Annotated in this window: 405 protein-coding genes, 3 tRNA genes, 15 pseudogenes and 4 riboswitches (2 of these 427 cut by a window edge); of the genes and pseudogenes, 257 read left to right on the top strand and 166 right to left on the bottom strand. The window is 70.2% G+C overall.

Annotated features, from left to right (window positions below; genetic code table 11):
• The 7 genes and pseudogenes from ACKTSN_RS16550 to ACKTSN_RS16520 all read left to right on the top strand — a co-directional run.
• Positions 1–681, top strand: the end of a protein-coding gene (locus tag ACKTSN_RS16550) for a DUF3492 domain-containing protein (protein WP_409469838.1). The gene continues 1062 nt to the left of window position 1, outside the view; 681 of the gene's 1743 nt are visible here — the last part of the coding sequence; the start codon falls outside the window, past its left edge; it ends in the stop codon at positions 679–681.
• On the top strand, positions 678–1934 hold the full coding sequence (locus tag ACKTSN_RS16545) for a hypothetical protein (RefSeq protein ID WP_409469837.1): 1257 nt from the start codon (positions 678–680) through the stop codon (positions 1932–1934). The genes ACKTSN_RS16550 and ACKTSN_RS16545 overlap by 4 nt, the downstream gene beginning before the upstream one ends.
• Positions 1935–2118: 184 nt before the next feature.
• Positions 2119–3129 carry an NAD-dependent epimerase/dehydratase family protein gene (locus ACKTSN_RS16540; protein WP_409469836.1) on the top strand — a complete coding sequence of 337 codons (1011 nt, stop codon included), beginning with the start codon at positions 2119–2121 and terminating at the stop codon, positions 3127–3129.
• The gene (locus tag ACKTSN_RS16535) at positions 3117–3866 is read left to right on the top strand and encodes a spherulation-specific family 4 protein (RefSeq protein ID WP_409469835.1); all 750 of its coding nucleotides are present in this window, start codon (positions 3117–3119) and stop codon (positions 3864–3866) included. The genes ACKTSN_RS16540 and ACKTSN_RS16535 overlap by 13 nt, the downstream gene beginning before the upstream one ends.
• A 63-nt stretch (positions 3867–3929) precedes the next feature.
• Positions 3930–5108, top strand: a complete 1179-nt coding sequence (gene moeZ, locus ACKTSN_RS16530) for an adenylyltransferase/sulfurtransferase MoeZ (protein WP_129802271.1) — start codon at positions 3930–3932, stop codon at positions 5106–5108.
• Between the two features lie 783 nt (positions 5109–5891).
• Positions 5892–6656, top strand: a pseudogene (locus ACKTSN_RS16525) (tyrosine-type recombinase/integrase); the annotation flags it as partial.
• A gap of 116 nt (positions 6657–6772) precedes the next feature.
• Positions 6773–7162, top strand: coding sequence for a hypothetical protein (locus ACKTSN_RS16520; protein ID WP_409469834.1), 390 nt, complete (start codon positions 6773–6775; stop codon positions 7160–7162).
• Positions 7163–8055: 893 nt separating this feature from the next.
• Here ACKTSN_RS16520 and ACKTSN_RS16515 read toward each other — a convergent pair.
• Positions 8056–8406, bottom strand: a complete 351-nt coding sequence (locus tag ACKTSN_RS16515; RefSeq protein WP_409469833.1) for a hypothetical protein — start codon at positions 8404–8406, stop codon at positions 8056–8058.
• A 30-nt stretch (positions 8407–8436) separates the two neighbouring features.
• On the opposite strand from ACKTSN_RS16515, the gene ACKTSN_RS16510 reads away from it, so the two are divergent.
• Positions 8437–8655, top strand: coding sequence for a hypothetical protein (locus ACKTSN_RS16510; protein ID WP_385510614.1), 219 nt, complete (start codon positions 8437–8439; stop codon positions 8653–8655).
• Between the two features lie 562 nt (positions 8656–9217).
• Here ACKTSN_RS16510 and ACKTSN_RS16505 read toward each other — a convergent pair.
• Complete coding sequence (locus ACKTSN_RS16505) at positions 9218–9715, bottom strand: hypothetical protein (RefSeq protein ID WP_409469832.1); 498 nt, start codon at positions 9713–9715, stop codon at positions 9218–9220.
• A gap of 90 nt (positions 9716–9805) precedes the next feature.
• Between ACKTSN_RS16505 and ACKTSN_RS16500 the strand changes: the two are divergent.
• Positions 9806–10344 (top strand): annotated as a pseudogene (locus ACKTSN_RS16500) (transposase); the annotation flags it as partial.
• Between the two features lie 37 nt (positions 10345–10381).
• A complete protein-coding gene (locus ACKTSN_RS16495) occupies positions 10382–11188 on the top strand; it encodes a tyrosine-type recombinase/integrase (RefSeq protein WP_409469831.1) in 807 nt (268 codons plus the stop codon).
• Between the two features lie 81 nt (positions 11189–11269).
• Here ACKTSN_RS16495 and ACKTSN_RS16490 read toward each other — a convergent pair whose 3' ends face one another.
• The 3 genes from ACKTSN_RS16490 to ACKTSN_RS16480 all read right to left on the bottom strand — a co-directional run bounded on the left by ACKTSN_RS16490 (position 11270) and on the right by ACKTSN_RS16480 (position 17328).
• Positions 11270–12805, bottom strand: a complete 1536-nt coding sequence (locus ACKTSN_RS16490) for an alpha/beta hydrolase (protein WP_409469830.1) — start codon at positions 12803–12805, stop codon at positions 11270–11272.
• Between the two features lie 137 nt (positions 12806–12942).
• Positions 12943–14490 carry an alpha/beta hydrolase gene (locus ACKTSN_RS16485; RefSeq protein WP_409469829.1) on the bottom strand — a complete coding sequence of 516 codons (1548 nt, stop codon included), beginning with the start codon at positions 14488–14490 and terminating at the stop codon, positions 12943–12945.
• Between the two features lie 99 nt (positions 14491–14589).
• Positions 14590–17328 (bottom strand): lysylphosphatidylglycerol synthase transmembrane domain-containing protein, encoded by a 2739-nt coding sequence (locus tag ACKTSN_RS16480; RefSeq protein WP_409469828.1) that lies wholly within the window; start codon positions 17326–17328, stop codon positions 14590–14592.
• 185 nt (positions 17329–17513) lie between these two features.
• Here ACKTSN_RS16480 and ACKTSN_RS16475 point away from each other — a divergent pair, with 185 nt between their 5' ends.
• The 5 genes from ACKTSN_RS16475 (at position 17514) to nudC (ending at position 27703) form a co-directional block, all read left to right on the top strand.
• Entirely contained in the window at positions 17514–17900 is a 387-nt protein-coding gene (locus ACKTSN_RS16475; RefSeq protein WP_409469827.1) for an MGMT family protein, read from the top strand.
• A 311-nt stretch (positions 17901–18211) separates the two neighbouring features.
• Positions 18212–21577 carry an ATP-dependent helicase gene (locus ACKTSN_RS16470; RefSeq protein WP_409469826.1) on the top strand — a complete coding sequence of 1122 codons (3366 nt, stop codon included), beginning with the start codon at positions 18212–18214 and terminating at the stop codon, positions 21575–21577.
• Positions 21578–21668: 91 nt separating this feature from the next.
• Positions 21669–25190, top strand: a complete 3522-nt coding sequence (locus tag ACKTSN_RS16465) for an ATP-dependent helicase (protein ID WP_409469825.1) — start codon at positions 21669–21671, stop codon at positions 25188–25190.
• A 10-nt stretch (positions 25191–25200) separates the two neighbouring features.
• Positions 25201–26604, top strand: a complete 1404-nt coding sequence (locus tag ACKTSN_RS16460) for a dipeptidase (RefSeq protein WP_409469824.1) — start codon at positions 25201–25203, stop codon at positions 26602–26604.
• A gap of 154 nt (positions 26605–26758) precedes the next feature.
• Positions 26759–27703 carry an NAD(+) diphosphatase gene (gene nudC, locus ACKTSN_RS16455; RefSeq protein ID WP_224737493.1) on the top strand — a complete coding sequence of 315 codons (945 nt, stop codon included), beginning with the start codon at positions 26759–26761 and terminating at the stop codon, positions 27701–27703.
• A gap of 59 nt (positions 27704–27762) precedes the next feature.
• Here the strand turns inward: nudC and ACKTSN_RS16450 are convergent.
• Positions 27763–27852 (bottom strand): annotated as a pseudogene (locus ACKTSN_RS16450) (NrdH-redoxin); the annotation flags it as partial.
• Positions 27853–27911: 59 nt separating this feature from the next.
• Here ACKTSN_RS16450 and ACKTSN_RS16445 point away from each other — a divergent pair.
• From ACKTSN_RS16445 to ACKTSN_RS16435, 3 genes and pseudogenes are all read left to right on the top strand, one after another.
• Positions 27912–29615 carry a recombinase family protein gene (locus ACKTSN_RS16445; RefSeq protein ID WP_409469823.1) on the top strand — a complete coding sequence of 568 codons (1704 nt, stop codon included), beginning with the start codon at positions 27912–27914 and terminating at the stop codon, positions 29613–29615.
• 1209 nt (positions 29616–30824) lie between these two features.
• Positions 30825–31552, top strand: a pseudogene (locus tag ACKTSN_RS16440) (class I SAM-dependent methyltransferase).
• Positions 31553–31780: 228 nt separating this feature from the next.
• A complete protein-coding gene (locus tag ACKTSN_RS16435; protein ID WP_409469822.1) occupies positions 31781–32365 on the top strand; it encodes a recombinase family protein in 585 nt (194 codons plus the stop codon).
• A gap of 702 nt (positions 32366–33067) precedes the next feature.
• Here the strand turns inward: ACKTSN_RS16435 and ACKTSN_RS16430 are convergent.
• The 4 genes and pseudogenes from ACKTSN_RS16430 to ACKTSN_RS16415 all read right to left on the bottom strand — a co-directional run.
• A pseudogene (locus tag ACKTSN_RS16430) lies at positions 33068–33532 on the bottom strand (DUF5753 domain-containing protein); the annotation flags it as partial.
• Between the two features lie 12 nt (positions 33533–33544).
• Entirely contained in the window at positions 33545–33874 is a 330-nt protein-coding gene (locus tag ACKTSN_RS16425) for a helix-turn-helix domain-containing protein (protein ID WP_409474844.1), read from the bottom strand.
• Between the two features lie 23 nt (positions 33875–33897).
• Complete coding sequence (locus tag ACKTSN_RS16420) at positions 33898–34407, bottom strand: DUF6879 family protein (RefSeq protein WP_409469821.1); 510 nt, start codon at positions 34405–34407, stop codon at positions 33898–33900.
• Between the two features lie 358 nt (positions 34408–34765).
• Positions 34766–35023 (bottom strand): mycoredoxin, encoded by a 258-nt coding sequence (locus tag ACKTSN_RS16415; protein WP_224737487.1) that lies wholly within the window; start codon positions 35021–35023, stop codon positions 34766–34768.
• A gap of 183 nt (positions 35024–35206) precedes the next feature.
• Here ACKTSN_RS16415 and ACKTSN_RS16410 point away from each other — a divergent pair, with 183 nt between their 5' ends.
• The 5 genes from ACKTSN_RS16410 (at position 35207) to ACKTSN_RS16390 (ending at position 39133) form a co-directional block, all read left to right on the top strand.
• Complete coding sequence (locus tag ACKTSN_RS16410; RefSeq protein WP_409469820.1) at positions 35207–37456, top strand: ATP-dependent DNA helicase UvrD2; 2250 nt, start codon at positions 35207–35209, stop codon at positions 37454–37456.
• Positions 37457–37599: 143 nt separating this feature from the next.
• Positions 37600–37923 (top strand): hypothetical protein, encoded by a 324-nt coding sequence (locus ACKTSN_RS16405; protein WP_129802263.1) that lies wholly within the window; start codon positions 37600–37602, stop codon positions 37921–37923.
• 175 nt (positions 37924–38098) lie between these two features.
• Positions 38099–38467, top strand: a complete 369-nt coding sequence (locus ACKTSN_RS16400) for a WhiB family transcriptional regulator (RefSeq protein ID WP_019072119.1) — start codon at positions 38099–38101, stop codon at positions 38465–38467.
• Positions 38464–38787 (top strand): hypothetical protein, encoded by a 324-nt coding sequence (locus ACKTSN_RS16395; RefSeq protein ID WP_129802262.1) that lies wholly within the window; start codon positions 38464–38466, stop codon positions 38785–38787. The genes ACKTSN_RS16400 and ACKTSN_RS16395 overlap by 4 nt, the downstream gene beginning before the upstream one ends.
• Before the next feature lie 136 nt (positions 38788–38923).
• The gene (locus tag ACKTSN_RS16390; RefSeq protein WP_409469819.1) at positions 38924–39133 is read left to right on the top strand and encodes a hypothetical protein; all 210 of its coding nucleotides are present in this window, start codon (positions 38924–38926) and stop codon (positions 39131–39133) included.
• 78 nt (positions 39134–39211) lie between these two features.
• Here ACKTSN_RS16390 and ACKTSN_RS16385 read toward each other — a convergent pair whose 3' ends face one another.
• Positions 39212–40600 (bottom strand): ABC1 kinase family protein, encoded by a 1389-nt coding sequence (locus tag ACKTSN_RS16385; RefSeq protein ID WP_409469818.1) that lies wholly within the window; start codon positions 40598–40600, stop codon positions 39212–39214.
• Positions 40593–41807, bottom strand: coding sequence for a TOMM precursor leader peptide-binding protein (locus ACKTSN_RS16380; protein WP_409469817.1), 1215 nt, complete (start codon positions 41805–41807; stop codon positions 40593–40595). The genes ACKTSN_RS16385 and ACKTSN_RS16380 overlap by 8 nt, the downstream gene beginning before the upstream one ends.
• 280 nt (positions 41808–42087) lie before the next feature.
• On the opposite strand from ACKTSN_RS16380, the gene ACKTSN_RS16375 reads away from it, so the two are divergent.
• The 4 genes and pseudogenes from ACKTSN_RS16375 to ACKTSN_RS16360 all read left to right on the top strand — a co-directional run bounded on the left by ACKTSN_RS16375 (position 42088) and on the right by ACKTSN_RS16360 (position 46059).
• Positions 42088–42684 carry a M48 metallopeptidase family protein gene (locus ACKTSN_RS16375; protein ID WP_409469816.1) on the top strand — a complete coding sequence of 199 codons (597 nt, stop codon included), beginning with the start codon at positions 42088–42090 and terminating at the stop codon, positions 42682–42684.
• A gap of 147 nt (positions 42685–42831) precedes the next feature.
• Positions 42832–44593, top strand: a pseudogene (locus ACKTSN_RS16370) (TerD family protein).
• A 13-nt stretch (positions 44594–44606) separates the two neighbouring features.
• On the top strand, positions 44607–45287 hold the full coding sequence (locus ACKTSN_RS16365) for an AIM24 family protein (RefSeq protein ID WP_409469815.1): 681 nt from the start codon (positions 44607–44609) through the stop codon (positions 45285–45287).
• 16 nt (positions 45288–45303) lie between these two features.
• Positions 45304–46059: an AIM24 family protein gene (locus ACKTSN_RS16360; protein WP_409469814.1), complete on the top strand. Its 756-nt coding sequence runs from the start codon at positions 45304–45306 to the stop codon at positions 46057–46059.
• Between the two features lie 21 nt (positions 46060–46080).
• Here the strand turns inward: ACKTSN_RS16360 and ACKTSN_RS16355 are convergent, their stop codons facing one another.
• Together ACKTSN_RS16355 and ACKTSN_RS16350 are read right to left on the bottom strand one after the other, a co-directional pair.
• A complete protein-coding gene (locus tag ACKTSN_RS16355; protein WP_409469813.1) occupies positions 46081–46596 on the bottom strand; it encodes an NUDIX hydrolase in 516 nt (171 codons plus the stop codon).
• Positions 46593–48038, bottom strand: coding sequence for a zinc-dependent metalloprotease (locus ACKTSN_RS16350; protein WP_409469812.1), 1446 nt, complete (start codon positions 48036–48038; stop codon positions 46593–46595). The genes ACKTSN_RS16355 and ACKTSN_RS16350 overlap by 4 nt, the downstream gene beginning before the upstream one ends.
• A gap of 193 nt (positions 48039–48231) precedes the next feature.
• Here ACKTSN_RS16350 and ACKTSN_RS16345 point away from each other — a divergent pair, with 193 nt between their 5' ends.
• From ACKTSN_RS16345 to ACKTSN_RS16330, 4 genes are all read left to right on the top strand, one after another.
• Positions 48232–49344: an SDR family oxidoreductase gene (locus tag ACKTSN_RS16345; RefSeq protein WP_409469811.1), complete on the top strand. Its 1113-nt coding sequence runs from the start codon at positions 48232–48234 to the stop codon at positions 49342–49344.
• Positions 49345–49550: 206 nt separating this feature from the next.
• Complete coding sequence (locus ACKTSN_RS16340) at positions 49551–50012, top strand: molybdenum cofactor biosynthesis protein MoaE (protein WP_409469810.1); 462 nt, start codon at positions 49551–49553, stop codon at positions 50010–50012.
• A gap of 159 nt (positions 50013–50171) precedes the next feature.
• The gene (locus ACKTSN_RS16335; RefSeq protein ID WP_409475125.1) at positions 50172–50303 is read left to right on the top strand and encodes a hypothetical protein; all 132 of its coding nucleotides are present in this window, start codon (positions 50172–50174) and stop codon (positions 50301–50303) included.
• A gap of 53 nt (positions 50304–50356) precedes the next feature.
• Positions 50357–51454, top strand: coding sequence for a YlbL family protein (locus tag ACKTSN_RS16330; RefSeq protein WP_409469809.1), 1098 nt, complete (start codon positions 50357–50359; stop codon positions 51452–51454).
• A 72-nt stretch (positions 51455–51526) separates the two neighbouring features.
• Here the strand turns inward: ACKTSN_RS16330 and ACKTSN_RS16325 are convergent, their stop codons facing one another.
• Entirely contained in the window at positions 51527–52069 is a 543-nt protein-coding gene (locus ACKTSN_RS16325) for a PPA1309 family protein (protein WP_409469808.1), read from the bottom strand.
• 162 nt (positions 52070–52231) lie between these two features.
• Here ACKTSN_RS16325 and ACKTSN_RS16320 point away from each other — a divergent pair, with 162 nt between their 5' ends.
• From ACKTSN_RS16320 to ACKTSN_RS16305, 4 genes are all read left to right on the top strand, one after another.
• Positions 52232–55195 carry a UPF0182 family membrane protein gene (locus tag ACKTSN_RS16320; protein ID WP_409474843.1) on the top strand — a complete coding sequence of 988 codons (2964 nt, stop codon included), beginning with the start codon at positions 52232–52234 and terminating at the stop codon, positions 55193–55195.
• A 54-nt stretch (positions 55196–55249) separates the two neighbouring features.
• Positions 55250–55323, top strand: a tRNA-Met gene (locus ACKTSN_RS16315).
• Between the two features lie 205 nt (positions 55324–55528).
• Positions 55529–57346 carry a tetratricopeptide repeat protein gene (locus ACKTSN_RS16310; RefSeq protein WP_409469807.1) on the top strand — a complete coding sequence of 606 codons (1818 nt, stop codon included), beginning with the start codon at positions 55529–55531 and terminating at the stop codon, positions 57344–57346.
• A 104-nt stretch (positions 57347–57450) separates the two neighbouring features.
• Positions 57451–57524: transfer RNA gene (locus tag ACKTSN_RS16305), tRNA-Met, on the top strand.
• Between the two features lie 116 nt (positions 57525–57640).
• On the opposite strand, the gene ACKTSN_RS16300 is transcribed toward ACKTSN_RS16305, so the two are convergent.
• Positions 57641–58057, bottom strand: coding sequence for a Fur family transcriptional regulator (locus tag ACKTSN_RS16300; protein ID WP_409469806.1), 417 nt, complete (start codon positions 58055–58057; stop codon positions 57641–57643).
• 125 nt (positions 58058–58182) lie between these two features.
• On the opposite strand from ACKTSN_RS16300, the gene ACKTSN_RS16295 reads away from it, so the two are divergent.
• Positions 58183–59655 (top strand): catalase, encoded by a 1473-nt coding sequence (locus ACKTSN_RS16295; RefSeq protein ID WP_409469805.1) that lies wholly within the window; start codon positions 58183–58185, stop codon positions 59653–59655.
• Positions 59656–59747: 92 nt separating this feature from the next.
• On the opposite strand, the gene ACKTSN_RS16290 is transcribed toward ACKTSN_RS16295, so the two are convergent.
• Positions 59748–60140 carry a CBS domain-containing protein gene (locus tag ACKTSN_RS16290; protein WP_409469804.1) on the bottom strand — a complete coding sequence of 131 codons (393 nt, stop codon included), beginning with the start codon at positions 60138–60140 and terminating at the stop codon, positions 59748–59750.
• Between the two features lie 124 nt (positions 60141–60264).
• Complete coding sequence (gene hisN, locus ACKTSN_RS16285) at positions 60265–61065, bottom strand: histidinol-phosphatase (protein ID WP_385513398.1); 801 nt, start codon at positions 61063–61065, stop codon at positions 60265–60267.
• A 152-nt stretch (positions 61066–61217) separates the two neighbouring features.
• Here hisN and ACKTSN_RS16280 point away from each other — a divergent pair, with 152 nt between their 5' ends.
• The gene (locus ACKTSN_RS16280; protein WP_409469803.1) at positions 61218–61826 is read left to right on the top strand and encodes a TetR/AcrR family transcriptional regulator; all 609 of its coding nucleotides are present in this window, start codon (positions 61218–61220) and stop codon (positions 61824–61826) included.
• 9 nt (positions 61827–61835) lie between these two features.
• Here ACKTSN_RS16280 and ACKTSN_RS16275 read toward each other — a convergent pair whose 3' ends face one another.
• The 4 genes from ACKTSN_RS16275 to ACKTSN_RS16260 form a co-directional block, all read right to left on the bottom strand.
• Positions 61836–62159: a DMT family transporter gene (locus ACKTSN_RS16275; protein ID WP_409469802.1), complete on the bottom strand. Its 324-nt coding sequence runs from the start codon at positions 62157–62159 to the stop codon at positions 61836–61838.
• A gap of 136 nt (positions 62160–62295) precedes the next feature.
• Positions 62296–63306, bottom strand: coding sequence for a ribosome small subunit-dependent GTPase A (gene rsgA, locus ACKTSN_RS16270; RefSeq protein WP_409469801.1), 1011 nt, complete (start codon positions 63304–63306; stop codon positions 62296–62298).
• Positions 63307–63324: 18 nt separating this feature from the next.
• Positions 63325–64641 (bottom strand): 3-phosphoshikimate 1-carboxyvinyltransferase, encoded by a 1317-nt coding sequence (gene aroA / locus ACKTSN_RS16265; protein ID WP_409469800.1) that lies wholly within the window; start codon positions 64639–64641, stop codon positions 63325–63327.
• Between the two features lie 184 nt (positions 64642–64825).
• The gene (locus tag ACKTSN_RS16260) at positions 64826–65539 is read right to left on the bottom strand and encodes a M50 family metallopeptidase (protein WP_409469799.1); all 714 of its coding nucleotides are present in this window, start codon (positions 65537–65539) and stop codon (positions 64826–64828) included.
• A 49-nt stretch (positions 65540–65588) separates the two neighbouring features.
• Here ACKTSN_RS16260 and ACKTSN_RS16255 point away from each other — a divergent pair, with 49 nt between their 5' ends.
• The 10 genes from ACKTSN_RS16255 (at position 65589) to ACKTSN_RS16210 (ending at position 75618) form a co-directional block, all read left to right on the top strand.
• Positions 65589–66404: an SOS response-associated peptidase gene (locus ACKTSN_RS16255; protein WP_409469798.1), complete on the top strand. Its 816-nt coding sequence runs from the start codon at positions 65589–65591 to the stop codon at positions 66402–66404.
• 1 nt (position 66405) lies between these two features.
• Positions 66406–67032, top strand: a complete 627-nt coding sequence (locus tag ACKTSN_RS16250) for an alpha/beta hydrolase family protein (protein WP_409469797.1) — start codon at positions 66406–66408, stop codon at positions 67030–67032.
• Positions 67033–67289: 257 nt separating this feature from the next.
• On the top strand, positions 67290–67985 hold the full coding sequence (gene sigR / locus ACKTSN_RS16245; RefSeq protein ID WP_224736785.1) for an RNA polymerase sigma factor SigR: 696 nt from the start codon (positions 67290–67292) through the stop codon (positions 67983–67985).
• Positions 67982–68296 carry a mycothiol system anti-sigma-R factor gene (gene rsrA / locus ACKTSN_RS16240; protein ID WP_409469796.1) on the top strand — a complete coding sequence of 105 codons (315 nt, stop codon included), beginning with the start codon at positions 67982–67984 and terminating at the stop codon, positions 68294–68296. Before sigR ends, rsrA begins: the two co-directional genes overlap by 4 nt.
• Positions 68297–68442: 146 nt before the next feature.
• Positions 68443–69756, top strand: a complete 1314-nt coding sequence (locus tag ACKTSN_RS16235) for an HD-GYP domain-containing protein (protein WP_409469795.1) — start codon at positions 68443–68445, stop codon at positions 69754–69756.
• Positions 69753–71009, top strand: coding sequence for an HD-GYP domain-containing protein (locus ACKTSN_RS16230; protein ID WP_409469794.1), 1257 nt, complete (start codon positions 69753–69755; stop codon positions 71007–71009). The genes ACKTSN_RS16235 and ACKTSN_RS16230 overlap by 4 nt, the downstream gene beginning before the upstream one ends.
• 178 nt (positions 71010–71187) lie before the next feature.
• Positions 71188–72168, top strand: coding sequence for a tetratricopeptide repeat protein (locus ACKTSN_RS16225; RefSeq protein WP_409474842.1), 981 nt, complete (start codon positions 71188–71190; stop codon positions 72166–72168).
• 62 nt (positions 72169–72230) lie between these two features.
• Complete coding sequence (gene def / locus ACKTSN_RS16220; protein ID WP_385513388.1) at positions 72231–72881, top strand: peptide deformylase; 651 nt, start codon at positions 72231–72233, stop codon at positions 72879–72881.
• A gap of 281 nt (positions 72882–73162) precedes the next feature.
• Entirely contained in the window at positions 73163–74248 is a 1086-nt protein-coding gene (cyc1, locus tag ACKTSN_RS16215) for an epi-isozizaene synthase (RefSeq protein ID WP_409474841.1), read from the top strand.
• Positions 74245–75618, top strand: a complete 1374-nt coding sequence (locus tag ACKTSN_RS16210; protein WP_409469793.1) for a cytochrome P450 — start codon at positions 74245–74247, stop codon at positions 75616–75618. The genes cyc1 and ACKTSN_RS16210 overlap by 4 nt, the downstream gene beginning before the upstream one ends.
• A gap of 15 nt (positions 75619–75633) precedes the next feature.
• On the opposite strand, the gene ACKTSN_RS16205 is transcribed toward ACKTSN_RS16210, so the two are convergent.
• Positions 75634–76596, bottom strand: coding sequence for a GlxA family transcriptional regulator (locus ACKTSN_RS16205; protein ID WP_409469792.1), 963 nt, complete (start codon positions 76594–76596; stop codon positions 75634–75636).
• Between the two features lie 93 nt (positions 76597–76689).
• On the opposite strand from ACKTSN_RS16205, the gene ACKTSN_RS16200 reads away from it, so the two are divergent.
• Positions 76690–76932 (top strand): hypothetical protein, encoded by a 243-nt coding sequence (locus ACKTSN_RS16200; protein WP_409469791.1) that lies wholly within the window; start codon positions 76690–76692, stop codon positions 76930–76932.
• Here the strand turns inward: ACKTSN_RS16200 and ACKTSN_RS16195 are convergent.
• From ACKTSN_RS16195 to ACKTSN_RS16165, 7 genes are all read right to left on the bottom strand, one after another.
• On the bottom strand, positions 76845–77858 hold the full coding sequence (locus ACKTSN_RS16195) for a ribonucleotide-diphosphate reductase subunit beta (RefSeq protein ID WP_409469790.1): 1014 nt from the start codon (positions 77856–77858) through the stop codon (positions 76845–76847). The two genes, ACKTSN_RS16200 and ACKTSN_RS16195, sit on opposite strands and share 88 nt — an antisense overlap.
• On the bottom strand, positions 77858–80233 hold the full coding sequence (locus tag ACKTSN_RS16190) for a ribonucleoside-diphosphate reductase subunit alpha (RefSeq protein ID WP_409469789.1): 2376 nt from the start codon (positions 80231–80233) through the stop codon (positions 77858–77860). The genes ACKTSN_RS16195 and ACKTSN_RS16190 overlap by 1 nt, the downstream gene beginning before the upstream one ends.
• Before the next feature lie 123 nt (positions 80234–80356).
• Positions 80357–80493, bottom strand: a riboswitch (cobalamin riboswitch).
• 223 nt (positions 80494–80716) lie between these two features.
• Positions 80717–82327, bottom strand: a complete 1611-nt coding sequence (gene mctP / locus ACKTSN_RS16185) for a monocarboxylate uptake permease MctP (protein WP_409469788.1) — start codon at positions 82325–82327, stop codon at positions 80717–80719.
• Positions 82324–82587, bottom strand: coding sequence for a DUF3311 domain-containing protein (locus ACKTSN_RS16180; RefSeq protein ID WP_409469787.1), 264 nt, complete (start codon positions 82585–82587; stop codon positions 82324–82326). The genes mctP and ACKTSN_RS16180 overlap by 4 nt, the downstream gene beginning before the upstream one ends.
• 98 nt (positions 82588–82685) lie before the next feature.
• A complete protein-coding gene (locus ACKTSN_RS16175) occupies positions 82686–82892 on the bottom strand; it encodes a YbdD/YjiX family protein (protein WP_409469786.1) in 207 nt (68 codons plus the stop codon).
• Positions 82858–85002 carry a carbon starvation CstA family protein gene (locus ACKTSN_RS16170; protein WP_409469785.1) on the bottom strand — a complete coding sequence of 715 codons (2145 nt, stop codon included), beginning with the start codon at positions 85000–85002 and terminating at the stop codon, positions 82858–82860. Before ACKTSN_RS16170 ends, ACKTSN_RS16175 begins: the two co-directional genes overlap by 35 nt.
• 74 nt (positions 85003–85076) lie before the next feature.
• On the bottom strand, positions 85077–85841 hold the full coding sequence (locus tag ACKTSN_RS16165; RefSeq protein WP_409469784.1) for a GntR family transcriptional regulator: 765 nt from the start codon (positions 85839–85841) through the stop codon (positions 85077–85079).
• Positions 85842–86236: 395 nt separating this feature from the next.
• On the opposite strand from ACKTSN_RS16165, the gene ACKTSN_RS16160 reads away from it, so the two are divergent.
• From ACKTSN_RS16160 to ACKTSN_RS16145, 4 genes are all read left to right on the top strand, one after another.
• Complete coding sequence (locus tag ACKTSN_RS16160; protein ID WP_409469783.1) at positions 86237–87511, top strand: extracellular solute-binding protein; 1275 nt, start codon at positions 86237–86239, stop codon at positions 87509–87511.
• 87 nt (positions 87512–87598) lie between these two features.
• The gene (locus ACKTSN_RS16155; protein ID WP_409469782.1) at positions 87599–88573 is read left to right on the top strand and encodes a carbohydrate ABC transporter permease; all 975 of its coding nucleotides are present in this window, start codon (positions 87599–87601) and stop codon (positions 88571–88573) included.
• Positions 88570–89400: a carbohydrate ABC transporter permease gene (locus ACKTSN_RS16150; RefSeq protein ID WP_409469781.1), complete on the top strand. Its 831-nt coding sequence runs from the start codon at positions 88570–88572 to the stop codon at positions 89398–89400. The genes ACKTSN_RS16155 and ACKTSN_RS16150 overlap by 4 nt, the downstream gene beginning before the upstream one ends.
• A gap of 8 nt (positions 89401–89408) precedes the next feature.
• Positions 89409–90890 (top strand): glycoside hydrolase family 3 protein, encoded by a 1482-nt coding sequence (locus tag ACKTSN_RS16145; RefSeq protein WP_409469780.1) that lies wholly within the window; start codon positions 89409–89411, stop codon positions 90888–90890.
• A gap of 137 nt (positions 90891–91027) precedes the next feature.
• Here the strand turns inward: ACKTSN_RS16145 and nagB are convergent, their stop codons facing one another.
• Positions 91028–91813 (bottom strand): glucosamine-6-phosphate deaminase, encoded by a 786-nt coding sequence (gene nagB, locus ACKTSN_RS16140; protein WP_409469779.1) that lies wholly within the window; start codon positions 91811–91813, stop codon positions 91028–91030.
• Between the two features lie 298 nt (positions 91814–92111).
• Between nagB and ACKTSN_RS16135 the strand changes: the two genes are divergently transcribed.
• The 3 genes and pseudogenes from ACKTSN_RS16135 to ACKTSN_RS16125 all read left to right on the top strand — a co-directional run bounded on the left by ACKTSN_RS16135 (position 92112) and on the right by ACKTSN_RS16125 (position 95185).
• Positions 92112–93200: an SIS domain-containing protein gene (locus ACKTSN_RS16135; RefSeq protein ID WP_409469778.1), complete on the top strand. Its 1089-nt coding sequence runs from the start codon at positions 92112–92114 to the stop codon at positions 93198–93200.
• A gap of 32 nt (positions 93201–93232) precedes the next feature.
• Positions 93233–93337: pseudogene (locus ACKTSN_RS16130) on the top strand (TetR/AcrR family transcriptional regulator); the annotation flags it as partial.
• Positions 93338–93718: 381 nt separating this feature from the next.
• Entirely contained in the window at positions 93719–95185 is a 1467-nt protein-coding gene (locus ACKTSN_RS16125; protein ID WP_385513372.1) for a sensor histidine kinase, read from the top strand.
• Between the two features lie 173 nt (positions 95186–95358).
• On the opposite strand, the gene ACKTSN_RS16120 is transcribed toward ACKTSN_RS16125, so the two are convergent.
• Together ACKTSN_RS16120 and ACKTSN_RS16115 are read right to left on the bottom strand one after the other, a co-directional pair.
• Positions 95359–95616 (bottom strand): WhiB family transcriptional regulator, encoded by a 258-nt coding sequence (locus tag ACKTSN_RS16120; RefSeq protein WP_003992873.1) that lies wholly within the window; start codon positions 95614–95616, stop codon positions 95359–95361.
• 318 nt (positions 95617–95934) lie between these two features.
• A complete protein-coding gene (locus ACKTSN_RS16115; protein WP_409469777.1) occupies positions 95935–96903 on the bottom strand; it encodes a diacylglycerol/lipid kinase family protein in 969 nt (322 codons plus the stop codon).
• A gap of 227 nt (positions 96904–97130) precedes the next feature.
• Here ACKTSN_RS16115 and ACKTSN_RS16110 point away from each other — a divergent pair, with 227 nt between their 5' ends.
• A complete protein-coding gene (locus ACKTSN_RS16110; RefSeq protein WP_409469776.1) occupies positions 97131–97583 on the top strand; it encodes a hypothetical protein in 453 nt (150 codons plus the stop codon).
• A gap of 3 nt (positions 97584–97586) precedes the next feature.
• On the opposite strand, the gene ACKTSN_RS16105 is transcribed toward ACKTSN_RS16110, so the two are convergent.
• The 3 genes from ACKTSN_RS16105 to ACKTSN_RS16095 form a co-directional block, all read right to left on the bottom strand.
• A complete protein-coding gene (locus tag ACKTSN_RS16105) occupies positions 97587–98729 on the bottom strand; it encodes an RNA polymerase sigma factor SigF (RefSeq protein WP_409474840.1) in 1143 nt (380 codons plus the stop codon).
• Positions 98730–98746: 17 nt separating this feature from the next.
• Positions 98747–99160 (bottom strand): anti-sigma regulatory factor, encoded by a 414-nt coding sequence (locus ACKTSN_RS16100; RefSeq protein WP_129802215.1) that lies wholly within the window; start codon positions 99158–99160, stop codon positions 98747–98749.
• 261 nt (positions 99161–99421) lie between these two features.
• A complete protein-coding gene (locus ACKTSN_RS16095) occupies positions 99422–99682 on the bottom strand; it encodes a UBP-type zinc finger domain-containing protein (RefSeq protein WP_409469775.1) in 261 nt (86 codons plus the stop codon).
• A 61-nt stretch (positions 99683–99743) separates the two neighbouring features.
• On the opposite strand from ACKTSN_RS16095, the gene ACKTSN_RS16090 reads away from it, so the two are divergent.
• On the top strand, positions 99744–101339 hold the full coding sequence (locus tag ACKTSN_RS16090) for a Na+/H+ antiporter (protein WP_409469774.1): 1596 nt from the start codon (positions 99744–99746) through the stop codon (positions 101337–101339).
• A gap of 10 nt (positions 101340–101349) precedes the next feature.
• On the opposite strand, the gene ACKTSN_RS16085 is transcribed toward ACKTSN_RS16090, so the two are convergent.
• The gene (locus tag ACKTSN_RS16085; RefSeq protein WP_409469773.1) at positions 101350–102258 is read right to left on the bottom strand and encodes a 1-aminocyclopropane-1-carboxylate deaminase/D-cysteine desulfhydrase; all 909 of its coding nucleotides are present in this window, start codon (positions 102256–102258) and stop codon (positions 101350–101352) included.
• A 22-nt stretch (positions 102259–102280) separates the two neighbouring features.
• Entirely contained in the window at positions 102281–102871 is a 591-nt protein-coding gene (locus ACKTSN_RS16080; protein WP_409469772.1) for an N-acetylmuramoyl-L-alanine amidase, read from the bottom strand.
• Between the two features lie 296 nt (positions 102872–103167).
• Here ACKTSN_RS16080 and ACKTSN_RS16075 point away from each other — a divergent pair, with 296 nt between their 5' ends.
• Together ACKTSN_RS16075 and ACKTSN_RS16070 are read left to right on the top strand one after the other, a co-directional pair.
• Positions 103168–104574, top strand: a complete 1407-nt coding sequence (locus ACKTSN_RS16075) for a family 2B encapsulin nanocompartment shell protein (protein WP_409469771.1) — start codon at positions 103168–103170, stop codon at positions 104572–104574.
• A 130-nt stretch (positions 104575–104704) separates the two neighbouring features.
• The gene (locus ACKTSN_RS16070; protein ID WP_409469770.1) at positions 104705–105838 is read left to right on the top strand and encodes a family 2 encapsulin nanocompartment cargo protein polyprenyl transferase; all 1134 of its coding nucleotides are present in this window, start codon (positions 104705–104707) and stop codon (positions 105836–105838) included.
• A gap of 219 nt (positions 105839–106057) precedes the next feature.
• Here the strand turns inward: ACKTSN_RS16070 and ACKTSN_RS16065 are convergent, their stop codons facing one another.
• Entirely contained in the window at positions 106058–106648 is a 591-nt protein-coding gene (locus ACKTSN_RS16065) for a TetR/AcrR family transcriptional regulator (protein WP_385265107.1), read from the bottom strand.
• A gap of 118 nt (positions 106649–106766) precedes the next feature.
• Here ACKTSN_RS16065 and ACKTSN_RS16060 point away from each other — a divergent pair, with 118 nt between their 5' ends.
• The 5 genes and pseudogenes from ACKTSN_RS16060 (at position 106767) to ACKTSN_RS16040 (ending at position 109707) form a co-directional block, all read left to right on the top strand.
• A complete protein-coding gene (locus ACKTSN_RS16060) occupies positions 106767–107351 on the top strand; it encodes a dihydrofolate reductase family protein (RefSeq protein WP_409469769.1) in 585 nt (194 codons plus the stop codon).
• Between the two features lie 26 nt (positions 107352–107377).
• Positions 107378–107602, top strand: a complete 225-nt coding sequence (locus ACKTSN_RS16055) for a hypothetical protein (protein WP_409469768.1) — start codon at positions 107378–107380, stop codon at positions 107600–107602.
• Between the two features lie 109 nt (positions 107603–107711).
• Positions 107712–108125 carry a YciI family protein gene (locus ACKTSN_RS16050; RefSeq protein ID WP_224737321.1) on the top strand — a complete coding sequence of 138 codons (414 nt, stop codon included), beginning with the start codon at positions 107712–107714 and terminating at the stop codon, positions 108123–108125.
• Between the two features lie 52 nt (positions 108126–108177).
• Positions 108178–109405, top strand: a pseudogene (locus ACKTSN_RS16045) (RNA polymerase sigma factor).
• A 38-nt stretch (positions 109406–109443) separates the two neighbouring features.
• On the top strand, positions 109444–109707 hold the full coding sequence (locus ACKTSN_RS16040) for a hypothetical protein (protein WP_409469767.1): 264 nt from the start codon (positions 109444–109446) through the stop codon (positions 109705–109707).
• On the opposite strand, the gene ACKTSN_RS16035 is transcribed toward ACKTSN_RS16040, so the two are convergent.
• Positions 109694–110437: a VOC family protein gene (locus ACKTSN_RS16035; protein ID WP_409469766.1), complete on the bottom strand. Its 744-nt coding sequence runs from the start codon at positions 110435–110437 to the stop codon at positions 109694–109696. The genes ACKTSN_RS16040 and ACKTSN_RS16035 overlap by 14 nt on opposite strands.
• Positions 110438–110760: 323 nt before the next feature.
• On the opposite strand from ACKTSN_RS16035, the gene ACKTSN_RS16030 reads away from it, so the two are divergent.
• Entirely contained in the window at positions 110761–111579 is an 819-nt protein-coding gene (locus tag ACKTSN_RS16030; RefSeq protein ID WP_409469765.1) for a class I SAM-dependent methyltransferase, read from the top strand.
• 143 nt (positions 111580–111722) lie between these two features.
• Here the strand turns inward: ACKTSN_RS16030 and ACKTSN_RS16025 are convergent, their stop codons facing one another.
• Positions 111723–112142: an ATP-binding protein gene (locus ACKTSN_RS16025; protein ID WP_409469764.1), complete on the bottom strand. Its 420-nt coding sequence runs from the start codon at positions 112140–112142 to the stop codon at positions 111723–111725.
• A 110-nt stretch (positions 112143–112252) separates the two neighbouring features.
• Here ACKTSN_RS16025 and ACKTSN_RS16020 point away from each other — a divergent pair, with 110 nt between their 5' ends.
• The 3 genes and pseudogenes from ACKTSN_RS16020 (at position 112253) to ACKTSN_RS16010 (ending at position 114454) form a co-directional block, all read left to right on the top strand.
• Positions 112253–113098, top strand: coding sequence for a helix-turn-helix domain-containing protein (locus ACKTSN_RS16020; protein ID WP_409474839.1), 846 nt, complete (start codon positions 112253–112255; stop codon positions 113096–113098).
• A complete protein-coding gene (locus ACKTSN_RS16015; RefSeq protein ID WP_409469763.1) occupies positions 113095–113295 on the top strand; it encodes a DUF397 domain-containing protein in 201 nt (66 codons plus the stop codon). The genes ACKTSN_RS16020 and ACKTSN_RS16015 overlap by 4 nt, the downstream gene beginning before the upstream one ends.
• A 239-nt stretch (positions 113296–113534) precedes the next feature.
• A pseudogene (locus ACKTSN_RS16010) lies at positions 113535–114454 on the top strand (hypothetical protein).
• Between the two features lie 78 nt (positions 114455–114532).
• Here the strand turns inward: ACKTSN_RS16010 and ACKTSN_RS16005 are convergent.
• The 3 genes from ACKTSN_RS16005 to ACKTSN_RS15995 all read right to left on the bottom strand — a co-directional run bounded on the left by ACKTSN_RS16005 (position 114533) and on the right by ACKTSN_RS15995 (position 116502).
• A complete protein-coding gene (locus tag ACKTSN_RS16005) occupies positions 114533–114892 on the bottom strand; it encodes a hypothetical protein (protein ID WP_409469762.1) in 360 nt (119 codons plus the stop codon).
• 390 nt (positions 114893–115282) lie between these two features.
• Entirely contained in the window at positions 115283–116188 is a 906-nt protein-coding gene (locus tag ACKTSN_RS16000; protein WP_409469761.1) for an IS3 family transposase, read from the bottom strand.
• Complete coding sequence (locus ACKTSN_RS15995; protein ID WP_409469760.1) at positions 116185–116502, bottom strand: transposase; 318 nt, start codon at positions 116500–116502, stop codon at positions 116185–116187. The genes ACKTSN_RS16000 and ACKTSN_RS15995 overlap by 4 nt, the downstream gene beginning before the upstream one ends.
• Positions 116503–116543: 41 nt before the next feature.
• Between ACKTSN_RS15995 and ACKTSN_RS15990 the strand changes: the two genes are divergently transcribed.
• From ACKTSN_RS15990 to ACKTSN_RS15975, 4 genes and pseudogenes are all read left to right on the top strand, one after another.
• Complete coding sequence (locus ACKTSN_RS15990; protein ID WP_409469759.1) at positions 116544–117737, top strand: hypothetical protein; 1194 nt, start codon at positions 116544–116546, stop codon at positions 117735–117737.
• A gap of 75 nt (positions 117738–117812) precedes the next feature.
• Positions 117813–118250, top strand: coding sequence for a hypothetical protein (locus ACKTSN_RS15985; RefSeq protein ID WP_409469758.1), 438 nt, complete (start codon positions 117813–117815; stop codon positions 118248–118250).
• A gap of 299 nt (positions 118251–118549) precedes the next feature.
• Complete coding sequence (locus ACKTSN_RS15980; RefSeq protein WP_409469757.1) at positions 118550–118873, top strand: hypothetical protein; 324 nt, start codon at positions 118550–118552, stop codon at positions 118871–118873.
• 31 nt (positions 118874–118904) lie between these two features.
• A pseudogene (locus ACKTSN_RS15975) lies at positions 118905–119342 on the top strand (tyrosine-type recombinase/integrase); the annotation flags it as partial.
• 7 nt (positions 119343–119349) lie between these two features.
• Here the strand turns inward: ACKTSN_RS15975 and sodN are convergent.
• Complete coding sequence (gene sodN / locus ACKTSN_RS15970; protein WP_196459426.1) at positions 119350–119745, bottom strand: superoxide dismutase, Ni; 396 nt, start codon at positions 119743–119745, stop codon at positions 119350–119352.
• A 145-nt stretch (positions 119746–119890) separates the two neighbouring features.
• Here sodN and sodX point away from each other — a divergent pair, with 145 nt between their 5' ends.
• Positions 119891–120325 carry a nickel-type superoxide dismutase maturation protease gene (gene sodX, locus ACKTSN_RS15965; RefSeq protein ID WP_129802204.1) on the top strand — a complete coding sequence of 145 codons (435 nt, stop codon included), beginning with the start codon at positions 119891–119893 and terminating at the stop codon, positions 120323–120325.
• On the opposite strand, the gene ACKTSN_RS15960 is transcribed toward sodX, so the two are convergent.
• Complete coding sequence (locus ACKTSN_RS15960) at positions 120229–120858, bottom strand: CGNR zinc finger domain-containing protein (protein WP_224734627.1); 630 nt, start codon at positions 120856–120858, stop codon at positions 120229–120231. The genes sodX and ACKTSN_RS15960 overlap by 97 nt on opposite strands.
• A gap of 296 nt (positions 120859–121154) precedes the next feature.
• Here ACKTSN_RS15960 and ACKTSN_RS15955 point away from each other — a divergent pair, with 296 nt between their 5' ends.
• The 6 genes from ACKTSN_RS15955 (at position 121155) to ACKTSN_RS15930 (ending at position 127900) form a co-directional block, all read left to right on the top strand.
• Positions 121155–122726, top strand: a complete 1572-nt coding sequence (locus ACKTSN_RS15955) for an IS200/IS605 family accessory protein TnpB-related protein (protein WP_409469756.1) — start codon at positions 121155–121157, stop codon at positions 122724–122726.
• Between the two features lie 10 nt (positions 122727–122736).
• Positions 122737–123507, top strand: a complete 771-nt coding sequence (locus ACKTSN_RS15950; protein WP_409469755.1) for a methyltransferase domain-containing protein — start codon at positions 122737–122739, stop codon at positions 123505–123507.
• 286 nt (positions 123508–123793) lie between these two features.
• On the top strand, positions 123794–124192 hold the full coding sequence (locus tag ACKTSN_RS15945; protein WP_409469754.1) for a hypothetical protein: 399 nt from the start codon (positions 123794–123796) through the stop codon (positions 124190–124192).
• A 54-nt stretch (positions 124193–124246) separates the two neighbouring features.
• Positions 124247–125197: an IS630 family transposase gene (locus tag ACKTSN_RS15940; RefSeq protein WP_409469753.1), complete on the top strand. Its 951-nt coding sequence runs from the start codon at positions 124247–124249 to the stop codon at positions 125195–125197.
• A 661-nt stretch (positions 125198–125858) separates the two neighbouring features.
• Positions 125859–127571, top strand: coding sequence for a group II intron reverse transcriptase/maturase (gene ltrA, locus ACKTSN_RS15935; protein ID WP_409467920.1), 1713 nt, complete (start codon positions 125859–125861; stop codon positions 127569–127571).
• A 38-nt stretch (positions 127572–127609) separates the two neighbouring features.
• Complete coding sequence (locus ACKTSN_RS15930; protein ID WP_409467919.1) at positions 127610–127900, top strand: hypothetical protein; 291 nt, start codon at positions 127610–127612, stop codon at positions 127898–127900.
• Positions 127901–127986: 86 nt separating this feature from the next.
• Here ACKTSN_RS15930 and ACKTSN_RS15925 read toward each other — a convergent pair whose 3' ends face one another.
• From ACKTSN_RS15925 to ACKTSN_RS15915, 3 genes are read right to left on the bottom strand one after another with little or no spacing between them, the layout of a single operon-like run.
• Positions 127987–128793, bottom strand: coding sequence for an amino acid ABC transporter ATP-binding protein (locus ACKTSN_RS15925; RefSeq protein WP_409469752.1), 807 nt, complete (start codon positions 128791–128793; stop codon positions 127987–127989).
• Complete coding sequence (locus tag ACKTSN_RS15920; RefSeq protein ID WP_409469751.1) at positions 128790–129728, bottom strand: amino acid ABC transporter permease; 939 nt, start codon at positions 129726–129728, stop codon at positions 128790–128792. Before ACKTSN_RS15920 ends, ACKTSN_RS15925 begins: the two co-directional genes overlap by 4 nt.
• Positions 129729–129769: 41 nt before the next feature.
• Positions 129770–130735, bottom strand: a complete 966-nt coding sequence (locus ACKTSN_RS15915; RefSeq protein WP_409469750.1) for an ABC transporter substrate-binding protein — start codon at positions 130733–130735, stop codon at positions 129770–129772.
• A gap of 552 nt (positions 130736–131287) precedes the next feature.
• Between ACKTSN_RS15915 and ACKTSN_RS15910 the strand changes: the two genes are divergently transcribed.
• The 5 genes from ACKTSN_RS15910 to ACKTSN_RS15890 all read left to right on the top strand — a co-directional run bounded on the left by ACKTSN_RS15910 (position 131288) and on the right by ACKTSN_RS15890 (position 136392).
• Positions 131288–132511 (top strand): NAD(P)-dependent malic enzyme, encoded by a 1224-nt coding sequence (locus tag ACKTSN_RS15910; RefSeq protein WP_409469749.1) that lies wholly within the window; start codon positions 131288–131290, stop codon positions 132509–132511.
• 247 nt (positions 132512–132758) lie between these two features.
• Complete coding sequence (locus ACKTSN_RS15905) at positions 132759–134411, top strand: IS200/IS605 family accessory protein TnpB-related protein (protein WP_409469748.1); 1653 nt, start codon at positions 132759–132761, stop codon at positions 134409–134411.
• Positions 134412–134554: 143 nt separating this feature from the next.
• Positions 134555–135520, top strand: coding sequence for a zinc-binding dehydrogenase (locus ACKTSN_RS15900; RefSeq protein WP_409469747.1), 966 nt, complete (start codon positions 134555–134557; stop codon positions 135518–135520).
• A 99-nt stretch (positions 135521–135619) separates the two neighbouring features.
• Positions 135620–135829 carry a helix-turn-helix domain-containing protein gene (locus ACKTSN_RS15895; protein WP_129802197.1) on the top strand — a complete coding sequence of 70 codons (210 nt, stop codon included), beginning with the start codon at positions 135620–135622 and terminating at the stop codon, positions 135827–135829.
• Positions 135829–136392 (top strand): Clp protease N-terminal domain-containing protein, encoded by a 564-nt coding sequence (locus ACKTSN_RS15890; RefSeq protein WP_409474838.1) that lies wholly within the window; start codon positions 135829–135831, stop codon positions 136390–136392. The genes ACKTSN_RS15895 and ACKTSN_RS15890 overlap by 1 nt, the downstream gene beginning before the upstream one ends.
• Positions 136393–136602: 210 nt before the next feature.
• On the opposite strand, the gene ACKTSN_RS15885 is transcribed toward ACKTSN_RS15890, so the two are convergent.
• Both ACKTSN_RS15885 and ACKTSN_RS15880 read right to left on the bottom strand, forming a co-directional pair.
• Entirely contained in the window at positions 136603–137655 is a 1053-nt protein-coding gene (locus tag ACKTSN_RS15885) for a PadR family transcriptional regulator (protein ID WP_409469746.1), read from the bottom strand.
• 1 nt (position 137656) lies between these two features.
• Positions 137657–138598: a DUF4097 family beta strand repeat-containing protein gene (locus tag ACKTSN_RS15880; RefSeq protein ID WP_409469745.1), complete on the bottom strand. Its 942-nt coding sequence runs from the start codon at positions 138596–138598 to the stop codon at positions 137657–137659.
• 171 nt (positions 138599–138769) lie between these two features.
• Here ACKTSN_RS15880 and ACKTSN_RS15875 point away from each other — a divergent pair, with 171 nt between their 5' ends.
• Complete coding sequence (locus ACKTSN_RS15875) at positions 138770–139615, top strand: hypothetical protein (RefSeq protein ID WP_409469744.1); 846 nt, start codon at positions 138770–138772, stop codon at positions 139613–139615.
• Between the two features lie 69 nt (positions 139616–139684).
• Here the strand turns inward: ACKTSN_RS15875 and ACKTSN_RS15870 are convergent, their stop codons facing one another.
• On the bottom strand, positions 139685–139864 hold the full coding sequence (locus tag ACKTSN_RS15870; RefSeq protein ID WP_023586593.1) for a DUF6104 family protein: 180 nt from the start codon (positions 139862–139864) through the stop codon (positions 139685–139687).
• A 134-nt stretch (positions 139865–139998) separates the two neighbouring features.
• Between ACKTSN_RS15870 and ACKTSN_RS15865 the strand changes: the two genes are divergently transcribed.
• The 7 genes from ACKTSN_RS15865 (at position 139999) to fxsT (ending at position 151163) form a co-directional block, all read left to right on the top strand.
• Entirely contained in the window at positions 139999–140361 is a 363-nt protein-coding gene (locus tag ACKTSN_RS15865; RefSeq protein ID WP_409469743.1) for a CU044_2847 family protein, read from the top strand.
• Positions 140354–142318 carry a trypsin-like peptidase domain-containing protein gene (locus ACKTSN_RS15860; RefSeq protein WP_409469742.1) on the top strand — a complete coding sequence of 655 codons (1965 nt, stop codon included), beginning with the start codon at positions 140354–140356 and terminating at the stop codon, positions 142316–142318. The genes ACKTSN_RS15865 and ACKTSN_RS15860 overlap by 8 nt, the downstream gene beginning before the upstream one ends.
• Positions 142319–142466: 148 nt before the next feature.
• A complete protein-coding gene (locus ACKTSN_RS15855; RefSeq protein ID WP_409469741.1) occupies positions 142467–143489 on the top strand; it encodes an AAA family ATPase in 1023 nt (340 codons plus the stop codon).
• Positions 143490–143492: 3 nt separating this feature from the next.
• Entirely contained in the window at positions 143493–146741 is a 3249-nt protein-coding gene (locus ACKTSN_RS15850) for an SAV_2336 N-terminal domain-related protein (protein ID WP_409469740.1), read from the top strand.
• The gene (locus ACKTSN_RS15845; RefSeq protein WP_165396591.1) at positions 146738–146890 is read left to right on the top strand and encodes a hypothetical protein; all 153 of its coding nucleotides are present in this window, start codon (positions 146738–146740) and stop codon (positions 146888–146890) included. Before ACKTSN_RS15850 ends, ACKTSN_RS15845 begins: the two co-directional genes overlap by 4 nt.
• Complete coding sequence (locus ACKTSN_RS15840; protein ID WP_409469739.1) at positions 146887–148098, top strand: FxsB family cyclophane-forming radical SAM/SPASM peptide maturase; 1212 nt, start codon at positions 146887–146889, stop codon at positions 148096–148098. Before ACKTSN_RS15845 ends, ACKTSN_RS15840 begins: the two co-directional genes overlap by 4 nt.
• Positions 148099–148199: 101 nt before the next feature.
• Positions 148200–151163, top strand: coding sequence for an FxSxx-COOH system tetratricopeptide repeat protein (fxsT, locus tag ACKTSN_RS15835; RefSeq protein WP_409469738.1), 2964 nt, complete (start codon positions 148200–148202; stop codon positions 151161–151163).
• Positions 151164–151225: 62 nt separating this feature from the next.
• Here fxsT and ACKTSN_RS15830 read toward each other — a convergent pair whose 3' ends face one another.
• The 4 genes from ACKTSN_RS15830 to ACKTSN_RS15815 all read right to left on the bottom strand — a co-directional run bounded on the left by ACKTSN_RS15830 (position 151226) and on the right by ACKTSN_RS15815 (position 157984).
• Positions 151226–155065 carry a multifunctional oxoglutarate decarboxylase/oxoglutarate dehydrogenase thiamine pyrophosphate-binding subunit/dihydrolipoyllysine-residue succinyltransferase subunit gene (locus tag ACKTSN_RS15830; RefSeq protein ID WP_409469737.1) on the bottom strand — a complete coding sequence of 1280 codons (3840 nt, stop codon included), beginning with the start codon at positions 155063–155065 and terminating at the stop codon, positions 151226–151228.
• 281 nt (positions 155066–155346) lie between these two features.
• Positions 155347–156456 carry a sensor histidine kinase gene (locus tag ACKTSN_RS15825; RefSeq protein WP_409469736.1) on the bottom strand — a complete coding sequence of 370 codons (1110 nt, stop codon included), beginning with the start codon at positions 156454–156456 and terminating at the stop codon, positions 155347–155349.
• Positions 156453–157193: a response regulator transcription factor gene (locus ACKTSN_RS15820; protein ID WP_129800686.1), complete on the bottom strand. Its 741-nt coding sequence runs from the start codon at positions 157191–157193 to the stop codon at positions 156453–156455. The genes ACKTSN_RS15825 and ACKTSN_RS15820 overlap by 4 nt, the downstream gene beginning before the upstream one ends.
• Before the next feature lie 113 nt (positions 157194–157306).
• On the bottom strand, positions 157307–157984 hold the full coding sequence (locus ACKTSN_RS15815) for a spermidine synthase (RefSeq protein ID WP_409469735.1): 678 nt from the start codon (positions 157982–157984) through the stop codon (positions 157307–157309).
• A 207-nt stretch (positions 157985–158191) separates the two neighbouring features.
• Here ACKTSN_RS15815 and lon point away from each other — a divergent pair, with 207 nt between their 5' ends.
• From lon to ACKTSN_RS15800, 3 genes are all read left to right on the top strand, one after another.
• Positions 158192–160615, top strand: a complete 2424-nt coding sequence (gene lon, locus ACKTSN_RS15810) for an endopeptidase La (RefSeq protein ID WP_409469734.1) — start codon at positions 158192–158194, stop codon at positions 160613–160615.
• A gap of 207 nt (positions 160616–160822) precedes the next feature.
• Positions 160823–161272, top strand: a complete 450-nt coding sequence (locus ACKTSN_RS15805; protein ID WP_409469733.1) for a hypothetical protein — start codon at positions 160823–160825, stop codon at positions 161270–161272.
• Positions 161273–161508: 236 nt separating this feature from the next.
• Positions 161509–162000, top strand: coding sequence for a MarR family winged helix-turn-helix transcriptional regulator (locus ACKTSN_RS15800; protein WP_409469732.1), 492 nt, complete (start codon positions 161509–161511; stop codon positions 161998–162000).
• Positions 162001–162004: 4 nt separating this feature from the next.
• On the opposite strand, the gene ACKTSN_RS15795 is transcribed toward ACKTSN_RS15800, so the two are convergent.
• Positions 162005–162793, bottom strand: a complete 789-nt coding sequence (locus ACKTSN_RS15795) for a protein phosphatase 2C domain-containing protein (protein ID WP_409469731.1) — start codon at positions 162791–162793, stop codon at positions 162005–162007.
• A gap of 362 nt (positions 162794–163155) precedes the next feature.
• On the opposite strand from ACKTSN_RS15795, the gene ACKTSN_RS15790 reads away from it, so the two are divergent.
• From ACKTSN_RS15790 to ACKTSN_RS15770, 5 genes are read left to right on the top strand one after another with little or no spacing between them, the layout of a single operon-like run.
• Positions 163156–166095, top strand: a complete 2940-nt coding sequence (locus ACKTSN_RS15790; protein ID WP_409469730.1) for a sensor histidine kinase — start codon at positions 163156–163158, stop codon at positions 166093–166095.
• Entirely contained in the window at positions 166092–166595 is a 504-nt protein-coding gene (locus tag ACKTSN_RS15785; protein ID WP_409469729.1) for a roadblock/LC7 domain-containing protein, read from the top strand. The genes ACKTSN_RS15790 and ACKTSN_RS15785 overlap by 4 nt, the downstream gene beginning before the upstream one ends.
• Entirely contained in the window at positions 166592–167005 is a 414-nt protein-coding gene (locus ACKTSN_RS15780; RefSeq protein ID WP_224739770.1) for a DUF742 domain-containing protein, read from the top strand. The genes ACKTSN_RS15785 and ACKTSN_RS15780 overlap by 4 nt, the downstream gene beginning before the upstream one ends.
• The gene (locus tag ACKTSN_RS15775; protein WP_409469728.1) at positions 166986–167624 is read left to right on the top strand and encodes a GTP-binding protein; all 639 of its coding nucleotides are present in this window, start codon (positions 166986–166988) and stop codon (positions 167622–167624) included. The genes ACKTSN_RS15780 and ACKTSN_RS15775 overlap by 20 nt, the downstream gene beginning before the upstream one ends.
• Before the next feature lie 25 nt (positions 167625–167649).
• The gene (locus ACKTSN_RS15770) at positions 167650–168912 is read left to right on the top strand and encodes a styrene monooxygenase/indole monooxygenase family protein (protein WP_409469727.1); all 1263 of its coding nucleotides are present in this window, start codon (positions 167650–167652) and stop codon (positions 168910–168912) included.
• Here the strand turns inward: ACKTSN_RS15770 and ACKTSN_RS15765 are convergent.
• The 4 genes from ACKTSN_RS15765 to ACKTSN_RS15750 all read right to left on the bottom strand — a co-directional run bounded on the left by ACKTSN_RS15765 (position 168876) and on the right by ACKTSN_RS15750 (position 172272).
• Positions 168876–170021 carry a C40 family peptidase gene (locus ACKTSN_RS15765; protein WP_409469726.1) on the bottom strand — a complete coding sequence of 382 codons (1146 nt, stop codon included), beginning with the start codon at positions 170019–170021 and terminating at the stop codon, positions 168876–168878. The two genes, ACKTSN_RS15770 and ACKTSN_RS15765, sit on opposite strands and share 37 nt — an antisense overlap.
• 101 nt (positions 170022–170122) lie before the next feature.
• Positions 170123–170431 carry a hypothetical protein gene (locus ACKTSN_RS15760; protein WP_409469725.1) on the bottom strand — a complete coding sequence of 103 codons (309 nt, stop codon included), beginning with the start codon at positions 170429–170431 and terminating at the stop codon, positions 170123–170125.
• Positions 170432–170479: 48 nt separating this feature from the next.
• The gene (locus ACKTSN_RS15755) at positions 170480–171130 is read right to left on the bottom strand and encodes a TetR/AcrR family transcriptional regulator (protein WP_409469724.1); all 651 of its coding nucleotides are present in this window, start codon (positions 171128–171130) and stop codon (positions 170480–170482) included.
• Between the two features lie 203 nt (positions 171131–171333).
• Positions 171334–172272: an AurF N-oxygenase family protein gene (locus ACKTSN_RS15750; RefSeq protein WP_409469723.1), complete on the bottom strand. Its 939-nt coding sequence runs from the start codon at positions 172270–172272 to the stop codon at positions 171334–171336.
• A gap of 89 nt (positions 172273–172361) precedes the next feature.
• Here ACKTSN_RS15750 and ACKTSN_RS15745 point away from each other — a divergent pair, with 89 nt between their 5' ends.
• Entirely contained in the window at positions 172362–173471 is a 1110-nt protein-coding gene (locus tag ACKTSN_RS15745; RefSeq protein ID WP_409469722.1) for a ferritin-like domain-containing protein, read from the top strand.
• 7 nt (positions 173472–173478) lie between these two features.
• Here ACKTSN_RS15745 and ACKTSN_RS15740 read toward each other — a convergent pair whose 3' ends face one another.
• The 5 genes from ACKTSN_RS15740 to ACKTSN_RS15720 all read right to left on the bottom strand — a co-directional run bounded on the left by ACKTSN_RS15740 (position 173479) and on the right by ACKTSN_RS15720 (position 178958).
• Entirely contained in the window at positions 173479–174936 is a 1458-nt protein-coding gene (locus ACKTSN_RS15740; RefSeq protein ID WP_409469721.1) for a penicillin-binding transpeptidase domain-containing protein, read from the bottom strand.
• Positions 174933–176297, bottom strand: a complete 1365-nt coding sequence (locus ACKTSN_RS15735; RefSeq protein ID WP_409469720.1) for an FtsW/RodA/SpoVE family cell cycle protein — start codon at positions 176295–176297, stop codon at positions 174933–174935. The genes ACKTSN_RS15740 and ACKTSN_RS15735 overlap by 4 nt, the downstream gene beginning before the upstream one ends.
• Before the next feature lie 38 nt (positions 176298–176335).
• Entirely contained in the window at positions 176336–177616 is a 1281-nt protein-coding gene (locus ACKTSN_RS15730) for an ATP-binding protein (RefSeq protein WP_409469719.1), read from the bottom strand.
• Positions 177613–178368 carry a hypothetical protein gene (locus tag ACKTSN_RS15725; protein ID WP_409469718.1) on the bottom strand — a complete coding sequence of 252 codons (756 nt, stop codon included), beginning with the start codon at positions 178366–178368 and terminating at the stop codon, positions 177613–177615. Before ACKTSN_RS15725 ends, ACKTSN_RS15730 begins: the two co-directional genes overlap by 4 nt.
• 83 nt (positions 178369–178451) lie before the next feature.
• Positions 178452–178958: a protein-tyrosine phosphatase family protein gene (locus tag ACKTSN_RS15720; RefSeq protein WP_409469717.1), complete on the bottom strand. Its 507-nt coding sequence runs from the start codon at positions 178956–178958 to the stop codon at positions 178452–178454.
• A gap of 97 nt (positions 178959–179055) precedes the next feature.
• On the opposite strand from ACKTSN_RS15720, the gene ACKTSN_RS15715 reads away from it, so the two are divergent.
• Positions 179056–179862 (top strand): nuclease-related domain-containing protein, encoded by an 807-nt coding sequence (locus ACKTSN_RS15715; RefSeq protein WP_409469716.1) that lies wholly within the window; start codon positions 179056–179058, stop codon positions 179860–179862.
• A 99-nt stretch (positions 179863–179961) separates the two neighbouring features.
• On the opposite strand, the gene ligD is transcribed toward ACKTSN_RS15715, so the two are convergent.
• The gene (gene ligD / locus ACKTSN_RS15710; protein ID WP_409469715.1) at positions 179962–180843 is read right to left on the bottom strand and encodes a non-homologous end-joining DNA ligase; all 882 of its coding nucleotides are present in this window, start codon (positions 180841–180843) and stop codon (positions 179962–179964) included.
• A gap of 62 nt (positions 180844–180905) precedes the next feature.
• Between ligD and ACKTSN_RS15705 the strand changes: the two genes are divergently transcribed.
• On the top strand, positions 180906–181901 hold the full coding sequence (locus ACKTSN_RS15705; RefSeq protein WP_409469714.1) for a Ku protein: 996 nt from the start codon (positions 180906–180908) through the stop codon (positions 181899–181901).
• A gap of 12 nt (positions 181902–181913) precedes the next feature.
• On the opposite strand, the gene ACKTSN_RS15700 is transcribed toward ACKTSN_RS15705, so the two are convergent.
• From ACKTSN_RS15700 to ACKTSN_RS15655, 10 genes are all read right to left on the bottom strand, one after another.
• Positions 181914–182666, bottom strand: a complete 753-nt coding sequence (locus tag ACKTSN_RS15700; protein ID WP_409469713.1) for a DUF4142 domain-containing protein — start codon at positions 182664–182666, stop codon at positions 181914–181916.
• Between the two features lie 245 nt (positions 182667–182911).
• Entirely contained in the window at positions 182912–184045 is a 1134-nt protein-coding gene (locus ACKTSN_RS15695) for a protein-L-isoaspartate(D-aspartate) O-methyltransferase (protein WP_409469712.1), read from the bottom strand.
• A 10-nt stretch (positions 184046–184055) separates the two neighbouring features.
• Complete coding sequence (locus ACKTSN_RS15690; protein WP_409469711.1) at positions 184056–184988, bottom strand: radical SAM/SPASM domain-containing protein; 933 nt, start codon at positions 184986–184988, stop codon at positions 184056–184058.
• A gap of 32 nt (positions 184989–185020) precedes the next feature.
• On the bottom strand, positions 185021–186151 hold the full coding sequence (locus tag ACKTSN_RS15685) for a hypothetical protein (RefSeq protein ID WP_409469710.1): 1131 nt from the start codon (positions 186149–186151) through the stop codon (positions 185021–185023).
• Positions 186142–187053, bottom strand: a complete 912-nt coding sequence (locus ACKTSN_RS15680; protein WP_409469709.1) for a lactate/malate family dehydrogenase — start codon at positions 187051–187053, stop codon at positions 186142–186144. The genes ACKTSN_RS15685 and ACKTSN_RS15680 overlap by 10 nt, the downstream gene beginning before the upstream one ends.
• Complete coding sequence (locus ACKTSN_RS15675; RefSeq protein ID WP_409469708.1) at positions 187050–188234, bottom strand: phosphotransferase; 1185 nt, start codon at positions 188232–188234, stop codon at positions 187050–187052. The genes ACKTSN_RS15680 and ACKTSN_RS15675 overlap by 4 nt, the downstream gene beginning before the upstream one ends.
• Before the next feature lie 62 nt (positions 188235–188296).
• Complete coding sequence (locus tag ACKTSN_RS15670) at positions 188297–188485, bottom strand: hypothetical protein (RefSeq protein ID WP_409469707.1); 189 nt, start codon at positions 188483–188485, stop codon at positions 188297–188299.
• A 124-nt stretch (positions 188486–188609) separates the two neighbouring features.
• Positions 188610–189152 carry a DUF6415 family natural product biosynthesis protein gene (locus ACKTSN_RS15665; protein ID WP_409469706.1) on the bottom strand — a complete coding sequence of 181 codons (543 nt, stop codon included), beginning with the start codon at positions 189150–189152 and terminating at the stop codon, positions 188610–188612.
• Positions 189142–189666, bottom strand: coding sequence for a hypothetical protein (locus ACKTSN_RS15660; protein ID WP_409469705.1), 525 nt, complete (start codon positions 189664–189666; stop codon positions 189142–189144). Before ACKTSN_RS15660 ends, ACKTSN_RS15665 begins: the two co-directional genes overlap by 11 nt.
• 38 nt (positions 189667–189704) lie before the next feature.
• Positions 189705–190154 carry an ATP-binding protein gene (locus tag ACKTSN_RS15655; protein WP_409469704.1) on the bottom strand — a complete coding sequence of 150 codons (450 nt, stop codon included), beginning with the start codon at positions 190152–190154 and terminating at the stop codon, positions 189705–189707.
• A 206-nt stretch (positions 190155–190360) separates the two neighbouring features.
• Between ACKTSN_RS15655 and ACKTSN_RS15650 the strand changes: the two genes are divergently transcribed.
• The 4 genes from ACKTSN_RS15650 to ACKTSN_RS15635 all read left to right on the top strand — a co-directional run bounded on the left by ACKTSN_RS15650 (position 190361) and on the right by ACKTSN_RS15635 (position 194458).
• On the top strand, positions 190361–191761 hold the full coding sequence (locus tag ACKTSN_RS15650; RefSeq protein WP_409469703.1) for a helix-turn-helix domain-containing protein: 1401 nt from the start codon (positions 190361–190363) through the stop codon (positions 191759–191761).
• On the top strand, positions 191758–192639 hold the full coding sequence (locus ACKTSN_RS15645) for a phosphotransferase family protein (RefSeq protein WP_409469702.1): 882 nt from the start codon (positions 191758–191760) through the stop codon (positions 192637–192639). Before ACKTSN_RS15650 ends, ACKTSN_RS15645 begins: the two co-directional genes overlap by 4 nt.
• A gap of 341 nt (positions 192640–192980) precedes the next feature.
• Positions 192981–193400 (top strand): NUDIX hydrolase, encoded by a 420-nt coding sequence (locus ACKTSN_RS15640; RefSeq protein ID WP_409469701.1) that lies wholly within the window; start codon positions 192981–192983, stop codon positions 193398–193400.
• A 545-nt stretch (positions 193401–193945) separates the two neighbouring features.
• Positions 193946–194458 carry an NUDIX domain-containing protein gene (locus ACKTSN_RS15635; RefSeq protein ID WP_409469700.1) on the top strand — a complete coding sequence of 171 codons (513 nt, stop codon included), beginning with the start codon at positions 193946–193948 and terminating at the stop codon, positions 194456–194458.
• 72 nt (positions 194459–194530) lie between these two features.
• Here the strand turns inward: ACKTSN_RS15635 and ACKTSN_RS15630 are convergent, their stop codons facing one another.
• From ACKTSN_RS15630 to ACKTSN_RS15600, 7 genes are all read right to left on the bottom strand, one after another.
• Positions 194531–195382, bottom strand: a complete 852-nt coding sequence (locus tag ACKTSN_RS15630; protein WP_409469699.1) for an energy-coupling factor ABC transporter ATP-binding protein — start codon at positions 195380–195382, stop codon at positions 194531–194533.
• Positions 195379–196128: a cobalt ECF transporter T component CbiQ gene (gene cbiQ / locus ACKTSN_RS15625; protein ID WP_409469698.1), complete on the bottom strand. Its 750-nt coding sequence runs from the start codon at positions 196126–196128 to the stop codon at positions 195379–195381. Before cbiQ ends, ACKTSN_RS15630 begins: the two co-directional genes overlap by 4 nt.
• Positions 196129–196473 (bottom strand): energy-coupling factor ABC transporter substrate-binding protein, encoded by a 345-nt coding sequence (locus ACKTSN_RS15620; RefSeq protein ID WP_409469697.1) that lies wholly within the window; start codon positions 196471–196473, stop codon positions 196129–196131.
• Positions 196470–197162: an energy-coupling factor ABC transporter permease gene (locus ACKTSN_RS15615; RefSeq protein ID WP_409469696.1), complete on the bottom strand. Its 693-nt coding sequence runs from the start codon at positions 197160–197162 to the stop codon at positions 196470–196472. The genes ACKTSN_RS15620 and ACKTSN_RS15615 overlap by 4 nt, the downstream gene beginning before the upstream one ends.
• 30 nt (positions 197163–197192) lie before the next feature.
• Positions 197193–197376: riboswitch (cobalamin riboswitch) on the bottom strand.
• Positions 197377–197436: 60 nt separating this feature from the next.
• Positions 197437–198438, bottom strand: a complete 1002-nt coding sequence (gene meaB / locus ACKTSN_RS15610; protein WP_409469695.1) for a methylmalonyl Co-A mutase-associated GTPase MeaB — start codon at positions 198436–198438, stop codon at positions 197437–197439.
• Entirely contained in the window at positions 198435–200612 is a 2178-nt protein-coding gene (gene scpA / locus ACKTSN_RS15605; protein WP_409469694.1) for a methylmalonyl-CoA mutase, read from the bottom strand. The genes meaB (ACKTSN_RS15610) and scpA overlap by 4 nt, the downstream gene beginning before the upstream one ends.
• Positions 200612–202414: a methylmalonyl-CoA mutase family protein gene (locus ACKTSN_RS15600; protein ID WP_409469693.1), complete on the bottom strand. Its 1803-nt coding sequence runs from the start codon at positions 202412–202414 to the stop codon at positions 200612–200614. The genes scpA and ACKTSN_RS15600 overlap by 1 nt, the downstream gene beginning before the upstream one ends.
• Before the next feature lie 220 nt (positions 202415–202634).
• Between ACKTSN_RS15600 and ACKTSN_RS15595 the strand changes: the two genes are divergently transcribed.
• From ACKTSN_RS15595 to ACKTSN_RS15545, 11 genes and pseudogenes are all read left to right on the top strand, one after another.
• Positions 202635–202892 carry a hypothetical protein gene (locus ACKTSN_RS15595; protein WP_409469692.1) on the top strand — a complete coding sequence of 86 codons (258 nt, stop codon included), beginning with the start codon at positions 202635–202637 and terminating at the stop codon, positions 202890–202892.
• Complete coding sequence (locus ACKTSN_RS15590; protein ID WP_409469691.1) at positions 202892–205255, top strand: heavy metal translocating P-type ATPase; 2364 nt, start codon at positions 202892–202894, stop codon at positions 205253–205255. Before ACKTSN_RS15595 ends, ACKTSN_RS15590 begins: the two co-directional genes overlap by 1 nt.
• A complete protein-coding gene (locus ACKTSN_RS15585) occupies positions 205252–205773 on the top strand; it encodes a copper chaperone PCu(A)C (RefSeq protein ID WP_409469690.1) in 522 nt (173 codons plus the stop codon). The genes ACKTSN_RS15590 and ACKTSN_RS15585 overlap by 4 nt, the downstream gene beginning before the upstream one ends.
• A 118-nt stretch (positions 205774–205891) precedes the next feature.
• The gene (locus ACKTSN_RS15580) at positions 205892–206956 is read left to right on the top strand and encodes an ABC transporter substrate-binding protein (protein ID WP_409469689.1); all 1065 of its coding nucleotides are present in this window, start codon (positions 205892–205894) and stop codon (positions 206954–206956) included.
• Between the two features lie 2 nt (positions 206957–206958).
• Positions 206959–208035 (top strand): FecCD family ABC transporter permease, encoded by a 1077-nt coding sequence (locus ACKTSN_RS15575; RefSeq protein WP_409469688.1) that lies wholly within the window; start codon positions 206959–206961, stop codon positions 208033–208035.
• A gap of 19 nt (positions 208036–208054) precedes the next feature.
• A complete protein-coding gene (locus tag ACKTSN_RS15570; RefSeq protein ID WP_409474837.1) occupies positions 208055–208861 on the top strand; it encodes an ABC transporter ATP-binding protein in 807 nt (268 codons plus the stop codon).
• Positions 208862–208963: 102 nt separating this feature from the next.
• Positions 208964–209758, top strand: a pseudogene (locus tag ACKTSN_RS15565) (dTDP-glucose 4,6-dehydratase); the annotation flags it as partial.
• 98 nt (positions 209759–209856) lie between these two features.
• Positions 209857–210372, top strand: a complete 516-nt coding sequence (locus ACKTSN_RS15560) for a hypothetical protein (protein WP_409469687.1) — start codon at positions 209857–209859, stop codon at positions 210370–210372.
• A gap of 130 nt (positions 210373–210502) precedes the next feature.
• On the top strand, positions 210503–211798 hold the full coding sequence (locus ACKTSN_RS15555; RefSeq protein WP_409469686.1) for an FAD-binding oxidoreductase: 1296 nt from the start codon (positions 210503–210505) through the stop codon (positions 211796–211798).
• A 158-nt stretch (positions 211799–211956) separates the two neighbouring features.
• Positions 211957–212871, top strand: coding sequence for a putative sugar O-methyltransferase (locus ACKTSN_RS15550; RefSeq protein WP_409469685.1), 915 nt, complete (start codon positions 211957–211959; stop codon positions 212869–212871).
• On the top strand, positions 212871–214235 hold the full coding sequence (locus ACKTSN_RS15545) for a cation:proton antiporter (RefSeq protein ID WP_409469684.1): 1365 nt from the start codon (positions 212871–212873) through the stop codon (positions 214233–214235). The genes ACKTSN_RS15550 and ACKTSN_RS15545 overlap by 1 nt, the downstream gene beginning before the upstream one ends.
• Before the next feature lie 75 nt (positions 214236–214310).
• Here ACKTSN_RS15545 and ACKTSN_RS15540 read toward each other — a convergent pair whose 3' ends face one another.
• Positions 214311–215006, bottom strand: coding sequence for a permease prefix domain 1-containing protein (locus ACKTSN_RS15540; RefSeq protein ID WP_409469683.1), 696 nt, complete (start codon positions 215004–215006; stop codon positions 214311–214313).
• Positions 215003–215344 (bottom strand): PadR family transcriptional regulator, encoded by a 342-nt coding sequence (locus ACKTSN_RS15535; RefSeq protein ID WP_129800636.1) that lies wholly within the window; start codon positions 215342–215344, stop codon positions 215003–215005. The genes ACKTSN_RS15540 and ACKTSN_RS15535 overlap by 4 nt, the downstream gene beginning before the upstream one ends.
• 126 nt (positions 215345–215470) lie before the next feature.
• Between ACKTSN_RS15535 and ACKTSN_RS15530 the strand changes: the two genes are divergently transcribed.
• From ACKTSN_RS15530 to ACKTSN_RS15470, 13 genes are all read left to right on the top strand, one after another.
• Positions 215471–215767 carry a hypothetical protein gene (locus ACKTSN_RS15530; RefSeq protein WP_409469682.1) on the top strand — a complete coding sequence of 99 codons (297 nt, stop codon included), beginning with the start codon at positions 215471–215473 and terminating at the stop codon, positions 215765–215767.
• A gap of 87 nt (positions 215768–215854) precedes the next feature.
• Positions 215855–216862 (top strand): ATP-binding cassette domain-containing protein, encoded by a 1008-nt coding sequence (locus ACKTSN_RS15525; protein ID WP_409469681.1) that lies wholly within the window; start codon positions 215855–215857, stop codon positions 216860–216862.
• The gene (locus tag ACKTSN_RS15520) at positions 216859–217716 is read left to right on the top strand and encodes an ABC transporter permease (RefSeq protein ID WP_409469680.1); all 858 of its coding nucleotides are present in this window, start codon (positions 216859–216861) and stop codon (positions 217714–217716) included. Before ACKTSN_RS15525 ends, ACKTSN_RS15520 begins: the two co-directional genes overlap by 4 nt.
• Before the next feature lie 462 nt (positions 217717–218178).
• Positions 218179–218742, top strand: a complete 564-nt coding sequence (locus ACKTSN_RS15515; RefSeq protein WP_409469679.1) for a hypothetical protein — start codon at positions 218179–218181, stop codon at positions 218740–218742.
• The gene (locus ACKTSN_RS15510) at positions 218739–219278 is read left to right on the top strand and encodes a cytochrome P450 (RefSeq protein ID WP_409469678.1); all 540 of its coding nucleotides are present in this window, start codon (positions 218739–218741) and stop codon (positions 219276–219278) included. Before ACKTSN_RS15515 ends, ACKTSN_RS15510 begins: the two co-directional genes overlap by 4 nt.
• A gap of 5 nt (positions 219279–219283) precedes the next feature.
• A complete protein-coding gene (locus ACKTSN_RS15505; protein WP_409469677.1) occupies positions 219284–219550 on the top strand; it encodes a ferredoxin in 267 nt (88 codons plus the stop codon).
• A 76-nt stretch (positions 219551–219626) separates the two neighbouring features.
• Complete coding sequence (locus tag ACKTSN_RS15500; RefSeq protein WP_409469676.1) at positions 219627–220937, top strand: cytochrome P450 family protein; 1311 nt, start codon at positions 219627–219629, stop codon at positions 220935–220937.
• Between the two features lie 102 nt (positions 220938–221039).
• Positions 221040–222017, top strand: a complete 978-nt coding sequence (locus ACKTSN_RS15495) for an L-tyrosine/L-tryptophan isonitrile synthase family protein (protein ID WP_409469675.1) — start codon at positions 221040–221042, stop codon at positions 222015–222017.
• Positions 222014–222895: a glucose-1-phosphate thymidylyltransferase RfbA gene (gene rfbA, locus ACKTSN_RS15490; protein WP_409469674.1), complete on the top strand. Its 882-nt coding sequence runs from the start codon at positions 222014–222016 to the stop codon at positions 222893–222895. Before ACKTSN_RS15495 ends, rfbA begins: the two co-directional genes overlap by 4 nt.
• A gap of 5 nt (positions 222896–222900) precedes the next feature.
• Complete coding sequence (locus ACKTSN_RS15485) at positions 222901–223503, top strand: dTDP-4-dehydrorhamnose 3,5-epimerase family protein (RefSeq protein ID WP_409474836.1); 603 nt, start codon at positions 222901–222903, stop codon at positions 223501–223503.
• Positions 223494–224513, top strand: coding sequence for an NAD-dependent epimerase/dehydratase family protein (locus ACKTSN_RS15480; RefSeq protein ID WP_409469673.1), 1020 nt, complete (start codon positions 223494–223496; stop codon positions 224511–224513). Before ACKTSN_RS15485 ends, ACKTSN_RS15480 begins: the two co-directional genes overlap by 10 nt.
• Complete coding sequence (locus ACKTSN_RS15475; RefSeq protein ID WP_409469672.1) at positions 224510–225790, top strand: NDP-hexose 2,3-dehydratase family protein; 1281 nt, start codon at positions 224510–224512, stop codon at positions 225788–225790. Before ACKTSN_RS15480 ends, ACKTSN_RS15475 begins: the two co-directional genes overlap by 4 nt.
• A gap of 86 nt (positions 225791–225876) precedes the next feature.
• Positions 225877–226590: a TetR/AcrR family transcriptional regulator gene (locus tag ACKTSN_RS15470; protein ID WP_409469671.1), complete on the top strand. Its 714-nt coding sequence runs from the start codon at positions 225877–225879 to the stop codon at positions 226588–226590.
• A 15-nt stretch (positions 226591–226605) separates the two neighbouring features.
• On the opposite strand, the gene ACKTSN_RS15465 is transcribed toward ACKTSN_RS15470, so the two are convergent.
• Positions 226606–227310: an NAD(P)-dependent oxidoreductase gene (locus ACKTSN_RS15465; protein ID WP_409469670.1), complete on the bottom strand. Its 705-nt coding sequence runs from the start codon at positions 227308–227310 to the stop codon at positions 226606–226608.
• Positions 227311–227529: 219 nt separating this feature from the next.
• Between ACKTSN_RS15465 and ACKTSN_RS15460 the strand changes: the two genes are divergently transcribed.
• Both ACKTSN_RS15460 and ACKTSN_RS15455 read left to right on the top strand, forming a co-directional pair.
• Positions 227530–227709, top strand: coding sequence for a hypothetical protein (locus ACKTSN_RS15460; RefSeq protein WP_385513291.1), 180 nt, complete (start codon positions 227530–227532; stop codon positions 227707–227709).
• 52 nt (positions 227710–227761) lie between these two features.
• Positions 227762–228625, top strand: a complete 864-nt coding sequence (locus tag ACKTSN_RS15455; protein ID WP_409469669.1) for a Rieske 2Fe-2S domain-containing protein — start codon at positions 227762–227764, stop codon at positions 228623–228625.
• Between the two features lie 23 nt (positions 228626–228648).
• Here the strand turns inward: ACKTSN_RS15455 and ACKTSN_RS15450 are convergent, their stop codons facing one another.
• Positions 228649–228861 (bottom strand): hypothetical protein, encoded by a 213-nt coding sequence (locus ACKTSN_RS15450; RefSeq protein WP_409469668.1) that lies wholly within the window; start codon positions 228859–228861, stop codon positions 228649–228651.
• 122 nt (positions 228862–228983) lie between these two features.
• On the opposite strand from ACKTSN_RS15450, the gene ACKTSN_RS15445 reads away from it, so the two are divergent.
• Positions 228984–229637, top strand: a complete 654-nt coding sequence (locus tag ACKTSN_RS15445) for a hypothetical protein (protein WP_409469667.1) — start codon at positions 228984–228986, stop codon at positions 229635–229637.
• A gap of 221 nt (positions 229638–229858) precedes the next feature.
• Here ACKTSN_RS15445 and ACKTSN_RS15440 read toward each other — a convergent pair whose 3' ends face one another.
• From ACKTSN_RS15440 to ACKTSN_RS15430, 3 genes are all read right to left on the bottom strand, one after another.
• Positions 229859–230509 (bottom strand): FMN-dependent NADH-azoreductase, encoded by a 651-nt coding sequence (locus ACKTSN_RS15440; protein WP_409469666.1) that lies wholly within the window; start codon positions 230507–230509, stop codon positions 229859–229861.
• A 94-nt stretch (positions 230510–230603) separates the two neighbouring features.
• Positions 230604–231914 (bottom strand): FAD-binding oxidoreductase, encoded by a 1311-nt coding sequence (locus tag ACKTSN_RS15435; protein ID WP_409469665.1) that lies wholly within the window; start codon positions 231912–231914, stop codon positions 230604–230606.
• Positions 231911–232810, bottom strand: a complete 900-nt coding sequence (locus tag ACKTSN_RS15430; protein WP_409469664.1) for an LLM class flavin-dependent oxidoreductase — start codon at positions 232808–232810, stop codon at positions 231911–231913. Before ACKTSN_RS15430 ends, ACKTSN_RS15435 begins: the two co-directional genes overlap by 4 nt.
• Before the next feature lie 64 nt (positions 232811–232874).
• Between ACKTSN_RS15430 and ACKTSN_RS15425 the strand changes: the two genes are divergently transcribed.
• Positions 232875–233225 carry a winged helix-turn-helix transcriptional regulator gene (locus tag ACKTSN_RS15425; RefSeq protein WP_409469663.1) on the top strand — a complete coding sequence of 117 codons (351 nt, stop codon included), beginning with the start codon at positions 232875–232877 and terminating at the stop codon, positions 233223–233225.
• Between the two features lie 303 nt (positions 233226–233528).
• On the opposite strand, the gene ACKTSN_RS15420 is transcribed toward ACKTSN_RS15425, so the two are convergent.
• A complete protein-coding gene (locus ACKTSN_RS15420) occupies positions 233529–233714 on the bottom strand; it encodes a hypothetical protein (protein WP_409469662.1) in 186 nt (61 codons plus the stop codon).
• A gap of 95 nt (positions 233715–233809) precedes the next feature.
• Here ACKTSN_RS15420 and ACKTSN_RS15415 point away from each other — a divergent pair, with 95 nt between their 5' ends.
• From ACKTSN_RS15415 to ACKTSN_RS15400, 4 genes are all read left to right on the top strand, one after another.
• Positions 233810–234031, top strand: coding sequence for a hypothetical protein (locus ACKTSN_RS15415; RefSeq protein ID WP_409469661.1), 222 nt, complete (start codon positions 233810–233812; stop codon positions 234029–234031).
• Positions 234032–234117: 86 nt separating this feature from the next.
• Positions 234118–234771, top strand: a complete 654-nt coding sequence (locus ACKTSN_RS15410; RefSeq protein WP_409469660.1) for a hypothetical protein — start codon at positions 234118–234120, stop codon at positions 234769–234771.
• Between the two features lie 82 nt (positions 234772–234853).
• Positions 234854–235378 carry a hypothetical protein gene (locus ACKTSN_RS15405; protein ID WP_409469659.1) on the top strand — a complete coding sequence of 175 codons (525 nt, stop codon included), beginning with the start codon at positions 234854–234856 and terminating at the stop codon, positions 235376–235378.
• Between the two features lie 254 nt (positions 235379–235632).
• A complete protein-coding gene (locus tag ACKTSN_RS15400; protein WP_409469658.1) occupies positions 235633–238008 on the top strand; it encodes a GH92 family glycosyl hydrolase in 2376 nt (791 codons plus the stop codon).
• 1555 nt (positions 238009–239563) lie between these two features.
• Here ACKTSN_RS15400 and ACKTSN_RS15395 read toward each other — a convergent pair.
• Positions 239564–240034, bottom strand: a complete 471-nt coding sequence (locus ACKTSN_RS15395; protein ID WP_409469657.1) for a GNAT family N-acetyltransferase — start codon at positions 240032–240034, stop codon at positions 239564–239566.
• A gap of 608 nt (positions 240035–240642) precedes the next feature.
• Positions 240643–240714, bottom strand: a tRNA-Arg gene (locus ACKTSN_RS15390).
• Between the two features lie 83 nt (positions 240715–240797).
• Between ACKTSN_RS15390 and ACKTSN_RS15385 the strand changes: the two genes are divergently transcribed.
• The 14 genes from ACKTSN_RS15385 (at position 240798) to glyA (ACKTSN_RS15320) (ending at position 256773) form a co-directional block, all read left to right on the top strand.
• Positions 240798–241373, top strand: coding sequence for a response regulator (locus tag ACKTSN_RS15385; RefSeq protein ID WP_409469656.1), 576 nt, complete (start codon positions 240798–240800; stop codon positions 241371–241373).
• Positions 241374–241617: 244 nt separating this feature from the next.
• Positions 241618–242703 carry an ArgS-related anticodon-binding protein NrtL gene (gene nrtL, locus ACKTSN_RS15380; protein WP_409469655.1) on the top strand — a complete coding sequence of 362 codons (1086 nt, stop codon included), beginning with the start codon at positions 241618–241620 and terminating at the stop codon, positions 242701–242703.
• 19 nt (positions 242704–242722) lie between these two features.
• The gene (gene lysA, locus ACKTSN_RS15375) at positions 242723–244114 is read left to right on the top strand and encodes a diaminopimelate decarboxylase (protein ID WP_409469654.1); all 1392 of its coding nucleotides are present in this window, start codon (positions 242723–242725) and stop codon (positions 244112–244114) included.
• A 148-nt stretch (positions 244115–244262) separates the two neighbouring features.
• Positions 244263–245552, top strand: a complete 1290-nt coding sequence (locus tag ACKTSN_RS15370; protein WP_409474835.1) for a homoserine dehydrogenase — start codon at positions 244263–244265, stop codon at positions 245550–245552.
• A 6-nt stretch (positions 245553–245558) separates the two neighbouring features.
• Entirely contained in the window at positions 245559–246617 is a 1059-nt protein-coding gene (gene thrC, locus ACKTSN_RS15365) for a threonine synthase (protein WP_409469653.1), read from the top strand.
• A 259-nt stretch (positions 246618–246876) separates the two neighbouring features.
• Positions 246877–247806, top strand: a complete 930-nt coding sequence (gene thrB, locus ACKTSN_RS15360) for a homoserine kinase (protein ID WP_409469652.1) — start codon at positions 246877–246879, stop codon at positions 247804–247806.
• A gap of 405 nt (positions 247807–248211) precedes the next feature.
• The gene (rho, locus tag ACKTSN_RS15355; protein ID WP_409469651.1) at positions 248212–250236 is read left to right on the top strand and encodes a transcription termination factor Rho; all 2025 of its coding nucleotides are present in this window, start codon (positions 248212–248214) and stop codon (positions 250234–250236) included.
• A gap of 187 nt (positions 250237–250423) precedes the next feature.
• The gene (locus tag ACKTSN_RS15350; RefSeq protein ID WP_409469650.1) at positions 250424–251551 is read left to right on the top strand and encodes an LCP family protein; all 1128 of its coding nucleotides are present in this window, start codon (positions 250424–250426) and stop codon (positions 251549–251551) included.
• Between the two features lie 195 nt (positions 251552–251746).
• Complete coding sequence (rpmE, locus tag ACKTSN_RS15345) at positions 251747–251968, top strand: 50S ribosomal protein L31 (RefSeq protein WP_059301453.1); 222 nt, start codon at positions 251747–251749, stop codon at positions 251966–251968.
• Between the two features lie 106 nt (positions 251969–252074).
• On the top strand, positions 252075–253142 hold the full coding sequence (gene prfA / locus ACKTSN_RS15340; RefSeq protein WP_385515218.1) for a peptide chain release factor 1: 1068 nt from the start codon (positions 252075–252077) through the stop codon (positions 253140–253142).
• A gap of 70 nt (positions 253143–253212) precedes the next feature.
• Positions 253213–254052 carry a peptide chain release factor N(5)-glutamine methyltransferase gene (gene prmC, locus ACKTSN_RS15335; protein WP_409474834.1) on the top strand — a complete coding sequence of 280 codons (840 nt, stop codon included), beginning with the start codon at positions 253213–253215 and terminating at the stop codon, positions 254050–254052.
• A 60-nt stretch (positions 254053–254112) separates the two neighbouring features.
• Positions 254113–254760, top strand: a complete 648-nt coding sequence (locus ACKTSN_RS15330; RefSeq protein ID WP_409469649.1) for an L-threonylcarbamoyladenylate synthase — start codon at positions 254113–254115, stop codon at positions 254758–254760.
• Complete coding sequence (locus ACKTSN_RS15325) at positions 254757–255422, top strand: protein-tyrosine-phosphatase (protein WP_409469648.1); 666 nt, start codon at positions 254757–254759, stop codon at positions 255420–255422. Before ACKTSN_RS15330 ends, ACKTSN_RS15325 begins: the two co-directional genes overlap by 4 nt.
• Positions 255423–255531: 109 nt before the next feature.
• Entirely contained in the window at positions 255532–256773 is a 1242-nt protein-coding gene (glyA, locus tag ACKTSN_RS15320; protein ID WP_409469647.1) for a serine hydroxymethyltransferase, read from the top strand.
• Between the two features lie 101 nt (positions 256774–256874).
• On the opposite strand, the gene ACKTSN_RS15315 is transcribed toward glyA (ACKTSN_RS15320), so the two are convergent.
• A complete protein-coding gene (locus ACKTSN_RS15315) occupies positions 256875–257270 on the bottom strand; it encodes a hypothetical protein (protein ID WP_409469646.1) in 396 nt (131 codons plus the stop codon).
• Between the two features lie 17 nt (positions 257271–257287).
• A complete protein-coding gene (locus ACKTSN_RS15310) occupies positions 257288–257698 on the bottom strand; it encodes a hypothetical protein (protein WP_409469645.1) in 411 nt (136 codons plus the stop codon).
• Between the two features lie 273 nt (positions 257699–257971).
• On the opposite strand from ACKTSN_RS15310, the gene ACKTSN_RS15305 reads away from it, so the two are divergent.
• Complete coding sequence (locus ACKTSN_RS15305) at positions 257972–260059, top strand: hypothetical protein (protein WP_409469644.1); 2088 nt, start codon at positions 257972–257974, stop codon at positions 260057–260059.
• Positions 260060–260098: 39 nt separating this feature from the next.
• Complete coding sequence (locus tag ACKTSN_RS15300; protein WP_409469643.1) at positions 260099–261520, top strand: MraY family glycosyltransferase; 1422 nt, start codon at positions 260099–260101, stop codon at positions 261518–261520.
• On the opposite strand, the gene ACKTSN_RS15295 is transcribed toward ACKTSN_RS15300, so the two are convergent.
• On the bottom strand, positions 261429–261635 hold the full coding sequence (locus ACKTSN_RS15295; protein ID WP_409469642.1) for an Arc family DNA-binding protein: 207 nt from the start codon (positions 261633–261635) through the stop codon (positions 261429–261431). The two genes, ACKTSN_RS15300 and ACKTSN_RS15295, sit on opposite strands and share 92 nt — an antisense overlap.
• 17 nt (positions 261636–261652) lie before the next feature.
• Here ACKTSN_RS15295 and ACKTSN_RS15290 point away from each other — a divergent pair, with 17 nt between their 5' ends.
• The 14 genes from ACKTSN_RS15290 to ACKTSN_RS15225 all read left to right on the top strand — a co-directional run bounded on the left by ACKTSN_RS15290 (position 261653) and on the right by ACKTSN_RS15225 (position 276057).
• Positions 261653–262882: an RNA-guided endonuclease InsQ/TnpB family protein gene (locus ACKTSN_RS15290; RefSeq protein WP_409469641.1), complete on the top strand. Its 1230-nt coding sequence runs from the start codon at positions 261653–261655 to the stop codon at positions 262880–262882.
• A gap of 358 nt (positions 262883–263240) precedes the next feature.
• Positions 263241–263675 (top strand): hypothetical protein, encoded by a 435-nt coding sequence (locus ACKTSN_RS15285; RefSeq protein ID WP_409469640.1) that lies wholly within the window; start codon positions 263241–263243, stop codon positions 263673–263675.
• Between the two features lie 225 nt (positions 263676–263900).
• Positions 263901–264722: a F0F1 ATP synthase subunit A gene (gene atpB, locus ACKTSN_RS15280; RefSeq protein ID WP_409469639.1), complete on the top strand. Its 822-nt coding sequence runs from the start codon at positions 263901–263903 to the stop codon at positions 264720–264722.
• A gap of 78 nt (positions 264723–264800) precedes the next feature.
• The gene (atpE, locus tag ACKTSN_RS15275; protein WP_250967599.1) at positions 264801–265031 is read left to right on the top strand and encodes an ATP synthase F0 subunit C; all 231 of its coding nucleotides are present in this window, start codon (positions 264801–264803) and stop codon (positions 265029–265031) included.
• A gap of 42 nt (positions 265032–265073) precedes the next feature.
• On the top strand, positions 265074–265622 hold the full coding sequence (locus ACKTSN_RS15270) for a F0F1 ATP synthase subunit B (RefSeq protein WP_409469638.1): 549 nt from the start codon (positions 265074–265076) through the stop codon (positions 265620–265622).
• On the top strand, positions 265619–266434 hold the full coding sequence (locus ACKTSN_RS15265) for a F0F1 ATP synthase subunit delta (RefSeq protein WP_409469637.1): 816 nt from the start codon (positions 265619–265621) through the stop codon (positions 266432–266434). Before ACKTSN_RS15270 ends, ACKTSN_RS15265 begins: the two co-directional genes overlap by 4 nt.
• 122 nt (positions 266435–266556) lie before the next feature.
• Positions 266557–268164 (top strand): F0F1 ATP synthase subunit alpha, encoded by a 1608-nt coding sequence (gene atpA, locus ACKTSN_RS15260; protein WP_409469636.1) that lies wholly within the window; start codon positions 266557–266559, stop codon positions 268162–268164.
• Between the two features lie 21 nt (positions 268165–268185).
• Entirely contained in the window at positions 268186–269100 is a 915-nt protein-coding gene (locus ACKTSN_RS15255; protein ID WP_409469635.1) for a F0F1 ATP synthase subunit gamma, read from the top strand.
• On the top strand, positions 269100–270536 hold the full coding sequence (atpD, locus tag ACKTSN_RS15250; RefSeq protein WP_224736561.1) for a F0F1 ATP synthase subunit beta: 1437 nt from the start codon (positions 269100–269102) through the stop codon (positions 270534–270536). Before ACKTSN_RS15255 ends, atpD begins: the two co-directional genes overlap by 1 nt.
• Before the next feature lie 117 nt (positions 270537–270653).
• Positions 270654–271031 carry a F0F1 ATP synthase subunit epsilon gene (locus ACKTSN_RS15245; protein ID WP_409469634.1) on the top strand — a complete coding sequence of 126 codons (378 nt, stop codon included), beginning with the start codon at positions 270654–270656 and terminating at the stop codon, positions 271029–271031.
• Between the two features lie 129 nt (positions 271032–271160).
• Positions 271161–271607 (top strand): DUF2550 domain-containing protein, encoded by a 447-nt coding sequence (locus ACKTSN_RS15240; protein ID WP_409469633.1) that lies wholly within the window; start codon positions 271161–271163, stop codon positions 271605–271607.
• Positions 271608–272020: 413 nt separating this feature from the next.
• On the top strand, positions 272021–273334 hold the full coding sequence (locus ACKTSN_RS15235; RefSeq protein ID WP_409469632.1) for a right-handed parallel beta-helix repeat-containing protein: 1314 nt from the start codon (positions 272021–272023) through the stop codon (positions 273332–273334).
• A gap of 302 nt (positions 273335–273636) precedes the next feature.
• Complete coding sequence (locus ACKTSN_RS15230) at positions 273637–274383, top strand: IPT/TIG domain-containing protein (protein WP_409469631.1); 747 nt, start codon at positions 273637–273639, stop codon at positions 274381–274383.
• A gap of 150 nt (positions 274384–274533) precedes the next feature.
• Positions 274534–276057 carry an IPT/TIG domain-containing protein gene (locus tag ACKTSN_RS15225; RefSeq protein ID WP_409469630.1) on the top strand — a complete coding sequence of 508 codons (1524 nt, stop codon included), beginning with the start codon at positions 274534–274536 and terminating at the stop codon, positions 276055–276057.
• Between the two features lie 94 nt (positions 276058–276151).
• Here the strand turns inward: ACKTSN_RS15225 and ACKTSN_RS15220 are convergent, their stop codons facing one another.
• The 3 genes from ACKTSN_RS15220 to ACKTSN_RS15210 form a co-directional block, all read right to left on the bottom strand.
• Positions 276152–277978: a glycosyl hydrolase family 18 protein gene (locus tag ACKTSN_RS15220; protein WP_409469629.1), complete on the bottom strand. Its 1827-nt coding sequence runs from the start codon at positions 277976–277978 to the stop codon at positions 276152–276154.
• Between the two features lie 122 nt (positions 277979–278100).
• Positions 278101–278742 (bottom strand): response regulator, encoded by a 642-nt coding sequence (locus ACKTSN_RS15215; protein WP_409469628.1) that lies wholly within the window; start codon positions 278740–278742, stop codon positions 278101–278103.
• Positions 278739–279926: a sensor histidine kinase gene (locus tag ACKTSN_RS15210; protein WP_409469627.1), complete on the bottom strand. Its 1188-nt coding sequence runs from the start codon at positions 279924–279926 to the stop codon at positions 278739–278741. Before ACKTSN_RS15210 ends, ACKTSN_RS15215 begins: the two co-directional genes overlap by 4 nt.
• A gap of 153 nt (positions 279927–280079) precedes the next feature.
• Between ACKTSN_RS15210 and ACKTSN_RS15205 the strand changes: the two genes are divergently transcribed.
• The gene (locus ACKTSN_RS15205; protein WP_409474833.1) at positions 280080–280727 is read left to right on the top strand and encodes a hypothetical protein; all 648 of its coding nucleotides are present in this window, start codon (positions 280080–280082) and stop codon (positions 280725–280727) included.
• On the opposite strand, the gene ACKTSN_RS15200 is transcribed toward ACKTSN_RS15205, so the two are convergent.
• Positions 280653–281225 carry a cob(I)yrinic acid a,c-diamide adenosyltransferase gene (locus ACKTSN_RS15200; protein ID WP_409469626.1) on the bottom strand — a complete coding sequence of 191 codons (573 nt, stop codon included), beginning with the start codon at positions 281223–281225 and terminating at the stop codon, positions 280653–280655. The genes ACKTSN_RS15205 and ACKTSN_RS15200 overlap by 75 nt on opposite strands.
• 150 nt (positions 281226–281375) lie before the next feature.
• Between ACKTSN_RS15200 and ACKTSN_RS15195 the strand changes: the two genes are divergently transcribed.
• The 3 genes from ACKTSN_RS15195 to ACKTSN_RS15185 all read left to right on the top strand — a co-directional run bounded on the left by ACKTSN_RS15195 (position 281376) and on the right by ACKTSN_RS15185 (position 285582).
• Positions 281376–282224, top strand: a complete 849-nt coding sequence (locus tag ACKTSN_RS15195; protein ID WP_409469625.1) for a 3-hydroxyacyl-CoA dehydrogenase family protein — start codon at positions 281376–281378, stop codon at positions 282222–282224.
• Positions 282225–282379: 155 nt separating this feature from the next.
• On the top strand, positions 282380–282703 hold the full coding sequence (locus ACKTSN_RS15190; RefSeq protein WP_409469624.1) for an STAS domain-containing protein: 324 nt from the start codon (positions 282380–282382) through the stop codon (positions 282701–282703).
• A 290-nt stretch (positions 282704–282993) separates the two neighbouring features.
• Positions 282994–285582, top strand: a complete 2589-nt coding sequence (locus tag ACKTSN_RS15185; RefSeq protein ID WP_409469623.1) for an ATP-binding protein — start codon at positions 282994–282996, stop codon at positions 285580–285582.
• A gap of 68 nt (positions 285583–285650) precedes the next feature.
• On the opposite strand, the gene nucS is transcribed toward ACKTSN_RS15185, so the two are convergent.
• Positions 285651–286322, bottom strand: a complete 672-nt coding sequence (gene nucS / locus ACKTSN_RS15180) for an endonuclease NucS (protein WP_385515234.1) — start codon at positions 286320–286322, stop codon at positions 285651–285653.
• A 299-nt stretch (positions 286323–286621) separates the two neighbouring features.
• Between nucS and ACKTSN_RS15175 the strand changes: the two genes are divergently transcribed.
• Positions 286622–287014 carry an SCO5389 family protein gene (locus ACKTSN_RS15175; RefSeq protein ID WP_030971516.1) on the top strand — a complete coding sequence of 131 codons (393 nt, stop codon included), beginning with the start codon at positions 286622–286624 and terminating at the stop codon, positions 287012–287014.
• An 84-nt stretch (positions 287015–287098) separates the two neighbouring features.
• On the opposite strand, the gene ACKTSN_RS15170 is transcribed toward ACKTSN_RS15175, so the two are convergent.
• Complete coding sequence (locus tag ACKTSN_RS15170) at positions 287099–288127, bottom strand: LLM class flavin-dependent oxidoreductase (RefSeq protein ID WP_409469622.1); 1029 nt, start codon at positions 288125–288127, stop codon at positions 287099–287101.
• A 220-nt stretch (positions 288128–288347) separates the two neighbouring features.
• Between ACKTSN_RS15170 and ACKTSN_RS15165 the strand changes: the two genes are divergently transcribed.
• Positions 288348–288689, top strand: coding sequence for an ATP/GTP-binding protein (locus ACKTSN_RS15165; RefSeq protein ID WP_385515236.1), 342 nt, complete (start codon positions 288348–288350; stop codon positions 288687–288689).
• 5 nt (positions 288690–288694) lie between these two features.
• Here ACKTSN_RS15165 and ACKTSN_RS15160 read toward each other — a convergent pair whose 3' ends face one another.
• The 7 genes from ACKTSN_RS15160 to mce all read right to left on the bottom strand — a co-directional run bounded on the left by ACKTSN_RS15160 (position 288695) and on the right by mce (position 298400).
• Positions 288695–289570 carry an ABC transporter permease subunit gene (locus ACKTSN_RS15160; protein WP_409469621.1) on the bottom strand — a complete coding sequence of 292 codons (876 nt, stop codon included), beginning with the start codon at positions 289568–289570 and terminating at the stop codon, positions 288695–288697.
• Positions 289567–290859 carry an ABC transporter ATP-binding protein gene (locus tag ACKTSN_RS15155; RefSeq protein WP_409469620.1) on the bottom strand — a complete coding sequence of 431 codons (1293 nt, stop codon included), beginning with the start codon at positions 290857–290859 and terminating at the stop codon, positions 289567–289569. The genes ACKTSN_RS15160 and ACKTSN_RS15155 overlap by 4 nt, the downstream gene beginning before the upstream one ends.
• A gap of 114 nt (positions 290860–290973) precedes the next feature.
• A complete protein-coding gene (locus ACKTSN_RS15150; RefSeq protein WP_409474832.1) occupies positions 290974–291750 on the bottom strand; it encodes an ABC transporter permease in 777 nt (258 codons plus the stop codon).
• The gene (locus ACKTSN_RS15145) at positions 291747–292694 is read right to left on the bottom strand and encodes an ABC transporter ATP-binding protein (RefSeq protein WP_409469619.1); all 948 of its coding nucleotides are present in this window, start codon (positions 292692–292694) and stop codon (positions 291747–291749) included. Before ACKTSN_RS15145 ends, ACKTSN_RS15150 begins: the two co-directional genes overlap by 4 nt.
• Before the next feature lie 85 nt (positions 292695–292779).
• Positions 292780–293715, bottom strand: coding sequence for a cellulose-binding protein (locus tag ACKTSN_RS15140; RefSeq protein WP_409469618.1), 936 nt, complete (start codon positions 293713–293715; stop codon positions 292780–292782).
• 182 nt (positions 293716–293897) lie between these two features.
• Positions 293898–297746, bottom strand: a complete 3849-nt coding sequence (gene scy / locus ACKTSN_RS15135; protein ID WP_409469617.1) for a polarized growth protein Scy — start codon at positions 297744–297746, stop codon at positions 293898–293900.
• Positions 297747–297959: 213 nt separating this feature from the next.
• Positions 297960–298400 carry a methylmalonyl-CoA epimerase gene (gene mce / locus ACKTSN_RS15130; protein WP_224740236.1) on the bottom strand — a complete coding sequence of 147 codons (441 nt, stop codon included), beginning with the start codon at positions 298398–298400 and terminating at the stop codon, positions 297960–297962.
• Positions 298401–298550: 150 nt separating this feature from the next.
• On the opposite strand from mce, the gene ACKTSN_RS15125 reads away from it, so the two are divergent.
• Entirely contained in the window at positions 298551–299753 is a 1203-nt protein-coding gene (locus ACKTSN_RS15125; RefSeq protein WP_224740235.1) for an acetyl-CoA C-acetyltransferase, read from the top strand.
• A 37-nt stretch (positions 299754–299790) separates the two neighbouring features.
• Positions 299791–300750: a methylmalonyl Co-A mutase-associated GTPase MeaB gene (meaB, locus tag ACKTSN_RS15120; RefSeq protein WP_409469616.1), complete on the top strand. Its 960-nt coding sequence runs from the start codon at positions 299791–299793 to the stop codon at positions 300748–300750.
• Between the two features lie 155 nt (positions 300751–300905).
• On the opposite strand, the gene ACKTSN_RS15115 is transcribed toward meaB (ACKTSN_RS15120), so the two are convergent.
• Positions 300906–301661 (bottom strand): PepSY domain-containing protein, encoded by a 756-nt coding sequence (locus ACKTSN_RS15115; protein WP_409469615.1) that lies wholly within the window; start codon positions 301659–301661, stop codon positions 300906–300908.
• A gap of 121 nt (positions 301662–301782) precedes the next feature.
• Here ACKTSN_RS15115 and ACKTSN_RS15110 point away from each other — a divergent pair, with 121 nt between their 5' ends.
• Together ACKTSN_RS15110 and ACKTSN_RS15105 are read left to right on the top strand one after the other, a co-directional pair.
• Entirely contained in the window at positions 301783–302448 is a 666-nt protein-coding gene (locus ACKTSN_RS15110) for a response regulator transcription factor (RefSeq protein WP_409469614.1), read from the top strand.
• Entirely contained in the window at positions 302445–303893 is a 1449-nt protein-coding gene (locus tag ACKTSN_RS15105) for a sensor histidine kinase (RefSeq protein WP_409469613.1), read from the top strand. The genes ACKTSN_RS15110 and ACKTSN_RS15105 overlap by 4 nt, the downstream gene beginning before the upstream one ends.
• 10 nt (positions 303894–303903) lie before the next feature.
• On the opposite strand, the gene ACKTSN_RS15100 is transcribed toward ACKTSN_RS15105, so the two are convergent.
• The 4 genes from ACKTSN_RS15100 to ACKTSN_RS15085 form a co-directional block, all read right to left on the bottom strand.
• Positions 303904–304380 (bottom strand): MarR family winged helix-turn-helix transcriptional regulator, encoded by a 477-nt coding sequence (locus ACKTSN_RS15100; RefSeq protein WP_224735346.1) that lies wholly within the window; start codon positions 304378–304380, stop codon positions 303904–303906.
• A gap of 93 nt (positions 304381–304473) precedes the next feature.
• Entirely contained in the window at positions 304474–305271 is a 798-nt protein-coding gene (locus ACKTSN_RS15095) for an AIM24 family protein (RefSeq protein ID WP_409469612.1), read from the bottom strand.
• Entirely contained in the window at positions 305268–305918 is a 651-nt protein-coding gene (locus ACKTSN_RS15090) for an AIM24 family protein (RefSeq protein ID WP_409469611.1), read from the bottom strand. The genes ACKTSN_RS15095 and ACKTSN_RS15090 overlap by 4 nt, the downstream gene beginning before the upstream one ends.
• 1 nt (position 305919) lies before the next feature.
• Positions 305920–306552: an AIM24 family protein gene (locus ACKTSN_RS15085; RefSeq protein ID WP_129800694.1), complete on the bottom strand. Its 633-nt coding sequence runs from the start codon at positions 306550–306552 to the stop codon at positions 305920–305922.
• Positions 306553–306737: 185 nt separating this feature from the next.
• Here ACKTSN_RS15085 and ACKTSN_RS15080 point away from each other — a divergent pair, with 185 nt between their 5' ends.
• Positions 306738–307082 carry a DUF3817 domain-containing protein gene (locus ACKTSN_RS15080; protein ID WP_224735349.1) on the top strand — a complete coding sequence of 115 codons (345 nt, stop codon included), beginning with the start codon at positions 306738–306740 and terminating at the stop codon, positions 307080–307082.
• Positions 307079–307216, top strand: a pseudogene (locus ACKTSN_RS15075) (thiamine-binding protein); the annotation flags it as partial. The gene ACKTSN_RS15080 and the pseudogene ACKTSN_RS15075, both read left to right, overlap by 4 nt.
• 143 nt (positions 307217–307359) lie before the next feature.
• Here the strand turns inward: ACKTSN_RS15075 and ACKTSN_RS15070 are convergent.
• Genes ACKTSN_RS15070 through ACKTSN_RS15060 form a run of 3 tightly spaced genes read right to left on the bottom strand, consistent with a single transcriptional unit; the run spans position 307360 to position 308008 of the window.
• Positions 307360–307593 (bottom strand): hypothetical protein, encoded by a 234-nt coding sequence (locus ACKTSN_RS15070; protein WP_409469610.1) that lies wholly within the window; start codon positions 307591–307593, stop codon positions 307360–307362.
• On the bottom strand, positions 307581–307805 hold the full coding sequence (locus tag ACKTSN_RS15065; RefSeq protein ID WP_409469609.1) for a hypothetical protein: 225 nt from the start codon (positions 307803–307805) through the stop codon (positions 307581–307583). Before ACKTSN_RS15065 ends, ACKTSN_RS15070 begins: the two co-directional genes overlap by 13 nt.
• Complete coding sequence (locus ACKTSN_RS15060; RefSeq protein ID WP_409469608.1) at positions 307802–308008, bottom strand: hypothetical protein; 207 nt, start codon at positions 308006–308008, stop codon at positions 307802–307804. Before ACKTSN_RS15060 ends, ACKTSN_RS15065 begins: the two co-directional genes overlap by 4 nt.
• A 108-nt stretch (positions 308009–308116) precedes the next feature.
• On the opposite strand from ACKTSN_RS15060, the gene ACKTSN_RS15055 reads away from it, so the two are divergent.
• On the top strand, positions 308117–309322 hold the full coding sequence (locus ACKTSN_RS15055) for a helix-turn-helix transcriptional regulator (RefSeq protein WP_409469607.1): 1206 nt from the start codon (positions 308117–308119) through the stop codon (positions 309320–309322).
• 66 nt (positions 309323–309388) lie between these two features.
• Here ACKTSN_RS15055 and ACKTSN_RS15050 read toward each other — a convergent pair whose 3' ends face one another.
• Positions 309389–309967: a recombinase family protein gene (locus tag ACKTSN_RS15050; RefSeq protein ID WP_409469606.1), complete on the bottom strand. Its 579-nt coding sequence runs from the start codon at positions 309965–309967 to the stop codon at positions 309389–309391.
• Positions 309968–310451: 484 nt separating this feature from the next.
• Positions 310452–311849 (bottom strand): recombinase family protein, encoded by a 1398-nt coding sequence (locus tag ACKTSN_RS15045; protein WP_409469605.1) that lies wholly within the window; start codon positions 311847–311849, stop codon positions 310452–310454.
• Between the two features lie 32 nt (positions 311850–311881).
• Here ACKTSN_RS15045 and ACKTSN_RS15040 point away from each other — a divergent pair.
• The 4 genes and pseudogenes from ACKTSN_RS15040 to ACKTSN_RS15025 all read left to right on the top strand — a co-directional run.
• A pseudogene (locus ACKTSN_RS15040) lies at positions 311882–312034 on the top strand (thiamine-binding protein); the annotation flags it as partial.
• A gap of 281 nt (positions 312035–312315) precedes the next feature.
• On the top strand, positions 312316–312825 hold the full coding sequence (locus ACKTSN_RS15035) for a MarR family winged helix-turn-helix transcriptional regulator (RefSeq protein WP_224735351.1): 510 nt from the start codon (positions 312316–312318) through the stop codon (positions 312823–312825).
• Positions 312826–312868: 43 nt separating this feature from the next.
• A complete protein-coding gene (locus ACKTSN_RS15030; protein WP_409469604.1) occupies positions 312869–313207 on the top strand; it encodes a DUF3817 domain-containing protein in 339 nt (112 codons plus the stop codon).
• A 117-nt stretch (positions 313208–313324) separates the two neighbouring features.
• Entirely contained in the window at positions 313325–315025 is a 1701-nt protein-coding gene (locus ACKTSN_RS15025; RefSeq protein ID WP_409469603.1) for an acyl-CoA mutase large subunit family protein, read from the top strand.
• Positions 315026–315158: 133 nt separating this feature from the next.
• On the opposite strand, the gene ACKTSN_RS15020 is transcribed toward ACKTSN_RS15025, so the two are convergent.
• Complete coding sequence (locus tag ACKTSN_RS15020; protein WP_409469602.1) at positions 315159–315776, bottom strand: TetR/AcrR family transcriptional regulator; 618 nt, start codon at positions 315774–315776, stop codon at positions 315159–315161.
• A 244-nt stretch (positions 315777–316020) separates the two neighbouring features.
• Between ACKTSN_RS15020 and ACKTSN_RS15015 the strand changes: the two genes are divergently transcribed.
• The 4 genes from ACKTSN_RS15015 (at position 316021) to ACKTSN_RS15000 (ending at position 320335) form a co-directional block, all read left to right on the top strand.
• The gene (locus ACKTSN_RS15015; RefSeq protein WP_409469601.1) at positions 316021–316995 is read left to right on the top strand and encodes a tetratricopeptide repeat protein; all 975 of its coding nucleotides are present in this window, start codon (positions 316021–316023) and stop codon (positions 316993–316995) included.
• A gap of 649 nt (positions 316996–317644) precedes the next feature.
• Positions 317645–318280, top strand: coding sequence for a DUF6230 family protein (locus ACKTSN_RS15010; RefSeq protein WP_409469600.1), 636 nt, complete (start codon positions 317645–317647; stop codon positions 318278–318280).
• Positions 318281–318405: 125 nt separating this feature from the next.
• Positions 318406–318975: a DUF6114 domain-containing protein gene (locus ACKTSN_RS15005; protein ID WP_409469599.1), complete on the top strand. Its 570-nt coding sequence runs from the start codon at positions 318406–318408 to the stop codon at positions 318973–318975.
• A complete protein-coding gene (locus ACKTSN_RS15000; protein ID WP_409469598.1) occupies positions 318965–320335 on the top strand; it encodes a hypothetical protein in 1371 nt (456 codons plus the stop codon). The genes ACKTSN_RS15005 and ACKTSN_RS15000 overlap by 11 nt, the downstream gene beginning before the upstream one ends.
• Before the next feature lie 105 nt (positions 320336–320440).
• On the opposite strand, the gene pyk is transcribed toward ACKTSN_RS15000, so the two are convergent.
• The 3 genes from pyk to pta all read right to left on the bottom strand — a co-directional run bounded on the left by pyk (position 320441) and on the right by pta (position 325247).
• Positions 320441–321871 (bottom strand): pyruvate kinase, encoded by a 1431-nt coding sequence (gene pyk / locus ACKTSN_RS14995; protein WP_409469597.1) that lies wholly within the window; start codon positions 321869–321871, stop codon positions 320441–320443.
• 74 nt (positions 321872–321945) lie between these two features.
• Entirely contained in the window at positions 321946–323160 is a 1215-nt protein-coding gene (locus ACKTSN_RS14990; RefSeq protein WP_409469596.1) for an acetate kinase, read from the bottom strand.
• Positions 323157–325247 (bottom strand): phosphate acetyltransferase, encoded by a 2091-nt coding sequence (pta, locus tag ACKTSN_RS14985; RefSeq protein ID WP_409469595.1) that lies wholly within the window; start codon positions 325245–325247, stop codon positions 323157–323159. The genes ACKTSN_RS14990 and pta overlap by 4 nt, the downstream gene beginning before the upstream one ends.
• Positions 325248–325435: 188 nt before the next feature.
• Between pta and ACKTSN_RS14980 the strand changes: the two genes are divergently transcribed.
• The gene (locus ACKTSN_RS14980) at positions 325436–326461 is read left to right on the top strand and encodes an ATP-dependent 6-phosphofructokinase (RefSeq protein ID WP_409469594.1); all 1026 of its coding nucleotides are present in this window, start codon (positions 325436–325438) and stop codon (positions 326459–326461) included.
• Positions 326462–326473: 12 nt separating this feature from the next.
• Here ACKTSN_RS14980 and ACKTSN_RS14975 read toward each other — a convergent pair whose 3' ends face one another.
• Entirely contained in the window at positions 326474–327187 is a 714-nt protein-coding gene (locus tag ACKTSN_RS14975) for a helix-turn-helix domain-containing protein (RefSeq protein ID WP_409469593.1), read from the bottom strand.
• A gap of 186 nt (positions 327188–327373) precedes the next feature.
• On the opposite strand from ACKTSN_RS14975, the gene ACKTSN_RS14970 reads away from it, so the two are divergent.
• A complete protein-coding gene (locus tag ACKTSN_RS14970; protein ID WP_409469592.1) occupies positions 327374–327823 on the top strand; it encodes a PPOX class F420-dependent oxidoreductase in 450 nt (149 codons plus the stop codon).
• An 18-nt stretch (positions 327824–327841) separates the two neighbouring features.
• Here the strand turns inward: ACKTSN_RS14970 and ACKTSN_RS14965 are convergent, their stop codons facing one another.
• The 5 genes from ACKTSN_RS14965 to ACKTSN_RS14945 form a co-directional block, all read right to left on the bottom strand.
• The gene (locus ACKTSN_RS14965; RefSeq protein WP_409469591.1) at positions 327842–328681 is read right to left on the bottom strand and encodes a carbohydrate ABC transporter permease; all 840 of its coding nucleotides are present in this window, start codon (positions 328679–328681) and stop codon (positions 327842–327844) included.
• 4 nt (positions 328682–328685) lie between these two features.
• The gene (locus ACKTSN_RS14960; protein WP_409469590.1) at positions 328686–329600 is read right to left on the bottom strand and encodes a carbohydrate ABC transporter permease; all 915 of its coding nucleotides are present in this window, start codon (positions 329598–329600) and stop codon (positions 328686–328688) included.
• A 10-nt stretch (positions 329601–329610) separates the two neighbouring features.
• A complete protein-coding gene (locus ACKTSN_RS14955) occupies positions 329611–330981 on the bottom strand; it encodes an extracellular solute-binding protein (RefSeq protein ID WP_409469589.1) in 1371 nt (456 codons plus the stop codon).
• Positions 330982–331107: 126 nt separating this feature from the next.
• Positions 331108–331794 carry a response regulator gene (locus tag ACKTSN_RS14950; RefSeq protein ID WP_409469588.1) on the bottom strand — a complete coding sequence of 229 codons (687 nt, stop codon included), beginning with the start codon at positions 331792–331794 and terminating at the stop codon, positions 331108–331110.
• Positions 331791–333422, bottom strand: coding sequence for an ATP-binding protein (locus ACKTSN_RS14945; protein WP_409469587.1), 1632 nt, complete (start codon positions 333420–333422; stop codon positions 331791–331793). The genes ACKTSN_RS14950 and ACKTSN_RS14945 overlap by 4 nt, the downstream gene beginning before the upstream one ends.
• Positions 333423–333601: 179 nt before the next feature.
• On the opposite strand from ACKTSN_RS14945, the gene ACKTSN_RS14940 reads away from it, so the two are divergent.
• The 4 genes from ACKTSN_RS14940 to ACKTSN_RS14925 all read left to right on the top strand — a co-directional run bounded on the left by ACKTSN_RS14940 (position 333602) and on the right by ACKTSN_RS14925 (position 338315).
• A complete protein-coding gene (locus ACKTSN_RS14940; protein WP_409469586.1) occupies positions 333602–334996 on the top strand; it encodes a cation:dicarboxylate symporter family transporter in 1395 nt (464 codons plus the stop codon).
• A gap of 147 nt (positions 334997–335143) precedes the next feature.
• Complete coding sequence (locus ACKTSN_RS14935; protein ID WP_409469585.1) at positions 335144–335572, top strand: MerR family transcriptional regulator; 429 nt, start codon at positions 335144–335146, stop codon at positions 335570–335572.
• Positions 335569–335901, top strand: a complete 333-nt coding sequence (locus ACKTSN_RS14930) for a thioredoxin family protein (RefSeq protein WP_409469584.1) — start codon at positions 335569–335571, stop codon at positions 335899–335901. Before ACKTSN_RS14935 ends, ACKTSN_RS14930 begins: the two co-directional genes overlap by 4 nt.
• Positions 335902–336083: 182 nt before the next feature.
• On the top strand, positions 336084–338315 hold the full coding sequence (locus tag ACKTSN_RS14925; protein ID WP_409469583.1) for a HelD family protein: 2232 nt from the start codon (positions 336084–336086) through the stop codon (positions 338313–338315).
• A 3-nt stretch (positions 338316–338318) separates the two neighbouring features.
• Here the strand turns inward: ACKTSN_RS14925 and glgB are convergent, their stop codons facing one another.
• The 5 genes from glgB to ACKTSN_RS14900 all read right to left on the bottom strand — a co-directional run bounded on the left by glgB (position 338319) and on the right by ACKTSN_RS14900 (position 347633).
• On the bottom strand, positions 338319–340853 hold the full coding sequence (gene glgB, locus ACKTSN_RS14920) for a 1,4-alpha-glucan branching enzyme (RefSeq protein ID WP_409469582.1): 2535 nt from the start codon (positions 340851–340853) through the stop codon (positions 338319–338321).
• A 28-nt stretch (positions 340854–340881) separates the two neighbouring features.
• Entirely contained in the window at positions 340882–342294 is a 1413-nt protein-coding gene (locus ACKTSN_RS14915; protein ID WP_409469581.1) for a maltokinase N-terminal cap-like domain-containing protein, read from the bottom strand.
• Between the two features lie 84 nt (positions 342295–342378).
• Complete coding sequence (treS, locus tag ACKTSN_RS14910) at positions 342379–344079, bottom strand: maltose alpha-D-glucosyltransferase (RefSeq protein ID WP_409469580.1); 1701 nt, start codon at positions 344077–344079, stop codon at positions 342379–342381.
• Positions 344076–346214: an alpha-1,4-glucan--maltose-1-phosphate maltosyltransferase gene (locus tag ACKTSN_RS14905; protein ID WP_409469579.1), complete on the bottom strand. Its 2139-nt coding sequence runs from the start codon at positions 346212–346214 to the stop codon at positions 344076–344078. Before ACKTSN_RS14905 ends, treS begins: the two co-directional genes overlap by 4 nt.
• Positions 346215–346430: 216 nt before the next feature.
• Positions 346431–347633 carry a S8 family peptidase gene (locus ACKTSN_RS14900; RefSeq protein WP_409469578.1) on the bottom strand — a complete coding sequence of 401 codons (1203 nt, stop codon included), beginning with the start codon at positions 347631–347633 and terminating at the stop codon, positions 346431–346433.
• Positions 347634–348153: 520 nt separating this feature from the next.
• Here ACKTSN_RS14900 and ACKTSN_RS14895 point away from each other — a divergent pair.
• On the top strand, positions 348154–350772 hold the full coding sequence (locus ACKTSN_RS14895) for a glycosyltransferase family 1 protein (RefSeq protein WP_409469577.1): 2619 nt from the start codon (positions 348154–348156) through the stop codon (positions 350770–350772).
• A 178-nt stretch (positions 350773–350950) separates the two neighbouring features.
• On the opposite strand, the gene ACKTSN_RS14890 is transcribed toward ACKTSN_RS14895, so the two are convergent.
• Positions 350951–351880: a zinc-binding dehydrogenase gene (locus ACKTSN_RS14890; protein ID WP_409469576.1), complete on the bottom strand. Its 930-nt coding sequence runs from the start codon at positions 351878–351880 to the stop codon at positions 350951–350953.
• A gap of 106 nt (positions 351881–351986) precedes the next feature.
• On the opposite strand from ACKTSN_RS14890, the gene ACKTSN_RS14885 reads away from it, so the two are divergent.
• A complete protein-coding gene (locus tag ACKTSN_RS14885) occupies positions 351987–352652 on the top strand; it encodes a TetR/AcrR family transcriptional regulator (RefSeq protein WP_409469575.1) in 666 nt (221 codons plus the stop codon).
• Between the two features lie 299 nt (positions 352653–352951).
• On the opposite strand, the gene ACKTSN_RS14880 is transcribed toward ACKTSN_RS14885, so the two are convergent.
• The 9 genes and pseudogenes from ACKTSN_RS14880 to glgX form a co-directional block, all read right to left on the bottom strand.
• On the bottom strand, positions 352952–353155 hold the full coding sequence (locus ACKTSN_RS14880; protein WP_409469574.1) for a DUF397 domain-containing protein: 204 nt from the start codon (positions 353153–353155) through the stop codon (positions 352952–352954).
• Between the two features lie 90 nt (positions 353156–353245).
• Positions 353246–353749 carry a DUF1990 family protein gene (locus ACKTSN_RS14875; RefSeq protein WP_409469573.1) on the bottom strand — a complete coding sequence of 168 codons (504 nt, stop codon included), beginning with the start codon at positions 353747–353749 and terminating at the stop codon, positions 353246–353248.
• An 80-nt stretch (positions 353750–353829) separates the two neighbouring features.
• Positions 353830–354982, bottom strand: a pseudogene (locus ACKTSN_RS14870) (M4 family metallopeptidase); the annotation flags it as partial.
• A gap of 141 nt (positions 354983–355123) precedes the next feature.
• A complete protein-coding gene (locus tag ACKTSN_RS14865) occupies positions 355124–357175 on the bottom strand; it encodes a M4 family metallopeptidase (protein ID WP_409469572.1) in 2052 nt (683 codons plus the stop codon).
• Positions 357176–357438: 263 nt separating this feature from the next.
• The gene (locus ACKTSN_RS14860) at positions 357439–359196 is read right to left on the bottom strand and encodes an ABC transporter ATP-binding protein (protein WP_409469571.1); all 1758 of its coding nucleotides are present in this window, start codon (positions 359194–359196) and stop codon (positions 357439–357441) included.
• On the bottom strand, positions 359193–360899 hold the full coding sequence (locus ACKTSN_RS14855; RefSeq protein WP_409469570.1) for an ABC transporter transmembrane domain-containing protein: 1707 nt from the start codon (positions 360897–360899) through the stop codon (positions 359193–359195). Before ACKTSN_RS14855 ends, ACKTSN_RS14860 begins: the two co-directional genes overlap by 4 nt.
• A gap of 28 nt (positions 360900–360927) precedes the next feature.
• The gene (locus ACKTSN_RS14850) at positions 360928–362784 is read right to left on the bottom strand and encodes an ABC transporter ATP-binding protein (RefSeq protein ID WP_409469569.1); all 1857 of its coding nucleotides are present in this window, start codon (positions 362782–362784) and stop codon (positions 360928–360930) included.
• A complete protein-coding gene (locus ACKTSN_RS14845; protein WP_409469568.1) occupies positions 362781–364697 on the bottom strand; it encodes an ABC transporter ATP-binding protein in 1917 nt (638 codons plus the stop codon). Before ACKTSN_RS14845 ends, ACKTSN_RS14850 begins: the two co-directional genes overlap by 4 nt.
• A gap of 97 nt (positions 364698–364794) precedes the next feature.
• Entirely contained in the window at positions 364795–367056 is a 2262-nt protein-coding gene (gene glgX / locus ACKTSN_RS14840) for a glycogen debranching protein GlgX (protein ID WP_409469567.1), read from the bottom strand.
• Between the two features lie 152 nt (positions 367057–367208).
• On the opposite strand from glgX, the gene ACKTSN_RS14835 reads away from it, so the two are divergent.
• From ACKTSN_RS14835 to ACKTSN_RS14820, 4 genes are all read left to right on the top strand, one after another.
• A complete protein-coding gene (locus tag ACKTSN_RS14835; RefSeq protein ID WP_409469566.1) occupies positions 367209–368450 on the top strand; it encodes a L,D-transpeptidase in 1242 nt (413 codons plus the stop codon).
• A 188-nt stretch (positions 368451–368638) separates the two neighbouring features.
• Entirely contained in the window at positions 368639–369886 is a 1248-nt protein-coding gene (locus ACKTSN_RS14830; RefSeq protein WP_409469565.1) for a L,D-transpeptidase, read from the top strand.
• A gap of 89 nt (positions 369887–369975) precedes the next feature.
• A complete protein-coding gene (locus ACKTSN_RS14825) occupies positions 369976–370743 on the top strand; it encodes an enoyl-CoA hydratase/isomerase family protein (RefSeq protein WP_409469564.1) in 768 nt (255 codons plus the stop codon).
• A 296-nt stretch (positions 370744–371039) separates the two neighbouring features.
• Positions 371040–371543, top strand: coding sequence for an ATP-binding protein (locus ACKTSN_RS14820; protein ID WP_409469563.1), 504 nt, complete (start codon positions 371040–371042; stop codon positions 371541–371543).
• 13 nt (positions 371544–371556) lie between these two features.
• On the opposite strand, the gene ACKTSN_RS14815 is transcribed toward ACKTSN_RS14820, so the two are convergent.
• Positions 371557–372195 carry a GNAT family N-acetyltransferase gene (locus ACKTSN_RS14815; protein WP_409469562.1) on the bottom strand — a complete coding sequence of 213 codons (639 nt, stop codon included), beginning with the start codon at positions 372193–372195 and terminating at the stop codon, positions 371557–371559.
• A gap of 55 nt (positions 372196–372250) precedes the next feature.
• Between ACKTSN_RS14815 and ACKTSN_RS14810 the strand changes: the two genes are divergently transcribed.
• Positions 372251–373165: a MerR family transcriptional regulator gene (locus ACKTSN_RS14810; protein ID WP_409469561.1), complete on the top strand. Its 915-nt coding sequence runs from the start codon at positions 372251–372253 to the stop codon at positions 373163–373165.
• Positions 373166–373215: 50 nt separating this feature from the next.
• Positions 373216–373428, top strand: coding sequence for an EF-hand domain-containing protein (locus ACKTSN_RS14805; protein ID WP_224734314.1), 213 nt, complete (start codon positions 373216–373218; stop codon positions 373426–373428).
• A 93-nt stretch (positions 373429–373521) separates the two neighbouring features.
• On the opposite strand, the gene ACKTSN_RS14800 is transcribed toward ACKTSN_RS14805, so the two are convergent.
• Complete coding sequence (locus ACKTSN_RS14800) at positions 373522–374442, bottom strand: AraC family transcriptional regulator (protein WP_409469560.1); 921 nt, start codon at positions 374440–374442, stop codon at positions 373522–373524.
• A gap of 102 nt (positions 374443–374544) precedes the next feature.
• Between ACKTSN_RS14800 and ACKTSN_RS14795 the strand changes: the two genes are divergently transcribed.
• The 3 genes from ACKTSN_RS14795 to ACKTSN_RS14785 all read left to right on the top strand — a co-directional run bounded on the left by ACKTSN_RS14795 (position 374545) and on the right by ACKTSN_RS14785 (position 377427).
• Positions 374545–375537, top strand: a complete 993-nt coding sequence (locus ACKTSN_RS14795; RefSeq protein WP_409469559.1) for a zinc-dependent alcohol dehydrogenase family protein — start codon at positions 374545–374547, stop codon at positions 375535–375537.
• 103 nt (positions 375538–375640) lie between these two features.
• Positions 375641–376303 carry an NADPH-dependent F420 reductase gene (locus ACKTSN_RS14790; protein ID WP_409469558.1) on the top strand — a complete coding sequence of 221 codons (663 nt, stop codon included), beginning with the start codon at positions 375641–375643 and terminating at the stop codon, positions 376301–376303.
• 821 nt (positions 376304–377124) lie between these two features.
• Entirely contained in the window at positions 377125–377427 is a 303-nt protein-coding gene (locus ACKTSN_RS14785) for an endonuclease domain-containing protein (RefSeq protein ID WP_409469557.1), read from the top strand.
• A gap of 7 nt (positions 377428–377434) precedes the next feature.
• Here ACKTSN_RS14785 and ACKTSN_RS14780 read toward each other — a convergent pair whose 3' ends face one another.
• The 5 genes from ACKTSN_RS14780 to gcvT form a co-directional block, all read right to left on the bottom strand.
• Complete coding sequence (locus ACKTSN_RS14780) at positions 377435–377992, bottom strand: glycoside hydrolase family 25 protein (protein ID WP_409469556.1); 558 nt, start codon at positions 377990–377992, stop codon at positions 377435–377437.
• A gap of 76 nt (positions 377993–378068) precedes the next feature.
• A complete protein-coding gene (locus ACKTSN_RS14775; RefSeq protein WP_409469555.1) occupies positions 378069–379436 on the bottom strand; it encodes an L-serine ammonia-lyase in 1368 nt (455 codons plus the stop codon).
• Between the two features lie 83 nt (positions 379437–379519).
• The gene (gene glyA / locus ACKTSN_RS14770) at positions 379520–380782 is read right to left on the bottom strand and encodes a serine hydroxymethyltransferase (RefSeq protein ID WP_409469554.1); all 1263 of its coding nucleotides are present in this window, start codon (positions 380780–380782) and stop codon (positions 379520–379522) included.
• 14 nt (positions 380783–380796) lie between these two features.
• The gene (gene gcvH / locus ACKTSN_RS14765) at positions 380797–381174 is read right to left on the bottom strand and encodes a glycine cleavage system protein GcvH (protein ID WP_129800467.1); all 378 of its coding nucleotides are present in this window, start codon (positions 381172–381174) and stop codon (positions 380797–380799) included.
• Between the two features lie 108 nt (positions 381175–381282).
• Complete coding sequence (gene gcvT / locus ACKTSN_RS14760) at positions 381283–382401, bottom strand: glycine cleavage system aminomethyltransferase GcvT (RefSeq protein WP_409469553.1); 1119 nt, start codon at positions 382399–382401, stop codon at positions 381283–381285.
• A 34-nt stretch (positions 382402–382435) separates the two neighbouring features.
• Positions 382436–382544: riboswitch (glycine riboswitch) on the bottom strand.
• Positions 382545–382644, bottom strand: a riboswitch (glycine riboswitch).
• Positions 382645–382887: 243 nt separating this feature from the next.
• Between gcvT and ACKTSN_RS14755 the strand changes: the two genes are divergently transcribed.
• The 10 genes from ACKTSN_RS14755 (at position 382888) to ACKTSN_RS14710 (ending at position 394016) form a co-directional block, all read left to right on the top strand.
• Positions 382888–383556 carry an AAA family ATPase gene (locus tag ACKTSN_RS14755; RefSeq protein ID WP_409469552.1) on the top strand — a complete coding sequence of 223 codons (669 nt, stop codon included), beginning with the start codon at positions 382888–382890 and terminating at the stop codon, positions 383554–383556.
• Between the two features lie 68 nt (positions 383557–383624).
• On the top strand, positions 383625–384431 hold the full coding sequence (locus tag ACKTSN_RS14750) for an enhanced serine sensitivity protein SseB (RefSeq protein WP_409469551.1): 807 nt from the start codon (positions 383625–383627) through the stop codon (positions 384429–384431).
• Between the two features lie 183 nt (positions 384432–384614).
• On the top strand, positions 384615–385415 hold the full coding sequence (locus ACKTSN_RS14745) for an enhanced serine sensitivity protein SseB C-terminal domain-containing protein (protein ID WP_409469550.1): 801 nt from the start codon (positions 384615–384617) through the stop codon (positions 385413–385415).
• Positions 385416–385756: 341 nt separating this feature from the next.
• Positions 385757–386764 carry an ABC transporter permease gene (locus ACKTSN_RS14740; RefSeq protein WP_409469549.1) on the top strand — a complete coding sequence of 336 codons (1008 nt, stop codon included), beginning with the start codon at positions 385757–385759 and terminating at the stop codon, positions 386762–386764.
• 70 nt (positions 386765–386834) lie between these two features.
• Positions 386835–388631 carry an ABC transporter substrate-binding protein gene (locus ACKTSN_RS14735; RefSeq protein WP_409469548.1) on the top strand — a complete coding sequence of 599 codons (1797 nt, stop codon included), beginning with the start codon at positions 386835–386837 and terminating at the stop codon, positions 388629–388631.
• A gap of 110 nt (positions 388632–388741) precedes the next feature.
• A complete protein-coding gene (locus ACKTSN_RS14730; protein WP_409469547.1) occupies positions 388742–389740 on the top strand; it encodes an ABC transporter permease in 999 nt (332 codons plus the stop codon).
• The gene (locus ACKTSN_RS14725) at positions 389737–390831 is read left to right on the top strand and encodes an ABC transporter ATP-binding protein (protein WP_409469546.1); all 1095 of its coding nucleotides are present in this window, start codon (positions 389737–389739) and stop codon (positions 390829–390831) included. The genes ACKTSN_RS14730 and ACKTSN_RS14725 overlap by 4 nt, the downstream gene beginning before the upstream one ends.
• A 14-nt stretch (positions 390832–390845) precedes the next feature.
• Entirely contained in the window at positions 390846–392402 is a 1557-nt protein-coding gene (locus ACKTSN_RS14720; protein WP_409469545.1) for an ABC transporter ATP-binding protein, read from the top strand.
• A gap of 65 nt (positions 392403–392467) precedes the next feature.
• On the top strand, positions 392468–393145 hold the full coding sequence (locus ACKTSN_RS14715; protein ID WP_409469544.1) for a trimeric intracellular cation channel family protein: 678 nt from the start codon (positions 392468–392470) through the stop codon (positions 393143–393145).
• A gap of 25 nt (positions 393146–393170) precedes the next feature.
• Positions 393171–394016, top strand: coding sequence for a thioesterase family protein (locus tag ACKTSN_RS14710; protein ID WP_409469543.1), 846 nt, complete (start codon positions 393171–393173; stop codon positions 394014–394016).
• Positions 394017–394039: 23 nt separating this feature from the next.
• Here ACKTSN_RS14710 and ACKTSN_RS14705 read toward each other — a convergent pair whose 3' ends face one another.
• On the bottom strand, positions 394040–394666 hold the full coding sequence (locus ACKTSN_RS14705) for a TetR family transcriptional regulator (protein ID WP_409469542.1): 627 nt from the start codon (positions 394664–394666) through the stop codon (positions 394040–394042).
• A 145-nt stretch (positions 394667–394811) separates the two neighbouring features.
• Between ACKTSN_RS14705 and ACKTSN_RS14700 the strand changes: the two genes are divergently transcribed.
• The 3 genes from ACKTSN_RS14700 to ACKTSN_RS14690 all read left to right on the top strand — a co-directional run bounded on the left by ACKTSN_RS14700 (position 394812) and on the right by ACKTSN_RS14690 (position 396573).
• Entirely contained in the window at positions 394812–394979 is a 168-nt protein-coding gene (locus tag ACKTSN_RS14700; RefSeq protein ID WP_224734295.1) for a hypothetical protein, read from the top strand.
• 43 nt (positions 394980–395022) lie between these two features.
• Positions 395023–395289 carry a DUF4190 domain-containing protein gene (locus tag ACKTSN_RS14695; protein ID WP_409469541.1) on the top strand — a complete coding sequence of 89 codons (267 nt, stop codon included), beginning with the start codon at positions 395023–395025 and terminating at the stop codon, positions 395287–395289.
• A 120-nt stretch (positions 395290–395409) separates the two neighbouring features.
• Positions 395410–396573 (top strand): cysteine desulfurase family protein, encoded by a 1164-nt coding sequence (locus ACKTSN_RS14690; protein WP_409469540.1) that lies wholly within the window; start codon positions 395410–395412, stop codon positions 396571–396573.
• Between the two features lie 13 nt (positions 396574–396586).
• On the opposite strand, the gene ACKTSN_RS14685 is transcribed toward ACKTSN_RS14690, so the two are convergent.
• Positions 396587–397255 carry an N-acetylmuramoyl-L-alanine amidase gene (locus ACKTSN_RS14685; RefSeq protein WP_409469539.1) on the bottom strand — a complete coding sequence of 223 codons (669 nt, stop codon included), beginning with the start codon at positions 397253–397255 and terminating at the stop codon, positions 396587–396589.
• A gap of 60 nt (positions 397256–397315) precedes the next feature.
• On the opposite strand from ACKTSN_RS14685, the gene mnmA reads away from it, so the two are divergent.
• The 5 genes from mnmA (at position 397316) to ACKTSN_RS14660 (ending at position 404600) form a co-directional block, all read left to right on the top strand.
• Positions 397316–398452, top strand: coding sequence for a tRNA 2-thiouridine(34) synthase MnmA (gene mnmA, locus ACKTSN_RS14680; RefSeq protein WP_409469538.1), 1137 nt, complete (start codon positions 397316–397318; stop codon positions 398450–398452).
• Between the two features lie 109 nt (positions 398453–398561).
• Positions 398562–399845: an AAA family ATPase gene (locus ACKTSN_RS14675; RefSeq protein WP_409469537.1), complete on the top strand. Its 1284-nt coding sequence runs from the start codon at positions 398562–398564 to the stop codon at positions 399843–399845.
• Entirely contained in the window at positions 399842–400666 is an 825-nt protein-coding gene (locus ACKTSN_RS14670; RefSeq protein ID WP_409469536.1) for an RloB family protein, read from the top strand. The genes ACKTSN_RS14675 and ACKTSN_RS14670 overlap by 4 nt, the downstream gene beginning before the upstream one ends.
• A 96-nt stretch (positions 400667–400762) precedes the next feature.
• Positions 400763–403414, top strand: coding sequence for a type I restriction-modification system subunit M (locus ACKTSN_RS14665; RefSeq protein WP_409469535.1), 2652 nt, complete (start codon positions 400763–400765; stop codon positions 403412–403414).
• Positions 403404–404600 carry a hypothetical protein gene (locus tag ACKTSN_RS14660; RefSeq protein WP_409469534.1) on the top strand — a complete coding sequence of 399 codons (1197 nt, stop codon included), beginning with the start codon at positions 403404–403406 and terminating at the stop codon, positions 404598–404600. The genes ACKTSN_RS14665 and ACKTSN_RS14660 overlap by 11 nt, the downstream gene beginning before the upstream one ends.
• Positions 404601–404616: 16 nt before the next feature.
• Here the strand turns inward: ACKTSN_RS14660 and ACKTSN_RS14655 are convergent, their stop codons facing one another.
• Both ACKTSN_RS14655 and ACKTSN_RS14650 read right to left on the bottom strand, forming a co-directional pair.
• A complete protein-coding gene (locus tag ACKTSN_RS14655; RefSeq protein ID WP_409469533.1) occupies positions 404617–404814 on the bottom strand; it encodes a DUF397 domain-containing protein in 198 nt (65 codons plus the stop codon).
• A gap of 12 nt (positions 404815–404826) precedes the next feature.
• Positions 404827–405678, bottom strand: a complete 852-nt coding sequence (locus ACKTSN_RS14650; RefSeq protein ID WP_409469532.1) for a helix-turn-helix domain-containing protein — start codon at positions 405676–405678, stop codon at positions 404827–404829.
• 288 nt (positions 405679–405966) lie between these two features.
• Here ACKTSN_RS14650 and ACKTSN_RS14645 point away from each other — a divergent pair, with 288 nt between their 5' ends.
• The 4 genes from ACKTSN_RS14645 (at position 405967) to ACKTSN_RS14630 (ending at position 412798) form a co-directional block, all read left to right on the top strand.
• The gene (locus ACKTSN_RS14645; RefSeq protein WP_409469531.1) at positions 405967–406569 is read left to right on the top strand and encodes an ATP-binding protein; all 603 of its coding nucleotides are present in this window, start codon (positions 405967–405969) and stop codon (positions 406567–406569) included.
• A gap of 231 nt (positions 406570–406800) precedes the next feature.
• The gene (locus tag ACKTSN_RS14640; RefSeq protein ID WP_409469530.1) at positions 406801–410409 is read left to right on the top strand and encodes a type I restriction endonuclease subunit R; all 3609 of its coding nucleotides are present in this window, start codon (positions 406801–406803) and stop codon (positions 410407–410409) included.
• 42 nt (positions 410410–410451) lie between these two features.
• Positions 410452–411186, top strand: coding sequence for a M48 family metallopeptidase (locus ACKTSN_RS14635; protein ID WP_409469529.1), 735 nt, complete (start codon positions 410452–410454; stop codon positions 411184–411186).
• 775 nt (positions 411187–411961) lie between these two features.
• Positions 411962–412798: a hypothetical protein gene (locus ACKTSN_RS14630; RefSeq protein ID WP_409469528.1), complete on the top strand. Its 837-nt coding sequence runs from the start codon at positions 411962–411964 to the stop codon at positions 412796–412798.
• Between the two features lie 106 nt (positions 412799–412904).
• Here the strand turns inward: ACKTSN_RS14630 and ACKTSN_RS14625 are convergent.
• A pseudogene (locus ACKTSN_RS14625) lies at positions 412905–413685 on the bottom strand (alpha/beta fold hydrolase).
• Between the two features lie 37 nt (positions 413686–413722).
• Positions 413723–414049 carry a DUF427 domain-containing protein gene (locus ACKTSN_RS14620; RefSeq protein WP_409469527.1) on the bottom strand — a complete coding sequence of 109 codons (327 nt, stop codon included), beginning with the start codon at positions 414047–414049 and terminating at the stop codon, positions 413723–413725.
• Between the two features lie 132 nt (positions 414050–414181).
• Between ACKTSN_RS14620 and ACKTSN_RS14615 the strand changes: the two genes are divergently transcribed.
• The 8 genes from ACKTSN_RS14615 (at position 414182) to gatB (ending at position 424392) form a co-directional block, all read left to right on the top strand.
• Positions 414182–414871 (top strand): SDR family oxidoreductase, encoded by a 690-nt coding sequence (locus tag ACKTSN_RS14615; RefSeq protein ID WP_409469526.1) that lies wholly within the window; start codon positions 414182–414184, stop codon positions 414869–414871.
• A 226-nt stretch (positions 414872–415097) separates the two neighbouring features.
• On the top strand, positions 415098–416054 hold the full coding sequence (locus tag ACKTSN_RS14610) for a methionine synthase (RefSeq protein ID WP_409474831.1): 957 nt from the start codon (positions 415098–415100) through the stop codon (positions 416052–416054).
• Positions 416055–416069: 15 nt separating this feature from the next.
• Entirely contained in the window at positions 416070–418265 is a 2196-nt protein-coding gene (gene ligA / locus ACKTSN_RS14605) for an NAD-dependent DNA ligase LigA (RefSeq protein ID WP_409469525.1), read from the top strand.
• A gap of 203 nt (positions 418266–418468) precedes the next feature.
• Positions 418469–420715 (top strand): putative bifunctional diguanylate cyclase/phosphodiesterase, encoded by a 2247-nt coding sequence (locus tag ACKTSN_RS14600; protein WP_409469524.1) that lies wholly within the window; start codon positions 418469–418471, stop codon positions 420713–420715.
• A gap of 115 nt (positions 420716–420830) precedes the next feature.
• Positions 420831–421127, top strand: a complete 297-nt coding sequence (gatC, locus tag ACKTSN_RS14595) for an Asp-tRNA(Asn)/Glu-tRNA(Gln) amidotransferase subunit GatC (protein WP_004925108.1) — start codon at positions 420831–420833, stop codon at positions 421125–421127.
• Positions 421128–421132: 5 nt separating this feature from the next.
• Positions 421133–422626: an Asp-tRNA(Asn)/Glu-tRNA(Gln) amidotransferase subunit GatA gene (gene gatA, locus ACKTSN_RS14590; protein ID WP_409469523.1), complete on the top strand. Its 1494-nt coding sequence runs from the start codon at positions 421133–421135 to the stop codon at positions 422624–422626.
• Positions 422623–422862: a hypothetical protein gene (locus tag ACKTSN_RS14585; protein ID WP_129800444.1), complete on the top strand. Its 240-nt coding sequence runs from the start codon at positions 422623–422625 to the stop codon at positions 422860–422862. The genes gatA and ACKTSN_RS14585 overlap by 4 nt, the downstream gene beginning before the upstream one ends.
• Positions 422863–422877: 15 nt before the next feature.
• Positions 422878–424392 carry an Asp-tRNA(Asn)/Glu-tRNA(Gln) amidotransferase subunit GatB gene (gene gatB / locus ACKTSN_RS14580; RefSeq protein WP_409469522.1) on the top strand — a complete coding sequence of 505 codons (1515 nt, stop codon included), beginning with the start codon at positions 422878–422880 and terminating at the stop codon, positions 424390–424392.
• A 59-nt stretch (positions 424393–424451) separates the two neighbouring features.
• Here the strand turns inward: gatB and ACKTSN_RS14575 are convergent, their stop codons facing one another.
• The gene (locus ACKTSN_RS14575; RefSeq protein WP_409469521.1) at positions 424452–425252 is read right to left on the bottom strand and encodes an SAM-dependent methyltransferase; all 801 of its coding nucleotides are present in this window, start codon (positions 425250–425252) and stop codon (positions 424452–424454) included.
• A 187-nt stretch (positions 425253–425439) separates the two neighbouring features.
• Between ACKTSN_RS14575 and ACKTSN_RS14570 the strand changes: the two genes are divergently transcribed.
• The 4 genes from ACKTSN_RS14570 (at position 425440) to ACKTSN_RS14555 (ending at position 429395) form a co-directional block, all read left to right on the top strand.
• Entirely contained in the window at positions 425440–425754 is a 315-nt protein-coding gene (locus ACKTSN_RS14570; protein ID WP_409469520.1) for a hypothetical protein, read from the top strand.
• 194 nt (positions 425755–425948) lie between these two features.
• Positions 425949–428243, top strand: coding sequence for an MMPL family transporter (locus tag ACKTSN_RS14565; protein ID WP_409469519.1), 2295 nt, complete (start codon positions 425949–425951; stop codon positions 428241–428243).
• Positions 428221–428793: a GNAT family N-acetyltransferase gene (locus ACKTSN_RS14560; protein ID WP_409469518.1), complete on the top strand. Its 573-nt coding sequence runs from the start codon at positions 428221–428223 to the stop codon at positions 428791–428793. The genes ACKTSN_RS14565 and ACKTSN_RS14560 overlap by 23 nt, the downstream gene beginning before the upstream one ends.
• A 35-nt stretch (positions 428794–428828) precedes the next feature.
• Positions 428829–429395, top strand: coding sequence for a hypothetical protein (locus ACKTSN_RS14555; RefSeq protein ID WP_409469517.1), 567 nt, complete (start codon positions 428829–428831; stop codon positions 429393–429395).
• A gap of 85 nt (positions 429396–429480) precedes the next feature.
• Here the strand turns inward: ACKTSN_RS14555 and ACKTSN_RS14550 are convergent, their stop codons facing one another.
• From ACKTSN_RS14550 to ACKTSN_RS14535, 4 genes are read right to left on the bottom strand one after another with little or no spacing between them, the layout of a single operon-like run.
• Positions 429481–430392, bottom strand: coding sequence for a 5-dehydro-4-deoxyglucarate dehydratase (locus tag ACKTSN_RS14550; RefSeq protein WP_409469516.1), 912 nt, complete (start codon positions 430390–430392; stop codon positions 429481–429483).
• Positions 430393–430402: 10 nt separating this feature from the next.
• Positions 430403–431437: a 2-hydroxyacid dehydrogenase gene (locus ACKTSN_RS14545; protein ID WP_409469515.1), complete on the bottom strand. Its 1035-nt coding sequence runs from the start codon at positions 431435–431437 to the stop codon at positions 430403–430405.
• A 7-nt stretch (positions 431438–431444) separates the two neighbouring features.
• Positions 431445–432728 (bottom strand): glucarate dehydratase family protein, encoded by a 1284-nt coding sequence (locus tag ACKTSN_RS14540; RefSeq protein ID WP_409469514.1) that lies wholly within the window; start codon positions 432726–432728, stop codon positions 431445–431447.
• A 50-nt stretch (positions 432729–432778) separates the two neighbouring features.
• Entirely contained in the window at positions 432779–433777 is a 999-nt protein-coding gene (locus ACKTSN_RS14535; RefSeq protein WP_409469513.1) for a 2-hydroxyacid dehydrogenase, read from the bottom strand.
• 219 nt (positions 433778–433996) lie between these two features.
• On the opposite strand from ACKTSN_RS14535, the gene ACKTSN_RS14530 reads away from it, so the two are divergent.
• The 12 genes from ACKTSN_RS14530 (at position 433997) to ACKTSN_RS14475 (ending at position 448471) form a co-directional block, all read left to right on the top strand.
• Positions 433997–435586, top strand: coding sequence for an ABC transporter substrate-binding protein (locus tag ACKTSN_RS14530; RefSeq protein WP_409469512.1), 1590 nt, complete (start codon positions 433997–433999; stop codon positions 435584–435586).
• 1 nt (position 435587) lies between these two features.
• Positions 435588–436517 carry an ABC transporter permease gene (locus tag ACKTSN_RS14525; RefSeq protein WP_409469511.1) on the top strand — a complete coding sequence of 310 codons (930 nt, stop codon included), beginning with the start codon at positions 435588–435590 and terminating at the stop codon, positions 436515–436517.
• 14 nt (positions 436518–436531) lie between these two features.
• Positions 436532–437509, top strand: coding sequence for an ABC transporter permease (locus ACKTSN_RS14520; protein ID WP_409469510.1), 978 nt, complete (start codon positions 436532–436534; stop codon positions 437507–437509).
• Positions 437506–438516 (top strand): ABC transporter ATP-binding protein, encoded by a 1011-nt coding sequence (locus ACKTSN_RS14515; RefSeq protein WP_409469509.1) that lies wholly within the window; start codon positions 437506–437508, stop codon positions 438514–438516. Before ACKTSN_RS14520 ends, ACKTSN_RS14515 begins: the two co-directional genes overlap by 4 nt.
• On the top strand, positions 438509–439561 hold the full coding sequence (locus ACKTSN_RS14510; protein ID WP_409469508.1) for an ABC transporter ATP-binding protein: 1053 nt from the start codon (positions 438509–438511) through the stop codon (positions 439559–439561). The genes ACKTSN_RS14515 and ACKTSN_RS14510 overlap by 8 nt, the downstream gene beginning before the upstream one ends.
• Positions 439558–440289, top strand: a complete 732-nt coding sequence (locus tag ACKTSN_RS14505) for a sulfite exporter TauE/SafE family protein (RefSeq protein ID WP_409474830.1) — start codon at positions 439558–439560, stop codon at positions 440287–440289. Before ACKTSN_RS14510 ends, ACKTSN_RS14505 begins: the two co-directional genes overlap by 4 nt.
• 191 nt (positions 440290–440480) lie before the next feature.
• Positions 440481–440666 carry a hypothetical protein gene (locus ACKTSN_RS14500; RefSeq protein ID WP_218517043.1) on the top strand — a complete coding sequence of 62 codons (186 nt, stop codon included), beginning with the start codon at positions 440481–440483 and terminating at the stop codon, positions 440664–440666.
• A gap of 80 nt (positions 440667–440746) precedes the next feature.
• Positions 440747–443791, top strand: coding sequence for a helix-turn-helix transcriptional regulator (locus ACKTSN_RS14495; RefSeq protein WP_409469507.1), 3045 nt, complete (start codon positions 440747–440749; stop codon positions 443789–443791).
• Positions 443792–443921: 130 nt separating this feature from the next.
• Positions 443922–445454, top strand: a complete 1533-nt coding sequence (locus ACKTSN_RS14490; RefSeq protein ID WP_409469506.1) for a hypothetical protein — start codon at positions 443922–443924, stop codon at positions 445452–445454.
• Entirely contained in the window at positions 445451–446350 is a 900-nt protein-coding gene (locus tag ACKTSN_RS14485; protein ID WP_409469505.1) for a transposase, read from the top strand. The genes ACKTSN_RS14490 and ACKTSN_RS14485 overlap by 4 nt, the downstream gene beginning before the upstream one ends.
• A 165-nt stretch (positions 446351–446515) precedes the next feature.
• Complete coding sequence (locus ACKTSN_RS14480) at positions 446516–447589, top strand: IS110 family transposase (RefSeq protein WP_409469504.1); 1074 nt, start codon at positions 446516–446518, stop codon at positions 447587–447589.
• 15 nt (positions 447590–447604) lie between these two features.
• Positions 447605–448471: a transposase gene (locus tag ACKTSN_RS14475; RefSeq protein WP_409474829.1), complete on the top strand. Its 867-nt coding sequence runs from the start codon at positions 447605–447607 to the stop codon at positions 448469–448471.
• Positions 448472–448628: 157 nt separating this feature from the next.
• Here the strand turns inward: ACKTSN_RS14475 and ACKTSN_RS14470 are convergent, their stop codons facing one another.
• Positions 448629–449210, bottom strand: coding sequence for a TetR/AcrR family transcriptional regulator (locus tag ACKTSN_RS14470; RefSeq protein ID WP_409469503.1), 582 nt, complete (start codon positions 449208–449210; stop codon positions 448629–448631).
• 121 nt (positions 449211–449331) lie between these two features.
• Between ACKTSN_RS14470 and ACKTSN_RS14465 the strand changes: the two genes are divergently transcribed.
• Both ACKTSN_RS14465 and ACKTSN_RS14460 read left to right on the top strand, forming a co-directional pair.
• Entirely contained in the window at positions 449332–450120 is a 789-nt protein-coding gene (locus tag ACKTSN_RS14465; RefSeq protein WP_409469502.1) for an SDR family oxidoreductase, read from the top strand.
• A 201-nt stretch (positions 450121–450321) separates the two neighbouring features.
• Positions 450322–450510, top strand: coding sequence for a DUF6191 domain-containing protein (locus ACKTSN_RS14460; protein WP_129800429.1), 189 nt, complete (start codon positions 450322–450324; stop codon positions 450508–450510).
• Between the two features lie 10 nt (positions 450511–450520).
• Here the strand turns inward: ACKTSN_RS14460 and ACKTSN_RS14455 are convergent, their stop codons facing one another.
• Together ACKTSN_RS14455 and ACKTSN_RS14450 are read right to left on the bottom strand one after the other, a co-directional pair.
• The gene (locus ACKTSN_RS14455) at positions 450521–451729 is read right to left on the bottom strand and encodes a PQQ-dependent sugar dehydrogenase (protein WP_409469501.1); all 1209 of its coding nucleotides are present in this window, start codon (positions 451727–451729) and stop codon (positions 450521–450523) included.
• A 72-nt stretch (positions 451730–451801) separates the two neighbouring features.
• Positions 451802–452800, bottom strand: a complete 999-nt coding sequence (locus ACKTSN_RS14450) for an aldo/keto reductase (protein ID WP_409469500.1) — start codon at positions 452798–452800, stop codon at positions 451802–451804.
• Between the two features lie 76 nt (positions 452801–452876).
• On the opposite strand from ACKTSN_RS14450, the gene ACKTSN_RS14445 reads away from it, so the two are divergent.
• Positions 452877–453827 (top strand): 2-hydroxyacid dehydrogenase, encoded by a 951-nt coding sequence (locus ACKTSN_RS14445; protein WP_409469499.1) that lies wholly within the window; start codon positions 452877–452879, stop codon positions 453825–453827.
• 428 nt (positions 453828–454255) lie between these two features.
• On the top strand, positions 454256–456871 hold the 5' portion of the coding sequence (locus tag ACKTSN_RS14440) for a putative bifunctional diguanylate cyclase/phosphodiesterase (protein ID WP_409469498.1). Its footprint extends 477 nt past the window's final position; only the first 2616 of its 3093 coding nucleotides appear in the window; its start codon is at positions 454256–454258; its stop codon lies beyond the right edge, outside the window.

Below are 456871 nucleotides of genomic sequence, written 5' to 3'. Positions count from 1 at the left end.
CTGCGGATCGTCGGCGCTCCTTCCGGCGCCGAGGGCGCGGCCTACCTCACCCACTGCAGGGTCCTCGCCGCCCAGCTCTTCCCCGACGAGGCGGAGGGCCCGCACGCCGTCGGCGACAACCCCGTCTCCTTCGAGGAGATCGGCGGCCCGGACGCCCCGACCCTCGCCGACGCCTACGCCTCCGGCGCGGTGATCGTCCTGTCCAGCGTCGTGGAGGGCTTCCCGATCGGCCTCGTCGAGGCCATGCTCTGCGGCCGGGCGACGGTGTCGACGGACGTCGGTGCGGTGGTCGAGGTCATCGGCGGGACGGGGCTCGTGGTCCCCCCGCGCAACCCACGGGCGCTCGCCGAGGCATGCGTGGCGCTGCTGCGCGACGCCGAGCGCCGTGAGCGCCTGGGCGCCGCCGCGCGCGCCCGAGCGCTCGAACTGTTCACCGTCGAGCAGAACGTCGCGGCGTTTCACGGCATTTACCTGGAGATCGTCTCGCGCTGCCCCGTCCCCCGCGTCGTCCTCGACGACTCCGGCGAGCCCCAGCCCTTCGCCGTCCCCGCAGAGGCCTGCGTCCCCGGCCGCTGGACCGACGCCGCAACGCGCGTCGTGGCACGCGGTGGTCCCAGCTGGGCGGCCGGCCCTCCGGTACGCGCCACACTCTCCGCGCCCGCCACGGGAGCAGCCCGATGAACGACCTGGAGAACCTCGACAGCCCCCGCACCCCGGCCGGCGACGGAGTCGAGGCGCGGCAGAAGGCTCGCGTCGGTGAGGCACACGGTGACGCAGCCGAGGGTGAGGCTGCCGCCGCCCCCGGGCGGGACGCCGGCGGCACTTCCGTCGCCCACCGTGGCGCCGCCGATCCCGTGAAGGTCCTGATGCGCCGTCACCGTAAGCTCTGCGAACGGGCCGTGGACCCCCTGGAGATCGCGGCCGGCCTGGAGGCGCACGGTGTCACCGACCGCACCGCCGCACGCTTCCGCCACCGGGACGTCTTCTCCCTGGCAGAGGAGATGTACGCCCGTGTCCCGCGCGACGGAGACCCAGCTCGGCGCCCCACACCGACCACAGGTACCCGGCCGCGCGCGGACTGGATCGTCCGCACCCTGCTGCCCGGCACGCTCTGCGCCGCGACCCTGGCAGGCCTGCACCTCACCCACGGCCGGGCACGCCTCGTGCTGGCCGCCGTCGGCACCCTGGCCGTGGCCCTGGCCCTGCGCGCGGCTTTGTCCCGCGGCCCCCTGGGCACGAACCGCGCTCGACCGGGCCCACACCCGGCACCCGGCGCCCGGACATGGACCTGCTGGCTCGTCGCCTACGCCGTCCTCGGCGACGGACTTCTGCAGGCCGCCGCCTCGGGAGGCCCCGACGGCCTTCCGGCCGGCGCCGCGGACAGCTCCTGGCCCCTCACGATCGCCCCTCTCCTGGCCCTCACCCTGGCCTGCGCCCCCGCGGCCTGGAGCGCCCATCTCTTCGCCGCACGGGCGCGCCACAAACTGACGGCCAGCCGCGGACTCGAGGAGTTCGCCGCCTCCGTACGCCCCTTGCTGCTCGGCACGTTCACCCTGTTCCTGGCCGCCCTGACCGGCCTCCTCGCCCTCAGCGCCGCCACCGTGGACGACCCCGCAGCCCCCTCCCAGACTCTCACCCTCGGCGCCCTCCTCTTCCTCGCCCGGCTCCTCACCATCCACGGCTTCACCCATGCCCCGGCCGTGCTCCTCACCGCGGCGGCCACGGCCGAGGCCACCGCCCTGGCCACGCTCTTCGCCGGCCGCCTCCCGCACTGCGACTTCCTTGCCGCCCCGGCCCAGGCCCTCCTGGACACCTGGGGTCCCGGCAGCATCCCGACCCTCGCCTGTGGAGCAGCGGCCGCCGCCCTTCTGCTGCACGCCTTCCGCAGACTGACCCGCGCCTCGGCGCACGGACGAACGGACGGCCCGTGGTGACCCCGGCAGGCGTCGCATCCGCGCCCACCGCACGCGGCCTCCCGCCGATGCCGCACGACAGACCCGCTTCATCCCTCGCCGCAGGCGCCCGGCCAGGACGTCGGAGGCAACCGCACCACCTCTTCGAAGGAGAACACCGCATGAGTACCTCCCGACCCGCCAACCTGGCCCCGGGAGCCGTCCGATGAGAGTTCTGCTGATCGGAGCCAATGGCTACCTGGGCCGCTTCGTCGCCGACCGTCTGCTCGCCGACCCGGCCGTCCAACTCACCGCACTCGGCCGCGGCGACGACGCCGACGTCCGATTCGACCTCGCGTCCGGCAGCCCCGGCGCACTCACCCGCTTCCTCGACGCCGTCCACCCCGGCGTCGTCGTCAACTGCGCCGGTGCGACCAGGGGCGGCGCCCGCGAACTCACCCGCCACAACACCGTCGCCGTCGCCACCGTCTGCGAGGCCCTGCGCCGCAGCGGCTGCGGCGCCCGCCTCGTCCAGATCGGCTGCGCCGCCGAGTACGGGCCCAGCCAGCCCGGTTCCTCCACGGCGGAGGATGCGGTTCCACGGCCCGGTGGACCCTACGGAGTCAGCAAACTCGCCGCCACCGAACTGGTCCTCGGCTCCGGCCTGGACGCGGTCGTCCTCCGCGTGTTCTCCCCGGCAGGCCCCGGTACTCCCGCCGGCTCCCCGCTCGGCCGCCTCGCCGAGGCCATGCGGCGTGCCATGCAGACCGGCGACGGCGAACTCAAGCTCGGCGGCCTCGGCGCCCAGCGCGACTTCGTCGACGTCCGCGATGTGGCTCGCGCCGTCCACGCGGCCTCCCTCTCGGCAGCGCAGGGCGTCATCAACATCGGCTCCGGCCGAGCGGTCCGGCTGCGCGACGCCGCCGCGATCCTCGCCCGTGTGGCCGGCTACGGCGGCGCCCTCCACGAACTCGACGGCCCACCCGGCCCTCTGAGGCCGTCCATCGGCCACCCCAGAGAACCGCTCGGCCACCCCCGCCACGAACCCCTGGGCCACCGCAGCGACTCCGACCACACGGTCCACTCGGCCCCCGTCGCGTACCCCTATCCGGACGGCTGCGGCAGCTGGCAGCAGGCCGACGTACGCACCGCCCGCGACCGGCTCGGCTGGCGTCCCCGGATCAACCTCGAGGAGTCCCTCGCCGACATCTGGATGGAGGCGGCATGCCGTATCTGACCAGCACCAAAGCGGCCACGGCGGGCACCGATGTCCGCACCGGCTTGGGCATCCCCGGCTATGCGCACCCCCTTCTCGCCCCCACCGAGTGGGGCGAACTCACTCGCCCCGGCGCCCCCTTGCACTGGGTCGTCCTCAATGTCGCCGACGGTCCCGGCGCCCGCCCCGACCCCCACTGCCTGGAGGCGGCCGGCCGCCTCCGCAATGCGGGGGTCCGCGTCCTGGGGTACCTCGACACGATGTACGGCGCCCGCGGCTTCGCCGAGGCGATCTCGGACGCACGCCGGTATCTGGACTGGTACCAGGTCGACGGCTTCCTCCTGGGCCGCTGCCCGGCCGAACGCGTCGGCCTCCCCGAGATCCGCCGCACGGTCACCACCCTGCGCGCGCTGCGTGACGATGCCCACATAGTCCTCGGCCACGGCACCCACCCATATCCCGGCTACGCCGAGAACGCCGACCAGCTCGTCACGTTCTCGGGTCCCTGGAGCGGCTACCGCTGGTCGCAGGCGGCCGAGTGGACCGCCGACTATCCGCCCGAGCGGTTCTGCCACTTCGTGCACGGAGTACCCCGCGGCCACCTCGACGAGGCGCTGCGCATCGCGCGCTGGCAGGGCGCCGCGACGATCTACTTCACCGACCGCACGGATCGCGGCGGCCGCACAGACCCCTGGGAGAGCATGCCCGGCTACTGGGACGAAATCGTCTCGCGGACCGGAACGGGTGTCTCGGAATGAAAAAGGCCGTGGCAGTGTTACGGGGAGAACAACCGTAGTGATTGACCGACCAACGGAGTCCCCGTGTCGCTGCCACCCCTGGTCGAGCCGGCTTCCGAGCTCACCGTAGACGAGGTTCGCAGGTACTCCCGCCACCTGATCATCCCCGACGTCGGGATGGACGGGCAGAAGCGGCTGAAGAACGCCAAGGTGCTGTGTGTGGGCGCGGGCGGCCTGGGCTCGCCGGCCCTCATGTACCTGGCCGCGGCGGGCGTCGGCACCCTCGGCATCGTGGAGTTCGACGAGGTCGACGAGTCGAACCTGCAGCGCCAGATCATCCACAGCCAGGCGGACATCGGTCGCTCCAAGGCGGAGTCGGCCCGTGACAGCGTGCTCGGCATCAACCCGTACGTGAACGTGATCCTTCACGAGGAGCGGCTCGAGGCCGACAACGTGATGGACATCTTCAGCCAGTACGACCTGATCGTCGACGGCACCGACAACTTCGCGACCCGCTACCTCGTCAATGACGCGTGCGTGCTGCTGAACAAGCCGTACGTGTGGGGCTCGATCTACCGCTTCGACGGCCAGGCCTCGGTGTTCTGGTCCGAGCACGGCCCCTGCTACCGCTGCCTCTACCCGGAGCCCCCGCCCCCCGGCATGGTTCCCTCCTGTGCCGAGGGCGGTGTCCTGGGCGTGCTGTGCGCGTCGATCGGTTCCATCCAGGTCACCGAGGCCATCAAGGTCCTCACCGGCACGGGTGAGCCGCTGGTCGGCCGCCTGATGATCTACGACGCCCTGGAGATGCAGTACCGCCAGGTCAAGGTCCGCAAGGACCCCAACTGCGCGGTCTGCGGCGAGAACCCGACCGTCACCGAGCTCATCGACTACGAGGCCTTCTGCGGCGTCGTCTCCGAGGAGGCCCAGGCGGCGGCCGCCGACTCGACGATCACTCCCAAGCAGCTCAAGGAGTGGATCGACGACGGCGAGAACATCGACATCATCGACGTCCGTGAAATCAACGAGTACGAGATCGTCTCGATCCCGGGCGCCAGGCTCATTCCGAAGAACGAGTTCCTCATGGGCACCGCCCTGGAGAGCCTCCCGCAGGACAAGAAGATCGTCTTGCATTGCAAGACGGGTGTCCGCAGTGCGGAAGTCCTCGCGGTCCTGAAGTCCGCGGGCTTCTCCGACGCCGTCCACGTCGGCGGCGGCGTCATCGGCTGGGTCAACCAGATCGAGCCGCACAAGCCGGTCTATTAATCAGCGGTTCCGCTGACCAGCGGGACAGAAGAAACCCACGGCTCTGACCTGGTCGGATGCCGTGGGCTTCTGTCGTTGTTGGTTGGCGTCGGGTGACCTTGGACGGCCCGGAGACGGCCCGGGCCTAGGTGGTCGTGCAGGAAACCGCAGTGCGGCAGCACTCAGCCCTGATCTACGATCCCCCTGCCGACGTCGGCCGGTACTGTAGTGCGTCCTTAGGCGGCCGTCTGCGGCAGTCGCGCTGATACGGCCCTCACTGCCGAGCCCGAGACGAGCACTCCTGACAGAGCGATCAGACTGGTCAGGATGTCCTGGATCTGTGCCGCCGGGACATAGACGATCACGATGACGATGAGCAGGGCCGCCCAGTCCCTCGGGCGAGCGATTGACAGTACAGAGCGAGTTGGAGCCACATTCATAGCGGTACCTCCTGATACTCAGTGCCCGCCCCACCGATCTTGCTGCCAAGCCCGTTCGGTGGTGCGGGCCTCCTGCTTGAGACCCATAGTGGCGTCTCTTTTGTCAGGACGTATCTTGGGCGCCCCGGACAAGACCCACGGTCCCTCGGACGGGTGATTGTGTGAGCGTGTGCCTGTAGCTCGTGCTCCCCTCAGGCGTCCACGCGGTCGGCGTAGCGACTTTGGCCGGGAGCTGCGTTGGCGCGAGTGATCATGGCCCCGTAAGCTTCCGGCGCGTCGGGCAGTCTGTTGACCTGCCCGTTAAAGCACGACGTTGGGGCCATGATCTTCGAGGCTCGCGCCAAAGTGGCTGGCTAAAGTCGTGGTGAAGACGAAGGGCCTCAGCGCTTCCCGCATCCGCCAGGCGTACCGGGTCCTGTCGCAGATCATGCGGGCGGCGGTCGACAACGACATGATCCCGCAGACACCGTGCCGGGGCGTGAAACTGCCGAGGATGCCTCAGACGGAGCCACACATCCTCACCCCGCTGGAGGCGTCCCGGATCGTGCGGAGTGCCGCCCAGCCGCACGACCTGCTGATCGCGCTTCTCGCGTACGCGGGCCTCCGGGTCGGTGAAGCGTTCGCCCTCCGGCGGGTGGACATCGACGTCTCCGGCGGCTTCGTCCTGGTCGACGAGAACTTGGCCGAAGCCAACGGCGTCTTGGTCTTCGACACCCCGAAGTCGCATCAGAAGCGGCTCCTTCGAGTCGGCTCGGCGCTCGCCAAGCGGCTCGGCCGGCACATCGAGAGCCTGCCCGGCGGCGATGACGCGCTCCTGTTCACGACGCCTGGCGGCAAGCCGCTGCGCTACAACCAGTGGCGCAAGGCGTACTTCGACCCCGCCGTGTCGGCGGCCGGGCTGACCGACGTCACCCCGCACGATCTCCGCGCTTCGCATGGGACGTGGGTCGCCGACCGATACGGCGTGATGACCGCCGCTCACCGACTCGGCCACTCGAACGCGAGCGTCACCACTCGGCACTACGCTCGGCCGGTCGCCGGTCGAGACGACCAGGTGGCGGAAGCGGCCGATGCATGGCTCGGAGGGCAAGAAGGGATCGGCTCTCCCGAAGTCCATAAGCCGCTCTGAGACGCCCTGCACTTGTGACGCCCCTGGCCAGAAGCACGGTCAGGGGCGTTGCGCTGTGCCGCAGTGTCCAATTCACGCCTATGCGCCGTGCATATGCACCGATACTCTGCGTGCCCATGGGGAAAGTAGTGCGTCTGTACTGGGGATACATGGTGGCTGCTGCCTTGGTCGTTGCCTGGAGCCAGCAATGGGCGTTGTCGGTGATCGTGGCTCTGTCACTCGGCGTCTCGGTCTATGCCGCCTTCCAGGTGCCGGTCTGGTGTGGAGCGGTTAACCGAGACGGGCAGACCTACTGCCGCAACAACGCTTATGGCGTGTTGATGGGGTGTTCGAAACGTCAGCACAGGTGGCAGAAACTCAAGATGATCGTTCTGCGCAGCAAGGTCGGGAACGTGAGTCGCTCCGTGTTTCCAACGGCCAAAGAGAAGTTCAATGGCGCTCTCGCTGTAGGAGGGCTGCTGTCGGCTGTCGCCGCAGTGATCGTTCCCGCTGTGACTGGCGGTTGAGCGGGCACGATCGTCCGCCTGGGGCACGTAGAGGGCACGACAAGCATGGCTGCGACTGCGGCGGCGCGGTTTCGCTGGTCTGACCTGCGTGGGAGCGGAGATCCCGCCCGACCGTCGAAAGGTCTTGAAAACCGTCGTGGCGCGAGCCACCGTGGGTTTAAATCCAACACCCACCGCACAGGTGAACGGCCCCTGACCAGGTAAATCGGTCAGGGGCCGTCGTGCTGGCTGCTGCCCGTGAGTGGCCGCTATTCCCCCCGGTTCCCCGCTGGATCGGGCACGCGAAGGGCACGGGACGTCGACCACTGCTTTAGGAGGGTGGGGCTGCGGGCGACCGTTTGGCTTTTCGAGCTTGCCGACGCTTTCGAGACTTCTCTCCGAGGTTGCCGCTGGCCGTTGCCACTAGGGCGAAGCAGGCGGAGCTCATCCAACTCAGGGGGTCATCATCGATGATCTTGCTCGCGAGCCAGAACAAGACGGTGGATATGATCCACGAGACTGCGAACAGCCTGATCACAGGCCAGCTGGGCCACCATCTACGCACGTTCGGAGCCTATCCGCCACGCACTCATGGACCGGCGGCGGGCGGTGTTCCGAGGCTCCTCGTCAGTTGCGCTGGTATTGAAGGGGTCATTCGTGGGGGTGCAGCGTCGAGCCGAACCCTCATGGGTAGCTGCGAAGTTGCCGTTGCTGCTGGTCATTATTGGTCGTCTGTGGCCGTCCCTCGACGGCCCGGAGACGGCCCCAGTCCGGCGACTCGGCAGCTTTACAGCGGGTTACGTGCACCAGCTGCGGCCTGCGAGTTTCCTTGATCCTGGCGCTACGGGGGGACACCTGGGAAAACGGCAGCCAGTGCTCGCGCGGCGGCCTCTCTCGCTTGCCTGACCAGACATCTATCGCTCGCCCCCGGGCCGGTAGCCCGCCGGTGCGCGGATCCGGTCGCCCGCCGGTAACTCAGCGTGGATGCTCGGCCGGACCTCCACGATGGCGTCGGCGTCCTCCTGGTCGCCCTCCTCGTCGCGCCAGAGGTAGACCCGCACGTGCTTCGCCCGGTGTAGGCCGCGCACCTTCCACTCGGTCATCAGGTCGGCGACGACGAGGGAGAGGGCGTACTGGGGGCCCTGGCTCGAATCGTCGGCGGTGATCGTGCCCCGCCACCGTTCCGGGTCGCTGCCGTAGGGGCGCCATCCCTCCGAGCCGTGCGGCTCGAACACCCGGTACACCCAGTCCGTCTCGGTGCCCATAGCACCGATCCTGTCACTGCAAGGAGCACCATGCGCCGCATCGGATCCACCCCCGCCTACAACAACTGCCCCGACGTCTTTGAGCTGGGCGACGGGTCCTTCTTCGTCATCGGCACGGTGCCCGCCGCCGGGCAGGCGCCGACTGCCGAGCAGCTGCGCACGATGGGCGCCTCCATCGGCGCCGACGAGCGGACGGTGATCCCGCCGCGTGACTGCATGCTGCACGCCGTGAAGCAGCTCGTCGCCTAGGGGCTCGTCGGGTAGCTGGTCGCGAGATACTGGGCCTGAACGCCCAGGAGCCCCGTCCCCCCGCCGGTTGCACCCGGCGGACTACGAGGACGAGGCCCTGGCGGTGCTCAGTTCGACCAATCCGTGACGGCGCGGCAGCCCGCCGCGCCCGTTGGCGGTTGCTGCTGGCCCTCTCGGACGGTCCGGAGCACAGCCAGCCCACTTCCAGAGGGCTCCCCTCAATCCCTCTCACCTGCGACTTCTCCATTGCTAGGCACCCCTGGGGCACACCTGGGGGAAGAGGCCCCGAGAACACCGCTTTAGGAGTTCGATCCGAGCCCGCTCCGGCGGCTGTCGTCGACTGGTGCGACGGCCGGACAGAAACACTGGTGTACGCCCCGTCCGGCGCCGTTGATGTCAGCCGTGGATGTCAGAAGCCTTGCGATCCGTAGCTCTATCTACATCGGACAGTGACGGTCATGGCGGTTGCGCCGTAGGCCTTGAAGGTCGCCACTGGACGTGGGAGGACGCTGTGGTTGCTGCACTTCGCTGTTGTACTGCAGCCGGTACCGGACAGGCAGCTTCACAGGCTGCACCGGCAGTAAAGGTGGGCGCCCGCCATCCGCGCGCGGCAGGCCAGGGCCATGAACGTGGCAACCGCGTTCCTGGCGACGAGGTAGTCGGCGAAATCGACCTCCTCGATCTCGTACCACTGGGCCGCCACCATCGGGACGGCGTCCTCAGGGAGAGTGGCGAGGACGTCCCGCCAGCGATCGGGGAGTCGTTGGAGGATCAGGCCCGTGTTCCAGGGGGATTCGGGGTCGGTGGACTCGCCCTGAGGGTACGGCGGTTCGGGCCAGATCAGTTCCGGCGCGTCCTGCTGATCGGTGAAGGGGACGCCCTCGGCGTAGGCGACCAGTTGGGCCAGGACGACGTTCGGGTCCAGGCCCTTTGCGTCGATCCAGTCTGCGCCCGTCTCCTCCAGCGACGTCCCGTGGAGCCAGTCGCCGTCAGGGCCGATGGCCTGGTTCACCGCCGTGGTGTGGTCGGTCGCGTGGAAGTAGTCGTACAGCATGCCCATGTCGGTCTCCGTCGTTCACCGGTCCTGTGCTGAAGTAGAGCAGGCGGGGGTCGGTCTTCGGTGTAACTCCTGATCAAGGAAGAGCACCTGATGAGCGACGTGACTGCCTCTGTCGAGGCGGTTGAAGAGGTCCGGCCGGTCGAGCTGTCGGCGGATCTACTGGACGACCAGTTGATCGGGCAGTTGGTCGACCGGGCCCGCGCGAGCGGACTGCAGTTGACCGGCGAGGGCGGACTGCTTCAGCAGTTGACCAAACGCGTGCTGGAGTCGGCTCTGGAAGGCGAGATCACCGACCACCTCGGCTACGAGAAGCATGACCCGGCCGGCGCTGGCAGCGGGAACTCCCGCAACGGTGTCCGCTCCAAGACCGTGCTGACCGACGTCGGTCCCGTCGAGATCACGGTGCCGCGGGACCGGGACGGCAGCTTCGAGCCGCAGATCGTCAAGAAGCGCCGGCGCCGGCTGACCGGCGTCGACGAAATGGTCCTGTCGCTGTCCGCGCGGGGTCTGACGCACGGAGACATCTCGCCCACCTGGCCGAGGTCTGTGGCGCGAGCGTGTCCAGGCAGACCATCTCGACCATCACCGACAAGGTCATGGACGGGATGTCCGAGTGGCAGAACCGGCCCCGCCTATCAGCGGGTGATCTTTGCGAATCTCTCCACCATGCTCACGGCGGCCGTGGATGACCGCCTGATTGCCGAAAACCCGTGCCGCTCGTCGTCGGTGCGTGCGCCGAAGCTTGACCCTCGCCGGATCGTTCCATGGCCGCGTGAGCGCGTGCTCGCCATTCGCTCGGCACTGCCCGAGCAGTACCGGGCCATGGTGGATTTGGCCGGCGGATGCGGCCTGCGTCAGGGCGAGGTCTTGGGCCTGGCGGTCGATGATGTGGACTTCATCGAGGGAGTGGTTCACGTCGTCCGGCAAGTCAAGCTCATCCGCAACCGCCCGGTGTTCGCGCTGCCCAAGGGAGGCAAGACGCGCACAGTCCCGCTGCCTGAGAGCGTCGCTCGGTCGCTCGAGCAGCACATCAGCGAGCATCCGCCCACCGCCGTGACGCTGCCCTGGCGGGCGGTCGACGGCTCGCCGGTCACGGCATCCGTGCTCTTCCACAGAGGCCAGGGACGCCCGGTGAACCGCAACGGCTTCAACCGCGCGGCCTGGTACCCGGCTCTTGATGCTGCGGGTGTCCCTCGCGGCCGAGAGAGCGGAATGCACGCGCTGAGGCACTTCTACGCGTCCGTTCTGCTGGACGCGGGGGAGAGCATCAAGGCTCTGTCCCAGTACCTCGGGCACCACGACCCGGGCTTCACGCTGCGCACGTACACGCACCTGATGCCCAGCAGCGAGAAGCGGACCCGGGAGGCAGTGAATCGTGCCTTCGCGGACGGCCCGGACACCGATGACGGCCCCACGACGGCCCAGGGGGATGAGGATGCGGGAAACACACAGGTCACGCCGTATGCGGCCTGACTTGCCGGTCTACTGAGTCGGCTCTGCTTCCCGTCCGGCGGGGGCTTCGCGCACCACGGGTGCCCGGAGCCCCCGTCGGCGTCATGAGCAGACCTTGCCGTCCTTCGGTACCGTTCCGTTCAGCACATAGGCGTTCACCGTGGAGTCGACGCAGTCGCTCCCGCTCCCGTAGGCACCGTGCCCCTCGCCCTTCCAGGTGAGCACCACGCCGACCCCCTTGCCCAGCTCGTCCGCCATCCTGCGGGCGCCCTCGTAGGGAGTCGCCGGGTCGCCGGTGTTGCCCACCACGAGGATCGGCGCCGCACCCGGCGCGCTCACCTCCGGGCTGTCGAACTGCCCGGCCACCGGCCAGTCGTGGCACCAGCCCGCCGTGTCCCAGCCCAGGAACGCCCCGAACACCGGCGAGATCTTCTCGAACTCCGCGAGCAGCCCCTCCGCCTCGTCGGGCGTCGGCCGCTGCTTGTCGTCCAAGCACGATATGACCCGTTGTGAGTGGGTCGTCGTGGTGTAGCGGCCGGACGCGTCCCGCTCGTTGTAGGCGTCGGCGAGCGCCAGCAGCTCGGAGCCGTTGCCCTGCTCGGCCGCCTCCAGGGCACTGGTCAGAGCGGGCCAGCTGGACTTGCTGTACAGCGGCAGGATGATGCCGGTGAGCGCGAGTGCCTGGGTCAGCTTCCGACCGGTCGACGTCGGCAGCGGCTTCGCGTCGATCCGCTCCAGCAGGTCGGCGATCTTTTGCGAGCCCTGCTGTGGGTCCTGGCCCGTCGACTCGAGGTAGTCGTCGAGCGCGCGCTGGAATCCCAGGGTCTGGTTCCTGGCGTGGCCCACCGCGTCGGCGCTGGGGTCGACGACCGCGTCCAGGACCAGTCGTCCCACGTTCTTCGGGAACAGGTGGGCGTAGACACCGCCGAGTTCGGTGCCGTACGAGATGCCGAAGTAGTGCATCTTCCGGTCGCCGAGGACCTGCCGCATCAGGTCCATGTCGCGGGCGGTGTCGGTGGTGGACACATGCGCCATCAGCTTCCCGGCGGACTCTTCGCAGCCCTTGCCGAAGTCTGCGGCGTCCTGGAAGTACGCCGTCTTCTCGGTCGGGGTGTCCGGGGTGGGGTCCACCGCCTCGGCGGCTTGGATCTCCTTGTCGCCGCGACAGCGGATGCCCTCGCTGCCGCCCACGCCGCGCGGGTCCCAGCTCACCAGGTCGTACCGTTCGTGGAGCACCGAGACGGTGGAGGAGTACGCCGGCAACGTCGATACGCCCGAGCCGCCGGGGCCGCCGAAGTTGAACAGGAGGGAGCCGATGCGGTCGTCACCGGTCGCCTCGGCACGGATCAGCGCCAGATCGATCGTCGTGCCCTCCGGCTTCGACCAGTCCAGGGGCACTTTGAGCGTCGCGCACTGCCAGTCGTCGCCCGGCGGAGGGGTGTCGGCGGTGGCCTTGCAGTCGCCCCAGTCGAGTTCCTGCGCGGTGAGGGACGGGGGCAGCCCGGACGTGGATTCGCCCGACGAACCGGTGGGTGAGGCGGTCGTCCCCTTTCCGTCGTCGGACGAGCCGCTGCTGCAGCCCGCCGTGAGCAGCGCGGCGGCGACCGTCAGAGCCGTCCACCGTACGAAGCGTGCCATGAACACATCCCCCCTCCAGGGCCGCCCGCACTTTGGTCGCGAACGGCAGTCCCGCCATGGTAGGCCGACCGCGCCGCGCCTGCCGCGGCCTGTGGATAACCTTTTGACCTGCGGCTTTGTCGGGATCCGGGGCCAGTTCAGGAGCAGACGGTGCCGACTGCCGGTACCTTCCCGTCCAGCAGATAGGCGTTCACGGCGCCCTGCACGCATTTGTTCTTGCTGTCGTACGCACCGTGTCCCTGCCCCTGGTACGTCAGCTCCACGCCGACGCCGTTGCCCAGGGCCTGGACCATCTTCCGCGCCCCCTCGTAGGGAGTGGCCGGGTCGCCGGTGTTGCCCACGACGAGGATCGGCGCCGCCCCGGGCGCACTGACGTCGGGGTGGTCGGCGGCGCCCTGCACCGCCCAGTCGGTACAGCTGAGCGTGCTCCAGGCCAGGTAGTCGCCGAACAGGGCGGAGGCGGCGCGGAACTCGGGCAGTTTCCGTTCCACGTACTCGGTGGTGTACCGCGGCTTGTCGTCGGCGCAGTTGATGGCGGCGTTGGCCGCGGTGAGATTGCTGTACTCGCCGTTCTGGTTGCGTCCGTTCAAGAAGTCCGACAGCAGGAGCAGGATCTGGCCGTTTCCGTCGTACGCCTGCTCGAGGCCCTCGGTGAGGTACTCCCAGAAGTCCTGCGAGTACAGCGCCTGGGCGATGCCGCTGGTCGCGGCGGTCTGGGTCAGCTCGCGGGGGAAGATACCCGGGATCGGCTTGCTGTCCAGGTCCTTGAGCAGCTTCGCGATGCGGGCTTTGACATCCTGGGTGCTGTTCCCGACCGGGCAGTCCTCGACCTGTGACACGCAGTGCTCGGCGAAGTTGTCGAGCGCGAGCTGGAAGCCCTCGGCCTGCCCGAGGGAGCCCTGTTCGGGGGTCTCGGTCGGATCGACGACCGCGTCGAAGACGGCCCGGCCCACGTTCTCCGGGAACAGGTGGGCGTAGACGCCGCCGAGTTCGGTGCCGTAGGAGATGCCGAAGTAGTGCAGCTTGTCGTCGCCGAGGACCTGGCGCAAGAGGTCCATGTCGCGGGCCGCGTCCGTGGTGCGCACGTGCGGCAGTATCCGCCCGGATTTCTTCTCGCAGGCGGCGTTGAACTCCTTGACGTTGTCGACGTATTCGGTGCGCTCGATGGCGTCGTCGGGGGTCGCGTCCTGTTGGAAGTAGACGTCGAGCTGCTGGTCGTTCTGGCACCACACCGGGGCGCTGCGGCCGACCCCGCGTGGGTCGAAGCTCACCAGGTCATAGCGGGTGCGCAACGTCGCATAGTCCGCGCCGAACGCGGGCAGCGTGGTGACGCCCGAGCCGCCGGGGCCGCCGAAGTTGAAGATCAGCGAGCCGATGCGCCGGCTCTCCGCGCCGCTGGTCTGCGCCCGGATCAGCGCGATGTCGATGGTGTCGCCCTCGGGGTCGTCCCAGTCGAGGGGCGCCTTCATGGTCGCGCACTGCCAGTCGCCGCCGTCAGGCAGGGGCGAGGGGGCGTCGCCTCCGCCCTGGGCCTGGGCGGGCGCCGGGCAGGCCTTCCAGCTCAGCTCCTGGGCGGTGAGGTCCTCGTCCTGGGAGCCGTCGTCGCTGCATCCCGCCAGCACGGAGGACAGCAGCACGGCGGTGGCGGTCAGAGCGGCGGCGCGCAGACGGGAAAGGTTCGGCATGCATCCATCGTGTGGTCGCGCGGGGCCGGGGGCTCGGGGTGTGGGCCGTTTGAGGTACGCGCGCGTGCGGGGTCCCGCGGCGCGTACACGCGATGGTTCCTACAGCGCGCCCTTGCGTGTCAGGTGGCTGAAGGCCAGCCAGCCCGGCAGCACTGGCAGCCAAAGGGTCAGCAGGCGGAACAGCAGCACGGCCGGGGCGGCGACCTCGCTGGGCAGGCCGACGGCGATCAGGCCGACGGTCAGGGTCGCCTCGACGGCGCCCACACCGCCCGGTGTCGGGGCGGCGGAGCCGAGCGCATTGCCTGCCAGGAAGACCACGGCCACGCTGGCGATGCTGAGGGAGGTCGTCTCGTCGCCGAAGGCGCGGATCGACGCGTCCAGGCACATCACGAAGCAGGCGGTGAGCAGCAGCATGCCGCCGATGCCGGTGACCAGCTTCTGCGGTCGCTGGAGCACGTCCAGCATGCGCGGCACGACACCGGCGAAAAGCGACCGCACGCGCGTGACGACGAATTTCCGCATGAACGGCACCGACGTCACCACGAGCCCCAGCACCGCGACCGTCAGCAGACCCGCGATGACCGTCCGGGACGGCGACAGGGACGGTGTCTTCTCGATACCGGTCAGATAACCGAAGGCCAACAGCATGAGGATGTGACAGCCCAGCCCGAACAGCTGCGACGCGCCGACGCTGGCCACCGCCAGACCCGGCCGCACCCCCGCGCGCTGGAGGAAGCGCGTGTTGAGCGCGACACCGCCCACCGCGGCCGGCGCCACGATCTTCACGAACGACCCGGCGACCTGGGCCGCCACGGTCCGCGGGAACGGCACCCGTTCGGGCACGAACCCCAGCAGGCTCATCGCAGCGGCGACATAGCTGAGTGCCGAGAACAGCACGGCAGCGATGACCCAGCCCCACTCGGCGTTGGCCACGAGCGGCCCGAACTCGATGTGCGTGAGCTGCGTCAGCAGGAAGTACGCGCCGATGGCTCCGGCGATGAAACTGATCAGCGTGCGCGGTCGCACCCGCTCCAGCCGGGCCGGCTCGACCGGTGCCTGCGGCCTGATCCGCAGCACCTCGTGCCGGATCTGGGTGAGCAGATCGTCCTCGCGTGCCTCCTCCACGGCCTCGTCCATGGCCCGCTTCTCTGCCCTGGCCTGCGCACGTACGGCCTTCTTGCCGGGCTTTGCCGGTACGACCGCACTGTCGTCCGCGGGCGCCCCCGCACGGGCCTGCCTGGACTGCCGCGACGCCTCCAGCACCGCCTCCCGCTCGCGCTCGGCGCGCTCCCGGGCCAGTCGCCGCAGGGTCGCGCGTGTGGAGCGGGTGAGCGCGATGGGCTGGAGCATCGGCAGGCAGTCGGCCACGGCGTCGGGGCCGAGCACCGCGACGGCGGAGGCCACTGCCCGCTCGGCGCCGACCCGCAGGGCGAGCGTCGTCATCAGCTGCGCGATGTCCATGCGCAGCAGCAGGTCCCCGGCCGCGATCTCGCCACCGCGCAGATCGGTGAGAATGACCGTGCCGGAACGATCCACCAGGATTGCGTCACCTGCGAGCCTGCGGTGTGCGATGCGCCGGGACTGCAGCGCCTGCACCTGGTGCCAGGTGCTGTGCAGCAGCTCGTCGGAGATCTCCTCCTCGGCCAGCGAGTCGAGGGTGCGGCCGCCGGTGTGCTCGTAGACGAGCATCACGGCGTCAGGGCCCAGTTCGGAGGTGGCGATCAGCTTGGGTGCGTTGGCGCCCGCCGCGATGGCCGCGTACGCCAGCAGTGCCTCCTGCTCCAGCGCCTGCCGCAGCGACTGGAGGCTGCGGCGGGTGGCGAAACCGCGCAGCGTCAGGTTGCGCCACACCCGGTAGAAGAAGCCCTGTGCCTGTTGCTCCCGGTCGACCACTGTGACGTCCAGTGGTGGCCCGTTCTCCAGGGTGACGAAATAGCGCCGACCGCGGTCGCCGTTGTCCGCGGCCTCCGGGGTCTCCTCGCGCGACGCGCTCACCGGGTGGAAGCCGACCGTCCGCAGGCCCGCCATCAGGGTCCGACCGGTGGGCCGGACGTTGGGCGAGCCGACCGCGTACAGCGTGCCGTAGGCGACGGTCCAGCCGATCAGCACCGTCAGGATGATCGAGAAGGGGGTCGTGTAGCCGGTGACGAGCATGGAGAAGGCGTCGAGGAGCAGCACGATCCACAGCACGGCCCGCCAGCGCGGTCTGCGGGACATGCCGACGGCCGTCATGTACGCGATGACCGGGGCGAGATAGCCGTGCACCGGGTCGGTCAGGGCGTTGATGTCGCCGGGGGATGGCTGGGTGAGCGCCTCCTGGATCGAGTCGGGGGCGGCCCGGGCGACCCACAGGTCGGTGGCGAGCGTCACCCCGTGTGCGAGGACCGCCGCGAGCACGCCGTCGGCGATGCGCAGTCCGTCCCGCTTGATCAGCCGTTCGATGGCGAACGCGACCGGAACCAGGAGGATCGCGATGCTGGACGCCAGTCCCGCGATCTTGATGAGCAGGTCGGGTGCCTGACCGGTGCCCTTGGTGATGTCCTGTTCGAGGCCCGAGGTGGTGCCGTGCGCGAACGCGGCGATGGCGATCAGCACGACGATGGCGAGCACGCCGACCAGGAGTCGCATCAGGTCGGAGGGGCGGTGCACGCGCGCGGGGAGCAGCGGTTCGTCGCCCTCGACCTCGTCGATGGGGGTCTCGTCGGCGCGGGCCGCGCCCTTCCCGCCCGGCGGATCGGCCTTCGTCACCGGCTTCTCGTTCGCGTCGGCGGTGTCCGGGCGTGATGACGCATCAGAGGTGCTCTCCGCGTCCTCGGGCCGCACACCCTGCTGCCTCATCGTCTCTTCTTGATCTCGTATCACCAGTCACCGCCCGCACGATGGTGGCATGCCCCACCGACACACGGGGGCATCAGGGTGCAAATGCGGGAGCGCACAGTCTGCCGACGGGCTGCTCCACGGCGAGGGTCACGCACAGTGGCGAGCAGGTCACCTTGTCGGTGCTGTGCGGCAGGATGGGGCGAATGAGCGAGGAGAGTCTTCCTGGGGACGCCCGCCCGGAGTACACCGACGCCCTGCCGGAGTACGCCGAGCGGGTCCTCGAGGTCGCCGAACTGATCCCGGCCGGGCGCGTCATGACGTACGGCGACGTTGCGGAGTGGCTGGAGGAGGGTGGCCCCCGTCAGGTCGGCCGCGTGATGGCTCTCTACGGGGGAGCCGTTCCTTGGTGGCGCGTCGTCCGCGCGGACGGCGTTCTGCTTCCCGGGCACGAGCTGGAGGCGCTCGGCCACTACCGCGCGGAGGGCACACCGCTGAAGGAGGCGAGCCGCGCCGCGGAGGGTCACCTGCCGCGCGTCGACATGAGACGCGCGCGGTGGGACGGCGGCGAACGCGCGGAGGGTCACATCTGACAGCTTCCGCCATTGGACGCGTCCGCGTGTGACGCATGATCCCTTCGGGGGAAACAGGACACGTCTGTGGCATGAAGTACGTTCGAGAGGCAAGAGGCATGCGGGCCATGTGAGTCGCGAGGGAAGAAGCGGAAGCCCTGCTTCCGTCCTTTTCGTCGGCGTAGCGTCGGCTGCGCGTGTCTCCCTCATCCCGCGATCACCGCCCGTCCCGCGCGGCGGACGGCCCACCCGTCATCCGACCATCCCCGACGACGGCGCTCCGCGCCGGCAGGCAGCGAGAGATTGCACACCCACCAGGACCGGCGAACCACGTGAGCTCCTCTTCCTCCATCCGGCGCCCGTCGCACCTGCAGGTGCGACAGGGGAGCCGTGGCGCTTACCGACTGGTGCGTACCCCGCCGGCCCGAACGGGTCCCCCTCGTCTGGACGCGGCACAGCGCGCGGTGGTTGACCATGAGGCGGGACCTCTGCTCGTCCTCGCGGGCCCGGGAACCGGCAAGACCACCACGCTCGTGGAGTCCGTCGCGGCCCGCATCGCGCGCGGAGGGGACCCCGAGCGGATCCTGGTGCTGACGTTCAGCCGCAAGGCCGCCGTGGAACTGCGCGACCGCATGGCGCTGCGGATAGGGGCGGCCCGCGCGCCCCAGGCGACCACCTTCCACTCGTTCTGCTACGCCCTCGTGCGCGCCCACCAGGACAGCGACCTGTTCGTCGAGCCGTTGCGGCTGCTGTCCGGGCCCGAGCAGGACGTGACCGTCCGCGAGCTGCTCGCCGGCCAGCCGGACCTTGAGCGGCTCGGTCTCGCGCACGTGCGCTGGCCGGACGAGCTGCGCGCCTGCCTGACCACCCGCGGCTTCGCCGACGAGGTCCGTGCGGTGCTCGCCCGCAGTCGCGAGCTGGGCCTGGGACCGGACGCCCTGGACGCCTTCGCGCGGCGCATCGGCCGCCCCGACTGGCGCGCCGCGGCAGCCTTCCTCGCCGAGTACCTCGACGTGCTCGACCTGCAGGGCGTGCTCGACTACGCCGAACTGGTCCACCGCGCGGTGCTCCTCGCCCGCCGCCCCGAGGTCGCCCAGCGGCTCACCGCGCAGTACGACGCCGTGTTCGTGGACGAGTACCAGGACACCGACCCCGCCCAGGTCCGTCTCCTGCACGCCCTGGCCGGCGAGGGGCGCACCCTGGTCGCCTTCGGCGACCCCGACCAGTCGATCTACGCCTTCCGGGGCGCGGACGTGAACGGCATCCTGGACTTCCCGCGCGCCTTCCCGCGCGCCTTCCCGCGCGCGGACGGCCGCCCGGCCCCCGTCGAGGTGCTGCGGACATCCCGCCGTTCCGCTGCCGCCCTGCTCGCCGCGACCCGGCTGCTGACCCAACGCATGCCGCTGACCCGCCTCCCCGCGGACAAGGTGCGCGCCCACCGCGAGCTGGCTCCGGTGCGCGACGGCGGCCGCGTCGAGGTCTACACGTACCCGACGCCCGGCACCGAGCTGGACAACATCGCCGACATCCTCCGCAGGGCCCATCTCGAGGACGGCGTCCCCTGGAGCGACATGGCCGTCCTGGTGCGCGCCGGATCGCGCACCATCCCCACGGTCCGCCGCGCCCTCACAGCCGCCGGCGTGCCCCTCGACATCGACGGCGACGACATGCCGCTGCGCCACGAGCCGGCGGTGGCCCCGCTGCTGACGGCGCTCCGGGCGGTCGCCACGGCGGAGTCGGGCCGGGCAGGCAACGACCTGCGCACCCCGGAGCGGGCGGAAACCGCCGAGTCGGCGGATCCCGAAGAGCCCGAACAGCCCACCCCCTGGCTCGACACCGAAACCGCCCTCACTCTCCTCACCTCCCCCCTCGCCGGCATGGACGCCGCCGATCTGCGCCGCCTCGGCCGTGCCCTGCGTGAGGAGGAGCGGGCCGCGGGCAATCCGGTGCCGCCGCCGTCGAACGAGCTGCTCGCGCGAGCGCTCGCCGAACCCGAACGCCTGGTGGCACACGACCCGGCGTACGCGCGCGGTGCCCAGCGCCTCGGCGCGCTGCTGCGCACGGCGCGCGAGCGCCTCGCGGGCGGCGGTACGGCCGAGGAGGCGCTGTGGGACCTGTGGCAGGGCACGCCCTGGCCCACGCGCCTGGAGCGGGCCGCCCGGCGCGGCGGTGCCGCCGGACGCAACGCGGACCGCGACCTGGACGCCGTGTGTGCGCTGTTCGCGACCGCGGCCCGCGCCGAGGAACGCTCCGGCGGCCGCGGCGCCCTCAACTTCCTGGAGGAGCTGGAGGCCGAGGACATCGCCGCCGACACCCTCACGCGGCGTGCCGTACGCCCCGACGCCGTGCGGCTGATGACCGCGCACCGCTCCAAGGGGCTCCAGTGGCGTCTGGTCGTCGTCGCGGGCGTCCAGGAAGGCCTGTGGCCGGATCTGCGCCGCCGCGGCTCCCTCCTGGAGGCCGACCGCATCGGCCGCGACGGACTTGCCGAACCACTCACCCCAGGTGCACTGCTCGCCGAGGAGCGCCGCCTGTTCTACGTCGCCGCCACACGCGCGCGTGAACGCCTCGTCGTCACCGCGGTGAAGGCCCCCGCCGACGACGGCGACCAACCCTCCCGCTTCCTGACCGAACTCGGCGTCGAACCCAAGGACGTCACGGGCCGCCCGCGTCGCCCGCTGTCCGTGGCCGCGCTCGTCGCCGAACTGCGCGCCACGACGGTCGACCCGCGAGTCTCCGACGCCCTGAGGGAGGCCGCCGCACGCCGACTGGCCCGGCTCGCCGCGCTCACCGACGAGGACGGCCGCCCACTCGTCCCGTCCGCGCATCCCTACCGCTGGTGGGGCATGTTCGAGCCGACCGAGTCCAAGGTGCCGCTACGCAACCGCGACCAGCCCGTCGTACTCTCCGGAAGCGCCCTGAACCAGCTGGCCAACACCTGCGCCCTACAGTGGTTCCTCGGCCGCGAGGTAAAAGCCGACGCGCCCGCCACCGCCGCCCAGGGCTTCGGCAACGTGGTGCACGTCCTCGCCGACGAGGTGGCCTCCGGGCGCACCCCGGCCGACCTCGCCGTCCTCATGGAACGCCTGGACTCGGTGTGGGACGCGCTCGCCTTCGACGCGCCGTGGAAGTCGGCGCAGGAGAAGGAGCACGCGCGCGCAGCGCTCGAAAGATTCCTGAAGTGGCACATCATGGACCGCACCGGACGTACGCCGGTGGCGAGCGAGCACGACTTCGACGTCACCCTCGAAGCGGGCGACTACGAGGTACGCATCCGCGGCTCCATGGACCGCGTCGAGGCGGACGGCGAGGGCCGCGCCTACGTCGTCGACTTCAAGACCGGCAAGCAGGCGCCCAGCGCGGCCGACGTGGCCCGCCACCCCCAGCTCGCGGTCTACCAGTTGGCCGTCCGCGAAGGCGCCGTCGACGAGGCCTTCGACGGAGTGCGCCCCGAACCGGGCGGCGCCGAACTGGTCCAGCTGCGCCAGGGCGCCGCCAAGCGGGACGGCGGCGAGACACTGCCCAAGGTGCAGGCTCAGGAACCACTCGAAGGCGAGTGGGCCGGCGAGCTGCTGGCCACCGCGGCAGGCAAGGTGCTCGACGAACGGTTCACCCCGACCACCGGCCAGCACTGTACGCACTGCGCGTTCCGGGCGTCGTGCAGCGCGCGTCCCGAGGGCCGCCACGTGGTCGAGTGACGTACGACACCACATGCGCTGACCTACGCTTCTCCGATCCCGGGAGCCGATGACGGCATCTGCTGTCAGTGCCCGCCGCTAGCCTCTGAGAGTGCCCGCACGTATCACCGATCCCGAGCAGCTCAAGGAGCTCCTCGGGATTCCGTTCACCCCGGAGCAGACGGCCTGCATCACCGCGCCGCCCGCCCCGCAGGTGATCGTGGCCGGAGCCGGATCCGGCAAGACCACGGTGATGGCGGCTCGCGTGGTGTGGCTGGTCGGTACCGGCCAGGTCGCCCCCGAACAGGTGCTCGGCCTCACCTTCACCAACAAGGCCGCAGGCGAACTCGCCGAGCGCGTCCGCAAGGCCCTCGTCAAGGCCGGTGTGACCGACCCGGACGTCATCGACCCGGACAACCCGCCCGGCGAACCGGTCATCTCCACCTACCACGCGTTCGCGGGCCGTCTGCTGACCGACCACGGCCTGCGCATCGGGCTCGAACCGACCTCCCGCCTCCTCGCCGACGCCACCCGCTACCAGCTCGCCGCGCGCGTGCTGCGCGAAGCCCCGGGCCCGTACCCGGCGCTGACCCGCTCCTTCGCGGACCTCGTCAGTGACCTGCTCACCCTGGACTCCGAACTCGCCGAACACCTCGTACGCCCCGAGGACCTGCGCACCTGGGACGCCGAACTGCTGCACACCTTGCAGCGCGTCAAGCTCACCAACGCCGACCTGCGCAAGGTCCCCGAGACGGCCGCCGCCCGCCGGGAACTCACCGAACTGGTCCTGCGCTACCGGGCCGCGAAACGCGAGCGCGACCTGCTCGACTTCGGCGACCAGATCGCCCTCGCCGCGCGCCTCGCCCAACTCCCCGACGTCGGCCGCATCCTGCGCGACGAGTTCCGCGTCGTCCTCCTCGACGAGTACCAGGACACATCAGTTGCCCAACGCGTCCTCCTGGCAGGGCTGTTCGGCGGGGGCACCGGCCACCCCGTGACCGCCGTCGGCGACCCCTGCCAGGCCATCTACGGCTGGCGCGGCGCCTCCGTCGCCAACCTCGACGACTTCCCCGACCACTTCGCCCACACCGACGGCCGCCCCGCCACCCGCCAGGCGCTCAGCGAGAACCGCCGCAGCGGCGGCCGCCTCCTGAACCTCGCCAACGGCCTCGCCGAGCCGCTGCGCGCCATGCACGCGGGCGTGGAGGCCCTCCGCCCCGCTCCCGGCGCCGAACACGACGGCATCGTCCGCTGCGCCCTGCTGCACACCCACGCCGAGGAGATCAACTGGATCGCCGACTCCCTCGCCCACCTCGTCCGCACCGGCAAGGAACCCGGCGAGATCGCCGTCCTGTGCCGTACGGCCACCGACTTCGCCGAGATCCAGGGCGCGCTCGTCGCCCGCGACATCCCCGTGGAGGTCGTCGGCCTCTCCGGACTGCTGCACCTGCCCGAGGTGGCCGACCTGGTCGCCGTCTGCGAGGTGCTCCAGGATCCGGGCGCCAACGCCTCCCTGGTCCGGCTGCTGACCGGCCCTCGCTGGCGCATCGGCCCGCGCGACCTCGCCCTCCTGGGCAGGCGCGCCCGGCTACTCGTGTCCCACGCGCGCGTGGACACGGACGATGACCCCGACCGTCGGCTCGCAGAAGCAGTCGAAGGCGTCGACCCGGCCGAGGTGATTTCCCTCGCCGACGCCCTCGACACGTTCCTGGAGACCCCACTGGAGGGCGGCGGGGACGACGACGGGCTGCCCTTCTCGCCGGACGCGCGCGTACGGTTCGCGCGCCTCGCCGCCGAACTGCGCGACCTGCGCCGCTCCCTGTCCGACCCGCTCATGGACGTACTCCACCGCGTCCTCGCCGTCACCGGCCTGGAGGTCGAACTCTCGGCGTCCCCGCACGCCCTGGCCGCCCGCCGCCGCGAAACCCTCTCCAACTTCCTGGACATCGCCGCCTCCTTCGCCGCGAACGAGAACGAGGCGAGCCTGCTCGCCTTCCTGGGCTTCCTGCGCACCGCCGCCCAGTACGAAAAGGGCCTCGACAACGCCCTCCCCGGCGGCGAGAACACCGTCAAGGTGCTCACCGCGCACAAGTCCAAGGGCCTGGAGTGGGACGTCGTCGCCGTGCCCGGCCTGGTCACCGGGACCTTCCCCAGCAGCCAGGGCCGCGAGAAGTGGACTGCCCAGGCCAAGGTGCTACCCCATGAACTGCGCGGCGACGCCGACACACTGCCCGACATCCAGACCTGGGACTCACGCGGCATGAAGGCCTTCCACGAGGCCATGAAGGACCATCAGCACATCGAGGAACTCCGCCTCGGTTACGTCACCTTCACCCGCCCCCGCTCCCTGCTGCTCGGCTCCGGCCACTGGTGGGGCCCCACGCAGAAGAAGCCCCGCGGACCGTCCGACTTCCTCCAAGCCCTCCACGACCACTGCGCCGCCGGTCACGGCGAGATCGAGGCATGGGCGGAGGAACCCGCCGAGGACGAGGAGAACCCGGCCCTGCACCAGGCCACCGCCGAGCAGCGCTGGCCACTGCCCCTGGACGACACGGCACTGGCCCGACGCCGCGCGGCCGCCGCGACGGTCCTCGCCCACCTCGACGACCTCGCCTCCCACGACAGTGGCCACCCCGCCGCCGTACACGACCCCGACACGCACGACGACCCGGACTGGCCCCCGCCACCGGACGACGAGATCCCCCACGAGGACGAGATCCCTCATGAGGACGAGATCCCTTTCGTGGGGGAAACCGAGGAGAACCCGGCCGACTGGGACTCCTGGGCCACGCACCGCCCCACGGGGCAGCACCGCCCGACCGTCCCGCATCAGGCGACGTCCCCGGACCTCCACACCACGCACGGCGCACGCCCACACCCCCCGGAGCCCGAGCCGAGCCCGCTCACCCCCGAAGAGGCCCGCACCGTCGCCTCCTGGGACCGCGACCTCGACGCCCTCACCGGGGAGCTCCTCCGCGCGCGCGAGTCCGTCACCGAGGTCCCCCTGCCGGCCTCGCTGACCGCCACCCAACTGCTGCGCCTCGCCGCCGACCCGGACGGCTTCGCCCAGGAGCTGGCCCGCCCCATGCCACATCCACCCCAGCCCGCCGCACGCCGCGGCACCCGCTTCCACGCCTGGGTCGAGGCACGCTTCGAAGAACTGACCCTGCCCATGCTGGAGCCGGATGAGCTGCCCGGCACCGAAGCCGAGATCGCCGACGAACGCGATCTGGAGGCCCTCAAGGAAGCCTTCGAACGCACCGAGTACGCCCACCGCACGCCCTACCGCGTCGAAGCCCCGTTCCAGCTCGCCATCGCCGGCCGCGTCGTACGGGGCCGTATCGACGCCGTCTACCGGGACGGCGACGGCGAGCAGGCGACGTACGAGATCGTCGACTGGAAGACCGGCCGCACCCCGACCGCCGACCCCCTCCAGCTCGCCGTGTACCGACTCGCCTGGGCCGAGCAGCAGGGCGTGCCCCCGGAATCGGTCACCGCCGCCTTCGTGCACGTACGCACCGGCGAGGTCGTACGCCCCGACGACCTCCCGGACCGCGCCGCACTGGAACAGCTGCTGCTGGACGAGCCGCCCGGTGACGAACCGCACGACCGGACTGTCACCGCGGGCCGATAGGCTCGTGACCATGAGCCAGACCCCGGACAGCGCCGTCCACACGTACATCGACCAGCACGCTGCCGCCTTCCTCGACGACCTCGCCGAGTGGCTGCGCATCCCGTCGGTGTCCGCCCAACCCCACCACGCGCCCGACGTACGGCGCAGCGCCGACTGGCTCGCCGGCAAGCTCAAGGAGATCGGCTTCCCGACCGCCGAGATCTGGCAGACGCATGGCGCACCCGCCGTCTACGCCGAGTGGCCCTCCGACGACCCCACCGCACCCACCGTCCTCGTCTACGGCCACCACGACGTGCAGCCCGCCGCCCGCGAGGACGGCTGGGACAGCGAGCCCTTCGAACCCGTCGTCCGGGAAAACCGCCTCTACGCGCGCGGGGCCGCCGACGACAAGGGCCAGGTGTTCTTCCACACACTCGGCGTCCGCGCCCACCTCGCCGCCGCCGGCCGCACCACCCCGGCCGTCAACCTCAAACTGCTGATCGAAGGCGAGGAGGAGTCCGGCTCCCCGCACTTCCGGGCCCTCGTCCAGGAGCACGCCCACCGCCTCACCACCGACGCGGTGATCGTCTCCGACACCGGCATGTGGTCCGAGGACACCCCCACCGTGTGCACGGGCATGCGCGGCCTCGCCGAGTGCGAGATCCGGTTGCACGGCCCCGACCAGGACATCCACTCCGGCTCCTTCGGCGGCGCCGTCCCCAACCCGGCGACCGCCGTCGCCCGCCTCGTCGCCGCCCTGCACGACGAGCACGCGCGCGTGGCGATCCCCGGCTTCTACGACGGCGTCGTCGACCTCACCGACCGGGAGCGCGCACTCCTCGCCGAACTGCCCTTCGATGAGCAGCAGTGGCTCCGCACCGCCAAGTCGTACGCCACCCAGGGCGAGGCCGGATACACCACCCTGGAGCGCATATGGGCCCGCCCCACGGCCGAGGTCAACGGCATCGGCAGCGGCTACCAGGGCCCGGGCAGCAAGACGATCATCCCGTCCACGGCCATGGTGAAGCTGTCCTTCCGCCTGGTCGCGGGCCAGGACCCCGACCACATCGAGAAGGCCGTCCGCGCCTGGGCGTCCGACCAGGTCCCCGCCGGCATCCGGCACGACATCACCTTCTCCGCGGCCACACGCCCCTGCCTGACGCCACTGGACCACCCGGCCCTGCAATCCGTCGCCCGCGCCATGAACCGCGCTTTCGGAAAACCCGTCCGCTACACCCGCGAGGGCGGCTCCGGACCCGCCGCGGACCTCCAGGAAATCCTCGGCGCACCCGTCCTCTTCCTCGGCATCTCCGTCCCCTCCGACGGCTGGCACGCCCCCAACGAGAAAGTCGAGCTCGACCTGCTCCTCAAGGGCGTCGAGACCACCGCATACCTGTGGGGCGACCTCGCAGAGCACTGGCGTCATGAGCCCTGACCGATCCACACCGCACGGAGCCCCGCCCCGCACGGGGCACACTGGAAGGGCCGCGCCGCACCACGGAGTCCCGCCGCACCCGGTCGCCTCCTGCCGTACGTCCCGCTGAACCGCCGCCGCATCAACCGTTCCACCGGGGGAGTTGGAAGCACCCGTGACCACCTGGACCGACCACACCGCCGACCGCCCCATCTCGCTCACCGCCCCCAGCGGAATCGACCGTGCCGCACACCACCGCCTCGACGAGGCCTGGCTCGCGGCGGCGTGGAGCCACCCCACAACCCGCTGCTTCGTGGTCTCCGGCGGTCAGGTCCTCATCGACGAGACAGCCGACGGCCGCACCGAACTCGTCATGAGCCCGTCCTTCGAAGCCCCGCTCACCGAGGCCCACCGCTACTTCCTCGGCATAGACGAAGACGGCGTCTCCTACTTCGCCCTCCAGAAGGACGCCCTGCCCGGCCGCATGGACCAGTCCGCGCGCCCCGCCGGCCTGCGCGAGGCAGGCCTGCTGCTCTCCCCCCGCGACGCCGGCCTCATGGTGCACGCGGTCGGCCTGGAGAACTGGCAGCGCACACACCGCTTCTGCTCCCGCTGCGGCGAACGCACCGTCATCGCAGCGGCCGGCCACATCCGCCGCTGCCCTGCCTGCGGCGCCGAGCACTACCCCCGCACCGACCCCGCCGTGATCATGGCCGTCACCGACGAGGACGACCGCATCCTGCTCGGCCGCCAGGTCCACTGGCCCGAAGGCCGCTTCTCCACGCTCGCCGGCTTCGTCGAGCCCGGCGAGTCCATCGAGCAGTCCGTACGCCGCGAGGTCCACGAAGAGGCCGGCATCACCGTCGGCCAGGTCGAGTACGTCGCCAGCCAGCCCTGGCCCTTCCCGTCCAGCCTCATGCTCGGCTTCATGGCCCGCGCCACCTCCACCGACATCGACGTCGACGGCGACGAGATCCACGAGGCTCGCTGGTTCTCCCGCGACGAACTGCGCGCCGCCTTCGACTCCGGAGAAGTGCTGCCGCCCTACGGCATCTCCATCGCGGCCCGCCTGATCGAACTCTGGTACGGCAAGCCACTGCCGACCCGCACCGCCTTCTGACCACACAACGAAGGGGCGGCCGCCCCGGTGAGGGACGGCCACCCCTTCAAGTGAGCCGGTTACGCGCCGATCTTCTGCTTGACCTGCGCCAGCGACGGGTTCGTCAACGTCGACCCGTCCGGGAACAACACGGTCGGCACGCTCTGTAGACTTCCCTCACGCTTGTGGCGGCCAGGGAGGGCCGCCCATGTCTTGGGGAGGGGCAAGGGTGAGCGACAAGCCCAGGGCGCTTGGCGTGGTCCGTCTGTCTGTAGGCAACGAGAACCAGACTGGTGAGGAAACGCAGCGCACACGCATCAGCAAGCGGGCGGACGCCGAAGAGATGGAGTTGGTCGACTTCGCTGTCGACATCGACGTGTCGGCGTCCATCTCGCCGTGGATGCGTCCGTCTCTGGGGGACTGGCTCAACAACAAGAGGGACCAGTTCGACCACATCATCATCCTGAAGATCGACCGCATCGCCCGGTCGGTCCGTCACCTCTCGGACATCATCGAGTGGTGCGAGGCGAACGGTAAGGGCCTGATCTCCTGTGAGGAGGGCTTCGACCTCTCGAAGCCGTGGGGCAAGACGATCGCCAAGATTCTGGCCGTGGTCGCGGAGGCGGAGCTGGACGCCATCAAGGCCCGCAACAAGGCGTCTCGGGAGACCATGCGCAAGACGGGCCGCTGGCCGGGCGGCCTTGTCCCGTTCGGGCGTAGGGCGGTGAAGGGCGAGGAGGGATTCACCCTCGAACTCGACCCCGAGTACGGCCCGACACTCATCGAGATGATCCGGCGCTTCATCGAGAAGCCGAGCTTCTCGGCCGTCGCCGACTGGCTGAACGACCAGGGCGTGCCTACGGCTCAGGACATCGCTCGTATCCGTGCGGCTGCGGGAGAGAGCACGACACGGCTGGCTGACCCGAAGCCGCGCGGAAGCAGGTGGACGGCAACCACGGTGCAGGCCGTGCTGACCAGCCGCTCACTGCTGGGGGAGTACGTGCGTGCCAACGGCTCCGTGGTCCGCAACGACGACGGATCACCCGTCATGCGGTCGGAACCGGTACTGAACGACGAGGAGTGGGCGAAGCTGGCGGAAGCTGTCGCTTCGGTCAAGTACAAGAAGCAGAAGGGCTCCACGTCGCCGACAGTGGGCGTGACGTTCTGCCTGCTGTGCGGGAGCCCGCTCTACTTCGTCAAGGGCAACCCCTCCAAGGGGCAACGGGAGCGGTACCGCTGCCACGGCAACAAGAGCAAGGGCATCGACGCCTGCCCGAAACAGAGGTTCTGGGCCGAGGATCTGTACCCCTGGTTGGAGTCGGCCTTGCTCGGGGAGATCGGCCACCTGGAACGGATGGAGTCGACGACGACCATCGACGACAGCCGTGCGGCGAAGCTTGCGGTGATCGACGGCAAGATGAACCAGCTCCTCAAGGAACTCCAGCAGGACGAGATCAGCGCCGTCGCATACGCCTCGCAGGTCGCGAGCCTCGCCCAGGAACGCGAGAAGGTCACCAGCCAGGAAGGGCCGAAGCCCGTGACTGTGTGGACGGGAACGGGGGAGAGCTACACGGACTGGTGGCAGCGGTCGAGCATCGACGAGCGCCGGGAGTTCCTGAAGAAGCACAAGGTGAAGGCATACGTCCGGCCTGATGTTCTCGCCATCGATCCAGGCGACCTCATCGAGAACATCCGGCAGCAGGGTGTCTCTTGGTGGGACGTCCCCGCCAAGGCTTCTCAGGTGCTTGCCCCGATCGTGCCCGTCTCGCTGTCTGCGAAGCCGTATGAGAAGCCTCCGACGCTCACGGGTGTGGAGTGGGAAATCGTGAGCCGTTGGGAGGACTTCGAAGCGGAACGTGCCGCGCAGCAAGCGAAGGCCGAAGAGGAAGCCAAGAGAGCAGAGGGGACCGACAAGGTTCCGGCTCCCGCCTGACCTGACGAGCGAGCAAGGAAGGCCCCCGACCGTGGGGGCCTTTCCCGTTTCAGCGTGTTGTACGATGCCGGGCCAGGTCGCCGCCGTCGCTCCCGACCGCAAGAGACCGAGTCCAGGCCCGAGGCCCTGGGCGCCCACCTGTGAAGCGTCGTGCCTTCCGCACGGCCACCCCCGCGAAGAAGGGAGACACATGTCCCGCCGTCCGGCGGGGGTCGCCGGCGCACCCGTGTGCGCCTCACAGGAAGGAGCCGCGAACCAGTGGCCATCAGCTTCGGTCATGACCGCCCGTGGGGCGGAGTCTCCCAGCGCGAGTACCAGCGCAAGGCGCAGGAACCCTGGCACCCGCTTGCCTACCGCGTTCACTTCGCTGCCCTCGGATGGGCTGACCGGCAAGGGCATGCAGCGTTCGACCCTGGGAAGCTGGTAGCCCTGCTCGGCAAGGATGGCAAGCCGCTCTCCGGCCAGAGCACGACCAACGCAGTCAACCGGGCCAAGAGGCTCCAGCTCGTCTCGCCCTGGTCGGGGACCGCTTGCCTTGTTCTCCCTCCTCACCTCTTCCAGAAGGGGAAGGGTGCGCCGGTACCATGCCGCGCCCATCAAGACCGGTGACCACACACCGGAGGTGTAGCCAGCACACGCAGTACGTGTAGCGACATGGGCACTGACCTGCGTAAAGGTTCGCTCCCTCTCTTTTCTGTTTGGACCTACCAGTTGCGGCCCCGCAGGGGCCGACAAAGAGAAGCGCCTTCGGCTTACGGCAAGCGAAGGGGGGCGCGGCAGCGCCCCAAGAGACAGGCATCGGCGAAGCGGTAGGCAGGATTGGGCGGCCGTCCGGCCACCACAGTCCGAAGCGTCTACGACCGAGCGGCCACGCAGGGGCCGACAGGAGCATGCCCAAGGGGGGCGCTGCCGCGCCCCACAGGCAAGGGCGTAAGGCTCAGTTCTGTGCGGTCCTGCGCCGTTGCCAAGGGGGCTGAGTACGGCTGTGAACAGGGACTACGCCGTTACCGGCTGGAGTGTCGGCCAGCCTGAAAGACCCTGAAACCGTGGCAGGATTTGAGCTGGTAAGACCCGGCGGTCGGCAAGCACTGGCCAGGGGGTCATACCCCACCCCTCCGCCGCTGCTCTCTACCGTGCGCTGGTGCCGTAGGAGAACCGTCGGCAAAACTCGGTAGCTGTTCGGACCCAGCTCTGCATACGTTCGACCGCATGGCTGACGACTGCTTCGCGCATCCACGGCTCGCCGCGATCTACGATCCGCTCGACCCCGACCGCAGCGATCTCGATGCCTACCTCCGGATCGCAGAAGAGTTCGAGGCACGCCGAGTGCTGGACATCGGCTGCGGCACAGGGGTGTTCGCACTTCTCCTGGCTGACCGCGGGATCGAGGTCGTCGGTGTCGATCCCGCGCCGGCGTCCATCGATGTCGGCCGGGCCAAACCGGGCAGTGAGCGAGTGCGCTGGATCTGCGGTGACGCGACAGATCTCCCACCGTTGCGGGTTGACCTCGCGACGATGACAGCGAACGTCGCCCAGGAAATCGTCGATCCACAGACATGGCAGAAGACAGTGCGGGGAGCCTACGAGGCGCTGCGGCCTGGCGGGCATCTGGTCTTCGAGACGCGCGATCCGGCCAGACGCGCCTGGGAGGAGTGGACCCGCGAAAACTCCTACCGCGTGACGGAGATCCCCGGTGTCGGCTCCGTCGAGAGCTGGGTCCAGCTGATCGAGGTGGGCTGGCCTCTGGTGACGTTCCGCTGGACCTACGGGTTCGCAGCGGATGGACAGGTGCTGACGTCGGATTCGACCCTGCGTTTCCGCGAGCGGGAGGAAGTCGAGCGGGATCTGGTCGCGCACGGATACGTGGTGGATGACGTTCGCGACGCGCCCGACCGTCCAGGAAAAGGGAGTTCGTCTTCCTGGCGCGACGTCCGTGATCGTCGGTGATTCGCGCCACTCGAACTTCGATGACGCACACTCAAGGTTCCATGACACAGGACAACGACCCTGGCGCAGCGTGACCAGTAGCGGGCGTCTCGAAAACCAAGGTTTGTGAGACGAGACGACGGGCGCCCCGGAAGGGGGCGCAGTACTGTTCAAAACCCGTCTCGAAACTTCCGTCTCAGACTTGACTTATTGAGATGAGTTCTGAGACGGTTCCGGCCATGACGACGAACGCGATCACTGGCCGGCTCATCGGTTACGCCCGCGTCTCCACCGATGACCAGGAAGCACAGCTTCAGCGCGACGCACTGACGGCCGCAGGGTGCGCCCGCATCTTCGAGGACAAGGCCAGCGGGAGGAACATCAACCGGCCAGAGCTTACGGCCGCACTGGACTACGCCAGACCGGGCGACACCCTGTGCGTGTGGAAGCTCGACCGCTTCGCCCGGTCGCTCATCGACCTTGTGACCATGGTCGACACCCTTCGAGAGCGCGGCATCGGGTTCAAGGTGCTCACGGGTGCACTGGCCAACATCGACCCCGGTACTGCGGACGGCCGTCTCATGCTTCAGGTGGTCGGAGCCATGGCGGAGTTTGAGCGCAGCCTCATCAAGGAGCGCACCCGCGCCGGACTCGACGCAGCCAAGGCGCAGGGGCGTACAGGCGGACGGCCGTCCGTCGTCGATGAGGACGTGCTCACCGTGGCCCGTGCCAGGAAGGCGAAGGGCGAGAGCGTGAGCGCCATCGCCAAGGCTCTCGGGATCTCCCGAGCCACTCTGTACCGCCACCTGGGCGAGAGCGCCTGAGGCAGGCGCACAGCGGCGCAGACAGGCCCTCGGTTCCAGCCGGGGGCCGTTGTCATGCATGGGCGTCTGACGGGCGTCACGATGCCCGCCCCTGCCGACCACGGGGGGAACCGACAGGGGCAGGCACAGGGGCGCGCGTCGCTCGAACCGCCCCCCTTCCAGCGCACCTCGGTCGTGGTGCTCGCCGTCCCTCAGCGCGCCGGGGGTCTGTCCCTCACTCTTCCCGGACCACCATCGCGAACGATGTGCAGATCCGTCGGAAGCCCTTGTGCCCGCTCCGGCCTGTGTGGCTCATGCACTCCACGTCGACCGCCGCGCCATCCGTCGAGGGCGTGGCCATCCACTTGCAGTAAAGGCACTCCGCTTCGAAGGTCACGTCAGTGTCCGGGTGCTGCGTGATCCTGTGCTTCACGTACCGCATGACGGAGCGCACCGTCACTCGGCCCCGTGGTCTTCCCGCAGGTGCGTACGGAGTACGACGTTCGCATCTGACGCCTTCGAGTAGTCCCCAACCGATCGGGCGTTGGTTCGAGTCACCGCGATACCGAGGCACTCGCGGCAGCCTGCCACAGGGTCCGGCTCCCGGGCTGGAGCTGTCAGGTGCACTGGCTCCGCCATCGTCGTCTTCGGTGTGCTCATCCTGTACGGCCTCCCCGCCTGGATCTCGCTGCGATCCATCCTTGGGGCTCCAGCGAAGCGGCCCTACGTTCTTTCCTGTTGAGGCAAGAACTCGTCTCGGATGCTCTCGACCAGGGCGCGCATGTCATCGCCGAAGAGCGCCACGTCGGCGAACCGCTCGAAGGTGTCGACGTACGTCTGTATGTCCCTTGGGTCCCGTGTCGTGATCTCCGAGTGGAACGTCTCGACGATCACAAGCCGGTCATCGTGGATGCTGAAGCACGTCATGGGGAAGTCCGGCATCCGACCAGCCAGGGGCACCACCCCAACGGTCACGTTGGGAAGGCGGGACAGGGATACGAGCCGATCAAGTTGTACCGCCATCACGACTGGCTCACAGATCAGCCACCGTAGGACGTGCTCACAGATCACGAAGTAGAACGACCGGCCGTCTTCGTAGAGCGTCGCCTGCCGCTCCATCCTCGCTGCCACCGTCCGAGCCCTGGTCTCGTCCGGCAAAGCTGGCGGCAGGGAGAACACCGCCGTGGCGTACTCCGGAGTCTAGAGGAGTCCGGGGATGAGTTGTCCCTGAAACAGCCTGAGAGCGGCGGTGTTGGCCTCGATGGCCTTGATGGTGTTCTGGTGCTTCCACGGGCCCATACGGCGCAGCAGGCGCCACGCTGTGGCCTCAGTGACCTCGGCTCGGGCAGTTGCGAGGAACTGTTCCTTCACTGCGTCCGAGACGCCGAGCGCGGACAGGATCAGGTCGACGTCCTGAACGGTGGGCAGGGTCCGGCCGTTCTCGATCTTCGAGAGCTTCCCTGCGGACATGGAAGCCCTGCGGGCTACCGCGTCACCGGTCAGTCCCGATGCTTCCCGCAGTGCCCGCAGGGCTCTCCCGATCGACTCCGTGGTCAGTGATGCCGCTCCCAGTAGGCCGCGAACGGCACGGCGCGGGTGAGCGCCACGTCGCGGTAACCCTGGTACTCCCTCAGTCGGTCGGTAGGCAGGAGTTCACCGCCGATGAACTTGCCCTCGGGGGTGTAGTGCATGCGGTACACGTCACGGTCGTCGAAGAGCCAGAAGTCGTGATCGGGCAGGCCGGTCACCTTCTGCTCGGCAAGGTCGATGATCCCGATGGACTCCCCGGCCTTGATGTTGCCGGGGTAAGCCGACAGCTCGTAACGCAGGTAGTCAGTCAGAGGGGAGCGCAGGACATGAACGCGGGACACGCTCTTGCCCTTGTCGGTCATCGAGCGCACCCATGGGTTGTCGCTCCACTCCGGGCCCATGTCCTCACCCGCGAGGAACCGAGCGATCTCCTCCCGCTCCTCCTCCACGTCATACACGTCGAGCGTCTCCAGCCGGAACGCGGTCCGCTCGAAGGTCTCGAAGAGACGGCCGAACTCCTCACCGCTGAGCACGGAAGAACTCCTCAAGTACGGCGGCCGGGACCATGACGGCCGTCTCTCCCTCGGGGAGATCGAGCTGTGCCAGCCGCTCAGGGTCGGTGATCACGTAACCCTGCACCACTTAGTCCTTGCCATCGTCCGTACCCCACAGCGTCGGGCACGTGCCGTTCTTGCACTCCGGGTCTCCCGACAGCTTCCGCAGCGGTGTGCCCACGGCTTCCCCCTCAGGTCGACGGTCCTTGTCGCGTTCGATGCTTCTGGCCTTCGGCCAGCACGGTCAAGATCCCCGGCTTTCCAAAACAGGAAAGTCCCCGGAGCGCGCAAACCCCCGATCAGCTCCAGGCCGATCGGGGGTTGCGTATCGCGGGGATCAGACGCCGAGCGCCTGCTTCACCTGGGCAAGGCTCGGGTTCGTCATCACGACCTCAGTGCCACCACTGGAGGGAACTACCTGAACGGTGGGCACCGTCTGGTTGCCACCGTTCGCCTTCTCCACGAACGCCGCGGACTCCGGGTCCTGCTCGATGTTGATCTCGGTGTACGCAATGCCCTCGCGGTCCAGCTGGCTCTTCAGCCGGCGGCAGTAGCCGCACCACGTGGTGCTGTACATCGTCACAGTGCCCGGCATGTCTCTCGCGCTCCTCGGCGGGTCGGGGACGGATGGTCGCAGAGGGGGAACGTACGCGAACGGTCCGCCATTCCCGCCGGGGGTATACGGCAGGACGTGACGCCTGCCGCATTAGTACGACTGCAGGAGTTCGCCTGTGGACAACCGGCTCACCCGCCTCCGGCGACCTGGCAGCATGGCCGTGTGACAGCAGCAACGCACTCCACCGCCTTCCCGCAGTGCCCCGGCAGTGCTCAGTACTCGGCTCCGCCGAGCGGAGCCGACGCGGTGCTCGAAGGGCTCGATCCCGAGCAGCGCGAAGTCGCCACCGCGCTGCACGGCCCGGTGTGCGTGCTTGCAGGTGCAGGCACCGGCAAGACCCGGGCCATCACTCACCGCATCGCCTACGGCGTACGCGCCGGCATCCTGCAGCCCTCCAGTGTGCTCGCCGTCACCTTCACCAACCGCGCCGCCGGCGAGATGCGCGGTCGCCTTCGCCAGCTCGGCGCCACCGGCGTCCAAGCCCGCACGTTCCACTCGGCCGCACTGCGCCAGCTCCAGTACTTCTGGCCGAAAGCAGTCGGCGGCTCCATGCCCCGGCTCGTCGACCGCAAGTTCCAACTCGTCGCCGACGCGGCCGCCGCCTGCCGTATCCGCCTCGACCGGGGCGAGCTGCGGGACATCACCGCCGAGATCGAGTGGTCCAAGGTCACCCAGACGGTCCCCGCCGACTACCCGCTCGCAGCAGCGAAGGCCAGCCGTGAGGCTCCACGCGACCCGGCCGAGATCGTCCAGCTCTATTCCACCTACGAAGACCTCAAACGCGACCGCGCCGTCATCGACTTCGAAGACGTCCTGCTGCTGACCGTCGCCATCCTTCAGGACCGGCACGACATCGCCGAGCAGGTCCGCGCCCAGTACCAGCACTTCGTCGTCGACGAATACCAGGACGTCAGCCCCCTCCAGCAGCGCTTGCTGGAACTCTGGCTCGGCGACCGGGACAACCTGTGCGTCGTCGGCGACGCCAGCCAGACGATCTACTCGTTCACAGGAGCAACCCCCGACCACCTGCTCGACTTCCGTACCCGCCACCCCGGCGCCACCGTCGTCAAACTGGTCCGCGACTACCGCTCCACACCCCAGGTCGTCCATCTCGCCAACGGACTGCTCGCCCAGGCCCGCGGCCGCGCCGCCGATCATCGGCTGGAACTCGTCTCCCAGCGCCCCCCGGGCCCCGAGCCCTTTTACACCGAACACACCGACGAGCCCGCCGAGGCCGAGGGCGCCGCTCGCCGCATCCGCGAGCTCCTCGACGCCGGCGTCCCGGCCGGTGAGATCGCCATCCTGTTCCGCACCAACGCCCAGTCCGAGACCTACGAGCAGGCCCTCGCCGACGCCGGGATCCCCTACCAGCTGCGCGGCGCCGAGCGGTTCTTCGACCGCCCCGAAGTGCGCAAGGCAGGCATCGCCCTGCGCGGAGCGGCCCGCTTCGGCGGTAACGACTCGCTCCTCGACGAGGCCGTTGACCTGCCCTCCCAGGTCCGGGCAGTGCTGTCCGGCGAGGGCTGGACGACCACGCCCCCCGCCGGATCCGGCGCCGTCAGAGAGCGCTGGGAGTCCCTCGCCGCACTTGTGAACCTCGCGCAGGACTTCGCGGCAGCCCGGCCCGACGCCACCTTGAGCGACCTCGTCGCAGAGCTCGACGAACGCGCGAACGCCCAGCACGCACCCACCGTGCAGGGCGTCACCCTCGCCTCTCTGCACTCCGCCAAGGGCCTGGAATGGGACGTCGTCTTCCTCGTCGGAGTCGCCGAGGGCATGATGCCGATCACCTACGCGAAGACCGACGAACAGATCGAGGAGGAACGCCGCCTCCTCTACGTCGGCGTCACCCGCGCACGCTCCCATCTCCACGTCTCCTGGTCTCTCGCCCGCTCACCCGGCGGCCGCCCCAATCGGCGCCCCAGCCGCTTCCTCGACGGACTGCGTCCGGGATCGGCCGCGACCGGGGGCCGCAGCGGGGCCGGGGCCTCTGGTGGCATCGAGCGCGGTCACAGCGGCAGCGGCACAGGTCCCGCCGCGCCGAGACGGACCCAGCGCACCCCGGCCCGCTGCCGGGTCTGCGGACGCACCCTCACCGACGCCGGCGAGATGAAGCTGATGCGCTGTGAGGACTGCCCCTCCGACATGGACGAGGAGCTCTACGAACGGCTGAGGCAGTGGCGCGAGGTCCAGGCACGGCGCAGCGGCCAGCCGGCCTTCTGCGTCTTCACCGACAAGACGCTGATGGCGATCGCCGAGGCCGCCCCTGACGACGAGGGCGAACTGGCTCGAATCCCGGGGGTCGGAGTGCGCAAGCTCAACCGCTACGGGACCGACGTCCTGGCCATCTGCGCAGGCCACGAGCCAGAGGGAGAGGAAGAGGGGACTGATACCAACTCGTCGAAAAAATAGTTTGCGCATGCCCCAGCAATCCCCCTAGGTTCTTAGCCACGGGAACAGCGGCCTTCTCGGAGGCCCTGATTCCGTGTTGTACTTGCATATCCGTCGGACTGGCTCACCCCAGTCCCCCGAGACGCCGAGAGGAGGCGAGTCCAGTGATCAGCATCAAGAACAGCACCACCAGCATCGTCAAAATGACCGATCGCTCGGTCGCCTCCGTGTGCATGCTCGGCGTCTCCAACCTGGGCACCGGTCTGTCCGGCATTCGTGCCGTCCGTCCGGCGTCCTCCCTGTCTCTCGCGGGACTTCCCGTCCGTGAGCGCAATGAGCGACCGACCAAGGCACTGGAAGCGGCAGTAGTGGCACAGGCCAAGGCCTATGCCTTTACGGCGACCGGTGCCGGATTCCGGAAGCAGACGACGCAGCACCACCTGATGTGGGCCTTCCGTGGGCCAGAACCCTGGAGTGATCCAGCCTGATCGGCGATCAGGCCGGCGCCTTCAGGGCCGCGGAACCCCACTCGGGATCCGCGGCCCTTCTGTTTGTCCCGAACGGGATGACAGAGCGAAGGGGCCTCGGGACAAGAAAAGAACCCGGTACCAGCCGCCACCCGGTCCCACAGGACCGGAACGACCAGACGAGGAAGACGACACCGTGCAACTCGAAGCGCACGCCCCGTCCGTACCGCCTTCCGAAACGATCCCCCCGCCCGGCCTCACGGAGGACTCCACCTTGACCCCGCTCACCGCGCTCACCGCGCTCGACGACGCCATCGAGAACCTCGGCGTGCCCGTCCCCTGCCGCTCCTACGACCCGGAGGTCTTCTTCGCCGAGTCGCCGGCGGACGTGGAGTACGCCAAGTCCCTCTGCCGTACCTGCCCGCTGATCGAGGCCTGCCTCGCCGGCGCCAAGGAACGGCGTGAGCCCTGGGGCGTCTGGGGTGGCGAGCTGTTCGTCCAGGGTGTCGTCGTCGCCCGGAAGCGGCCGCGTGGCCGCCCGCGCAAGAACCCGGTCACGGCATGAACACCGCAGGAACGATCGACCGCCCCCTCACGCACGACCCCCAGAAGCAGGCCCCGATGAAGCCGTCCACCAACGAGCCCACCGGCTCCGCGACACCAGACGTCACCACCACCGGCGCGAACGACTCGCGCCAGAACAGGACCCGCGAGATGCAACTCATCCCAGAAGCCCTGGCCCGTGCGCATATGCACGACCGGCTGCACGAGGCGCACCAGGAGCGCCGGGCCCTGCGCCTGGTGGCCGCGCGCCGGATGCAGCGCCGGGCCGAGCGGGCCTCGAGGCGCGCCCGCCGCGCGCTCGCCATGGCCGTCATGCAGTAACCCGGAACACCTGAAGCGGTGGCCTCCCGACCTGAGGAGGCAAAAGCTCCCCGCGGGGGCCGGTCCGTCCGAGCGGACCGGCCCCCGCGGTGCGTTGTGTCCTGCGAACCGTCGGGTACGGCGATATCGTCGCCGGGTGACGAGTCTTCCCGGAGGCAGTGACGACGGCGGCTCTGCCCCGAAGCCCCGACCCATCGTCTGCGCCCGCTGCGGTGCCCAGGCCCGCGGCCCGCAGCCCACCTGGACGTGCTCTGTGGAGCACGGCACTCGCCGCTATTTCTGCGACTCCTGCTCGCGGGAGAACCTCAGGGCGATTGAGGGGCGGTTGGACTCGGCGTGGTGGTAGGGGCTCTGGGGCCCTCCCCCCCCACCCCGCCCCCCAACCCCCTTCAAGTAGCCGAAAACGGCAGCCCAACAGCCCGGCTCACGCCTCCGCCGCAGCCTCCTCCTCGCCCATGCCGTCCTCCTCGTCCACGCCTTCCTCCGCCAGGAACCCCGGCAGCCACTCCTCCAGTTCCTCGCGCAGCCTTACCGTCGCGCCGAGTTGGCACAGCACCCCGATGGTGCTGAGGGTCACCCGGTGTATCAGGAGGTACGCGGGCGGCAGGTTGAGCTGCTTGCCGAGCTGGCAGGCGGGGGAGCGGGGGTCGGCGACGCGGGCTGCCTGGCTGCGCATCCAGCCGCGGGTGAAGGTGAACTCCTCGACCTGGGCGGGCTCGATGATGGGCAGCAGGTAGTCGAGGACCGCGTCGGGGTCCAGCTCGATGGACTGTTTGACGAAGCCCTCCTCGCAGAGCAGGTCGTAGACGGCCTGTGCGTCGCCGTCGAGGGTCATCCGCAGGGAGTGGCCTATGGGCGTGGGCAGGCCGCCCGGGAGGCGGTCGACCGTGCCGAAGTCCAGGACTCCGAGGCGCCAGTCGTCGTCCCCGCCCGGACCGCCGGGCAGGAGGCGGAAGTTGCCGGGGTGCGGGTCGGCGTGCAGGAGGCCGGTGCGGGCCGGGCCGGAGAAGAGGAAACGGGCGAGGAGCTGACCGGCCCGGTCGCGCTGTTCCTGGGTGCCGTCCCTGATGATCTCTGACATCGGAATACCGTCGATCCACTCGGTGATCAGGACCTCGTCGCACTGGTGGACCACGGCCGGCACCAGGACGTCCGGGTCGTCGGCGAACTCCTCTGCGTGGGTTTGCTGGGCCTGCGCTTCCAGGCCGTAGTCCAGCTCCTCGGAGACGCGGTCCCTCAGCTCCGCGATCAGCGGCTTGATGTCCATGCCGGGAATGAGGGGACCCACCAGGCGGGAGAAACGGCTCAGTTGGTTCAGGTCGGACAGCAGGGCCTCGCCTGCTCCCGGATACTGCACCTTGACCGCGACCTCACGTCCGTCGTGCCACACGCCCCGGTGCACCTGGCCGATCGAGGCCGCCGCGGACGGCTTGTCCTCGAACTCCAGGAACAGCTCCTGCCAGTCCTCGCCGAGCCGCTCGCCGAGCACGGTGTGCACGGTGCGCGTCGGCATAGGAGGCGCCGCTTCCTGGAGCTTGGTGAGGGCCACTCGGTAGGGGCCGGCGATCTCCTCGGGCAGGGCCGACTCGAAGACGGACAGGGCCTGCCCGAACTTCATCGCGCCGCCCTTGAGCTCTCCGAGCACTTTGAAGAGCTGTTCGGCCGTCCGCTGCTGCAGTTCGCGGCCGACTATCTCTGCGGATTCGCCGACGATCCGCTTGCCCAGGCCCCAGGTGGCCCGCCCGGCGAAGCCGAGCGGGAGCGCGGCGAGCTTGGCGGTACGGGTGACCGCCTTGCGGGGAAGATCAGACATGCGCCCTCCAGGTCCCAGCCGGTCGCGCCGCGCCCGCCGTACGGCGTAACTCCCTCGGCGACCGTTCCACCGCCATTGTCTCGTGTGCCTCCGCATCCTCCGAGGCGCGTTCCCCCTTACCTCTCTCCGCAGCCCCGCACGGGCATGCGGGATGGGCCCAGACCGGCCGCGCATGCCACTGAAGGCCTGGCAGCGAGACCTCCCAGCGCGCGCCCGCGCTGGAGGGCATCTGGCCGTCGAGGAAGGCGAGTGTGTGTGCGGCCGCCAGCCCGGCGACGGTGGTGGCCAGGGCCAGGTCGCAGGGGCGGACATGGGGCTGTCTGCCCGAGCGCCACTGGGCGACCAGGCGTGGCCAGGTCTGGTCCCGGTCGGTGCGGTCCTCGTGCAGACAGCGGGCGCAGCCCGTCTCGCCGGGCAGGACGAGCGGCCCGACCACGCCGGTTCCCTCGACGACCCCGGCATACAGGTGGGGCGTACCCGAAGTGATGAGTGGTTCTGCGGTGTCCGGGGCGGGGGCGTGCACGGCGACATCGTCGCGTGGGGCGAGGATCACCAGTGAGTAGCCGGGGTCGGCCGCCTCGATCCGTGGCCTGGGGCCGCGGCGGGGTGGGCGGTCCGGTGCGGCGCGGCGCACGGCACGGCGGGCGGCTTCGTCGCGGCGCTCGCCGACGGACTCGGCGGGCAGCCCGCCCGGCGCGACATCCCACGGTTCGACCCGGCCGCAGTCGCGCACGTCCACCTCGCCGACTCCGGCGCCCGACAGCAGGGAGGCCAGGACGGTGCCCACCCGGCCGGCCCCGCGCACCTGTACGCGGAGGGAGCGACGGGCGGCCAGGCGGCTGATCGCGTCGCCGGGTCGGGAGGTGGTCAGGGACAGCGAGGCCACGTCGGGGCGGAGCCGGTCGAGGACCTCTTTCTTCGTGCGTAGTGCGTCGGCGGCCGGGCTGCCTCCCTTGGCGTCGTCGAGCAGTCCGGCCCGGGCCAGCCGCTCGACCAGCGCGTCGACATGACCGTCCGGCAGGTCCATGCGCCGTCCCTCTTCGCGCAGGAGCGGCAGGCCGCGAGTGCCGTTGAGCAGTTCGAGGAAGTGTCCCGTGGCCGAATCCATCGGACCCAGTGTCATCGCGTGCGCCGGTGTCATGCCGAACTGCACGGTGTTGAGGTCGCGCCAGCCGCGCCTGAGCGCGGGCTTCACTTTCGGATGCATGTCAGGCCCCCGTAGCCCCTGGAAGGTCGCGGTCAGGTCCCGGTCCTGGTCCCTGCCCTGCCCCTGCTTGTACCGTTTGTTGCTCTTTACTGCGGTTCGTCGGTGGAGGTGGTCTGTGTTCCGCCGACGAGTGCCAGCATGCCTGGCGCGGCCGTCCGGTGCCGAAAGTTGTCCACAGGCGGGGCATGTTTGTCGTACAAATCAAACGCTCGGTGGGGGATCGGAATCGAACCGTCCCGGAGTCGGGACTTCCCCCGTGTGCAGCGGGTAACGTCGGGGCGTGTCCGCCGACCCACTGCACCGCGCCGGAAAGCCACAGCGCAGCACGACGAGTCCGCCGTCGAGCGGCTCGGGGGCGAGCCCGATCGAGGTGCGCCGGAGTGCCCGTCGACGCAGGACGGTCTCTGCGTACCGCGAGGGCGATCGCACCGTCGTGCTCATCCCAGCCCGGATGTCCAAGGCTGAGGAGCAGCGCTGGGTGACCGTCATGCTCGACAAACTGGCCGCCCAGGAGAGCAAGCGGGCGCTCGGCGACGCCGAACTGGCCGAGCGTGCCGAGCGACTGTCCGCCCAGTACTTCGACGGCCGTGCCCGACCCGCCTCGGTGCGCTGGGTCACCAACCAGAACACGCGCTGGGGCTCGTGCACCCCGTCCGAGGGCAGCATCCGGCTGTCGCACCGTCTGCAGGGCATGCCCGAATACGTCCTCGACTACGTCCTCCTCCACGAGTTGGCGCATCTGCTGGTGCCCGGACACGGGCCCCGCTTCTGGCGGCTGCTGGAGGCGTATCCGCGCACCGAGCGGGCGCGGGGCTACCTGGAAGGCGTGGTCGCCGCCGAGCGGTTGCCGCATCTGCCCGGCGCGCGCGGTGAGTGATCCCCGCCCTGCGACGGGCTGACCTGTCCTCAGCCACCGCTGAGCAGTGGTTCTGTACCGGGTCTGTACCGACTTCGTCCGGTGTCCGCGTTTGCCGTTAGCCTGGCGCGACGCACTCGCATTCCGGATGGGGGACGGTCGTTACGCATGGCCAGGGAATTCCAACGCGGCCACAAGGCCAGGATCAGTGATCTCACCGCGGGCACGGATCTGTACGTAGGTGTGCAGATCTCGGGTCCTGGACTGAGCTTCGACATCAGTTGCTTCGGTCTGGACGCCGACGAACGGCTGTCGGACGACCGGTACTTCGTCTTCTTCAACCAGCCGAAGTCTCCCGAGGAGTCCCTGCAACTGCTCGGTGCCCAGGCGGGCGACACGGAGTCCTTCCGGGTCACGCTCGACCGGATCCCGCCGCAGATCCAGAAGCTGTCGTTCACGGCGACGATCGACGGCGCCGGGCAGATGCCGCAGATCAACCCTGGATACATCCGCATCGTCGCGGGCGGTGAGGAGGTGGCCCGGTACTCGTTCAACGGCTCGGAGTTCTCCACCGAACGGGCCGTCATGCTGGGCGACTTCTACCTGAAGGACGTGTGGCGGTTCGCGGCCGTCGGACAGGGCTTCGACGGCGGGCTGGAGGCGCTGCTGAAGAACTTCGGTGGTGAGGTCGCCGAGGAGGAGACGCCGACCGAGCCTCAGCCGCCCGCCGGTGCCGCTCCCGGGTTCGCCCCGCCCGCCCAGGCCGCCGCACCGCCCGCGTTCGGAGCCCCGGCCGCACCCGCGCCCACCACGGCACCCTCCCCGGCTCCCACGCCGCAGCCCGCAGCGCAGGGATTCGCGCCCTCCGCGGGAGCCACCCCGCCCCCAACGTCGGCGCCCGCACCTCAGGTGCACACTGCGCCGACCGTCGTCGCGCCCATGACCCCGCCCGGCGGCGCCGTGCCACCGCCCGCCCCGGCGCCCGCGCCGCCCTACGGCCAGCCCGGCCAGCAGCAACCCGCGTACGGCCAGCCGGGCCAGCAGCCGCCCCAGCCCTCGTACGGCCAGAGCGCCCCCGGCCAGACCGCCCCGCTGCCCCCCGGCTACGCACAGCCGCAGGCCCCCGCAGGCCCCGCAGGCCCCCACGCCGCCCCCCGGTTACGGACAGCCGACCCCGCCCCCGGGCTACGGGCAGCAGCCCCCCGCCGGGCAGGTCCCCGGTCAGTCGGCGGCCCCCTACGGCGCCCCCCAGGGTGGCGCCCCGCAGGCGCCCGGTGTGGCCGGCGCACTCCAGCAGTTCAAGGAGACGCCCACCGGGCAGCGCTGGACGCAGCAGAACAGGAAGCTCGTCCGCGTCGACCTCGGCATCGGCGGCCAGCCCGTACTCGCCCGGCAGGGCAGCATGGTGCTCTACCAGGGCAAGGTCGACTTCAGCTACAAGGGCGCCGGATTCGCCGGCCGGATCGTGGGCAACGCGACCGGCCAGGAGATGCAGCTGATGCGCTGTACCGGCCAGGGCCAGGTGTTCCTCGCCGAGAATTCCACGATGCTGCACCCCATCGAGCTCCAGGGCGACGGGATCTGCGTCTCCGCCGAGAACGTCCTCGCCTTCGACGAGAGCCTGCAGTACGAGGTCCGCCGGATCGAGGGGCACGGCATCCCGGGCGGCGCGCTGTTCACGATGCAGTTCACCGGCACCGGCACGATCGTCGTCAAGACGCACGGCACGCCCGTCGTGCTGCCGGTCACGCCGACCACGTTCGCCGACTGCAACGCCGTGGTCGCCTGGTCGGCCGCCTCCCAGGTGGTCGTCTCCAGCCAGGTCCGGATGCGCCGCAACGCCTACCCCGGCGACACCGGAGAGAGCGTCAACCTCCAGTTCCGCGGCGCGCCCGGAAACTTCATCGTCGTCCAGCCGTACGAGATCTGAGGGAGAGCCCGTCATGAACCAGCCGCTCGCGGGCTACGCCCCCGCACCCGTCACCGCCCGCATGGAGAACCACGGCAACCACATGCTGAAGGTCGCCATGCAGACCGGAAACGACCTCCTCGCGCGCGTGGGGTCGATGGTCGCCTATGAAGGCTTCATCCAGTACGAGCCCAACCCGCCGGCCGTCCGGCAGATCGCGAAGGACTGGCTCACCGGTGAGGGCGCGCCCCTGATGAAGTGCTCCGGGGACGGCCTGCTCTACCTCGCCGACTACGGCGCCAACGTCGTCGTGATCAACCTCAACGGCGACGGGATCTCCGTCAACGCCACCAACCTGCTCGCCTTCGACGCGCACCTCACGTGGGGCGTGGAGCGGGTCAAAGGGCTGGCGAAGTTCGCCGGACAGGGCCTGTGGAACACCAGGATCTCCGGGCAGGGCTGGGTCGCGCTGACCTCCCGGGGCAAGCCGATCGTCGTCGACTGCGGCGGCGGCGAGGACGAGACCTACGTCGACCCGGACGCGCTCGTCGCCTGGTCGCCGAACCTCAAGGTGAAGGGCAAGCGCAGCTTCAAGGCGCAGTCGCTCATCGGCCGCGGCAGCGGTGAGGCCTACCAGATGGCCTTCTCCGGCCAGGGCATCGTCGTCGTCCAGCCCAGCGAGGACAGCACCGACCGTCTCCGGGTCCGGGGCTGAGGGGGAGCGCCACACCATGCAGAGTCCGCTTTTCGCCCACAACGACCAGCAGACCCAGGAACGCTGGAGCCTGCAGAACAAGCAGATGCTGCGCGTCGCCCTGGAGGGCCACGACGACATCCTGGCCCGCAAGGGCACCACGGTCGCCTACCAGGGACTCGTCGAGTTCGACGCCGAGTACCAGAGCAACAGCCAGTCACGCGCGCGTGCGCACACCGGCGAGGGCCTGGACCTGATGCGCTGCCATGGGCAGGGCACGGTCTACTTCGCCAACCTCAAGCAGCACGTTCACATGGTGGACGTGGATCAGGACGGGCTGACCGTCGACAGCAGCTATGTGCTGGCGATGGACTCCTCCCTGCACCACGAGGTCATCGCCGTCGACAGCCTCTACGGCATCTCCGGCTCCGGGAAGTACCAGCTCAACATCACCGGCCGCGGCCAGGTCGCCCTCATGACCTCGGGCATGCCGCTGATGATGCAGGTCACACCGGACAAGTACGTCAACTGCGACGCCGACGCGATCGTCGCCTGGTCCACCGGGCTGCGCGTGCAGATGCAGGCGCAGACGCACTCCTCCGGGGTGTGGCGGCGCCGCGGCAACACCGGAGAGGGCTGGGAGCTCAGCTTCATGGGCACCGGCTACGCGCTGATCCAGCCCAGTGAACTGCTGCCGCCGCAGAACGCCCAGATCGGCCAGGGTGCCGCCGCGCAGTTCGGCATGGGGCAGCACGGGGCGCGCGGGCAGAACCAGGGGAACGTCTGGAGCTGAGCGGCCGCCCCTTACGCCGGTTCAGATGCGGGCGCGTGTGGCGGCCAGCAGTCGCACCACCGAGTCGTCCGCCACGTCCGCGACCTCGTCGTAGGCGAACCAGCGCAGGTCGAGGGACTCGTCGCTGATGGCTTCCAGAGCCCCGGGCGGGGCGATCGCCGCGTACTGCACGTCCAGATGCCAGGCGCACGGCGTGTGATGGCGGTCCAGACGCACCGGGCCGCTCTGCAGCAGGCGCAGAGAGGCGATGCCCGACTCCTCCACGGCTTCGCGCAGCGCCGCGCCCGCGAGCGTGCTGTCGCTCTGTTCGCAGTGCCCGCCCATCTGGAGCCACATGCGCAGCTTCCTGTGAAGGGTCAGCAGCACGCGCTCGCGCTGCGGATCGACGACCAGAGCACTGGCCGTGATGTGCCCGGCCGTGCAGTCCTTCCACATGCCGTCCGGACGTTCCGCCAAATGGTCGAGGTAGGTCTGGCGCAGCTCGTGCTGGTCCTCGTAGCTCTTGAGTACGAGGACCGCGTCGTCATGCAGGCTCACTCGGCGTCGTCGCCCTTGTCCTCGTCCTTGACCTCGCCCTGGTCCTTCTTCCTGAGGTCCGGCTTGTCCGCCGCCTCGCCGAGCATCTTGTCCAGCTCGGAGAAGTCGATCTGCTCCCGGTGTACGAAACCGTCCGGGTCGTCCAGGTCGGAGGCCGTCGGCAGCATGTCCGGGTGGGCCCACAGGGCGTCCCGGCCGTCGACACCGCGCGCGTCCGTGAGGGACGCCCACAGACGGGAGGCGTCGCGCAGCCGGCGCGGGCGCAGCTCCAGGCCGATCAGCGTGGCGAAGGTCTGCTCGGCCGGGCCACCCGAGGCGCGCCGGCGACGCAGCGTCTCGCGCAGGGCGTCGGCGGACGACAGACGAGGCTTCGCCGCCGCGTGGACCACCGCGTCCACCCAGCCCTCCACGAGCGCCAGAGCGGTCTCCAGACGGGCCAGGGCGGCCTTCTGCTCCGGGGTGTCCTCCGGTTGGAACATGCCCTGCTGGAGGGCGTCCTGCAGCTGCTCGGGGTTCTGCGGGTCGAACTGGCCGACGACGTCCTCCAGCTTGGCCGTGTCGACCTTGATCCCGCGCGCGTACCCGTCGACCGCGCCGAACAGGTGCGAGCGCAGCCACGGCACATGCGCGAACAGGCGCTGGTGGGCGGCCTCACGCAGGGCGAGATACAGCCGCACCTCCTCCTTCGGTACGCCCAGGTCCTTGCCGAACGTCTCGATGTTGACCGGCAGCAGCGCGGCCTTGCCGGCCGGGCCGAGCGGCAGGCCGATGTCGGTCGAACCGACCACCTCGCCCGCGAGCACGCCCACGGCCTGCCCGATCTGCGTGCCGAACATCGCGCCGCCCATCGAGCGCATCATGCCGATCAGAGGGCCCGCCATGGCCTGCATCTCCTCCGGCAGGACATCGCCCATGGCCGCGCCGACACGCTCGGCGACCGGGTCGACGAGCTCCTGCCACGCGGGCAGGGTCGCCTCGACCCACTCCGCGCGGCTCCAGGCCACCGCGGAGGCGGCGCCCGACGGCAGGGACGTGGCATCGTCCAGCCACAGGTCGGCCAGGCGGACGGCCTCCTGGACCGCGGTGCGCTCGGCGGAGCCGACGCTCGCGTCCTTCGAGCCGTCCGACGTGCCCTGGGAGACCGTCTGGCGGGCGATCTGCTTGGCCATGTCCCAGTTCACCGGGCCGCCCTCGTAGGAGAGCATCTGGCCCAGCTGCTGGAACGCGGCGCCCAGATCGGTGGGGTTCAGCGAACCGAACATGGCAGCGAGCGGATTGTCCGCACCGGGGCCGCCAAAGCCTCCGGCGCCGGGCAGCCCGAAACCGAACGGGTTGGCCGGTCCCTGCCCACCACCGCTCTGCTGGTCGTCCTTCTTCTTGCCCTCGTCGCCGTTCTCCGGCTCCTCCGGCGGAAGGCCGAATCCGAATGGGGTGTCACTCACGGGATTCCTCGGCTGGTAAGGCCGCCGGTTCTTTCCGACGGCACGACTGCCCGACAACACCACCCAGCGTAGACACCCGGGGCGGTTCGGGCCTCGGTGCTCCGCCGACTCACGGCCTGCGGCAGGATGGATGCCACCTGGTACGTACGCGTCACTCGCGCTCGTATGTGAAGACAACCGCTGGAGACACCCGGTGAGTTCCCCAGATCCGCAGGTTCGCGCAGCGCGAAACCACTCAACCCCGTCGGCCCTGCGCGGGCCCGTCGTCGCGGTCACCGGCGCCGCGTCCGGCGTCGGCGCGCTGCTCACCGCGCGGCTGGCCGCGTCGGAGGAGATCAAGCAGGTCATCGCCATCGACGAGCGGCGCGGAGAGTGCGCGGCGGCGCAGTGGCACATCCTCGACGTGCGGGACCCGGCGATCGCGGAGAAGCTGCGAGGCGCGGACGTGGTGGTGCACCTGGCGCTCGACCTCGACCTGGAGAGCGACGCGGCCGCCCGGACGGCGTACAACGTGCGCGGCACGCAGACCGTGCTGACCGCTGCCGCCGCGGCCGGGGTCCACCGGGTCGTGCTCTGCACATCGGCGATGGTCTACGGAGCGCTGCCGGACAACGAGCTGCCGCTGTCCGAGGACGCCGAACTGCGCGCCACCGCGGAGGCCACGGGGGTGGGGGACCTGCTGGAGATCGAGCGGCTCGCGCGGCGCGCTCCGCGGGCGCATCCGGGACTCAATGTGACCGTGGTACGGCCCGCGGTGCTGGTCGGCGGCACCGATACCGCGCTGACCAGGTACTTCGAGTCCCCTCGGCTGCTGGTCGTCGCCGGTTCGCGGCCCGCCTGGCAGTTCTGCCACGTCGAGGACCTGTGCAGTGCTCTGGAGTACGCCGTCCTGGAGAAGGTCGACGGGGAACTGGCCGTCGGCTGTGACGGGTGGCTGGAGCAGGAGGAGGTCGAGGAGCTGAGCGGGATCCGGCGCATGGAACTGCCCTCGGCGGTCGCGCTCGGGGCGGCGGCCCGGCTGCACCGGATCGGGCTCACACCGTCTCCGGCGGGGGATCTGGCGTACACGATGTACCCGTGGGTGGTGAGCGGGAGCCGGCTGCATGACGCCGGGTGGCGGCCGCAGTGGACCAATGAGGAGGTGCTTGCGGAGCTGCTGGAGGAAGTTTCCGGGCGGCACACGGTGGTCGGCCGGCGGCTGGGACGCAAGGACGCCACTGCGGCGGGGGCTGCGGGCGCGACGGTGGCGCTGCTGGGTGCGGCGGCTGTGGTGCGGCGGGCTCGGAAGGCTCGGCGGCGGATCTGAGGGGTGCTGTGGGCCGGCGTGGCTGCGTCGGCTCGCTTGCCCCGCGCCGGCGGGTGCCTCCCCCACTCTCGGCTTCGCTCGAGCGGGGGCCCCATCGCCCTGGGGGTCTCCCCAGGCCCTTGAGGCACTGGGGGAGGCACGACTGCCCGCAGCTACGTGGGTCACCTGTATTTCGAGGTGTCTCAGGGGTGAGGCACGATGGAGCCATGGCAGCTATGAACGATCATCCCGGTGAGCAGGGCGCGCAGGATCCCATCAAGCTGATCGGTATCCGCGAGACACCGCTCTCCCTCGACGAGGTCTTCCGGGCCGTCGGGGACGACGCCGCCGGCGGGACCGCGCTGTTCGTGGGGACCGTGCGGAACCACGACGGGGGAGCCGACGTGGACGAGCTCGGATACTCCTGCCACCCGACCGCCGAGGCCGAGATGCGGCGGATCGCCGAGAAGGTCGTCGCCGAGTTCCCGGTGCGGGCGCTGGCAGCCGTGCACCGTGTGGGGGATCTGAAGGTCGGGGACCTCGCCGTCGTCGTCGGCGTGTCGTGTCCGCACCGCGGGGAGGCCTTCGAGGCCTGCCGCAAGCTCATCGACGATCTCAAGCACGAGGTGCCGATCTGGAAGCACCAGAAGTTTTCGGACGGAACCGAGGAGTGGGTCGGCGCCTGCTGAAATCTGTGGGGGGCTCCGTTAACCCTTCCGGTTGCGTAACCGCACCCCTGACGTGAGCGTTGTCGGTGTAGACGGTTGATCTGCTGATCAGTCAGTCGCAGACGCTCATCGGGTTGGGAGGTCGGCATGGCGGCGCTCGCCTGGTTGCTGATTCCGCTTGTGGCTGCGATCGCCGCAGGCTTGTGGGGCAGTTGGGCCAACCGGACCCGCAGGGCGCGCAGCGACGGCCCCGAGCTGGACGGGTACGCGCGCTTCCGTGAGGCCATGGAGAAGTCCCGCACCAGCCCGTGACCGCCAGGACGCCCTGACGGTGCGCTGACAGAAGCGTCCCGTACTGTCGTTCCATGCCACGCCGCACCGCGACGATGCTCGCCTCCACCCTGATGCTGATCGCGCTCCTGTGCGCGGGAGTACTCATCCCCGTGCCGTACTCGGAGATGTCCCCGGGGCCCACGGTGAACACCCTCGGGGACCACGACGGCGAGCCGGTGCTGCAGATCTCCGGCCGCAAGACCTATCCGACGAGCGGCAACCTCAACATGACGACCGTCCGCGTCACCAGCGCCGACTACCGCATGAACCTCGTCGAGGCCGTCTACGGCTGGCTCGCGCACGACAACAAGGTCGTCCCGCACGACACGCTCTATCCGGACGGCAAGACCGAGGAGGAGTCCACCCAGGAGAACGCCGAGGAGTTCAGCCAGTCCCAGGAGAGCGCCAAAGTCGCCGCCCTGAAGGAACTGGACGTACCGGTGAAGTCGTGGGTGATCGTCTCCACCGTGGTCAAGGACTCCCCGGCCGAGGGCAGACTGCACGCCGGTGATGTGATCAAGGCTGTCGACGGTACGACGGTGAAGGCGCCCGCCGATGTCGCCGAACTGGTGACCAGGCACAAGCCCGGCGAGGACGTCGTCTTCACGATCGTGCCCGCCAAGGCGCAGGCCGCCGCCGAGAAGGAGAACCGGACGGCGACGAAGACCGAGAAGGTCACGATCACCACCACGACCTCCGACGACACCGGCAAGAAGCGCGCCATCGTCGGCATCTCCGCGGGCACGGACCACACGTTCCCGTTCACCATCGACATCAAGCTCGCCGACGTCGGCGGCCCCAGCGCCGGCCTGATGTTCGCGCTCGGCGTCTACGACAAGCTCACCCCGGGCAGCCTCACCGGCGGCTCGTTCGTCGCCGGCACCGGCACCATCGACGACGAAGGCGAGGTGGGCCCCATCGGCGGCATCGAGATGAAGACCGTCGGCGCACGCAGCAAGGGCGCCCAGTACTTCCTGACGCCCGCCGACAACTGCGCGTCCGCCGCCAAGGACACCCCCAGCGGTCTCACGCTCGTCAAGGTGAACACCATCGACGACGCGCTCGACGCCCTCGAGGACATCCGCAGCGGCGACACCGCCGACCTGCCGAAGTGCACTACCAAGGGCTGAGCGACAGGGCTCACGCACGGCCGGGGGCGCCCGCACGATCAAGGGCGCCCTCCAGTGCCGTACAGGTGGACCTCACTCCTCGAACGTCGCCGCCAGCGCCTGCGCCAGCCCCGGCACCAGCTTCGAGCCGGTGAGGACCTCCGTCGGCGAATCCTTCTCCCGCAGCCGCAGCGCCGACTCACGCGTACCGTCCCGCAGGACGGCGACCGTCATCCGGACCTCCTGGCGCTCCGGGTGCCGCGCCACCCACTTCGCGAGCGCGGCCTCGTCCAGGTCCTCCGGAACCTGCGCCTCCGCGGACGGCGGCAGCATCAGCCGCTCCACCGTCAGCGCACAGCCGGCCACCGCATCGGGCCAGGCGATCGTGCCGAGGAACTCGTCGAGCGGCTTGTCCGTTGGAACCTCGTCCTGCTCGATCGGGGTGAGACCGGCGGCCTCCTGCTCGTCCCCCAGGCCGAGCTGCGCCGCGAGCGCGGGTTCCTGGGCCCGCAGCTGCGCGGTGTCTACAAGGGCGAAAAGGCGGGCGGGCTGGTCCCAGCCGAGGCCGGAGGCGTACTCGTCGATCTCGAGTACGGCCCGGGTGAGCGGGCTCGCTGCCATGGGAGTGTTGGACATGGTCACAATCCTGCCTCGTTCCCGGCCGGAATCGGGAACCGAGTAAAGCGTGAGTAAGTTGCATAGGTGAGGGCCTACGATCACGGGGCCCATCGAACGGCCCGCGAACACAGGGCCTGACAGACCAACAGCGATTTTCGAGGTGCCACCTTGGCTTTCCAGATGCCGGACCGCGGCGGAGGCCCGACGGGGCCACGGATCAGAGTGGGCCGCCCGTCCCGGCGAGTCCGGACCCTGCTCATGACACTGGGCGTCCTTGCCGTACTCGGCATGGCGTTCACCATGTTCGCGGGCTTCTGGACGGACTGGCTCTGGTACCGGTCGGTGAACTACTCGTCCGTCTTCACCACCACCCTGTGGACCAAGATCGGACTCTTCTTCGTCTTCGGCCTGCTCATGGCCGTCGCCGTCGGATTCAACATCTGGCTGGCCCACCGGCTGCGCCCGCCGCTGAGCGCGATGTCGATGGAGCAGCAGAGCCTCGACCGCTACCGGATGGGCATCGCGCCCTACAAGAAGTGGCTGCTGCTCGGGATCACCGCCCTGGTGGGCCTGATCGCGGGCGCGTCCGCGTCCAGCCAGTGGCGCACCTGGCTGATGTGGGTCAACGGCGTGCCCTTCGGGCAGAAGGACCCCCAGTTCCAGCTGGACGTCGCCTTCTACGCCTTCGACCTGCCCTGGTACCGGTTCCTGCTCGGCTTCGGCTTCGCCGCCGCGATCCTCTCCGTGATCGCCGCCGCGCTCACCCACTACCTGTACGGCGGGCTGCGCATCACCAGCCCCGGCGCGCGCGCCACGGCCGCCGCGACCGGACACCTGTCGGTGCTCATCGGCATCTTCGTCGCGCTGAAGGCGGTCGCGTACTGGCTCGACCGGTACGGCCTCGCGGTCAAGTCCAGCGACTTCAAGGCGACGGACAACTGGACGGGCCTGCGGTACGTCGACGCCAACGCCTATCTGCCGGCCAAGACGATCCTGTTCTGCATCGCCGTCATCTGCGCCCTGCTGTTCTTCGCCACCATCTGGCGGCGCACCTGGCAGCTGCCCCTCATCGGCTTCGGCCTGATGGTGCTCTCGGCGATCCTCATCGGCGGGCTGTACCCGGCGATCGTGCAGAAGTTCCAGGTCCAGCCGAACGAGCAGGCCAAGGAAGCCCCGTACGTCGCGAAGAACCTCAAGGCGACGCGTGACGCGTACGGCATCGAGGGCACCCAGGTCACCGAGTACTCGGGCACGAGCAACACCGAGGACGCGACCAAGCTGCGCAACGACGTCGACTCCACGGCCAGCATCCGCATCATGGACCCGAACATCGTCTCGCCGACGTTCCAGCAGCTCCAACAGATGCGGAAGTACTACGCGTTCCCGACCAATCTGGACGTCGACCGCTACAGCGCGGAAGGCAAGGACCAGGACACGGTCATCGGTCTGCGTGAGCTGAACTACGCGGGCATCGACAAGCAGAACTGGATCAACAACCACTTCCGCTACACCCACGGATACGGCGTGGTCGCCGCCAAGGGCACCACCGCCGACTCCGAGGGGCGCCCGGTCTTCACCGAGTCCGACCTGCCGTCCAAGGGCCAGCTGCCCAGGTACGAGCAGCGGATCTACTACGGCGAGAAGACCAACACGTACTCGATCGTCGGCGGTCCCCAGAAGGAGATCGACTACTCCGACGACAGCGGTGAGAAGACCTACAGCTACGAGGGCAAGAGCGGGATCAACCTCGCCAACCCGATAAACCGGGCCGCGTACGCGGTGGCGCTCAACGAGCCGCAGATCCTGTACTCCGGCGCGATCGGCGAGGGTTCGCGGATCCTGTACAACCGCACACCCAAGGAGCGCGTCGAGGCGGTCGCCCCCTGGCTGACCATCGACGGCGACGCCTACCCGGCGGTGGTGGACGGCAAGATCCAGTGGATCGTCGACGCGTACACGACGACGAACGGATACCCGTACGCCTCCCGTACGACCCTCGGTACCACCACGGCGGACTCGCTGACCGCGACCAACGACCAGCGCGCGGTGGTGGCCCAGCAGAACCAGGTCAACTACATCCGCAACTCGGTGAAGGCGACCGTCGACGCGTACACCGGCGAGGTCAAGCTCTACCAGTGGGACACCCAGGACCCGGTCCTGAAGACCTGGATGAAGGCGTTCCCCGACACGGTGGAGCCGCGGAGCGAGATCAGCAGCTCGCTGATGGCCCATCTCCGCTACCCGCAGGACCTGTTCAAGGTCCAGCGCGAGCTGCTCACCCGCTACCACGTCAAGGACGCCGACACGTTCCTGAGCGGCAGCGAGGTGTGGCAGGTGCCGGACGACCCGACCAACAAGTCGGGCGACGCGGTGCCGCCGTACTACCTGAGCATGAAGATGCCCGACCAGAAGGAACAGGCGTTCTCGCTGACGACGACGTTCACGCCCAACGGGCGCGACAACCTCAGCGCGTTCATGTCGGTCGACGCCGAGGCGGGCACCAGCGGCTACGGCAAGATCAGAATCCTGAAACTGCCCACCAGTACGACGGTCAACGGACCCAAACAGGTCCAGAGCCAGTTCAACTCCGAACAGGACATCGCCGAGTCCATCCGGCTGCTGAGAGGCGGCGACTCGGAAGTGGAGTACGGCAACCTGCTGACGGTGCCACTGAACGGCGGACTGCTGTACGTGGAGCCGGTCTACGTACGCGGTGGCGGACTGAAGTACCCGCTGCTGCGCAAGGTGTTGGTGTCCTACGGCGGCAACACCGCCTTCGAGGACACTCTCGACCAGGCCCTCAACAAGGTCTTCGGCGTGGAGGGTTCGACCCCGACACCACCGGACGAGGGCGAAGGTGAGGACACGACACCGCCGCCGACGTCGGACAACCCCACGGTCCAGGAAGCGCTCAGCGACGCCCAGAAGGCCTTCGAGGCCGGCCAGGAAGCCCTGAAGAACAATGACTGGGAGGCCTATGGCAGGGCCCAGGAAGACCTGGAGGAGGCGCTGAAGCGGGCCGAGAAGGCGCAGTCCCAGGCCGACAACACGGGCGGTGGCGGTGGCAACAGCAGTCCCAAGCCCACCAAGAGTCCCAGTCCCTCTGGCAGTCCCAGCCCCACCAGCAGTCCGAACAGCAGCTGATCGAAGCGGTTGGTAAAGCTCTCCCCGCGTCGTGATACGGTTGCAGAACAACGACGCGGGGTGGAGCAGCTCGGTAGCTCGCTGGGCTCATAACCCAGAGGTCGCAGGTTCAAATCCTGTCCCCGCTACTGAAGTCGAAGGCCCGGATCCTCCAAGGATCCGGGCCTTCGTGATGTGCGAACGCGTGTGCCGACGTGTCGTATCGCCGTGCCGCCGTGGGGAGTTGGCAGAACTGTGTTTGACTTATCTCTCTGTGGGCATGTCGACAAAACGCTGAAGTGACCTCACTGGCTGCGGTATATCAGATGTACCCAGGTTGCAGGTGGTGCGACGATGGACGTTATGGGGGGCAAGGCAACTCTGTTCGAGACAGGGCGATTTGTGCAGCCTTCCGGCCAGGAGGAGACCCGGGACGAAACCGGCGAAGCGGCCGAGGAGGCGCGTCAGCGGCTCGCCGCCGAGGCCGGTGACGTCGAGGCGATGAGCGTCCTCGGCGCCATGCTGCTGCGCCGCGGCGATCTCGACGGAGCCGAACCCCATCTGCGCGCCGCGACCGCCGAGGGCGACCGCGCCGCCGCCAACAACCTGGGCGTCCTGCTGCACCAGCGTGGGTACGCCGACGAAGCCGCCGGGTGGTGGCGGATCGCCGCCGTCGCCGGCAGCGCGGCCGCCGCGCACGCCCTCGGGCGGCACCACCGCGAACGCGGTGACGAACCCGCCGCCGAGTACTGGCTGCGCCAGTCCGCCGAACAGGGACACGTCCTGGGCGCCTACGCCCTCGCCGACCTGCTGGAGCACCGCGCCGACGCCGACGCCGAGCAGTGGATGCGGGTCGCCGCCGAGCGGGGCCACCGGGAAGCGGCGTACCGGCTGGCGCGCACGCTTGATCGCCGGGCGGTACAGGAGGGCGGGGCCAGGTCTGACAACGGTGTCGAGCCGTCTGCGGAGGCGGAGGCCGAACAGTGGTACCGGCAGGCTGCCGCACGCGGCCATCGTCGGGCCGCGCTGCACCTCGGGGCGATCCTCGAGAAGCGCGGCGAGCTGAAGGAAGCCGGGCGCTGGTACCTGACGTCCGCCAAGGACGGCGAGGCGCGCGCCGCCTGCGCGCTCGGCTTCCTGCTCCGGGACGCCGGGGACGAGGAGAGCGCCGCCGTCTGGTGGCTGCGCGCCGCGCAGGAAGGCGACGGCAACGCGGCCAACGCGCTGGGCGCGCTGCACGCCGAGCGCGGCCAGACCCAGACCGCCGAGCGCTGGTACCGGGCCGCGATGGACGCCGGGGACGTCAACGGGGCCTACAACCTCGGGCTGCTCTGCGCCGAGCAGGGGCGGACCGCACAGGCCGAGCAGTGGTACCGGCGCGCGGCGTACGCCGGGCACCGGGAGGCGGCGAACGCGCTCGCGATCCTGCTGCTCCAGGGCGGGGACCAGACCGGGGCCGAGCCATGGTTCTCCAAGGCCGCGGAGGCGGGGAGCGTGGACGCCGCGTTCAACCTGGGGATTCTGTATGCCGGACGGGGCGAGGGCGCGGCCGCGCTGCGGTGGTACGAGCGGGCCGCCGCCGCCGGGCACATCGAAGCCGCGCTGCAGGTCGGGATCGCGCGACTGCGGGACGGGGACGAGCTGGACGCCGAGCGGCATCTTCGGCGTGCGGCCGGTGGAGGGAGTGCGGAAGCCGCCTACCGGCTGGCGGCCCTGCTCGACGCTCGGCGGCCGCCGGCTCCTCAGCATGAGCTGGGGGAGTCGGTGCACGAGAAGTCCGAGTGCGAGGAGTGGTACGAGCGGGCGGCTCATCAAGGGCATCGCAGAGCGCAGGTGAGGGTCGGGATGCTGGCCGCGGCGCGCGGTGATGTCGTCGAGGCGGCTCGGTGGTACCGGGAAGCGGCCGAGGCCGGGTCACGGAACGGGGCGTTCAATCTTGGGCTGCTGTTGGCTCGGGAGGGGAGTGAGCCGGAGGCTGCCGTGTGGTGGACGCGGGCCGCTGACGCGGGGCACGGGCGGGCGGCGCTGCGGCTGGCCCTCGTCTACGCGCGTCGGGGGGAGCTGGCGGAGGGGCAGCGGTGGGCCGACCTTGCCGTGAACCTGGGGCCGGCGGAGGTTTCGGAGCGGGCGGCGCGGTTGCGGGATGCCTTGCGGGAGGAGCTGTCGGCGTGACGGGGTGCCTCCCCCGGAGGGGGGCCACGAATGCCCGCGGGTGGTCGGTGCAGGTAACTGATTTGCTTCCTTCCTCGTCATTGACGTAACGTTGCATTCATCGACGCGGGGTGGAGCAGCTCGGTAGCTCGCTGGGCTCATAACCCAGAGGTCGCAGGTTCAAATCCTGTCCCCGCTACTGAAGGCTGAGGGGCTCGGATCATTCGATCCGAGCCCCTCAGTGCGTTTGAGTGCACGTGCGCAGCAGAAAACCCCGGCACCGTATCGATGCCGGGGCTGGCTGGAAGGCTGTCGTTACGCGCTCGTGCAGTTCGGGCAGAGGCCGCGGTACGTCACCTCGACGTCCGAGACCGTGAAGCCGAAGCGCTCCGTGTCCGGGAGGTCGGCCAGCGGGTTGCCGTTCGGATGGACGTCGCGGATCGCCCCGCACTGGGCGCACACCAGGTGGTGGTGGGGCCGGTGGGCGTTCGGGTCGTACCGCTTGGCGCGCTTGTCGGTGGCGACCTCGAGCACCTCACCGAGGGACACCAGCTCGCCCAGCGTGTTGTAGACGGTCGCCCGGGAGATCTCGGGCAGCTTGGCGACAGCCCGCGCGTGGACCTCGTCGGCCGTCAGGTGGACGTGTTCGCCGTCGAGGACCTCGGCCACAACGCGCCGCTGCGCGGTCATCCGCCATCCACGTCCGCGCAGTCGTTCCAGAAGGTCACTCATAAAGCTCAGCTTAGCAGCTGGTAACCAGTTTACGAATGGGTGTGGCTTTGGAGCTCCACTTGACTTAGACAACATCCATTGTAGGATCGAGCCTGACTTTGGCCGAGGGACAGGAACGGTCAGGAATGACGCAGGAGGCGCACGTGACGCAGGGACCGCTTACGACGGAGGCCGGTGCTCCGGTCGCCGACAACCAGAACAGCGAGACCGCGGGCGTCGGCGGCCCGGTGCTCGTCCAGGACCAGCTCCTGCTCGAGAAGCTCGCCCACTTCAACCGTGAACGCATCCCGGAGCGGGTCGTGCACGCCCGTGGCGCCGGTGCCTACGGCACCTTCACGGTGACCGCCGATGTGACCAGGTACACGCGTGCCGGGTTCCTCTCCGAGGTCGGCAAGCAGACCGAGGTCTTCCTGCGCTTCTCGACCGTGGCCGGCAACCTGGGTGCGGCGGACGCCGTCCGTGACCCGCGTGGCTTCGCGCTGAAGTTCTACACCGAGGAGGGCAACTACGACCTCGTCGGCAACAACACCCCGGTGTTCTTCATCAAGGACGCCATCAAGTTCCCCGACTTCATCCACACCCAGAAGCGCGACCCGTACACCGGCTCGCAGGAAGCCGACAACGTGTGGGACTTCTGGGGGCTCAGCCCGGAGAGCACCCACCAGGTGACCTGGCTGTTCGGCGACCGCGGCATTCCCGCCTCGTACCGCCACCTGAACGGCTACGGCTCGCACACGTTCCAGTGGAACAACGAGGCCGGCGAGGCCTTCTGGGTCAAGTACCACTTCAAGACCGACCAGGGCATCAAGAACCTGACCGCCGAGGAGGCGGAGGTCCTGGCGGGCAAGGACCCCGACTCGCACCAGCGCGACCTGCGCGAGGCCATCGAGCGCGGCGAGTTCCCGACCTGGACCGTGCAGGTGCAGATCATGCCGGCGGCGGACGCGGCGACGTACCGCTTCAACCCGTTCGACCTCACCAAGGTGTGGCCGCACGAGGACTACCCGCCGATCGAGATCGGGAAGCTGGAGCTCAACCGCAACCCGGAGAACATCTTCGCCGAGGTCGAGCAGTCGATCTTCTCCCCGGCGCACTTCGTGCCCGGCATCGGCCCGTCCCCGGACAAGATGCTCCAGGGCCGCCTCTTCGCCTACGGCGACGCCCACCGCTACCGCGTCGGCATCAACGCCGACCACCTGCCGGTGAACCGCCCGCACGCCACCGAGGCGCGCACCCACTCCCGTGACGGCCACCTGTACGACGGCCGCCACAAGGGCGCGAAGAACTACGAGCCGAACAGCTTCGGCGGCCCGTTCCAGACGGACCGGCCGCTGTGGGCCTCCACCTCGGACTTCACGGCCGGCACGGGCAACCACCCGGCGCCGGTGCACGCCGAGGACGACGACTTCGTCCAGGCGGGCAACCTCTACCGCCTGATGTCCGAGGACGAGAAGGAGCGCCTGATCGACAACCTGGCGGGCAGCATCGCCGGGGTGTCGCGCGACGACATCGCCGAGCGGGCGATCGACAACTTCCGCCAGGCGGACGGTGACTTCGGCAAGCGGCTGGAAGCCGCGGTCCAGGCCCTGCGCGGCTGACACCGACCAGCACTGGATCGCTTGCCGCGGCAGCGGGCCGGGTTCCTCGGGGAGCCCGGCCCGTTCCGCGTCTCCGGGGACTGTTCGGAGGGTCAGGCCGGTACCTGCTGCCGGGCCGGTACCCAGCAGCGGATGATGTCGCGGACCGAGACGATGCCGACGGGTTCGCCGCGGTCGAGGACGATGAGATGGCGGAAGCCGCCGTGCGCCATGGCACGGGCCGCCTCCTCCAGGGTCCAGGCCGGGGCGGCGAAGACGACGTCGGTGGTGGTGTGGGCGTGGGACAGCTCCGTGTCCAGGTCCTGGCCCAGGCCCACGGAGTTGAGGATGTCCCGCTCGGTGAGGATGCCGATGCCGCCGGCGTCGGGGTCGAGGACCACGGCCGCGCCGACCCTGCGGGCGGACATCAGGGCGGCTGCCTGGCGAAGCGTGTGGGTGGGGCCGATGGTGAGGACCACCGTGCTCATGGCGTCGCGGACGAGCATGGGATGGAGCCACCTCCTGAGGAAGCCCCGGCTTCGGTCAGTGCACTTTGTTCACCGTTTCACAAATTCACAAGGCCGGGGATTCTCAGAGTGGCAGGCAAAGAGAGGGTCAACAAGAGGGCGTTCAATAACGCTGGTTGAGATACCCCAGCAACTCGTCGTGGAGCAGGCCGTTCGACGCGGCCGCGTTGCCGCTGTGCGGGCCCGGACGACCGTCGAGGCCCGTGAAGGTGCCGCCGGCCTCCGTCACGATGATCGCGTTCGCGGCCATGTCCCAGAGCGACAGTTCGGGCTCGGCGCACATGTCGACCGAGCCCTCGGCGACCATCATGTACGGCCAGAAATCGCCGTACGCGCGCGTGCGCCAGACCTCGCGGGTGAGGTCCAGGAAGCCGTTCAGACGGTCCTGCTCCTCCCAGCCGGACAGGGAGGAGTACGCGAACGAGGCGTCCGACAGCTTGGAGACACGGGAGACGTGCAGCCGGGTGGCGGAGGACAGGCTGCGCCCGGTGAAGGCGCCGTGGCCCTTCGCGGCCCACCAGCGGCGGCCCAGGGCGGGGGCGGAGACGACGCCTACGACGGGCTGGTAGCCGCCCTCCGCCGCCTCCATCAGCGAGATGAGGGTGGCCCAGACGGGGACGCCGCGGACGTAGTTCTTGGTGCCGTCGATCGGGTCGATGACCCAGCGGCGCGGGCCGGTGCCCTCGATGCCGTACTCCTCGCCGAGGATCGCGTCGCGGGGGCGGGCGCGTTGGAGCTGGCCGCGGATGAGCTCCTCGGCCGCCCGGTCGGCCTCGGACACCGGCGTCATGTCGGGCTTCGTCTCGACCTTGAGGTCGAGGGCCTTGAAGCGGTCCGTCGTCGCGGCGTCGGCGGCGTCCGCGAGGACGTGGGCGAGACGCAGGTCGTCGAGATAGTCGGGCATGAGCGAACGGTATCTGGATCTGTTGGTACGGGGCTATGGGGGGCGGCGCGGGAGGGGGCGCCCTGGTGCGCCCCCTCCCGCGCCTGTGCGAACCCTTGACAGTGCCCCCGGGCGCGTCAAATCTGGGCAGGAATTCGTTGTCCCGGGAGGCGATGATGCCTGCAGCGCGGGAGTCCCTGCTGGATGCCGCTTACACGGCGCTCGCCCGTCGGCCGTGGGCCGCGGTGCGGATGGTGGACGTGGCCGCGGCGGCCGGGGTGTCCCGGCAGACGCTGTACAACGAGTTCGGCAGCAAGGACGGGCTGGCCCGGGCGCTGGTACGCAGGGAGGCCGACGGGTATCTCGCCGGCGTCGAACGCGCGCTGGCCACCCACAGCGACGCCCGTGAGCGGCTCACCGCCACCGCGGAGTGGACCACGTCGGCCGCCCGGGAGAACGCGCTGGTGCGGGCCATGCTCACCGGCTGCTGGAACGAACGGCTGCCCGCGCCGAGGCTGTCGGCGGTGCCGTCCTCCTCCGCCATACCCGCGCAGCGGCGCGCCGACGGGCCGCTGCCCTCGCCCGGCGACTTCGTGGCGCTCGTCCGCGACCGCGCGGTGGCGGTGCTGGCCGGTCCCGGCGCGCAGCAGACGGACACCGCCGACCTGGCCCGCTCCTGCGAACTGGTCGTCCGCCTCGCGCTGTCCTGCGTGGCCGCACCGCCTGTCGAGGGCGGGGTCGCCGACCTGGTGCGCGGGGCCCTGTACCGGCAGCCGGTGTGAGCCCTCGGGTCAGTGGGCCGAGCCGGACAGCTGGAGGCCGATGATGCCGATGATCACCAGGCTGATCGAGACGATCTTCAACGTGGACACGATGTCGCCGAGGAAGACCATGCCGTAGATGGCGGTGCCGGCCGCGCCGATGCCGGTCCACACCGCGTAGGCGGGGCCCACGTCGAGCTTTTTCAGGGCCAGTGTCAGCAGGCCGAAGCTGCCCAGTGCGAAGATGCAGAAGGCGACGGTCGGCCACAGCCGCGTGAAGCCGTGGGACAGCTTCAGGCAGACGGCGAAGCCGGTTTCGAGCAACCCGGCCACGATGACCAGCAGCCACGCCATGTGCTGTCCTCCCCGTACGTCCACGTCCTGTGACCGCTTGTCAGGCTTTGCTCCCCCTTGGGATCCGGCCTAGCGATTATGCCCTTACCGGACCCGCCGGGAGGCAAACCCCGCGTGAAGAGAAACAACGCGCGGGTCAGTCGCCTTCCTTGCGCTCCCGCGTGGCCAGCAGCCGGCGCAGCGAGTACAGGCGGGCGGGGTCGGCATGGCCCTCGGCCACCCAGGCGTCCAGCGCACAGTCCGGCTCGTCGTGACTGCACGCGCGCGGGCAGCCCTCCGTGCCCGGTTCCAGGTCGGGGAAGGCGTGGATCACCCGGGACGGGTCGACGTGGGCGAGGCCGAAGGACCGTACGCCCGGGGTGTCGATCACCCAGCCGTCCGTGCCGGACAGCGGGAGCGCCAGGGCCGACGTCGTGGTGTGCCGGCCACGGCCGGTCACCACGTTCACATGCCCGGTCAGGCGGCGGCGCTCCTTGGGCACCAGCGCGTTGACCAGGGTCGTCTTGCCGACGCCGGAGTGGCCGACGAAGGCCGTGATCTTGCCGTCCAGCTGGTCCCGTACGCGGTCCGCCGCCTCGCCGCTGTCCAGTTCCTCGCGGCTGGTGACGACGTACGGGATGTCCAGGTGGCCGTAGAGCTCCAGGAGCTTGTCGGGCGGGGCGAGGTCCGACTTGGTCATGACCAGGAGGGGTTCGAGTCCGCCGTCGAACGCCGCCACCAGACAGCGGTCGATCAGACGCGGGCGCGGCTCCGGGTCGGCGAGGGCGGTGACGATGGCCAGCTGGTCGGCGTTGGCCACGACCACCCGCTCGTACGGGTCGTCGTCGTCCGCGGTGCGGCGCAGCACCGACGTGCGCTCCTCGATGCGCACGATCCGGGCGAGCGTGTCCTTCTTGCCGGACAGATCGCCGACGAGGGCCACCCGGTCGCCGACCACCGCCGCCTTGCGGCCCAGTTCGCGGGCCTTCATCGCCAGCACGATCCGGTCCTCGACGAGGCAGGTGAGCCGGCCGCGGTCGACGGTGAGGACCATGCCCTCGGCGGCGTCCTCGTGCTTGGGCCGGATGTTCGTCCGCGGCCGGTTGCCCTTGCGGTTGGGGCGGGAGCGGATGTCGTCCTCGTCGGTGTGCTTGCCGTAGCGGCGCATGACCTGATCCCCGCGTCCCTACGCCCCGAGCATCCCGGTCCACAGGTCGGGGAAGTCCGGCAGGGTCTTCGCCGTCGTCGCCACGTTCTCGATCTGCACGCCCTCCACCGCGAGGCCGATGATCGCGCCGGCGGTGGCCATCCGGTGGTCCTCGTAGGTGTGGAAGATCCCGCCGTGCAGTGGGCGCGGGCGGATGTGCAGGCCGTCGGCCGTCTCCGTGACGTCACCGCCGAGTTCGTTGATCTCCTTGGTGAGGGCGGCCAGCCGGTCCGTCTCGTGCAGGCGCAGGTGGGCCACCCCGCGCAGGGTGGACGGGGAGTCGGCGAGGGCGGCGACCGCCGCGATGCCGGGGGTCAGCTCGCCCACGTCGCCGAGATCCACGTCGATGCCGTGGACCGAGCCCGATCCGGTGAACTCGAGGCCGTAGTCGGTCAGTTCGCAGGAACCGCCCATCTCGGTGAAGATCTCGCGCAGCCGGTCGCCGGGCTGGGTGGTGCGCGACGGCCAGTCCGGGATCAGCACCTTGCCGCCGGTCACCAGCGCCGCCGCCAGGAACGGCTGGGCGTTGGACAGGTCCGGCTCGATGGTCAGGTCCCTGCCGAGCAGGGCGCCCGGAGTGACCCGCCAGACGTTCGGCTCGCCGCCCGACTCCGGGGTGTCGACCTGGGCGCCGACCGCGCGCAGCATGTCGACGGTCATGCGGATGTGCGGCAACGAGGGGAGCGTCGAGCCGGTGTGGCGGACCTCGACGCCCTGGTTGAAACGCGGGCCGGACAGCAGCAGCGCCGACACGAACTGGGACGAGGAGGAGGCGTCGATCTCGACCGGGCCGCCGTCCAGGGCGCCCCCGCCGTGCACCGTCAGCGGCAGCGCGCCGCGACCGTCGTCGTCGATCCGGGCGCCGAGGACGCGCAGGGCGTCGATCACGCCGTTCAGCGGGCGCTCGTACGACCTCGGGTCCCCGTCGAAGCGGATGGGGCCGTCGGCGAGCGCGGCGACCGGCGGCAGGAACCGCATCACCGTGCCGGCGTTTCCGACGTCGACCGTGGCCGGGCCGCGCAGACCGGCCGGGAGCACCCGCCAGGCCTCGCCGGTGCCGTCCGGACCCACGCCCTCCTCGACAGCGACGCCCATCGCACGCAGGGCACCCGCCATCAGGAGCGTGTCACGGGAACGCAGCGGGCGGCGCAGCCAGCCGGGCTCGGAGGCGAGGGCGGCGAGCACCAGGGCGCGGTTGGTGACCGACTTGGACCCGGGCACGTGGACCGTGGCATCGACGGCTCCGCTCGCGTGCGGGGCGGGCCAGAGGGTGGTGTGTGCGGGGGTTCGGGCCATAGGGCCCACTCTATAAGGACGCTGCAATTCGGGTGCGGCGCCGTTGTGGCTGGTCGTTCCCCCACTCTCGGCTTCTCCCCCACGCTCGGCTTCGCTCGCGCGGGGGGACCCCCATGAGCGGGGGGGACCCCCATCGCGGCGGAGCCGCATATCGATACAGCCCCGCGCCCCTGGGGTTGGCTGGTCACAGCCCCAGTAGCCAACGGCCCCCGCCGATCAGCGAACTCAACGACACCGCGTGGAACAGGAACAGCCACAAGCCCGCCGGTGCGTGCGTCAGACGGGAGAGTTGGTCCGCGTCCGAGTCTCCGGCGCCGCCCCGCCTGCGCTTCGCCTGTAGTTCGAACGCCGGGCGTACGCCCCCCAGCAGCAGAAACCACACCACCGCGTACGCGAACGCCGCCTGCACCTGTGGCCCGGTCAGCCAGGACACCATCAGGAACGTACCGCCGGTCAGGATCACGGTGAGTGCCCCGTACGCGTTGCGGATCATCACCAGCATTGTCACCAGCAGTGCCGTGGCAAGCCACAGCAGCAGTGTGATGCGGCCCGTGGCGAGCAGCGCGGCGCCGCCGAGGCCGAGCAGCGGGGGAGCGGTGTAGCCGGCGGCGGCCGTGAGGATCATGCCGAGGCCGTACGGCTTGCCGCGGCTGACGGTGAGGCCGCTGGTGTCGGAGTGCAGCCGTATGCCGGTCAGGGTCCGGCCGGTCAGCAGGGCGACCAGACCGTGGCCGCCCTCGTGGGCGATGGTGATGGCATTGCGGAAGACGCGCCACAGGCCGTGCGGGACGATCACCGCGAGAGCGGCGACCAGGGTGGCGATCACCACCCACACGTCGGGGTCGGGCTGGGTGCCGATGAGCTCGTCCCACAGAGAGGCGGCTGTAGTGCTGTCCATGTTTCCGGGGCGCTCCCTCTGATCGGCGGAGTCTGGCAGTGTGACACGTATGTGCGGACGGTATGCATCGAGTCGTGGGCCCGAGGATCTCGCAGGAATCTTTGAGATCGAGAAGTGGGAGCCCGAGGAGACCCTGGAGCCCGACTACAACGTGGCACCGACCAAAGAGGTCCACGCGGTCCTCGACCGTCCTCTGAAGGACGTCGACGACCGGCGCCCGGTTCGCCAGCTGCGCAAGCTGAAGTGGGGACTGGTCCCGTCCTGGGCCAAGACGCCCGAGGGCGGCGCCCGGATGATCAACGCGCGCGCGGAGACGGTCCACGAGAAGCCGGCCTTCCGCCGCGCCTTCACCACCCGGCGCTGCGTCCTGCCCGCCGACGGCTACTACGAGTGGGTCACCGGCAAGCAGGAGCGGGACCTGGAGGTCGAGGGCAAGAAGAAGCGGCCGCGCAAGCAGCCGTACTTCGTGCTCCCCGCCGACGGGTCGGTGTTCGCGATGGCCGGGCTGTACGAGTTCTGGCGGGACCGGACGCTGCCCGACGATCACCCGCAGGCCTGGTGGGTCACTTGCTCCGTCATCACCACGGAGGCCGAGAAGAGCCCGCTGGCCGTGGCCCCCGCCGACGGCCCGTACACCCTCGCCGACATCCACCCCCGGATGCCGCTGATGCTCACCCCGGACCGCTGGGACGCCTGGCTCGACCCGTCCCGCACCGACCCCGACGATCTGCGGGAGCTGCTCGCCCCGCCCCCGCCCGGCCTGATGCGCGCCTACCCGGTGACCACGGCCGTCAGCAACGTCCGCAACAACGGCCCGGAGTTGCTCAGGGAGCTCGAAGGCCCCGAAGAGGGCACACTCTTCTGATGTGAGCGAGATCATCGAGACGGACGCCGGTACCGCCCGCATCACCTGGCACAAGGCGCGGAGGGCCAGGCTCGTTCTGGCCCTCGGCCACGGCGCCGGCGGTGGCATCGAGGCGCGCGACCTCGAGGCAGTCGCGGACGTGCTGCCCGGGCACGGCGTGAGCGTCGCCCGCGTCGAGCAGCCCTGGCGGGTAGCCGGGAAGAAGATGGCCCCCGCGCCGAAGACGCTGGACGTGGGCTGGCGCGGGATCTGGCCGGCCCTGGCCAAGCCCGGGCTGCCGGTCGTCGCGGGCGGACGCAGCGCGGGCGCCCGGGTCGCCTGCCGTACGGCGACGGAGCTCGGGGCGGCGGCGGTCCTCGCCCTCGCCTTCCCGCTCCACCCGCCGGGCAAGCCGGAGAAGTCCCGCGCCGAGGAGCTGCTCGGGGCCGGGGTGCCGACCCTCGTCGTCCAGGGCGGGAACGACCCGTGGGGGAAGCCCGCCGAGTTCCCCGAGGGCTCCCACGAGCTGGTCGAGGTGCCGTACGGCGATCATGGCTTCGCGGTGCCGAAGCGGGCGGAGATCAACCAGGAGCAGGCCCTGGAGATCCTCACGGACGCGGTGGTGCAGTGGACCGGGTCACTCGGGTAAAGCATTCGGGAATGCCGGGGCCCCGACCACTGTTGAGGCGGACAGAAGTGCTGATGACCAGCGCCGACGTCGTGGGAGAGGAAGTCCGCCGCATGGGTTCGATCTACTGCCCGAGCCGCAGCAGCCGCACTGACCTGGACTGGACGGTGCTGCACGCGGCCAAGGCCGCTCCTGTTCGAGCGGCGGCGGGTGCGGATCGTCGTCTATCCTCCGATTCTGGTGGGACCGCATTCGGTCTCGCCCGGAATCTTGAGGAGGTGGGTCCGGTCACCGGTACCGACGCAGGGACCGACAACGGCCAGGCGGAGCTGCCCGAGGGCCAGGGCATCAGCGCGGACTCGAGCACGGAGTCGACCGCTCAGCGCAGTGCGCGCTTCGAGCGGGACGCGCTCGAATTCCTCGACCAGATGTACTCGGCCGCGCTGCGCATGACGCGCAACCCGGCCGACGCCGAGGACCTGGTGCAGGAGACGTACGCCAAGGCGTACGCGTCCTTCCACCAGTTCCGCGAGGGCACCAACCTGAAGGCGTGGCTGTACCGGATCCTCACCAACACCTTCATCAACTCGTACCGCAAGAAGCAGCGCGAACCCCAGCGCAGCGCGGCCGAGGAGATCGAGGACTGGCAGCTCGCCCGTGCCGAGTCGCACATGTCGACGGGCTTGCGCTCCGCGGAGTCGCAGGCGCTCGACCACCTGCCCGACTCGGACGTGAAGGAAGCGTTGCAGGCGATCCCCGAGGAATTCCGCATCGCCGTCTATCTCGCGGACGTAGAGGGCTTTGCGTACAAGGAGATCGCGGACATCATGGGGACACCCATCGGTACGGTGATGTCCCGGCTGCACCGGGGCCGCCGTCAACTGCGCGGCATGCTCGAGGACTACGCCCGTGAGCGGGGGCTGGTCCCGGCGGGCGCCGGAGAGTCGAACGAAGCGAAAGGCTCGGGCTCATGAGCTGCGGAGAGCCGCACGAGACGGACTGCAGTGAAGTCCTGGACCATCTGTACGAGTTCCTCGACAGTGAGATGCCGGACGTCGATCGCGAGAAGATCCAGCACCACTTCGAGGAATGCTCGCCGTGCCTGGAGAAGTACGGCCTGGAGCAGGCCGTGAAGAAGCTGGTCAAGCGGTGTTGCGGGCATGACGACGTGCCCACCGACCTGCGGGCCAAGGTCATGGGGCGGATCGATCTGATCCGCTCCGGGCAGACCGTGCCCGAGCACGATGTGACGGCCATGCCCCAGGCGACCCCGCAGGAATCCTGAAACTCCGGGTGACGGGATTCCGCTACGCGGGGTCCCGTCACCCGAACGTGCTAATCGGCCGTCCGTCGGCCGCGCCCTCCCCCTCACCGCCCTAAGCTCCGGAGCCTGGACAGGCACGGTCGGGGGACCGGGGGAGGGGCGTCGTCATGGAGGCGGTTCCGGCGCGCGCACGTGTGTACGTCGCCTGTGTCGTTCTCGGTGCCCTGGTCTGCCTGCTGTCGCTGCCGACGGTACGTGCGTCGTGGTGGGCGATGACCCTGCTGGCCGTTCTGTACGCCGGTGGTGAGTGGCTCGCCCGCAGACGCATCGCCGGCGCCTTCCACCCCGTCCTGCTCGCCGGGGCGTTTCTGCTGCCGCCGGCCGCCGCGGCGCTCGTCGCCCTGCCGGGGGCGTTGCTGTCGCCGGTGGAGCGGCGCCCTGTCGGGCTGCGGCGGATCTGGCGGGCCGCCCAGCTCGCCCTCGCGGTGTGGGCCGCCGCCCGCGTCCATGGCGCGCTCGGCGGGCGGCACGCCGTGGTCGCGCCCGACTTTCCCTACGCCCTTGTGCCGGCCGGGGCCGCCGTGCTGGCGTTCTGCCTGGTGCTGACCGTGCTGGACGGGGGGATTCTCGCGCTCGCCGAGCATGTGCCCGTGCGGGCCGTCTGGCGGGGGCTCTTCCTCCGGTCACTGGCGCCGCTCGCGGTGCACGGCCTCGCCGGGCTGATGATGGCCGTGCTGTGGCGCAGCCCGTACGGGCCGCCCGCCTCCCTGCTCGTACTGCTGCCCATGTGCGTGTCCTGGTGGGCGTTCGCGCAGTACCACCGGGAGCGGGGGGCCCACCAGGCGACGATCCGTGCGCTGGTGCAGGCCGTCGACATCAAGGACGAGTACACGCGCGGGCACAGCGAGCGCGTCGGGCAGGCCTCGATGATGATCGCGCGCGAACTGGGCATGGACGACGAGCGGGTGGAGGTCCTGCGGTTCGCCGGGATTCTGCACGACGTGGGGAAGCTGGGGGTTCCCACGCGGCTGCTGCGCAAGGACGGGCCGTTGACGCCCGAGGAGCGGCGGGTGATCGAGCTGCATCCCGAGTACGGGCACGAGATGGTGCGGGGGATTTCGTTTCTGGGGGAGGCCCGGGCGGCCGTACTGCACCATCACGAGCGGTTGGACGGGAGCGGGTATCCGTACGGGCTCATGGGGAGCCAGATTCCTGAGTCCGCTCGGGTGGTTGCGGTGGCGGATGCGTTCGATGCGATGACGTCCACGCGGTCCTATCGGCGGGGGCGGCCTGTTGCGGCCGCGCTGGAGGAACTTGAGCGGTGTGCGGGGGCACAGTTCGATCCTCGGATGGTTGCGGCGTTGGTGCGGGGGGTGGAGCGGTGTGGGTGGCATCCGGCGGTGACTGCTGACGGCGTGCAGTCCCGTCGTGTTCATCCACCCGCTCCGCCCGTTTCCAGTCGGACAGGGGCGCACCGTTGACCTCTCCCCGTCCGCGCTTCCTCCTCACCCTCATCCATGCCTCCGCGGCCCTCCTCGCCTGCGCCTGCCTCCTTCTCACTCTCTGGACCGGTCTCGAAGAGCGCGGTGTCGCCCTTGCCTTCGGGGTGCTCGTCACCGTCGGGGAGCTGGCCCGGTGGACGGGGCCGCAGGTCAGGGAGGCGGCGCCACTCGGGGCCGCGGGAGCGTTGTCGTACGCCCTGCTCGGCGAGGACGCCGGGAACCCCACCGCACACGGCGTCGCCCAGGTCGTCAGTGTCGTGCTCGCCGCCTCACTGGTCGGATGCGTGCCGCACATCGGCCGCGGGCGGGGGCCCGTGGTCGATCATCTGGGCCGGCGGGTGCTCACCGTGGGGTTCGCCGCCCTGTGTTTCCAACCCCTGTACAAGCAAGGGTTGTTCGGGGACTGGAGCGGGCCCGCCTACGCGCTGCTGCTGATCGCCCTGCTCACGGTGAGCGTGCTGTGCGACGCCGTGCTCGCCGCGGCACTGGCGCACTCCCGTACCGGGTGGCCGTTCGGGCCGCTGCTGCGGGACGAGCTGCGGGCCATGCCCGGCATCGGGTCGGCCGTGTGCGCGACCGGGGCGGTGATGGCGCTCGCGGTCGCCGTCGTCGGGCTGTGGGCGCTGCCCGTGTTCTGTCTGCCACTGCTGCTCGCGCAGGTGTCCCTGCGGCGGTACGCGGCCGTGCGGACCACCTACCGGCAGACCATCGCCTCCCTCGCCCGGGCCACCGAGATAGCGGGGTACACGCCGACCGGGCATGCTCGCAGGGTGGCCGCGCTCAGCCGGGCCGTCGGGCGGGACCTTGGGCTGAGCGAGCCCGAGCTCACCGTGCTCGAGTACGCGGCCCTCATGCACGACATCGGGCAGCTCAGCCTGGTCGATCCGGTGCCGGCCGGGGCCACGGCCGGGCTGCCCACCGCCGAGCAGCGACGGATCGCGCTGCTGGGCGGGGCCGTCGTACGGCAGACCGGGGTCGACCCCTCGGTCGCGGTCGTCGTGGAGCGGCAGGCCGACCCCTACCCGGAGCAGCCGGTCGCCGCCCGGATCGTGCGGGCCGTGAACGCGTACGAGGAGAAGGTGCGCGACGCCGGGCCCGGCGGGCCCCTGACGGCGTTGGAGGAGCTGCGACTGGGGACCGCCGGGGACTACGCTCCCGAGGTCGTCGAGGCGCTGGCCCGGGTGCTGTGGAATCAAAGGGGCGGCGCGGTGGGGGTCCCCCCAGGTGTTTAGCTCTGGGGGAGCCTCAGGCAGGGTGGTGGCGGGCGACGGGCGGGATGGTCTGACCCCGCCTTCGACGGGGTAACCCATGGGTAATGAGCGTCCTTCCAGCCGCACGTGGTTGGATGCGAAGGGAAGGGTGTCCGGGGGCACAGGCCAGCCCACCGAACGGAACTGGCAGGCGGGAATCGTGAGGATCTTCGGCAAGGGACGGCACCGGCCCTCCGCCTCCTGGCGGCAGGCCACCGACCGCGCGTTCACGCTGATCGGGGACGGCCGGTACGAGGACGCGGGCGCGCTGCTGACCCGGGCCGCCGACCTGGAGCCCTGGCTGTCGGAGTCCTGGTTCAACCTCGCCCTGCTGCACAAGTTCCGGCACGACTGGGAGCAGGCCAGGGCGGCGGGCCTCAGGGCCGTGGCCCTGCTCGACCGGGAGACCGGCGCACCCGACTGGTGGAACGTCGGCATCGCCGCCACCGCCCTGCAGGACTGGCCGCTGGCCCGGCGCGCCTGGCAGGCCTACGGGCTGCATGTGCCCGGCGGCGCCACGGCGTCCGGCGAGCCCGTCGGCATGGACCTCGGCAGCGCGGCCGTACGGCTGTCGCCGGAGGGTGAGGCCGAGGTGGTGTGGGGGCAGCGGCTGGATCCCGCGCGGATCGAGGTGCAGTCCATTCCACTGCCGTCCTCCGGGCGGCGCTGGGGCGAGGTCGTACTGCACGACGGCGTGCCGCACGGAGAGCGGACGACTGCCGCGGGGCACTCCTATCCGGTCTTCGACGAGATCGAGCTGTGGGCGCCCTCGCCGGTGCCGACCTGGGTGGTTCTCCTGGAGGCTGACACCGAGGCCGACCGGGACGCCCTGGAGCAGCTGGCGGCCGACGCCGGGTTCGCCGCGGAGGACTGGTCGTCGTCCGTGCGGCTGCTGTGCCGGCTGTGCTCGGAGTCGCGGATGCCGGCGGACGAGGGGGACGGGGAGCACCTGGATCCGCACGATCACAGCGAGCCCGGTCATCCGGGACCGTTGGGCCATCGCACGGACGGGCAGCTGTGGGTGCCCGAGCGCGAGTGCGGGGTGGCTGCGCCGGCTGCGCTGGTGAGAGGGCTGCTGGACGGGTGGGTTGCGGACAGCCCGGACTCCAGGGACTGGCGGGATCTGGAAGAGGTCTGCTGAGCAGTCCCCGTACCCTGTATCAGCATCACACCCTGATTTTCCGAGGAAGGCGTACGTCGGTCATGGCGCAGCAGGACACCGATCAGCAGCACGCGGGCGTGCTCCCCGTGGACGACGAGGGCTTCGTCATCGACACGGAGGACTGCGAGGAGCGCGAGCAGGCATACCGCGCGCGCGGCACCTCGCGCCCCATCACGGTCGTGGGCAACCCGGTCCTGCACAAGGAGTGCAAGGACGTCACCACCTTCGATGACGAACTGCTGAAGCTGGTCGACGACATGTTCGCCAGCCAGCGCACCGCCGAGGGCGTGGGCCTCGCCGCCAACCAGATCGGCGTCGATCTGAAGGTCTTCGTCTACGACTGCCAGGACGACGCGGGCGTCCGGCACGTCGGCGTCGTGTGCAACCCCAAGCTGGTGGAGCTGCCCGCCGAGAAGCGCCGGCTGGACGACAGCAACGAGGGCTGTCTGTCGGTGCCCACCGCGTACGCGCCGCTCGCGCGGCCGGACTACGCCGAGGTGACCGGGCAGGACGAGCGGGGCAACCCGATCAAGGTGCGCGGCACCGGCTACTTTGCTCGGTGTTTGCAGCACGAGACGGACCACCTGTACGGGTACCTCTACATCGACCGGCTCTCCAAGCGCGAACGCAAGGACGCGCTGCGGCAGATGGCCGAGAACGAGCCCCGCTATCCCGTGGTCGCGAACGGCTGACCGACCTCACCACTCTTCTGCGCACGGCGTCTGATCAGGGTTCCCTCCCCGATCAGGCGCCGTTCGTCTGTCCGTCGCACGTTCGATCGCATGTGGTCTGTCGGTGATCCAAAATCAGTCAGCGGAGAGGGGAATTTCGGCACTGTGGGATGGTGAATGAAGCAAATCCGTTCCCAGAACGGTCAGTTGTAGTGCTGAATGGAAGTGCGGGGATACGCAACGGCGCACGCCCGGCACAGCGGGAGGGGCGTGCCCAACTGGCGGCTGAGAGGGGTTTGTTCGTGCCTGCTTTCCCACACAGCACCACATCGACCGCAACAGCGATCGCCATCCCACCGTCGCTGTCTCTCCCGATGATCGAGGCGGCGTTTCCCAGGCAATTGCACCCGTATTGGCCCAGGCTCCAGGAGAAGACCCGCACCTGGCTCCTGGAAAAACGGCTCATGCCGGCGGACAAGGTTGAGGAATATGCCGACGGCCTGTGCTACACCGATCTCATGGCGGGGTACTACCTGGGTGCCCCGGACGAGGTGCTCCAGGCGATAGCGGACTACAGCGCGTGGTTCTTCGTCTGGGACGACCGCCACGACCGTGACATCGTCCACCGCCGGCCGGCGGCCTGGCGTCGGCTGCGCGGCCGCTTGCACGAGGCGCTCGATTCTCCCCGGAACCATCTGCACCACGAGGATCCCGTGGTCGCGGGACTCGCGGACAGTGTGCTGCGGCTGTACTCGTTCCTGCCCCACACCTGGAACGAGCGGTTCGCCCGGCACTTCCACGAGGTGATCGAGGCGTACGACCGGGAATTCCGCAACCGCACCGAGGGAATCGTGCCCACGGTCGAGGAGTATCTCGCGCTGCGCCGGCTCACGTTCGCGCACTGGATCTGGACCGACCTGCTGGAGCCGAGCGCCGGACAGGAACTCCCGGACGGCGTGCGGAAACACCCGGCATATCGGAGGGTGGCGCTGCTGAGTCAGGAATTCGCCGCCTGGTACAACGACCTCTGTTCGCTGCCCAAGGAAATCGCGGGCGATGAGGTCCACAATCTCGGAATCAGTCTCATCACCCATGAGGGGCTGACGCTGGAAGAGGCGGTGATGGAAGTGCGGCGGCGGGTCGAGGAATGCATCACCGAATTCCTCGCCGCCGAACGGGAGGCCGTGCGGTTCGCCGACGGCCTCGACGACGGAACGCTGCGCGGCAAGGAACTGAGCATTGCCGTGCGCGCCTGCCTCGCGAATATGCGGAACTGGTTCAGTTCCGTCTACTGGTTCCACCACGAATCCGGCCGTTACATGGTCGACAGCTGGGACGACCGGTCCACGCCCCCGTACGTCAACAACGAAGCGGCAGGTGAGAAATGACCGTCGAGTCTGTGAAGCCCGACGCCCCGGCACGCGCGTCGGAACTGCGCGAACCGCCCCTCGCGGGCGGCGGTGTCCCGCTCCTCGGCCACGGCTGGAAGCTGGTCCGCGACCCGCTGGCCTTCATGTCCCGGCTGCGCGACGACGGCGACGTCGTCCGGCTGAAGCTCGGCCCGAAGACGGTGTACGCCGTCACCACCCCGGCCCTCACCGGAGCCCTGGCGCTGAGCCCCGACTACAAGATCGACGGCCCGCTGTGGGAGTCCCTGGAAGGCCTGCTCGGCAAGGAGGGCGTGGCCACCGCCAACGGGCCCACCCACCGGCGCCAGCGGCGCACCATCCAGCCCGCCTTCCGGCTCGACGCCATCCCGGCGTACGGGCCGATCATGGAGGAGGAGGCGCATGCGCTGACCGAGCGCTGGAAGCCCGGCGAGACCATCGACTGCACATCCGAGTCCTTCCGGGTCGCCGTGCGCATCGCGGCCCGGTGCCTGCTGCGCGGCGAGTACATGGACGAGCGGGCCGAGCGGCTGTGCGTCGCGCTCGCCACCGTGTTCCGCGGTATGTACCAACGCATGGTCATCCCGCTCGGACCGCTGTACAAACTGCCGCTCCCCGCCAACCGGGAATTCAACCGGGCGCTGGCCGATTTGCATCTCCTGGTCGACGAGATCGTGGCCGAGCGTCGGGCATCCGGTCAAAAGCCGGACGATTTGCTGACGGCGTTGCTGGAGGCGAAGGACGACAATGGCGACCCCATCGGGGAACAGGAGATCCACGACCAGGTCGTCGCGATACTCACTCCCGGAAGCGAAACGGTGGCATCCACGATCATGTGGCTGCTCCAGGTGCTCGCCGAGCATCCGGAACACGCGGACAAGGTCCGGGACGAAGTTGAATCCGTGACCGGCGGGCGGCCCGTCGCATTCGAGGACGTCCGGGGGCTCACGCACACGAACAATGTCGTCGTCGAGGCGATGCGTTTGCGTCCGGCCGTATGGATACTGACGCGCCGCGCGGTCACCGACACGGAACTCGGCGGCTATCGCATTCCGGCCGGGGCGGACATCATCTACAGCCCGTATGCGATCCAGCGCGATCCGCGTTCGTATGCGGACAACCTGAAGTTCGACCCCGACCGGTGGCTTCCGGAACGCGTCAAGGACGTGCCGAAATACGCCATGAGCCCGTTCAGCGTGGGCAACCGCAAGTGCCCGAGCGACCACTTCTCGATGGCCCAGCTGTCGCTGATCACGGCGGCGGTGGCGACCAGGTACCGCTTCGAGCAGGTGGCCGGGTCCAACGACACTACCCGGGTGGGCATCACGCTGCGCCCGCACAAGCTGCTGCTCAGGCCGGTGCCGAGGTGACGGCCGGGCGCGCGTTCAGGCGGCCTCGGGCCCTCTGAACGTGCGCCGGTAGGCGTTCGGGGTCGTCCCCAGCGCCCGTACGAACTGATGGCGCAGCGCGGCCGCGTTCCCGAACCCCGTGCGGCCCGCGATCGCGTCCACCGTCTCGTCCGTCGCCTCCAGCAACCGCTGGGCCAGCAGCACCCGTTGGCGCAGGATCCAGCGGTACGGAGTCGTCCCCGTCTCCTGCTGGAAGCGGCGGGCGAAGGTGCGCGGGGACATCAGGGCGCGGGCGGCGAGCTGCTCGACGGTCACCTCCTGGTCGAGGTTGCGCTCCATCCACACCAGCACCTCGGCGACCGTGTCGCACTCGGAGGCGGGCAGCGGCCGCTCGATGTACTGGGCCTGGCCCCCGTCGCGGTGCGGCGGCACGACCATCCGCCGAGCGATCCGGTTGGCGACCTCCGGACCCTGCTCCTTGCGCACGATGTGCAGACAGGCGTCGATGCCGGCGGCGGTGCCGGCCGAGGTGATCACCGGGTCCTCGTCGACGTAGAGCACGTCCGGTTCGACGATCGCCCGCGGATACTGCAGGGACAGCTCGGCCGCGTGCCGCCAGTGCACAGCACAGCGCCGCTCGTCCAGCAGCCCCGCGGCGCCCAGTACGAAGACGCCGGAGCACACGCTCAGCACCCGCGCACCCCGGTCCACGGCCCGGCTCAGGGCGTCGAGCAGCTCGGGCGGGAAGCTCCTGGACTCGTAGCACGCACCGGCCGGTACGGCGATCAGGTCGGCCGTCTCCAGACGCTCCAGCCCGTGCTCGACCTGCATCGAGAAGCCGGCGTTGGAGTGCAGCACCGGCCCCTCGGCCGAGGCGACCGCGAAGTCGTACACGGGCAGTCCGTCGTCGCTGCGGTCGATACCGAAGACCTCGCAGATGACGCCGAGTTCGAAGGGGTTCACGCCGTCGACGAGGACGGCGGCCACGTTCTGCAGCATGCCCCCAGTGTGCCTCAGGAGTGGCAGTAATTCGATGGTCTACGGCAGACCTGCCACTGTTGGTAAGGAGTATCCGGCGCGACAGTGGTGTCCATGAACACGAACCAGATCGAAGCCCTGATCGGAATGCTGGCCGTCCTCGCACTCTTCGCGATCATGGTCCTCCCCTCACTGATCGGCATCGCCCACGACCGGCGCGTCGACCGACAGCTCAGGGAGGCCCAGGACCACCACAGGGAGAAGGAGGATCAGAAGTCCTCGTCCAGGTCGACGGTGCCCTCCACCGCCACCTGGTACGCCGAGGGACGCCGCTCGAAGAAGTTGGTGAGCTCCTGAACCCCCTGCAGCTCCATGAAGGAGAAGGGGTTCTCGGAGCCGTACACCGGGGCGAAGCCGAGGCGCGTGAGGCGCTGGTCGGCGACGCACTCGAGGTACTGCCGCATCGAGTCGGTGTTCATGCCCGGGAGGCCGTCACCGCACAGGTCGCGCGCGAACTGCAGCTCGGCCTCGACGGCCTCCCGCAGCATGTCGGTGACCTGCTGCTGGAGCGCGTCGTCGAACAGCTCCGGCTCCTCCTTGCGGACGGTGTCCACGACGTCGAAGGCGAAGCTCATGTGCATCGTCTCGTCACGGAACACCCAGTTGGTGCCGGTGGCCAGGCCGTGCAGCAGGCCCCGGCTGCGGAACCAGTAGACGTATGCGAAGGCGCCGTAGAAGAACAGGCCCTCGATGCACGCGGCGAAGCAGATCAGGTTGAGCAGGAAGCGGCGACGGTCGGCCTGTGTCTCCAGACGGTCGATCGACTCCACCGAGTCCATCCACTTGAAGCAGAACTCGGCCTTCTCGCGGATGGAGGGGATGTTCTCGACCGCCGCGAAGGCCGCCGCGCGGTCCTCCGGGTCGGGGAGGTAGGTGTCCAGCAGCGTCAAGTAGAACTGGACGTGGACGGCCTCCTCGAAGAGCTGACGGCTCAGGTACAGCCGGGCCTCGGGGGAGTTGATGTGCTTGTAGAGCGTCAGCACCAGGTTGTTGGCCACGATCGAGTCGCCCGTCGCGAAGAAGGCGACCAGACGGCCGATCAGGTGCTGCTCACCATGTGACAGTTTGGCGAGATCTGACACATCCGAATGGAGGTCGACCTCCTCCACGGTCCAGGTGTTCTTGATGGCGTCCCGGTAGCGCTCGTAGAAGTCCGGGTAGCGCATGGGGCGCAGGGTCAGCTCGAAGCCCGGGTCGAGGAGATTCTGGTTACGGGTGGACATCACTGACAGGCCTCGCAGGACTCGGGGTTTTCCAGGGAGCAGGCGACCGCCTCGTCGGGGACCGGCTGCTGTACGGGGGTGGTGGCTTGCGCCGCGCGGGCGATGCGGGTCGCCGGGCGGGAGCGGAGGTAGTACGTGGTCTTCAGGCCCTGCTTCCAGGCGTACGCGTACATCGAGGAGAGCTTGCCGATGGTCGGCGTCTCCATGAACAGGTTCAGCGACTGGGACTGGTCCAGGAACGGCGTGCGGGCGGCCGCCATGTCGATCAGGCCGCGCTGCGGGATCTCCCACGCCGTGCGGTAGAGCCGCCGTACGTCCTCGGGGATCCAGGCGAAGTCCTGCACCGAGCCGTTCGCCTCACGCAGCGCCTCACGGGTGCGGGCGTCCCAGACGCCGAGGTCCTTGAGGTCCTGCACCAGGTACGAGTTGACCTGGAGGAACTCGCCGGACAGCGTCTCGCGCTTGAAGAGGTTCGACACCTGCGGCTCGATACATTCGTACACACCGGCGATCGAGGCGATCGTGGCGGTCGGCGCGATGGCCAGGAGCAGGGAGTTGCGCATGCCCGTTTCGGCGATACGCGCCCGCAGCGCCGCCCAGCGCTCCGGCCAGGCCGGCTCGACGCCGTAGTGGTCGGGGTGCAGAACACCCTTCGCGGTACGGGTCTTCTGCCAGGCCGGCAGCGGGCCGTTGCGCTCGGCGAGGTCGGCGGAGGCCTCGTACGCGGCGAGCATGATGCGCTCGGCGATGCGGGTGGAAAGGGCCTTGGCCTCGGGTGAGTCGAAGGGCAGGCGCAGCTTGAAGAAGACGTCCTGCAGGCCCATCGCGCCGAGGCCGACCGGACGCCACTTGGCGTTGGACCGGCCCGCCTGCTCGGTCGGGTAGAAGTTGATGTCCACGACGCGGTCGAGGAAGGTGACGGCGGTACGGACGGTGGCGTCCAGCCGCTCCCAGTCGATGCCGCCGGTCGCCGGGTCGGCGAAGGCGCCCAGGTTGACCGACCCCAGGTTGCAGACCGCCGTCTCCCCGTCGTCGGTGACCTCCAGGATCTCCGTGCAGAGGTTGGAGGAGTGGACCACGTGACCCGGCTCGGCGGTCTGGTTGGCGGTGCGGTTGGCGGCGTCCTTGAAGGTCATCCAGCCGTTGCCGGTCTGCGCGAGGGTGCGCATCATCCGGCCGTAGAGGTCACGGGCCGGGATGGTCTTCTTGGCGAGGCCTGCTGCCTCCGCCCTGCGGTACGCCGCGTCGAACTCCTCGCCCCACAGGTCGACCAGCTCGGGCACGTCGGACGGCGAGAACAGCGACCACTGCTCGTCGGTGTCGACCCGGCGCATGAACTCGTCCGGGATCCAGTGCGCGAGGTTCAGGTTGTGGGTGCGCCGGGCGTCCTCGCCGGTGTTGTCACGCAGCTCCAGGAACTCCTCGATGTCGGAGTGCCAGGTCTCCAGGTAGACCGCCGCCGCACCCTTGCGCCGCCCGCCCTGGTTCACCGCGGCGACCGAGGCGTCGAGGGTCTTCAGGAACGGGACGATGCCGTTGGAGTGGCCGTTCGTGCCGCGGATCAGGGAGCCGCGGGAGCGGATGCGGGAGTACGCGATGCCGATGCCGCCGGCGTGCTTGGAGAGGCGGGCGACCTGGTGGTAGCGGTCGTAGATGGAGTCCAGCTCGTCCTTGGGGGAGTCCAGGAGGTAGCAGGACGACATCTGGGGGTGCCGCGTACCGGAGTTGAAGAGCGTGGGGGAGGACGGGAGGTAGTCGAGGTGGCTCATGAGCCTGTAGAGCGCGGCGACTTCGTCGACGGACCGGGGCGTGTCGTCCTCGGCGAGGCCGGCGGCGACGCGCAGCAGGAAGTGCTGGGGCGTCTCGACGACCTTGCGCGTGTGGGGGTGCCGGAGGAGATAGCGGCTGTGCAGGGTGCGCAGGCCGAAGTAGCCGAAGCGGTCGTCGGCTTCGGGGTCGACGAGAGCGTCGAGGCGGTCGGCGTGGATGCGCACGAACTCGGCGGTGCGGTCGGCGATCAGGCCCTCGCGGTGTCCGACGGCGACGGACTCGGTGAAGGACGTGACGCCCTGGGAGGCGGTCTCGGCGGCGATGCTGATCGTCAGCAGGCGGGCGGCCAGCCGGGAGTAGGCGGGGTCCTCGGAGATGAGGCCGGCGGCCGCCTCCGTGGCCAGCTCGCGCAGCTCTGCGTTGACCTCGTCGAAGGCCCCCCGAGCAGACCGGCCGCGCAGCGCGGCGGCGGCGACCCGTCCGGGGTCGGCGTCGGGGAGGTCGGCGGTCAGCTCGGTCAGGGTCCGCAGCAGCGCGGCTCCCGGACCGTCGCTCTCGACCGGAGGCACTGAGGCTGAAGCCGGTTCGGCTGGCGCGATGGTCACGTGGGGCTCTCCCTCGCTCGGCACGGGGCCTTGCGGAGGGCAGGGGGCAGCTCACGAGCGCACACGGCGTCGCGTCCACCGGCCCATTCCACGAGGCCCGGACGTCATGGCACCCGGGCCGGATGGCCGGGCGCACTGTCGGCAGGTCCTCGGACTGACTCTCGTACGACGGCATGCGGGCATACGTGTACGAGTACACCGTTGCGGGACAGTTCCGGATTCGCACCGGATTCCCCTGCGGCGACAGCGAGCATGAGCATACATCTTGTGCCGGGCTCGCGGAGCACCCCCAGATGTTGTGTCCTGCTGGTTTCAGAGCGTCAACTGGTAGGTGAGGAGAGTGATGTCGTCAGGTACGACAGCGGGCCGCCGTGGTTCTTGATGTCGGCGGCCCGCTGCGGGTTGTGGGGGTGTTCGCGCCCACGCGGCGGAGCCGCATGTCGATACAGCCCCGCGCCCCTTAGTTTGGACAGCTCCCCTGCGTCAGTGGCTTGCCCCCGCCGTTGCCGGCGGCAGTTCCGCCTTGACTCCGGGGTCGCCCGCCTCCCCCGTGTAGTCCTCCGGGCTCGTCTCGTCGATGCCCTCCGGGGCCTTGGCGGCCTTCAGGGCGAAGGTGAGGACCACCGTCACGACCAGGTTCAGGACGAACGCCGTCAGGCCGATGTACCCGATCTCCCCGATCCCCGGGATCTCCGCCGACGAGCCGCCGAAGTGCTTCTGCGTCGGCGAGGCCACGCCGTACGCGGCGGCCGTGCCGTAGATCATGCCGACCGCCCAGCCGGCGAGCAGTGCCCAGCGGTGGAACCAGCGGGTGAACAGGCCGCCGACCAGGGCCGGGAAGGTCTGCAGGATCCAGATGCCGCCCAGGAGCTGGAAGTTGATCGCGACGGTCTTGTCCATGCCGAGGACGAAGATCAGCGCGCCCACCTTCACCAGCAGGGACACCAGCTTGGAGACCTTGGTCTCCTGTGCGGGCGTGGCGTCCGGCTTCAGGAAGTCCTTGTAGATGTTCCGGGTGAAGAGGTTGGCCGCCGCGATCGACATGATCGCCGCCGGCACCAGCGCGCCGATGCCGATCGCCGCGAAGGCGACGCCCGTGAACCAGTCCGGGAACATGTTCTCGAAGAGCTGGGGGATCGCCAGCTGGCCGTTCTCCACCTTGATGCCGGCCGCGATCGCCATGAAACCGAGCAGACCGAGCAGACCGAGCATCAGCGAGTACAGCGGCAGGATCGTGGAGTTGCGGCGGATGACGTCCCGGCTGCGGCTGGACAGCACGGCCGTCACGCTGTGCGGGTACATGAACAGCGCGAGCGCCGAGCCCAGCGCCAGGGTGGCGTACGTCCACTGCGAGCCGTCGGTCGGTACGAGCCCGCCCGCGCCCGCCTCGGTGTACTTGTCGCTCGCCGCGGCGAAGATGTCGTCGAAGCCGCCCAGCTTGATCGGGATGTAGATGATCGCGACGGCGATGACGAGGTAGATCAGCGAGTCCTTCACGAACGCGATCAGGGCCGGCGCGCGCAGACCCGACGAGTACGTGTAGGCGGCCAGCACACCGAAGGCGATCAGCAGCGGCAGGTCCTTGATGAACCAGTGCGTGTTCTCGCCGCCGCCGACGCCCAGGACGTCCAGCACGGCCTGGATGCCGACCAGCTGGAGCGCGATGTACGGCATCGTGGCGAGGATGCCGGTCACCGCCACCGCCAGCGACAGGCCCTTGGAGCCGAAGCGGCCGCGGACGAAGTCCGAGGTGGTGACGTAGCCGTGCTTGTGCGAGACCGACCACAGCCGTGGCAGGAAGACGAACATCATCGGGTAGATGAGGATCGTGTAGGGCACGGCGAAGAAGCCGGCCGCGCCCGCCGCGTAGATCGCCGCCGGGACCGCCACGAACGTATAGGCGGTGTAGAGGTCACCGCCGAGCAGGAACCAGGTGATCCAGGTGCCGAACGACCGGCCACCCAGACCCCATTCGTCGAGGCTGTGCTCGTTCTCCGCCTTGCGCCAGCGTGAGGCCAGGAAGCCCATGACCGTCACGGCGACGAAGAAGAGGATGAAGACGGCGAGTGCGACGCCGTTCACGCCGTCCTTCATGACCCGGCACCCCTCTCGGACTTGCGGGCGCGCTGGTCACGCTGCCACAGCTGGTACGCGATCATCGTCAGGACCGTGGAGATGACCACCCAGGCCATCTGGTACCAGTAGAAGAACGGGATGCCGAGGAAGGCCGGGTCGGTCTTGGCGTACGAACCGACCCACAGCATCGCCACAAAGGGCGCTATGAGGCAGAGGGCGATGATGACGCGCACGGGCGTCACCACCGCCGCTCTGTTCACTTCTGGGGCTTGTGACATCTGGCGGCTCCGTCCCCTCACTGATCACCTGGTGCAATGCGCAGGCAATGTAGGTCACGGTGTCGCACATCCGGAAGCCCCTGTTCAGATATCGGTACTCAGCAGCAGCGGAACCCCTGCCTTGGGTCCTTTTCCTGCCGGTCTGTCCGCATTCGCTCGAACTCGCGCCGGGACGGCACCTCCGCCTCCGGATGATCCTTGCGGGCGTGCGCCACATAGCGGTCGTAGGCCGACTCGTCGGTCAGCTCCCGCACGTACCAGTGCACCCCGCTAATCACGCGGCGCAGCAGCACCGAAGGCCGCATGGCGCTCCTCCTCCTTCTCCTCCCGGGTGGGGAACAGCCCGGCCGGCGCGACGATCTTCGACTCGACGTACGGCGCCTCGCTCAGCGTGGACAGCGCGGGGCGCCGGATGTGCCGGATACAGACCCGGGTCGCGTCCACGATCACCACGACGATCAGCAGGGCGAGTACGGCGGACAGGACGCCGTCCACCGTGGAGTTGGTGACGACGGTGTGCATGTCGTCCATGGTCTTGGCCGGCGGCAGGATCTCCCCCCGGTCGATGGCGTCCTGGAACACCTGACGCTGCTTGAAGAAGCCGACCCTCGGGTCGCTGGAGAACACCTTCTGCCAGCTGGCGGTCAGGGTGACCGTGGCGTCCCAGGCGAGCGGAATGCCGGTGATCCAGGCCCACTTGAGGCGGCCGGACTTCACCAGGAGGGTGGTGCAGACGGCGAGGGCGACCGCCGCCAGCAGCTGGTTGGAGATGCCGAAGATCGGGAACAGCTGGTTGATGCCGCCGAGCGGTTCGTGGACGCCCACCCAGAGGAAGTAGCCCCACATGCCGCAGACGATCGCGCTGGTGATGACCAGACCCGGCTTCCAGCTGACGTTCTTGAACGGGCGGTAGATGTTGCCGAGGGTGTCCTGCAGCATGAAGCGGCCCACGCGGGTGCCGGCGTCCAGTGCGGTCAGGATGAACAGCGCCTCGAACATGATCGCGAAGTGATACCAGAACGCCTTGAGGCCTCCGCCGGTCACCTCGGAGAAGATCTGCGAGACGCCGACGGCGAGGGTGGGCGCACCGCCGGTGCGGGACAGCAGGGTCGACTCCTCGACGCTCTCCGCCGCCTTGGCGAGGTCGGCCGGGGAGATCTGGTAGCCCCAACTGCCCACCACCTGCGAGGCGTTCTCGACCGTCGTGCCGATGACCCCGGAGGGCGCGTTCATCGCGAAGTACAGGCCCGGGTCGATGACGCTGGCCGCGACCAGCGCCATCACGGCGACCGACGACTCCATCAGCATGGAGCCGTAGCCGATCATCCTGACCTGCGTCTCCTTCTGGATCATCTTCGGCGTCGTACCGGAGGAGATCAGCGAATGGAAGCCGGAGAGCGCACCGCAGGCGATGGTGATGAAGACGAACGGGAAGAGTGAGCCCGCGAAGACCGGGCCGTCGCCGCGCGAGGCGAAGTCGGTGACCGCGTCCATCTTCAGCGTCGGCAGCGCGATGACGACACCGAGGGCCAGCAGCACGATCGTGCCGATCTTCATGAAGGTGGACAGATAGTCGCGGGGTGCGAGCAGCATCCACACCGGCAGGATCGAGGCGATGAAGCCGTACGCCACCAGCCAGATCACCAGCGTGGAGGGGGCGAGGGTGAAGGTGTCGGCCCAGGAGGACTCGGCGACCCAGCGGCCCGCGACCAGTGCGAGCAGCAGCAGCGCGACGCCGATGAGGGAGACCTCGGCGACCCGGCCCGGCCTGAGGACCCGCAGGTAGAAGCCCATCAGCAGTGCGATCGGGATGGTCATCGCGATGGAGAAGGTGCCCCACGGGGAGGCCGCGAGGGCGTTGACGATGACCAACGCCAGCACGCCGAGCAGGATGATCATGATGGCGAACGCGGCGAGCAGTGCGGCCGCGCCGCCGAACGGGCCGATCTCCTCGCGTGCCATCTGGCCCAGCGACCGTCCGTCGCGCCGGGTGGAGAAGAACAGCACCACCATGTCCTGCACCGCGCCCGCGAAGATGACGCCGACGATGATCCAGATCGTGCCGGGGAGGTATCCCATCTGCGCCGCGAGCACGGGGCCGACGAGCGGGCCGGCGCCGGCGATCGCCGCGAAGTGGTGGCCGAGCAGGACACGGCGGTCGGTGGGGTGGAAGTCGATGCCGTTGTCGAGGCGTTCGGCCGGGGTGGCGCGGGTCTTGTCGACCTTGAGTACCTTGTGGGCGATGAACTTGGCGTAGAAGCGGTAGGCGATCGCGTACGAGCCGAGGGCGGCGGCGACCATCCACGCCGCCGAGACCTCCTCCCCGCGCGAGAGCGCCAGCACGGTCCAGCCGGTGGCGCCGACCAGTGCGACGAGGGTCCAGATGACGATGGTTCGGGCGTTCGCTGTGCGCACGGGTCGTCCTCCCGTCGTATGCGATGACGGGAGGACCGTAGGGCAGGAATGTGATCTGCGCTACACCCTGAGCGCTACTCCTGTGGACGCTTCAACCTCGCGACGAACTTGTAGCGGTCGCCGCGATACACCGAGCGCACCCACTCCACGGGCTTGCCCTCCCGGTCCAGTGAGTGGCGGGAGAGCATCAGCATCGGAAGTCCCACGTCGGTGCCCAGCAGCCCCGCCTCGCGCGGAGTCGCCAGCGAGGTCTCGATGGTCTCCTCGGCCTCCGCGAGATGGACGTCGTACACCTCGGCGAGGGCGGTGTAGAGGGAGGTGTACTTGACGAGGCTGCGGCGCAGCGCCGGGAAGCGCTTCGCGCTCAGGTGGGTCGTCTCGATGGCCATCGGCTCGCCGTTGGCCATACGCAGCCGCTCGATGCGCAGTACGCGTCCGCCGGCGGAGATGTCGAGGAGGCCGGCGAGGGTGTCGTCCGCGGTGATGTAGCCGATGTCCAGCAGCTGTGAGGTCGGCTCCAGGCCCTGCGCGCGCATGTCCTCGGTGTACGAGGTGAGTTGCAGCGCCTGGGACACCTTCGGCTTGGCGACGAACGTGCCCTTGCCCTGGATGCGCTCCAGCCGGCCCTCGACCACCAGCTCCTGCAACGCCTGCCGCACGGTGGTGCGGGAGGTGTCGAACTCCGCGGCCAGTGTGCGCTCGGGCGGGACCGGCGTGCCGGGCGGCAACGTCTCCGTCATGTCGAGCAGGTGCTTCTTCAGGCGGTAGTACTTGGGCACGCGCGCCGTACGGACGGGCGCCCCGTTCTCGTTCTCCGCACTGCTGACGTCAGTGCTCATGCTCCGCCTTCCCGGCTCCTGTACCGACACGACGGACGTCCGTCGGTCACGGCTCACATCGTGGCACGGCTCCGCGCGAGAGGTTCCCCGCACGTTCCGTGATCCCCTCTGTATACCGTTGACGCCTCCGTTGGTCTAGTCCACCACGTCCAAGTGGTCTACCCGAAGTGTGCCGCGCGGAGTCGCTGTTTTCGACGGGTTCTTACTTAAAGGTTCCTGCATATGTAGGTCCCATAACGGCTGGTCGGGGCCTACACGAGACCCTTGACACGCCATATGGTCTGGGCCAAGCTCCCCGTACTGGTCTACACCATTGGTCCAGGTCCCGGCCCCAGGGCGGTACATCGGTCACCGCGGGGACGAGGGGGGTTTGTGGCATCCCTGAGGAGGGTGGCGTGAAGCGCAAGCTGATATCCGCGATCGGTGTCGCGGCGATGATGGTCTCCATTGCGGCGTGCGGGGGCGACAACGGCGACGAGGGCAAGACCGGAGCGGACGGCTATGCGGGCCAGACGCTCACCGTGTGGGTGATGGACGGCTCCTCGCCCGACCAGTGGCAGAAGGACGTCGCCGCGGCCTTCGAGAAGAAGACCAAGGCGAAGGTCGAGTTCGAGATCCAGCAGTGGAACGGCATCCAGCAGAAGCTGACCACCGCCCTGTCCGAGGAGAACCCGCCGGACGTCTTCGAGATCGGCAACACCCAGACCCCGGCCTACGCCAAGACCGGCGGCCTCGCCGACCTCGCCGACCTCAAGTCGGAGATCGGCGCCGACTGGACCGAGGCCCTGAACAACTCCTCGGTCTACGAGGACAAGCAGTACGCGGCGCCGTGGTACTTCGCCAACCGCGTCGTCATGTACAACAAGAAGGTCTGGGCCGACGCCGGCATCAAGGAGACGCCCAAGACCCGCGACGAGTTCTACGACGCCCTGAAGACGATCGGCGAGAAGACCGACGCAGAGCCGATCTACCTGCCCGGCCAGAACTGGTACCACTTCGTCGGCCTGGTGGTCGGCGAGGGCGGCGAACTGGTCAAGAAGGAGGGCGACAAGTACGTCTCCAACCTCGACGACCCGAAGGTCGCCGCCGCCATGGAGACGTACAAGAAGTTCCAGGCCCTCTCCAAGGCGCCCAAGGACAAGGACGAGGCCACCCCGCAGCAGGGCGAGGTCTTCGCCAAGGGCAACGTCGGCGCCGTCATCGCGATGGGCTGGGAGGCCGGCATCGCGATCGAGGCCAACCCGAAGATCGAGGAGCAGATCGGCTACTTCACCATCCCCGGTGACACGGCCGACAAGCCCGAGGGCGTCTTCCTCGGCGGCTCCAACCTCGCGGTCGCCGCGGGCAGCGAGAAGCAGGAGCTCGCCAAGGAGTTCCTGAGGATCGCCCTGAGCGACAAGTACGAGGGCCAGCTGGCCAAGCTCAACGGCGTCATCCCGAACAAGGAGTCGCTCCAGTCCAACCTGGCGGGCAACGCCCCCGCCGAGGCCGCCGCGCCGGCCGCCGCGGGCGGTGGCACCACGCCGCTGATCCCGGAGTGGGCCGCGGTCGAGAACGCGCCCAATCCGATCAAAACCTACATGACCGCCGTGCTCAACGGTAAGTCCCCGGCCGAGGCCGCGGCGCAGGTCGAGGACGAGTTCAACAAGCGGCTGTCGCAGCAGCAGTAACGAGCGCTCCAGCCGGGGCGGAGGCTGGCCCTCGCGGCGGGCCCCGCCCCGGCGATCGTACGTAGGTCGAGAAGAGAGATCGCGAGCATGACCGTGCAGACCGAACGGCCGCCCTCCGGTCCGGTGGAGATCCGCAAGGCGGACGGCGGGGCACCCCCGAGGCCCACGCGGCGCGGCGGCACCCTCGCCCCGTATCTGTTGCTGCTGCCGGCCTGCGCGGCCACCGTGCTGCTGCTGGGCTGGCCACTACTGAAGGACGTACTGCTGTCCTTCCAGAACCTCAACATGGCGCAGCTGATCCAGCACGTCACCGAGTGGAACGGCATCGACAACTACAAGGAGACCCTCACCGGAGAGGACTTCTGGCGGGTCACCCTGCGCTCGATCCTGTTCACGGCGGTGAACGTCGTCCTGATCATGATCTTCGGCGCCCTGATCGGCCTGTTGCTCGCCCGCCTGGGCAAGCGGATGCGGGTCACGCTGATGATCGGACTGGTGCTGGCCTGGGCGATGCCCGTGGTCGCCGCGACCACCGTCTACCAGTGGCTGTTCGCCCAGCGCTTCGGCGTCGTCAACTGGGTGCTCGACAAGCTCGGCTGGCACTCCATGGCCGACTACAGCTGGACCGGCAGCCAGATGTCGACGTTCTTCGTCGTCACCGTGCTGATCGTCTGGATGTCGATCCCCTTCGTCGCCCTCAACCTCTACGCCGCGACCACCACCATCCCGGGCGAGCTCTACGAGGCCGCCGCCCTCGACGGGGCCGGTGCCTGGCGGAGCTTCACCACCGTCACGTTCCCGTTCCTGCGCCCGTTCCTCTACGCCACCACGTTCCTGGAGATCATCTGGGTCTTCAAGGCGTTCGTGCAGGTCTTCGCCTTCAACGGCGGCGGCCCCGACCGGCTCACGGAGACCCTGCCCGTCTACGCCTACATCGAGGGCGTCGGCAACCAGCACTACGGAATGGGCGCGGCGATCGCCGTCCTTACCATCCTGATCCTGCTCGCTCTGACCGCGTACTACCTGCGGATCGTGCTCAAGCAAGAGGAGGACGAGCTGTGAAGCGCTCGCTCTTCGGCCGCCTGTGGCCCAACGCCACGGCCGTCGTCCTGTTCATCGGCTTCGTCTTCCCCGTGTACTGGATGTTCGCCACGGCGTTCAAGCCGACCGGCGACATCATCTCGGACAACCCGGTCTGGTTCCCGACCGACATCACCTTCGAGCACTTCAAGACCGCGACCGACGCCGACAACTTCTGGACGTTCGTCACCAACTCGCTGGTCGTCACGGTGCTCGCGGTCGTCTTCTCGCTGCTCATCGCGCTCGCCGGGGCCTTCGCCCTGGCCCGTATGCGGTTCAAGGGACGGCGCGGCTTCATCGTCGGCTTCATGATGGCGCAGATGGCGCCGTGGGAAGTCATGGTCATCGCGATCTACATGATCGTGCGGGACGCGTCGATGCTGAACAGCCTGGTTCCGCTGACGCTCTTCTACACGATGATGATCCTGCCCTTCACCATCCTGACGCTGCGAGGCTTCGTCGCCGCAGTGCCCCGGGAGCTGGAGGAGTCGGCGATGGTCGACGGCTGCACCCGCGGCCAGGCCTTCCGCAAGGTCATCTTCCCGCTGCTCGCGCCCGGCCTGATGGCCACCTCGATGTTCGGCTTCATCACCGCCTGGAACGAGCTCCCGCTCGTCCTGGTCGTCAACAAGGAGGCCGAGGCGCAGACGCTGCCGCTGTGGCTCACCAGCTTCCAGACCGTCTTCGGCGACGACTGGGGCGCGACCATGGCCGCCTCGTCCCTCTTCGCCATCCCGATCCTGATCCTCTTCGTCTTCCTGCAGCGCAAGGCCGTCAGTGGTCTGACCGCCGGCGCCGTGAAGGGATAACGCCCTCCATGACGACATTCGCCAGCGATACCGACACGCTCACCCGTGACGCGCTGACGGTCCTCCAGCCCGGCTTCACCGGCACCACGGCCCCCGACTGGCTGCTGCGCCGCCTCGGCGAGGGCCTCGCCTCCGTCGGCCTGTTCGGCCGCAACATCGCCTCACCCGAGCAACTCGCCGTCCTGACCGCCCAGTTGCGCGCCGAACGCGACGACGTCCTGGTCGCCATCGACGAGGAGGGCGGCGACGTCACCCGCCTGGAGGTTCGCACCGGCTCCTCCTTCCCCGGCAACCACGCCCTCGGCGCGGTGGACGACGTGGACCTGACGACCCAGGTGGCTGCCGAGCTCGGCCGCCGACTGGCAGCCTGCGGGGTCAACTTCAACTGGGCCCCGTCGGCGGATGTCAACTCCAACCCCGGCAACCCGGTCATCGGGGTCCGCTCCTTCGGCGCCGACCCTGCCCTGGTCGCCCGGCACACCGCCGCCTACGTCACCGGACTGCAGTCCGCCGGCGTCGCCGCCTGCACCAAGCACTTCCCCGGCCACGGCGACACGGCCGTCGACTCCCACCACGCCCTGCCCCGCATCGACGCGGACGCCACCGTGCTCGGCGACCGCGAACTGGCCCCGTTCCGCGCCGCCATAGCCGCCGGTACGAAGGCGGTGATGAGCGCCCACATCCTGGTCCCGGCCCTGGACCCGGACCGCCCGGCAACCCTGTCGGGCACGGTCCTGACGGACCTGCTGCGCCGCGACCTCGGCTACGACGGTCTGATCGTCACCGACGGCATGGAAATGCAGGCCATCTCGGGCACGTACGGCATCGAACGCGGCAGCGTCCTCGCCGTCGCGGCCGGCGCCGACGCGATCTGCGTGGGCGGCGGCCTGGCCGACGACGAGACGGTACGGCGGTTGCGCGACGGCCTGGTGGCGGGGGTGCGCGCCGGTGAACTCCCCGAGGAGCGGCTCGCGGACGCGGCGGAACGGGTCCGCAGGCTGGCGCGGTGGACGGCGACGTCGGCCGCGAAGGCGGACGGTGCCGACAGCGAGGTGGGCCTGCGTGCGGCCCGCCGCGCGCTGAAGGTGACCGGCGCGGACCCCTTCACCCCGCTCACCGCGCCCCCCTATGTCGCCTCCCTCACCCCCGTCGCCAACATCGCCGTCGGCGACGAGACCCCCTGGGGCGTGACCGCCGAACTGGCGGCCCTGCTGCCCGGCACCGAGGCCGGCACCTTCGCGGGGGAGGACGCGGGACCCGCGGCCCTCAAGGCAGCCGGCCCCCGCCGCATCGTGGCCGTCGTCCGCGACGAACACCGCCACCCGTGGATGGCAGCTGCCCTCGACACCCTCCTCACGGCACGCCCCGACACGATCGTGGTCGAGATGGGCGTCCCCCAAGCGGCTCCCCGAGGCGCCCTCCACATCGCCACCCACGGCGCGTCACGCGTCAGCGGCCGAGCGGCGGCGGAGGCTATCGCGGGCGCGTAGCCCATACGACGCGACAGGCGCCGGTGCCTTGGAAGGGAACCGGCGCCTGTAACGCTTTTAGGGGCGCGGGGAACTGCGCGACCAGCCCACCACCGCCCGCAGTCCGCGAATCACCGAACCCAGCAGACCAAACCGCTCTAAATCCCCTGCCACTCCGGCTTGTTGGCATACGTGTGCCGGAAATAGTCGGCGAGCTTCAACTTGGACGCAGCCCCCTCGTCGACGACAACCGTCGCATGCGGATGAAGCTGGAGCGCAGAGGCCGGGCACACCGCGGCGACCGGTCCCTCGACCGTCGCGGCGACCGCGTCCGCCTTGCCCTCGCCGGTCGCGAGCAGCACCAGGTGCCGCGCCTCCAGAATCGTCCCGATGCCCTGTGTGATGACGTGATGCGGCACCTGGTCGATGTCGCCGTCGAAGAAGCGGGCGTTGTCGATCCGGGTCTGCTGGGTCAGCGTCTTGATCCGGGTGCGCGAGGCGAGCGACGAGCACGGCTCGTTGAACCCGATGTGCCCGTCGGTGCCGATCCCGAGCAGCTGGAGGTCCACCCCGCCGGCCTCGCCCAGCGCCCTGTCGTACGTCTCACAGGCCCCCGGCACGTCCTCGGCCGTACCGTCCGGTCCCATGAACGCGTCCATCCCGATGCCGAGCGGCTCCAGCACCTCGCGTCGCAGCACCGAGCGGTACGATTCCGGATGCTCGGCCGGCAGCCCCACGTACTCGTCGAGCTGCGCGATCCGCGCCCGCGAGACGTCGGCGGCGCCGGAGCGCACCTTGGCCGCCAGTGCCTGGTAGACGGGCAGCGGGGTCGAGCCGGTGGCCACGCCGAGCAGCGCGTCGGGCTTGCGCCTGAGCAGCTGCGCCATGGCCTCGGCGATCAGCTCGCCGCCCGCCTCGGCGTCGGGAACGATGACAACTTCCACGCTGGGCCTGCCGATCTGGAGAGGACGCGAAGGGCACCCGAAAGGGCATATGGTTTAGACCAATCTAGCAGGGCTCGGCCTCCCGTCCCAGGCGCGTGTGAGCCCACCGGCCGGCCCCGGCCATGACAGCCGCCCCCGGGGGCGCGCATCGCCCCGCCGCAGGGCCGACCCGACGGAACTGAGCAGGCGCCGCCCGGCTCCGGGGAGTGGAATGGGAACGTCAGGAGAGAGCAGTCAGGACAGAGCCGCCCAGGACCGAGCCGTCAGGACAACGACAGGGCGAAACGCGGAGGACCCCATGACCGCCACGACCCCGTACCCTCACGACCCCCACGCGCCCCACACCGACGTCCCTGGCCGGATCATGGCCCGCGAGATGGCCCAACAGCCGGCCGTACTCAGGCGGATCCTGGACGAGGGCGCCCCGGCCATCCGCCAGGTGGCCCGGGAGATCGCCGCCCGCACACCCCGTTTCGTACTGCTCTCCGCCCGTGGCACCTCCGACAACGCCGCGCTGTACGCCAAGTACCTCCTCGAAATCCGCCTGGGCCTGCCCTGCGGTCTCAGCTCGATGTCCACCACGACGGCCTACGGCGCCCGCCCCGACCTCACCGACGTCCTCCTCGTCACCGTCAGCCAGTCCGGTGGCTCCCCGGACCTCGTGGCCTCCACCCGGGCCGCCCGCGAGGCGGGCGCGATCACCCTCGCGGTGACCAACAACCCGGACTCCGCGCTGGCCGGCGTCTCCGAGTACCACATCGACATCCTGGCCGGACCCGAGAGAGCCCTCCCCGCCACCAAGACCTACACCGCCTCCCTCCTCGCGCTCTACCTCTTCGTCGAGGGCCTGCGCGGCGGCGAGGGCGCCCCCGCGAAGGTGCTGCCGGACCTCGCCGAACAGCTGCTCGCCCGGCAGGACGAGGCACGCGCCCTCGCCGCCCGCTACCGCTTCGCCGAGCGCATGGTGATCACCTCGCGCGGCTACGGCTACCCCACGGCCAAGGAGGCCGCCCTCAAGCTGATGGAGACCAGCTACATCCCCGCCCTCTCCTATTCCGGCGCCGACCTGCTGCACGGCCCCCTCGCCATGGTCGACAACGTCTCCCCGGTCATCGCGGTCGTGACCGACGGCAAGGGAGGGGAGGCCCTCCAGCCCGTCCTCGACCGATTGCGCGGCCGTGGCGCCGATCTGTGCGTCATCGGCCCCCGGAGCCAGGTAGAGCGCGCCGCCGTGGGCTTCGCCCTGCCCAGCGAGGGCGTGGCCGAGGAGGTCCAGCCGGTCCTGGAGATCATCCCCCTCCAACTCCTGGCCTACGAGATCACCATCGCCCGCGGCCAGGACCCGGACGCCCCGCGCGCCCTGGCAAAGGTGACGGAGACCCGGTGAGGGCGGCCCGCTGAACGGCTCGCCCGCCACCCGGCGCGATGATCCTGGGCATGTCGCAACAGGCGCGCAACGGCGCGAGCCGGGCGGAACCGGAAGCGCTCGCGGAAATTGCCATGGCCATCTGGCCCCGCAGCTGAGCCATGCGGGTTAGGCTTCGAAGCGCCAACACCACACAGCCTTCAACAACAACTGCCCCCGCTCCATGGACACGCACAGTGGTCTAGTCCACAATGGGCAATGGTCCACCATGCGCTTGGGGACCAGAAAGAGCCTCCGTCTTCCCCGCACAGGAAGGCGGATCGAGGGACCGGAGCTCTCTGCCCTGACTGCCCCGGCTCCTCATCTTCGGCCGACCGGGACCGCACACCCCGCGGCCGATGTTGCTCCGGGCTGCGGTGCCGGGAGGGTTGAGGGTCCCTCTCAGGCGCCGCGGCCCGCGGGTGTTTCACAGCCCCTTGCGGATTCCGGGCGCTTTAGGACCTGCACAAACCCCCAGGTACGCTCGCAACGTGCCCTCCATGAACGAACTGGTCCGCCAGCACACCGCCCTCGACGACTCCGACCTCGAGTGGCTCCATCTGCTGGTCTCGGAGTGGCAGCTGCTCTCCGACCTCTCCTTCGCCGACCTCGTCCTGTGGGTCCCCACCCGCGACGGTACCCGCTATGTCTCCGTCGCCCAGATGCGGCCCAACACCGGCCCCACCTCCTACCAGGACGACATGGTCGGCCACCTCGTCCCGCGCGGCCGCCGCCCCATGCTGGACGCCGCGCTCGACGAGGGCCGCATTGTGCGCGAGGGCGACCCGGAGTGGCGCGAGGAGGTCCCGGTCAGGGTCGAGTCGATTCCGGTACGACGGGACGGCCGCGTCCTCGGCGTCATCGCCCGCAACACCAACCTCCTCACCGTCCGCACCCCGAGCCGCCTGGAGTTGACCTACCTCCAGAGCGCCTCGGACCTCGCCCAGATGATCGCGGCCGGTGCTTTCCCCTTCGCGAACCAGCAGGTCGACATGGACGCCTCGCCCCGCGTGGGCGACGGACTGATCCGGCTCGACGCGGACGGCATCGTCCAGTACGCCTCCCCGAACGCCCTCTCCGCCTACCACCGCATGGGCCTCGCCGCCGACCTCGTCGGCCATCACCTGGGCCGGACGACCGCCGAACTCGCCCCCTCCCGCGGGCCGGTGGACGAGGCGCTCGCCAAGGTGGCCAGCGGCTGGGCGCCGCGCGAGTTCGAGATCGAGGCCAATGACGGCGTGATCCAGTTCCGCGCGATCCCGCTCAAGCCCAAGGGCACCCGCATCGGTTCGCTGGTCCTGCTCCGGGACGTCACCGAACTGCGGCGCCGCGAGCGGGAGTTGATCACCAAGGACGCGACCATCCGGGAGATCCACCACCGGGTGAAGAACAACCTCCAGACGGTGGCTGCCCTGCTGCGCCTCCAAGCCCGGCGCATCGAGTCCGAGCGGGGCCGCGCGGCCCTCGAAGAGGCGGTGCGGCGGGTCGGCTCGATCGCGATCGTGCACGAGACGCTCTCCCAGAACCTGGACGAGCGCGTGGAGTTCGACGAGATCGCCGACCGGGTGCTGGCCATGGTCGCGGAGATCTCGCCGGGCAAGGTCACCGGCCGGCGCACCGGCCGCTTCGGCATCCTCGACGCCGAGGTCGCGACCCCGCTGTCGATGGTGCTGACCGAGGTGCTGCAGAACGCCCTCGAGCACGGCTTCCGCGAGGGCGACACCGGCACGGTCGAGGTCTCGGCCGTCCGCGGCGGTACGACGAAGGAGTCCCGCCTCCTGGTCACCGTCCAGGACGACGGGGTCGGCCTGCCCGAGGGCTTCGACCCGCGCACCTCCGGCAACCTCGGCCTGCAGATCGTACGGACGCTGGTGGAGGGCGAGTTGGGCGGGACCTTCGACATGGTCCCGGCCCCGGAGCGCGGCACGCAGGTGATCCTGGACATCCCGGTGCGGGCGCAGAAGTGATCAACACGACGACGTGATCAGCACAGCAAAAAGCCCCGGACCTTGTGGTCCGAGGCCAGTGCTCGTTGCTGCTGCTAAGCGCATCGGGGGTACTGCGCGCTGCGGCTCGGGGGCGGGAGTTGCGTACTCGCTGTACGCGCCGCCAAGCTCAGGCTGTCAGCGGGGTGGGTGTGTCAGGCGGAGGCCTGACGAGCCCGGTTGCGGGCGGCGCGGCGCTTCATGGCGCGGCGCTCGTCCTCGCTGAGACCACCCCAGACGCCGGAGTCCTGGCCGGACTCGAGCGCCCACTGCAGGCACTGCTCGATAACAGGGCAGCGACGGCAGACGGCCTTGGCTTCCTCGATCTGCAGCAGCGCAGGACCGGTGTTGCCGATGGGGAAGAAGAGCTCGGGGTCTTCCTCGCGGCAAACGGCGTTGTGACGCCAGTCCATGGCTGCTACCTCTCCTTGAATTACGTGCAGGTTGCTTGTGAATGTGAACGCTTTCACGAATCCCTCAACAAGTGAAGGGCCGACCGCCGGGTTTCCTGGCGTGGTCCTGTGATTTGAAGAGGGGTTCCGGTGATCTGTGGAGGCTGGTGTTGCGGGCCGTCCCGATCGCCATGTAGAGACTCGCAAACCTCGGCGGCGGATACAACCCCTTCCGGAAAGTTTTTTTTGATTCCTCGGTGTCGACTAGGTCACAGCCGTACTTCCATGGGGTGGACCCTGGTCTAAACGTTCGAGTGAAAGGACTTTAGCCCCTTCTGCTCACACAATCACACGCAGTGCACGGCGTACGCCTGTGAACGTCACGCTCGTACGCAGTCCCAGGTGGTCGCCGTCCATCTGAAGGGGCAGCGGCGCCTTCGAATGCAAGGTGAACTCACTCAGGTCGTGCAGGGACACGGAGTGCTTGCCATGGGGTCCGCGCTCGGGGGACGAAGTGAGCAACTGTGTGCCATACCGGGCAACCGCGGCCGTGGACATACGGCTGAGGCCGAACACGTCGAGCCCGGTGTCGAACGAGGCCTTAGGTGACGCGTACATGGGGCGATTGCCGAGAAACGTCCAGGGGGCCGTGTTGGACGCTATGCACAGGAGCAGATCGGTCACGGCGTCCTCGCCGGACTGCTCGAGCGTGATCGTGCCCTTCCGCCGGCTGGGTTCGCCCAGCAGTTGGCGCATCACCTGGCGGACGTAGAGCGCGTGGGTCGACTTCTTGCCGCGCTCGCGCTGTTGCTCGACCCGCCCGACCACCCCCGCGTCGAAGCCGAGCCCCGCGTTGAAGGTGAACCAGCGGGACGGCACCGCCTCGTCCTCGGTGCCGGGCGGGCCCGAGGTCAGCCCCAGTCCGACGGTCCGCTCGCTGCCCTGGCGCAGGGCGTCCAGCAGGGCGCCGGTGGCCTCGACGGCGTCGTTGGGCAGGCCCAGGGCGCGGGCGAAGACGTTGGTGGAACCGCCGGGGACCACGGCGAGGCCCGGGAGGTGGTCCGGGGCGGGGCCGGCGTGCAGGAGGCCGTTGACGACCTCGTTGACCGTGCCGTCGCCGCCGAGGGCCACGACGAGGTCGATGTCGTCGCTCTCCGCCGCCTGCCGGCCCAGGTCGCGCGCGTGCCCGCGGTACTCGGTGGTGACGGCCTCCAGCTTCATCTCGCTGGCGAGTGCGTGGATCAGGACATCGCGCGTACGTGCGCTTGTGGTGGTTGCCGCCGGATTGACCACGAGAAGTGCACGCATGACTGGCAGGGTACCTACTGGGGGGTACCGGGCCCAGACCGGATGAGGGATCCAGCGGGAGATCGAGGCGTGAGCCTGGCCACGGCGGCTTCCTGCCGCGGCCGTGACTCCGACGCGGGCGGTCGCGCCGACTCGGGCGGTACGCCGCGGCCCTCGGCCTCCGCCCCCTCCTCGCCGCCCCCGAGCCTCCACGCGGGGCCCTCCGTGGCGAGGGCTACCCTTCAGGGGTGAGCTCTTCGCAGAACCCCGCGTCCGAAGCCGCCGAAGAGGCGGGTCCCCGTCCCGTCCGGCTGACCGCAGCCGCGGCGCTGACCGCGCTGGAGGGGCTCGCGCTGGTGGTCGGCGGTGCCTGGGTCGCCGTACTCGGGCTCACCGGGCACCCGGACGACCGGCAGCAGGCCGTGACCGGAGGCGTCACCCTGATCGTGCTCGCGTTGCTGCCGCTGCTCGCCGCCCGTGGACTGCTGGGCCGACGCAGCTGGAGCCGTGGCCCGGCACTGATCACACAGATCATCGCGCTGCCCGTGGCCTACAACCTGCTCCAGGCCGACAGCATGGCCATCCCGGCGGGCATCGCGCTGGCGGTCGTGGCCGTCGCGGCGCTCGTCCTGCTGATCAACGCCGAGACGACCCGGGCCCTCGGGATCCGGGGGCCCGGCAACGCGCAGGACCAGAAGTAGCCGCTACTCCTCCACGAGCAGCTTCTCCCGCAGCTGCGCCAGCGTCCGCGCCAGCAGCCGCGACACGTGCATCTGCGAGATGCCGACCTCCTGCGCGATCTGCGACTGGGTCATGTTGCCGAAGAAGCGGAGCAGCAGGATCCGCTTCTCGCGGGGCGGAAGGTCCTCCAGCAGCGGCTTGAGCGACTCCCGGTACTCGACGCCCTCCAGCGCCTCGTCCTCCGCGCCGAGCGTGTCGGCGACGGCCGGAGACTCGTCGTCCGTGTCGGGGACGTCCAGGGACAGCGTGGAGTACGCGTTGGCGGACTCCAGGCCCTCCAGGACCTCCTCCTCCGAGATGGACAGCTTCTCGGCGAGCTCGTGGACCGTGGGGGAGCGGCCGTGCAGCTGCGAGAGCTCGGCCGTCGCGGTGGTCAGCGACAGTCGCAGCTCCTGCAGCCGGCGCGGGACGCGCACGGCCCAGCCCTTGTCGCGGAAGTGCCGCTTGATCTCGCCGACGACCGTCGGGGTCGCATACGTGGAGAACTCGACACCGCGATCCGGGTCGAAGCGGTCGACCGACTTGATCAGGCCGATGGTGGCGACCTGGGTGAGGTCGTCCAGCGGCTCGCCCCGGTTGCGGAAGCGGCGCGCGAGGTGCTCGACGAGCGGCAGGTGCATACGGACCAGCTGGTTGCGCAGTTCCGCGTACTCCGGGCTGCCCTCCTTCAGCCTGCGCAGCTCGACGAACATGGCGCGCGCCCCGCTGCGGTCCTGAGGGTCGTGCTGCGTGGCCTGAGTGGCCTGCGCGTCCTGTGTGGCCGGCGCATCATGCTCGGAGTATCGCTCGTGCTCGCTCATCGTCCCGCCCGTCGCCCTTCCCCGAGCCCTCGCCTCCTCCCCCACTCTCGCCCTCCCTCGAGTGGGGGGACCCCCATGGGCAGGGGGCACCCCGATCCGCCGTTCCAGAGGCGCGCTCTGCACGGCACCTTCCTGAGCCCGCTGCCCCTCGTCCGGGAAGCCGGCCTCCGCCGTGGCGTCGGAGTCGTCCTCCGGGTGCGGCCGGGCCTGCTCAGGGATGCCGTCGATGCCGTCCATGCGTCGGGAACCGCCCGGACCGCTGTCCTCGGCCGGCAGCTCCCGTGTGCTGCGCTCTTCGTCCCGCACCGGCCCGTCCCCGTCCCTCACGTCGGCCCGGGTCCCGCGCCGCGCTGTTTGTAGAGGCTGATCGAAACGGTTTTGTCGTCGTCCACGGCGGAGGAGACCTTGCCCGCCAGGGCGGACAGGACGGTCCAGGCGAAGGTGTCCCGCGAGGGGGCGTGACCGTCCGTGGTCGGCGCCGAGACGGTGACCTCGAGCGAGTCGTCGACGAGCCGGAAGACACAGCTGAGCACCGAGCCGGGCACGGCCTGCTGGAGCAGGATCGCGCAGGCCTCGTCGACCGCGATGCGCAGGTCCTCGATCTCGTCGAGGGTGAAGTCCAAACGGGCCGCGAGGCCGGCCGTGGCCGTCCGCAGCACCGACAGGTAGGCACCCGCAGCCGGCAGCCGGACTTCCACGAAGTCCTGGGTCGCGGGCTCGCCTGCGATCTGGGACACCCTCACCTCCAAGGTGGTACAAGCTTTACGGGGCCGAGGGTCGCCCCTCGGGGTAACGCGATGTGTGGTTCAGCGGTGACGCTACCGCGCTCCCCGGCGTCCTGTCCTCGGGACCCCGCCCCTTGCTGTCACTCATAGTAAACATACGAATACGCACAGTGGCTAGAGGGTGGGCGGCCCCAATTGGGGAGAGCGCGCGCCGGGTTGACGTACCCAGACGTCAGACGGTCGAACCGTCCGGTTCCGGGTCGTCGGCGCACCTCATGCGAGGACGTGGTCGACGAAGCACCACCGCCAGCTCTCGCCGGGTTCGAAGGTCCGCATCACCGGGTGACCGGACGTGTTGTGGTGCTCCGTCGCGTGCCGACCCGGCGAGGAGTCGCAGCAGCCGACGTGACCGCAGGTGAGGCACAGCCGCAGCTGCACCGGGTGCGTGCCGTCCGCCAGGCACTCCGGGCAGGTCTCGGTCAGGGGACCGGGCTCCGGGTGCGGCAGTGCGTCGACATGCATGCATTGTTTCATGATTGCCAGGTTACGACGGCTGTGCGGAAGACCGCGCGGAAAATGAGGGTGGGCGAATTCCATGGACGTGATGCCACTGTTGCTGCTGGTGGCGGGCAGCGCCGCGATCGCGGCGGCCGGACGGCGCACCCCCGTACCGGCGCCGCTGTTGCTGGTGGCGGTCGGGCTGGCGGTCTCGTATGTCCCAGGAGTCCCGGAATACACCCTGGACCCGCATATCGTCCTGCCCCTCATCCTGCCGCCCCTGCTGCACACCGCGGCCACCGACAGCTCCTACCTCGACCTGCGGGCGCAGCTGCGGCCCGTCGCGCTGCTGTCGGTGGGCTATGTGCTCTTCGCGACCTTCGCCGTCGGCTGGGCCGCCTATCTGATCGTGCCGGGCCTGCCGCTGACCGCGGCCCTGGTGCTGGGCGCGGTGGTGGCGCCGCCGGACGCCGTCGCGGCCACGGCGATCGCGCGCCGGGTGGGACTGCCCTCCCGGATCACGACCATCCTGCAGGGCGAGTCCCTGGTGAACGACGCCACCGCGATCACCGCCTACCGCGTGGCCCTCGCGGCCGCCGTCGGCGAGGGCGCCACCTGGGCCGGCGGAATCGGCGAGTTCCTGCTCGCGGCGATCGGCGGCATCGGCGTCGGACTGGTGCTGATGGTGCCGATCCACTGGCTGCGTACCCACCTGAAGGAGCCGCTGCTCCAGAACACCCTCTCCCTGCTGATCCCGTTCGTCGCGTACGCCGTCGCCGAGCAGGTGCATGCCTCCGGCGTCCTCGCGGTCGTCGTGGTCGCCCTCTACCTCGGACACCGCGCGTGGGAGGTCGATTTCGCCACCCGGCTCCAGGAGACGGCGGTGTGGAAGATGGTCGCCTTTGTTCTGGAATCAACGGTTTTCGCGCTCATCGGACTGCAGCTGCCGGTGGTCCTCAGAGGGCTCGGGGAGTACGAGGGTCTGGACGCCGCCTGGTATGCGGTCGCCGTCTTCCTGGTCGTCGTCGTGACCCGGTTCGTGTGGGTGTATCCGGCGACCTTCCTGCCCGGCATGCTGTCGGCGCGCATCCGGGAACGGGAGGGGAGTCCGAGCGGGAAGAGCGCGTTCATCGTCTCCTGGGCCGGTATGCGGGGCGTGGTCTCGCTCGCCATCGCCTTCTCGATCCCGCAGACCCTGCACGGCGGGGAGCCCTTCCCCGGCCGCAACCTGATCCTCTTCCTCACCTTCACGACAGTGATCGGCACGCTCGTCATCCAGGGCCTCACCCTGCCCCCGATCATCCGGCTCCTCAGGCTGCCCGGCCGCGACTTCCAGGCCGAGACGCTCGCCGAGGCCAATGCCCAGGCGCAGGCCTCCCGGGCCGCCGAGCGCCGCCTGGACGAGCTCCTCTCCGACGAACGCAACGCGCTGCCCGGGCCGCTCGCCGACCGCCTGCGCTCGGTCCTGGAACGCCGCCGCAACGCCGTCTGGGAGCGCCTCGGCCAGCCCAACCCCGTCACCGGCGAAACCGCCGACGACACCTACCGCCGTCTCGCCCGCGAAATGATCAGCGCCGAGCGCGAGGTCTTCGTGAAACTCCGCGACGGCCGCTACATCGACGACGAGATGCTCCGCACCCTGCTGCGCCGACTGGACCTCGAGGAGGCGGCTGCCTATCGGGAGGCAACCTAGCCGGGGCCGTTCACGGAAACGGCCGGCCGGTGATCACCGCTGCCAGCGTCGTCCCGCGCGGGAACGCGCCCTCCTGCGCCAGGGCGATGAGTCCGTACAGCATCTTGGCGACATAGAGACGTTCGACGGGCAGTCCGTGGCGGCTTTCGAAGTCGTCGGCGAAGGAGTGGAGTTCGGGGGTGGTGCGGGCGTAGCCGCCGAAGTGGAAGCGGTCGTCGAGCTGCCAGTCGCCGCGCGGGCCGCCGAAGGCCGCCTCCTGGAGGGAGCGTATGTCGGCGGTGAGGAAGCCGCCCTTGAGGACCGGGAAGCCCAGTGCACGCCGGCCGGGGGCCAGTCCCGCCGCGAGGCCGGCCAGGGTGCCGCCGGTTCCGCAGGCAAGGGCGACGACGTCGGCCCGGCCGTGCAGCTCCTCGCCGAGGGCCCGGCAGCCGCGTACGGCGAGGGGGCTGCTGCCGCCCTCGGGGACGACGTACGCGTCCTCGGCGCCGACGGCGCGCAGGACGGCGGCGAGGGTCTCCGGGTCGGTCTTGTGGCGATACGTCGACCTGTCGACGAAGTGCAGACGCATGCCGTCGGCCGCGCACCGGGCCAGGGAGGGATTGAGGGGACGGTCGGACAGTTCCTGGCCGCGGACCACGCCGATGGTGGTCAGGCCGAGGAGACGGCCCGCGGCGGCGGTGGCGCGCAGATGGTTGGAGTAGGCGCCGCCGAAGGTGAGGATCGGGCGGCCCGCCGCCGCAGTGAGGTGGGGCGCGAGTTTGCGCCACTTGTTGCCGATGAGGTCGGGGTGGATCAGATCGTCGCGCTTGAGGAGGAGGCGGACGCCCCGCCGGGTGAGGCGGTCGTCGTTCACTTCCTGCGCAGGGGAGGGGAGCCGCGGGTGCAGGACGGCGAGGTCGGGGGCGTCGGGGCCGGTCACCCGGCCATTGTCGCCCGGTGTCCTATTTCAGCCGGTCGCGGATGCGCTCCCGCATCGACGCCATCGTGAATCCGCGTGGATCCACCTTCCCCGGCTGCCACTCGCGGTGGCCGATGACCGACCGCTCGTTCCAGCCGTGCTGCCGGCACACCGCGGCGGCCGCCCGCTCGATGGCCTCCAGTTGCGCCGCGGGCCAGGGATCCTCGCCGTCGCCGAGGTTCTCGCACTCGAAGCCGTAGAAGTGGCGGTTGCCGTCGGTGTTCGCCTCGTTGTCCGGCGGGAGCGCCCGCTCCGCGATCACCGCGCGCAGGACGTCGTCGTCGCCCAGGCCGGCGTGGTTGGCGCGGCCGTAGCCGACCAGATGGACGGTGCCGTCCTTGGTGATGACGCCGTGGCACAGCGGCCCCGGCAGGCCCGCGTAGCCGTCCCGGCAGAGCTCAACGGTCCGCTCGCTGCCCCGGGTCACCGAGTGATGGATCATCACGCCGTGGACGGGACCCCAGGGGCCCTTGTGATTGCGGTTGTGATGTCTCCAGTCGCCCACTTCGACGACCGTGACGCCTTCCGCGCGCAGGCACTGCAGAAACCTGTCCGCGGACATCGGTGAGGACATGGGCGCCTCCTTCGGTGCGGTGCGACGACCGCCCGTCGCGGCCGCCTCATACCGCTGCTTGTGCCGAAGCGACGACAAGCGGAACCACTCGTTCGCACAGCGTGCGAGCGGATTCGGTCAGCGCCGTGGGCACTGCGCGCCACTCGACAGGATCCCCATGTGTGCCCGCCCGGCGATGATCCATTCCCGCTCTTTCGGGTAATGGCACGAACATGATGCGTGATGGAAGTGTTGCTCGCGGAGATCGGTGCCCGGCGCACACCGCTGCCAGGGCATGACCGGGAGGGCAATTCCTTATGTCGGTAGGCGAAGAGGTCCGCACCGAGCAGACCAGGCCGCAGCAGAGCCTCGGTACGGCGGCCGCGCGGAACCTGGCCACCACGACCAAGTCCGTACCCCAGATGCAGGAGATCAGCTCGCGCTGGCTGCTACGCATGCTGCCGTGGGTGGACGTGCAGGGCGGCACGTACCGGGTGAACCGGCGGTTGAGTTACGCGGTGGGCGACGGACGCATCACCTTCGTGCAGACCGGCGACCGCGTCGAGGTGATCCCCGCGGAGCTGGGCGAGTTGCCGGCGCTGCGGGCGTACGAGGACGAGGAGGTCCTGGCGGATCTGGCCCGGCGCTGTGTGCAGCGCGAGATCGCCGCGGGGGAGGTGATCGCCGGCTTCGGCAATCAGACCGACGAGGTGTACCTGTTGGCGCACGGCAGGGTGGAGAAGATCGGCACGGGCCCGTACGGCGAGGACGAGAGCCTCGGCGTCCTCGCCGACGGGGCGTACCTCGGCGACCAGGCGCTGCTCGACCCGGACGCCATCTGGGAGTACACGGCCCGCGCGAACACGGCCTGCACGGTGCTCGTCCTGTCCCGGCGGGACGTCGAGCAGGTCGCGGAGCGCGCCGACTCGCTGCGCGAGCACCTCCGGCAGCAGCGGGCGATCCCGCAGCAGCGCACCAACAAGTACGGCGAGAAGGAGATCGACCTGGCCGCCGGTCACTCCGGCGAGCCGGACATCCCGCATACCTTCGTCGACTACGAGGCCCGGCCCCGCGAGTACGAACTGAGCGTCGCCCAGACTGTGCTGCGCATCCACACGCGCGTGGCCGACCTCTACAACCAGCCGATGAACCAGACCGAGCAGCAACTGAGGCTCACCGTGGAGGCGTTGAAGGAACGCCAGGAGCACGAGCTGATCAACAACCGCGAGTTCGGTCTGCTGCACAACTGCGAGTACGACCAACGGATCCAGCCGCACGACGGCGTGCCCGGCCCCGACGACATGGACGAGCTGCTCAGCCGGCGCCGTGGCACCAAGATGTTCCTCGCCCACCCGCGGGCGATCGCCGCGTTCGGCCGTGAGCTCAACAAGCGGGGACTGGTGCCGGAGACGATCGACGTCGGCGGCAACCGCATCCCCACCTGGCGCGGTGTCCCCATCTACCCCTGCAACAAGATCCCGGTCACCGAGGCCCGGACGAGCTCCATCATCGCCATGCGTCTCGGCGAGGCCGACCAGGGCGTCATCGGTCTGCGGCAGTCCGGCCTGCCGGACGAGATCGAGCCGAGCCTGTCGGTGCGGTTCATGGGCATCAACGAACAGGCGATCATCAAGTACCTGGTGACGGCCTACTACTCGGCAGCGGTCCTCGTCCCGGACGCGCTCGGCGTACTGGAGAACGTCGAGACCGGCCGCTGGCGGTGACCCAGCCCGCAGACCCGTCGTGTCCCCGCCCGTCAGGGCGGGTACACCTCCGGGTATGCGTCCGACCGGAACGGAAGCGCCACCGTCCGCGGACTCTCCGAGGGGGGATCCCGGTTCCATGACCGAGTCCATGACCGAATCCACGACCGCGTCCTTGGCGGAGGCCGATCAGCGGCCCGCCGGGACGCTCGAGAGAGGGAGTTCCATCGCGACCGACACGGACAGCCGACCGGGGCCGTTCGACGGCCACGAGGCCGTGGCGATCCTGGAGCGTGCGCGGGCGTCGATCGACCCCGAACTGCGCGCGGCGATCGAGTCGCTGCCCGGCTCGATGCGCCGGATCGCGCGCTACCACTTCGGCTGGGAGCACGCCGACGGCACACCCGCGGCGGGCAACGCCGGCAAAGCGATCCGCCCGGCGCTGGTTCTGACGACGGCCGCCGCGCTCGGCGGACCGGGGGCACGGGCGGCGGCCGTACGGGCGGCCGCGGCGGTGGAACTGGTCCACAACTTCACGCTGCTGCACGACGACGTGATGGACCGCGACACCACGCGCAGGCACCGGCCCACCGCCTGGACGGTGTTCGGCGACACCGACGCGATCCTCGCCGGGGACGCCCTCCAGGCGCTCGCCCTGCGGCTGCTCGCGGAGGATCCGCACCCGGCGTCCGCGGCCGCCGCTGCCCGGCTCGCGGCCTGCGTCGTGGAGCTGTGCGAGGGCCAGCAGGCCGACACGGCGATGGAGGGCCGCGGCCCCGCGGAGGTCACCCTCGGCGAGGTGCTCGCCATGGCCGAGGCCAAGACAGGGGCGCTGCTGGGCTGCGCCTGCGCCCTGGGCGCGCTGTACGCCGGGGCGTCGGCGGCCGATGCCGAGGCCGTGGACGCGTTCGGCCGTGAGGCCGGGCTCGCCTTCCAGCTCATCGACGACGTCATCGGCATATGGGGCGACCCGAGCCGCACCGGCAAGCCGGCCGGCGCGGACCTCGCCGCCCGCAAGAAGTCCCTGCCGGTGGTCGCCGCGCTGACCTCCGGCACACCGGCCGCCGTCGAACTCGCCGAGCTGTACGAAGTCCCCTACGACGGCGGGGACCTGGAGCCGACGGTGCTGGCCGTGGAGCGGGCCGGCGGACGCGACTGGGCGCAGGGTCAGGCGTCCGACCGGATGGCGCGGGCGATGCAGAAACTGTCCCGCGCGATCCCGGACCCGGAGGCGGCGGGCGGCCTGCTCGCCCTCGCGGAGTTCGTGACGCGGCGGACCAGCTGAGCGCCCGAACCGAACCCCGGAGCCACCGGGGCGTGCGGCTCCTGACCCCGCACGCCCCGGTCGGCTCCGGCCCTGGCGGGTCCCGCACATCCCCACGGTGCGCGGGACCCGCCCTCTGTCAGTGCCGGCCGCACCGAGGACGGTTCGGCCTGCGCGCTGTGGCTGCCGACACGGACGGCGGCCCCCGCATATGACCATGTGGCGCGAGCCGCACAGCCGTTAGTCCTCCGGCACCACCACGCGTACGATCCGCTCCACCAGCCCTTCCGGCACCCCCACCCCCGGCAGTACGCCCTCCAGTACTCCCGGCAGGGTCAGGTGCTCGATGATCAGGCCGAGCATCGCGAGATAGAGCACGGCGACGGTCTCGTCACCGCCGGGCAGCCCGGCCTCGCGATGGAACCGCATGCCGTCCTCCAGGTCCCCGCGCACCGACTTGGTGTACGACTCGCGCAGGCCGGGGCGCCGGGTGGCTTCGAGGCGTAGCTCCAGGAGGGCCAGGTAGCCGGTGCGGTCGCGGGTCACGCGGTTGATCAGGTCGTGCATGAGGGCGACGACCAGGGCGCGGTCCTTCGGCGCCTTCATCAGCTCGTCGAGCACGTCGGGGTCGGGGGCGAGGCGCAGGTGCAGCCGGTCGTCGATCTGGCGCAACAGGTCGTCCCGGGCGGTGAAGTAGTTGGAGGCGGTACCCACGGGTACCCCCGCCTCGGCGTCCACCGCCCGGAACGTCAGCCCGCGTGCCCCCTCCCGCGCCAGCACCTCGATCCCGGCGTCGACCAGGGCCGCCCGGCGCTCCGGATTGCCGGCCATACGGAATCCCCTCTCCCACTTGAGCCACGCCTCGGAAACATCCTTGCGACCACTACAGTCGAAGTACTACAACTGAAGTGGTCAAGGGAACGAACGCAGCCTACGAAAAGAGACCAGCTTGCGAAAGCTCGTGTACTACATCGCCTGCTCGATCGACGGCTTCATCGGCGACCCGAGCGGCGACGCCTCCTCCATGCTGTCCCTCCTCGACCCGGAGTTCCTCGAGTACCTCACGACGGAATACCCGGACACCCTGCCGACGCACGGCCGCCGCCCGCTCGGTATCGACGACCTGCCGAACAAGCGGTTCGACACGATCATCCAGGGCCGCGCCAGCTACGACCTGGCCCTGAAGGAGGGCATCACCAGCCCGTACGCCCATCTGCGCGAGTACGTCGCCTCGCGCACCCTGAAGGAGTCACCCGACCCCAACGTCGAGATCATCACCGAGGACCTGGTCGGCAAGATCCGCGAACTGAAGGCTGAGGACAGCGAGTTCGACATCTACCTGTGCGGCGGCTCGCAGCTCGCGGGCGAGCTGATCGACGAGATCGACGAACTCGTCGTCAAGACGTACCCGATCGTGCTGGGCAGCGGCATGCCGATGTTCGGCTCCGGCACCGCCGTCCACGAGTTCACCCTGAAGTCGACGCGCACATTCGGCAACGGAGTTCTGGCGAGGACGTACAGCAGGAAGCGCTGAGCCGCCGTCCGCCCTACCCTGAGGACATGGACAGCGAAAAAGCCTGTCCCGTCTGCGGACAGCCAGTCGAAACGGTCATCCGGCGCCACAAGACGCTGGGCGCATGGGTACCGACGTGGGTTGCCGGCCCGTGCCGGAACCCCAAGTGCGAGGCATACGCCGGAGGCGACGCCGAGCCCGTCACCGAGCGGCGGCCCGGCCCGCCCGCGGCAAAGGAGCCCCATCACCTGAGTCAAGCCGAGAAACCCTGAACCGAACTGCCCAGGAAATTCCGGAAGCCGTGTCGAGAATCCGGGGTCGGCTCCGACGTCCCGTACGAGAGCCGCCCATGGGGGGCGGCCGAGCCGAAGGAGCGGACCCATGAAGTACCTGGTCATGGTGCAGGGCACACAGGCGGACTACGAGGCGATGCGGGGCAAGGCCTCCGCGCAGTCCCCGGCCTGGAGCGAGGAGGAGCTGCAGGCCATGTACGCCTACATGAGCGCGATCAACGACGACCTCTCCGAGTCCGGCGAGCTCGTCGACGCACAGGGGCTGGCCGAGCCAGCCCGGACCCGGCTGGTCACGCTCGGTGAGGACGGCAAGGCCGTGATCACCGACGGGCCGTACAGCGAGACCAAGGAGCTGCTGGCCGGTTACTGGGTCCTGGAGTGCGCGAGCCTGGAGCGGGTCACGGAGATCGCCGACCGGGTGACCCGTTGCCCCCAACCGGCCGGTGCCCCCAACTATCCGGTGGTGATCCGGCCCATCATGGACGGCGCGGGGGACATTTGAGCCTTCGAACAAACAACGGCCATCTGAGCCTCCGAGGAACCGCCCGGACGAGATCGAGGACCTGCTGCGCCGGCACGCGCCGCAGGTCCTCGGCGCGGTCGTGCGGCGGTACGGGCACTTCGACGCCGCTGAGGACGCCGTACAGGAGGCACTCCTCGCGGCGGCCGACCGCTGGCCGTCGGACGGTGTCCCGGACAATCCGCGCGGCTGGCTGATCAGGGTCGCCTCACGTCGGCTGACCGACACGCTGCGCAGCGAGGAGGCGCGGCGCCGGCGCGAGGAGCGGGCGGCAGCGCTCACCCCGCCCGACACCTTCATCGCCCCTCCGCCGAGCGCGGACCGTGCCCCGCGCGAGGACGACACCCTCACCCTGCTCTTCCTGTGCTGCCACCCGGACCTGACCCCGCCCGCGCAGCTCGCGCTCACCCTGCGGGCGGTCGGCGGTCTGACGACGGCGGAGATCGCCCGTGCCTGCCTGGTTCCGGAGGCCACCATGGCGCTGGGGGTGCCCCCTCTGGGGGAGGATCAGCCGGGCCAAGCAGAAGGTGCGGGGCGTGCGCTTCGGGCGGCCGGACAACTGGGCAGAGCGACTGCCCGCCGTCCTGCACACCCTCTACCTCATCTTCAACGAGGGCTACACGGCGACCTCCGGCGCGGCGCTCCAGCGGCGGGAACTGGCGGGCGAGGCGATCCGGCTCACCCGCACGGTCCACCGCCTGCTCCCCGACGACGGCGAGGTGGCCGGCCTGCTGGCCCTGATGCTGCTCACCGACGCCCGCCGGGACGCGCGTACCGGCCCGCACGGCGAGCTCGTCCCGCTCGACGAACAGGGCCGCGACCGCTGGGACAAGGCGGCGATCGAGGAGGGCGTCGCCCTGATCACCCAGGCGCTGGCCGGGGGGCGGCCGGGCCCGTACCAACTGCGCGCCGCGATCGCGGCGGTGCACGACGAGGCCCCGTCCGCCGAGGCGACCGACTGGCGGGAGATCCTCGGCCTGTACGACGTCCTGGTACGGCTGGTGCCCGGCCCAGTCGAACGTCTCAACCGTGCCGTCGCCCTCGCCATGGCCGAAGGCACGCGCGCCGGACTGGCCGAACTGGACGCACTCGCATCCGACTTGAGTGCAAGTCACCGTCTGGACGCAGTGCGCGCCCACCTCCTGGAGCGGACCGGGGAGTACGAGGCCGCCCGCGCCGCCTACGAGTCGGCGGCCGCCAGGACGCTGAGCCTGCCGGAGCAGCGGTACCTGCAGGCGCGGGCGGCGCGACTGAGGCCGTAACGTTGCCCCAAGTGCCAGGTGCGCAGGGAGGGTTGGGTGTGACGGAATCCGGGGGCAGACGTCGTACGGCATGGCGGTGGGCCGTGACGGTGTGGGCAGTGACGGTGGTCGTCGGGGGCGGACTCACCCTGTGGTTGCAGGACTCGGCCGAGCCGCCGGAGCCGTACGGCCGGGAGGAGTCGAGCCCGACGCCGACGCCGCTGTCCGAGGAGGACCGGAACACCGCCTGCCGGAGGCCCACGCCCCCACCCCGTGAGGACGGGGTGGTGTACGACTACGCCTGCGTGATCAAGGTCGGCTAGGCAGCCCGCCCGTCTCCGGGTCTCGCCCCGTCAGGCAGTACGTGCCGCCCGCCGGGTCGCGCATCACCGTCCAGTGGGCGCCGCGGTACACCGGCCGTGCGCCGAGCCGCTCGTGCTCGGCACGGGTCGCCTCGATGTCGGCGCAGGCGAGGTCGAGGTGGGCGGAGACCGGCCGTTCGGTGCCGAGCCGCTGCAGCAGCATCCGCACCGGCAGTCCGGGCGGCGGCTTGATCACGTGGAACTCGGGCAGAGCACCCGGCAGGGACTCCCAACCGTCCAGCAGCCCGCTCCAGAAGGCGACTTCGGTGTCGTACGACGAAGGCGGGACGTCGAGGCACACCTGATCCAGCCGGCTGCCGCGCACCACGGGTGGCCGCACCGACTCCCCGTGCCACGGCACGGCACAGAACAACTGTCCCGCAGGCGACCGCAGTACGGCCCACCCCTCGTGCTCGGCAACTTCCTCCGCTCCGAGCTGCACCGCCGACGCGACGAACTCCCGTACGTCGTCGACGGCGAAGTCGAGATGCGCGCCGCCCTGACCGGCGTCGACCCCCTGCACCTTGACGCAGGCGTCCGCTCCCGGGCCGGGCAGCAGCGTGGCGAACTCCTGCTTCTCTCCCCGGAGTTCGGACAGCCGGGTGTCCGTGACCGCCGTCCAGAAGCCGTGGGCCGGGTCCAGGAGTCCGGCGGGGCGGTCGATGAAGGCGTAGGTCCAGCGGATGGTCATGGCCGCGATCTTAAAGTGCTCTCCCGCTGAAGCCGGGAGATTCCCACCTACCTTACGGTGGCGGGCTTGACGCCTCGTGGACGCCTGACGACTGCCCTTCCGGCAGCCGGGCTGAGCGCGTGGCCGCGCTCAGCCTGTCACGCCGATTCCACGCAGTCTTCCTGGCCCCCCAGCCCCGCCGATCAGATCGGCCAGGTGCGCACCGCCACCGCTGACGACGGCGCTGACTACATGGTTTTCCGGCTCCAGGCCGACCACCGGGCTTCCACCAGCACTGGGTAGGACTGTTCACAACTCCTCGCCGCCGCCCCGGAGGTCCCGACGTGACCGAACTGTCCGCCGCACACGACGCCGCCGTCACCGACCGGAACCGCCTCGCCGGGAGCGCCTACAGCAGCGACCGGGACCTCGCCGCACGTCAGGCGCTCTACGAGTGGAAGACGCCCCGTTACGACCTGCCGGGCATGGTCGCCGAGCAGTTGAGCGAGGTGCGCGGACGCGTCGTCGACATCGGCTGCGGCAACGGCACGTACGTCCAACGACTCCGCCGGGACAGGCCCGACCTGGCCGTGCTGGGCCTGGACATCGCTCCCGGCATCCTCGCCGGTGTCCCCGCTCCGGTCGCCGTGGCGGACGTCACCCACCTGCCGCTGGCGACGGCGAGCGTGGGCGCGGCCCTGGCGATGCACATGCTCTACCACGTCCCGCACATCCCCCGAGCGGTCGGGGAGCTGTCCCGTGTCGTGGCCCGCGACGGGCTGTTGGTCGTCTCCACCAACAGCGCCCGCGACAAGCCCGAACTCGACGACCTGTGGCAGCGGGCCGCCGGCGACGTCCTCGGCACCGAACGCGGGCCGGCCCGCATCTCGCTCAGCGCCCGCTTCCCCCTGGAGAAGGCCTCGGCCATCCTGGGCGAGGAGTTCGGGCGTGTGGACACGATCGAACTGCCCGGCACCATCACAGTCCACGATCCCGAGCCGGTCATCGCGCACATGGCCTCCTGCCGGGCGTGGGCGGACCAGCACGACGTGCCCTTCGAGGCCACGATCGAGCGGGCCCGCACGATCCTCGTCGACCACATCGCCCAGCACGGGGCCTTCGAGATCACGTGCCTGGGCGGCATCCTCGTCTGCCGGCACTGAGGGCTGACTCCGTTGTCGGCGTCGGGCGCGTTCCGTAAGGCGTTCAGAGGCGAAGAAGAATCGTTCGGGGCGGGGGATGAACAAACTGACCTCAGCTGCGGTTCATCAGGGCGTCGCGCGTAGGCCTGTCGGCGCTGGTGCCCCTACAGCGTAGGCGTCCACAGCTCGAACCAGATCGTCTTGCCGATACCGCCGGGCCGGGGGCCGACACCCCACTCGTCCGACAGCGCTGCCACCAGGGTCAGACCCCGGCCGGACTCGTCGTCCGGTGATGCGTGGCGAGGTGTCGGCAGCGTGTCGTTGGCATCCGTCACCGAGATGCGGAGACGGTCGGCCTCCAGAGTGCAGCGGGCCCAGATCTCGCGGCCGGGGGAGACCTTCGCGTGACGGTATGCGTTCGTCATCAGCTCGCTGAGCAGGAGTACGGCCGTTTCCGTCACCCCGTCCGGGAGCTTCCAGGTGGTGACCTGGTCACGGAGGAGGGATCGGGCGCGGCTCACGCTGCGGGCGTGGCGGGGGAGGCGCCACTCGATGTCCTTGCGGTCCTCGCGGTCCTTGGGCATGCGCGCTCGGTTCCTTGCGTGTGATTCTCCGTCATTTGCTGTGATCAGGCTGGTGGTTGGCGCGTAGCCTCAGGGAGTGGCGAAGCGGGTACACAGCGCGCTTGTACACGGTGTGGCAGTGGGAGGCGGGTGGGTGCGTGGCTTCCGGGGAGTCCCAGCAGGCGCAGCAGAACTGGCGGTACTGCGGTGGGCAGATCAAGTTGTGGCGGGAGGAGGCGGGGGTCGGTCGCAAGGAGTTGGCCGACGAGGCCGGGTACGACTTTGAGTACGTCAAGTCGATGGAGTGCGGGCGGCGGAGGCCGACGCTCAGGTTGTTGCAGATCGCGGATCAGATGTGCGGGGCGCGGGGGAAGTTGTTGGCCGGGCATGAGTTTCTGAAACCTGAGCCTTTCCCCGCGCGGTCCAAGGAATACATGGCGATCGAGGCCGAGGCGATCACGGTGCAGTGGTACGAGCCGATGCTGATTCCAGGGTTGTTGCAGACGGGGGACTACGCCCGGGAGCTGATCGGCAACGATTGCCCGCTGCTTGACGAGGAGACAGTGGCCGAGCGAGTCGCTGCGAGGCTCCGTCGGCAGGAGAAGCTGACCAGCAAGCCGCTCGCGCTGTTCAGCTTCGTGCTCCATGAGGCCGCACTACGTGCCGTCGTCGGTGACGAGGGTGTGATGCGGAAGCAACTCGAGCACCTCTCGGAGGTGGGCCAGTGGCGCAACGTCTCGATCCAAGTGTTGCCCTTCAAGAGTGCTCCGGCGGCAGCGCTCAGCGGCCCCATCGTGTTGGTGGAGACGGCCGATCACGAGCAGTACGCATTCGCTGACGGGCAGGAGACCGGTGCGCTGTACGGCAGCGGGGACAAACTCAGCATCCTCACTCAACGGCATGGCATGATCCGCATGCAGGCGCTTAGCGTTGAGGAGTCTGCCCGGGTCATCAGGAAGTTGGCGGAGGAGCTATGAGCGCCGAGTTGGCGTGGTTCAAGTCTAGCTACAGCGATTCGTCGGGCAGCGCTTGCCTCGAAGTCGCCTACGTCCAGCGCAAGTCCAGCCACACCATCCATGTCCGCGACTCGAAGCTCGGCGCTCGAAGCCCCCGCTTCGCCGTCCCCGTAGACGCCTGGAGCGCCTTCCTCGCCTACGCCGCCCGCGAAGCCTGAGCCCCGGGCTTCGGGCTGCGAGACCCGAGCTCCTTTTCCAAGGAACGGGCGGAAAGAACCAACCCACCCTCCCGCCCTCCCCGCGCGCCAACTGCCGCCCATACCAGCCGACATGACTTATCGTGATCGGCTTGCGACGCGCCGTCGCGACCGTCTAGCGCTCGCGACAACAAACAACCCCGGTCGGGTGTTAGCAGCACCCGCCGGGGTCTCACCCCAAGATCGGTAAGGACGATCTCGTGGCTTACGAAAACCATAGCGCTGCCCTGCCCGCACCCGCAGCGCATCCCCTGGCCAAGCCCGGCTACGGCAAACGCTCCGCGCCTGATCAGCTGCCGCCCCGCCCTGGCGACTTCGACCACCTCCCCGCCCGCGAGGCGTACCTCGCCGGCCTCCTCGACCGGCTCTGCGAGAACGCCGCCATGGACGCCAAGACCATCGCCAAGGCCCAGCCCCTGTACGGGCAGCAAGCCGTGCGCTCGGCCTTCAACGAGCTCGGCAGGGCTGGGCACCTGCGCCGCATCCGCCGCCGTATCGAAACAGGCGAAGGCGAGAGCGGAACGCGATGGGTCTTCCACACCTACTGGTCCCGTACCGCACGTGACAACGAATGGTGGGCCCGGTTCCTCGACGCTGACTCGGGCGGCAGCCCTGTGCCCGAGGCCGTCCCCAGCGACGTAACATCCCAGCCCGAACTGTCACATCCGCACGGTGACACCCGCCCCTCCACGGCCTACGTCACCCTCGCTCAACTCGGCCTGTATGACCCGCGCTTGGCCCTGACCTCCGCCGATTGTGCGGCCCTGGAGCAGTCGGCTGCCGACTGGCTGGCCCGCGGAATCACCCCCGACCACCTCACGCAAATCCTCGTCGCCGGTCTTCCCGAGCAGGTCCACTCACCCGGCGCCTTCGTCCGGCGCAGGCTCATCGACAAGCTGCCTCCCGAGCGCCCCGCCTCCTCCGAACCCCGCGCACCCTCATGGAGTGCACGGACTGCGGCGTGCCCGGCCGCCCGGAGGCTCTGCCCGGAGGGCTGTGCCGCGCCTGCGACGGAAGGGGCGCAGGCGTCAAGGAAGGCCCGGTCCGGATGCGGCCTTCGGCAGTGCGCGCTCGGGTCACTCAGGTGCGCGCCTCGATCCGCACACCCCAATGCGTGTAGCCGCCACAACCCGCGCGTGCAGCGAGACCCCGTACGCAGACACCGCCGAGCCCGCATCGACGACCAAAGGGCTCACTCCTACAGTGGCGTCTCCACTAGCTCTTCCACTTTGACCTTGGGTGACGGCATGTGGTCCGGCCAGGGCATGGATACGGTTCCGGTGGCTGTCTTCTCGGCGTCCACGGTGCGCGTGGCCCACGTCATGTTGGTGTAGTCGTCGCTGGTGAAGCTGAACCTGATCTTGTATTCGACTGGGGCGGGGCCGTGGTTTCGGATCGTGTAGTCGGCGGCGGCCACGAACTCATCCCCATGCCACTGGGTTCCGTAATCGGTTACCTCCACTTCTGGTGATGCGTCGGGCGGCGGTGGGGTGTTCGTGCAGCCGGTGAGGGTGGCGAGGAGGAGTGCGGCGGTGGTCGCTACGGTTCGTGGTCGCATGGTGCGGCAGGCTAGGGGCAGGCGCCCGGCGCACACAATGAATGCCCTCAACCAGCTTTAAAGAAAGGGCAGTTGGGGGATGGTCGGTTGGCTGGCCTTGAGTCAGTGATCAACGACAGTTCTCAGCCGCACCCGGGACGCCCTCCAGGTCGCTTCCTGCGTTCCGGTTCACGGGAAGCACACAGGCTGCCATGCCTGTGTGCATCTTTCGCGTGACCGTCGCGTTTTGGCCAGTCATTCACATTTTCTTGCTACTTGTGATGATTGAGTGTCTATAGTTGCTGCGCGCTGTCCGACAGGTCCAGACCAGACCATAGCGGGATGCGCACGACCATGCACGGGGGGAATGGCACACACTGAAGTTTCCCCGTGATCTTGGACACGGTTCTGTCACGCGGCGAGGGCGTGCTCTGGTTTCGTTCCGTGGTGGCGCTGGCGGGTCTCGTGGGGCGTGAGGTAGCCCCAGTCGGGATGTCTGCGCAGGCGCCTGCGGTTGTAGTAGGTCTCGATGAATGTGAAGATGTCGGCTCGCGCGCTCGCCCGGTCATTCCAGATGCGGGTGCCGATCTCCTCCTTGAGGACGGCGAAGAAACTCTCGGCAGCGGCGTTATCGAAGCAGATCCCGGTCCGCCCCATGCTCTGCCGTAGCCCCAACTCGCCCAGCCTGTCCCGGAATTGGGCCGAGGTGTACTCCGATCCGCGGTCGGTGTGGATGATGCAGCCGTCCTCCAGGAGGCCCAGGCCGGCAGCCATGTCCAGGGCGTCGACGACCAGGCCGGCGCGGTGATGATCTGCCATGGAGTAGCCAATCACCTCACGGGTCGCCAGATCGAGCCAGGTCGCCAGGTACAGCCAGCCCTCGGCGGTAGGGACATAGGTGATGTCGCCGACCACCCGCAGGCCCGGGGCGGTAGCGGTGAAGTCGCGCCCGATCAGGTCCGGAGCGGGAGCGGCCTTGCGGTCGGCGCGGGTGAGGCTGCGACGCCCGGTGCGGCGGCTGTGACCGGCGATGCGGTGTTCGCGCATGAGCCGCTCGACGCGCTTGCGGTTCACCAGGCGCCCCCGGCGGCGTAGTTCGGCGTGCACCCGGGGAACGCCGTACGTCTTCTTCGACGCGACGTGGATGACGGTGATCTCGTGGACCAGGGCGAGGTCCTCGCGCTCGCGTACCTCGCGGGCCTGCTCTCCGGCTTCCCAGGCGTAGTACGAGGAGCGGGCCACGCCGAGGACGGCGCACAGCAGGACGACGGTGAAGTGGGCCTTCTCCACGCGGATGAACCGGTATATCTCGCTCACCGGTCGCTCTCCTTCGCGAAGAAGGCCGTCGCTTTTTTCAGAATCTCGATCGTCTTGGCCTGGTCGGCGGCGAGCTTGCGCAGTCGCTTGAGTTCCTCCCGCTCGGCCGCATCCAGCCCGCTCCCGGCGGCCACCAACGTCCCCGCTCCGGTCTGCCCGGTGCCGTTCGTCTTCTTCACCCAGCCCCGCAGACTCTCCGAGCTGATGCCCAGTTCCCGGGCGACCTCGGTCACCGTCCGGCCCGAAGACGCCACGAGCGCGACCGCGTCCCGCTTGAACTCCTCCGAGTACCGCTTCGTGTACTTACTTCCCACCTGGCACTGCTTCCTCTGGGCTCACACGTCCCAGTCTCCAGGTGTCCGCGATCAAGGGGAAGCTTCATCTGCCGGATACCGGAGCCCACACCCGGCAGGCGGCGTATGTGATCGGCGGCGCCGACACCACCAGCAAGGTGAGGACTGTCGAGCAGCGCGCCAACCGGTGGGTCAGCCTTGGCGCGTTCCGCTTCACCGGAACACCGACGGTCACCCTCACCAACGCCACCGCTGACGGCACCGCCGATGAGGACATCGCGTGGGACGCGGTCGCCTTCCAGCCCCTTCCCGGCAAGCCGAACCACATGGTGGTCGGGATGGGCGATTCCTACTCCTCCGGTGAAGGAGCCTCCGACTCGGGCGGCGACGACTACTACCCGGAGTCCGACTACTACAACAAGGTGTCAGGTGACAAGTGGAAGAACACCTGCCACCGCTCCCGGCACGCCTGGTCCCGCCGGGCCGTGCTCCCCGGTGAACAGCTCTCGGTTGGGGAACTAGCGGATGGGTGGAGTGCACGCATGGACTTCCAGTTCGCTGCCTGCTCCGGCGCCCGCCACTACAACATTCTCAACAAGCCCCAGTCAGGGGAGCTACCACAGATCCAGCAGGGCTACCTGGACCAGCACACCACCCTCGTCGCCCTGTCTATCGGCGGCAACGACATGGCCTTCGCCGACATCATCACCGAGTGCATCAAGAAGGTCCTTGGCCTCTGCCAGAACTCGTCGATCAAGGAACGCGACCCCGACACCGGTGAGGAAACCGGCGGTACGACGCCCGCGCTGAAGGACTGGGCCCCCAGATGGGCGCACGACACCGTCCGGCCCCGCCTGGCCAGGACCCTCAACGCCCTCCACACCAAGGCACCCAACGCGAAGATCGTCCTCATGGGTTATCCCAGACTCCTGGAGGGCGGCGGTCAGTGCGTGCCCGGCATCGGCACCGAGGAAGGCCCGTGGCTGAACGACATGGGTGACCTCGTCGCCCAGGAGATGAAGGGAGCCGTCGACGACGCCAACGCCCAGTACCGTGCCAACGCGGTCTTCGCCGACCCGCGAGCCGCGTTCGCCGGTAAGGCAATCTGCGGCGACCCGGAAACCATCCACGGCATCGTCGTAACGGGCTACGCCGAAGCGGACAACACCAAGCCTTTGCCGTCGATGAAGTCGTTCCACCCGAAGACCTCCGGAACGGCCCATTACGCGAAGGCGTTCGAGGACGCACTCCGGTAGATCCGGTAACACGTCGGGTGGGTCGGGCAGAATCGTTCTGACCGACCCACCCCAGCCGAAGCAGGAGCCGCCATCGTGGACCTGTACCCGATACGCGCCGCCAAAACGGCCGCTGTAGCGGCTGTGGCAGCGCTGGCTGGATGGAAGGCATTCGAAGCGCTCTACGCGTGGGCAGATCATGCAGCCGACGAGCAGACCTCGTCCGGGGCTGCGAACGATGCCTGGGCCGGCTTCTACCACTACATAGCAGCCGGCTTGGCAGGCATCGTGTTGATGCCGCTAGCGGTGTGGGCAGGTCTGCGTCTCGTCAGGATGCGGGGCAACCACCTTGCCGTGATCGTTTCCGGCTGCGTGTGGTTCGCCGTAGTCGCCCCCCACCTGGTCGACCGTTCCCCTACTGCCTGGGAGGCGGTCTTGTGGGTCTCGGTCCAGACTTTTGCCACGGCCGTCGCGTCCGTTATGCAAGCTGTTGCGTTTCCCGAAAGCACGCAGCGGAAAAGCCCGGTGCCATGATGCGTCCCGTGCGGCGTGTTCTCGCCGAGCCGCTTCGCATCGCAGCAGTAGCGGCTGCCGCCGTTTGGTCTGCGTGGGTGTCGACCAGCCGGAGGAAAGCGCGACGGCTTGCCGCAAGCCGGGAAGCCGACAAGGCCCGCCAAGAGGCCGAGGCCCACTTGCGTGCCATCGCGAGGGCGTATGGCGAGACGACTCCGCTCACCCTGCGTCTCCTCGCCATCGAAGATCACTACCTGCCAGGAACCCCCACGTGGGAATGGCTGAGTCCGTCGAAGTCTGCGTTCAAGGTGTCGTGCTGGATGCGCGTGACCGCCTACTACAGCTCGCCACTGCCGCCCGCGGAGACTATCGGCCGTATCCTTGACGCGGGCGAGCAGCCTCTGTCTCCCATCCCTTTCACCCGCGCCAACACGCCTCTTCCGTCGGCCGACGAGATAGCCCACGCCGGGCACATCCTCACATGGGACCACCCCGGACAGCCCGTCACTGAGCCGGAACGCCTCACCGGCGTATACCGGTACGTACGCGAACCCGCATCATCATCCGTAGGAGAGATCCGCTGGCAGCACGGCATCGTGTTCGCACTGGCCCTGCCGCCGGACTACTACTACCGGATGTCTTGACGGGCGGTCAGAAGCCGGGGATGACCTTCCCCTCGTCACCGACGCGCTCCTCACGCACCTCGCCGCACGCTCCTCCAAGGAGTGGCTGTTCACGATGGAGGAGGGTGAGCCCCTCAACTACCGCCGCTGGAAGACGGAGTGGAACTGCGCCCGCAGGACGCTTCAAGCGGCGGAGAACGAGGCGGCCGACCGCGAAGGCCGCAAGCCCGTCGAGCTGCCCCACCTGGGGACCCACGGCCTGCGCCACTTCTTCGCCTCCGCTCTCATCGCCGGCGGGGCGAGCGTCAAGCAGGTCCAGCTCGTCCTCGGCCACGCGTCCGCTGCCATCACGCTGCGGATCTGCGCCCACCTGTGGCCGGGAGAAGAAGACCGCACCCGGACCGTCAAGGACGCCGTGTTCGGCGGCCTGCGGACCGGGTGCGGACAGGTAGACCAGGCGATCGAAGAAACCGCAGGTCAAGCGGCATGATCGAAGATCAGGCCTTCTTGGTCTCCCAGAAGATCTTGTCGATCTGGGCGATGTAGTCCAGGGCCTTCTGGCCGGTGGCCGGGTCGGTGGACGCCTTGGCGGCCGAGAGGGCCTTCAGGGTGTCGTTGACCAGCTGGTGCAGCTCGGGGTACTTCTCGAAGTGCGGGGGCTTGAAGTAGTCGCTCCACAGCACGGAGACGTGGTGCTTGGCCAGTTCGGCGCGCTGCTCCTTGATGGTGGTGGCGCGGGCCTGGAAGTGCGGGTCGTCGTTGCCGGCCATCTTCTCCTGGACGGCCTTCACCGACTCCGCCTCGATGCGGGCCTGGGCCGGGTCGTACACACCGCAGGGCAGGTCGCAGTGTGCGCTGACCTTGACCTTGGGGGCAAACAGGCGGGAAAGCATGGAGCATTCCTTCCTCGTGATCGTCTTCTCAGGTGGGACATTACTCCCTGAGGGACGGGATTTCGCGAGTGCCCCCATGGGCTTAGGACAAAAGTCCGGGGTGAGACTGAGACTGGTGGAGCATCGAGCAGGGGAGGTGCCGGGGATGCCGGAACTGTCGGAGGAGAGCGAGCGCAGGGGGGCGCTGCTGCCCTTCGGGGCGGCCGAGGTGACCGGTCCCTCCATGGTGCCGACGCTGTTCCACGGGGACCGGCTCGTGGTGCGCTACGGCGCTCGGATCCGGCCTGGTGACGTCGTCGTCCTGCGTCATCCGTTCCAGCAGGACCTGCTGGTGGTCAAGCGGGCCGCGGAGCGCCGTGAGGGCGGCTGGTGGGTGCTCGGGGACAACGCCTACGCCGGTGGCGACAGTACGGACTACGGCACCGTGCCGGAGGAGCTGGTGCTGGGGCGGGTGCGGTTCCGGTACCGGCCGCGGCGGGCCGATCAGCGTTCGCTGCTCGCGGTGCTGCGCTGGGCGCTGTCGGCGGCCCGGCCCGTCTTCTCCGATCGGTCGGCCTCCAGGCGTTTGCGGGCGCGGTAGGCGGCCACGTTGGCGCGGGTGGCGCAGCGGTCGGAGCAGTAGCGCCGGGAGCGGTTGGTGGAGGTGTCGAGATAGGCGTTGCGGCACGGGGCCGCCTCGCACAGACCCAGGCGGTCCACGCCGTACTCCGTGAGGTGGAAGGCCAGGCCCATCGCCGCGATGGCCGCGTAGCCCGCGGTCGCGTTCGACGGGTGGTCCGCGAGGTGCATGTGCCACAGCGGGCGGCCGTCGTCGTCGCGGAAGTCGTGCCCGGAGATCTGCGGGCTCACCGGGAACTCGAGGAGCAGGGAGTTCAGCAGGTCCACCGCGAGCGTCTCGTCGCCGCTGTCGGCCGCCTCGAAGACCGCACGCAGCCGGGCCCGGACCGAGCGGAACCGCGTCACGTCCGCGTCGGTGGCGCGGCGGGCCGCCGACTGGTTGACGCCGAACAGGTCGCGGACGGCCTCGACCGAGGTCAGCGAGTCCTTGCCCCGGGCCGGTTCCTCGCTGTTGACGAGACGTACGGCGTAGTCGGAGTAATAGGCCAGTTCCACTTGTAGTCCTTACGGATGGGCTCTATGGTCGTGGTGCGGTCGCGTAACAGACGATCGTGCTTCCAGGGTATTACGCGTCGTGTCGCGCGACGAGCGTGACGGAGCGGTTCCCGCTGCTGCCGTTTAACCGGGTGTAAGCGCGTATCGGCGAGTGTGGGTGAGTGCCGGTGCTGTGGGTGAAGGTGGGTGGCGGGCTTCGGGGGCGGGTGAAAGGGAGTTTGCCTGTCGAATGCGTGACCTTTGCGGGTGGGGCTCGTTGGGCGGGATGGGATCTTCGGTGGGGTGGGGGTGTCGGGGTGGGCGGGCTGCGGGTCTCGGATATCGACGCGGCGGTGTTGGCCAAGGTCGGTGTGTTCCTCGGCGAGCTGGCCGCGGGTGATCTCGCGGTGCGCTCCCGGCAGGGCCTGGACCACGGCACGGACGCGTGGGCGGCCCGCAAGCGGGAGCTGTCCGGATCCTCGTCGGCCCGCTGGGCGGGCAGCATCACCAAGGCCACGCATGACCAGTGGGCGCTGGCCCGGCGCGGCCAGGTGGCTCACATGGCCTGGCTGCGCGGGCAGATCGCGTCCATCCAGGCCCGGCTGGCCCGCCCGGTGGGCGCCAAGGCGGACAAACGCGACGGGCTCCCGCGCGGGTACGGCTCGCGGGCGGAGTGGCACGCCAAGTCCCGCCGCCTGCACGCCCTGACCGACCGGCTGGCCGGGGTGGAGGCGGACTGGGCGGCGGGCCGGGTGCACGTGGTGCGCGGCGGCAGGAAGCTGGCGCATCTGCGCCACCATCTGGATCAGGCCGGGCTGGACGAGCGGGCGTGGCGACAGCGGTGGCAGGCGGCGCGGATGTTCCTGACCGCCGACGGGGAGTCGGGCAAGCCCTGCGGCAACGAGACCATCCGCATCACCGCCACCGGGCAGGTCACGGTCAAACTCCCGGCCGCACTGGCGCACCTGGCCAACGCCCCGCACGGCCGCTACGTGCTGGACGCCACCGCGGCGTTCCGGCACCGGGGCGAGGAGTGGCGGGACCGGATCACGAACAACCGGGCGGTGGCCTACCGCATCCACCACGATGTGGTGCGCGGCCGCTGGTACGTGACCGCCTGCTGGCAGCGGGCTGCTGTTCCGGTGCTGCCACTGGAGGCGGCCCTGGCGCAGGGGGTGGTGGCGGTGGACATGAACGACGACCACCTCGCCGCCTGGCGCCTGGACATCCACGGCAACCCGGTCGGCGAGCCCCGGCGCTTGTGCTACGACCTGTCGGGCAGCACCAAGCACCGGGACGCCCAGATCCGGCACGCCCTGACCCGCCTGCTGCACTACACCCGCCGGTGCGGGGCGGCGGCGATCGCGATCGAGGACCTCGACTTCACCGACGGCACCAGCCGGGAGAAACACGGCCGCAACAAGCGCTTCCGCCGCTTGATCTCCCGCTTCCCCACCGCGAAGCTGAAGGCCCGGCTGATGGCGATGGCCGCCGAACAGGACATCGCGCTCGTCGCGGTCGACCCGGCCTACACCTCGAAGTGGGGCGCCCAGCACTGGCAGCAGCCCCTGACCACCCCCACCCGTAAGACCACGCGCCACGACGCGGCAGCCGTGGCAATCGGACGGCGCGCCCTCGGGCATCCGATCCGGCGACGGACGACACCGCCCCGTACCCACCAGAGCGATGGGTACGGGCATCGGACCGCCCAGGCCGGACCCGACACCCGCAGGCGTGAGGGACCCCGCCCCCGCATTCCCGGACCACGCACCAGATGCGTGCCGCCCGGAGGCGGAGCGAAAGCGGGCGACCAGCGTGCCCAGCACCGTTCGGGGCACGCGGCTGAGCATGCGTCCTGGCACCAGGACCCACTCCCGCTCAGTTGTTAGGACGGTGCCAATGACGGACATGGAGACCACTGCCACTGGTACTGACTGGCAGGCCTGGCAGCGCAGCTGGGACCGGCAACAGGAGTGGTACATGCCCGACCGGGAAGAACGCTTCCGGGTCATGCTGGACATGGTCGAGGCCTTCACCGGCGACGAGCCGCGCGTCCTCGACCTCGCCTGCGGCACGGGCAGCATCACCGCTCGCCTGTTCGACCGGTTCCCCAAGGCCACCAGCACCGGCATCGACCTCGACCCCGCGCTGCTCGCCATCGCCCGCGGCACCTTCGACGGCGACGACCGTGTCACCTTCGTCGAGGCGGACCTCAAGGACCCCGACTGGCCCGCCCGGCTGCCGTACGAGACGTACGACGCCGTCCTGACGGCCACGGCCCTGCACTGGTTCCGTGCCGAGCCCCTGGAGAGGCTCTACGGGCAACTCGCCGGGCTCGTCCGGCACGGCGGTGTCTTCATGAACGCCGACCACATGATCGACGACACCACGCCCCGTATCAACGCGGCCGAGCGCACCCTGCGGCGCGCCCGCATGGACCAGGCGCAGAAGGCCGGCGCCCTCGACTGGGCCGAGTGGTGGCAGCTCGCCGCCAAGGATCCGGTCCTCGCCGCGCCCACCGCCCGCCGCTTCGAGATCTACGGCGACCACGCCGACGGCGAGATGCCGTCCGCCGCCTGGCACGCACGCGTACTGCGCGACAAGGGCTTCGCGGAGGCGCGTCCGGTGTGGTGCTCGCCGTCGGACACGCTGTTGCTGGCGCTGAAGTAGGTCCGGTAATGCAGGTGTGCTGGCGGGAAAATCCATGAAGCTGCCCACGTCTTTATCGGTCATCAGCTGCATGTCCCCCGGAGCGTAAAAGCTCCAATAGTGCTGGTTTCGGGGTCCGAATAGACCTCTTTGCGCTAGCTCGCGGTTTTGGCCCTTCTTGGCGGATGGGGAAACCTCAGATTTAGCTCAAGATCCTTGAGGGTGTGTAGAACTCCTGAAAGTGTCTGAACGTCTCCTTCGAGGGAGGAGACGTTCCGTAAGGGCCCATGGTCCAGAAGGGGGAATCATGAAGTTCCGCGTGGCATCTTCAATCGTAATGGCTGGCGTGGCCTGTGCAGCAGCGCTGGTGACCGCCTCTCCGGCTCAGGCTGCAACGAGGACATGCCAGGGTGACCAGTGGAAGTACGACGCCTGCTTCGATGGGAGTAACGACGCCTTCTACATCTCGGATTACGTGGCCGATGGTCGCAGAGCTGTCATCAAGTGGAACGCGTACGACGGATCGGGTCGTTCGGGTGAATGTCACGACGCGAATGGCGCCATGAATGGGGCCGTCAAGTGTGACTATGACTTCAGGGAGGGCAACGGAAATTACGTTGCCTTCCAGGGGATGACCCGTGATGGGGCCAATGGCAGGGACGAGGATATCTCCTTCATGGTCATTGGTTACATCACCCCGCGCTAGTGTCTTGTGATCCTGTTCATGGAACCTGAGGCGTCTGTGATCGTTGAGTCTGGTATGGATCTCTCCTCTGAACAGATGGCTGAGCTGCGGGAGTTGGCGGGGTCGCGGGATGTGCCGGCTGTCGTGGCGCTTCGCGCACGGATCGTGTTGTGGTCGGCCGAAGGGCGGCGGCGAAAGGACATCGCCGAGCTCGCCGGTGTGGCACCGCTGACGGTGGACCGGTGCAAGTCCCGCTATGCCGAGCGTGGTGTTGCCGGGCTGGAGGACAAACGCCGGGGCGGGCCGCGAACTCAGGTGCCGCCTCGGGTGCGGGCCCGGGTGATCGCCTTGACGAGGATGTCCCCGCCGGTGGATTCCGGGCTCTCGCACTGGTCGACGCGAACGCTGGCCGACCACTTGAAGCGGCGCGAAGGCATCTCGGTGTCCTGGCACTACGTTGCCCGCATCTGGCGTGAGGAGAATCTGAAACCGCACCGCTCGGGCACCTTCAAGATCTCGAAGGACCCGGCGTTCGCGGAGAAGGTCGCCGACATCGTCGGGCTGTACCTGGCCCCGCCCGGTGGCGCCGTGGTGCTGTCGGTCGACGAGAAGACGCAGGTGCAGGCGCTGGACCGGACCCAGCCGGTGCTGCCGGTGGCCTTCGCGGCCACCGAGAAGCGCACCCATGACTACGTCCGGCACGGCACCACGAACCTGTTCGCCGCGCTGAACGTCGCGACCGGAGAAGTGCTGGGCGAGTGCAAGCCGAGCCGGAACGGCGCGAACTTCCTGGCGTTTTTGAAGAAGGCCGTCAAGCCGCACGCGGGGAAGGAGATCCATGTCGTCCTGGACAACCTCTCCACGCACACCACCCCGGGCGTGAAGGCGTGGCTGGCGAAGAACCCGCACGTCCACTTCCATTTCACTCCCGTCGGGTCCTCGTGGCTGAACCAGATCGTGCGACACGAAAGCCGCTTGAGAAGAGCGGACTCACCGAAGGAGGATCGACTGATGTCGAAGGTGTAGCTCCCGAGCCAGTGCACAGGGCTCGTTCCCGCCTCAGCGTGCGTCGTGAGTAATCGCGGGGTGCGAAGCCTGGGGAAATGCCCAAGGATCCTCGTTCCATCCGGGGGTTACAGGCTGGGAAATGCCGGACGGGTGAATGCGAATGAACCCTTGATGATGCCTCGTCATGAGCACTCTCGCCGATGGGTCGTTTCAGCGAGAGATAGGGACTGGCCGCTGGAAATCGGCAGGCGCCGACTGGGGAAATCTGGCCAGTCGGGAGTGCACCGCCGTCCCCGGGGTGCAGAGGGCCCCCTCACCGGCAGCATCTCTCTCATGCGGAACGTGACAACCCCGATGGAGTCCAGGCAATGCAATTCTGACCTGGTAAGCCAACCGCAAGGAAGGCCCAACTCTCCAGCGGGCGCAGGAAGACCCAGCAAGCGAATGCCGGTCGCCGAAAGGCAACAGGAAACCGGGAACCATGCGCTGACACCTCCGTCGGTGGTCCCCGCATAACTGGCCGGATAGGGGCCGATGTCCCGGCCTGAAAGGGCGCTGACGTGGGTCTGGTGAGCCCGTGAAGAAACGATGACCAAAGACACCTGAACCGAAGGGCAAGTTGGACGCCGTGACGACACACGTGGCTGGGGCGGCGCAAGCCGCTGCGACCGCAGCCGGCATGGCGAACGGACCGGAGGACGAGATCACCGACTGGCCGTCGATCGACTGGCGGACCGTCGAGGACGACGTACGGCGTCTGCGGCAACGCATCTTCACGGCATCGCAGGCAGGAGACCTGGCCAAGGTCAGGAATCTGCAGAAGTTGATGCTCCGCTCCCGCGCCAACACACTCGCGAGTGTGCGGCGGGTCACGGAAGTCAACGCTGGCCGCAAGACGGCGGGCATCGACGGGAAAGTCGTCCTGCTGCCCCAGGGAAAGGCCGAGTTGGCCGACTGGGTCCAGCATGGCGCGGCCCCGTGGAAGCCCAAGCCCGTCAAGCGGGTGTATATAGCCAAGGCGAATGGGAAGCAGCGCCCACTTGGAATTCCTGTGATCGCCGACAGATGCCTTCAAGCTCTGACGCTGAATGCACTGGAGCCCGAGTGGGAGGCACGGCTGGAACCGAAGGTCTACGGTTTCCGTCCAGGCCGTGGCTGTCATGACGCGATCGTTGCCATCCACACGACGGCGAGCGGCAAGAACGCCAAACGCTTGTGGGTGCTCGACGCGGACTTGAAAGCGGCATTCGACCGAATCGACCACGATCACCTGCTCGCGTCATTGGGCTCCTTTCCCGGGAGGGGAATGATCGCCGGATGGCTGAAGGCGGGTGTGGTCGAGAAAGGTTGGTTCACCCCCACGGTGGAGGGAACTCCCCAGGGCGGGGTGATCAGTCCCGCGTTGTTGAACATCGCCTTGCACGGCATGGGAAAGGCTGCTGGAGTCCGCTACCAGAATCTCGGCAGTGATGCCACGATTCTGGCGCGCGATTCTCCGGTTCTGGTCGTCTACGCCGACGACCTTCTCGCCCTGTGTCATTCTCGGGAACAGGCCGAGCAGGTCAAGGCGCGGCTGACTGTGTGGCTCGCGCCCCGGGGCCTGGCCTTCAACGAGGACAAGACGCGCATTGTCCACCTCGATGAGGGCTGCGACTTCCTGGGGTTCAACATCCGACGCTACCGCAGCAAGCTGCTGACCAAACCGAGCAACGCGGCCTTGCGGCGGATCCGGGAACGGCTTGCCGCCGAGGTGCTGGCCCTGCGAGGGGCCAACGCCGACGCGGTGATCGCCAAGCTCAACCCGATCATCAAGGGCTGGGCTGCCTACTACCGGATCGGGGTGTCCAAGCGGGCGTTCAACTCGCTGGACGCCTACGTGTGGAGACTGGTCTACAAGTGGGCCAAGTTCTCCCACCCGAACAAGCCGATGCGCTGGGTGACTGCCCGGTACTTCGCCATGTTCAACCCGTTCAGGCAGGACACATGGGTATTCGGGGACCGCACCAGCGGTTTCTACCTCTACAAGTTCGCCTGGACGCCGATCGTCCGGCACCGGATGGTGCCAGGGAGGGCGTCAACCGACGATCCCGCCCTGGCCGACTTCTGGGCCAAGCGGTGCCGCCGCGGCAAACTCCCGCTGGGCAAGGGCACCTTGCATCTGTTGCAGATGCAAGACGGCCGATGTCCGCTCTGCGGAGGGCTGCTGCTGCACGCCGACCACGAGCCGCAAACTCCCGACCAGTGGGAGCAGTGGCTCAAGGTCACCCGCATCGCGATCCGCAAACACGCGGTCACCGCCGAAGCGGGCAACGGCAAGCCGGACAAACCCGCCGCCTCACGCCTGATACACACCCACTGCCGGCGTCGGCTGGCCACTGGCCCCGGCCGGTGACCAGCACTTCTGTTCGCCCGCGAGCCCAAGGGGCTTGCTTGAGCCGGTTGCCTGGAAAGCGGGCACGGCCGGTTCTGAGGGGGGACCGCTGCAGCAATGCAGCGGTCCTACCCGACGAGATCTGGTTCGGGATCATCACCCGGCAGTCCATCCGCCGTGGCACGTTCTCCAGCGTCAACGTCCTGGTCAAACAGATCCGCGACTACATCAACTCCTGGAACGAGAACGCGAAACCCTTCACCTGGACCGCCACCGCCGACGAGATCCTCGCCAAGGTCCGCCTCGTCCAGACCAGCGTGAAGAAACTCGTCAACAACAACTCGAAGTAACACAATCAGGATCACGAGACACTAGTCTGCGGGCAGGATGAAGAGCTTTGAGGGTGCGAGACTGGTCGTCTCGCACCCTCAAAGATTTACAGCACCTTCGACAGGAACGCCCGGGTGCGCACGTGCTGCGGATTCGTCAGCACCTCGCGTGGGTTGCCGGATTCGACCACCACGCCGCCGTCCATGAAGACCAGGCTGTCGCCCACCTCGCGGGCGAAGCCCATCTCGTGGGTGACGACGACCATCGTCATGCCGGACTCTGCGAGGTCGCGCATGACGTCGAGGACGTCACCGACCAGCTCCGGGTCCAGGGCCGAGGTCGGCTCGTCGAACAGCATCAGCTTCGGGTCCATGGCGAGGGCCCGGGCGATGGCGACGCGCTGCTGCTGGCCGCCGGAGAGCTGCGAGGGGTAGTTCCCGGCCTTGTCGGCCAGGCCCACCCGGTCCAGGAGCTGTGCCGCCCGCTCCCTGGCCTGGGTCTTGCTGGTGCCCTTGACCTGGATCGGGGCCTCCATGACGTTCTCCAGCGCCGTCATGTGCGGGAACAGGTTGAAGCGCTGGAAGACCATGCCGATGTCCCGGCGCTTCAGCGCGACCTCGCTGTCCTTGAGCTCGTACAGCTTGTCGCCCTTCTGGCGGTAGCCGACGAGTTCCCCATCGACGTACAGGCGACCGGCGTTGATCTTCTCCAGGTGGTTGATGCACCTGAGGAACGTCGACTTGCCGGAGCCGGAGGGGCCGATGAGGCAGAACACCTCGCCGGTCTTCACCTCCAGGTCGATGCCCTTGAGGACCTCGACGTGGCCGAAGGACTTGTGGACGCCCTCGGCCTTGACCATCGCGACGGCGGACTGCTTCTCGGGGGTGTTCGTCTTGCTCGGCTTCTCGGTCATGCCGTGGCTCCCTTCCGGCTCGACAGGGAGAGCACGTTCTTCTTGATCTTCTGCCATGGCGTGGGCGGCAGCTGGCGGCTGGAGCCTCGGGCGTAGTACCGCTCGATGTAGTACTGGCCGACGCTGAGAATCGACGTCATGACCAGGTACCAGGCGGCAGCGAGGAAGTACATCTCGACCGGTGCGCCGGAGGTCTGCCCGATGTCCTGGGCGTAGCGGAACAGTTCGTAGAACTGCACTGCCGAGACCAGCGAGGTGGTCTTCAGCATGTTGATGACCTCGTTGCCCGTCGGCGGCACGATCACGCGCATTGCCTGCGGGATGACGATCCGGCGCAGCGTCTTGGAGTGGCTCATGCCCAGCGCGTGCGCCGCCTCGGTCTGGCCCTCGTCGACCGCGAGCAGACCGGCACGGCAGATCTCGGCCATGTACGCGGCCTCGTTGAGGCCGAGGCCCAGCAGCGCCGTCAGGAACGGCGTCATGAAGTCCGACCACTCGTCCTTGTAGAACGGCCCGAGGTTGATGTACTCGAAGACCAGTCCCAGGTTGAACCAGACGAACAGCTGGACAAGGACCGGGGTGCCGCGGAAGAACCAGATGTAGAACCACGCGATGGATGAGGTCACCGGGTTCGGCGACAGGCGCATCACCGCCAGTGTGATGCCGCCCACGATGCCGATGACCATGGACAGAACCGTTAGCAGCAGCGTCTGCCCGACGCCCTTGATGATGCGGTCGTCGAAGAAGTAGTCAGGGATCGCGTCCCAGTTGATCTTGCCCTGGGAGAACGCGTACACGACCGCGCCGAGCAGCGCGATCGCGACGACGGCGGAGACGTACCGCCCGTAGTGCCGGACCGGGATGGCCTTGATGGCCTCCGGCCCGGCCGGGGGCGTGTCGGCCGGGCCCGCCGTCTTGTTGATGTCAGCAGTCACGGGTGTTGCCTTTCAGTGGTCGCTGGTCGCCGACCGAGCGATCACTTGCCGCCGTTGATGGTGGCCTTGTCGACGGCGCCGTCCTCGACGCCCCACTTCTCTATGATCTTGTCGTACTCGCCGTTCGCGATGATCGCGTCCAGGGCCGCCTGCAGGGCGTCCCGCAGCTGGGTGTTGTTCTTGGCGACCGCGATGCCGTACGGGGCGGCCTCGACCTGCTCGCCGACGAGCTGGAAGTCCTTGCCGCCGCCGGAGGTCTGCACCGCGTACGCGGCGACCGGGAAGTCGGAGGAGCCGGCGTCGGCGCCGCCCGCGCGCAGGCGGGTCTGGGCCTGCTGGTCGTTGTCGAAGGCCTCGATGGAGAGCTTCTTGCCCTTCGGGCACTTCTTCGCCTCGGCCTTGGCGAGGTCCTCGGAGACCGTGCCGCGCTGCACCACGATCTTCTTGCCGCACAGGTCGGACCAGGTCTTGATGCCCTGGTCGTCGCCCTTCTTGGTGTAGATCGAGACACCGGCGGTGAAGTAGTCCACGAAGTCGACGCCCTCACCGACCTTCTTGCCGGTGTCGGAGTCGATGCCCTCCTGGCGGTCCTTGGTGTCGGTCATCGCGGACATGGCGATGTCGTAGCGCTTGGAGCGCAGACCGGTGATGAGGGTGTCGAACGTGCCGTTCTCGAACTGGAACGTCACGCCGAGCTGCTTGCCCATGGCGGCGGCGATGTCCGGGTCGATACCGACCGTCTTGCCGGAGCTGTCCTTGAACTCGACCGGCGCGTACGCGATGTCCGAACCGACCTTGATGACGCCCTTGTCGCGGATCTCCTTGGGCAGCTTGTCGGCCAGCGGGGCGGCCGCGGTCGTCGCGGTGTCCGTGCTGTCCGAGCCGCCGCCGTTCTCCGTCTGGTCACCGCAGCCGGTGAGCAGCAGGGCGCCTGCGACCGCGATCGCACCGACCGCGGCTAGCCGGGAACGCGCGGCGGTCGTACGACGGGTGGAGCTGGCGGTCATTGTGGGTTCCTCCGGCGGATGGGTGGAGTTGCCGATGGGTCGACGAGAACACACAGCTTCGGGTGTCGCGACCTCGTGGGATTACCGCATCTTGCCATTCGGACTGGACCATTCAGGTGACCCGCGATGTCAAAATCGGATAACGAGTGACCCTCGAACCGGACCACTCCGGGACATCCCGACCGGATCTTCTACGGGAATCCCTGGTTCCGGCAGGAAGATCTTCGGTGTGTCTCAAGATGTGGCCGTTCGATAGTCGGTGCCGTGTGTTCGTTGAGTGGTTGTCGGCGGTTTGTCGAGGCCTTGTCCCCATATTCAGGCATGAGTCATGTCACTGGCATGTGACCTTCGCGCTATCGACTCGTCGACGACACCCTCCGTCAGGTAAGAAGGTTCTTTACACCCCTCATCCGGGGCTCAGGACGCGTGTGCGGCGCGCCCGTCGCGTATGTGCCCGTACGCATCACTCACCAGGGCCGTACGCGGTGCCCGCCCACCCCTCACCAGGAGTGGTCAACCCTCAAACCATGAAGACTTAAGGGGTAAAACAAAGTGGCAGCGGAGACCGTCAATCCTCGCAGCGACAGTAGTACGGAGCAGGAGGGCGGGGCAGAGCCCCTCGATTCCTTCGATCCGGCGTTCGCGCTGCACCGCGGCGGCAAGATGGCTGTGCAGGCCACCGTGCCGGTCCGAGACAAGGACGACCTGTCCCTGGCGTACACGCCCGGCGTCGCGAAGGTGTGCACCGCGATCGCCGAGCAGCCGGACCTCGTCCACGACTACACGTGGAAGTCGTCCGTCGTCGCCGTCGTGACCGACGGCACGGCCGTGCTGGGGCTCGGTGACATCGGGCCCGAGGCCTCCCTCCCGGTGATGGAGGGCAAGGCGATTCTGTTCAAGCAGTTCGGCGGCGTGGACGCCGTGCCGATCGCGTTGGCGTGCACCGACGTGGACGAGATCGTCGAGACCGTGGTCCGGCTCGCCCCGTCCTTCGGCGGTGTGAACCTCGAGGACATCTCGGCACCGCGGTGCTTCGAGATCGAGCGCAGGCTCCAGGAGCGGCTGGACATCCCGGTCTTCCACGACGACCAGCACGGTACGGCGGTCGTGACGCTGGCCGCGCTGCGGAACGCGGCGCGGCTGAGCGGGAAGGAGCTCGGGGAGCTCAGGGCCGTCATCTCGGGCGCCGGTGCGGCGGGGGTCGCCATCGCGAAGATGCTGATCGAGGCCGGCATCGGCGATGTCGCGGTCGCGGACCGCAAGGGTGTCGTGTCGGCCGATCGGGACGACCTGACGCCGGTCAAGCGGGAGCTGGCCGGTTTCACGAACAAGGCGGGGCTCTCCGGGTCGCTGGAGGCGGCCCTGGCGGGCGCGGACGTCTTCATCGGGGTCTCCGGCGGTACGGTGCCGGAGGAGGCGGTCGCCTCCATGGCCGAGGGCGCGTTCGTGTTCGCGATGGCCAACCCGAATCCCGAGGTGCACCCCGATGTGGCGCACAAGTACGCGGCGGTCGTGGCGACCGGGCGGTCGGACTTCCCCAACCAGATCAACAACGTGCTGGCGTTCCCGGGGATCTTCGCGGGCGCGCTGCAGGTGCGGGCGTCGCGGATCACCGAGGGGATGAAGATCGCGGCGGCCGAGGCGTTGGCGGGGGTGGTGGGGGACGACCTCGCTGCGGACTACGTCATTCCGTCGCCGTTCGATGAGCGGGTCGCTCCCGCGGTGACTGCGGCGGTTGCGGCGGCGGCGCGGGCGGAGGGTGTGGCTCGGCGCTGAGGGTTTTTATGGCCCCGTCCGGTTGGGCGGGGCCATTTTTCTTTTCCCACCCCGCCCACCCGTTCGGATCGTTGAGGGGTTGTGAACTGCTGTCGTGTAGCTGCGCACGAGTGTGTTCTGGCGTGGATGAGTGAGTGCCTGGGCCTTCGCAGAGGTCGGCCGATGGTGTGGGGAACGAAGGTTTGCCGGTCGAATGGGTGACCTTTTCGGAGGGCGGTCGTTGGGTGGGGTGGCAGGCGCTTCGAGCATGCAGGGGAGGGTGACCGGGATGGGCGGGGGTGGGCTGCGGGAGGTGGCGGCGCCGTTCGTGGTGCCCGGCCCGTCGGGGGTGGCGGTCCGTGACCGGCTCAAGCAGCTGACCGAACGGGACGTGGAGGTACTGCGCCTGGTCGGCGGCCATCTCGGCTCGCTCGCCGCCCGCGACCTGAGGGCGCGCTGCGCGGCCGGGCCGGACCACGACAGCCAGGCGTGGGCGGCGCGCAAACGGGACCTGACCGCCGCGTCGTCCTCACGCTGGGCCGGAAGCATCACCAAGGCCACCCATGACCAGTGGGGGCTGGCCCGGCGTGCGCAGCTGGCGCATGTGCAGTCCCTGGAGGCGAGGGTGGCGACGGTCGCGCACCGGCTGTCCCTGCCGGTCGGGGAGAAGGGCACCCGGCACGCGCCGGGCGGCTACCGCAGCAAGCGGGAGTGGCATGCCAAGTCCCGCCGCCTGCACGTCCTCCAAGACCGGCTGACGGCGGCGCGAGCGGACTGGCAGGCCGGTGTGGTGCACGTCGTGCGCGGCGGGAAAGCCCTGCTGAACACCCGCCACCACCTCGATGCGGCCGGGCTGACCGAGCGGCAGTGGCGGGCACGGTGGGAGGCATCACGCCGGTTCCTGCAGGCCGACGGCGAGTCGGGCAAGCGGTACGGCAACGAGACCATCCGCGTCACCCCCGACGGCGAGGTCTCTCTGAAGCTGCCCGCCCCGCTGGCCCATCTGGCGAACGCCCCGCACGGCCGGTACGTGCTCACCGCCCGGGTGACGTTCGCGCACCGGGGCGAGCAGTGGGCCGACCGCATCACCGCCCACCGCGCGGTCGCCTACCGCATCCACGAAGACACCCTGCGCGGCCGCTGGTACCTGACCGCCTCCTGGGCCCTCCCCCCAGCCACCGTCGTGCCCCTGGCGGCCGCCCGCGCACACGGCATGCTCGGCGTCGACATGAACGCCGACCACCTCGCCGCCTGGCGCCTCGACACCCACGGCAACCCGGTCGGCCAGCCGCTCCGGTTCGGCTACACCCTGACCGGCACCGCCGCCCACCGCGACGCCCAGGTCCGCCACGCCCTGATCCGGCTGCTGCACTTCGCCCGCCGCCACCAGCTCGCGATCGCCATCGAGGACCTCGACTTCACCGCCGAGACCACCCGCGAGAAACACGGGCGGCGCAAGCAATTCCGTCGGCTGATCTCCGGCATGCCCACCTCCCGGCTGCGGGCCCGGCTCGTGTCGATGGCCGCCGAACTCGGCATCCCCATCGTCGCCGTTGACCCGGCCTACACCTCGAAGTGGGGCGCCCAGCACTGGCAGCAGCCCCTCACCAGCACCACCAGGAAACCCACCCGGCACGATGCCGCGAGCATCGCGATCGGACGGCGCGCCCTGGGACACCCGATCCGGCGACGGACGGCACCGCCCCGCACCCACCAGAGCGATGGGTGCGGGCATCGGACCGCCCAGGCCGGACCGGGCGCCCCCGGGCGTGAGGGACCCCGCCCCCGCATTCCCGGACCACGGACACGATCCGTGCCCCCGGACGCGGAGCGAACGCGGGCGACCAGGACACCCAGAACCGTTCGGGATGTCCGCAGTGACCAGGAATGGGTCCAACACTCACTCCTGCTCACTGAATAGGATCGGTGGACGTCGCTTGTGGGGGGGGGCTGGGCGCCGTCGGCGGGTGCGGGTGGGGCGCCGTGGGTGGTTTCTGGCAAGTGGGTGTGTGTCACAGGGGCGTACGGTTCCGTTGGGGGGAGTGGGAACCTATCGTCGGGCTCATGTTCGCTGTCTACGCCGCCCGAATCGATCGTGACCAGCCGCTCGCAGGCCTGGAGTTGGGGGAGCGCCCGGCCCCCGAGGCCCGGCCCGGCTGGAGTGTCGTCGATGTCAGGGCCGCTTCCCTCAACCACCACGACCTCTGGTCCCTGCGCGGCGTGGGCCTCCCGGAGGACCGGCTGCCGATGATCCTCGGCTGCGACGCCGCCGGTGTCGACGAGGACGGCAACGAGGTCGTCCTGCACTCCGTCATCGGTCAGACCGGCCATGGCGTCGGCCCGAAGGAACCCCGGTCCATCCTGACCGAGCGCTACCAGGGCACGTTCGCCGAGCGGGTCGCCGTACCGACGTGGAACGTTCTGCCCAAGCCCAAGGAGCTGTCCTTCGAGGAGGCCGCCTGTCTGCCCACGGCCTGGCTGACGGCGTATCGGATGCTGTTCACCAACGCCGGGGTACGGCCCGGTGACTCGGTGCTGGTGCAGGGCGCCGGTGGTGGTGTCGCCACGGCCGCGATCGTGCTCGGCAAGGCCGCGGGGCTGCGGGTCTTCGCGACCAGCCGGGACGAGGCCAAGCGCAAGCGTGCCCTGGAGCTGGGGGCCGTGGAGGCGGTGGAGCCGGGGGCGCGGCTGCCGCAGCGGGTGGACGCCGTGATCGAGACGGTGGGGGCGGCCACCTGGTCGCACTCGGTGAAGTCCCTGCGTCCCGGCGGCACGCTGGTCATTTCCGGCGCCACGAGCGGTGACCGGCCCTCCCATGCCGAACTGACCCGGATCTTCTTCCTGGAGCTGAAGGTCGTCGGCTCGACGATGGGCACCAAGGAGGAACTGGAGGACCTGCTGTCCTTCTGTGCCGTCACCGGGGTGCGGCCTGTCATCGACGAGGTGCTGCCGATGGACCGGGCTCGCGAGGGCTTCGAACGGATGGAGTCGGGCGAACAGTTCGGGAAGATCGTGCTCACCAACAGCTGACGGTGTGCGGGTTCTGCAACGGCCGGTCCGGTCTCGGGCCGGCCGTTTGTGTTGTCAACTGGGGTTGACAAGCGCGGGATGTCAACGTAAGTTGACGTCATGACCGAAGCTACGGAACTCGCCGAGCGTGCCGGTGACCGTGATCCGCGGGTCGGACTGCGGGCCGTCGCCGCGCTGCGCAGGCTGCTGGAGCAGTTGGAGGCCGTTCAGGTGCGCAGTGCGCGCAATCAGGGCTGGTCGTGGCAGGAGATCGCCGCGGAACTCGGTGTGAGCAGGCAGGCCGTACACAAGAAGTACGGGAGGCGATGATGTTCGAACGGTTTACGGAGGACGCCCGTTCGGTGGTCGAGGGGGCCGTCGAGCAGTGCGAGAGGTCGGGGGCGCAGACTGTCGATGCTGAGCACCTGCTGCTCGCGCTGATGGACCGAGGGGCCGGCAAGGGTGCGTTCGCGCTGGCCGCTCTGGGGCTTGCCGAGCGTGCGGAGTCGGTGGCGGGGGCACTGGAGGAGGCCCGACGCCGCGTGGGACTGTCGCAGGCCGAGGCCGACGCGCTGGCCGGGCTGGGGATCGACGTCGCGGAGATCGTTTCGCGGGTGGAGGAGGCGCATGGCGTGGGGGCCATGGCCGGGGACCAGAAGGACAGAGGGTGGTGGGGCGGGCACCGTTCCTTCAGCCAAGGCGCCAAGGACGTGCTCGAGAAGTCCCTGCGTATCGCCGTCGCCCGCCGGGACCGGCGCATCGGCGACGAGCACATCCTGCTCGCCCTCACCGCCCGCCCGGGCGTCGCAGCGGAGGTCCTCGCCGACCACGGGGTCACCTACGAGTCGGTGACCCGCGTGCTCTACGGCGGGGGAGAGGCCAAGACGGGCTGAACGGGGCGGGCGGTTGCGGCGTCCCGGTGGCGCTTCACGGGCCGGCGCTTGCGGGGTGCCGCTGCGCCCACCCTCCCCCACTCTCGGCTTCGCTCGAGCGGGGAGACCCCCATCGCCCCAGCGGCACGGCTGCCCGCAGCTGCGGCGGCTCGCCTGGGCGGCGAGCGGGTCACCCGGGGCGGGGGCCGAGTAGGTCACCTCTGGTGATGCCTACCGCTTCGGTGTCCTCAGTAGCGCCCCGATGTGTGCCGCTGCCGTCGACAGGTGGCGGCGGGCCTCGCGGAGTTGGTCCGCGGTGACGCCGTGGTCGCGGGCCGTGTCGCGGATGTCGTCCCGGAAGCGGTCGAGGAGACGGTCCAGGTCGCGGGCCGGGTCGCCGGTGGAGGTTGTGTCGTGGGCCCAGGCCGGCTCGTAGTCGGCCGGGAAGTCCTCCGGCGTCGTCGAGTGCTCCGGCCCCGCGGTCGACTTGGCGGCGTTGCCTCGGCCGAAGCCGAGGTCCTTGCCGAACTCCATGCCGAAGTCCTTGCCGAACTCGCCGAACTCCTTGGCCAGTTCCGTCAGGCCCTCGCGCACCCCCGTCGGCCAGTCGCCCCGGGCGAAGTGGTCCTGCACCTGCTCCTGGACCCGCTGGGCGATGCGCTGCACCTCCTCCTGCGCCTGCGCCCGGGCCCGGTCCTGCGCCTCCTTGGCCTGGCGGCGGGCCCGCTGGGCCTCCTCGCGCGCCCTGCGGCTCTCGTCCTTGGCGCGCCGGGCCTGCTCCTTCCACTCCTGCTTGACCCGGCGCATCTCCTCCTTGGCGAGGCGCCAGGCTTCCTTCTCGCCGTAGTCACCGTAGTCGCCGAAGTCCCCGGCGGCGCCACGGCCCTGGGCGCCCTTGCGGGCCTCGGTCGCCGCCGCCCGCATCTCGCGCCGCAGGTCGCCCGCCGCGCCGCGTACATCGGCCTGGATCTCGGCGGCCAGCTCCGCCACCGACTCGCGGATCTCCAGCTCCAGATCGGCCAGTTCGCCGCTGCGGTCGGCCAGTTCGGCACGGCCCGCGTCCGTGATGGCGTACACCTTGCGGCCGCCCTCGGTGGTGTGCGTGACCAGGCCCTCGGCCTCCAGCTTGGCCAGGCGCGGGTACACCGTACCCGCCGACGGTGCGTACAGCCCCTGGAAGCGTTCTTCGAGGAGGCGGATCACTTCGTAGCCGTGGCGCGGGGCCTCGTCGAGCAGCTTCAGCAGGTAGAGGCGGAGGCGGCCATGAGCGAAGACGGGGGGCATGTCAGAGCACCTTCTTGTCGGTCGAACCGTCGGCCGGGGCGCTGGACGGGGTCGTGCCCTCGCTCCGGCCGGACGCCGAATTGTCCCCCGAGTCGTCCTGTGGACCGTCCGCCGGCCCGTCCCACGGCCCGTCCTCCACCGGCGGGCGGCGCAGCAGGGCGATGGAGCCGGAGACGGTCGTGGCCTTCAGCCGGCCGCTGCCCGTGCCGAGGCGGCCGGTGATGCGCTTGGCGCCCCACTGGCCGGTGACCCGGAGGTCCTCGAAGGCGTTGGAAACCGCTCCGCTCGCGGTGTTGGCCTCCACCTCCGCGTCCGCCGGATGCGGCAGCCGGATGGCGATCTCGCCGGAGACGCTGGTCAGGCTGACGTCGGTGGGGCTGCCCGCGGGGTCGAGGTCGACGATCATCGATCCGCTCACCGAGTCCGCCTTGACGGAGGAGCCGGCGCCCTCGACGACGGTGAGGTCACCGGAGACGGAGTTGAAGCGCAGGTCGCCGGAGAGGGCCTGGGCCTCCACGTTCCCGGAGACGGTGTCCGCGCGGACCGGGCCCGCGAGCCCCACGAGTGTCGTGTCCCCGGAGACGCCCTTCACCTCCGCACGCCCCTCGACGCCGGAGACCACGGCGGCGGCGCTGACCACGCCCACCTCGACGCGTGTGCTCGCCGGGACCGCCAGTGAGACGACGGCGCTGCGGCGCCAGCCCTTGCGGTCGAGCCACTTCAGGAAGCCCTTCCACGGCAGGTCCTCGTACGCCACGGTGAGCGTGCCTCCCTGCTGGGTGACCACCAGGGGCGGTCCCTCGATCTCACTGACCTCCAGGCGGGCGGAACCTTCGTCCGTCCCCACCACGTTCACCGTTCCGTCGACGATGCGTACGTGAAGTTCGCGCACGGGGTCGTCGAAGGTGAGCTTGCTCGGCTCGGCGACGGACCACTCGGACATGGTGCTGACCTCCTCGACCTGCCGGGCCGCACGCGGGACCGGATGGACGGACCTCGACACGCCATATCGCGTCTTCCGTAAAACACGATATATCGTGGGCGTGGGAAGTCAAGACACTCGTTCTGGTGATCGCCCGTCTCCGAACCGGGACAAATGTCCTAGCGTGTGAGCATGTCGACGGAAGAGTTCTGGGCCGATGCCCGGGCCGATCCCGTGGCCCCCGGTGCCCTGCTGCTCTGCCGGGCGCACGCCCAGGCCGTGGCCCCCGCCGCCCGTCTGCTGCGGACCCGGATGGTGCTCACCCGGGCCGGCGAGAACTGGAGCGTCCTCGTTCCCGAGGGCGGGCCCTGGCTGGACGGCACCGAGCCTGTCGACCGGGTGCTCACCGGCTGGGCCACCGCTCTCGCCGTCGGCGCCCCCTGGCCCGTACTCGCCCTGTGGTGGGACGCGGACCGCGCCGGTTACACACTCGCGTCCGGCTTCCGACGCCCGGTCGGCTACGTCTGGCTCTCGGGCGGCACCCCGGTCGGCGAGGACGAGGCCATGCACACCTTCGCCGCGTGCCTCGGCCTGGACCCGGCCCTCGACGTGCAGTCCCTGGACCGCCTGACGAAACCCGACCCCTCGGCCGACGCCCCGGCCCGCCTGCGCGGTCTGCTCGCCGTGCTCACGCGCGCGGGAGTCTGTCTGCCGGCAGGCCTCAGCCCCGGCGAATCCGCCGACCGCCTCCGCGAGGCCGCCCGCGCCCAGCCGGACGCCCGCACGGTCGAGGGGGCGGGCCGGCACGCGGCGTCCCGCACGGAACTCGACGTCGGGGGCGGCCGCCTCGGCCCGTACCTTCCCTGGTCCGGCGACCCCAGGGCCCGCGCGCTCGCCTTCGCCCAGGTCGCCGCGGGCCTCCCCCTCACCGCCTGGGGCCTACGCCGCCACAGCGGCGGCTGGACCACGGCGGGGGCGCTCCTCCTGGCCCACGGCACACTGGGCCTGGCGTACGATCTGGGCCGACCTCGCGACTGACGGCCGAGCGGGCCGACAAAGCCGAAGCGGGGCGCCGCCCGGGCACCCCGCACTCACCTCGGACGGAACCTACTCCTCGTCCTCGTCGTCCAGCCGTGCCAGCCACGTCGCCAGCCGCTCCACCGGTACCTCGAAGTCGGGGTTCAGGTCGACGAAGGTCCGCAGTTGCTCGGCGAGCCACTCGAACGTGACCTCTTCCTCGCCGCGCCGCTTCTCCAGTTCTTCGATGCCTCGGTCGGTGAAGTACATGTGCTCAGAATATGCGCCACTCGGCCGGTCGGGGGACTCGCACCGGAACCGTCCGTACGGCTAGCCTCGTCGCAGCTCAAGTGTGGTCCGGCTGCGGCCGGTTGGACGGGGCGCAAGCTCGACGGGGGAGCGGCATGAGTCACATCCAGGACATCGAACTGCCCGACGGCACGGTCATCACCGCCCGGATCGGCAGCGCGGACGCCTACGGGGAGCAGGAGGACGTCGGCTTCACCGACGCCGCCCTCGCCAAGGTCGGACAGCTCCAGGAGCTGATCAAGGCCGTCGGCGGCACCGTGCTCGACGCCGCGCGCTCGGCCCGGCCCGACGAGGCCGCCATCAGCTTCGGGGTGGAGCTGACCGCCAAGGAGGGGCTCGCGGTCGCCGTGCTCGCCAGGGGAGAGGCCAAGGCCTCGCTGCAGGTCACGCTGACGTGGCAGTTCGACCGGCAGCCCGCCCAGGCCCCCGCCGCGCCGGACCCGGCCGCGCATGACTGAGCGCACCGAACGCCTGCACGCCCTGGCCAAGGCCGCCACCGTCCACCTGCTGTCCGCCGACGGCGACGACAAGCCGCTGTGGGGCAGCGGATTCCTCGTCGCCCCGGGCTGGGTGCTGACCGCCGCCCATGTGGTGCGTCCGCACCTCGCCGCCCGTCGCGATCTGACCTTCCGGGTGTGCGGCGAGGGCGTCGACGCCGAGGCCCGGCTCGAGGCCTGGCTGCTCACACACCCGGAGCGGCCCGTCGTACCGCTGGAGGAGGACCTGGCCCTGGTGCGGCTCGCGGGCGACGCCGACGAGCACCAGCACGAGTGCGTGTGGCTCGCCGACCGGGACGTACGGCACTCCGGTGCCGTCAAGGTGTACGGCTACTACCCCGAGCCGCCGCACACCCACGCCCGCGCGGTGGACGCCGAGATCAACGGCCACGAGGACGGCTACGGGCTGATCATCAAGCCCGACATCGACTTCCCGGCCGGAGTCTCCGGCGGTCCGCTGCTCGACCCGGACACCGGAGCCGTGGTCGGACTGGTCAAGTCCCGTCGCCGGCAGCAGGACGGCGGGAAGGCGGTCGCCATATCGGCGCTGCGCCGCTTCGGACAGACGTACCGCACCGTCATGGCCGCCCACGACCGGTGGCACGGCACCGAGCCGCTCTCCGAGAGCGGGGACAACTGGATCGACCTGCAGTCCGGTCCCGCGGCCGACGGCGGTGAGCGGTGGACGCCGGACGACCGGCGCACCGCGCTGCGTCTGCTCGCTGCGCTGCCCGCTCCGCCCGACGCGCCCACCGTGGAGGTCCTCGCGAGCCGCGCCCGCAGCGGCCGGCGGTGGCCGGGGCGGACCCCTGAACTGCAGACCTGGCGCGACGGTTACGGCCTGCTCTACGAGGGCCCGCACCCGCTCGACTCGCTCACCTTCCTGCGTTACCTGAAGTTCGTCGAGGAGTACATACGCTGCCGGGGCGGGGACTGTTCGCAGCTTGCCGACTGGATCGACCGGCGGCTGCGCCGGGATCCGCGTCGGGACATGCACGACTTCGTCCGGGACGCACGCCTCCCCGAAGCGGTCCGGCCCACCGCGGCGGACGGACCGGAGCGCATCGTGATCCCCTACCCCGGCCCGGGCGAGGGCCCCACGGTCGCCGTGCTGCTCGACCCGGTGATCGGCTCGCAGCCCACCCGCTTCTTCTGGCAGATCTGGTTCGACGACGGCGACGGGTCCGACGAACCGGAGCTGTGGCAGACCGACGACTCCGTCCACGGCTACCTCCCCGGCGAACTCGTCCAGGCCCTGCGCGGCCCGCTGAGCGAACTGCTGCGCGCCAAGGACCGCGCGGACCTGCCCGTACCGCTCGAAGTGGCCCTGCCCGCCGAGTACTTCGACACCGCCGTGCACCGCTGGCGGTTCGACGACATCGCCCAGCTCGACGACGCCGCACACCTCGGCGCACGCCGCCGGGTGGTGCTGCGCTCCCTCGCACGCCGGGGAGAACCGGACAAACTGTGGGCCGAACGCTGGCAGGCCATGACCGCCCAGCAGCACTTCACCGGCTGGCGCACCCCGCAACGCGGCGTCGCGTCCAGCGCCGGCAGCTATCGCGACGCGGCCTTCGACCACATCCCCGTGATGTGCCGCCCCGCCGGGCGCGGACCGGGCCGGACCGCGATGAAGCTCGCGCTGGAGAACGGGCACGGCGTGGCCCTCTGGCACATCGACGGCCACGCCACCCGCACCTGCGCCGAGGCGTGCGACACTCTCCACGCCAAGGCGGAGGAACTCCTCGGCACCCTCGGCTCGCTGGCCGAACTCCCCGACCGGCTGCGCCACCTCCGGCAGGACATCAGCGAACACTGCGCGGACCGCGCCTGGGCCGAGCCGCTCGCACTCCTGTACGACGACCCACGGCGTCCGCTGCCCGCGGAGGAGACCGAGACCCTGGACGCCCCGCTGTGAGCACCCAGAAGAACATTCGCGGCGGCTGGCCGAAAAGGCCCGTGTATCAGGCCTGTCCTGGGTACATTTCCAGGGGCCCGTTGTGGGTGCACAACGCCCCCGTCGGCCAGGACGTGGACCACCACCGACCGTCGACGAGGAGCGCACCATGAGCGAGTGGTTCGTCTACCAGGGCAGCGGGCGCCCGGATCCGGCCAGGATCAACCGGCTCCCGGCACCGCCCCCGTGGCGCAACTTCGACGCCCCGGTCGTGCCGTACGACGTCCCGAGCCTCGACTCCTCCACCCGCCGCAGGCTCGGCGCCGGCGCCGTACCCCTGCCCGTCCAGGGCGACAGGACCCTCGAACTCGTCAACGCCGCCCTCTACCTGAGGCGCCCCCTGCTCGTCACCGGCGAGCCCGGCGTGGGCAAGTCGACGCTGGCGCACTCCGTCGCGTACGAACTCGGACTCGGCCGGGTCCTGGAGTGGCCCATCGTGAGCCGCAGCGAACTGCGCGACGGGCTCTACACGTACGACGCCATCGGCCGCCTCCAGGACGCCCAGCTCCGGCGTGCCGCCCAGGACAGGGCGGCGGCGGACGGACCGGAGTCCGAGGACATCGGCCGGTACATCAAACTCGGTCCGCTCGGCACCGCGCTGCTCGCCGCCGACCGGCCCCGCGTCCTGCTCATCGACGAGCTGGACAAGAGCGACATCGACCTGCCGAACGACCTGCTGAACGTGCTGGAGGAAGGCAGGTTCGCCATCCCCGAGCTGGAGCGGATCGCCGACCGGACACCGGTGGTGGAGGTGCTCACCGGCGACGGGCGCAAGGTCGCCGTGACGGGCGGTCAGGTACGCTGCCGGGCCTTTCCGTTCGTCGTGCTGACCAGCAACCGGGAGCGCGAGTTCCCCGCGCCCCTGCTGCGCCGCTGCATCCCGCTCGATCTCCAGGCCCCGCGCAACGAGGGCCTCGCCGCGCTCGTCCAGGCGCACTTCGGTGAGAACGCGCACGAAATCCACCGCGACATCCTCGACCAGTTCGTCGAGGCCGAGGCGGACGGCGCACTGCGCCCCACCGACCAGCTCCTCAACGCCATCTTCCTCGCCGTGCACGCCGCCCGGGACGCGGTCCGGCGCGAGGAGATCTCGGCGCTGCTGATGCAGCCCCTGGACCGCGGGCCCAGGTAGCCGATGTCCGCGCCGGCTCCCGGCACCCCGGCCGACGCCGTGAGCGAGGTGCTCACGGCGCTGGTCGCGCGTCTGCGTGACGCGGGCCTCGCCCCGGACGTCGAGGAGCTGGCGGACGCACTGTGGCTGGCCCGCCGGCTGCCGGCACCGGCGCGGCAGGAGCCGGACCGCACGACACCCACCGCACCCGGCACACCCCACGGGCCCGCGGACGGCCTCCCGTCCCTGCCGACCGCCTCGCACACCTCGACCGGCACGCCCGAGGAGCAACGGCCCGACAGCGTCCGGATGTTCGCCCCGGGCTCCGGAGGTGAGGAGACCGGCGCCCGGATGACCCCCGTCCGCGTCCCCGCCGCCCCCGCCCTGCCCGAACCCCTCGCCCTGCAACGCGGATTACGCCCCCTCCAGCGGTACCGCGCACCCGTACGCCCCGTGCCGCGCACCCTCGACGAGCGGGCCACCGCCGAACAGGCCGCCGAATCCGGGCTCGTCCTGCCCGTCCTGCGCACCGAGCGGCGTCGCGAGGCACGCCTGCTGCTCCTGATGGACGTCTCCACGTCGACCGTGGTGTGGCAGCAGGCCCTCGACGAGCTGCGCCAGGTCTGCGAGCGCGCCGGCGCCTTCCGCGAGGTACAGGTGCAGTACCTGCACGAGGACACCCACGGGCGGCCCGGCTACGCCGCCACGCCGGAGCACACCGGCCCGCTGCACGCGCCCGGACAGCTCAGCGACCCGACCGGACGCCGGCTGACGCTCGTCCTCAGCGACTGCGCGGGCCCCATGTGGCGCGGCGGCCGTATCCAGCGGCTGCTGCACGGCTGGGCCGCGACGGCGCCTGTGGCCGTCGTCCAGCCGCTGCCGCAGCGCATGTGGCTGCGCACCCATCTGCCGGCCCGGCGCGGACTGCTGCGGCGGCGCGAAGGGCCCGCCGGAACGCTGGAGTTCCTGCCGGACAAGGGGCCCGTCGAACGGCAGGCGCTGCCCGTCCCGGTGCTGGCGCTGCGCCGCGGCTCGGTGGAGGGCTGGGCGCGGCTGGTGTCGGGCGCCACGGGAGGGTCGCTGGCCACCGCGGCCGGCTGGGTACGCGCCGACCACGCCCCGTCCCGCGCGCGGGTGCGGGCCCAGGAGGACCTGAGCGGTACGGAACGGGTGCGGGCCTTCTGGCGTTCCGCCTCCCCGGAGGCGCGCCGGCTCGCGGTGTATCTGTCCGCGGTGCCGCTGTACCTGCCGGTGATGCAGCTCGTGCAGCACGCCATGCTCGCCGGGAGCGGGCCCGAGGCGCTGTCCGAGGTGCTGCTCAGCGGGCTGCTCCGGCGCCGGGAGGACCCGGACGACCCGCGGGCCGTGCGGTACGAGTTCCTGCCGGGCGTGGCGGGCGAGCTGCGCACCCGGCTGGCCGTGGAGGACGTCGAGCTGCTGTTCAAGCACTGCTCCGCGTACGTGGAGCGGAAGTTCGGGCGCAGCGTGCGCAACTTCCCGGCGTTGGCGGCGGCGTTCCTGCGCGGGGCGGTGGATCCGGGGGCGGCCGACGCGTCGCCGCCGGCCGGCCCGGGCACGGAGGAGCCGGCCGGGCTGCGGGCGTTCGCCGAGGTGTCGGCGGATGTGCTGCGGGAGATCGGCGCGCGGATCCCGGTCGCGGCGGTACTGCCCGAGCTGAGCGCTCAGGAGCTGGTCGGTAAGGGGCGCGAGGCGATCGGGCGGTTCGAGGGGGAGGGGCTGACCCGCGAACTCGACGCCTCGGTGCGGTACTTGCAGCAGGCGGTGGAGGTGTCGCGGACGGGTGCCGAGCGGGAGTCGGCGTCCGTGGAGCTGGCCGACGCGCTGCTGATGCGGTGGCGGGTGAAGGGGGTGGGGGAGGATCTGCGCGATGCCTGGGAGGCCGTGGCTGAGCCGGAGGAGATCGGTGCCCGTGGGCGGCTGGTGCGCGGGCTGGTGTGCTGGGTGCAGGCCGGTGAGCTGAGCAGTCGTGGGCTCGACTTCGAGGGGATTCCCGACAGTCTGCGGGACTGGACGAGGAGGACGGCGTCCGGCAAGGAGGTCGCCGCCCAGGCGGTGCTGCTGTACCTGGCGGACCGTGATCTCGGTCTGGCGATGGGGGACTCGGGGTCGGATCCCGACGCGATGACCCGGATCCGGGTCGCCTCCGAAACGCTGATGCACGTGCGGCGGGCCGTCGCGGAGGCGGGAGTGAAGCACGCCGGGGCGGGTCCCTACCGGGCGGTGGATCCCGGGCACTGGTACCCGGCGCATCTGCAACAGGCCGTCTCGGCAGCCGACATTCGGCTCTCGTACCCGGAGCGGGAACACGCCCTGCTCGTCCGAGGAGGTCTGTGGCTCGACCTGGCACGGCACTACGCCGGGACGGTCCCGCCCATGCCGGAGCGAGCGGCGGAGTCGGTACGGCAGGCCAGGGAGGACTTCCTGGCCGCGCTCACGGGCGAACCGGCCCTTTCGGACGCGGAGCGCTGCCGGGCCTGGCTGGCGGTTGCGTCGGCCGTCGAGCTCGCCGCGTCGGTGAGGAGTTCTGACGCGGGTGCCCCGCTGGTGGACGCGTTGGCAGAGGCGCTGGCCGCCGCGGGTGATGACGAGGCCCTACGGCTCGAATGCCTCCTGCTGATCGCGCGCATGTCCTGGAGCGATTACCAGCATGCCCGCAACGAGGTCCAGTTGGACTCCGCCGTCGAAGCGTGGACGCAGGCCGAACGGCTGCTGGGCGAGGACCACCCCGACCGGCCGGACGTGCTGGCCGCCTTCGGTGCCGCCCTGCTCGAGAAGGCCCGGCTCCAGGAGGCTCCCGACATCGCGAGCCGGGCCGTCGTCGTGCTGCGCGCCGCCCTGCAGGAGACCGCCATGGCCCATCCGGACATCCCGGTGCGCTGGATGAACCTGAGCCTCGCCCACTTCAGACGGTACGAGCTGCAGGAGGTGCTGTCCGACCTGTACGAGGCCGAGTGGCTGCTGGGCGAGGCCATCCGCTGCGCCGATCAGCCCGAGTTTCTCGTACGCTGCTGGACCACCCGCGGTGCCATGCTCATGTCCCTCTACTCCAGGACGGCCACGCTCACGCATCTGCACCGGGCGATCGAGTGCTACGGGCAGGCCGTCGAGCTGGCCCGGGAGGAAGGCATGGACGAGTTGCTGGCCACGGCGCTGCAGAGCCGGGACCGACTGCGAGAGCAGCTCGGCATGATGAGGTCCGGGCAAGCCCGCACCCCCACCACCCGCCCGGACCCCGAAACGGCCCCCGAGTGACCGCACGCCCGGAGGACACCCGCACACCCCTCCCCGACATCCCCAGGCCGGACCGGACCGACCACCCGGTTCTCGCGGCGATCCTCGCCGAACTGCGCACCCGGGACGGGGAGTCCACCGTCGTCGCCCACTACGAAGACGCCCCATGACCACCCACCCCCAGTGGCCGCACGTCGTCCTGGACCCGACGGCGCACCGCCCGACGCCCTTCCGCCAGTTCGTGCTGAAGGTGCACGGCCGCTGCAACCTGGACTGCTCGTACTGCTACGTCTACCGGGGCCGGGACGACGGCTGGCGCGAGCGCCCGCCCCGTACGTCGGAGCCGACGATGCGCCGCACCGCGGCCCGAATCGCCGAGCACGTCCGGGAACACGGCCTCGACCGCATCCGGGTCGAACTCCACGGCGGTGAACCCCTCCTCACCGGCCCCGATCCCGTCCTCGCCTACGTGCGCGCGGTACGGGAGGCCGTCCCCGCCGACTGCCGGGTCACCGCCACCGTCCAGACCAACGGCACCCGTCTCACGGCCGCCGCGCTGGACCGGCTGGCCGGGGCCGGCGTCCGGGTCGGTCTCAGCCTCGACGGAGGACGGGCCGCGCACAACGCCCGCCGTGTCGACCACGCCGGCCGCCCGGCCTGGCCCGCCGCCCGGGCCGCCGCCCGGCGGCTCGCCGCCCGCCCGGAGACGTACGCCGGCATCCTCTGCACGATCGACCCGGCCACCGATCCGCACGACGTCTACCGGTCGCTGCTCGACCTGGACCCGCCCGGCGTGGACTTCCTGCTCCCGCACGCCAACTGGGCCCATCCGCCCCCGGGAATCCCGTCCCGGCGTCCGGGCCGACACCGCCCTGCCACCACGCCGTACGGCGACTGGCTCGCCGCCGTCTTCGACGCCTGGTGGGACGCGGGACGGCTGCGCACCCGCGTGCGGCTCTTCCAGGAGATCGCCGCCCTGCTCCTTGGCGCCCCCAGCAGCGCCGAGGCTGTCGGGCTCTCTCCGATGGCCGCCGTCGTCGTGGAGACGGACGGCGGCATCGAGCAGGTCGACTCGCTCAGGTCGGCCTACGCGGGCGCCGCCGAGACCGGTCTCGACGTCTTCCGGCACTCCTTCGACCGGGCCCTGCGCCATCCCGGGATCGCCGCCCGGCAGGTCGGAGAGCGGGCGCTGGCCCCGGAGTGCCTGGACTGTCCGGTCGGCCGGGTGTGCGGTGGCGGCAACTACGTGCACCGGTACGCGCCCGGCACCGGCTTCCGGCACCCCAGCGTCTACTGCGCCGACCTGGAGCGACTCGTCCGGCACATCGCCGGCCGGCTCGACCGGACGGCGCGGGAAACGACGCAGGACGGAACGTGATGCCGGTGCACATCTCCCAACTGGGCACCCACGAAGCCGTTTTGACGCACAATTGACTAACCTGTGCACAGTCGTGACAGGTTCAGTGAGGGGACTGCAGGATGACGGCGCAGCTCGGACACGTCACGGTGGTCTTCGCCGGGCAGAGCGAATCCTGGGCCAAGTGGATCGACCACCAGATCCGGGCCGCGGGACGCCGCACGACACTGGTGCGCTGGAACCCGCTGCGACGCCCGCCCACCGTGCAGGCCCTCGGCGACCTGATGAGCGCCCCGGGCCGGATACTGCTCGTCATAGACGACTGGTACGAGCGCCTGGAACGCAGCCGGTTCGACGCCTGGGCCGGCGTACTGCGCCAGACGCTGCCGGAGTACCGGGACCGGATCGCCGCCGTCAGCGTCACGGCCCAGCCGATGCCCGAGGCCACCATCGCGCTGGCCCCCGTCGAACTGCGCGGCCTCAGGCCCGAGGTGGCCCGCAGCCGCGTCCTGGAATGCGCGGGAGTACCGGCCCCCGGCGCCCTGATCGACCTGCGCCGCGGCCCCCGCTTCCCGGACGACCCGCCGGAGGTGTGGCGCCGGGTGCCGCGCCGCAACCGCCGGTTCATCGGACGCACCGAGCTGCTGGAGCAGGTGTACGCGACGCTGTCCGCCGCACGCCGGGACGGAGCCACCGTGGCTCTGCGCGGCCCGGGCGGCTTCGGCAAGACCCAGCTCGCCGCGGAGTACGTGCACCGGTTCGCGGGGGAGTACGACATCGTCTGGTGGATCAGCGCGGCCCAGCGCGTCACCGCCCGTCAGCAGTTCGCCGAGCTCGCACCCGAGATGGGCCTGACGGATGCCGGGGACCTGGCGGCCACCATCAAGGCCGTACGGCGTGAACTCGACGACACCGCACGTCCCTGGCTGCTCGTGCTGGACGGCGCCGGCGACCCCGAGCCGCTGCGCGACCTCGTCCCGGAGGGCCGTGGGCACGTCCTGGTCACCACCCATCGCGGCGAGTGGGCCGCGCACGCCGAGACCATCGAGGTACCGCCCTTCGAACGCCGGGAGAGCGTCGCGTTCCTCCGGCGCCGCGCGGCCCGGCTCACCGACGACCAGGCGGAACGGCTCGCCGAGGCCGTGGAGGACATGCCGCTGCTTCTCGACCAGATGGCCGCCTGGCTGGATCTGAACCCGACGGTGTCGGTGAACGACTACATTCGCGACATCCGGGAGGGCCGGCCGGACCGGTTCGGCGTCATGGCCTCCGGCCAGTACCCGAAGTTCGAGGTCGCCTGGGCCAAGCTCATCAACTCCCTGCGCGAAGGGTCCGAACCGGCCTGGCAGTTGCTGAACCTGCTCGTCTGCTTCTCACCCGACGTCGTCCCGGTACGACTGCTGCAGACGGCCCGGCACGGCGACCTTCCGCCCGAACTGGCCGAGCTGATCAGCGAGCCCAGCAGCTGGAACACGGCGCTGCGCAAGCTCTCCGAGATCACCTCCATGCGCATCGAGTACGAGCAGGGCCCCCGTCGCCTGGACACCCAGACCGTCGGCACCCTGCGCATGCACCGCCTCTTCCACCGCTACGTCCGCTCCGTACAGGCCCCCGACGACGCCGAACGCTATTCGGCCGCCGCCCGCAAGGTCCTGGTCTCCGCCGACCCGCGCGACTCCGCCCAGGCCGGCAACTGGGCGCGCTACGCCGAGATCATCCCGCACCTGGAGCCGTCCGGCGCGCTGCAGTCGGCCGACGACGACGTACGGGATCTGGTGCTCAACTGTGTCGAGTACCTGCGGATGCGTGGCGAGTACCACGACGGCTGGTGGCTGAGCCGGCTGGCCGTGGACAACTGGCGGCCCAAGTTCGGCGACACCGACCGGTCCGTGCTCGTCGCGGTCCACCAGCTCGCCAACATGCTGCGCCGACTGGGTCGGTACGCCGAGGCGGAGGAGGTGGGTCGGGAGAACCTGCGGCGGCTGAGCGGCGCCGGGCAGGTCCGGCCCATCGAGCTGATCCGCGCCAAGGACGGACTCGGCGGGACACTGATGGCCCTCGGCCGGTACACCGAGGCGCGCACCCTGTTCGAGGAGGCCGCCGCGAGCGCCGCGGAGGAACTCGGCGGTGAGAACGTCCCGCGCACTCTCAGCATCCGCAGCAACCTCGCCGTCGCCGTCGGCCTGCAGGGCCACTACGCCGAATCGCTCGTCCAGCACCGCCGGATCTTCGAGGCCCGGGTCGAACTGCTGGGCGGCAAGGACGCGGCCACGCTCAACTCGGCGCTGCGCAGCGCCTGGATGCTGAGACTGCTCGGCCGGTACCGGGAGGCGCTGGCCATCCAGGGCCACAACTCCCGCGTCCACAGCCAGGTGCTGGACCGCAACCACAGCCAGACCCTGCACGCCGAGCACAACCTCGCCCTGTGCGCCCGCCGGGACGGGGACCTGCAGTTCGCGCAGGTCATGATGCGCGGCGTCCGGGAGAAGCTGCTGCGCCGGCGCGGCGCCCTGCACCCGGAGACCCTGATGGTCTCCTGCGACTACGCGATGCTGCTGCGCCACCTGGAGCGGACCGCGGAGGCCAGGGAACTCGCCGAGCTCACCGCCGCGCAGTACGCCGCCCAGCTCGGCGAGGCCCACCCCTATGCGATCGGGGCGCGGGACAACGTCACCACCGTCATGCGGGACATGGGAGAGACCCGCAGCGCGCTGGAGCTGTCCCTGCGGACCGTTCAGGAGATGGAGCAGGCGGTCGGCCGGGAGCATCCGTGGGCGATCGGCTGCGCCAAGAACGGGGTGGCCGCGCTCGCCGCCGCCGGGGAGACCGAGTCCGCGGCCGCGCTCGGCCGCGACGCAGCCGAACGGTCCGCCCGGGCGTTGGGCGAGAGCCATGTCCTCACCATCAGCCTGCGGGCCGGTCTGGCCCTCGACCTCGCCGAACTGGGCGAGCCCGAGGAGGCCGAGATCCTGCACCGGGGCGCCGTCACCCGCCTCACCACGGTCCTCGGCCCCGACCACCCCCAGACCCACTACATCCTCGAACGCCACCGCCCCTACTGGGACTTCGAGCCCCAGCCGATCTGAAACGGCGAGGGCCCGGCCCCGAGTCACAGCGACTCGGGACCGGGCCCTCGGTGCCGTAAGGCCTAGGCCTCGAACACCTCACGCACCAGCTGCTCCTGCTCCGCCTGGTGCCGCTTGGCGGAACCCACCGCCGGCGACGACGAGTGCGGGCGGGAGATACGGCGCAGGCGCTCACCGTGCGGGACGTCGGCGCCGACCGCCAGGTCCAGGTGGTCGATCAGGTTGAGGGCGATGAACGGCCAGGCACCCTGGTTCGCCGGCTCCTCCTGGGCCCACAGGTACTTCTCGGCGTTCGGGTACTTGGCGATCTCCGCCTGGAGCTCGGCGCCCGGCAGCGGGTACAGGCGCTCGATGCGGATGATCGCCGTGTCCGTGGCGCCGCGCTTCTGACGCTCGGCCTCCAGGTCGTAGTAGACCTTGCCGGCGCAGAAGACGACCTTCTTCACCGCGGCCGGGTCCGTCACCGTCGCGTCGCCGATGACCGGCTGGAACTGGCCCGTGGTGAACTCGTCCGCCTTCGACGCGGCGGCCTTGAGGCGCAGCATCGACTTCGGCGTGAAGACGACCAGCGGCTTGTGGTGCGGGTTGTGCACCTGCCACCGCAGGAGGTGGAAGTAGTTCGACGGGGAGGTCGGCATGGCGACCGTCATGTTGTTCTGCGCGCACAGCTGCAGGAACCGCTCCGGGCGGGCGGACGAGTGGTCCGGGCCCTGGCCCTCGTAGCCGTGCGGGAGGAGCAGGACCACGCCGGACGTCTGGGCCCACTTCTGCTCCGCCGACGAGATGAACTCGTCCACGACCGTCTGCGCGCCGTTGACGAAGTCGCCGAACTGGGCCTCCCACATCACCAGCGCGTCCGGGCGGGCCAGCGAGTAGCCGTACTCGAAGCCCATCGCGGCGTACTCGGAGAGCAGGGAGTTGTAGACGTTCAGCCGTGCCTGGTCCTCGGAGAGGTACTGCAGCGGCGTGTACTCCTCGCCGGTGCTGCGGTCGATGATCACCGCGTGGCGCTGGCCGAACGTACCGCGCTGCGAGTCCTGGCCGGCCAGGCGGACCGGGGTGCCGTCCAGGAGGAGGGAGCCGATGGCGAGGGTCTCGCCCATGCCCCAGTCGATCGTGCCGTCCTCGACCATCGACGCCCGGCGCTGCAGCTGCGGCAGCAGACGCGGGTGGACGGTGATGTGGTCGGGGATGTTGACCTGGGACTCGGCGATCCGCTTGACGATCTCCGTGGAGACCGCGGTGTTCACGGCGACCGGGAACTCGGCCTGCGCGTCGGGCGTCTGAACCGCCGTCGGCTGTGCGGTGGCCTCGCGGACCTCCGTGAAAACCTTCTCCAGCTGGCCCTGGTAGTCCTGCAGCGCCTGCTCGGCCTCTTCCAGCGTGATGTCGCCGCGACCGATGAGGGACTCGGTGTACAGCTTGCGCACCGAGCGCTTCTTGTCGATCAGGTCGTACATCAGCGGCTGGGTGAAGGCCGGGTTGTCCGACTCGTTGTGACCGCGGCGGCGGTAGCAGAGGAGGTCGATCACCACGTCCTTGTTGAACGCCTGGCGGAACTCGAAGGCGAGCCGCGCGACGCGGACCACGGCCTCCGGGTCGTCGCCGTTCACGTGGAAGATCGGGGCCTCGATCATGCGCGCCACGTCGGTGGCGTACATCGACGAACGCGAGGACTCCGGGGCGGCGGTGAAGCCGACCTGGTTGTTGATGACGATGTGGACCGTGCCGCCGGTGCGGTAGCCGCGCAGCTGCGACATGTTCAGGGTCTCGGCCACCACGCCCTGGCCCGCGAAGGCCGCGTCGCCGTGGATCGCCACCGGCAGGACGGTGAAGTCCGTGCCGCCCTTGTTGATGATGTCCTGCTTGGCGCGGGCGACGCCCTCCAGCACCGGGTCGACGGCCTCCAGGTGGGAGGGGTTCGCGACCAGGCTGACCTTGATCTGCTCGCCGTCCAGGCCGGTGAAGGTGCCCTCGGCGCCCAGGTGGTACTTCACGTCGCCAGAGCCGTGCATCGACTTCGGGTCGAGGTTGCCCTCGAACTCGCGGAAGATCTGAGCGTACGACTTGCCGACGATGTTGGCCAGGACGTTCAGGCGGCCGCGGTGGGCCATGCCGATGACGACCTCGTCGAGCCGGGACTCCGCCGCGCTGTCCAGGACCGCGTCGAGCAGCGGGATGACCGACTCGCCGCCCTCCAGGGAGAAGCGCTTCTGGCCGACGTACTTCGTCTGCAGGAAGGTCTCGAAGGCCTCCGCCGCGTTCAGGCGGCGCAGGATGCGCAGCTGCTCCTCGCGCTCCTGCTTGGAGTGCGGGCGCTCCACACGGTCCTGGATCCACTTGCGCTGCTTCGGGTCCTGGATGTGCATGAACTCGATGCCGGTGGTGCGGCAGTACGAGTCGCGCAGCACGCCGAGGATGTCGCGCAGCTTCATCATCGACTTGCCGGCGAAGCCGCCGACGGCGAACTCGCGCTCCAGGTCCCACAGGGTGAGGCCGTGCTCGGTGATGTCCAGGTCGGGGTGCTTGCGCTGCTGGTACTCCAGCGGGTCGGTGTCGGCCATGACGTGGCCGCGGACCCGGTAGGAGTGGATCAGCTCGAAGACGCGGGCGGGCTTGGTGACGTCGTCGTCGTGCGAGGCGTCGATGTCCTTGAGCCAGCGGACCGGCTCGTAGGGGATGCGCAGGGCCTCGAAGATCTCGTCGTAGAAGCCGTTCTCGCCGAGCAGGAGGTTGGCGACCTGGCGCAGGAACTCGCCGGACGCGGCGCCCTGGATGACGCGGTGGTCGTACGTCGACGTCAGCGTCATGACCTTGGAGATGCCCAGCTTGTTGAGCGTGTCCTGGGACGTGCCCTGGAACTCCGCCGGGTAGTCCATGGCGCCGACGCCCATGATCACCGACTGGCCGGGCATCAGACGCGGCACGGAGTGGACGGTGCCGAGGCCGCCCGGGTTGGTCAGGGAGACCGTGACGCCGGTGAAGTCGTCCATCGTCAGCTTGTTGTCGCGGGCGCGGCGGACGATGTCCTCGTAGGCCTGCCAGAACTCGAAGAAGTTCAGCGTCTCGGCCTTCTTGATCGCCGCGACGACCAGCTGGCGGTCGCCGTTGGGCTTGACCAGGTCGATGGCGAGGCCGAGGTTGATGTGCGGCGGCTTGACGAGGGTCGGCTTGCCGTCCTTCTCGCCGAACGACCAGTTCATCGACGGCATGGCCTTGATGGCCTGCACCATCGCGTAGCCGATCAGGTGCGTGAAGGAGATCTTCCCGCCCCGGGCCCGCTTGAGGTGGTTGTTGATGACGATGCGGTTGTCGAAGAGCAGCTTCACCGGGACCGCGCGCACGGACGTGGCCGTGGGCAGCTCCAGGGAGGCGTTCATGTTCTTCGCGACGGCCGCGGCAGGGCCGCGCAGCGTGATCAGCTCGGGGCCCTCCGGCGCCGTCGTCGCGGCGGCGGGCTCGGCCTTCGCCTTCGGCTTGGCGGCCGGGGCAGGGGCCGCGGCCTTCGCCGGAGCCGATGGGGGTCCCCCCGCGCGAGTGGATTCGAGCGTGGGGGAGGCCGGAGCGGGCGCGGCAGCCGGCTTCGGGGCGGCGGGAGCGGCCGGAGCCGCTGGAGCTGCCTGGGCCGGGGCGGCCGGGGCCGGGGTCTGAGCCGTGGTGGTGGTCTCCGCGGCCCCCGCGGCCGCGGGGGCCGCCGGAGCCGGGGCGGACGGTGCCCCCGGCTTGTAGTCGGCGAAGAAGTCCCACCAGGCGCGGTCTACCGAATTCGGGTCCTGGAGGTACTGCTGATAGATCTCGTCGACGAGCCACTCGTTGGGACCGAACGCGGCAGCGGGGTTCTTGCCCGCTTGATCGGCGTCGGTCGAGATGCTCGATGCGTTACTGGGGGACTGTGGCGACACGGCGGCAACCGCCCTCTTCCGCTTCACAAGGTGATGGACAGCGGGAATCAAGGCTACGCCTCCATGACCGAGAAGGTCAGACCGGGCCCGTTCATCGTCGCGTAAGTCACATCTGAGCACGTGTTTCGGGGATGGAAATGGCGGGAAACAAGCGTGGTTCCGGTGTGAAAGGGATGCGTTGACCCGGACCCGGCGCATACGAGACGCGGGCCTTCGCCTGATCACACGTGTCCTGCAGCGCGGACGCCCGTGGATCTTGTGGCTCCGCTTCGAACTTTACGTCAACTTGGCACGGATGGCAGTCCCGGAAGGGTGATAAGGATCCGGCAACCACGCTCGGATTCGGCCACGCCGATCTTGCCGCCGTGCAGATCCACCGCCCAGCGGGCGATCGCCAGGCCGAGGCCCGTGCCGCCGTCGCTGCCCGGACCGTGCGGCCGGCTGACGGCACCCCGGTTGAACCGCTCGAAGACCCGGTGCCACTCCGACCGCGGAATGCCCGGACCCTCGTCCAGGATCTCGAGCTCCAGCGACTGGGGCAGCGCCCCGCGCCGCGCCTTCACCGTGACCCGGCCGTGCGGCGGGCTGTGCTTGACCGCGTTGTCGATCAGGTTGGCGACGACCTGGTGGATCCGCTCCGGGTCGGCGTGCGCGGTCAGCTCCGGCGGGGACACGTCGAGGTGCAGATGGACGTCCGTACGTGTGTGACCGCCGGAGCCGGAGGCGATGCCCGCGCGCGCGGAGGCGACCATGTTGGCCTCCTTCAGCACCCCGGACAGATACGGCCACACCTCGAACCGCCGCATCTTCAGCGGTACGACGCCGTTGTCCAGACGCGACAGGTCGAGGAGCGTCTCCACGAGACGCCCCAGCCGCTCCGTCTGCTTCAGGGCCGTCCGCATGGTCTCCGGGTCGGCCTCCGTGACGCCGTCCACGATGTTCTCCAGGACCGCGCGCAACCCGGCGATCGGTGTGCGCAGCTCGTGCGAGACGTTGGCGACCAGCTCCTTGCGCTGGTTGTCCTGGGCCTCCAGGTCGTCGGCCATACGGTTGATCGTGACGGCCAGGTCGCCCAGCTCGTCCCGCCGGTTCTCACGGACCCGGCGGGTGTAGTTGCCGTGCGAGATGGAGCGGGCCACCGCGTTCATCTCGTCCAGCGGTGCGGTGAGCGAATGGGCCACGAACTGCGTGATCAGCAGGGTGGCGATCATCGAGAAGACCGTGATGAAGCGCAGCTCGGTCTCGGTGCGCACCGCGATCATCAGCAGCCCGGTGGTGATCAGCACCGAGATGACGACCAGCGCACCCAGCTTGGTCTTGATCGAGAACGGGCGTACGCCGCCCCAGGGCTCCCCGGGGCTCCTCCGTGCGGCCGGCCGCCCCTCGCTCATGGCGTCGGTGTCTCCAGGGCGTAGCCCACGCCGTGCACCGTGCGGATCCGCTCGGCGCCGATCTTCCGCCGCAGCGCCTTGATGTGACTGTCGACGGTACGGGTGCCGGAGGCGTCCGCCCAGTCCCACACCTCGGCCAGCAGCTGCTCACGCGAGAGCACCGCGCGCGGCGTGTTCGCCAGGCAGACCAGCAGGTCGAACTCGGTGGGCGTCAGATGCACGTCCTCGCTGCGCACCCGGACCCGGCGCTGTGCGTGGTCGATCTCCAGCTCGCCCAGGCGCAGGATGCCGGTGCGCGGAGTGGCGGCCGCGACCGCGGCCCGCTCGACCCGGCGCAGCAGCACATGCACGCGCGCGGCCAGCTCCCGGATCGAGAACGGCTTGGTCATGTAGTCGTCGGCGCCGACGCCGAGACCCACCAGCATGTCGGTCTCGTCGTCGCGCGCGGTGAGCATCAGTACCGGCACCGGCCGCTGGGCCTGCACCCGCCGGCAGACCTCCAGACCGTCGAAGCCCGGCAGCATGATGTCGAGAATCAGCAGGTCGGGCTGCCAGGCCTCGGCGGTGTCGACGGCGGCCGGGCCGTCACTGGCCGTCTGTACGAGAAATCCCTCGGCGCGCAGGCGGGCCGCGATGGCGTCGACGATCGTCGCATCGTCCTCGACCACCAGCACCCGGCGCTGTGCGCCCGGGGTGGTCGCCGCCGTGCCGTTGTGGGAGGTGTGTGTCTGCTCCATCGCCCGCCCCTGAAGTGTGCTTTCCGGAATCCGTGGGGTGATCCCATGACTGCGATTGACGCTTGAATGATCGGCGTCAGGGATGCAGCGTACGGGGAGTCACCGCAGCTCGGCTATCCAGGTCGTACGCCGAGATGCACGGCGTCCGGAACGCCTCGGGCAACGGGGATCTCTTCGGTACGCACATACCGGAAACCGGCATTCCGCAAGGATCCTTCAAATTCCGGGGAGGGCTGCGCCGACCACACGGCGAGCACGCCGCCGGGTCTCAACACCCTTGCGCAGCTTGCCAGTCCGGCCGCGGAGTACAGCCCGTCGTTCCCCTCCGTGACGGTCCATCCGGGCCCGTTGTCGATGTCCAGGCACAGCGCGTCGAACGTGGCGGAAGTCTCATTGACGAAGTCGATCAGATCCGCTTCGACGATCTCCGTACGGCTGTCGGCGAGGGCCTCTCGGGACAGCTCGGCGAGCGGTCCGTCGCGGTGCCAGTCGATGACGGCACGCTCGCGCTCGACCACCGTGATCCGGCCCCAGCGGGGGTTCGCGGCAGCGTGTGCGAGCGAGAATCCGACGCCGAGTCCGCCGATCAGCACAGCGGGCGCCGCCCTCCTGTCCAGGGCGTTCAGCGCCGCGTCGACCAGCCGTCGCTCCGATCGTCCGTCGGAGGTGTCCATCAGGAAACAGCCGTTGACGATGATCTGCAGCAGGGTGCCGTGCCGGCGCAGCACGACCTCGCCCGAGGGGCCCTCACGACGGTCCAGGACTTCGGGGATGTCGTAGGTGGTGGCCATCTGCCCATCCTGGCACTTCTCTGACGGCATGTTGACGGAATAACGGATGGGAGTGGCTCGGCTCCCGGCGGTGTTGACACAGAGGTGGCGAAGGGGTCCGGCAGCGGCCGGGGAGTGATCGCTCAGAGCGAACGGGGCCAGGGGAACATTCGGCGGCTCCCGCGCATTGAGTCGGCATAGCTCAACTTGACTGCCTAAGGGGAGATCATGGCTGCTGAGTCAACGGCGTTCACACCGCTCACTCTGCCCGTGCTGCCGCTCGACGGCGAGGTCGTGCTGCCCGGGATGGTGGTCCCGCTGGACCTGAGCGACGCCGATGTGCGGGCCGCGGTGGAGGCCGCCCAGGCCGCTGCCCGGTCCGAGCCCGGAAAGCCCAAGGTCCTGCTGGTGCCCCGGATCGACGGGACATACGCGAGCACCGGTGTGCTCGGCACCGTCGAACAGGTCGGGCGGCTCGCCGACGGTGACCCCGGTGCCCTGATCCGGGGGCGGGGGAGGGTGCGGATCGGCGCCGGGACGACCGGGCCGGGTGCCGCGCTGTGGGTCGAGGGGACCAGGGTCGACGAGAGCGTCCCGGAGCCGCTGCCCGGGCACGTCACCGAACTGGTCAAGGAGTACAAGGCCCTCGCCACCGCCTGGCTGAAGAAGCGCGGCGCATGGCAGGTCGTCGACCGTGTGCAGGCCATCGACGACGTGTCCGCCCTGGCCGACAACTCGGGGTACTCGCCCTTCCTGACCCTCGATCAGAAGATCGAGCTGCTGGAGACCGGCGACCCCGTCGACCGGCTGAAGCTCGCCACCCAGCAACTGCGCGACCACCTCGCCGAGCAGGACGTCGCCGAAACCATCGCCAAGGACGTCCAGGAGGGCGTCGACAAGCAGCAGCGCGAGTTCCTGCTGCGCCGGCAACTGGAAGCCGTACGCAAGGAACTGCGCGAGCTGAACGGCGAGAAGGACGGCGAGGAGTCCGACGACTACCGCGCCCGCGTCGAGGCCGCCGACCTGCCCGAGAAGGTCCGCGAGGCCGCCCTCAAGGAGGTCGACAAGCTGGAGCGGTCCAGCGACCAGTCGCCGGAGGGCTCGTGGATCCGGACCTGGCTCGACACGGTGCTCGAACTGCCGTGGAACGAGCGGACCGAGGACGCGTACGACATCCAGGGCGCCAAGACGATCCTGGACGCCGAGCACGCGGGCCTGGAGGACGTGAAGGAGCGGATCACCGAATACCTGGCGGTGCGCAAGCGCCGTACGGACCGGGGCCTGGGTGTCGTCGGCGGGCGGCGCGGAGGTGCCGTGCTCGCGCTCGTCGGGCCGCCCGGCGTCGGCAAGACGAGTCTCGGCGAGTCCGTCGCCCACGCCATGGGCCGCAAGTTCGTCCGCGTCGCCCTCGGCGGTGTCCGCGACGAGGCCGAGATCCGCGGTCACCGGCGTACGTACGTCGGTGCGCTGCCCGGCCGTGTCGTCCGCGCCATCAAGGAGGCCGGGTCGATGAACCCGGTCGTGCTCCTGGACGAGATCGACAAGGTCGGCTCCGACTTCCGCGGCGACCCGGCCGCGGCGCTCCTCGAAGTGCTCGACCCGGCGCAGAACCACACCTTCCGCGACCACTACCTGGAAGTCGAACTCGACCTGTCCGACATCGTCTTCCTCGCCACCGCCAACGTCCTGGAGGCCATCCCGGAGGCCCTGCTCGACCGTATGGAGCTGGTCCGGCTCGACGGCTACACCGAGGACGAGAAGATCGTCATCGCCCGTGACCACCTGCTCCCGCGCCAGCTGGAGCGGGCCGGCCTGGACAAGGACGAGGTCGTCATCGACGAGGGCGCGCTGCGCAAGCTCGCCGGCGAGTACACGCGCGAGGCGGGCGTCCGCAACCTCGAGCGGTCCATCGCACGGCTGCTGCGCAAGGTTGCGGCACAGCACGAACTGGGCGAGCGGAAGCTGCCGTTCACGATCGGGGACGGTGACCTGCGGGGTCTGATCGGACGACCGCACCACGTACCCGAGTCGGCCCAGGACCCGGCCGAACGGCGCACGGCGGTACCGGGCGTGGCGACAGGCCTGGCGGTCACGGGGGCGGGCGGTGACGTGCTGTACGTCGAGGCGTCGCTGTCCGACCCGGAGACGGGCGCGGCGGGCCTGACGCTGACCGGACAGCTGGGTGACGTGATGAAGGAGTCGGCGCAGATCGCGCTGAGCTTCCTGCGCAGCCACGGCGCCGAGCTGGAACTCCCGGTCGCCGACCTGAAGGACCGGGGAGTGCACATCCACTTCCCGGCGGGTGCGGTGCCGAAGGACGGCCCGAGCGCGGGCATCACGATGACGACGGCACTGGCGTCACTCCTGTCCGGCCGCCTGGTCCGTACGGACGTGGCGATGACCGGCGAGGTCTCGCTGACCGGCCGCGTCCTGCCGATCGGCGGCGTGAAGCAGAAGCTGCTCGCCGCGCACCGTGCGGGCGTCACCACCGTGATCATCCCCAAGCGCAACGAGCCCGACCTGGACGACGTCCCGGCCGAGGTGCTGGACAAGCTCGACGTCCACGCCGTCACCGACGTCCGCCAGGTCCTCGAACTGGCCCTGTCGCCGGCCACGAACGGCGCGGAGCCGGAGGTTCCGGTCGCGGCGTGACGGACGTGACCGGATGGGCAAGGCCCGGGTCCCGTGAGGGAGGCCCGGGCCTTTGCCATGAGTGCGTATTAACCACCTTTACCCCTTGTAGTGTCAAGTCACGAATCTTCGTAACATGACCTTTTTATGCCGTTCCGGCCTACTTGAAGTGCGGCCTTACCGGAAACGCCGGAAAACGAAAAGGCCCCTCCGAAGCAGGAGGAATCTGTGACTCGCACCAAGGAAAACAAGCAGGAAATCCGCCAGAAGCGCGGAATCCGTGTCGCGACCATCGCGGCTTCGGGCGTGGTGGCCGCCGGAGGGATCATCCTCCCGGCGAGCGCGGCCTCGGCGTCCTCGATGCCCGAATCGCCGACCGTGAGCACGGTCGCCACGCATGGCGACCACGGGCACAAGTACTGGCACTGCAAGTGGCACAAGCACCACAAGTTCGGGGAGTGGCACAAGCACTGCAAGTGGCACAAGCACCACGACCACCACTGGTGGAATGACGACCGCGACCACCACTGGAATGACGACCGCGATCATGACTGGAAGGACAGGAACGATCGCGACTGGAAGGACAGGCACGATCGCGACTGGAAGGACAGGAACGATCACGACTGGAAGGACAGGAACGATCACGACTGGAAGGACAGGAACGATCACCGCTGGTAACGGCGGCGACGTCGGCTGATCCTGACAGAACCGCGCCGCGAACCGAACCGCACCGACTCGCTGCCCTGCCGGTCCTCCACCGGCGGGGCAGCGGCAGTGCGTCGTCGACCTGACCGAGGGGAAAGGGCTCCGGACACTGCCGTTGGTCTACGCCTGCGAAATACTGAGAGAGCTGCGGCAATGGCCGGTGGCTGGCAGGAACTTTCAGGATCGGGAAACCGGATCAGGGGACTGACGTGCACGTGGACGGAAACGGCGACGGACATCGCGGCGGAAGCGGCGCGTCGCCGACTGGTGTGGACCAGGAGTTCCTGGCCCTGGAACGCGAGCTGACCGTGTTCCTGCGGCGGGCCCGCGCCAACCAGGGCGAGATGGCCCGCGAGGTCCATCCGGACCTGGAGTCGGCCGCGTACGGACTCCTCGTACGGCTGGACGAGTGCGGCGCGCAGCGGGCCACCGAGCTCGCGGCGTACATCGGCGTCGGCAAGGCCACCATGTCCCGTCAGCTGCGCGCCCTCGAGGAGCTGGGGCTGGTGGCCCGCGAACCCGATCCGGCGGACGGCCGCGCCTGGCTGGTGCACCTCACCGATGAGGGGCGGACGCGGGTGCAGCGGGTCCGGGAGGCCCGCCGGGCGCGGTACGTCAGCAAGCTCGCCCACTGGGACCACCGCGAGGTGGCCGAACTCGCCCGGCTGTTGCACCAGTTGAACACCGGGATGGAGAAGTAGCCCGTCAGAGCTCCGCGTAGACGGCCGTCGCGTCGTCGTGGGTCTTGCTGCGGCCCAGATACGTCCGCTCCTCGCGGTCGGCGGCTTCGAGGGTGCGGACGCGGTCGATCAGCGCCTGCGCCCCCTTCTTGCGTACGAAGGTGAAGAGGTCCGTCCAGTCGCCCTCCCGGAACTTCTCCGTCCACCGGGTCGCCCCGTCCGTCAGTGCCGCCAGGGCGCGGACCTCGCTGCGCGGCAGGACCCCGGTCACCGCCCGTGCGGCCACCGAGGGATCCGCGGCGGCCGTGAAGAAGCCGCCCTCCTTGTTGCGGACGGTGGCGTCGACCAGGGCGTCGGTGGCCAGGCTCGCGCGGGGGAGGCGGGCCAGGCGGTCGTCGAGGTACGGCGTGACCGTGCCGTCGGGGGACTCGACGAGGAGGGCCGAGTCGGCGAGGACCAGATACTCGACGGTCGCCGGGGACCAGCGGGCGAGGGCCACGGTCGCCTGTGGAGTGCGAGGGTGAGAAAGGTCACAGGTTTCGGCGTGGGACTCGGCGGTACGCGCTATGGCGCGGGCCAGGGCGTCGGGCAGGGGGACATCCGAGAGTGAAACGGTCAATTCGGTCAGCGCCCCGCCGAGCCGGGCGGTGTACCAGTGAACGGAATGCAGACAGCCCGTCCCGCTCCTCGGCGGGGTCACTCCGTCCAGCACCACGAGCGAACCGCCCTGTCCGCAGGCGGGAAGTCCGACACTGGCGAAGTCCTCGTTGGGGCGGGCCGGATCAGCCGGCTCCGAAACCAGTTCTGTGCGCATCCGGCCAGTCTGCACGAGCCCTTCACAAGGTCCGCGAAAGGGTGCCATCGGTCGCCGGATCGCCGTAGCGTCGCAGGTCAGGCGCCGGGTTTGGGGTGGAATGGCGGACTCCGGGAAGACGTGGCGGCGAATAGTGCCAAAGCCCGCCGCTCACGTCCAACCGGCCTGCCGTGCGGGGCTGTCGCACACGCCGGAGGAACTTGCCCGTCAACTCCCCTCCGATGTTCACTCCTTCGGGTGGCGGGTCAGGTGATGGGCGACCACTGACCACCGGCACTGGGAGGGTCGGGGACCGGAACCGCACCGGGTGTGCACACCAGTTGACGGAGCGTCGCCCGGGCCCATGGGTACACGAGTCAGGAATGCGAGCACCGGTGCAGAAGAAGAGGCCTCGGCGCACAGGCAAGCAGACGGCCTCCGAAGGGGGCGCGGAGCGCACCCCTGTCGGCAGGGGCCGCCCGACCCACGTACGCAACCGGCTGATCGTGGCCGTGGCCGTCGTGGCCGCCGCCATCGCCGGGGCCGGCGCCCCCTCGGTCATCGCCGCCTCCGGGCAGCTGAGCGACAGCCAGGACCTGGTGACGCTGGCCGGGCAGACCCGGGACGCCCTCGTCCTGGCCCATTCCCTTGCCGACGAACGCGATGAGGTCACCTCCTACGTCGCGGCCGGCCGCCCCAAGTCCAAGGCGCCCTCCGAGCAGCGCAGCGCCCGGGTCGACCGGCAGGTCGAGGAGCTGCGCGCGAACACCGACACCCCCGCCTCGCTGCGGGCGGACCTCGATGGCATCGCGGCCGTACGCAGAGCGGCGCTCACCGGAAAGAGCACCGCTCTCGAAGCGCACGAGGCCTACTCCGACGCCATCGGCGAACTCCACCGGCTCGCCGAGGAACTGGCCGAACAGTTCCCGCCCCGCGCGGGCTCCGGCGCGTACGCCCTCGCCGAGCTCGACACCGCTGTCCAGCAGGCCGCCGCCACCCGCGGACTGCTCCTCGCCGCCCTCAACGTGCCGCGCACCACCCAGACGGTCATCGACCCCGTCACCGGCCTGCCGACCGAGACCGTCGTCTCCTCGGACGCCGACACCAAACAGCGCGCCGCCCTCACCGCCGCCGCCCTGCAGGCCCGGCTGCGCTCCGACGCCGCCCTCGCCGACTTCCACGACACCGCGACCAAGTCCGCCCGCACCTCCTACGACTCCACGGTCACCGGCCCCGAGGTCAACGCCGCCGACCAGTACCTCGCCGCCCTCACCGACCAGCCCACCCTCTCCGACCGCGAACTCGCCACCAGCGTCGGCAAACTGGACGCCGCCCTCTCCGCCCGCGTCGACACCATGCGCGGCGTCGAGTCCGCCCTCTACGAGCGCCGCATCGAGGACCTCGAGGCGCTGCGCGACGACGATGTCACCGAGCTGGAGATCCGCATCGCGATCCTCGGCGTCCTGATACTCCTCGCCGTCGGTGTCGCCACCGGCCTGGCCCGCAGCCTCACCCGCCCGCTCGCCGTCCTGCGGATCGGCTCGGCCCGGCTGGCCGGCGCCGAGGACCCGGCCGCCGAAGAGCCGGTGAAGTTCACCGGCCGCAACGACGAGTTCGCCCAGGTCGTCCGCTCCGTCAACGCCCTGCACGCGCAGGCCGTGGCCCTGCACGAGCGCGTCACCACCCTCGAGTCCGACCGCAAGCACCTCATCGGCCAGCGGCAGAAGACGGCCGACGCCCGCGAGGAACTGCGCGCCGAACTCGACGAGGCCGCCGGCCGGCTGCAGCGGCTGCGCGAGAGCATCGGCGGCACCTTCGTCAACCTCGCGCTGCGCACCCTCGGCCTGGTCGAGCGGCAGCTCGGCGTCATCGAGGGCCTGGAGGAGCGTGAGCAGGACCCCGACCGGCTCGCCACCCTGTTCAAGCTCGACCACTTCGCCACCGTCATGCGCCGGCACAGCGAGAACCTGCTCGTCCTGGCCGGTGCCGAGCACATCCAGCAGCACGCCGGGCCCGTCCCGATGGTCGACGTGGTGCGTGCCGCGGTCAGCGAGATCGAGCGGTACGAGCGGGTCCGGATCGCCGCGCTGCCGCCGCACGCGCACATCGCCGGGTTCGCCGCGGACGACCTTTCGCACCTGCTGGCCGAACTCATGGAGAACGCCACCGCGTTCTCCCCGCCCGATATGCCCGTCGAGGTTTCCGGCTGGCTCCTGGAGAACGGCGAGGTCATGCTCTCCGTCCAGGACGAGGGCATCGGCATGACCGACGAGCGGATGAGCCGCCTCAACGCCCGCCTCGCCGACTTCGACCCCGAGGCCACGTACGACCAGGAGGGCGAGGACGGGCTCGGGCTCGGTCTGTACGTCGTCGCCCGGCTCGCCCAGCGGCACGGGGTGCGGGTGCAGCTGCGCGCGCAGAAGCAGGGCGGGGTCGCGGCCGTCGTCGTACTGCCCCAGGGGCTCCTCGCGCAGGCCCCGCAGTCCGCGGTCCCGACGGTCACACCGGCGGCCGCCGGTACGCACACGTTCTCCCTGCCGGGCGCCGACGCGGAGGCCAACTCCAACGTCCTGCACGGTCGCTCGGACAGCGGTGACCCGCTGGTCGCGCTGGCGGAGAAGGCCGTACAGGCGCGGGACGCGGAGCCGGAGGAGTCGGTAGGGGAGCAGGCGCACGAGCCCGAGGAGACCGGGGCGACCGACGAGTCCACCGAGGCCGTACGGGAGACCGCGGAGGCCGACGAGGCCGTACGGGAGGCCGAGGAGGCGGACGAGGCCGTACGGGAGACCGCGGAGCCGCACGAGAGCGCGCCCGCGCCCGAAGCCCCCGCCGAGACCACGATGGAACTCCTCCTCCCGGAGCCCACGCCCGCGGAACCGGCCACGGCAGTACACCCCGCGGACGCGCACCCCGACGACCCGTACGCCCCCGAGGCCCGCCCCACCGAGCCCCGGCCCGCGGACGCGCACCGTACGGACGCGCCCCCCGCCGACCCCTATTCCATCGGCCCCGACACCCACGAGCGCACCCCCGACGAGGGAGACGAGCCCGTCACCGACAAGGGGTTGCCCAAGCGCACCCCGAAGATCACCGCGCCCGTTTCGGCGCCCCGGCCACGCAGCGGATCCGTCGACGCCGAGGCACTGCGCCGCCGGCTGGGCGGCTTCCGCCGGGGAGCGGAGGCCGGTCGCCGGGACGTCGAGGCGGAAATCGCCGAACACACGGCCGAGACGACGACGCCGGACACAGCGTCCCGGACACCCAGCGCACACGCACATGCCGAAGAAGCCACGGGGGGCACCGTCGAGGAGGCAAGCAGTTGACCGCTCCCAGTACCTTCGGACTGAGCAGTGAGGCCCGCAATCTGCACTGGCTGCTGACCAACCTCGTCGAGGAGGTGCCCGGCATCCTGTCGGTCGCAGTGGTCTCCTCCGACGGTCTGCTGCTGCTCTCCTCCGACCCCGGCCGGAACGAGGCGGCGCGCCGGCCCCGGGAGGGCCGGCCCACCGGTCCGCGCGGCTCCTCCGCCGACCTCGCCACCATCGTCTCCGGCATCGGCAGCCTCACCATCGGCGCAGCCAAGCTGCTGGACTTCGGCGGCGTGAAGCACACGATGGTCACGATGGACGAGGGCAGCCTGTTCGTGATGTCGATCAGCGACGGTTCGCTGCTCGGCGTGCACGGCTCCGCGGACTGCGACATGAGCGTCGTGGCGTACCACATGGCGTTGTTCGTCGGCCGTGCCGGTCACGTCCTGACGCCCGAACTCCGCAGCGAGCTTCGAAAATCCCTGGAGTCCGAACCTACGGGGAGTGCCCGATGAGCAGTACGCCCAAAAAGCTTCCCGTGCGCGGCGGGGACCGCAAGCCCGCCCGTGTGCGCCCCTACTCGCTGACCGGCGGCCGTACCCGCTTCGGGCATGTGCTGCTGGTCGAGACGTTCGTGGCCAGCACAGCCGCCCTCGAAGCGCCTGAGGAACGCAAGGAACTGACGAATGGTTCCCTCACCACCCGGGTGATGCCGGAGATGCGGGCCATCGTCGAACTGTGCCGCCGGATGCGCACGGTGGCCGAGATCGCCGCGCTGCTGAAGATGCCGCTCGGCGTGGTCCGCGTGCTGCTGAGCGATCTCGCGGACCAGGGAAAGATCCGTGTGTACGGAACCGGTCACGGCACGGGCCGGCCGGACCGCGCTCTGCTGGAAAGGGTGCTGAGTGGACTCCGTCGTCTCTGACGCCGCCCGTGGCGTCTCCCCCCTCGTCGAGCCCGACGACAACCTCAAGGCCTGGCAGACGGACCCCACCCGTGCCCCCATCGCCACGAAGATCGTCGTGGCGGGCGGCTTCGGCGTGGGCAAGACCACTCTGGTCACCTCGGTCTCGGAGATCACGCCGCTCCAGACGGAGGCGCTGATGACCGAGGCCAGTGAGGAGACCGACGACCTCACCGCCACGCCCGGCAAGCTGACCACCACCGTGGCCATGGACTTCGGCCGCATCACGCTCGACGACGACCTGGTGCTCTACCTGTTCGGCACGCCGGGCCAGCAGCGGTTCTGGTTCATGTGGGACGACCTGGTGCGCGGCGCGATCGGTGCCGTGGTGCTGGCCGACACCCGCCGGCTGAAGGACTGCTTCCCGGCGCTCGACTACTTCGAGAGCTGCGGACTGCCGTACATCGTCGCGGTCAACCACTTCGACGGCAGCGAGCTGTTCGAGTCGGAGGACGTGCGGGAGGCGCTGACGATCCCGCGCCACATACCTGTCATGATCATGGATGCGCGGCGCCGGATCTCGGTGATCGAGACCCTCCTGGCCCTGGTGGGCCACGCGCTCGACGAAACCCCCGAGTAGAACCGACTTAGGAGTCACCAGCCGCATGCGGAAGATACTCGTCGTCGGAGCCGGCCAGTCCGGACTCCAGCTCGCTCTCGGCCTGCAGTCCCACGGGTACGAGGTCACCCTGATGTCCAATCGGACGGCGGACGAGATCCGCACCGGCCGGGTCATGTCGACGCAGTGCATGTTCCACACGGCCCTCCAGCACGAGCGCGATCTCCAGCTGAACTTCTGGGAGTCCCAGGCCCCGAAGATCGAAGGACTCGGTGTCTCGGTCGCGGCCCCCGGCTCGCACGACCCGGGCCCGACGCAGCGGGCGATCGACTGGGTGGGCACCCTCGACGGGTATGCGCAGTCGGTCGACCAGCGGGTGAAGATGGCCGGCTGGATGGAGACCTTCGCCCAGCGCGGCGGCCAGCTGGTCATCCACGGCGCGGCGGTCGGCGACCTCGACTACTTCTCCCGTACGTACGACCTGGTCCTCGTCTCCGCGGGCAAGGGTGAGCTGGTGTCCATGTTCGGCCGCGACCCGGAGAGGTCCCCGTACAGCGAGCCGCAGCGTGCCCTCGCCGTCGCCTACGTGCACGGCCTGGGCCCGCGCCCGGAGCACCCGGAGTTCGACGCGGTCCGCTGCAACCTGGTGCCCGGCGTCGGTGAGCTGTTCGTCATGTCGACCCTCACCACCTCCGGCCGCGCCGACATCCTGCTCTGGGAAGGCATACCCGGCGGCCCGCTGGACGTCTTCAACGGCGTCAAGGACCCGGCGGAGCACCTCTCCCTGACCCTGGAACTCATGGAGAAGTTCGTCCCCTGGGAGTACGCGCGGGCCACCAAGGTGGAACTGACCGACGCGAACGGCACGCTCTCCGGCCGCTTCGCCCCCACCGTGCGCAACCCCGTAGGCCGCCTGCCCGGCGGCGGTCTGGTGCTCGGCGTCGCCGACGTGGTCGTCGCCAACGACCCGATCACCGGCCAGGGCTCCAACTCGGCGTCCAAGTGCGCCGCCTCCTACCTCGCCTCGATCCTCGAGCACGGGGACAAGGAGTTCGACGAGGCGTGGATGCGGCAGACCTTCGACCGCTACTGGGACACCGCCCAGCACGTCACCAAGTGGACGAACGCCATGCTGGCCCCGCCGCCGGAGCACATCCTGGGCCTCATCGGCGCCGCCGGACAGCTCCAGCCCGTCGCCGACCGCTTCGCCAACGGCTTCAACGACCCGGCGGACTTCGAGAACTTCTTCTACGAGCCGGAGAAGACGGCCGCCTACCTCGCCGAGGTCGGCGGCGCGGCCGAGGCGTAGCCCTCGTCCGACCCGTCCATGGCCCCCTTGGGGAGCTTCGGCGGCGCGTACCGCCGCAAGGGCTCCCCGTCGGGGTCGGGCCGGACGGCCCCCAGGATCGGGTTGGCCGCGATCGGTGAGACCTTGACCTTCGCGCCCGGCCGCGGCGCCTGGACCACCATCCCGTCGCCGAGGTACATCGCCACATGCGTGGCCTCCGGGAAGTACACCACCAGGTCCCCGGGCCGCAGCGCGCTCATCGGGATGCGCTTCAGACGCGCCCACTGCTCCTGGCTGGTCCGCGGGATCGGCGTCCCGGCACTCGCCCAGGCCTGCGAGGTCAGTCCTGAACAGTCGTACGACTTCGGCCCCTCCGCACCCCACTCGTAGGGCTTCCCCAGCTGGCGCACGGCGTAGCGCAGGGCCCGGTTGCCCTCCTGGGTCGGCTTCTGTGCACTGCTGAGGGCGCCGGACGCCATGAACTCCTTCTGCGCCTTGGCGATCCCGTTCTTCTCGAACTCGGCGAGCGCCGCCAGCTGCTCGGCGCTGAGCGAGGCGAGCATTTCCTCCACCGCGTCGAGCCGCTTGCGCACCTCGTCCCGCTGCTTCTTCTGCCGTGCGGTGAGGGTGAGTTGGCGATCGAGGGCCGTGCGGGCCTTGCGGGCCAGCCCGTCGGCCTTACGCTCGCTGCCGGTCAGCTCGGCCACCGTCTTGGCCCGTTCCCGGGCCAACTGGCCGATCACATGCCCCTGCTCGAGCGCGCGCTGCGGATCGCGGGCGAGCAGCAGCCGCACGTACGGGGAGATGTCGGTGCTGCCCTGGTACTGCTGCCGGGCCAGCCGTCCGGCGGAGCTCCGGCTGTCCTGCAGGGCGAGCCGGGCGCGGGCCAGCGCGGTGTCCAACCGGCGGACCTCGGCGCGCTGTTTCTTCAGCTTCTCCTCGGTGGCGTTGTGGGCCTCGGTGGCCCGCTCGGCCTCCCGGTACAGCCGCCGAAGGTCCGTCAGCAGCTCGGCCACGGTTCGCTTCCCGGGTGCGGGCGGCTGCGGTGCGGCGGCCGCGGGTACGGCGGCGAGTACGGCGTGGGCCGCCACGGTCGCCGTACACACCAGACGCAGGAGTCTTCCTGGCACATCATCACCTCCGGTGCGGGCAGCGTCTCCGCTCCGCACCGCGAGCATCCCCGGGTCCGCGCGGGGCGCTCGCCGGGTGTGCGCGGGATGGCGTAGTCAGGTCACCCGTCGGCGTCGTCCGGCTTGCCGCCCGGCGTGGCGTCGGGCTTGGCGTCCGGTTTGGACCACGGCCATGTGAGGCGGCTGCCGCCCTGGTCGCCGCTGGGGTCGTGGACGTACTTCCAGTGCTGCGTGAGCCGGCCGTGTCCCCGCGGCACACGGCGGTAGACCAGCACGGTGGGCGGGCCGCCGTGCGGGTCCGGCACGGGGATGCGGTACGTCTTGGGCGGGTGCCCGGTGAGCCCGAGGAGCACGGGCAGGACGCGGCCGTCCATGGGTCCGCCCTCGAAGGGGGTGTCTTCGCTCTTCACGGGACCAGTCTCAGGTATCCGCCTCGGGTGTCCGCTTCACATGTCCGCTCAGGCGTCCGTCGAGGCGAGGGCCTGTACGACCGAGGCGGTCTGGGGGTCGCGGGCGGCGGTCACCGAGAGCACCGCGACGAACTGCTCCACCAGCCAGTCCCGCAGCTCGTCGACGGGCGGCTGCTTGTTCTCGTCGAGCCAGATCAGCGAGGCCGCCTCCACGGCGGTGATCCACATGCGCACGGTCATCCGCAGTCGGGGGGTTGGTTCCGTGATGTCCAGGTGGCGGAGGATGTGATCGGCCGCGGCCCGTCGTACGCCGTCCACGATGGCGGTCGTGCGGGACGTCTCGACGACGCTGCCGCCCTGGAGGAGGGCGCTGAAGCCGGCGTCGTGCTGGTCGACGAAGGCGAGATAGCGGTCCAGGGCGCGGCGCAGGCGGGGGAGGAGCGGGCCCTGTCTCGGCTCGTCGAAGCACTGCTCGAGTTCCTCGGCGGCGGAGCGCAGGGCCGCCTCGTACAGCTGTTGCTTGCCGCCCGGGAAGTAGCGGTACACCAGGGGGCGGGAGACCCCGGCTGCCTCCGCCACGTCGTCGAGGGAGACGTCCTCGGGGGCGCGGTTGGCGAAGAGGGTGAGGGCGGCGGTCAGGAGTTGGGTGCGGCGTTCCTCTACGCTCAGGCGGCGGTAGGCGGGGGTGGTCGGGGCCATGACCGCAGCGTAATCGTGCCGGCGTTTGAAAGGGCACTCGGCGTTGGGGGCGGCGCGGGGGTGGGTGCGCAGCCCGGCGCCGGCGGGGTGCCTCCCCCACTCTCGGCTTCGCTCGAGCGGGGGGACCCCCATCGCCCACCCGTGCCGCCCTGGGGGTCCCCCCAGGCCCTTAAGGCACTGGGGGAGGCACGACTGCCCGCAGCTCAGGCCAGGAGTCCGGACGACTTCCACAGGTGGCGGCCGACTCCCCGTAGCACTCCGATGTCGTCCAGGAAGTCCGTCAGGCGCTTCGCGCCCGTCTGCATGATCTCGCGGCGGTGGGCGCTTGCCTTGACCTGGGCCATTGCCTCGCGCTTGTCCAGGCCCACGTTCGTGTAGACCTCGGGGTTGATGAAGGCGACCGAGAAGACGCGGGCGAACTCGCCGGAGGTGATGCGGGTGAACTCCTGGGACCACTTGGGGGCGGTCACCATCTGGCGGCGCAGTTCCTCGCGGGCGTAGCGGACGTGGCGGGCCTCCTCGACGACATGGATGCGTGTCACGCCCCGGATCAGTGGCTGCACGCGCTCGTCCGGGAAGGTCAGCCGCTGCATCCAGTCGAGGACCTCCTCACCGAGCAGGGTCGCGGTGAAGGAACCGGGCGTGGTGGAGATGGTCTTGAAGAGGCGGCCGAGCTGCTGGTGGGTGCGGCTCACCGGGTACCAGGGCGTCTCACCGTGCGCTATGAGCCGGGCGAACATCTTGGAGTGCCGGCACTCGTCCTCGATCTCGGTGAGGGCGTAGCGGACGTGTGCGCTCGTCGCCGCCTTGTCGTAGATGTGCCGGACCAGCAGCTGCATCAGGATGAGCTCGAACCAGATGCCGAGCGAGGCGAGCGCGGCGGCCTCGTGCTGGGAGAGCCGGATCCGCTGCTCCTCGCTCATCCGCTGCCACATCGGCGTGTCGTACAGCGACACCAGCTCCGGCGGCCAGAACCACTTGCCCTCCTCGAAGGGCGCGTCCCAGTCGAGTTCCTTGTCCGGGTCGAAGGAGTGCTTGGCCGAGGAGTCGAGCAGCCGCTCGGCCACCTGCTCGCGGTCCTTGAGCAGGCCGAGCGCGTCGCGCAGCCCTTCGAGCGCGTCGGTTTCGGTGAGGGATGTCATGCCGTTATGAGACTGCTTGTCAGCAAGCCCGTCAATCCCCTGCGCGCGACTTGTTGACCCCGCGTCTACTACGTGTGAACCTGCGCAGCATGCCGACCTTCGACCAGTACGCCATGGACCCCGGAGCCCCCCTCTGGTCGGTGCCCGCCACCGGTGCGGCCCGGTTCAGCTGGGAGTACGACGACGGCCGCGACCGTCTTCTGGCCCTGTACCAGAAGGGCAAGGACAAGCAGTGGGACGGGCAGAAGCGGATCGACTGGGATCTGGAGGTCGATCCGTACGACCCGCTCGGCACCCCCGACGAGGCGCTCTCGCTGTACGGCACGAAGCACTGGGCGAAGCTCACCGACAAGGACCGGGGTGAACTGCGGCGGCACTACTCCGCCTGGCAGTTCAGCCAGTTCCTGCACGGCGAGCAGGGCGCGATGATCTGCGCGGCGCGGATCGTCGAGTCCGTTCCCGACCTGGACGCCAAGTTCTACTCGGCGACGCAGACCATGGACGAGGCCCGGCACGCGGAGATCTACGGGCGCTTCCTGCACGAGAAGATCGGGATGCTCTACCCGATCAACGACAACCTCCGGTCCCTGCTCGGCGACACCCTGCGCGACAGCCGCTGGGACATGCCCTACCTCGGCATGCAGGTGCTGATCGAGGGCCTCGCCCTGGCCGCCTTCGGCATGATCAGGGACACCACGAACAAACCGCTGCCGAAGCAGATCCTTGCGTACGTCATGCAGGACGAGGCCCGGCATGTGGCCTTCGGCCGGATGGCCCTGCGGGACTACTACAGGCAGCTCAGCGACGCCGAACTGCGCGAACGCGAGGAGTTCGTCATCGAGGGCTGCTACCTGATGCGCGACCGGCTGCGGGGCGTGGAGGTGCTGGAGAACTTCGGCATCCCGAAGGCGGAGGCCGAGGAGTACACCGAGCGGTCCGAGTTTCTCGCCCTCTTCCGCAAGCTGCTCTTCAGCCGCATCGTCCCCTGTGTCAGGGACATCGGCCTGTGGGGCAAACGCCTCCAGCAGGCCTATGTCGACATGGGCGTCCTCGAGATGGGTGACTCCAACCTCGACCTGCTGATGGCCCAGGACGAGGAGATCGCGGACCGGCTCGACGCCGAGCGCTTCGCGGCCGAGGAACAGGAGCGGGTCGCGGAGGTGACGGAGGCGATCGAAGCGGGCGCCTGCCCCGACTGACGGCTTCTCACGACCCGAGCACCGCCGCCATCACCGCCCGGGCGATCGGCGCCGCCACCCCGGCTCCGCTGATGTGCCCCCGGTGCGCCGCCGCGTCCTCCACCACCACGGCGACCGCGACCCTCGGCTCCAGTTCGTCCTCGGCCTGCGCCCAGGACACGAACCAGGCGTACGGCATACCGGTGTTGCCGATGCCGTGCTGGGCGGTGCCGGTCTTGCCGCCGACCGTCGCGCCGGGGATCGCGGCGTTGGTGCCGGTGCCGTCCTCCACCACGCCCCGCATCAGCTCCCGCAGCCGGGCCGCGGTGGACGGGAGCATCGCCTGGCGGACCGGGCGGGCGCCGGCCGTGGACACCGTCGCACCCCGGTTCGTGGTCGTGCGCTCCACGAGGTACGGCTCCCGCAGCTGCCCGCGGTTGGCCACGGCCGCCGAGACCATCGCCATCTGCAACGGCGTGGCCCGCGTGTTGTACTGCCCGATGGACGACAGGGCCAGCTGCGCCCGGTCGACCTCGGTGTCGAAGCTGCTCGGGGAGACCGGATACGGGATCCGCAGCCCCGTGTCGTTGAAGCCGAACGCCTGGGCGGTCGCCGCCATGCCGGTCACGCCCACGTCCACGCCCAGCTTCGCGAACACCGTGTTGCAGGACCGCCCGAAGGCCACCCGCAGTGAGGCGTTTCGGCAGCCCTGGGCCGCGTTGCGCAGTGGCGTGGTGGTACCGGGCAGGGTGTACGGGTCGGGCGAGCGGGTGGGCCGGTCGACGTGCCTGATCACGCCGGCGTCCAGTGCCGCCGCCGCGGTGACCACCTTGAAGGTCGAGCCCGGCGGATACGTCTGCCGCACCGCCCGGTTCAGCATCGGCCTGGCGGGGTCCTCATTGAGCCCGAGCCAGGAACGGGTCACCGACGGGCCGTTCCCCGACAGCGACTCCGGGTCGTACGACGGAGTGGAGACCAGCGCCAGGATCCGTCCCGTCGCCGGTTCCAGCGCCGCCACCGCACCCGTGCGTGTGCCCAGCCCCCTGTACGCCGCCTGCTGCGCCGCCGCGTTGAGCGTGGTGATGACGTCACCGCCCGGGTTCTGCGCCCGGGTGAGGTCGGACCACAGGGGGAACGGCGAGAGCATAGGGTCGGTGCCGGACAGGGTGCTGTCCTCGGCGTGCTCCAGGAACGACGTGCCGTACTCCTGTGAGGCGAAGCCGGTGACGGGGGCGTACAACGGGCCGTTCGCGTAGGTGCGTTCGTAGCGGAGCTGCTCGCCGGTGTCCTTGGAACCGGTGACCGGCCGGTCGCCGACCAGGATGTCGCCGCGCGGCTGGCCGTAACGGGCGATGCTCTGACGGCGGTTGGCGGGGTTGTCGTCGTACGCCGGGGCCTGGACGACCTGGATGCGGGACGCGTTGAGCAGCAGGGCGACGAGCAGCAGGGCGCAGAAGGCGGCGGCGTGCCTGATGTGCCGGGTCACGGGGCGACCCGCCCGTCGTACTGTCTGCGGGCCGAGTCGCTCACCCGGATCAGCAGCGCCACGATCGCCCAGTTGGTGACCACCGAGGAGCCGCCCTGCGCCAGGAACGGCATCGCCATGCCGGTCAGCGGGATCAGGCCCGTCACCCCGCCCGCGATGACGAACACCTGGAGCGCCACGATCGACGCGAGCCCCACCGCGAGCAGTCGGCCGAAGGGGTCGCGCAGGGCGAGGCCGGCCCGGTAGCCACGCTCGACGAGCAGGGCGTAGAGCAGGAAGATCGCGGTCAGCCCCAGCAGGCCGAGTTCCTCGCCCGCCGTGGCCAGGATGAAGTCCGACTTGACGGCGAAGCCGATCAGGGGGGAGTGGCCGAGCCCGAGGCCCGTGCCGAGCATCCCGCCCGCCGCGAAGGCGAACAGGGACTGCGCGAGCTGGCCCGGGCCCCGGCCGGCGTCGATCGACGCGAACGGGTGCAGCCAGTCGTGGATCCGGGCGGCCACATGGGGTTCCATCCGGCCGACGGCGACCGCGCCCAGCGTCGCGAGCAGCAGACCGACCGCGATCCAGCCGGTGCGGCCGGTCGCGACGTACAGCATGACCACGAACAGGCCGAAGAAGAGCAGCGAGGTGCCCAGGTCGCGTTCGAGGATCAGGACGCAGACGCTCAGCAGCCAGATGGCGACGACCGGCCCGAGGACCCGGCCGGTGGGAAACTGCAACCGCCAGATGCGGCGGCCCGCGTACGCCAGCGCGCTGCGGTTCGCCGCCAGGTACGCGGCGAAGAACACCGCCAGCAGCACCTTCGCGAACTCGCCCGGCTGGATGGAGAATCCGGCGATCCGGATCCAGATCCGGGCGCCGTTCACGGGCGGGAACAGGATCGGCAGGGTGAGCAGGACCAGGGCGGCGGCGACACAGACGTACGCGTAGCGCTGCAGGACCCGGTGGTCGCGCAGTGCGGCGACGACCACGATGAACAGGGCCACCCCGAGGGTCGACCAGACGAGCTGGGCGGGGGCCGCCCGGTCACCCGGCGTCTGCAGGTCCAGCCGGTAGATCAGCACCAGGCCGAGGCCGTTGAGCAGGACACCGATGGGCAGCAGCAGCGGATCGGCGTACGGGGCGCGGAGACGGACCGTCAGGTGGGCGAGCAGCGCGAGGACGCCGAGCCCGGCGCCGTAGCCCACGGCGCCGGGCGGGACGGCGCCGTGCCGGGCGAGGCCGACAGCGCAGTAGCCGTACACCGAGAGGAGTACCGCCAGGACGATGAGGGCGAGTTCGATGCCACGGCGGCGGGGGATGCGGAGCGCGGGAGCGGGTGCGTCCGCTGCCACGGTGGTTCCGGTTCCGGCCTTCGTCATGCCCGGAACTTACCCAAATGAGGAGAGTTGTTCTCTCGTCATGCCGCGCCATCGGCGACCGCCGGGCCCCCGTTCGGCGGAGTCAGAGGAAGCGTCAGCCGCGCCACCGCCCCGCCGTCCGGTGCGTTGCCGAACTCCAGGCGCGCGCCCAGCACCTCCGCCTGCCCGAGGGCGATCGTCAGGCCGAGTCCGTGCCCTTTCGAGCCGCCCTCCGTGCGGAACCGCTGCGGCCCGTGCGCCAGGAGGTACTCCGGATAGCCGTCCCCGTGGTCCCGCACGGTCACCACGGGCCCGTCCACCGTCAGCACCGCCGGCGGCCGCCCGTGCTTGTGCGCGTTCGCGACCAGATTGCCCAGCACGCGCTCCAGCCGCCGCCGGTCGGTCTCCACGCGCGCGTCCTGCACGACGTGCACCCGCGTGTCGGTCCCGGAGGCCCGCACGACCCGGCCGGCCAGCGCGCCCAGTTCCTCGATGGCCAGGTCCAGCCGCTCCCGCCCGGTGTCCAGCCGGGAGATCTCCAGCAGGTCCTCGGTGAGGGTGCGCAGCGCCGCCACCCGGTCCCGCACCAGCTCGGTCGGGCGGCCCGGCGGCAGCAGCTCCGCCGACGCGTGCAGGCCGGTCAGCGGAGTGCGCAGCTCGTGCGCCACATCCGCGGTGAACCGCTGCTCGGCCTGCAGCTTGCCCTGGAGCGACGCGGCCATGGAGTCCAGCGCGGCGGCCACCGCGGCCACCTCGTCCTGCGGCCGGCTCGGATCGCGGGTACGGGCGTCGTTCACGCGCGCGTCCAGGTCGCCCGCGCTGATCCGCCGCGCGACCTGCGCCGTGGCGTGCAGCCGCCGGGTCACCCGGGTCACCGCGAACGCCCCCACCAGTACCGTCGCGCCGGTCGCGAGCGCCGACGACCAGCCGATCGCCTGGTCGAGGCCGTCGATGGTGCGCGCCTGCTGCGAGTAGTCGACGGCCACCGCGAGGACACGGCTGCGGTCGGCGGGGCCCGCCGCCCACATCGTGGGGCGGCCCTGCCGGTCGGCGACCATCGTGCCGCGGTCCCCGGCCGCCGCGAGCTCACGCAGCGGCGCGGGCAGCCCGTCGGAGTCGAGGCCGGCGCCCGGCATCAGCGGATCCCCGGCCTCGTACGCCGCCGTGGCGTCCGCCAGCCGGGACAGCGCGAGGTCGCGGGCCTCGCCGACCGTCCGGTGCGTCACCGAGACGTGCACCAGGACGCCGAGCAGCGCGGCGAGGGCACAGCACATCGCCGTGATGAAGAGGGCGGACTTCACGGCCAGGGTGCCGGCCCAGCGGGGCGGCGTGAGCCTCATCGAGGGCTTGCCGAGGGCGTGGCGGACGGGCGGGGGGAGTCCTTCCGCTTGCCGGTGCGCAGCATCTCGTCATGCGTGAGCAGCATCGCGCGCTGCTCCGGGTCCCAGGTCCACTGGAGGCGGTACTCGTAGCCCGTGACCTCGGACGGCGCGCGCAGGATCAGCGACCGCCCGGCGATCTCCACCCCGCTCAGGGCGTCGTCGTAGGCCATGACCTGCATCAGCCGGTGCTTGTCGACGGTGTAGACGCGGACGGCGGTCAGCTCGCCGGGCAGCAGCCGGAAGCCCAGTGTCAGGTCGTGACGTCCGTCGCCGGTCAGATCCCGGTAGTACGGCTCGAGGACCGGGCACCCGGTCCGGTCCCCGGCCCTGCCGCACTCCGCCATCCGGCGGGCCGTCTCCCGGTACGGCGCCTTGCTCCCCCGGTAGTCGCCCGGGCTCGCGGCGATCTCGGTGCGGACCACCGCGACCGGGTCCACGGTGCGGATGTCGTCGTCCGGGACGTCGACACCCTTCATGACCTTCCTGTCCACCTCGCCGATCTCGAAGGCGGGACTGGACGCCGGCGTCAGTCCGGGCCACAGCCGGGCCGGGCCGACCGCGGTCGGTGTCGCCCCCGCGCCACGCAGCCCGCCCGCGTCACCGCAGGCCGTGGCGGTCGCCGCCAGGAGGACGGCCGCGAGGAGGGCGAGGACGCGCACGGGGGTGGTGCGCCGAGGGAGACGGAGGGGCACTGCGCTCCTGTGGTTCATGGTTCACGGTGGTCTGGCCGCATACACCTTATTCGTGGGGAATTCCTTTTTGCGTATCCGCTCGGTGTACGGACGGCCCACGGCTACTCGGCGAGCTCCTCCAGTAACCGCACCGTCGGCAGCCCCGCCCGCAGATACTCCACGAACAGGTCGTTGTGCAGCGCCCAGGGCGAGCGGCGGGCACGGATCAGCCGGATCGCGGCCTCCACGGAGCTGCCGCCGTGCACCAGGGCGTGGGCGATGACCAGGCCGGAGCGGTTGTAGCCGTGGTAGCAGCGCACGAGGACCCGGCGGCCCTGGTCCAGCGCGTCGCAGACGGCCTCGGCCAGCCGGATCACGCCCGCGAGCTGGGTGCCGTCCAGGGGCCCGTCCGGGATGGGCCACACCTGGTGCTCGACGCCCGGGTCGGGGCCGTGGCCGGGCAGCCGCAGAAGGGTCTGGACGAGATCGAACTCGTCCCGCACGACGGCGAACTCCACCTCGCCCGAACGGCCTGTGAACTCGTGCCCGCCCATCCACAGACCGGGCACGATCTCGTCCCACGGGCTGTCCGGAGCCGGTACGTCGGGGTGCTTCCTGCGGGTACGCAACGGCTCCTCCCGAGGGCCTGCCCAACTCCTCTCAAAGGTAACCGGGTTCTTGCCCCTGGAGCACCCCGCCTGTTCCCATGGTCATGGGGTGATGTGCATGAGCGGACTGCGCGTCGTACCGACCTGGCAACACGGTCGGGAACGGCTGTACGTCTGCCTCACGGACGGCAGGAACATCGCCTGGTACGACCGTGAGGCGGCCCGGGTCAACCTGATCGGCGAGGACCGCAGAGAGGACGTCCTTCAGGCCCTGCGCCCCTTCCTGACCGGCCCGGTCACGGTGGGCCTGCCACCGGTGCCCACCCCGGCCGAGCTGGCCCGTCTCTCCCTGCACCCGGACGACGACCTGGCGCCCAACCGCCCCGGAGAGGCCCTCCTGATCGCCCTGGACCGGAATCCGGGCGGCCTGGTGCCCCGGCTGCGCACCGATCCCCGGCGCCGGGCGCTGGAGGCCGAGCAGACGGTGGGGGAGGCGCTGGACCGGCTGGACGGCGCGGGCTGGCACACCCTGCACTCCATTCCGCTGCCCGGCGGCGACCGCATCCACCACCTGCTGATCGGCCCCGGCGGACTCTTCGCGGTCCACACGCTGTACGCCCGCAAGCAGCGGATCCTGGTCGCCGACCCCATGGTCACGCCGGGGCGGCGGGAGCCGCGGCCGCTGCTGCGCCGGGTGCGTGCGGACGCCGACCGTGCCTCGTACGCCCTGACGGCCGAGGTCCACCCCGTGCTGGCCCTGGTCGGCCCGGCCCGCGTGTCCCTCGACGGGCCGGTGCGCGAGGTCCGCGTCCTGCAGGACACCGACCTCGCCGGGCTGGCGCGGCTCGGGGGAGTCCTGAAACCGGCGGACGTGGAGGCCCTGCACGCGATGGCCAGGGACCGGAACACGTGGGTCAGAGTGTGACCTGCGGTCGGGCAGCGCCGTAGGGGCGCGGGGAACTGCGCGATCAGCCACGGCGGTGCCGCAGACGATCGACGGCACATCGCGGCACCCAGCGGAGCGTCAGGGCAGCCGGCCGGCCCGGCCCCGGTCGAGCAGCGGGGCCAGTACATCGCCGTAGTCCTGCACGCGCGGGGCGATGTCGCCGGCCTGGAAGGTCAGCTGGCCGACGTCCCCGCACGCCTCGACCTCCTCCCAGGTCACCGGCGCCGACACCGTCGGCGTGGCCCGTGCCCGCAGGGTGTACGGCGTCGCCGTCGTCTTCCGGGCGGCGTTCTGGCTCCAGTCGACGAACACCTTGCCCGGCCTGAGGCTGCGCGTCATCCGGTGCAGGACCAGCCGGTGCATCGCCTGCTCCGCCTCCATGGCGAGCTCCTTGGCGTACTCCGACACCTGGTCGGAGGGGGTCGGCCGGATGCCGGCCAGCAGATGAAGCCCCTTCGACCCGGACGTCTTCGCGTACGCGTCGATGCCGTCCGCCGCCAGCCGCTCCCGCAGCCACAGCGCGACCTCGCAAGCCTGGACGACGGTCGCCGGTGCCCCGGGGTCCAGGTCGAAGACCAGCCGGTCGGCCATCGCCGGCTCCTGGATCACCCACTGGTGCGTGTGGAACTCGGTCACCAGGTTCGCGGCCCACATCAGGCTCGGCAGGTCCTGCACGAGCACCATCCGGGCCGGACCTTCCGAACGGGGCACCTCGGCGGTGGTGACCCACTCGGGCGTACCCGGCGGCACGTTCTTGGTGAAGAAGACCTGCCCGTCGGGCCCGTCCGGGTAGCGCAGGAAGGACACCGGCCGATCCCGCAGATGCGGCAGCAGTACGTCGGCGGTCGTCGCGTAGTAGTGCAGCAACTCGCCCTTGGTGAACCCGGTCGCCGGGTGCAGCACCTTCTCGAGATTGCTCAGCGCGACCCGCCGCCCCTCCACCTCTGTGATCGGCGTCATACGATGAGAATCACACGAAACCGGGTGATATCGCTTGATCCCGCTTGATGCCGTCACGAAAGGTGCTGGATGTGCGATCCATATGGAACGGCGCCGTCTCGTTCGGCCTCGTCAGCGTCCCGGTCAAGCTGGTGAACGCCACGGAGAGCCACTCGATCTCGTTCCGCCAGATCCACACGGAGGACGGGGGGCGGATCCGGTACCGCAAGTTCTGCGAGCTGGAGGACCGCGAGGTCAGCGGGGCGGAGATCGGCAAGGGCTACGAGGACGCGGACGGGTCGATCATTCCGGTCACGGACGAGGATCTGGCCCACCTGCCCCTCCCGACCGCGAAGACGATCGAGATCGTGGCCTTCGTGCCGGGCGAACGGATCGATCCGCTCCAGATGGACGCGGCGTACTACCTCGCGGCGAGCGGCGCCCCGGCCGCCAAGCCGTACACCCTGCTGCGGGAGGCCCTGAAACGCAGCAACAAGGTCGCCATCGCCAAGTTCGCGCTGCGCGGCCGGGAGCGGCTGGGCATGCTGCGGGTGGTCGGCGACGCCATCGTCATGCACGGGCTGCTGTGGCCGGACGAGGTCCGCGCCCCCGAGGGCGTCGCCCCCGAGACCGACGTCACCGTCCGCGACAAGGAACTCGACCTCGCGGATGCCCTGATGGACACCCTCGGCGAGATCGACCTCGAGGACCTGCACGACGAGTACCGCGAGGCCGTCGAGGAGGTCATCGCGGCGAAGGCCGCCGGCGAGGCACCCCCCGAGGCGCCCGAGCCGGCGAAGGGCGGCAAGGTCATCGACCTGATGGCCGCCCTGGAGAGCAGCGTCAGGGCGGCGAAGGAGTCCCGCGGCGAACAGCCGGCCGAGGTCCGCGAGTTCCCCCGGCGCAGGACGAGCCGCAGCGCGCCCAAGGAGCCCGCGGGCAAGAAGTCCACGGCGAAGAAGCCGACCGCCAAGTCGACGCAGACGGGAAAGAAGACGGCGGCCACGAAGAGCACCGCGAAAAGCACGACGAAGAAGACCGCCGCGAGGAAGACCACGTCCCGCAAGCGCTCGGCCTGAGCGGACGCCCCGTCAGCGGGCCGTCGAGTTGGCCGTGGGCACGGGCGTCGGGGAACTGGTGTTCACGTCCAGGCCGGGGGGTTCGGTGAGGGCGACGACGGGGGCGCCGGGCTGTGGCGGGGGCGGGGTGACCTGTTCCCTGGGCATCTTCGGCGGGCTGGTCTGCGCGAAGTTCACCTGGTCGAAGTTGACCATCTCGGTCTTCTCCAGAACCGTGATGTGGTCGAGCACGGTGTCGTTGGTTTGGTCGGCCAGCGCCCGGACCAGCGTGTTCTTGGTGCTGGCGCGGATCTTGGCGACGACCGGGAAGATCCCCCCGTGCGCGGTGCGCATGATGTTCACCGCAGTGGTGTCGAACTGCTTGCCGCGCTCCGCGTCCACGGTCGCCACGAACTGCTCCTGCTGCGGCGACGCCACGTTGGGCAGGGTGATGCCGAGTTCGGGGGCGATCTTGCGGCACGTCGCGTCGAGCCGGGCGTGCCCGACGACCAGGTGCTCGCCGGCCTCCTTCATCTCCGGCGTGGTGCCGCGCTCCATCGCCATCATCCCGAGCGGGTACTCCCACAGCCCGGCCGCACGCACCTTGACGACGAAGTCGCGGTCGGCCTCGGTGAGCGGCCCGTACGGGGTGTTGGCGATGACGCGATCCTGGGCGCTCGAAGTGTTCTCGACCCCGAGCATGGCGGGGTAGGCGAGGGCGGCGATGGTCAGGGTCAGTGCGCCGCCCACGAAGACGGTTCCGACCATGCTGCGCGTGATGCGCATTCTGCCTCCTGGTGCGAACGGCTCCGGACGCCAATGGATACGGATCTCAGGCGCCCGGCAATCATCGAGCCGGGTAAAAAACTGCCGTGCGCGGTATGGCATGCATCACAAGGACGTGGGTGAGGCCTCACCCACGTCAGCGGGATTCTTGCGAGGAGCGCGCGCGGAAGTATCGACGGTCACGTCGACCTGCTCTCTCTGTCTGTCAGGTTGGCGACGCCCGGGGCCGTCGGGTTGCTCGGCGGTCAGGTCACGGTCACCGACCAGGCGCCGCGCGAGAGGGTGAGGGCGCCGTCCGGGTCGATCCGGACCGGCGCCCCGTAGACCGGCAATCCGCCTTCGCGGTTGAGCCGGTGGCGGATCCGTTCCAACTCGTCCCACAGGCGGCGGGGGCCGCCCTGGTGCACCGTCGGCGAGTCGAGGAAGCCGGCCGCGGTGGCGCGAGCCCATGAGCCGTCAGGGTGCAGCATCCACACCGTGCGTTCGTCGCCGTCGACCGTGCTGCGGTGGTCGATGCCGGGCACGAGGAGTTCGAGCATCGACATCACCTCCCACGAGTCCGGCACGTACAGCAGCGGATACCGGCTCGTGCTGACATGCTCGCCGGTGGCCCGCGCGATCTTCTCCCACAGCTCATCCGTTGGCCGCTCGTAGTCGTCGCCGTGGCGGGTGCGCATGAACCCCGCGGGGTCAGGCTCGACGCGGCCGACGGCGCCGCCGTCCTCGGTCTTGTCCGCGGTGACGATCAGCCCGGTACCGGCGAGGGTGGTCACGAGACGTCCGCCGGGCCGCAGGGCGGACAACCACGAGGCCGGTACGGGCCGTACGGACACGGTGGACACGATCCGGTCGTACCTCCCAGGAAGGGACCCGGTGATGTCGCAGACAGCCGTCTGTGGGTGCAGGCCGATGGAGTTGAGCCGTTCCCCGGCCGTCTTCACCAAGTGCGGGTCGACGTCCACGCTCGTCACCAGCTCAGCGCCGAGGCGCCGACACAACAGCGCGGTGCCGTAGCCGGTGCCGGTCGTCACCAATACTCGCGAATCGTCGGCGATCACCGCGTGCCGGTACATGGTCACGACCAGACCGGGCAGCGTTGACGACGAGGTGGGTTGCCCCGTCGCGATGTTGGCGCCCAGCTCGGCGTGGTCGGCGTGCTGCGGGCCAATGCGGGTCACGAGCGTCCGGTTCGCGTAGGTCGCTTGCATCCATGCCTCGGGGTCGGCGGGCCCGTCGCGCAACTCCCACGCCTCCGATCCGCGCGCCCACCAGCGGGGCACGAACACGTGCCGCGGCGTGGCGGCGAGCGGCTCGTACCAGCGCGACTCAGGGCGGACCACTTCGGCCGCCAACCGCCGCGCGTGCATCTCCCAGTCCATGTGCCGCCTCCTAGTTGTACGCGGGCCTGCAAGCCGGGGTCTCGGCCGGGGAACAGTCGGAGCCGTCCTTATCAGGGTTGCAGGCCGTCACAACTCCCGGGGAGGGCTGGCACGAGTCCTCTTTGGGGGTACAGGTGTCCGGCACACAGCCGCCGCGCCGACGGGGGATCGACGCAACGACCTGCGCCCACTGCTGCCCGGCGAACACCTCTTTCAGCCCGGCCGTCTTCACGGAGCCGGCGGGGAGGAACCGCCCTAGCACGCAGGGGGTCACGGTGCCGTCCGGGAGGACAGCGGCCTTCCCGTCGGCGCATTGCCCGCAGAGCTCCGACGTGGACGGGATCAGCGTCGTCTTGGCCGCGTTGCCCACGGCACGCACCCGGTCTACGTGCACCTGCTCGACGCCGAGGGCTTCCATCTCGGCGCGGGCCTCTTCTGTGCGCTGCCCGTCGCGCATGTGGATGATGCCGACCTTCAGAGGGATACCGCGCCGTACCGCTTCGGCGATGTTCGCCCGGGTCGAGTCGTGGGACCCGTTGCGGCCGGTGATCTCGTCGTGCTCGACCGGGTCGTCGGAGTAGTACGACGTCCCCAGGCTCACCTGCGGGTGCGCGAACAGCTCCCAGTGTTCGCGCCGCACCCGGTACAGGTTGCTGTACACCTGGACGCCGAGCCCGGAGTTCAGCGCGTACTCGACGAGCTCAGCGAAGTCGGGATGCATGGTCGGCTCGCCGCCGATGAACTGCACCGTTTCCACGCCGAGCGCGGCGGCCTCGTCGATCACGCGCCGCCAGTCCTCGGCGGTCATGGTGCCGTGGCCCTTCGTCGGCCCGGCCTGGGCGTAGCAGTGCGATCCGCAGGTGAGCTGACAGCGGCTGGTGATCTCCAGCTCAAGGAACGTCAGGGGTGCGGGTGTTGCGGGTGCCTCGGGAGCGATCGTCATGTCTGCGTCTCCTTCTTCAGAGTGGCTTGCGCTCAGTGGTCGGCCGTCAACTCCTCGGCGGTCTTGGCCAGGAGCGCCGCGTTCGCGTCGGTGTCGTGGCTGAGGGCCAGGGAGCGGCACGGCAGCCGGGCAAGCTGCTCAGTGAGCGCCTGGGCGCCGGTCGCGATGGTGGGGGTGAGGCCGAAGATGTCCGGGTAGCGGTCTTCGGTCTTCGAGGTGAACACGTCGGCGTCGGTCAGGGCGCGGTCGTCGTCGACGAGGGCCGGACTGGTCTCGGGGTTCACGGCCGGGAAGAGCAGCCCGGCCGCTCTCGCGCCCGTGCTGAGGGTGAGGCCGAGCCAGCTGGAGAGCTGGTCGGGGAAGAACTGCGGCTTCAGCTCCTTGCCGTCCTCGCGCCAAATCGGCTCACGGCGCCCGTCGTGAAGGGCTTCGGTCACCATGGGGTGCTGGGTGGGGTGGAGCTGTCCGCCGGCGAGCACGCGTTCGCGGACCGGGTCGTACAGGCCGGTCGCGTCGAGGAGGCCGAGACCGATCGCTGCGGCCGAAGGCCACGGCAGCACCCGCACGCGGCCGTCCGGTTCGGGACGGACGAAGACACGGTCATTGGCCAGCAGCTGCCAACCGGCGCGGGCCAGCAGGAGGGCGGTGGTGGTCTTGCCCGCGCCCTTGTCGCCAAGGGTGAGGACGGCGTCTCCGTTCTGCGTGGCGGCGGACGCGTGCAGTACGGTCCAGCCGTCGCTCAGGAGCTGTCCGCGGATGAGTTCGCGAGCCAGGCGCGCGGCGGCGACGGCGACCGGCTCGGCGTGGTCGCCGACGATGACCAGGCGGCGGCCGTCGGCCTGGTAGCCGATCCGCTCGTCCGGCTGCACCGCGTACGTGATCCCGTCGAGACGGGCGACGAGGGTGCGGGCGTTCGCGTAGGTGGTTTCGTCGTGGCCGTAGTCGGTGACGAGGCGAGCGATGTCGTCCACTCGGGCGGGGCCGACGTCGGCGAGGACGAGGCCGCCGCCGTCGGCGAAGCCGCCGGGGCCCGGGGTGTCGGTGGTGGCGGCGTTCCACCAGGGGCCGAAGTAGCGGTGCGACCAGTCGGTGACGGCCTCTGTCTGGCTGGCGACCGTGACGGTGGCGGTGTCGGCGTGGATACGGGTTGCGGTCAGGGGCACGCGGGGGCTCCTTGCTCGTGGTGGCTGATCTTGCGGTAGGCGGCTTCGAGTTTCGTGCGGGCGGTGAGCAGGTCCGCCGTCTCGTGGGCGTCCAGCTCCAGGGGCTGCGCGGTCGGCTGACCGGCGCGGATGTGCAACCGGATTCCGAGCCATATGCCCGCGCGGTTGACGGACAGGACGTCGGTTCCGTCCTCCTGTGCGAGGAGCTTGCGGAGCGCGGAGAGGACGGCGGCGGCCGGACCGTGGCGGGTGCGGCCGATACCCGTGTTGATCCGACGGGGGCGGGCGGTGAGTTCGGCGCGTACAACGTCGATGGGCACCGTGCACGGGCGGCCGTTGATGGTGGTGGTTGAGGCGCAGATGACCGCGCCGTCGCCGTGCTCGCCGATCACGTACCCGTCCACCGCTCCGACGGGCACGCGGTGGTGGGCGGCGAGGGCGGCGCGGTAGCGGGCGGTGTCGGTCGCTGACCCGATCCCGTAGGTGGCCGCGCCGCTGATGGTGGCGAAGAGTCGCGCGAGGACATCCACGGGGTTGGTGACCATCACCACGGGCCCGGTGAAGCCGGTGAGGGTGTGGGCGAAGTCGGCGATCAGGGGGGCGTTCGCGGTCAGTCCGGCCATGCGCACATTCCGGCGTGCGGAGTTGGTGAACGTGGCGCGGGGGCAGATCACAAGGGTGTCTGCCTGGTGGAGGTCAGCGGCCGTCGCGGCGATGTCCGCGCGGGCGGGGCTGCGGGCGAGGTGGGCCATGTCGTCCAGATCGGCGGCCAGGCCCACGGCTCGCTCCAGGGTGCGGGAGATGATCAGCAGCCGGTCACACCATGGCTCGCCGACGAGGAGCGCGGCGACGGTCTGTCCGACTGCGCCGGCGCCGACGATGCCCACCGTGTGGCCGGTCATCGGGCCGCCGCCTTGGAGACGGCGCGCAGGGCCAGGCGCCAGGCTGCATCCGGCTCGGTGCCGGCCGCGACGGTGGCGCTTACCTGGTCCAGGAGGGTGCACAGGGCCTCGGTCCGGTCGACGACCGCGCGGGCGTGCTCGGGCAGCGGCAGCGCGGCGGGGGCGGTGAGGTAGGACGACAGGATGTTGACCGTGTCCATCAGCCACGTCACGAGCAGCCGCCGCAGCCACAGCCCGCGCAAGGTGCCGCGCAAGGCGTGGGTCTGGTCGGCCACGAACGCGGCGATGCCGTCGACCACGGCCGCCGGATTGTCGAGGGGCGGCGCGGCGAGAAGTGCCAGGAACGTGCGGGAGACGAGTTTCGGGGAGTCGTGGTGCGCGGGGCCGCGGGCTAGTCCGGGGTCGATGAAAACCGGGGCCTCTGACGGCCCGTCGGGGAAGAGGACGTGTTCCGGTTTCAAGTCGCCGTACACGATGGCTGTCGGCCCGGTCGGAGGCGTGAGGCGGAGTTTCAGCAACCTGGCCACGACAACGCCGAACACGGCGGCGACGCCCCAGCGGGTGCGCTCGTCGAGGCGGTCTACGCCGAGGCGTTCGACGTAGAGGCGGCCGGATACGCCGTTGAACTTCCGGCGGAAGGTGCCGTCAATGCTCCGCTCCGGGATCGGGGCGGCGTCGACCTGGGCGGCAACGGCCGGATGCTGAAGCCCTTCCAGGCCGGTGACGGCCGCGGTGAGCAAGTCCTGTGTCCGGGCGGGGTCTTTGGCTATCAGATCGGCGAGGGTCGGGCCGGTAACGGGCTCGGTGAACAGCACTCCCGCCGTGTAGCCAGAGCATCGGGCCACGCGGACGCCGGCCGCTTCCAGGGTGCGGAGCTGTGCCGTCTCGCGCGCGAGCAGAGACGCGGGAGAGGTGGCGTATGCGGCCTGTGCCGCGCGGACGGCGTCCCAGTCGCCCGCCAGGCCCCGCAGGACAGACACGAGGGACAGGCCAAGGATCGAGTCCTTCGCGTACAGGGTCCTACCGCCGACGGTCGCGCGGTGGACGTACGCGGTGACCGAGGGGACGTGATCGCCGAGGGTCAGCGTCTGTCCGGGCCACAGGTCACACGCGGCGCGGCGAATCCGGTCCGTGCTGAGCGCGAACAGGTCCGCGGGCTTCGGTAAGGCGGTGCCGGTCAAGGTGCCTCCTCGGCGATCAGCGGTAATAGGGGTTGGGCGTGTGCGGAGGGGCGCCCACGTTGTCAGGCGATGGCCGGCTGCCGCTCCATGAAGTAGGCGACGGCCCGCGCCTTGAGGCGCTTCAGGCACGGCTCGCACGCGTAGAACGGGGCGGCCTGCCCGTCCCGCTGCACCGGGCCGAGCCAGAGCACCGGCACCCCAGTGCGCTCGCACCCGAGCCAGCAGTCACCGGTGACCCAATGCCCTTCCACAACGGCCTTCCTTTCCTGGATGTCGCAGGTGGCTCCCGCCGCCCACCACGGGGGCGAGCAGACGACCGGAGCCACCACCCCCGGGGACAAGGCGCGGTAGCCCCAGGGGGGTCTGTGGCGCCGGTCAAGGCACGGCGCGCAGTTGCTTTCGCCGCTCCTCGGCGAGGTCGGCGCAGCTGTCGGTGTGGAGGTAGCCGCGAACGCCGCCGCTCGCCTCCGACGCGAACAGCGCCCGCTCGAACCCCTCGCCGTCGGCGATCGGCTGAGAGCAGGCACCACACAAGCGCCGCCGGACGGCGTCCTCGATCTCGTCTCGGCGTGTCGGCGGACCGAGCGGGCCCGGATTTTCGTGCAGCGTCAGCAGCGCGCGGGCCGTGGTGGCGAGGTCGTAGACGTAGCACGCCTGCGCCGCCGGGTAGGCGTCGACGCCTTCGTCCAACAGCTGGTGCGTGCGCACGATCACGTGCACCGCCGTGCTCCGCGTTATCCCTCGCATGCGAGCCGCGATGTCCGTGACTTCCGGGATGAGGAGCTGCACGTGACCCGTCAGCCTGCCGCGGAACGCGTCGAGTTCCGCGCCCTCTGGCCTGAAGGGAGCCCACAGAACGCCCTCGCACGTCTGCCGGATCGTCGTCGCGTCGATCGGCGCGTGCTCGTTACGCCCCACTACGGGCCTCCGCCGTGGCCAGCCGGTACTGGCCGTACGTGACGAGCTGGGACACCGCCTCTACAGGGCACAGGTCTCCGGGCCCGTCCATCGAAACGCACCAGTAGCTGAAGTGGTGGTCCGGCTCGGTGAACTCCGGCCGCGGCACCCCTAGGTAGGAATCGCGGCCAAGACATTTGGTGCCGTCGAGGTGCCGCCGCTCGCGCCACTCCCGCCGGTCCTGCATGCTCGCTGGCACAAGGGCGTAGTACTGGGCACTGTGCTGGTCGACGAACACGGGGCCACCGCACAGCGCCTCTTCGAGGAACGCATCCACCCTCTCTGCGTCGTCGGTGTCGGCCGCCGCGCGGACCAGGTCACCGTTCATGCGGATCGCCGCGAACAACGCACCACACCGCAGAAGAGCGATCCCGCCCTTCTTCCACTCCATCCGCGCCCGGTCTGCGCTCTGCGCCGACAGCAGGAGCCAGGTTCCCACCGCTACCTCGCGCTCGCGCCGGGTGTGCACAAACACCTCGGCTTCTGGCTCAACTGGGGCTCGTACTGCGTCTCTCACCGGGCAACCTCCGGGCCGCTCGTCCCGTCGCCGCCGATCAGGAAGTTCGCCCACACGTCTTTGCCGCCCTTGATCGAGGAGCACCCGAAGTCGTCGGCGAAGGCCATGACGAGATGCAAGCCACGGCCGCACTCGTCGTCGGCGGCCGGGTAGGAGAGCTCGGGCAGTGCCGGATCGAAGTCCCGCACGCAGACGTTCACAACTCCGGGCAGGCGCGTGACCGTGAGCCGCGCGCTCCGCGTCCCAGTGCGCGCGACAGGCCGTGTGTGCCGCAGGACGTTGGTCAGCAGCTCCGAGACCGTCAGGGCCGCGCGGTCGCTCGTGCTGGCGACGCCCCACAGCTTCAGGTGGTCGCACACGATGGATCTCATGATCGGCACGGCCTCGGGAGTCACGTCGAGGTCTATCGCCAGGTGTCCCGGAGCGCTGCGCGTCGTCGCGCGCACGCCGGTTGCTGGCGTAGCGGGAAGTTCCAAGAGGTCGGCCATCACAGATCCACTCTTCGGTCTGGCGGAATTCTCACCACGGAGGTTCGACTGCGGTGTGTACTGGTGTGGTACCGGTCAGCAACCATTCAGTCAGGCCACGAGACCCGCGTGCAGATCCGGATGCGGAGAGCTGAGATATCCGCATCACGACCCAGGGAACGCTGATGCCGCAGCCAGAGAAAGAGCTCACCCCAGACGCTTCACCAGAGGCATGGTTCGGTGCAGAACTGCGCTACTGGCGTAAGCGTCAACCGGGGTTGCGGGCCGCCCAGTTAGGGCCGATGGTGCAGGTCAGCCCAGATGTGATCTCCAAGATTGAGAAGGGCCAGTACCGGTGCCGGAGGGATCTCGCCGAGCGTCTGGACGACGTCCTCAACACGGGCGGAGTCCTCACGCGCGCGTGGGGCATGGTGTTCGGCGATGCGGACAAAAAGCGGCGCGAAGCGGATAGTGCCCGCCGGGCACTAGCGGAGGGGACCATTCAGCTCCATCAAGGGCGCATCCTGAGCGGAGACAGCTCAGCCCCGCTACCTGAGAGCCTTCCGTCAGTGGACCGACGCGCCTTCCTGGCAGCCACCAGCCTTGCTGCCATCGCCCCGATAGACCTCGCCAGACTCGTATCCCCGACCGCACCGCCCGAGCTCCCGAAGCGGATTCGCCCGACGGAACTCGATCAGCTGCGCCACATCGCCGACGGCATCCACCGATGGGACAACACCCAAGGCGGCGGGGGTCTGGTCGGCGACTTCGCGAGCCGCTCCATGGAATGGGCCGTACGGCTGCTCTCCGTCGACTGCCCCGAGCCGCTGCGCCAAGAGCTCCTCGGCGACGTCGCGCGGCTGGGCATCGTGGTCGGCGCGACGCATTTCGACGCCTACGCCCACGACGAGGCCCGGGTCGCCTTCAAGATCGCGTCCGAATGCGCGGAGGAGGCCGGCGACTGGTGGTTGCGCGCCAAGACGTTCTCCTTCCTGTCACGCCAGGCGACTTGGCTCGGCGATCCGGACGAGGGCCTCACGTACGCGGAGAAGGGCCTGGTCCGTTCCGACCGGCTCACCCCGACGATCCAGGCCATGATGCATAGCGCCCGCGCTCGCGCCTTCGGGAAGCTGCACGACGTGCAGGGCACGATGGCTGCGGTCGGCGCCGCCGACGACGCTTTCGCCCGCTCGAACTCTGCCGAAGATCCGGCGTGGATGCACTACTACGACGAGGCACAGCACCACGGCGATACGGCCCACGCCCTGTTCGACCTGGCCATCCACAAAGACCAGGACCCGGGACGCGCAGCGCAACGGTTCACGACTGCGGTCGCCGGGCACAGCGACGCCTACGCCCGCTCTCGTGGGATCTCCTGTACGAAGCTGGCGTCTCTTGTCATGGCGAAGGGAGACCCGATGCAGGCGGTCGCCATCGGTCACCAGGCCCTCAACGATGTCGGCCGGCTCACCTCGCGCAGGGCAGCCGAGGACATCAAGGAACTCCGCCGATTCGCCGCGCAGCACCGCACCTTGGAGGAGGCGGCGCGCCTGCGGCAGCGGATCACGACTACCTTGCAGGCATGACGATCTCGGCTGTCCCCGCCCGTGCCGTACTGGAAGAAGCCTGCGCTCTCGCGGGCTTCGATCCGGCCGGCGCCGAGCCCGTCCGTATCGCCGAGAACGAGATATGGCGCCTCCCCGGTGGGGTGATCGTCCGCATCGCTCGCGCCGGTCAGTGGAAGGCTGCGGTGCGTGAGGTCCGCGTGGCGCGGTGGCTCGCCGACAACGGGGTGTCGGCCGTCCGCGCGCTGCCGGTCGAGCAGCCCGTCGAGGCGGCGGGCCGCCCGGTGACGTTCTGGGTCGAGCTGCCGCCACATGAGATCGGCAACGTCATGGATGTCGTCACGTTGATGAAGCAACTCCATCCGTTGCCGGTCCCGGATCTTCCACTCGACGAGCTGGACCCCTTCGTGCGGGTGGACGAACGCATCGAGGCCGCGACGTCGCTGTCGGAGGGCGATCGCGCCTGGCTGCGGGATCGGCATGCGGAGCTCCGCGAGCGGTGGGAGCGCCGCCCCGTGGGGCTGCCTGAGTGCGTCGTGCACGGAGATGCCTGGGTCGGCAACGTCGTACGCACCGCGGGCGGGCCCGTGCTGCTCGACTTCGAGCGGGCCTCCGTCGGACCGCCTGAGTGGGATCTCGTATCCACCGCGGTCAAGATGACGACAACCGGCGCGGTCACTCGGGCCGAGTACGCCGAGTTCTGCGCGGCGTACGGTACGGACGTCACGCAGTGGGAGGGGTACGAACTCCTCGCCGGAGCTCGCGAGTTGCGCATGACCACCTACGCGGCCCAGCACGCCGCAACACGCCCCGAGTGGCAGGCCGAGGCCCAATACCGCGTCGACTGCCTGCGTGGCCGAGCAGCACCGCGCCCTTGGCACTGGAAAGGGATCATGTAGTGCCCACGCGCCAACTACTTCGCCGATAGCCGGAGCCGACACCGAGGGGAGGCACACAGAGTGGACGAGCAGCAGATCACTGGCCGCCGGGACCGGCTGTCGCACGGCCGCGATGTGTTGTTCTGCTACGGCTCGCTCCAGTTCGATGCGTACGGCTGATGAACTCGGCGCATCACGGATCTCCTTCGCTGCGATGGATTGGTCCCACTGTTCGGCGCCGCTGGACCTGGGGTAAAGCGACAGATTGTCGACTCGGGCAATTCACCCACGCCTGACTCGCGCCACGGGCCGCGCGCTACGTTCCGACCACCCCAGGCCGTACGTGCAATCCGAGGAGAGCGATGGCGTACACGCCCCCCACCTGGCCCGTCTCCGTCAAGGGCGTGGCCTTGGACAGCCGCCGACGCGTACTGCTGCTGAAGAACGAACGCGAGGAGTGGGAGCTGCCCGGAGGGCGACTCGAACCCTCCGATGCCACACCCGAGTTGGCAGTAGAGAGGGAAATCAAGGAGGAGACCGGCTGGGGGGTGAAGGCAGGCCCTCTCCTGGATGTGTGGATCTACCAGCCACTGCCGGTGACTCTGCCGGACCGGCGAGTCGTGATCGTCACCTACGGCTGCATCGTCCTCACCCCGGACATGACCCCCGTGGTGAGTCACGAGCACAAGCAGCTCGGTATGTTCACCGCTGACGAAGTGCCTGGCCTGACCATGCCAGAGGGATACAAGCAGTCCATCGCCGCCTGGTACGCACGGATGTGACCGGCGATGGACAGCGCGATGGTGGCGCGGCGCTCGCAACACACCCTGTGGCACTGGGCAACCCCACAGGCCATTCCCCTTCTGGCTCGTGCCGCTGGCACCCTGGGCAATCAACTGCTCTTCGACCAGGTAATGCGGGAAGCCGACGCGCTCCTCGACAGCACAGAACACACCTCGCTGTTCAACTCCTACGCTCGGCATGAGATCCGTCTGCGGGGTCTGGTCGCCCACCCCGGACACGGGCGGCTATACAGCTCGCCGAGCAGGGCAGCCCGATTGCCACGACCACCGTCGCGCCCCAGTGGCGCGTCATCGAACTGATCACGGTGGCTCGCGTACGGCTCCTCGCCGACGACCACGCTGGTGCCGCTCAGTGCCTGCACTGCGCGACCGGCGAGGCAATCCGGCAGCGACGAGCTACGCCGACTCCTGGAAACACACCGGAGCTACCGACCTGTGCGCGACTACCTGACACGGTTCGACGAGGCGAGACGGGCGAGAATGCTGCTGCTCGCTGACATCCTCACCCCCGGAGGCGCCCGATCATGAGGCCCACTCCCGCAGACCCGGACGCCTGGAACGCCTACCTCGCCGAGGGCAACCGCACCCAGGCCCGCAAACGCGTAGCCGCGGACGTCCTCCTCCGCGACGGCGACGGACGCATCCTGCTCGTGAACCCGACGTACAAACCGGACTGGGACCTGCCGGGCGGAATGGCTGAGGCGAACGAACCACCTCACATCGCCGCGACACGCGAGCTCAAGGAAGAGCTTGGGCTGGCCATCGAGCCGCGCAGGCTGCTCGTCGTCGACTGGGTCGCCCCTCATGGGCCGTGGGACGACCAGATCGCCTTCATCTTCGACGCCGGCACGATCGGCACTGCCGAGGCTGCCGCCCTGCAGCCCCACGACGACGAGCTCTCCGAGCTCGCGTTCGTAACACCCGCCGAAGCAACCACGCGGCTGCGGAACCGGCTCGCCCGCCGCTTGCGGGCCGCTCTGGAAGCCCTCAACGGGCAAGGCGGCCCGTTGTACCTGCACGACGGGCAACCGGTCTGACGTCCCCCTGCCAGGAAAACCGACCGGCGTTCCGGCGAGCGTTCGGGCACAGCGCAATCATCGCCGCCGCCGTCAGCCGCGCGGACCGGCGCCGGTCGCCGTCACGGCGGCCAGCTCCTCCGCCGTCCGCGGACCGGCGACGCTCTCGCCCAACAGCCCCTGCGCCCGCAGCAGTTCCGCCGCCGCGACGCCCCACGGCAGCCGCAGCCCGGCCTGCCGGAGGAGGTCCGTGCGGGCCAGCGCCGTGGGCGCGGGCCCCGTGCGGACGCCGGACGGGGTGAGCAGGGCCGCGTCGTCGGCCCAGCGCAGCGCGAGATCCACGTCATGGGTCGCCATCACCACGGTCGTGCCGCGCGCACGGAGGGCGTCGAGGGTGGCGAGCAGCCGTTCCTGACCGTCGGGGTCGAGCCCGGCGGTCGGCTCGTCGAGGATCAGCACCCGCGGGCGCATGGCGACGGCACCGGCGATCGCGGTCCGTTTGCGCTGCCCGTAGGAGAGGAGATGCGTGGGCCGGTCGGCCAGCGCGGCGATGTCCAGGGCGTCGAGCGCCTCGGCGACGCGGGAGCGCACCTCGGCGTCGGACAGCCCCAGGTTCAGCGGACCGAAGGACACGTCCTGCGCGACGGACGCGGCGAACAGCTGGTCGTCCGGGTCCTGCACGACCAGCTGGACGGTGGTCCGCAACCGGGTCAGGCCCTTCCGGTCGTACGACACCGGCCGGCCCTGAACCGTCAACTGCCCGGTGTGCGGCCGCAGTCCGCCGCTGAGCAGCCGCATCAGCGTGGTCTTGCCGCTGCCGTTGCGCCCGAGCAGGGCCAGCGCCCGTCCCTCGGGCACCGCGAAGTCGAGGCCGTCGAGCACGACGGGGCCCTCGTCATAGGCGAAGGACACGCCCCGCAGGGCGACGAGCGCGGGCTCGCTCATGACAGCGGCCTTTCCAGTACGAAGGTGAGGGCGGCCAGCGCCGCCAGCAGTGCGGTGCTGGCGGCCGTGAAGCGGACGGAGACCCGGGCCTCGGGCACCAGGACGCGCAGGGTGCCGTCGTAGCCGCGTCCGGCGAGTCCGGTCTGCAGCCGCGCCGCCCGGTCGAAGGCCCGCACGAAGGCGGTCGCGCCGAGCCCGGCCAGGGAACGCCAGGTCGCGGTCCGCGTGGTGTGGCCGAGCCGGGCGGCCTGCGCCTCCCGGATCCGGCGCACGGAGTCGAGCAGCAGGAAGCTCATGCGGTACGTCACCAGCGCCACGTCGACGACCGGCGCCGGTACCCCGGCCTGCACCAGCCGCGGCAGCAGATCGGACATCGGGGTGGTGAACGCGAACAGCAGCACGCCGAGCGAGGCGGCCGAGGTGCGCAGCAGCAGTTCCCCGGCGCGCACCGGGCCCTCGTCGGCCAGGGACACGAACCCGCCCGGGCCGCCGACCTGCACGAGCAGGGTGGCCGCTCCGATCACGCAGAAGCCCAGCGGCACCCGGTACGCCCGCCACAGACGACGCCGGGGCACGCCCGCCGGACCGAGCAGCGCCACGAGCGCCGTCACCAGGACCAGGGCGGCGCCCGGCCAGGGCGGCAGCGAGATCGCGAGCAGGGTGAGACCCAGCCCGAGCACGGCCTTGTCCACGGGGTGGCGGCGGCGCCAGCGGCTGCTGTGCGCCGCCGCGTCGATGGGCAGCACTCAGACCTGCTCGTCGGCGCCGTCGGCGCCCTGCCGCTCCAGCGCCCGCTTCTCGCCCTGCCGACGCCCGCGCCGCAGCCCGAAGTAGTAGGCGAGGACACCCGCGCCGATGGCCGCCTGCAGTGAGAACAACGCCGACTCGATCTCGCCGGAAGGCGGCTCGTACAGGGGCGAGAACCAGGGCTCGTAGTCCGGCTCGATCTCGGTGACGGCCTTCTCCGCCTGCCCGTCGGCGCCCGTGAACGGCTCCTCCTCGTCGTCGCCGAGACCGAGAGCCAGCGGCAGCACCGCCAGCGCGGCGACGAGAAGCAGCAACAGGGAGTTGATCTTCGCGTTCCGGCTCATCGGGCCACCGCCTCGGGGCCGGCCTTCTTGGTGAGGAGGACACCGAGCCGGGTCAGCTCACCCCGGCTCGACTGCACCAGCAGACGCATCACCAGCACCGTGAGCAGCCCCTCGCTCACCGCGAGCGGGATCTGGGTGACGGCGAAGATGGAGCCGAACTTGCCGAGCGCGCCCAGGAATCCGCTGCCCGGGTCGGGGAAGGCGAGCGCCAGCTGCACGCTGGTGACGCAGTACGTGGACAGGTCGGCGACGAACGCGCCGCAGAACACGGCGCCCATCAGCGGCACGTCGTACCGGCGCAGCAGCCGGTACACGCCGTACCCGGCCCACGGCCCGACGATCGCCATGGAGAAGACGTTGGCGCCCAGCGTGGTCAGGCCGCCGTGCGCGAGCAGCAGCGCCTGGAAGAGCAGGGTGATGGTGCCCAGCACCGCCATGACCGGCGGCCGGAACAGGATCGCGCCCAGCCCGGTGCCGGTGGGATGGGAGCAACTCCCGGTCACCGAGGGCAGTTTCAGGGCCGACAGGACGAAGGTGAAGGCTCCGGAGGCACCGAGGAGCAGTGTGCTCTCGGGGTGCTCCCTGACCTCACGGGTGAGTGACCGGACTCCGTGGACGACGAACGGCGCGGACGCGGCGCCCCAGGCGACCGCGTGCGCAGGAGGCAGAAAACCCTCGGCTATGTGCATGGCTCAGCAGACCCTCTCCAGCACCTCGTGGATGGTTGACGTGCCTTGGCCGGTCTCCTGGCTGACGGGTACCACCGCCCGTGCTCCGCCTTCCCGGGTCACAAGGACCCAGTGGCTGCCCGCGAGGGCCGGAGCCGGACTTCCCGATCACAGTGGCGAGGGCCGCACCGGTTTTTCACCGGATTTCCCGTGCACCAAGGCGTGGTGACAGTAGTGCTCGGTCAGGGGTGGAGACAAGCGCACCCCGGGAGGCGTGCGGGCGACGGACGCCCGCTCACGCCCCGCGGGACGCGCCGTCGCCGGCCCCCTCGAAGGCGTCGAGCAGCCGCTCCGCCGCGAGCGTGGCCGTCAACTGCCCGTCCCTGACCCGCTGTTCGAGTTCCGGTGCGAGGGCCCGTACCGCCGGGTCCGCGTGCAGGCGGCCCAGCAGTTCGTCGCGGACCATGCTCCAGGTCCAGTCGACCTGCTGGTCGCGGCGCTTGGCGGCGAGCCGACCGGTGGAGTCCAGGAGGGTGCGGTGCTGCTCCAGGCGCTCCCACACGGTGTCCAGGCCGGTCGACTCACGGGCGCTGCAGTGCAGGACGGGCGGGGTCCAGGCGGCGTCCTTGCCGTGCATGAGGCGCAGGGCGCCCGACAACTCCCGTGCCGCGGCGCGGGCGTCGCGCTCGTGCGGGCCGTCCGCCTTGTTCACGGCGATCACGTCCGCCAGCTCCAGGACGCCCTTCTTGATGCCCTGCAGCTGGTCGCCGGTGCGGGCCAGGGTCAGCAGCAGGAAGGAGTCGACCATGTTGGCCACCGCGGTCTCCGACTGGCCGACGCCGACCGTCTCCACCAGCACCACGTCGTAGCCCGCGGCCTCCATCACCACGATCGACTCGCGGGTCGCCTTGGCGACGCCGCCGAGCGTGCCGGCGGTGGGGGAGGGGCGGATGAACGCCGCCGGGTCGACCGCCAGGCGCTCCATCCGCGTCTTGTCGCCCAGGATCGAGCCGCCCGTACGGCTCGACGACGGGTCGACGGCGAGCACGGCGACCCGGTGGCCGAGCGAGGTGAGCAGGGTGCCGAACGCGTCGATGAACGTCGACTTGCCCACGCCGGGCACCCCGCTGACCCCGATCCGCCGCGCCTTCCCGCTGTGCGGCAGCAGCTCGGTCAGCAACTCCTGCGCCAGCGCCCGGTGCTGGGGCCGGGTGGACTCGACGAGGGTGATGGCCCGGGCCACCGTCGCCCGCTTCCCGTCGAGCACGCCCTTCACATACGCGTCGAGATCGATCACAGCTCGTGTCCGAGGCCGGCCGCCAGCCGCCGCAGAAGGTCGTGTGCCGCGTCCGGGATCACCGTCCCCGGCGGGAACACGGCCGCCGCGCCCATCTCCAGCAGGGTCGGCACGTCCTGCGGCGGGATCACTCCGCCCACCACGATCATGATGTCCGCGCGCCCCTCCGCCGCCAGCTCCTCGCGCAGCGCCGGTACGAGCGTGAGGTGGCCGGCGGCCAGCGAGGAGACGCCCACGATGTGCACGTCCGCCTCCACCGCCTGCCGGGCGACCTCGGCGGGCGTCTGGAACAGCGGGCCGACGTCCACGTCGAAGCCGAGGTCGGCGAACGCGGTGGCGATCACCTTCTGGCCGCGGTCGTGGCCGTCCTGGCCCATCTTGGCGACCAGGATGCGCGGGCGGCGGCCCTCGGCCTCCTCGAAGGAGTCCACGAGCGCGCGGGTGCGGTCGACGGACGGGGACTCGCCGGCTTCGCCTCGGTACACGCCGGAGATCGTACGGATCTGGCTCGCGTGCCGTCCGTACACCTTCTCCAGGGCGTCGGAGATCTCCCCGACGGTCGCCTTGGCGCGGGCCGCGTGCACCGCCAGCTCCAGCAGGTTGCCGTCGCCGCCCGCGGCCCGGGTCAGCGCGTCCAGCGCGTCCCGGCAGGCGGTCTCGTCGCGCTCCTCGCGCAGCCGCCGCAGCTTCTCGATCTGCTGGGCGCGCACGGAGGAGTTGTCGACCTTGAGGACCTCGATCTGCTCATCGGTGTCCACCCGGTACTTGTTCACGCCGATCACCGGCTGCCGCCCGGAGTCGATCCGGGCCTGCGTGCGCGCCGCCGCCTCCTCCACGCGCAGCTTCGGAATGCCCGCGTCGATGGCCTGCGCCATGCCGCCCGCCTGCTCGACCTCCTGGATGTGCTGCCAGGCGCGGCGGGCCAGGTCGTACGTCAGCTTCTCCACGTAGGCGCTGCCGCCCCAGGGGTCGATCACCCGGGTCGTGCCCGACTCCTGCTGGATGAGCAGCTGGGTGTTGCGGGCGATCCGCGCGGAGAAGTCGGTGGGCAGGGCGAGGGCCTCGTCGAGGGCGTTGGTGTGCAGCGACTGGGTGTGGCCCTGCGTGGCGGCCATCGCCTCCACGCACGTCCGGGTCACGTTGTTGAACACGTCCTGCGCGGTCAGCGACCAGCCGGAGGTCTGCGAATGGGTGCGCAGGGACAGCGACTTGGCGTTCTTCGGGTCGAACTGCTTGACCAGCTTCGCCCACAGCAGGCGGGCCGCCCGCAGCTTGGCGATCTCCATGAAGAAGTTCATGCCGATCGCCCAGAAGAAGGACAGCCGCGGCGCGAACGCGTCCACGTCCAGCCCGGCCTCCCGCCCGGCCCGGAGGTACTCCACGCCGTCGGCGAGGGTGTACGCCAGCTCCAGGTCGGCCGTCGCGCCGGCCTCCTGGATGTGGTAGCCGGAGATGGAGATGGAGTTGTAGCGGGGCATCCGCTGCGAGGTGAAGGCGAAGATGTCGGAGATGATCCGCATCGACGGCTTCGGTGGATAGATGTACGTGTTGCGGACCATGAACTCCTTGAGGATGTCGTTCTGGATGGTCCCGGCCAACTTCTCGGGCGGTACGCCCTGTTCCTCCGCCGCCACGATGTACAGCGCGAGCACCGGCAGCACGGCGCCGTTCATCGTCATCGACACGGTCATCCTGTCCAGCGGAATCCCGTCGAACAGCTGCCGCATGTCGTAGATCGAGTCGATCGCCACGCCCGCCATGCCGACGTCACCGGTCACCCGCGGGTGGTCGCTGTCGTAGCCGCGGTGCGTCGGCAGGTCGAAGGCGACCGACAGACCCTTCTGACCGGCCGCCAGGTTGCGCCGGTAGAAGGCGTTGGACTCCTCCGCCGTGGAGAAGCCCGCGTACTGGCGGATCGTCCAGGGCTGGTTGACGTACATCGTCGGGTACGGGCCGCGCAGGTACGGGGCGATACCCGGGTAGGTGTCCAGGAAGTCCAGGCCCTCCAGGTCCTGCCCGGTGTACAGCGGTTTGACGGTGATGCCCTCCGGGGTCTCCCAGAGCAGGTCGTCGTCGCCGGTTGCCTTCTTCACGGCCGTGCGCCACTCGTCGGCGCCCCCTTCGGCGGCCGGGGTCCCCAGCTCGACTCCGGTGAAGTCGGGGATTCCTCCCATCAGGACACTCCCATGCGATCGAGGGTGGCGGAGAGCACGGCAACGGCGTCGCAGCCCGCGAAGACGTAGGCGTCGACACCGCTGTACTGACCGGGACGCCCGGCCAGGAACACATGGCGGGCGCCCGCCTTCCGCAGGTCCTCGGCGGCCTGCGCGGCCTGCTCCTCGTACAGCGCGTCGCTGGAGCACAGGCAGGCCTCGGTGGCGCCGCTGTCCTCGAAGGTGCCCTCGGTGACCGGCTCGATGCCGCCGGCCTGGAACAGGTTGGAGGCGAAGGTGAGGCGTGCGGTGTGCGCGGCGGCGGGGCCCAGGGCGGCGAGGTAGATCCGCGGGCGGCTGCCGGTCGCCGCGAGATGGGCGTCGGAACGGGCGCGCAGTGCCTCGTACGCCTCGTCGCGCCGCACACGCGGCAGCCCGCCGGAGGGGGCCGCGGGAGCGGGCGTACGCTCCACCGGCCGCTCGGCGAGGTGCGGGAACTCGCTGACACCGGTGACCGGTTCGCGCCGCTTGGCGAGCTTGTCGGTACGTGCCGCCCAGGTGTCGGCCAGGTCCTGCCCGAGACGGCCCGAGCGCAGGGCGGCCGCGAGCCCACCGGTCCGCTCGATGCCCTGGAAGAACTCCCAGCCCGCGTGGGCGAGTTCGTCGGTGAGCCGTTCCACGTACCAGGAGCCGCCCGCCGGGTCGATCACCCGGGACAGGTGCGACTCCTCGATGAGGATCGTGGAGGTGTTGCGGGCGATGCGCCGCGCGAACGCGTCCGGCAGACCGAGCGCGTGGTCGAAGGGCAGCACGGTGACGGCGTCGGCGCCGCCCGCCCCGGCGGCCAGCGCGGCGACGGTGGTGCGCAGCATGTTCACCCACGGGTCGCGGCGCGTCATCATCACCGGCGAGGTCACGACGTGCTGGACCTGTGCACCAGGGGCTCCGCACACCTCGGCCACCCGTGCCCACAGCCGGCGCGCCGCCCGCAGTTTGGCGATCGTCAGGAACTGGTCGGCGGTGGCCGCGTACCGGAACTCCAGCTGTGCGCAGGCCTGCCCGACGCTCAGCCCTGCCCCGGTCAGCTCCCGCAGATAGGCGACACCGGTCGCCAGTGACGCGCCCAGCTCCTGCGCGGCCGAGCCACCGGCCTCGTGGTACGGCAGCGCGTCCACGGTCAGCGCCCGCAGCCCCGGATACTCCTCGGCGCACCGCAGGGCAAGTCCGGCCACCGGCGCGAAGTCGAACGGCTGCCCGGTCCGGGCCTCGAACCCCAGCGGGTCGGCGCCCAGGGTGCCGCGCGCCGCATCCCTGCCGACGCCCCGCTCCTCGTACAGCCGCAGCAACTCCCGCGCGGCGGACTCGACCTCGGCCCCGGCGTCCAGGGCGACGGGCGCCAGGTCGAGATACACGCCGTCGAGGACCCGGCCGAGCGACGCCACCGGGATGCCGCCCTCGCCGACGGCCAGCCACAGCGACGTGACGCCGTTCTCCAGGTCCGCGAGGACCGCGTCGGTGTCGGGTGTCGTGTGCCGCTGTCGTACGTCCCAGCCGCCGACCGTGTTGCCCTCGGCGCGGCTGCCGCGCACAAAGGGTGCGAAGCCGGGCAGGCCGGACTCGGGCGCGGTGTCGTGGCCGGTGTACAGGGGGCGGACGCGCAGTCCGTCCTCGAGCGTGGTGGACAGGGCGTCCTCGGCCGCAGCGCCCCCGACTTCCTTGCCCGACTTGAGCAGGACGCCCGCCACGAGGCGTTGCCACTGTTCACGGGTCGCGTCGGAGAACTCGGCGGCCAGGGTGAGCCCGTCGTCGGGCAGGACCGTCATGGCTCGGATGGTAGGCCAGGTGGACACCTGAGCAGCAGAGGACCGGGCTGTGACCTTGTCCTCGCCCGTTCACCCTTGAAGCCCGGGCGGACTCCGTATTACGTCCGGATGTGACCGCGACCACCCGGGACTCGTGTGTGACGCAGGCCACAGAATCGGCCGGGAACCCGCCCCTCACCAGGCCCGACCTCTGTAACCGGTACAGGTCAGGAGGCCGGTGATGGAACAACCACAGCAAACCTCCCCAGGAGCGGGCGTCCAGGCGCTGCGAAGACTGGCGCCACCGCCCGCCCTGTGCGGTTTCCTCCTGCTTCTCGCCCTGGTCTTCACGGTGTCGTACGCCGTCGGATCCGCAGCCGGACCGGTCGCGCCCGGCATGCGCCCCTCCGGCACGAGCAACGGCGTCGAGGACGACCCGGGCACGGGCACGGGCACGGACCCGGAGACCGACGAGATGCCGGGAATGGGTGGCCACTGATGGCCACGGAACCGGCACCCCCGCTGCTCACCACGGACCTGACCGTGGGCGGAATGACCTGCGCGGCCTGTGTGCGGCGGGTCGAGAAGAAGCTGGCCAAGCTGGAGGGCGTGACCGCGACGGTCAACCTGGCCACCGGCAGCGCCCGGGTCAGCCATCCGCCGGACATCCGCCCCGAGGAACTCGTCGCGACGGTCGAACAGGCCGGGTACACGGCCGCACTGCCCGCGCCACCCCGGGAGCGGAGGCGTGCACAAGCCGAGTCCGGGTCCGACTCCGAGGCCGACGCCATGCGGCAGGAGCGGGACCGGCTGCTGATCACCGCGCTGCTCGCGGTGCCGGTGCTGGTGCTGTCCATGGTGCCCGCCTGGCAGTTCCGCAACTGGCAGTGGCTGTGCTTCGCGCTGGCCGCGCCGGTCGCCGTGTGGAGCGCGTGGCCGTTCCATCTGCGTGCGCTGCGCGGGCTGCGGCACTCGACGGCGACCATGGACACCCTGGTCTCGCTCGGCGTCGTGGCGTCCTTCACCTGGTCGGCGTACGCGCTGTTCCTCGGCGGCGCGGGCGATCCCGGGATGCGGATGGCGTTCAGTCTGCTGCCGGACGCCTCGGACGACGGCATGGCCCACGTCTACCTGGAAGCCGCGGTCGCCGTACCGCTGTTCGTGCTGGCCGGACGCTTCCTGGAGGCGCGGGCCCGGCACGGCACCGGGGCCGCGCTGCGGTCGCTGGCGGAGCTCGCCGCCAAGGAGGTCTCCGTACGCGGCGACGATGGCTCCGAACGCCTGGTTCCCATCGAGGAGCTGACGGTCGGGCAGGTCTTCGTCGTACGGCCCGGTGAGCGGGTCGCCACCGACGGCGAGGTGGTCAAGGGCAGTTCCGCCGTGGATCTGTCGCTGGTCACCGGGGAGAGCGAGCCGGTCGAGGTCGCGCCCGGATCCGCCGTGGTCGGCGGGGCCGTCAACGCGGGCGGGCTGCTGCTGGTGCGGGCCACCGCCGTCGGCGCCGACACCCAACTGGCCCGTATCACCCGGCTGGTGACCGAGGCCCAGGCCGGCAAGGCGAAGGCACAGCGGCTGGCCGACTCGGTGGCCGGCGTGTTCGTGCCGGTGGTGCTCGCGCTGGCCGTGACCGTGCTCGGCTTCTGGCTCGGAGCCGGCGCCGACCCGCAGGCGGCGATCACCGCATGCGTGGCCGTCCTGGTCGTGGCCTGCCCGTGCGCGCTGGGTCTGGCGACCCCGACCGCGCTGATGGCCGCCACCGGCCGGGGCGCCCAACTCGGCATCCTGGTCAGGGGACCGCAGTCCCTGGAGGGCCTCGAACACATCGACACCGTCGTCCTCGACAAGACCGGCACCCTCACCTCCGGGCACATGACCGTCGCCCGCGTCACGGCCGTACCGGACGGCCCCGGCCGGGACGAGGTGCTGCGGCTGGCCGCGGCAGTGGAGCAGGGCTCCGAGCATCCGCTGGGCCGGGCGATCGTCGCGTACGCGACCCGCACCCTGCCCGGGGCCCGGCTGCCGGAGGTGGCCGACTTCACCGCCACGGCCGGGCGGGGCGTACACGGCCGGGTCGAGGGCCGGCTGGTCGAGGTCGTCGCACCGGACGACGAACTGCCCGAGGCGCTGACGGACGCGCTCCCCGCCGCGGAGGCCGCCGCGCACACGCCCGTCGTGGTCCGTGTGGACGGGCAGCCCCAGGCGCTGATCGAGATCGGTGACGTCGTACGGCCCGGCAGCTACCGGACGGTGGACCGGCTGCGCCGGCTCGGCGTCGAGCCGGTGCTCGCCACCGGCGACCGGGAGGCACCGGCCCGCGCCGTCGCCACCGCGCTGGGCATCGAGGAGGTGCACGCCCGCTGCACCCCCGAGGACAAGGCCGACCTCGTACGGGAGCTGCGCGAGAGCGGCCGCCGGGTCGCGGTCGTCGGCGACGGCGTCAACGACGCGGCCGCGCTCGCCGGGGCGGACCTCGGCATCGCCATGGGCGGCGGCACGGACGCGGCGATCGGCGCGGCCGACGTGACGCTCGTCCGCGGTGACATCGAGGCGCTCGTGGACGCGGTACGGCTCGCCCGGCGCACCCTGTCCACCATCCACACCAACCTCCTGTGGGCCTTCGGCTACAACGTCGTCACCGTGCCGCTCGCCATGGTCGGCCTGCTCAACCCGATGCTGGCCGCCGCAGCCATGTCGGTCAGCTCGGTCCTGGTGGTCACCAACAGCCTCCGTCTGCGCGCCTGGCAGCCGTCACCCGGCCGGGAGTGTGACCGGGCCGACGGGGAGAGCCGCGGACCGGCTGCCGGGGACGGCGGGCCGTCGCCCGCCGAGAGCCTGATGCCGGCCGGGAGGGGTGACGCATGAGCGGACCGTCCTGGCGGCCCACCCGACGGCGGCTCGCCGACACCCTGCGGGCCGCCGTCGCCCCCGTCGCCGCCTGCGGCATCGCCCTGGGGGCGCTGACCGCGTGGACCGCCGCCGGCAACGCGGGCAGTGGGCCCCGGATCGAGGTCAGCGGGGGGCGGGTCTTCCTGCCGAACAGCGAGAGCGGGGACACCGCGGCGTTCTTCCGGATCACCAACTCCGGAGGCATGGGCGACCGGCTGACGAAGGTGACGTCCTCGGACACCCTGGGCGACGAGGGCACCCTCAGCCGGCACAACATGACCGGCGACGCGGCGGCGACCGGGCAGGCGGTGGACTCCGTGATCATTCCGGCCGGTGAACGCCTCGACATGTCCCCGTACGGCCTCGACATCACCGTGCGGGCGAAGGCGGACTGGCGTACGGGCGACCTCGTACGGTTCACGCTGCACTTCGAGGACAGCGGACGGATCGAGACCCAGGCGGTGGTGGTCCTGCCCACGTCGGACGGGTGGTGACCGCCCGCCCCGGTCCCAAGTGGCCGGATCCGGACGGGAACTTGAGCCGAGCCCGGTCCGACTACTGGTGCGGGTGGCACTCGTCCTCCCGTGTACCGATGGCTCCTGGAGTGGTGTGATGCGTATCCGCGCGTGGTGGGGAACGACGGCCGTGGTGCTCGGCGGCCTGCTGGCGGCGGGCTGCGGCGGCGGGAGTGACGACTCGGCCGGCGACGCCCCCGCCGGGAACTCCGTCTCCGACGGCTACCCGGTGACCGTCACCGACTGCTCCGGCGCCGAGACCACCTTCGACGAGGCCCCGAAGCAGATCGTCACCAGCAACGCCTCCAGCCTGGAGCTGCTGCTCCGCCTGGGCGCCGGCGACCAGGTGATCGGTACCGGCTTCCCGCCCGGCAAGGGCACCCTGCCCGCCGAACTGGACGCGCAGGCCCAGAAGATCGAGGTGATGAGCGAGTACGTGATCCCGAAGGAGAAGCTCCTCGGCTCCGGCGCCGACGTCTTCGTCGACACCTTCGGGGCGATGGACATGGGCGGGATGGCGGACGTGCCCACCGACGAGGAGTTCAAGGCGGCCGGGATCAAACGCGTCTATCTGAAGTCCACCGCCTGCGCGGCCACGGACAAGACCCCGGTGACCGACCTGTCCGCCGTTCAGGACGACATCACCTCCCTCGGCGCGGTCACCGGCACCGCCGACAAGGCCAAGGAACTCGTCGACGGCATGAAACAGAAAGTGGACGCCGTCCAGCAGGCGGTCGGCTCCACACCCGAGGACGAGCGGCCCACGTACTTCTTCTTCGACTTCGACGCCAGCACCAAGCAGCCCGTCGTCGTCTGCAACCGCCAGGTCGCCAACGCGGTCATCACCCTGGCCGGCGCCCGCAACGCCTTCGCCGACTGCGACGGCGACTTCCAGCAGGTCGGCTGGGAGGACGTGATCGCCAAGAACCCGGACTGGATCCAGCTCGGGGTGCGCAACCGGGGCAGCGAGGCCGCCAACGACAAGGCGTTCGACGAGGCGCAGAAGTGGCTGGAGACCAACCCGGCCACCAAGGGCCTCAAGGCCGTCGAGGACGGCAACTTCCTGCGCATCGGCTCCGAGCAGACGACCATCGCGGGCGTCACCAACGCCGACACCGTCCAGCAGATCGCCCGTAAGCTCTACCCGGGCAAGGTCGGCTGACCGTGGCCAATGCCCTGTTGAGCCGGAAGAGCCCGGAAACCCGCACCCAGCCACGCGCCGTGCCCGCCGGGCCGCTCGCCGCGGTCCTGGCCGTGGCACTGCTGCTCGCGCTCACCGCGGCGGTGTCCTGGGGCTCCACGTCCATCCCGCCGGGCGAGGTGTGGGGCGTGGTGTGGCGGCGGCTGTCCGGCGAGCCGCCGCGGCCGGGCACCAACGACCTCATCGTCTGGCAGCTGCGCGTCCCGCGCGCGGTACTGGCGGCCCTCGTCGGCGCCGGGCTCGGCCTCGTCGGTACGGCCGTGCAGGCACTGGTGCGCAACCCGCTGGCCGACCCCTATCTGCTGGGCATCTCCAACGGGGCCTCGCTCGGCGCGGTCGGCGCGATCGTCCTCGGGGTCGGTGCGGGCGGCGCGCTCGGGCTGGGGCTGTCCGCCGCCGCCTTCGCGGGCGCGCTGGCCACTTTCGCCCTGGTGTGGGCGGTGGCCCGGCGCGGCGGCGGCTTCGCACCGCTGCGGCTGGTGCTGGCCGGGGTGGCGATCGGCCAGTTCCTGTCCGGGTTCACCAGCTACCTCGTCCTCCAGGCCGGGGACGAGCAGCAGACCCACAGCGTGCTGTTCTGGCTCATGGGCAGCCTGGGCGGCGCCAACTGGCAGCTGCTCGCCGTGCCCGCCGTCGCGGTGCCGGCGGTCCTGCTGCTGCTCCAGGCCCGCGCCCGCGGTCTGAACGCCCTGCTGATGGGCGACGAGACCGCGGCCGGCCTCGGCATCGACGTCGTCCGGCTGCGCCGGGAGCTGTTCACCGTGACCAGCCTGCTGACCGGTGTCCTGGTCGCGGTGTCCGGCGCGATCGCCTTCGTCGCCCTGATGGTCCCGCACGTCTGCCGGCTGGTCGTCGGCGGCGACCACCGCCGGCTGCTGCCGGTCTCGGCGCTGTTCGGGGCGCTGCTGCTGGTCGTGGTCGACATCGTGTGCCGTACGGCCATGGACACCCAGGAGCTGCCGGTCGGGGTCGTCACCTCGCTGATCGGGGCTCCGGCGCTGCTGTATCTGCTGGACCGGCGTCTGGGGAACGGAAGTTGAGAGATCGGGGTTGCCCACTGTGAGGATCGACGTCGAGGACCTGCACGTCGCGTACGCGGGCCGTACGGTCGTCGCCGGAGCCCATCTGATCGCGGACGAGGGCGAGATCACCGGCCTCGTCGGCCCGAACGGCAGCGGCAAGTCCACGCTCCTGCGCACGGTCTACCGGCATCTGAAGCCCGCCGCGGGCCGGGTGCTCCTGGCCGGCACCGACCTGCGCGAGCTGAGCCCCGTCCAGACCGCCCGGCGCGTCGCGGCGCTCCCGCAGGAGCGGGGCGGCGACTTCGAGCTGACCGTGCGCGAGGTCGTCGCCATGGGCCGTACGCCCTACAAGCGGGCGTTCGCCGGGGAGGACACCGCCGACCGGGACATCGTCGCCCGCGCCCTCGCGGACGCCGGCATGGCCGAGCACGACGGGTGCCGCTTCACCGAACTGTCCGGGGGCGAACGCCAACGCGTCCTGCTGGCCCGCGCCTTCGCGCAGCAGACGGAGATCCTCGTCCTGGACGAGCCCACCAACCACCTGGACATCCGCCACCAGGTGGAACTCCTCGCCCTGCTGCGCGCCCAGCGCCGTACGACCCTGGTGTCGCTGCACGACCTGAACGCCGCCGCCTCCGTCTGCGACCGGCTGCATGTGCTGCACGACGGCGGCGTGGTGGCCTCGGGCCCGCCCCGCGAGGTCCTGCGGCCCGCCCTGCTGGCCGAGGTGTTCGGCGTCCGGGCGGCCGTCGTGGAGCACCCCCTGACCGGCGACCCGCTGATCGCCTTCGACCACCGGTCCCCGGCGGACGAAACGGCGGACGTCGGCACCGCTTGGGCGTAGCTGCGGGCAGTCGTGCCTCCCCCAGTGCCTTAAGGGCCTGGGGGGACCCCCAGGGCGGCACGGGTGGGCGATGGGGGTCCCCCCGCTCGAGCGAAGCCGGGTGTGGTGCCGGGGCACGACCTGGTCGTCAATTTCGCGGCGGAGACACATGTCGACCGGTCCATCGAGGACTCCGGCGATTTCGTCCGCACCAACGTCCTCGGCACGCAGGCTTTGATGCAGGCCTGCCTCGACGCGGGCACCCGCTCAGTCGTGCACGTGTCGACCGACGAGGTCTACGGCAGCATCGCCACCGGCGCCTGGAGCGAGGACGCCCCGGTGTCGCCCAACTCGCCCTACGCGGCGTCCAAGGCGGGCGGCGACATGATCGCCCTCGCCTATGCGCGCACCCACGGGCTGCCCGTCTCGGTCACCCGGTGCGGCAACAACTACGGCCCCTTCCAGTACCCGGAGAAGGTCATCCCGCTGTTCATCACCAACCTGCTGCGCGGCCGCCGGGTCCCGCTGTACGGGGAGGGGAACAACGTGCGCGACTGGATCCACGTCGAGGACCACTGCCGCGGCATCCAGGTGGTCGCCGAGCGCGGCGCGGCGGGCGGGGTCTACCACATCGCCGGCACCGCCGAACTGACCAACCGTGAGCTGACCACCCACCTGCTCGAAGGGCTCGGTTGCGACTGGTCGATGGTCGAGCACGTGCCCGACCGCAAGGGCCACGACCTTCGCTACGCGCTCAGCGACAAGAAGCTGCGCGCCCTCGGGTACGCACCGGCCATCTCCTTCGACCGCGGCATCGCCTCGACGATCGACTGGTACCGCACCCGTTCCGCCTGGTGGGAGCCGCTCGTCGCCGGCCCGGGACCCTACCCGGCGGCACCGTCCGCAGCGCCGCAGTAGGCCGGAAACAGGTAGGCAGCCTACTCAAATGGGCTGATCTGTGTTACCAATTAGTTGGTAGCCAACGTATTGGCAGGCAATCCAGAAGGGACCCCCCGGTGACCAAACTGCTGCTCTCGGTGCATGTGCTGGCGTCGATCGTGGCGATCGGCCCGATCACGGTGGCGGCATCGATGTTCCCCCGCTTCGTCAAGCCGCAGGCCGGGGACGACGACCCGAGCGGGGAGGAGCGCACCCCCGCCACTGCGGCGCTGCTGCACCGGATCTGCCGGGGATACACCGTCGTCGGCGTCGCCGTACCGGTCTTCGGTCTTGCCACCGGCGCTCAGATGGGCGTGCTGGGCGATGCCTGGCTCATCGTCTCGATCATCCTCACCGCGATCGCCGCGGCCCTGCTGCTGATGGCGATCCTGCCCGGTCAGGAGCGGCTGCTCGCCCAGCCCGCCGGTGCGGCGGCGGGTGGCGGCGCGGGTGCGGCCGTGGACACCGCGACCGCGGAGGCGACCCGGTCCGCGGCGGCGCGGCTGGCCATGGTCACCGGGATCTTCAACCTGCTCTGGGCCGTCGTGGTCGTGCTGATGATCGTCCGCCCCGGCTCCACGACCGGCGCCTGAGCGCCGTACGCCCGCAGACGCGCCCCACCTGGCGCAGTCCAGAACGCCGTAGACGCCAATGCGCCAATGCGCCAATGCGCCAATGCGCCAATGCGCCAATGCGCCCAAGACGCCAAAGACGAGGACAGACATGACCCTCTCCAACGCAGCATCCGGTCTTGCCGGAGCCCTGGCCGATTCCGTCGCGGGCCCGGTGCTGCTGCCCGACGACAGTGGTTTCACCGAGGAACTGGCCAGTTTCCAGCTCGGGTTGCGCCACCAGCCGGACCTCGTGGTCGGTGCACGCCGGGTCGCGGACGTCCGGACCGTGCTGCAGCTGGCCGGCGAGCACGGGGTTCCGGTCACCGTGCACAACACCGGACACGGGATGCGCTTCTCCGCCGACGAGGGAGTCGTCCTGACGCTGCGCCGGCTGAACGGCGTCCTGATCGATCCCGCCACCCGCACCGCCCGCGTCGGCGGCGGGGCGACCTGGAACGACGTCATGGCGGCGGCCGCACCGCACGGCCTGGTGCCGCCCAGCGGCAGCCTGGGCTGTGTGGGCGCCGTCGGCTATACCCTCGGCGGCGGGATCAGCCTGCTGGCCCGCTCCGACGGCTGGGCCAGCGACCTGGTCCGCTCGTTCACGGTGGTCACCGAGGACGGCGAGGAGCGGGAGGTCGGGCCGGACGACGCCGAGTGGTTCGCCCAGCTGCGCGGCAGCGGACCGGTGCGGGGCGAGGTCGTCACCGAGATGACCATCGGCCTGCTGCCCGAGGGGCGTCTGCAGGGCGGCGGGCTGACCTTCGACATCGGGGCGACGGGCGCGGAGGGCGACCCGGCGGTGCTGCACGCCTTCCGGGAGTGGACGGCCGAGCTGCCCGACGAACTCACCTCCACCCTGCGGGTGATGTCCTTCCCCGACCTCGACTACCTGCCTCCCATGCTGCGCGGCCGGCGCATCGCGCGTGTCGCGGTCGCGCTGCGCGGCACCGAGGAGGACGCCGAGCGGCTGGTCGCGCCGCTGCGGAAGGTGGCGCAGCCGATCGAGGACACCCTGGCCCCGATGCCGTTCGCCGAGTACCCCCGGGTGCACGCCGAGCCGGACAACCCCGGGCCGTTCATCGGGGAGAACCTCCTGGTCGACGCCCTCGACGTGACGGCCCTGGAGAACCTGGCACGGCTGACCGGACCCACCATGGTGATCGTGAACATCCGTCACCTCGGGGGAGCCCTGGCCCGTCCCGCCGCAGTCCCCGACACCGTGCAGGGCCGCGATGCGCAGTACCTCGTCGCCGCGGTGGCGCCGGTCGACCCGCTCGTGTCGGTCACCCACCCCGGGGCCGCCTACGACCAGGCCAACCCCGGCTGGGCACTGGAGCCGTTCGGCACGGCCAAGGTCGGCGTCAGCCCCGGTTTCAGCGTCGGACCGCGCGGCCGTAGCTGAATCCCGATCTGCACCGCCCGGGCCGGCCGGCATTCCCCCGAGTCGTGCTGTCCGGGCGGTGCGCACAAACGGTCAGGGCGCCCTGTTCAATCTTGTCACCGATGATTCCCGAGCCATATTCTCCAATGCGTCGGACGCCACTCGGGGAAAGGCCTTCAATGGATTTGAAGCCGCAGGTGAACGAGCTCTGGAAATACATCGGCGAAAACGAGGTCAACGAAGAACTGATCGGTGACCTCGCCAATTTCAAGCGAAGCCAGGTGAACTACCGGCTGACCTACTTTGATGTCCGCACGAACGGCGTCCGCTATCTGAAGACGCTCATCTACAATCTGGCCGGCCAGCTGAGCCCGGAGAACTGGGAGCGGCTGCGCCGGATCGAGGGGCGTGAACTCGGGCAGCCGTACTCGGTCACCTACGACGGGGAGTCCGTCTGCCTGGACTACCTGCGCGCCGTGCGCGATCTGGAGTTCATCGAGAAGAACCTCGACCTCGACGGCGGCCGCGTTCTGGAAATCGGTGCGGGATACGGCCGTACATGCCACACGCTGATGTCGAACAAGGACATCGGCGCATACACGATCATCGACCTGCCCACCACGATGGCACTCTCCAGGAAGTACCTGCGGGCGGTGCTGTCGGAGGAGCAGTTCAGCAAGATCACGTTCATTCCCATCGACGATATCAAGACGTCTCTCGGCGATGCGGAATTCGACCTCTGCATCAACATCGACTCGCTCGCGGAAATGGACGTCGAGACCGTCCGCTACTACTTCGCGCTGATCGCGGAACGCTGCCGGCACTTCTACACGAACAACCCGGTCGGCAAGTACATGGACAAGAGCCTCGACGACCACGCCCGCGGCGAGGACGCCATCGCCCGGGCCCTGGACGCGGGGCTGCTGACCGATGTCATCGACGTCCACGACAACCGTGCGGTGCGGGAGCAGGCCCGCAAGTTCGTCGTGGCCTACCGCCCGCACGACAGCTGGCGGTGCGTGGCCGACGAGTGGGCCGCGCCGTTCACCTGGTACTGGCAGGCTCTGTTCCAGGCGCCGGCCGTCGGCCGCTGATGCCGTACGGGGGACCGGCGTCGATCCTCGCCGACGGACCGGTCGCGCCACTCGGTCAGCATTCCCTGCTGCTGCTTCTGCTCCAGGTCGGTGTGCTGCTCGCACTGGCGTTGCTGTTCGGCCGGCTGGCCGTGCGGTGGGGAATGCCCGCAGTGGTGGGCGAGCTCATGGTCGGCGTCCTGCTGGGGCCGTCGCTGCTCGAACGGTTCGCGCCCGCGCTGACCGACTGGCTGTTCCCCAAGGAACCCGGCCAGTTCCATCTCCTGGACGCGTTCAGCCAGATCGGCCTGATGCTTCTGGTCGGCGTCACCGGCACCCAGCTGAACCTCGGGCTGCTGCGCCGGCAGGGCACGACCGCCCTGCGGGTCAGCGTCGGCGGACTCGTCGTGCCGCTGGCCTTCGGCATCGGGGTCGCCTTTCTGCTGCCGGACAGGCTGGTGCCGGGGGACGTCGACCGTGCCGTGTTCGCGTTCTTCCTCGGGGTGGCGATGTGCGTCAGTGCCCTCCCGGTCATCGCCAAGACCCTGTCCGACATGGGGTTCCTCCACCGTCCCGTGGGTCAGCTCATCCTGACGGCGGGGATGGTCGACGACACGGTGGCATGGTTCCTGCTGTCGCTCGTGACGGCGCTGGCCACGGCCGGTCTGACCGCGGGTCACGTCGGGCTGGCGCTCGCCTCGCTGGCGGTCTTCCTGGTGCTGGCGTGCACCGTCGGCCGCATGGCCGTCCGGGCCGTGCTGCGCCGGACGACACGGTCCGCGGAACCCGGGGCCACGGTCGCCGCCGTGGTGGTGATGGTGCTGCTGTCCGCGGCCGGGGCCCACGCGCTGCACCAGGAACCCCTTTTCGGCGCGTTCGTGTGCGGCCTGGTCATCAGCTCCACCGGAGAGCTGGCGCCGAACCGGCTGGCCGCTCTGCGCACGGTCGTCATGGCGGTCTTCGCGCCGGTGTTCTTCGCCGCCGCCGGCCTGCGGATGGACCTGACCGGGCTCGCCGATCCGGTGGTGCTGGGCGCCGCGTTCCTGCTGCTGTTCGTGGCGGTGCTGGGCAAGTTCCTCGGCGCCTACGCCGGGGCCAGGCTCAGCCGGCGGAGCCGGTGGGAGGCGCTGGCCCTCGGGGCGGGGATGAACGCCCGTGGTGTCGTGGAGGTGGTCATCGCGATGGCGGGGCTGCGGCTGGGCGTGCTCACCACTCAGATGTACACCGTCATCGTGCTGATCGCGGTGGTCACCTCGCTGATGGCACCGCCGATCCTGACGCTGGCGATGAAGCGCATCGAGGACACCGCCGAGGAGACCGCGGAACTGAAGTCCTCGGAAGAGAAGACCGCGGACGAGGAGATCCGCGAGAAGGCGTACGGATAGCGAAACAGCAGGAGGTTTCGCCGTCGCGTCCTCAGGCCGTACGGCCGACGCGACGGCGGAACCTCCTGCTCGTGGTCAGCGCTCCCCAGCGCCCGGTGCCTCGATGACCGGCAGCCGGGCGCAGCGTCGGCAGGACCGGGCCGAGCCCGCCACCAGGGCGTGCGAGGTGGCGGCGAGGGCCCCGGCGAACGCGAGCAGCAGCCAGTTGGTGCCCAGGGCGGCCGCGATGGCGAGGGCCAGGGTGGCGACGGCCATGGAGACGCTGGCGACGGTGCCGCCCCATGCGACGGTGAGCGGCAGCCGGTCCGGCGTGGGCAGCCAGCGGGCGAGTGTGCCGGTGGCCGCCAGGGCCACGGCGGCGAGCAGTGCGGCAACGGCCGAGACGCCGGCCAGATGGACGGCCAGCAGCTGGGCCGTGCGCGGCAGTTGCCAGGTCTGGTCATGTCCGGCCTGCCGGACCAGATACCAGCAGGCGATCACGAAGGGGACGGTGAGCGCGACGGCCCGCGCGGTGTGCCGGGCCTGGGCGATCGTCAGCTCGCGCTGCCAGCTCACCACGAGTTCGTCGGCGGTCCCGAACTCCCGCACCGCCTGGTCGGCGGCACGCTGGTACGTCAGCCCCGCGCGGGTGCGTTCCGACACCGCGTCCGTCAGGTCCTCACGCACCTCGGCCACCATGCGTGCCTTGGTGCGCGCCGGGCCGTGTAAGGCGGCGGCCAGGGTGGAGACGTAGTCCTCGATGGGGTCGGTCTGCGGGGTGACGGCGCTCATGTGGCGACTCCGGGCGGCGTGACGGGGTTCAGGACCGAGCCGATGGCGGTGGTGAACTCCTGCCACGCCGTCCGCTCGCTGGCCAGAGTCCGGCGTCCGGCCTCGGTGAGCTCGTAGCACCGCCTGCGGCGTTCGCCGGCGGACTGCCAGCTGCTGCGCAGCAGCCCGATGCGCTCGAGCCGGTTGAGGGCCGGATAGATCGTGCCCGTACGCAGTTCGAGTGCGCCTCCGCTGCGCTGCTGGACGGCGGTGATGATCGCGTAGCCGTGCAGGGGCCCGGGTTCGAGCACGGCCAGCAGCAATCCGTCCAGGTGGCCGCGCACTGCATCCTGTCTCATAAGTCGGCAGCCTACACAATCGGGTATTGGTGTGCTATCTATTGGCAGCCAATGCATGCCGACGACGAAAGGGTCCACCAGTGACCAAGGTGCTGTTATCCGACTCCACCGCGGGAGCGTGATCCGGTGCGTACGTTGCGGATCGCGGCCGGCGTCGAGGCGGCCTCCCTCGCCCTGCTCTTCCTGAACCTGTTCACCGTCCATCTGCAGGTGATCACCTCGCTCGTCGGGCCGGTGCACGGCTCGGCGTATCTCGTCACCATCGGCGCCGCGTGCATGGCCCCGGCCGCGGCCGGGTCGGGTGCCCGCTGGCGCGCCGCCATCCCGGGCGTCGGCGGCCTGCTCGCCCTGGCGCGGATCCGCGGCCGGACCGCGCAGGCCTCGCCGACCGCCCAAGCGGCCCCGGGCGGCTCGCATGGCTGAGCCCGCACCGACCGGCACGGACAGCATCCACGGTCGCCCGGACCGTACGAAAGAGACCGCATCCAGGACCCGACGGGGGAGGACCCGATGACCGCCGGCAGTTCGGCAGCCGCCATCGAGACCGAGGGGCTGGTGAAGACCTACGGGGACAAGCGGGCCGTCGACGGCATCGACCTCGTCATCCCCCAGGGCATGGTCTACGGCGTGCTCGGCCCCAACGGGGCGGGCAAGACGACCTTCGTGAAGATGCTCGCGACCCTGCTGCGGCCGGACGGCGGCCAGGCCCGCGTCTTCGGCCGGGACGTCGTCCGCGAGGCGGACGAGGTGCGCGCCCGCGTCTCCCTCACCGGCCAGTACGCCTCGCTGGACGAGGACCTGACCGGCGCCGAGAACCTGGTCCTGCTCGGCCGGCTCCTTGGGCACGGCAAGTCCGCCGCCCGGGGCCGCGCCGCCCAGATGCTGGAGGCCTTCGTCCTGACCGAGGCGGCCGACCGGCAGGTGAAGACGTACTCCGGCGGCATGCGGCGCCGGCTCGACATCGCGGCGTCCATCCTCAACACCCCCGACCTGCTCTTCCTGGACGAGCCGACCACCGGCCTGGACCCGCGCAGCCGCAACCAGGTGTGGGAGATCGTGCGGGCGATCGTCGGCCAGGGCACCACGGTGCTGCTCACCACCCAGTACCTGGACGAGGCCGACCAGTTGGCCTCGCGGATCGCGGTGATCGACAGCGGCAAGGTGATCGCCGAGGGCACCAAGGGGGAGCTCAAGGCCTCCGTGGGCGCCGGGTCGGTGCATCTGCGGCTGCGTGACGCCACCAGGCGGCCGGATGCCGAGCGTGTGTTGGCGTTGTGCCTGGACGGCATGCCCGTACAGCTCGATCCCGACCCGTTCGCCCTCACGGCTCGCGTGGGCGCCGGGGCCGACGGCTCCGGCGCGGCCGAACTGGCCTCCCGCGCCCTGGCCGAGCTGGCCCGGGCCCACATCGCCGTCGACACCTTCTCGCTGGGGCAGCCCAGCCTCGACGAAGTCTTTCTCGCCCTGACCGGCGACGGCGCCGGCAGTGGCCGTACCGTGCAGGAGGCCATGGCATGAGCACCGCGACCAAGACCGAGGACCGCGCCGACGGTCCCGCCCGGGTCTCCACCGAGTCCCTGGCCGCACTGCTGGTCGCCCCGGCCGGGAAGCGGCCGCGGGCCGGCGCCCCGGCGGCGTCGATGGCCTTCGGCTGGCGGGCCATGCTGAAGATCAAGCATGTGCCGGAGCAGCTCTTCGACGTCACCGCGATGCCGATCATGTTCGTGCTGATGTTCACGTACCTGTTCGGCGGGGCGCTGGCAGGCTCGACCGAGGAGTACATCCAGTTCCTGCTGCCCGGGATCCTGGTGATGTCGATCATCATGACGACGATGTACACGGGCATCTCGATCAACGTGGACATCGCCAAGGGCGTCTTCGACCGCTTCAAGACCCTGCCGATCTGGCGGCCCGCGCCCATGGTCGGCTATCTGCTGGGCGACATGCTCCGCTACACCGTCGCCGCGGCCGTCATCCTGACGGTGGGTCTGATCCTCGGCTTCCGGCCGGACGGCGGGCCCGTCGGAGTGCTGGCGGGGGTGGCCCTGCTGCTGGTCTTCAGCTTCGCCTTCTCCTGGGTGTGGACCATGTTCGGCCTGCTGCTGCGCACGGAGAAGTCGGTGATGGGCGTCTCGATGATGGTCATCTTCCCGCTGTCCTTCCTGAGCAACGTGTTCGTCGACCCGGAGACCATGCCGGGCTGGCTGCAGGCGTTCGTCAACAACAGCCCGGTGACCCATCTGTGCGAGGCGGTACGGGGTCTGATGGCCGGCGACTGGCCGTCGGCGGAAATCGCCTGGGTGCTGGGGTGGGCGGGACTGTTCCTGCTGGTCTTCGGACCGGTCACGATGCGGCTCTACGCCCGCAGGTGACTTGAACGCCTACAACGCCGGTATCGCCGACAACAAGGCGGCGGGCAGCGCTTGAACGCGCTGTCCACCGCCTTTTTTGTGGAATGCGAGCCTCGATTTCGAACGCCTTCCGCCTGATGGTTTCTGTGAGAGGATCCCCGAGCGACAGGCTGAGTGCGACGCGGTCGCAATGCCGTTGACCGACGACCGGCCAGTCCTGCTCGAAGAGCTTTCGTCAGATCTTTTGTTCCTCGCTGCCGGAATTCCGCATGACCCGTGCCCGGGGCATGCGTCGAGACCGCCACCACTCGAGTGCAACGGCTCCGCAGTTTCCGCATGCGACGGACCATTCACAGAAGGGGGAATGCCGTGACCGTCACGGATACGGCCAAAGACACTTCCAGGCCTCCGCAATACCCTTTCGGTCCCGTAGTCCGGCTCGAACTGAATCCCCGTTACTTGGAGCTGTGCCGGACCGAGCCGGTGTCCCGGGTCACCATGCCGTATGGCGGTGAGGCCTGGCTGATCACCGGATACCACGAGATCAAGGAGTTCCTCGCCGACCCCCGGTTCAGCTCCCGCTGGGCCACGGAACCCGACACCGTGCGGGTCACGCCCCTGCCGCTGAGCCCCGGGAACCTGCTCAGCATGGACCCGCCGGACCACGGAAAGATGCGCAAGATCGTCGCGCACGCGTTCCGGCCGCGCATCGTCTCGGACCTCACCGACCGGATGCGGGAGCTGGTCACCACGGAACTCGACGCGATGGAGGAGGCCGGCCCGCCCGGCGATCTCGTACAGCGGCTGGCGATTCCGCTCCCGGTCCGCATGATCGTGGAGCTGTTCGGCGTCCCCTACGAGGAACGCGCGGAATTCCGCAGGTACTCCGATGTCTTCGTGGCCACCTCCGCGCACACCAGGGAGGAGGTGAACGATGCCCGGGACGGACTCGAGCAATTCCTGCGCAAGCTGATCTCCATACGCCGGGCCAGTCCCTCCGACGACCTGATCTCCGTCCTCATCGAGGCGCTGGACGCGGGCAGATGACGGAGGTGGAGGCCGTCCGGACCGGAATCGGCATTCTCATGGCCGGCCACGAGACCTCGCTCAGCATGATCTCCAACGTGTCGTTCCTGCTGCTGGCCCAGCGCGATCTCTACGAACAACTCCTGGCGGACCGCAACCTGTTGGATCCCGCCATCGAGGAGATGCTGCGCATCATTCCGCTGCGCTCGACGGGCAGTTTCCCGCGCCGGGCCTCCGAGGACGTCGAGATCGGCGGGGTTCTCATCCGCAAGGGCGAGACGGTCATCTTCCAGCGGGCCGCGGGCGACCGCGACGAGCGGGTTTTCGAGGACCCGGAGACCATCCGCTTCGACCGTGAGCGCAATCCGCATCTCGGTTTCGGCCACGGCATCCACTACTGCCTCGGAGCGGCCCTCGCCCGCGCCGAACTCAAGGCGGCGATCGGCGGACTGCTCGACCGATTCCCCGGCCTGCGCCTCGCGGGCTCGGTGGACGACGTCCCGTGGAAGCCCGGCCTGATCGCACGCGCCCCGGAATCCCTGCCGGTCACATGGTGATGCCGGTGCCGTCCGGCCCTGGTGAGCGAGGCGAAACCCGCACCGGAGACCGGGCCCAGTGGCTGCTCGAAGTAGACCGGTACGCCTGCGCCGGCTCCGGTCTGTGCCTCGCCACCGCGCACGGCCGGCTGCGCCTGGACGCCGGCCGGGCCCGGGCGGTGGCCGAGCTGACCGACCCGGACGCCCGCGTGATCGACGCCGCGGAGATCTGCCCGGAGGCGATCACGGTACGCGACGCGCGGACCGGCGAGATCATCGCGCCGCAGCAGTGACCGGGCGGTCGAGAAGAACCCGGGGATTCCCGTGATTCCCGTGCCCACCTTTCCCTCAGGAAGGAAGCGCCCTGCCATGCCGAACTCCGAACCGCTGCCCCTCTACGGCAAGGAGTACAAGACCGACCCGTACCCGCTGTACCGAAAGCTCCGCGAGGAGGGCCCGGTGCACCGGGTCCACTTCCCCAGCGGCGTCAACGCATGGCTGGTCACCGGCTACGAGGCCGCGCACAGCGCGCTGAACGACGACCGTCTCGGCAAGAACCACGACCTCGGCAACAGCGCCTGGCGCGAGCGCGCCGCCATCATGCCGGAACCGCAGCACTCACAGCTCCAGGTCCATCTGCTGCACCAGGACCCGCCGAAGCACACGGTGATGCGGAAAATGGTCACCGAGGCGTTCGCCCCCCGCCATGTCGAGCGCATGCGGCCCCGGTTCGAAGAGATCGCCACCGAACTGCTCGACGCGGCCCTCGACAACCCCGATACCGGGGAGTCCGGGGAGCTCGATGTCGTCGGCGTCTTCGCCGCGCACTTCCCCTTCCGCGTCCTCGCCGAAGTGATCGGCCTGCCCGAGGCCCTGGCGGCGCGGTTCGACCGCGACTGGGGCAAGGTCGTGCAGCCCGTCGGCCCCACCGACCCGCAGCGGCCGGTGTACGAGGGGCGCCTGCGCGGGCTGCAGGGCTATATCGCCGAGGTCACCGAGGACAAGCGCCAGAACCCCGGCGACGACCTGCTCACCAAGCTCGTCGTGGCGTGCCAGGAGGGCGCGATCGGCAAGGAGGAGCGCGACTCCGTCGTCTTCCAGCTGCTGGTCGCCGGACAGGAGCCGGTGACCAACCAGATCACCACCGCCCTCGTGGCCCTGCTCCGCCACCCCGCCGAGCTGCGGCGGCTGCAGGACGCCGTGCGGGACGGCGAAGCGGGCGAGCAGGGGCTGCTGGCCCGGGCCGTGGAGGAACTCCTGCGCTACGACAGCGCCTTCGAGCTCACCACCTGGCGGTTCTTCGCCGAGGACGCCGACCTCTTCGGCACCCGTGTCCCGGCCGGCGACTCGGTCATCGTGTCGCTGAGCGCCGCCAACCGCGACCCGGAACGGTTCCCCGACGCCGACACCCTCGACCTGGACCGCACACCCAACCCGCACCTGGCCTTCGGCCACGGCATCCACTTCTGCCCGGGTGCCGCCCTTGCCCGTATCGAACTCCAGATCGCCCTGCGCGCGCTGCTCACCCGGCTGCCCGGACTGCGACTCGCCGTCGCGGACCAGGACCTCGAGTGGATCGGCGCCGTCCTCGCGCGCGGCGTCAACCAACTGCCCGTCTCCTACGGCACCTCACAGGCAGCTCCGGCCACCGGCTGCCCCGTACGGCACCGAACGAACTGAGCGTCCGGCCGCCGTCCCCCGGCCACGTACCGCAGAACTGCCACCCGACGGCATCTCTGCGTCCAGCCTTCAGCGGAAGCGAGTCGATGACCCATGTCCCAGATGTCCACCACCTTCACCCATGCCTCCGCGGCCGAACGCGTCAGCCGCGAGATCCTGGAACTGCTGCTCCCGCACCGCAGGGCCGCCGAGCCCGATCCGCACCTGGACACCGCCCACGACTTCCCGGAGCAGCTGCGCCAGATAGGCGACTTCGTCCGGCGGGACGAACCGGTGATCTTCAGCCTGCCCGGCTTCCCCTGCAAGTCGCCCAACCCGGACAAGGTCCTCAGCCACTTACCGGACCACGGGGAGCGGCTGGCGCTGCGCTTCCTGGGCTCCCTGTGCGCGGAGATCGGCAAGGTGTACGCCCCCGGCGCGAAGATCCTGATCTGCTCCGACGGACATATCTTCGGTGACGTCATCGGCGTCCCCGACGAGCACATCGACGCCTACGGCAGCGAGCTGCGCGCGATGATCCGCGCCGAGGGACTCGACGCGCATCTCGACACCTTCGACCTGAAGGACGTCTACGGCCCCGACCTGTCGTACGACGAGAAGCGCAAGGTCGCCGCCGAGACCCTCGGCCCGTCGGTCGAGGAACTCCGCGAGGAGGTGCGCAGCGACGAGTCCACCCTGCGCATGTACCGCGGCATCACCAAGTTCCTGATGGAGGACGTGGCGGAGTGGGACGGCTCCCGCTCGGCGCTCCAGCGGGACTGCCGCCGCCGCGCCTACGAGGTCATCGTCCGCAGCCGGGCCTGGGGCGAGCTGATCGCCGAGCACCATCCGCGCAACGTCCGGCTGTCCATCCACCCGCAGAGCCGCGGTGAGGCCAAGTTCGGTATCCGGCTGGTCGGCGCGGCCGACGTGTGGACCACGCCGTGGCACTCCGTGGTGCTCCGGCACGCCGACGGCACCTGGCAGCTGATGCACCGCCGGGACGCCGAGCGCCTGGGCCGCGAGGTGTACGAGGACGGCCGGCCGAGCCACTTCGAGGCGACGGCTGCCGACGGGGCGGCCGAGGGGACCGGCGCATGAAGGGGATCATCCTGGCCGGCGGCCACGGGACCCGGCTGTATCCGATCACGCTGGGCGTCTCGAAACAGATGCTGCCGGTCTACGACAAGCCCATGATCTACTACCCGCTGTCCGTGCTGATGCTGGCCGGCATCACCGAGATCCAGATCATCGCCGCCCCGCAGGACGTTCCCGGCTTCCAGCGGCTGCTCGGCGACGGCTCCCGGCTCGGACTGCGGCTCACCTACGCCGAACAGGACAAACCCCGGGGCATCGCCGACGCCTTCGTCGTCGGCGCCGAGCACATCGGCGACGACTCCGTCGCGCTGGTCCTCGGCGACAACCTCTTCCACGGGCCGGGCTTCGGCGAGATCCTGCGCACCAGCGCGCGGGACATCGACGGCTGCGTCCTGTTCGGCTACCCGGTCGGCGACCCCGAGCGGTACGGGGTCGGCGAGGTGGACGCCTCCGGCCGTCTCCTGCGCCTGGAGGAGAAGCCCGAGGCGCCGCGCTCCAACCTGGCCGTCACGGGGCTGTACTTCTACGACAACGACGTCGTCGACATCGCCCGCGGGCTGCGCCCCTCCGACCGCGGCGAACTGGAGATCACCGACGTCAACCGGGCCTATCTGGAGCGCGGGAAGGCCGAGTTCGTCCAGCTGGGCAGGGGCTTCGTCTGGCTCGACACCGGCACCCACGACGCGCTCACCGAGGCCGGCCAGTACGTGCAGATCCTCTCCCGCAGACAGGGCGTGCGCATCGGCTGCATCGAGGAGATCGCCTGGCGCATGGGGTACATCGACGCCGACACCTGCCACCGGCTCGGACTGGCCCTGTCCCACTCGCCGTACGGCCAGTACCTGCTGGAGATCACCACTGCCAAGGAGAAGAGCGAGTGAGCGTCATGCAGGTGCGCACGCCGGCCATCGAGGGCGTCCGCGAGTTCACCCCCCAGGTCTTCGGGGACGACCGGGGATGCTTCGCGTCGCCGTACCAGGAGGCCACGTTCTCCGCGGCCCTGGGCCGGCCGCTGTTCCCGGTCAGGGACATCAGCCACAACGTGTCCGCCCGCGGGGTGCTCCGCGGCATCCACTACACCGCCACCCCGCCCGGCCGGGCCAAGTACGTCTACTGCCCGTACGGACGGGTGCTGGACTTCCTCGTCGACCTCAGGGTGGGGTCGCCCACCTTCGGCCGGTGGGAGGCCACCGAGCTCAGCGGCGCGGACTGCCGTGCGCTGTACATCCCGGTCGGCGTCGGCCACGCCTTCCTGTCCCAGCAGGACGACTCGATCGTCGTGTACGTGATGTCGGAGGGGTACGTCCCCGAGCACGAGCTGGCGGTGTCCCCGCTGGATGCGGCGCTCGGCCTGCCGCTGCCCGACGCACCCGAGCTGCGGCTGTCCGCCCGGGACAGCAGCGCCCCCACGCTCGCCGAGGCGCGGGAGAAGGGCCTGCTGCCCGCCTACGACACCTGCCGTGAAGTGGAGGCCGCGCTGTGGCCGTGACCCCCACCATCGCCCTGCTCGGCGCCACCGGCTTCGTCGGCTCGGCCGTCCTGCGGGAACTCGCCGCCCGCCCGGTCCGGATCCGGGCGGTCTCCCGGCGCCCCGCGGCCGTCCCGCCCGGGGCACGCGCCGACGTCGAGGTACGGGCCGCCGACCTCACCGAGCCGGGCGAGACGGCCGACGCCGTGGCGGACGCCGACGCGGTCGTCCTCGCCACGCTGTACAGCTCGGCCACCGCCACCTGGCGGATCGAGGACGGCGACACGGCCGCCGAGCGGGTCAACGTGGGTCTCGTCCGCGACGTCGTCGACACCCTCGCCGACCGTCCGGCCGGGCCCCGCACGAAGGTCGTGTTCACCGGCGCCGCGTCCCAGGTCGGCCCGACCGGCAAGGCGGTCCTCGATGGCACCGAACCGGACCGCCCGAAGGGCCCGTACGACCGTCAGAAGCTGGCCGCCGAGCGGCTGCTGCTCGACGCCGACGCCCGCGGTGTGCTGTGCGGGACGTCGCTGCGGCTGCCCACCGTGTTCGGGCCCGGCGCCGGGCCCACGGCCCGCGACCGCGGCGTCGTCTCGGCGATGGCCCGCCGCGCGCTGGCGGGGGAACCCCTGACGATGTGGCACGACGGGACGGTCCGCCGCGACCTGCTGTACATCGACGACCTGGCCCGCGCCGTGGTCGCCGGCCTGGACCACGCCGAGGCGCTGGCCGGGCGCCACTGGCTGCTCGGCACCGGCGAGGGCCGGCCCCTCGGGCCCGTCTTCGAGCAGGTCGCCGACCTCGTCGCGGAACGCACCGGGCGGCCGCGCGTACCGGTGCTGTCGGTGCCGCCGCCCGAGCACGCCGAGGCCGGGGACTTCAGCAGCATCACCATCGACGCCTCCGCGTTCCGGTCCGTCACCGGCTGGGAGCCGCGCACCGAGCTCGGCGAGGCGCTGCGGCGGACGGTGCACCATCTCGCGGACGAGACGGATCCGGCCGAACAGGCGGTCGGGGGAGGCCGGGCATGAGCACCGCCGCGCTGCTGCGTCCCCGGGTCGCGGCGGACCTGCCCGCGCGGCTGGCCCGGTCCGCCGCCGTGACCGGGGCGGGCCATCACCTGCGTACGCAGGACGTCACCAGCTGGCTCGCCGAGCGGGCCCGCGCCCACCGCTTCACCGTCCGCCGGGTGCCGCTGGACCGGCTCGAGCAGTGGTCCTTCGCCCCCGGCACCGGTGACCTCGTGCACCGCAGCGGCCGGTTCTTCGCCGTGCGCGGCCTGGCCGCACGGGTCGACGAGGGGCCGTACGGCAGCTGGCAGCAGCCCGTCATCCACCAGCCGGAGGTGGGCATCCTCGGCATCCTCGCCAAGGAGTTCGACGGCGTCCTGCACTTCCTGATGCAGGCGAAGATGGAGCCCGGGAACCCCAACCTGATCCAGCTCTCGCCGACCGTGCAGGCCACCCGCAGCAACTACCAGCGCGTGCACGCCGGTTCGTCGGTGAAGTACCTGGAGCACTTCACGGGCGCCCCGCCCCACCTGGTGCTCGCCGACTCGCTCCAGTCGGAGCACGGTGCCTGGTTCTACCGCAAGGCCAACCGCAACATGCTGGTCGAAGCCGCCGACACCGAGGTGCCGTGCGGCCCCGACCACATCTGGCTGACCCTCGGCCAGCTCGGCGAGCTGCTGCGGCTGGACAACCTCGTCAACATGGACGCCCGTACCGTCCTGGGCTGTCTGCCGCTGCCCGAGACCGAGGCGGGCGCCCTGCACTCCGACCTCGAACTGCTCTCCTGGTTCACCGCCGAACGCGCCCGGCACGACGTCGACGTCCGGCTCATGCCGCTCGCCGACGTCGAGGGCTGGACCCGGGACGCGGACGGCATCCGCCGCCCCGACGGCCGCTTCTTCAAGGTCACCGGTGTCGCCGTCGAGGCCGGGAACCGCGAGGTCACCGGCTGGTCCCAGCCCCTGATCGAGCCCTGCGGCACGGGCGTGGCGGCCTTTCTGTTCCGGCGCCTGGGCGGCGTACCGCATCTGCTCGTGCACGCGCGCGTGGAGGCGGGATACCTGAACCGGGTCGAACTGGCCCCGACCGTGCAGTGTGCCCCACGCGACTGGGAGCCGGTCCCCGCCGCGGACCGGCCGCCGTTCCTGACGGCGGTCCTGCGGGCCGCGGAGCAGGGCGGCGCACCCTACTGGCCTGCGTCAACTCCGGCTCCGTACGCCTGTGAGAGGGGCGGCCGCCACCGGGCGGCCGCCCCGCGTACCTGCGCGTCTTCGAGGTCTCGAACGATGATCGGGTAACCAGTACATTGATCGAGCGCGCCGATCAATGTACTACCATGAGGCTCGCCCCTACGAAGAGCCGGGAAAGGGCGGTGGGTGTCATCGTGAGCAAGCCGCGGAGCAGCGGTCGCGCGAGCTCCGGAGCCGCGCAGAGCGTCTGGCTGCGCCGCCCGCCCACGCCGCGCAACGAGCCGCCGCTGTCCAGGGAGCGCATCACCGGGGCGGCGATCGCCCTGCTGGACGAGGAGGGCATGGAGCGGTTGACCATGCGCCACCTCGCGGAGCGTCTCGGAGTCGGTGCCACGACCCTGTACTGGCACATCGACACCAAGGACGACGTCATCGACCTGGCGATCGACGCCATCTTCGCCGAGGCCCCGCTCCCCGATGGGGACACCGGTAGCTGGCAGGAGAACGTGGTGGCCCTCCTCTCCGGATGCCGGGCCATGCTCCTACGGCACCCGTGGTCCGCCGCGCTGCCGCTGCGTCGCCGGCCGTCGATCGGGCCGAACTTCCTGACCTGGCTGGAGTTCCTGCAGGCGACCCTGGCCCGGGCCGGGTTGGAGGGGCGGCAGGTTCAGGCCGCCTGCTGGGTGCTGTACAACCACGTTCAGGGTTCCACCGCCAGTCAGTCCAGCCTGCGCTGGTCCGGCGCCGAACGGACCGCCGCGCAGGAGCAGTTGAGGATGCGGCAGGAGCAGTACCCCACGCTGGTCGAGTACGAGTACGTGCTGGACGACGCCTGGGACGAGAACTTCGAGCTCGGCCTGAAGTACGTCCTCGACGGACTGCAGGCGCAGATCGCCGCCTCGCGCTGACGCCCGGTCCGGCGGTTACTTCTTGTTGCCGCCGATGTGCAGGGCCTCCTTGACGAAGACCTGGAAGTAGCTGGGTACGCCCTGGGTGGTGATGACCTCGACGGTGGCGCCGACGTTGCGGTTGTCGACGCCTTCGCGGACCAGTGCGTCCGCGAGGTCCTTGCGCGAGGTGAACCAGCCCGGGTGGCGGGTTGTGCTCACGACGTAGTCGGTCGTGGTCGTACCGTCGAAGAGGCCGGCGGGGCGGATGATCGTCCAGTCCAGGTCGCCGGCGCGCACGATCTCCTCCATCCGGGCCGCGTCGTCGTACAGGGGGCGGCCCATCCTGAGCAGCACCGGCACGATCAGCTTCCGGAAGATGAAGGCCTCACCGGGGGCGTCCTCGTAGTTGACGCCGATGGAGCTGACGCAGACCAGCCGCCGGATGCCGTGCGACTGCATGGCCTGGACGACGTTCGCGGTGCCCTCCGAATAGACGGTCACCGGCTCCTTGGTGTACGGCACGCCGACGGTGGAGATGACCGCGTCATGGCCGGCCACCGCGTGGTCCACGGCCTCGGCGTCCATGATGTCCGCGCCGGCCACCCGTAACGCGGCGCCGCTCAGCGGGAAGGCGTCGGGTCGGCGGGTCACGGCGGTGACCGAATGGCCCTCGGCGAGCGCCTGCTCCGTGGCCAGCCGCCCGGTCGGGCCGTTCGCGCCGAAGATGACCAGTTTCACGAGTTCCTCCTGTCGGCCGACTTTGTGCCGGACAACGATCGGGTATTCGTACAGTGATCCAGCTCTAGAACAACGTACCAGTCCCGGATCGGGGGTGAGGAGCGGGGGTTTCGCACTTCGACATGCGGCGCACGCACCTGGACTCGTCCCGGTCGGCCTCGGGCTTCTTTCGCACCGCCGAAGGTGGATTATGGGGTTAGCGAGCGAAGGAGGCCCGTCATGCAGTCCAGAGCCTCGGATTCCGACCAGTGGCTGTACGCTCTCACCCCGTCGCAGGCCGAAGGCGAACGCAACGAACCGGGCGAGCGCAGCGCCATGGAACAGCACCCGGACGTGCCCAGGACCGAACCCTCCCAAGCCGAGGGCGAGCGGATGGAAGACGTCTCGAGGAGAGAGTGAGCCACCGGGACGGGGGCCGTTTTTGCCGGGGTGATCGGGTAACCCGGCGTACATGCGCAATCCCCTGTCGAAGATCGAAGCGCTGGAGGACGCCGACCGCCTCGACCGCATCGCGACCCCCGTACGGACGCGCGTCCACGCGCTCCCCCTCGGGCCCGTACGGGACGCGCTGCGCGGCCGTTGGCAGGGTCACCCGCTGCACCCGGCGCTGGTGCAGGCTCCCATCGGGGCCTGGACATCCGCTGCGCTGCTCGATCTGACCCGCGGCAACGAGCGCGCTGCCCGACTGCTGGTCGCCACGGGGCTCGCCACCGCGGTCCCGGCCGCGCTGGCGGGGGCCGTCGACTTCGCGGACCAGTTTCCCGAGCAGGAGCGCGTGGGCGTGGTGCACGCGGCGGCGAACACCACGGCCGTCGCCTGCTACGCGGCCTCGCTCGTGGCCCGCAGCAGGGGGCGGAGTGGCCGGCTGCTCGGCTTCGCCGGACTGGCGGCCGCCACGGCCGGCGGGTTCCTCGGCGGCCACCTGGCGTACCGGCAGGCGGCCGGCGTGAACCACAGCCAGTCCGTGCCGCACCTGATCTACGAGGGCTGGCATCCGGTCGGTGACCCGGAGGAGTTCCCGCGCGGCAGTGTCGTCCGGCGGATGGTCGGGGAGGTCCCTGTGCTGCTCGTGCGGGACTCCGAGGGCACCGGAGAGCTGCACGCGCTGGCGGACCGGTGCGCCCACCTCTCGGGTCCCCTGTCCAAGGGCGAGATCAGCGACGGCTGCGTGATCTGCCCCTGGCACGGCAGCACGTTCCGGCTCGCGGACGGCGCCTGCGTGGCCGGACCGGCCACGGCACCGCAGCCTTCCTTCGACGTCCGCCTCAACGACGGTCTGGTCGAGATCCGGCTGAGGGAGGGACACGCGCAGTGACGGTGCCGGGTGGCAGGTGGACGTCAGCGAGCGCAGCCGACGTCCAGCACCTCGATCACGTCACCACGGCGGGTGTACACAAGCCAGCACCATTCACCGAACGCTGCGGCCAGATCCGCGACCTGTGTCTCCGGGTCCTCGGCCACGGCCCGGATCAGCGCGATGATCTCCTCATGCACCTCACCCGGGATGTCGAACAGCACGTCAGCGGCCCGTTGGATCATTTGGACTTTCATGTCGACTCCCGCGACGCCAGGAGCACCTACGACCAGGGTTCCCAGACCACGATAAATCCAATTACTCCGTCCGCACCGGCGGCAAGTGGCCGATCCACGCCGACGGGCGCACGCTGGAAACCATGAGCGTGCACCCGTCCTCCGACGCTCCCCGCGTGCTGCCCGCGCTGTCCCCGATGCTGGCGGTGATCGGCCCGCCACCGGGACCGGAAGCCGAGGCCGAGTACGCGTACGAAACGCTCTGGAACGGGGCCCGCGTGATCGCCCACCTGCCGGGGAACGGCAGCCTGCGGCTGGTGGCCGGCAACGGGATGGACGTCACCGCCCAGTACCCGGAGCTCCAGGCGCTGGCCGCTCTGCTGCCCGGGCCGGAGGCGGTGCTGGACGGGGAGATCGTCGCCCGGGACCTCGAGGGCCGCCCGTCCGTGCAGCGGCTGCAGCAGCGCATGAGTCTGCACCACCCGGACGCGATCGCGCACGGCGCCAGGGACCTGCCCGTCAGGCTGATGCTCTTCGACATCCTTCATCTCGGGGAGCCGACCGTGCACCTGCCCTACACCGCGCGCCGCGACCTCCTCGACGACCTCGCGCTGTCCGGACCGGCCGTCGCCGTGCCCGCGGCGTGGCCCTCGATGGCAGCCGAGGCAATGGAGCAGAGCACCATCGAGGGCTACGACGGCGTGGTCGCGAAACGCCTCACCAGCCCCTACCTGCCCGGGCGCCGCTCCCGCGACTGGATCAAGATCAAGCACCTGGACTCGGACACGAACAAGTGATGACCGAGCACAAGGCCGGAACACGTCAGGAGTGGCTCGTCGCCCGGCTGGAGCCCAGTGGCTCGACCGCGCACCACTCGGCCGCAACGAGACCGGTTTCTGGTGGCGCCGCCACGACGAGTACGACAGCCGGTGACGCGTTGGGAGCCTGCACCAGCTCACGGGAACGCCGTGTGACGTCCTGATGGCAAGGACGTCACACGGCGTTCGAGAGGTGCCGTTTACGCGGCGAGGCGTTCGGCGAGCGTCTTCGCCTTGGTGGCCGCGTCCTGGAAGGCGCGGTCGCGGGAGGTTTCGAAGAGCGGCACCAGTTCGGCCATGGCCGGGACGTGCGGGGCCATGGTGAGTTCGGGGACGATGAAGTCCAGGTCGAGGGCGAGCATGTCGGCGAGGGTCGCCGTCAGGTAGTTCTGCACGTACTCGTAGGGCTCCTTCGGGGTGCCGGGGGCGTAGGAGCCGCCGCGGCTGGCGACGACGGTGACCGGGGTGCCCTTGGCGGAGGGGTTCTCGCCCGAGGTGCGGCCGAAGAGGATCACGTTGTCCAGCCAGGCCTTGAGGGTGGAGGGGATCGTGTAGTTGTACATCGGGGCGCCGATCAGCACCGCGTCCGCCCGCTCCAGCTCCTCGATCAGCTTCAGGCGTTCGGCGAAGGCGGCGGCCTGCTCGGGGGTGTGGGCGTCCGGATCGGCGAAGCCGGCCGTGTGGGCGTGGGCGGTGATGTGCGGGACGGGGTGGGCGGAGAGGTCGCGGTAGATGACCGTGCCCTCGGGGTGCTGTTCCTGCCAGGTGGTGCGGAAGGTCTCCGTGACGGCGCGGGAGGCGGAGGCGGAGGCGGGGAACACGGACGAGTCGATGTGCAGCAACGTGGCCATGGAGTGTCTCCGGTGAGGGGTGGCTTGGTAGGGCGGGTGTCCGCGGCGGGTGCCGGGGGGCTCGTGGTCGGTGAGGTGGTCGGTGGGGCCGTGGTCAGGCCGGCGGCCGGGGGCGCAGGACGCCGTCGGGGTCGTAGCGCTTCCACAGGTCGGTAACGCGGGTGCCGGTGGGTCCCGGGTAGGCGCGGGCGAGCGTCGCCTGGTCGGGGGCGCTCTCGAAGTTCACGTAGGCGCCGTCGGTGTGCGGGGCGAGGGGGGCCCAGGCGGCGGCCAGTGTGGCGGGGGCGTCGGGTGGGAACGCCGTGGCGATGACGAGGGTGTTCTGGTGGCGGTGGGCGAACGCGGTGGCCGAGGGGGCCGGGTCGTGGGTCGCGCCGCCGAGTGAACGCAGCTGGATCAGGACCGGGTGGGGGGCGGCCGACGCGGTGACCAGTGCGCGGGCGGTGTCCGGGGTCATGTCGGTGAGCAGCCCGTTGGTCGTGCTGGCGGGCATCTGGCCGGTGTTGGCGTGCAGATGGTGCGGTGGGACCAGCTCCGGGTAGGGGACGACGTGGGCCTGCTGGACCATCACGTCGCCGATGCCGAGGAGCGGTTCGATGGCGTCGCGGATGACGGACGGACGGTCCGAGGCCACGACCGCGGTGATGAACGCGGCGGCGGCGGTGCCCCGCGCGGACAGCGTCACCGCCGTCGACAGCTCGCGCGGTGCCCGCGCCATGACGTCGGCCCAGCGGCGCAGTGTCCGGCCGGCCGGGTCCACCGCGGCGATCAGCTGTGCGTGGCCGACGTCACGCAGTTCCATGGCCTCGATCTCGAAGGCCACCGCGATCCCGGCTCCCGCGCCGGCCCCGCGCATCACCCACAGCAGGTCGGGCTCGGCCTCGGCATCGGCGCGCACGGCGGTTCCGTCGGGCAGGACGACCTCGACGGCACGGACGTGGTCGATGGTGAGCCCGTACTGCCGCACCAGCCAGCCGACGCCGCCGCCGGTGGCGAGGCCGCCGACGCCGACGTTGCCGTGGTCGCCCGAGCTGATGGCGAGCCCGTGCGGGGCGAGCGCCTGGGCGACCTGGGCCCAGCGGGCGCCCGCCTCGACGCGGACCAGGCGGGAGCCGCGGTCGATGACGTCGACCCGGTGCAGCGCGCTCAGGTCGATGACGAGCCCGCCGTCGTTGGTGCCCCGGCCGGACAGGCCGTGTCCGCCGCTGCGGACGGCCACCCGAAGCCCCGTCTGCCGTGCGAGCCGCAGCGCCGCCGCGACGTCGCCCGCGGACTCGGGCAGGACGACGGCGGCCGGGCGGCCGACGGTGGTGTAGGTGGAGCGGAGCGGCCGGTAGCGGCGGTCGCCGGGCGTGACCACCTTGCCCGCGAGCTCGGCCGGCACGGCGGAGAGGGCGGCGTTCATCGCCCGCTCCGCAGGGCGTCGAGGCGTTCGCGCACCGCGGGCACGACCTCGCCGGCGAAGAGCGCGAGCTGCCGCTCGGGGTCGGTGGCGGGCCAGAAGACGAAGGTGTCGAAGCCGAGGTCGGCGGCCCACTCGGTGAGGGTGTCCACCCACCGCCGCACATCGCCGACGAGCCCGGGTCCGTCCCCGTGGCCGCCGATCACGCCGATCACGTTGTAGACGCGCCGCAGCGTCCGCGGGTCGCGGCCCGCGCCGGCGGCCGCCTCGTCGATGATCCGCTGCCGCGAGGGCACCTCCCGCGGCGGGACGTAGATGTTCAGCGGAGCGACCCAGCCGTCGGCCGACCGGCCGGTGACGGCGAGCATCCTGGGCTTCTGGGCGCCGAGCCAGAGCTCGACGGGCTTGGGGGGCACCGGTCCGGCGCGGTAGCCGTCGACGGAGTGGTACGGGCTGTGCAGTCGTACGACGTCCCCGGCCAGGGCCGTGCGCAGCAGCGCCAGGGACTCCTCGGTGAACGCCACCATGTCCTGGCCGCGTCGCGCCGGTCCGCCCATCGAGGCGATGGCGTCGGGGATGCCGCCCCCGCCGACCCCGAGCTGGATCCGTCCGTCGGTGAGCACGCTCAGCGACGCGGCGGCCTTGGCGAGCATCACCGGCGGCCGCAGCTGCAGGTCGGCGACGCCGGTGAGGAAGGAGATGCGGTCGGTGGCCGCCGACAGGTGCGTGATCAGGGTCCAGGCGTCGAGGTGGCCGGGCTGGTACGGGTGATCCTGGACGGCGAGGTAGTCGAGGCCCGAGTCCTCCGCCGTGCGCGCGAGGCGCCGGGTCTGGGCCCATGCCCCGGCGGAGGGGTCAAGGCTCACTCCGAAGGAGAGCGGGCGTCCGTAGTCGGTCATGAGTCCAGGGTGGGCCGGACCGCCCCGCCGGCAAAACAACGGGTAAGGTGCTAATCTTTTGTAAGTGAACTCCATTCATGACGACACCTGCCCGAGCTTCGAGGGCACCCTCGAAATGGTCGGACGCCGCTGGACGGGTTCGGTACTGCAGGCCGCCGCCCAGGGCGCCCGGCGCTTCGGCGAGTACCGGGCCATGATCGACGGCATCTCCGACCGGCTGCTCTCCCAGCGCCTGAAGGAACTCGAGGCCGCGGGCCTCATCGAACGCACCGTCATCCCCACCACACCCGTACAGATCCGCTACCAGCTGGCCCCGGACGGCCAGGCCCTGGTGAACGCCCTGCTCCCGCTCGCGCAGTGGAGCATGCACCGCTCGGGCCCCAGGGGTGCGCGGCGCGTTCCGTCGCCCGCGTAACCTCCTCGTCGGCGAGCGCGGCTCTGCCCGCGGGCAGAGTACTCGGTCAGGACTCCGCGGGTCGTTGCCGGCCGGTCTTCGTGTCCGGGTGGCTGGTGGGCCCCGCGGGGCGGTCAAGCGGAGATCATCGCCCACACGCGTCACGGCTCGGGCACGCCCCTGGGTCGAAGCACCGGGCCCATCCACCACCACACCATCGACGGCGATGGCCTCACCCCGACAGCAAGGCGCCCAGGCCCGTCAGCCGCAGGGCGAACCAGTGCTCGTTGACCAGGACGTACACGAGGTCGGGGGAGGCGGTGGTCAGGTCCCCGACCGCCCCCGGCAGCGGGATCGTGAGAGGTTCTCGGCCGGGCCGGGTCGGATTCCAGACCCGGTGACCTCGTCGCCGGGTTTGTTGGCGACCTTGGCGATCTGCCGGTCGTCCGGTTCGCCGTCGGAGACGGCCCTGGCCCGTCCGCCGTCGAGGTCCACGTCCACCGCCCGCATACCCCTGGTGTGTATTCACTCGGTTGCCTATACCCCTGGGCGTATAGGTTCCCCTCGGGGACGTCCCTCTGGGGGCCATTCCTGGGGAGACTCTCATGAACACCTGGCCGAAGATCACTGGCTTCGCCGCAGCACTCGCCGTCGTGTTGGGCGCGGCGTACGGAGTGGGCAGCCTCGCCGGGTCCGACGACGCGGATACCAAGGCGGGTACGCAGACGAGCCGTGAGGCAGAGGTGGCGGAGGCCGACGGCGCGGGCAATGCCGCAGAAGTACCCGAGGGCTGCAGGTTTCGGCCCACGGCTACTCGATCGACCTGAAGACCCCGCGGATCGAGCGCGGGCGCAGCGCCGAGATCCGGTTCGCCATCCTCGACGCGCAGGGGCGACCGGTCACCGACTATGAGGTGGAGCAGGAGGAGGAGCTCCACCTGATCCTGGCCTCCCGCGATCTGACCGTCTACCGCCACCTGCACCCCACGCGTACCGCCGACGGCACGTGGCGCATGCCCGTGAACCTGCCGACGGCCGGCGACTACCGTCTCTTCGCGGACTTCGCCCCGGCCGCCGAGGACGGTGAAAGCCTCACCCTGGGCACAGACTTGGCGGTCGCAGGGCACTATGAGCCGCAAGAGCTGCCCCAGCAGGTGAGCACCAGCAGGGCCGACGGCTACACAGTCACCCTGCACGGGGACCTCGACACCGGCTCCGCCCGGGACCTGACCTTCGAGGTTCGCAAGGACGGCAAGCCGGTGACCGACCTGCAGCCCTACCTCGGCGCGTATGGGCACCTGGTGGCGCTGCGCGCCGGAGGCCTGGCCTACCTGCACGTCCACCCCAACAGCGAAGCCGGTGGCGCCAGGACGAAGCCCGGGCCGACCGTCTCCTTCACCGCCACCGCGCCCAGCGCCCACACCTACCGCCTCTTCCTTGACTTCAAGCACGACGGCAAGGTGCGCACCGCGAACTTCACCGTCCAGGCGGGCCTCGGCGGCGACACCGTCGCCGAGGAGGCCGAGCACACCGAGGACGGCGGCTCGGCGGAGCACGGGCACGGGTGACGCGATCGAGGACGCCGGTGGGCGGTCTCCGGGCGTCGGTTATGTTCCCGGTCGGACGGACGGCAGGACGGAGGGAGAGGCCATGGCGCAGCACCTGGGGCCGCTGGAGCTGATCGGGGACCGGTGGGTGATCGGGGACCCGACACGGAAGGACGGCCTGTCCATCGTGCTCACGCCCGAAGGTCTGGAGCACCGCCGGCGCGGGGAGGTGGCACCACTGCTCGCCATGGAGTGGTCCAAGTTCGTGGAGCTGAAGGTGCGTGCCGCTTACCGGAGGTGGCATGTCACCCCCTTCGGAGGCTTCGTCGGGGGCTTTGCTCCCGGTGCCGACATGGGCCGCGACGGCTGCTCCCTGCACGGCATCCTGCGCCATCCGTACGAGCCGTGGTCGGTGCGGTACACGCATCATGAGCGCCGTTACACGGGCGGCCACGTCATTGTGCTGAAGGCGCTGTTCAACCAGCTCACCGAGGCGAAGGCGCTGGACCGGCTCGGCGATCCCGAGTGGCTGGGCGCGGCGGTTGCCAAGCTGTCGTCGTACACCTCGTGGTACGAGCCCAAGGGCAACCGTCTGGTGAAGGAGACCATCCAGAGTCTCGGCGCCTGAGCGGTCACCCAAGGCACCCGATCAGTCCGCGGAGGGCCTGGTGGGTCATCCGGTGCGGGCAGCGAGGAGTCGCCGAAGGAGGCCTTGCGGACCCATCCCCGCGGACAGGGCACGGCTGCGGGATCGATCCGTACAGCCCACAACTCCACTCGTACGGGTGAACTGAAGCGGCGACACCTGACGGGCCTAGGCATGATCCTCAGGTGTGATCAACCCGAAAGGGTTTGACGACGCCATCCCGCCAGGAGGCACCCGTGGCAGACGCGAAGCACCGAGCTCGCCGACGACTGACCGGGGCCTTCGTGGCGGCGGTACTCCTCACCGGAGCGCTCGACTCCCCCGCCTCTTCAGGAGGGGACTCCCCCGCCGGCAACCTCGCCGACCTCGTGAACCCGTTCATAGGCACCCGTAACGGTGGCAACACGTTCCCCGGCGCCGCCGTGCCGTTCAGTATGGTCCAACTCTCCCCCGACACCGGCCACTACACCGGCTATGACTGGGACCACTCCCGTATCCGCGGGTTCTCCGCGGTCCACCTCTCCGGTGTGGGCTGCCCCCTCGGCGGTGACCTCCCCGTCCTGCCCACGACCGGAGACGTCACCAGCACCGACAACGCCGTTTACGCCTCGGCCTTCAGCCACGACGAGGAGTCCGCCTCCCCCGGCTACTACCGGGTCCGTCTTGCCGACTACGGCGGAATCACCGCCGAGTTGACTGCGGGCGCGCACACCGGCCACCAGCGCTACGCTTTCCCGGCGACGGAGAAGGCCAACGTCCTGCTCAACACGGGACAGGCCCTGCACAAGGTCACCGACAGCAGGGTGCGCGTCCTCGACGACCGCACCGTCGCCACCACCATCACCGGCAGCGGCTTCTGCTCCCAGGGCACCGAGCCGTACACGGTCCACACCGTCACCCGCTTCGACCGGCCCTTCACTTCCCACGGAACGTGGAGGGGGGACACGGTCACCGACGGCAGCGACTCCTCCTCCGGTCCCGGACGCCGAGGCGCGTACGTCCGCTTCGACACCAGCCGCGGGGACCGCGACGTCGAGGCCGTCACCGCGATCAGCTACGTCGACCAAGCCGGCGCGGCCCGCAACCTCGCCGCCGAGAGCCGCGCCTCCTTCGACGGCACCGCGGCCGCGGCCCGGCGGGCGTGGGAGGTGCGGCTCGCGCAGGTCCGCGTACAGGGTGGCGGCACGGAACGGCAGCGCGCCTTCTACTCGGCGCTCTACAGGGCGCTGCTCCACCCCAACATCGGTGAGGACGTCGACGGCCGCTACACCGGCTGGGACAAGAAGGTGCACCGTTCGCAGGGCTTCACCTACTACCAGAACTGGTCACTGTGGGACACCTACCGCACCCAGGCGCAGTTGCTCGCCCTGCTCGCGCCGCGGGAGTCACAGGACATGGCCCTGTCGCTGCTGAAGGTCGACGAACAGGGCGGCTGGTTGCCCAAGTGGGGCTATGCCACGGTCGAAACCAACGTCATGAGCGGCGACCCGGTCACCCCCTTCCTCACCAACGCCTACCAGCAGAGGCTGTTGACAGGGCATGAGGAACAGGCCTACCGGGCGCTGAAGAAGAACGCGGACGGGGTCCCGCCCGCCGCCTCGCCGTACGTCGGCCGGGACGGCAACCCCATGTACCTGGCCAAGGGCTTCGTGCCTCACTTGCCGAAGAAACCGACGGAGAAGCAGGCCTGGCCCGACGTCCACCACGGTGCCTCCGCGACCCTGGAGTATGCGCTCGCGGATGCGGCGCTGTCCGAGATGGCCCGCGACCTGGGGCATGTGGCGGACGCCCGGCGCTACGCGGCCCGCGCGCAGAACTACCGCAACATCTTTGACCCGTCCACAGGGTTCTTCCGGCCACGGGACGACAAGGGCGCGTTCACGGGCTCGGCCGACCCGGCGCGGAGCGAAGGCTTCCACGAGGGCACGGCCTGGCAGTACCTGTGGCTGGTGCCGCAGGACCTGCCGGGCCTCACCTCCCTCCTCGGCGGCCGCGAGGCGACGGAGCGGCGCCTGGACGCCTTCTTCGCCTACAAACAGCATCTGAAGGACCCGGTGGGCACTGCGCGCGAGGTCTGGGTCAACGACCCTCACGCCTACGACAACGCGGACACGTACAACCCGAACAATGAACCCGACCTCGCCGCCCCCTACACCTATCTGTCGACCGGCAGCCCGTGGAAGACCTCCGACGTGGTGCATGCCGCGTTGTCCCTGTTCACGGACACGCCGGACGGGGTCACCGGCAACGACGACCTGGGGACGATGTCGTCGTGGATGGTGCTGTCCGCGATGGGCTTGTTCCCGGTGTTCCCGGGCACTGGCACCTGGGGTCTGTCGACGCCCGTGTTCGACCAGGTGGACATCGCGCTCTACCGCGGCTGGTACCCGCGCGGCCGCTTCCGGATCTCGGCACCCGGCACCAACGGAACCAACCGCTACGTGCAGTCGGCGCGCCTCGGCACACGTGACCTCGCGCGGACCTGGATCACCACGGACGACATCCGGGCCGGGCGGGACCTGTCCTTCCGCGTCGGCCAGCGGCCGTCGGGGTGGGGTACACGGCCGGCCGGCCGTGCCCCCAGCCGGGAAGTGAACGCTCCGGCCGGGTGAGCGACCCACGCTGGAAGCGCGGGTAGGCAGGTAGCAGATAGTGCGTGCCCCACGTCCACGGGAGGCCGCCATGCAGGAGCAGCACCGTCCATCGAGCACAGCGGGCCCCGTACCCATTCGCGGTGAGGGACGTACGGGCGCCGCCACCCGCGCAGCGGCACCGAGCCGACCACCGCGCGCAGCGCGGTCGGCCTGCGGCTGCTGCTGGCAGTGATCTCCACGCCGGTGTTCATCGCCGGTGCCGTGCTGTTCGGCTGGTGGGCGTCGGAGTCCCGGGGCAGCAGCATCCCGAGCTCCGGGGGCTCTAGGCACTCGCGGTCGTCTGCGCGGTGCCAGCCCTGGCGGACTGGCGGTCGTACTGCGCCGACTGCGCCGCGAGAGGGGCGCCCACCGCTGAGGCCGCTCGGCCGGGACCGGCGCCCCAGCGCCGCAGCCCGGACGAAGCGGCAGACCGAAATGCGCGGTGGCCGGCTGGACGCTCGTCTCTGATCCGCATGAGAGGACATCAGCTTGGGAAGCTTGGGTTTTCCAGCGGTGGTTTCGGGGCTGACCTGCGGCGGAGCGGTGCTGGCGTCCGGCCGGTCGTTGCCGCAGTTCTCGGTGTTCCCCGTGGTTCCCCGTACGGTCTGGCACGGTCTGGCACGACCGCTTCGTCCCGAACTATCGGCTGGGAGGTCAATGGAGTCATGTGGGCTCGTCAGTCGGCCATTGATGGCAGTTGGCGGTCGACTGCGGTCGCAGTGACGACACGCCCCACCTCGTGGACCTCACACCGGCCGAGGTCCGTCGTCTGCTGGCAGTTGAACCCCGCCGCCGTTCTGGACACCGCGAACACGCCCTGAGCTGGTCCCGCTGGAGGCGACGCCACCAAGCACGCTCCCGACTCTGTCATTACATGCGGCGGGGGCACTCGTTCGCGGGAGGGGTCTCCCAACACCACCCCGCACCCGCCGCACCCCCGCTACACTCCTCGCGACTAAGCCGCTGACCAGGCCAAATACAGAAGTACGGCTGGAGTATTAGCCCCTGGTCCGCATGGGTCGGGGGCTTCGTCGTGTCCCAGCCGTACGCCGTCGGCCGCTGGTTGCTAGGGGCCTCGACAGGCAACGTTTGCCCCGTCGCGGCGCCCGGCACGCCCTCTTGCGCACGGACGCCGCTCCTTAACGGGCAAACGTTTCCTGGGGCATTAGGTCGTCCGGGCGTCGTCGTTACTGCGGTAGGTGAACCTGCGCAGGAAGAACTGGGTGATGGCGCCGACGGTGAGTGCGTACAGCACGGTGCCGACACCCACGCTGCCCCCGAGTAGCCAGCCTGCCGCGAGCACGATGAGCGGCCGCCGAACGCTCCCGAACCGGCGTCGAAGTGCTGTCCGTTCTAATGGACAAAGCCAGGCAGGCTACCCCGGAGCCGCCAGAGCCTCCGGAGGAATGGCCAGATGCGGGGTAACGGTCACTTGGCGCGGACATGCAGCTGATGGGCATCGACGTCCAGGTGCCCACCAGCTTTTTCGTCGTGTGGCCACCGGAGGTCAAACCGTCCGCGTTTCCGTATGAGCTCACCGAGTGGGGAAGGCGAGCCGCAGAACGATCTCGCCTTCGTCGATCTCCCCGGTGGGCTCGAACCCGAACTTCTGGTAGAAGGGCCACGGCTCGCCTTCGCCGGGCTCGTAGCTGGTCAGTAGCTCGGTGGCGCCGTCCGCGCGAACCAGGGCGGCGATCTGCAGGAGCGCCTCTCGGCCGATCCCTCGCCCCTGGTACCGCTTGTCGATGAGGAGACGCCAGAGGAAGTGCCGTCCTTTGTAAGGACCGGCCAGCGGTTTCCACGACAGCATCACGAAGCCGACCGGCTCGTCGCCGCGGTACACGGCGCGGTACCAGGGATTGGCCTTCGGTTTCTTTGCCGCCTCCTTGAGCGACTTGGATACGGAGGCGACGAACTGCTTCTGGTCACGTCGGACGCGGAGGGCACGAACGGCATCCCGGTTGTCGTCGGTGATCTCCCGTAGGTGCACGCCTGGGGATCTCATGCCACATCCCTTCCGCATCCGGCAGCTGCGCCATCCGGGCCTACGTGAAGAGCCCCATGCGTACGCGTTGTCGAGGACGCCAGGTTGGACGTCTTCGAAGCGTATTCGACACAGGCGATGTGGAGCGGAACTGGCACGCCGGGCTGTGGCCGCGTCCGAGGCAGCTCCTGGTCGAAATAGCCAACATCTCGTGATGAACCACCGTCCACTGCCGTCGGTCCTGCTCTTCTCTCGGCTGCTGGGGGAGCACTTTGCCGGGACACGGTACGCCCAGTACTTCGCTGCCCCGTCGGCCGATGCCGACCGCGGCTGAAGAGGAGATCTCATGCCCACGACATGACAGGGCCCTCATGGTCACCGGAACCGGTGACGTCCTCCGGGCACCGTTGATGGTGCACGTCTCGGGACGGTTGGGCGCGGCATGGCGCCACGCCGGCCGGGTTCAGGCAAGGCTCGATGACCAGGGACGATGCGCCAAGATCCTGTCCACGAATAGTCCACAGACGGCGTCATAGGGCCGCTCAGGGCGGCATACGCCTGCACATGCACGAAGACCCCGGCCTCAGCGTTTCCGCTGGTGACGGGGTCTTTGGGCACCTCATGCAGGGTGCCCCCGGCAGGATTCGAACCTGCGCACACGGCTCCGGAGGCCGTTGCTCTATCCCCTGAGCTACGGGGGCGTGTCGGTCGCGGCTTCCTGCTCGCGGCGACGGGTAGAACACTACCAGCTCCTTCGGGGTGGTCATGAACTGGTTTCGGGGGGATGGCCAGGACGTCAACCAGGGGTGCGGCTCGCCCGCAGGGGGTGGAAGTGGGGAAAACCCGGACGCGGTGGCCGGTCCGGACCTACTCTCGAGTTGTGCCAGGCGCGTCGGGCCGGGTGCTTGTTGTGGACGACAACAAGGTCATCCGGCAGCTGATCAGGGTCAATCTCGAGCTGGAGGGCCTCGAGGTGGTGACCGCGGCCGATGGTGCCGAGTGTCTGGATGTCGTTCATCAGGTGCAGCCTGATGTGGTCACCCTCGATGTTGTCATGCCGCGGTTGGACGGGTTGCGGACTGCCGCCCGCCTGCGTGCGGATCCGCGGACGCGTGATCTGCCCCTTGCCATCATCAGTGCCTGTACGCAGTACGAGGTCGAGACCGGCCTCGACGTCGGCGTCGACGCCTTCCTCCCCAAGCCGTTCGAGCCCGCCGAACTCGTACAGCTCGTACGGCGGTTGATCGAGCGGAGGGGGAGTGGCAGTGGGAGTGGCGGCAGCGCTGGTGCGATCGGCTCCGGAGTCGGCGGGCTGCTCGGGGCCGCGGAGGCCGAGAGTGCCGGTCGCGCGGGCGGGTGAGCGGCGGCCCGGAGCGCCGACCGGGCGCTGATCCGGCACGCGGATGAGCCGGGGCCCGGCGGGCGAATGGGTGCGGGGACTCGCAGACGGATGAGCCGAGGCCAGGCAGGCGAATGAGCCCCGGCCCGGCAGGCCGTCCAGTCGCGGTCGACCGCAGCAGCCGCCCGCAGCCGTACGTCCACATCCCGGACCCTCTCCCAAACCGGCTCGCCTACCCACCCCCCTCCTCCCATACGCTTGCCCCGTGACCCCCGTCGAGCTCTCCCGCACCGTGCTGCATGCGGTGCGTCGTGCTGTCGACGAAGGGGAGCTGAGCGTGACCGTGCCCGCACGGGCCGTGGTGGAGCCGCCGGGGCCGGGGGGGTGGGGGGATTACGCCACCAACATTGCCCTGCAGCTCGCCCGCCCTGCCGGGCAGCCGCCGCTTCTGGTCGCCGAGGTGCTTCGCCCATATCTTGCCGGGGCGGACGGCGTCACCGGGGTTCAGATCACCGGGCCGGGGTTCCTCAACATCGCCCTCGACGGCGCCGCCTCCGTCGGCCTGGTGCAGCGCATCCTGCGGGAAGGCCTGCGCTACGGGCACTCCGACGCCCTCGCCGGGCAGGTGGTTCAGCTGCACTGTCCTCATGAGGTGCGTGCCGTCGTCGTGGCGGACGCCGCCGCCCGCATCCTGCGCTCCCAGGGCGCCCTCGTCCGCACCAGTTGCACTGCCCGGCCCGAGCCGGAGTGGGAGTCGGTGCTCGGCGTGCGCGTCGACGCCTACGGCGGGCCGGACGCACCGGCACCGCTCGACGCCCACGGCGGATCTGACGCACCGGCACCGGTCGACGTCGTCACCGTACGGCCCGTCCCCGCCCCCACCGATCCCCTCCCCCTCGGCCGTGACGCCGCCCGCTGGGCCCTGCTCCAGCCCGCGGCGCACGACCGGCCCCGGATCAACGCCGATCATCTGGTCCAGCGGGAGGGCAATCCCCTCTTCCGGGTGCGGTACGCCCACGCCCGCAGCCGGGCCGTCACCCGTAACGCCGCCGATCTGGGCTTCGCCGCCGACCCCGGCCGCGTACCGGACGCAGCGCACGTCGAGGCCCTGCTCGCCGACCACCCCCGCATCCTCACCGCGGCCGCCCGCGACCGCGCCCCCGACCGTCTCGCCCGGCACCTCGTCACCGTCGCCGATGCCGCCCTCGCCCTGCTGCCCGCCGTGCTGCCGTGCGGTGAGGAGAAACCCTCGGCCGCCCACCGCGCCCGGCTCGCCCTCGCCGAAGCCGCCGGGACGGTGCTGGCCGGCGGCCTCGCCCTGCTCGGCATCGACGCACCCGACCACCTCTGAGAGAGCCACCGGAAGAACCATGAGCCGTTCCGCACACCCCGCCGGGCCCCGTCACGCCGACGTCCTCCCCGAGGGTCACTACTCCGCCCCGCCGGCCGACCTCAACGCCCTCGACCCGAAGGTGTGGGCGCAGACCGTCGCCCGGGACGGCCACGGAGTCGTGACCGTCGGCGGTATCGACGTCAAGAAGCTCGCCGAGGAGTTCGGCACGCCCGCCTACGTCGTCGACGAGGCCGACTTCCGCGCCCGCGCCCGTGCCTGGCGCACGGCCTTCGGTCACGACGCGGACGTCTTCTACGCGGGCAAGGCGTTCCTGTCCCGGGCGATCGTGCGCTGGCTGCACGAGGAGGGGCTGAACCTCGACGTCTGCTCCGGCGGCGAACTCGCCACCGCCCTCTCCGCCGGCATGCCCGCCGACCGGATCGCCTTCCACGGCAACAACAAGTCCACCGACGAGATCGAGCGGGCCATCAACGCCGGGGTCGGGCGGATCGTTCTCGACTCCTTCCAGGAGATCGTCCGCGTCGCCCACATCGCCCAGTCCCTCGGCAAGCGGCAGCGCGTGCAGATCCGGGTCACGGTCGGCGTCGAGGCGCACACCCATGAGTTCATCGCCACCGCCCACGAGGACCAGAAGTTCGGCATTCCGCTGGCCGGCGGACAGGCCGCCGAGGCCGTACGGCGTGCCCTTCGGCTCGACGGGCTCGAGCTGATCGGGATTCACTCGCACATCGGGTCGCAGATCTTCGACATGTCGGGCTTCGAGGTCGCCGCGCACCGCGTCGTCGGGCTGCTCAAGGACATTCGGGACGAGCACGGCGTCGAGCTGCCCGAGATCGATCTGGGCGGTGGCCTCGGGATCGCGTACACCAGTGACGACGACCCCCGCGAGCCGCACGAGATCGCCAAGGCCCTCACCGAGATCGTCAGCCGTGAGTGCGAGGCCGCCAGGCTGCGCACCCCGCGCATCTCCGTCGAGCCCGGACGGGCCATCGTCGGGCCCACCGCCTTCACGCTCTACGAGGTCGGCACCGTCAAGCCCCTCGACGGCCTGCGGACGTACGTCTCCGTCGACGGCGGCATGTCGGACAACATCCGCACCGCGCTGTACGACGCCGAGTACAGCGTCGCCCTGGTCTCCCGCACCTCCGACGCCGGGCCGATGCTCGCCCGGGTCGTCGGCAAGCACTGTGAGAGCGGCGACATCGTGGTGAAGGACGCGTTCCTGCCGGCCGACCTGGCACCCGGTGACCTCATCGCGGTGCCGGCCACCGGCGCGTACTGCCGGTCCATGGCCAGCAACTACAACCATGTGCTCCGCCCGCCGGTCGTCGCCGTGCACGACGGCGAGGCGCGGGTGATCGTCCGCCGGGAGACGGAGGAGGACCTCCTGCGGCTCGACGTCGGATGACCCAGTCCATGAGGGGTGGAAGATCTCCTGTCTCCACCCCTCGTCGAAATGAAAAAGATGTCTCACGATCCGGACAAATGGCAGAAACTCCCGTCCGGTGAGTGAGACTGGTGCAACCGCATACGGTGAGAGGAAACGAGGTCGGATGATGCGTACGCGTCCGCTGAAGGTGGCGCTGCTGGGCTGTGGAGTGGTCGGCTCAGAGGTGGCGCGCATCATGACGACGCACGCCGACGACCTCGCCGCCAGGATCGGCGCCCCCGTCGAGCTCGCGGGCGTCGCGGTCCGCCGGCCCGACAAGGTGCGCGAGGGCATCGACCCGGCCCTGGTCACCACCGACGCCACCGCCCTCGTCAAACGCGGCGACATCGACGTGGTCGTCGAGGTCATCGGCGGTATCGAGCCCGCCCGTACGCTGATCACCACCGCCTTCGAGCACGGCGCGTCCGTTGTCTCCGCGAACAAGGCCCTCCTCGCCCAGGACGGCGCCGACCTCCACGCGGCGGCCGAGACGAACGACAAGGACCTCTACTACGAGGCCGCCGTCGCCGGCGCCATCCCGCTGATCCGCCCGCTGCGCGAGTCCCTCGCCGGCGACAAGGTCAACCGGGTGCTCGGGATCGTCAACGGCACCACCAACTTCATCCTCGACAAGATGGACTCGACGGGGGCCGGGTACCAGGAGGCCCTCGACGAGGCCACCGCGCTCGGATATGCCGAGGCCGACCCCACCGCCGATGTGGAGGGCTTCGACGCCGCCGCCAAGGCCGCGATCCTCGCCGGAATCGCCTTCCACACGCGCGTGCGTCTCGACGACGTCTACCGCGAGGGCATGACCGAGGTCACCGCCGCCGACTTCGCCTCGGCCAAGGAGATGGGCTGCACCATCAAGCTGCTCGCCATCTGCGAGCGGGCCGCGGACGGGGGCTCGGTCACCGCGCGCGTGCACCCGGCCATGATTCCGCTGACCCACCCGCTCGCCTCCGTGCGCGGCGCGTACAACGCCGTGTTCGTCGAGTCGGACGCCGCCGGTCAGTTGATGTTCTACGGCCCCGGCGCCGGCGGCTCCCCGACGGCCTCCGCCGTCCTCGGTGACCTGGTCGCCGTCTGCCGCAACCGGCTCAGCAACGCGACCGGCCCCGGCGAGTCCGCGTACGCCGCGCTGCCCGTCTCGCCCATGGGCGAGGTCGTGACGCGCTACCACATCAGCCTTGATGTCGCCGACAAACCGGGTGTTCTCGCCCAGGTGGCCACCGTGTTCGCCGAGCACGGCGTGTCCATCGATACGGTGCGGCAGCAGGGCAAGGACGGCGAGGCCTCCCTCGTCGTCGTCACGCACCGCGCGTCCGACGCCTCCCTCAGCGGGACCGTCGAGGCGCTGCGCAAGCTCGACACCGTGCGGGGTGTCGCCAGCATCATGCGGGTTGAAGGAGAGTAACCAGCAATGACCCACCAGTGGCGCGGAATCATCGAGGAGTACCGGGACCGGCTGCCCGTCTCCGACACCACGCCGGTCGTGACGCTCCGCGAGGGCGGCACGCCCCTCGTGCCCGCGCAGGTGCTCTCCGAGCGCACGGGCTGCGAGGTCCATCTCAAGGTGGAGGGGGCCAACCCGACCGGGTCCTTCAAGGACCGCGGGATGACGATGGCCATCTCCAAGGCCAAGGAGGAGGGCGCCAAGGCGGTCATCTGCGCCTCCACCGGCAACACGTCCGCCTCCGCCGCCGCTTATGCCGTACGGGCGGGCATGGTGTCCGCCGTGCTCGTCCCGCAGGGCAAGATCGCGCTCGGCAAGATGGGCCAGGCGCTCGTGCACGGCGCGAAGATCCTGCAGGTCGACGGCAACTTCGACGACTGCCTGACGCTGGCTCGCGCGCTCAGCGACAACTACCCGGTCGCTCTGGTCAATTCGGTCAATCCGGTGCGTATCGAGGGTCAGAAGACGGCTGCTTTCGAGATTGTGGACATGCTCGGCGAGGCGCCCGACATCCACGTCCTGCCGGTGGGCAACGCGGGCAACATCACGGCCTACTGGAGGGGTTACAAGGAGTACGCCGCCGACGGCGTGGCCGGGCGTACCCCGCGCATGTGGGGCTTCCAGGCCTCCGGCAGTGCGCCCATCGTGCGCGGCGAGGTCGTCAAGGACCCGTCGACCATCGCCACCGCGATCCGTATCGGCAACCCGGCTTCCTGGCAGCACGCCCTCAACGCGCGGGACGAGTCCGGCGGTTTCATCGACGAGGTGACGGACCGTGAGATCCTGCGCGCCTACCGCCTGTTGGCCGCCCAGGAGGGCGTCTTCGTGGAACCTGCCTCCGCCGCGTCCGTGGCCGGTCTGCTGAAGGCCGCCGAGCAGGGCAAGGTCGACCCGGGCCAGCGCATCGTGTGCACCGTCACCGGCAACGGCCTGAAGGACCCCGACTGGGCCGTCGCCGGCGCCCCGCAGCCGGTCACCGTCCCGGTCGACGCGGCGACGGCGGCCGAGCGGCTCGGCCTGGCATAACGCCTGCTCCGAGGGTCATCCCCGTAGGGGGTGCACAGGGGGCTTACGACACGCATCGTGCGCCTCCTGTGCGCCCTATGTCGCCACAGAACCTTCCTTCGATAGGCTGTACCTAACCCACCCGCCGCACATGCCGCGGTGCCGCGTCGTCTCCGCAGCCGGACAGCGTCCGGCCTCCCGGCGAAAGGCGGCCGCAGGGTTCGTCGTACGTCATCGAATGTCTTCGACAATCACGCAGCTCAAGGAGAGTCATCGAGCGATGGCCGGTCCAGCCTTCCGCGCCGCCGCCGTACGGGTGCGCGTCCCCGCCACCAGCGCCAACCTCGGCCCGGGCTTCGACGCCTTCGGCCTCGCGCTGGGGCTCTACGACGACGTGGTCGTCCGGGTGGCCGACTCCGGGCTGCACATCGACATCGCGGGTGAGGGCAGCGAGACGCTGCCACGTGACGAAAAACACCTCCTCGTACGCTCCCTCCGCACCGCCTTCGATTCCCTGGGCGGACAGCCGCGCGGCCTGGAAATCGTCTGCGCGAACCGCATTCCGCATGGCCGTGGCCTGGGCTCCTCGTCGGCTGCCATCTGCGCCGGCATCGTTGCCGCGCGCGCCGTGACCATAGGTGGCGAGGCAAAGCTCGACGACACGACCCTGCTCGAACTCGCCACCGAGATCGAGGGCCACCCGGACAACGTGGCGGCCTGTCTGCTGGGCGGTTTCACGCTCTCCTGGATGGAGGCCGGGGGCGCGCGGGCGATCAGGATGGAGCCCGCCGATTCCATCGTTCCGGTGGTTTTCGTGCCCGGGAAGCCGGTACTGACCCAGACCGCGCGCGGACTGCTCCCGCGCACCGTGCCGCACGTCGACGCCGCCGCCAACGCGGGCCGGGCCGCCCTGCTCGTCGAGGCCCTGACCAGGCGCCCGGAGCTGCTGCTGGCCGCCACCGAGGACCGCCTGCACCAGGAGTACCGCGCGCCCGCCATGCCCGAGAGTGCGGCGCTGGTCGAGCGGCTGCGGGCCGACGGCATTCCCGCCGTGATCTCCGGCGCCGGACCCACGGTGATGGCGCTGGCCGACGCGGGAACGGCCGACAAGGTGGAACAGCTCGCAGGTCAGGGCTGGGCCGCGAACCGGCTCGCGCTCGATCTGCAGGGGGCGAGCGTGCTGCCGCTCGCGCCCTCCGGTTCCGATTAAGTGCATGCGATTGCCGGATTTGGAGAGGGGGAATGTTTGTTGGATCCGGTAGTGTTAACCTCAAGTCTGCACCCGACCCCACCATGGCGAGGTGCCTCGTGTCCCAGTCCGGGACAGACATTCTTCCGGGAGCCCCCCAAGCCGCACTGTGTTTTGTACCTCGTACGCGGGCAGTACGTCGTACGCCGACACTGAGCGGTCCGACGGGCACGCTCCGGAACCGGTGCGACCACGCCACGTGACACTGGGTGCCACGGCTCGAGGAAGCGCCATCACCAGATATTTCTTCCGCCGCTTAGGCGGACCACCGCCCCGGCACGGTTCGCACAGCAAGGACCGAAGCCGGACAGCACAACCGGTCGCCGAGCCAGACAGGCCGACGTCCGCTCCAGGGAAGGACCCTTCGTGAGCGACACCACCGATCTGATGGGCGCACGTGTCGAGGAGACCGCTGCCGCGCCCGCCACGGACGCCTCCGCGCCTGCCACCGGTGCCGGCTCCCGGCGGCGCCGCGGTACCGGCCTCGAGGGCATGGTGCTGGCCGAGCTGCAGCAGGTCGCATCCGGCCTCGGCATCAGGGGCACCGCGCGTATGCGCAAGAGCCAGCTGATCGAGGTCATCAAGGAGGCGCAGGCCGGAGGCGGAGCCCCGGCGAAGGGCGCCGAGGCCGCCGAGACCAAGCCCAAGCGCCGCGCCACCTCCAAGGCGCGCACGGGTGAGGACGCGCCCGCCGAGAAGACCGCGAAGGCCGCGAAGAGGGCCGAGGCGCCCGCCGAGAAGGCCGTGGCCCAGCAGCAGATCGAGATCCCCGGCCAGCCGGCTGGGGGCCCCTCCCACGATGGGGGCACCTCCCGCGCGAGCGCAGCCGAGCGTGGGGGAGAAGCCGAGCGTGGGGGAGACGACGCCCCCGCGGAGCGCCGTCGTCGCCGGGCCACCGCCGAGGCCGGCAGCCCCGAGACCGTCACCGCCGAGGCGAAGAGCGAGCCGAAGGCCGAGGCGCCCGCGCAGCAGCAGCCGCAGGGCGACGCCGGTGAGGGCGCCGAGGGCCGCCGCCGGGACCGCCGTGAGCGCGGCCGGGACCGCGACCGTGACCGCCGTAAGGGCGACGATCAGCAGCGCGGTCAGCAGCAGGGCCAGCAGCAGGGCCAGCAGGGTGGCGGCCGCCAGGACCGTCAGCAGGACGACGACGACTTCGAGGGCGGCCGCCGGGGCCGTCGCGGCCGCTACCGCGACCGCCGGGGCCGTCGTGGCCGCGAGGAGATGGGCAGCGAGCCGCAGATCGCCGAGGACGACGTCCTGATCCCGGTCGCGGGCATTCTGGACATCCTCGACAACTACGCCTTCATCCGTACGTCGGGCTACCTGCCGGGGCCGAACGACGTGTACGTCTCCCTCGCTCAGGTCCGCAAGAACGGCCTGCGCAAGGGCGACCACATCACCGGCGCGGTCCGCCAGCCCAAGGAAGGCGAGCGGCGCGAGAAGTTCAACGCGCTGGTCCGCCTGGACTCCGTCAACGGCATGGCGCCCGAACACGGCCGTGGCCGCCCGGAGTTCAACAAGCTGACGCCGCTGTACCCCCAGGACCGGCTCCGTCTGGAGACGGACCCCGGCGTGCTCACCACCCGCATCATCGACCTCGTCTCGCCCATCGGTAAGGGCCAGCGCGGTCTGATCGTGGCCCCGCCGAAGACCGGCAAGACCATGATCATGCAGGCGATCGCCAACGCGATCACGCACAACAACCCCGAGTGCCACCTGATGGTCGTCCTCGTCGACGAGCGTCCGGAAGAGGTCACCGACATGCAGCGGTCGGTCAAGGGCGAGGTCATCTCCTCGACCTTCGACCGCCCGGCCGAGGACCACACCACGGTCGCCGAGCTCGCCATCGAGCGCGCCAAGCGACTGGTGGAGCTGGGCCACGACGTCGTCGTCCTGCTCGACTCGATCACGCGTCTGGGCCGTGCGTACAACCTCGCGGCGCCCGCCTCCGGCCGCATCCTGTCCGGTGGTGTCGACTCGACCGCCCTGTACCCGCCGAAGCGCTTCTTCGGTGCGGCCCGCAACATCGAGGACGGCGGCTCGCTGACCATCCTCGCCACCGCCCTGGTGGACACCGGGTCCCGCATGGACGAGGTGATCTTCGAGGAGTTCAAGGGCACCGGCAACGCGGAGCTCAAGCTCGACCGGAAGCTCGCCGACAAGCGCATCTTCCCGGCGGTGGACGTCGACGCGTCCGGCACCCGTAAGGAAGAGATCCTGCTCGGCGCCGAGGAGCTGGGCATCGTCTGGAAGCTGCGCCGGGTGCTGCACGCGCTCGACCAGCAGCAGGCGGTCGAGCTGCTCCTCGACAAGATGAAGCAGACGAAGTCGAACGCCGAGTTCCTGATGCAGATCCAGAAGACGACGCCGACGCCGGGCAACGGCGACTGAGCCGTCCAGGACACGGCAACCTGTGAGGGCCGCCCCCCGTCACCGAGGTGACGGGGGGCGGCCCTCACAGTCTTCTGTGCAACCCTGTGCCGGGTTTCCCCGTCTGACCGTACGGAGCGACGATGGTGCGGTACACGCCTGTTCCTCACCGCAGGGGGTAACCGACCCGACGAGAACCGAGGAGCACATGTCTGCCGAGAGCACGCCGGAGCCCGGCATACCGGGCGAGCCCGGCACCACCGGCCCGCGCCATCGCGCCTCCGGCCGCCGCAAGTCCCGCGGCAAGGGTCTGCTGATCACGGCCTGGACCGCGGCGGGCATCGTCGTCCTCGGCGGCACCGGCCTCGGGTACGTGTACTTCAAGCTCAACGGCAACATCAACAGCGTCGACATCGACCACGCCCTCGGCGGCGACCGGCCCGAGAAGGTCGACAACGGCTCCGAGAACATCCTGGTCCTGGGCTCGGACACCCGCTCCGGCAGCAACCAGGACCTCGGCGGCGGCGCCGACGACGGCAGCGCCCGCTCGGACACGGCGATGATCGTGCACCTCTACGAGGGCCACAAGAAGGCCAGCGTCGTCTCCATACCGCGCGACACCCTCATCGACCGCCCGGAGTGCACCGACACCGACGGCACCACGCATGACGCCGAGACGAGCGTGATGTTCAACTCCGCGTACACCACCGGCGGCGCCGCCTGTGCCGTGAAGACCGTCGAGTCCCTCACCGGCATCCGCATGGACCACTATCTGGAGGTCGACTTCAGCGGCTTCCAGAAGCTGGTCGACGAGCTGGGTGGCGTCACGGTCACCACGACCGAGGACATCGACGACCCCGACAGTCACCTGAACCTCGAGGCCGGCCCGCACAAGCTCACCGGCGCGCAGGCCCTCGGCCTGGTCCGCACCCGGCACGGCGTCGGCGACGGCTCCGACCTCGGCCGCATCCAGCTCCAGCAGGCCTTCATCAAGGCGCTGGTCGAGCAGGTCAGGGACGTCGGCCTGTTCACCAGCCCGAAGAAGCTGTACGACCTCGCCGACACCGCGACCAAGGCCGTGACGACCGACTCCGACCTGGGCTCGGTGAACTCCCTCGTGTCCTGGGCAAACGGCCTCAAGGGCATCAGCGCGTCGAAGATGCACATGGTGACCATGCCGGTCCAGTACGACCCGGCCGACCCGAACCGCGTCCTCCTGGACGAGCCCAAGGCCCAACAGGTCTGGACCGCCCTCAAGAACGACAAGCCGATCCCGAAGACGGCCACGGAGGGCACGGCAACGGGCGAAGCCAAGGGCGTTGTGAGCGCCCCTTAGGGGCGCGGGGCTGTATCTCTGTGCGGCTCCGCCGCGTGGGCGCGACAAGCCCAAGACGGCCCGCAGGGAACAAACAACAGCAACCCCCGGTTTTGGGGGATGGCCCCAGTCCTGGCAGACTGGTACGTCGGCTCCGGTTCACGCTCCCGCATCCCGCGGCAGCGACCCGGCGCCCTCCCGAAACTAGGAGACACCTTGAAGCGCGACATCCACCCCGAGTACGTCGAGACGCAGGTCAGCTGCACCTGCGGCGCGTCGTTCACCACCCGCAGCACGATCCAGTCCGGCACCATCCGGGCCGAGGTCTGCTCCGAGTGCCACCCGTTCTACACGGGCAAGCAGAAGATCCTCGACACCGGTGGCCGTGTGGCCCGCTTCGAGGCCCGCTTCGGCAAGGCTGCCGGCTCCAAGAAGTAGCGAGCCCCATTTCGCCGGTCCACGGCCGCGCCCTTCTCCGGCGTGCCGGGACCGGCGTTTTTGGTCGCCCGCCCCTTCACCCACGTACGCACCACAGGAGCCAGAGATGTTCGAGGCCGTCGAGGAGCTCGTCGCCGAGCACGCCGACCTGGAGAAGAAGCTCGCCGACCCGTCGGTCCACGCCGACCAGGCCAACGCGCGCAAGCTGAACAAGCGCTACGCCGAGCTGACCCCGATCGTCGCCACGTACCGCTCCTGGAAGCAGTCCGGCGACGACATCGAGACGGCCCGCGAACTGGGCGCCGACGACCCGGAGTTCGCCGCCGAGGTCAAGGAGCTGGAGCAGCAGCGCGAGGAGCTGACGGAGAAGCTGCGGCTGCTGCTGGTCCCGCGCGACCCCAGTGACGACAAGGACGTCATCCTCGAGATCAAGGCCGGCGCGGGCGGCGACGAGTCCGCCCTGTTCGCCGGCGATCTGCTGCGCATGTACCTGCGGTACGCCGAGCGGGTCGGCTGGAAGACCGAGATCATCGACGCCACCGAGTCCGAGCTGGGCGGCTACAAGGACGTCCAGGTCGCGGTGAAGGCGCGCGGGCAGATCGAGCCCGGGCAGGGGGTGTGGGCCCGGCTGAAGTACGAGGGCGGCGTGCACCGCGTGCAGCGGGTGCCGGCCACCGAGTCGCAGGGCCGCATCCACACCTCCGCGGCCGGTGTGCTCGTCACGCCCGAGGCGGAGGAGGTCGACGTCGAGATCAACCCGAACGACCTGAGGATCGACGTCTACCGGTCGTCCGGCCCGGGCGGCCAGTCCGTCAACACGACCGACTCCGCGGTGCGCATCACGCACCTCCCCACCGGAGTGGTCGCCTCCTGCCAGAACGAGAAGAGCCAGCTGCAGAACAAGGAGCAGGCACTGCGTATCCTGCGCTCCAGGCTGCTCGCCGCGGCACAGGAGGAGGCGGAGAAGGAAGCCGCCGACGCCCGCCGCAGCCAGGTCCGTACCGTCGACCGCTCCGAGAAGATCCGTACGTACAACTTCCCGGAGAATCGCATCTCGGACCACCGCGTCGGCTTCAAGGCGTACAACCTGGACCAGGTCCTGGACGGCGACCTCGACGCGGTGATCCAGGCCTGCGTCGACGCGGACTCGGCCGCCAAGCTCGCAGCCGCGTAAGGCATTCACGAGTACACGGAGGACGAGCGTGCAGCAATCATTTGGGGGGCGGCCCCCGAGCGCCCGCAGCGTGCTGCTCGCTGAGGTAGCTCAAGCCACCCAGCGGCTGGCCGACGCCGGCGTGCCCTCTCCGCGCACCGACGCGGAGGAGCTCGCCGCGTTCGTGCACGGTGTGAAGCGGGGCGAGTTGCACTCCGTGAAGGACTCCGACTTCGACGCCCGCTACTGGGAGGTCGTCGCACGCCGTGAGCAGCGCGAGCCGCTGCAGCACATCACCGGGCGCGCCTTCTTCCGGTACCTGGAGCTGCAGGTCGGGCCGGGCGTCTTCGTGCCGCGTCCCGAGACCGAGTCGGTGGTCGGGTGGGCCATAGACGCCGTGCGTGCCATGGATGTCGTCGAGCCGCTCATCGTCGACCTGTGCACCGGCTCGGGCGCCATCGCGCTCGCCCTCGCCCAGGAGGTGCCGCGCTCCCGGGTGCACGCCGTGGAGCTGTCGGAGGAAGCGCTGCGGTGGGCCCGCAAGAACGTGGAGGGGTCCCGGGTCGATCTGCGGCAGGGTGACGCCCTGACCGCCTTCCCCGACCTGGACGGCCAGGTCGACCTGGTCATCTCCAACCCGCCGTACATCCCGCTCACGGAGTGGGAGTACGTCGCTCCCGAGGCGCGCGACTACGACCCCGAGATGGCCCTGTTCTCCGGCGAGGACGGCCTCGAGCTCATCCGCGGCCTGGAACGCACCGCGCACCGGCTGCTGCGCCCCGGCGGCGTCGTCGTCATCGAGCACGCCGACACCCAGGGCGGCCAGGTGCCGTGGATCTTCACGGAGGAACGGGGCTGGGCCGACGCCGCCGACCACCCGGACCTCAACAACCGGCCGCGCTTCGCGACCGCCCGCAAGGCGCTGCCGTGAGCAGCCCGAACCCTTCCCCGCAGCAGTACGTGTACTTCGTGTACGAGGAGGCCCGCTGAAATGGCACGGCGATACGACACCAACGACGCGACCGACCGAGTGACCGGTCTGCGCGAAGCCGCGTCCGCCGTCCGCCGTGGCGAACTGGTGGTCCTGCCCACCGACACCGTGTACGGCATCGGCGCCGACGCGTTCTCCTCCGAGGCCGTCTCCGATCTGCTGGAGGCCAAGGGCCGGGGCCGCAACATGCCCACCCCCGTCCTGATCGGCTCTCCGAACACGCTGCACGGTCTCGTCACCGACTTCTCCGAGCTGGCCTGGGAGCTCGTCGACGCCTTCTGGCCGGGCGCCCTCACGCTGGTCGCCAAGCACCAGCCGTCCCTGCAGTGGGACCTGGGCGACACGCGGGGCACCGTTGCCGTGCGCATGCCGCTGCACCCGGTCGCCATCGAGCTGCTGACGGAGGTCGGCCCCATGGCCGTCTCCTCCGCCAACCTCACCGGCCACCCGGCGCCGGAGGACTGCGACGCCGCCCAGCAGATGCTCGGCGACTCCGTCTCCGTCTACCTCGACGGCGGCCCCACCCCCGGCAACGTGCCGTCCTCCATCGTCGACGTCACCGGCCCGGTACCCGTCCTGCTGCGCGAGGGCGCGATCTCGCCGGACGAGCTGCGCAAGGTCGTACCCGACCTCGAGGTGGCCAGTTGACAGCCCCTGACGCGGGGCGTGGCATAGGCAGCGGGGAAGAGACGACCACGTTCGGGTTCCCGAGGGACACCTTCCGCATCCTCCACGTCAGCACCGGAAACGTGTGCCGCTCGCCGATCACCGAGCGGCTGACCCGGCATTTCGTGCAGGAACGGCTCGGCATCCTGGGCGGCGGGCTGATCGTGGAGAGCGCGGGCACCTGGGGCCACGAGGGCGCGCCCATGGAGGCCAACGCCGAGACGGTGCTGGCCGACTTCGGCGCGGACGCGACGGGGTTCGTCGGCCGGGAACTGCTCGACGAGCATGTGATCCGCGCCGACCTGGTCCTGACGGCCACCCGGGACCACCGCGCCCAGGTCATCTCCATGGGCCACTCGGCGGGCCTGCGGACGTTCACGCTGAAGGAGTTCACCCGTCTGGTGCGGGCCATAGACCCGGCCACGCTGCCTCCGCTGGAGGAGGGCGTGGTCGCCCGCGCCCGCGCGCTGGTGCGGGCGGCGGCCGCTCTACGCGGGTGGCTCCTGGCGCCGACGGCCGAGGCGGACGAGGTGTACGACCCGTACGGGGCGCCGCTGCCGTTCTTCCGCTCGATCGGCGACGAGATACACCAGGCGCTGGATCCGGTCGTCACGGCGCTGACGGGTGTGACGGCGCATACGTGACTCCGGGCGCCTGACCACAGGCCCCACACGGCAGCCGTACAACAGCGGGCGCCCCCGACCACCCCGGCCTACATTGGACCTACGTGACTGTCGACGCCCGGAGTCCACCATGTCGGTCACCCATGCCCCTGAGGGCGCTGTCGATGTACTGCGGCGGCAGGATCCCGAGCTCGCCGAGATTCTGCTCGGGGAGCTGGACCGGCAGGCCACCACCCTCCAGCTGATCGCCGCCGAGAACTTCACCTCGCCGGCCGTCCTCGCCGCCCTCGGCTCGCCGCTCGCCAACAAGTACGCGGAGGGGTATCCCGGCGCCCGGTACCACGGCGGCTGCGAGATCGTCGACGTCGCCGAGCGGGTCGCCGTACAGCGGGCGCAGGCGCTGTTCGGGGCCGAGCACGCCAACGTCCAGTCCCACTCGGGCAGTTCGGCCGTCCTCGCCGCGTACGCCGCCCTGCTGCGCCCCGGCGACACCGTCCTCGCCCTCGGCCTGCCCTACGGTGGCCACCTCACGCACGGCTCGCCGGCCAACTTCTCCGGCCGCTGGTTCGACTTCGTCGGCTACGGGGTCGACGCCGAGACCGGGCTCATCGACCACGACCAGGTGCGCGCCCTGGCCCGTACGCACCGCCCGAAGGCGATCGTGTGCGGCTCGATCGCCTATCCCCGGCACATCGACTACGCCTTCTTCCGCGAGGTCGCCGACGAGGTGGGGGCGTATCTGATCGCCGACGCGGCCCATCCCATCGGGCTCGTCGCCGGGGGAGCGGCGCCGAATCCGGTGCCCTACGCCGATGTCGTCTGCGCCACCACCCACAAGGTGCTGCGCGGACCGCGCGGCGGCATGATCCTCTGTGGCTCGGAACTGGCGGAGCGCGTGGACCGGGCCGTCTTCCCCTTCACTCAAGGAGGGGCTCAGATGCACACCATCGCCGCCAAGGCCGTCGCCTTCGGTGAAGCGGCCACACCGGCCTTCTCGGCGTACGCGCACCAGGTGGTCGCCAACGCCCGGATGCTGGCCGCCGGGCTGGCCGCCGAGGGCATGGTGGTCACCACCGGCGGCACGGACACCCACCTCATCACCGCGGACCCCGCCCCGCTCGGCGTCGACGGCCGCAGGGCCCGCGGGCGGCTGGCCGCCGCCGGCCTGATCCTCGACTGCTGCGCCCTGCCGCACGACGACGCCCGTGGCCTGCGTCTGGGCACCGCGGCGGTCACCACGCAGGGGATGGGGGAGCGGGAGATGGAACGTATCGCCGCCCTGTTCGGGGGGGTGCTGCGCGGCGAGGTCGACGGCAGGCGGGCGCGTGCAGAAGTGCGGGAGCTGGCCGGTCGATTTCCGCCGTACTCCTGAAAGGCAGTAAAACAACCTATGGAACCCCGCGTGCGGGACAAAGAAAAATACCGGCCGTCCCGTGGTGATTTGGCGGGTACGGCCGGTATCTCTATATCAGGTCAGTTGTAGACCCAGCCACTGCAGTCGTCAGGATAGTTCGGAGCGTACTCGCACACCTTCATCCTGACGATGTAGGCGCCATTTCCGCTCTCCACCGTCCGCGGATTGCCGTCGTTGTCCGACTTCCAGTTGTCCTGGTCTTCCGGGTCGTTGCCGTCGACGTCCTGCTTGTTCCAGAGCGTCTTCTTGTTGTGCGGATCCGACGTGCGGATGTACTCGGCCTTTACCCAACGGCCGTCATCCTGGTTGTCCTGGATGTTCATGACCGATTCGGACTGCTCGGTCCAGCCCTTGGCGCCGGCCTTCTGGGCCGAGAGCGCGAACGCGGGGGATGCCGCGATCAGCGCCGTCACGGCGAGGGTGCCGATGCCGATGTAGCGCGCCTTCTTCTTCACAGGAATCTCCGTGGGTCTCAGGCCTTGGCGACCTTGTGGTCGCAGAACCGGTGGCGCCCGTTGGGGCCGTCCTTCAGGCACACCTGGATGGTGACATCGGTGCCTTCCGGGATCTTGACGGTCTTGATCTCGGATTCCACCGGATTGGCGCCGTTGGCGTCCTCGACCGTGCGCGTGACCAGGGCGCCGCCGGAGCGCCAGGTGATCGTGGTGATCGCGCGGAGGCCGTCGGCCTGGTTGTCCCGGGCGCCGAAGGCCTCCGTGTTGATGTCGCCGTCGATGTAGTGCCAGAAGATGCCCGTGCCACCCGGAGTCGAGTCCGTGGTGTTCACGCTGACCGTCGTGCCGGCCGACGCCGACGTGGACATGGCCGTAAAGGCCAGCAATGCCGTACCAGCGAGAGTGGCGGTGCGCAGAGCTGTGCGCAAAGTGAATTCCTCCCCGTTTTCCTGCCTGGTCGGTGATGCACCTGGTCAGTGATGCAAATTCATCCGAGCCGGAATGTTCATGCCAGGTAACTACATGGCGATCACATGGTCAACGGCATAAACGAATCATGGCTGACCGTCCCGTTGTGTCCCCTTATTAACCTCTATGCGTGATCTGCTCAGGCAGGTGTGTGATAGAAAAGCTGAATAGCGAGTGAGCAGGCACCGGGGGGCGTAATGCGGTGGGGCAGACAACACACGGGTTTCTGGGCATTGGCACTCGCTGCTTTCTTCATCTCCCTTTCTGCCGTCGGCTTGGTCGCGGCCGACGCCGCGTCCGAAGGGCGCCTCGAGCGGAGCCTCGCCAGGACGCCACGCTTCGTCTACGCCCATAAGTCCGAGCAGCCCCGCGCCCTGTGGTCCTGGCAGGTGGCCGACATCGACGGAATGCCGTACGACGTGGTGTTCCTCGAGCCCCTGGCAGAGGACGCGCCCCTGCCGCCCGGTCTGGCTCGCTGGCCGGTTCCCGGAGAGGTGTTCCTCTCGGAGGCCCTGCGCGAGGTCGGGGGCGGCGAGTCGATCGCGGCCCGGTACGGGCGGTACGGCGGCGCGATCGCACCGGCGGGGCTCGAGGCTCCGAGCGAGCGCTTCGCCTATGTGCGGCCTGCCGCCCGTGTCCTGGACAAGGACGAGATGCAGGCCGTCAGCGGCTTCGGGGAAACCAGCGGAGACGGGTTCAGCGGACTCGTGGGCGAGCACCTCCACATGCCTGCCATCGATGACTTCCCCCGCGTCTACGTGCTTCTGGTGCTGCTTCCCGTCGGCGTCCTGGCGTTCGGGCTGGCGGGCGTGCCCCGGGCGGGCCGGAGCGGTCCGCGGGCGGTCGCCGTTCCCGTGGTGGCCGGGGGACTGGCGGCGGGGCTCGTGGCGGCATGCGCGATGACCGTGGACGTACCGCTGCCGCTGGTGGAGTTCACGCTCTCCGGCCGGGACTTCCGGCAGGCGTGGCCCCTGGCGGCCGCTGCGGTGTCCGCCGGTTCACTCGCGGTCCTCGCCGTAGCGCTCCTTTCCTCTGTACTCCCTCGGGGAAGGGGACGTCTCGCCGGCCGCGTCGCCGACGTGATCCGGCGCGTCGACGGCGGCCGGTGGGGACTGTGGCTTTTCCCCTTCCTTCTCGTCCTTGTCACGCGCGGCGCCGAGTTGAGTCCCGCCGAGTACCGCGGCATCGTGCAGATCCTGGGTTCGGTCACGTTGCTGGCCACGTTTCCCGGCGCCGTAAGGGCCATGGTCGCGGGCCTCGGCCGGGCCATGTGTGCCTTGGGCGAGCGCGCGCGGCACTCCGGCGGCGCGGCCCTTCTCGCGGGCCGTAGGATGGTGGCTGAGCCGACCGCCGTGTCACGGCCGTTGAGCGCTCTCGCTATGGCCGTGCTCGTTGCCGCCCAGGTCCAGCTCTGGGCCGGTGCGGTCGGCGACACCACCCAAGGAGCCCTCGACACCCGACGTGCCCTGTCGAGCAGCATGCTGCTGGCGGGTCCGTCGTCGTCGGAGGCCCGCACTGCCGCTTTCGTGAAGGTGCTGCCCGGCGAGGCCGTGACGATGGGAGTGATCGCACGCGCTGACGGCGGACGCCTGGACATTGTCGGTTCTTGTGCTGCCCTGAGGGAGACCAGACTCAGTGGCGGGCGCCTCCCCTGCACGACCTCGGCCACGCGGACCGGGACGCCCGTCGTCGATCCGCGGCTGCGGGCGCTGCTCGCCGCGCTGGCCCCGGCGGACATCCCGGTGTACGCGCGCGTGGCGGACGTACCGAAAGAGCTGGCGGGCGCGGACGTATCCGGCGACCACGCTCAGCTGGTCCTGGTCGGTGAGGGGGAAAGGCGGCTGCCCGTGCCGGAGTTGAGTCGCGTCGCCCACCAGGAGCTGGGGACGACCGGTTCGGTGCGGATGCTCGGGGACGAGTGGGCGTGGGGAGCCGCGAGGAAGGTGACGGCCGGACGCTGGGTGCAGCTGCTGTCGTTGGCCGGGCTCACCGCGCTCGCCGCGACCGTGGTCTTCCGTCTGCGCTGCGAGGGGCCGGGCGGCGACTCGGCGGCCCCTACGGGGTCCGCCCATCCGCGCTGGGTGGCATGGTGGTACGTCGCCCCCGCGGGCGTCGCCACCATGGTGTCGGCGGCCCTGTCGGCCTGGTGGATCGCCGCACCGGTGAACAGCGTCTCCATGCCCGGTCCCGGTGCGATGGCGATCGTTCTCGGACCGGCGACACTGCTGCTGGCGACCGCCGCCCTGTTCTGTGTGCACGGGGCCCGCGCACCTTCTCCCGGCCTTGAGCGACGGTCCGAGGCGGAGAGCGCTACGGTCTAAGCTGGCTGCGATCGACTTCGGAACGCCAGGGAGCAGCCCGTGCGTGAATACCTGCTGACGCTCTGCATCACGGCCGCGGTGACGTACCTGCTGACAGGGCCGGTGCGGAAGTTCGCGATCGCGGCCGGGGCGATGCCGGAGATCCGGGCACGGGACGTACACCGGGAACCCACTCCACGGCTCGGCGGGATCGCGATGTTCTTCGGCCTGTGCGCCGGGCTGCTGGTCGCGGACCATCTGCCCAATCTCAACGAGGTGTACGAGCGGTCCAACGAGCCCCGCGCGCTGCTCTCCGGGGCCGCCCTGATCTGGCTGATCGGTGTCCTGGACGACAAGTTCGACATCGACGCCCTGATCAAGCTGGGCGCACAGATGATCGCCGCAGGTGTGATGGTCGTGCAGGGCCTGACAATCCTGTGGCTGCCCATTCCGGGTGTGGGTGTGGTCGCACTGACTCCGTGGCAGGGCACGCTGCTGACGGTCGCAGTGGTCGTCATCACCATCAACGCGGTGAATTTCGTCGACGGGCTGGACGGCCTCGCAGCGGGCATGGTCTGCATCGCGTCCGTGGTGTTCTTCATGTACGCGTACCGGGTCTGGTACGGCTACGGAATCGAGGAAGCCGCCCCTGCGACGCTGTTCGCAGCAATCCTGATGGGCATGTGCCTCGGGTTCCTGCCGCACAACATGCACCCGGCGCGAATCTTCATGGGCGACTCCGGCTCGATGCTCATCGGCCTGGTGCTGGCAGCAGGGGCCATCTCCATCACCGGACAGGTCGACCCGGACAGGATGAACCTGTTCTCGGGTTCGGAGCGCAACACGGTGCATCAGATGGTGCCCACCTACATCCCGCTGCTGATGCCCCTGACAATCATCGCGATCCCGGCCGCCGACCTGATTCTGGCGATCGTGCGCCGCACCTGGCGCGGCCGGTCGCCGTTCGCCGCCGACCGGGGTCACCTGCACCACCGCCTGCTGCAGATCGGCCACTCGCATAGCCGAGCGGTGTTGATCATGTACTTCTGGTCGGCGCTGATCGCGTTCGGGGCGCTCGGCTACTCGGTCAACTCGGCGTCCATGTGGATCGTGCTGGGCATCGTGGTGCTCAGCGCAATCGGCCTGATCCTGCTTCTGCTGCCGCGCTTCACCCCGCGCGCCCCCAGGTGGGCCGAGCACTTCGTACCGCCGCGCTACCGGCGCCGCACGGTCCTCACGGCGCCCGCATTCGACGGGGCCCTGGAGCAGAGTGCTCCGGCCGAGGAGGAAGAGCGCACTCCGGTCGCCGCGGGAGTGTCAGGGGTCAACGGAGCGACCGCCATCGGCACCCGCTCGCGCTTCACCTGGCAACCGGAGGACGCCCCGGCCTTCAGGCCGGGGAGGAATCCGGCTTCCCGCGTAGCGGGGCAGGAGGAGCCGAATCGCCGCCGGGCGATTCGGCGTCCGGAGCAGCGGCGGTGAGAGCGACCTCAAGCAGATGAAGAATCTCGGAGTTGATGGACCGCCGGTCGGCTGCTGCCTGAGCGGTCAGCCGGGCGTGTAGGTCTTCGGGGATGCGCAACGCGAACCGAATCATGATGCTAGTGTGACATCATGACGACATTAGCGACAGTCGGGGACGCCGGGAATGCCCGGTGGACGTTCCGGCTCCGCGTGTCGTCCACCGCCCGCACCGCCCTGATGGCCGAGTGGGACCGGTGCCGCTGGATCTGGAATGAGTGCGTGGCCAAGTCCAAGCAGGTCCACGCCTGGAACAGGACTCGCCCCGAAGGGGTGGACAAACGGACGTGTGGTCCGGCGCAGCTCGACAAGATGCTGACCGAAGCCCGCGCCCGTACATCGTGGCTGCGGGAAGGCTCCTCGGTCCCGCAGCAGCAGCTCATACGGGACTTCGGCAAGTCCAGGGCCAAGGCTCAAAAGGACATCCGCGAACGCGTACCGCAGCATCGCCGAGCGGGGATGCCGAAGTACAAGAAGAAGCGTGAGGCGCCGGCGAGCCTGAACTACACCAAGCGCGGCTTCCGCCTCAGGGGCGGCACGCTCCACCTGGCCGGGGGCATCGTGCTGACAGTGGTGTGGTCGCGGGAACTCCCCGCTACCCCATCCTCCGTGCGCGTCTATCAGGACAGCATCGGGCACTGGTATTGCTCCTTCGTCGTTCCTGCCGAGGTCCAGCCGTTGTCCGAGACCGGTTCGGTGATCGGTATCGACTGGGGCGTGAAGGAGACCGCGACCACCACATCCGACACACACGACCTGCCGCACGCCGAGCACGGCAAGAAAGCCAAGGCCAAGCTGACTCGGTACGACCGGATGATGGCCCGGCGCAAGCCCAAGAAGGGGCAGGCCGCCTCGAAGGGCTACCGCGAGGCGAAGCGGCTGCGGGCCAAGGCGTGCAAGAAGGTCGCCCGGCAACGGCAGGACACCGCCCGCAAATGGGCCAAGACTGTCGTCCGCGATCACGACGCGTTGGCCGTTGAAGACTTCAAGCCGAAGTTCCTGGCCAAGACCACCATGGCCAAGAAGGCCACTGACGCCGCCATCGGCGCCACCAAACAGGCTTTGATCGAGATGGGCCGCAAGCACGGCAGGGTCGTGCACCTGGTACATCCCGCGCACACCACGATGGACTGCGCGCACTGCGGAGCGAGAGCCAAGCACGCACTGCCGCTGGGTGAGCGCACCTACACCTGTACCGCCTGCGGAACTGTGAGCCCACGGGACAAGAACTCCGCATGCGTGATGCTGATCCGGGCTGGTCTGACCCCGGCTGGTGTTGAGGGTGTAAGCCCGCCTGGGGCGCTGCCCCAGGCGGCTGCCTGAGCCAGGAATCCCCGCTCAGCCCTGAAGGAGAGAAGCCCTTCCCTTCAGAGAGGAGGGGAGCATTCAAAAGGTAAGAATCTGACTAAGGCATTGCCCATTCATGGGGGAACGAAGCGCCCCAATACCAGACAAGTCGGCGCTGTTTCTGCACAGGCGCGCACTGTCACCCTCATGTGTGACAGTGAGCACACCTCCAGGTAAAGACCTCATCAAATAGTTTGTGATACGGTTCACGAGAACCCCGGACAGAGTCGAAGGACCGCAGTGCGACGGCCCATTGGCGTGAGGTTCCCTCTCAACCCGGGACTACGCTCGTCCATGACGACACCCTGCCCCCTGTGAAAGCGGAGTTGCCGCCATGCCGTCCAATGACGTCCGGATCCTGGCCCAGGCTGCTGTGCCCACAGCCGCCGTCGGCGCTGTTGCCGCCGTCGTCAGTGGCGTGGTGGCCGGCGGCAAGGGTGCAGTCGGGTCCCTCGTGGCCGCGCTGGTGACGATCCTCTTCATGGGTATCGGTCTGCTTGTACTCCAGCGCACCGCCAAATCGCTGCCGCACCTGTTCCAGGCGATGGGCCTGATGCTCTACGCGGCGCAGATTCTGTTGCTGTTCGTCTTCTTTGCCGTGTTCAAGGACACGACGCTGTTCAATCCCAGGGCCTTCGCGATCACGCTCATCGCGACCACGCTCGCGTGGATCGGCGCACAGACGATCGCGCACATGAAGTCCAAGATCCTCTACGTCGAACCCGACTCCGCGGGCAGCAAGCCCGAGAAGACGGGTCCGTCGTCGTGAGGGGTAGGGCCGGGATAAAGACGCGTTCGACAAGCTGCTATCGTCCGGTGCCAACTGCGGCACTGCGGGCGCGGGCATCCGAGCTGACGCCTGTTCCATCGCGAGGCTCGACGCCGAACCGCCGCCCCCACATCCGTAACACCAGTCCAGTGCCGAACCGCGGCTGCGCGCCGCGCCGACACAACGAGGTTGCCGTACCCATGCGCCACGCTGAAGGAGCCCGCGGTGAGTGCTGACCCGACGCAGGTGCTCGCCTTCGAGACCGACTGCCACATCTTCGACGGCTGTGGCTTCCCGGCTCCCGGCCTGCACTCGTTCCTGTTCGAGCCCCTCTGGGGCGACGCGGACAGCAACCTGTACTTCAACAAGACGATGCTGCTGGCGCTGCTCGGCTCGATCATCGTCATCGGCTTCTTCTGGGCCGCCTTCCGCAAGCCGAAGGTCGTCCCCGGCAAGCTGCAGATGGTCGCCGAGACGGGCTACGACTTCATCCGGCGCGGCGTCGTCTACGAGACCATCGGCAAGAAGGAAGGCGAGAAGTACGTCCCGCTCGTCGTCTCGCTCTTCTTCTTCATCTGGATGATGAACCTCTGGTCGATCATTCCGGTCGCCCAGTTCCCGGTCACCTCGATCATCGCCTACCCGGTGGTGCTCGCCCTGATCGTCTACATCCTGTGGGTCTCGCTGACCTTCAAGCGGCACGGCTTCGTCGGCGCGTTCAAGAACTTCACGGGCTACGACAAGTCGCTCGGCCCGGTGCTGCCGCTGGCCATGACCATCGAGTTCTTCTCGAACCTGCTGGTCCGCCCGTTCACGCACGCGGTGCGACTCTTCGCGAACATGTTCGCGGGACACACGCTGCTGCTCCTCTTCACGATTGCCAGCTGGTACCTGCTCAACGGCATCGGGATCGCCTACGCCGGTGTCTCTTTCATCATGGTCATCGTGATGACGGCCTTCGAGCTCTTCATCCAGGCCCTTCAGGCGTACGTCTTCGTGCTCCTGACCTGCACCTTCATCCAGGGCGCGCTCGCCGAGCACCACTGAGCGCGCACGCCTTACCCAAACCCCGAGACGTCCGGTGGCCAACCCCCACCGGTCCTTGAAAGAGAAGGAAGAACTGGCATGTCCCAGACCCTTGCCGCTGTCACCGGCTCGCTCGGCTCCATCGGCTACGGCCTCGCTGCCATCGGTCCCGGCGTCGGCGTCGGCATCATCTTCGGTAACGGCACCCAGGCCCTGGCCCGTCAGCCCGAGGCTGCCGGTCTGATCCGTGCCAACCAGATCCTCGGCTTCGCCTTCTGTGAGGCGCTCGCCCTCATCGGTCTGGTCATGCCGTTCGTCTACGGCCAGTGATCATCTGATTCACGACCAGCCCACTAGACGAAAGGCACTGACATGAGCCAGCTGCTCATCATCGCGGCCGAGGGGGAGATGGAGAATCCCCTCGTCCCGCCGATCCCTGAGCTCGTCATCGGCCTGCTCGCCTTCGTCATCGTCTTCGGCTTCCTTGCCAAGAAGCTCCTCCCGAACATCAACAAGGTTCTGGAAGAGCGCCGCGAGGCCATCGAGGGCGGTATCGAGAAGGCCGAGGCCGCGCAGACCGAGGCCCAGAGCGTCCTTGAGCAGTACAAGGCCCAGCTCGCCGAGGCCCGGCACGAGGCCGCGCGGCTGCGCCAGGAGGCGCAGGAGCAGGGTGCCGCGCTCATCGCCGAGATGCGCGCGGAGGGCCAGCGGCAGCGCGAGGAGATCGTCGCCGCCGGTCACACCCAGATCGAGGCCGACCGCAAGGCCGCCTCGGCCGCGCTGCGGCAGGACGTCGGCAAGCTCGCCACCGACCTGGCCGGCAAGCTGGTCGGTGAGTCCCTCGAGGACCACGCCCGCCAGAGCCGTGTGATCGACCGCTTCCTCGACGAGCTCGAGGAGAAGGCCGAGGCGTCTCGATGAACGGAGCGAGCCGCGAGGCCCTGGCAGCCGCACGTGAGCGTCTCGACGCGCTGACGGACAACACGTCCGTGGACGCGGCGCGGCTCGCCGACGAGCTGGCCGCGGTGACCGCGCTGCTCGACCGCGAGGTGTCGCTGCGTCGGGTCCTCACCGACCCGGCGCAGGCCGGTGAGGCCAAGGCCGAGCTGGCCCAGCGTCTGCTCGGCGGCCAGGTCGGCGGCGAGACCGCGGATCTGGTGTCCGGCATGGTGCGCTCCCGCTGGTCGCAGTCGCGCGACCTGGTGGACGCCCTGGAGGAGCTGGCGAGCACCGCCGACCTCACCGCCGCGCAGCGGGCCGGCACGCTCGACGACGTCGAGGACGAGCTGTTCCGGTTCGGCCGGATCGTCTCGTCCAGCACCGAGCTGCGGGCCGCGCTGACCGACCGGAAGGCCACCGTCTCGGCCAAGCGGGAGCTGATGCGCAGCCTCCTCGGCGGCCGGACCGCGGCCCAGACCGAACGTCTGGTGACGCGCCTTGTGACCGCGCCGCGGGGACGTAGCCTGGAAGCGGGACTGGAGTCCCTGTCCAAGCTCGCCGCCGAGCGCCGGGACCGCATGGTCGCCGTCGTCACCTCGGCGGTGCTGCTGAGCGACGTACAGAAGCAGCGCCTCGGCGCCGCCCTGGCGAAGCTCTACGGCCGTCAGATGCACCTCAACCTCGACGTGGACCCCGATGTCGTCGGCGGGATCCGGGTGCAGGTCGGTGACGAGGTCATCAACGGCTCCCTCGCGGACCGCATCGCGGACGCCGAGCGTCGGCTGGCGAGCTAGCCGCAACTGAACACGCAGTACGTACTTACGGCCCATGTTGGGCCGTGCAGAGGATTCCTGGGGGTCGCCCCCAGACCCCCAAAGTGAAACTTCGGGCCCAACAAGGAGAGCAGGGAACCCAGATGGCGGAGCTCACGATCCGGCCGGAGGAGATCCGGGACGCACTGGAGACCTTCGTCCAGTCGTACAAGCCGGACGCGGCCTCGCGCGAGGAGGTCGGTACGGTCACCCTTGCCGGCGACGGCATCGCGAAGGTCGAGGGTCTTCCCTCGGCCATGGCCAACGAACTGCTGAAGTTCGAGGACGGCACCCTCGGCCTCGCCCTCAACCTCGAGGAGCGCGAGATCGGTGCCATCGTCCTCGGTGAGTTCAGCGGCATCGAGGAGGGGCAGCCGGTGCAGCGCACCGGTGAGGTTCTCTCCGTGGCAGTGGGCGAGGGCTACCTCGGCCGCGTCGTCGACCCGCTCGGCAACCCGATCGACGGCCTCGGCGAGATCGAGACCACGGGTCGTCGTGCCCTTGAGCTGCAGGCCCCCACGGTCATGCAGCGCAAGTCGGTGCACGAGCCGATGGAGACCGGCTACAAGGCCGTCGACGCGATGACCCCGATCGGCCGTGGTCAGCGTCAGCTGATCATCGGTGACCGCCAGACCGGCAAGACCGCCCTGGCCGTCGACACGATCATCAACCAGCGCGACAACTGGCGCTCGGGCGACCCGAAGAAGCAGGTCCGCTGCGTCTACGTCGCCATCGGCCAGAAGGGCTCCACCATCGCGTCCGTGCGCGGTGCGCTGGAGGACGCCGGCGCCCTGGAGTACACGACGATCGTCGCTGCTCCGGCGTCCGACCCGGCCGGCTTCAAGTACCTGGCGCCGTACACCGGCTCGGCCATCGGCCAGCAGTGGATGTACGAGGGCAAGCACGTCCTGATCATCTTCGACGACCTCTCGAAGCAGGCCGACGCCTACCGCGCCGTGTCCCTGCTGCTGCGCCGCCCGCCGGGCCGTGAGGCCTACCCGGGTGACGTCTTCTACCTGCACTCCCGTCTGCTGGAGCGCTGCGCGAAGCTCTCCGACGACATGGGTGCCGGTTCGATGACCGGTCTGCCGATCGTCGAGACCAAGGCCAACGACGTCTCGGCGTTCATCCCGACCAACGTCATCTCCATCACCGACGGCCAGTGCTTCCTGGAGTCGGACCTGTTCAACGCCGGTCAGCGTCCCGCGCTGAACGTCGGTATCTCCGTCTCCCGAGTCGGTGGTTCCGCGCAGCACAAGGCGATGAAGCAGGTTTCGGGTCGTCTCCGCGTGGACCTCGCCCAGTTCCGTGAGCTGGAGGCGTTCGCCGCCTTCGGTTCCGACCTGGACGCCGCGTCGAAGGCGCAGCTGGAGCGCGGTCAGCGCATGGTCGAGCTGCTCAAGCAGGCTCAGTACCAGCCGATGCCGACCGAGGACCAGGTCGTCTCCGTGTGGGCCGGCACCACCGGCAAGATGGACGACGTGCCGGTCGCCGACATCCGCCGCTTCGAGAAGGAGCTCCTTGAGTACCTGCACCGCAAGGAGCAGGGCCTCATGACCTCCATCAAGGAGGGCGGCAAGATGTCGGACGACACCCTCACCGTCGTCGCCGACGCCATCGCGGAGTTCAAGAAGCAGTTCGAGACCTCGGACGGCAAGCTGCTCGGCGAGGAAGCCCCGGCCGCGCCGAAGGCGACCGCCGCCTCCAAGTGACGTAAGGAAGGGACCTGACTCATGGGAGCCCAGCTCCGGGTCTACAAGCGTCGCATCCGATCCGTCACCGCGACCAAGAAGATCACCAAGGCGATGGAGATGATCGCCGCCTCGCGCGTCGTCAAGGCGCAGCGCAAGGTGCGGGCCTCGACGCCGTACGCGAACGAGCTCACCCGCGCGGTCAGGGCGGTCGGTACCGGGTCGAACACCAAGCACCCGCTGACCACCCAGGCCGAGACGGTCACGCGGTCCGCGGTGCTGCTGCTGACGAGCGACCGTGGTCTCGCCGGTGCCTTCAACTCCAACGCCATCAAGGCGGCGGAGCAGCTGACCGAGCGCCTCGAGCGCGAGGGCAAGCAGGTCGACATGTACATCGTCGGCCGGCGCGGTGTGGCCCACTACAACTTCCGTGAGCGCAAGATCGCGGAGTCGTGGACCGGCTTCACCGACGAGCCCTCGTACGCGGACGCCAAGAAGGTCGCGGTTCCCCTGATCGAGGCCATCGAGAAGGAGACCGCGGACGGCGGCGTGGACGAGCTCCACATCGTCTACACCGAGTTCGTGTCGATGATGACGCAGACGGCGGTCGACTCCCGACTGCTGCCGCTCAGCCTCGAAGAGGTCGCGGAGGAGCAGCCCAAGGGCGAGATCCTTCCGCTGTACGACTTCGAGCCGTCGGCGGAGGACGTCCTCGACGCCCTGCTGCCGCGCTATGTGGAGAGCCGTATCTACAACGCGCTGCTCCAGTCGGCCGCCTCCAAGCACGCCGCCACGCGGCGCGCGATGAAGTCGGCCACCGACAACGCCGGAGAGCTCATCGAGACGCTGTCCCGGCTTGCCAACGCGGCCCGCCAGGCCGAAATCACCCAGGAAATCAGCGAGATCGTCGGTGGCGCGGGCGCCCTGGCCGACGCGACCGCGGGGAGTGACTACTAATGACCACCACTGTTGAGACGGCCACGGCGACGGGCCGCGTCGCGCGGGTCATCGGCCCGGTCGTCGACGTGGAGTTCCCCGTCGACGCGATGCCGGAGATCTACAACGCCCTCCACGTCGAGGTCTCCGACCCGGCGAACCAGGGCGAGAAGAAGACGCTGACCCTCGAGGTCGCCCAGCACCTGGGTGAAGGCCTGGTCCGCGCGATCTCCATGCAGCCCACCGACGGTCTGGTCCGCCAGGCCCCGGTCGTGGACACCGGCGACGGCATCACCGTCCCGGTCGGCGACTTCACCAAGGGCAAGGTGTTCAACACCCTCGGTGAGGTGCTGAACGTCGACGAGACCTACGAGGGCGAGCGCTGGTCCATCCACCGCAAGGCCCCGAACTTCGACGAGCTCGAGTCGAAGACCGAGATGTTCGAGACCGGCGTCAAGGTCATCGACCTGCTGACCCCGTACGTCAAGGGCGGCAAGATCGGTCTGTTCGGCGGCGCCGGCGTCGGCAAGACGGTGCTCATCCAGGAGATGATCTACCGCGTCGCCAACAACCACGACGGTGTCTCCGTGTTCGCCGGTGTCGGTGAGCGCACCCGTGAGGGCAACGACCTCATCGAGGAGATGTCGGACTCTGGCGTCATCGACAAGACCGCGCTGGTCTTCGGTCAGATGGACGAGCCCCCGGGCACCCGTCTGCGCGTGGCCCTCGCCGGTCTGACCATGGCGGAGTACTTCCGCGATGTGCAGAAGCAGGACGTGCTGTTCTTCATCGACAACATCTTCCGCTTCACCCAGGCCGGTTCCGAGGTGTCGACCCTGCTCGGCCGTATGCCCTCCGCGGTGGGCTACCAGCCGAACCTGGCCGACGAGATGGGTCTCCTCCAGGAGCGCATCACCTCGACCCGCGGTCACTCGATCACCTCGATGCAGGCGATCTACGTCCCCGCGGACGACCTGACCGACCCGGCCCCGGCCACCACGTTCGCCCACCTCGACGCGACGACGGTTCTCTCCCGTCCGATCTCCGAGAAGGGCATCTACCCGGCCGTGGACCCGCTGGACTCCACGTCCCGGATCCTGGACCCGCGGTACATCGCGCAGGACCACTACGACGCCGCCATGCGCGTCAAGACGATCCTGCAGAAGTACAAGGACCTCCAGGACATCATCGCGATCCTCGGTATCGACGAGCTCGGCGAGGAGGACAAGCTCGTCGTCCACCGTGCCCGTCGCGTCGAGCGCTTCCTGTCCCAGAACACCCACGTCGCCAAGCAGTTCACCGGCGTGGACGGTTCGGACGTGCCGCTGGACGAGTCGATCGCCGCGTTCAACGCGATCTGCGACGGTGAGTACGACCACTTCCCCGAGCAGGCGTTCTTCATGTGCGGTGGTCTCGAGGACCTGAAGAAGAACGCGAAGGAGCTGGGCGTCTCCTGACCTGGGCCCTGTGCTCGAGTCGTGAGGGGGCGGGCGCGTCCCGCCCCCTCTCTCACGCCTACTAGAATTGACCCAACACCCGGCACAACCGCCGGGTGGTGACCCGAGGAGCCACCCTTGGCTGCTGAGCTGCACGTCGAGCTGGTCGCCGCCGACCGTCAGGTCTGGTCCGGCGAGGCCACCCTGGTCGTCGCGCGCACCACGTCCGGCGACATCGGCGTCATGCCCGGTCACCAGCCGCTGCTCGGTGTGCTGGAGTCGGGCCCGGTGACCATCCGTACGAGTGATGGTGGGACGGTCGTCGCCGCGGTGCACGGCGGTTTCATCTCGTTCGCGGACAACAAGCTGTCGCTGCTGGCCGAGATCGCCGAGCTGTCGGACGAGATCGACATCCAGCGCGCGGAGCAGGAGCTGGCGCGCGCGAAGGCGGAGGACGACGCCGTGGCCGAGCGCCGCGCGGATGTCCGTCTGCGGGCGGCGAACGCGGGGCGCTGACCCTGCGCGCCGTGCTATGACGTCACTCAGCCGCGGCTGGAACCGGAGCAATCCGGATCCGGTCGCGGCTGAGCCAGATGTGGGTGTTTTTTACGTTCCGTTACCTAGGAGACGAGGAGGTCGGTGCCGATGGTCCTCGCTCTGACTGTGTGCGGAATTGTCGTGGCCCTCGTGGTGGTGGGTCTGTTCGTCTTCGGCCTGCGCCGCAGACTCATCCAGCGCTCCGGCGGCACGTTCGACTGCAGCCTGCGCTGGGACGTCCCCGAGAAACCCGACACCGGCGGCAAGGGCTGGGCCTACGGCGTGGCCCGCTACAACGGCGACCGGGTGGAGTGGTACCGGGTCTTCTCCTATGCCCCCCGCCCGCGCCGCATCCTGGAACGCTCCCAGATCGAGGTGGCCGGCCGCCGCGTCCCCGAGGGCGAGGAGGAGCTGGCGCTGCTGTCCGACGCGGTGATCCTCGTCTGTCAGCACCGGGGCACGCGTCTTGAACTCGCCATGAGCGAAGACGCGTTGACCGGTTTCCTCGCCTGGCTGGAGGCGGCGCCTCCGGGGCAGCGGGTGAACGTCGCCTGATGGCTGCTGTGGTCTGACCGGCCGCATCAGCCGGTGCCGCGAACGGCACCGGCTGAACGGGATCCAAATTCTCCACCAGGGGTGCCCATCGCGGTATGCCGGTGTGATCACCCGAGCTCCTGCAGAAAAGCTGCAGGTAGACCGACTGCCGCATCCCCCGGCGAGAATGGGCGGCCCACTGGTTAGATCCATTCCAGTAATCCATTTCCCGGGCAGCAGCCGCAAGGTAATTGGCATATGTCACCCGAATGGCTCAGGTTCATAGCCGCTTCCGGCCGCTGAGGCGGCCGGATCCCTGAGAAACACCGGCCGGATGGATTCCGGAGTGACCTGATTGTCGTAACGCGCTGCGCCCCCTGCCGTACGCCTTCACCCGTCCAGCTCCCACTGGGTGCCAACGGCCCACGCTCCCGATGAAGTTGAACAACAACGACTCCAAGGGAGAACACGTGTTGACCGTGAAGAACGTTCGTGCGCTGGCAGCGACCGCGCTACTGAGTGCTTCGATGGCCGTGGCCGCTCCGCCGGCCACCGCCACGTCCCTGCCCGCGCGTCAGGCGTCGCCGGTGCCGTGCGGGGACGTCGCCGAACTGATCGAGCAGATCAACAAGGCGAACGCCCAGGGGGCAGGATCGATTCTGCTGTCGGCGGGATGCGAGTACGAACTCACCGCTCCGGCCGAGGCCTCAGGCGCCAACGGGCTGCCGACCATCACCGGGAACGTCACCATCACCGGTACCCAGGCCACCATCACCCGCACGTCGGCCACCCCGTTCCGCATCGCCGAGGTCGCTTCGCAGGGATCCCTCACCCTCAACGGGATCACCGTGTCGGGGGGCAGCGCGACCGATGGTGCCGGCACGGCCGGCGGCGGCATCCTCACCGCAGGGAATCTCAGCCTGGTCTCGAGCCGGGTGAGCGGCAACGCCGCTTCCGTCCTCGGCGGCGGTATCGCGGTCGCGGCCGGCGCCACGGCGCGCCTCACCAGCAGCACCGTGTCGGACAACACCGCCGGCGACGGCGGCGGAATCCACGTGGCCTCCGCCGCGCAGCTGACCATGGACAGGGGATCCGTCCACAGCAACACGGCGGATTTCACGGGCGGAGGACTGTTCACCGCCGGCACCACCGTCCTGAACAGCACGGATATCAGGGTCAACAGCACCGAGAACTTCGAAGGCGGCGGCATCTTCGCGGCACTCGGCTCCCTCACCGTCTACGGCGGCCACGTGGAGCAGAACGAGGCCGCCTCAGCCGGCGGAGGCATCGCCAACTACGGCAGCACGCTGCAACTGGTGGCCACGGAGGTGGACGACAACGATGCCGGAAGTGACGGTGGCGGCCTGTACCAGCGGGACGGTGCCGCCAGCCTGACCAGCGGCCAGGTCACCGGCAACGAAGCAGGAGGCCAGGGAGGCGGGATCTTCCGCGCCGGAGGCTCGGTCACCCTGACGGGTACGCGGGTGGCGGACAACGAACCCGACGAGTGCGCGCCCCCCCCGGAGCCGTCCCCGGCTGCCCGGCGTGACCGATGGTCAGGGCCAAGCCCCGGGCAGTGCCCGGGGCTTGGCCCTGACCATCGTGTCCCGACAAGAGTCGGGCCAAGGAACGGAAGTTCGACAGAAGGGGGGAGAAGGGAAAAAAGGGCGAGAACTTACTCCGTTCGAGTGATAGAGGGTGACTGTATCTTGTCACTCGATTGGGCGTATGGCTCACTGAGAGTGTGAACCGGCGGGCTGCCCATCCCCGAGCCGGGGGAACGTTCGACAGGCAGCACTCGCCGGCTTTTCCTTGCCCGGGAGAGACAGCGGAAGCTGCGGCGCACCGGCCATCGTGCGGGGCCAGTGCCGGTTCGTTCCCCTGGGGCGCGGCAGCACCCGCTGAGCGGTGCTCGCCGCATCGGGAACGGGGCGGGAAGAGGCCGCCGTGCCTTCGGCGGTGGTCCCACCTCTGCGACGCGGCAGCCAGTGGCTGGCCCAACCTTGTCGGTTCCTCGCAATGTCCCCACCAACGAGCGAGGAGTGTCCTCATGCCTATCTCTCCGAATCAGGGTTCCACCGGGGGCGGGACCCTGGTGACCATCACCGGCACGAACCTGTCCAACACCAGCTCGGTGAAGTTCGGCGGCAAGTCCGCCACGAGCGTCACCAACGTCTCACCGACGCAGGTCACTGCCGTCTCCCCGTCGGGAACCGGCACGGTCGGGGTCACGGTGACCACCCCGGGCGGCACCAGCAGCCCCGTGCCGTTCTTCTACGTCGGCGCCCCGTTCAAGTCGTCCCTGGACGCCACCTCCGGACCGCTGGCCGGCGGCAACACCATCACCATCAGCGGCACCGGTCTGTCGACGGCCACCAGTGTGTCCTTCGGCGGGGTCACCGCCACGCCGACCGTGACCAGTGACAGCTCGCTCAGCGTCGTCGCGCCGGCGGGCGCGGCGGCCGGTCCCGTGGGAGTGAGCGTGACCACCGCCGGCGGCACCAACAACGGCCTCAGCTACACCTACGTCGACATCCCCGCGGTCACCACCATCAGTCCGGCCACGGGTCCGGCCTCGGGCGGGACGGCGGTCACCATCACCGGCACCAGCCTGGACAGCACGGAGTCGGTCACCTTCGACGGGGCCCCGGCGCCGTTCTCGGTGATCAACGCCACCACGCTGTCCGTGGTCACCCCTCCCGGCACCGCGGGACCGGCCGATGTGGTCGTGACCAACCCGGCGGGATCGGACACCGAACTCGGCGGCTTCGACTACGTCGCCGGGCCCGGCATCTGACCGGTCCGATCGCCTCCGCAACAGGCAGGCGCCGAACCCCCGTCCGGGCGGAAGTCCCCCCTCCGCCCGGACGGGCTCGACTCCGAAGCCCTGCCATGACGTGGCCGCACGCGTCATCGATCCCTCAGTCCTGCGTGAAGGAGTACAGCCATGGCTGCCCCTGTGGTCTCTTCGGTCAGCCCCAGCCAGGGGCCGCCCTCGGGTGGTACCACCGTCATCGTGACCGGAACCGATTTCACGTCAGTGGTAACCGTCCGGTTCGGATTCACCCCCGCCACGTCATTCACCGTCAACAGCAGCACGCAGATCACGGCTGTGACCCCGTCCGGCAGCGGAACCGTGAACGTCACCGTCACCACAAACCAGGGCACCAGCACCCAGTCCGTGCCCTTCACCTATGCCACGACTCCTACCCTCTCGGGTCTGTTGCCGAATCAGGGTCCGGTCTCCGGGGGGACGACGGTGACGCTGACGGGCACGGGCTTCACCGATGTGACGGCGGTGCGGTTCGGCGGGGTGGCGGCCACCTCGTTCACCGTCAACAGCGGCACCCAGATCACCGCGGTCAGCCCGGCCCGCGCCGCAGGCCCGGCCGACGTCACGGTGACCGCTTCGGGGGGCACCAGTAACGCCCTCACGTTCACCTACGTCTCCGCTCCTACCCTCTCGGGTCTGTTGCCGAATCAGGGTCCGGTCTCCGGGGGGACGACGGTGACGCTGACGGGCACGGGCTTCACCAATGTGACGGCGGTGCGGTTCGGCGGGGTGGCGGCCACCTCGTTCACCGTCAACAGCGGCACCCAGATCACCGCGGTCAGCCCGGCCCGCGCCGCAGGCCCGGCCGACGTCACGGTGACCGCTTCGGGGGGCACCAGTAACGCCCTCACGTTCACCTACGTCTCCGCTCCTACCCTCTCGGGTCTGTTGCCGAATCAGGGTCCGGTCTTCGGTGGGACGACGGTGACGCTGACGGGCACGGGCTTCACCAATGTGACGGCGGTGCGGTTCGGCGGGGTGGCGGCCACCTCGTTCACCGTCAACAGCGGCACCCAGATCACCGCGGTGACCCCTGCCCACGCGGCAGGCGCCGCGGCCGTCACGGTGACCACTCTCGGCGGCACCAGCGACCCCGACGACCCCAACGCGTTCTTCTACTACATCGCGTTGCCCACGCTGACCGCCATCGATCCTGCCTCCGGACCCACGGCGGGCGGCACCACGGTCAGGCTCACCGGCAACAACCTCCTCGGTGCGACGGCGGTGCGGTTCGACGGCGTGGCGGCGGCCTCGTTCACCGTCGACTCCGCCACGCAGATCACCGCGGTGACCCGGAGCCATGCCCCTGGTGCCACCGAGGTCACGGTGACCACCCCCGGCGGCACCAGCAACCCCCTCGGCTATGTCTTCCTCGACGTGCCCGTGCTGGCCTCCCTGGTACCGGCCCAGGGGCCGACACACGCCGGTACGGTGGTCACGCTGACCGGCAGCAATCTCGCGGCCGCCACTCGCGTCCAGTTCGGCGCCGTCACCGCGTCGTTCACGGTGGTCTCCCCGACGCAGGTCACCTCCGTCGCTCCGGCAGGGCCCGCCGGGCCGGTCTCCGTCACGGTGACCACGCCCGCCGCCACCAGCAACGGCCGGACGTACACACGGGTCGCTTCGCCAGCCATCTGACCGCATCCGGGTGCCCCGAGCCGGGGGGGAAGCCGGAGCGGCAGGCGAGACCTGCCGCTCCGGCTTCAGGCGTCGGAGTACGGGTGCCCGGGCGTCAGTTCAGCCCGTTGCTGATGGCGTTCACCAGCTCACCGTTGCTGGTGTCTCCGCTGAACTCCCAGAAGAACGCGCCGCCCAGGCCCTGGTTCTTGGCCCAGGTCATCTTCCCGGCGATCGTCGACGGGGTGTCGTACGACCACCAGTTGCTGCCGCAGTGCGCGTACGCGGTGCCCGCGACGGTGCCGGTGACCGGGCAGGAGTTCTTCAGGACCTTGTAGTCCTCGATGCCCGCCTCGTAGGTGCCGGGTGCCGCGCCGGTCGCCGTGCCGCCCGGGGCGGACTGGGTGACGCCGGTCCAGCCGCGGCCGTAGAAGCCGATGCCGAGCAGGAGTTTGGCGGACGGGACGCCCTTGGCCTTGAGCTTGGCGATCGCGTCGGCGGAGTTGAAGCCGGCGGTCGGGATGCCGGAGTACGAGGTCAGCGGGGAGTGCGGGGCGGTCGGGCCGGTGTTCGCCCAGGCGCCGAAGTAGTCGTACGTCATCACGTTGTACCAGTCGACGTACGAGGATGCGCCGCCGTAGTCGGCCGCGTCGATCTTGCCGCCGGAGGAGCCGTCGGCGGTGATGGCCGCGGTGACCAGGTAGTTCGAGCCGAACTCGGTGCGCAGCGCGGACATCAGGTTCCTGAACGCCGCAGGGCCCGAGGTGTCGCAGGTCAGGCCGCAGGCGTTCGGGTACTCCCAGTCGATGTCGATGCCGTCGAAGACGTCGGCCCAGCGCGGGTCCTCCACGACGGCCTTGCAGGACTTGGCGAACGCGGCCGGGTTCTGCGCGGCCTGGCCGAAGCCGCCGGAGTACGTCCAGCCGCCGAACGACCACAACACCTTGATGTGCGGGTACTTGGCCTTCAGCTGGCGCAGCTGGTTGAAGTTGCCGCGCAGCGGCTGGTCCCAGGTGTCGGCGACGCCGCTGACGGACTGCTCGGCGGTGTACGCCTTGTCGGTGGCCGCGTAGGCGTCGTCGAGCACGCACTGGCCGTTCTTGACGTTGCCGAACGCGTAGTTGATATGCGTGATCTTGGACGCGGAGCCCGAGGTCACCAGGTTCTTGACGTGGTAGTTGCGGCCGTAGACGCCCCACTCGGTGAAGTAGCCGAGGTTGACCTTCGAGCCGGGCTGCGGGCCGGGGTCGGTGCCGCCGGTGGTGCGGACCGCACGGGCGCCGGAGACCGGGCCGGTCTGGTCGGCGGTGTCCCGGGCCTGGACGGTGTACGAGTAGTCGGTGCCGGCGGTCAGTCCGGTGTCCGTGTAGGTCGTGCCGGTGACGGTGGCGACCTTGGTGCCGCCGCGCAGGACGTCGTAGTTCTTGATGCCCTTGTCGTCGGTGGCGGCGCTCCAGGTGAGCTTCACCGAGGTGTTGGTGATGTCGGAGGCGGTGGGGGTGCCGGGGGCGCTCGGCGGGTTGTCGCCGGGGACGGTGGCGCCGCCGTCACAACTGCCGCCGTTGAGCTTGCAGTTGCTCGGCGCGCCGGAGCCGGAGCCGTTGAAGCCGAAGGAGACGGAGGCGCCGGGGGCGAGGGTGCCGTTCCAGGACTTGTTCTTGGCGGTCCAGTGGGTGCCGGAGGAGGTGACGTCGGCGTCCCAGGCGGAGGTGACGGACGTGCCGGAGGGGAAGTCCCACTCGACGGTCCAGGCGTTGATGGTGGTGGTGCCGGTGTTCTTGACGGTCCACTTGCCTTCGAAGCCGGTGCCCCAGTCCTGGGTCTTGCTGTAGGTGGCGGTGGCTTCGGTGGCGGCCTGGGCGGGACTGGCGAGACCGACCAGACCGGCGAGCGGGAGCAGCAAGGTCGCGAGCCCTGCCACTGCTCTGTGTCTGAAGCGCATGCTGCGCCTCCTTGTGGGGTTGTTGTCGGGGGCATGACTGAGCCATCAGCCCACAGTGCCGCGAGAATAGAAAGGTCTGGACCATGGGTCAATAGGTCTGGACCACTGCCCCGAAAAGTCCCCTAGATCCCCAACTCCTGTGCCAGCACCGCCGCTTGCACGCGGCTGCGCAGCTCCAGCTTCCCCAGCAACCGGCTGACGTGCGTCTTCACCGTGGCCTCCGCCATGTCGAGGCGGGCGGCGATGTCGACGTTGGACAGGCCCTCGCCCAGGCAGGACAGGACCTCGCGCTCACGCCGGGTGAGGCCGTCCAGGACGGAGGGGTCGGCCCTGGACTCCCGTACGGGCTTGGCGGCGAACTCGGCGATGAGCCGACGCGTCACGGCCGGCGCGATCAGACCCTCCCCGCGCGCCACCGTCCGAACCGCCTCCAGCAGATCCTTCGCGTCGGTGTTCTTGAGCAGGAAGCCGGACGCACCCGCGCGCAGCGCGCCGAACACGTACTCGTCGAGGTCGAACGTGGTCAGCACCAGCACATCGGCGAGCCCCTCGGCCACCACCTGCCGAGTCGCCGACACCCCGTCTAGGCGCGGCATCTGAATGTCCATCAGCACCAGATCCGGCCGCAGCTCGCGGGCCAGCGCCACCGCCTGCTCGCCGTCTGCCGCCTCGCCGACCACCTCGATGTCGGGCGCGCTGCGCAGGATGAGGACGAGCCCGGCGCGGACGGCGGACTGGTCCTCGGCGACGAGCACGCGGATCATTCGGTCACTCCTTCGGCGATGGGGAGGGTGGCGCGTACGGTCCAGATCCTGCCGTCCGTCGATTTCTCGGGCCCGGCTTCGAACGTGCCGCCCAGTAGCGCGGCCCGCTCCCGCATGCCGACCAGACCGGCACCGGAGCCGGGCGCCCGAGGCCTGTCGCGGTCGTCGTACGGGCTGGTCACGGCGATGCTCAGCGAGCCGTCGAGCTGCCGCAGCGCGACCGTGACCCAGCCGGGGCCCGCATGCTTGAGGGCGTTGGTCAGGGACTCTTGCACGATCCGGTACGCGGCGAGTTCCACCGGCGCCGGCAGCCCCTCGCCGTGCCTGGCGTCGAGGGTGACGTCGAGGCCGTTGCCGCGGGCGGTGTCGACCAGGGCGCCGAGGCTGTCGAGGGTGGGTGCGGCGGTGGGTTCGGTGTCGCCGCTGGAATCCCTCAGGAGCCCGATCAGCCGGCGCATCTCCGCGAGCCCCTCGACGCTGTTCTCACGGATGACGCCGAGGGCCTGACGGGTGGTGCCGGGGTCGTCGAGGGAGATCGCGGCGGTGGAGTGGATGGCGATCGCGGAGAGGTGGTTGGCGACCATGTCGTGCAGTTCCCGGGCCATGCGCGCCCGTTCGGCGGTGACGGCCTGGGTACGGTCCATCTCCGCGAGCAGGGCGGTCTGTTCGGCGTGCAGCCGGGCTGCCTCCGCGGCGTCGCGGTGGTTGCGGACGATCAGCCCGGTGGACGCGGGTGCGAACGCCACGACGCCGGCGGCCACGCCGATCAGCAGCGCCTCCGGCACCCGCCACGCGGCGAACGGCACGATCGTCCCGGCGACCGTCAGCAGCCCGGTGATCCACGGGATGCGGCGGGCCGCGGCGGGTGTGCCGTACAGGACGGCCGCGTACATCACGTCGGTGAACATCAGGATCGTGACGAGGTTTCCCTGCGTGACGAGGTCCAGGACGATCGCGGCCGTGGCGGTCGGCAGCGCGATGCGCGGGACGGACCGGCGCAGCAGCTCGCACCCCGCCATCACGGTGAGCGGCACCAGAATCGGCCAGCGCCCGTCCCACAGCACGATCGGCTCGTCGGCCGGCCGCGAGCCCAGGCCGATCCCCCACAGCAGCAGCCCGCCGAGCAGGCCGGCCGCCGCGACGTACACGTCGAAGCGGTGCGGGCGGGGGAGTCGTACGGCCATGACACCATCCAACACGGCGCGTGCCGCGCTCGCCTGATCCCCGGGAAGGGTCCCGGACTGCATCTTTCGATGTACCGCCAGTTCGTCACCGGCGACGACGCGGGCCGCTCGGCCGGACGGGAGCCTTGGGAAGGTGACCGAAAGGAGCGAGCCGTGGTCGTCGCGTTGATCATCGCCTGTGAGGTCGGCTTCTGGGTGCTGCTGGCGCTCGGCCTGGCCGCGCGCTACCTGCTGAGGTGGCGCCGCACAAGTGCGGTCCTGCTGCTGTGCGAGCCGGTTCTGGAGGTGATCCTGTTCACGGTCACGGCGATCGACCTGAAGAACGGCGCCGAGCCGAGCTGGGAGCACGGCCTGGCGGCGCTGTACATCGGCTGCACCGTCGCGTACGGCCACTACACGATCCGCTGGCTCGACGGCCACGCCGCCCACCGGCTGGCGGGGGCCCCGAAGCCGGTGGGGCCGCCGCGCCACGGCATGGCCCGCGCCCGGCACGAGGGCCGGCTGTGGCTGCGGACCGTGCTGGCGGCGGCCGTGGCCTGCGCACTGCTTCAGGGTGCGGTCTGGTACGTCGGCGACGACGGCGACATCTCGTCCCTGCGGGCGTTCCAGGGAGCGGCGCTCCGGGCCGCCGGCATCCACGGCCTGGTCGCCCTCGCGTACTTCATCTGGCCGAAGAAGGCCCCGGAGATCCCGCAGCAGCCGGCCCCCCGGCCGGGACGGGTCTCGTCAGCGTTCGCCGCCGGGGACCCACAGGACGTCGCCCGCGGCCTTGTTGGCCGTCCGCGCGAGAATGAACAGTAGGTCCGACAGGCGGTTGAGGTATGTGGCGGTCAGGGGGTTCATCGTCTCGCCGTGGGCTTCCAGGGCCGCCCAGGTCGAGCGCTCGGCCCGGCGTACGACCGTGCAGGCCTGGTGGAGCAGGGCGGCGCCCGGGGTGCCGCCGGGCAGGATGAACGAACGGAGCTTCTCGAGGCGCTCGTTGAAGCGGTCGCAGTCCGCCTCCAGGCGGTCCACGTAGAACTGCTCCACCCTGAGCGGCGGGAACTTCGGGTTCTCCACCACTGGCGTCGACAGGTCCGCGCCCACGTCGAACAGGTCGTTCTGCACACGGGTGAGGACCTTGACGATCTCCTCGTCCAGCCCGCCCAGCGCGATCGCCGTGCCGATCACCGCGTTCGCCTCGTTGGCGTCCGCGTACGCGGAGATCCGCAGGTCGGTCTTGGCGACCCGGCTCATGTCGCCGAGGGCGGTGGTGCCCTGGTCGCCGGTGCGGGTGTAGATACGCGTCAGATTGACCATGTGGCCAGCCTAGTGAGCCGCGCCGGTGTGATGTCCGTCATGTGAGACGTGACGCGCGTTACTTACCGGTCACACAGCCCCTCACGAGCGCTAGGGTCCGCCGGAGAGAACATACGTAAACAGCGAGTAAGCATCTCAGGGGAGTCGTCAGTGGCACGGAAGCTCGCCGTCATCGGGGCCGGTCTCATGGGTTCCGGCATCGCCCAGGTCTCCGCCCAGGCGGGCTGGGACGTCGTCCTGCGCGATGTCACCGACGAGGCGCTCAGGCGCGGCACCGACGGTATCAAGGCCTCGTACGACAAGTTCGTCGCCAAGGGCAAGTTGGAGGCGCACGACGCCGACGCCGCCCTCGCCCGTATCACCGTGACCACCGACCTGGACGCCGCCGCCGACGCGGACATCGTCGTCGAGGCCGTCTTCGAGAAGCTCGAAGTCAAGCACGAGATCTTCCGCGCGCTCGACAAGATCGTGCGCCCGGAGGCCGTACTCGCCTCCAACACCTCCGCCATCCCGATCACCAAGATCGCGGCCGCGACGGAGCACCCCGAGCGCGTCGTCGGCACCCACTTCTTCTCGCCGGTCCCGATGATGCAGCTGTGCGAACTCGTCCGGGGCTACAAGACCAGCGACGAGACCCTCGCCACCGCGCGGGAGTTCGCCGAGTCCGTCGGCAAGACCTGCATCGTCGTCAACCGCGACGTGGCCGGCTTCGTGACGACCCGGCTCATCTCCGCGCTCGTCGTCGAGGCGACCAAGCTGTACGAGTCGGGCGTCGCGACCGCCGAGGACATCGACCTCGCCTGCAAGCTCGGCTTCGGGCACGCCATGGGACCGCTGGCCACCGCGGATCTCACCGGCGTCGACATCCTGCTGCACGCCACCGGCAACATCTACACCGAGACCCAGGACGAGAAGTTCGCTCCGCCGGAGCTGATGCGCCGGATGGTTGACGCCGGTGACATCGGACGCAAGAGCGGGCAGGGCTTCTACAAGCACTGAAACCGCACACGCCTCGAGGCACATCACACCTCGGAGTGAATTCGGTATCGGTTCGCTTACGGACGGCAACCTCTGGCCGCTCAACACCGTCAGAGGTTGCATCACCGGCATCATCTTTCATCGCGGAGCACACGACGCACGCACGGGGAGCGCATATGCACATCAGGGGCGACCACGACGAGGTGGTCGTCGGGGGCCGTCTCGACGTCCGCAGCGCGGCGGACGCCCGTGCGGTGTTGCACTCGGCCGTCGACGACGGGGTCGGCGACCTCATCCTCGACCTGTCCGAGCTGGACTCCTGGGACGCCACCGGACTCGGGGTCATCATGGGCGCCCACCGGCGGGCCGGCCGCTGCGGCCGACGGCTGGTGCTGCGCGGTGTACCGCCGCAGATGCAGCGCCTGCTGGTGGCCACCCGGCTGCACCGGATCCTGGCGGTCGAGGGCGGCATCGGGCTGGAGTCGCTGCCCCGGGTGTGAAGCCCGGGTGTGAAGCCCGGGTGTGACGCCCGACGCGGGTGTGATCCGGCGGGACGGGCGAGACCCGGGCACCTCACGGCGAACCGCCCGACGCGCACAATCCTCACGAGACTGTGACGTCTCGGACCGGGCGGCACCCCGGACTGTCGTAGATACTGAGCGAAGGTTTAGGGTTCGGTCGCCCGCGTCTGTTCAACCCTCGAGCGGGCCCGGACCAGAAGCGACAGCGCGATGTGCGGCAAGGCCGGGAGGGGCTCGACGCACTCGACGCTTTTGGGGGGCTTGAACCTATGGACCCGAACAACCGGGGACCCGAGGACTACGGCCATGATGGTGACGGCAACTCGCCGCGCCAGCGCCCGCCGAGGGACTCCCTGACATCCGACTTCGGCCAGCACGCGCCCGCACTCGCCCGCACGGTGCAGCTGGTCTCCGGCGACTTCCTGCTCACCGTCAACCCTGTCGACGGCAGCGAGATCGAACTGTGCCCGCCGGGGGAGCGGCCCGGACGCCCGCAGAAGCTGACCGCGGCCCAACGCGCCGAGGTTGACCGCGCCGCCGCGCCACCCGTCCCGCCGGGGCCGGCCCGGCCCGGGCTGCCGCTCCTCGGCCGCCAGGACGAGCGCGAGCGCCTGGTGCGACTGCTCGCCCGCGGCCGCTCCGTGCGCCTGACCGGCCCGGGAGGCTCGGGCCGCACCCGCCTCCTCGACACGGTCGCCGAGGACTGCGCGGACCTCGCCCCCGACGGCGTGGTCCGGCTCACCGGCTTCCACCGCACCGCGAGCGACCTGCTGTACGAGCTCTTCTACGCCGTGTACAGCGCGCCCCTGCACCGGCCGGAACGGGACGAACTGCTCGAACACGTCCGGGAGATCGGCGCGATCGTCGTCCTCGACGACATCGAGTTCGGCGGCGCCGCGCTCGACGAACTGCTGGCCGCCACCCCGGAGTGCGCCTTCGTGATCGGCGCCACCCCGGATGTGCCCGCGCCGTCCGCCGACGCGGCGATCGAGGAGGTCTTCCTCGACGGTCTCGACCGCGCCGGCGGCCTGGATCTCCTCGAGCACGCCGTCGGCCGCTCCCTCACCGAGGACGAGGCCAACTGGGCCGGCGACCTCTGGTTCGAGTCCGAGGGCCTGCCGCTGCGGTTCGTGCAGGCCGGCGCCCTGCTGCGGCAGCGCGACCGGATGCGGGCGGGCGTGGACGCCTTCGACGAGTTCGGCGTCTTCCAGGAACTCCCGGCCGATGCGCCCTTCGACGCTGTCCCCGGAGCGTCCGCCGAAGTACCGCTGCCCTCGCTCGCGGAGGGAGCCGCGCCGGCCGCGCTGCTCGCCTCCCGGCTGAGCGCCTCCGCGCGCGCCACCCTGCGCATCGCCGTGGCGCTCGGCGGCGAGGTGCCGCACCAGGCGCACCTGCCCGCCCTGGTCGGCGACACCCACGCGGACGCCGCGCTGGGCGAGTTGCTCAGCTGCGCGCTGGTCTCACCCGTCGGCTCCCGCTACTGGCTCGCCGCCGGGGTGCAGACCCAGCTGGAGGCCGCCGGATACGCCGACGACCCGGCCAGTCACGTCCTGACCGCCGCCCGGCACTACGCCTGGTGGGCCGGACACCCCTCGGTCACTCCCGAGCGCGTGTGCGCCGAGGCGGACGCCCTGCTCACCGCCCTTGCCGCCCTCGTACCGGCCACGACGCCGCAGGGCGAGGGCGAGGAGAGCGCCGCCGTGCAGCTGGCCCGCACGGCGGCTCCCGCGTTCGCCGCCGGACTGCACTGGAGCGCCTGGGAACGGGCGCTGCGCTCCGGCGTGGAAGCCGCCCGGCTCGCCGGGGACGTCACCGAACAGGCCTACTTCCACCACGAGCTGGGCATCCTCGCGCTGTGCGAGGGCCGGCTGGACCGGGCCCGCGCCGAACTGGAGGCGTCTATCGGGCTGCGCGGCGCCGTCGCCGACAAGCGCGGCACCGTCGCCGGCCGCCGCGCCCTGGCCCTGGTCACCGACCGCGCGGGCACGACACCGGGTCCCGCGTCCCCGCCCGGCGCCTCGCCGGCGCTCGGTGCCATGCCCGTGCTCGGCTCCACCACCGGCGAGGAGGTGCCCGCCGCCCGCTACGAGGAGTCGGCGTCGCCGCCCGGCGGGGTCCCCGCGGCGCTTGTGGAATTCCCGCCCCTGCAGCGGCCCGACGACACGTCGACCCTCGTCACCCACCGCTCGACGCCCGGTACGACGCAGCACCGCGACCGGGGCGGCCTGCGCGGTCTGGCCAAGCGCAACCTCGTCGCGGCCGGCGCGGGTGCACTGCTGGTGGCGGTGCTCGGTACGGTCGTGACGCTCGGCGCCACCTCCAGCAACGACGCCGAGAACCCCTCCGAGCAGGTCGGCGTCAACCCGTCCGCCAGCCAGGGCGTCGGCGAGGAGGGCCTGGGCGCCGACAAGGCGGAGCAGGACGGCGACGGCGACACCGGCCCGGCGACGAGCCGACCGACGGATCCGGGACCGGACGGTACGTTCGGCACCGCGGACGATCCGACGCCGACGGCCACGGAGCCGGACGAGCCGTCCGACGACCCGAGCGGTACGCGGAATCCGGGCGGCGACTCCCCGACGAGCTCCAGCTCGCCGACCAAGTCCCCGACGAGGCCGCCGTCGTCGTCGAAGCCGCCCACCGAGACGTCTCCGACGCCGACCGAGACCGAACCGACCGGGACGCCCTCGGACACCCCGACCCCGACGGAGACGCCCACCGAGACCCCGACGGACACCCCGTCCACCTCGGACTCTGCCAGCGCGACATCCAGCGCCCCGGTGGAGACCAGCACCTCCGCCAGCGCCCCGGAGACAAGCGAGGCAGGCTCCCCGAGTACCTCTGAGTCGGTGATGTGAGGTCGGCCACACGCAAGGGCCGGGTCCGTTGTCCGGAACCCGGCCCTTGACCGTCCTACGACTGTCTCTCAGAAGAGCCGCAACTTGTCGTCCTCGATGCCCCGCAGCGCGTCGTAGTCGAGCACCTGGCAGCCGATGCCGCGGTCCGTGGCCAGGACGCGGGCCTGCGGTTTGATCTCCTGTGCGGCGAAGATGCCCCGCACCGGCGCCAGATGGGGATCGCGGTTCAACAGCTCCAGATAGCGCGTGAGTTGTTCCACGCCGTCGATCTCACCGCGTCGCTTGATCTCGACGGCGACGGTCTGTCCGTCGGCGTCCCGGCAGAGGATGTCGACCGGGCCGATGGCCGTCATGTACTCGCGGCGGATCAGCGTGTAGCCCTCGCCGAGCGTTTCGATGCGGTCGGCGAGCAGTTCCTGAAGGTGTGCTTCCACGCCGTCCTTGATCAGGCCGGGGTCCACGCCGAGTTCGTGCGTGGAGTCGTGGAGGACCTCCTCCATCGTGATGATGAGCTTCTCGCCCGCCTTGTTGATGACGGTCCAGACACCGGCCTCCTCGCCGGTCCCCTCCTTCAGCGTGCAGGGCGGCGACATCCAGTTCAGGGGCTTGTAGGCCCGGTCGTCCGCATGGATCGAGACGCTGCCGTCCGCCTTCACCAGGATGAGACGGGGGGCGGTGGGGAGGTGGGCGGTGAGCCGGCCGGCGTAGTCGACGGAGCAGCGGGCAATGACGAGACGCATGGTCGGCAACGCTACTCGACGGGCACCGGTGCACGCGATTCGCCCACCCGTCTCCCACCACCACCCTCAAACGAGGCCCTGACAGGCCGCCCGGTTTCTCCTGAAGTCACATGTTGTTTAGTGGCCGATTGTGTGCCTATTGGGATCGGCCTGTATTCGCATTCTTCTGGTGCCGTCACCGTCTGTTGCCTACCGTATTAAACGGGAGGTCGCGGTATGTGTACTCAGCGTGTTGACGATCGCGCACTCCCTCATCTGTCCGGCAACCCCTGCTGGTTGGGGGTGCGAGAGGAGAACCCATGTCGCTCGACGTCTCACCGGCCCTACTCGAACAGGCCGAGCGAGGCGAGGTCGACGAAGCTGACTTCGTCGACTGCGTCCGGACCTCCCTGCCCTACGCATGGGAGATGATCAGCTCCCTGGTGGCCCAGCTGAAGGTGGACGGCGGAGAGTTCGCCGACAACCAGACGCCCCCGCCGGACGAGCAGGCGCGCGGTCAGCTGCTGCGTGCGCTCGCGAGTGACGCCATACGCGGCGCGCTGCAGCGGCACTTCGGTGTGCGGCTGGCCTTCCAGAACTGCCACCGGGTGGCGGTGTTCCCGCTGGACGCCTCGGTGGACGAGAGGCTGGCCCGCTTCACCTCGGTCCGGGGCCAGCTGCTGAACCAGTCCCCGGAGCTGCGGGACTGCTGAGGCGCTGAACCGCTTGCTTGCCGCTCCGTACGCGGGAGGTGCGATCTGTACTGGAGCGGCAAGCCTCCCGCACTACGGGGCCGTTCACGTCAGCTGGGGGAGCACCTCGGCCCCCAGCCGCCGTACGTTCTCCTCCGTCGCCGCCAGGTCGCCGGAGCCCTCGACGAGCAGCGCGAAGCGGGAGACGCCGGTGCGCTCGCTGGTGGCGGCGAGCCGGTCGGCGCACAGCCGTGGGGTGCCCACCGGGTGCAGCCCGCAGAGCAGTTCGGTGTACGCCAGCGGATCGCGCATCCGGCGCTCGCGGCCGTCCACCATGACATGGGCGTCCAGGCCCTGCTTCAGCCAGCCCGGCATCGCCTTCAGCAGTGTCTCCGCCGCGTCGGTGCGCCGGTCCGCGATCTGGCAGACACCGGCCGACACATGACCCGCGCCGAGGACTTCGTCCGCCGGCCGCCCGGCGGCTCGCGCATGCTGCCGCCACAGGGCGATCATCTCGGCCTTTTCCTCGTCCCCCACGTGCATGCCGAGCAGCATCGGCAGCCCGCGCTCGGCCGCCATCCGCACACTCGCCGGGGACGTACAGGCGACGAGCATCTCCGGCCCCTCGGTCTCCGACAGGGACTCCGACGGCCTTGGTACGACGGGGACTTCACGGAAGGCGAAGCGGCCGCCGGGGCCCGCGACCGCCGGCTCGCGCAGCCAGCGCACCAGCAGATCGAGTGATTCCGGGTACTCCTTCTCGTACGCCTCCAGGCCCGTCCCGAACACCTCCAGGTCCACCCACGGCCCGCCGCGCCCCACACCCAGTGAGAAGCGTCCGCCACTTGTCACATGCAGCAGCGCGGCCTGCTCGCCGAGCGCCACGGGGTGGGTGGTGGGCAGCACACTGACCGCCGTACCGACCCGGATGCGGCGGGTGCGGCCGAGCAGTAACGCGGCCAGGGTGATCGCCGACGGGCACGTGCCGTACGGCACGAAGTGGTGCTCGGCCAGCCAGACCGAGTCGAGCCCCGCCTCCTCGGCCACCTCCGCCGAGCGGACCGCGCGGTGCAGCGCCTCCCCCTGGCCCTGACCCGGGAACTGGGCCGCCAACACGAAACTTCCTACGCGCATTGCTCTTCCTGCTTCCTTGGCTCCGACACGGAGCTCCCCCACTCGGCATAACCGTCTGACACGTGCCGAGGACACGGCCTGGCGAAGGGATTTGCGGATTGTCAGCAGAATCGGTGGTCGGAGAGGGGGACTTGTGGAGATCGCTGCTTTGCGCGTACCCCTGTCCGGCCCACGTAGGCTGGACACGACCCGTTACCTGTATAGCTCCGAGAGGTGTCCCGTGTCCCCGCGTCGCAACCGAGCCAAGGGCCCGAAGGGGGCCGCCGTGTCCGGCGGGAGCGCCGAGGATGACCGCCCGGGCCGCTACGGCGGCTGGCAGTCGGCGGAGGACTGGCAGGGCGAGACCTGGAGCGTGCGCCATGTGGCGGGGGCGAGCTCCGAGGGCAAGACGTACCGCTGCCCCGGCTGTGATCAGCTGATCCCCTCCGGTGTACCGCACGTCGTGGCCTGGCCCGAGCACGCGGGCGTCGACGACCGTCGGCACTGGCACAAGGCCTGCTGGAACGCACGGGACCGCCGCACCACGCGGGTGCAGCGGTCCCGTAACGCGCCGAAGTTCTAGCGGGGCTACACGTCCCGCTTCTGCAGCAGCGCGTAGGCGCCGACGAACGCGGCGGCCGTGACGCCGAGCATGATCCACAGCGGGTCCCAGCCGGACGGGCCCGACTCGGTGAGTGAGTTGGAGTAGAAGACGCTCAGCTGGTTCGGGATCGAGTACTCGAACAGCGCCGTTTGCACGTCCTCCAGCGAGGACGAGAACATGAAGATCGCGATGACCAGCGGGGCGAGCACCGCGCCGATCATGATCGTGATGGCGCCCGCCGAGTGCCGGACGATCGAGCCGACGACGAGCGAGAGCAGCCCGAGCAGCGCGATGTAGAGCGAGACACCGACCGTGCCCTTCAGCCACTCCTCCCCGGTCGGCTCCCGGGCGTCGCTCAACATGCCGACCTGCGCGAAGGCGACCAACCCGGCGGCGACCAGGGTGACCACGAAGGCGACCGTGAAGAACACGACCGACTTCGCCGCGAGCACCCGCCCGCGTGTGGGGCAGGCGGTCATGGTGGTCCGGATCATCCCGGTGCCGTACTCCGAGGCCGTCGTCAGCACGCCCAGCGTGATGATGCACATGCTGCCGAGCAGCAGCCCGAAGAAGCCGAGGGACAGCGGGTTCTCGTCGCCCAGCTCACCCTCCGCCCCGGAGTTCGCCACCAGCGCGCCGGCCGACAGCCCGATGCCGACGACGAGCAGGACGAACACGCCCAGCGTCCACATCGTGGAGCGCACCGACCTGATCTTCGTCCACTCCGAGGCGAGGGCATGCCCGAGGTGCGTGCGGACGACCGGGATCGGCGAGGTGTAGGTGGGGTTGGGGTACGACGGGCCGGGCGCCGCCTGCCATGCGGGTGCGGCCTGCGGCATCGGGGGCTGGGGCGTGCTCATCGGACGTCCTCGGGCTTGGTCGGGTCGGCAGGGGCGGAGGCGGGCTGCGCGGGGGTGGCGGGCGCGGACTGGGCGGCGACCGGAGCCTGGCCCGGCGCCGGCGGCGCGGACGCCTGCGGAGCCCGGGGCGCCTCAGGGGCCGTCTGCGGCGCCGGCTGCGCGTACGGGTTGGCCGGGCCCGTGCCGGGCGCGGCAGGCGCGCCGTACGGCCCCGACGGCACCGCTCCCGGCTGCCCCTGCGGCATCGCGAACGGCTGCCCGCCCTGCTGGGGCGGCGGCGGGGCGTACCAGCCCGGCTGGCCCTGCCCCGGTACCGGCATCGGCGGCTGTACGCCCGGCGGCAGCGGCTGCTGCAGCCCGGCCTTCTGGTCGATCGTGGAGCGGTAGTCGACGGCCCCCTGCGTCATCCGCATGTACGCCTCCTCCAGCGAGGCCTGGTGCGGCGACAGCTCCCACAGCCGTACGTCCGTGTCGTGCGCGATGTCGCTGATGCGGGGCAGCGGCAGCCCGGTCACCCGCAGCGCGCCGTCCTGCTCGGGCAGGACGTGCGCGCCCGCCTCGGTCAGCGCGACCGTCAGCTTCTCGCGCAGCTGCGGCTCGGTGTCGGGCGTCCGTACGCGTGCGAAGCCGGCCGAGTTCGCCGCGATGAAGTCCTGCACACTGCCGTCGGCGAGCAGCTGCCCCCGCCCGATGACGATCAGGTGGTCGGCGGTCAGCGCCATCTCGCTCATCAGGTGCGACGAGACGAAGACGGTACGGCCCTCCGCGGCCAGCGACTTCATCAGGTTCCGCACCCAGAGGATGCCCTCCGGGTCGAGGCCGTTGATCGGCTCGTCGAACAGCAGCACCTGGGGATCGCCGAGCAGCGCGGCCGCGATGCCGAGCCGCTGGCCCATGCCCAGGGAGAAGCCCTTGGATCGCCGCCTGGCCACGTCCTGCAGGCCCACCACGCCGAGCACCTCGTCCACTCGGCGGGCCGGGATGCCGGACAGCTGGGCCAGCGACAGCAGATGGTTGCGGGCCGAGCGGCCGCCGTGCACCGCCTTGGCGTCCAGCAGGGCGCCGACCTGGCGGGGCGCGTTCGGCAGCTTGGCGTAGGGGTAGCCGCCGATGGTCACATGCCCGGAGGTGGGGTTGTCCAGCCCGACGATCATCCGCATCGTCGTCGACTTGCCCGAGCCGTTGGGCCCGAGGAAGCCGGTGACGGCACCGGGCCGCACCTGGAAGGAAAGATTGTGCACAGCGGTCTTGTCGCCGTAGCGCTTGGTCAGGCCGACTGCCTCGATCATGCTCCGCACCCATCGAAAGGTTCAGGACAGCGGGGCACACGCCCCCCGTAAGGGTTAGGAGGATATCGAGTCGCTGACGGTTCCCTCCAAGAGCGGGTAAAAAACCTTCCACGATTACGCGTCCCGCTTCTTCAGCAGCACGTAACCCCCGACGAGCGCCGCCAGCACCCACAGCACCATGATCCCGAGCCCGCCCCAGGGGCCGTACGGAGCGTCGTCGTCGACCGGGACGACCACCTGCATGATCTTGCTGCCGGCCTGGTCGGGCAGGAACTGGCCGATCTTCTTGGTGGCCGAGACATTGCCCAGGATGTTGGAGATCAGGAAGAAGAACGGCATCAGAATGCCCAGCGACAGCATCGGCGAGCGCAGCATCGCGGCGACGCCCATCGAGAACATCGCGATGAGGGTCATGTAGACGCCGCCGCCGATCACCGCGCGCAGCACACCCGGATCGCCGATCCGGGCGCTCAGGTCGCCGAGCATCGCCTGCCCGAGGAAGAAGGCCACGAAGCTGGTGGCCATGCCGACGACCAGGGCGAGCAGGATGGCGACCGCAAGCTTGCTGAACAGGAACGTGCCGCGCTGCGGTACGGCCGCCAACGATGTGCGGATCATGCCGGTGCTGTACTCGTTGGAGACCACGAGCACCCCGAACACGATCAGCGCGAGCTGACCGAGGCTCATCCCGGCGAAGCTGATGAACGTAGGGTCGAAGGAGAGCCTGTCCCGCGCGTTCATGTTCTCGAACTCGCTCTTCGACAGTGCTGAGATCAGCATGCCGAGGGCGATGGTGACCACCACGGCGAGGGACAGCGTCCACACCGTGGACGCGACAGAGCGGATCTTCGTCCACTCGGACCGGATGACCTGGGTCGCCGCCATGCTCAGCCCTTCCTCCAGGTTTCGCCCCACTGCTGCGCAGGCGTGTCGGAATGCGCGTGGTACTCCACGGACTCCGCGGTCAACCGCATGAACGCCTCCTCCAGGGAGGCCTGCTGCGGGCTCAGCTCATGCAGCACGATCTGGTGCTGCGCGGCCAGCTCACCGATCCGCTCGGGCTTGCCGCCGTCCACCTCGAGCGTCCCGCTGCCGGTCTCGACGACCGTGATACCGGCCCCGTGCAGCACATCGAGCAGCCGCTCGCGCTGCGGGGTGCGGATCCGGACGTAACTGCGTGAGTTCCGTGCGATGAAGTCGGCCATGGAGGTGTCGGCGAGCAGTCGGCCCTGGCCGATGACGACGATGTGGTCGGCGGTCAGCGCCATCTCGCTCATCAGATGGGAGGAGACGAAGACGGTACGGCCCTGCGCGGCCAGCGATTTCATCAGGTTGCGGATCCAGTGGATGCCCTCGGGGTCCAGCCCGTTCACCGGCTCGTCGAACATCAGGATCCGTGGATCGCCGAGCAGCGCGCCCGCGATGCCCAGCCGCTGCCCCATGCCGAGCGAGAAGCCCTTGGCCTTCTTCCGCGCGACCGCCGTGAGGCCCACCGTGTCGAGCACCTCGTGCACCCGGCTCTTCGGGATGCCGTTGCTCTGCGCCAGGCACAGCAGGTGGTTGAAGGCGCTGCGCCCGCCGTGCACGGCCTTGGCGTCGAGCAGGGCGCCGATGTACTTCAGCGGGTCCTTGAGCTGGTCGTAGTGCTTGCCGTCGATGCGGACGTCCCCGGCGGTGGGCCGGTCCAGGCCGAGCATCATCCGCATCGTCGTGGACTTGCCGGCGCCGTTGGGGCCGAGGAAGCCCGTGACGATGCCCGGTCTGACGGTGAACGTCAGATGGTTGACCGCCACCTTCTCGCCGTACCGTTTCGTCAGCCCCTCGAGCTCGATCATGCGGCAACGCTAAAACGGTACAAAGCCCCCTGCCACCGGAGTGGCAGGGGGCTTCGCAGATGTTCAGACGGCGTATTCCGACTGGTTACCGGGTCTGCTGCGCCGGAACCCCGCGGGAGATCGGCTCGTCCTCGGCCGGCGTACCGGCCGCTGCCACCGCGGCGCCCGTGAGGGTCGCCAGCATCTCGCGCACATTGGTCAGCTGCGCGTTGATGGAGTCGCGGCGGTTGGTGAGGGCGGCCAGCTCGCGCTCGGATTCCGAACGGATCCGGTCGGCCTTGGCGTTGGCGTCGGCCACGATGTCCTCGGCCTGGCGCTGGGCCGTCTCCACCGTCTGGCGGGCGCGGCGCTCGGCGTCCGTGCGCAGCTTCTCGGCCTCCAGGCGCAGCTGCTCGGCCCGGTGCTCGATCTCGGCGAGGCGCTTCTCGGCCTTGGCCTGACGGGACGCCAGGTCGCGCTCGGACTGGTCGCGGCGCTTGGCGAGGTTCGTCTCGAAGTCGGCGGCGGCCTGCGCGGCCTTGGCGCGGGTCTCCTCGAAGAGCGCGTCGGCCTCCTCCCGCTTGGACTGCGCGTCCTTCTGCGCCTCGGCACGCAGCTGGGAGGCGTCACTCTTGGCCTTCTCGACGATCCGGACGCCCTCGTCCTCGGCCTTGGCCTTGCGTTCCGCCGCGAACGCCTCGGCGTCGTTGCGCACCTGCTGGGCCGCCGACTCGGCGAGCTCACGATGCTGCTCGGCCGCGCGACGGGCCTCCTCGCGCAGGTCCTTGGCCTCCTCCTCGGCGAGGCGGAGGATCTTCTCGACACGCGCGCCGAGACCGGCGTACGACGGTTCGGCGTCGTTCACCTGGGCCTGGGCGTTCTGCGTTTCGAGGTGGAGCTCCTCGATGCGCTTTTCCAGAGCGGTGATGCGGGCGAGAGCGCTGTCACGGTCGGAGACGAGCTTGGAGATACGTTCGTCCACCTGAGCGCGGTCGTACCCACGCCGCACAAGCTCGAAGCCGTAGGGGGAAGTGTCGCTCATGGGGTTCCTGTCGAATGAGACCGGTGAGGTGATAGGTGGAATCCTAGGGGCCAAGGCGGCGTGTCATCGAGCGGATGCGTGTTTGATCAGGAGAATGACACCTCTTTTGAGTGGCTGACCGTCGGAACGCTTGCCAAAGACTTGGTCAAAAGGACAGAACACCCCTCGAACGGACCACCTGACTACCCGTCCGACGACTTGCCGCCCGACCGCTGTGCGCCCACCGCGGCGCCCGCCTTGACTCCGCCGTCCTTGCCGGATGACGGGGCCTCAAAAGACTCCAACGCTTCCAGCACGTCCTGGACACGGGAGATCTCCGCGTTGATGTCCTCGCGGCGCCGCACCAGGATCTCGAGCTCGCGCTTGCCCTCCTCGACCGTGCGCTGGGCCTCGCGGACCGCCTCGGCCTTGATTTCCTCGGCCTCCTTGACGAGCGCCGACTTCTTCTGCTCGGCCTCCTTCAGAAGTCCCTCGGCCTTCTTCACGGCGGCGATCCGCACCTTGCCGGCCTCGGAGTTGGCCTCCGACACCAACTCCTTGGCCTTCGCCTGGGCCTTGGTGAGCTGCTCCTCGGCGGCCTTGATGAGCGCGTCACAGCGGTCACCGGTCGACTTCATCGTCTCGGCGGCCTCACGGCGGGCCCGCTCGTGCAGCTCCTCGATCTCGGCCGTGATCCGCTCGCGCAGCTCCTCCGCCCGCTCCCGGATCGCGGTCGCGTCCCGGCGCGCGCCGACCAGCAGTTCGTCCGCATCCGTACGGGCCTTCTCCACCCGGGAGTTGCCCTCGACCGTCGCCTCGGAAACCAGCCGGTCGGCCTCCTTGCGGGCCGCGCCCACCATGGTGTCGGCCTGAGCCTCGGCGTCCGCGGTGGTCTTGAGCGCCTGCTGCTGGGCCTCGGTGAGCAGCTTGTCCGCCTCCGCCGTGGTCTCCGTGATGAGCTTGTCGACCTGCTCGGCCGCCTCGGAGCGCCGCTTGTTCGCCTCCTTGCGGGCCTCGTCGAGGGTCCGCTCGGCCTCCTCGCGCGCCGCCGCCGTCAGCCGCTCCGCCTCCGCTGCCGCATCGGCCCGGACCCGCTCCGACTCCGCCCGGATCCGCTCGGCGTGCTGCCGCGCCGACCCGACCGTCTCGGCGGCCTCCGCGCGCAGCCGCTCCGCGTCCCCGCTGGCATCCCCGATCAGCTGCTCGGCCCTGGCGACCGACTCGGCCCGCACCCGCTCGGTCTCCGCGGCCGTCTCCGAGGTGAGCCGCTCCGCCTCGGAGCGCGCCTCGGTGATGAGCGTGTCCGCCTGCGTCGCCGCGTCCGAACGGATCCGGTTGGCGTCCTTGCGGGCGTCCGCGCGGGTGCGCGACGCGTCCTGCTCGGCCTGCGCGATGGTGTCCGAGGCCTCCGTACGCACCCGCTGGGCGTGCTCGGCCGCCTCGGAGCGCATCCGCTCGGATTCTGCGATCGCCTCCGCCATGGTGCGCTCGGCGAGCGCCCTGGCGGCCTCCGTCTCCTCGTTCGCCTCGCGCCGCGCACGGTTTGCGTCGTCGGTGGCCCGTTCCCGCTCGGCGTAGGCGTCGGCGCGGACCCGGTCCGCCTCCTCCTGCGCCTCGCGCCGGGTACGGTCCGCCGCGTGCTCGGCGGCGGACCGCAGGCCCTGGATCTCCTCCTGCGCCTGCTCGTGCAGCCCGGCGACGGAGTCCCGGACCTGCTGGGCGTGCTGCTCGGCGGCCGAGACCATTTCGGTGGCGCGCCGGTCGGCCTCCTCGACCAGGCGCAGGGCCTCGGTCTGCGCCTCCTCCACGCGGGCCCGCGCCACGGCCAGCAGTTCCTCGCTCTGCTCCCGGGCCCGCTCGCGCTCCTGGTCGGCCTCCTGGCGGGCCGAACCGAGGAACTCCTCGGCCTCGCGGCGGCGCCGGGCGGCCTCCTCCTGCGCGGCGGCCAGCGTCTCGGACGCCTCCTGCGCCAGCCGCTCGGCCGCGGCCTGCGCCTCGGCCCGTACCCGGTCGGCGGTGTCCTGCGCCTCCGACTTCAGCCGCTCGGCCTCCGCCGCCGCCTCCGACCGCAGGCGTACGGCGACGGCCTCGCCCTCCGCGCGGGAGGCGGACGCGTCCGACGCGGCCTCGTCGCGCAGCCGTTCGGCCTCCGCCTCGGCCTGCGCCTGGAGCGTGCGGATCCGCTCGGCCGCCTCGGCGCGCAGCCGCTCGGTCTCCTCGGCGGCCTCGCGGCGGAGCCGCTCGGCCTCCTCACGGGCGTCGGTCAGCGCCTGCTCGGCGGCGGCGAGCCGCTGCTCGGCCTCGGTGTGCAGCCGGGTCAGCTCGTCGGCGGCCTGAGCACGGCGGGCCTCCACGGCACGCTCGGTCTCCTCGTGCAGCTCCCGTGCGGCGCGCTCGGCGTCGGCCTTGATGCCCTCGGCCTGCTCGACGACCTCCTCGCGGTGCCGCTCGGCCTCCTGGCGGGTGCGCTGGAGGGTCTCCTCGGCCTGCCGACGCAGCGTCGTCGCCCGCTCGATGGCCTCCGTACGGACCTTCTCGCTGTCCGTCGTGGCCTTCTGCCGCAGCTCGTCCGCGTCCGCCTTGGCCTTGGCCAGCAGCTCCTCGGCGGTCTTGGCCGCCTCCTCGATCTGCTGGACGGCCTCCTTGCGGGCCTCGGCGCGGATCTTCTCGCCCTCGGCGACCGCGTCGGCCCGCAGCTGCTCGGCCTCGCCGCGCAGTCGGCGCGCCTCCTCCTGCAGCTCGACCGTCTTGGCGCGGTACTCCTTGGTGTCGTCCTTCGCCGCGCCCTTGAGCTGCTCGGCGATGTCGTGCGCCTCGGCCCGCAGCCGGTCCGCCTCGGCCTCGGCCTCCCGGCGGATCCGCTCGGCCTCCTCGGCGGCGGCCTTGGTGGTGTTCTTGGCGTCCTCCGACGCCTTGTTGAGCACGTCCTCGGCGGTCCTGGCCGCCTTGGACAGCTGGCCGGCGGTCTCCTCCGCGGCGATCGTACGGGCCTTCTCGGCGGCCTCCGCGACGATCTTCTCGGCCTCGGCGCGGGCGTCCGCGACGACCTGCTCGGCCTCCGCCTTGGTGGTTTCGGCCTCCTTGGTGGCCTCGCTGACCAGCCGGGCGACCTGCTCCTTCGCCGTCCGGGTGCGGGTCTCGTTCGCCGCCTCGGCGCCGGCCAGCGCCTTGGCCGCGGCCTCCTTGGCCTCGGTGACGAGCTTCTCCGCCTCGGACTGCGCCTTGCGCAGCGCCTCCTCGGCCTCCGCCATGCGCTGCTCGGCGGCCCGGCTCAGCTCGGCGGCCTGGCGGCGCGCGGCGTCGGACTCGGTGACGGTGGAGCTGCGCAGCTGCTCGGCGTGGTCGGTGGCCTCCTGCGCCTGCGTGGAGGCGGCGTTCAGCAGCCGCTCGGCATCCGTACGAGCCCGGCGCAGCAGCTGCTCCGCCTCCGCGCGGGCCGACTCGGCCTCGCTCTGCAGCCGCTGCCGTGCCTCAGTGACCAGCCGCTCGGCCTCCGCGCGGGCGGCCGTCATGGCCTGCGCGGCCTCGGCGCGGGACTCCTCCAGCAGGCGACGGGCCTGCTGCTCGGTGCGGGCGCGCAGCTGCTCGGCCCAGGCCACGTTCTCGTTGACGTGCGACTCGACGTTCTGCCGGCGCTCCGCGAGCTCCTGGTCCAGCTGCTGACGGCGGGCCACCGCCTCGGCGTGCAGCTCGGCCTGCAACCGGGCTGCCTGCTCGGCGTGCTCCTGGAGGATGCGCTGGGTCTGCGCCCGGGCCTGGCTCAGCTCGCGCTCGGCGTCGGCACGGATCTGGTCGGCCTGCATCTGGGCGTTGCGCAGCAACTGTTCGGCCTGATAGCCGATGTCGGCGCTGTCATAGGCAGGCCGGGTCATGAGCGTGCGCCGCGCCTCGTGCAGCTTGGCGCGCAGTACCTCGACCTGGTAGCCGAGGTCCTCGGCGTGCTGGATCACCTTTTCCCGTTCGGTCTTCAGCCGTTTCATCTCGGCTTCGAACCGAGTGAGGTGGTCGACGTCAGCCGCCGGCTCTCGCTCCTGGCTCTCGTAGCCCCGCACTGCGCGGTCCCATCCGTCCCCTGGTCGCAAGTCTCTCCAAACGAGCTCCGTCCATCCGCCGAACGGGGCCCCCGGGGAATGGTGTCAGATCAACGACGGAGCATGGGCTGCTGCCCCGACGCTCGTCCCCCGAAACCCGGACCCCGGACATGGCGGTCACCCTGGACAGAGCGGCGACCGCCCCCCAACCCTACCGGCCCATATGTACGAGGGTCAGTGCTCAGGTGACTCAACAGGCGCCGAAGTGACCAGTTCTGTCAGTACGCCATGACAGTCCTTGGGGTGCAGGAAGGTGATCCGTGACCCCATGGAGCCGCGCCGCGGCTCCTCGTACAGAACGCGTACGCCCTTGTCGCGAATGTCCGCGGCCTCGCCGTCGACGTCTGCCGTACCGAAGGCGATGTGGTGGACACCCTCGCCGTTCTTGGCGAGCCACTTCGCGACGGTGGAGTCCTCCCGGGTCGGTTCCAGGAGCTGCAGGTACGAAGCGCCGCCGTCGGACGTATCGTTGATCTTGAGCATGGCCTCGCGCACGCCCTGCTCCTCGTTGACCTCGGTGTGGAACACCTCGAAGCCGTAGGTGGCCCGGTAGAACTCGACGGTCGCGTCGAGGTCGTGGCAGGCAATCCCGATGTGGTCGATTCGCGTCAGCATGGAATCAGTGCAGCGCTCCGGAGGTGGTTACGCAACGTGCGCGCGATCACACCGACAGCCCGATGACGGGGTGGACTACCGCTCAGTACATTCGAAGTAAACCCTCGTTCACTCCTCGGCCCGTGCAGGCCGGTAAGGGGATCGCAGCTCATGACTGGAACGAACAGCACGACCTCGGTGATCGTCGCGGGCGCGCGGACGCCCATGGGGCGGTTGCTCGGCTCGCTGAAGACCTTCTCCGGAGCCGACCTCGGCGGCTTCGCGATCAAGGCCGCCCTCGACCGTGCGGGGATCGGTGGCGACCAGGTGCAGTACGTGATCATGGGCCAGGTGCTCCAGGCCGGGGCGGGGCAGATCCCGGCCCGCCAGGCCGCCGTCAAGGCCGGTATCCCGATGAACGTCCCGGCGCTCACCGTCAACAAGGTGTGTCTGTCCGGCCTCGACGCCATCGCGCTCGCCGACCAGCTGATCCGCGCCGGCGAGTTCGACGTGATCGTCGCCGGCGGCCAGGAGTCCATGACCAACGCCCCCCACCTGCTGCCGAAGTCCCGCGAGGGCTTCAAGTACGGCGCGGTGGAGATGCTCGACGCCATGGCGTACGACGGCCTGACCGACGCCTTCGAGGGCATCGCCATGGGCGAGTCGACCGAGAAGCACAACACGCGCCTCGGCATCGCCCGCCCCGAGCAGGACGAGATCGCCGCCCTGTCCCACCAGCGCGCGGCCGCCGCCCAGAAGAACGGCATCTTCGAGGCCGAGATCACCCCGGTGGAGATCCCGCAGCGCAAGGGCGAGCCCGTCGTCTTCAGCAAGGACGAGGGCATCCGCGCGGAGACGACAGCGGAGTCGCTGGCGAAGCTGCGTCCGGCGTTCTCGAAGGACGGCACGATCACGGCCGGTTCCAGCTCCCAGATCTCGGACGGTGCGGCGGCCGTGGTCGTGATGAGCAAGGCCAAGGCGCAGGAGCTCGGCCTGGAGTGGATCGCGGAGATCGGCGCGCACGGCAACGTGGCCGGTCCGGACAACAGCCTCCAGTCCCAGCCCTCCAACGCCATCCTCCACGCCCTGAAGAAGGAAGGCCTGGAGGTCTCCGACCTGGACCTGATCGAGATCAACGAGGCCTTCGCCGCCGTCGCCGTGCAGTCAATGAAGGACCTCGGGGTATCCACCGAAAAGGTGAATGTCAACGGCGGCGCCATTGCCCTGGGTCACCCGATCGGGATGTCCGGTGCCCGTCTCGTCCTGCACCTGGCGCTGGAGCTGAAGCGGCGCGGCGGCGGGGTCGGTGCGGCCGCCCTGTGCGGTGGCGGCGGTCAGGGTGACGCGCTGATCGTGCGGGTACCGAAGGCCTGAGCGGTTTGTCGCCGACTGTCTCGTGAACGGAGCTGTGATGCAGGACGTCTCCACACTGGTGGCCCAGGCCAGGGAAGGCCGGCCGCGGGCCGTGGCCCGGCTGATCTCCCTGGTGGAGGGGGCGTCCCCGCAGCTCAGGGAGGTCATGGCGGCACTGGCCCCGCTGACCGGCAACGCATACGTCGTCGGTCTCACGGGCTCGCCGGGAGTCGGCAAGTCGACCTCCACGTCGGCCCTCGTCACCGCCTACCGCAAGCAGGGCAAGCGGGTCGGCGTCCTGGCCGTCGACCCGTCGTCCCCCTTCTCCGGGGGCGCGCTGCTGGGCGACCGCGTCCGCATGTCGGAGCACGCCTCCGACCCCGGCGTCTACATCCGCTCGATGGCCACCCGCGGCCACCTGGGCGGCCTCGCCTGGGCCGCGCCACAGGCGATCCGCGTCCTGGACGCGGCGGGCTGCGACGTGATCCTGGTCGAGACGGTCGGCGTGGGCCAGTCGGAGGTCGAGATCGCCTCCCAGGCCGACACCTCCGTCGTCCTCCTGGCCCCCGGCATGGGCGACGGCATCCAGGCGGCGAAGGCCGGAATCCTGGAGATCGGCGACGTGTACGTCGTCAACAAGGCCGACCGCGACGGCGCGGACGCCACCGCCCGGGAACTGAACCACATGCTCGGCCTCGGTGAGTCCCGTGGCCCCGGCGACTGGCGGCCCCCGATCGTCAAGACGGTCGCCGCCCGCGCCGAAGGCATCGACGAGGTCGTCGAGGCCCTGGAGAAGCACCGCGCATGGATGGAGGAGCGAGGCGTCCTGGCCGAACGCCGCCTGGCCCGCGCCGCACGCGAGGTGGAGACCATCGCCGTCACAGCCCTCCGCGAACGCATCGGTGACCTCCACGGCGACCACCGCCTGAGCACACTGGCGGAACGGATCGTCGCCGGCGAGCTGGACCCGTACGGGGCGGCGGACGAACTGGTGAGGGGCCTGACGACCGGTACGTAAATCTAGCCCGTCCGGGGGTGCCCCCTCTGGGGGAGTTTGAGGAAGAGGCCCTTCGGGCCGAAGCGGGGGTATGGGGGCGCAGCCCCCAGGGACGGGAAGGGTAGGGGCGGCGGGGGCGAAGAAACCTCCGGAGCCGCCCCGCCCCCCCACGCCCGTCAGCCGTCGTCGCGGTCGTCACCCTGACCGCCGTCATCGTCGCGCTCGTCGTCCTCCTGGCCCCGGTCGTGACCGGAACGCTCGTCACGGTCGTCCCCGGCCCGATCGTCCCCAACCCGGTCGTCCCCGTCCCCCCGATCCGCCGTAACCACCCCGGTCTTCAGGTCGACGTTCCAGTCCCGCTCCTTACCGGAGGAGTCGGTGACCTCCACGTCCCAGCTCACCCCCCGGTCGTCGTCCAGGTCGACAGACGTGACGACCCCCTTCGCGGAGGCCGCCTCGGCAGCTTCCGCGGCGGTGACGGCAGCCCCCCTGACGGTGGCGCGGTCGTCGTCATCCTCATCGTCGTCCTCGGTGTGGTTGCCAAGCACCCGCCCCGTCGACGCATCGACGCTCACGCTGTACGAGCCGGCCCCCCGCCCCAGCACCTCGACCTCCCAGGCAAGCCGGCCGTCGTCGTCATCGTCGCCGTCCTCCCCGTCGAGGTCGACGGACACGACCGTCCCCGGCGCCGCCTTCAGCGCGGCCTCGATCGCCTGCACCGCGGTGACCGTGCCACCACCCGGCATCGCGTCGTCGTCCTGCCCGTCGTCACCCGCGTCGCTGCTCGGGCCGTCCACCGTGACCGAGGCCGGAGCCGACGGCGTGGCCGACACGTCGGCGCCGCCCCCACCGCCTCCCGCGAAGGCCAGTGCGGAGCCACCGCCGATCACGGCGGCCGCGGTGACGGCGGCGATGACGAGGTTGCGCTTCATGGTGTTCCTCCCCCAATTGGGCTTGCGTTCTTCCGACATGGACCAACCTGCGCCACGGAAGCTGAAGCCCGCCTGAAGCCTCCTGAAGATCACTTCAGGTTCGGTTTGCGACCCTTGGGGCATGCGCCTGCTGATCGTGGAGGACGAAAAACGCCTCGCCCTGTCCCTGGCCAAGGGCCTGACGGCGGAGGGCTACGCGGTGGACGTCGTCCACGACGGCCTGGAGGGACTGCACCGGGCGAGCGAGTCGCCGTACGACCTGATCGTGCTCGACATCATGCTCCCCGGCATGAACGGCTACCGCGTCTGCTCCGCCCTGCGCGCCGCCGGCAACGACGTACCCATCCTCATGCTCACCGCCAAGGACGGCGAGTACGACGAGGCCGAGGGCCTGGACACCGGCGCCGACGACTACCTGACGAAACCGTTCTCGTACGTCGTCCTGGTCGCCCGGGTCAGGGCGCTGCTGCGCCGCCGCGGCCAGCACGGCGCCTCGCCCGTCCTCGACCTCGGTGCCCTCCGGGTCGACACCGTGGCCCGCCGGATCGCCCTGGACGGGGAGGAGATCGCCCTGACCACCAAGGAGTTCGCCGTCCTGGAGCAGCTGGCGGTGCGGGCCGGGGCAGTGGTGTCCAAGCCCGAGATCCTGGAACACGTCTGGGACTTCGCGTACGAGGGCGATCCGAACATCGTCGAGGTGTACGTCAGCGCCCTGCGCCGCAAGCTGGGCGCCGGGCTCATCCGCACGGTCCGCGGCGCCGGATACCGTCTGGAGGCGCCGAGATGAGGCGTCTGTTCAGTTCCGTACGGGCCCGGGCCACGCTCGCCGCCACGCTCGTCGTCGCCGTGGCCCTGGTCGCCGCGGGGGCCGCCGTACTGATCTCCCTGTACTCCAACCTCACCGAGCAGGCCGGGACCGAGGCGGAGCGCACGGCCCGCGAGGTCGCCGCCGAGCTCGCGGGCGGCAGGACCTCCGAGCAACTGTCGCTGGACGACGACGACCGGCCGGTCCAGGTCGTCGCCGAGGACGGCACGCTGGTCGCGGCCACCGAGGGCCTGGAGCGGATCAGCGGCACGGGAACCGGGGCGGTGCGCCCGCAGCCCCAGCCGTCGGCCCCGACGACCAGCGCCCCCGGCGACGACGAGGATGACGACGACGACGATGACGACGACGGCTCGACGGGGAGCGCCACCCTCCGTCCGGGCGAGATCGGCGAGGACGCGAGCTTCACCGACGGCTCGGCGACGGTCGACGGCACCACGGCGGACTACCGTTTCGCCGCCGTGCCGGTCGAGGTACCCGACCGGGGCACGTTCACCGTGTACGCGGGCGGGCCGCTGGCCGCCGAGCAGAGCGCGGTGAGCACCGCGCAGACCGTCATGCTGATCGGCTTCCCGCTGCTGCTGGGCGTCGTCGCAGGCGTGACCTGGCTGGTCACCCGGCGCGCACTCCGACCGGTCGAGGGCATCCGGCGCGAGATGGCCGAAATCACCGCCTCCGAGGACCTGTCCCGGCGGGTGCCCGAACCGGACACCCACGACGAGGTCGCCCGGCTCGCCAGCACCACCAACGAGACGCTGGCCGCGCTGGAGACCTCGGTGGAACGCCAGCGGCGGTTCGTCGCCGACGCCTCGCACGAGCTGCGCAGCCCCATCGCGTCCCTGCGGACCCAGCTCGAAGTGGCCGCCGCGCACCCGGAGTTGCTGGACCTCGACGGGGCCGTGGAGGACACCGTACGACTCCAGCGGCTCGCCGCCGATCTGCTGCTGCTCGCCCGGCTGGACGCGGGGGAGCGGCCCATCAGCGACGCCCGGGTGGACCTCGCCGCGCTGGCCCGGGAGGAGGCCGCGGGCCGGAAGAACGTGACGGTTCGGGCCGAGTCCCTCGAAGTGGCCGGATCCCGCGGTCAACTGGGGCGCGTGTTGGCCAATCTGCTGGACAACGCCCAGCGGCACGCCCGCTCTGCGGTCACCGTGGTCGTACGCCGGGAGGGGGACCGGGCCGTGCTGCAGGTGGCCGACGACGGCGACGGGGTGTCCGCGGCGGACCGGGAGCGGATCTTCGAGCGGTTCGTACGGCTGGACGCGGCCCGCAGCCGGGACGAGGGCGGCGCGGGGCTGGGCCTGGCCATCGCCCGCGATGTCGCCACCCGCCACGGCGGCACGCTCACCGTCCAGGACGCACCGGCAGGCGGAGCCCAGTTCGAACTCCGTCTGCCGCTCGCCCGGTGACGCCTCCCGGTCAGGGGCGGCCGCGGTGCCCACGCAGGTGTTCCGCGATGGGTTTGAGGGCCTTGTCGAGCTCCGTCAGTGCCTCGGGTGACAGCAGGTCGATGAAGTGCCTGCGCACGGACGCCACATGGTGGGGCGCGACCTTCTGCATCGTCTCCATGCCATGCTCGGTGAGGACCGCGTACAGTCCGCGCCGGTCGGACTCGCAGTTCTCCCGGCGCACCAGGTTGGCGTTCTCCATGCGGGTGATCTGGTGCGAGAGACGGCTCTTGGACTGCAGGGTGGCGGAGGCGAGGTCGCTCATCCGCATCCGGAAGTCCTCCGACTCGGAGAGATTCACCAGGATCTCGTAGTCGTTCATCGTCAGGCCGAACGGCTGCAGGTCCTTTTCGAGCTGGTACGTCAACAGCCTGTTGACCTCCAGGTGGGTGCGCCAGGCACACTGCTCCGCATCGGTCAGCCAGCGCGTGGCCGTTTCGGTCTCCATGAATGAAGTCTACCTAAGAAAGTTGAAAGGCGAACTAGTGAGGGTGGCGTGACGGTGCGCACGCGTTCGACGTCACACTCCGCAGACTACCGCTCACAGCCCGAAGCGACGCTGGAGGTCTCCGAGCTGTCCGGGAAAACGCGGTGCGCCGCCTTGCGATCCGTGCCCTCCGGTCACCCCGCCGCCACCAGGTACCCCGGCCTGCTGTGGAGTCGCCCCCGTGGCCTGCTCCGCCATCAGAGCCTCGGACGACTGGAGCAGCACGGTGCCGGCTCCCACGAACTCGAACTGATGCTCCTCTCCGGAGGCCCCGCCGAGGCCCGTCAGTGCACGTAGACCGCCCATTACGCCCGTCATGTAGCCATGGTCGTAGTGGTGGCACGGAGACGGGCAGTCGGCCCAGCCGACGAGCGCCTGCGGATCCACCCGGATCGGGGGATCCATGAACACCACCGGACCGTTAGATGCGGCCACGAACTTTCCGGTTCCGATGAGTGTCAGAAAGCCCGGCACGATCGACTGCTTGAGTGCCAGAGTTGGCTGAAAAGCGAGCAGGTTGCCCGAGCGAATGGTCAGATTGCCGTCCTCCAGGTCGTACGAATTCACGTCGAAGGCCCGGTCGGCGAGGAGCATCTTGCCCGAGCCCTCCGCCACCACCCAGTCGCTCGCGTGCAGAGGCGAATGAAAGGACGAACGGACAAGTCGGTCGAGTCGGCCGTGCCCGATGCCGTTGAAGTCGATCGAGCCGTAGTAGGCGATCATCTTCCCCTTCTGCAGGAACCACTGGGTCCCCTTGAGCTCCACGCAGAAGGTGTACGCGTTGACGTTGTCGTCGGCGGGCAGGGTTGCCGGATCGTGGACGACGGGGCCGGCTCCGGGATGGGTGGTCACAGCTTCTCCTCCGACGCCTGGACGTACACCGCACCGCTGCCGCTCAGCTCCAGCTGGAACGCCTCGCCGGAGCCACGGCCCACCATGTCCCGCCAGCCCAGCGCGGTCGACAGTTTGTTGCGCACGTCGCCGTGGTGGGCGACGTAGGCCTGGGGGTCGACGTGCACGGGACGCTGCGGGGTGATCGGGACCTCGAACACGCCGCCATGGGCCATGACGGCGACGGACCCGTGCCCTTTGAGGGTGGTGGTGAACAGCCCCTGCCCGGTGACCTGTCCCCGGACCATGCCCATGACGCCGCCCTGCGAGCCCATGAACATGGTGCCCTGCTGGAGGGTGCCCTCGAAGGCGAGGAGCCGGTCCGCCTCGACGTAAAGGGTGTCGCCGGCGAGGTCGATCACCTGGACGTGGTGGCCGCCGTGCCCGAAGAGCACGGTGCCGCTGCCTTCGACGGTCATGAGCGGGGTGTCCTCGTCGGCGACCCGGCGCCCGATCATCGACATGATCCCGCCCTGGCCGCCGCTCATGTTGGGCGTGAAGGTCACCTCGCCCTTGTAGGCGAGCATGGCGCCGCGCTGACTGAACAGCCGCTGCCCCGGCATGACGGTCGCCTCGACCATCCTGGAGTTGATCTCACGGAAGGCCATGTCACACGTCTCCCGCGATCGTGTTCCGCTCGCTCGGCTGGACGTAGACGAGCCCGTCCCCCTCGAACCGGATCTGGAAGGCCTCGCCGCCGCCTTCCCCCATGAACGTGCGGAATGTCACACCGGACTGGAAGGACTGCCGCAGGTTCCCCTGGTGCGCGACATACGCGCCCGGGTCGACGGTCAGCGGGTACTGCGCGCTCACCCGCAGCACGACTGCCGGCCCGTCCGACATGATCGCCGCCTGCCCGTGCCCCTCGACGGTGGTGGTGAACAGCCCGTTGCCCTGCGAGGCGCCGCGCAGCCCGGTGAACGACGTGCCCGTGCGCAGGCCGGCCTCGGTCGCCAGCAGATTGCTCGACTCCACGTACAGCTTCTCCCCTCGGAGGCCGACGAGGTTGATCTCGGAGGCACGGTCGGCGAACCAGCAGGTTCCGTGTCCCTTCACCTCCATCATGGTCATCTGTTCACCGGTGATCCGCCGGGTCACCATCCCCCGGATGCCCTCACCGCCGCCGCTCATCTTCTTGAAGGCCATCTGCCCGTCGTACGCGACCATCGAGCCGTTCTTCGCCCTCACGGCGTCCCCGGTCATGTCGACGGCGAGCACCTTGCTGCCTTGAAGTCGGAACATCGCCACGCTTGCGACGGTAACCGGCGAGGGGGCTCGTCGACAGGGCCTGTGGACGGAGACGACCCCGAGGTCCCCCTTACGGGGGCGGCCCCCCAACCCGGCGTCCGGACGGCGTTTGCCACAATGGCCGAGCGTTTGTGCGTCCGTTCACAAAGCGACGAAGACTCTCCCACCGAAGGTGACCCGTGGATCTCAAGACCGCCACCGCCCTCCGCCGCCTCCGTCTGGTCTCGGCTCCGGAGGCCGTGTCCTTCCTCATCCTGCTCGTCTGCTCGGTGCTGAAGCGGACCACGGACTTCAACGCGGTGCCCTTGATGGGCGCGGTCCACGGCTTCCTCTTCATCCTGTACGTGATGTTCTGGGCGGACGCCTGGAACCGCGCGAAGTGGCCCTTCGGCCGGGCTGCGCTCTACTTCGTCCTCTCCGTGCTGCCCACCGGCGGCTTCTTCGCCGAGCGCATGCTCAAGCGTGAGGCCGAGAACGCCGTGATCGCGTCCCGCGCCCGCAAGGAAGGGACCGTGAACGCGTGATCGTCGCCTTCTCCGTGACGCCGCTGGGTGTCGGCGAGGACGTCGGGGAGTATGTCGCCGAGGCTGTCCGGGTGGTCCGTGAGTCGGGGCTGCCGAACCGTACCGACGCGATGTTCACGTCGGTCGAGGGTGAAAGAGTAAAGCTCTGAGGACATGGATCGAGGGGGCTCGGCGCACGTGAAAGGCCCCGCCCGTGCACCTCGGAGAAGCACGCGGACGGGGCCAGGTGCCGACTCGCTGAGCCGTGTTGCTCGCCGTCGCTCAGCGGGTCGGGGCTCTACTCGTCGCGGGTCACGCGGGCATGGTCGGTGAACTCGCGCCGGAACAGCTCGTGTCCGGTGCGTCCGGTGTGCCGTAGCGCCCAGTCCTGGGCGTCGTTCGGGTCGCCCTGAGGGCCGGACGATTCCCCGCACTCGTACGTCACACAGAACAGCTCGGCCGTGATGCCGCCCTCCGGGGCGTGCCGGATCGTGTGGTTGACGTAACGCAGGACGGTCCTCACCTTGTCCACCTCCTGGAAGCGTTCACCTCGCGCACCTTGGCGCGCAGCTCATCGGACGTAGTGGCCTCTCTGAGGGACTGCGGGGGTACGTCCCACTCGATGCCTCCACCAGGTGGGCGGAGTTGCACGTACGGGCCTTCTGAGCCCATGACCACGCCGAGGCGATCGTTCCTGGTGTCCACGGCCAGCGTGCCGACCTCGGGAGCGTCCTGAACTGTCATGAGTGCCCCCGACGGATCACTTCGGCGAGTTTCGACACGGTGTCGGCGTCGGCGCGCCCCATGTCCACCAGGGACAGCCCGGACGTGACGGCTGCCAGGTCCATACGCAGCGAGGGCAATGTGATGCCCGCACCCGCCAGGGCCTCCCGCAGTTCGTCCGCCGCCCTGTCGGCGTGCTGCCATGCGTCGTCTCTCTGCGTCATTGTCACGGTGCTCCCTCGCTCAGCTCACACGTACGGTCCAGAGTCCGCGCATGGGTGATCTCGGACGAGCGGCCTTCTGTAGGCCCGTGTGTAGACCACACTTGGGGCATGCGCGGGGAGACAGCGGCACAGATGATCCGACGGTTGCGGAAGGCGAAGGGCTGGAGTCAGGCCAGGCTGGCCCGTGAGACGTGCCGGGCCGCCGGCGTCGCGTTGGACACCCTGGGGCGCCAGGAGATCTATCGGTACGAGAAGGCCACTCGCACGCCCCGAGAGTGGCTGCCGTTCCTCGCTGCGGCCCTGGGCGTGCCCGTGGTCGAGTTGGAAGCGGCGGCGGCCACCAGGGCGGAGGAGGCGACCCCTGCCACCATCGCCGACTTCCTGCCCGACGGGGACCCGCTGGCGCCCCTGGCCAGCCGACTCGGGCGACGCGTCGGCAAGGCTCAAGTTGGCGACCTGGAACGGCGCGTCCACGGGCTCAGGCTCGCTGACGATGTGTTGGCAGGCGGTGACCTGATGGGGCCCGCTCTGCGTGAACTCCGGTCCGCTGTACGGCTGTTCCGCGAGGGCAGCCACTCGGAGGAGGTGGGGCGCGCGCTGCTCCAGGCCATCGGGGAACTCGCCCAGATCGCGGGATGGATCGCCAGTGACGCCGGACAGCACACCGAGGCTGAGCGGATCTACCGTCTCGGCCTGTCGGCAGCGCACACGGCAGGAGACGCGACCTTGGCGGGCAACCTGCTGGGTTCACTGGCCTACCAGCGCACGAACACGGGGGATGTGCGCGAAGGGCTGACCATGGCCCGCGCGGCCCTGCAAGGCGCCGCAGAGGCTCCGCCACGGGCACGCGCCTTGTACTGGGACCGGGTGGCGTGGGCGCACACCAAGGTGGGGGAGGCCCAACCGGCGATGCGGGCACTGGGAGAGGCGGGGGAAGCCCTGGGGGAACACGGCGGGGAGGAGGAGCCCGATTACCTCTACTGGGTGGACGCCGGGGAACTCCAGGTCATGGAGTCCCGCGTCTACACCGAGCTGCGTCGTCCGCTCCGGGCCGTCCCGTTGCTCCGGGATGTCCTCGGGCGGTACGACGCCACGCACACGCGGGAACTCGCGCTCTACCTGTCGTGGCTGGCCGTGGCCTATGCGGACGCCAACGAGCCCGAGGCGGCGGCGGCGACGGCGGAGCGGGTCATCACGCTGTCCGCCGACGTGGCCAGCGAACGGACGGCGGAGCGAGTGCGGGTCGTGCTGACCAGGCTGGAGGACTTCCGGGACGTGCCGGAGGTCCGAGACGTACTGGACAGTGCCGCATGAGCCAGCGGACGTGAAGAGGGCCACCTCCTCATGGGGGAGGTGGCCCGGAGGTACGCCGACGCTGGCCTACTCGGCGTCGCTCAGCGCCCGGTAGAGCGTCGCGCGGCTCACGCCCAGGGCCTTGGCGATGGCCGTGACGCTCTCGCCCTTGGCGCGGCGGGCCTGGGCGGCGGCGAGCTTGTCGGTGTCCATGACGGTCGGCCGTCCGCCCGTACGGCCCTGCGCGCGGGCCGCTTCCAGTCCTGCGCGGGTGCGGTCCTTGATCAGGGAGCGCTCGAACTCCGCCATGGCGCGCACGACTTGGAGCATGAGGCGTCCGTCCGGGGTGTTCGGGTCGATGCTCGCCAGGGCTCCCGTGAGGACCTTGAAGCCGATCCCGCGTGCCGCCAGGGTGTCCACCATGGTCACCAGGTCGATCAGGGAGCGGGCGAAGCGGTCCAGCTTCCACACGCACAGGGTGTCTCCGGGGCGGAGGTAGTCCAGGATGGCCGCCAGCTCGGGGCGGTCGGTGTTCTTCCCGCTGGCTTTGTCCGTGAAGATCCGGGAGCAGCCCGCCTCCGCCAGAGCGTCGAGCTGGAGCTGTGCCTCCTGGTCGTCGGTGGAGACGCGGGCGTAGCCGATGAGGTGTCCGGAGTTCGTGTTCACGATGAGATCGTCTCATAACTCGTCTCACAATGTCAGGTGCTCCGGCGAAGTTCTGAGACGGGTTTTGAACGCGCTTCCGGGGCTCCCGGGGCCGATGTGGCGGGTGTTTCACAAGCCATCGATTCCGAGACGGCCGCCAGTCGTCACCCGACGTGATCAATCGCAGGCGCCGCGCCCCGAATCGAGGCCAAAAAACTGCCTCTCGTACCAACTTCCTATGGGGGGTCACAGAGGAAGAAGTACGCAGAGGCAGTTTTTTGGCCTCACTCGGCGGGGTGTGGGCCGTCTTCTTGGCGACCCTGGAACCCGTAACGCCTCTGAGTCGCCATACGCTTGCGGGGCGTGATGTTCGGCTGAGGGGGGTGTCCCCCAACCTCACCGACCGTCGGTCACTCGGCGTCAGGCACCTCGCGGCCACTCTCGTGCACGAACGGCCCGCCACCGGATCGGAGTCCGGTAACGTGCCGTGAACGGCACTCGGGGGCTACAGGATTTCGCTCAGGGCGAGCCCGTCCAGCTCCCCCTGTGGCGCCTTCTCTGGCGTTGGCCCCCAGGCTACGGTCAGGCGGTCGGCCAGTTGCTTCGGGTGGAGCGTCACCCGCAATCCCATGCCCGCCAGGAGGCGGGACCGGTCCGGTACGTCGTACATCTCCCAAGCCTGCGCCATGGTCCGTCCGGTGGCCACCTGGACTTCCCGGACGTCGGGGTCATGCGCGGCCCTCAGACGGGCGTACGTGTCTTCGAGGTCCTGGGCCAAGCTCTCCAGTGTCCCCAACATCAGCGGGCCGGCGGTGGCCATGCGTGCGGCCAGACGCTCCGCCTGTTCCTTCGCTTCGAGTAGTTCGGCGGACAAGTCGTTGCCGCCCTCCAGCCGAATGACGGTCTCTGCGTAGGAGCCGAAGGTCGTCAGGAACTCCGCCTCCACGCGGCCGTCCAGCGTCTCCGCGTAGATGGTGACGTGGCCCGCCTTGCAGCGGTACAGGGGGACGCCCTTGTCCGATGTGCCGCCGTTCAACTTCCCGGCGCATCGGTAGCAGGACGCCATGCCGGAACACATGGGCGTGGCGCGGCGCGGGGCACGGTCCTGGCCCGTGGCCAGAGCCAGCATGCGCTCCCGGACTCTGAGCAACTCAGCGGCGGACAGGATCGGTTCGGCGAACTTCGCGGGCGTGATGCCGTCCGTCTCGCAGACCAGTTCGCCCTTGTGCGCGCGCTGGCCTCGCAACGTGGGGGACTTCAGGAGCCGTCGCCACTGAGGCTCAGACAGGTCCGTCATGCGTGCCGTGGCGGCCACCGTGGAGCCGTTGACGAGAGCCGCGACGGCTTTGCGGATCTTCGCGGCCTGGTCGTCGTCGATGGCGAGGTAAGCGGCGCCATCCCGACGCTCGATGCGGTAGCCGTACGGGGGGCGGCCTGAGGACCAGCGGCCTTGACTCCGGCGTGTGGCGTGCCCGTCGGTGATGCGGGACGCGATCACGTTGCGCTCCCATTCGGCGAGCGCTGCCAGGACCGTGGCCACCATGCGCCCGGTCGGAGTCGTCGTGTCGATGGCGTTGTCCGTGGTGGCAACCGACGCGCCGTGCGCTTCGGCCCAGGCGACCAGCCGCAGGAACTCGGACACGGACCTGGCGAAGCGGTCCAGCTTCCACGCCACGACCACGGTGGGGCGGGCGGCCATCAGGGCGGCCATTCCCTTACGTGCTTCCAGCGGCTTCGCACCGGATACGCCGGCGTCGATGTACTCGACGGCGTCCGCCGGGTCGTACCCGTGGGCGAGTAACCAGCGGTGAGCGAAGGACCTCTGGGTTTCAAGGCTGGCGCTGTCGTCGGACTCGCGTGACAGCCGGAGGTAGATGGCGATGACCGCCCGTTGTTCCGTCATGTGCTCCAAGATACGCATGTTCCGGTGAGTAGGACGAGGTCATGGACGTCGTCAGGCGTGCTGTCGCTGCCGTGGAGGAGCGGGCGCCGCGCGTGTCCCTGGTGCTCAAGGCGGATATCCGGCCCGGAGTGATGGACGGACTCACGTCCAAGGTGGAGACGGTGGAGCGGTACCTCGCGGAATAGGCACCGGTCGGACTGGCCGCTGCTAACCGTGCTGCTGTGCGGCTTGGGGGGCCGGGGGGCGCGCAGCCCGGCGCTGCGGGGGTGCCTCCCCCACTCTCGGCTTCGCTCGAGCGGGGGGACCCCCATCGCCCGCCCGTGCCGCCCCAGCGGCACGACTGCCCGCAGCTACGGCGGCACGACTGCCCGCGGCTCGACGCGGTACGTGCCCGCGGGCTGACGAGTTCGACCGAAGGGCGAGACGGGGCTGACCGTGATATGACCGGCCGGTAAGGTCTGGTGTCGTGCCGAAGCCGCTCAGCCTTCCCTTCGATCCCATCGCCCGCGCTGACGAGCTCTGGAAGCAGCGCTGGGGCAACGTGCCGTCCATGGCCGCGATCACCTCGATCATGCGGGCGCACCAGATCCTGCTCGCCGAGGTCGACGCGGTCGTCAAGCCGTACGGGCTGACCTTCGCGCGCTACGAGGCGCTGGTGCTGCTCAACTTCTCCAAGGCCGGCGAGCTGCCGATGTCGAAGATCGGCGAGCGCCTCATGGTGCATCCGACGTCCGTGACGAACACCGTGGACCGTCTGGTGAAGTCCGGCCTGGTGGACAGGCGACCCAACCCCAACGACGGCCGCGGCACGCTCGCCGTCATCACGGACAAGGGCCGCGAGGTCGTCGAGGCGGCCACCCGCGACCTGATGGCGATGGACTTCGGACTCGGCGTGTACGACGCCGAGGAGTGCAACGAGATCTTCGCGATGCTGCGTCCGCTACGGATCGCCGCGCACGACTTCGAGGAGCAGTGACCCGGGGAAAGATCGCCCGGAACGGGCGGATACGCTCGACCGCATGGAAAAGAGCGTGCTGACCCGCTACCGCGTCATGGCCTACGTCACCGGTGTGCTCCTGGTTCTGCTGTGCCTGTGCATGATCGGCAAGTACGTGCTGGACATCGACGGTGCCGCGGACGCCACCCGTGTCGTCTCCATCGCGCACGGCTGGCTCTACGTCGTCTACCTGGTCTTCGCCTTCGACCTGGGTTCCAAGGCGAAGTGGCCGGTCGGCAAGCAGCTGTGGGTCCTGCTGGCGGGCACGATCCCGACGGCCGCCTTCTTCGTCGAGCGGAAGATCTCGGGCGAGCTGGAGGCCAAGGTCGCCCAGGACGCGCCGGCGCCCGCGAAGGCGTGAGCACCCCGCCGTACGCTCACGCGTACGGCGGCCCCTTTCCCCCGGTTACCAGGGCGTTCCGCTGAATCCTCCCTCTGCCGTCGACATTTACTAGGACGTCCAAGTAAATTGGAGGGCATGGACGCTGACGCCATCGAGGAGGGCCGCCGCCGCTGGCAGGCCCGGTACGACGCCGCGCGCAAGCGCGAGGCCGACTTCACCACGCTCTCCGGGGACCCCGTGGAGCCGGTGTACGGTCCCCGGCCCGGGGACACCTATGAAGGCTTCGAGCGGATCGGCTGGCCGGGGGAGTACCCCTTCACGCGCGGCCTCTATCCGACCGGCTACCGGGGGCGTACGTGGACCATCCGGCAGTTCGCCGGGTTCGGGAACGCGGAGCAGACCAACGAGCGCTACAAGATGATCCTCGGCAACGGCGGAGGCGGGCTCTCGGTCGCCTTCGACATGCCGACCCTCATGGGCCGCGACTCCGACGACCCGCGCTCGCTCGGCGAGGTCGGCCACTGCGGGGTGGCGATCGACTCGGCGGCCGACATGGACGTGCTGTTCAAGGACATTCCCCTCGGCGACGTCACCACCTCGATGACGATCAGCGGTCCGGCGGTCCCCGTCTTCTGCATGTACCTGGTCGCCGCCGAGCGCCAGGGCGTCGACCCCGGCGTCCTCAACGGCACGCTGCAGACGGACATCTTCAAGGAGTACATCGCGCAGAAGGAGTGGCTCTTCCAGCCCGAGCCGCATCTGCGTCTCATCGGCGACCTGATGGAGTACTGCGCCGAGCGCATCCCCGCCTACAAGCCGCTGTCCGTCTCCGGCTATCACATCCGGGAGGCCGGGTCGACGGCCGCGCAGGAACTGGCGTACACGCTGGCGGACGGCTTCGGGTACGTGGAGCTGGGGCTGTCGCGCGGGCTTGACGTGGACGTCTTCGCGCCGGGGCTGAGCTTCTTCTTCGACGCGCACGTCGACTTCTTCGAGGAGATCGCCAAGTTCCGGGCGGCGCGCAGGATCTGGGCGCGCTGGATGCGGGACGTGTACGGGGCGAAGTCCGAGAAGGCCCAGTGGCTGCGCTTCCACACGCAGACCGCCGGAGTCTCGCTGACGGCCCAGCAGCCGTACAACAACGTCGTCCGTACGGCCGTGGAGGCGCTGGCGGCGGTGCTCGGCGGCACGAACTCGCTGCACACCAACGCGCTCGACGAGACGCTTGCGCTGCCGAGTGAGCAGGCGGCGGAGATCGCGCTGCGTACCCAGCAGGTGCTCATGGAGGAGACCGGCGTCGCCAACGTGGCCGATCCGCTGGGCGGTTCGTGGTACGTCGAGCAGCTGACCGACCGGATCGAGGCCGACGCCGAGAAGATCTTCGAGCAGATAAAGGAGCGGGGGCTGCGGGCGCATCCCGATGGGCGGCACCCGATCGGGCCGATCACGTCCGGGATTCTGCGGGGGATCGAGGACGGGTGGTTCACCGGCGAGATCGCGGAGTCCGCGTTCCGGTACCAGCAGGCTCTGGAGAAGGGGGACAAGAAGGTGGTGGGCGTGAACGTCCACACCGGGTCCGTCACCGGGGATCTGGAGATTCTGCGGGTGAGTCATGAGGTGGAGCGGGAGCAGGTGCGGGTGCTTTCCACGCGGCGTACGGGACGGGATGACGCGGCTGTGCGTGGTGCGCTGGACGCGATGGTTGCGGCTGCGCGGGGTGGGGGCAACATGATCGAGCCGATGCTGGATGCTGTGCGGGTGGAGGCGACGCTGGGGGAGATCTGTGGGGTGCTGCGGGATGAGTGGGGGGTGTACACCGAGCCGGCCGGCTTCTGAGGTTCCTGGCGTCCGTACGGGCGTCGGGTGGGTCGCGCAGCCCGGCGCTACGGGGCGCCGCTGCGCCCACCCGTGCCGCCCTGAGGGTCCTCCCAGGCCCTTAAGGCACTGGGGGAGGCACGACTGCCCGCAGCTACGAAGACGGCGTCAGCCCCAGTAGCAGCACCCGGGTGAAGCTTCGTACCCAGTCCTCGTCCGCCGGTTCCGCGCTCACCAGGGTGCGGTGGACCACCGCGCCCGCGACCATGTCGAAGATCAGGTCCACCGTGCGGGCCGATTCCGCCGGGTCCGTCTCGGGGGGAAGCTCCCCACGCGCCTGGGCGCGGGACCGGCCCTCCAGGACCAGGCGTTTCTGGCGGTCGACGATCGACGTGCGGATGCGCTCGCGCAGCGCCTCGTCGCGCGTCGACTCCGCGACCACTGCCATCAGGCCGCTCTTGGCCTCCGGGCGGGCCAGGATCGCGGCGAACTGCAGGACGACGCCCTCGATGTCGGCGGCCAGTGAGCCGCGGTCGGGCAGGCGCAGTTCGTCGAAGAGTTCCGCCACCGCGTCGACGACCAGTTCGTTCTTGCCCGCCCAGCGGCGGTACAGCGTCGTCTTCGCAACCCCGGCCCGCGTCGCCACGTCCCCCAAGGTGAGCTTGGACCAGCCCAGTTCGACCAGAGCCGCCCGGGTCGCGGCCAGAATCGCGGTGTCGGCGGCGACGCTGCGCGGGCGTCCGGTGCGGCTGGCGGGGGTGCGGCTCTGCATCCCCCGACCCTAACTGGCCGGTTCTGGGGGCAGTGAGGGAGATCACCGGGCGGCGGTGCCACGCGGGCCTTGCATGGCATTACGCTACGACTCGTAGCGAAAGCTCGTGGACGGCGTACGCGAGCGACGACCACTGGGCGTGGGGTGGGGACCCGGCGCCGCAGACCACGCAGTCGGCCACCCTTCCGGGTCCGGCTTTCACGGCGCTTTTCACACACGCGCGGGAACGGGGGAGGATAGACGCATGCAGCCACGGAACATGTCCATGAGCGGCGTCGTCGACCTCGCCGCGGTGAAGGCGGCCCAAGAGGCCAAGGCGAAGGCGGAGCAGGCGCGCGCCGAAGCAGCCCGGAAGGGCGGGGGCGGGGCCGTCTCCCCGGCCGATCTCGTCATCGACGTCGACGAGGCCGGATTCGAGCAAGACGTCCTGCAGCGCTCCGCCGAGGTCCCGGTCGTCATCGACTTCTGGGCCGAGTGGTGTCAGCCCTGCAAGCAGCTCAGCCCCGTCCTGGAGCGGCTCGCCGTCGAGTACAACGGCCGCTTCGTCCTCGCCAAGATCGACGTCGACGCCAACCAGATGCTGATGCAGCAGTTCGGGATCCAGGGGATCCCGGCGGTCTTCGCCGTCGTCGCGGGCCAGGCGCTGCCGCTCTTCCAGGGAGCGGCCGGTGAGGCGCAGATCCGGCAGACCCTCGACCAGTTGGTGACGGTCGCCGAGCAGCGCTTCGGGCTGACCGGCCTGACCGTCGACCCGGAGGCCGAGCCGGGCGGCCAGGCAGCCCCGGCGCAGGCGCCGGCCGGGCCGTACGACGCCCTGCTGAACGCGGCGGCGCAGGCACTGGACGCGGGCGACCTGGGCGGGGCCGTCCAGGCGTACAAGAACGTGCTCGCCGACGACCCCGGCAACCCGGAGGCCAAACTCGGCCTGGCGCAGGCGGAGTTGCTCCAGCGGGTGCAGGGCCTGGACCCGCAGCGGGTGCGCAAGGAGGCGGCCGAGAAGCCGGCCGACGCGCAGGCGCAGATCGCCGCCGCCGACCTGGACCTGGTGGGTGGTCATGTCGAGGACGCGTTCGGGCGGCTCATCGACACCGTGCGGCGTACGGCGGGCGAGGACCGGGATGCCGTACGTCTGCGGCTGCTTGAGCTGTTCGAGGTGGTCGGCGCCGACGATCCGCGGGTGACCGCGGCGCGCCGGGCGCTTGCCCGCGCCCTGTTCTGAGCGGGGCGGAGGACCTGTTCCGCGGGCCTCCCGGCGCCATGAGGCGGCTGGTGTCCGAGTGACGGAACTGCCGACGGAGGGCCACTGCGGCCGCGCTTTACCAAATCTTGGTAATCGCGGCCGCTGTTACTGCGAGTAAGTCGCGGGCGCTGATCTGTCGGATTCTGTCCAGTGATCAATAGTTTTGTCCTCCCCCTGGTTGCCACCCAGCGTCGCTGAGCGAGACCGAGGGGTCGTTGTTCGGTTATCCGGCCGTTACTAGTGAGTAACGAACCCCCTTGTGCGGGCGGCGAGAATGCACCACGATCGGCGACGCTCGGTCCATTCCCGCACCCCGACAGCCGGTCGGGTCACGGGATTTCCTGGGTCCCCACCGAGCAGAGTCGACGGCAGTGACGCCGGCTCTTGGACAGGGGGGTCTTCGCCCACCGGCGAAGCCTGTCCAGCAAGGTTGTGCGTGATGCGTGTCAGGCGCGACCAGTGGTTGTCGCTCGGGGGTGATCGCCGGTGATTCGGGCACGGTTCGCGCCGCCGAGCGCAGGCGCTCTCCTTCCCGAGGACGTAGCACTTCTCCCATCCCTGCCCCCGCTGAGCCGTCGTCCGAGGGCGAGCCGGGTGCCAGGAGATGTACGTCCGAGAAGGAGGAAATATGGAGTCCCAGGTGCGTGGTGGGACCAGATGGAAGCGGTTCGCTGTGGTCATGGTGCCCAGCGTTGCCGCCACGGCATGCATAGGTGTCGCACTAGCTCAGGGCGCTCTGGCCGCGTCGTTCAGCGTTTCCGGCCAGTCGTTCAAGGTCACGACGAAGCAGCTCGACGGTACGGGCTTCTCGCAGTACGGCGCCCTTGACGAGGGCTACACGCTCGACGGCAAGAAGACGGTTCACCCCGTCGCCGTCTCGGCGTTCAAGTCGGCGACCATCAAGAGCCTGTGCCAGTCGGTCGTCACCCCGAACATTCCGGTGCTCGGGAACGTCAGCCTGATCCTGCGGGCCGGTGACGGCGCCACTCCGGTCAAGGCCGAGAACCTGTACATCGACGTCGCCCAGCTCGAGGCCGACGCGACGTTCCGGGGCATCGACATCGGTGTGGCCGCCAAGGACGCCAGCAAGGGTCCGGGCATGAAGGGCGGCGGCGAGCAGTCGAACCCCTTCGGGTTCGCCCAGCAGGCCGACTCGGTCACCCTGACCGACGTGAAGCAGACGGCGTGGGCGACCACCGCCGGAACCTTCAAGCTCAGCGGCCTGAAGATGTCGCTGTCGACGGGTGTCAAGGAGTGCTACTAGGCACTCTCTGACGGGCGGGGGAGCCGATGGCGCCCCCGCCCGTCCACTCTCCGCCCCAACTGCACCGCATCTGCGCGCAGTACATCTCTCCACCACAGCAACGCCGTTCCAGGGAGCTGTTTTCCATGAGCGCCGAGACTCCTGCCGCGCCCGGCCACGACGAGCACTACCTCCGGGTCTTTCGGCGGAACTTCCGCGCCTGGCGGGGCACAAGGCCTTTCTGGGCCGGCCTGTTCGTCATGCTCGGCGGACTCCCCATCGCCTACTTCCCGTACGCAAACCTCCAGATCGGCCACCTGACGCTGGCGATGGCCACCACCGCGGGTGCCGGATCCCTGATCATCGGCGTGCTGCTCGTCGTCCTGGGCTTCAGCCTCTGGTTCCAGAAGCACGTCCGCACCTTCGCGGGCGTCGCGGCGATCCTGCTGGCGCTGGTGTCCATCCCGGTGTCCAACCTCGGCGGTTTCCTCATCGGCTTCCTGTTGGCCCTAGTCGGCGGCGCGATGGCCGTGGCATGGGTCGAGGGCGCGCCGCCCGCGCCGGAACAGGCGCAGGCGGACACCACGGGAACGGGCGGTGCCCCCGAGGGCGCGGTAGCGCCGGGCACCGCAGTCGCGGACGGGGTGGGCAAGTCCAACGATCTGTCAGGAACGAGCCCCGGCAACGAGGCGAACGGGAGGCACAGTGCCGGCTGACGAGGTGACCCACGGGACTGAAGTGGACGAGTCCCGTGTGAGAACCGGGCCGCGCCACGCGGCACCCAAGAAGCCGCTGTTCACCAGGTTCCACATGCCGGCCGGCAAGGCGATAGCCCTCGCGGCGATGCCCACGGCGGTCCTCATGGGGATGGGGTTCACACCGAAGCTCGCCCTCGCCGAGGACCAGCCGGCCTCCCGGAGCCTGACGGCCGACGAGTACAAGGACTGCGTCGCCGCCCTGGAGGAGGCCGAGAACGGCTCCTCCGAGTCGGCCACGCCGTCGCCCTCGGCGTCGGCGAGCGAGAGCGCGTCCGCGGATGGGGCGAAGCCGAGCCCGTCGGCGTCGTCGGGCGCATCGTCCTCTTCCGGGAGTTCGGGGAGTTCGGACTCCTCGGGCAGCGACTCTTCGTCGGATTCAGGTGCCGACGACGAGGCCGAGCCCACGCCGTCGCCCTCCGCGTCGGAGAGCAAGGAGTCCGAGCCGGCCGGTGACGAGACGTCGTCGCCGTCGCCGTCCGAGAGCGACAAGGGCGTGCTGGAGACCATCGGCGACGCGGTCACGGGCGTCGTCGACACCATCACCGGCGCCGGCCAGGAGACCGCGAGCCCGACACCGTCCCCGTCCGCCTCGGCGAGCCCCAGCGCGAGCGAGGCCCCGTCGTCGGGGAGTTCGGGGAGCACCGAGGACTCCGGCAAGGACACGTCCGACCCCGTCGAGGAGATCACCGACACGGTCGGGGAGACCGTCGAGGACCCCGCCGGTGTGGCGTCCGAGGCGGCCGAGGACGCGGGCGAGGCGGCCGAGGACGCGGGCGAGGTCGCGCAGGAGGCCACCGCCTCCCCGACCCCGAGCCCCTCGGCGAGCTCCACCACGGACGTGGACGACTGCCCGGTCGCCACCGACGAGGAGGGCGGCGTCGACAACAAGGTGCCGCTGCCCGACGACCCCTGGTTCCTGGACGCCAGTTCGCTGCTGCTGAAGGGCGCCGACTACCAGGGCATCGTCAAGGTGAAGACCGCCAACGGCACGGTCAAGGACGTACTGAAGTACGTCATATCGGACGGCACCGACATCGGCGACCTGCACCAGACGGTGAAGGACGAGCAGTCGGGCAAGACGTACCACGTACAGGCGGCCGAGGGCTCGACGTCCACCATCCGCGACGGTGAGACGGTGATGTACACCGAGCGCATCTCCGGCAACCTGCTGGGCGCGATCCCGGTCACCTTCGACCCGGAGCACCCGCCGCCGCTGAACATCCCGCTGATCTACTTCACCAACGTGAAGGTCCAGCAGGCCGGCCAGTTCGGCGGGACCCTGCACGTGCCCGGGCTGCATCAGTACATCACCGACTGAGCGCCCCTCAAGCCCGTTCGGGAGCCGCACACAGCTGAGGGCGCCCCCTGGTCGCAGGGGGCGCCCTCAGTGCCGTACGAGGGCGGTCGCGCGCCCGACGGCGTGTCAGTCGCGGTCGCTGCCGCCGAGGTGGTGGACGCGGACCATGTTGGTGGTGCCGGGGACGCCGGGGGGCGAACCGGCGGTGATGATCATGATGTCGCCCGGGTCGAAGCGGTTGAGCTTGGCGATCTCCTGGTCGACCAGGTCGACCATCTCGTCGGTGCTGTTCACGAACGGCACGACGTGCGACTCGACGCCCCAGCTGAGCGTCAGCTGGTTGCGGGTGGACTCGTCCGTGGTGAACGCCAGGATCTGCTGGGTGGCGCGGTAGCGGCACAGCCGCCGGGCCGTGTCACCGGACTGGGTGAACGCCACCAGGCCCTTCCCGCCGAGGAAGTCCGCGATCTCGCAGGCGGCACGGGCGACCGAACCACCCTGCGTGCGCGGCTTCTTGCCCGGGACGAGTGGCTGGAGTCCCTTGGACAGCAGCTCCTGCTCGGCCGCCTGGACGATCTTCGACATCGTCTTGACGGTCTCGATCGGGTACGCGCCCACGCTCGACTCGGCGGACAGCATGACCGCATCGGCGCCGTCCAGGATCGCGTTGGCCACGTCGGAGGCCTCGGCGCGGGTCGGCCGGGAGTTGGTGATCATCGACTCCATCATCTGGGTCGCCACGATCACCGGCTTGGCGTTACGGCGGCACAGCTCGATCAGGCGCTTCTGCACCATCGGGACCTTCTCGAGCGGGTACTCGACGGCCAGGTCGCCGCGCGCGACCATCACACCGTCGAACGCCATCACGACGTCCTCCATGTTCGCCACCGCCTGCGGCTTCTCCACCTTGGCGATGACCGGGACGCGGCGGCCCTCCTCGTCCATGACCCGGTGGACGTCGTGCACGTCCTTGGCGTCCCGGACGAAGGACAGGGCCACCAGGTCGCAGCCCATGCGCAGCGCGAAGCGCAGGTCCTCGACGTCCTTCTCGGACAGCGCCGGGACGTTGACGGCCGTGCCGGGCAGGTTGATGCCCTTGTGGTCGGAGATGACGCCGCCCTCGATGACGATCGTCCTGACCCGCGCGCCCTCGACGTCCAGCACCTTCAGTTCGACGTTGCCGTCGTTGATCAGGATCTGGTCGCCGCGCGCGACGTCGCCGGGCAGACCCTTGTAGGTCGTCCCGCAGATCGTCTTGTCGCCCGGGACGTCCTCGGTGGTGATGGTGAACTCGTCACCGCGTACGAGCTCCACCGGCCCCTCGGCGAAGGTCGCGAGGCGGATCTTCGGGCCCTGCAGGTCGGCGAGGACACCGACGGCCCGGCCGGTCTCCTTGGCGGCGGCCCGGACCCGGTCGTACCGCCCCTGGTGCTCGGCGTGCGTGCCGTGGCTGAAGTTGAAGCGGGCCACGTTCATGCCGGCCTCGATCAGCGCGACCAGTTGCTCGTGGGAGTCGACCGCGGGGCCGAGAGTGCAGACGATTTTCGAACGGCGCATGGGGGCGATCCTATCGGTTTGTTTCGCTGCGGAATATTCCGTCTGGCGGAAAATACAAAAGGGCGGGATGCCGCTCAGGTGAGGTTCTGTGACCCCTTTACCAGCGCGTACGTCTGTGTCGCGATCTCCAGTTCCTCGTCGGTCGGCACGACCGCCACGGCCACCCTGGCGGACTCGGGCGAGATCAGTCGCGGTGCGTCGCCGCGTACGGCGTTCAGCTCGCTGTCCACCGCCAGGCCCAGCTCCTGAAGGCCCGCCACCGCGGCTTCCCGCACGGGCGCCGCGTTCTCGCCGACCCCGGCCGTGAACGCGATCGCGTCCACCCGGCCGAGTACCGCGTAATAGGCGCCGATGTACTTCTTCAGGCGGTGAATGTAGATGTCGAAGGCGAGTTGCGCCTGTTCGTCACCCTCGTCGACCCGGCGGCGGATCTCCCGCATGTCGTTGTCCCCGCACAGACCGATCAGCCCGCTCTTCTTGTTGAGAAGAGTGTCGATCTCGTCGGCGGACATTCCGCCAACACGCATCAAATGGAAGATGACGGCCGGGTCCATGTCTCCGGAACGCGTACCCATCACGAGCCCCTCCAGAGGCGTCAGCCCCATCGAGGTGTCCACGCACCGGCCGCCCCTGACCGCCGAGGCGGACGCCCCGTTGCCGAGGTGCAGCACGATGACGTTCACGTCCTCGGGGGCCCTGCCGAGCAGCTGAGCCGTGGCCCGGGAGACGTAGGCGTGCGAGGTGCCGTGGAAGCCGTAGCGCCGGATGCGGTGCTCGTCGGCGGTCTGCACGTCGATCGCGTAGCGGGCGGCCGACTCCGGCATCGTCGTGTGGAACGCGGTGTCGAAGACGGCGACCTGGGGCAGGTCGGGGCGCAGCGCCTGGGCCGTACGGATGCCGGTCAGGTTGGCCGGGTTGTGCAGCGGGGCGACCGGGATCAGCCGCTCGATCTCGGCGAGCACGGCGTCGTCGACGACCGTCGGCTCGGTGAAGTGCTTCCCGCCGTGCACGACCCGGTGGCCTATCGCCGCCAGCTCGGACGAGTCGAGACCGAGGCCGTCCTTGGCCAGTTCCGCCGACACGGCCTTCAGGGCGGCCTCGTGGTCGGCGATCGGCCCTGTCCACTCCCGGGCCTCGGCGCCCGTCGGCGTGTGCTTCAGGCGTGAGGTCTCCTCGCCGATCCGCTCGACGAGGCCCACCGCGAGCCGGCTGCTGTCGCGCATGTCGAGCAGCTGGTACTTCACCGACGAAGAACCGGAGTTGAGGACGAGGACGCGGGACGAGCTCACAGCTGGGACGCCTTCTGGTCGGAGGACTGGGCCTGGATCGCCGTGATGGCGACGGTGTTGACGATGTCCTGGACGAGGGCGCCCCGGGACAGGTCGTTGACCGGCTTGCGCAGACCCTGGAGCACCGGGCCGACGGCGATCGCGCCGGCCGAGCGCTGCACGGCCTTGTAGGTGTTGTTGCCGGTGTTGAGGTCGGGGAAGATCAGCACGCTGGCCTGCCCGGCGACCTCGGACTCGGGCAGCTTGGTCGCGGCGACCGTCGGCTCCACGGCGGCGTCGTACTGGATCGGCCCCTCGATCTTCAGGTCGGGCCGGCGCGAGCGGACCAGCTCGGTCGCCTCGCGCACCTTGTCGACGTCGGCGCCCGAGCCGGACGTACCGGTGGAGTACGACAGCATCGCGATCCGCGGCTCCACGCCGAACCGGGCGGCCGTGGACGCCGACTGGATGGCGATGTCGGCGAGCTGCTCGGCGTCGGGGTCGGGGTTGACCGCGCAGTCGCCGTAGACGAGCACCTTGTCGGTCAGGCACATGAAGAAGACCGAGCTGACGATCTTCGCGTCCGGCTTGGTCTTGATGATCTCGAAGGCGGGCCGGATGGTCGCGGCCGTGGAGTGCACCGACCCGGACACCATGCCGTCGGCGAGGCCCTCCTGGACCATCAGGGTGCCGAAGTAGTTCACGTCGGAGACGACGTCGTAGGCCAGCTCCACGGTCACGCCCTTGTGGGCGCGCAGCGCCGCGTACTTCTCAGCGAAGGCGTCACGCAGCTCGCTGGTGGCCGGGTCGATCAGCTGGGCGTCGCCGAGGTCGATGCCGAGGTCGGCGGCCTTCTTGCGGATCTGGTCGACGGGGCCGAGCAGCGTGAGGTCGCAGACCCGGCGGCGCAGCAGCACCTCGGCGGCGTGCAGCACACGCTCCTCGGTGCCCTCCGGCAGCACGACCCGCCGCATGTCGGAGCGGGCCTGTTCGAGCAGCTTGTGCTCGAACATCATCGGCGTCACACGGTCGCTGCTCGGGGCGCTCACCCGCTTCAGCAGATCCCCGGTCTCCACGTACCGCTCGAACAGACCGAGCGCGGTCTCCGCCTTGCGCGGGGTGGCCGCGTTGAGCTTGCCCTCCAGGGAGAACAGCTGCTCGGCGGTGGGGAAGCTGAGGCCGGGCACCGACAGCACCGGGGTGCCCGGGGCGAGGCGGGCGGCGAGGGTGAGGATGTCGTGGCCCGGCACCTCGTTCAGGGTGAGCAGGATGCCCGCTATCGGCGGGGTGCCGGCGCTGTGCGCGGCGAGCGATCCGACGACCAGGTCGGCGCGGTCGCCTGGGGTGACGACCATGCAGCCGGGGGTCAGGGCGCCCAGGAAGTTCGGCAGCATCGCCCCGCCGAAGACGAAGCCGAGCGCGTCACGGGCCAGCCCCGAGTCGTCGCCGAGCAGCACCTTGCCGCCCAGGGCCTGCGAGATCTGGGCGACCGTCGGGGCGGACAGGGCCGGTTCGTCGGGCAGGACGTAGCAGGGCACGGGCAGCCGGTCCGTCAGCCGCCGGGCGATCTCGTCGCGGTCCTCGCGGGCGACCCGGTTGGTGACCATGGCGAGGACGTCGCAGCCCAGCCCGTCATAGGCGCGGTAGGCGTTGCGGGTCTCGGCGAGCACCGACTCGGCGGCCTGCTTGCGCCCGCCCACGACGGGGATGACCGAGGCGCCGAACTCGTTGGCGAGCCGGGCGTTGAGGGACAGCTCGTCCGGGAGCTGGGTGTCGGCGAAGTCGGTGCCGAGGACGAGGACGACGTCGTAGTCCCGCGCGACGAGATGGAACCGGTCGACGAGCGTGGACACCAGCTCGTCCGTCCCCCGTTCGGCCTGCAGCGCGGAGGCCTCCTGGTAGTCCATGCCGTAGACCGTCGCCGGGTCCTGGGACAGCCGGTAGCGGGCGCGCAGCAGCTCGAAGAGGCGGTCGGGCCCGTCGTGGACGAGGGGGCGGAAGACGCCGACGCGGTCCACCTGCCGGGTCAGGAGCTCCATGACTCCCAGTTCGACGACCTGGCGGCCGTCGCCACGGTCGATACCGGTCACGTACACGCTGCGCGTCACGCGTGCTCTCCGTTTCGTCCTCGTCTACGTCACAAAAATCGCCCACCGAGGTGAGCAGAACCCTCTTGACAATACCTCTGGCCGTAGATAATGCGCCCGTCAAGACATCGTCGTGCTGAGGGACTGAGGGACGTGAAACAATCGGCAGTGGCTCACCGGTATCGACAGCGACCTGGAGACACAGCACGATGCGCATCGGAGTTCTCACCGCAGGCGGCGACTGCCCCGGCCTGAACGCCGTGATCCGGTCGGTCGTGCACCGCGCGGTCGACAACTACGGCGACGAGGTCATCGGCTTCGAGGACGGTTACGCAGGCCTGCTGGACGGCCGCTACCGCAACCTCGACCTGAACGCGGTCAGCGGCATCCTGGCCCGCGGCGGCACCATCCTCGGCTCCTCCCGCCTGGAACGCGACCGCCTGCGCGAGGCCTGCGAGAACGCGGCCGACATCGTCAGCGACTTCGGCATCGACGCACTGATCCCGATCGGCGGCGAGGGCACGCTGACGGCGGCCCGGATGCTGAGCGACGCCGGTCTGCCGGTGGTCGGCGTGCCGAAGACGATCGACAACGACATCTCGTCGACCGACCGGACGTTCGGCTTCGACACGGCGGTGGGTGTCGCCACCGAGGCCATGGACCGCCTCAAGACCACCGCCGAGTCCCACCAGCGCGTGATGGTCGTCGAGGTCATGGGCCGGCACGCCGGCTGGATCGCGCTGGAGTCCGGCATGGCGGCCGGCGCGCACGGCATCTGTCTGCCGGAGCGTCCCTTCGACCCGGCCGATCTCGTGAAGATGGTCGAGGAGCGCTTCGCCCGCGGCAAGAAGTTCGCCGTGATCTGCGTCGCCGAGGGCGCCCACCCCGCCGAGGGCACCATGGACTACGGCAAGGGCGAGATCGACCAGTTCGGCCACGAGCGCTTCCAGGGCATCGGTACGGCACTGGCGTACGAGCTGGAGCGGCGGCTCGGCAAGGAGGCCAAGCCGGTCATCCTCGGCCACATCCAGCGCGGCGGCACCCCGACCGCGTACGACAGGGTGCTCGCCACCCGCTTCGGCTGGCACGCGGTGGAGGCCGCGCACCAGGGCCGGTTCGGCCGGATGACCGCGCTGCGCGGCAACGACATCGTGATGGTGCCGCTCGCGGAGGCGGTGACCGAGCTGAAGACGGTGCCGAAGGACCGGATGGACGAGGCCGAGTCGGTCTTCTAGTAACCCGGTCTTCTAGTAACCCGATGCCCGGCTCCTGTCGACCGTCGTCCAGAAGTGCTCGACGATCCGGTCGAGGAGGTCGCGGCCGTGGTCACCGGCGTCGCCGCTGCCGCCGCCCCAGCTGAGGGTGGCGACCATCTGCCCCTGGTAGTCCTGGTGCAGTTGCTGAAGGGTGGCCTCCAGCACGCTCCGGTCCAGGGGCACGATCTTGCCCACCGGACGGACGTACGCCTGCCAGCGCGTGGTCACGGCACTGCGCAGCAGGTCGGCGAGCTTGGCCTCGCGGCCGGTGATGGTGACGAAGTCCGGCAGGCCGAGGTCCAGGACGCCGGCCAGGGCCGTGGTCTGCCGCTCGGTGCCGCGCCACTCGCCGTCCTCCTCCATCCGCAGATACGCGAGGAGTTCGAGCCCGACGCCGCGGGCGACGTCCTCCGGGGCGAGCCCGCGGGAGATGCGGTGCTCGCGCAATGTCCGTGGTCTGCCGATGAGTTCAGCCGGTGAGCACCACAACACGCCCGCGAGGGCGGTGAGTTCGGGGCTGCTGGGGTTGGCGGTCCCGCGTTCCCAGGCGATGACGAGGTCCGGGGTGACGTACGGCAGGCCGTACGAGGCACGCAGGTCGTAGGCGACGTGTTCGGGCCCCATGCCGAGGGCGGCACGGAGTCGGCGGGCGGCGGGGGCGTTGGGGGGACCGGGCTGGTTCGGTAGGGCTGGGGGTCGGCGCACGGGCACAAAGTAGGGGCGCGGGAGAGCGGTGACTACGGTCTGTTCGGCCAGGATCACGGATTGTAGGAAGATACGGTTTCGGCGGTGGATCCGGGGTGGCCGAAGATCGTCTGTCGGGGTGGGCCGGGTGATCGCGAGGATGGCGTCGGGCGGCCCGCGAGGGGCGGCTCGGGAGGAGAGTGTCCCGTGTACGAGGTGAACGGCAAGGTCGAGGGGCATGTGCGCGAGCGTCTGCTGGCCCCGAACTTCTGGCACCTGGCGACCGTCGGCCCCGACGGGGCGCCGCAGGTGTCGCCCATGTGGGCGGATCTCGAAGGTGAGTACGTCATGGTCAACACCGCGATCGGCCGCGTGAAGGAGGAGAACCTGCGGCGCAATCCCAACGTTTCGCTGTCCCACCACGACCCCGGGAATCCCTACGACCGGGTGGAGATCCGGGGACGGGTGGTGCGGTTCGTGGAGGGGGAGGAGGCGGAACGGTCGATGGACCGGCTGACGCGGAAGTACATCGGGGAGGAGCGGTATCCGTGGCTGCTGCCGGGCGAGCGGCGGGTGATGCTGCTGATCGAGCCGGTGAAGGTGCGGCGGGTTGTGGGAGTGGAGCCGTTTCGGGCGGGGATGTTGCCGGAGGGCTGATCAGAGGGTGTCCGACTCTCACCCCTTGACCGCTCCACCCAGTGCGAATCCCCCACCCAACCGCCGCGCAACCAGCACGTACAGCAGAATCACGGGCGTCGAGTAGATGATCGAGAACGCGGCCAACTGCCCGTACACCACAGTCCCTTTGTTCCCGAAGAACTCGTTGATGCTCACGGCCGCCGGCATCTGATCCGGCGTGAGCAGCAGCATGAACGGGACGAAGAAGTTCCCCCACATCATCACGAACGAGAACACCGTCACCACCGCCACCCCGGGCCCCATCAGCGGCAGCACGATCCGCACCAGCGACTGAAGCGACGACGCCCCGTCCGTCCAGGCCGCCTCCTCCAGTTCCTTCGGTACGCCGTCCATGAAGTTCTTCATCAGCCAGATCGCGAACGGAAGTTGAGAGGCCGCGAAGAAGAAGATCGTCCCCTGCATCGTGTCGATCAGGTTCACCTGCACGAACAGGGCGTACACCGGGACCATGATCGCCGTGATGGGCAGGCTCGTCGCGAAGAGGATCGTCAGGAGGAACGGGCGGTTGAGGCGGGACCGGAACCGCGACAGCGGGTAGGCGGCCAGCGCAGCGCAGGCCACCGTCAGCAGCGTGCCGCCGCCGCACAGGAGCAGGCTGTTGAGCAGCGGCGTGAAGGTGACGTCCGGCGTCAGGACCGCGTCGAAGTTGTCCAGCGTGAGGCCGTCCGGGAGCTTCACCTGGAGGTTCGCGTTCGTGTCCAGTGCGGACAGGATCACCCACAACAGGGGGAGGGAGAAGGCGGCGGCCACCACCAGGAGGCCGGCGTCGGCGGCCAGGCGGTGCGTGGTCCTGCGGGAAGAGGGAGTCCGGGGCATGACGTCAGACCTCCGTTCGCAGCAGCCGCAGATAGACCACCGAGAACAACGAGCCCACCACCAGGAGCAGCAGGGCGACCGCGGTGCCGTAGCCGATCATGCTCTTCTGGAAGGCCTCCTCGTACATGAAGAGGGGCAGCGTCTGGCTCTTTCCGCCCGGCCCGCCCCTCGTCATCACCCAGATCAGGCCGAAGACGGACAGGGTCTGGAGGGTGATGAGCATCAGGTTCGTGCCGATGGAGCGGCGGATCATCGGGAGGGTGATGTGCCACATACGGCGCCAGCCGCCCGCGCCGTCGACCTCCGCTGCCTCCGTGATCTCCTTGGGGATCTCGTTGAGCGCCGCCGAGTAGACCAGCATCGAGAACGCCGTGCCCCGCCAGACGTTCGCGAACGACACCGCCAGGATCGGGAGCGTGTACAGCCAGTTCTGCGAGGGGAGATGGAGCCAGTCGAGGATGGCGTTCAGGGTGCCCTCGCGGCGGAAGAAGGCGTAGAGGAGGAAGCCGGCGACGACCTCCGGGAGTACCCACGCCGTGATGACGATGCCGCCGACCAGCGTGCGTACGGGCTTTGAGGCGCGTTGCATCAGTGCGGCCAGGGCCAGACCCAGCGTGTTCTGGCCGATCAGCGCCGAGACGACCGTGAAGACGAGGGTCAGCCACACCGCGTTGAGGAACGCCTCGTCCCCGAACGCCGTACGGAAGTTCTCGAAGCCGATGAACGACTCCTCGGCCTGGCCGGTGAGCTGGAGGTCGGTGAAGGCGATATAGGCGCAGTACGCGATCGGGCCGGCCAGGAAGAGGAGCAGGAGGACTACGGCGAGGGGGCGGGGGCGGGAGCGGCGCGTGGGGTGTGGGGTGGTGGCCGGATCCGGCCTCTTTGCGAGGCCGGGGCCGGTGGCGTGAGCGGTTGTCATGAGCGGGGGCTCATTTCTCGATCACCTGGTTGTCCGTCGCCGACTTCAGCTCCTCGTCGTACGCCTTCGCCGCCTCCTCGACCGACACGTCGCCCGTCGTCACGCCCTCCATCGCCTCCTGGATCGCGGTGGAGACCTTCGGATACGCCGGGTAGGCGGGCCGGTAGTGGGTGGTGGCGACCAGATCGGTGAAGAACTTGATGCCGGGCTGCGCCTGTACGTATGCCGGGTCGGCCGCGACGTCCTTGCGGACCGCGATGCCCGAGTTGGCGATGTACCACTTCTGGGCGTTGGCCTTCGTCTGCATCGTCTCGATGAACTTGAACGCCAGGTCGGGGTTGGCCGCCTTGGCCGGGATAGCCCAGGTCCAGCCGCCGGACATGCTCACCTTGCCGGGGGCCTGACCGTTCTGGGTCGGCATATGGGCGAGGCCGAGTTTCTCCGACCACTCGGGCCATTCGTGGCCGCTGCCCTCCAGCCAGTCCTGCGGGAGCCAGGAGCCGTCGAGGTTGATGCCGAGCTTGCCCTGGGGGAGGAGTTCACCGCGCACACGGGTGCCGAAGTTCGGGTCGAGGGCGTCGGCGACGTCCGGGCCGAGCTTCTCCTTGTAGACCGTCTCGACGAACGCGAGGGCGTCCTTGAAGCCCTGGCTGCCGGCGATCCACTTCTTGGACTTCTCGTCGTAGAGCGGGTCTGTCGTCCCGTCGTTGGTGCCGTAGAGCAGCATCTGGAAGCCCTGCATGGTGGCGGCCTCGCCGGCGGGTTTGCCGGTGTAGACGTTGAGGGGTGTGACGCCGGGGACCTTCTGCTTGATCGTGCGGGCGGCTTCGAGAACGTCGTCCCAGTTCTCCGGCTGCCAGTCGGTGGGCAGGCCGGCCTTCTCGAAGATGCCCTTGTCGAACCAGAGGCCCCGGGTGTCGGTGCCGTCCGGGACGCCGTACGTCTTCCCGTCCTCGCCCTTGGCCGCGGCCTTCGCCGTGTCGATGAACTGGTTCCAGTCCTTCCACTTGGCGAGGTAGGGGTCGAGTGGCTTCAAGTAGCCGCTGGTGATGTCGGAGTTGATGAGGAAGGTGTCCTCGTAGACGAGGTCGGGGGCCGTCTTGGGGGAGCGGAGCATCTGCTGGACCTTGGTGTAGTACTCCGAGTCCGGGGCCTTGATCGGGACGAGCTCGACCTTCTTGCCGGGGTTCTCCTTCTCGAACTGTTTCTTGATGTCCGCGAGGAACGTGTCCATCACCTTGACGGAGTTGTCCGTGGACTGTTTGAAGGAGACCTTCACGGTGTCCGGGTTGCTGCCGGATCCGCTGCCGCAGGCGGTGAGGGAGGCGGCGGTGAGGGCGAGGGCGGTGGTGAGCAGGACGGCGGCGGGGCGCACGGGCATGACCTCCTACGGGCTCACTTCGTTGTGGCGCCGGGATGGCTGCCGGTGAACGTAAGAGGAGTGGTCCAGTCAGGTCAATGCGTCTGCGGCGGATTATGATCCGGCCGCCCCGCAACCCCCCGACGACTACTGGCCCTTGACCCACCGATACTGCAACTCCGGCCGCCCCACGGCCCCGTACTGAGGACTCCGCACGGCCCTGCCCGCATCCACCAGATGCTCCAGGTACCGCCGAGCCGTGATCCTCGAGATCCCCACCACTTCCGCGACCCCCGTCGCCGTGAGCCCGTCGGCGCAGTCCCGCAGGGCCACCGTCACCCGCTCCAGCGTCGGTGCGCTCAACCCCTTCGGCAGCGCCACCGGTGTCGGTGCCCGCAGGGTCGCGAGTGCGCGGTCGACCTCGTCCTGGCCGCTGGCCTCGCCCGCCGCACCCCGGAACTCCGCGTACCGCACCAGACGGTCCCGCAGCGTCGCGAAAGTGAACGGCTTGAGGACGTACTGGACGACCCCGAGCGACACTCCCTCCCGCACCACCGCCAGATCCCGCGCCGACGTCACCGCTATCACGTCCACGTGATAGCCCGCCGCCCGCAGCGAGCGAGCCAGTTGCAGTCCGTGCACGTCCGGCAGGTGCAGGTCGAGCAGCAGCAGGTCCACCGGCGTTCGCTCCAGCGCGCGCCGTGCCTGCGCTCCCGTTTGCGCCTTGCCGACCACGACGAAGCCCGGCACCCGGCCGACGTACATCACATGTGCGTCGGCGGCGACCGGATCGTCCTCCACGACCAGGACGCGGATCGGCTCCTGAAGTGTCATGGCCGGCCTCCCGACGCCGCCCCGCCCGCGGCGGACCGCTCCCGCAACGGCAACCGCACCTCGAACTCCGCCCCGCCCCCGTCGGCCTCCGCCACCGACAGCGCCCCGGCATGCCGGTGCACCGCCTGCCGTACCAGGGCCAGGCCCAGGCCGCGTCCGCCCGGACCGGCCGGCTTGGTGGAGAACCCGCGCTGGAACACCGCCTCCGCGTGCTCCGGGTCCACTCCCGCCCCGGTGTCCGACACCCGCAACACCAGCTCACCGCTCTCCGCGACCGCCGACACGGTCACCCGGGCCGGCACGCTGCCCTGGGCCGCGTCCACCGCGTTGTCGATCAGGTTGCCGAGGATCGTCACCAGGTCCCGGGCCGGCAGGCTCTCCGGCAGCAGCCCGTCGTCCAGCCGGCTGTCCTGAGTCACGACCAGCTCCACACCGCGCTCGTTGGCCTGCGCGGTCTTGCCGAGCAGCAGCGCCGCCAGGACCGGCTCGCCCACCGCCGCCACCACCTGATCCGTCAGCGCCTGCGCCAGTTCCAGCTCCGCGGTCGCGAAGTCGACCGCCTCCTGAGCCCGCCCCAGCTCGATCAGCGACACGACCGTGTGCAGCCGGTTCGCCGCCTCGTGCGCCTGGGAGCGCAGCGCCTGGGTGAAGCCCCGCTCCGAGTCCAGCTCGCCCATCAGCGACTGGAGCTCGGTCACGTCCCGCAACGTCACGACCGTCCCCCGCCGCTCCCCGCCCGACACCGGCGAGGTGTTCACCACCAGCACCCGGTCCGCCGTCAGATGCACCTCGTCCACCCGTGGCTCCGACGCCAGCAGCGCCCCGGTCAGCGGCGCCGGCAGTCCGATCTCGGCCACCGACCTGCCCACGACATCCTCGGTCACCCCGAGCAGCTCCCGCCCTCCGTCGTTGATCAGCGCGATCCGGTACTGCCCGTCGAGCATCAGCAGTCCTTCGCGTACGGCGTGCAGCGCGGCCTGATGGTAGTCGTGCATACGGCTGAGCTCGGCCGCGTTCATGCCGTGGGTGTGGCGGCGCAGCCGGGCGTTGATGACATACGTGCCGACCGCGCCGAGCGCGAGGGCGCCGCAGGCGACCCCGAGCAGGGCGGTCAGCTGGCCCTGGACGCGTTCGCTGATCGCCTCGACCCGGATGCCGGCGCTGACCAGGCCGACGACCTTCCCCCCGTCCTCGACCGGGGTGACCGCGCGGACCGACGGGCCGAGCGTGCCGGTGTAGGTCTCGGTGAACGACTCGCCCTTCAGCGCGGGCTCGATATGGCCCAGGAAGCGCTGGCCTATCTCGTTCTCGTTGGGGTGGGTCCAGCGGATGCCGCGGGGATTCATGATCGTGACGAAGTCGACCTCCGTGTCCCGCATGACGTGCAGTGCGTACGGCTGGAGGGCGGCCGTGGGATCGGAGGTGCGGATCGCCTCCCGGGTGGAGGGCGCGTCGGCGACCGCCCGCGCCACGGCCATGGCCTGGCGGCCCGCGGCCCCCTCGGCCTGGTTGCGGTCGCTGACGTACGTGAAGAGCGCGTATCCGGCAACGAGCACCGCGATGAGCACGGCCTGCATGGCGAACAGCTGACCGGCCAGGCTGCGAGGTCGAGGTGTACGGATGCGCATGTCGTCAGTGTGCCCCCCAGGTTAAGTACGAACTAAATGAACGGAAGGGTGACCGCCCTCACAGGGCGGGAGATAGTCACCGCATCGCGGGAGTGCGTCTCCCGGACTTTCCAGCTCCAGATCCCCCGGACGTGAGCCGCACGCCGGTGATGCCGATGACGTCGTCAAGGAGGGCAGTCGTGACCGGTACAGCCGATACGGCACCTGCCAAGCCCGCCAAGCGGGACCGCACCCACTATCTCTACATCGCGGTGATCATCGCGGTCGCGCTCGGCATCGTCGTAGGCCTGGCCGCGCCCGACTTCGCCGTCGGCCTGAAGCCGATAGGCACCGGCTTTGTGAACCTGATCAAGATGATGATCTCGCCGATCATCTTCTGCACGATCGTGCTCGGGATCGGTTCGGTGCGGAAGGCCGCCAAGGTCGGCGCGGTGGGTGGCATCGCCCTGATCTACTTCACGGTGATGTCGCTGGTGGCCCTCACCATCGGCCTGGTCGTCGGCAACATCGTGGAGCCCGGCACGGGCCTCGCGGTGACCGACGCGATCAGGGAGACCGGTCACGCGCAGGTCGACGCCGAGGCCAAGGACACCACCGAGTTCCTGCTCGGCATCATCCCGACCACGATCGTCTCCGCCTTCACCGGCGGTGAGGTCCTCCAGACCCTGCTGATCGCCCTGCTCGCCGGGTTCGCCCTGCAGGCCATGGGCCCGGCGGGACAGCCGATCCTGCGCGGAGTGGAGCACATCCAGCGCCTTGTCTTCCGCATCCTCGCCATGATCATGTGGGCCGCGCCGATCGGTGCCTTCGGTGCCATCGCCGCCGTCACCGGGTCCGCCGGTCTGGACGCGCTCAAGAGCCTCGCCGTCCTGATGCTGGGCTTCTACGTCACCTGTTTCCTCTTCGTCTTCATCGTGCTCGCCGCGCTGCTGCGGATCGTCTCCGGCCTGAACATCCTCACGCTGTTCAAGTACCTGGGCCGCGAGTTCCTGCTGATCCTGTCCACCTCCTCCTCCGAGTCCGCGCTGCCGCGGCTGATCGCGAAGATGGAGCACGTCGGCGTCAGCAAGCCGGTGGTCGGCATCACCGTCCCGACCGGCTACTCCTTCAACCTCGACGGCACGATGATCTACATGACCATGGCGTCCCTGTTCATCGCCGACGCCATGGGCACGCCGATGTCCCTCGGTGAGCAGATCCCGCTGCTGCTCTTCCTGCTGGTCGCGTCCAAGGGCGCGGCGGGTGTCACCGGCGCAGGTCTGGCGACGCTGGCCGGCGGTCTGCAGTCGCACAAGCCCGCCCTGGTGGACGGCATCGGCCTCATCGTCGGCATCGACCGCTTCATGAGCGAGGCCCGCGCCCTGACCAACTTCGCGGGCAACGCCGTCGCCACGGTCCTGATCGGCACCTGGACCAAGGAGATCGACAAGGAGCGCATGAACGAGGTGCTCTCCGGCCGGCTGCCGTTCGACGAGACGACGCTGCTGGACGACGGTCACGGCGCGGCACCGGACGACACCACCGCGGTGCCCGAGTCGCGCGCGGGCGAGGAGAAGGAACTCGCGAAGGCGTAGCCGCTGCGCCGGGCGGGCCGTGATGGTCCCGCCCCCCTCGACCGCCGGGCGGTCAGGCCCTCCCCCCGTAGGCCTGGCCGCCCGGCCTTTTTTCGATCCTCTGGCGGCCTTGCCCTGACGTCGGCGTCAAGGCTTACGTTCGGAGGCATGCGAATCGGCGAGCTGGCCGAACGGGCCGGGACCACCACGCGGACGCTCAGGTACTACGAGTCGCGGGGGCTGCTGCCCGCGCGGCGCGACACCAACGGACACCGGACGTACGACGAGCAGGACCTCAAGCTGCTGCGGCAGATCAGGACCCTGCAGGACTTCGGTTTCGGCCTGGAGGAGACCCGGCCCTTCGTGGAGTGTCTGCGGGCCGGGCACCCGGAGGGCGACTCGTGCCCGGCGTCTCTCGCGGTGTACCGGCGCAAGGTGGACGAGCTCGACGCGCTGATCGCGGAGCTGGGCGCGGTACGGGAGACGGTGGCCCGGCAGCTCGCGCACGCCGAGCGAGCGCGAGCGAAGCTGGCCGACGAGGCGGTGGTTCCGGGCGGTCCGGAACCGGTGTGCGAGCTGGGAGGGCGGACGCGGTGATCAGGGCAGCGGGTGTGGCCGAGGTGACGGACGCGGATTTCGACGACGAGGTGCTCGGGGCGGAGCTGCCGGTGCTGGTGGAGTTCACCGCGGACTGGTGTCCGCCGTGCCGGCAGATGAGCCCGGTGGTGAGCGCGCTCGCCGCGCAGGAGAGCGACCGGCTGAAGGTGGTCCAGCTGGACGTGGACACCAATCCGGAGACGACGAACGCGTACAAGGTGCTGTCCATGCCGACGTTCATGGTGTTCCGCGGCGGTGAGCCCGTGAAGTCGATGGTGGGCGCGCGGCCGAAGCGCCGACTGCTGGAGGAGCTGTCCGACGTGCTGTGACCTCGGCGGACGTAAAGAAATCCCCCGGGCAATTGCGCCCGGGGGATTTCTCTGCGTATATTCAATGGTTCGCGACTTCACGGAAATGCGGTCGCGAGGAAGCGTAATGAGGCAAGTATATCCGGGCGGGAGCGGAATTGTCAAACATGGATTCGTCAAACGTCGACTTTCCAGACGATGAAATGCGCCGCGAGCAGGAATTCATCGACGACCTGTACGCGCGCGTGGACGCGCTGCGCGGCGACGCCGAGCACTCCGTCACGGACGCGCTCGCCCAGGGCGACAAGCCGATGCAGGCCCGCCTGGAGCGGGACATCCTCGTCGCCGAGCGGTCCGGGCTGCTCGCCGCGCTGAACGCCGTGGACGGCTCGCTCTGCTTCGGCCGGATCGACCTGACCTCCGGCGTCCGCCACCACATCGGCCGTATCGGCCTGCGCGCCGCCGACGCCGACCGCACGCCGATCCTGATCGACTGGCGTGCCGCCGTCGCCCGCCCCTTCTACCTGGCGACCGGCCACACCCCGATGGGCCTGCGCCGCCGCCGGCACATCACCACCGACGGCCGCCGCGTCACCGCCCTGCACGACGAGTTCCTCGACGTCGGTGACGCCACCAGGACCGGCTACGAGGACCCCAGCGGGGACGACGTACTGCTGGCCGCGCTGAACTCCGCGCGCACCGGCCGGATGACGGACATCGTGCAGACCATCCAGGCCGAACAGGACGAGATCATCCGCGCCCCGTATCGCGGAGTACTGGTCGTCGAGGGCGGCCCCGGCACCGGCAAGACGGCGGTGGCCCTGCACCGGGCCGCGTATCTCCTCTACGAGTACCGGGAGCTGCTCGCCAAACGGGCCGTCCTGATCGTCGGCCCCAACCCGGCGTTCCTCGGCTACATCGGCGAGGTGCTGCCCTCCCTCGGCGAGACCGGCGTACTGCTGGCGACGGTCGGTGAGCTGTTCCCCGGCGTGAAGGCGACGGCGACCGACACCCCCGAGGCGGCCGCCGTGAAGGGCCGCGCCGAGATGGCCGACGTGCTCGCCGCCGTCGTACGGGACCGGGAGGCGCTGCCCGACCCGGTGATCGCGATCGAGCACGACCGCGAGATCCTGATGCTCGACGACGGCCTGGTGAGCGTCGCCCGTGAGCGCACCCGCGCCGCCAAGCTGCCGCACAACGCCGCCCGCGAGCACTTCGAGGGCCACATCCTCAACACGCTCACCGACATGGTCGCCGAACGCATCGGCACCGACCCCTACGACGGCTCGAACCTCCTCGACGCCAGTGACATCACCCAGATCCGCGACGAACTCGCCGACAACCCCGAGGTCTGGTCCGCCATCGACCAGCTGTGGCCGGTCCTCACCCCGCAGCGGCTCGTCGCGGACTTCCTCTCCGCGCCGGAGGGCTACGTCAGTGACGCGGACGCCGCCGCCATCCGCCGACCGGTCACCCGGGCGTGGACGGTGGCGGACGTACCGCTGCTCGACGAGGCGGCCGAACTCCTCGGCGAGGACGACCGGGCGGCCCGGGCGCGCGCGGAACGCGAACGGGAGGCCCAGGTGGCGTACGCGCAGGGCGTCCTCGAGGTGTCGTACGCCTCCCGCACCTATGAGTTCGAGGACAAGGAGGAGGACGATCCCGAGGCCTCCGAGGTCCTGTCCGCGCACGACATCATCGACGCCGAACGGTTCGCCGAACGGCACGAGGAGGACGACCACCGCAGCGCCGCCGAGCGCGCGGCGGCCGACCGCACCTGGGCGTTCGGGCACATCATCGTCGACGAGGCGCAGGAGCTGTCCCCGATGGCGTGGCGGCTGCTCATGCGGCGCAGCCCGACCCGCTCGATGACCCTGGTCGGCGACCCGGTCCAGACCGCGGAGGCGGCGGGCGTGGGCTCCTGGTCGAAGATCCTCCAGCCGTATGTCGAGGACCGCTGGGACCACACCCGCCTCGGCGTCAACTACCGCACCCCCGCCGAGATCATGGACCTCGCGGCGGCCGTCGTACGCGCGGAGCACCCGGACTTCGAGCCGCCCCGTTCCGTACGGTCGACAGGGGTACGCCCCTGGGTCCGGGCCACCGACGACCTGCCCGGCGCGGTCGCCAAGGCGGTCGGGGAGCTGACCCCGGCCGAGGGCCGCCTCGCGGTCATCGCGCCACGCGACCTGCACCGGCGGCTGGCCGCTCGGCTGGACGGTGTGACGGCGGGTGCCGAGCCCGACCTGACGCAGACGGTCGTCCTGCTGGACCCGCGGCAGGCCAAGGGCCTGGAGTTCGACTCCGTCCTGGTCGTCGAGCCGGGGCGGTACGGGACCAGCGACCTGTATGTGGCCCTGACGCGGGCCACACAGCGGCTGGGCGTGCTGCACACGGGGGCGCTGCCGCGGGGCTTGGCCGACTCGGTCGGCTGAGACCTAGGCCGGTCTCAGCCACACCGTCGCCAGAGGCGGCAGCGTCAGCCGGATGCTCGCGGGGCGGCCGTGCCATCCCGTGGGCTCCGGTTTGACCGGGTGGGGGTGGGTGACGTCGCTGCCGCCGTACTTCTGCGCGTCGGTGTTGAGGGTTTCGTGCCAGGCGGGGATGTCGTCGGGGACGCCGAGGCGGTAGTCGTGGCGGACGACCGGCGAGAAGTTGGAGACGGACAGGAGCGGTGTGCCGTCGGCGGCGTGGCGGAGGAAGGCGAAGACGTTGTCGTCGGCCGCGTCCCCGACGATCCACTGGAAGCCCTCGGGGTGGGTGTCGCGCTCCCAGAGGGCCGGCGTGTGGCGGTAGACGGTGTTGAGGTCGCGGACCAGGTCGCGTACGCCGCGGTGGTCGGCCTCGGCTCCGTACGCGGGGTCGAGGAGCCACCAGTCGGGGCCGTGGGCCTCGGACCACTCCGCTCCCTGGGCGAACTCCTGGCCCATGAAGAGGAGCTGCTTGCCCGGGTGGGCCCACATGAAGCCGAGGTACGCCCGGTGATCGGCCCGCTGCTGCCACCAGTCGCCCGGCATTTTCGACACCAGTGACCGTTTGCCGTGCACCACCTCGTCGTGGGAGATGGGCAGGACGTAGTTCTCGCTGTACGCGTACACCATCGAGAACGTCATCTCGTGGTGGTGGTACTTGCGGTGGACCGGCTCGTGGCTCATGTACTGCAGCGAGTCGTGCATCCAGCCCATGTTCCACTTCAGCCCGAAACCGAGGCCGCCGAAGCCGCTCGGGCCCTGGTGATGGGTGGCCCGCGTGACGCCGTCCCAGGCGGTGGACTCCTCGGCGATCGTCACCACGCCCGGCGCCCGCCGGTACACCGTCGCGTTCATCTCCTGGAGGAACGCCACCGCGTCCAGGTTCTCCCGCCCACCGTGCTCGTTCGGCGTCCACTGGCCGGGCTCGCGCGAGTAGTCGAGGTACAGCATCGAGGCCACGGCGTCCACCCGCAGGCCGTCGATATGGAACTCCTCGCACCAGTACACGGCGTTGGCGACCAGGAAGTTGCGCACCTCGCGCCGGCCGAAGTCGAACTCCAGGGTCCCCCAGTCGGGGTGAGCCGCGCGCAGCGGATCCTCGTGCTCGTACAGCGGACGCCCGTCGAACTCGGCCAGCGCCCAGTCGTCGCGCGGGAAGTGCGCGGGCACCCAGTCCATGAGCACGCCGATGCCCGCCCGGTGCAGGGCGTCGACGAAGTACTTGAAGTCGTCCGGTGTGCCGAGGCGGGCCGTCGGGGCGTAGAAGCCGGTGACCTGGTAGCCCCAGGAGCCGCCGAAGGGATGCTCGGCGACCGGCATCAGCTCGACGTGCGTGAAGCCGAGGTCCTTGACGTAGGCGGGCAGCTGCTCAGCCAGCTGACGGTACGTAAGGCCCGGTCGCCAGGACGGGAGGTGGACCTCGTAGACGGAGAACGGCGCCTCGTGCGCGGGCAGCTCCGCCCGGCGGGCCAGCCACTCCGCGTCGCCCCACTCGTAGTGCGAGGCGTGCACGATGGACGAGGTGTTCGGCGGGGCCTCGGTGCGGCGGGCCAGCGGGTCCGCGCGCAGCGTCTTCGAACCGTCGGGACGGGTGATCTCGAACTTGTACAGCTCGCCCTCGCCGATCCCGGGTACGAAGAGTTCCCATACGCCGGTGCCGCCGAGCGAACGCATCGGGAAGCCGGTGCCGTCCCAGAAGTTGAAACCGCCGGCCAGGCTCACGCCCCGGGCGTTCGGCGCCCACACCGTGAACCGGGTGCCGGTGACGCCCTGATGGGTCATCGGCTCCGCGCCCAGCGCCCGCCACAGCTCCTCGTGTCGGCCCTCGCCGATCAGATGCAGGTCGAGCTCACCGAGCGCGGGCAGGAAGCGGTACGGGTCCTCCGTGTCCAGGACGGTCCCCTCGTACGCGATGCTGAGCCGGTACCCGGGGACGTCCTGCAGGGGCACCAGCCCGGAGAAGAACCCGTCGCCGTCGTCGTGCAGCTCGGCCCGCAGATTGCCGGCGACCACGGTGACGGACAGGGCGTACGGCCGGAACGCCCGGAACACGACTCCGCCCGGGACCGGGTGGGCGCCGAGCACCGAGTGCGGGTCGTGATGCGTACCGCTGAGCAGACGCTCGCGGTCTCCGGCATCGAGGGCGGGGGAGACGGCGGCCACGACGGGGACCTTCGACGCGGTCGTCTTCCTGGCGGTCGCTTTCTTTGCGGTTGTCTTCTTTGCTGCGGTTTTCTTGGCGGTCGTCTTCTTGGCCGTGGCCTTTGTCGCTGCCGCCTTCTTGGCCGTGGCCTTCTTCGCCGCGACCTTCTTGGCAACAGCCTTCTCAGCAACCGCCTTGCCGGCCGTCGTCTCCTTGGCCACGACCTTCTTCGCCGTAGCCTTCTTGGCAGTAGCCTTCTTCGCGGTCGCTTTCTTGGCCGTCGTCCTCTCGGCCGCAGCCGCCTTCTCCTCGGCCGTCTTCTTCGGATCCGAACCGCTGGCGGGGATACGGGGGGTCACGGGCGGGGCCTCCTAGGAGAAGGTGCGATCAGGTCAGGTGGGAGGAAGCGAGGCGCCGCACCGCCGACAGCGGCACCGGGAGCCAGTCCGGGCGGTGCCGGGCCTCGTAGACGACCTCGTAGACCGCCTTGTCGGTCTCGTAGGCCCGCAGGAGCACCGGGTCGTTGCGTGGATCGCGGCCGTCTATCTCCGCGTACCCGGAGCAGTACGCGGCCCGGCAGGACTCCGCCCAGCCGGGCACGGACGGCCGGACCGAGTGCGCCGCGTAGTCGAAGGAGCGCAGCATCCCCGCGACGTCCCGCACGGTCGGCTGCGGCATCCGCCGTTCGGCCAGCGGCCGGGCCGGCTCGCCCTCGAAGTCGATCAGCGACCACTCTCCCCCACTGCCGAAAGCGTGGGAGGGGCCCCCAGCCGGGGAGCGCAGGCACTGCCCGAGGTGCAGATCGCCGTGGACGCGCTGGGCGGTCCAGGTGTGGCCCTCGGCCGCCAGATCGGCCAGCGCCTGGAACGCGGAGCGCAGGCCGGGCGCGTAGGTCCGCAGTGCCGGTACCGCCTGTGCGGCGGCGTCGAGGCGCTCGAGCATGCCGTCGACCATCGAGCGCAGTTGGATGTGGCCCAGCGTCACGGTCGGCAGCGCGCGGGCCAGCGCGGTGTGCACCTCGGCGGTGGCGCGCCCGAGCGCCCGCGCCTCGGCGGCGAAGTCCTGGCCCTTGGCCAGTTCGCGCAATGCCAGCTCCCAGCCGTCCGCCGCGCCCTGGATGTAGGGCTGGAGGACGCCGAGGACGTACGACTGACCGGACAACTCGGCCAGCAGCCACGCCGTCGGCGCCGGCACCCGCGGGCAGCCCTCGCGGGCCAGCGCGAGCGGCAGCTCGAGGTCGGGATTGACGCCGGGCACGATCCGGCGAAGCAGCTTCAGGATGAACGTATCTCCGTAGACGACCGACGAGTTGGACTGCTCGGCGGTCACTGCGCGGGGCACCAGGCCGGACCGTACCTCCTGCCGAGGGTCCCGTTCGAAGCGGAGGCCGCCGATCCGGGCCCGGGTGCGCAGCGCCTCCAGGAGCAGTCCGGCGGGCCGGGGGTCGTACAGGGCCTCGTACACCGTGCGTCCGGTGAGCGGTCCCTCGGTCACATGGCCGATCAGCGCGGGCGCCAGCCGGGGCGGCAGTGCCTCGCGCTCACCTATCAGGAGCTGGTAGCAGTCACCGGGGCCGGTGCCGTGGGTGAGCGGCTGATGGACCTGGACGAGCAGGTGGTACAGGCCCAGCTTCCCCCCGGCCGGCAACAGCTCGGTGGCCGCCACCAGCGAGAACCCGGTGACCGGACGCCCCTTGCCCGCGAACCAGCGCTGCCGTGGCAGCCATTCCCGCAGCAGGGGGTCCAGTGACGCGAGGAGACCGGGGCCGGCCGTGGCGGGGCGGGTGACGGCTTCCGACATGGCGTGCGTCCTTTCCCCGGGTGGGCGGGGTGTTACTGATGCGTGCCCCGGGCGGAGCGGGAGAAACCGCCCCGCCCCGGAGTCCTACGCGGCGTCCTTGCGGAGCCGGAACCAGTAGAAGCCGTGCCCCGCCAGGGTCAGCAGGTACGGCAGTTCGCCGATGGCGGGGAAACGGACCCCGCCGATGAGCTCGACCGGATGGCGGCCGTTGAAGGAGCGCAGGTCGAGTTCGGTCGGCTGCGGGAAGCGGGAGAAGTTGTGCACGCACAGCACGAGGTCGTCGCCGTGCTCCCGCAGGAACGCCAGTACGGCCGGGTTGGAGGACTGGAGTTCGGTGTACGAGCCGAGGCCGAAGGCGTGGTTCTGTTTGCGGATCTCGATCATCCGGCGGGTCCAGTGCAGCAGCGACGACGGCGACGACATGGACGCCTCGACGTTGGTGACCTGGTAGCCGTAGACCGGATCCATGATCGTCGGGAGGTAGAGCCGGCCGGGGTCGCAGGACGAGAAACCGGCGTTGCGGTCCGGGGTCCACTGCATCGGGGTGCGTACCGCGTCGCGGTCGCCGAGCCAGATGTTGTCGCCCATGCCGATCTCGTCGCCGTAGTACAGGATCGGGCTGCCCGGCAGGGACAGCAGCAGTGCCGTGAACAGCTCGATCTGGTTGCGGTCGTTGTCCAGCAGGGGGGCGAGTCGGCGGCGGATGCCGATGTTGGCGCGCATACGCGGGTCCTTGGCGTACTCCGCGTACATGTAGTCGCGCTCTTCGTCGGTGACCATCTCGAGCGTGAGCTCGTCGTGGTTGCGCAGGAAGATGCCCCACTGACAGCCGGACGGGATGGCCGGGGTCTTGGCCAGGATTTCCGAGACCGGATAGCGGGACTCCCGGCGGACGGCCATGAAGATCCGCGGCATGACCGGGAAGTGGAACGCCATATGGCATTCGTCGCCGCCGGCGCGGAAGTCGCCGAAGTAGTCGACCACGTCCTCGGGCCACTGGTTGGCCTCGGCGAGCAGCACTGTGTCCGGATAGTGGGCGTCGATCTCCTTCCGGACCCGTTTGAGGAACTCGTGGGTCGCGGGAAGGTTCTCGCAGTTGGTGCCCTCCTCGGCGTACAGGTAGGGCACCGCGTCCAGGCGGAAACCGTCGATGCCCAGGTCGAGCCAGAACCTCAGCGCGGAGATCATCTCCTCCTGTACGGCCGGGTTCTCGTAGTTGAGGTCCGGCTGGTGGGAGAAGAACCGGTGGAAGAAGTACTGCTTGCGGACCGGGTCGAAGGTCCAGTTGGACACTTCCGTGTCGACGAAGATGATGCGGGCGTCCTGGTACTGCTTGTCGTCGTCGGCCCACATGTAGTAGTCCCCGTAGGGGCCGTCGGGGTCCTTGCGGGACTCCTGGAACCACGGGTGCTGGTCGCTGGTGTGGTTCATGACGAAGTCGATGATGACGCGCATACCGCGCTGGTGGGCGGCGTCGACGAACTCCACGAAGTCGGCCAGGTCACCGAAGTCCGGCAGCACGGCGGTGTAGTCGGAGACGTCGTAACCGCCGTCGCGTAGCGGCGACTTGAAGAACGGCGGGAGCCACAGGCAGTCCACGCCGAGCCACTGCAGATAGTCGAGCTTGGCGGTCAGGCCCTTGAGGTCGCCGATGCCGTCGCCGTTGCTGTCCTGGAAGGAGCGGACCAGGACCTCGTAGAAGACGGCGCGCTTGAACCACTCCGGGTCACGGTCCTTGGCGGGCGTGTCCTCGAAGGTGTCCGGGACGGGCTCGTTGACAGTCATGTTGTGGGTGACCCTCCGGTCTGCGGGGTGGACGGTCGCAGGACGGTCAGGATGTGCGCGGGCCTGATGCCCGGCTCGAGACGCACATAGTTGGCCCTGCCCCAGTGATAGGTCTCGCCGGTGAGCTCGTCGCGCACCGGCACCGACTCGTGCCAGTCCAGGCCGAGTTGCGGCATGTCCAACGAGACCGTGGCCTCCTGGGTGTGGTGGGGGTCGAGGTTCGCGACCACCAGAACCGTGTTCGATCCCGTCCGCTTGGAGTACGCGATCACCGCTTCCTGGTCCGCATGGTGGAAGTGGAGGTCCCGCAACTGGCGTAGGGCGGGGCTCTGCCGCCGGATGGTGTTGAGCTTGGTGATGAGGGGGGTGATGGTGCGTCCCTCGCGTTCGGCGGCGTCCCAGTCGCGGGGCTTGAGCTGGTACTTCTCCGAGTCCAGGTACTCCTCGCTGCCCTCGCGCAGCGGCGTGTTCTCGCACAGCTCGTAGCCCGAGTACACCCCCCACGTGGGCGACAGGGTCGCGGCGAGGACCGCGCGGACCTCGAACGCCGGGCGGCCGCCGTGCTGCAGGTAGGCGTGCAGGATGTCGGGCGTGTTGACGAAGAAGTTCGGCCGCATGTAGGCCGCCGCCTCACCCGACAGCTCCGTCAGATACTCCGTCAGCTCCTGCTTGGTGGTGCGCCAGGTGAAGTACGTGTACGACTGCTGGAACCCGATCTGCGCCAGGGTGTGCATCATCGCCGGCCGGGTGAACGCCTCCGCCAGGAAGACCACATCCGGGTCCGTGCGGTTGACGTCCGCGATCACCCGCTCCCAGAACACCACCGGCTTGGTGTGCGGATTGTCCACCCGGAAGATCCGCACCCCGTGCGCCATCCAGTGCCGCAGCACCCGCACCGTCTCCGCGACCAGGCCGTCCATGTCCCGGTCGAACGCGATCGGATAGATGTCCTGGTACTTCTTCGGCGGGTTCTCCGCATACGCGATCGACCCGTCGGGGCGGTGACGGAACCACTCCGGGTGCTTGTCCACCCACGGATGATCCGGCGAACACTGCAACGCGAAGTCCAGCGCCACCTCCAGACCGTGCGCCCGCGCCTGGGCCACGAACCAGTCGAAGTCCTCGATCGTGCCCAGCTGCGGGTGCACGGCGTCGTGCCCGCCCTCCGGCGAGCCGATCGCCCACGGCACCCCCACGTCCTCGGGGGCGGGGGACAGGGTGTTGTTGCGGCCCTTGCGGAAGGTGCTGCCGATCGGGTGGATCGGCGGCAGGTACACCACGTCGAAACCCATCCCGGCGATCACCGGCAGCCGGCGCGCGGCCGTGCGGAACGTGCCGTGCGCCCGCTCCGCCGTGCCCTCGGAGCGCGGGAAGAACTCGTACCACGACCCGAACAGCGCCCGCTCCCGCTCCACCAGCAGCGGCAGCGGCTCGCAGGCTGTCACCAACTCCCGCAGCGGATACCGCGCCAGCACACCGTCCACCTCCGGCGTCAACGCGGCGGCCAGCCGGGAGGCGGCGGGCCGGCTCTCGTCCCGCAGCGCGGCGACGGCGGCGAGGAGCACGCGCCGTACGCTGCTCGGCGCCTGGACGGCGGCTTGCGTGTACAGCCGCGCGCCCTCCTCCAGGACCAGGTCGGTGTCGATGCCGGCCGGGATCTTGATCCGGGCGTGGTGCCGCCAGGTGGTGACCGGGTCGCCCCACGCCTCCACGGTGTAGGTCCACAGGCCGGGATCACCGGCGGTGACGGTGGCCCCCCAGCGGTCGGTGCCGGGGGCGAGTTCACGCATCGGCGTCCACGGGCCGGGGCGGCCGTCCGGGTCCTTCAGTACGAGATTGGCCGATACGGCGTCATGGCCCTCCCGGAAGACGGTCGCCGAGACCTCGAACGTCTCTCCGGTCACCGCCTTCGCGGGCCGGCGGCCGTGCTGGACGATGGGGCGGACGTCGAGGACGGGTATGCGCCCGACGGTGGTCGCCTCGCCCGCGGAGGCCGGCTCCGGGACCGGCCGGCCGGCGGCGACGGGGCGCACGGGCTGTGCCTCGGCGCCTTCGGTGCTGCTTTCGGGGCTGCTTTCGGGGCTGCTTTCGGGGCTTGATGTCAGGGGTGCTGACGAGTGGTGCGTGGCGGGCATCACCGCTCCTGTCCGCGTCAACGTGGGTGGGCGGATGGCTGTGGGGAGGTGGGTCGTGCGGGATGTGCCGGTGGGGGCGTACCGCAGGAGCCTTCCCACCCTGTTCGGGTGGGCAATCCGGCACTTTGTTAACTACTCACGCGTATGTCTACGCACAAGACCGGCCCCGTTCGAGACGAACGGGGCCGATACTGGCGTCACGGCTGGAATGTGGCGCTACGACCGCGGTACCTGGAGAAGTTTGTTCGGTGAACCCAGGCCGCGACCGGAGACCTTGCCGGAAACCGCCCCCGCCACAAGCGCCTTGGAAACCTGTGCCGGGGTGGATTTCGGATGGCCGGCCAGATACAGCGCGGCCGCGCCCGCGGCGTGCGGCGACGCCATCGACGTACCGGAGAAGGTCGCCGTGCCGGTGTTGCTCTTGTGGGACGCGGAGGTGATCGCCACGCCCGGGGCGAACAGGTCCAGTGCGGAGCCGTAGTTCGAGAAGGACGCCCGGGCGTCCGTGCGGCTCGTGGCACCGACGGTGATCGCCTGCCGTACGCCCGCGGGGGAGTACAGACCGGCGGGGAGGCCGTCGTTGCCCGCCGCGACGGTGTACGTGACACCCGAGGCGATGGACGTGCGTACGGCGGCGTCCAGTTGGGCGTTGTAGAAGCCGCCCAGGCTGAGGTTGGCGACCGCCGGTTTTCGGGCGTGCCGGGTCACCCAGTCGATACCGGCGATGACCTGCGCGGTCGTACCGGAACCGGCGTTGTCCAGCACCCGCACGGCGACGACCTTGGCCTTCTTGGCGACGCCGAAGCTCTGGCCGGCGACCGTCGCGGCGACATGGGTGCCGTGTCCGTTGCCGTCCCCGGCGGACCTGTCGCCGCCGACGAAGTCCCAGCCGTAACCGGCCCGGCCGCCGAAGTCCTTGTGGGAGATACGGATGCCGGTGTCGATCACGTACACCGTCACTCCGCTGCCCGCCGACTCCGGCCAGGTGTAGCTCTTGTCCAGTGGCAGGTTCGGCTGGTCGATGCGGTCCAGCCCCCAGGACGGCGGGTTCTTCTGGGTGTGGTCGGCGACCACACGGGTGTCCTGGGTGACGGAGGCGACGCGCGGGTCTGCTGCGAGCCGCTTCGCCTGTCTCTCGCCGGCCCGCACCGCGTAGCCGTTCAGGACGGTGCCGTACGTGTGGCTGATTCTCGCCCCGTACTTCTCGGCGATGCCCTTCCCGGCCGCCGACGGAGCCTTCGTTCCCCCCTTCAGCGTCACCAGGTAGCTGCCGCTGACGGCGCCGGTTTCTCCGGCGCCGAGTATCCGTCCCTCCGGCGCGGCCTGCGCGGGCGGAACGGTGGCCGAAAACACCGCGGCACATGTCACCGCGGTGAGGCCACCCGCCCAGCGCAGACGCCGTGTTCGCGTCCGTGCCATGGTCCGAGTTCCCCTCCTCGACTCGGCGTACGGCAACCGCCGGCGACCGCGTGCACCCGCTCGCCGGCCGGTACGCCAGTTGGCAGCCTCTCGTGCGGTGTGAAGCGCCACAAGGAGGCCTGTGGGGGCGGAATCGGCCATATCGGCCATGGCGGACGAGTGAAGGTTGCGGCGGATTCCGGTTGGCTTGGGGCATGACCGGCCGGCAGGGGGACGCTGCCCCCGGGAGTCGGCCACGGCGACGCCGGGTAACCACTACCGTCGATATCGATGACGGGACGCACACCGCCGTGCGTTCTCCTCCGCACGTGACGAGGTGGAATTTGAACCCTCCCGCTTCTGAACGAACGGGATTCCTGGCTCACGCCGCTCGACCGCTCAGCGAGCGATCGAGTCTTACGCGATCAGCACCAGCCGGGTCGGAACCTGCCCGGTTGACGTCAAAGTCAAGGAGTTAGCGCGTGCTTGGTTCTCGCAGCGCACCGGCCGCACTCTATCCGATCATCCTCGGAGGGGCCAAGTGAAGGCGATCCGTCGATTCACGGTCCGACCCGTTCTCCCCGACCCCCTCCGCCCGCTGAGCGGCCTGGCACGCAATCTGCGCTGGTCCTGGCACACGGAGACACGCGATCTGTTCCAGTCCGTCGATCCGGAGCGGTGGGCCGCATCAGGCGCCGATCCGGTACGGCTCCTCGGCAGCGTGCCGCCCGAGCGGCTGGCCGAGCTGGCCGAGGACCGCCGTTTCCTGCGCCGCCTCACCACGGTGGCCGACGATCTCCACGACTATGTCACCGGCGACCGCTGGTACCAGGCGCAGTCCGGTGAACTCCCTGCCGCCGTCGCCTACTTCTCACCCGAGTTCGGCATCACCGCCGCTCTGCCCCAGTACTCCGGTGGCCTGGGCATTCTGGCCGGCGACCACCTGAAGGCGGCCAGCGACCTCGGCGTACCGCTGATCGGGGTCGGGCTGCTCTACCGGCACGGCTACTTCCGCCAGACCCTCTCCCGGGACGGCTGGCAGCAGGAGCACTACCCCGTCCTCGACCCCAACGAGCTGCCGGTGGCCCTGCTCAAGGAGTCCGACGGCACCCCCGCCCAGGTCACCCTCGCCCTGCCGGGCGGCAGATTCCTGCGCGCCCGGATCTGGCTGGCCCAGGTCGGCCGGGTCCCGCTGCTGATGCTCGACTCGGACATCGAGGAGAACGACCTCGGTGAACGCGGCGTGACCGACCGGCTCTACGGCGGCGGCAGCGAGCACCGGCTGCTCCAGGAGATGCTGCTCGGCATAGGAGGGGTCCGGGCGGTACGGACGTACTGCCGGCTCACCGGCCACCCCGAGCCCGAGGTCTTCCACACCAACGAGGGCCACGCCGGCTTCCTCGGCCTGGAGCGGATCGCCGAACTCTCCGATGCGGGGCTGGAGTTCGACTCGGCGCTGGAAGCGGTCCGCGCGGGCACCGTCTTCACCACCCACACCCCGGTGCCGGCCGGAATCGACCGCTTCGACCGCGAACTCGTCGCCCGCCACTTCGGCCCCGACGCCGAACTCCCGCGCATCGACGTCGAACGCATCCTCCAACTCGGCATGGAGACCTACCCCGGCGGCGAACCCAACCTCTTCAACATGGCCGTGATGGGCCTGCGCCTGGCCCAGCGCGCCAACGGAGTCTCCCTCCTGCACGGCAACGTCAGCCGGGAGATGTTCTCCGGACTGTGGCCGGGATTCGACCCCGACGAGGTGCCGATCACCTCCGTCACCAACGGCGTGCACGCCCCGACCTGGATCGCCCCCGAGGTGTTCCAGCTCGGCGCCCGGCAGATCGGCGCCGAGCGCGCCGAGGACGCCTTCAGCGACGGCGGCTCGGACCGCTGGGACGCCGTCGCGGACATCCCCGACCAGGACATCTGGGAGCTGCGCCGTACCCTGCGCGAGCAGCTCGTGACGGAGGTACGGGAACGGCTGCGCGCCTCCTGGCGGCAACGCGGCGCGGGCACGGCCGAGCTGGGCTGGATCGACGGCGTGCTCGACCCGGACGTCCTGACGATCGGCTTCGCCCGTCGCGTCCCGTCGTACAAGCGCCTCACCCTCATGCTGCGCGACCGCGACCGCCTGATGGACCTGCTGCTGCACCCGGAACGCCCGATCCAGATCGTCGTTGCCGGCAAGGCGCACCCGGCCGACGACGGCGGCAAGCGGCTCATCCAGGAACTCGTCCGCTTCGCCGACGACCCGCGCGTACGCCACCGGATCGTCTTCCTGCCCGACTACGGCATGGCGATGGCGCAGAAGCTCTACCCCGGCTGCGACATCTGGCTGAACAACCCGCTCCGCCCGCTGGAGGCCTGCGGCACGTCGGGCATGAAGGCGGCCCTCAACGGCTGTCTGAACCTCTCCGTCCTCGACGGCTGGTGGGACGAGTGGTTCCAGCCCGACTTCGGCTGGGCCATCCCGACCGCGGACGGCGTGGGCACAGACCCGGACCGCCGCGACGACATCGAGGCGTCCGCCCTCTACGACCTGCTCGAACAGCGGATCACCCCGCGCTTCTACGAGCGCGGCCCGGCCGGTCTGCCCGACCGCTGGATCGAGATGGTCCGCCAGACGCTCACCCTGCTCGGCCCCAAGGTGCTGGCCGGCCGCATGGTCCGCGAGTACGTCGAGCGCCTGTACGCGCCCGCAGCCCACGCCCACCGCACCATGGACCCGGACGCGGCACGTGAACTCGCCGAGTGGAAGGCCCGGTTGCGCAGGTCCTGGTACGCGGTGCGGGTCGACCACGTCGAAACGTCCGCCACCACGGCAACGGCCGAGCTGGGCACGACCCTCACCCTCCGCGTCCGCGTCGCCCTGGGCGACCTCGCCCCCGACGACATCGAGGTCCAGGCGGTCTCCGGTCGCGTGGACTCCGAGGACCGCATCGCCGATGCAACGACGGTACCGCTGAAACCGGCGGGTGGCCCCGACACGGAAGGGAGCTGGATGTACGAGGGCCCGCTGTCCCTGGACCGCACGGGGCCGTACGGCTACACGGTCCGCATCCTGCCCGCACACCGGTTGCTGGCGGCGAGTGCGGAGCTGGGGCTGGTGGCGGTGCCGTCGGAGGATGTGGTGGAGGGGGCGGGGGTGTTGATGCGGTAGGGCCTGCCGAGGCACCGCGTCCTGGGCGGCGGGGGAGGGTTCGGGCGCGCCCGAAGACCTCGGACGAGGGGGAGGCCGAGCGGCCGCGGTGCGAGAGTCGGGTGTGGCGACAGGGCGGTCGGGTGATCGTCGTGTCGCCACCGGAGGGACAACAGGGACCGCTGGTAGCAGCTCGGCGTCAGGGGATGTCCAGCACCGCTTTGCCGTGCAGGCGGCGTTCGAGGAGGGCGCCGATGGCGTCGTCGGCGCTGTCCCAGCCGCCGCGCCAGGAGATCTGGGGGTCCAGCACTCTGGCGGCGATCCGGTCCGCAAGCCAGGTCAGGTCCCGGCCCAGCCCCGCGCAGGCGGGCAGGGCGAAGGTGACGATCGACCGGTCGTGGCGACCGCCGTCCCCGAACAGGGCGCCGTACGGGAACGTCTCTCCCTGGTGCGCGGCATGGCCGACCGCGACCAAGGTGCCCCGTTCGACGAGCAGGCCGTACGCGTCGACGAGTTGCTGCCCGCCTACCAAGTCCACGACACCGTCCACCGGTTCGCCGACGTCGAGCGGCCCGGCGACGACCTCGTGGGCACCTTGGGCCCGCAGGCCGTCCCCGTGGTCTCGCAAGGATCCGGTCGAGGCGATGACATGGGCCCCGCCGAGCCGGGCCAGCTGTACGGCGTAGCGGCCGGTGCCGCCCGTGGCGCCGGTGACCAGCACACGGCGGCCCAGGATCGGGCCGAGGCGGTGCAAGGCACGCAGTGCGCTGGCCCCCGCGACAGGGACGGTGCTGATGGCCCCCGGGTCGGCACCGCCCGGCGCCGTACCGATCCAGTCGGTGTCCACGGCGCGGAGCTCGGCCCATGCGCCATCCGTCCCCAGCGTGACCACGGGAGTGCCGGCCGCCGGGCCGGACCCGTCCGCAGCGGCGCGTACCACCACTCCGGCCGCGTCCCACCCGAGGACCGTGCCCTCGGGCGCGTCCTGGAGAGAGAACCTGACTTCGCCGTAGTTGAGGGACGTGGCCGTTACGCGTACCAGGGCCTGGTGCGGGTTGGGCTCGGGTGCGGGGGCTTCACCGAGGCGGAGACCCGAGGGCAGGGAACGGTCAACGAGCAGAGCGCGCATGGCGGAGTGAGGCCTTCCGTAGGAATCGCGATCACGTAGCGAACAGTTATGCCACCAAGTGGCATAAGCGTGCAAGTGGCTTTTGCCCCTCGGATACACTGACGCCATGGAGGACGCCATGACGAAGGGGCTGCCGCTGCGCGAGCGAAAGAAGCTGCGCACCCGGCAGACCCTGATCGACACATCCCTGGAGCTCTTCGGCGAGCGGGGCTTCGGCGGGGTGACCCTCGACGAGCTCTGTGACGCGGTGGACGTGTCCAAGCGCACGTTCTTCCGCTACTTCGCCAGCAAGGAAGACGTGGCCATGGCACCCACGCAGGATCTGTGGCTCGCCTTCCTGGAGGATCTGGAGACCCGCGAGCCCCAGGGCGGTACCGTGCTGGAAATGCTGGAGGAGTCCCTGCTTGCCGCGGTGGACCGCATGGCTGCGGTGGACGGCTGGGCGCATCGCGCGCGGCTCAGCCGTCAACTGGCCGACCGGACCCCCTCGATGGACGCGCACGGTCTGCATTTCTGTCACCGCACGACCCGTACCGCGCAGGACATCCTCCACCGTCGCCTGAACCTGGGTACGTCGGACGATCTGCGACCCCGGCTGGCCCTCGACATGCTTGTGTCCGCCTTCCATCATGCGCTGGATTGCTGGATGTCCCAGGCCTGGCCCGCCTCGCCGAAGGCACCCGCCGGGAACGCTCTGGCCGGGCATGTGCGTAACGCCTGCGCGGCCCTCCCCGGCAGCCTGACCATGACCGTCCACCTGCGAGCGGATTGAGCCAGGTCGAGACGCTCCTCTCTCCACGGCAGGGATGAGCTCAGCGAGCATGCGGGAGCCCCGGCCGGCACGCGGGGAAGCGTGCCGGCCGGGGCTGTGTCAGGGCTCAGCGGTTCAAGTGCCGGTGTTCGTCCAGTACCCGCAGCGCGGGGCTGAGACGGGGCAGTGAGCCCGAACAGCGGGTGTCCCCCGGAAGTGCCCACGAGTGCCAGCACAACAGGCACCACACCGCCCCGGAATGCTCCGGGTCAGGTTCTGCGTTGCCGCCGCACCGCGGGCACTGCCACATGGGGGACCCCCTACGCCGTGACATCGAATTCGCCCAGCTTGGCACCGGTCAGGAAGTCGGTCCACTCGACTGCCGTGAACTCGACCGTATGACCGGACACGGAGTTGTGGACCGCCACCTTGCCGGGAACGTTCGTGGCCGCCTCGACACAGCGCGGGTCGTTGTTGTTGTCCTTGCACGCCGCAGACGCGGGATGTGCCGCCCTGCCTCGCAAGAACTGCTGGACTCTGGCCGAGCGGGCCGGCGATGGAGACGGCGACGCCGGTGGCGCGGCTGGTGGAGGAGCTCGTGTCTTACGGGTGGGTCAGTCGCTCTCCCCGCACAATCGCCGCAGCACCTTCCCGCACCGCCGCGCATACGCATGCTGAAACCCCCGAGTAGCCGGACCGCCCGCTCGGGCGTACCACTTCGCCGCGCGGCTGAAGGCGTTCACGGTCAGCCAGACCGTGCCGTCGCCCGTCCGTTCCACCACGAACGCTTCCTCGCCGCACTCCGGATGGCCGGAAAGCGTGCCGTACGCCCAGCCCACCCGCCGGTACTCCTCCACCGTCCACACCACCCGGCACGGTGCCTTGATCACTCCGGCGAGGGTGACCGTGACGTCGACGCCGGGGGCCGCGCGGTCGGACGACGCGTCGATGCCGACGCCCAGCGCGCGGTGCATCTCCCAGGTCATGACCGCCTCGGCGGCTCTGCGGAAGACCTCCTCGCCCTCGCCGATGCGGGTGCGCACGTGCAGGGGGTGGAAGCCGGGCGGGCAGAAGCCGATCTCCCGGGTCGCGCCGACGGCGTCGTACGTGAAGGACATGGGTCACAAGGGTAGGGCGGCACCCGGGGATGCCTTCGTCCCGGGTGCCGCCCCTCGGCCTTGCGTCAACAGGCCTGCGCTCAGCTCACGTTGACCGCCGACCACGCCGCCGCGACCGCGTTGTGCTCCGTGCTGCCGGAGCCGTACAGATCACGCGCCGCGTTCAGGGTCGCCGTACGGGCGCCCGAGTAGCGGGTCGTCGACGTCATGTACGTGGTCAGGGCCTTGTGCCAGATCTGGACGGCCTTGGCGCGGCCGATGCCGGTGACCGTGGCGCCGTTGGACGTCGGCGAGTTGTAGGTGACTCCGTTGATGGTCTTGGTGCCGCTGCCCTCCGCCAGGAGGTAGAAGAAGTGGTTCGCCGGGCCGGACGAGTAGTGGACGTCCAGGCTGCCCAGGTTCGACCGCCAGTAGTCGGCCGAGTTGCCGTCCTTGCTCGGCTGGTCCATGTAGTGCAGCGGGGTTCCGTTGCCGCGGATGTCGATCTTTCGCCGATGAGGTAGTCACCGGGGTCGGAGGAGTTCGCCGCGTGGAACTCCACCGCCGTGCCGAGAATGTCGGAGGTGGCCTCGTTCGGGCCGCCCGACTCGCCGGAGTGGTTGAGCCCGGCCGTGTTCGACGTGACGCCGTGCGTCATCTCGTGGCCGGCCGCGTCCAGGGACGTCAGCGGCTTGTTGTTGCCCTCGCCGTCCCCGTACGTCATGCAGAAGCAGCTGTCGGACCAGAACGCGTTGGCGTACGCGTTGCCGTAGTGGACGCGGGAGTACGCGGCGACGCCGTCGTTCCGGATGCCGTTGCGGCCGAGGACGGTCTTGCAGTTCCTGCGGGGTGCCGTCGTGCTGGAAGCCGCCGACGGCGGTCTCGTGCGCGAGCGTCGGCTTGCCCTCAGCCGCCCAGATGACCTTGCGGGGGGCCTGGTCGGCCTCGGACCTGGTGGAGCCCTCGGCCTTGGCCGCCTTCAGGGCCTGCTTCTCGGCGGTGGCTTTCGTGATCTCCGGGATGAGACCGGCGACCTTGACGGTGGCCTTCGTCGCCTTGGTGACGCCCCCGGTCGTGCCGGACGCCGACTCGTGGACGACCAGGTCGCCGCCGAGGACGGGGAGGCCGGCGTAGGTGCGCTCGATGGGGGTGCCCCCCTGCCCCTTAAGGGCTAGGGGGGAGGGTGTGGACCGTGCCGTCGGCGTCCTTGACGACGTCCTTGACGACGTCCTTGACGACCAGCTTCTCCTGGGCGCGTACATGTCAGGGCCTCGAAGTGATGTTGGCCGAAAGGCGACTGTCCGGTAAGCGTTTCGGGAATGTGAGCGAGGGCGCCGCCCCGGGGAGTTGAACCACCGGGACGGCGCCCTGTCTTCGGGGAACCCGCGAACAGGCCTACGGGAACGTCAGCTTCCAGCTGTTGATGGTGCCGACGTCCTGGGCCGCCTGGTCCTGGACCCTCAACTTCCAGGTGCCGTTGGCGGTTTCGGAGGACGCGTTGACCGTGTAGGTCTCGGCGACGTTGTCCGCCGAGTCGGAGGAGCTGAAGTTCTTCAGGCGGTACGCCGTCCCGTCCGGGGCCAGCAGGTCGATCACGAGGTCACCGCGCCAGGTGTGCACGATGTCGACCGCGACCTGGAGGTTGGACGGGGCGTTGCCGGTCCGCCCGGTCACGGGGATCGAGGACGTCACCGCGGCGCCGTTGTCCGGAATCGACACGTCGGCGGTGTTCTCGAAGGACGTACCGCCGCCCCCGCCGCCGCCGTCCGGGCGGGGCCCGACCGCGACGCCCGCCCAGGCGTCCTGCACTGCCTTGTACTCGGCGCTCGTCGTGCCGTACAGCTCGCCGGCGACCGCCAGCGTGCCGGTGCGGGCGGCCGCGTAGTTGGTCGTGGACGTGAACTTCGTGGTGAGCGCCTTGAACCAGATCTGTTCCGCCTTGGCCCGGCCGATGCCGGTGACCGGGAGGCCGTCCGCGGTCGGCGAGTCGTAGCTGACGCCGTTGATGACCTTGGTGCCGCTGCCCTCGCTCAGCAGGTAGAAGAAGTGGTTCGCGGGACCGGAGGAGTAGTGCACGTCGATCGAGCCGATGCCCGAGTACCAGCTGTCCTTCGACACGCCGTCCCTGCTCGGCCGGTCCATGTAGCGCAGCGGCGTGCCGTCGCCGTTGATGTCGATCTCCTCGCCGATGAGGTAGTCACCGACGTCGGAGGAGTTGGCGGCGTAGAACTCGACGGCCGCGCCGATGATGTCGGAGGTGGCCTCGTTCAACCCGCCTGACTCACCGCTGTAGTTGAGACCGGCGGTCGCCGAGGTGAGACCGTGCGTCATCTCGTGCGCGGCCACGTCGATCGAGGTGAGCGGGTTGGCGTTGCCCGAGCCGTCGCCGTACGTCATGCAGAAGCAGCTGTCCGACCAGAACGCGTTGACGTAGTTGTTGCCGTAGTGGACCCGCGAGTAGGCGCCCACTCCGTCGCCGCGGATACCGCTGCGGCCGTGCACGTTCTTGTAGTAGTCCCAGGTCAGTGCCGCGCCGTAGTGCGCGTCGGCGGCGGCCGACTCCAGGTTGGAGGGGCTGTTGTTGCCCCAGACGTCGTCGGCGCCGGAGAAGAGGGTGCCGGTGCCGGAGGTGCCGCGGTTGAGGTTGTACGTCCGGTGGTTGCCGCGGGCGCCGTCGGTGAGGTTGTACGTCGACCCGGACTGGGTGGTGGTGAGGTCGACCGTGCCGCTGTACACCGTGTGGCCGGTGCCGCTGCGGACGGCCTCCCACTCGTACAGCTTCTTGCCGGTGGTCGCGTCGGTGATGACGTGCAGCTCCTGCGGGGTGCCGTCGTGCTGGAGGCCGCCGACGACGGTCTCGTAGGCGAGGGCCGGCTTGCCGCTCGCGGCCCAGACCACCTTGCGCGGCCCGCCGCCCGCATCGGGGCTCTTGGCGTCCTCGGCGCGTGCGGCGCCGAGCGCCTGCCGCTCCGCCTGGCCGGCGGCGATGGCGGGCTTGAGCGACGGCACCTCGATGGTGGCCCGGGTGGCCTTGGTGACGCCCTCGGTGCGGCCGTCCTCGGCCGTCCGGACGACCAGGTCGCCGCCCAGGACGGGGATGCCGCCGTAGGTGCGCTCGTAGCGGGTGTGGAGGGTGCCGTCGGTGTCCTTGACGACGTCCCGGACGACGAGCTTCTCCTGGGCGCCGAGGTCGAGTTCGCCGGCGGTGGCCGCCTTGTCGGCGTCGGCCTCGCGGATCAGCGCGGCGCGCTGGGCCGGGGTGAGCTTCAGGGGCAGGGCGCCCGCCTTCGCCCCGGCCGACGCCGACGGTGCCTTCCCCGGGGCGGCGGTCGCGGCGCCGGACTGCACGGCGGCGGCGAGGAGGGCGGAGACGCCGACGAGGACGACGGCGGCGGTTCTGCGGGGTGTGGTGTGGGAGGTGCGTCTGCGAGAGGACCTGCTTCTCAACACTGACTCCTTCTGCATGGCCGCGGATCACGTGGCCAGGGGAGATCCGGACGGCGGGTGGGCCGCCCGGGCAGAACGCGAAACCAGGTGCGGATGGCCGGGGGACAACACAGCGGCGGATCGGTGGGGTTGCCGTGAAGTGCCGTGGGAAGCGTGGCACCGAGGAGCGCTTATTGTCAGGAGCGCGTCAAAAATTTGTCCGGAAATCGTTCGTTGTCCGGGAGTTCACGTCCGGTATACGGACTGTCGGGGTTGTGGATGCGCTACGGCGTCGGCTCCCCGTGCCACGTCCGCCACAGCCTCGCGTACGCGCCGTCCGCCGCCACCAGTTCCTCGTGCGTGCCGAGTTCGGACAGGCGTCCGGCCTCCATCACCGCCACCCGGTTCGCGTCGTGCGCGGTGTGCAGACGGTGCGCGATAGCGATCACCGTACGGCCCTCCAGTACGGCGGCCAGGGCACGCTCGGTGTGCCGGGCGGTCGTCGGGTCGAGCAGGGCGGTGGCCTCGTCGAGGACCAGGGTGTGCGGGTCGGCCAGCACGACCCGGGCCAGGGCGAGTTGCTGGGCCTGTGAGCCGTCGGTGCGCCGGCCTGCCGTACCGAGCTCGGTGTCCAGACCGTCGGGCAGCTCGCGCACCCAGCCGTCGGCACCGACCGCGGTGAGCGCGGCCCACAACTCCTCGTCCGTCGCGGCCGGTTCGGCGATCAGGAGATTGTCGCGGACCGTGCCCAGGAACACATGGTGCTCCTGCGTGACCAGCACGACCTGGCGGCGCAGCCGCTCCGGCCCCAGACCGGCGACCGGCACCCCGCCCACCGTCACGGTGCCCGCGCCCGGCGCGTCGATGCCCGCCAGCAGCCTGCTCAGCGTGCTCTTGCCCGCGCCGGACGGACCGACGACCGCGAGCCGCTCCCCGGGCCGCACCGTCAGGTCCACCCCGCGCAGCACCTCGCCGCCGCGGTCGTAGGCGTAGTGCACGCCGGTGACGTCGATGCGGTCGTCGGCCGGGTCGGGGGAGTCGGCCGGGACCGCCCGCTCCACCCGGGCCAGGCCCTCGACGCGGGCGAAGGAGGCGCCGCTGCTCTGCAACTGCTCGATCCGGACCAGGAGCTGGTCGAGCGGTTCGGTCGACTGCCGCAGATACAGGGCGGCCGCCACCACCGACCCCAGGCTGATCTCCCCGCGCGCGTGCAGCCAGCCGCCGAGCAGCAGCACGCCGGCCACGGGGACGACGTACGCGAAGTCCACGACGATGAAGTACGCGCAGCGCAGGAACAGCGTGTGCAGCCGGGTGCGGCGGGCCGTCTCCAGCGCGTCCCGGCTCGCGGCCGTCCGCCGCTCGCCGAGCCGGAAGGCCTCGACCGTGCGGGCGCCCGCAGCGGTCGCCGCGAGGATCTCGGCGACGTCCGACGTGGCCGCGCCCTCGGCGAGATAGGCGTCCCGGGCCCGGCGCAGATACCAGCGCATCGAGAACCAGATGGGGGTCAGGCACAGTGCCGACAGGGCGCCGAGCAGCGGATCGAGTACGAAGACCGCGCCGAGCAGGAACGCCGCCTGGATGAAGGCGACGAGCAGCTCGGGCCCGGCATCACGCAACGTGGCCCCCACGGCGGCGACGTCGGCCGTGCCCCGGGCCGTCAGATCGCCCGTTCCGGCCCGCTCCACGACGGAGGAGGGCAGCGCGAGCGCCCGCGAGACGAAGCCCTCCCGGATGCGGGCCAGCGTCCGCTCGCCGAACCGGTGCCCCACGTACCGGGCCCAGCGCGCCAGCAGCAGCTGCGCCAGTGCGCACAGCACGATGACGAACGCCAGCCGGTCCACCACTGCGACGCCGGCCCCCGACCGCACCTCGTCGATGATCCGGCCGAGCAGCCACGGCCCGGCGAGCCCGGCCCCGGCGGCCAGTGCGTTGAGGGCGACCGCGACGGCGAAGGCCCGCCCGTCCGCCCGGACCAGCCCCAGCGTGGCCCGCCGTACGTCGGCCCGCTCCGCGACCGGCAGCCGGCCCGGTCCCGCCGTCATCGCACCGTCTCCTCCGCGTCACGGGCCACCAGCGCCCGGTACCCGGGCTCCTCGGCCAGCAGACTCTGATGGCTGCCGCCGGCCGCGACCTTGCCGTCGACCAGGTAGTACACGACGTCCGCGTGGTCGAGCACCAGCGGGGACGTGCTGGTGACGACGGTCGTACGGCCGTCCCGGGCCGCGTGCAGCCGCTCCGCCACCGCGGCCTCCGTGTGCGCGTCCAGCGCGGACGTCGGCTCCACGGCGAGCAGCACCTCGGGATCGGCCAGCAGCGCCCGCACCAGCCGTACGCGCTGCCGCTGCCCGCCGGAGAGGTTGCGGCCCTGCGCGTCGATCCGGGAGTCCAGCCCGTCCGGCAGGCCCTGCACGACGTCGTCGGCGACGGCCGCGTGCACGGCCCGCGCGATCGCCGCGTCGTCCCGATCCCGGCGTCCGCACACCACCTCCCGCAGCGGGCCCGCGAACAGGTCGGCCTCGTGGTCCGCAACCAGGATCCGCGCCCGGACCTGTGGCAACGCGACTTCGTCGAGCCGTCTGTCACCCCAGGTCGCCGCCGAAGGGACGTACCGCCCGAGCCGGTCGACGACGGTCGCCGAGTCGGCGGGCCGCGCACCGGCCAGCGCGGTCAGCCGGCCCGGCATCACCCGGACTCCCGACTCGGGGTCGTACAGCACGGACGGCTCGGCCGGCGCGTCCTCCACGCCGCTGTCCTCCAGGGGCTCCAGCCGCAGAAACCGTACGACCCGCCGCGCGGCCACCAGCCCCCGGCTGACCTGGTTGCCGAACTCCAGGAAGTACGCCACCGGCACCACCAGCACCGCCACATAGCCGTACACGGACACCAACTCGCCCACGGTGATGTCCCCCTGCGCCACCATCCGCGCCGCGAGCCAGGTCACCACGGCCAGGAACACCGTCGGCAGCCCGAGGCCCAGCGCCTGGATCCAGCTGGTCACCGCCCCGACCCGGTAGCCCTCGGCCCGCAGCCGCTGCGAGTCGCGGCGGAAGGCGTCGCCGACCAGGTCCTTGCCGCCCAGTCCGCCCAGCACACGCAGCCCGCCCGCCAGGTCGCCGATGCGCGCGGTCAGTACGCCCTGCCGCTCCCGGTAGGCCGTCTCCACGCCCTGCAACCGGCCCATCAGCGGCCCGACCAGCACGGCGATCACCGGCACGCCCAGCAGCACCACGGCCGCCAGCAGCGGCGACACGGCCAGCAGCAGCCCGGCGACCACGGCGTACGAGACGACCGCGCCCACGCCCGGCCCCACGACGGTCAGCGACGTGCTGATGGTCTGCACGTCCCCCACACCGATCGTGACGACCTCCCCGGCCGCGACCTGCCGCCGCAGCGAGGAGCCCAGCCGCACCGCCTGCCCGACCACGACCTTGACCGTGCGGAAGTTGGCGTCCATCCGCACCCGGGTCATGATGCGGTGTCGCATGATGTCCAGCCAGGCCGTGAGCGCCCCGGCCACCAGCAGGGCGGCGGCCCAGCCGGCCAGCGCGGCCCCGTCGCCCGGCTCCAGCCCGTCGTCGATCGCCCGGGACAGCAGATACGGCACCGCCGCCGCGGCCACCAGCGACACGCAGCCCAGCACCGCCCCGGCGACCGACCGGCCCGGCTGGCTGCGCACCAGCCACCACAGATACCGGCCGCCGCTGCGGCAGTCGGGGCTGCCGGGATCCTCGTACGCGTCGATCATCCGTCCCCGTCCCCGTTCCCGTCGGCGCTCACGTCAGACTGTCCCGCCACGCCCGGTGCAGACCCGCGAACCGGCCGGTCCCGGCGACGAGTTCGGCCGGGCTGCCGTCCTCGACGATCCGGCCGTGCTCCATGACGAGCACGCGGTCGGCGATCTCCACCGTGGACAGCCGGTGCGCGATGACGACCGCGGTGCGCCCCTTCAGCACCGTCGCCATGGCCCGCTGCACCGCCCGTTCTCCCGGGATGTCCAGCGAGCTGGTCGCCTCGTCGAGGATCAGCACCGCCGGGTCGGCGAGCAACGCCCGGGCGAAGGCGACGAGCTGACGCTGACCGGCGGAGATACGGCCGCCCCGCTTGCGGACGTCGGTGTCGTAGCCCTCGGGCAGTGCGCTGATGAAATCGTGCGCGCCGATCGCCTTCGCCGCCCGCTCGATCTCCTCGCGGCTCGCGTCCGGGCGGCCGATGGCGATGTTCTCCGCGACCGTGCCGGAGAACAGGAACGCCTCCTGCGTCACCATCACCACCCCGCGCCGCAGTTCGGGCACCGCGAGGTCGCGCAGGTCGACCCCGTCGAGCAGCACCCGGCCGTCGGAGGGGTCGTAGAAGCGGGCGAGCAGTTTGGCCAGCGTCGACTTGCCCGCGCCCGTGGTGCCGACGACCGCGACCGTCTGCCCCGCCGGGATCGTGAGGTCGAAGCGGGGCAGCACCTCGCCACCGGTGCGGTAGGCGAAGCGGACGCCGTCGAAGACGACCTCGCGGCCGGGGTGTTCGGAGGCGAGGGCCGGGAGCTGCACGGGCTTGGCGGGCTCCGGCACCGACGGCGTCTGCGCGAGTAGCCCGGCGATCTTCTCCAGCGAGGCCGCCGCCGACTGGTACGAGTTCAGGAACATGCCGAACCGGTCGATCGGGTCGTACATCCGCCGCAGATACAGCACCGAGGCCGCCAGCACACCCAGCGCCAGCGTGCCGTCCGCCACCCGGTGGGCGCCCCACAGCACGATCAGCGCGACCGCCGTGTTGCCCACGATGCGCGAGCCGACGACATAGCGGGCCATCTCCAGCAGCGCGTCCCCGTTGGTCCGCTCGTGCCGCCGGTTCAGGACGCGGAACTCGGCGTCGTTGGCGGCCTCCCGGCGGAAGGCGCGCACCGGGCGGATGCCGTTCATCGTCTCCACGAACTTCACGATCACGGCGGCGATCGCGGTCGACCGCTGCCGGTACACCCGCCGCGCCCGCCGCTGGTACAGCCGTACGAGCCCCCACAGCGGCACGAACGACGCCACCGCCACCGCGCCGAGCCCCAGATCCAGCCAGAGCAGGATCGCCGCGACGTACACACAGGACAGGATGACCATCACCAGCTCCTGGAGACCCTCCTCCAGCAGCTCGCGCAGCGACTCGACGTCCGTGGTGGAGCGGGAGATCAGCCGGCCCGAGGTGTAGCGCTCGTGGAAGTCGATGCTCAGCGCCTGGGCGTGCCGGAAGATCCGGCCGCGCAGGTCCAGCAGCACATCCTGGCTGACCCGGGCGGAGGCGGCCACGAACGCGTACTGCAGCCCGCCGGAGGCCAGTGCGCACAGCAGATAGCCGACCGCCACCGCGATCAGCGGCCCCTGGTCGTGGTCGCGGAACGCCGGTACGGCGTTGTCGATGGCGTACGCCACCAGCAGCGGGCCCGCCTGCACGGCCGCCTGCTGGAGCAGCAGCAGAAGCGTGGTCAGCGCGACACGGGCCTTCATCGGCGCGAGCAGGGAACGCAGCAGGGCGGCCGTGGCGCCGGGCGGGGTGGGCAGGACGTCCTTGTCGAAGGGGTCGTCGGCCGTGCGGGGGCGCGAGTCCTCCGGCTCGTCGGCGACCGGGGTGGAGGTGGCGGACGCGGTCATCGGGCTGCCTCCTGGTGCGTCTGGTCCGTCCCGGACATCAGGTGGGCGTACTCGGCGTTGCTCCGCAGCAGTTCGTGGTGCGTGCCGACGGCGGCGATCCGGCCGCCGGACAGCAGCGCCACCCGGTCGGCGAGCAGCACCGTGGACGGGCGGTGCGCCACGATGAGGGCGGTGGTGGCCGCGAGGACGTCCCGCAGCGCGGCCTCGACGGCGGCCTCCGTGTGCACGTCCAGCGCGGACAGCGGGTCGTCCAGTACGAGGAAGTCGGGCCGTCCCACGACCGCCCGGGCCAGCGCCAGCCGCTGCCGCTGCCCGCCCGACAGGCTCAGGCCTTGCTCACCGACCTGCGTGTCCGTGCCCTGCGGCAACGCGTGCGCGAACTCGGCCTGCGCGACGGCGAGGGCGCGGTTCAGCTCGGCGGCTCCGGCACCGTCGGCGGCGCCCATGAGGACGTTCTCCCCGACGCTCGCCGAGAACAGCGTGGGCTCCTCGAAGGCGACGGCGACCCTGGAACGCAGCTCCTGACGGGACATGGCGGTGATGTCCACCCCGTCCAACGTGATCCGCCCGGAGGTCACCTCGTGCAACCGGGGGACCAGCGCAGTCAGCGTGGTCTTCCCACTACCGGTGGCACCGACGAGCGCCATGGACTCGCCGGGGCGGATGTGCAGGTCGATGTGTTCGAGCACGGGGGGCGAGCCGGTGGGGGCGTCGGGGTAGCGAAAGGTGACGCCGTCGAAGCGCAACCCCGCCAAGCCGCGGGCAGTCGTGCCTCCCCCAGAGGGGGGACCCCCAGGGCGATGGGGGTCCCCCCGCTCGAGCGAAGCCGAGAGTGGGGGAGGGTGGGCGTGGGCGGCACCCCGCAACGCCGGGCTGCGCTCCCCACCCCCCGACACCGACGCGGGCTCACCGGAAACCTCCGGCTCCGCGTCCAGCACCTCGAAGTACCGCTCAGTAGCCGTCGCCGCCTCCTGACTCATCGCCAGCAGGAAGCCAATGGAATCCACCGGCCACCGAAGAGCAAGCGCCGTGGACAGAAACGCCACCAGCGTCCCCGCCGACAACCCCCCGTCCGCAACCTGCACCGCCCCCAACACCAGCGCCGCCCCGATCGCCACCTCCGGCAACGTCACGATGACGCCCAGAATCGTCGCCAGCAGCCGCGCCTTGTGCAGTTCCGTTCCCCGCAGCGTCCGCGACAGCTCCCGGAACGCCCGTGCCTGACTGCGATGCCGGCCGAACCCCTTGATGATCCGGATGCCGAGCACGCCCTCCTCGACGACCGTCGTCAGATCACCGACCTGGTCCTGTGCGCGCCGAGCCACCTTCGCATACCGCTTCTCGAAGATCACACAGGTGACGACCACCGGCACGGCGGGCCCCAGGATCACCAGCCCGAGCATCAGGTCCTGCGCCAGCATGATGATCACGCCGACCAGGATCGTCACACCGTTGACCAGCAGGAACGTCAGCGGAAAGGCGAGGAACATCCGCAGCAGCATCAGATCCGTCGTGCCCCGGGACAGCAATTGCCCCGAGGGCCACCGGTCGTGGAACGCCACCGGCAGCCGCTGCAGATGCCGGTACAGATCCGCCCGCATCGACGCCTCGACCCCCGCCAGCGGCCGTGCCACCAGCCATCGCCGCAGCCCGAACAGCAGTGCCTCGGCCAGCCCGAGCAGCAGCAGATACAGCGCCCCGAGCCACACCCCCGCCGGGTCCCGGTCGGCGACCGGCCCGTCCACGAGCCACTTCAGGACGAGCGGGATCACCAGCCCCGTGCAGGACGCGAGTATCGCGACGAACGCGGCGGTGAACAGCCGCGCCCGCACCGGCCGGACATAAGGCCACAGGCGCAGCAGCGAGCGGACGCTGGAGCGGTCATCGGTCGGGGTGGCACGTGTCGTGGGCATCAGTGGCGAGCCTACGGACAGCCACTGACAACGCCCACCGAGTTTTGGCTCGACCCACCCTCGGCAACAGCGCTCAACCCACCTTCGCCCAACAGCCTCAACCCACCTTCAGCAACAGCACCGCCCGCGCCGGCACCGTGATCGTCGCCCCCGCCCGGTGCACCACGCCCGGTTCCTCGCCCTGCTCCTCCCGCGAGGTGTCGACGACCACCTCGTAGTACTCCGCCCAGGGCGGCCCCGGCAGTACGAAGCTCACCGGCCGCTCCCTGGCGTGCAGCACGGCCAGGAAGCTGTCGTCGAGGATCGGCGCCCCCCGCTCGTCGCGCCCCGGGATGTCCCGCCCGGACAGATACATGCCGAGCGTGGCCGCGGGCGCGTACCAGTCCCGTTCCGTCATCTCCGTGCCCCGCGGGGTGAACCAGGCCAGGTCCCTGAGCCCGTCCGCGGAGTGCGCGCGTCCGGAGAAGAACGCCCGCCGGCGCAGTACGGGATGCCGGTGCCGCAGCTCGATCAGCCGGGAGGTCAGCTCGAACAGGGCCTTCCAGCCGGGGTCTTCCAGCAGTCCCCAGTCCAGCCAGCTGATCTCGTTGTCCTGGCAGTACGCGTTGTTGTTGCCGCGCTGGGTCCGCCCCAGCTCGTCGCCCGCGACCAGCATCGGTACGCCGGTCGACAGCAGCAGTGTGGTCAGCAGGTTCCTCAACTGGCGCCGCCTGAGCGCCCGTATCCGCTCGTCGTCGGTCTCGCCCTCGACCCCGCAGTTCCACGCCCGGTTGTCGTCCGAGCCGTCCCGGTTGCCCTCGCCGTTCGCCTCGTTGTGCTTGCGCTCGTACGACACGAGGTCCCGGAGGGTGAAACCGTCGTGCGCGGTGATGAAGTTGACCGAGGCGTACGGCCGCCTGCCGCCCCATGCGTACAGGTCGCTCGACCCCGACAGCCGGTAGCCCATCTCCCGGACGTCCGGCAGCGCGTGCCGCCAGAAGTCCCGTACGGCGTTGCGGTAGCGGTCGTTCCACTCCGTCCACAGCGGGGGGAAGGCGCCCACCTGGTAGCCGCCGGAGCCGACGTCCCAGGGTTCGGCGATCAGCTTCACCCGGCGCAGCACGGGGTCCTGCGCGATGACCGCGAGGAACGGCGACAGCATGTCGACGTCGTGCATGGAGCGGGCCAGCGCGGCCGCCAGGTCGAACCGGAAGCCGTCCACGCCCATCTCGGCCACCCAGTAGCGCAGCGAGTCCGTGATCAGACGCAGCACGTGCGGCTGGACGACGTGCAGGGTGTTGCCGCAGCCGGTGTAGTCGGCGTAGCGGCGGGCGTCGGACTGCAGGCGGTAGTAGCCGCGGTTGTCGATGCCCTTCAGGGACAGCGTCGGGCCCAGCTCGCCCGCCTCCGCGGTGTGGTTGTAGACGACGTCGAGGATGACCTCGATGCCGGCCGAATGCAGGGCGCGCACCATGCGCTTGAACTCGCCGACCTGCTGGCCGCGCGTGCCGGAGGCGGCGTACGCGGCGTGCGGGGCGAAATAGCCGATCGAGTTGTACCCCCAGTAGTTCCTCAGGCCGCGGCGCAGCAGATGGTCCTCGTGGGCGAACTGGTGGACGGGCAGCAACTCGACCGCCGTGACGCCCAGCTTCGTGAGGTGCTCGATGGCAGCGGGGTGGGCCAGGCCCGCGTAGGTGCCCCGCAGTTCCTCGGGGATGCCGGGGTGCAGTCGGGTGAATCCGCGCACGTGCAGTTCGTAGATCACCGAGTCAGCCCACGGCGTCTTGGGGCGGCGGTCGTCCATCCATTCGTCGTCGGGCGCGTCGTCGTGGACCACCACGCCCTTGGGGACGTACGGCGCCGAGTCCCGTTCGTCGCGCACGGTGTCCGCGACCTGCTGCTGCGGCCAGTCGCGGACGTGCCCGTACACCTCGGGTGACAAGCCGAACGCGGCGTAGTCGCCGTCCACCGCGCGCGCGTACGGGTCGAGCAGCAGCTTCGCCGGGTTCCAGCGGCCGCCGGTCCACGGATCCCAGCGGCCGTGCACCCGATAGCCGTACCGCTGCCCCGGCATGACTCCCGGCACGAAGCCGTGCCAGATCTCGTGCGTCAGCTCGGTGAGGCGGTGCCGGCGCTCGGTGGTCTCACCGCCCTCCTCGTCGAACAGACACAGCTCGACCGCCTCCGCCCCGCCCGCCCACAGCGCGAAGTTGGTGCCCGCCACCCCGTCCGGGCCGACCCGGAAACGGGCCCCCAGAGGCGTCGGCGCACCCGGCCACACGGGCACCCTGCGCTGCACGCCGTTCACGGCGGCGGCCGGGCCCTGCTGTCCGGCGGCGCCTTGCTCCGCCACCGCCTCCTGCTCGGCTGCGCTGGACACCTGTCAGCCTCCCACGGCTCATGGAACGACTGGCGAAAAGGGCAGCGGTGTCCCTCCGCATCCCCCCGTCGTGTCGTCCTCCCCACTGTTCTGCCCAGAGCTTGGCTCGCACTCACGTTTCCCCAGGGCGGGCCCGATCGTTGGGCATGTTTGTGAGGCACGTACATGGGCGCGCGCGGCGCGCGAGGGCCGTACTGGCCGCCGTACTGACATGGGCTGGACTGCTGACGGGAGCCGCCGGCTGCACTTCGGGCGGCCTGAGCGGGCTCGGCACGCTCGGCAAACCCCCGACGCCCGAGCACGTCATCAGCATCTCGCCGGACGACGGCAGCAAGGGCGTCCGCCCCGACGAGACGCTGTCCGTACGGGTGCCCGGCGGGCGCCTGGAATCGGTCGACGTCGTCAAGTCCCAGGACGCCCAGGAGACCCCGGTGCCCGGCCGCATCTCCGCGGATGGCCGGCGCTGGACACCCGACGACAAGAAACTCGCGCTGGCCGCCGAGTACACGGTCCATGCGGTCGCCCGGGACTCCGACGGCCGCCGCTCGGCCCGGCACGCCACCTTCACGACGTACGTCCCCGAGGAACGCTTCATCGCGTACGTCACCCCGGAGAACCGCGCCACGGTCGGCACCGGCATGATCGTCTCCCTGGAGTTCAACCGGGAGATCGACAACCGCGCCGCCGTCGAACGCGCCGTCCACGTCAGCGCGAAACCGGCCGTCGAGATCCGCCCCCACTGGTTCGGCAAGGGCCGCCTCGACTTCCGCCCCGAGAAGTACTGGAGCCCCGGCACCCAGGTCACCGTCGCGCTCCGCCTCAGGGACGTCGAGGGCGCGCCCGGCGTCTACGGCGTGCAGTACAAGACGGTCACCTTCACCGTCGGCCGCAGCCAGTACTCACTCGTCGACGCGGCCGAACACACCATGGAGGTCAGCCGGGACGGCGAGCTGCTCGGCACGGTGCCGATCAGCGCCGGGGCACCGAAGACGACGACGTACAACGGCAAGATGGTGGTCACCGAGATGCACGAGATGACCCGGATGAACGGCGCCACCGTCGGCTTCCGCAAGCCCGACGGCAAGAGCGAGTACGACATCCCGGACGTCCCGCACGCCATGCGGCTCACCGACTCCGGCACCTTCCTGCACGGCAACTACTGGTCGCCGGCCGACGTCTTCGGCCGGACCAACGTCAGCCACGGCTGTGTGGGGCTGCGCGATGTGAAGGGCGGCAGCTCGGACACGCCGGCGGGCTGGTTCTTCGACCGCACTCTCGTCGGGGACGTCGTCGAGATCGTCAACAGCAAGGACGACGTGGTCGCTCCCGACAACGGGCTCGGCGGCTGGAACATGGGATGGAATGCGTGGAAAGCGGGCAGTGCTGTGAAGTGACCCTTCGGCACGGCGGCTTGGCGGTCGCACAGGTTGTCGATGTTGGGACGGAACGGTGACACTCGTGCGGCACCGACCCCCCTGGTCATGTGGTTAATATGCGCCGTGCGCGCGGGACGCGCGGGGGAGGCGGGTCCGACGAGGCCCGCACGAGGGCCCGGTCCGGGGCCCGTTGAGGGGAGAACAACTTGAACGTGCGACCGATATCGGGGGCTTCGGTTGACGCGCGCGGGGGGCGCGGACGCAGGCGGCTGCCGGCGTTGATCGCCGGCGCGCTGCTGCTGGCCGTGACGGCGTGCGGCGGCTCGGACTCGGGCTCAGGAGCCGCGTCCGGTGGCGGAAAGGGCAAGGGGGCCGCCACGACCGAGAGCAAGCAGTCCGAGGCGGCCGTCACCATAGCCCCCGAGGACGGCGCCAAGTCCGTCGACACCAGCGGTGCCCTCAAGGTCACCGCAGCCAAGGGCAAGCTGACCGAGGTCGTCGTCAAGGACGCCAAGGGCACCGAGATAGCCGGCGAGATATCCAAGGACGGCGCCACCTGGACGCCGTCCACCCACCTGGCCTCCGCCACCAAGTACCAGGTGCACGCGGTCGCCGAGGACTCCGCCGGCCGGGAGAGCGCCGAGGACTCCGGCTTCACCACCCTGACGCCGCAGAACACGTTCATCGGCCACTTCACCCCCGAGGACGGCTCCACGGTCGGCGTCGGAATGCCCTTCTCCCTGAACTTCACCCGGGGCATCACCAACCCCGAGGACGTCGAGAAGGCGATAAAGATAAAGACCGAGCCGGCCGTCGAGGTCGAGGGCCACTGGTTCGGCAACGACCGCCTCGACTTCCGGCCCGAGAAGTACTGGAAGGCCGGCACCAAGGTCACCGTCGACCTCAATCTGAACGGCGTCGAGGGCCGCCCCGGCGTCTACGGCGAGCAGGCCAAGACCGTCTCCTTCACCATCGGCCGCAACCAGGTCTCCGTCGTCGACGCCAAGAAGCTCACGATGAAGGTCATGCGGGACGGCAAGGTCGTCAAGACCATCCCGGTCACCACCGGCAAGGCGGGCATGGAGACCTGGAACGGCCAGATGGTCATCAGCGAGAAGCACGTGGTGACCCGGATGAACGGCGAGACGGTCGGCTACGGCGGCGAGTACGACATCAAGGACGTCCCGCACGCCCTGCGCCTGACCACCTCCGGCACCTTCCTGCACGGCAACTACTGGGCCGGCGGCGCCTTCGGCAGCTACAACGCCAGCCACGGCTGCATCGGCCTGCGGGATGTGCGCGGCGGCTGGGACAAGGGTGCGCCGGCGGCCTGGTTCTTCAACAACTCGATGCTCGGCGACGTGGTCGTCGTCAAGAACTCCAACGACCGGACCGTGGACCCGGACAACGGGCTCAACGGCTGGAACATGTCGTGGGAGAAGTGGAAGGCGTAGCGGCTTCGGCAGACGGCTTCGGTGGACGGCCCCGGTGTGACGTATGGCACCGGGGCCGGTTGCCGTTAGTCCCCGTTAACCTGACCTGCATGACCGTGAATCTCGAAGTCGCCGAAGGCGTCGGCACCCTCCGTATCGACCGCCCGCCCATGAACGCGCTGGACGTCGCGACACAGGACCGGCTCAAGGAACTCGCCGAAGAGGCCGCGCGCCGCGAGGACGTGCGCGCCGTGGTCGTGTACGGCGGCGAGAAGGTGTTCGCGGCCGGCGCGGACATCAAGGAGATGCAGGCCATGGACCACACCGCGATGGTCCTGCGCGCCCGTGCACTGCAGGACTCCTTCACCGCCGTCGCCCGCATCCCCAAGCCGGTCGTCGCCGCCGTCACCGGCTACGCGCTCGGCGGCGGCTGCGAACTCGCCCTCTGCGCGGACTACCGCATCGCCGCCGACAACGCCAAGCTGGGCCAGCCGGAGATCCTGCTCGGCCTGATCCCCGGTGCCGGCGGCACCCAGCGGCTGGCCCGGCTGGTCGGCCCGTCGAAGGCCAAGGACCTGATCTTCACCGGCCGGATGGTCAAGGCCGACGAGGCACTGACGCTGGGCCTGGTGGACCGTGTGGTCCCGGCGGCCGAGGTCTACGAGACGGCGCACGCATGGGCGGCGAAGCTGGCGCAGGGTCCGGCGCTCGCGCTGCGCGCGGCGAAGGAGTCGGTCGACACGGGCCTGGAGACCGACATCGAGACCGGACTCGCCGTCGAACGGAACTGGTTCGCCGGGCTGTTCGCGACGGAGGACCGGGAGCGCGGGATGCGCAGCTTCGTGGAGGAGGGGCCGGGCAAGGCGAAGTTCCTCTGAGTTCCTCCCGAACTCGCTGGGGAAACGCCTCTGAAGCATTTGCAATTGACGCGGTGTCTGATCCGGTTCCCTCGATGGGGCGGTTTATGGAAGCCTTAAGGCACCTTTAAGCCTGCCTTGTCGAGGGAGCCGGTCCTTTGCCATCAGCCGACCCTTCTTCGCAGGTCGGAGGAGCTGTCAGCGGCCCCGAACTGCCAGCGGCATATGCCGACCGGATCGCCCGGAATGAGGTGTTCCGGGGGGCGTATTCCTCGGGAACGGCCCCGGAGGCCGTGCCGGGCGGCCATGATGGGGGCATGGCGGGGCTCGAGGGCATCGAACAGCCGCAGGGACGCGGCCGTGCGGCCGTGGCGCGCTGGTCGCCCGCGGTCGAGGACGAACGGGCGCTCAAGGCGATCGAGTTGTTCGGCAACCCGACAAAGGCGGAGGTTCCGCTGCCGTCCCGTCCGGAGTCCGCGGCCACCGCGCGCCGGCTCGCCCAGGTGGTGGTTCTGCGCCACTGGGGCCTGCCCCCGAAGGTGACCGAGGACGCCGTCTTACTGGTCTCGGAACTCGTCGGCAATGCCGTACGGCACACCGGCGCCCGGGTCTTCGGCCTCCGTATGCGCCGCCGGCCCGGCTGGATCCGCATCGAGGTACGCGACCCGTCCCGGGGGCTGCCCTGTCTGATGCCGGTCCAGGAGATGGACGTCAGCGGCCGGGGGCTCGACCTGGTCGACAAGCTGTCCGACCGCTGGGGCGTCGACCTGCTGCCCCGGGGGAAGACGACATGGTTCGAGATGCGAGTGGTGGACCGCTGAGAGCGCAGCCGCGTCAACGAGTGAGGAACAGCGCCTCCGACCCCACCGGACGGTAACCGGCCGCCTGGAACGCCCGCAGGCTACGGGCGTTGCCCGCCGACACCTGGGCCCACACGGGCTCGCCCCCGGACAGCTGCCGGGCCGCCGCCGCCAGTTGTCGCCCCAGCCCTCGATGGCGTACCGCCTCCGCCACCTCCACCGCGACCTCCAGCCGCCCGGCGATCCCCCGCCCCAGGACGAGCACACCGCCGTCCGCCGCCCACACCCGCACGTCGTCACGCCGCCTGCGGGAACTGACGACCCGGGGATGGCCGGGGTCGGCGATCTCCGTCAGGGCGAGGGACGGTCCGCCCGGGAGCGGTGAACCGACGGTCATCACGTCGATGGTGTCCGTCCCACGCCCCGTACGCTCCATGAAGGCCGCATGGAACCGCGCGTTCATGGTCGCGGCGAGCCCGTCGCAGTCGACGGCGGCCAGCGTGGCCCGTACCCAGTCCGGGTCCTCGTCCGTGAAGACGACGGAGTGCGCCGTGAAGGCGAGGACACCGGCGTCCCGGGGAGAGGGCTGGGGCACGATCGTGGTGCCGCCGTCCGCGGGCGGGAAGACGCCCCGCGCCGCCGCGTCCAGAATGTCCCGCAGAGTCTCCGCCACGAACGCGCCCCCGCTCCTTGAGTCTCCACCCACTGGAAGGCCCAGACTCGCAGACGTGATCGACAACGACACCGCACTTTTCACCATCGGCGAGCTGGCCCGGGCGACCGGGCTGACGGTCCGCACCATCCGCTACTGGTCCGACGAGGGCGTCCTGCCCCCGGTGACGCGTTCCGCGGGCGGCTACCGGCTGTACGACGCCGGGTCCGTCGCCCGCCTCGAACTGATCCGCACCCTGCGTGAGCTGGGCCTCGGCCTGGACGACGTCCGCAAGGTGCTGGCCGGCGAGCGGACGGTGGCGGAGGTCGCCGCGGCGCACGTGGCGGCGCTGGACGCGCAGATCCGCTCGCTCAAGGTGACCCGTGCGGTGCTGTCGACCGTGGCGCGACGCGGCTCGACCGCAGAGGAGATGACACTGATGAACAAGCTGGCACGGCTGTCGGCCGCCGAGCGGGGACGGATCGTCGAGGACTTCATGGCGGAGATCTTCGAGGGCCTCGACGCGGCCGACCCCGACATCCGCACCAGGCTGCGGTTCGCGGCAGCGGAGCTGCCCGACGACCCGACCCCCGAGCAGGTCGACGCATGGGTCGAGCTCGCCGAGCTGATCCAGGACCCGGACTTCCGGGCACTGATGCGCAGGATGGTCGAGTTCAACGCGGCCGACCGCGGACCGGAGATCCCGGCGGGCACATCCCTGTGGTTCATGAGCCGCCTGGTGCAGCTTGCCGGGGAGGCGCTGCGCCAGGGCATCTCCCCGGATGCCCCGGAGGCCGACGACGTCCTGCGCGGCCTGCTCGGCAACGCCGACCGGGCCGCCGTACTGGACCGCCTGACGGCGGCGTCGAACGCGCGGATCGCCCGGTACCGCGAACTCTCGGCCCTCGTGAACGGCCTCGAAGCCCAGCCCACGTACGAGGAGGAGTTCTCGTGGGTGGTCGCCGCGTTGCGCGCTCACCCGGACCGTTAATCTGACCTTCGTCAGCACAACGGACACAGCATGAGACGAGGGGCGAATCGGTGGCGGACATCGAGGAAGCGCGCAAGCAGTTCGAGCGGATCGACTCGGACGGTGACGGTGTGATCACCGCGGCCGAGTTCAAGACCGCTCTGGCGCAGGGGGGCGACTGGAACGTCACCGAGGCGGTCGCCGAGGCCGTCATCGCCAGCCGTGACCTCGACGGCGACAAGCACCTGTCGTTCGACGAGTTCTGGACGTACCTGAACAAGTGACGCGCGCATGGGGCGTCCCGGCCGGTCCTCGGTTGCGGGCGCCCCTTCGTCATGCCCGGCGCCGGATCTGTACGCTCCGCAGGATCCGCTCGCCTAGGAGACCCGCCGCCGATACTGTCCCGGTGCCAGCCCGAACTCCCGCTTGAAGGCCTTGGCGAAGGCGAACTCCGAGGTGTAGCCCGTGCGTTGGGCGACCAGCCGCAGCGGGGTGTCGTCCACGCGCAGCAGCCGGCTCGCCGTCGTCATGCGCCACCACGTCAGATACGTCAGCGGCGGCCGGCCCACCAGCGCGGCGAACCGGCCAGCGAAGGCAGCGCGGGACAGCCCGGCCCGAGCGGCGAGTTCGCTGACCGTCCAGGCATGTGCGGGGTCGGCGTGCAGGGCGCGCAGCGCTGCCGAGATCCCCGGATCGGCCAGCGCGGCCGCCCAGCCGGTCGGGTGCCCGGTGTCCCGGCCCTCCCCCTGCCACCACGCGCGCAGGAAGTAGAGCAGCAGCGTGTCGAGGAGCGAGGACACGATCGTGTCCGAGCCGGGCTGCGGCTCCGCCAGCTCCGCGCCCAGCAGCTCCACGGCCGCGCGCAGCAAGCGGTGCGCGCCGACCCGGGCGGGCAGGTGCACCACCTCGGGAAGCTCGGTGAGCAGCGGGTGTGCGCGGCTGCGGTCCAGCATGTAGGCGCCGCACAGGAGCACCGCGTCCGGCGTCGAGTCCCGCGCCGGAGCGGGCGGTTCGGGCCAGCGGCCGTCCGGGTCGAGTCGTACGTCCTCCAGCGGTGCGTCCAGCGAGCAGGCCAGGACGTGTCCGCGCCCGTGCGCCAGGAACGCCACGTCTCCCGGGCCCAGCGCGACCGGCTCGCCCCGCGGTGGGATCAGCCAGGCCGAGCCGCGCAGCACCACGTGGAAACCGGCGCCGCCCGAGCCCTCGAAACGCATGCCCCAGGGCGTCTGCAGCTCGCTGAGCACGGAGTGCGGCCGCCCGGTGCGCATCGCGGCGACCGCGTCGCTGAGCACGTCCATGTCCCCACGGTATCCGGCCGGTTGGGTACGGGAGACGGACGGACAGGAAACCGAGACTGCCGGGCATGGATCGTCTCCCGGCCGACTCCTGGCGTCGTTGGCATGACGATTTCCGCACGTGCAGTGCTCTTCCATGAAACCGGTGGCCCCGACGTCCTGTCCGTCGAGAAGGTCGAGCTGCCCGCGCCCGGGCCGGGCGAGGTCCTCGTCGCCGTGGAGGCGCTGGCGCTCAACCGTGCCGAGGCGCTCTTCCGCTCGGGCGACTACTTCTACCAGCCGACCCTGCCGGCCTCCCGCAACGGGTATGAAGCGGCGGGCCGCATCGAGGCGGTCGGCGCGGGCGTGACCACCTTCGCGCCGGGCGACCCGGTGCTCGCGGCGGCCAACTTCGAGCTGAGTGCCCACGGCGTTTACGGCGACCGGGTCCTGCTGCCGGAGACCTCGGTGGTCGCCCGCCCCGCCGACGTGGACGCGGTCACCGCGGCCGCGGTCTGGCTGACCTACTCGACGGCCTACGGCGCCCTCGTCGAGCGCGCGGGCCTGCGGGCCGGCGACCAGGTGCTGATCACCGGGGCGTCCAGCGGGGTGGGTACGGCCGCGCTCCAGGTGGTCCGCCGCGCCGGTGCCGTGCCGATCGCCACCACCCGCACCGAAGCCAAGCGGCGGCAGCTGCTCGACCTCGGCGCGGAGCACGTGATCGTCTCCGACGACGAGGACGTGATCAAGAAGACCCGTCGGCTGACCGGCGGGCGCGGTGCCGAGATCGTCCTGGACGCGATCGGCGGCGCCCACTTCGCCGCTCTGGGCGAGGCGGCCGTGGCGGACGGCACGCTGGTCAGCTACGGCTGGCTGAGCCTGCAGACCGCCCAGCTGCCCATGCAGTGGCCGCTGACCGTGCACGGCTACAACAACCTCGCCCTCACCGGCACCGCCGACGGCCGCCGCCGCGCCGCCCACTACATCGGCTCAGGCCTCACCGACGGCACCCTGCGACCCGTCGTCGCGGAGGTCTTCGACGGCCTCGACCGCGTCCGGGACGCCCATCGCCTGATGGACTCCGGTCGGCACACGGGCAAAATCGTCGTACGGGTCTGAGGGCGCCGGCCCGGATGGCGCAAGGCGGGGAATAGCTCATCCCGATCCGAGGTTGCTGATGCCCATCGGCAGAGCAGGAGCACCGACCCAGGAAGGCCCTGTCATGAAGATCGGCATCATCGGCGCCGGCAACATCGGCGGCAATCTCACCCGCCGGCTCACCGCCCTCGGCCACGACGTCTCCGTCGCCAACTCGCGCGGCCCGCACACGCTGACGGCACTGGCCGAGGAGACCGGAGCCACCCCCGTCCGTGTCGAGGAGGCGGCCCGCGGCGCCGAGATCGTGGTCATCACGGTCCCGGTGAAGGCGGTCCCCCACCTGCCGTCCGGCCTGCTCGACGGGGCCGCCGACGGGGTCGCCGTCATCGACACCGGCAACTACTACCCCAAGGAACGCGACGGCCGGATCGCCGGGATCGAGGACGAGGGACTCACCGAGAGCCGTTGGACGGAACGGCAGATCGGCCATCCCGTGATCAAGGCCTTCAACGGCACCTACGCCGAGGACATCCTGGAGCGCCCCCGCCCGGCCGGCGTTCCCGACCGCATGGCCCTTCCGGTCGCGGGCGACGACGCGGCCGCCAAGCGGGTCGTACGGGCACTGATCGACGAGCTGGGCTTCGACACGGTCGACGCCGGCGGCATCGACGACTCCTGGCGCCAGCAGCCCGACACCCCGGTGTACGGTCTGCGGGCCGGGGTCGAGGCGGTGACCAAGGCGCTGGAGGCGGCGAGCCCGGAACGCCCGGCGGCGTTCCGCGGCTGACCTCGGACGATCTCCAAGGCCGGTGCGGCCCGTCCGGCAGCTCGACCTTCACCGGGTCCCCGGGCCGCACCACGCCCCCGGTCACGACGATGCTCGTGATCCCGTTCTTGGCGCGCAGGGCCCCGTCCGACGACCTGCTTCATGAGCCCTTCTGGAAGCCGTCGATCTGCGCACAGGATCCTTCTCCAGTCGGAACCGGTGCTTCACCGTCGTCCCGGGGTGCACGTCCCCCTCCACTCCGAGCCCGGCGTGCAAGGTGATGCTCTCCCGGTTCGGTTTGGTGTTTGCCCAGGTGGAGTCGTTTCTGTGTGCGTAAGCGTGACCTCTGTGCGATTCCTTCGTTGATCGGATGGTGCGTCAACAGGACTTTGCTGTCGGGGGATTGAGTGAGGGTGTGCGAAGCGGGTGGGGACGGATGGGCCTGCGACAGGTCGTCCGACAGGTACCCACTGACAAATGGGCTGTGCAGGACGCACTACATGCAGCACCGGCGAGGGAGAGGGCTGGCACCCATCAATCGTGACCGTGCAACGGCTGATGGGCGTACATGTTCCTTCAGAGGAGGTGCGAGAGCGGTGTCTTCCGGAGGGTTCTGTACTGGTCACTATCAGCAGCAGAGCAAGGGGAAACCTCTCACGCCGCTGCGCGAGAAGAGGGGCAACGGTGCCGTACAGGCGATGGTCAAGCAGGGAATCGTCGAGTGTCGCAGATGCGGTGAGTACAAGCCCGTGTCGGAGTACTCGAAGCTCAATGCATCGGGCGTTCCGCGGCCGTAATGCAAGCCGTGCAACGCCGAGCACGTCCGCCTCGGGCACTACAACGTGAACAGGGAATTCGTCGATTTATTGCTGCAATTCCAGCAGGGAAAATATGCGGTCTGCGGCGTTGCCAACTCGGGGCAGAGGGCGATGGACATCGACCATGACCATGCGTGTTGCCCGGGGAGGCGAAGTTGTGGTGGGTGCGTGCGAGGCCTCCTCTGCAGCAACTGTAATTTCCATGCCCTGGGATGGTACGAAGCTCTGCCGGCCGAGCTTCGCACTTTCGACCTGTTGAACACCTACCTCGCGGACCCGCCCGCCGAGCGGCTCCGCGCGGAACCGGCGGCCCGTAGCGGGCAATGAGAGCGGGTCAGGCGTCGTCGGCCCACTTTCGTAGCGCGGCCTTGCTCGCGAAGTCGGCCACGTTCTTGTCGATCGGGTCGTCCGTGTACTGGTGGAAGCGCCACTTCGCCTTGATACGGGGCTTGCCCGCCGTCACATAGTCCGCGATCCAGAGGCCGTCGCCTGCATACGACGTCGTGTCGACGGTCAGCCAGTAGTTCCTGTTCGTGTACAGAATGACCCGGCGGTCCGGCCGCAGCTCCTTCACCTTCCTGATGAAGCGGTCCTTCTCCGCGTTGCTCGCATGCGTGCCGTCGCCCGTCGTCTCCCAGTCGACGGCGAGGATGTCGCCCGGTCGGTCCGGGGCCTTGCCGACGAAGTACTCGGCCTGGGCGGTGAGGTTGCCCGGCCAGAGGAAGTGGTAGAAGCCGACGACGAGTCCGGCGTCGCGGCCGCGCTTGGTCTGGGCGGACAGCTTGGGGTTGACGTACGAACGGCCCTCCGTCGCCTTGATGAAGACGAAGGAGAGCCCGTCGGTGTCGAAGGTGGAGGACTGGTACGAGCTGACGTCGATGCCGCGCAGCATGGGCGCTCCCTGGAGTGCCTGTGGGGGAAGGGAGTTGATGAGTCGATGATTCCCCTTTGCGGCGCGGGTGACGCGCTCAGCACTCGATGATGTTCACCGCCAGCCCGCCCCGGGCCGTCTCCTTGTACTTGACCGACATGTCCGCGCCGGTCTCCTTCATCGTCTTGATGACCTTGTCGAGGGAGACGTGGTGACGGCCGTCGCCGCGCATCGCCATGCGTGCCGCCGTGACGGCCTTGACCGCGGCCATGCCGTTGCGTTCGATGCAGGGGATCTGGACCAGGCCGCCGACGGGGTCGCAGGTGAGGCCGAGGTTGTGTTCCATGCCGATCTCGGCGGCGTTCTCGACCTGTTCGGGGCTGCCGCCGAGCACCTCGGCGAGCGCGCCCGCCGCCATGGAGCAGGCGGAGCCGACCTCGCCCTGGCAGCCGACCTCGGCGCCGGAGATGGAGGCGTTCTCCTTGAAGAGCATGCCGATGGCGCCCGCGGCGAGCAGGAAGCGGACCACGCCGTCCTCGTCGGCGCCCGGCACGAAGTTGATGTAGTAGTGCAGGACCGCGGGGATGATGCCCGCCGCGCCGTTGGTGGGGGCGGTGACGACCCGGCCGCCGGCCGCGTTCTCCTCGTTCACGGCCATCGCGTAGAGCGTGATCCACTCCATGGCGTGCGCCAACGGCTCGCCCTCCGCCCGGAGTTGGCGGGCGGAGACGGCGGCACGGCGGCGTACCTTCAGCCCGCCCGGCAGGATGCCCTCGCGGGACATGCCGCGCGACACGCACGCCTGCATCACCCGCCAGATCTCCAGCAGGCCCTCGCGGATCTCCTCCTCGGACCGCCAGGCGCGCTCGTTCTCCAGCATCAGGGAGGAGATGGACAGGCCCGTCTCCTTTGTCAGGCGCAGCAGTTCGTCGCCCGTGCGGAAGGGGTACTTCAGGACGGTGTCGTCGAGTTTGATGCGGTCCGCGCCCACGGCGTCCTCGTCGACGACGAATCCGCCGCCCACCGAGTAGTACGTCTTGGAGAGGAGTTCGGCACCGGCGGTGTCGTAGGCCCACAGGGTCATGCCGTTGGCGTGGTAGGGGAGGGTTTTACGGCGGTGCAGGACCAGGTCGTCGTCGTAGGCGAAGGCGATCTCGTGCTCGCCGAGGAGGCGGATCCGGCCCACGGACCTGATGTCCTCCACCCGCTGGTCGGCGGTCTCGACGTCGACGGTCCGCGGCGAGGCGCCCTCCAGGCCGAGGAGTACCGCCTTGGGTGTGCCGTGCCCGTGCCCGGTCGCGCCGAGGGAGCCGTACAGCTCGGCGCGTATCGAGGCGACCGAGTCCAGCAGGTCCTCGCCCCGCAGCCGGCGGGCGAACATGCGGGCCGCGCGCATGGGGCCCACGGTGTGGGAGCTGGACGGGCCGATGCCGATCGAGAACAGGTCGAAGACCGAGATGGCCACGGTGACTCCTCAGGAACAGGGGTGGAACAAGGTGCGGGGCACCGCGCTCACCTCCCAGTGTGCGCGGTGCCCCGGGAGGCGGGTTACTTCGTCAGGCCGGGGTACAGCGGGTGCTTCTCCGCGAGGGCGGCGACCCGGGCCTTCAGCGACGCCGCTTCGTAGGACGGCTTCAGCGTCTCGGCGATGACGTCCGCGACCTCGGCGAAGTCCTCGGTCGTGAAGCCGCGGGTGGCCAGCGCGGGCGTACCGATGCGCAGGCCGGACGTCACCATCGGCGGGCGCGGGTCGTTCGGGACGGCGTTGCGGTTGACCGTGATGCCGACCTCGTGGAGCCGGTCCTCGGCCTGCTGCCCGTCGAGCTCGGACTTGCGCAGGTCGACGAGGACCAGGTGGACGTCCGTACCGCCGGAGAGCACATCCACGCCCACGGCCTTCACGTCGTCCTTCACCAGGCGCTCGGCCAGGATGCGGGCGCCCTCCAGCGTCCGCATCTGCCGCTCCTTGAACTCCTCGGAGGCGGCGACCTTGAACGCCACCGCCTTCGCCGCGATCACATGCTCCAGTGGGCCGCCCTGCTGCCCCGGGAACACCGCCGAGTTGATCTTCTTGGCGAGGTCCTGGACGGACAGGATCACACCGCCGCGCGGGCCGCCCAGCGTCTTGTGGGTCGTGGTCGTGACCACGTGCGCGTGCGGCACCGGGTTCGGGTGCAGTCCGGCCGCGACCAGCCCGGCGAAGTGCGCCATGTCGACCATGAGGTACGCGCCGACCTCGTCCGCGATCCGGCGGAACGCGGCGAAGTCCAGCCGGCGCGGGTAGGCCGACCAGCCGGCGACGATCAGCTTCGGCTTGTGCTCCTTGGCGAGGCGCTCGACCTCGACCATGTCGACCACACCGGAGTCGTCGACGTGGTAGGGCACCACGTTGTACAGCTTGCCGGAGAAGTTGATCTTCATGCCGTGGGTCAGATGCCCGCCGTGCGCGAGGTTCAGACCCATGATCGTGTCGCCGGGCTTGAGCAGCGCGAACATCGCGGCCGCGTTGGCCTGCGCGCCCGAGTGCGGCTGCACGTTGGCGTGCTCGGCGCCGAACAGCTCCTTGATGCGGTCGATCGCGATCTGCTCGACCACGTCGACGTGCTCGCAGCCGCCGTAGTAGCGGCGGCCCGGGTAGCCCTCGGCGTACTTGTTGGTCAGGACCGAGCCCTGCGCCTCCATGACCGCGACCGGCGCGAAGTTCTCGGAGGCGATCATCTCGAGGGTGGACTGCTGACGGTGCAGCTCGGCGTCGACGGCGGCGGCCACCGCCGGGTCGAGCTCGTGCAGCGGGGTGTTCAGTACGGACATACGGCTACGACTCCTCAGCCGGCGGTGTGGGCGGCGTACTCGTCGGCGGAGAGCAGGTCGGCCGGCTCCTCGGCGACGCGCACCTTGAACAGCCAGCCGCCCTCGAAGGGGGCGGAGTTCACCAGGGACGGGTCGTTCACCACGTCCTCGTTGATCTCGGTGACCTCGCCGGAGACCGGGGAGTACAGGTCGCTGACCGACTTGGTCGACTCCAGCTCGCCGCAGGTCTCGCCCGCGGCCACCGTGGAGCCCACCTCGGGGAGCTGGGCGTAGACGACATCGCCGAGCGCGTTGGCCGCGAACTCCGTGATGCCGACCGTCGCGACGCCGTCCTCGACGGCCGACAGCCACTCGTGCTCCTTGCTGTAGCGCAGCTGCTGGGGGTTGCTCATGGCCTGAATTCTCCTGTATGCGAGGGAGTGCTGGTGAATGGGGGACTGCTGGAACTGCGGATGACCAGGCAATATGTGCCGAGCGTCACGCTGACGTGGGGCCGGTGGCTACTTCTGGCGCTTGTAGAAGGGCAGCGCCACGACCTCGTACGGCTCGTGGCTGCCCCGGATGTCCACGCCGACCCCGGGTGTGCCCGGCGCCGAGTGCGCGGCGTCGACGTACGCCATCGCGATCGGCCTGCCCAGCGTGGGGGAGGGGGCACCGGAGGTGACCTCACCGATCACCGCGCCGTCGGCGACCACGGCGTACCCGGCGCGCGGCACCCGGCGGCCCTCGGCGACCAGGCCGACCAGGACGCGCGGCGGCTCGGAAGCGGCACGCTCGGCGGCCTCGGCGAGGGCCGCACGCCCCACGAAGTCGCCCTCCTTGTCGAACTTCACGACCCGGCCGAGCCCGGCGTCGAAGGGCGTCAGCGAGGTCGACAGCTCGTGCCCGTACAGCGGCATGCCCGCCTCCAGGCGCAACGTGTCCCGGCAGGACAGCCCGCACGGGACCAGGCCGACGCACTGGCCGGCCTCGGTCAGCGCCTGCCACAGCGCGACGGCGTGCTCCGGCTGCACGAACAGCTCGAAGCCGTCCTCGCCGGTGTAGCCGGTGCGTGCGATCAGCGCGGGGACGCCGGCGACGGTGCCGGGCAGGCCGGCGTAGTACTTCAGCCCGTCGAGGTCGGCGTCGGTGAGCGACTTCAGGATGCCGGGGGCCTCCGGGCCCTGGACGGCGATCAGGGCGTACGCGTCCCGGTCGTCGCGGACGTCGGCGTCGAACCCGTCGGCCCGCTCGGTCAGCGCGTCGAGCACCACCTGGGCGTTCGAGGCGTTCGCCACGATCATGTACTCGGTCTCGGCGAGCCGGTAGACGATCAGGTCGTCGAGGATGCCGCCGTCCGCCCGGCAGATCATGGTGTAGCGGGCGCGGCCGACCTTGACGCCGCCGATGTTCCCGACCAGCGCGTAGTCCAGCAGGGCGGCGGCCTGCGGTCCGGTCACGGTGATCTCGCCCATGTGGGAGAGGTCGAAGAGCCCGGCCCGGTTACGCACGGCGAGGTGTTCGTCGCGCTCGGAGCCGTAGCGCAGGGGCATGTCCCAGCCGGCGAAGTCGGTCATCGTCGCGCCGAGCGAGCGATGCAGGGCATCGAGCGCGGTGCGGCGGAGTGCGGTACTGCTCATCGGTCGGTCTCCAAGGGCATGACGGGAAGGTCGTTCCTCCCCATCTGTCATCGGAACCTGAGAGGTTCGCCATGACCGTTTGTTGGTCCTGGCTTGCACCTTGGGTGGGGCCGCTGCACGCAGGGCCCGCTTTTCAGATGTGCCTCGCCCGCGCGGTAACGGGGCCTGAGAGATTCAAGGGAGGGACTTGCTCCTTCGGCGCCCCGACGGCAGTGCTGCCGGGGACTCTCCCGCGCGGATTCAAGCGGCCGGTATGCAGTTGGCGCGGCCATCATTGCATGCATCGGCCGGGTGCGGCAGGGTCACCTTGCCGGGCCTTTACCGGGCCCGCGAACAGCGGCCGCGCAGATTCCGCACAGCCGGGCGGGGCATGCTGTAGCAGCGCTGTTGCAGGAAGGGGACGGAAACAGGAGACATCGAGCATTACCTTCTCTTTACACTCGACGGGGATGGGACTCGTGAACCGCCCCAGGGAGGACGATCACGGTGAACAGGACCACGGCGTACGCCACCACCTCGGGCCTCGCGCTGCCCAAGCAGCCGACCACCCCGGCCAGGGAGGCGTGCGCTTCGCTGCCGTCACCCGTCGTCCGCGACCTGCGCGAGCGGGAGGGCCGCAGCCCGCATGCGCTGCTCTTCGGGCCCCGCGACCTCGTCGTGGTCACGGGCCTGCCCGGCAGCGGCAAGTCGACCCTGATGCGCAGGGCGGTGCGCGGACTGCGCGTCGACTCCCAGGACACCCGCGACCGCTGGGACGGCCGCATGCCCGCCCGGCTGCCGTACGCGGTCTACCGGCCCCTCGTCCGCCTCGCCCACTACGCCGGACTGCGCCGCACCCTGCGCACCGGCGAGGGAGTCGTCGTGCACGACTGCGGTACGCAGGCCTGGGTGCGCGCCTGGCTGGCCCGCGAGGCCCGCCGCCGCGGCGGCACACTGCACATGCTGCTGCTCGACGTCACCCCCGAGCAGGCCCTGGCCGGCCAGCGCGAGCGCGGCCGAGGGGTCTCGCGGTACGCGTTCCTGCGCCACCGCCGGGCCGCCGACCGCCTGGTGCGCCGCACGGAACGCGGTGACCTGCCGCACGGCTGCGGCGGCGCGGTCCTCCTCGACCGGGAGGCGGCGGACACCCTGCGCCGCATCGGCTTCGTGGGCTGAGGGGACCTGCTCGGTGCGGGGCGTTAGCCTTTCAGCCGCAGCAGAGGTACGGAGCAGGCGGTAGGCAGATGGACGACTTCCCGGCGGACTTCCCCCCGGACCTTTCCGGGGGTTTCCCGGCGCAGGCGCACCCCCATCCGCACGGCGGATGGCCCGGCAACGAGTTGGAGGAGGTGCTGTCGGCCTCCCTCGGCGTGCCCTCGGTCGGCGGCCGGATCGTCGAGGTGCTGGGCCGCAGCTTCGTGTGGGTACCGCTGCCGAACGGCGGCGGCCCGCACAGCGGCCCGCTCGACCTGCCCACGCTGGACATCGAGGGCCAGGCCTACGTGCCGGTCTTCAGCTCCGAGGAGCAGTTCCGGCAGGTCGTCGGCTCCCACATGTCGTACACCGTGGCCCCGGCCGTGGAGTTCGCCCGCGGCCTGCCCCCGCAGGCGGGCATCGTCGTCAACCCGGGCGGCGTGGTCGGCATCCCGTTGCCGCCGCCCGCCGTGGCCGAACTGTGCCGGGCCGGGCGCACCCCGCTCGACGGGCTCACGAGCGGCGGCCGCGTCCGCCTCTTCGAGCCCGACTGGCAGGACGACCCGGTCGACTTCCTCGCGGCGGCGTCTGCGGAGTTCGAGGGCATCGGCGTGGTCCTGACGGCCCGTCGCTGCCTGGCGGCGATCGAAACGGCGGACCCGGTGATGTTCGTAGGAGTCGAACTCTCCCAGCGGGAGGGCGATCTACGGGCAGCTCCCTTGGACGCGCTGGGCCGGGCGTTGGGCAAGGTCCCGATGAAGTGGCCGGTCAACCTGGTCCTCATGGACGTGGCGCAGGATCCGGTGGTCACCTGGCTGCGCGAGCGGGTGCGCCCCTTCTACCAACGGGGCCTCTAAAACTTCCCCGAGGGGCAGCCGGCCCAGGGGCGCGGGGCCGTGTCGACATGCGGCTCCGCCGCGTGGGCCCGACCAGCCCAGAACAACCCGCATCCGCAAGACGACACGGAGCCCCGAGCTGTTGGGCGGGCGGGCTTAAGCTAGGTGCTCGAACGAGGGCGTTGCACGAAGGGGCGGTAAAAGGTGAGCGCGAGCGGTACGGCCGCGGCCGGCCAGGTCGAGCACATGCTGCGCCAGGTGACGCCGGGGCGTTACGACGCCTACGAGGCACTGCTGCGCGCCCTCGCGACCCCGTCCTCCGGCCAGATCTGGATGCTGCTCTGGCACGGCCAGGCCGGCTCCCCGGACGCCCAGTACGGAAACATGGAGGTCGAGGGCTACGGCTACGCCCCGTGCGTCACCTCGGCCCAGGAGCTGTCGGCCAGCGGCTGGAACCGCTCCTATGAGGTCGTCGACGGAGTCGACGTCGCCCGCACCCTCTACCCCGACCACTACGGCCTCTGGCTGAACCCGCACGCCCCCGGCGGCGGCGTCGGCATCCCCTGGCTCGACCTGCGCCGGATCGCCACCGGCCTGGACCGACAGCCGGCGGGCCCGCTGCGACTGTCCGAACCCGGCATCCAGATTCCGCAGTTCTATGCCCTTTTGTCGCAGAACGCCCACCGCACCCCAGCCGTCCGCTCGTTGCGCCGCGCCTGGGTGCAGCCCTCGCTCGGGGCGCCGTATCTCGCCATCGGGCTGGATGTGTACGACACCTCGCCGCCCGCTGTCGACTCGGTGCGCGCGATGATGCAGCAGTCCATCGGCGCGGTCCCGGACGGGCTGCCGGTGTCGACCGTCGCGATGTCCGACGAGTACGACCCGGTCGCGATGTGGCTGCGCGCCAATGCCCGCCCCTTCTACGACCGTGAGGCACACACAGCCGCCCCGGTCCAGGCGCCGGCGGCCGGGTACGGCTTTCCGCCGGCCCAGGGACGGTACTGACCGGAACCAGCCCCTGGCGCTCCCGCGGTCCGTACCAGGGCTTCTTCTTCGCGCGTAGACAAGGGTAGAAAGGCGCCCCTTGTCCCAATTGCACAACTTGGTCCCCGTCCGCCCCCCGTTAACCGCTGTCCGGATAACGGAAAACCCAGAACAGCATCACGGTTGTGCATCCATTCACCGTCAAGTCTGGCGACAGATCGCCAAAGCGTTGAAGACTCCCCCTCCGGGGGTGTTCTTCCGCGTCTTCGTCCGGAGGGCGCCCCTGTGTGCGACGGATTGATCACGCCGCTACAGCGGCAAGTGCGGGCCGGCTACCGCCGGTTGAGAGGGGTCCCTGCCAGATGACGGCACCATTGCACGAGCCGACCGCGGAAGCGGCCCCGAGTGCGGCCGAGGAAGCGGCGCTGGTCAGCGGCGACGCGAAGGCCGTACAGGGCCGTTCCTTGGGGCGGATCGCCTGGGAGCGCCTCAAACGCGACAAACTGGCCCTCACGGGCGGCATCGTGGTGCTTCTCCTCATCCTGGTCGCCGTGCTGGCACCGGTCATCACCGGACTGGTCGGGCAGGACCCCGAGGCCCACCACGAGGACCTGATCGACCCGCTCTTCGGCACCCCCATCGGCTCCTTCGGCGGCATCAGCGGCGAGCACCTGCTCGGCGTCGAACCGGTCAGCGGCCGCGACATCTTCGCCCGGATCGTCTACGGCGCCCAGATCTCGCTGCTCGTCGGCTTCCTGTCCGCCGTCGTCGCCGTCGTTCTCGGCACCGTGCTGGGCATCCTCGCCGGCTTCTTCGGCGGCTGGGTCGACTCCGCCATCAGCCGGGTGATGGACGGACTGCTGGCCTTCCCGCAGCTGCTGTTCATCATCGCGCTGGTCTCCGTCATGCCGAACGAGATGCTGGGACTGACCGGCACGGGCGTGCGTCTGTTCGTGATGATCCTGGTCATCGGCTTCTTCGGCTGGCCCTACATCGGACGCGTGGTGCGCGGCCAGACGCTCTCGCTGCGTGAGCGCGAGTACGTCGAGGCGGCCCGATCGCTGGGCGCCGGGCAGCTGTACATCCTCTTCAAGGAGCTGCTGCCCAACCTGGTCGCACCGATCATCGTCTACACGACGATGATGATCCCCACCAACATCCTCACCGAGGCGGCACTCAGCTTCCTGGGCGTGGGCGTCAAGCCGCCCACGGCCTCGTGGGGGCAGATGCTCTCGAACGCGATCGACTACTACGAATCGGACCCCATGTACATGGTGGTCCCCGGCGTGGCGATCTTCCTCACCGTTCTTGCCTTCAACCTCTTCGGCGACGGCGTGCGTGACGCGCTGGACCCGAAGGGCTCCCGCTGAACTGCCGTACCCCAAGCGACCCGTGGCCCAAAGCACGGGGTCTCTCATCTAATCCGGAGGATCCGAGATCGTGACTACCCAACGCACCTCAGGGCGGCGCAAGCAGGCCATGGCCGCTGCCGCCGTGGTCGCCGCGCTGCTGACCACGGCGGCGTGCGGCGGCGGCAACGGCGGCAGCGACGGTGGCTCGAAGGACGGCGCGGCCGGTTTCGACGCCGCCAACAACAAGGTCGCCCAGGCCAACCTGGCCAAGAAGGGCGGCACGCTGAAGTTCGCGGGTGCCCAGGACGCCGACTCGTGGGACACCACGCGCGGCTACTACGGCTTCATGTGGAACTTCTCCCGCTACTACGCCCGCCAGCTCGTCACGAACAAGGCCGAGCCGGGCAAGGCCGGCGCCGAGCTGGCGCCCGACCTCGCCACCGGGCTCGCCGAGGTCTCCGACGACGGCAAGACCTACAAGTACACCCTGCGTGACGACGTGACGTGGGAGGACGGCAAGCCGATCACCTCCAAGGACGTCAAGTACGGCATCGAGCGCGTCTGGGCGCAGGACGTGCTGGCCGGCGGTCCGGTGTACCTGAAGGACGTCCTCGACCCCAAGGGCAAGTACCAGGGCCCGTACAAGGACAAGTCCAAGGACAAGCTCGGTCTGAAGGCCATCGAGACGCCCGACGACAAGACCATCATCTTCAAGCTGCCGAAGGCCAACTCGGACTTCGAGGAGATGCTGGCCCTGGTCTCCGCCTCGCCGGTGCGCCAGGACAAGGACACCAAGTCCAAGTACGGCCTGCACCCGTTCTCCTCCGGCCCGTACAAGTTCGAGTCGTACGAGCCCGGCAAGTCCCTGAAGCTGGTCCGCAACGAGAACTGGAAGCAGTCCTCCGACCCGATCCGCAAGGCCTACCCGGACGCGATCACGGTCAACTTCTTCTCCAACGCCAATGACATGGACCAGCGCCTGATCAACGGCGACTACCACCTGGACATCAACCAGACCGGCATGTCGCCGCAGGGCCGCACCACCGCCCTGAAGGAGCACAAGGCCAACCTGGACAACCCGGTCTCCGGCTACATCCGTTACGCGGTCTTCCCGCAGAGCGTGAAGCCGTTCGACAACGAGCACTGCCGCAAGGCCGTGATCTACGGTGCCGACCACGTCTCCCTGCAGACCGCGCGCGGCGGCCCCATCGCCGGTGGTGACATCGGCACCAACATGCTGCCGCCGTCCGTCCCGGGCTCCGAGGGCCAGAAGTACGACCCGTTCGAGCTCGCCACCGCCAACAAGAGCGGCAACGTCGCCAAGGCCAAGGAAGAGCTGAAGGCCTGCGGCAAGCCCAACGGCTTCAAGACCACCATCGCGGTCCGCAACAACAAGCCGGTCGAGGTGGCCACCGCCGAGTCCCTCCAGGCGTCGCTGAAGAAGGTCGGCATCCAGGCCGAGATCGACCAGTACGACGGCTCGCAGACCAGCGGCATCATCGGCAGCCCCTCCAACGTCAAGAAGAAGAAGTTCGGCATCATCATCATGGGCTGGGGCCCCGACTTCCCGACCGTCCAGGGCTTCGGTCTGCCGCTGTGGGACAGCAGCTACATCCTTGAGAGCGGCAACAACAACTACGCCCTGATCAAGGACAAGACGATCGACGGCCTGTTCGACGACTACGTCAACACGCTGGACGACGCCAAGAAGGCCAAGATCGCCACGGAGATCAACCACAAGGTGATGGAGGGCGGCTACTACCTGCCCTTCGTCTTCGAGAAGTTCATCAACTGGCGCTCGAGCGACCTGGCGAACGTCTACACGTCCGACGGCTACAGCGGCATGTACGACTTCGTCAACCTCGGCCTGAAGAACTCGAAGTAAACCCGGCACACCCGCCGTACGGCACGAAAGGCAGGTGAAGGCCGGCGTGGCGTGACCACGGGCCATCGGACGACCTCCGGTGGCCCGCGGTCCGCGGCGGGCCGAGAGCTGTGCTCACTTACCTCATCAGGCGGCTGTTCGCCGCCGCAGTGATGCTGGTGGTCATCATGGTGGTGGTCTTCAGCATCTTCTTCCTCGTCCCCAAATGGGTGGGCGTCGACATCGCCACGAGCTTCGTGGGCAAGCAGGCCGACCCCGCTGCCGTCGAGGCCGTGCGGACGAAGCTGGGTCTGGGCGAACCGATCTACGTTCAGGTCTGGGAGTTCTTCAAGGGCATCTTCGCGGGCCGCACCTACGCGGCCGGCGGTGACGTCACGCACTGCTCCGCGCCGTGCTTCGGCTACTCCTTCCGCAGCGAGCAGGCCATCTGGCCGGTGCTCACCGACCGCCTCCCGGTGACCCTGGGTCTGGCGCTCGGTGCCGCGCTGCTGTGGCTGGTCTTCGGTGTCGCCGCCGGTGTGCTCTCCGCGCTCAAGCGGGGCACCCTGTGGGACCGCGGCGCCATGGTCGTCGCACTGGGCGGCGTCTCCCTGCCCATCTACTTCACCGGTCTGCTGAGCCTGGCGATCTTCAGCTACGGACTCGGCTGGATCGACGGGCAGTACGTGCCGCTGGAGGAGAGCTTCTCCGGCTGGCTGGGCGGCATGATCCTGCCGTGGGTCACCCTCGCGTTCCTGTACGCGGCGATGTACGCCCGGATCACCCGCGCCACCATGCTGGAGATCCTCGGCGAGGACTACATCCGCACCGCACGCGCCAAGGGCCTGCGGGAACAGGTGGTCATCGGCAAGCACGCGATGCGCTCGACGATGACGCCGATCCTGACCATGCTCGGCATGGACCTCGGCGCCCTCATCGGCGGCGCGATCCTGACCGAGACCACGTTCAGCCTGCCCGGCCTCGGCCAGGCGGTGCTCAACGCCATCAAGACCCAGGACCTGCCCATCATCCTGGGCGTCACCCTGATCACCTCCCTCGCGGTGCTCCTGGCCAACCTCGTGGTGGACATCCTGTACGCCGTGATCGACCCCCGAGTGAGGCTCGCATGACCGAACTCAGCAAGACCGGAGCGGCCGTGGGCGAGCCCACCACCGCTGCCGCCCCGACCGCCTTCCTCGAAGTGCGCGACCTGAAGGTGCACTTCCCGACCGACGACGGCCTGGTCAAGTCCGTCGACGGGCTCAGCTTCCAGCTGGAGAAGGGCAAGACCCTCGGCATCGTGGGCGAGTCGGGCTCCGGCAAGTCGGTGACCTCGCTCGGCATCATGGGCCTGCACACCGCCGGCCAGTACGGCAAGCGCAAGGCGCAGATCTCCGGCGAGATCTGGCTGAACGGCACCGAGCTGCTGTCCGCCCCCGCCGACCAGGTGCGCCGGATGCGCGGCCGCGAGATGGCGATGATCTTCCAGGATCCGCTGTCCGCGCTGCACCCGTACTACACGATCGGCCAGCAGATCGTGGAGGCGTACCGCATCCACCACGACGTCGACAAGAAGACCGCCAAGCGGCGCGCGGTGGAGATGCTCGACCGGGTCGGCATCCCGCAGCCCGACAAGCGGGTCGACAGCTACCCGCACGAGTTCTCCGGCGGTATGCGTCAGCGCGCGATGATCGCGATGTCGCTGGTCAACAACCCCGAACTGCTCATCGCGGACGAGCCGACCACGGCCCTCGACGTGACCGTCCAGGCGCAGATCCTCGACCTGATCCGCGATCTGCAGAAGGAGTTCGGCTCCGCCGTCATCGTCATCACCCACGACCTGGGTGTCGTCGCCGAACTGGCCGACGACCTGCTGGTGATGTACGGCGGCCGCTGCGTGGAGCGCGGCCCGGCCGAGAAGGTGTTCTACGAGCCCCGCCACCCCTACACCTGGGGCCTGCTCGGCTCGATGCCGCGCCTGGACCGCGAGCAGCAGGAGCGCCTCGTCCCGGTCAAGGGCTCCCCGCCCTCCCTGATCAATCTGCCGTCCGGCTGCGCCTTCAACCCGCGCTGCCCGTACGCGGACATCCCGAAGGACGACGTCACCCGCACGGTCCGCCCCGAGCTGACCGAGGTCGGCAGCCGACACTGGGCCGCCTGCCACATGTCCCCGGAGCAGCGGGAGCGGATCTGGACCGAAGAGATTGCGCCGAAGCTGTGAGCGAGGAAAAAGCAGTGAGTAGCCCTGCGCAGAGCGACGGTGCCACGCTGACCGCGGACGCCGCCCCCGGCGAGACCCTGCTGAAGGTGACCGGGCTGCAGAAGCACTTCCCGATCCGCAAGGGCCTGCTCAAGCGGCAGGTCGGCGCGGTCCGTGCGGTGGACGGCCTCGACTTCGAGGTGCGCTCCGGTGAAACCCTCGGCGTCGTGGGCGAGTCCGGCTGCGGCAAGTCGACGATGGGCCGCCTGATCACCCGGCTCCTCGAACCGACGGCCGGCACCATCGAGTTCGGGGGCAAGGACATCACACACCTCGGCGTCGGCGGGATGCGTCCGCTGCGCCGCGATGTGCAGATGATCTTCCAGGACCCGTACTCGTCGCTGAACCCGCGCCACACCATCGGCACGATCGTCGGCGCCCCCTTCCGGCTGCAGGGCGTCACGCCCGAGGGCGGCATCAAGAAGGAGGTCCAGCGGCTGCTGTCGGTGGTCGGTCTCAACCCCGAGCACTACAACCGCTATCCGCACGAGTTCTCCGGCGGCCAGCGTCAGCGCATCGGCATCGCCCGCGCGCTGGCCCTGAATCCGAAGCTGGTCGTGGCCGACGAGCCGGTCTCCGCGCTGGACGTGTCGATCCAGGCGCAGGTCGTGAACCTGCTGGACGACCTCCAGCAGGAACTGGGCCTGACGTACGTGATCATCGCGCACGACCTGTCGGTCGTCCGGCACGTCTCCGACCGGATCGCGGTGATGTACCTCGGCAAGATCGTCGAGCTCGCCGACCGGGACAAGCTGTACCGGTCGCCGATGCACCCGTACACCAAGGCCCTGCTCTCGGCGGTGCCGATCCCGGACCCCTCCCGCAAGTCGGCCAAGAGCGAGCGCATCCTGCTCAAGGGCGACGTGCCCTCGCCGATCTCCCCGCCGAGCGGCTGCCGCTTCCACACCCGGTGCTGGAAGGCGACGGAGATCTGCAAGACCACCGAGCCGCCGCTGCTCGAGCTGCGCCCCGGCCAGCAGGTGGCCTGCCACCACCCGGAGAACTTCGAGGACCAGGCCCCGCAGGACACGGTGCTGCTCACCGCGGCCAAGGAGGCGGCGGAGCTGGTGGCGGACGAGGTGCTCGCGGAGTCGGCGGAGACGAGCGCGGCCGTGGCGAAGGCGGTGGCCGCGGAGTCGGCGGGGTCGGATTCCGGGGAGCCGGCGGACTCGGCCGCGGCGGGCTCGTCGGGTTCGGATGCGGCGGACTCGGCCGCGGCGGGCTCGTCGGGTTCGGATGCGGCGGACTCGGCCGCGGCGGGCTCGTCGGGTTCGGATGCGGCGGACTCGGCCGCGGCGGGCTCGTCGGGTTCGGATGCGGCGGACTCGGCCGCGGCGGGCTCGTCGGGTTCGGATGCGGCGGACTCGGCCGCGGCGGGCTCGTCGGGTTCGGATGCGGCGGACTCGGCCGCGGCGGGCTCGTCGGATTCGGACACCGCGGACTCGTCGGGTTCGGACTCGGACTCGGAGCCCTCGGAGGAGACCGTGACCTCCGACGGCGCCGACGAGAACCCGAAGGCGTCGGACAAGTAGCCGTGTGACGGGGCGTGCACCTTGCTTCGGCAGGTGCACGCCCCCTCGCGCGTCAGAATGTTCGGGTGCTCCAGCAACTGTTCAGCCCTTCCGTCCAGCACACGCTCGACCTGATCGGCATCTTCGTCTTCGCCATCTCCGGCGCGCTGCTGGCCGTCCGCAAGAACTTCGACGTCTTCGGCATCGCCGTCCTCGCCGAGGTCACCGCGCTGGGCGGCGGGCTGTTCCGGGACCTGGTCATCGGGGCCGTACCGCCGGCCGCGTTCACGGATCTGGGGTACTTCGTCACCCCGCTGTTCGCCGCGCTCCTCGTCGTCTTCCTGCACCCGCAGGTGGAACGCATCCAGACCGGCGTGAACGTCTTCGACGCGGCCGGCCTCGGCCTGTTCTGCGTCGCGGGCACGACGAAGGCGTACGAGTACGGACTCGGCCTGCACGCCTCCGCGGCCCTCGGCCTCGCCACCGCCGTCGGGGGCGGTGTGCTGCGGGACGTCCTCGCCAACGAGGTGCCGTCGCTGCTGCGCTGGGACCGCGATCTGTACGCCGTGCCCGCGATGGTCGGCGCCACGATGGTGGCGCTCTGTATCCGCTTCGACGCCCTGACCCCGCTGACCAGCGGAATCGCGGCCGTGATGGCCTTCGTGCTGCGGCTGCTGGCGATGCGGTACCACTGGCGGGCGCCGCGTGCGTGGAACCGGCGGTCGACGGTGCGTGAGGAGGAACCCTCAAAAGCTACCGCTTAGTAATTTTCTGTTGTACCGTACCGGCATGGCTCAGGCATCCCAGGCGACCATCGGCAACAGCGAGTTCGACCGAGACACCGCTGTCACCCGGCGCGCGGAGGGCGTCTACGACATCGACCTCTCGGCCGACTGGACGATCATCAACGCCGTCAACGGGGGCTATCTGCTGGCCGTCCTGGGCCGCGCCCTCGCCGACGCCCTGCCGCACCCGGACCCGTTCACCATCTCCGCGCACTACCTGACCGCCTCCCGGCCGGGCCCCGCGGTCGTCCGCACGCATGTCGTGCGCACCGGCCGGACCCTGTCGACGGGCCAGGCGTCCCTCTTCCAGTACGACGAGCAGGGTGGCGAGGTCGAACGGATCCGCGTCCTCGCCTCGTACGGCGACCTCGAGACGCTCCCCGACGACGTCCGTACGACCGCGAAGCCGCCCGCCATCCCGCCGATGGACCAGTGCTTCGGGCCCGAGGACGGACCCGCCCCGGTCCCCGGCAGTTCGGCCATCACCGACCGCCTGATGCTCAAGCTCGACCCCTCGACCCTGGGCTGGGCCCTCGGCTCGCCGTCCGGCAAGGGCGAGATGCGGGCCTGGTTCGGGCTGAAGGACGGCCGGGACGCCGACCCCTTCTCGCTGCTTCTGGCGGTGGACGCCCTGCCGCCCACCGCCTTCGAACTCGGTATCTCCGGCTGGGTGCCGACGGTCGAACTGACCGTGCACATACGGTGCCGACCGGCGCCGGGCCCCCTCCGGGTGTCCATCACCACCCGCAACCTCGCCGGCGGTTTCCTCGAGGAGGACGCCGAGGTGTGGGACAGCGAGGACCGGCTGGTCGCCCAGTCCCGACAGTTGGCGCGGGTCCGGCTCGGCTGACCGCGTCCGCGGGGTCCTGTCCGTCAGTCCAGCCAGTGTGCGCGGCCGATGCTGATCAGCCGCAGCCGGCGGGCGGCGAGCCGGGTGACGCGCTGCCGTTCCTCCTCGGGGCCCTCCAGGGCCTCGAGGAAGAGCGAGGCCGCGATGAGCATCTGGTCGACGTACAGGCCCGCGAGCATCAGCAGATCGTCGTCGCTCCAGCCCTCGGCCATGGGGTCGGTGACCAGCGCCGCCTTCACCTCCTCGGTGAACCGGGCCAGTTCGTTCTGGATGGCCTCCCGCACCGGCCGGACCCCGCCGTGCTGCTCACGGGCGATGAAACGGACGTGGGAGGGGTACGCGTCCACGTGACGGGCGATCAACTCCACGGCGCGCCTGATGCGTTCGTCGCTGTCGCCCGCCGTGGACACGATCGTGCGGATCATCGGGTGCAGACTGCCCAGTGCCTCCTCCACCAGCGCCACGCCGAGGTCCTCGGTGGAGCGGAAGTGCCGGTAGAAGGCGGTCGGGGCGACCCCGACGGCACGGGTGACCTCGCGCAGGCCCAGGCTGCTCAGGCTCTGGCCCTCCAGCAGCTCCAACGCCGCATCCAGCAGTGCCTGTCGGGTCTTCTGCTTCTGCGCCTGCCGCAGGCCGAGGGTGTGACTCATGCCATGCAGTTAACAACTGTTCTCTGGAATTTAAAAGTCATGGGGCGCGCTAGACTGGGAAGTCAGTGAACAATTGTAACTACAACCGTTCACCGAGCCTTCGGGTCAGAAGCCGCCCGAAGGCATCCGGAGGGGATACCGACCCATGCTGTTCCTCGTCGCCGCACTCCTGCTGCTCGGCCTGGTCATGGGCACCGTCGCCCACGCACCGCTCACCTTCACCGTCGTCGCGGCCATCGTGATCGCCGGCTGGCTCGGCATCTTCGCGCTCCGCGAGCGCCACGGCCGCCGCCGCGCCGCCCGGACGAACTGACCGCCGTCCATCCGACCGATCCGCTCGTCGGGAGCTGACCACCATGCACCTCACCGCACCGGCCACGCGCCGCACCGGAATCCGGGACACCGACGGCATGGCCGTCGCGTCCTTCGTCCTCGGCCTCCTGGGCCTGCTCGTCCTGAACGTCTTCCTCGGCCCGATCGCCATCGTCCTGGCCGCCGTGGCCCTCGCGCGGGGCACCAACCGCCGGGGCCGGGCCTGGCTGGGTCTCGGGCTGGGCGCCGCCGACCTCGTCGTACTCGCCGCGTTCATGCAGGCGGACAACACGATTTCGTGGAGCTTCTGATCCAGGCCCGGTCGTCGGATTCCCGCCTGCCCGGTGGTGACAGGGCCTGGCCGCGACGGCCGGAACTGATCGTGGGCGGCGAGGGGCAGGCCGGGAAGGGGCCGTAGAATCGGCCTCACCATGGCTTATCTCGACCACGCCGCGACCACCCCGATGCTTCCGGAGGCGGCAGAGGCGCTGACCGCCCACCTCGGCATCACGGGCAACGCCTCGTCCCTCCACGCATCCGGCCGTGCCGCGCGGCGAACCGTCGAGGAAGCCCGCGAGACCCTCGCGGAAGCCCTCGGCGCCCGCCCCAGCGAGGTCGTCTTCACCTCCGGCGGAACGGAGGCCGACAACCTCGCCGTCAAGGGCCTGTACTGGGCCCGCCACGACGCCGACCCGGCCCGCACCCGGGTCCTGGCCAGCCCCGTGGAACATCACGCCGTCCTCGACACCGTCCACTGGCTCGGCGAACACGAGGGCGCCAGCGTCGAGTACCTCCCGGTCGACTCCTACGGCCGGGTCCACCCGGACGCCCTCCGTGAGGCCATCGCCCGCAACCCCGACGATGTCGCCCTGGCCACCGTCATGTGGGCCAACAACGAGATCGGCACCGTCCTGCCGGTGGCCGAACTCGCCGCGACCGCCGCCGAGTTCGGCGTACCGCTGCACGCCGACGCGGTCCAGGCCGTCGGCCAGCTGCCGGTCGACTTCGCCGCCTCCGGGCTCGCCGCGATGACCGTTTCCGGCCACAAGATCGGCGGCCCGTACGGCATCGGCGCGCTCATCCTCGGCCGGGAGTACACCCCCGTACCCGTCCTGCACGGCGGCGGCCAGGAACGCCACGTCCGCTCCGGCACCCTCGACGTCCCCGCGATCGCCTCCTTCGCGGTCGCCGGCAAGCACGCCGCCGAACACCGCGAGCGCTTCGCCCGCGAGATCGGTGCCCTGCGCGACGACCTGATCGACGCGGTCCGTACGGCGGTGCCGGACGCGATCCTGGGAGGGGACCCGGTGGACCGCCTCCCGGCCAACGCCCACTTCACCTTCCCCGGCTGCGAGGGCGACTCCCTGCTGCTGCTCCTGGACGCCCAGGGCATCGAGTGCTCCACCGGCTCCGCCTGCACCGCGGGCGTCGCCCAGCCCAGCCACGTCCTGCTCGCCACCGGCACCGACCCGGACCTGGCCCGCGGCACCCTCCGCTTCTCCCTCGGCCACACGTCGACGTCGGCCGATGTCGAGGCGGTCGCCAAGGCCATCGGCCCGGCGGTGGAACGCGCCCGTGCGGCGGGGCTGACCTAGGGCAGACCTAGACCTAGGCCGGCGTCGCCGTCGTAGCCGCCTGCCGTACGAGCTTCATGTACCGGTCCCAGTCCCAGTGCTCGCCGGGATCCGTGTGGTCCGTCCCCGGCACCTCCACGTGGCCGATGATGTGCTCGCGGTCGACGGGTATGGCGTAGCGCCGGCATATCTGCGCCGTCAGACGGGCGGACGCGGCGTACATCGCGTCCGTGAGGTCCTGGGGGCGGTCGACGAAGCCCTCGTGCTCGATGCCGACGCTGCGTTCGTTGTAGCCCCGGTTGCCCGCGTGATAGGCGACGTCCAGCTCGCGGATCATCTGCGTGACGTGGCCGTCCTTGCGGACGATGTAGTGGGACGCGGCGCCGTGGCCCGGGTCCTGGAAGACCCTCACCGCGCTGTCGAAGCTGCCCTGGGTGACATGGATGATCACCATGTCGATCGTGTAGTCGTCCGGCCGGTCCGCCCGCCGCCAGTTCGCCGACGAGGCCGCCACCCAGCGCGCACCCCGGTAGTCGACGGCGCCCGCCACCCGCGGCTTCTCCACCCCGGGCACCTGCCACCACAGGCGCGACAGCTCGTCGCGCGTCAGCACGGCCCCGGTGCCGACCGCGGCCGCGGCCCCACCGAGGATCAGTGACCGTCGCCCGATTCGCCGGCCGGAGCCGCCCTTCTTCTCTTCCATGTGAGCGAGAACGGATACTCGCGGGCTCCGGTTCCCGCGCCCCCGTACCCTGGAAGCGTTATGACTGACACCCCGCAGCGCCCCCGCCCCCTCCGCGTCCTCGCCGCCATGTCCGGTGGCGTCGACTCCGCCGTAGCCGCCGCCCGCGCGGCCGAGGCGGGCCACGACGTGACCGGCGTCCACCTCGCGCTCTCCGCGAACCCGCAGTCCTTCCGCACCGGCGCGCGGGGCTGTTGCACGATCGAGGACTCCCGCGACGCCCGCCGCGCCGCGGACGTCATCGGCATCCCGTTCTACATCTGGGATCTCGCCGACCGCTTCCGCGAGGACGTCGTCGAGGACTTCGTCGCCGAGTACGAGGCGGGCCGCACGCCGAACCCCTGCCTGCGCTGCAACGAGAAGATCAAGTTCGCCGCGCTCCTGGACAAGGCGCTCGCCCTCGGCTTCGACGCGGTGTGCACCGGTCACTACGCGAAGGTCGTGCTGAACGAGGACGGCACGCGCGAGCTGCACCGCGCCTCCGACATGGCCAAGGACCAGTCGTACGTCCTCGGAGTCCTGGACGAGAAGCAGCTGGCGCACGCGATGTTCCCGCTCGGCGACACGGTGACGACGAAGGACGAGATCCGCGCGGAGGCCGAGCGCCGCGGCCTCGCCGTCGCCAAGAAGCCCGACTCGCACGACATCTGCTTCATCGCCGACGGCGACACCCAGGGCTTCCTCGCCAACCGCCTCGGCAAGGCCGAGGGCGACATCGTCGACGAGTCCGGCACCCGCGTGGGCACCCACGAGGGGGCGTACGGCTTCACCATCGGCCAGCGCAAGGGCCTGCGCATCGGCACCCCCGCCCCCGACGGCAAGCCGCGCTACGTCCTCGACATCTCCCCGGTGACCAACACGGTGACGGTCGGCCCCGCGTCCTCCCTCGACGTGAGCGGACTGCGAGCGATCAATCCACGCTGGTGCGGCACCGCCCCCACCGGCCCCGGCACTTACACCGCACAGCTCCGCGCCCACGGCGGCGAGACCGAGGTCACCGCCGAGCTGATCGACGACGCCCTGGAGGTGTCGTTCACGGAGCCGGTCCGCGGGGTGGCCCCCGGCCAGGCGATCGTGCTGTACGACGGGACGCGTGTGGTGGGGTCGGCGACGATCGCGTCTACGGTGCGGGCCACGGCCGGGGTCAACGTCGGCTGACGGTCCTCTGGCCACGTTCTGGCATTCGTCATAAGCTGCTTGATGCGGGTTACCCGCACCAAGTGGCGTGAAGTGACGAACTCGTTCAGCGATCGAACAGGAGGCCCCCATGCTGCTCAGCTTCCGGGTGGCCAACCACAGGTCGATCCGCGACGAGGTCGAGCTGTCGCTGGTGGCGACCGAGTTCAATGAGAGAACCGGCCGTGACACCGGTGTGCGTTCACAAGGGAAGCAGCTGGAGATACTGCCCACGGTCGGCGTCTTCGGCGCCAATGCCTCCGGCAAGTCGAACCTGCTGTTGGCGATGCATTTCATGCGCAAGGCTGTCCGCGAGTCCTTCGCCGACTGGAGCAAGGAGCCGGGCGTACCGCGCGAGCCCTTCGCCCTCGACCCGAGTGCGCGGGACGACACCAGCCTCTTCGAGGTGGATCTACTGCTCCCCACCCGAGGCGAGCGTGTCCGCTATACGTATGGCTTCGAGCTGTCCGACGAGCGGGTGGAAGCCGAATGGCTGCATGCCTACCCCAGCGGGCGCCGTCAGGTGTGGTTCGACCGGGAAGCCGGACGACCCGACTCCGAAGGCGGCGAGTTCCGCATCCCCCGCATGGGACTGCGCGGCGCCCAGGAGACCTACACCAACTTCACCCGGCCGAACTCCCTCTTCCTGACTGTGGCCGCCGCGATGAACCATCCGCAGCTCTCCGCGGTTCACCGATGGTTCCTCGACAACTTCTGGCTCGTGGGCGACGACGTGGCGGCCCGCACTCACTGGACGAGAGACCTGATCAACGAGGCTCATCTCACCGATGGTGACCTGCGTGAGCGCTTCGTCACCCTGCTGCGTTCGGCGGATCTCGGCATCACCGACCTTTCCGTCGACCCAGACACCGGAGATCCGCAACTCCTGCACCGTTCGGCCGCCGGCAGGGACCTACCGTTGGACTTCTGGAATCAGGAGTCACTCGGCACCCACGCCTGGTTCGCCTTCCTCGGCCCATTGCTGAACGTCCTCAAGAGCGGCGGCACGCTCTTGGTCGACGAGCTCGATTCCAGCCTGCACCCCCTGCTCGCGGCGGAGGTCATCCGCATTTTCCAGGACGATGAGGCCAATCCACGTACGGCCCAACTGGTCTTCACAACTCACGATGCGACCCTGCTGGGCCCCACCGTCGCCGAGCGTCCTCTCGACCGGGACCAGGTGTGGATCACCCTGAAGAACAGCACCGGGGAAACCGAGCTCTACCCGCTCACCGCCGCCCGCAAGGTCCGCAACGACGAGAATCTCGTACGGCGCTATCTGCAAGGCGGCTACGGTGGCGTGCCCCGCCTGACCAACGGTGAGGTGGCGCGGCAGCTGGCTCTGCTCGAAGAGGGGCTGAAGGCGACAGCGTGAGCGGTAACAGAGGACAGGGCGAGCGCCGCAAACGCCGCGACCGCCCGGGCGGGGGCTCGGTACGCCGTCCCCTCTCCGCCTACCGGGACCCCTCCCAGCGACTGGTCTACGTGGCCACCGAGGGCGCCAAGACCGAGCGCGACTACATCATCCTCCTCAATCATGCCTATGGCGAGGAGAAGAAGTTCCACCTGCACTTCTGCAAGCACCACGACAACAACGGGCTGCGCCCAGTCGAAGTGGTCGAGCGTGTCCTTGCCGACGCCGACCGGCACGAGGAGAAGTGGGCGCTCTTCGACCGGGACTCGGGTGACAAGACCCCCGAGGAAATCCGGGAGGCCATGCACCTGGCGGCGAAGCACGGCGTGCACGTGGCCCTCTCCCATCCCTCCTTCGAACTGTGGCTGCTCCTCCACTTCAAACAGCACACGAGCCCGGAGAACGGCATGAGCACCACCGTCCTCGGGCGGCTGCGCAGCCACCCGGAGGCCGACGGCTTCGCGGACTACGACACGCAGTCCGGCGACCGGGGCAAAGGGCTGGGAGGCCCGCGCGGGCGCTCGCTGCTCGGCCGAGAGCGGACTGCCGTACGAAACGCACGGAAGCTGGTGGCGCTGTGCCCACACCCGTCCGGCGGCTGCTCGGCCAAGGGCCTGACGGTCGAGAGAATTCCCGGACCGAGGAGCGAGACGAAGGAGACCTACGAGGAGTGGAACCGCCGCACCGGCCACGCGGCCACCTGCGACCCGGTTCGGCGTGATCCCTCGGCCGATGTGTGGCGTCTCCTGGTCAGTCTCGGGATCGGGACGGACGAAACGTAGCGACCGGACGAACGGATTTCGCTCGGCCCTCCGGCCGGACTACGCTTCCGGGGTTCTCCCGATTCCGACGGCGTATGTACGAAGGACTGGCTCACCTTGGCCCGTATCACCCTGCCCCAGCTTGAGCGGCACCTCTTCTCGGCCGCCGACATCCTGCGCGGCCGGATGGACGCCTCGGAGTACCGGGACTTCATCTTCGGGATGCTGTTCCTTAAACGCGCCTCCGACGAGTTCCAGCCCGAATGGGAACGGGTCCACGCGGACGCGCTGAAGCGGACCGGGGGAGACGAGGGCAAGGCCCTGGAGCGGGCCAACGACAGGGACAAGTACCCCCGCGTCTTCTACGTCCCGCCGCGCGCCCGCTGGTGGAGAGGCCCGCACGTCGACCCGCGGACTCCGGGCAACCCTGCCCCTGGCATCAGCGCACTGGTCGAGAAGGTGGGCCAGGGGCTTGACCAGGCCCTGGCGGCGCTCCAGGAAAGCAACGACAAGCTGGACGGCGTCGCCCGCCACATCAGCTTCAACGAAGTCGTCGGCACCAAGCCCCGCTTCACCAACGCCGAACTGCGCTCCTTGATCCGGCACTTCAGCCTCTACCGGCTGCGCAATGAGGACTTCGAGTTCCCGGACATGCTGGGCGCGGCGTACGAGTACCTGCTGGCCCGGTTCGCGGACTCCGCCGGCCAGCGGGGCGGCGAGTTCTACACCCCGCGTGAGGTCGTGCGCATGATGGTGCGCCTCGTCGACCCCAAGCCGGGCGACAGCGTCTACGACCCCTGCGCGGGCTCCGGCGGCATGCTCATCGCCGCGCGGGAGTACGTGGAGGAGAGCGGCGGCGGACCGGACGACCTCTCCGTCAACGGCCAGGACAAGAACGGCCCCTCCTGGTCCATGGCCAGCATGAACATGGTGCTGCACGGCATCCACGAGTTCGACCTCCAGCACGGCGACACCCTCGTCGAACCGCTCCATCTCACCGCGGGCAACAGGCTGCGCACCTTCACCAAGGTCCTCTCGAATCCTCCCTTCTCCCTCAACTACGACGCCGAGCTGGTCAAGAAGGCCGACATCGTCCACGGCAAGCGAATGCACTGGGGGTACGCACCCGAGAGCGGCAAGAAGGCCGATCTGATGTTCGTCCAGCACATGATCTCGGTGCTGGAGCACAACCGGGACGCCGTCGCCGCCACGGTCATGCCGCACGGAGTGCTGTTCCGGGCGGGCAAGGAGCGCGACATCCGAGTGATGCTCCTGGAGCAGGACTGCATCGAGGCCGTGATCGGACTCGGCCCGAACCTCTTCTACGGCACCGGAATCCCCGGATGCATCCTGGTCCTGCGCAGACCCGGCCGGAAGGCCCCGGCGCGCGAGGGCCAGGTCCTGTTCATCAACGCCGACCGTGACTTCCGCGCCGCCCGCAACCAGAACGAGCTGGGTGAGGAGCACGCGGAGAAGATCGTCACGGTCTACCGGGAGTGGCTGGAGGAGCCGGGATACTCACGCCTGGTGAGCGTCGACGACCTTCTGTCCGCCGACGCCAACCTCAACATCCGCCGCTGGGTGGACAATTCACCGCCACCCGAGCCCCAGGACGTACGGGCACACCTCTACGGTGGCGTCCCAACGGCCGAGATCGAGCCCAAGGCCGGCCTGTTCCACGCGTACGGCATCGACATTGCCGATCTCTTCGCGCGGCGGGAGGACGACGAGGATTACGTGGACTTCCTCCCGGAGGGCCCGGAGGCTACCGCGGCCCGCATTCCCGGGCTGGCTGCCCCGAAGGAGGCGCAGGTCAGGGAGACGTACGAGCGGTGGTGGGCGGAGCAGGCGGGTGGTTTCACCGCGCTCATCGGTCACCACGAGCTGTTGCCGCTGCGTGGCCGGCTGGTGAAGGGCTTCACCAAGGCCCTGCGGGACGTCGGCATGCTCGACCGTTACGACGCCGCGGGCATCGTTGCCGACTGGTGGATGGCCGTCCGGTACGACCTGAAGGCGCTGGCGGCCGGAGGATACGACCGGGTGCTCGACGGCTGGGTCGACTCGGTGGAGACCATGATCGAACCAGTCCTGCCGGACGACGACGCCGACGACGACGGGGGGAACGGCGGCGCGGGCGTAGGTGGGAAGGGGAAGGGCCGCGGCCGGAAGAAGACGACGGTCACGGCAGCCGACCGTCGCCGCGCCCTCGACCAGCCGGTCGTACGGGCGCTGATCCCCGAGTTCCTGGACGAGGTGGCCCGCGCGGATGAGAAGCTGGCACGGGCGGACGCGGCCTTGAAGGCTGCTGTAGCGGAACTGGCCGCTTTGCAGCCTCCGTCGGCCGGGGAGTCCGACGAGGACGCGGACGATTCCGGCGATGAGGGGGAGGGAGCGGAGCGCGAGCCCGTGGACCCGGAGGAGATCAAGCGCCTGGAGAAGACGGTGGCCCGCCTGCGCAAGGAGCGCACGGCGGCCTCCCGCCACCGCTCGGCCCTGGACGACCGCTTCCTGAGCGATCTGCGCGCGGCGGCGGAGTGGGCCAAGAAGGCGGCGGCGGGCGGCGCGCAGCGTGTCGTCCTGACGGTCTTCGGCGCCGGGCTCGCCGATCGCCTGGACGCGGCGGTGGCCGCCGGGCGGCGTGAGCTGGTGGCGGCGATTCGGGGTTGGGCGGACAAGTACGCGGTGTCGCTGGAGGAGCTGGAGGGGGACAGCGAGGCTGCGGCGGGGGAGCTGGGGGCTTGGCTTAAGGAGCTTGGGTATGCGCGGTGAGGTGAGGTTGGGGGAGTGGCTGACGGGTGTTGGAACAGGCTGGAGCCCCGTCTGTGACCCGAGGCAGCCCGGCGGCGACGAGTGGGGTGTCCTGAAGCTGAGTGCCGTGACCTCCGGCCGGTTCATCGAGAGCGAGGCAAAGGCACTACCGCGCGCGTTCACCCCACGCCTGGCACTTGAAGTGAGGCCCGGTGATGTCCTGATGGCTCGTGCCAACGGAGTACGGGAACTGGTTGGTGTGGCTTGCACGGTTGGGACGGTTCGCCCGAGGCTGCTGCTCCCGGATCTGGTGTTCCGCCTGACAGCGGACCCGGCTGTTTTGCACCCGGAGTTCCTGGGCATCGCACTCGCCTCTCATGCCGTACGACGTCAGATCGATGACGTGATGCGAGGAAGCAGCGGGCAGTACAAGGTCTCGCAGGCGGACGTACGGGACCTGCGGATTCCGCGACTGGACGTTGACGAGCAGGAGCGAGTTGTCGCCGCCCACGCCGCGTTCGAGCGGCGTATCGGGGTGCTGGAGCGGGCGCTTGACAAGCTGAAGGTGGCCCGATCCGGTCTGGCCGAGGCTGCGATCGATGGCCCGGACGTCGTTCTTGGCGAGGTGCTTGCTGAGAGGCCGAGGAACGGCTATTCGCCCCAGGAGGTGTCAGAGTGGTCCGGCCTCCAGGCGTTGGGCCTCGGATGCCTCACTGACGAGGGCTTCGTGCCGAAGCAGCTCAAGAACGTCCCGGATACTGTGATGGGCCGTCGCTACGTTCTCCGGGACGGCGATCTGCTGATGAGCCGGGCGAACACCCGCGAACTTGTTGGTCTCGCAGGTCGCTACCAAGACGTCGGTAGCCCGTGCATCTATCCGGACCTCATGATGCGTCTGCGTCCGGATGCGAAGCGATGCCTCCCTTCCTACCTTGAACTTGTTCTGCGAGCGCCTGCCATGCGCAGGATGGTGAAGGCCGCAGCGCGAGGTACCAGCGAGAGCATGGTCAAGATCAGCTCGGAAGTTGTCGAGGGCCTTACCGTCCCGCTTCCCGACAGAGAACGGCAGCGGGAGATCGTGAGGACCGTGGCTTCGCTGGACCGTCGGATCGCCGCACGGGCGGAGGTGATCGCCAAGCTCCGGACGGTTCAGCAGGGCGTCGTCGAGGACCTGCTCGCGGGGCGGGTGCGACAGGCGGCGGCCTGAGGGTGCGTCTGGCGGGTCACTTGGGCGGGAGTCCGAGTGCGCCCGCCTTCACGCCGCGCAGGAGCGCACCCAGCACGTCCGGGTGGGTCGCCAGAACTTCGGCGGGGCTCTCGCTCTCGCGGAGGGCTATGCCGTCCTCGGTGGAGGCGACCTCGACGCAGTTGTTGCCGGATGCCTCCGAGAAGGATGACTTGAGCCACTTCAACTCGGGCAAAGTGTGCACCTCTTACAGATTTCGGATGATTTCGTGGATGGCGTCCCTCGATTGCTGCGCATTCAACGCTACCTGTTCGACTGCGTCCAGGCGCCGACGGAAGTTGGTCAGCTGTGTAGGTGAATCGAAGAAGACGGCACCGATCGGGGAATCCACCTGGGCGGTGTCCAGATGGGTGCTTTCGGCCGCGGCGTACAGCACCGAGTCGCCCGCCATGGGGAATCCGCCCGCGCTGAACGGGATCACCTGAAGCGTCACGTTGTCGCGCTCGCTTTCTTCGAGAAGTTGGTGCAGTTGGGCCTTCGCCACGTGACGCCCGCCTACCTGCATGTGCAGGGCGGCTTCGTGGATCAGGCCCGTGTAGGAAACGGCGGGCTCCTTCGTGAGCACTGCATGACGGGCGAGCCGCTGTGCGATGCGCAGTTCCACTTCAAGGCGCGGTAGGGCGGGGATGAAGAGGTCGAAGAGTGCGCGGGCGTGATCCTCGATCTGGAACATGCCTGGAATGTGGGCGGTTTGGAGGGTCCGCAGGGAGTGGGCGTGAAACTCCAGTTCCGCGACGTCCAGAAAGTCTGGCGGCACCTTGCCGCGATACTCGTCCCACCACCCAGTCTTGCGGCCCCCAGTCATCGCGGCCAGAGCCTCGATCAGCGCCGGATCATCGCATTCGTAGATGCTTGCTAGCCGTCGCAGGCGCTGTTCACTGATGCCGAAGCGCCCCGCTTCCACGTTCGAGATGGTTGTTCGGTCGGTGCCGAGCAATTCGGCTGCTCGTGGCGCTGACAGTCCGACGGCCTCGCGAAGGCGCCGAAGTTCGGCCCCGAAACGGCGCTGACGGATGGTGGGGGCCTGACGTGGTGCCATGTCGTCCTCTCCTCACTCGCGCACAGTGTGCACGTCTGCCTTGGTCTCGTCCATCCGCTTTGAGAGTTCAACTCGTTGGATTGAACTAGGTATCACGGGTTGTAATTTGTGCGCTACGGTGTGACCCGTGCCACCCGCTCCCCGCCGGACCCGGAAGCGCACCGCCCCACCCTGCCCACCCGGGAGGCAGGCCGGCGCGGCAGAGACACCGGGATCGTTTGCGGCCCGAACACCGTGTGGCGCACGTTCAGTTGACCCATCACGACCGCGCACCCCAGGAGGTGCCACGTGAACACAAACCAGAACACGAACCGCGACCCGCGCCCGACCACCACCTACGAGACCGAGACCTCGCACCCGACCCCCGTCCTCACCTCATCCCCCCACCTACTCCCGGCCCTTGACCCCCTTTCAGGTCTCCCGCACCCTCCACCCCTCCCCTTCGCCTCCCCCTGGTACTACGAACTGCATTTCCCCTGTGACCCGCGAGGGCCGGGCATCGCGCGGATCACCCTCCGCGCCGTCCTCGACGCGCACGGCCTCGCCCAGCTCACCGACCGCGCGGAGCTCCTCGCCTCCGAGCTGGCCACCAACTCCGTACGGCACACGAAGGGCCCCGCGTCCGTTCGGCTCCAGTGGCAGCACCCCGTACTGCGCGTCAGCGTCTGGGACATGAGCCCCGACCTGCCCCCGACGCCCGGGACGCGGCCCACGGAGGCCGCACCACACGCGGACGGAGGGCGCGGGCTGCTCATCCTCGACGCGGTTGCCGACCGGTGGGGCGGGTGTGCCATAGGGAAGGGGGCGTACGGGCCGGGCGGCAAGACGATCTGGTTCGAACTGAGTCTCCCCGTCTCGCCGCCACCGCCCGCCTCCGAGCTCGCCGCCTGAGGACCTGCCAAACCCTCATGCCGTGGGCTTCGCCCGCACCCGCACGGAATTGGCAGATCTGGGCCACCGGCCGCCCTCGTAGACCCAGGTCAGGCCGTTACCGACTGGCCCAGATCCGCTAATCGCGCTTGTACCATCCCCGCCACTGTCAGTACACCCCACTAGACTCGCCCCTACCTCTGTTTCCCCAGGGGCAGTTGACGCGTGCGATGGCGGACGGGGAGAGCGGGAATGGCGCACCCGGAGTACGAGCTGGTCGAGAGGCCGCTCATTGACCAGCTCGTCGCCATGGGGTGGGAGCACCTCCAGGGCGCCCGGCCAGGGGCGCCGGCCACACGAGCCGGTGACTCCGAGCGTGCCTCCTTCGCCGAAGTCGTCTACGAGGAACGGTTCTTCGCCGCCGTAAGCCGACTCAACCCCGGGCCGGACGGGCAACCCTGGCTCACCGAGGTGCAGTTGAGGAACATCCTCGACCGGCTCATGGGACGTGGGCCGGGGCAGGGGCCGCAGGCGGACCGTGGGGTGGCCGGGAACCTGGAAGTGACCCGGATGCTCCGGGAAGGCGTCAATGCCCGTACGCTGCCCGGCTGGACGAAGGGCCTGCCCGAACACGTACGACTCGTGGACTGGGAGCAGCCGGCCCGGCACGACGAAGACGATCCGCGCGGAAACGATCTGCTGGCCGTCTCGCAGTTCCGCGTCGAGCGGAAGGAGCGGCAGGGCGCGGAGGGCCGGAAGCTCGCCACCCCCGACCTTGTCCTCTTCGTCAACGGCCTGCCCTGGGCCGTCATCGAGTGCAAGGCGCCCGCCGCCCGACTCGGCAGCCACCTCTCGGAGGACCTCGACAGCCGTATCTGCCTGGACCTCGCCGTCGAACAGGTCATCGGATACGCGGGCGTGGACGAAGCCGGGTCCATACCCGAGTTCGTACGGTTCGCCCAGGTCCTCGTGGCCACGGACGGCGACCACGCCGAGTTGGGCACGGTCACCTCCGAACCGGAGCACTTCGCTCCCTGGCGTGCCGTGGAACCGGTCTCCGAGGATCAGGTGCGGGAGGAGGTCGGGGCACCCGAGGGGCGGCGACTCACCGCCCAGGAGACGCTCGTCGCCGGTGTGCTACGGCCCGCCCATCTCCTCACCCTGGTACGGGACTTCACCACGCAGGCGGGGCGTGGGCCTCGTACGGTCAAAGTCGTCGGCCGATACCAGCAGTTCCGCGCCGTCCACGGGATCGCCGACTCACTGCGGGCCCGGCAGGCCGCCCGCGCGGCCGGGCGGGACACGGACCACCGGGGCGGTGTCACCTGGCACACCCAGGGATCCGGCAAGAGCCTCACCATGGCCTTCCTCGTCCGCCACCTGCGCAGTACGCCCGCGCTGGCCGGACACAAGGTCGTCGTGGTGACCGACCGGCGCGACCTCGAGGAGCAGATCCGCAGCAGCCTCGGCGCCGCCGACGAGCGGATCTATCGGTCGAGGTCCGTTAGGCAAGCCCGTCGCTTCCTCGCCGTCGACGTTCCCGACGTCGTGCTCGTCATGCTCCAGAAGGCTCGCCGCGACGACGACGCCTCGTACGACGGGCAGGACGAGTTCCTCGCCAAGGAGCCCGGCGAGCGTGACCACGTCCACAACCGCGTCGCGAACGATGGCCACGACATCGTCGTACTGATCGACGAGGCGCACCGGGGCCAGACTGCTTGGCAGCACGCCCGGCTGCGCGCCATGCTGCCGAACGCCGCGATGCACGGCTTCACTGGCACCCCGATCATCAACAGGGCCCGCAAGACCACCGAGGACATCTTCGGACCCTTCGCCGACACCTACACGCTGCGCGACGCAGAGCGGGACGGGGCCGTCGTTCCCGTGCGCTACGCCGCCGAGAGCGTGTCCCTGGAAGTGCTGGACAAGGCCCGCCTCGACACCGGGTTCGACGAGCAGATCCCCGTCGAGCCGGACCAGCGCCTCCGGGTGCTGAGGAAGTTCGGCCGGCGGAAGGAGGTCCTGGAGTCCCCGGCTGTCATCGCCGCAAAGGCCGAGCACATGGTGTGGCACTGGGCGGTCACCGCGATGAGGGACGGCTTCGGCGCGCAGGTCGTCGCGGTGTCCCGGCGGGCCGCCGTCCGCTACCAGCGGGAGCTGACCGCCGCCCTCAAGCGTCTCGTCGCACGCATCGACGGACTCGGTCCGCTGCTGCACGACCCCGAGGCCGAGGAGTCGGCGAGCGGTGAGCAGCGCGAACTGATCCGGCTTGTGCGGTACCGGGACCTGCTTGCCCGAATCGAGGTCGCCGCAGTGATCTCCGAGAACAGGGCGCGGGATCGGGGCCGCTGGAAGCGCTGGACCGACAAGGCACGCCACGTGGAGTACATCGACCGCTTCAAGCGCGGTGTTCGCGTACCCGATCCGTTCGCCCCGCCCGCTGAGCGCTCCTGGGAGGGGACCGCGCCCGGCCGCGCGCCGCGTCCGGCAGGGAGCGGTGGGGGACCCTGGAACGAGGGCCGTTCGCGCCCGGCGGGGCGACACCGGCCGGGCGAGCCCGAGGAAGAAGCGCCGCTGGGTTTCCTCGTCGTCAACTCCATGCTGCTCACCGGCTTCGACGCCCCGCCCGAGCAGGTGCTCTACCTCGACCGCACGCTGGCCGGCGCGGGGCTCCTTCAGAGCATCGCCCGCACCAACCGGCCTTATCCGGCCAAGGAGTTCGGCCTGGTCGTCGACTACGTCGGCGTCGGCCCCGAGCTCGCCCGCTCGCTCGCCGCGTACGAAGAGGCCCACCTGCGGGCTGTGTTCGGCTACCAGGACGTGTCGTTCGACCACCTGGACCCGGACCACACCGGACCCCAGCCCACCCGCGACCGCCTCTGGCTCCAGGCGGACGCCGCCGCCGACGCCCTTCTGGCGGACCGGCACCGAATCCTCACCGGCCTGCTCACGGAACTCGGGGCCACCTCGTTGGACGACGAGACGCAGCGCGAGGACCTGCTGGCCAGGCTCGCCGACCCGCTGCTGCGCGGCGAGTTCGACGAGCTCGTACGGGACTTCCTGACGGCCCTGGGTGCCGTACTGCCCCGGCCGCACGCGTTGGAGTACGAGGACTTCGCGCGCAGGATCGGCGAGGTGCAGTACCTGGTCCGTGCCCGCTACCTCGACGACCGCGACCAGTTCAGCCCGAGGCGCTACGGCGCCAAGGTGCGCGACCTCATCGCCCGGCATGTCAAGGTGTCCGGCATTGAGGAGCGAGTGCCGCCCGCGACGCTCACCGCCCCCGACTTCCTGGAACGCGTTCTGGCGAATCCGGACGCCCGTGCCAGGGTGTCGTACCTGACCAGTCGCCTCAGGACCCACATCACCGCACACTTGGACGCCGACCGCACCCGTTACGAGAAGTTCAGCGAACGGCTGGAAGAGGTCATCCGGCGCATGGAGGAGGACTTCGAACAGGCTGCGGCCTCGCTGGAGACCCTGGCCCGCGATGTCCTCAACGCAGAGGCGGACGGCGGCGGCACGGAGTCGACCGGCCTCGACCCGTGGACCGAACAGCCCGTGTACGGGCTGCTGTGCCGCGACTACGAGGAGGCCGACGGGCCTGCCGTCCCGGAGACGGTCGACCGGATCAAAGCCGCTCGGGATGTCGCGGCCTGTATAGCGGTCCTCGTACGGTCTCCGAACTTCCAGGCACTCCCGGAGGCGAGGGACCGCGTTCGCCGGGAACTGCGCAACTACCTGGAGGCCGAACTCCACGTCGACTGGGCGGTGACCGGGCCGCTGGCGAATCTGCTGGTGGAACTGGCAGCGGAACGGCACGGTGACTTCCTGCGGTACACGCCGGGCGACGACGGCTGAGCCTGGTGCGGCACTGTCAGTACCGGGTGGTAGGAATGGCCGGTGAGCACATCCGTCCAGCAGGCGATCGCCGCGCTTCCGCTTCCCCCGGGATGGCGGTGGCGTGTCGATCTGCGCCCTCGGCGCCGTTCGCTGGGCATCGAGGTCACACCGGACGGTGAGGTGCTCTTCGCCGTGCCCGCGGAAGCCGATCCGTACGCCGTGGCGGCCGCTGTACGGACCCGGTTGCCGCGTCTTGCAGAGGAAGTCAGACGCCGTCACGAGCGACCTGCTGAACCGATGAAGGAGCTGATCAACGGGACCAGCTTCGCCTATCTCGGGCGGCGGTACCGGCTGCGGCTGGTCCCGTCGGCGGGCGGCCGAAAAGTGCGTTTGCACCGGGGCTGGCTGGAGCTGCCCGAACCGACGAATGCCGAGGAGGGCGCGCGGAACATCGCCGCCTGGTACACGGAACGCGGCAGCGAGTGGCTGCGTGCTCGCGTATCGTCTCTGGAACTGCGTGTGGGTGCGGCAGCACGGGATATCGAGATCGCCGACCTCGCCGATCGCTGGGGCGCGTGTACACCGACCGGTGTCATCACGGTTCACTGGGCCGTCATGCAGCTTCCACCGCCCTTGGTGGATCTCGTACTGGTACATGAGTTGTGCCACTTGAAGGTGCCGGGGCACGGACCTGGTTTCCGCAGGGAGATGCGGCTCGTGCTCCCGGACGCCGAGCGGCGTGAGCGATGGTTCGCCGAAGAGGAACCGCTGTTGTGGCGGGGGCGAGTTGAGTAAACCCTTGACTGACGATTTCCGGAGGTGCTCCGCCAATTGCGTGCTCATTTGGGGATGACGCACCTGAAATGCCGGAGTGTACGAACAACGCGGATCTCTGAATGACACTCCCGGCGTGACAGCTTCACCGACATCCGACCTGCATTCCTCATCCCCCTCAGAACCGTCGACGCCCTCTACTTCCACTGCTGTGGCGGGCAAGCTCCCTTTCAATCGCCGCGTACACATGGTGGTAGAAGTCCTGGATCGCCCGGAGGAACTCGACCTGCTGACGGAGCTGTGTGGCTCCATGCCGTGGCCCGTGCGCCTGCCTCTGTCCGGGGAGACGAGGGTGGAGCCCGCGACGGGGTGGACCTTGCGCATTGTGGAGGCGCGGATTCGTGCGGTTCGTGACGGAGCCGTCGAACAGGCCGTGGCTACGCTGGACCTGATTGCCAGGGACGCGGCTCTATCCGTGCAGTGCAGAGACGCGGCCCTGGTGGAGTCCGTCCACCGTCCCCTGGTCGAGTGGCACATACGGGGCAGGCCGCGCCCTGTGCGTCAACGACTGATACAAGCCGCGCATCTGGCCGCCCGTACTGGTGGGCACGATCAGGACGCGGGGACCGTACGTCTGGTCAGAATTCCTGTGTCGCTGGACGAGTCCCGCCCGCGGCGCCTCGCACGTTCGCGTCGTGCGGCACGAACCGAACTGTCCAGACACGTGTTTTCCAGTCGGCAGTGGGACGCGGGTCGCCATGTGATCAGAGGTCCCAGAGCCCGGACGGGCTGGCAGGTGCTCGCCCTGGCCGGCCTGATCGGCACGTTCGGGCTCCTGGTTCTCGCTTCTGCCGGTCAGTGGGACACGTTCGGCATCGGCACGACCTCGCTCGGTCAGACGATCGTGGTGTGGACGGTGGCGTACGTGCTCATAGGTGCAGTCCTGGCAGTCCGTCGCACCGCTACACACCGCGCTGTGCCGTGGCTGTCGACCCTGGCTCTTCCACTGGCAGTACCTCTCGTGCCGTGGCTTGGTGCTCAAGTTCAGCAGGCCTACCTCAGGCCTTTCGATATGTCACTGGGCACCAACGGCGATGGCCTGGGGAACGTGCGTGCGGGGTTGTGGCTCTTGTTGGTGTTCGGTGGAATGTTGCTGCTGCCCATCGCGTACCTGGGCTGGATTCGCTATCTCAACTCCTCCATCGACGCACGTGGTTCGTGGACGTCGTGGGTCCCGATGTTGTCCGTGGGCGCGCTGCTCGGCCTCGCGCTCGCCTCGGCCGTGCTCTTCACGGCAGGGCAGAGCGGCAAGACAGCTCGCAATGTCGCGACACAGGGCGGTGAGGTGCCGGAGTATTTCGGTCTCCGGGCGGATCACGTGTGCGTGAAACTCGTCTCCGCCGACTCCCCGTTCCTCGGGATACGGCCACCGGAGGACCGGCCTGTGATCACCTTCGGGGCGGACGGCGACCGGATCACTCTCTGGGTGCCTCCTCAGAAGGCCTCAGGTGCTGGCGCGCACCGCACTGGGGGTACGAGCTCGACCATCCGCCTTGAGGATGCCCAGATCAGGAAAGTCGGTGACGCGAAGGTCAGGTGCGTGATGCGGCCAGGAAAGAATAGGTCGCCGTGACACGGCCGCATGCCCGGCCAGAGGTCCGTGTATGTGAGGCCATGGGGAGCATGGGGCACGTTCGTATCGGAGTGACGGGCCTTACCCATGGCCTGTGCCCATGCACCTACGCCGTGAAGAACTCCGCCAGAACCGGCGCGAGGACGTTCGGATCCACCATGTGCGTCTGGCCCTCGAGGACGCGGTACGCGCCCTGGGGAGCGGCGTCCGCGACCGCTCGGGCCGCCTGCCTCATCCAGCCGGGGCTCGCCCCGCCCGCGAGGGCCAGGACGGGCACGGTGATCGTGGCCAGCCGGTCCCGGGGGACGCGGCCGTCGCCCATGACGGCGTCGTCGTACGCCAGGCTCGGCGCAATGGTCTCCATGCCGGACCACAGGGGGGGACTGGCGGGCGCCCTGGATCATCTCCTCGGCCAGGCCGGTCAGCCTCAGGAACAGCTCGACGGCGTCGCCGCGCCGCCCCTGCGCGAGCGCCTCGGTGAGCCGTTCGCTGTACTCGGCGCGTCCCTTCGCCGCGACCTCGTCCATGGCGAACGGCACCTCGTACACGGCCACCTGACGCACCGGCAGCCCGCTCGCCGCCGCATGAAGCGCCAGCGCGCCGCCCGACGAGATGCCGTACAGCGCCGCGTCGCCGCCCTCGGCCTCGATCAGCGCCGCCAGGTCCTCGATCTCACGCTCCACCGTGTACGGCGTCGTGTCGCCGCTCTCGCCGCGGCCCCGGCGGTCGTACACGACGACGCCGAAGCGGTCCGACAGGGGCCCGGCCAGCGGCGCCACCGTGGCGCCCGCCGACATCGCCCCGCTGACCAGGACGACTACCGGGCCCTGTCCGATGCGCTGGTACGCGATGGGGGTGCCGTCGCGCGAGATGGTGTTCTTGTCCATGCCTGTGGAGACTGCCACGGGGCATGGAACTCATCGGTTACGACACTTCTTCTACGTCGTAGAAGCAGAGGTGGTCCTTGATCTCGGCCACGCCCGGCTTCGGGTCCGGGTAGGCCCAGACGAGGTCGGCCGCCCCCGGCAGCGACCAGTAGGAAGCGGTGCCCTTGAACGGGCAGTGGGTGTGGGTCTCGGAGGGCGTGAGCAGATCGAGCCGGACGTCCTCCGGCGGCAGGTAGTACCGCACGGGGGAGCCCGTCTCCCGCAGGATCAGCGGCCGGTCGCTCTCCGCCAGCACCTGCCCGTCGTGGACGGCCCGTACCCGCTGCGTGCCCTGCTCGATGGTGATCGTGTGTCCTTGGGTCATACCGGAGAAAGCGTTCGCCGGCGCCCGGTTCTTCCCGCGTACGGTGGCCCCGTGCCAGGTGGGGGCGCGTCGGCGTACCTCGGGGCGGGCCGGGGCGTTCAGTGACGTGCGAGTGATGCGAGCATGGCGGACATGGCTACACATGTGATCACCGGGGCGGGCTCCGGCATCGGAGCGGCCGTGGCCCGCCGGCTGCACGCGCGCGGGGACGAGATCGTGCTGCACGCGCGTGACGCCGGCCGTGCGAAGGAACTGGCCGCCGAGTTCCCCGGGGCGAGGACCCTCGTGGGTGACCTGTCCGAGCCCGACAGGCTGAGCTGGGCGCTCTCCCACCAGACGCTGCCCGACCGGGTGGACTCCCTGCTCCACATCGCCGGTGTGGTCGACCTGGGCCCGGTCGGCGACCTGACCCCGAAGACCTGGCGCCACCAGCTCAACGTCAACCTCGTCGCCCCCGCCGAACTCACCCGCCTCTTCCTGCCCCAACTGCGCGCCGCCCGCGGCCATGTGCTGTTCGTCAACTCCGGCGCCGGCCTCAACGCACACGCCGGCTGGTCGGCGTACGCGGCCTCGAAGCACGGCCTCAAGGCGCTGGCCGACTCCCTGCGTCACGAGGAGCACGCGAACGGCGTCCGGGTCACCTCCGTCTACCCGGGCCGTACGGCGAGCCCCATGCAGGCCAAGGTCCACCAGCAGGAGGGCAAGGACTACGACCCCTCGAGGTGGATCGACCCCGAGTCGGTGGCGACGACGATCGTGATGGCGCTGGACCTGCCGAGGGATGCGGAGGTCAATGATCTGACGGTGCGGCCGGGGTGGTAACGGCATGGTGAGGCGCCGGCGGACACAAGTCAGCCCGTCCGGCGCTTGAGGACGAGGCCGTTCAGGCCGAAGGGGGCTGGGGGCGCAGCCCCCAGGGACGGGACGGGCGGGGGCGGCGGGGGCGAGAAACCGAGGCCCGCAGCCGCACACCGGCCCCAACGCCATACGTAGGCTTCACCCCGTGAACGAAAACTTCAGCTTCGGCGCGGCCACGGGCGTCGGCTCCATGCCCGGCGGGGACGCGCGCGAGGCCGCCAAGACCGTCACCGGATCCTTCGAGGACTTCCCGTTCCTGCCCGAGCTGCCCGCCCGGGGGCCCGGCGCCGACATGATCGGGCGGACCGCCGGGATGCTCGTCGAGCTGTACGCGCGCGTGGAGCCCAGCGGCTGGCGGATCGGGGACCGGCCGGGACGGGACACCAAGCGCGCCTGGTCGTGGCTCGGCGAGGACCTGGACGCGCTGGAGGAGTTCACGCAGGGCTACGAGGGCCCGCTGAAGGTGCAGGCCGTCGGCCCGTGGACCCTCGCGGCCGCCCTGGAGCTGAGGAACGGCGAGGCCGCCCTCTCCGACCTCGGCGCCTGTCGCGACCTCGCCGCCTCCCTCACCGAGGGACTCCGGCTCCACCTCGCGGAGGTCCAGCGGCGCGTACCCGGCGCCCGGCTCGTCCTCCAGCTGGACGAGCCGTCCCTGACCGCCGTCCTGCGCGGCCGGGTGAAGAGCGCCAGCGGCTACCGCACCCACCGGGCCGTCGACCGGCAGATCGTCGAGGCCACGCTCCGGGACGTCGTCGGCGTGCACGACGGCGGTCCGGTCGTGATCCACTCCTGCGCACCGGACGTCCCGTTCGCCCTGCTGCGCCGAGCCGGAGCGAAGGCCGTCTCCTTCGACCTCTCGCTCCTCACCGAACGTGACGACGAGGCGATCGGCGAAGCCGTGGAAGGGGGTACCCGGCTGTTCGCAGGCGTCGTGCCCAGCACGGACGGCCGATTGTCAGACCCTGCCGGTAGCGTCATGGGTGTTCGGACGCTCTGGCGCAGGCTGGGGCTGCAACCGGGTCTGCTGGCGACGGCAGTCACGGTCACGCCGACGTGCGGTCTCGCGGGCGCTTCCCCCGAGTACGCGCGTCAGGCCCTCGCGCACTGCGTCCGGGCGGCGAGATCCCTCGCGGACAACCCTGAGTAACGGGAGGACAACACGGTGGCCGGCGACAAGCAAGCGGAGTCCACAGCGGTACCCGCCGAGGCACGGGAGCGGCATGCGCAGCTCGCCGAGCAGGTCGAGGAGCACCGCTTCCGGTACTACGTGAAGGACGCCCCCGTCATCAGCGACGCGGAGTTCGACCAGCTCCTGCGCACCCTGGAGGAGCTGGAGGAGCAGTATCCGGAGCTGCGCACCCCGGACTCGCCGACCCAGAAGGTGGCCGGGTCGTACGAGACGGAGTTCACGGCGGTCCAGCACCGCCAGCGCATGCTCTCCCTCGACAACACCTTCAACGACGAGGACCTCGCCGCCTGGGCCGAGCGCATCGCCAGAGAACTCGGCAGCCAGGAGTACCACTTCCTGTGCGAGCTCAAGGTCGACGGCCTCGCCGTCAACCTCACCTACGAACACGGCCGCCTCACCCGCGCGGCGACCCGTGGCGACGGCCGCACCGGCGAGGACATCACGCCCAATGTCCGGACGATCGCGGAGATCCCGGACCGGCTGAAGGGTGACCGCGTCCCGGACCTCGTGGAGATCCGCGGCGAGGTCTACTTCCCGATGGAGAAGTTCGAGGAGCTCAACGCCCGCCTGGTGGTGGCCGGCGACAAACCCTTCGCCAACCCGCGCAACGCGGCGGCCGGTTCCCTGCGCCAGAAGGACCCCCGCGTCACCGCCACCCGCCCGCTGCACATGGTCGTCCACGGCATCGGCGAGCTCAAGGGCTTCGACGGCATGACCCGCCTCTCCCAGGCCTACGACCTGCTGAAGTCCTGGGGTCTGCCCACCGCGCGGCACAACAGGGTGGTCGAGGACATCGACGGCGTACGGGAGTTCATCGCCTACTTCGGCGAGAACCGGCATTCCGTGGAGCACGAGATCGACGGAGTCGTGGTCAAGCTCGACGAGATCCGCCTCCAGGGCCGCCTCGGGGCCACGGCCCGTGCGCCGCGCTGGGCGATCGCGTACAAGTACGCGCCGGAGGAGGTCAACACCAAGCTCGTCAACATCCGCGTGGGCGTGGGCCGCACCGGCCGGGTCACGCCGTACGCCCAGGTCGAGCCGGTGACGGTGGCCGGCTCGGAGGTCGAGTTCGCCACCCTGCACAACCAGGACGTGGTCAAGGCCAAGGGCGTCCTCATCGGCGACACGGTGGTGCTGCGCAAGGCCGGTGACGTCATTCCGGAGATCCTCGGCCCGGTCGTCGACCTGCGCGACGGCACGGAGCGCGAGTTCGTGATGCCGTCCGAGTGCCCCGAGTGCGGTACGGCGCTCAGGCCGATGAAGGAGGGCGACGTCGACCTGCGCTGCCCGAACTCCCGTACGTGCCCTGCACAGTTGCGTGAGCGTCTGTTCTATCTGGCGGGCCGCAAGGCGCTGGACATCGAGCACTTCGGCTATGTCGCCGCGGCCGCCCTCACCAAGCCGCTGGAGCCCGAGGAACCGCCGCTGAAGGACGAGGGCGACCTCTTCGACCTCACCGTTGAGCAGCTGCTGCCCATCAAGGCGTACGTCCTCGACCAGGACAGCGGCCTGCCCAAGCGCGACCCGAAAACCGGCGAGGAGAAGATCGCCACCGTCTTCGCCAACCAGCAGGGCGAGCCCAAGAAGAACGCCCTCGCCATGCTGGAGAACATCGCCGCCGCCAAACAGCGCCCGCTCGCCCGCATCATCACCGGCCTGTCGATCCGTCATGTCGGCCCGGTCGCCGCCGAGGCGCTGGCCCGCGAGTTCCGTTCGATCGACCGTATCGAGCAGGCGAGCGAGGAGGAGCTGGCGAACACCGAGGGGGTCGGCTCGATCATCGCCGCCTCGCTCAAGGAGTGGTTCGCCGAGGAGTGGCACCAGGAGATCATCCGCAAGTGGCGGGCCGCCGGTGTCCGTATGGAGGAGGAGAGCACCGGCGAGGAGGAGGGACCCCGTCCGCTCGAAGGTCTCACCGTCGTCGTCACCGGCACGCTGGAGCACTTCACGCGGGACGGCGCAAAGGAGGCGCTGCAGAGCCGAGGAGCCAAGGTGACCGGTTCGGTTTCGAAGAAGACCTCGTTCGTCGTTGTGGGTGACAACCCCGGATCGAAATACGACAAGGCGATGCAGCTCAAGGTGCCGGTTCTGAACGAAGACGGCTTCAACGTCCTGCTGGAACAAGGGCCTGATGCCGCGTCGGAGGTCGCGCTCCCCGCCACCGAGTAGCGGTTGAAGAACACCCGATCGGCGCATACCAGATGCATACGGGCGGGCGGGGTGCATTCGGGCAATCGTCGACGACCGCTGCCCGTGGAAGCCCTCTGCGGCCTACTGTTGAGGTGTGCACCTGCCGTGCCCGCGGTGCCGTTGAGGGATGTCGGGCATCGGGCCGCGGGGCGTGGGCACCGCCGGCTGTGAGAGGGACGGGAATGGAACCGACCGAGAGCGCCGCCCCGTACTCACGGCTGCGCCGGGTGGCCGACGCCTGGCGAGGGGGACTTTGGACGGCTTGGCGTGCGGACGCGCAGGCGTCGGACCGCGCCGCCGACCGGCCCACCGCGGCGGACGGGTACGACTCCGCCCTCACCGCCGGACTGCCCGGCGCCGACGCCGAGCGGCACCCCCACCTGTCCTGGCCGGCGCTGCCCGCGGCCGTCGTCGCGGCGGCCGGGTTCGCCCTCGGCGCCGGGTTCCTGCGGGCGTTCACCGGCCACCACGCGCTCTTCCCGTCCGGCACGGCCGGCTGGTCGCTGGCCGTGCTGACCGGCGTCATCGTCGGCCACCTGGTCGCGCTCGGCCGCGCCCGCTGGTGGGGCGGCACCGGCTCCGGCGCCGCCCTCACCCTCGCCGTGCTGCTGCTGTACGGCTGGGTGCCGGCGGGGATGGTCAGCCTGACCGTCGTCGTGCTGGTCGGCATAGCCCGGCGCCACCGCTGGCGGCAGGGCGTCCTGCACGGCGCGGTGGACATCCTCGGCATCAGCGCCGGCGCCCTCGTGCTGGCCGCCTTCGGACGCGTACCGTCCGTCGAGAACCCGTGGAACCCCGACACCTGGACCGTCTACACCGCCCCCGAGGTGGTCCTGGTCGCGACCGCCTACCTCGCGGTCTCCCGCACGCTGCTGTGGTACCTGCACGCGCCCCGCACCGGCGGACTGCCCACCATCGCCCGCACCGCCCTGGTCAGACAGGGCCTGGTCGCGGTCGCCCTGCTCGGCATCGCACCGCTGGTCTGTGTGGTCGTCGTCGCCAAGCCGATCCTGCTGCCGCTGTTCGCCATCCCGCTCATCGCGCTCGACTCCACGCTGTGGATGGCCCGCGCCCGGGCGGAGGAGCAACTGCGCGATCCGCTCACCGGGTTGCCCAACCGGCAGTGGCTCCTGGAGCGTATCTGGACCGCACTGGACGACGCCGAGCGCATCGACGCCCGCGCCGCCCTGATGTTGATCGACCTCGACCGCTTCCGATCGGTCAATGACACCCTCGGGCATCTGGCCGGTGACCGGCTGCTGCTGCAGACCGCCGACCGGCTGCGGCTGGCCCTGCCACGCGGGGCGGAGGCCGCGCGGCTCGGCGGTGACGAGTTCGCCGTCTTACTGCCGGTCGCCGACTCCACGACGTCCGCCACCCGGATCGCCCGCGGCCTCGTCGCCGCGCTCAGCTCCCCGCTCGACCTCGACGGCCTCACCCTCGTGCTGGAGGCCAGCGCCGGGGTCGCGGTCTTCCCCGACCACGCTCTCGACGCCGAAGGCCTGCTGCGCCGCGCGGACGTGGCGATGTACCAGGCGAAACGGGACCGTACGGGCGTGGAGGTCTACGAGTCCAAGCGGGACTCGAACACCCCGGACCGCCTCGGCCTCCTCGCCGACCTGCGCCGCGCGCTGGACGCGCACGAGGTCGAGCTGCACTACCAGCCCAAGGTCCGTTTCGACGGACAGGTGGCCGGGCTCGAGGCCCTGGTCCGGTGGGTGCACCCGGAGCGCGGGAAGGTGCCGCCGGACGAGTTCATCGCGATCGCCGAGTCGTCGGGGCTGATGCCGCATCTGACGGAGTACGTGCTGGAGACGGCGCTCGGACAGGTGGCCAAGTGGCGGGCGCAGGGGCTGTTCGTGCCGGTCGCGGTGAACGTCTCCCCACGCGACGTCCACACCCCCGGCTTCGCGGGCTCGGTCGCCGCCCGTCTCGCCCGGCACGGCGTCCCGGCGGGAGCGCTCCAACTGGAGATAACCGAGCACGTCCTGCTGGAGGACCCGCAGCGCGCCGCCGACACCCTCGCCGGGCTCACCGGACACGGCGTGAAGATGTCCCTGGACGACTTCGGCACGGGCTACTCCTCCCTCGTCCACCTCAAACGGCTGCCGGTGAGCGAGCTGAAGATCGACCGCTCGTTCGTGGCCCGGCTGGCGGTCGACGCGGAGGACGCGGAGATCGTGCGGTGCACCGTCGATCTCGCGCATTCCCTGGGGTTGCTCGTGGTCGCCGAGGGGGTCGAGGACGACGAGACCTGGGAGCGGCTGCGCGACCTGCGCTGCGACGCCGTACAGGGATGGCTCGTCGCCGCGGCGATGCCCGCCGAGGAGACCACGGCATGGCTGCGCGCCCGCGGCTCCCGCGGCTGGCAACGCCCGGCGGCCGCCCTCCCCGCCGCCACGGTGGACGATCCGGGCCGGGTCAGCTAGGGGCGGGGCGCCTGCCGCTCCGTGACCGGGCCCGGGGAAACCGTTTAACGGTCTGCCGCCCCCGCCCCATAGGATTGGGCTCAAACCACACACACTCACCCCAGAGGATCGCTGCATGCCTGGCATCACGCGCGAGGAGGTCGCCCACCTCGCCCGGCTGGCGCGTCTGGAGCTGAAGCCCGAAGAGCTCGACCACTTCGCAGGCCAGCTGGACGACATCATCGGCGCGGTGGCCCGCGTCAGCGAGGTCGCCGACCAAGACGTACCGCCGACCTCGCACCCGCTCCCGCTGACGAACGTCATGCGCCCGGACGAGGTCCGCCCGTCGCTCACCCCCGAGCAGGCGCTCTCCGGCGCCCCGGCCCAGGAGCAGCAGCGTTTCAAGGTGCCGCAGATCCTGGGGGAGGAGTAATCCGCATGACGGACATCATCAAGCTCACCGCCGCGGAGACCGCCGCGAAGATCGCCTCCGGCGAGCTCACGGCCGTCGAGGTCACCGAGGCCCACCTCGCCCGCATCGAGGCCGTCGACGAGAAGGTGCACGCCTTCCTGCACATCGACCGCGAAGGCGCCCTCGCCCAGGCGCGGGCCGTCGACGAGAAGCGGGAGCGCGGCGAGAAGCTCGGCCCGCTGGCCGGCGTGCCGCTCGCGCTGAAGGACATCTTCACCACCGAGGGCGTCCCCACCACCGTCGGCTCCAAGATCCTTGAGGGGTGGATTCCGCCGTACGACGCCACCCTCACCAAGAAGCTGAAGGCCGCTGACGTCGTCATCCTCGGCAAGACCAACATGGACGAGTTCGCCATGGGGTCGTCGACCGAGAACAGTGCCTTCGGGCCGACCGGCAACCCGTGGGACCTCACCCGTATCCCCGGCGGCTCCGGCGGTGGCTCGTCCGCCGCGCTCGCCTCGTTCCAGGCCCCGCTCGCCATCGGCACCGACACCGGCGGCTCCATCCGCCAGCCGGCCGCAGTCACCGGCACGGTCGGTGTGAAGCCGACGTACGGGGCTGTGTCCCGCTACGGCATGGTGGCGTTCTCGTCCTCCCTCGACCAGGGCGGGCCCTGCGCCCGTACGGTCCTGGACGCGGCGCTGCTGCACGAGGTGATCGCCGGGCACGACCCGCTCGACTCCACCTCCATCGACGCCCCGGTCCCGCCGGTCGTCGAGGCCGCCCGCAACGGCAGCGTCGAGGGCATGCGGGTCGGCGTCGTCAAGCAGTTCCGCGGCGAGGGCTACCAGGCCGGCGTCATCCAGCGCTTCGACGAGTCCGTGGTGCTGCTGAAGGAGCTGGGCGCGGAGATCGTCGAGCTGGACTGCCCGTCGTTCGACCTGGCCCTGTCGGCGTACTACCTGATCGCGCCGTCCGAGTGCTCGAGCAACCTCGCCCGCTTCGACGGCCTGCGCTACGGCCTGCGCGTCGGCGACGACGGCAGCCACTCGGCCGAGGAGGTCACCTCCCTGACCCGCGAGGCCGGCTTCGGCGCCGAGGTCAAGCGCCGCGTCATGCTCGGCACGTACGCCCTGTCGAGCGGCTACTACGACGCGTACTACGGCAGCGCCCAGAAGGTCCGTACGCTCATCAAGCAGGACTTCGAGCGAGCGTTCGAGCAGGTCGACGTGATCGTCTCCCCGACGACCCCGACCACCGCCTTCCCGATCGGCGAGCGCGCCGACGACCCGATGGCGATGTACCTCGCCGACCTGTGCACCATCCCGACCAACCTGGCGGGCAACGCGGCCATGTCCCTGCCCTGCGGTCTCGCCCCGGAGGACAACCTCCCGGTCGGCCTGCAGATCATCGCCCCGGCGATGCAGGACGACCGCCTTTACAAGGTGGGCGCCGCCGTCGAGGCCGCCTTCGTGGAAAAGTGGGGGCACCCGCTCCTGGAGGAGGCTCCGTCGCTGTGAGTGCACTGACCAAGGCCAAGGGCTTCAAGAAGTCCAAGTCCGGTACGTACCTGTCCATGGCCGCCACCGCGTTCGGCGCGTTCGGCGTCGCCAAGCGGCTGAAGAAGGCCCGCGCCGAGAAGGACACACTGGTCCTGATCGACGCCACCGTGTCCGCCGCCGCGATCGTCACCGGCCTCGCCATCCTCTACCGCGAGCTGAAGCGGCTGGGCGACGACGACGTCCTGCTGGGCTGAGAGGGAAGTTTCACCGTGACCACCACGACCGACCTGGTGTCGTACGAGGACGCGCTGGCGTCGTACGACCCCGTCATGGGCCTCGAGGTCCATGTCGAACTCGGCACCAAGACCAAGATGTTCTGCGGCTGTTCGACCGCGCTGGGCGCCGAGCCGAACACACAGACCTGCCCCACCTGCCTCGGCATGCCCGGCTCGCTCCCGGTCATGAACAGGACCGGCGTCGAGTCCGCCATCAAGATCGGTCTCGCGTTGAACTGCGAGATCGCCGAGTGGTGCCGCTTCGCCCGGAAGAACTACTTCTATCCGGACATGCCGAAGAACTTCCAGACCTCCCAGTACGACGAGCCGATCGCCTTCAACGGCTACCTCGACGTGCAGCTGGAGGACGGCGCGACCTTCCGCGTGGAGATCGAGCGCGCCCACATGGAGGAGGACACCGGCAAGTCCACCCACGTGGGCGGCGCGACGGGCCGTATCCACGGCGCCCAGCACTCGCTGCTGGACTACAACCGCGCCGGCATCCCGCTCATCGAGATCGTCACCAAGCCGATCGTCGGCGCGGGCGAGCGTGCGCCGGAGGTCGCCAAGGCGTACGTCCGTGAGCTGCGCGAACTCATCCGCGCGCTCGGCGTCTCCGAGGCCCGTATGGAAATGGGCCAGATGCGCTGCGACGTCAACCTGTCGCTGATGCCCAAGGGCGCCGACAAGTTCGGCACCCGCAGCGAGACGAAGAACGTCAACTCGCTGCGCTCCGTGGAGCGTGCGGTGCGCTTCGAGATCCAGCGCCACGCGGCCGTGCTCGGCGACGGCGGCACGGTGATCCAGGAGACCCGCCACTTCCACGAGGACACCGGGTCCACCACCTCGGGCCGTGTGAAGGAAGAGGCCGAGGACTACCGGTACTTCCCCGAGCCCGACCTGGTCCCGGTGGCCCCCTCCCGCGAGTGGGTCGAGGAACTGCGGGCCTTGCTCCCGGAGCTGCCGCTGGTCCGGCGCAACCGGCTCCGCGAGGAGTGGGGCATCTCCGCCACCGACATGCAGGCGATCCTCAACGCCGGTGCCCTCGACCCGATCGTCGCCACGATCGAGGCCGGCGCCGACGCCGCGGCTGCCCGCAAGTGGTGGATGGGCGAACTGGCCCGCAGCGCCAACGAGTCGGGCAAGGCCCTCGACGAACTGGCCATCACACCGCAGCAGGTGGCCCGCGTCACCGAGCTGGTGGCCTCCGGTGACCTGAACGACAAGCTGGCCCGTCAGGTCATCGAAGGCGTCCTCGCGGGCGAAGGCACCCCGGACGAGGTCGTCGACAAGCGCGGTCTGAAGGTCGTCTCCGACGAGGGCGCGCTCGGTGCGGCGGTCGACGAGGCCATCGCCGGCAACCCGGCCGTCGCGGACAAGATCCGTGGCGGCAAGGTGGCCGCGGCCGGCGCCCTGGTCGGCGCGGTCATGAAGGCCACACGCGGTCAGGCGGACGCGGCCCGCGTCAAGGAGCTGATCCTTGAGAAGCTGGGCGTCAGCGAGGGCTGACGATCGGCAGGGCCCGCAGGGGGATGCATCGACCTGGATGCATCCCCCTCGGCATGTGCTCAGAGACGGCGCCCCACGACCCGTACGAAGCCCAGGGCGCGGCCCTGGTCGACGCGCAGCATCTCGGCGCACTGGCCGGCCATCCTGACGTGGAAGTCGTCCGTGCTGTGCTCCGCCACGACCTCGCACCACAGCAGCCAGTCGCGCCAGCCGTCGGTGAGCCAGTCGGCAGCCTCGACCTCCACGGCCCCGCTGCGGGTCCAGTGGCGCCGCCACCAGGCGGCCGAGTGGAAGCACCAGAAGTCCGGCTCCCAGAACCGCTGCAGCTGCTCCGGCGGCGCGGTGCCGTCGATCTCCTCGCGCAGCGCCGGTACGACGACACCGATCCGCCCGCCGGGCTTCAGCAGCCGGGTCAGCGTCGGCAGGTAAAGATCGTTCGTGCCGAAGTACTGGTACGCGTCGATGGAGACGATCGCGTCGAAGCTTCCCTCGCCGAACGGCAGGTCGTGCGCCTCGGCGAACACGGGCAGCACCCGATCGGCGACGCCCGCCTCGGCGATGCGCGGGGCGTTCTCGTCGGGCTTGACCCACAGGTCGGCGGCGGTGACCTGGACGTCGTACTCCCTGGCGAGGAACACGGACGTCATGGCCCGGCCGCAGCCGAGGTCGAGGACGCGCGCACCGGGGCGCAGCTCCGCCAGGCCGAGCGCGGGGGCCAGCCACTCCAGCAGCCACAGCGCGTGCGGGCCCATCTGGTTCTCGATGGTCCAGCGGGCGTCGTAGCGGCTGCTGCGCGGATAGCGGGTGTGGGTCAGCCGCCTAGTGAGGTCGTCGGTCGTGCTCGATGTGATGTCGGACATCGGTGAACGGGCTCCTTGAGTCCTGGGAAGAGGAACGGGATGCGTAGGAGCTCGGTCGGACCGTCAAACAATGCACCTGCTTCGGTCGGCGGCGATGTGCCGGGAACGACGGACGGCCGGGACGCTAGCAGCCGGGATACCTCCCCGCATCCGGTTTTTGCGGCGGTACGCGCTACGCTCGCGCGCCATGAGTGGACGCGCTGATTCCGAAACGCCTTCCGAGGCGGCCGAGGTGGAGGACGCCGGCGACCCGGCGCAGGAGGCGCGGCGGGCCCGCTGGGCGGCGGCGGGCACCGGGGCGTTGCTGGCCCTCGTGGGGCTGGCCGCGTCGGTGCTCCGTGTCACGGACGCGGCGCCGGTGCTCGTCCCGGCCGCGTACGCCGTCGGGGCCGGCGTGTGCGCGCTGGCGGCGCTCCTCGGGTCGCGGGGGCGCACCCGGCGGGCGTTGTGGCTGTTGGTCGGCGGGGTGATGGTGATGGCGCTGGGGGACCAGTTCGACTGACGGGCGACAGACTTCGCCCGATTGTCCTGTCAGGTGTCTCCCACCCCTGTGAATAACCACACTAAACGACCAAACGATCAGTTCTGACTGCAAGAGTGGCGGTGCATTGCTCTTGCGTTCTTTGCGGGCTGTTCAGTTCATGGACGACTGTTCCCGGTCAAAGATCCACACATCGTCACTCCGGGAGCTCGTTCGTGGCAGCCCTTGCGCGTTGGTGTGTTCGGCACCGCCTGGTCACCGTTCTGCTCTGGCTCGTCGCCTTCGGCGGGGTGACCGCGGCCGCCGCCGCCACCGGCACGGCGTACTCGAACGACTACAAGGTTCCCGGCACCGAGTCGGGCCGGGCCGACGAGCTGCTGCAGGAGAACTTCCCGGACCTCGGCGGTGCGAGCGGCACGGTCGTCTGGCACACCCAGTCCGGCACCGTGCGCGCCGCCGATGTCGAACAGACGATGACCCGCACCCTGAACGACATCGCGGAACTGCCCGGCGTGGCCTCCGTGGTGAGCCCCTACGACGGCCAGGGCACGGGCCGGATCAGCGCGGACGGACGTACTGCCTACGCCGCCGTCGCCTTCGACGACCAGGCCCAGGACGTCAAGGAGTCCGAGGCGCAGGCCGTCGTGGACACCGCCAAGGCGGCTCAGACCGACGGACTCCAGGTGGAGCTGGGCGGGACCGCCATCGGCCTCACCGACTCCTCCGGCGGTCACCTCGCCGAGGTCGTCGGCGTGGTCGTCGCCGCGGTCGTGCTGTTCCTCGCCTTCGGTTCGCTCGCCGCCTCCCTGCTGCCCATCGCCACCGCGCTGGTCGGCGTCGGCACCGCGTACGCCGGGATCGCGCTGCTCGGACACGTCATGACCGTCGCCGACTTCGCGCCCATGCTCGGCATGCTGATCGGACTCGGCGTCGGTATCGACTACGCGCTGTTCATCGTCACGCGGCACCGGCGCGGACTGAAACGCGGCCTGAGCGTCACCGAGGCGGTCACGGGCGCCGTGGCCACCACAGGACGCGCCGTCGTGTTCGCGGGTGCCACCGTTTGCATAGCCCTGCTGGGCATGCTGATCCTCCGCCTCGGCTTCCTCAACGGCGTCGCCGTCGCGGCGTCGCTGACCGTGGTCCTCACCGTCGCGGCCTCCGTGACCCTGCTCCCGGCCCTGCTGTCCCTCATCGGGATGCGCGCGCTCAGCCGCCGCGAGCGACGCCGGCTGGCCGAGCACGGACCCGAGCCCGAACTGCCCACCGGGTTCGCCGCCCGCTGGTCCGCCTTCGTCGAACGGCACCCCAAGAAGCTCGGCGCCCTCGCGCTCGGCGTCATCACCCTGCTCGCCCTGCCCACCCTCTCCCTCCACCTGGGCACCTCCGACCAGGGCAACAACCCCGAATCAACGACCACCCGGCAGGCGTACGACCTCCTGGCTGGGGGCACCTCCCGCTCGAGCGCAGCCGAGAGTGGGGGAGGCTTCGGACCCGGCGTCAACGGCCCCCTCACCCTGGTCACCGAGGTGTACGGCGCCGAGGACCGGCTCGCCCTGGACAACCTCGACAGCACCCTGCGCGGCACCCAGGGCGTCGCCTCCGCGACACCGGTGACGTACGGCACCGGCGGAAACACCGCGTACCTCACCGTCGTACCGGAGTCCGCCCCGCAGTCGCAGAGCACCAGCGACCTCGTGGACCGGCTGCGCACCGAGGTGCTGCCACGTGCCGAGACGGGCACCTCCCTCGACGTGCACGTCGGCGGTGTCACGGCCGGCTACGACGACTTCGCCGACGTCATCGTCGGGAAACTGCCGCTGTTCGTCGGCGTCGTCATAGGCCTTGGCTGTCTGCTGCTCCTGCTCGCCTTCCGGTCCGTCGTCATACCGCTGAAGGCCGCCGCGATGAACATCGCCGCCGTCGCCGCCTCGTTCGGCGTGGTCGTCGCGATCTTCCAGTGGGGCTGGGGCAGCGAACTGCTCGGCCTCGGCCGCGCGGGCCCCATCGAACCCTTCCTGCCCGTGATCATGGTGTCGGTGCTCTTCGGGCTCTCCATGGACTACCAGGTCTTCCTGGTCAGCCGGATGTACGAGGAGTGGCTCGAGACCGGCGACAACCGGCGCGCCGTCCGCATCGGCCTCGCCGAGACCAGCCGCGTGATCAACTCCGCCGCGGTCATCATGATCTCGGTCTTCCTCGCCTTCGTCCTCAGCGGCGACCGCGTCATCGCGATGTTCGGCATCGCGCTCGCCGCCGCCGTCGCCCTCGACGCCTTCGTCCTGCGCACGCTCCTCGTCCCCGCGCTGATGCACCTGCTCGGCGGCGCCAACTGGTGGCTGCCGCGCCGGCTCGACCGGTGGCTGCCGCGAATCAGCATCGAGCCGCCGGAAAGCCGCGCCGAGCAGGAAAACCTCCCGGATGCCGCTGCCGAGCGTGAGAAGCTCACGGACGTCGTAGAGGTACTGGAGAAGGAGCGGCAGCCGGATGTACGCGATACCTCTGGGTGACGAAGCCGAACTGCGGCCCCTGGAGCCCTGGCACGCCGAGGAGTTCCTCGCCCACCTCGACCGCGGGCGGGACTTCATCACCCGGCACATCCCGTTCGGCGCGAACGCCATCGACCTCGACTCCGCGCGGGCCATCCTCCAGTCGTACGCCGACAAGCGCGCCGCGGACAGCGGCTCCCTGCACGGACTGTGGCTGGACGGAAAACTCGTCGGCGGCGTCCTCTTCCGCGTCTTCGACGCCGCGACCGGCGTCTGCGAGATCGGCTGCTGGCTGGAGCCCGCCGGGACCGGCAGGGGACTGGTCACGCGCGCGTCCCGCGTCCTCATCGACTGGGCGTTCGACGAGCGCGGTATGCATCGCGTGGAATGGCACGCGGCGTCCGGCAACACGGCCAGCATCAACGTCGCCCGAAGGCTCGGCATGACCCGGGAGGGCGTGCTCCGCGAGAGCTACCCCTGGCGGGGCGTACGCCAGGACTACGAGATCTGGGCCGTGCTCGCCCCCGAGTGGCCTGAAGCACGCGCGCGTACCGCTCACAGCGATCATTAAGAGACCTCTCAGACTCCGTCCGTACGGTGCGTCGCATGGGAACCAAGACTGTGGACGAGACCGGCGCCGACACCGGCACCGAGGCGACGACCGACGAGGAGAAGACCGAGAAGGCGGCGGACGCCACCACGACCGACGAGGCGACCGACGAAGCGACCGGCACCGAGGACGGTGACGAGCAGCCCGAAGCGGCGCAGGAAGCCGGCCACTCCGGTGTCGGCCAGGGTGCCGGAGCCGTCGTCTCGGCCGCGCTCGGCATCGTTTCGCTCACCGGCAGCTGGGTCGGCACCGTGGCCTCCGCGCGCGAGTCGCTCATCGGCCAGCTGGAGACCTCGCAGTCCTCCAGCGTCGCCACCATGGTCAGGGAGGGCTACGGCGACGCCTGGAACGCCAACGCGCTCTGGGCCGGGCTGTTCGCGCTGACCGCGCTGATCGTCGGCGTCGTCGTCCTGGCCCGTCCCGCGTTCGGCGCCCCCGGCAAGCCGCAGGCCCCGTGGATCAAGTCGGTCGCCTGGGCCGGCATCTCCCTCGGCGTCATCGGCCTGTTCCTGGCCGTCCTGAAGTACACCGACGTACTCCTGGGCCTGCCTGCCACCGGCTGAGCCGACGCGGACCACGAGGGGTCCCCGGACGTCCTGAGGTACTGACGGACGTGCGAGGACCCCCTTGTACGCGTCGGCGTGCGGCTCAGGAAGCGAGCACGGCGCGGCCCTCGGCGATGATGGCCGCCAGTTCCTCGACCTCCTGCGGGGCGAGGGACGTCAGCGGCGGCCGGACCGGTCCGGCTTCGAGACCCTCCAGGGTGACCCCGGCCTTCACCAGCGCCACCGCGTAGCCCGGAACCCGCTGGCGCAGCCGGACCAGGGGGTGGAAGAAGGCGCGCTGAAGGGCGTCGATCCGCTTCTGGTCCCCCTCCTCCACCGCGCGGTGGAAGGCGATGGAGACATCGGGCGCGAAGGCGAAGGCGGCCGACGAGTACAGCTCCACTCCCAGCGCCCGGTACGCGAGCTGGCTCGCCTCGGCCGTGGGCATGCCGTTGAAGAACTGGAACTGCTTGCCGGTCCCGTCGAGTGCGTCCCGTACGGCGGGGACGATCCGCGCGACGAGATCGAGGTCGCCGGTTCCGTCCTTCAGACCCACGACGGTGGGCAGCTGGGCGACCTCCGCCGCCGTGTGCTCGTCGAACCGCGCGTTGGCCCGGTTGTAGACGATCAGCGGCAGGCCGGTCTCCCCTGCGACTTCCCGGGTGTAGGCGACGAGCCCGGTGGCGGGTGCCTCGACCAGGTAGGGCGGCATGAGCAGCAGGCCGTCCGCACCGGCCTCGGCCGCGGCCCGCGCGAACCGCCGGGCCAGGCCGAGTGCGCCACCGGCCCCGGCGTACACCGGGACGCGTCCCCCCGCCGCGTCGACGGCGGTCCGCACGACCGCGGTGAACTCCTCGAGATCCAGGGCATGGAACTCGCCGGTGCCGCAGGCGACGAACACTCCGCCCGGGCCGGCGTCGACCCCGTCCGCGATGTGCCGACGCAGGGCGTCGAGGTCTACGTCACCGGTTGCGGTGAACGGGGTGACGGGGAAGAAGAGAACGCCTTCGAGCATGGGTGGTTTCCTACTCATCGTGAGGGACAGCGCGGGTGGGGGACGGGGGTGCTGCGGCGACGCTTCCGGCTGCTGCCGGGGCGCGGACCACGTTGCTGAGCGCGTCGCCTCGCTCCAGCCGGTCGATGTTGTCGGCGATCTCTGTCGCGCGAGCGGCGAAGGTGTCGGCCGTGTGGCCTGAGTGGTGTGGGGTCATCAGCACGTTCGGCAGGTCGTGGAAGGGCAGCCGGCTCGGCGCCTCGGGAGGGCCCGACCACCACACGTCCAGCGCGGCACCGGCGATGGTGCCCGAGCTCAGCGCGTCGTAGAGCGCCTCCTCCTGCACCACCGGCCCCCGGGCCACGTTGACCAGCAGGGCCTCGGGGCCCATGGCCGCCAGTTCGGCGGGGCCGATCAACCCGTCGGTGGCGGCGCTCAGGGGGACGGTGACCACCACGACGTCGGAGTCGGCGAGGAGTTCGGGCAGACGGTCGTCGCCGCCGACCCAGTCGGGCCGAAGATCCGCGGGGAACGGCGCGGAGGGGTCGCGCCGTACGGCGCGGATCCGCAGGCCGACCGCCTGGCACAGCCGGGCGACCTCGGTGCCGGTCTCGCCGAAGCCGACGATGCCCACCCGGCGGCCCTGCAGCGTGGTGCCGAAGGGAAGTCCGGGATCGACCGCCACATTGCGCCAGCGTCCGGCGCGCAGCGCGCGGTCGGCTCCCAGGACGTCGCGGGAGAGCATCAGGATCGACATGAGCACGTGCTCGGCGATGGAACGGCCGTGGTGGTGGGTGGTGGCGACCGTGACCCCCGGGTGGAGCGCGTCCATCGGGATGCCGTCGTAGCCGGCGCCGACGACATGGACTAGCCGCAGCCGTTCGGCGCGGCGCGCGTCCTCGGCCCGCAGCTTGGAGCCGACGTAGACGTCGACGTCGGCGATGGCCTCGGAGAGCCGTGCCACGTCCCAGTCGAAGGACTCCAGCCAGATGTGCTGTCCCCGCGTGGAGGCCTTGAGCCGGTCGTGGAAACGGCTCAGGATGCGGTGGTCGAGCATGATGCGCATCAGCCGCTCACCACCGCGGGGTCTTGGTGGAGAACGAGGGTTCGAAGCGGCGGATGTAACCGGTGTCGTCGCGGTCGCGCAGCCCGCAGTCGAGGTACTGCTGGTGCAGCCGGGCGAGGGCGTCCCGGTCCAGTTCCACGCCGAGACCGGGAGCCGTCGGTACGGCGAGGCGTCCCTCGCTGAACCGCAGGGGCGTGGGGTCGATCACGTCCTCGTCCGGCCGCTTCCAGGGCCAGTGCGTGTCACAGGCGTAGGTGAGCCGCGGTGTCGCGGCGGCGAGGTGGGTCATCGCCGCGAGGCTGATGCCGAGATGCGAGTTGGAGTGCATCGACATCCCCAGCCCGAAGGTCCCGCAGATCGAGGCGAGTTGGCCGCAGCGCCGCAGACCGCCCCAGAAGTGGTGGTCGGACAGGACGATGCTCACCGCTCCCCGTGCCACGGCCGGGGCGAGGTCGTCGAAGGACACGACGCACATGTTGGTCGCCAGCGGTGTGGGTGTCCCGCCGGCCACCGCGGCCATGCCGTCGATGCCCTCGGTCGGGTCCTCGAGGTACTGCAGGACGCCGTCCAGTTCCCGGGCGACGTGCAGTGACGTCTCCGTACTCCAGGCGGCATTGGGGTCGAGACGCAGCGGGAGCTCGGGGAACGCCTTGCGCAGCGCTCTGATCGCCGCGATCTCCTCGTCGGGCGGGAAGACACCGCCCTTGAGCTTGATGGAGGTGAATCCGTAGGTGCCGATCATGCGGCGGGCCTGCTCGACCAGCCCCGTGGGGTCGAGCGCGGGGCCCCAGTCGTCGTCCTCCTGGCCCGGGTGTCCGGCCCACTTGTAGAAGAGGTACGCGCTGTAGGGGACCGAGGGGCGCACCGCTCCCCCCAGCAGGTCGCAGACCGGCCGGCCCACGAGTTTGCCCTGGATGTCGAGGCAGGCGACGTCGAACGGTGACATGACCCGGTCCACGGTGCTGCTGCCCGTGACCATGCCGGACATGCCGTCGCCGCCCGTGGTGTCGGAGCCCAGCGCGCGTGTGGTGCGGGCGATCAGGTCGTTGAGGCTCCACACGTCCATGCCGACCAGTTCGTCGGCGGCGCGGCGCAGCCGCTCGAGATGCACCGTGCCGCCGTAGGTCTCGCCGACGCCGCTGACACCGGTTTCCGTGGTGATCTCCACGATGGTGCGCAGTGCGTAGGGCTCGTGCACCCCGACGGTGTTCAGCAGGGGGTGGTCCCGGAAGGCCACGGGGGTCACGGTGACGCCGGCGATCCGCTCTGAGTTCCGCACCATGAATGCCATCCTCATATGTAGTCGGCGTTCTCATTTGTAGACAGCTGTGGGCGACGGTGTCAATGGGCGGCCGCCGGCACCGGGGTGAGGAGAACCCCCTCGGTCATGAACCGCTCGACGTTGCGCAGCACCAGGTCGCCCATGGCCTCGCGGGTCTCCCTGGCGGCACTGGCGATGTGGGGGAGCAGTACCACCCGGTCCGAGTCCAGGAGCGCCCGGGGCACGTTCGGTTCGTCGGCGAAGACGTCGAGCGCCGCACCCGCGATCCGTCCCGCCTCCAGCGCCGCGACCAGGGCCGATTCGTCGACGACGCTGCCCCGCGCGACGTTCACGAGATGGCCCTCGGGCCCGAGCGCCGCCAGCACCGCCGCCGAGACCAGCCCCTCGGTGCCCGCGCCGCCCGCGACGGTGACGACGAGCGCGTCGCACGCGGCGGCCAGCGCCTCGGCGGTGGGCAGATGGCGGTAGGGCACGTCGGGCACCGGGACGCGTGAGCAGTACGACACCTCCGTGCCGAAGCCCTCGAGCCGGCGCGCGACGGCCCGGCCGATGCGGCCGAGGCCGAGGATGCCGACCCGCTTCCCGCTCATCCGGGTGGCCAGCGGAAACGGCGCCGCGGTCCACCCTCCGCCGCGTACGTACCGGTCGGCGGCCGACATCCGGCGCATGGAGTCGATCAGCGCGCCGACGGCCAGGTCGGCCACACAGTCGGTGAGCACGTCGGGGGTGTTGCTGACGTCGATGCCGCGCGCCCGGGCGCGGACCACGCCCGTGGTCTCGTAGCCGACGCCGAAGTGGACGATCGCGCCCAGCCGGGGCAGCGCGTCCATCAGGTCGTTGTCGACCCCGGTCCGCGCGCTGGTCACGGCGGCGATCACGTCGCTGCCGTGGTCGCGCAGGTACGCGGCCGGATCGGGCAGTTCGTGCAGGCGCACCGTGCGGTAGCGCCCGGCCAGGGTCCGCTCCAGGCCGGGGAGCAGGGGCGACACCTGGAGCAAGGTGGCCGGCGAGGTCGGGGAGCTGTCAGCGATTTCGGTCGTGGTTCCGGGAATGGGCATGTGATCTCCTGGCTTCGTCGAGGGACTCAGGGGCGCGCGGCGCGGGCGGTCGGAGCGGCGCGGGACGGATCCGATCCGGCGCATCTCTTGACGCTGCCACGGTGCCGGTTTAGCTTCGGCGTTCACAGATGCGGACCGGGTGCGCAAGTGTAGACAGCTCCTCGCAGTCGCCCGTACGTGGAACGCGACACATCAGCACTCACCGGAGACGAGCCGACGATGAAGTTCTCCGTTTCCCCCATCCCGCCCGCCGGACGAAGGCGGCCCCGCGCGACGACTGCGATGCTCCTGGCGGGCATGGTGCTGTTGTCCAGCGGCTGCGCCGTGGCGGGCAGCGCCGCCGGTGACGCCGGCCGCGCCGACGGCCGCACGCTGCGGGTGGTGCTCACTCAGGAACCACCGACCCTGGAACCCTGCGAGGCCTCACTGACCGGCACCGGCGTCGTCGTCCGGTCGAACATCACCGAGCCGCTCGTCGAACGCGACCCGGACTCCGGCGAACTGCACCCCCTGCTCGCCACGGGCTGGAAGCAGACGGACGAGCGCACCTGGACCTTCGACATGCGCACCGGGGTGACCTTCCAGAACGGCGAGCCGTTCACCGCCGAGGACGCCGCCTTCTCCATCGACCGGGCGGTCAACTCCGACCTCGCCTGCAACGTCGAGGGCTATGTCTTCGGCGACGAGGACCTCGAGGTGAAGGCGGTGAGCGACACCCGGTTGACCGTCACCACCGAGCAGCCCGACCCGATCCTGCCGCTGCGCCTGAGCTTCGTGGAGATCGTGCCGCGCACGACCGACGCCGAGGCCAAGGTCCGTATCCCCATAGGCACCGGCCCCTACGCCGTCAGCTCCTGGCAGCCGGGAGCGGCGATCTCCCTCAACCGCCACGACGACTACTGGGGCGAGGCCCCGGCCTTCCCCCGGGCCCGCTACGTCTGGCGGAGCGACGCGAGCGTGAGGGCTGCCATGATCGACAAGGGTGAGGCGGAGATCGCGGTCGCCCTCGACCCCATCGAGGCGGACAAGGACACGACGGCCTCCTACCCCAACAACGAGACGACCGCGCTGCGGCTGGACGGCCGCGAGCCGCCGCTCGACGACCTCCGGGTACGCCGGGCCGTCGACCTGGCCGTGGACCGCGAGGGCATCATCGACGCCCTGCTCGGCGGACTCGCCGAACCGGCCGGCCAGTTGGTCCCGCCCGGTGTGGTGGGACACAACGACGAGATCCGGTCCACCCGGCAGAACGTGGCCCGCGCCAAGGCCCTGATCGAGGAGGCCGAGGCCGACGGCGTGCCCGTCGACCGGCAGATCACCCTGGTCGCCCGCAACGGCATGTTCTCCGGGGTGTCGGAGACCGCGGAGGCCCTCCAGTACCAGATGCAGCAGATCGGGCTGAACGTACGGGTGCGTATGGCGGACACGGCCACCCAGCTCCAGTACCAGCTCCGGCCGCTGCCCAAGGGCGTCGGCCCCATCGCCCTGCTGATCATGCACGGCAACCAGGCCGGTGACGCGGCCTTCACCACCAGCCAGTACCTGCTGAGCGACGGCCCGCAGTCCACCTTCGGCACCGAGGAGCTCGACCGGCGCATCGCCGAAGCGGGCGCGCTCTCCGGCGAGGAGCGCCAGCAGGCCTTCGCCGATCTGCTCGCCGACCAGAACAAGACGGTCGTTCAGTACACCCATCTGGCCCACATGAGCGGACTGCTCGGCCTGTCACGGTCCATCCGGTACGAGCCGAACTCCGCCACCGGCGACGAGATGCGGCTGGCAGAGGTCAGCCCGGCGAAGGCGAAGCACTGACATGGTTCCTTTTCTGCGCAAACGCATACTCTCCAGCGCCATCCCCCTGGTGTGCGTGGTGCTGGGCGTGTTCTTCCTGGCCCGGATGACCGGCAACCCGGTCGACCTCTACCTCCCGCTGAGCGCCACCGCCGAGCAGCGCGCGGAGTTCTCCGCCGCGCAGGGCTTCGACCTCTCCATCCCGGCACAGCTGTGGAACTACCTAGTCGACGCCGCGCAGCTGGACTTCGGCACCTCGCTCAGGACCGGGCAGTCCGCGACCTCGATGGTGTTGGACGCGTTCCCCGTCACCCTGCAGCTCGCCGGCGTGACCATGCTGCTGGCGATCACCGGAGCGGTACTGATCGGCAGCCTGGCCGCCTACCGGCCCAACTCCCTGGTCGACCGGATCGCCAGCCTGCTGTCGATGACGGCCGCGAGCATCCCCGACTTCTGGTTCGCCGTCATGGGCGTACTGGTCTTCGGCGTGAGCCTCGCATGGTTGCCCACCTCGGGCACCCTGGGCGGGCCCGAGGTCTGGGTCCTGCCCATCGCGACCCTGCTGATCCGCCCGTTCGGTGTGCTGGTCCAGGTGGTGCGCGGCAGCATGGTCTCCGCGCTCTCCGCGCCCTACGTCAAGATCGCTCGGAGCAAGGGCGCCACGCCCCGCCGGGTGATCTTCGGTCACGCCCTGCGCAACGCGGTGACGCCCGTGCTGACCGTGGCCGGTGACCTGACGGTGGGACTGGTCAACGGCGCCGTGATCGTGGAGACGATCTTCGGCTGGCCCGGCATCGGCAAACTCATGATCGACTCCATCCTGCAGCGCGACTTCGCGGTTCTCCAGGCGGCCGTCCTGCTCACCGCGGTGACCATCTTCGCGTTGAACATCCTCGTTGACGTCTGCCACGCGCTGACCGACCCCCGAGTGCGTCAGGCGGTGCCGGCGTGAGCGAAGGAAGCAGCATGACCACAGCAGAGACCTCCGCCGCTGACGGCGCCGCTCCCGTGAACGACGCCGCCCCCGCCCGAAAGCGTCCGCCGAGCTGGTGGCGGTTGCTCGGCCGGGACCGCGTCGCGGCCGCCGGAGCCGTCGTCCTCACCCTGGTCGCCCTCGCCGCCCTCTTCGGCCGGCTGTTCATCGGTGACCGCGCACAGCGCCAGGACCTGGACGCCTCCCTGCGCCCGCCGTCCCTGAGCGACGGGGTGTACGGGCTGCTCGGCACCGACGTGCTGGGGCGCAGCGTCCTGGCGCGCCTGATCGACGCGGCGGCGACGACCCTGTCCGTGGCCGTCCCCACGGTGCTGTGCTCGCTCGTGATCGGATCAGCCCTCGGCCTGTGGGCCGGCTACCACGGGGGACGCCGGGAGAGCCTGGCGATGCGCGTCGCCGACGTCATCCTCAGCTTCCCCTCCCTGCTCATCGCGGTGGTCGTGCTCTACGTCTTCTCGCCCTCCGCGCTGAACATCGTGCTGATCCTCGCCGTGGCCCGCATCCCGGTGTATCTGCGCACCTCCCGGGCGGAGGCGGCCGAGCTGCGGAGCCGGCTGTTCGTCGACGCGGCCCGCACCTTCGGCACACCCAGCCGGCACATCATCTACCGGCACATCCTGCCGATCGCCCTGCCGACGCTGCTGACCGTCGCCACCCTCGACTTCTGCTTCGTGATGCTCACCGAGTCCTCGCTGAGCTTCCTGGGCATCGGAATCCAGCCCCCGGACGTGAGCTGGGGCCTGATGGTCGCCCAGGGCCGGCAGTATCTCCAGACCGCCTGGTGGATCACGGTGCTGCCCGGGCTCGCCATCGTCCTCACCACCGTGTCCGCCACGGTGCTCGCCGCCTGGGCCCGCATCGCCACCGACCCCGCCCAGCGCTGGCGGCTGACGCTGCCCCGCAAGCGCCGCGGTGCCTCCGCCGCCGTTCCTCCGGAGATGATCCCGTGACGACCACTTCCGCCCCCGCCCCGTCCGCCACCGACCCCGCCCTCGACGTCGAGGGGCTGTGCGTGGACCTGAGCACGGCCTCCGGCACGGTGCGCGCCGTGGACGGCGTCAGCTTCAGCGTCCGCCACGGGCGCACCCTCGCCCTGCTGGGCGAGTCCGGCTGCGGCAAGTCGATGACCGCGCTGTCGGTGGTGGGACTGCTCGACCCCGCGGCCTCCGTGACCGGCGGCGCCGTACGCGTCAGAGGCAAGGACACCCTGCGGCTGAGCCCGGCGGAACGCCGTAAGCTGGCCGGTCCCGTCCTGTCCATCGTCTTCCAGGACGCCCTGACCGCCCTCAACCCGGTGCAGCCGGTGGGCCGGCAGATCGGCGAGCCGTTCCGCATCCACCGCGGACTGAGCCGGCGGCAGGCCGAGGAAAAGGCGATCGAGCTGATGACCCGCGTGGGCATCCCCGAGCCGAGGCAGCGGGCCAAGTCCTATCCGCACCAGTTCTCGGGAGGCATGCGCCAGCGGCTGCTGATCGCGATGGCCGTCGCCCTCGACCCCGATGTGCTCATCGCCGACGAGCCGACCACCGCGCTCGACGTCACCGTGCAGGCACAGATCATGCGGCTGCTGCGGGACCTCCAGGACGAGCGGGACATGGCCGTCGTACTGATCACCCACGACCTGGCCGTGGTCGCCCAGCGCGCCGACGACGTGGTCGTGATGTACGCCGGCACGGTCCTGGAACAGGGAACGGTGCACGACGTCTTCACCTCCCCGCGCCACCCCTACACCCGCGGACTGCTCGACTCGGTCCCGGAGGACGCCGAGCGCGGGCGCCCGCTGCCGGCCGTCCCCGGCAGCCCGCCCGAGCTGAGCGCGGTGCCGCCCGGCTGTGTCTTCCAGGCCCGCTGCCCGCTGGTGCGGGAGCGATGCGTCCGGGAACGGCCTTCCCTGCGCACCACGGGCGACGGACGTTCGGCCGCCTGCCACTTCTCCGAGGAGCTCGACCGTGCCTGAGTCCCGCGCCACCACCGCCACTCCCGGACCCCGGGCCGACGGAACCGACGAACACCCGCCGCTGCTGGAGGTCCGCGGCGTCACCAAGAGCTTCGGCAGCGGCCGGCGCCGGCTGACCGCCCTGGACGGAGTGGACGTACAGCTCGGCCGGGGACAGACCCTCGGGCTCGTCGGCGAGTCCGGCTGCGGCAAGTCCACCCTGGCCCGGGTGCTGCTCGGGCTGGAACGACCCGACGCGGGCACGGTGCGGTACGACGGCGTCGACCCCTTCGCCCTGCGCGGCAAGGAGCTGCTGAACTGGCGGCGCCGCGTCCAGATGGTCTTCCAGGACCCCTTCGCCTCGCTCAACGCCCGTATGTCGGCCGCCGATCTGATCGGCGAGCCCTGGCGCACCCACCGGGACGTCGTCCCGGACGCGAAGGCGCGCGAGAAGCGGGTCCGAGAACTGCTGTCCCTGGTCGGGCTGCGGGAGAGCGACGCCCACCGCTACCCCAACGAGTTCTCCGGCGGGCAGCGCCAGCGCATCGGCATCGCCCGCGCCCTGGCCCTGGACCCCGACCTCATCGTGTGCGACGAGCCGGTCTCCGCCCTGGACCTGTCCGTGCAGGCACAGGTCCTCAATGTGCTCTCGGAACTCCAGTCGCGCCTCGGCGTCGCGTACGTGTTCATCTCCCACGACCTGTCCGTCGTGCGGTACATCTCCGACCGGGTGACGGTGATGTACCTGGGCAAGGTCATCGAACACGGCGAGACCGAGGACGTGTTCGAACGCCCGCAGCACCCCTACACGGCTGCGCTGATGTCGGCCGCACCGGTCCTGGACACCTCCCGCGCCACCGACGACCAGGAGATCCAGCTCAAGGGCGAGATCCCCTCGCCCTTCGACATCCCGTCCGGCTGCCGCTTCCGCACCCGGTGCTGGCGCGCCGAGGACCGGTGCGCCACCGAGGTGCCTCCGGCCGTCGTCCGGGAGCCGGAAGGTGCGGGCGACGCCCACACCGCCCTGTGCCACTTCCCGCTGGAGGCGCGGTCTGCGTGGGCATGACCGGCGGGGAGTTCGCCCTGCTCTCCCTCACGGTCGGCATCGGCGCGGTGCTCCAGGTCTCCGTCGGCTTCGGGCTGGGCATGATCGCCGCGCCGGTGTTCTCCCTGGTCGACCCGACACTGGCACCGCCAGTGGTGCTGCTGCTCGCCGTCGGCGTGACGGCGGCGGTGCTGGTGCGCGAACGGGGCGGGGCGGATCTGCGCGGCTGCGGCTGGGCCCTCGTCGGACGGGTGCCGGGAGTGGCCGCCGGCGCAACTCTCGTGATCCTCCTGCCGGCCCGCCACCTCGCGCTGCTCATCGCCGGAGTGGTCCTCACCGGCGTCGCGGTGAGCGCGGCCGGGTACGTACCGCGGCCGCGGCGCTCCTCGGTCCTCCTGGCCGGGATGGCGTCGGGGCTGATGGGCACGGCCACGTCCATCGGAGGCCCGCCCATGGCGATGGTGTGGCAGCGGCTGAGCGGGCCACGGCTGCGGGCCACGATGAGCGCTTTCTTCCTAGTCGGCTCCCTGATGAGCCTGGCCGCGCTGGCGGTGGCCGGCGTGGTCGGAGCGCACACCCTGCAACGCACCGCGCTGCTCACGCCCGCGGCGATCGCCGGAGTACTGCTCGCCCGCCCACTGACCCGCCGGCTGAACGCGCACCACACGCGTACGGTTGCCATGGCGCTCGCGGTCGCCGGCGCGGGGGGACTGGTGGCGCAGCAACTGGGGGCCTGGCCGGGGGCGTAGGCCGGGTCTGCCGGCTCTTAGGTCGGGCTTAGGAGATGTCCCGGTGAACCGGTGGCCGTACTAAGTGCCTTCTAAGGTCCCGCGCCTGCCGAAGATACGGAACTCTCCCGATGCGGCGAACCCCCCTGGGAAACGAAGGTGGAGGCATCGCAATGAGCGATACCGCACACCGACCTCTCCGGGGAGAAGAGATGTACGAGTACGAGCTCCAGCAGATCCGTTCCGCCGAGCTGATCCGCCGGGCCGAGCACGAGCGACTGGTCCGCGAAGCCATACGCAGCGGCCGCGCCGCCCGCCGGGAAGCAGCCGAACGCGCCGCCGCGAACGAGGCGCATACCCGCCGTCCACGACGGCACCGGTCCCCACGCACCGCGTGAGCGCCGCAGGGCCGGGAGACGGATCGAGGGACGGACGCCACCGCGGGAAAACCGGTGCCGCGTTGTCAGACCCCCGTGCGATGCTCGGACTTGTGGAGACCAGGTCCGTCAGTCCCGTCTTCGTAGGCCGCGCCGAGGAGTTGAACACGCTGAACGACGCGCTCGCCCGCGCCAACGCGGGCGAGCCGCAGGCGTTGCTGGTGGGTGGTGAGGCCGGCGTCGGCAAGACCCGCCTCGTCGAGGAGTTCGCCACCGCCGCCGGCCGCAAGGGCGCCGTCGTCGCGCTGGGCGGCTGTGTCGAGATCGGCGCCGACGGGCTGCCCTTCGCCCCGTTCTCCACCGCACTGCGCGCCCTGCGCCGTGAACTGCCGGACGAACTGGCCGCCGCGGCCGCCGGTCAGGAGGAGGAACTGGCCCGGCTGCTCCCCGAGTTGGGTGAGGCAGGCACCGGCCGGCACGACGAGGAGGGCATGGCCCGCCTCTTCGAACTCACCGCCCGTCTGCTGGAACGCATCGCCGCCGACCGCACGATCGTCGTCGCCCTGGAGGACCTGCACTGGGCCGACGCCTCCACCCGCCACCTCCTCGCCTACCTCTTCCGCACTTTGCGCACCGGCCGCCTTGTCGTCCTCGCCACCTACCGCTCCGACGACATCCACCGCCGCCATCCGCTGCGCCCCCTGCTGGCCGAACTCGACCGGCTGCGCACGGTCCAGCGCATCGAACTCGCCCGCTTCAACCGCGCGGAAGTCGCCCGCCAGATCGCCGGCATCCACGCCGCCGAACCGGACCCCGCGCAGGTCGACGAGATCTTCCAACGCTCCGACGGCAACGCCTTCTTCGTCGAGGAACTCACCGTCGCCGCCCACGAGGGCTGTCGCACCGGACTCACCGACTCGCTGCGCGACCTGCTCCTCGTCCGCGTCGAAGCGCTGCCCGAGAGCGCCCAGCGGGTCGTCCGGATCGTCGCCGAGGGCGGCTCCACCGTCGAGTACCGGCTGCTGTCCGCCGTCGCCGGTCTCGCCGAGGACGACCTCATCGAGGCCCTGCGGGCGGCCGTCAACGCCAACATCCTGCTCGCCACATCCACCGGCGATGGCTACCGCTTCCGCCACTCCCTGGTCCGCGAGGCCGTCGCCGACGACCTGCTGCCCGGCGAGCGCTCCCGTCTCAACCGCCGCTACGCCGAAGCCCTGGAGGCCGACCCGGGCCTCGTCCCCGCCGACCAGCGCGTCATGCGCCTGGCCAGCTACTGGTACCACGCTCATGACGCCGCCAAGGCCCTGCCCGCCGTCCTCGACGCCTCCGTCGCCGCTCGCCGCCGGCACGCCTACTCCGAGCAACTCCGGCTTCTGGAGCGCGCGATGGAGTTGTGGGATCCCGCCCCCGGGGACGTCCGGGCCGCACTGCGCCCCACCGGCTACACGGACGTGTACCGCGCTCCGGACGGCGGAGATCAGGCGACAGCTGCGCTGCGCTACCTCGACCTGATGGCCGCGGCGGCCGTCGCAAGCCGTTTCTGCGGAGAACGCGAACGCGCCCTGAAGATCACCAAGCGGGCGCTGCGCCTGCTGGAGGACGAGGACGACCCGCTGCTCGCCGCCTGGTTCTGGGTCCAGCGCTCCCGCCTGGTCCAGGCGAAGGCCCGCGACGACGGCTGGAAGGAACTGGCCACCGCCCAGGAACTGGTCCGCGGACTGCCGCCCTCCGAAGTGCACGCCGAGGTCCTGACCAACGTCGCCGGCTGGTCCATGCTGCACCAGCCCGGCGCCGAGGCCCTCGCCGCCGCCGAGCGCGCCGTGGAGTACGCGCGCATGGTCGAGGCCCGCGAGGTCGAGCTGAACGCCCGCGTCACCCGTGGCGTCCTCCTCGTCGATGCCGGCGACATCGAAGCGGGGCTCGCGGAGATGTACGAGGTCAAGGAGCAGTCCCTGGCCGGGGCCTTCACCCATGTCGCCGGCCGTACGTATGTCAACCTTTCGTCAGAACTCGAAGCCGTCGGCCGCTCCCTCGAAGCCGCCGGGATCCTGGAGGAGGGCACCGGATTCGCCCGGAAGTACGGTCTGCTGGACACTGAGGCGTGGGTCTGGGGCAACCTCTCCGACTCGCTGTTCTCACTCGGCCGCTGGGACGAGTCCGCCGAGGCCGCGTCGAACGCGCTGCGCCGGGGCCACAGCGCCAAGCCCCAGGGCACGGCCGCCCTGTGCCTGGCCAATGTCGCCCTGGCCCGCGGCGACACCGCCGAAGCCGGCCGCCAACTGGCCGCCGCGCGCGGCCATTTCGGCACCCACGACCCCATGCCCCAGCAGTGGCTCCCCCTGGCCTTCATCGCCATCGGCGTCGCCGCCTCGGAAGGCCGCATCCTGGACGCCCGCGGCGAACTCGACCGCGCCCTCGACGCCGGCATCCCGCCCGGCACCCAGCGCTACGGCTGGAAGCTGCTGCTCGCCGCCGCCACCGCCGAGGCCGACAGCCGCAACCTGCCCGCCGCCCGGCAGGGCCGCGAAGAAGCCCTGGAGCGCATCTTCAGCACCGTCAAGCGCCTCGCCACCGGCGCGCCCATCTGGGCCGCCCACGAAAAGTGGGTGCGCGCCGAGCTCCAGCGCGCCGAGGGCATCGCCGGCCCGGACACCTGGTCCGAGGTGGTCACGGCCTTCGAGTGCCTGGAACGCCCCTACGACCTCGCCCGCGTCCGCCACCGCCTCGCCGAGGCCCTCCTCACCACCGGGGGAGAGGACGACCGCGACCGTGCCACCGAACTGCTCCGGCTCGCGCATGCCGTCGCCGACCACCTCGGCGCGCGCCCCCTCGCCGACGCCGTCGGCCTGCTCGCCCAACGCGCCCGCCTCAGCCTTCGCCAGGCCCCGCAGCAGTCACCCGCCGCCGATCCGGTCCAGGCCCTCGGCCTCACCAGCCGGGAACGCGACGTCCTCCGCCTGGTCTCCATCGGCCGCACCAACCGCCAGATAGCGGAGGAACTCTTCATCTCCCCGAAGACGGCCAGCGTCCACGTCTCCAACATCCTCGGCAAGCTCGGCGTCTCGGGACGCGGCGAGGCGGCGGCGCTGGCGCATCGGCTGGGCCTGTTCCCGTCCGAAACCCTCAGCGCTCCAACGGCAGGGTGAGGTCTTCAACTGTTGGCCGTCTCGCTGCGTTTTCCTGCATGAAATCGGGCGTGGTCGCCGGGGTGCGTGTCTTTGTGCGGTGGTCGTTCGTTAGGTCGATCGGATGCGGGGGTGTGTCTGGTTCAGGGGCATGGAGGGGGTGGTGGGTGTGGGCCGGTTGGTGGCGACGGCGACGTGTACCGCGTTCGGTGGTGTGGTCGAGGGCAGTGGTGAACAGGTGGGTCAGCGGCTGCTGTACCGGCGGGTGTCCTTCCTGGCCTCCTTGTGGCAGGAGTTGACCCGGGGCCTGGTGGCTTCCCGGTGGGACGAAGATTCACTGGATGTGCTGGCCGCCGGTGTCGACGGGCAGGGCAAGGATCTGCCGTCCAAGGGGTGGATGGCGATGCGCCGCCTTGGCTGGGCGGGGAATGCTGCGCCTGCCGAGGGGATGTATGTGTCGGACCGAGTGCGCCGGGCGGCCGAGGAGTACGCGGCGCGTACCCTGCGCCTGGCGGTGCACCGGCGTGCCCTGGTGGCGGCGGTCCTGGCGACCTGGCCCGCCGATCCCCGACGACGCACCGGGGCGGAGTGGGCCGCGTTGCAGGCGCTGCTGCCCACCGGGGTCAGTGGGGTGGAGATCCGTAACCGGACCCGGCAGGTGCGCGCGTATCTGGCCGGGCACGGGAAGCTACCCGCCGGGTTGTGCGAGCTGGAGGAGTCACCCCAGGTCGCGGCGCAGGTCCTGCTTGCCGCGATGGACCGCCAGCAGGTCACCCTTCAGCGCCTTGACGAGACCACGGCCCGGCTGCGGGTGAAGCTCCCGCTGTGCGCGGCCCCGGCCTCGGGGCGGGAGTGGGCCTGGCATGTGATCGACCTGCGTCTGCCGGGCACCGTCGACCCGGACGCGGTGCTGCACATCTCCACCCTGCGCCCCACCCGGGCCGGGCGGATCGCAGTGGACCTGCCGCACTCGCGCCCCGCCCCGGCCACCACGGCGTCCGGGCACCGGGTGGCAGTCGGTTTCGACTGGGGAGTGAACACCCTGCTCACCGGCACGGTCGGCCGTCTGATCGGGCGCGCCGCCACGGCACGGGTGGTCACCGACGGCCGCCCTCTGGTCTTCGACGCCACCGTGGTCAGCGCGAAACTGCACCGGCTGCGCACCCACCGTGAACACCTCGCCGCCAAACGCGACCACTACCGTGCCCTCGCGGACCGGCTGGGCTTCCCACACCGGCCCGGTCCTCCCCGGCCCGCCGGTCACCGACTTCCCGCCGTATGCCCGATGTGCGTACGGTCCCCGCCACCATCCCCACCGGGGTGGTCCAGCGTCCGGCGGGGCATGACACCCAGGCACCAGCACCTCACGGTCCGGTGCCAGGTCATGGAGTACCCGCACCATCCCGGCCGGAGCCTGCTCGGGTCGGCCAGGTGCGGCTCTCACGCGGAACCTGTCGGCGGCGCACCCGCGCCGCCGAGCGGACCGGCTTCCACCACCTGCACGTCACCGAAGTCCACACCCTCACCCCGAGGTTCGGACCCCACGATGATCCTGTTGGTTAATTCCGTGCCGTCCGGTGTGACGGCTCGTTGGCCAGGGCGGCGGCCGTTTTGCCGTTCCGGTCGCGGGTGGGGTGCTGGATGTCGATGCAGTCGCGGCCTTGGCCGCAGGTGCCGGGGTTGACCGCGCAGGTGGCTCGCGCGGTCACAGCACGCGGACCGTATCCGCTGGCGATGCGGGTCCGCGATGAGCTGGGCGAGTTGTTCCCGGACGTCGAGTTCGCTGAGGCGTTCGCAGAACGGGGGCGACCGGGCTGGTCGCCGGGCCAGCTTGCCCTGGTGACGGTGCTGCAGTTCGCGGAGAATCTCACCGACCGCGCGGCGGCGCATCGCGTCCGCTACGGCATGGACTTCAAGTACGCGCTGGGCTTGGAGCTGGACGATCCTGGGTTCGACGCCTCGGTCCTGTCGGAGTTCCGCGCCCGTCTGGTGGAGTACAGCCTGGAGGAGAAGGTGCTCGACCTCCTGCTGACCGCGCTGAGGGACCGGGGCCTGGTGAAGGCCGGTGGCAAGCAGCGCACCGACTCCACTCGGGTCTTGGCCGCAGTCCGGGATCTGAACCGGCTGGAGCTCGCCGGGGAGACGCTGAGGGCCGCGCTGGAGACTCTGGCCTGCGCCGCCCCGGACTGGTTGGCCGATGCACTGCCTGTTCGGGAGTGGGCCGAGCGGTACGGGCCACGGACCGACTCGTGGCATCCGCCCGCCTCGAAGGTCAAGCGCGCGGAGATGGCCCTGGTCTACGGCCGGGACGGATTCCTACTCCTGGAAGCGGTCCACTCCCCGGCCGCGCCCGTGTGGCTGCGCGATCTGCCAGCGTTACGGATCCTGCGCACGGTGTGGATGCAGAACTACCATCGCACCGTCACCGAGGCGGGGACGGAGGTGAAGCGGCGGGAGAGCGAGGACCTCCCGCCCGGCAGGCTCCGCCTCGCCTCTCCCTACGACTGTGAGGATGGTCGGGTGCCGCCTCGGGCGGTGGTCTGGCCCGCCCTACGACTGGCCCTGGTGCCCTGGTTGTGATCTGCCGACCACCGTTCGAGGCGGTGCGTGCTGCCGCCGGACCGGTGGGCGTGTCCCGATAGGGGCCTTCGCGACAGGCACCGTCACAGTCCTGACCGCCACACCAGCCCGGCGTCGGCCACCGGTGTTCCCCAAGCGCTCAGGAGACAGGCGACCGTGCCCAGCATGACCCAACCCACCCGCCCCCGTCACCACACGGCCGAAACGCCCGAGGACGTCGTACTCGGAGTGGACACCCACAAGGACAGCCACGTAGCCGCGGTGACCACCCTTACAGGGGCCATGCTGGACACCCGCAGCTTCCCGACCACCCAGGAGGGCTACCGGCAGCTCCTGTCCTGGGCACGCTCCTTCGGGCGGCTCCAGCGGGCCGGCGTCGAGTGCACCGGCTCCTACGGCGCGGCGCTGACGCGCTACCTGCACCGCGAGGGCATCACGGTCATCGAGGTCAACCAGCCGGACAAGGCCACCCGGCGCCGACGTGGCAAGACCGACGCGATCGACGCGGCCGCTGCCGCCCACGCGGTGCTGTCCGGCCGAGCCACCGCCACCGCCAAGACCAGCGACGGTCCAGTGGAGACAATCCGGATGTTCAAGATGGCCAAGGGCTCCGCCATCAAGTCGCGCTCACAGGCAATCAACCAGCTCAAGGCCATCCTGGTCTCCGCAGACCCTGCCCTGCGCGAGTCGCTGACCGGCCTGAGCAACCCCAAGCTCATCCGCAGATGCTCCGAGCTGGAAGCCGCGGACGGGACCGGCCCGGCAGCGGCGGCCCGCCACACTCTCCGGCTGCTGGCCCGACGGATCCGGCACCTCACCGAGGAGATCCACGACCTCACCGCCCGGATCACCACCGCCATCGGTGCCTGCGCACCGAGGCTTCTGGACCGCTACGGCGTCGGCCCGGACACCGCTGCCGCGTTGCTGATAGCGGCCGGAGACAACCCGGGCCGGATGGGCAGCGAGGCGTCCTTCGCCGCACTCTGTGGCGTCAGCCCGGTGGAGGCATCGTCAGGCAAGACCCAACGCCGCAGGCTCAACCGCGGCGGTGACCGCCAGGCCAACTCCGCGCTCTACACCATCGTCCTGGCCCGCCTGCGCTGGGACACCCGCAGCCGCGACTACGTGGAGCGGCGCACCAGCGAGGGCAAGACACGCCGAGAAGCCATCCGCTGCCTGAAACGCTACGTCGCACGAGAGATCTACCAGACGATCACCCGCCCAGGCGGACCGCGGTGACACCAGCATCAGCCGATTGACATCCATAGGGGCATCACCGACGCACGCTACGGCCTCAAGCAAGGCTCCTGGTGGACGGGGTACAAGGTCCACATCAGCGAGACCTGCGACGATCCGGCTCCGGACCCGGTCGACGGCGAACCCGCGCCCCGGATCATCACCAACATCACCAACATCGCCACCACCGACGCCACGGTCACCGACGCGGAAATGACCGAACCGATCCACCAGATGCTGGCCGCCCGTGACCTGCTGCCCGCCGAGCACTACCTCGACTCCGGTTACCCGTCGGCCGAACTCATCGTCGCGGTGAAGCGCAACTTCGGCGTCGCCCTGGTCACCCCGGTGCTGCTGAACAGCTCGCCCCAGGCCCGCGCCGGTACCGGATTCGATCGGACGGCCTTCACCATCGACTGGGACAAGCGCCAGGCCGTCTGTCCGCGCGGGAGCACCAGCACCTGGTGGAGCCCTGCCAGCCAGCGCGGGACGCCGGCAATCGTCGTCAAGTTCGACAAGCAGACCTGCCAGGCATGCCCCGTCCGCGACCAGTGCACCCGCTCCAAGACCGGAGGCCGGTCGCTCTCCCTCCAGCCCCGCGAACAGCAAGAAGCCCTCGACCAGGCCCGCGCCGAACAGACCAGTGAGCAGTGGCGCACCAAGTACGGCACCCGCGCCGGCATCGAGGGAACCATCCACCAGGCCGTGGCGGTCACCGGCATGCGACGCGCCCGCTACCGCGGCCTGCCCAAGACACACCTCGAACATGCCTTCTCCGCGGTCGCGCTGAACCTGGTTCGTCTCGACGCCTGGTGGAGCGGTCACCCGCTCGACCGCACCCGGATCGGCCACCTCGCCCGCCTCGACCTCTCCCTCGTCGCATAACCCGAAGAGGTGCAGCTCTCTCGAAGGGATTGGTTGATCCGGGAGGTTGCAGGTCGGACTGCGGCGGGCCCGGCCGATCGCGTCAGCGTGATCGAGGGCGCTCGCTGGCATCAAGGCCGGATGGGCCGACGCCCCCGACCGGCCCTCGCGGCAAGGTCTACACCGGTGCCCCGACTCCGTGCAGCAGGGTGTCCACCACACGTGCGGCCAGCTGGTCGACGGCGCCGATATCGACGACCTCCCGCCCTTCTTCGGCCGCCTCGTGGATCAGGGCGTAGTAGACCCGGCGGGCCCACTCCAGGTCGGTGTCCGCAGACAGCAGGCCGGCCTCCTGCGCGCGGCGGAAGAGCTGATCGCACTGGGCCAGGACGTCGGCGTGCACTCGCGCCGCCTCGGGGTCGGACGGAGCGGTCCGGCTCATCGCGAAGCTCCAGCCGATCTTCACCTGAAGGACGTTGGCGGTCACCTGGTGCAGGGCAACCAGCGGCGGGGAGGTGAGCGGGCGGGCGGCCTCCACGGCCTGGTGGAACCGCTCGGTCGCCCAGGTCGCCAGCGCCTCGACCAATGCCTCGCGGGTGGCGAAGCGCCGGTGCACGGTGGTGCGGGCCACCCCGGCCGCCGCTGCGATCTGCTCCATGGTCGCCGCCGGGTCGGCGGCCAGCACGCGTTCGGCCGCCTCCAGGATCGTCCGCACCGTCCGCTCCGCATCGGCGCGCAGCGCGCGCCCCCTCGTCTCCATGGACCAGACAGTACATCGAGGACGCCGATCATGGATTACTTGCATCATTGATGTTGCATCTACTAGCTTTACGGCGTCTCTGAAGTCGCGACTGGTTTATTGCCACGACAGGAGTGCATCCATGGATCTGCAGCTGACGAACACCACCGCCGTGGTCACCGGCGCGAGCCGCGGCATCGGACTGGCCACCGTCCAAGCGCTCACCGCCGAAGGCGTTCGCGTGGTAGCCGCCGCCCGCACCATCACCCCGGAGCTGAAGGAGACCGGCGCCCTGGCCATACCGATGGACCTGCTGACCCCCGACGCCCCCGCCCAGCTGATCGACCGTGCCACCACCGAGCTCGGCGACCTCGACCTGCTCGTCAACAACGTCGGCGGCGGCGACGGCGGAGAGGGCCAAACTGGCGGCTTCCTCTCCTTCACCGACCAGCAGTGGCAGCAGTCCCTCGACCTGAACTTCCTGGCCGCCGTGCGGACCAGCCGGGCGGCGCTGCCCAGCTTGCTGCGCCGCCGCGGGGCGCTGGTCAACATCTCCTCCAACGGCGCCCGGATGCCGCATGCCGGGCCCGTCACCTACACCACCGCGAAGGCCGCGCTGACCGCCTTCGGCAAGGCACTGGCGGAGGAGTTCGGACCGCAGGGCGTGCGCATCAACACCATCTCGCCGGGCCCGGTGCGTACCGCGATGTGGGAGAGCCCGGACGGCTACGGCGCGGAGCTGGCCCGCTCCATGGGGGTCACCCAGGAGCAGCTGCTGGCTCAGATCCCAGCCGCGATGGGCATGACCACCGGCCGCCTGCTGGAACCGTCCGAGGTAGCTACGGCCGTCGCCTACCTCGCCTCACCGCTGGCGGCCAGCATGTCCGGCACAGACCTGCTGATCGACGGTGGATCCGTCAAGACCGCCTGACACGACGTTTAGGACGCAGCCCGGCCCGCGGCTTCCCAGCTCAAGCAGGTCCCTTCAGGAGGGCTACACCCACCTGAATTGGCCAGCGGGATCCACGATGGCGACAAACGGCCACGCCGCGCCCGAAAAGCCTGAGTTACTCAGGCGCACACAGGGTCCCAGAGACGCTTACGCTGTAGAGCAACCAGCCGAGGGGGGCCCGTGTTCAACGTCTTCGAGGAACTGTTCGCGCCCGGCCGCAAACACACCCGCGACGAGCAGAACCGTCTGGAGCTGACCCGGGAGGACGTGGGCGACGGGGATCCAGGACGCGGCCCGATCGACCTGTCGTCCGGGAAGGTCGTCGTACGCCCGCCCGAGCCGTCCGAGCAGGAGCCGGCGGAGGACTGAGGCGCCGTACTCAGCTCACCTCCAGTTCCAGGATCCGGTCGTCCCCGCCCTCAGGGGACCCCCGTCCGTCCGTCTCGCTGGTCACCAGCCAGAGCTTGTTGCCGCCCGCCGAGACCACCGTGCGCAGCCGGCCGTACTCGCCCTCCAGGAAGGCCTGCGGGTCGGCCGACGCCTCCGTGCCGTTCAAGGGGATGCGCCACAGACGCTGGCCGCGCAGGCCGGCCATCCATAGGGAACCCTCGGCATACGCGATGCCGCTGGGGGAGGCCTCGTCCGTGGCCCACTGGGCTATCGGGTTGTGGAACCCGGCCTCGTCGGAGGTGCCCTCGACCTCCGGCCAGCCGTAGTTGTCGCCTGGCTTGATCGCGTTCAGCTCGTCCCAGGTGTCCTGGCCGAACTCCGCGGCGAACAGCCGCTGCTTGTCGTCCCAGGCGATGCCCTGCACATTGCGGTGGCCGTACGAGTACACCGGGGAGTCCGGGAACGGGTTGCCCGGTGCCGGTTCGCCCTCCGGGGTCATGCGCAGGATCTTGCCGCCCAGGGATTCCCGGTCCTGGGACAGGCCCTCCTCGCCGCTCTCGCCCGTACCCGCGTACAGCATCTTGTCCGGGCCGAAGGCGATCCGGCCGCCGTTGTGGATGAAGCCCTTGGGGATGCCCCGGAATATCGTGTCCGGTGCGCCCAGCTGTTCGCCGGAGGGCTTCTGCTCGTCGTACAGCATGCGGACGATGCGGTTGTCCGAGGCCGAGGTGAAGTACGCGTAGACCATGTGGTCCGAGGCGTAGTCGGGGGAGAGGGCGAGGCCCATCAGGCCGCCCTCGCCGGCCGGTGACACCCCCGGTACCTCGCCCAGCTCCGTCTTCCGGCCCGTCTCGGTGTCGACCCGCGTGATCGTGCCCCCGTCGCGGGAAGAGACGAGGAGGTCGTCGTCGGGGAGGGCAGCAAGCCCCCAGGGACTGTCCAGGTCCTCGGTCACCGTGCGCACGACCTCGACCGAGCCCTTGGCGGGCGGGGTCTCCTCGGCAGCCTGCCCCGAGGGCGGCGACTGCGCGGCCGTACTGCTCGGTGTGGTGTCTCCTCCGCCGCCGGGGGAACCCCCTCCCTCGTCGTCGGAGGAGCAGCCGGCCGTCAGCAGGAGTGCGGCCGCGGCCAGTACGGCCGTCACAGCTCGACGTTGCACGATCATGGTCCCTTCGACGCGGCGGGTTCTACTTGTCATACACCGCTCGCGCCCCACAGGTTCCCGATCATCCGATCCCGAACCAACGAATCAGGAACCCGCAGGTCAGGATCATTCCCACGATCCCTGCGCCCTCGGCAGCCCCGACACCTCCGTCAGGTCCCGGGCCGACAGGCACAGCCGGGCCGCGTCCGCGTTCTCCGTCACCCAGCGCTCCTGCTTGGTCCCCGGCACCGCAACCACGTGCCGGCCCTGCGCCAGCACCCACGCCAGCGCCACCTGGGCCGGCGTGACGTGCTTGCCGTGCCGGGCCGCCACCCGGCGCAGCCCGGCCACGATCGGCTGGTTCGCCGCCATCATTTCGGCGGTGAAGCGGGGGTGGCGGGCGCGCATGTCGTCGGGCTCGAAGCCCTCGCCGGGCGTCAGTGTGCCGGTCAGGAAGCCGTTGCCGAGCGGCATCGCGGCCAGGAAGCCGATGCCGCGCGCCGCGCACCACGGCAGCAGCGTGTCCAGCGCCTCCGGCGACCACACCGACAGCTCCGCCTCCACCGCGCTCACGGGGAAGACCTGCTGCACCCGCTGCAACTGCCGGATCGTCGCGTCGTGCAGCAGCGTCCCCGACCGCCGCCCGCCGCGCGCCCCCACCGCGCACAACCCCAACGCCCTTACCTTTCCGGCCTGGACGAGTTCCGCCATCGCGCCCCAGGTCTCCTCCACGGGAACCTCGGGGTCGGCGCGGTGCAGCTGGTAGAGGTCGATGACGTCCGTCTGCAGGCGCCTCAGGGACGCGTCGCAGGCCCGCTTCACATACCCCGGGCGGCCGTTGGCCACGATGTGCTGCTCGCCCACCAGCAGGCCGACCTTGGTCGACACGAAGGCATCGGACCGCCGCTCTTTCAACACCCGGCCCAGCAACAGCTCGTTGGTGAACGGGCCGTACATGTCGGCCGTGTCCAGCAGCGTCAAGCCCAGATCGAGCGCCCGGTGCACGGCCCTGAGCGACTCGTCGCCCCGTTGCCGTGACGTGCTGTACGCCCAGCTCATCGGCATGCACCCGAGTCCGACGGCCCCCACCGCGAGTGCCGCCGCGCCGATCGTCCTGCGCTCCACCTGCCCGTAACCCTCCCTCTCCTGCCACCCCAACCTAACCTCTGCACTCCCGTGCCCCTCACATAGCCTCGTGAGCATGACTGCTGACGTGTGGCTGCCCATCCCGCCGGAGGAGATCGAGGGGCTTCCGGAAGGGCCGAACTACCGCTTCTGGGACGGCGGAAAGACCTTCCCCGCGGATCCCGGCGACTGTGCCCTCTATGTCGTCCCCTACATGAAGCCCAGCGAGGTCGGCGTGCGGCCGCTGCCGGGGATGACGTCCGTCGAGGTCGTGCAGACGCTCTCCGCCGGTATCGATCATGTCGAGCCGGGGCTGAAGCACCTGCGCCCGGGGGTGCGGTTGTGCAACGCGCGCGGGGTGCACGAGGCGAGCACCGCGGAGCTCACGCTCACGCTGATCCTGGCCTCGTTGCGCGGGATCCCGGACTTCGTGCGGGCGCAGGACCGGGGGGAGTGGCTCGGCGGGTTCCGGCCGGCGCTCGCCGACAAGAACGTACTCATCGTCGGATACGGGTCGATCGGCGCGGCGATCGAGGACCGGCTCGCGCCGTTCGAGCTTGCGCGGGTGGCGCGCGTCGCGCGCTCCGAGCGCACCACGGCGCGCGGTCCCGTGCATCCGCTCACCCAACTGCCCGCCCTGCTCCCCGAAGCGGACGTCGTCATCCTGTCCACGCCGCTGACGGAGGCCACCCGAGGCCTGGTCGACGCCGAGTTCCTGGCCCGTATGAAGGACGGTGCCCTCCTCGTCAATGTCGCCCGCGGCCCCGTCGTCGACACCAAGGCGCTGCTCGCGGAACTGGACAGCGGCCGCATCACCGCAGCCCTCGACGTCACGGATCCCGAACCGCTGCCGCCCGGTCACCCCCTGTGGCGTGCGCCCGGCGTGCTGATCAGTCCGCATGTCGGCGGGCCCACCTCCGCGTTCCAGCCGCGCGCCAAGCGGCTGCTGGTGGACCAGTTGAGCCGCTACGTGAACCAGGAGCCGCTGCGCAACGTGATCCTTACGACGGGCACGAGCGGAACCTGACCGACCGCCTCGGACCCGCCGCAACAGACGCGACATCCGGTTCGGGTACCCTCCGCAACCTTCCGGAAGCGGTCCGTACCCGCATCCCTGCTGGTGGTCACTGAGCGTAGAGAAGCCCTGTCATTGAGTGACGAGACTGGTGTATCGTCCGGACAGGGGCTGCGCCGCAGACCGTTCGGCGCCGGGGATGGACATTGCAGACTGTGAGGGGGGCGACGGGCGATGCACGGCCTATGGGCGAACGATCCGACGCGGCGGGGCCGCCGACGGCGACCCTGGCGCACGGCCGCGGGCGGACGCGGCCATGGCGCCGGTCACGGCGCACACCACAGCCAATACCACCCCAGGCGCAGCAGCCGCAGGAAGCCGGCACTCCCGCCGCACCGGGACCCGCGGGCGCCGGGAGCGGAGCGGACCGGGAGCGCCCGGTGAACGCGCCCTCGCCGCCCACGACGGTCCTCGACCAGGCGCTGCGGCGACAGCCCGCTCAGGGGACGCTGCTGCCCCGGTCCCCTGCCTCGGGCGCCGGGTCGAGCATGCTCCCCCAACTCCTGTTGGCCCTGGTGTGCGCGGCCTACGCCGTCGGTTCCGCGGTCGGCTGGGGCTCGCACCAGCTCGCCCTGATCATGGGGGACTTCGGGCTGAGTGCCGCCGCGGGCGCGGCCGCCGTGTCGTGCTTCCTCTACGCCCACAGCCGCCGGGTCCGGTTCCGCTCCGCCTGGCTGCTGTTCGCCCTCTCCTCGACGATGGCGGCCCTCGGCAACCTGGTCTGGGGGTGGTACGAGGTCGTCCTGGGACGGCCCGTGCCCAGTCCCAGCTACGCCGACCTGTTCTTCCTGTGCTTCGCGCCGCCCGCGATCGTGGGCCTGCTGGTCCTCGCCAAACGGCCGGTGACGAAGGCGGGCTGGGTCTGCCTCGCCCTGGACGCCTGGCTGATCGGCGGTTGCCTGGTCACCTTGTCGTGGAGCCTCGCGCTCGCCCAGGCGGCCAAGGGCGGCGGACCCGGCGTGGCGCACACCGCGCTGTCGCTCGCGTACCCGCTGCTCGACATCGCCCTGGTCAGCATGGTGCTCGCGCTGCACTTCCGGCGCTCCGGAGCCAACCGCTCCGCGGTGAACACCGCGATCGGCGCCCTCGCCCTGACCGTGATGTGCGACGCCCTGTTCGCCTCGCCGCTGCTCCACGACAGCTACCGCTCGGGGCAACTGCTGGACGCGGGCTGGTTCGCCGGCTCGCTGCTGCTGGCGTACGCACCCTGGGTCGCGCCCCGGCCCGGCCGGCCCGGTGACGAGCCGCACGCGCGCGTGGTGCACGAGCACCTGCCCGGACAGCGCGGTTCCACCCACCCGCACCCGCCCGTGCAGCAGGGCGAGCGCGACCGGTATCCGGCCACTCGGCCCCTCACCTGCTCCCTGGCAGCCCTCACCCCGTACCTCGCCGCCGCCGTGTGCACGCTGGGAATCCTCTACAACGTGCTCAACGGCCGCAGCGTCGACCGCGTGGTGCTGATCACCGGCGGCACGGTCGTGCTCGCCCTGGTGGTGCGCCAGGGGATCATGCTGCTCGACAACATCACCCTCACCCAGGAACTGGTGCAGAAGGAGAACCACTTCCGCTCCCTGGTGCAGGGCTCCAGCGACGTCATCATGATCGCCGCGCCCAACGGCGTCCTGCGGTACGTCTCCCCGGCCGCCGCCGGGGTCTACGGACGGCCCGCGGAGGAGCTGGTGGGCAGCGAACTGGCCGAACTCATCCACCCGGAGGACCTGGGCTGCGTGGTGCACGAGGTGCGCCGCTTCCTCGCCGCCAGCCCTCTCGATGAACCCACTACGCGCATCGAGTGCCGCTTCCGGTCCGGTGGCGGCAGCTGGCTGAACGTCGAGTCGACCGTCAACCGCCACCAGGGCGGCCTGATTTTCAACAGCCGGGACGTGACCGAAAGAGTGCGCCTCCAGGCGCAGTTGCAGCACAACGCCGAGCACGACCCGCTGACCGACCTGCCCAACCGCGCCCTGTTCACCCAGCGCGTCCAGCAGGCCTTGTCCGGCCGTCGCAGCACAGACCGCGGTGCCGCCCTGCGGGGCACGGCCGTGCTCTTCATCGACCTCGACGGATTCAAGGCCGTCAACGACACGATCGGGCACCAGGCCGGGGACGAACTGCTCGTCCAGGCCGCACGCAGACTCCAGGAGGCCGTCCGGCAGGGCGACACCGCCTCCCGGCTGGGCGGCGACGAGTTCGCGGCCCTGATCGTCGGCGACGGCGCCCGTGACCGTACAGCCCGCGAACGGCACATCCTGGAGCTCGCCGACCGCCTCAGGGTGACGCTGTCGCAGCCGTACCTCATCGACGGCAACGATGTCCGGGTCGCCGCTTCCATCGGCGTCGCCTTCGCCGAGCCGGGCCTCGGCGCGGGCGAGCTGCTGCGCAACGCCGACCTCGCGATGTACCGCGCCAAGTCGGCCGGCAAGGGCCGCGTCGAGCTGTACAAGCCGCAGATGCAGCAGGACGTCGTACGCAAGGCGGAACTGGCCACACGGCTGCGGGCCGCGCTGCATGACGGCGAGTTCACGCTGCTGCATCAGCCCGTGGTCTGTCTGGAGGACGGCCGGATCACCTCGGTCACCGCCCAGGCGCGCTGGCGGTCGTCCCAAGGGGTGCTGTTCACACCCGCGGAGTTCCTGCGCGTGGCCCCGCACGCCCCGCACGCCCCGCACGCCCCGCACGCCCCGCACGCCGAGGACGCCGGGGACAGCGAGAAGACGGCCGAGCTGGGCCGCTGGATGCTTCAGGAGGCGGTCGAGCGGGCCGCCGAACGCGGCGCGAGCGGCCACGCCGTGCCCGTGGCCGTCCGGATGGCCGCGCGCCGACTGCTGGACCGGTCGATGCCCCTCGGCTCCGTCGAGGCACTGCTGACCCGGCACGGGCTGCCGTCCGGGGCGCTGATCATCGAGCTGTCGGACATCGACCCCAGGGTGTCCCTGGACGACCTGGAGCGGCGTCTGGGCGCCCTGCGGCGAGTCGGCGTCCGGATCGCGCTGGAC

This window comes from Streptomyces flavusporus (genome assembly GCF_046267975.1).
Classification (GTDB): Bacteria; Actinomycetota; Actinomycetes; order Streptomycetales; family Streptomycetaceae; genus Streptomyces; species Streptomyces flavusporus.
This window is presented reverse-complemented; position numbering and strand designations above follow the sequence as displayed.

Coding starts and splice junctions, on each gene's coding strand:
- ACKTSN_RS14925 (WP_409469583.1), top strand. CDS start 336,084: ATGCGCCGCGAGCAGGAATTCATCGACGACCTGTACGCGCGCGTGGAC.
- ACKTSN_RS15815 (WP_409469735.1), bottom strand. CDS start 157,984: ATGGCCACCACCTACGACATCCCCGAAGTCCTGGACCGTCGTGAGGGC.
- ACKTSN_RS15850 (WP_409469740.1), top strand. CDS start 143,493: ATGTCCGCGCCGGCTCCCGGCACCCCGGCCGACGCCGTGAGCGAGGTG.
- ACKTSN_RS16125 (WP_385513372.1), top strand. CDS start 93,719: ATGAACGAACTGGTCCGCCAGCACACCGCCCTCGACGACTCCGACCTC.
- ACKTSN_RS14705 (WP_409469542.1), bottom strand. CDS start 394,666: ATGAGTCACACCCTCGGCCTGCGGCAGGCGCAGAAGCAGAAGACCCGA.
- ACKTSN_RS16380 (WP_409469817.1), bottom strand. CDS start 41,807: ATGCATCCGAAAGTGAAGCCCGCGCTCAGGCGCGGCTGGCGCGACCTC.
- ACKTSN_RS15780 (WP_224739770.1), top strand. CDS start 166,592: ATGAGCAGTACGCCCAAAAAGCTTCCCGTGCGCGGCGGGGACCGCAAG.
- fxsT (WP_409469738.1), top strand. CDS start 148,200: ATGACGGCGCAGCTCGGACACGTCACGGTGGTCTTCGCCGGGCAGAGC.
- ACKTSN_RS15865 (WP_409469743.1), top strand. CDS start 139,999: ATGAGTCACATCCAGGACATCGAACTGCCCGACGGCACGGTCATCACC.
- ACKTSN_RS15585 (WP_409469690.1), top strand. CDS start 205,252: ATGAGCGGACCGTCCTGGCGGCCCACCCGACGGCGGCTCGCCGACACC.
- ACKTSN_RS15110 (WP_409469614.1), top strand. CDS start 301,783: ATGCGCCTGCTGATCGTGGAGGACGAAAAACGCCTCGCCCTGTCCCTG.
- ACKTSN_RS14445 (WP_409469499.1), top strand. CDS start 452,877: ATGACTGCTGACGTGTGGCTGCCCATCCCGCCGGAGGAGATCGAGGGG.
- ACKTSN_RS16260 (WP_409469799.1), bottom strand. CDS start 65,539: ATGGACAGCACTACAGCCGCCTCTCTGTGGGACGAGCTCATCGGCACC.
- ACKTSN_RS15145 (WP_409469619.1), bottom strand. CDS start 292,694: ATGATCGAGCTCGAGGGGCTGACGAAACGGTACGGCGAGAAGGTGGCG.
- ACKTSN_RS16120 (WP_003992873.1), bottom strand. CDS start 95,616: ATGGACTGGCGTCACAACGCCGTTTGCCGCGAGGAAGACCCCGAGCTC.
- ACKTSN_RS15230 (WP_409469631.1), top strand. CDS start 273,637: ATGCCTATCTCTCCGAATCAGGGTTCCACCGGGGGCGGGACCCTGGTG.
- ACKTSN_RS16115 (WP_409469777.1), bottom strand. CDS start 96,903: ATGCGTGCACTTCTCGTGGTCAATCCGGCGGCAACCACCACAAGCGCA.
- ACKTSN_RS14800 (WP_409469560.1), bottom strand. CDS start 374,442: ATGGACGTGCTCAGCGACGCGGTCGCCGCGATGCGCACCGGGCGGCCG.
- ACKTSN_RS14935 (WP_409469585.1), top strand. CDS start 335,144: ATGCGAATCGGCGAGCTGGCCGAACGGGCCGGGACCACCACGCGGACG.
- gatC (WP_004925108.1), top strand. CDS start 420,831: ATGCCTGGCATCACGCGCGAGGAGGTCGCCCACCTCGCCCGGCTGGCG.
- ACKTSN_RS15770 (WP_409469727.1), top strand. CDS start 167,650: ATGCGGAAGATACTCGTCGTCGGAGCCGGCCAGTCCGGACTCCAGCTC.
- ACKTSN_RS14875 (WP_409469573.1), bottom strand. CDS start 353,749: ATGTCCTTCACGTACGACGCCGTCGGCGCGACCCGGGAGATCGGCTTC.
- ACKTSN_RS14555 (WP_409469517.1), top strand. CDS start 428,829: ATGGGAACCAAGACTGTGGACGAGACCGGCGCCGACACCGGCACCGAG.
- ACKTSN_RS16065 (WP_385265107.1), bottom strand. CDS start 106,648: ATGGCCGGCAATCCGGAGCGCCGGGCGGCCCTGGTCGACGCCGGGATC.
- ACKTSN_RS16005 (WP_409469762.1), bottom strand. CDS start 114,892: ATGCGACCACGAACCGTAGCGACCACCGCCGCACTCCTCCTCGCCACC.
- ACKTSN_RS16540 (WP_409469836.1), top strand. CDS start 2,119: ATGAGAGTTCTGCTGATCGGAGCCAATGGCTACCTGGGCCGCTTCGTC.
- ACKTSN_RS16235 (WP_409469795.1), top strand. CDS start 68,443: ATGGAGGCGGTTCCGGCGCGCGCACGTGTGTACGTCGCCTGTGTCGTT.
- ACKTSN_RS15535 (WP_129800636.1), bottom strand. CDS start 215,344: ATGAGACAGGATGCAGTGCGCGGCCACCTGGACGGATTGCTGCTGGCC.
- ligD (WP_409469715.1), bottom strand. CDS start 180,843: ATGACGCCGATCACAGAGGTGGAGGGGCGGCGGGTCGCGCTGAGCAAT.
- ACKTSN_RS15510 (WP_409469678.1), top strand. CDS start 218,739: ATGACGGAGGTGGAGGCCGTCCGGACCGGAATCGGCATTCTCATGGCC.
- ACKTSN_RS15350 (WP_409469650.1), top strand. CDS start 250,424: ATGTCTGCCGAGAGCACGCCGGAGCCCGGCATACCGGGCGAGCCCGGC.
- ACKTSN_RS14860 (WP_409469571.1), bottom strand. CDS start 359,196: ATGACGGCGGGACCGGGCCGGCTGCCGGTCGCGGAGCGGGCCGACGTA.
- ACKTSN_RS14900 (WP_409469578.1), bottom strand. CDS start 347,633: ATGGCACGGACGCGAACACGGCGTCTGCGCTGGGCGGGTGGCCTCACC.
- ACKTSN_RS14790 (WP_409469558.1), top strand. CDS start 375,641: ATGAAGATCGGCATCATCGGCGCCGGCAACATCGGCGGCAATCTCACC.
- ACKTSN_RS14890 (WP_409469576.1), bottom strand. CDS start 351,880: ATGCGCGCTCTGCTCGTTGACCGTTCCCTGCCCTCGGGTCTCCGCCTC.
- ACKTSN_RS14490 (WP_409469506.1), top strand. CDS start 443,922: ATGGAGGGGGTGGTGGGTGTGGGCCGGTTGGTGGCGACGGCGACGTGT.
- ACKTSN_RS15235 (WP_409469632.1), top strand. CDS start 272,021: ATGAAGTTGAACAACAACGACTCCAAGGGAGAACACGTGTTGACCGTG.
- ACKTSN_RS14465 (WP_409469502.1), top strand. CDS start 449,332: ATGGATCTGCAGCTGACGAACACCACCGCCGTGGTCACCGGCGCGAGC.
- ACKTSN_RS14855 (WP_409469570.1), bottom strand. CDS start 360,899: ATGATCGACGCGTACGAGGATCCCGGCAGCCCCGACTGCCGCAGCGGC.
- ACKTSN_RS15175 (WP_030971516.1), top strand. CDS start 286,622: ATGTCGCTCGACGTCTCACCGGCCCTACTCGAACAGGCCGAGCGAGGC.
- ACKTSN_RS16300 (WP_409469806.1), bottom strand. CDS start 58,057: ATGAGTGACCTTCTGGAACGACTGCGCGGACGTGGATGGCGGATGACC.
- ACKTSN_RS16165 (WP_409469784.1), bottom strand. CDS start 85,841: ATGAGCACTGACGTCAGCAGTGCGGAGAACGAGAACGGGGCGCCCGTC.
- ACKTSN_RS15630 (WP_409469699.1), bottom strand. CDS start 195,382: ATGAGCGAGCCCGCGCTCGTCGCCCTGCGGGGCGTGTCCTTCGCCTAT.
- ACKTSN_RS15415 (WP_409469661.1), top strand. CDS start 233,810: ATGAACACCTGGCCGAAGATCACTGGCTTCGCCGCAGCACTCGCCGTC.
- ACKTSN_RS14960 (WP_409469590.1), bottom strand. CDS start 329,600: ATGACAACCGCTCACGCCACCGGCCCCGGCCTCGCAAAGAGGCCGGAT.
- ACKTSN_RS16480 (WP_409469828.1), bottom strand. CDS start 17,328: ATGAGGCAGCAGGGTGTGCGGCCCGAGGACGCGGAGAGCACCTCTGAT.
- ACKTSN_RS15025 (WP_409469603.1), top strand. CDS start 313,325: ATGGACGCTGACGCCATCGAGGAGGGCCGCCGCCGCTGGCAGGCCCGG.
- ACKTSN_RS16255 (WP_409469798.1), top strand. CDS start 65,589: ATGTGCGGACGGTATGCATCGAGTCGTGGGCCCGAGGATCTCGCAGGA.
- ACKTSN_RS15220 (WP_409469629.1), bottom strand. CDS start 277,978: ATGCGCTTCAGACACAGAGCAGTGGCAGGGCTCGCGACCTTGCTGCTC.
- ACKTSN_RS15550 (WP_409469685.1), top strand. CDS start 211,957: ATGGATTTGAAGCCGCAGGTGAACGAGCTCTGGAAATACATCGGCGAA.
- ACKTSN_RS15880 (WP_409469745.1), bottom strand. CDS start 138,598: ATGTCCGAGTGGTCCGTCGCCGAGCCGAGCAAGCTCACCTTCGACGAC.
- ACKTSN_RS14520 (WP_409469510.1), top strand. CDS start 436,532: ATGACCACAGCAGAGACCTCCGCCGCTGACGGCGCCGCTCCCGTGAAC.
- def (WP_385513388.1), top strand. CDS start 72,231: ATGGCGCAGCAGGACACCGATCAGCAGCACGCGGGCGTGCTCCCCGTG.
- ACKTSN_RS14915 (WP_409469581.1), bottom strand. CDS start 342,294: ATGTCGGAAGCCGTCACCCGCCCCGCCACGGCCGGCCCCGGTCTCCTC.
- ACKTSN_RS16310 (WP_409469807.1), top strand. CDS start 55,529: ATGGACGTTATGGGGGGCAAGGCAACTCTGTTCGAGACAGGGCGATTT.
- ACKTSN_RS15290 (WP_409469641.1), top strand. CDS start 261,653: ATGACGACATTAGCGACAGTCGGGGACGCCGGGAATGCCCGGTGGACG.
- ACKTSN_RS15440 (WP_409469666.1), bottom strand. CDS start 230,509: ATGGCCACGTTGCTGCACATCGACTCGTCCGTGTTCCCCGCCTCCGCC.
- ACKTSN_RS14675 (WP_409469537.1), top strand. CDS start 398,562: ATGCTGCTCAGCTTCCGGGTGGCCAACCACAGGTCGATCCGCGACGAG.
- ACKTSN_RS16435 (WP_409469822.1), top strand. CDS start 31,781: ATGACGACGAACGCGATCACTGGCCGGCTCATCGGTTACGCCCGCGTC.
- pyk (WP_409469597.1), bottom strand. CDS start 321,871: ATGCGCCGTTCGAAAATCGTCTGCACTCTCGGCCCCGCGGTCGACTCC.
- ACKTSN_RS15600 (WP_409469693.1), bottom strand. CDS start 202,414: ATGACGGTCCTGCCCGACGACGGGCTCACCCTGGCCGCCGAGTTCTCC.
- ACKTSN_RS15450 (WP_409469668.1), bottom strand. CDS start 228,861: ATGAAAGTCCAAATGATCCAACGGGCCGCTGACGTGCTGTTCGACATC.
- ACKTSN_RS14700 (WP_224734295.1), top strand. CDS start 394,812: ATGCTGTTCCTCGTCGCCGCACTCCTGCTGCTCGGCCTGGTCATGGGC.
- ACKTSN_RS15155 (WP_409469620.1), bottom strand. CDS start 290,859: ATGATCGAGGCAGTCGGCCTGACCAAGCGCTACGGCGACAAGACCGCT.
- ACKTSN_RS15010 (WP_409469600.1), top strand. CDS start 317,645: ATGGAGTCCCAGGTGCGTGGTGGGACCAGATGGAAGCGGTTCGCTGTG.
- ACKTSN_RS14690 (WP_409469540.1), top strand. CDS start 395,410: ATGGCTTATCTCGACCACGCCGCGACCACCCCGATGCTTCCGGAGGCG.
- aroA (WP_409469800.1), bottom strand. CDS start 64,641: ATGGCCCGAACCCCCGCACACACCACCCTCTGGCCCGCCCCGCACGCG.
- ACKTSN_RS15750 (WP_409469723.1), bottom strand. CDS start 172,272: ATGACATCCCTCACCGAAACCGACGCGCTCGAAGGGCTGCGCGACGCG.
- ACKTSN_RS16175 (WP_409469786.1), bottom strand. CDS start 82,892: ATGCGGCCTTCGGTGCTGCTGCGCCGCGTGATTAGCGGGGTGCACTGG.
- ACKTSN_RS15125 (WP_224740235.1), top strand. CDS start 298,551: ATGACTGGAACGAACAGCACGACCTCGGTGATCGTCGCGGGCGCGCGG.
- ACKTSN_RS15085 (WP_129800694.1), bottom strand. CDS start 306,552: ATGTTCCGACTTCAAGGCAGCAAGGTGCTCGCCGTCGACATGACCGGG.
- ACKTSN_RS15405 (WP_409469659.1), top strand. CDS start 234,854: ATGGCGCAGCACCTGGGGCCGCTGGAGCTGATCGGGGACCGGTGGGTG.
- atpA (WP_409469636.1), top strand. CDS start 266,557: ATGGCGGAGCTCACGATCCGGCCGGAGGAGATCCGGGACGCACTGGAG.
- ACKTSN_RS16460 (WP_409469824.1), top strand. CDS start 25,201: ATGAGCCAGACCCCGGACAGCGCCGTCCACACGTACATCGACCAGCAC.
- ACKTSN_RS16545 (WP_409469837.1), top strand. CDS start 678: ATGAACGACCTGGAGAACCTCGACAGCCCCCGCACCCCGGCCGGCGAC.
- ACKTSN_RS14535 (WP_409469513.1), bottom strand. CDS start 433,777: ATGCCCATTCCCGGAACCACGACCGAAATCGCTGACAGCTCCCCGACC.
- ACKTSN_RS14950 (WP_409469588.1), bottom strand. CDS start 331,794: ATGACACTTCAGGAGCCGATCCGCGTCCTGGTCGTGGAGGACGATCCG.
- ACKTSN_RS14845 (WP_409469568.1), bottom strand. CDS start 364,697: ATGCCCACGACACGTGCCACCCCGACCGATGACCGCTCCAGCGTCCGC.
- ACKTSN_RS16055 (WP_409469768.1), top strand. CDS start 107,378: ATGGACAGCGAAAAAGCCTGTCCCGTCTGCGGACAGCCAGTCGAAACG.
- ACKTSN_RS14825 (WP_409469564.1), top strand. CDS start 369,976: ATGACCGTGAATCTCGAAGTCGCCGAAGGCGTCGGCACCCTCCGTATC.
- ACKTSN_RS15285 (WP_409469640.1), top strand. CDS start 263,241: ATGCCGTCCAATGACGTCCGGATCCTGGCCCAGGCTGCTGTGCCCACA.
- ACKTSN_RS14660 (WP_409469534.1), top strand. CDS start 403,404: ATGCGCGGTGAGGTGAGGTTGGGGGAGTGGCTGACGGGTGTTGGAACA.
- ACKTSN_RS16505 (WP_409469832.1), bottom strand. CDS start 9,715: ATGGGCATGCTGTACGACTACTTCCACGCGACCGACCACACCACGGCG.
- ACKTSN_RS15715 (WP_409469716.1), top strand. CDS start 179,056: ATGAGCGGACTGCGCGTCGTACCGACCTGGCAACACGGTCGGGAACGG.
- mctP (WP_409469788.1), bottom strand. CDS start 82,327: ATGAAGGACGGCGTGAACGGCGTCGCACTCGCCGTCTTCATCCTCTTC.
- ACKTSN_RS14610 (WP_409474831.1), top strand. CDS start 415,098: ATGCCCGGCGGGGACGCGCGCGAGGCCGCCAAGACCGTCACCGGATCC.
- ACKTSN_RS15735 (WP_409469720.1), bottom strand. CDS start 176,297: ATGACGAAGGCCGGAACCGGAACCACCGTGGCAGCGGACGCACCCGCT.
- ACKTSN_RS16510 (WP_385510614.1), top strand. CDS start 8,437: ATGCGCCGCATCGGATCCACCCCCGCCTACAACAACTGCCCCGACGTC.
- atpE (WP_250967599.1), top strand. CDS start 264,801: ATGTCCCAGACCCTTGCCGCTGTCACCGGCTCGCTCGGCTCCATCGGC.
- ACKTSN_RS15525 (WP_409469681.1), top strand. CDS start 215,855: ATGACCGCCGGCAGTTCGGCAGCCGCCATCGAGACCGAGGGGCTGGTG.
- ACKTSN_RS16180 (WP_409469787.1), bottom strand. CDS start 82,587: ATGTCACAAGCCCCAGAAGTGAACAGAGCGGCGGTGGTGACGCCCGTG.
- rsrA (WP_409469796.1), top strand. CDS start 67,982: ATGAGCTGCGGAGAGCCGCACGAGACGGACTGCAGTGAAGTCCTGGAC.
- ACKTSN_RS16360 (WP_409469814.1), top strand. CDS start 45,304: ATGCAGAGTCCGCTTTTCGCCCACAACGACCAGCAGACCCAGGAACGC.
- ACKTSN_RS16490 (WP_409469830.1), bottom strand. CDS start 12,805: ATGGCACGCTTCGTACGGTGGACGGCTCTGACGGTCGCCGCCGCGCTG.
- ACKTSN_RS14945 (WP_409469587.1), bottom strand. CDS start 333,422: ATGCGCATCCGTACACCTCGACCTCGCAGCCTGGCCGGTCAGCTGTTC.
- ACKTSN_RS15170 (WP_409469622.1), bottom strand. CDS start 288,127: ATGCGCGTAGGAAGTTTCGTGTTGGCGGCCCAGTTCCCGGGTCAGGGC.
- ACKTSN_RS14965 (WP_409469591.1), bottom strand. CDS start 328,681: ATGCCCCGGACTCCCTCTTCCCGCAGGACCACGCACCGCCTGGCCGCC.
- ACKTSN_RS15495 (WP_409469675.1), top strand. CDS start 221,040: ATGTCCACCACCTTCACCCATGCCTCCGCGGCCGAACGCGTCAGCCGC.
- ACKTSN_RS16155 (WP_409469782.1), top strand. CDS start 87,599: ATGACCGTGCAGACCGAACGGCCGCCCTCCGGTCCGGTGGAGATCCGC.
- ACKTSN_RS15055 (WP_409469607.1), top strand. CDS start 308,117: ATGCGCGGGGAGACAGCGGCACAGATGATCCGACGGTTGCGGAAGGCG.
- ACKTSN_RS16015 (WP_409469763.1), top strand. CDS start 113,095: ATGAGCGCCGAGTTGGCGTGGTTCAAGTCTAGCTACAGCGATTCGTCG.
- ACKTSN_RS15700 (WP_409469713.1), bottom strand. CDS start 182,666: ATGCGCATCACGCGCAGCATGGTCGGAACCGTCTTCGTGGGCGGCGCA.
- ACKTSN_RS16145 (WP_409469780.1), top strand. CDS start 89,409: ATGACGACATTCGCCAGCGATACCGACACGCTCACCCGTGACGCGCTG.
- ACKTSN_RS15200 (WP_409469626.1), bottom strand. CDS start 281,225: ATGGTCAATCTGACGCGTATCTACACCCGCACCGGCGACCAGGGCACC.
- ACKTSN_RS16485 (WP_409469829.1), bottom strand. CDS start 14,490: ATGCCGAACCTTTCCCGTCTGCGCGCCGCCGCTCTGACCGCCACCGCC.
- ACKTSN_RS15925 (WP_409469752.1), bottom strand. CDS start 128,793: ATGACCGAGAAGCCGAGCAAGACGAACACCCCCGAGAAGCAGTCCGCC.
- ACKTSN_RS15890 (WP_409474838.1), top strand. CDS start 135,829: ATGTTCGAACGGTTTACGGAGGACGCCCGTTCGGTGGTCGAGGGGGCC.
- ACKTSN_RS15650 (WP_409469703.1), top strand. CDS start 190,361: ATGCCGCAGCCAGAGAAAGAGCTCACCCCAGACGCTTCACCAGAGGCA.
- ACKTSN_RS14480 (WP_409469504.1), top strand. CDS start 446,516: ATGACCCAACCCACCCGCCCCCGTCACCACACGGCCGAAACGCCCGAG.
- ACKTSN_RS15420 (WP_409469662.1), bottom strand. CDS start 233,714: ATGCGGGCGGTGGACGTGGACCTCGACGGCGGACGGGCCAGGGCCGTC.
- nucS (WP_385515234.1), bottom strand. CDS start 286,322: ATGCGTCTCGTCATTGCCCGCTGCTCCGTCGACTACGCCGGCCGGCTC.
- ACKTSN_RS14780 (WP_409469556.1), bottom strand. CDS start 377,992: ATGCTGCGCGGCATCGACGTCAGCTCGTACCAGTCCTCCACCTTCGAC.
- ACKTSN_RS14850 (WP_409469569.1), bottom strand. CDS start 362,784: ATGACCGCGTCCGCCACCTCCACCCCGGTCGCCGACGAGCCGGAGGAC.
- ACKTSN_RS15590 (WP_409469691.1), top strand. CDS start 202,892: ATGGCCACGGAACCGGCACCCCCGCTGCTCACCACGGACCTGACCGTG.
- ACKTSN_RS15395 (WP_409469657.1), bottom strand. CDS start 240,034: ATGAGATCCCCAGGCGTGCACCTACGGGAGATCACCGACGACAACCGG.
- ACKTSN_RS14455 (WP_409469501.1), bottom strand. CDS start 451,729: ATGACAAGTAGAACCCGCCGCGTCGAAGGGACCATGATCGTGCAACGT.
- ACKTSN_RS16095 (WP_409469775.1), bottom strand. CDS start 99,682: ATGAAACAATGCATGCATGTCGACGCACTGCCGCACCCGGAGCCCGGT.
- ACKTSN_RS16135 (WP_409469778.1), top strand. CDS start 92,112: ATGACCGCCACGACCCCGTACCCTCACGACCCCCACGCGCCCCACACC.
- ACKTSN_RS15445 (WP_409469667.1), top strand. CDS start 228,984: ATGAGCGTGCACCCGTCCTCCGACGCTCCCCGCGTGCTGCCCGCGCTG.
- ACKTSN_RS14560 (WP_409469518.1), top strand. CDS start 428,221: ATGTACGCGATACCTCTGGGTGACGAAGCCGAACTGCGGCCCCTGGAG.
- thrC (WP_409469653.1), top strand. CDS start 245,559: ATGACCCACCAGTGGCGCGGAATCATCGAGGAGTACCGGGACCGGCTG.
- ACKTSN_RS16075 (WP_409469771.1), top strand. CDS start 103,168: ATGTCGGTAGGCGAAGAGGTCCGCACCGAGCAGACCAGGCCGCAGCAG.
- ACKTSN_RS15540 (WP_409469683.1), bottom strand. CDS start 215,006: ATGAGCGCCGTCACCCCGCAGACCGACCCCATCGAGGACTACGTCTCC.
- ACKTSN_RS14905 (WP_409469579.1), bottom strand. CDS start 346,214: ATGCCCGCCACGCACCACTCGTCAGCACCCCTGACATCAAGCCCCGAA.
- ACKTSN_RS15730 (WP_409469719.1), bottom strand. CDS start 177,616: ATGAGGCTCACGCCGCCCCGCTGGGCCGGCACCCTGGCCGTGAAGTCC.
- ACKTSN_RS14620 (WP_409469527.1), bottom strand. CDS start 414,049: ATGACCCAAGGACACACGATCACCATCGAGCAGGGCACGCAGCGGGTA.
- ACKTSN_RS14505 (WP_409474830.1), top strand. CDS start 439,558: ATGACCGGCGGGGAGTTCGCCCTGCTCTCCCTCACGGTCGGCATCGGC.
- meaB (WP_409469616.1), top strand. CDS start 299,791: ATGCAGGACGTCTCCACACTGGTGGCCCAGGCCAGGGAAGGCCGGCCG.
- ACKTSN_RS16050 (WP_224737321.1), top strand. CDS start 107,712: ATGAAGTACCTGGTCATGGTGCAGGGCACACAGGCGGACTACGAGGCG.
- ACKTSN_RS15255 (WP_409469635.1), top strand. CDS start 268,186: ATGGGAGCCCAGCTCCGGGTCTACAAGCGTCGCATCCGATCCGTCACC.
- ACKTSN_RS16280 (WP_409469803.1), top strand. CDS start 61,218: ATGATGCCTGCAGCGCGGGAGTCCCTGCTGGATGCCGCTTACACGGCG.
- ACKTSN_RS15595 (WP_409469692.1), top strand. CDS start 202,635: ATGGAACAACCACAGCAAACCTCCCCAGGAGCGGGCGTCCAGGCGCTG.
- ACKTSN_RS15520 (WP_409469680.1), top strand. CDS start 216,859: ATGAGCACCGCGACCAAGACCGAGGACCGCGCCGACGGTCCCGCCCGG.
- ACKTSN_RS15265 (WP_409469637.1), top strand. CDS start 265,619: ATGAACGGAGCGAGCCGCGAGGCCCTGGCAGCCGCACGTGAGCGTCTC.
- ACKTSN_RS16080 (WP_409469772.1), bottom strand. CDS start 102,871: ATGTCCTCACCGATGTCCGCGGACAGGTTTCTGCAGTGCCTGCGCGCG.
- ACKTSN_RS16365 (WP_409469815.1), top strand. CDS start 44,607: ATGAACCAGCCGCTCGCGGGCTACGCCCCCGCACCCGTCACCGCCCGC.
- ACKTSN_RS15745 (WP_409469722.1), top strand. CDS start 172,362: ATGCCGACCTTCGACCAGTACGCCATGGACCCCGGAGCCCCCCTCTGG.
- ACKTSN_RS15555 (WP_409469686.1), top strand. CDS start 210,503: ATGACCCTCTCCAACGCAGCATCCGGTCTTGCCGGAGCCCTGGCCGAT.
- ACKTSN_RS16535 (WP_409469835.1), top strand. CDS start 3,117: ATGCCGTATCTGACCAGCACCAAAGCGGCCACGGCGGGCACCGATGTC.
- ACKTSN_RS15045 (WP_409469605.1), bottom strand. CDS start 311,849: ATGACGGAACAACGGGCGGTCATCGCCATCTACCTCCGGCTGTCACGC.
- ACKTSN_RS15065 (WP_409469609.1), bottom strand. CDS start 307,805: ATGACAGTTCAGGACGCTCCCGAGGTCGGCACGCTGGCCGTGGACACC.
- ACKTSN_RS15295 (WP_409469642.1), bottom strand. CDS start 261,635: ATGATTCGGTTCGCGTTGCGCATCCCCGAAGACCTACACGCCCGGCTG.
- ACKTSN_RS15825 (WP_409469736.1), bottom strand. CDS start 156,456: ATGAGCGAGGGGCGGCCGGCCGCACGGAGGAGCCCCGGGGAGCCCTGG.
- ACKTSN_RS15615 (WP_409469696.1), bottom strand. CDS start 197,162: ATGCACATAGCCGAGGGTTTTCTGCCTCCTGCGCACGCGGTCGCCTGG.
- lysA (WP_409469654.1), top strand. CDS start 242,723: ATGAGCCGTTCCGCACACCCCGCCGGGCCCCGTCACGCCGACGTCCTC.
- glyA (WP_409469554.1), bottom strand. CDS start 380,782: ATGTCCGTACTGAACACCCCGCTGCACGAGCTCGACCCGGCGGTGGCC.
- ACKTSN_RS16205 (WP_409469792.1), bottom strand. CDS start 76,596: ATGCTGCAGAACGTGGCCGCCGTCCTCGTCGACGGCGTGAACCCCTTC.
- treS (WP_409469580.1), bottom strand. CDS start 344,079: ATGACTGTCAACGAGCCCGTCCCGGACACCTTCGAGGACACGCCCGCC.
- ACKTSN_RS15060 (WP_409469608.1), bottom strand. CDS start 308,008: ATGACGCAGAGAGACGACGCATGGCAGCACGCCGACAGGGCGGCGGAC.
- ACKTSN_RS15900 (WP_409469747.1), top strand. CDS start 134,555: ATGTTCGCTGTCTACGCCGCCCGAATCGATCGTGACCAGCCGCTCGCA.
- ACKTSN_RS15190 (WP_409469624.1), top strand. CDS start 282,380: ATGCACATCAGGGGCGACCACGACGAGGTGGTCGTCGGGGGCCGTCTC.
- ACKTSN_RS15370 (WP_409474835.1), top strand. CDS start 244,263: ATGCGTACGCGTCCGCTGAAGGTGGCGCTGCTGGGCTGTGGAGTGGTC.
- ACKTSN_RS14695 (WP_409469541.1), top strand. CDS start 395,023: ATGCACCTCACCGCACCGGCCACGCGCCGCACCGGAATCCGGGACACC.
- rsgA (WP_409469801.1), bottom strand. CDS start 63,306: ATGCGCCGCTACGGCAAGCACACCGACGAGGACGACATCCGCTCCCGC.
- ACKTSN_RS14685 (WP_409469539.1), bottom strand. CDS start 397,255: ATGGAAGAGAAGAAGGGCGGCTCCGGCCGGCGAATCGGGCGACGGTCA.
- gcvT (WP_409469553.1), bottom strand. CDS start 382,401: ATGAGCAGTACCGCACTCCGCCGCACCGCGCTCGATGCCCTGCATCGC.
- ACKTSN_RS15875 (WP_409469744.1), top strand. CDS start 138,770: ATGTCGACGGAAGAGTTCTGGGCCGATGCCCGGGCCGATCCCGTGGCC.
- ACKTSN_RS16210 (WP_409469793.1), top strand. CDS start 74,245: ATGACCGTCGAGTCTGTGAAGCCCGACGCCCCGGCACGCGCGTCGGAA.
- ACKTSN_RS15385 (WP_409469656.1), top strand. CDS start 240,798: ATGGCCAGGACGTCAACCAGGGGTGCGGCTCGCCCGCAGGGGGTGGAA.
- ACKTSN_RS16275 (WP_409469802.1), bottom strand. CDS start 62,159: ATGGCGTGGCTGCTGGTCATCGTGGCCGGGTTGCTCGAAACCGGCTTC.
- ACKTSN_RS14545 (WP_409469515.1), bottom strand. CDS start 431,437: ATGCGCATCATGCTCGACCACCGCATCCTGAGCCGTTTCCACGACCGG.
- ACKTSN_RS16385 (WP_409469818.1), bottom strand. CDS start 40,600: ATGTCTGATCTTCCCCGCAAGGCGGTCACCCGTACCGCCAAGCTCGCC.
- ACKTSN_RS15435 (WP_409469665.1), bottom strand. CDS start 231,914: ATGAACGCCGCCCTCTCCGCCGTGCCGGCCGAGCTCGCGGGCAAGGTG.
- ACKTSN_RS15015 (WP_409469601.1), top strand. CDS start 316,021: ATGCAGCCACGGAACATGTCCATGAGCGGCGTCGTCGACCTCGCCGCG.
- ACKTSN_RS14750 (WP_409469551.1), top strand. CDS start 383,625: ATGGACGACTTCCCGGCGGACTTCCCCCCGGACCTTTCCGGGGGTTTC.
- gatA (WP_409469523.1), top strand. CDS start 421,133: ATGACGGACATCATCAAGCTCACCGCCGCGGAGACCGCCGCGAAGATC.
- ACKTSN_RS15980 (WP_409469757.1), top strand. CDS start 118,550: ATGCGCGTGACCGCCTACTACAGCTCGCCACTGCCGCCCGCGGAGACT.
- ACKTSN_RS15030 (WP_409469604.1), top strand. CDS start 312,869: ATGGAAAAGAGCGTGCTGACCCGCTACCGCGTCATGGCCTACGTCACC.
- ACKTSN_RS14740 (WP_409469549.1), top strand. CDS start 385,757: ATGACGGCACCATTGCACGAGCCGACCGCGGAAGCGGCCCCGAGTGCG.
- ACKTSN_RS15950 (WP_409469755.1), top strand. CDS start 122,737: ATGACGGACATGGAGACCACTGCCACTGGTACTGACTGGCAGGCCTGG.
- ACKTSN_RS14820 (WP_409469563.1), top strand. CDS start 371,040: ATGGCGGGGCTCGAGGGCATCGAACAGCCGCAGGGACGCGGCCGTGCG.
- ACKTSN_RS15100 (WP_224735346.1), bottom strand. CDS start 304,380: ATGGAGACCGAAACGGCCACGCGCTGGCTGACCGATGCGGAGCAGTGT.
- ACKTSN_RS16325 (WP_409469808.1), bottom strand. CDS start 52,069: ATGTCCAACACTCCCATGGCAGCGAGCCCGCTCACCCGGGCCGTACTC.
- ACKTSN_RS16025 (WP_409469764.1), bottom strand. CDS start 112,142: ATGCCCAAGGACCGCGAGGACCGCAAGGACATCGAGTGGCGCCTCCCC.
- ACKTSN_RS16475 (WP_409469827.1), top strand. CDS start 17,514: ATGAGCGAGGAGAGTCTTCCTGGGGACGCCCGCCCGGAGTACACCGAC.
- mce (WP_224740236.1), bottom strand. CDS start 298,400: ATGCTGACGCGAATCGACCACATCGGGATTGCCTGCCACGACCTCGAC.
- ACKTSN_RS16090 (WP_409469774.1), top strand. CDS start 99,744: ATGGACGTGATGCCACTGTTGCTGCTGGTGGCGGGCAGCGCCGCGATC.
- ACKTSN_RS16070 (WP_409469770.1), top strand. CDS start 104,705: ATGACCGAATCCACGACCGCGTCCTTGGCGGAGGCCGATCAGCGGCCC.
- mnmA (WP_409469538.1), top strand. CDS start 397,316: ATGACTGACACCCCGCAGCGCCCCCGCCCCCTCCGCGTCCTCGCCGCC.
- ACKTSN_RS14955 (WP_409469589.1), bottom strand. CDS start 330,981: ATGCCCGTGCGCCCCGCCGCCGTCCTGCTCACCACCGCCCTCGCCCTC.
- ACKTSN_RS15645 (WP_409469702.1), top strand. CDS start 191,758: ATGACGATCTCGGCTGTCCCCGCCCGTGCCGTACTGGAAGAAGCCTGC.
- ACKTSN_RS14795 (WP_409469559.1), top strand. CDS start 374,545: ATGACGATTTCCGCACGTGCAGTGCTCTTCCATGAAACCGGTGGCCCC.
- ACKTSN_RS15855 (WP_409469741.1), top strand. CDS start 142,467: ATGAGCGAGTGGTTCGTCTACCAGGGCAGCGGGCGCCCGGATCCGGCC.
- ACKTSN_RS14525 (WP_409469511.1), top strand. CDS start 435,588: ATGGTTCCTTTTCTGCGCAAACGCATACTCTCCAGCGCCATCCCCCTG.
- ACKTSN_RS15755 (WP_409469724.1), bottom strand. CDS start 171,130: ATGGCCCCGACCACCCCCGCCTACCGCCGCCTGAGCGTAGAGGAACGC.
- ACKTSN_RS15870 (WP_023586593.1), bottom strand. CDS start 139,864: ATGTACTTCACCGACCGAGGCATCGAAGAACTGGAGAAGCGGCGCGGC.
- ACKTSN_RS15140 (WP_409469618.1), bottom strand. CDS start 293,715: ATGAGCGACACTTCCCCCTACGGCTTCGAGCTTGTGCGGCGTGGGTAC.
- ACKTSN_RS16515 (WP_409469833.1), bottom strand. CDS start 8,406: ATGGGCACCGAGACGGACTGGGTGTACCGGGTGTTCGAGCCGCACGGC.
- ACKTSN_RS15885 (WP_409469746.1), bottom strand. CDS start 137,655: ATGCCCCCCGTCTTCGCTCATGGCCGCCTCCGCCTCTACCTGCTGAAG.
- ACKTSN_RS14980 (WP_409469594.1), top strand. CDS start 325,436: ATGCGCATCGGAGTTCTCACCGCAGGCGGCGACTGCCCCGGCCTGAAC.
- ACKTSN_RS14530 (WP_409469512.1), top strand. CDS start 433,997: ATGAAGTTCTCCGTTTCCCCCATCCCGCCCGCCGGACGAAGGCGGCCC.
- ACKTSN_RS14550 (WP_409469516.1), bottom strand. CDS start 430,392: ATGCTCGAAGGCGTTCTCTTCTTCCCCGTCACCCCGTTCACCGCAACC.
- ACKTSN_RS16395 (WP_129802262.1), top strand. CDS start 38,464: ATGAACACCGCAGGAACGATCGACCGCCCCCTCACGCACGACCCCCAG.
- ACKTSN_RS15020 (WP_409469602.1), bottom strand. CDS start 315,776: ATGCAGAGCCGCACCCCCGCCAGCCGCACCGGACGCCCGCGCAGCGTC.
- ACKTSN_RS14725 (WP_409469546.1), top strand. CDS start 389,737: ATGACCGAACTCAGCAAGACCGGAGCGGCCGTGGGCGAGCCCACCACC.
- ACKTSN_RS15225 (WP_409469630.1), top strand. CDS start 274,534: ATGGCTGCCCCTGTGGTCTCTTCGGTCAGCCCCAGCCAGGGGCCGCCC.
- thrB (WP_409469652.1), top strand. CDS start 246,877: ATGGCCGGTCCAGCCTTCCGCGCCGCCGCCGTACGGGTGCGCGTCCCC.
- ACKTSN_RS15795 (WP_409469731.1), bottom strand. CDS start 162,793: ATGCGCACAGAACTGGTTTCGGAGCCGGCTGATCCGGCCCGCCCCAAC.
- glyA (WP_409469647.1), top strand. CDS start 255,532: ATGTCGGTCACCCATGCCCCTGAGGGCGCTGTCGATGTACTGCGGCGG.
- ACKTSN_RS15945 (WP_409469754.1), top strand. CDS start 123,794: ATGAAGTTCCGCGTGGCATCTTCAATCGTAATGGCTGGCGTGGCCTGT.
- ACKTSN_RS15485 (WP_409474836.1), top strand. CDS start 222,901: ATGCAGGTGCGCACGCCGGCCATCGAGGGCGTCCGCGAGTTCACCCCC.
- ACKTSN_RS15905 (WP_409469748.1), top strand. CDS start 132,759: ATGCAGGGGAGGGTGACCGGGATGGGCGGGGGTGGGCTGCGGGAGGTG.
- ACKTSN_RS16330 (WP_409469809.1), top strand. CDS start 50,357: ATGCCACGCCGCACCGCGACGATGCTCGCCTCCACCCTGATGCTGATC.
- ACKTSN_RS15820 (WP_129800686.1), bottom strand. CDS start 157,193: ATGGAGCAGACACACACCTCCCACAACGGCACGGCGGCGACCACCCCG.
- ACKTSN_RS16295 (WP_409469805.1), top strand. CDS start 58,183: ATGACGCAGGAGGCGCACGTGACGCAGGGACCGCTTACGACGGAGGCC.
- ACKTSN_RS15105 (WP_409469613.1), top strand. CDS start 302,445: ATGAGGCGTCTGTTCAGTTCCGTACGGGCCCGGGCCACGCTCGCCGCC.
- ACKTSN_RS16340 (WP_409469810.1), top strand. CDS start 49,551: ATGGCAGCTATGAACGATCATCCCGGTGAGCAGGGCGCGCAGGATCCC.
- ACKTSN_RS14710 (WP_409469543.1), top strand. CDS start 393,171: ATGGCTCAGGCATCCCAGGCGACCATCGGCAACAGCGAGTTCGACCGA.
- rfbA (WP_409469674.1), top strand. CDS start 222,014: ATGAAGGGGATCATCCTGGCCGGCGGCCACGGGACCCGGCTGTATCCG.
- scpA (WP_409469694.1), bottom strand. CDS start 200,612: ATGGGAGGAATCCCCGACTTCACCGGAGTCGAGCTGGGGACCCCGGCC.
- ACKTSN_RS16290 (WP_409469804.1), bottom strand. CDS start 60,140: ATGCTCGTCCGCGACGCCATGAGCACGGTGGTCCTCACCATCGGCCCC.
- ACKTSN_RS15860 (WP_409469742.1), top strand. CDS start 140,354: ATGACTGAGCGCACCGAACGCCTGCACGCCCTGGCCAAGGCCGCCACC.
- ACKTSN_RS15240 (WP_409469633.1), top strand. CDS start 271,161: ATGGTCCTCGCTCTGACTGTGTGCGGAATTGTCGTGGCCCTCGTGGTG.
- ACKTSN_RS14575 (WP_409469521.1), bottom strand. CDS start 425,252: ATGTCCGACATCACATCGAGCACGACCGACGACCTCACTAGGCGGCTG.
- ACKTSN_RS14540 (WP_409469514.1), bottom strand. CDS start 432,728: ATGGCATTCATGGTGCGGAACTCAGAGCGGATCGCCGGCGTCACCGTG.
- ACKTSN_RS15500 (WP_409469676.1), top strand. CDS start 219,627: ATGCCGAACTCCGAACCGCTGCCCCTCTACGGCAAGGAGTACAAGACC.
- sodN (WP_196459426.1), bottom strand. CDS start 119,745: ATGCTTTCCCGCCTGTTTGCCCCCAAGGTCAAGGTCAGCGCACACTGC.
- ACKTSN_RS15430 (WP_409469664.1), bottom strand. CDS start 232,810: ATGACCGACTACGGACGCCCGCTCTCCTTCGGAGTGAGCCTTGACCCC.
- sodX (WP_129802204.1), top strand. CDS start 119,891: ATGCCGGAACTGTCGGAGGAGAGCGAGCGCAGGGGGGCGCTGCTGCCC.
- ACKTSN_RS15475 (WP_409469672.1), top strand. CDS start 224,510: ATGAGCACCGCCGCGCTGCTGCGTCCCCGGGTCGCGGCGGACCTGCCC.
- ACKTSN_RS14470 (WP_409469503.1), bottom strand. CDS start 449,210: ATGGAGACGAGGGGGCGCGCGCTGCGCGCCGATGCGGAGCGGACGGTG.
- ACKTSN_RS15455 (WP_409469669.1), top strand. CDS start 227,762: ATGCGCAATCCCCTGTCGAAGATCGAAGCGCTGGAGGACGCCGACCGC.
- ACKTSN_RS15940 (WP_409469753.1), top strand. CDS start 124,247: ATGGATCTCTCCTCTGAACAGATGGCTGAGCTGCGGGAGTTGGCGGGG.
- ACKTSN_RS15330 (WP_409469649.1), top strand. CDS start 254,113: ATGGCACGGCGATACGACACCAACGACGCGACCGACCGAGTGACCGGT.
- ACKTSN_RS15215 (WP_409469628.1), bottom strand. CDS start 278,742: ATGATCCGCGTGCTCGTCGCCGAGGACCAGTCCGCCGTCCGCGCCGGG.
- ACKTSN_RS14885 (WP_409469575.1), top strand. CDS start 351,987: ATGGAGGACGCCATGACGAAGGGGCTGCCGCTGCGCGAGCGAAAGAAG.
- ACKTSN_RS15210 (WP_409469627.1), bottom strand. CDS start 279,926: ATGGCCGTACGACTCCCCCGCCCGCACCGCTTCGACGTGTACGTCGCG.
- ACKTSN_RS14650 (WP_409469532.1), bottom strand. CDS start 405,678: ATGGCACCACGTCAGGCCCCCACCATCCGTCAGCGCCGTTTCGGGGCC.
- ACKTSN_RS15695 (WP_409469712.1), bottom strand. CDS start 184,045: ATGGACTGGGAGATGCACGCGCGGCGGTTGGCGGCCGAAGTGGTCCGC.
- prfA (WP_385515218.1), top strand. CDS start 252,075: ATGTTCGAGGCCGTCGAGGAGCTCGTCGCCGAGCACGCCGACCTGGAG.
- ACKTSN_RS16200 (WP_409469791.1), top strand. CDS start 76,690: ATGAACACGAACCAGATCGAAGCCCTGATCGGAATGCTGGCCGTCCTC.
- ACKTSN_RS15620 (WP_409469697.1), bottom strand. CDS start 196,473: ATGAGCCGGAACGCGAAGATCAACTCCCTGTTGCTGCTTCTCGTCGCC.
- ACKTSN_RS15115 (WP_409469615.1), bottom strand. CDS start 301,661: ATGAAGCGCAACCTCGTCATCGCCGCCGTCACCGCGGCCGCCGTGATC.
- ACKTSN_RS15580 (WP_409469689.1), top strand. CDS start 205,892: ATGCGTATCCGCGCGTGGTGGGGAACGACGGCCGTGGTGCTCGGCGGC.
- ACKTSN_RS16520 (WP_409469834.1), top strand. CDS start 6,773: ATGGGGAAAGTAGTGCGTCTGTACTGGGGATACATGGTGGCTGCTGCC.
- hisN (WP_385513398.1), bottom strand. CDS start 61,065: ATGCCCGACTATCTCGACGACCTGCGTCTCGCCCACGTCCTCGCGGAC.
- ltrA (WP_409467920.1), top strand. CDS start 125,859: ATGGCGAACGGACCGGAGGACGAGATCACCGACTGGCCGTCGATCGAC.
- ACKTSN_RS15005 (WP_409469599.1), top strand. CDS start 318,406: ATGAGCGCCGAGACTCCTGCCGCGCCCGGCCACGACGAGCACTACCTC.
- ACKTSN_RS15460 (WP_385513291.1), top strand. CDS start 227,530: ATGCAGTCCAGAGCCTCGGATTCCGACCAGTGGCTGTACGCTCTCACC.
- ACKTSN_RS15185 (WP_409469623.1), top strand. CDS start 282,994: ATGGACCCGAACAACCGGGGACCCGAGGACTACGGCCATGATGGTGAC.
- ACKTSN_RS16320 (WP_409474843.1), top strand. CDS start 52,232: ATGCCGGACCGCGGCGGAGGCCCGACGGGGCCACGGATCAGAGTGGGC.
- ACKTSN_RS15090 (WP_409469611.1), bottom strand. CDS start 305,918: ATGGCCTTCCGTGAGATCAACTCCAGGATGGTCGAGGCGACCGTCATG.
- ACKTSN_RS15690 (WP_409469711.1), bottom strand. CDS start 184,988: ATGACGATCGCTCCCGAGGCACCCGCAACACCCGCACCCCTGACGTTC.
- ACKTSN_RS15160 (WP_409469621.1), bottom strand. CDS start 289,570: ATGAGCACGCCCCAGCCCCCGATGCCGCAGGCCGCACCCGCATGGCAG.
- gcvH (WP_129800467.1), bottom strand. CDS start 381,174: ATGAGCAACCCCCAGCAGCTGCGCTACAGCAAGGAGCACGAGTGGCTG.
- ACKTSN_RS14500 (WP_218517043.1), top strand. CDS start 440,481: ATGTACGAGTACGAGCTCCAGCAGATCCGTTCCGCCGAGCTGATCCGC.
- ACKTSN_RS15635 (WP_409469700.1), top strand. CDS start 193,946: ATGAGGCCCACTCCCGCAGACCCGGACGCCTGGAACGCCTACCTCGCC.
- ACKTSN_RS16495 (WP_409469831.1), top strand. CDS start 10,382: ATGCTCACGGCGGCCGTGGATGACCGCCTGATTGCCGAAAACCCGTGC.
- ACKTSN_RS15270 (WP_409469638.1), top strand. CDS start 265,074: ATGAGCCAGCTGCTCATCATCGCGGCCGAGGGGGAGATGGAGAATCCC.
- ACKTSN_RS15640 (WP_409469701.1), top strand. CDS start 192,981: ATGGCGTACACGCCCCCCACCTGGCCCGTCTCCGTCAAGGGCGTGGCC.
- ACKTSN_RS15895 (WP_129802197.1), top strand. CDS start 135,620: ATGACCGAAGCTACGGAACTCGCCGAGCGTGCCGGTGACCGTGATCCG.
- ACKTSN_RS15840 (WP_409469739.1), top strand. CDS start 146,887: ATGACCACCCACCCCCAGTGGCCGCACGTCGTCCTGGACCCGACGGCG.
- ACKTSN_RS15680 (WP_409469709.1), bottom strand. CDS start 187,053: ATGACCGGCCACACGGTGGGCATCGTCGGCGCCGGCGCAGTCGGACAG.
- ACKTSN_RS16195 (WP_409469790.1), bottom strand. CDS start 77,858: ATGTCCACCCGTAACCAGAATCTCCTCGACCCGGGCTTCGAGCTGACC.
- ACKTSN_RS14495 (WP_409469507.1), top strand. CDS start 440,747: ATGCTCGGACTTGTGGAGACCAGGTCCGTCAGTCCCGTCTTCGTAGGC.
- ACKTSN_RS15725 (WP_409469718.1), bottom strand. CDS start 178,368: ATGAACCACAGGAGCGCAGTGCCCCTCCGTCTCCCTCGGCGCACCACC.
- ACKTSN_RS14600 (WP_409469524.1), top strand. CDS start 418,469: ATGGAACCGACCGAGAGCGCCGCCCCGTACTCACGGCTGCGCCGGGTG.
- ACKTSN_RS14640 (WP_409469530.1), top strand. CDS start 406,801: ATGGCGCACCCGGAGTACGAGCTGGTCGAGAGGCCGCTCATTGACCAG.
- lon (WP_409469734.1), top strand. CDS start 158,192: ATGGCTGCTGAGTCAACGGCGTTCACACCGCTCACTCTGCCCGTGCTG.
- ACKTSN_RS15915 (WP_409469750.1), bottom strand. CDS start 130,735: ATGACCGCCAGCTCCACCCGTCGTACGACCGCCGCGCGTTCCCGGCTA.
- ACKTSN_RS15790 (WP_409469730.1), top strand. CDS start 163,156: ATGCGAGCACCGGTGCAGAAGAAGAGGCCTCGGCGCACAGGCAAGCAG.
- ACKTSN_RS15545 (WP_409469684.1), top strand. CDS start 212,871: ATGCCGTACGGGGGACCGGCGTCGATCCTCGCCGACGGACCGGTCGCG.
- ACKTSN_RS14570 (WP_409469520.1), top strand. CDS start 425,440: ATGAGTGGACGCGCTGATTCCGAAACGCCTTCCGAGGCGGCCGAGGTG.
- ACKTSN_RS16035 (WP_409469766.1), bottom strand. CDS start 110,437: ATGACCATCCGCTGGACCTACGCCTTCATCGACCGCCCCGCCGGACTC.
- atpD (WP_224736561.1), top strand. CDS start 269,100: ATGACCACCACTGTTGAGACGGCCACGGCGACGGGCCGCGTCGCGCGG.
- ACKTSN_RS14615 (WP_409469526.1), top strand. CDS start 414,182: ATGGCTACACATGTGATCACCGGGGCGGGCTCCGGCATCGGAGCGGCC.
- ACKTSN_RS16415 (WP_224737487.1), bottom strand. CDS start 35,023: ATGCCGGGCACTGTGACGATGTACAGCACCACGTGGTGCGGCTACTGC.